We start from the raw sequence: 452,949 nt of genomic DNA on the forward strand, positions 1-452,949 counted from the left end.
GGTCGAGGCCGCGGTCAACTCCGCCTTCTTCTCYACCGGCCAGCGCTGCACCGCCTCCTCGCGCATCATCGTCACCGAGGGCATCCACGATCGCTTCGCGGCCGCCATGGGCGAACGGATGAAGGGGCTGACGATCGACGATGCCTTGAAATCCGGCACCCATATCGGCCCGGTGGTCGATGAGAGCCAGCTCAACCAGGACACCGACTACATCGCCATCGGCAAGCAGGAGGGCGCCAAGCTCGCCTTCGGCGGCGAGCTCCTGAAGCGCGACACGCCCGGCTTCTACCTGCAGCCAGCGCTGTTCACCGAGGCGACCAACCAGATGCGGATTTCGCGGGAAGAAATCTTCGGGCCGGTCGCGTCCGTCATCCGCGTCCGCGATTACGACGAGGCGCTCACTGTGGCCAACGACACCCCCTTCGGCCTGTCATCGGGCATCGCCACCACCAGCCTCAAGCATGCGACCCATTTCAAGCGCAATGCCGAGGCCGGCATGGTCATGGTCAACCTGCCGACGGCAGGCGTCGATTTCCACGTGCCGTTCGGCGGCCGCAAGGGCTCGTCCCACGGTTCGCGCGAGCAGGGCCGCTACGCCGCCGAATTCTACACAACCGTCAAGACGGCATACACGCTCGCCTAACGGGCGCCGTCACAGGCTCGCGTGGCTGCGCGGGCCGCCTAAGGAAGGATAAGATGAAGAAGAAAGCTGAATGGCCGCGCAAGCTGCGTTCGCAGGATTGGTTCGGCGGCACCGGCAAGAATGCCATCATGCATCGCTCCTGGATGAAGAACCAGGGCCTGCCGGCCGATACTTTCGACGGACGGCCGATCATCGGCATCTGTAACACCTGGTCGGAGCTGACGCCGTGCAACGCGCATCTGCGTGACCTCGCTGAGCGGGTGAAGCGCGGCGTCTATGAGGCCGGCGGTTTCCCGGTGGAGTTTCCGGTCTTCTCCGTCGGAGAGAGCACGCTACGTCCGACCGCGATGATGTTCCGCAACCTTGCTGCGATGGACGTCGAAGAGGCGATCCGCGGCAATCCGGTCGATGGCGTCGTTCTGCTCGGCGGCTGCGACAAGACCACGCCGAGCCTACTGATGGGTGCCGCCAGCGTCGATATCCCGGTTATTCTCGTCTCCGGCGGCCCGATGCTGAACGGCAAATGGCGCGGCAAGGATGTCGGCTCCGGTACGGCGATCTGGCAGTTCTCCGAGATGGTGAAGTCCGGCGAGATGTCGCTGGCAGAATTCATGGACGCCGAGCAGGGCATGGCCCGTTCGGCCGGAAGCTGCATGACCATGGGCACGGCTTCCACCATGGCCTCGATGGCCGAAGCGCTCGGCATGACGCTGCCCGGCAACGCGGCCATTCCTGCCGTCGACGCACGCCGTCGAGTGATCTCCCAGCTCTCCGGCCGCCGCATCGTCGACATGGTGAAGGAGGACCTGAAGCCGTCCGACATTCTGACGAAGGAAGCCTTTGAGAATGCCATCCGCGTCAACGGCGCCGTCGGCGGCTCGACCAACGCCGTGCTGCACCTCCTGGCGCTTGCCGGCCGCATCGGCGTCGATCTCAGCCTCGACGACTGGGATCGCCTCGGCCGCGACGTCCCGACGATCGTCAACCTCCAGCCGTCGGGCAAATACCTGATGGAGGAGTTCTACTACGCCGGCGGTCTCCCGGTCGTGATCAAGGCGGTCGGCGAAATGGGTCTCCTGCACAAGGATGCCTTGACCGTGACCGGCGACACGATCTGGAACGACGTCAAGGACGTCACCAACTACAATGACGACGTCATCGTGCCGCGCGAAAAGGCCTTGACGCAGTCGGGCGGCATCGCTGTTCTGCGTGGCAACCTGGCACCGAAGGGCTGCGTGTTGAAGCCATCGGCCGCTTCGCCGCATCTGATGCAGCACAAGGGCCGCGCGGTCGTCTTCGAGAGCATCGAGGACTATCACGCCCGCATCAACCGCGACGATCTCGACATCGACGAGACCTGCGTGATGGTGCTGAAATATTGTGGCCCGAAGGGTTATCCGGGCATGGCCGAGGTCGGCAATATGGGCCTGCCGCCGAAGGTGCTGAAGAAGGGCATCACCGACATGATCCGCATTTCGGACGCGCGTATGTCCGGCACGGCCTATGGCACGGTCATCCTGCACACGGCACCGGAAGCGGCCGATGGTGGCCCGCTGGCGCTGGTCGAGAACGGCGACATGATCGCCGTCGACGTGCCGGCCCGCACCATTCACCTCGACATTTCGGACGAGGAACTCGCCCGTCGTCGTGCGGCCTGGGTGTCGCCGGTCAAGCCGCTTGCCGGCGGCTATGGCGGTCTCTACGTCAAGACGGTCATGCAGGCCGATACGGGGGCGGATCTCGACTTCCTCGTCGGCCCGCGCGGCTCGGAAATCCCGATGAACCGCGACAGCCACTGACTTTTCTGTTTGCTGGCGTGCAATGCCGCACCGCTCGTCGGTGCGGCATTTCCATTCGCGCTCCGGCCAGTCGTTTCAAAAAGAAGCGCAATCTTTGCACGTCTTCGGTTTGTATTATCTACAACCTCCGAAACGTTTGGCTTCCGGTAGAGTCAGCGCAACCAGACTTGATCTTCCGACGTCTCCTCTAGCCTGGGTCATTCCGGCCCTACGCTTGAGAAGGAGGACGATCATGCGGAAGAATGTGCTTGCGTTGTCGCTGGGTCTTCTTGCGACGGTGGCGTTATCCGCGCCGGCATTTGGCCAAAGCGCGGAGCGCGATGGTCTCGGTGTCGGGCTGTCCGTCGGCGCAGCGAACGGGCTGAACACCAGTGTGGGGCTCGGAGGATCGGACGGCGTGAATGCCGACGTCGACGCGTCGCTGGGCGGTGCCAACGGCGTCAACGCCGCCGCCAATGCCACGGTCGGCGGTTCGCGCGGCGTCAACGCCGATGCGCAGGCGAGCGTCGGTGGCAGCAATGGCATCAACGCGGATGCCGATATCGGTCTCGGCGGTGACAACGGGCTCAACTCTTCCGTTGACGCCAGTGTTGGTGGCCGACGTGGCCTGACTGCCGGCCTCGACGTCAATACCGGCGGTGGCGGTGCAGGTGTTGGTTCCGGTGGCGCAGTTTCTCCAGGCGCCCCGCTCACAGCGTTCAACAAGCTGTCGAGCGCCGAACGGGTCAAGCTCATCAAGCGTTGCCGCGACGTGGTCAGTGGCGGCTATGACGGCGGACTGGTTTCGCTCTGCCGCATCCTGCAGGCGAGCGCCTCGCGCTAGAAATACAAACGACCGGGCGGGTGTCTGCGGCTTTCATGCCGGGAGATCCAGCTTTCGATAGGGCGTCGATGGCGCCCCATCGAAGAGGTTACTGGCGCAGAGGCTACTGGCTTTGTGACTGGCTCTGACTCTGGCTTTGCTGCTTTTGCTCGACGGTGACCGAAACTTTCAGCGTCTCCTTGGCCTCCCCATGGATCAGGCCGGAGATCGGCGCGGCGTCGCGGTAGCAGAGGCCGGAAGCAATGCGAACGTAGCGATCGTCGGGGCAGATCTTGTTGGCGGCGTCGAAGCCGACCCAGCCGAGCCCGTTCAGATGCACTTCGGCCCAAGCGTGGCTTGCCGTCTGATCCGGCTGGCCTTCCATCATCAGATAGCCCGAGATGTAGCGCGCCGGCAGGTCGAGCGAGCGCGCCGCTGCGATCAGGATGTGGGCGTGGTCCTGGCAGACGCCGCTGCCGCTTTCGAGCGCATCCTCGGCCGTCGTCTCCGCGTGGGTCTCGCCGGGCTTGTATTCCACCGCCTTGTAGATTGTCTCCATCAGCGCATGCATGCGGGCAAGGTCGGTGTCGCCTTCGGCGGATTTTGCGAGTTCGCGGATCAGCTTGCCGGCCTTGGTCAAAGGCGTTTCGCGGGCATAGAGCCAGAGCGGTACGTAGGACTGGTGCGGCCCGAAGACGCCGGCGCGGTCCTCCGTATGGACCTCGCCGGAGGCGGTGATGCGGATCGCGTCGCGGTCGCCGTCGACGCTGACGAGATGAACCCGGTTGCCGAAGTGGTCGTCGTAGCTCACTTCGATTGCCGCGCCATCGACAAGGGTATCCCAGCCGAGAACGGTCTGGCCGGCCTGGGTCAGTGGCGTCAACCGCAGGCGCTGCAGCGCGTATTGCACGGGTTCGTCATAGTGGTATTCGGTCGTGTGGCTGATCTTCAGGTGCATGCCATCCTCCCGAACTCAGTTGAACCGGTAACCGTCGGAGATTTCCTGTCCCAGACGGTTGTTGTGGCTGATGAAGTCTTCGAGATATTCGTGCAAGCCCACATCCATGATGTCCTTGATCGACTGGCTGCGCAGCGACGCGAGCGTGCGGTCGGCCGTGTCGTGGGCGGCGTGGCGCTCGCCATATTCTCGTTCGAGGTAACCGAGATTACTGGCGATCTTCTCGTAGCAATAGGCAAGTGAGCGCGGCATGCGGCCGTTGGAAATCAGGAAGTCGGCGATGTTGGCGGGGCGGAGCTCGGCATCATAGACCCAGCCATAGGCGCGGTGGGCCGAGACCGAGCGCAGGATCGATTCCCACTGAACATTGTCCATCGACGAGCCGACGGCGGCGACTGCCGGCAGGAGCACGTAGTATTTCACGTCGAGGATGCGGGCGGTGTTGTCGGCTCGCTCGATGAAAGTGCCGATGCGCGAGAAGTTGAAGATCTCGTTCCGGAGCATCGTGCCGTGGAAGGCACCACGGATGAGGCCGGCGCGGCGCTTGATCGTATCGATGATCTCGGGCATGTCGGTCGGACGGGCCTTCCTGGAGAGGATCGTCTTCATTTCGAGGTAGCATTCGTTCGTCGCTTCCCAAGTCTCGCGCGTCAGCGCCGTGCGGACCATGCGCGCATTGTGGCGTCCCGCCTCGATGCACGACATCACGCTCGACGGATTGGCGCGGTCGCGCAAAAGGAAATCGATCGCGTCGATGCTCGTCAGCGTCTCGTGCACTTCGTCGTAGAGTTCGCGCACGCCCGCACTTTGCAGCACGCCGTCCCAGTCGCCCTCCGTCGCTTCGCTGCGGGTCAGCGCCATGCGCAGACCGGCATCGATCAGTCGGGCGCTGTTTTCGGCGCGTTCGATGTAGCGGAACATCCAGTAGAGACCGTTTGCAGTTCTTCCCAACATGGTCTCAGTCCTCCAGTACCCAGGTGTCCTTGGTCCCGCCACCCTGGCTGGAGTTCACGACGAGCGAACCAGCCTTGAGTGCCACGCGCGTCAGGCCGCCGGGAATGATCTGCACCTTGTCGGAGACGAGGACATAGGGGCGAAGGTCGACGTGCCGGGGCGCGATACCCTTGTTGACGAGGATCGGCACGGTGGAAAGCGAAAGCGTCGGCTGGGCGATGTAGTTGGTCGGGCGGCTCTTCAGCTTTTCGGCAAAGAAGGCGCGCTCCTTCTTGCTGGCGGTCGGGCCGACCAGCATGCCGTAACCGCCGGATCCGTGCACCTCCTTGACCACCAGCTCTTCCAGATGTTCGAGCACGTATTTCAGGCTCTGTGGCTCGGAACAGCGCCAGGTCGGCACGTTTTCAAGCAGTGGCTTGCGGCCAGTATAGAACTCGACGATCTCGGGCATATAGGAATAGATCGCCTTGTCGTCGGAAATCCCGGTGCCGGGCGCATTGGCAATTGTGATGTTGCCGGCGCGGTAGACATCCATGATGCCGGGAATGCCAAGCGCCGAATCCGGACGGAAGGTGAGCGGATCGAGGAAGTCGTCGTCGACGCGGCGGTAAAGCACGTCGATCGCCTCGTAGCCGCGGGTGGTGCGCATCTTCACCTTGCCGTCGATGACGCGCAGATCCGAACCCTCGACCAGTTCGACGCCCATCATGTCGGCGAGGAAGGCATGTTCATAGTAGGCGGAGTTGTAGATACCGGGCGTGAGCACGGCGACGCGCGGCTTGCCGCTGCAGCCGGGGGGTGCCAGCGACGCCAGGCTCTGGCGCAAGAGATTCGGGTAGTTCTCCACCGGGCGCACGCGGTTCTGATGGAAGAGTTCGGGGAACATCTGCATCATCGTCTCCCGGTTTTCCAGCATGTAGCTGACACCGGATGGCGTGCGCGCATTGTCCTCGAGCACGTAGAACTGATCTTCACCTGTTCTCACGATGTCGGTGCCGACGATATGGGTGTAGACGCCGCCCGGCGGCCTGAAGCCGATCATCTGCGGCAGGAAGGCGACGTTCTTCTCGATCAGCTCTCGCGGCACGCGTCCGGCGCGGATGATTTCCTGCTTGTGGTAGATGTCGTCGAGAAAGGCGTTGAGCGCGATGACCCGCTGTTCGATGCCTTGGGCGAGCTTGCGCCATTCGCGGCCGGAAATGATGCGGGGGATGAGGTCGAAGGGGATGAGCTTTTCGGATGAGTCTGCGTGTCCGTAGACCGCGAAGGTGATGCCGGTTTTCCGGAATATGTTCTCGGCTTCCCTGGATTTGGCTATGAGCCGATTTTTGTCCTGGCTGGCATACCATTCATGATAGGTCGAATATGGCTGGCGCGGACTGCTGTCCGCATTCATCATTTCGTCAAATGCCAAAGGCGTGGTCCCCTTATTTTTGACCATTTGAGTACAACGCTGGTTGCAATGCAAGAAGCGTGCTCAGTCGCCGGAAAAGAAAATTGGCATCGATCCTCTCGCCCATTCACGGGGAAAACTGCCCAACAACCCGGCAGCGGGATCCGGCCGCCGAAAGGTGTGGCGGCCGAGCGGCTGCAAAATATGCATATGCTCTAAATTTGGGCGCCGGTTTTCGGTGCTAGCCGAGGCCAAGGCAAGCGATCGCGAGCGCTGACAGGATGCAGAGCACGAGAAGCGAGAGCAGGGCAGCGGCACTGGCGCGCGGGCCGGCATTGGCGAGCGTGCGGACGTCGACCTCGAGACCGAGAGCGGCCATGGCGATGACGGTCAGCCAGGTGGAGACCTTCACGGCGCCTGTCGCGACCGGGTCGGGGACTACGCCGCTATTGCGGGCAATGGCGACGACCAGGAAACCGAGGATGAACCAGGGGACGAAGTGCGCGACCGTGGCGAGACGCGATCCCACTGTGCGGCGTTCGCCCGGCGCGGCTTCAGGTTCAGTATCGCGGCCGCCGATCAGCGAGAAACAGAAGACGACGGGGCCGAGCATCAGCACGCGCACGAGCTTGACGAGCGTGCCGACCTGAACCGAGAGCGAACTGAAAGGGCTGGCAGCGGCGAGAACCTGCGGCACGGCATAGACGGTCATGCCGGCAAAGACACCGTAGCCCTGTGGCGTCATGCCGAGCCAGCCGCCGACGAAGGGCAGAGACAGGACGACGGCGATGCCGAGAATGGCGGTAAAGGAGATGGCGGCGGCAACCTCTTCGCCGCGGGCGCCGATTGCCGGAGCGACGGCGGCAATCGCCGAATTGCCGCAGATGGCGTTGCCGCAGGCGATCAAGGTCGCGAGCCGCTTCGGCAGGCCGAGTAGACGGGCGATCAGGTAACCGGTGGCGATCGACATGACAACCATGGCGACGACGGTGACAAGCAGGGTCGGCCCGCTTTCGGCGATCGCGTCGAAGCTCAGCATGGCGCCGATCAGGACGATTGCGGTCTCCAGTAGAACCTTGGCGGAGAAATGGATGCCGGAGAGGAAGCGGGCGCTGGGCGTCCAGATCGTGCGGACGGTGGCGCCAAGCAGAATGGCAAGAACGAGGGCCTCCAGCCATGCGCGACCTGTCCAGCGCCACTCGATCAATTCAAGGCCGATGGCCGCGAGCGCGACGAGGCAGCAGAGGAAAAGGCCCGGAAGAATGCAGGTCAGGCGGGAGGAGGCGGAGCAAAATGCGGAGCGAAATGTGGGATGCGATCTGGACATGGCGGGCAACCTACGCCGATCCATGAATCAGTCTAACGGATTATTCTTGTCATTCTGATCGATTTTTGCGATTGATTTGCCATGACACTCGATCAGCTTAGAATCTTCGTCGCGGTCGCCGAGCGGCTGCACATGACGAAAGCCGCCGAGGCGATGAACGTCACCCAGTCGGCCGCGAGTGCCGCGATCGCCGCGCTTGAAACCCAGCACGACGTGCGGTTGTTCGATCGTGTCGGCCGCGGTCTTACGCTGACCGATGCCGGCAAGGTCTTCCTGCCGGAGGCAAAAGCGGTTCTCGCCCGGGCGGCCGCGGCCACCGCCTGCCTCAACGATCTATCCCAGCTTCGCCGCGGCGAACTGTCGATCGCCGCCAGCCAGACGGTTGCGAGCTACTGGCTGCCGGCGCGTTTGGCGCGCTTCACCCACGAATATCCGCAGGTCGACGTGAAACTCACCGTGCGCAACACCGCCGTCGTTGCCGAGGCGGTAGAGGAGGGGACAGTGCAGCTCGGCTTCGTCGAAGGGCGGGTCGATGGTGCCAAGCTCGACCACCGCCGCGTCGCGGTCGATCGCATTGCGGTCTATGCTTCGCCCGCGCATCCGCTTGTTGGCGCCCCGGTCAATCTGGAGATGCTGCTTGCAGCGCGCTGGGTGCTGCGTGAAGAGGGCTCCGGCACGCGGGCAATGTTCCTGCAATCGATGGGGGATCATGGAGCGGAGCTTGACGGGTTGAAGATCGAGCTCGAGTTGCCCTCGAACGAAGCGGTGCTGACGGCGGTCGAAAGCGGTCCCTTCGTCACGGCCGTTTCCCGGCTTGCCGCCCAGCCCTTCGTTGATAGCGGCCGGCTGGTCGAGTTGCCGTTTGAACTGGCGGAGCGCAATTTCGAACTCTTGACCCATCGCGAGAGGCAGTTCAGCCACGCGGCCCGCGCCTTCGTGGAACTGCTTTGAGGCAAATTCCGTTCTACTCCTGCGATTGGCCTTCGTGTGACAGGCCAAAAATTGCAGGACCTTCGTTTGATGAGGTGGTCATGGCGTTCGAAATCGTTGAAAGACCGGCCCAGCGCATAGCCGGCTCGTTTTGGGAAGGTACCTTTGGCGAGGCGGCCGAAGGGGCCGTGCGCCGACTGATCGCCGAGATGCAGGGGCACCACCAACACCTTCATCCCGGGGACCATGCAGCTCTCGTCGGTATTTCCTGGAACGATCGCCCTGACGGCTTCCGCTATCTTGTCGGTTATGTCGCCGACAAGGCCGAGACCTCGGTTCACCCTGGACACGTCGACCTGCCGGCCATGCGTTTCGTCACCGCCTTGCATCATCCGGAAAGCGGCGACGCCTTTGCTCATTACCAGAAAATGTTCGATTGGATGGCGGCCGAAGGACATGCGGCCGATACCGCCTTGCTGCACTATCGCGAGGAGTACGAGCCCGGCTTCGTTTCGCTGTCGCTTTCCTCGCTCCGGCTGATGGTTCCGATTGGCTGATGCTTGCCATCAGAAAAATTGCTTTGACCATCAGTGTGGTCGCGTCTACTTGCCTCAATGCCTAAATCGCAATGATTAGGCTCGAAATCATCCGGTAGATCAGAGTATTCAGCGACTTGAGGCCGCCTTCCGTTGTGCGGGCTGTACGCCGCCGCTCTGCCGCCGTTATCCGATAGGCCCATCATGCTCGCCCGCCTGGCTCCCGCCATCTTCGTTCTGCTCTGGTCGACCGGCTGGGTCGTCGCGAAATATGCGGCTGCCTACGCGGATCCGCTGACCTTTCTGGTTTTGCGTTACACGCTGGCGATCGCGCTCTTCATCCTGTTTTGCATCGTCACCGGCGCCCGGTGGCCAAAGTCCTGGTCGGTGGCCGGCCATGCCGTGGTGTCAGGCATGTTTTTGCACGGGCTCTATCTCGGCGCCGTCTGGTGGGCGATCGGTGAGGGTGTTCCCGCCGGTATCTCCGGCATCATTGCCGGCCTGCAGCCGTTGATGACTGCCGTCGCGGCGGCCTTCGTGATCGACGAAAAGCTGACGACCCAACAGAAGCTCGGACTGGTGCTCGGTTTCTTCGGCATTGCGCTAGCCGTGCTGCCGAAGGTGCTGGCGATAGATGCCGGCGCGACGCCGATCCACCTCCTGCCTGTCATCGTCAACGTGCTCGGCATGGCCGCCGTCACCTATGGCACGCTCTATCAGAAGCGCCATCTCCAGAGCGGCGACATCCGCAGCATCGCAGCACTGCAATATCTCGGCGCGCTGATCGTGACGATCCCGCTGGCGCTGCTGCTGGAAGATCTGCACGTCACCTGGAACCTCCAGGTCGTGCTCGCACTCGCCTGGTCGGTCCTAGGGCTTTCGATGGGGGCGATTGCGCTGCTGCTCTATCTCATCCGCCGCGGCCAGGTGTCCCGCGCGGCGTCTCTGATCTATCTGGTTCCGCCGCTTGCCGCAGTGCAGGCGTGGCTCTTCTTCGGCGAAGCGCTGACGCTGCCGATGGTCATCGGAACGGTGATCGCCGTCGCGGGCGTTTATCTTACCAACCGCAAGCAGCGGGCATAAAAAACGGCGGGTCGCTTAGGCCCGCCGTTCATTTCAGCGATTTTTAGAAATCAGCCCTGGTGGCCGCGGTTGCCGCCGTTGCCACGACGCTGGCCCTGGCCGCCTTCGCGACGCTCGCCACCACCACGGTTTTCGTTGCGGCCGCCATGGTTGCGGTCGCGACGGTCGCCCTGCTTCTGGCCGGGACGTCCGTGGTGCTTCTTGCCTTCGTGATTGCGGTTGCCTTCGCCACGGCCGTCGTTTTGCGGATGGCCATGGTCGCGGCGCTCCTGACGCTGCGGGCGGCGATCGTCGCGCAACAGGTCGTCGCCGGTAAAGCCGCTGGTCGCTGCCACCGGCTCGCCGGCGGGGCGTTCGCGGCGCGCGGGACGGCCGCCGTTCTGGTGCTGGCCGCCGCCATTGCCCTTGCGGTGGCCGGCGCCGTTATTGCCTCGGCCGCTGCGGCTCTTGGAGGGGCGGGCCTGGTCGGCTGGCGCTTCGCCGCTGGCAACAGCAATGTTGATGCCCATCAGCTTCTCGATGTCGCGCAGCAGGCGGATTTCGTCCGGAGCGCAGAAGGCAATCGCGATGCCGTCGCGGCCGGCGCGCGCGGTGCGGCCGATGCGGTGAACATAGGCATCAGGCACTTCCGGCAGGTCATAGTTGTAGACGTGGGTGACGCCGGGGATGTCGATGCCGCGGGCGGCGACGTCGGTGGCGACAAGCACGCGGATCTCGCCATCACGGAAGGCCTTCAGTGCCCGCTCGCGCTGGCCCTGGCTCTTGTTGCCGTGGATCGAGGCGGCCTTGAAGCCCACGTGGTCGAGGTGCTTCATCAGCTTCTCGGCACCATGCTTGGTGCGGCTGAAGATCAGCGACAGGCCGTCCGGATTGTCGGTCAGCGTCTTCTTGAGGATGGTCGTCTTCAGGTCCTTGCCGGGAACGAAGTGAACATACTGTTCGACCTTGTCGGCGGCCTTGCCCGGAGGTGTGACTTCAACCTTGATCGGGTTGGTCAGGTACTCGCCGGCAAGCTCGGCAATCTGCTTCGGCATGGTGGCCGAGAACAGCAGCGTCTGGCGGTTCTTCGGCACGAGCTTGGAGATCTTGCGCAGGTCGTGGATGAAGCCGAGGTCGAGCATCTGGTCGGCTTCGTCAAGGACGAGGTAGCGCCCTTGCGTCAGCGTCACGGCCTTGCGGTTGACGAGATCGAGCAGGCGGCCCGGTGTTGCGACCAGGATGTCGACGCCGCGGGCGAGCTGCTCGGTCTGCTTGTTGATCGAGACACCGCCGACGACAACGCCGATTTTCAGCGGAGACTTCTTGACGAAGAGCTTGAGGTTGGCAGCGATCTGGTTGACCAGTTCGCGGGTCGGGGCAAGTACGAGGGCGCGGATGTTGCGCGGATCGGGGCGCTTGCCTTCGGCAACGAGCTTTTCGATCATCGGCAGGCCGAAGGCGGCCGTCTTGCCGGTGCCGGTCTGGGCGAGACCGATGAGATCGTTGCCCTTCAGCACCTGAGGAATGGCCTGCGCCTGGATCGGCGTCGGTTTTTCGAAGCCGTTGGCGGACAGGGTCTCCAGAATGTGCTCGGAGAGGCCGAGATCTTTAAAGGTGGACAAATGCATATACCTTTTGGGGGCGCCAAACGCATTCGCCGGAACCGCATCCTTGCTGTTCCGGTGTCGTTTGGCGTCAAGAACCCCGCGTGAATTGGGAACTTGTGGGTTAAGAAAAAAGTCGTCAAGCGCCTGTGCTGTCGCCGCTTACGGCGTATGGGTGCGCTTTTCCTTCTTCACGGCTTTCTGTGTTGCCGAGGGCGCGCTCACGCGGCGGCCTGAAGGTGACGCTGGGCACCATGTCGTCGTTTTGGGCGAAAAAGTCAAGGTGCATCTTTTCGCAGGTGCGAAATGAGATCTACTCCAGCGCGAGATCAAAGCCGGCTTCAGCCGCTTCCTGGCCGTTGACGAGGATGACGATGCGGTGCGCGCCCGGATAGTAACGCCGGGTGGTGATCGGTCGGATCGCATGGCGTTTTTCGATCTCGATCGAGCGGCCGGGCGCAAGCGTCGCCGAGGTCCATTTGAACACTTTCGGCGATGACGCGCCGTTCGCCTTGCGGTGATGCACGGCGTAATCGATCATCACCTTCTGGCTCGTCTCGGCGTCATGACTGACGGCCAGGCGCAGGCCGAGGCTTTCGCCGAGCACGATCTCGGAGCGGTCGAGCGAGAACCTGGCATTGATGCCGGCCGGGGGAGCGAAGCCGAAATTGCCAAGCGCGTCCGGGTGGCCCTGCTTCAGGAGCGTGCGCGAGGCATGGCGCAGCAACTGGCGGCGCTCCGGTGATGCGTCGACGATATGCCCCGCGACGAAAGCCACCACCAGATCCGGATGGTCCTTGGCGATGTCGTTGAGGCTGTTGGCGACCGATCGGCGCACATAGTCCTCGGGGTCGTCGAGAAGGGCCGTCAGGATCGGCAGGATTGGCTTCGGATCGCGGATGAGTTTCGGCAGCCGCATTGCCCAGGGCAGGCGCGGGCGCGTGCCTTCGCTCGCCAGCCGGCGGACGTGATGGTTGGTGTCTTGGGTCCAGGAGTGGATCGTGGCAAGAGCGCGGTCCTGATCGCGGTCGATGAAGACGCGAATGCCGAACTCGGCGGTGAAATGCGGCGTCAGTGCACGCAGCAGCGACAGCGACAGGTCGAACTCCCCAAGGCCGCGCAAGGCGACGTACTGGCTGAGGGGGAGCAATGCCCAGCCGCTGAGACCGGGCGCATCGTCTCGGGGCAGGCAGGCCGCAAGAATGGCGGCCGCTTCGGCGAACGGCTGCGGCAGTGTTTCGACCAGCGCATCACGGATCTTGAGCGAACGCTGCATCAGTTCCAGCGTTTCGAGGCCATCGCCCGCGAGCCGCAGGAATTTCTCCCGATCGAAGACGCTGGCGCCACGGGCGATCCGGTCGGCGATATCGGTGACGACGCCGGGGTGCAGCAGGTTCTTCAGTGGCTCGGCCATCGCTCGGCAGTCCTTCGCTCGTTTTTCTGGCCGCTCAGATCTTCTGGCCGTCGGTAAAATGCTGCACCAGCATTACCGCGCTGATCGTCGCCGCGTAAGGCGCAAACTCCGGATCGACCCGAACGCGCTCACCGGCCGATTGGGCGGCCTCCAGCGTCTCCCATTCGACCAGGTCCGCAAACATGCCCGAGGTCTCGCAGGAATCGACGGCGCGCCAGGAGACGAACCCGGGGTAGCGGGAAACGGCCTGCATCGCCCGGCGGCGCGTGGCTGTCGCCGCGGGTTTGTCGAGAACGATGCAAACGGCAAGCTCAAGGATGTGGTCGCTGGTCATGTTCATGCTCCATGTCTGTTGGAGCTTGATTTAGCATAGGGCAACTGACAGCCTTATGGCCATAGTCGACCGTCACATGCTTGTGCGTGCCGGACGGTCGCTATAGCCCTTTCAAACGTGGGGCAGCATGGCGAAGGGAGACCACGGATGAGACCCGCCGACCGGCTGTTTCGCATTATCCAGCTCCTGCGCGCGACCGGCCGGGCGATGACGGCGCGGGAGATCGCCGAGAAGATGGAGGTCGCGCAGCGGACGATCTATCGCGACATGGAGCATCTGATCGCTTCCGGTGCGCCGATCGATGGCGAGCGTGGCGTCGGCTATCTGTTGCGCGGGGCCTTCGACGCGCCGCCGCTCGCCTTCACCTTCGAGCAGCTCGAAGCGCTCGCCTTCGGAGCCCGAGCCGTGCAGATGCTGGGCGACGGGCGACTTGCTCGATCGGCGCGCGAGGCGATGGAGAAGATCGCTCACGGCTTGCCTCCCGAACACCGGCAGCGGCTGATGGCGGCACCACTTCGCGCCTTCCGCTCGGCGCTCCAGCCGGAACCGCCGGCACTGCTCGGCGATCTGCGCCAGGCGATCGCGGAGCGGCGCAAGCTTCGCCTCAGCTATGACAGCCTCAAGAACGAGCACTCAGAGCGGATCATCTGGCCGCTCGGTCTCAGCGTCTTCGGCCACTTCTGGCTGCTGACGGGCTGGTGCGAGCTGAGGTCGGATTTCCGCGATTTTCGCGTCGACAGGATCAGCTCCGTTCACGTCGAGCGCGAGCGTTACGAGGTGACACCGGAGCGCAGCTTCGAGGCCTATGTCGCGAGGATGTGACCGCCGTTACAGGCCGAAACAATTGCTGCTGAGCGGCGTTTTGATGGAACCGAACCGAGCCTCGCGCGTTTTCTTCCAGGGCCTCTTCGGCCCGCCACGATCAACACCTTTCACTGGGAGACAATCGTGCAGAACCGGACATGGATACTGGTCGCGGACGGCAACACCGCGCGCATCGTCAAGGGCGTGAACCTGTTGAAGGAGGAACGCCAGCGGCCGGACGAGGAAACCTTTCACACCGAACCGAAACGCGTTCAGGACATCATGGCGGATAAGCCGGGCAGAGCGCACTCGTCCGACGGGCACGGCCGCTCCGCCATGGAATACAAAAGCGATCCCGTTCGCGAGGAGCAGCAGCGCTTCGTCGCCGACGTTGCTGAAAGGCTGGAAAGTTACGCGGCCGACCACGCTTTCGACAGCCTGGTGATCTGCGCCGCCCCAAGGACGCTCGGCGATTTCAGAAAACAGCTCTCCGCGCATGTGAGGGAGCGGACGGTCGCTGAGATTGACCGCAATTGTGTCGCTGCAACGACGGAGCAATTGATCGCCACGGCGCGGGCTGCCGTCTTTCCCTGAGCCCGGCTTGTAGGGCTCGCCTCCATACTAGCGGCTGCTCGTGCAATCAGCCAACGCGGCGCTCCGTCAGAAGTCCGTCGGGACGCCGCCCTCTGCCTTACGTCTGGCGACAAAGGCATCAAGTTCCTCTTCGATCGCCGGATCGAGCGGCGGGCGCTCATATTCGTTGAGCTTCTGCTTGAAGATCCGGTTGGCATGATCGTAGGTGGTCGGCCGTCCGGCTTCTGTCCAGGTCTCGAAGTTGCGCCAGTCGGACAGGATAGGCGAATAGAAGGCGGTCTCGTAGCGCTGCAGCGTGTGCAGCGTGCCGAAGTAATGGCCGCCGGGGCCGACGTCGCGCACGGCGTCGAGGCCTAGCGCATCCTCGCTGACATCGAGCGGCGTCAAATATTCCGCCACCATCTGCAGCATGTCGACGTCGAGAATGAACTTCTCGAAGGAGGCCGTGAGCCCGCCCTCGGTCCAGCCGGCTGCATGCATGACGAAGTTGCCGCCGCCCTGGGTCAGCGCCCAGAGCGACATGGCGGACTCGTAGGCGGCTTGAGCGTCGAGCGTGTTGGCGGCATTGGTGTTCGAGGTGCGGTAGGGGATGTTGTAGCGGCGGGCGAGCTGGCCGCCGGCGACCACCGCCTTCATGTATTCCGGCGTGCCGAAGGCGGGTGCGCCGGTCTTCATGTCGACGTTCGAGGTGAAACCGCCATACATGACGGGTGCGCCGCGCCTGACCATCTGGGTGAAGGCGATGCCGCACAGTGCCTCGGCGTTCTGCTGAACCAGTGCGCCGGCGATCGTCACCGGTGCCATCGCGCCGGCCAATGTGAAGGGCGTGACCACCACCACCTGACTGCGCGAGGACATCTCGATGATGCCCTGCAGCATCGGTCCGTCGAGGCGGAGCGGAGAGGAGGTGTTAATGATGGTGAACAGCGAAGGCTCGCGCTCCATCTGCTCCATGGAGATGCCGCGGCCGATGCGGGCGATCTCGATGCCGTCGGTGTTGCGCTGCTTCCCAAGCGAATAGGCGTGGAAGACCTTGTCGGTAAGCTTCACCATGTCGGAGAGGCAGTCGAGGTGGCGGACTGAGGCATGCAGATCGACCGGCTCGACCGGATAGCCGCCGGTCGTGTGCACGATGTCGTAGGACTGGGCGAGCTTTACCAGCTTGCGGAAGTCTTCATGGTTGCCGGTGCGGCGGCCGCCATCACGATCGGCGACGAAGGGCGCGCTGGCGATCTGGGCGAAGACGAGATTGTTGCCGCCGATCGCGACGTTGCGCGCCGGGTTGCGGGCGTGCATCGTGAAGGCCGGAGGCACGGAGGCGATCATGTCCATGATCAGCCCGCGGTCGAAGCGCACCCGGTCGGTGCCGGGCGTCACATCGGCGCCTGCGGCCTTCATCCGGTCGCGTGCTTCCGGCAGGATGATGTCCATGCCGATCTCTTCGAGGATGGTCAGCGACGCGTCATGGATCGCTTCGAGCGCATCTTCCGAAAGCACCGTGGACTTCGCCAGCGTATTGACAAGATTGAGGTATTTTCCGCCCGCGGACTTGCGGGACCGCTCGGCGCCGCGGCCGCCTGGCCTGCGTCGCCGCTCCAGCGGGGTCGAGGCCGCATCACCGGTTGCTGCATCGGGAAACTGATCGTCGTTCATGAAGGACCCACCGTGTTGCCGATGGGGTTGTGTCGCAGATCCGCAGGCGCGATGGCCCGCCATTTGCGACAGTTCAGTTCTCTTGTGGAGTAAATCGTTCCCGCTGACGCATTTTCGCAGGGCGATGGCGCAACCGTTCAAGACACGTTGAAATCGGGGGGAGCGCCTACAGCGCCGCGCGTCTTATCAGACGCGCAAAGGCCGCTGTAGCACTTTGATTTTCTGCATGTCTTTGTCCTTAAATCGAGGTCGATTTAGGGAGACATGCAGTAGGGGCGGTCGCCCCGCAGCATCTCGCGCTTGCCGGCGAAACCCTTGCGTTTTTCGACGACGAAGCCGGCGGCCTGAAGATTGCGGCGGACGAAACCGGCGGCGGCATAGGTCGCGAAGCTACCGCTGGGCGCGGTTTTTTCGAAGACGTGCCGCATCAGCTCTTCCGACCACATGTCGGGATTGCGCGAGGGGGCGAAACCGTCGAGATACCAGGCGTCGAACGGATGTTCGGTGCGGGCGACACCTTCGAGCGCCGGACCGCAGACGACCGTGAGGGTGACGCCGTCGCCAAAGTCGATGCGGACGTCACCGTCGGGGTCTGCCGGCCAGCGGGAGACCAGGGCCAGCCGTTCCGCATCGATTTCCGGCCAGTGGCTGAGCGCACGGGAAATCTCGTCGGCGGCCATGGGAAATCGCTCGAATGAGACGAAATGCAGGCGGTCGCCGGCTCCAGCGGTTGCCTTCCACTGGCGCCATGTCTCGCAGAAATTGAGCCCGGTGCCGAAGCCCAGTTCGCCGATGCGGAAGGTGCCCGTACCGACCCAGCGCTCCGGCAGGCCGTTGCCCGAAAGGAAGACGTGACCGCATTCCAGCCGCCCATCGGTGCGGCAATAAAAGTGATCGCCAAACTCCCGGGAATAGGGCATATCGCCCTCGTGCCAATCAAGGTTTTGGTGCGCTGGCGGGTCGATCGGGTCTGCTGGTCCTGTCATGGCAAAGGCGATAATCCGCCGGCCGGAGAAGGTCAATCGATGAGCGAGCTTTTGGTCGTCGGCGGCGGTATCATGGGGCTGTGGGCCGCCCTTTCCGCCGCGCGCAAGGGCATGACGGTGCGGCTCGTCGAGCAACAGGCCATCGGTGCCGGCGCGAGCGGCGGCCTACTGGGCGCGCTCATGCCGCATATGCCCGACCGCTGGAATGCCAAGAAGCAATTCCAGTTCGAAGCGCTGGTGTCCCTCGAAGAGGAGATCGCGCAGCTCGAAGCCGAGGCGGGGGTGTCGACCGGCTATCGCCGCACCGGGCGGCTGATGCCGCTCGCCAAGCCGCACTTACGCGACATTGCGCTCCGGCATGAACAGGACGCACGACAGCAATGGCGCGCGGGCGACCGGCAATTCTTCTGGCATGTCCAGGAGGAAGGCCCGCAGGGTTGGCCAGGCACGGAGGCAACGGCGCATGGCGTCGTTTTCGATACGCTGGCCGCGCGGGTGTCGCCGCGCCGCACGCTGTCGGCCCTGCGTGCCGCCCTGTTGCAGTTGCAGAATGTTCAGATCGATGAAGGCTCGGGCGTGCGCGCCATCCTTCCGGCGCACGGCAGGGCCGAGCGTGACGATGGCAGCCGGCTCAGCTTCGACCATTGCATCATCGCTGCCGGCATCGGCAGTTTCCCGCTGATCGATGCTGTGTCGGGGCCGCTGAAAGCGACGAGCGGCACGGCGGTCAAGGGCCAGGCCGCGCTCTTGAGGGCGGATGTCGATCCAGGCCTGCCGGTTATTTTCACCGATGGCGTCTACATCATCGCTCATGACGATGGCCATGTGGCGATCGGCAGCACCAGCGAGAACAGCTTTGCCGATCCACTGTCCACGGACGAACAGCTCGACGATCTCCTTCGACGCGCCACGTTGCTGGCGCCGTGTCTGGCGGATGCGGAGGTGGTCGAGCGCTGGGCCGGGCTCAGGCCAAAGTCGGCGGGGCGCGAACCCATGGTCGGGCGGCACCCTGATCATTCGAACATTTCCGTGCTGACCGGCGGCTTCAAGGTGAGCTTCGGGATTGCGCATCGGTTGGCGCGCTTCGTTGTCGACGAGATCGCCGGTCTCCCGACGCTCGATCTGCCGGAATCCTTCCTGTGCCGAAATCAAATCGCGGCGCTTCGCGAGAAGCATCTCTAGGCTTGGGCATGGGAAGGGCCCCGCCGCAGGCGGAGCCTCACATATTCGGACATTCGAAAGTTCGACCTTACATCCAGTAGGGTGGCACGCCGTAGTAGTCGTAGACGCGACGGCCGTTTTCCTCGTTCCAGTCGTATTCCTCGTTGCCGCGATATTTCGGCGCGCGCTCGACCTGATCGCGCGTAACGTCGGTGCGATAGCCGCCGAGGTTTTCGTCATAGGTCAACTTCGCCCAGGGCAGCGGATAGTGGTCTTCGCCGAGGCCGAGGAAGCCGCCGAAACCGAGCACGGCGTAGGCAACGCGACCGCTGCGTTTTTCGATGATCACGCGCTCGATCGAGCCGATGTGCTTGTTGTCGGAGCCATAGACCTTCGTGCCTTCAACCTTGTCGCTCGCGGTCAGGTCATGGGTTTCCTTGATCCGGGCATCCTGCAGGTTTGCGTTGTGATAGCTCACGCTTCTTCTCCATCCTTGATTGTTACCTTGAGTGAACGGCCGTTGGGCCGGATGGTTCCGAAAATCTGGTGCGCAAACCGGTGGGATCGCGTGGTTTTGCACGATCCGCTTCGTCAATCTGTCACGCAAATCACCTAAGACGCGGCCAATAGATCACGAAGATCCCCGGGTCGGATCGATACTCATAAGCGTGATCGATCTCATTGGAGCGGGGCGGAAAACCGCAGGCACTTTTCCTCGTCCCGCTCGACACGGATAACCGGAGCCAGACATGCGCTACGCCATTTGTTTTACGCCGCCGATGGCCGACCCGCTTTCCGCGGTCGCCGCAAGCTGGCTTGGGCGCAACGTCTATTCCGGCGAACCGACGGAACTGCCTTCGGTTGCGGGCCTGAGCTCTGCCGACATCGCCTACCATACGGCCGTACCGCGCCGCTTCGGTTTCCATGCGGTGATGATGTCGCCGTTTCGTCTGCATCCGGATATGACGGAATCACAACTCCTGAAGGCGCTCATGCATTTTGCCGGCGCGCAGACACCGTTCGAAATCGATCGCCTGGAGGTCGCCCGCATCGGCCGGTGCTTCGGTCTGATGCCGCAGGTCCCGAGCACCGCGATGCATCTGCTGGCAGCCAATATCGTTCAGGAGTTCGATGCTTTTCGTGCGCCGCTCAGCGAAGACGAGATCGAGCGCTCCGATCCGGATCGGCTGACCGCACCGCAGTTTTCCAATTTGCACCGCTGGGGCGATCCTCATGTGATGGACGAGTACCGCTTCCACATGATGTTGACTGGCCCGCTCGCGTCGGACGCGATACGCCAGGTCGAGGCGCCGCTTCGCGAGCTGTTCGAGCCGTACCTGGCGACGCCGCTTGCCATCGCCAGTCTTGCCCTCTTCGTCGAGCAGGAGACCGGCGCGCCCCTGCGTGTGCATTCGCAGCACCCGCTCGGCAAGATCTCTACGAATGCGCGCGCCGAACGCGCCAAACGCGTTGCCGCCGATCCCTCTGTTGGTTCGGGATCGATCCGGCCCTTGTCGCTCATCGTCGCGGCATTGATGGCGCATCGCTAACGAGAGCGCAGAATTCAGCCTTCGTCTCATTCCGAGCTTGCCGCCCAGCGACCCTTCGCGGGCAGATTTCGGTATCGACAATCCGGTCGGCGGTGATACCGTTCTGGAAAAATCGAAGGGTGATTTGATGTCTGAGACTAAGTATCCGCGCGACCTCGTTGGCTACGGCCGCAATCCGCCGAAGGCAAACTGGCCGGGCGATGCGCGCATTGCCGTGCAGTTCGTGCTGAACTACGAGGAGGGCGGCGAGAGCTGCATTCTCGATGGCGACGCGGCGTCCGAATGTCTGCTGTCCGAGATCGTCGGCGCGCAGCCCTGGCAGGGACAGCGTAATCTCAACATGGAATCGATCTACGAATATGGCGCACGCTCCGGTTTCTGGCGGCTGTGGCGCATGTTCACGAGCCGTAACGTTCCGCTGACGGTCTACGGCGTGACGCTCGCCATGGCGCGCAATCCGGAAGCGGTTGCGGCCATGAAGGAAGCCGGCTGGGAAATCGCCAGCCACGGCCTGCGCTGGCTGGAATACAAGGATTTTCCGGAGGAGGTCGAGCGCGAGCATATCCGCGAAGTCGTCCGTCTGCATACGGAACTGACCGGCGAGCGCCCGCTCGGCATCTACCAGGGCAAGCCTTCGGCCAATACGCTGAAGCTGGTGCTGGAGGAGGGTGGCTTCCTCTATTCCTGCGACAGCTACGCCGACGAACTGCCCTATTGGGTGCCGGGGCTGCCGGCCGACAAGCCGCATCTGATCATCCCCTATACGCTCGATGCCAACGACATGCGTTTTGCCACCAACCAGGGCTTCAACTCCGGCGACCAGTTCTTCACCTATCTCAAGGACAGCTTCGACGTGCTCTATGAGGAAGGCCGTCAGGGCGATGCCAAGATGATGAACATCGGCCTGCACTGCCGGCTGGTCGGCCGCCCTGGCCGCGCCGCAGCCCTTGCCCGGTTCATCGATTACGTGATGTCGCACGATAAGGTCTGGGTGCCCAGGCGCATCGACATCGCCAACCACTGGTACCAGCACCACAAGCCGGAAGGGACGCTCTGATGTCCGACCGCGACGCCTTCGTCGCCCGTTTCGGCGGCGTGTTCGAGCATTCGCCCTGGGTGGCCGAACGCGCTTACGATCGCGCCGCGGCGGCGGGTTTGATGGCGGGCAACGTGCATTCGGCGCTCTGCCAGGCTTTTCGTGCGGCGTTGCCGCGCGAAAAGCTGCAAGTGCTGCGCGCCCACCCGGATCTCGCCGGAAAGCTGGCGATCGCGGGCAAGCTTACGGCAGACTCGACCGCCGAGCAGGCGTCTGCTGGCCTCGATCGGTTGACGCCCGAGGAACATCAGCGCTTCACGGCGCTGAACGATGCCTACACGAAGAAATTCGGCTTCCCCTTCATCATCGCCGTGAAGGGGCTCACCAAGGGCCAGATTCTCGCCTCCTTCGAAAGCCGCATTGACAATTCGCCCGAAGAGGAATTTGAAACCGCTTGCGCGCAGGTGGAGAAAATCGCCCGCCTGCGGCTGCAGTCGATGCTTCCTGGAGACGAAAATGCCTGACAAAACCGTTCGATACGCGTCCTCGCTCTTTCGGAGGACCGTCGAACTGGAGTTGACATTGTCGAATGCCGTGGAAACCTGCGAGGTCCACGCCTGATGTCGCGCCTGCTTACCATCGAACCGCTGACGCGCGACGCCTTTGCACCCTTCGGAACCATCATCGAAGCCGATCCGGCGACGATGCGCTACATCAACGGCGGCAACACGGAACGTTTCCACGGGCTGGCGCGCGCCGATGTGGTCGGCGACGGCGCCAATGTCATCATCAATATCTTCCGCGGTCAGCCGCGCGCTTTTCCCTATGCGGTGACGATGATGGAGCGCCACCCGCTCGGCAGCCAGAGCTTTTCACCGCTCGACGATCGCCCCTGGGTCGTCGTCGTCGCCGAAGACGAGGACGGGCGTCCGGGCACGCCGCGGGTATTCCAAGCGAGCGGCAAGCAAGGAGTCAATTACGGCCGCAACGTCTGGCATCACCCGCTGATGTCGATCGGCGCCGTCAGCGATTTCTTGATCGTCGACCGGGAAGGGCCGGGCAACAACCTCGAAGAGTATTTCTACGACGAGCCCTTCGTCATTTCGAGCCCAGTCTAGCGGGATGATGAGAAGTGCGTGCGGTTCGCCGCGCGCATGTCGCCCTACAGCGCCGCGCGTCTTATCAGACGCGCAAAGGTCGCTGTAGCACTTTGATTCACTGCATGTTTTTGTCCTTTAATCGGCTACGATTAAAGGAAACATGCAGTAGCAGAAAAGAGGATACCATGAGCAGCACCGGCCGCCTGACGACCCATGTACTCGACACCGCGCTCGGCAAGCCGGCCGAGGGCCTGCGCATCGATCTCTACTGGCTGGAGGGCGAAGAGCGACAGCTGATCCGCACCGTCCACACCAACAGCGACGGCCGTGTCGACGGGCCGATGGTCGAAGGCGTCGGCTTCATGGCCGGCAATTACGAGCTGGTCTTCCACGCCGGCGACTACCTGCGCCGGTCAGGCACGACGCTGCCGGAACCGGCCTTCCTCGACCGAATCCCCTTGCGCTTCGGCATTGCCGATCCGGCGAGCCACTATCACGTGCCGCTGCTGCTTTCGCCCTATGGGTATTCGACCTATCGGGGGAGCTGAGCGCGCAGGGGTCTTGCGCTCGCTTCGCGTTTTGCCGGAAGGGCCACTCCAAGCTCCCTCATCCTCGCCCTTGTGGCGGGGATCCAGCGACCCGAAGTCTGTCGGGTCAAAAGACCTTTCAGCCCAAGGACTTGGGCTGGCTAGATTCCTGTGACAAGCACAGGAATGAGGGCGGGAGTGGCTGATGCCGTGGCCTATTCCGCCAGGATGCTGCGGTCGACGTCGTTGATGTTGCGTTTGCCGCAGAGCGCCATGGTGATGTCCATCTCCTTGCGGATGATTTCCAACGCCTTGGTCACCCCGTCCTTGCCCATGGCGCCGAGGCCATAGAGGAAGGGGCGGCCGATATAGGTGCCCTTGGCGCCCATGGCGACGGCCTTCAGCACATCCTGGCCGGAGCGGATGCCGCCGTCGAGATGCACTTCGATCTGGTGGCCAACCGCATCGACGATGCGCGGCAGCATGCTGATGGAGGAGTGGGCGCCGTCGAGCTGGCGGCCGCCATGGTTGGAGACGATAATCGCATCGGCACCGGTCGCCGCCGCCATCTTGGCGTCTTCGGGATCGAGAATGCCCTTGAGGATCAGCGGTCCGCCCCAACGCTCCTTGATCCACTCGACGTCCTTCCACGAAAGCTGCGGGTCGAACTGTTCCGCCGTCCAGGCGCCGAGCGAAGAAAGATCGGTAACGCTCTTTGCGTGGCCGACGATGTTGCGGAAGGTGCGGCGCTTGGTGCCGAGCATCTTCATGCACCAGCCGGGGCGCGTCGCCATCTGCCAGAGATGCTTCGGCGTCATCTTCGGCGGCGCGGAGAGGCCGTTGCGCAGGTCCTTGTGACGCTGGCCGAGGATCTGCAGGTCGAGCGTCAGCACCAGCGCCGAGCACTTCGCCGCCTTGGCGCGGTCGATAAGGTTCAGCACGAATTCGCGCTCGCGCATGACGTAAAGCTGGAACCAGAAGGGCTTGGTGGTGACCGAGGCGACGTCCTCGATCGAGCAGATGCTCATGGTCGAGAGCGTGAAGGGGACACCAAAGGCTTCGGCGGCCTGGGCCGCCAGCATCTCGCCATCGGCGTGTTGCATGCCGGTGAGGCCGGTTGGGGCAAGCGCCACCGGCATCGAAACCTTTTGACCGATCATCGTCGTTTCGAGCGACCGGTCGGTCATGTCGACCAGCACCCGCTGGCGCAATTTGACCTTGGCGAAATCCTCCTCATTGGCGCGATAGGTGCCTTCGGTCCAGGCGCCGCTGTCGGCGTAGTCGAAGAAGAGCTTCGGCACGCGACGTTTGGCGAGCGCCTTGAGATCGCTAATTTCGAGGATTTGCGTCATGAAAACGGCCTTCGTCCAACGGAGATTGAACGAGCCATTACCATGTTTGCCGGAGGCTTGTTAATAGCCAGAACGCAGAGAGGTCAATTTTCTTGACCTCTCTGGATTTGCGCGGTCACGCGGCGGCGAGTGCCGATTTCGCCGGCTTGCCGGCGACATAGGTTTCGACGATCGCGCGGTCGTCGCCCATGGTCTGCAGCAGGAAGAGTTCGTCGGCGAGCGAATTGACCACTTCGGCCCGAAGCGCCATTGCCGGCGTCGCCGCCATGTCGAGCACGATGAAGTCGGCATCGGTTCCGGCTTCGAGCGTGCCGATCCTGTCGACGAGCGAGAGCGCCTCGGCATTGCCGCGCGTCATCATGAAGAAGCTGTCGAAGGGGTTCAGCCGCTCGCCCTGCAACTGCAGGATCTTGTAGGCCTCGTCGAGCGTCTTCAGCATGGAATAGCTGGTGCCGCCGCCGATGTCGGAGGCGACCGACGTGCGGACCGGCTTGTCCCTGCGGGTAAGCGCCCGCAGCGGAAAGAGGCCGGAGCCGAGGAAGAGGTTGGAGGTCGGGCAGAAGACGGCGACGGAGCCGGTCTCGCTCATCGCATCCGCCTCGCGCTCCGAAAGATGGATGCAGTGGCCGAACAGGCTTTTCGGCCCGAGCAGGCCGTAGCGGGCGTAGACGTCGGTATAGTCCTTGGCTTCCGGATAGAGCTCGCAGGTGAAGGCGATCTCGTCGCGGTTTTCCGAAAGATGCGTCTGTACGTGCAGATCGGGGAACTCGTGCACCAACGATTTGGCGACGTCCATCTGCTCGGGCGTCGAGGTGATGGCGAAGCGCGGGGTGATCGCCACGTGGTTGCGGCCCTTGCCGTGCCAGTCGCGGATCACCGCCCGAGTTTCGTTGTAGCCCACCTGCGGCGTGTCGAGCAGCCCTTGCGGTGCGTTGCGATCCATCATCACCTTGCCGGCGACCATGCGCATGTCACGGCGCAGCGCCTCGGCGAAGAAAGCGTCGGCGGACGCCTTGTGCACCGAGCAATAGGCCGTCGCGGTCGTCGTGCCATGGCGCACCATCTCGTCGAAGAAGAGCGTCGCAATGCGCTCGGCATGGGCGGTTTCGACGAAACGGCACTCCTCCGGGAAGGTGTAGGTGTTCAGCCATTCGAGCAGGTTGGCGGCATAGGAGGCCATCACCTGCATCTGCGGGAAATGCAGGTGCGTGTCGATGAAGCCGGGCACGATCAGGTGCGGGCGATGATCGACTTCTGCGACATCTTCAGGCGCGCTTGTCTTCACCACGGCGTAAGCGCCACTCGCAAGGATCTGGCCACCCTCGACCAGAAGTGCGCCGTCGCTCTCATAGCCATAGGCGGCGCTGTCGTCGATCGACGTTGGCGCGCGGTGGAAGCTCAGCAGTCGGCCGCGGATGAGGGTGGTGGTCATTGTGTCTTGCCTTCCTCGACGGCACTTTCGAACCAGGCTGTCAGCAGCTGGCGCTCGTCCGTCGTCATGTCCGTTACATTTCCGGGCGGCATCGCATGGCTGCGCCCGGCCTGGATATAGATTTCGCGGGCATGTGCGGCAATCTCCGCGTCGCTTTCCAGCACAACGCCCTTCGGCGCCTGGGTGATGCCCTCATAAACCGGCTCGGCCGCATGGCACATGGAACAACGGGTCGAGACCGTGTCCTTGACGGCGGGGAAGTGCGCGTTCGCGGCGAAGCGCGAAAAGACCGGTGCGACCTCGGCCTTCTCGCCGCCGGTCAGCACCTTCGGCACGGTCGAAAGCCACATGATCAGGATGAAGAGAAGCGCCGTGACGAGCCAGGTCCAGGTTGGCTTGCCCTTGCGGGCATGGGTGGTGTTGAACCAGTGGCGGATGGTGACGCCCATCAGGAAGACGAGTGCGGCGATGATCCAGTTGAAAGCCGTCGCGAAGGCCAGCGGATAGTGGTTCGACAGCATGAAGAAGATGACCGGCAGCGTCAGGTAGTTGTTGTGCAGCGAGCGCTGTTTCGCCTGGGCGCCGAGCTTCGGATCCGGCGTGCGCCCGGCGATGAGATCGGCGACGACGATCTTCTGGTTGGGGATGATGATAAAGAAGACGTTGGCCGACATGATCGTCGCGGTAAACGCGCCAAGATGCAGGAAGGCGGCGCGGCCGGTGAAGACCTGCGTGTAGCCCCAGGCCATGACGACGAGCGCCACATAGAGCAGCGCCATCAGCCCCCAGGTGTTGCCGCCGATCGGCGACTTGCAGAGCAGATCGTAGAAGATCCAGCCGATGCCGAGCGAGGCAAGCGAGATCAGGATCGCTGTGGTTGCGGAGATATCGAGCACATGGCGGTCGATCAGGAAAAGATCGGCGCCGCCGTAATAGACGAGACAGAGCATGGCGAAGCCCGAGAGCCACGTCATGTAGGATTCCCATTTGAACCAGGTGAGATGCTCAGGCATCGAGGCCGGCGCCACCAGGTATTTCTGGATGTGGTAGAAGCCGCCGCCATGCACCTGCCACTCCTCGCCATAGGCGCCGACCGGCAGGTGGTCGCGCTTCGTGAGGCCGAGGTCGAGCGCGATGAAATAGAAGGATGAGCCGATCCAGGCGATGGCCGTGATCACGTGCAGCCAGCGGACGGCAAAGGCCAGCCATTCCCAGGCAATGGCGAACTCGTACATTCAGATCCCCTTTTGTCTCTATCGCTGCACCTTGCGCAAAAACGACGGAGGGGAAAAGGGGGCAGGGCTCTCGTCAAGCGCTATTTGCGTGCAGGAAGCTCGGCGGACAAAGCTCGCCGAGGATCCAGTCGCGGAAAATCCGGATCTTGGGCGTGTTGCGGCGCGCGTGCGGATAGGCAAGCCAGTAGTCGCAGCCGTCGCTGCAGCGCAGATCAAAGGGCTGGTAGAGCCGGCCGAGCGCGACATCATCCGGATAGAATTCCGGCGTCAGGATGGCGACGCCCTGGCCGGCGACGGCTGCGCGTGCCTCGAAGGTCTGTGCGCCAAGCCGGCTGTGCGGCCGTCCCTCGAGATCGGGATCGTCGACCCCGGCGGCCTTGAACCACATCGGCCACCAGGGATCGCCGGCATCGATGATGCGAAGCTTCAAGAGGTCGCGTGGTTCGTGTACGCCGCCGATGGTCTCGGCGAGCGCCGGGCTCAGCATCGGGCTGAACTCGACGCGCATGAGCGGATGGGTGTCGAGGCCGGGCCAGACGCCCCCGCCGGAGCGGATCGCGAGGTCCGCGGGCTCGCGGCTAAAATCGGTGAGCGAGTCGCTCGTCGTCAGCCGCACGGCGATGTTGGGATGGGCAAGCTGGAAGCTGCCGATGTTGCGGGCAAGCCATTGCGAGGCGAAGGTCGGGGTCGAACTGATGAGGAGCGCGCTGTCGATATCGCCGCGGGCATTGGAGACGGCTTCCTGCAGCATCTCGAAGGCTTCGGTCACACGCGGTGCCAGCCGCTGGCCGACGTCGGTCAGCGAGATCTGACGCGGGCGCCGCAGGAAAAGCGGTTCGCCGACATTCTCCTCGATCAACTTGATCTGGTAGCTGACGGCGGTCTGGGTCATGCCCAGTTCTTCGCCGGCCTTGGTGAAACTGCCGAGCCTGGCGACCGCTTCGAAGACCCGCAGCGCATTCAGCGGAAACTGCTTCGACATCTTCATGGATAAGTTCTCTTGATGCATGCAGACGGATGTTCGATTGGATTTCGATCCTCCTCCACGGCATCCTCCAAGTCAACTTCCCAAGACGAACAGGTGCTGAAATGAGTTGCGACACATTCGAACGTACTGAAAGAAAACCATTTCTTTCAATCGAGCCGGTCATACGGCTCACGGCTGCCCTGTTCGGCGGCCTCGTTGCCCCCAAGCCGATGCTGGATGTCAACGCTCTCTCCGACCACATGAAGGGAGATATGGGTTTCATGGATGTCCATAGCCCGCATAGCGACGACGAGGAGGCGATGGCCAACGCCCGTCGCCTGCTCAGCATCAATGAGTTGCCGCGGATTTGAGGCAAATCTTGATGGCCGTCAGCGATCTCGCAGACGCTCGACGGCCATCAGCACACGCTCCGGTGTTGCCGGGGCATCGAGCCGCGGGCACTCGCGATAATCCGCGACACTGGCGACTGCCATGGAAAGCGCCTCCAGAACCGAGATCGGCAGCATGAAGGGCGGCTCTCCTACCGCCTTGGAGCGGCCGATGGTCTTCTCGGTATTGCTCGACCATTCGGCGAGCTTCACATTGAAGATCTTCGGCCGGTCGGAAGCGAGCGGGATCTTGTAGGTGGAGGGGGCGTGGGTGCGAAGCCGGCCCTTGTCGTCCCACCACAGTTCCTCCGTCGTTAGCCAGCCCATCCCTTGCACGAAGCCGCCCTCGATCTGGCCGATGTCGATCGCCGGGTTCAACGAACGGCCGACATCGTGCAGCACGTCGACACGGTCGACCATGTATTCGCCGGTCAGCGTATCGACAGACATTTCCGAAACCGAAGCGCCATAGGCGAAATAGTAGAAGGGTGTGCCGCGGCCGCTGGCACGGTCCCAGTGGATCTTCGGCGTCTTGTAATAGCCGGCCGCCGACAGCTGGATGCGGCCCATATAGGCCTGCTTGATGAATTCGGGGAAAGGCACCAGCTCTTCACCGATCTTCACATGGTTGGGCACGAAGCTGACATGATCAGGCGTCGTCTGCCAGCGCTCGCAGGCGAAGGCGACCAGCCGCTCCTTGATCTGGCGCGCGGCGTCATGAGCCGCCATGCCGTTCAAGTCCGAGCCCGAGGAGGCGGCGGTTGCAGAGGTGTTCGGCACCTTGCCGGTGGTTGTCGCGGTGATGCGCACCCGGTCGAGGTCGACCTGGAAACTGTCGGCAATCACCTGCGCAACCTTGATATAGAGGCCCTGGCCCATCTCGGTGCCGCCATGGTTCAGGTGGATCGAGCCGTCCTGATAGATGTGCACCAGAGCACCCGCCTGGTTGAAGGCGGTCATGGTGAAGGAGATGCCGAATTTCACCGGCGTCAGCGCGATGCCCTTGCGGATGATGCGGCTCGTCTTGTTGAAGTCGAGGATCGCCTGGCGACGCGCCTGATAGTCGGCGCTCTCCTCAAGCTCGGCGACGATGCGGGCAATGATGTTGTCTTCGACCCTCTGGTGGTAGGGCGTGAGGTCCCGGCCCGAGCCGTTCTCGCCATAGAAGTTCAGCTTGCGGATCTCCAGCGGATCCTTGCCGAGCTGGTAGGCGATTTCCTCGATGATGCGTTCGCCGCCGACCATCCCTTGAGGCCCGCCGAAGCCGCGATAGGCGGTGTTGGAGACCGTGTTGGTCTTCAGCGGCTGCGAGGTGAGCTTCACATGCGGGTAGAAATAGGAGCTGTCGGCATGGAAGAGTGCCCGGTCGGTGACGGGGCCGGAGAGGTCCGACGAAAAGCCACAGCGCGCCGCATAGTTGGCATGAACCGCATGGATGCGGCCGTCGTCGTCGTAGCCGACGTCGTAGTCGACGAGGAAGTCATGGCGCTTGCCGGTTGCCGTCATATCCTCGTCCCGGTCGGGGCGGAACTTGACGGCGCGATTGAGCTTCTTTGCCGCAACCGCGGCAAGGGCGGCGAACTGGTTGCCCTGCGTTTCCTTGCCGCCAAAGCCGCCGCCCATGCGGCGGACGTTCACCGTCACCGCATTTGAGGGCACGCCGAGCACATGCGAGACCATGTGCTGGATCTCGCTCGGATGCTGGGTCGAGGACCAGACGGTGACCTCGTCGTCCTCGCCGGGTATGGCGAGCGCGATATGGCCTTCGAGGTAGAAGTGCTCCTGGCCGCCGATGCGCATTTGCCCTTTGAGCCGGCGTGGGGCCTTTTCCAGCTCCGCCTCGGCGTCGCCGCGCTGCAGGGTCAGCGGCTGGGTCACCAGCTCGCCGCCATGGGCGACCGAGTCGAGAATGTCGGTGAAATGCGGCAGGTCGCGATAGGTGATATTCGCCAGCCGTGCGGCCCGGCGGGCGATGTCGCGGGTCTCGGCGATCACCGCAAAGGCGGGTTGCCCATGAAACTGCACGAGACCATCGGCAAGCACTGGCTCGTCATGCAGGTGGCTCGGGCTGATGTCGTTGGAATGCGGCATGTCCCTGGCGGTGAGCACACAGACGACCCCGGGTACGGCGGCGACGGCCGAGAGGTCCATCGCGGTGATCTCCGCATGCGCCCGGTCGGTCATGCCGAGTGCGCCATGCAACGTGCCCACGGGTTCCGGCATGTCGTCGATATAGTCGGCGGTGCCGGCGACATGTTTGTGGGCGCTGTCGTGGCGCTGCGCCGCGTGCATCTCGCCCCGGATTGCCTTGCGTTCCTCGAAGGTGGACTTGTCCATGATCATCTGTCTCCCGCGGCGTAGCGCACCAGTTGCGCGGGCTCGCCACCGCTTTCCAGGAAGAAACGCATCAAGAGGTTTTTCGCCGCCAGCATGCGGTAGTCGCTTGTCGCCCGCCAGTCGGTGAGCGGCTGGTAGTCGGTCTCGAAGGCGACTTGTGCTGCGCGAACCGTCTCCTCGGTCCAGGGCTTGCCGATCAGCGCCGTTTCCACATTCGTGGCGCGCTTCGGCGTGCCGGCCATGCCGCCGAAGGCGATGCGGGCGGAGCGGACCACTCCGCCGTCTACCGACAGGCGGAAGGCGCCGAGCAGGGCGGAAATGTCCTCGTCGCGGCGTTTTGAGATCTTGTAGGCGGCAAAGAGATCGCCGGCCGGAAGACTTGGCACGAAGATGCTTTCGACGAATTCGCCCGGCTTACGGTCCTGTTTGCCATAGGCGATGAAGAATTCTTCGAGCGGCAGCGTCCGGCGACCCTCCGTCGAGCGCAGCGTCACGGTGGCGTCGAGCACGATCAAGGGCGGCGGGCTGTCGCCGATCGGCGAGCCGTTGGCGATGTTGCCGCCGATCGTGCCCATGTTGCGCACCTGCTCGCCGCCGATCCGGTCGATCAGCGGGCCGAGGCCGGGAAAGGCTTTGCCAAGCGCGGCATAGGCCATCGTGTAGCTAACGCCGGCACCGATCGTCAGACCCGGCTCCGTCTCCTCGATGCGCTGCAACTCGGCAATGCCGTTGATGAAGATGGCCGGGTTGATCGGCCGCATCTGCTTGGTCACCCAGAGGCCGACATCGGTGGAACCGCCAACCACGGTCGCCCCCGGATTGTCGGCAAGCGCTGTCGCCAGGCCGTCGCCGTCCGCAGGCACGATCAGACAGGTGTCGCCCTGGCGAATGGTGATCGTCTCGGTCGGCGCCAGTGCCTTCAGCCGGGCGGTGATCGTTTCGCGTTCTCGCGTGATCGGGTCGAAGATTTCGGAGGGGCGCGCCTTTGCCGCCGCTTCCGCGGCGCGCACGATCGGCTCATAGCCGGTGCAACGACAGAGGTTGCCCTGCAGCGCCTTTTCGATATCAGCGCGGCTGGGATCGTCGTTTGCGAGCCACAGGCCATAGAGCGACATGACGAAGCCGGGCGTGCAGAAGCCGCATTGCGATCCGTGGAAATCGACCATCGCCTGCTGCACCGGATGCAGCGTCCCGTCCTGGCCGGCAAGATGCTCGACGGTGACGACATGGGTTGCCTGCAGCGAGCCGAGGAAACGGATGCACGCGTTGACGGCTTCATAGACGAGCCTGTCGCCGGCAAGCCTTCCGACGAGCACGGTGCAAGCGCCGCAGTCGCCCTCCGCACAACCTTCCTTGGTGCCGGTCAACCGACGCTCCAACCTCAGGTAATCGAGCAGGGTCGCGGCCGGTGCGATGTCGGAAAGCGCGACCTCGCGATCGTTGAGGATGAAGCTGATGCTTCCGTTTGGCTGGGGCATGCCACTCATTCCCTGCTGCTGCATATTGCCTGAAATCACTTTGATCTTAGGTGGTTATGCAGAAAAGCAAAGGGCCGTGGAAATTTTTGGCTGTGTCCGTGCGTGTGGCTACTGTGCCGTCCAGCCGCCGTCCATCGACACATGCGTGCCGGTGATCTGGGCGGCATCGTCGCCGGCGAGATAGACGGCAAGCGCTGCCACCTGTTCGACGGTGATGAACTTCTTGGTCGGCTGGCCCTTCAGCATCACGTCGTTGATGACCTGCTGTTCGGTGATGCCGCGGGTGCGTGCCTGATCGGGGATCTGCTTTTCGACGAGCGGCGTCAGCACGTAGCCCGGGCAGATCGAATTTGCGGTGATACCGTTTTCGGCGACTTCGAGAGCGACGGTCTTGGTCAGGCCGAGGACGCCGTGCTTGGCGGCGACATAGGCCGCCTTGAATGGCGAAGCGACGAGGCCATGGGCGGAAGCGATGTTGATGATGCGGCCCCAGCCTTTCGCCTTCATGCCGGGAATGGCGGCGCGGATCGTGTGGAAGGAGGAGGAAAGGTTGATCGCGATAATACGATCCCATTGCTCGATCGGGAAATCCTCGACCTTCTCGACATATTGGATGCCGGCATTGTTGACGAGGATATCGACGCTGCCGAAGTGCTCGGTTGCGGTCGCGATCAGATCAGCGATCTCGGCGGGTTTCGTCATGTCGGCGCCGTGATAAAGCACCGTTCCGCTCGTCAGCGCGCTGACGTCGTCCGTCGCTTGTCTGATCTCATCCGGGCTGCCGAAGCCGTTCAGCACGATGTTGGCGCCGCCCTTGGCGAAAGCCTTGGCGATCGCAAGCCCGATTCCGCTCGTCGAACCGGTGATGACCGCTGTTTTCGTCATTGTTGCTCTCTCCCTTCGTGGCGCTGCGGGCTGCTTTGTTGCGGCGCAACAGCGCCAGCCTACGCGTAAAACGGGCGCACTGACAATTGTGTTTTTGAGCTCCGGGCCGCAGAGTTGCCGCGGGGGCCAGCGAAGCCGATCGGTTGCGTTTTGTTTTCGTTTGACATTCGTTTTGCCATCGTATTGAAGTTTTCGAAATGAGATCCCGCCCTTGAGGACGGGTGAATAAACATGCGTGTGGCCGGGGAGGGGCATATGGGCGGATATATTCTCGCGATCGATCAGGGTACGACCTCAAGCCGGGCGATCGTCTTCGACGGTCAGCAGCAGATCGCTGGCGCCAGCCAGAAGGAATTCAAGCAGCACTTCCCCAAATCCGGCTGGGTCGAGCACGATCCCGAGGAAATCTGGCAGACGGTCCTTTCGACGGTCCAGGAAGCGATCGCCAAGGCGGGCATCACCGCCGGCGACCTTGACGGCATCGGCATCACCAATCAGCGCGAGACGGTCGTCGTATGGGATCGCGAAACCGGCAATCCGATCCACAATGCCATCGTCTGGCAGGACCGCCGCACTGCGTCCTATTGCGACAGGCTGAAGAAGCAGGGGCTGGAAAAGACCTTCACCAGGAAGACCGGCCTGCTGCTCGATCCCTATTTCTCCGGCACCAAGCTCAACTGGCTGCTCACCAACGTCGACAGGGCCCAGGCGCGCGCTTCCAAGGGTGAGCTCTGCTTCGGCACGATCGACACCTTTCTCATCTGGCGGCTGACCGGCGGCAAGTCCTTCGTGACCGATGCCACCAACGCCTCGCGCACGCTCCTCTACAACATCTCGGAGAATGCCTGGGACGACGAACTGCTGAAGATCCTGAAAGTGCCGCGCGCCATGCTGCCGGAGGTCAAGGACTGCGCCGCCGATTTCGGCGTCACTGACCCGGCAATCTTCGGCGCCGCCATCCCGATCCTTGGCGTTGCCGGCGACCAGCAGGCGGCGACGATCGGCCAGGCCTGCTTCAAGCCGGGCATGCTGAAATCCACCTATGGCACCGGCTGCTTCGCGCTGCTCAACACCGGCAAGGACATGGTGCGGTCGAAGAACCGGCTGCTCACCACCATTGCCTATAGGCTCGACGGCGAAACGACCTATGCGCTGGAAGGTTCGATCTTCGTTGCCGGTGCTGCCGTGCAATGGCTGCGCGACGGCCTGAAGGTGATCAAGGCGGCACCCGATACCGGGACGCTCGCCGAGAGCGCCGATCCGACGCAGGAAGTCTACCTGGTGCCGGCCTTCACAGGGCTTGGCGCGCCGCACTGGGATCCGGATGCGCGCGGCGCGATCTTCGGCATGACCCGCAACACCGGCCCCGCCGAGTTTGCCCGCGCCGCGCTCGAAGCCGTCTGCTACCAGACGCGCGACCTGCTCGAGGCGATGCACAAGGACTGGCGCAACAACGGCAAGGAAACGGTGCTGCGCGTCGATGGCGGCATGGTCGCCTCCGACTGGACGATGCAGCGGCTGTCCGATCTGCTCGACGCGCCGGTCGACCGGCCCGTCATTCTCGAGACCACCGCGCTCGGCGTCGCCTGGCTTGCCGGCAGCCGTGCTGGCGTCTGGCCGAAGCAGGAGGCGTTCGCCCAGTCCTGGGCGCGTGACCATCGCTTCGAGCCGGCCATGGACGAGAAGACGCGAAAGGCCAAGCTCAGGGGCTGGCGCAACGCCGTCAAGCGCACGCTGAGCTGAGAACCAGGACTGGGCGGTTTTCGCCCGCATCATCCGGTTCCTGCCAATCATCCGACACAGGCTCCATTCATGCTCATCCGGGAAACACAGCGTTTCCCGGATGAGCATTTGCTGCCCACGCGCGCGGCAACTATCTGTTGTCACAACAGAAATAGGACGGGCATCATGGAACTCGGGCTTTATACGTTTGCGGATGTCGATCCGAATGCGGCAGACAAGGGCAAAGAGGGGCAGCGGCGCCTCAAGAACCTTCTCGAAGAGATCGAGCTTGCCGATCAGGTCGGCCTCGACGTTTTCGGTCTTGGCGAGCATCACCGCCCTGACTATGCGGCCTCGGTACCCTCGGTCATTCTGGCCGCTGCCGCCGCAAAGACGAAAAACATCCGGCTGACCAGCGCCGTGACGGTGCTGAGCTCGGACGATCCGGTGCGCGTCTTCCAGCAGTTTTCGACGCTGGATCTGATCTCCAATGGCCGCGCCGAGATCATGGCCGGTCGCGGCTCCTTCATCGAATCCTTCCCGCTCTTCGGTCAGTCTCTCGACGATTACGACCAGCTCTTTGCCGAGAAGCTCGATCTGCTGATGGCGCTGCGCGACAGCGAGAAGGTCACCTGGTCGGGCGAGATGCGGCCGGCGATCCATGATCGCGGCGTCTATCCGCGGCCGCTGCAGGAGGTGCTGCCGCTCTGGATCGCCGTTGGCGGCACGCCGCAATCGGTGGCGCGGGCAGGAGCACTCGGCTTGCCGGTGGCGCTCGCCATCATCGGCGGCGAGCCGCGCCGTTTTGCGCCGCTCTTCGATCTCTACCGCGAGGCCGCGCGCCGGGCCGGCCAGGATGCGACCAAGCTGAAAACCAGCATCAACGTGCACGGCTTCATTGCCGACACGACGGACCTCGCCGCAGACCAGTTCTACGGACCGCAGGCAGAGGTGATGAACCGCATCGGCCGCGAGCGCGGCTGGGGGCCGACGAACCGGGCGCATTTCGACCAGGCACGCAGCCCGAACGGGAACCTCTTCCTTGGCGACCCGGAGACGGTGGCGGAAAAGATCGTCGAGAACTGGAAGCTGTTCCGCAACGATCGTTTCCTGCTGCAGATGGCGATCGGGCCGATGCCGCATGACCAGATCATGCGCGGCATCGAGCTCTACGGCACCAGGGTGGCGCCGCTGGTGCGCACGGCGCTGGCGGAAGAGAAGGCGGCGGCACGGGCCGCCGTCTGACCTCAAACGCCGGGTTCAGTGTTCGATTGCCGACCGTCCCGTTCGGCGCTGGCATAACGTATAGCGACACGCTACATGTGAGCGCGAAAGCGAGACACGGATGACCCTCAACAACGAAGAAGATCTGCTGCGGCTGAAGGAAATCGGCCGCATCTGCGCCAATGCCTTGCAGGCGATGGGCGAGGCGCTGGAGCCCGGCATCACCACGGCGGAACTGGACGCGATCGGCCGCAAGGTGCTGGAAGAGGCCGGCGCGCGCTCGGCGCCCGAGCTCTGCTACAAGTTTCCCGGCGCCACCTGCATCAGCGTCAACGAGGAAATCGCCCACGGCATTCCCGGCAGCCGGGTGATCCAGGCGGGCGACCTCGTCAACATCGACGTCTCGGCCGAGAAGGACGGCATCTTCGCCGATACCGGCGCCTCCTTCCCGGTGCCGCCGGTCACGGCCGCGATCGACCGGCTTTGCCGCGACGGCAAGCGGGCGATGTGGGTGGGCCTCAAGCAGGTGCGTCCCGACCAGCCACTGGCGGCCATCGGCAACGCGATCGGCGACTTCGCCCGCAAGAACCGCTATTCGCTCGTCACCAATCTCGCCAGCCACGGCATCGGCCGTTCGCTGCACGAGGAGCCGACCGAGATCGCCACCTGGCCTGATCCACGCGAACGGCGCCGGATGACGGACGGCATGGTCTTCACCGTCGAACCCTTCCTGTCGATGGGCGCGCAATGGGCCGAAGGCGGCAACGACGATTGGACGCTCTACAGCGATCCAAGGGCGCCAACGGTGCAATACGAGCACACCGTCGTCGTCACGCGCGGCGGGCCGTTGGTCGTGACGCTGCCCGGCTAGATCAGGGATGCGATTGCGGGCCGCGGCCGTCATCGCTCCTCTAACCCATTGAAATCGGCGATCGTTCGATTTCGTCAATAGGTCCTTCAATTATTGTCGTTTGTGGCGCGTCGTGTTGCGGTGCAATAAACTGACATGACCACGCTCGACAGACCGCTTCAGGCCAATATCTCCGCCACGGCAACCGCCGGCGCCATTGCCATGGCCGTCGCCATGGGGTTCGGCCGATTCTCGTACACGCCGATCCTGCCGGCGATGATGGCCGATCTGGGCTTGTCGCCCGGCGATGCCGGCCTCATCGCCTCGGCAAATTTCGTCGGATATCTCGCAGGCGCGATCCTTGCAGCCTATGGCTGGGCGCACGGACATGAACGGCGTATCGGCCTTATGGCGCTCGTCGCCACGACGGTGCTGCTTGCGGCCATGGGGCTCTCGTCCTCTGTCGCCGCGCTGGCGCTCATCCGGTTCCTGGCCGGCCTTGCCAGCGCCTTTGCGATGATCTTCATCTCCGGCATCGTGCTTGGCCATGGCCTGCTTGCACGATCGGAGCATGTGCCGGCCGTCCATTTCGGCGGCGTCGGCCTCGGCATCGCATTTTCGTCGCTCTGCGTCTGGGCAAACCCGCTTGCGGGCCATGCCGGCCTGACGACCTCCATGGGCGACTGGTTCACCGGGGCTCTGGTTGGATTGATCGGGACCATTGTCGTCGCCGCACTTCTGCCAGGCGTTCCGTCGACCGGTGCGGGCACGGTGCGCGAGAAGCCGCTTCGCTGGACGCGACCGCTGACGGTGGTGACGTTCACCTACGCACTCTTCGGTTTCGGTTACGTGATCACGGCCACCTTCCTCGTCGCCATGGCGCGTGACCCGACCGGCGGCCACGGCATCGAGTTTCTCGCCTGGTTGCTGACAGGTCTTGCCGCCGCCCTGTCCGTCTATCTCTGGCGCTTTGCCGCGCCGCGCTTCGGCCTTGCCGGCGTCTACGCAATCGGCCTTCTGGTCGAGGCGGTCGGCCTGGTTCTGACGGTCAGCCTGCCCTTGCCCTATGCGCCGCTTGCCGGCGGGCTGATGCTTGGGGCTACCTTCATGATGATCACGGCTTACGGCCTGCAGATCGGCCGGCAACTTGCGCCGGACAGTCCGCGCAAGGCGCTGGCGCTGATGACCGCCGCCTTCGGCATCGGTCAGATTATCGGTCCTCTGGTCGCCGGTTGGCTGGCGGACCGCACCGGCAGCTTCTCCGCGCCAACCTTGATTGCGGCAGCCGTGCTCTTCCTCTGCGGCGGCGTTATCCTCGTCGAGTTGAAGCGGATTTCGGCAGCGTTGAGGGCGTGACAGGCACCGGACGGGTTCCTTCGGTGCCGTCCTCCGCCCGGATGAAATAACAGTAACGTTTACATTACCCGATTGTTGATAGCGGCGCTTTGCCCTAGTTTCGGCGCTTCGGGGGGCGTATCTCGCGTCATCCAAAGAGAGTCGAACGTGACGGTCTTCAAGAAACGTCACGATCAATAAAACGAAAGCGCCGCACCTTGCTCGAATCGTTCTTTCCCAAGCCGAAGCTGTTTTTCCTTTCCGTCGCTCTCTGGTCGCTCGTCGTCGTCGCCTTTTGGTATGCTACCGGCGAACAGCTCGGTGCGGCCCTCGGCCTGCCGCCCGTGGGCGAAGCGCCCATCGGCCTCGGGCATTTTGCAACGACGGCGTCGATCTGGTTCTACATCTATTTCATCCTCAGCATGGTGCTGTTCTGCCTGTTCTGGCAGCTTTACGCGGTCGATTGCCCGTGGCGGAAATGGTCCGTCTGGGGGTCGGCGTTCATCGTATTCACCGTTTATTTTTCTGTCGACATCAGCGTTGCGCTTAACAATTGGCGCCGCCCTACGTTCGATAGGATCGTTGAGGCGCTGAAGGCACCGAACACCGTCCAGGCCTCGGAAATATACGGGTACGCCCTGATATTCTTCGAACTGGCGTCGGTTTACATCGTTTCGGCCGTTCTCATCAGCTTCTTCACCAGCCACTATCTGTTCCGCTGGCGAAACGCGATGAACGACTACTACTATGCGAAGTGGTCGAAGGTCCGTCACATCGAGGGTGCCTCCCAGCGTATCCAGGAAGACACCATGCGGTTTGCAACGACGGTGGAAGGATTGGGGGTCCGCCTAATCGATTCGCTGATGACGCTGATCGCCTTCCTGCCGGTGTTGCACGCACTTTCAGCCAACGTGAAAGAACTGCCGATCGTCGGATCGATACCCTATCCGTTGGTCCTGGCGGCGATTTTCTGGTCGCTTTTCGGTACGGTGCTACTTGCTGTCGTCGGCGTGAAGCTGCCGGGCCTCGAATTCCGTAACCAGCGCGTCGAGGCGGCATACCGCAAGGAACTCGTCTATGGCGAGGACCACGCCGACCGTGCTTTGCCCCCGACCGTTACGGAGCTGTTCAGCAATGTGCGCAAGAACTATTTCCGCCTGTACTTCCACTACATGTATTTCAATGTTGCCCGGTACTTTTACCTGCAAACGGATAACATCTTCGCCCTTTTCCTGATGGTTCCGTCGATCGTCGGGGCAACGATCACCTACGGGCTCTTCCAGCAGATCCAGGGCGCGTTCTCGCAGGTGACGAGTTCGTTCCAGTATCTGGTTAATTCCTGGCCGACGGTGATCGAGCTCATTTCCATCTACAAGCGCCTGCGTGCGTTCGAAGCGGCAATCGAAGAGCAACCATTGCCGAACATCGATCAGCAGTTCATCGAAGCGGGCGGAAGGGAAGAGTTGGCGCTATGATAGAGCTTGCCACGCGTCGCGCACATCTGCTGCGCGACGCGCCAGGAAATGATCTAACTCTCTGAAATGACGCAATTCCGCACGGAAGACCGTTTCACGCTTTTCTAGGAATGCGCTACCCGTCCTGGGCTGTGGACGGTTGAATTCAGAAGGCGGAGCGACCCGCCTTCTTTTTTGCCTGCTCGATGACAGGCAAGGCCTGGGCATAGCTGACACAGGCGACGTCGGGTTTTCCGCAGACTTCCGAGAGCAGTCGATCAAGGGCGCGCCAGTAGGCGCCGCCGTTCATTTCGACGAAGTGGAAGCCGAGCTGCAGGGGAATGCGGTCGCCGCCATATTCGCGGTCGAAGGCTTTCCGGTAGGCCTCGTAGGTGCGCTCCTCGAAGCGGGCGCTGTCCTTCTTGTTCTCGACACCCATCGAGTGGCGGACGAAGAGATTGTAGTCCATGCCGATGACAGGGCGCTGCGACGGTCCCTCGGGGATCAACGGCAAGCCGAAGCGCGGCAGACCGTCCTTCGTCGTCGGCCAGCCCGGTCCTTTGGTGACCAGGCTTGCGTCATAGGTGAAGTTGTCCGCCTTCAGCGCCGGCAGCAGGCCGTCGCTCAGCGATAGATAGGGGGCACGGAAGCCTTTGACGCCGGTCTTGGCGAACTCAGCCCAGCCCTGGGGCTCCGCTTCTGGCTTGCCCGCCTTCTTCCAGGCGTCGGCGAGCGCGGTATTGAAGGTCGAGAATTCGCTCTGCCAGTCGGCCTTGCTCCAGCCCTTGCCGTCGAAATGACCGCAGGCGTGGCTGGCGATGTCGTGACCATCAAGATGGGCCTGCCAGATATGGCCGGCACGTGCTGCAATCTCCTCGCGGCTCTGGGCGAAGCCGACATTGGAGCGGCCGGGCTTCTGGCCCGGCGGCCTGTAGATCTCCTTGCCGTCGGCCCGGGTCATCAGGAAGGTGCAGGACAGGAAATAGGTGAAATGCGCGCCGGTGCGCTTGGCCATCGCCAAGCTCTTTTCCCAAAGCGAGTTGTCATGGGCACCGTCGAAGGAGACGATGACCAGCTGCCGGTCAGCGGCGGGGACGGTGGCCGGCGTCGCCGGTTCGGCCCGCGCAAGCGCCGGAACCAGGACAAGGGAAAAGGCGAGAAATGTTCGGATCATGATCAACTGCAGCGATGAATTTTTGTCGCAGATGGTTCGAAATTGCGGCAATCCTTTGATCGGGCTGGAAAAAAGACGCCATCAAGGCTACTCCATAGCAACCTGGACTGGAATCAGTCCAAGGGCGAATGGCATAGAAAATCAAAGAGCTACAGCGACTCAAGCGCGCCAGATCCGGCACGCGACGCTATCTCCGATATATCTCGAACAAAGCGGTGGCCCCATGGCGATACTCGTTTTCGGCATCATCATCTTTCTCGGCGTGCATCTCATCCGCGTGGTTGCGCCCGGCTTTCGCGCCGGCATCATCGAGAGTCGCGGCAAGGGCACCTGGATGGGGATCTATGCGATCCTCAGCCTCATCGGCCTCTGTCTGATCATCTATGGTTTCGGCCAGGCGCGCGGCGAAACGGGCATGCTCTACAATCCGCCGGTGTTCCTGCGCCACATAGCGCTGCTCCTGATGCTCTTCGCCTTCGTCTTCCTTGCTGCAGGCTTCCTGCCGGCGGGCCGCATTGCGGTGGCGGTCAAGCATCCGCAGATCCTGTCGATCAAGACCTGGGCTTTGGCGCACCTGCTGGCGAATGGTGAGACGTCCTCGGTCCTGCTTTTCGGATCGTTTCTCGCCTGGGCGGTGATCCTGCGCATCTCGCTGAAGCGTCGCGAGCGGGCAGGGGAGCGCGTGCTGCCGGTGTTCAAGTCATCGACGAACGACGTGCTGGCCATCGTCATCGGTCTCGTCGCCTACGGGCTCTTCGTCTGGAAGCTTCACGAGTGGTTGATCGGGGTTGCCCCCGTGGTGATGGGCTAAGGCAATTCCAGCAAAAGTGCGCAGCGGTTTTGCGTCCCGACTTGCGTGTAACAAAAATTTTAGAGCGACGGAGGTGACCTCGTGTCGACCGTAGGCGCTCTAAATAACGTCGGCCCCCTTACAAGCGCCGCAAAATCGGGTAGAAGGCGCAAAATCCATGAGAGCGTGATGCGTGCGCTAGAACGCGTCGTGCATGCTCGAACAGTTTGAGATTGTGCGCTGTTCCCGTCGATGACGGTCGGAATGGCGTACCAGTGGGCAGGCAAGGCCGGGGCAGTAGATGGCGAACCAAGACGACAGCTTTATCCGCGAGGTCAATGAGGAACTGCGTTCCGACCAGATGAAGAGCATCTGGGCTCGTTTCGGCGGTCTCATCGCGGCGATCGCCGTGCTTATCGTTCTCGGCACTATCGGCAAGGTCGGGTTCGAGTACTGGCAGGAGGGAGCTTCCTCGAAGTCGGGCGACGCCTTCCTGCAGGCGCTCAATCTGGCGAAGGAAAACAAGACGGACGAGGCGCTCGCTGCCTTGAACGCGCTTGAGAAGGACGGCTACGGCGCCTATCCGGTGCTGGCTCGTCTGCGCGCTGCAACGCTTCAGGCCCAGAAGGGCGACACCGATGCGGCGGTGAAGGCATTCTCCGCCATCGGCAAGGACGGCAGCGTTCCGGCTGCCATTCAGGAAGCGGCGCGACTGCGTGCGGCCTATCTGCTCGTCGATACCGGCAGCTACGATCAGGTTTCGGCTGAAGTCGAGCAGCTTGCGACGCCGCAGAACAATATGCGCCACTCGGCGCGCGAAGCGCTTGGTCTCTCGGCCTACAAGGCCGGCGACTACGCCAAGGCGAAGACCTGGTTCCAGCAGATCGTCGACGACACGCAGAGCCCGCGCAACATCACCGGTCGCGCCCAGATGCTGCTCGACGTGATCACGGCCAGCGGCAAGGCCTAAGGTTTCCGCCCATTCCACGTGGATGGGCACAGGGTGCACGACCCTTTCGAATCAGCGCATGATCCCAAAATCGATCTCGATCTTGGGGTTGTGCGCTAAAGCATTTAAAGCAGTTCCAGCAAAAGTGCGTAGCGGTTTTGCGTCCGGAACTGCGGAAGGCAGACAAGCAGTTCCAGCAAAAGTGCGCAGCGGTTTTGCGTTGCGAATTGCAGGCAAACAATCAGATGGGGCAGTTCCTCTACGGAAACGCTCGCGAGCCGCCTGAATGCGGCACAGAACGAAATTACGAGCGCGGCCCGCCCATCGGCTGCGGCGCTCCAAGCGGAAACGGATAGATCCATGAGCTTCACCGTCGCCATCGTCGGGCGTCCCAATGTCGGCAAGTCCACCTTGTTCAATCGCCTGGTCGGCAAGAAGCTGGCGCTCGTCGACGATACGCCGGGCGTCACCCGCGACCGTCGTCCGGGCGAGGCAAAGCTGATCGACCTGCGCTTCCGCATCATCGACACGGCCGGTCTCGAGCAATCGGGGCCCGACACGCTGCAGGGTCGCATGTGGGCGCAGACGGAAGCCGCGATCGACGAGGCGGATCTTTCGCTGTTCCTGGTCGACGCCAAGGGCGGCCTGACGCCGGCCGACGAAACCTTGGCCGAAATGCTGCGCCGGCGCGGCAAGCCGGTGGTGCTGGTGGCCAATAAGTCCGAGGCGCGCGGCTCCGATGGCGGCTTCTACGATGCGTTTACGCTCGGCCTTGGCGAACCTTGCCCGATCTCGGCCGAACACGGCCAGGGCATGCTGGACCTGCGCGACGCGATCGTCGCTGCGATCGGCGAAGAGCGGGCCTATCCGCCGGAAGACGACGTGGCCGAGACCGATATCGATCTGCGCCCGACGTTCAAAGACGAAGAGGGCGAAGAGGAAGAGGCGGAGACAGCCTATGACGAGACCAAGCCATTGCGCGTGGCGATCGTCGGTCGTCCGAACGCCGGCAAGTCGACGCTGATCAACCGCTTCCTCGGCGAAGACCGACTTTTGACCGGGCCGGAAGCCGGCATCACCCGCGATTCCATCTCGGTCGAATGGGACTGGCGCGGCCGTACCATCAAGATGTTCGACACCGCCGGCATGCGCCGCAAGGCGAAGGTGCAGGAGAAGCTGGAGAAGCTCTCGGTCGCCGACGCGCTGCGCGCGATCCGTTTTGCCGAAACGGTCGTCATCGTCTTCGACGCGACCATTCCCTTCGAGAAGCAGGATCTGCAGATCGTCGATCTCGTCTTGCGTGAGGGCCGCGCGGCGGTGCTCGCCTTCAACAAGTGGGATCTGGTCGAGGACTGGCAGGCGGTGCTCGCCGACCTCCGCGAAAAGACCGAGCGGCTCCTGCCGCAGGCCCGCGGCATCCGTGCCGTGCCGATTTCCGGCCACACCGGTTACGGTCTCGACCGACTGATGCAGGCCATCATCGAAACGGACAAGACCTGGAACCGCCGCATCTCCACCGCGCGGCTCAACCGCTGGCTGGAATCGCAGACGGTTCAGCATCCGCCACCGGCCGTGTCCGGTCGCCGCCTGAAGCTCAAATACATGACCCAGGTGAAGGCCCGCCCGCCGGGCTTCATGATCTCCTGCACGCGTCCCGACGCGCTGCCGGAATCCTACGTGCGCTACCTGATCAACGGCCTGCGCAACGATTTCGACCTGCCGGGCGTGCCGATCCGCATGCATTTCCGCGCGGGCGACAACCCTTACGAATCCAAGGCGAAGAAGCGTCGATAGGCGCTTCCCAGACTGCTACAAACCTTGAAGATGGTTTTCTGGCGATAGCGCGACCCCAAGCTCCCCTCGCCCCCGTGGCGGGGATCCAGCGACCCGACGTCCGTCGGGTCAGAGACCCTTCAGCCCAAGGACTTGAGCGTAAGGACTTGGGCCGGCTAGATACCTGTGACAAGCACAGGAATGACGGAGATTTTGGCTGGCGCAAAGGTTTTTCCGGCAAGCTTACAACAATCAGAAATATCTTAATCAGCAGCCTGAGAAGCGCCGTTAGGCCCTTCCTTCTGCCACCTACGCCACGGGCAGCTTCTCCCGGGCGACGAGTGCCCCATGATGACCGATGACGCCGGCGGCGACGCTTGCCGCAAAGGCGGCGGCTTCAGCCGGCGTGTCGCCTGCAACAAGGCGGGCGACGAAGGCGCCATTGAAGCTGTCGCCGGCGCTGGTGGTGTCGACGACGCGTTCGACCGGTGTTGCCGGTACGTGCTCAATCGGCGCATCGCCGAAGGCGAGCGTCACGCCCTTCTCGCCATCTTTGACGACGACATTGGTGGCGCCAAGGCCCCTGTAACGCGCGATCGTCGCCTCGATGGAGGCGTCGCCGAAATGCGTGACCTCGTCGTCGAAGCTCGGCATGACGAGGGTTGCGGCGCGGGCGCCATCGGTCAGCGTCCGGCGCATGCGCTCGGCGTCGTCCCAGAGGCGCGGGCGGATGTTCGGGTCGAAGACCACTTGGCTGCCGGCCGCTTTCGCACGGCGCAGTTCCGACAGCAGCGTTTCGACCGCGTCGGGTGCAAGGATCGCCAGCGTGATGCCGGAATAGAGGATCAGGTCGGAGCCCTCGATCGCGCTTCTCAGATGATCGGCATCGTCGGCGAGCAGCTTGGCTGCCGAGTGCGAACGCCAGTAGGAGAAGCTGCGCTCGCCGTCCTTCAGATGGATCATGTAGAGCCCGGCCGAGCGGCTCTCGATCCGGCGCACGGCTGACGTGTCGATCGCCTTTTCCGCCATGAAGGCCAGCATCTCGTCGGAAACCGTGTCGGTGCCGACCGCGGAGCAATAGCCGACGGTCCAGTCATCAGGCATGAACAGCCGCGCATAATAGGCGGCGTTGAAGGTGTCGCCGGCATAACCTTTACGCAGCAGCCCGCCTTCCGCCTGCATGAGCTCGACCATGCACTCCCCGATCGCAAGCATCTTCCCGGCCAACGACTTTCCTCCTCACAAGATTTCGCCTGAGACGGGATAAGGGGCTCAGCCGATCTCGGCAAGAGATTGTTTCTGGTGAAGGGCTCGCGGCGGACCGAGAGGAAGGAACGGCGTTTACTCCCGCGCCGGGCGGCGATACACCTTGGTTCCTCATCATCCCGCTCTGGCGTGGAGCATCGGTCTTCAAGGGGCATTTCATGACGTCTCGGCAGGCATCGAATGACGATTGGTGGCGCGGCGCGGTGATCTACCAGGTCTATCCGCGCTCCTTTCAGGACACCGACGGCGACGGCATCGGTGATCTCAAGGGCGTTACCCGGCGGCTGCCGCATATCGCCTCGCTTGGCGTCGACGCGATCTGGCTGTCGCCGTTCTTCACTTCGCCACAGGCCGACATGGGCTATGACGTATCGGACTACTGCGACGTTGATCCGATGTTCGGCACGCTCTCGGATTTCGACGAGATGCTTGGTGAGGCCCACCGTCTCGGCCTCAAGGTGATCATCGACCAGGTGATTTCCCACACCTCCGATCGCCACCCCTGGTTCGCTGAGAGCCGCTCGAGCCGGACGAACGGGAAAGCCGACTGGTATGTCTGGGCCGATCCGAAGCCGGATGGCACTGCGCCCAACAACTGGCTGTCGATCTTCGGCGGCCCCGCCTGGGAGTGGGACGGGGTGCGCAAGCAGTACTACATGCACAATTTCCTCGGCTCGCAGCCGGACCTCAACTTCCACAATCCGGCGGTACAGGACGCGGTGCTCGATGCCGCCCGCTTCTGGCTCGATCGCGGCGTCGACGGGTTCCGCCTCGACACGGTGAACTTCTATTTTCACGACCGGTATCTGCGCGACAACCCGCCGCTCGTTCCCGATCCGGACGCCACCAGCAACGACGCTCCCGACGTCAACCCCTATGGCATGCAGGACCATCTCTACGACAAGAGCCAGCCGGAAAACATCGCTTTCCTGAGGCGGTTCCGGGCGCTGCTCGACCGCTACGAGGGCCGCATGACGGTCGGCGAGGTGGGCGACGGCGCCCGCTCGTTGAAGACCGTGGCTGCCTATACCGGCGGCGGCGACAAGCTCAACATGTGCTACACCTTCGACCTGCTCGGTCCGGACTTCACCGCGGCCCATATCCGCCGCTGCGTCGAGAATTTCCAGAAGGCCGTCACCGACGGCTGGGTCTGCTGGGCTTTCTCCAACCACGACGTGACGCGCCACGTCAGCCGCTTCGCTCGGAACGAAGCAGAGCGGGAGAGGGTGGCGCGGCTCGCCATCACGCTGCTTTCGAGCCTACGCGGGTCGATCTGTCTCTATCAGGGCGAGGAGCTGGGACTTCCGGAGGCGGAACTCGCTTTCGAGGACCTGCGCGACCCCTATGGCATCCGCTTCTGGCCCTCCTACAAGGGCCGCGATGGCTGCCGGACGCCGATGGTCTGGGAAGAGGCGGCGGCCAATGCCGGCTTTACCGGCGGCAAGCCCTGGCTGCCGGTTCCGGCTGAACACCGCCGCCTGGCCGTGGATGCCATGGCCGAAGGCGCGGATACGGTGCTTGGCCACTACCGCGCGACGCTCGCCTTCCGCAAATCGCGACCGGTTCTGCACGATGGCGCGATGCATTTCCTCGATAGCAACAGCGATCTCTTGGCCTTCGTTCGCGAAAAAGATGGCGAGCGCTTGCTCTTCGTCTTCAATCTCACCCGCGAACCGCAGGCGTTTCTGGTCCCCGCTGTCGTCGAGCCCCTGGATTTGCCCGGATATCCGGCGCGCCTCGGAGCGGGTAGCATCCAGATTGACGGATTATCGGCCTTCTGCGGGAAGCTCTGATGCGCGTATTGTTGATGGATGGCGAAACCATCGGCCGCTGGGTCGAGATGCGTCTGGCGCTCTGGCCGGATACGCCGGAAGCGGAGCACCGCGCGGAAGTCGAGTCCTCTCTTGCCGAGACCGATCGCTATGCGTCGTTCCTCTGCGAGGACGAGGCTGGTGTTGCCGCCGGTTTTGCCGAGGCGTCGATCCGCCGGGACTATGTCAACGGCTGCGAAACCTCGCCCGTGGCCTTTCTCGAAGGGATTTATGTGTTGCCCGGATATCGTCGTCGCGGCGTCGCGCGTGCGCTGATCACGGCGGTGGAACGCTGGGCAACATCGCAAGGATGCCAGGAACTCGCTTCCGACACGGCGACCGACAATCTCAGGAGCCAGAGCCTGCACATGGCGCTTGGCTTCGAGGAGACGGAGCGGGTCGTCTATTTCCGCAAGGAACTGTCGCCGGCCGTGGCAGACAATTGAGGATCCCGCGGGCAGGGATGGAACTCACCCGATCAGCATGAACTTGTCGACATCGACCAGTCCGCGGTCGGAGATTTTCAGGTGCGGGATGACCGGCAGCGGCAGGAAGGCGAGTTGCAGGAAGGGTTCCTCCAGCGTCGCGCCAAGGGCGAAAGCGGCGTGGCGCAGGTGATGCAGCGTATCGCGGACGGACTCGTAAGGTTCGAGGCTCATCAGACCCGCGACCGGAAGCGCGATCTCTCCGGTCACCTTGCCGTCCTCGACCACCACGAAGCCGCCCTTGATCTCGCCGAGCCGGTTGGCGGCGATCGCCATGTCCTCGTCATTGACGCCGACGACGCAGATGTTGTGGCTGTCATGACCGACGGTCGAGGCGATCGCGCCCTTCTTCAGCCCAAAACCCTGGACGAAACCGTTGGCGTGGTTGCCGTTGACGCCGTGGCGCTCGATCACCGCGACCTTGATGATATCGCGGCCGAGGTCGAGGCCGGTCTGGTTGCCGACGGCCGGCAGGCGGTAGCGGCGGTGTTCGGTGATGATCTTACCGGGGAGCACGCCGATGACCGACGTATCGCCATCCGAGACGGGGATGCCGAAGGCACTGGCATGGACATGGCCGGCTTTGACGCTGTCGAGGCCGACGGGCTCAACCGGGTTTCGGGTCGCAAACAGCGCATCGGTGACGCGGCGGCCGCCGGAAAACACCGTCTCGGCCTTGCAGTTTTCCAATGTGTCGATCACCACGAGATCGGCGCGCCAGCCGGGCGCGACGAGCCCGCGGTCGCGCAGCCCAAAAGCACGGGCGGCCGAGATCGAGGCGGTGCGGTAGATCGCCAATGGCTCGACGCCGGCGGCGATCGCGGTGCGGATCATGTGGTCGAGATGGCCCTGTTCGGCAATGTCGAGCGGATTGCGGTCATCGGTGCAGAGCGCCAGATGCGGCGACAGGCGCTCGGTGATGATGGGCATCAGCGCGTGCAGATCCTTGGAGACCGAGCCTTCGCGTACCAGGATGTGCATGCCCTTGCGGATCTTCTCCATCGCCTCCTCAGCCGAGGTGCATTCATGGTCGGTGCGGATGCCGGCGGCGAGGTAGCCGTTCAGGTCCTTGCCGGACAGCAGCGGCGCGTGGCCGTCGATATGCGCGCCCTGAAAGGCGTCGAGCTTGGCGAGGCAGACCGGGTCCTTGTGCACGACGCCGGGGAAATTCATGAACTCGGCGAGGCCGATGACTTTTGGATGGTGGCGGAAAGGCAGAAGCCTTTCGATTGGCAGATCGGCGCCCGACGTCTCCAGATGTGTCGCCGGCACGCAGGACGAGAGCTGGACGCGGATGTCCATGATCGTTTCGAGCGCCGAATCGAGGAAGAACTGGATGCCTTCGGTACCGAGCACGTTTGCGATCTCGTGCGGGTCGCAGACGACGGTCGTGATGCCGAGCGGCAGGACGCAGCGGTCGAATTCATGCGGTGTCACGAGCGAAGATTCGATGTGCAAATGCGTGTCGATGAAGCCGGGCACGACGATGCGGCCGGAAATGTCGATTTCCTCGCGTCCGTCGTAGTTGCCGAAGGTGCCGACGATGCGGTCACCTGATATCGCGATGTCGGAGGCGACGAGTTCGCCGGTCACGAGGTCGAAGAAGCGCCCACCCTTCAACACGATGTCTGCCGGTTCGCGCCCGACGCCCTGATCGATGTAACGTTCCAGCGCTTCGGACATGAGGCAACTCCAGTTTTCTTTGGCGCCCGGTGCGATCGGTGTGATCGCGCCCAGGTTCGATGTGGCAGATAAGAGTAACCCTTCCCCCGTCGCCGGGGAAAGGGTCAAGATCGTTGGCGGTCAGCCTGCTCAGATGTTGCTGTTGAGAACGGCGCGCAGCTTGCCGAAGAGTTCGTCGATCTGCGCCTTGGTGATGATCAGCGGCGGCGACAGGGCGATGATGTCGCCGGTGGTGCGGATCAAGAGGCCGCTCTCATAGGCCTTGAGGAAAGCCGAGAAGGCGCGCTTGGTTGGTTCGCCGGCGATCGGCTGCAGTTCGATCGCGCCGATCAGGCCGAGATTGCGGATGTCGATGACATTCGGGCAGTCCTTCAGCGAGTGCAGGCCCTCTTCCCAGTAAGGGGCGAGTTCGGCGGCGCGGGTGAGCAGGCCTTCTTCCTTGTAGGTGTCGAGCGTGCCAAGCGCGGCGGCGCAGGCGATCGGGTTGCCGGAATAGGTGTAGCCGTGGAAGAACTCGATCATGTGCTCCGGGCCATTCATGAAGGCATCATGGATCTCGGAGGTGACGAAGACGGCGCCCATCGGGATGACGCCGTTGGTGAGGCCCTTGGCCGTGGTGATGATGTCGGGCTTGACGTCGAAATACTGCGCGGCAAACGGCGTGCCGAGGCGGCCGAACCCGGTGATGACTTCATCGAAGATCAACAGGATGCCGTGTTTGGTGCAGATGTCGCGGAGTTTCTGCAGGTAGCCCTTCGGCGGGATCAGCACGCCGGTGGAGCCGGCCACCGGTTCGACGATGACGGCGGCGATGGTCGAGGCGTCGTGCAGCGTGACGATGCGTTCGAGCTCGGTCGCGAGATCGCCGCCATGTTCCGGTTCGCCGCGGGTAAAGGCGTTCTGCGCCGGCAGGTGCGTGTGCGGCATGTGGTCGACGCCGGTCAGAAGCGTGCCGAACATCTTGCGGTTGGAGACGATGCCGCCGACCGAGATGCCGCCGAAGTTGACGCCGTGATAGCCGCGCTCGCGGCCGATCAGGCGGAAGCGCGAGCCGTCGCCCTTGGCGCGGTGGTAGGCGAGCGCGACCTTCAGCGCCGTATCGACCGATTCCGAACCGGAGTTGGTATAGAGAACATGGTTCATGCCTTCGGGCGCGATATCCACCAGGCGATTTGCGAGCTCGAAGGCCTTGGGGTGGCCGAGCTGGAAGGCCGGCGCATAGTCGAGCTCGCCCGCCTGCTCGCGGATCGCCTCGGTGATCTTCGGGCGACAATGGCCCGCGTTGACGCACCACAGACCTGCCGTTCCGTCCAGAACCGTCCGACCGTCATGGGTCGTGTAGTGCATGTCCTTGGCGCCGACGAACAGGCGCGGTTCCTTCTTGAACTGCCGGTTCGCGGTGAACGGCATCCAGAAGGCGCGCAGATCGTTCGGGGTGTTGAGACGGTTCGACATTGCAGTTCTCCTCGGTCTGTTCTTCGTCAGGCGGCGTCCGCCGCCTGAATTTTTTACCCTTTGGTCAAACTATCAGCGCCCCGGGACGCGTCAAGCCTCGGAAGCCCCGCACAGAGAGCCTTTGGGGTGGCGAATTTTTGTCTTCTGACTGGAAATTTTCTCTAGCTTAACTTGTTTGCGGCAACGCTGCGTTGCCATGCCTTGCCGGGCCCATGGCCGCCCGTGAATGGGTATGCGCCCCCCGCGGCCCGGCCTGACCAATCGGGAGCTGGGACGTGTCGAGGTTCGGGATAGTACACGCGGCAATTGCGGCGCTCTTCCTGCCAGCTCCGGCAGTCGCTGCCGGACTGATCGCCGACGGTCGCTTTGAAAAGGGGCAGGACACGTTCTGGGCGAGCGACGGGTTGACCCTCCAGCGGGAGGGTGGGCTGCTCTGCGTGGAGGTCCAGGGCGGTGGAGAAGTCTGGAGCCAGATCGTCGGCGTCAATGGATTGACGCTGGTGCCCGGGCGCATCTATCGCCTGTCGCTGAGGATTGCCGCCAAGCCGGCGCGGGCGATCGCTGTCAGGGTGCAGCGGGCCGCAGATCCCTGGACCGCCGTTGCCGAGTTTACGACGGTGGGGTCGCCGGGCGGCAGTCCGTTCTCCGTGGAGTTTGAGGCAACCGAACCGGATGAGGCGCAACTGGTGCTGCCGCTCGGGGGTGCGGAGGCCGGTCGCATCTGTCTTGATGATGTATCGCTGGTCGCGACCGGCGCCGTGTCACAGGCGGCGAAGCGCGCGACCGAGGGGCCTGCCATTCGCGTCAACCAGCTCGGTTACTTCACCGGCGGTCCGAAGCGCGCGACCTTCATTGCCGATGTGAAGCGCCCCATCGATTTCCAGCTGCTCGACGCCAAGGACAAGGTCGTCGGCAAGGGCAAGACGCAACCAAGCGGTTTCGATCCGATGGCGGGCGTCGAAACGCAGGTCGCGGATTTCTCATCCTTCGCAACGGCTGGCGATGGCTATCGTCTCGTGTCCGGCGATTGGGCGAGTGACCGCTTCTCGATCGGCGACAATCTCTATAACCGTCTGCGCGTCGATGCGCTTTCCTGGTTCTATCCGCAGCGTAGCGGCATCGAGATCAAGGCAGCGATTGCCGGCAAGGCCTACGCCCGGTCCGCGGGCCATGTCGGCGTGGCGCCGAACCAGGGCGATACGGCAGTCTCATGCCTCGACAGCAAGCAGGCCGAGGTGCTTTACGGCGGCTGGTCCTGTTCCTATCGGCTGGACGTTTCCGGCGGCTGGTACGACGCAGGCGACCACGGCAAATACGCGGTGACCGGCGCCCTGTCCGCAGCGCAACTGCTTGCCGCCTACGAGCGCGGGCATGTCTATTTCGCGGCTTCGCCGGTGACGCGCGACGGTCTCTCTCGCATTCCCGAAAACGGCAACGGCATGCCCGACATTCTCGACGAGGCGCGGTGGGAGCTCGAGTTCCTGTTGCGCATGATGGTTCCGGATGGCGAGCCGCTCGCCGGCATGGTGCACCACAAGGTCCACGACACCACCTGGACCGCGCCGCCGATGCTGCCGAGCGACGATCCGCAGCCGCGGGCGCTTTACCGCCCGTCGACTGCCGCAACGCTCGATGTCGCAGCCGTCGCGGCTCAGGGCGCCCGGCTTTTCGCCGATCAGAATCCGACGTTCTCGGCACGGCTGCTCGCGGCTGCGCGCAAGGCGTGGGTGGCGGCCAACGCCAATCCCGCACTCCTTGCGCCAAAATCGGACGGACTTGCCGGTGGTGGCGACTACGACGATGACAGCATTTCGGACGAGCTCTTCTGGGCGGCGACCGAGCTCTATCTGACGACCGGTGACGAGCCCTATCTCGATGTGCTGCGGGCGTCGCCGCTTTGGGCGGCGGATACGCTGTCTCCCGCCGGCGCCTTCGATTGGCGCAACGTCGCAGGCTTCGCGCGACTGCAACTGGCCCTCTATGGTACGGGCTTGCCGGACGACGAGCGTGAACTGATCCGAAACGCGGTGCTTGCGGCAGCGCGGCATTTCCTGTCGGTGCAGCAAGCAGAGCCCTTCGGGCTCGTCTACCGACCCGAGGGCAGACGCTACGACTGGGGATCGAACCAGCTGATGCTGCAGAACATCATCGTGTTGTCGGCCGCTTTCGATCTCTCCGGCGAGAAGAGCTTTCTCGATGGTGCGCGCGAGGGCATGGATTACATTCTCGGCCGCAATGCCATGGCACTGTCCTACGTCACAGGCTATGGCACCCGCGCGCCCAGGAACCAGCACAGTCGCTGGTATGCGCACCAGCGGGACCCGCAACTGCCGAACCCGCCGGTTGGCTCTCTCGCCGGCGGTCCGAATTCCACCTTCGTCGATGACGTCGCACGGCAACACCTGAAGGGATGTGCGCCGCAGACGTGTTATGCCGACGACATCGAAGCCTATGGATCCAATGAAATCGCCATCAACTGGAATGCGCCGCTCGCCTATGTTGCCTCGTTCCTTGCCGATGCGCGCTAGAGTATTTCACTATTTCATTGAAACAGTGAAATACTCTAACTGTTTGAAATTACGCAATTCCGGACGGAAAACCGTTTCACACTTTTCCTGGAATTGCGCTAGGAGACTGAAAGCGTGACCGGAATAGCCTTTGTCGGAACCGGCTTCGTCGCCGACTATTACATGACGACGCTTGCCAATCATCCGCAACTCCGGCTTGTCGGCGTCTGGGATCGCGACGCGGTGCGTCTCGACGCCTTTGCGCGCTACTGGAAGGTTTCGCCCTATGCCTCGCTGGATGCGGTGCTCGCCGATCCTACCGTCTCGATCGTCGTCAATCTGACGACGCCGGAAAGCCATTACGCGGTCAACCGCGCCGCTCTCACCGCCGGCAAGCACGTCTATTGCGAGAAGCCGCTGGCGATGACCGTGGAGGAGGCGAGCGAACTGGTCGCGCTTGCCCGCGAGCGTGCTCTGGTGCTTGCCGGCGCGCCGGCCAATGGCCTTAGCGATGCGCAGGCGCTCTGTGCGAGCCTGCTTGCGGCTGGGACCATCGGCACGCCACGTCTGGTCTATGCCGAGATGGAGGATGGGCCGGTCTTCAAGGCGAACTGGCGCGCTTGGCGCAGCCGCTCGGGCGCCCGCTGGCCGGGCGTGCACGAGTTCGAGGTTGGCTGCACGCTCGAGCACGCGGGCTACGCCGCAAGCTGGCTCGTCTCGCTCTTCGGGCCGGTCGCCGAGGTCAGCGCCATTTCGGCCCTGACCTTTCCGGACAAAGGCCCGGGAACCGAGACGCTGACGCTCGGCCCTGATTTCTCGGTGGGTTGCCTGAAGTTCCGCTCGGGCGTGACGGCGCGCGTCACCTGCGGCCTGGCGGCACCGCGCGACCGGTCGCTGACTGTTATCGGCGACAAGGGCACGATCGTGGTGCGGGATCTCTGGGACAATCGCTCGCCCGTTCATGTCGAAGCGGTCGGCGCCAAGCGCTCGTTGATGCATCGCGGTCTCGACTGGCTGGAATGGAAGATGGGGCGCAAGCTGCCCATCCGGCTCTACCCCGGTATGAGGGTGCGCTACCCCAAGACATCGTCAGCGCCGGCGCTTCCGGCCTTTCCGTCGCAGATCGATTTCGTGCGGGGGATCGCAGTCCAGGCGGATGCGATTGCGCAGGGCGAAACGCCATTCTTCTCCGGTGCGACGGCGCGGCATCTGACCGAGGTCGTGCTCGCGCTCAACAGCGGCGCGCGGGACTATCGTCCGCTCGATCTCTAGGCGTTTTCCGAAGGCGCTGCCCGCGTAAGGGCAGGCGTTCAGGCCACGGGTGCCTTGGCGCGGATCGTCTCGATAATTTCCAGAGCTTCGATACTGCGTGAAAGCGGCATCAGCGCATGCTCGCGCCGGCCGTCCAGGATGGCCGCGCTGGCGGCCTCGATCTCGAATTGCAGGCCGTTGCCGGGAAACGCATGGTCGAAGCGTTTGAGACCGGGCAGGGGGATCCGCCGCGCAGCCCTGAAAAACGCTTCCCCCGTCGATGTCAGCAGGTTGCGTGCCGGGGCGCTGGTGGCGACGAACAGGCGGCTTGCCTTCAGGAACGGCGCGTCGATGACGAGCGTACCGCGATCGCCGTCGATGACGAAGCGATTGTGGCCGTTTCGATCGAAACCGCACCTCAGGTCAGCATCGAAGCCGTCATAGGCCAGCCTGGCGTCTGCCGAGACATCGACGCCGGTGGGCGCGCTTCTCCAAGTGCCGCCAATGGACTTCGGCTGGCCGAAGAGGTTCAGGCAAAGTGCGATCGGATAGATGCCGAGATCGAGCAGGGAACCGCCGCCCAGGGCCGGATCGAAGAAGCGGCTGTTCGCGTCGAACGGTTTCTCATAGGCAAGTTCCGCCCGGACATGGCGGATGGTTCCGAGCCTCTCTGCACGCAGGCGTGCGCGAACCTCGGCGATTGCCGGCAGGAAGCAGGTCCACAGCGCTTCCATCGCGAAGGTGCCGCTGATGGCGGCTGCGTCTTCAAGGGCGCGCGCGTCGGCGACCGATGTCGTCAGCGGCTTCTCGACCAGCACCGCCTTGCCGGCCGCGAGGAAGAGGGCGGCATGGTCGCGATGGAGCGCATTGGGCGAGGCGATGTAGACCGCGTCGATGTCGGGGGCGGCGGCGAGCGCGCCGATATCGTGAGAGCTGCGGATTCCGCCGAAGCGTGTGGCGAAAGCCGCGGCGTTCGAAGCGCTGCGGGATGAGACCGCGACAAGCGTCGCGTTACCCGCGAAGCGGAAATCCGATGCAAAACTGTTTGCGATTGTGCCGGTTCCGGCAATACCCCAACGGACCTTGTCACGCATTCCCTTGTGTCCGTTGCTCCGGCCGACCCTGCTGCGGCGCATGGTGCCGCCGAAGTCTCAAGGCTCGGTAAACGTCCGTGGAGAAGCCGGATGTGGTGGCGCCCTGCTGAAAAGAATAAGCCCCGCGCGATTTCTCGTGTGGGGCTGTTCGACGGGTTCGCAGAGCGAACCGAATATCAGGCCGACTTGCGGACCGGAGTTTTTTCTGCGGTGACGATCGGTTCGTCGCCGTAGATTTGGTTGAGCGTGCCTAGAATCCGCATCACTGCGTCGGATGAGCTCGAATAATAGATCGTCTGCGCATCGCGGCGGGTGCTGACGAGATTCTGGGCACGGAGCTTCGAAAGATGCTGGGAGAGAGCCGACTGGCTCAGCCCAACCTTGTTGGCCAATGCGCCGACTGCCATCTCTTCCTTGACGAGGGAATCGAGGATGAGAAGGCGCTTAGGGTTTGCCATGGCCGAGAGGAAACCGGCTGCTACCTCGGCTTCATCGTGTTTTTCAGGCGAAAGTGGCTGCATTGCGTGCTCCATGCGAAAAGTACATCACGCGTAATTATGGTTGACGAAGCATGATAATTAGTCGTGATGCATAAAAGGGCAACCACCCACTGCAAGAAATGGGGGTAGCTATCCCGCGATTAACCGTAAAGTTCACGCAAAATTGCCCGTAAATTGGAACTGTCTTCGATAGGTGCCGGGAATTCAAGGCGTTTCAGCCGATCGCCATCTGCAAGATCGAGGCCGGCGGCGTCGATCCCGACGATCTTCCAATTGCCTTCCGGCGCATTGCAGAGCTTGACCGCATAGTGCTGCACGGCGTCCGAATGATCCGTGTTCATGTGCTCGATTGCGCTCGCTTCCTTGGCGGCGAGCGAGGCGATGGCGGGTGTGTCGATCAGCAGATCTTCCGCGGTCAACACATAGGCGCGACCGAAACCGCCGTTGAGGCTGGCGCGCAAGGGCTTCAGCCGGAAGAAGCCGAAATCGGGGAAATCGACGTAGAGTTTCGACTTGGGGTGACGGCGAACGAATCGCTCGCGGATGCGCACATGGGTTTCACTGTCGCGAGCGACCTGTTCGGCCGTGCATTGCACCGTGAGGCGGGGATGGGCGAGCGGATCGCCCTTGCCGGGCTCGCCGGTCAGCAACGAGGCCCTGATATCGGCGAGCAGCGCCTGGGTGTGGGTGGACAGCTTCGAGATCAGGATGACGGGTACGCCGTCGACATCCATGCCGACAAGAACGCGGCTAACGAAGGGAAAGCCGCCGCTCTCGGGTTCGATCGCCGCGAGCGAAGCGCTGCGCGCGCCGCGCAGAAGCGTGCGGGCGAGGGTGCGGGCCTCGTCATCGGTGTCGCGCAATACGCTCGGCTTGTCGCTCATGTCTTTGAACCTTTCCTGCCATGCTATCATCGCCTACAGCGCCGCGCGTCTTATCAGACGCGCAAAGGTCGCTGTAGCACTTTGAATGACCGCATGTTTTTATCCTGAAATCGGCTAGGATTTAAGGAAACATGCAATGACGAAAAAGCCCGGAGCGGTGCTCCGGGCTTTTATTGGCTTGCTGAGCGGCTTCGTCAACTTTTGTTGCGGTGGCGCGTCAATCCTTGAACGATATCCTGGGCATCGATGGTGCCCACGACGGAGCCGTTGTCGACAACCCCGATGCTGCCCGGCTGGCGGGACATGGCGTCGAGAATATCGACGAGCGGTGTCGTCGGCTTGGCGGTGGCGGTCACGCCGGCAACGGTCGCGCCGCGCTGGACGCCGGTCTGCATCACGTCCTTCGCCATCAGCATGGTGATCGGGTTCATGTGCTGAACGAAATCCGCGACATACTGGTTGGCCGGATTCTTGACGATATCCTGCGGCGTGCCGCACTGGATGATGCGTCCGCCTTCCATGATGGCGATGCGGTTGCCGATGCGGAACGCCTCGTCGAGGTCGTGGCTGACGAAGATGATGGTCTTCTTCAGCCGCCGCTGGAACTCGAGCAGTTCGTCCTGCAGTCGGGTGCGGATCAGCGGGTCGAGGGCCGAGAACGGCTCGTCCATCAACAGGATCGGTGCGCCGGTGGCAAAGGCGCGGGCGAGGCCGACGCGCTGCTGCATGCCGCCCGAAAGCTCATTGACCTTGCGCCCCGCCCATTTCGTCAGGTTGACGAGGTCGAGCTGTTCGCCGACACGCGCCTTGCGCTCGGCGTCCGGCATGCCGGCAAGCTCGAGGCCGAAGCCGACATTGTCGGCAACTGTGCGCCAGGGTAGCAGAGCAAACTGCTGGAACACCATCGAGACCGTGTGCATGCGAAAGTCGCGCAGCGATTTCGCATTGGTCCGGTAGGGATTGAGCGGCCCGTTCGAGGTCTTCACCTCGACGTCGCCGCGCACCACCGGCGCAAGGCCGTTGACGGCGCGAAGCAGCGTCGACTTGCCGGAGCCCGAAAGCCCCATCAGCACCAGGATCTCGCCCTCGGTGATTTCGAGCGAGGCGCCTGCGACGCCGAGCACGAGGCCGGTTTCGGCACCGATCTCGTCGCGGGTCTTGCCCTGGTCGACCATCTGCAGCGCGATCTGCGGGTTGTTGCCGAAGATGATATCGACGTTCTTGAATACGACGGCGGTGGTCATGCGCCTTCTCCTTCGTCGGACGAGCGGAAAAGGCGGTCGAGGATGATCGCCAGGATGACGATGCAGAGGCCGGCTTCGAAGCCCTTGGCGACATTCACCGAGTTCAGGGCTCGCAAGACCGGAACGCCAAGGCCGTTGGCGCCGACGAGGGCGGCGATAACCACCATCGACAGCGACAGCATGATCGTCTGGGTGAGGCCGGCCATGATCTGAGGCATGGCGAAGGGCAGTTCCACCTTGCGCAGCACCTGGCCGGGCGTTGCGCCGAAGGCCTGGGCGGCCTCGACCAGCGACGGCGGCGTCGAGATGATGCCGAGGCGGGTCAGGCGGATCGGCGCAGGGATCGCGAAGATCACGGTGGCGATAAGGCCGGGAACCATGCCGAGACCGAAGAGGATCAGCGCAGGGATCAGGTAAACGAAGGTCGGGATCGTCTGCATCAGGTCGAGGATCGGCCGCATGATGGCATAGATCCAGGCGCGACGGGCAGCGGCAATGCCGAGCGGAACGCCGACGGCCATGCTGACGAAGCTGGCGGCGAGCACCAGAGCCAACGTTTCCGTCGTTTCCTTCCAGTAGCCCTGGTTGATGATCAGCAGCAGGCCAAGGCCGGTGAACAGCGTTACGCCGATCGAGCGACGGAACCACCAGGCAGCCGCCGTGATTACGGCAACGACGATCAGCGGGTGCGGGGTCTGGAGAATCCAGAGCAGCACGGCGACAACGCCGGAGAGGAAGCGAGCGAGCTGGTCGAAGAACAGCTCGAAATTCGTCGTCAGCCAGTCGACGAATGCCTTGGCCCAGCCGCCAATGGGGATGCGGTTATCGGTCAGATATTCCACGAAGGTAAATCCGTCTCGTCAGGTCAAAAGGAGCGCATGACGCGGTGAAAAAAGGCGGGGTTTTTCCCCGCCTCGATGCCGATCAGAGGCCAAGAGCGGCCTTGACCGCGGCCAGGCCATCGCCGCCGTCCTTGGCGGTCACACCGGCAAGCCACGGATCGACGACCGTCGGATTGGCCTTCAGCCATTCCTCGGCAGCCTTGTCCGGCTCCTGCCCGTCGTTCAGGATCTTGCCCATGATCTCGTTTTCCATCTGGAGCGAGAACTTGAGGTTGGTGAGCAGCTTGCCGACGTTCGGGCACTCGGTGGTGTAGCCGGCGCGCACGTTGGTGAAGACTTCCGCGCCGCCAAAGTTGGCGCCGAAGATGTCGTCGCCGCCCGAAAGATAGGTCAGCTTGAAGTTGGCGTTCATCGGATGCGGTTCCCATCCGAGGAAGACGATCGGCGAGCCATCCTTTTCGGCGCGGGACACCTGCGCCAGCATGCCCTGTTCGGAGGATTCGACCACCTCGAAGCCCTTGAGGCCGAAGGTGTCCTTGTCGACCATGTCGATGATCAGGCGGTTGCCGTCATTGCCGGGCTCGATGCCGTAGATCTTGCCTTCAAGCGCGTCCTTCTTGGTGGCGATATCCTTGAAATCCTTGATGCCGAGCTCAGCGCCCTTGGCGTTGGTCGCCAGCGTGTACTTGGCGCCGACCAGGTTCGGCCCGAAGGATTCGACCGACTTGTCGTCGAGATAGGGGCGAACGTCGTTTTCCTGGGTCGGCATCCAGTTGCCGAGGAAGACGTCGATGTCCTTGTTCTTGAGCGAGGTGTAGGTGACCGGAACCGAGAGAACCTTGATGTCGGTCTGGTAGCCGAGGCCCTTGAGGACGGTGGAAACGGTCGCGGTGGTTGCAGTGATGTCCGTCCAACCGACGTCGGAGAAACGGACGGTACCACAGCTTTCCGGCTCGGCAGCTGCAGCCTGTCCAGCGGCGAGGGCGACGACCGAAACGGCGCCCGCCAGCATCAGTTTGAGAGAGAGTCGTTTTTTCATCGTTGTCGTTCCCCTGCCTCTATTATTGTTTTAGCCAAACACCATTGGATAGCGAATTCAAGCGCTTTGATGTCGAAGGAAGTGTATTGCGTCAATATGCTGAGGGGGTGCACGATGCGACGCTGAATGTCGCATTGTCCACGAAATGGTCTAGTCCGGCGAAAAACTGTGGGTGCCGCAAACACGCTCTGGCCTTCCGGGACAAGGCTCGTCATTACCCGGGAGACGGAAACCGGACGCGGTGAAGATGGCCAAACTCTATTTCAGCTATGCGACGATGAACGCGGGCAAGAGCACGATGCTGTTGCAGGCCTCCTACAACTACCAGGAGCGCGGCATGCGTGTGGTGATGCTGATCGCTGCGCATGACGACCGGGCAGGGATAGGCCGCATCTCCTCGCGCATCGGTCTTGCCTCCGACGCCATTCCGTTCCATGGCGATGACGACATCTATACGCTGATCGAAACGCTTCATTCCGATGGTGCCGGCGAGATCGCCTGCGTCTTCGTCGACGAGGCGCAGTTCCTCAACGAGGCGCAGGTCTGGCAACTCGCGCGCGTCGCCGACCGGATCGGCATTCCGGTCATGGCCTATGGCCTACGTACGGATTTTCAGGGCAAGTTGTTTCCGGGCTCGATGGCGCTGCTGGCGCTCGCCGACGAGTTGCGCGAGGTGCGCACCATCTGCCATTGCGGCCGCAAGGCGACGATGGTCGTGCGTCTCGATGGTACGGGCAAGGTGGTGCGCGAGGGTGCCCAGGTCGATGTCGGCGGCAACGAGAAATACGTCTCCTATTGCCGGCGCCATTGGGACGACCTGATGCGTTGCGAGTGAGTGCGACCGACTGGCCGCTTGCGGCCGCCTTGCCATTCTCGTCGGGTCCTGTCAGCAAGAGGTTTTCGATGCGGCGCCTGCTTTCCAGTCTTTTCCTCTGTCTTGGTGTCGCAGCTCCGGCTGCCCACGCCGGCGGCGACGCGACGGCGGGTGCCGCGGTGTTCCGCAAGTGCGCGGCCTGTCACACCGCCAGCGAGCCGGTCAATCGCGTCGGCCCGAGCCTGATGGGCGTGGTCGGCCGGCCGGTGGCGTCGGTTGCCGACTACAACTATTCCGAGGCGATGAAGACCTTCGGCGCCGAGGGGCACGTTTGGGACGAGGCGACGCTGAGCGAATATCTCTTGAGCCCCAAGGCGATGGTCGGCGGCACCAAGATGACTTTTCCCGGTCTCAAGAAACCTCAGGACATTGCCGACGTGATCGCCTATCTCAAGGCGCCGCCGGCCGCCAAATAGGCAATGCCTTCGATATCTCAAGCACTTCGCTGCAACGCTTGATCGAAAAAAGCCGCTGCGGAAGGCTTGTTCTCTTTCCATAAACACCCTTTATATAACTGCAATCGAAGGCTGAATAATTCGGCTGGGCTGGCGGATCGCGCCACGATGGATCGAGGGGCAGGACATGGCGACTCTTCAGAATTTTGACGCGGAGATCGAGAAGACGAAAGGCGTCGTCGAACAGATGCGCGGCAAGCTCGAGCAATCCGGTGTCGTGCTGGAGCAATTCGCCAAGGCCGAGACCAAGCTCGGCGACGTCAACTTCGACATCGAGAACGCCCGCATCCAGGATGTGATCAACCAGCAGAAGGTGATGGAAGCCAACATTGCCGACCTGATCATCGGCCTTGAAGATGCGACCAATGTCTTCGGCTCCGAATTCGAGAGCATGAAGAACTATACCGGCTATGAGAAGTTCATCGGCATCTTCTCCAAGCAGAAGATGCAGCGCATGCGCACCGACCGCGTGCGTAACATGTCGCTTGCCGGCAACCTGCAGGAGCTGCTGTCGAAATCCGACATGATCGTCGGCATTCTCAAGGAGCAGAAGTCGATCCTCGACCAGCGCTACAAGACCTCGGAGCAGAGCTTGATCCAGGTGATCGAGCGCCGCAAGGGTACGATGGCGAACCTCGAAGAGGTGCAGAAGCGCATCGAGGAACTGAACCCCCTGCTGCTCGACATCGAAAACCGCATTGCCGCCTCCACGGAGCAGAAGGTCCGCACCGAGCTCGAAGGCGAACGCTCGGCGCTTGCCACCGAATACAACGAGAAGCAGGCCAAGGAACAGGAGCTGCTCGCCGAGAGCCAGACGCTCGAACGCTACACCGCGATGTTCCAGACCTTCGTCGATTCGCTCAACAACCAGATCGCCGCGCAGAACACGCTGATCAACAAGCTGACGATCGATACCGAACAGCGCATCGTGCTCTACAAGGCGCTGGAAGACTCCTTGAAGACGGCTGCCCAGCAGGATGTCGCCCACAAGATCAACACGCTCGGCAGCCAGGTCGACACCGCCGCCGAAGAGACGATGGCCGGCATCGGTGCCGCTGCGCAGCGCCATATCGGCGATCTCCTCGAAATGCATGAAAAGAACATGCTTTCGACGCAGGATATCCAGCGCCGCAAGAAGCTGGCGGACGACGCCTTTGCCCGTCGCTTCCAGGCTGTCATGGACAAGCACAACACTGCCAACTACGTGAAGCAGTGATCGGCAGGCGAATGATCGGAACCGAGTTTGCCGTCTGGCACGCGCCACGGGGATTTGCATGAAAGTCGCGGCTTCATCCGCTGTCGCACAATATTTCGCGTCGATCCACGCCGCACTCGCCGGGCTCGAGCTCTTTCTCGGCGACCGCAACTCGCCGCTCTATCGCAACACCGTCGTCGGCGAAGTGATCGTCCCCTATCTCGGCCGGTTGAAGGCGTCGATCGACTGCTGGGAGAACCGCATCGGCTTCGTCGATCAGTTCCGGATCTCGCGCGCCGAAAGCGGTTTTCCGGTGTTCCAGAACGTGCTGGAACTGGAGAACGATCGCCAGACGGCGGCAAAGCGCCTCGCCGACATTCCCACGGCCGATGCGCTGAGGGACGAGATGGTCGATTTCATCCTCCGTCAGAAGGCCTTTCCCGAGGCGTTGCAGACGCGCATCGCCGAGCGGCTCTATCTGGAGCAGATCGGCAAGGGTGAGATCTTCTCGCCCTTTATCTTGCCGGAGACCATCCGCGTCGCCGTCAATTCCAAGACGATGCGTCCCTATTACATCGTGAGCTGGGGCGCCTTCGACGGCGCCAATACCCTGCCGATGGTCTACATGGCGACGATCGAGGATTCCTCCGAGAAGATCGTCGAGATGCTGGTGACCGAGGACGGCAAGCTCAATCCGCAGGTCGAGATCCCGTTGCCGGTTGGTGGTTTGCTCAATCCAGATCTCGCCAGCCGCTTCGACGATTTCGCCTCCAAGAACAGCAGCTATTCGCTGACCCCGGTGACGATCGCGACCAATCTCGACAAGGATTTTGACGAGCTCCATCCGAAGCAGCTGCGCCGCATCGTGCTCGGCCCGTTCTATTCTGCCGGGATCACCGAGAACAATGCGCGCATCAACGACATCCTCTCCAAGGTGCGAAAGACCGAGAATGCCTGGCTTCTGACCTGGACCGTGCAGGAGGTCTTCTCCAAGGCCGAAAGGCCCGCCAAACGCGGCTTCTGGTCATCGACGCCGGCGCAGGAGGAGTTCCACATCGATACCGCCAATCTGGAAGCGGCGCGCATGGGTGTCTCCTCCTACGAGAAGCACGCGCTGGTGCCGCACGACGCCTATCAGGCGCTCTATGCCGCCGGCGAGGCCGAACAGGTGTTCGGCGACTACAAGGTCCACGTCATTTCCGGCAACCAGGTCGTAAGCGAGGTTTGACGATGACACTCAATACGGGGCTGACGACGCTGCACGAGGACGACATCGCCAAGCATCAGGCGGTGGCGCAGGGGCTGGTGACGAAGCTCATCATTCTGGAGCGCGAGGATGCATCCGCCGGGACGACGCTTGCCGGCACCGGCCGCCGCTTCGTCTCGACGGTTTCGACCGGTGGCCAGCGGCGCACACGCGAAGTCGAGCTGACCAAGACCATTCAGTCAGTGCGCCAAGGCGATCCGATGTTGTCGCCGGCCCAGCACGCCGTGCTTTATCGCACACGCCGCGGTATTCAGGTGGCGCTCGCCGTGGCCGACGTCTTTGCGCGGCAGACAAACCTCGAGCAACTGCAGGCGAAAAACGCCACATCGCCGCTCGGAGGAGATGAGGCCAACCAGTTCAAGGCGCTGCTTTCGGCGTCTGCCTATGTCGCCGCGTTTACGCTTGCCGCCTATCTCGGCTCGACGCTTTCAGGTGAGGGCGAGCCGGTGGACGATGCGGTCGAGCCCGACTTTCTGTTCGACACGCCGCAGGACGCATTGAAGAGCCTCATCTCGGCGCTCGACCACGGCATTGCCGGGGCGCCTGACGATCTGGCGCTGACCGCCCGGGCGCGCGCCTTTTCGCGCGTGGCAGTCGAGGGGTTGATCGCGCGCAAGGCGCGGTTCACTGGACTGCAGAGCTTCGAGACCGTGCATATCCGGCTCGACCAGGACGATTTCACGCTGAACGGCTTCGATGTCGCACCGGGCCAGAAGCGCAAGCCGCTGGTGATGACCTTCAAGAAGCCCGAGGAGATCATCGGCAACCACATTGCCAAGTACCAGGCGTTGAAGCTTGCCAAGATGCTGATGGCCTATGACTTCGACCGGCAGATGAACCCCTTCGTCGAGCTTGGCGGCTTCCTCTTCACCTTCATCGGCGACGGCATGCCGGGCACCGGCAAGACGATCCTGATCCAGATGCTCGCCGGCATGCTCAACGAATATTGCGAGATTGCCGGCTACGCCTTCCATTACGAGAATTTCGGCGTTGACCAGATCTCCTCCTATCAGGGCAAATCGGGCCAGAACTGCAAGGAGTTCGTCAACAACGTCATCAACCCGCGCGCGATCGGCTTCGGCACGATCGACGATGTCGACCAGGTGGCGGCGAAGCGCTCCGACGATCGCGCTTCCGCCGGCCAGCATGAGGTGACGGCGGTGCTGATGGAGAGCTTCGCCGGTGCTTCGACGGTGGTGCGCGGCAATTGCACCTTCGGCATGTTCTCCAACTACCCTGAGAATGTCGACGATGCGCTGCGCCAGCGCGCCGGCGCCCGCTGGCTGGTCGACGGGCCGCAGACGGAAGACGATTATATCGACATCTTCGCGCTGCTCGTCGGCAAGAACCACAAGATCCCGCTCGGCGAACACCAATTGTTCGAGGGGCAGGAGATCAAGCGGGCCGTGTCGCAATCCTATGCCGAGCACGCGCGGCCGAAGGAGGATGGCCTCATCGCCGTCTGGGAGCGTTACCAGAAGGAACGCGGCACGCTCGCCTCGCTCGCCGATGTCGGCGCCTATCTGCACATGATCAAGGAGGCCGAGCCGCGTTTTACCGGCCGCGCGATCAAGAACATCACCGATGCGATCAAGCTGCGCGCCATGGACGTCGAGCTGCCGGATGACTGGTTCAGGGATGCCGGCTCGTTCATGCACAAGGGCTATGACGAGAAGAAAACGATGATCGAGGCGCTACGCGGCCCGATCACCATCGAGATGGTGCTGCAGGAGATCAACCGCTACGCCGACAGCGAATTCCGCTACACCGACAAATCCGACGATGCTGCCGTCACCGACATCATCCGTCGCGAGCGTCAGCGCGAAAAGGCGATCCACGAGATCGAGGCGATGAAGCGCGACGGCCGGTGGCAGGGGTTATGATGGGAAGAGCTGACCGATGAAACGCTTGCTCGAAGCCGAGCTCATCTATGGACGGCTGCTCGATGTCTCCGAGCCGCACCTGATCGCGCGTTACAACAAGGCACTCGAAGGCTTCGGCCTGCGCCCGACGGCGTTGACGGCGTTCAGCATCGACATGACCGGGTTTTCGCCCGAAATCGCTGACGAACTGGGTGACCGTGATTATCTCGATCCGAACCGGGTCAACCGCCGGTTCATCATCATGACACCGGATCAGGCGGAGCTGCCGGTCGTGCATACGAGCTTCTCCAATACGGCGGCGCTGATGCACGAATTCTTCAACGCCAACGGCCGCGCGATCAATGCGATCACGATCAAGGACGCGCTCTACGGCGAGATCGAGGATTCGGTTTCGGTCGTCGACGACATCGACGACCTGCTGTCGATCAACGAGGTGCGTTTCCGGGTGCTGTCGGCCGAGGACATGCTCGGCAAGGCCGCCGAACTCAGGGGCCTCGTCGACCGGCTGAAGAAAGTGCCGACGGCCTGGGCCGACGACGAGATGCTGAACCGCATGGTCGAGCTTGCCAAGCTCACCGGCGATATCCGCCAGAATGCGCTGGTGCCGGACCAGCTCGTCTTCCGCCACGAAGCCTTCTGGGCCAATCATTTCGGGGGCGTCTATGTCTTTCTCGACGACAAGACGACGACCGTGATCTGCGACCCCTCGGTCCCCGGCTTCCGCCGCTCGCGGCCATGGCAGGTCAGCTATATCGCCATCAACGATCATGCCCGGATCTACGACTTCCTCGCCTCGACCAAGCGGCTGCAATTGCCACAGGCGTCCTGGGTGGAGGAGTCGGGGCTCTATCAGCACCGGGCCGACATGATCGTGCGCGGGCTGATCGACGAAATTGACCCGACGGCCGATCTCGCCAATGCCGACCGGATCTGGCTGCAGACCTGGATGCACCGCAATGCGGCTGTCGTCGCGAGGGACGGGGCCTATCCGTTCCTGCAGGAGATGATCCGCATGGTTGCCGCGACCGGCACGATCAAGATGCAGGACGTGGCGCCGGCGAACCGCTTCATGCTGGTGCGCGCAGCACCCACCCATCCCGACCAGTGGCTGGTCAACCGACTGATTTCCCAGCTCGTGCCCCGCGATTTCGTCTCGCGCTTCGTCTTCGACAAGCAGGGTTTCTACGACGCCTACGAGCGCTATGGCGAAAGCTTCAAGGCCTATGTTGTGGCGACGCTGACGGGTTCATATCTCAAGGACAAGGCGGCCTTCCGCCACAAGCTTTACGGCCTCAGAGAGGAATAGGACATGTTCGATCCGATCGTTGCGTTTTTCCAGCGGGTCTTTACCGCGATCGGCCGCGGCATAGGTCTCGCCGTTGCCTGGCTGCTCTGGCCGTTCGTCGCGGCCGGTAACTGGTATCGGCAGCGGAGCTGGATCATCAAAGGACCAATCGGCATCGTTCTGCTCGGCCTCATCTTCCTCTACGGCTATTTCATCTGGCAGACGCAGGCCTGGACGAACTTCGATCCTGACTATGTCGAGCGTTACAAGCTGGCCGAGCACAAGGTGCCGGCGGGCTCGCCGAAGAGCGGCCCGGGCGCGACGACCGGCCAATCGACGACCGGTGCGGCGGCAACCAACCTTGCGGCGGCGGCTGCACCGCAGACCGAATCGACACCGGAGGCGCTGGCGGTGGTGCAATTGCCTGCCGGTACCGTGTGCCAGACCTCGGCAATCGTCGATGTCGCCGCCGACCTTATCGATTACAATGTCAACGAGAATGCGTGGATATCGTCGATGCTGCTCTACAAGCTCGGTTTCTTCGGGCTTGACTGGGACGACACGCCCTGGCTCGACAACAAGGCGTCGTTCCAGCGCGGCATCAACCAGGCGGTGCGCCGCACCTCGGTCGAGCTGGTCGATTCGCTTGGTCGCGTGCGCGGCACGTCCGGCATCAACAGCGACCTGCAGAGTGCGCGCGGCAATATCCAGTTCGATGAGGAGACCTGGTATTTCGGCCTGAACCCCTTTGGCCCGAAGACGCCGACGCCGAGCTTCTACCGGGCGGCGATGAAGGACCTCAGGGCCTTCAACATCTCGCTCGGCAAATGCGAAGCGATCTTCGACGGCCGCTCCGACAACCTCGTCGAATTCCTCGACCGTGTTGCCAACGATCTCGGCAACACCTCGGCGATCATTCGCGAACGGTCGGAAAACCACAATGGCGGCTGGTTCGACACGCGCGCCGACGACCGCTTCTGGTTCGCCTATGGCCAGCTCTACGGTTATTACGGCATTCTGTCGGCCGCCGGCGCCGACTTCGACAACGTCGTTGCCCAGCGCGGCCTGACGCCGATCTGGACGGAGACGATCAAGCAACTGCGCGCCGCATTGCGCATCCAGCCGCTGATCATCTCCAACGGCGAGGAGGCCGGCTGGATCATGCCGACGCATCTGGCGACGATGGGCTTCTATACGCTGAGGGTACGCTCGAACATCGTCGAAATGCGCGATATCCTCGCCCGATAGGGCGGAACGGCAAGGTGGCGCCTGAACTTCCGGGCGCTGCCGCAAACCTTACTTGAGTTAAAGCGGGATGCGGGCCGAAAACCGCAGACACGTTTCCTCATCCCGCTCCGGCATCGCGAACTGCGCCTTGAAAGGCGTGGACGAAAAACGACCCTGGGGAGGGGACATGTCATGACCGAGGTTAAGTCCGATATCGAGATTGCGCGTGCGGCGAAGAAAAAGCCGATCCTGGAGATAGGGGCGGCACTCGGCATCCCAGCGGAAGATCTGCTACCCTACGGCCACGACAAGGCGAAGATCGGTGCCGATTTCATCGCCCGCCAGCGCGAAAAGAAGAACGGCCACCTGATCCTGGTGACGGCGATCAATCCGACGCCGGCCGGCGAAGGCAAGACGACGACGACAGTCGGCCTCGGCGACGGGCTCAACCGCATCGGCAAGAAGGCGATCGTCTGCATCCGCGAGGCGTCGCTCGGCCCCTGCTTTGGCATCAAGGGCGGAGCCGCCGGCGGCGGTTACGCACAGGTGGTGCCCATGGAGGACATGAACCTCCATTTCACCGGCGATTTCCACGCCATTACTTCAGCGCACAATCTGCTCGCGGCGCTGCTCGACAATCACATCTACTGGGGCAACGAGCAGAATGTCGACATCCGCCGCATCGCCTGGCGTCGCGTTATGGACATGAACGACCGGGCACTGCGCAGCATTGTCGGGCCGCTCGGTGGTGTCGCGAATGGTTATCCGCGCGAGACCGGTTTCGACATCACCGTTGCATCCGAGGTCATGGCCATCCTCTGCCTGGCAACCGATCTGAAGGATCTCGAGAAGCGCCTCGGCAATATCATCGTCGGCAACCGACGCGACAAGAGCCCGGTGTTTGCGCGTGACATCAAGGCCGATGGCGCGATGGCGGTGCTGCTCAAGGACGCGATGCAGCCGAACCTGGTGCAGACATTGGAAAACAATCCGGCCTTCGTGCATGGTGGTCCCTTCGCCAACATCGCCCATGGCTGCAATTCGGTGATCGCCACGACGACGGCGCTGAAGCTCGCCGACTATGTGGTCACCGAAGCCGGCTTCGGCGCCGATCTCGGTGCGGAAAAATTCTTCGACATCAAGTGCCGCAAGGCGGGGCTGAAGCCCGATGCCGCGGTGATCGTCGCCACCGTCAGGGCGATCAAGATGAATGGCGGCGTCAAGAAGGACGATCTCGGCAAGGAAAACCTGGAGGCCCTGCGCAAGGGCTGCGCCAACCTTGGCCGGCATGTGCAGAACGTCAAGAAGTTCGGCGTTCCCGCGATCGTCGCGATCAACCACTTCACCTCCGACACCGAGGCCGAGATTCAGGCGATCAAGGACTATGTGACGACACTCGGTGCCGACGCCGTGCTCTGCCGGCATTGGGCCGAGGGGTCGGCGGGAATCGAAGAACTGGCGCGCAAGGTGGCGGATCTGGCCGAGGGCGGCCATTCGCAGTTCTCGCCGCTCTATCCGGATGACATGCCGCTCTTCCACAAGATCGAAACTATCGCCAAGGACATCTATCATGCGAGCGAAGTGATCGCCGACAAGTCGGTGCGCGATCAACTGCACACCTGGGAGAACCAGGGCTATGGCCACCTGCCGATCTGCATGGCCAAGACGCAATATTCCTTCTCGACCGACCCGAACCTGCGCGGCGCGCCGAGTGGCCATGCGGTGCCGATCCGCGAGGTGCGGCTTGCGGCCGGCGCCGGTTTTATCGTGGTCATCACCGGCGAGATCATGACCATGCCCGGCCTTCCCAAAGTGCCGTCGTCGGAGAAGATCTTCCTGAACGAGCAGGGTTACATCGAGGGGCTGTTCTAGAGCGACCGACCGGCCTGATCGAAACAACGCCGCGCATCCGGCGGGATGCGCGGCGTTGTCGTGTTTTGCATTTGCCTTGTCTTGGCTTCCGGAACGGACGTTAGGCAGTGAGGCTGAGGAAGTCGGCCTTGCCGATCGAGGCGCCCTTGTGGCGCAGGATGTCGTAGGCCGTCGTCAGGTGGAAATAGAAGTTTGGCAGAACGAATCTCAACAGATACTCTTCGCCCGTGAGCGTCACTTTCAGGGTCGGGAAGTTGAGGACGACCTCACGGCTGCCGCTATCTTCCAGGTCGACGGGGCGCACAGTTTCAAGAAAAGCAACCGTATTGGCGATGCGCTGACGCAGTTCGTCCAGGGTCTTTTCCTCGTCCGGAAAACGGGGAACCTCGATCGAAGTCAGGCGGCCGACCAGACCCTTGCTCGTGTCGCTCACACGCTGCACCTGGCCGGCAAGCGTCAGCATGTCCGGCGCCAGCCGGGCATTGACGAGATCATCGGGGGAGATGCCGTTGTCGCGCGCATAAGCCTCGGCCTTGTCGAGCAGTTTGGTGAGCACACCAAGGCCGCGAATGAATGCGGGAATGGAGAGCTGGTAGATCGTCAATGCCATGACACATTTCCTTGAGACTGGGCGCAAAACGGGTGGATTTTCCTCATGCCTGTATTTGGGAGCCGGGGTGCCGTCCTGCAAGGCGCGCCGACCGGTATCTTTATGGTTACGAGGCTGGCGGGAGGCGACTGAACTTGGGCCTGCGGCTCTGGCCAGGACATGGGGTCTCGTGCATTGATCGGAGGCGACCTTTGCGCGACACGCAAGGCGTACGCCGCTGTAGCAGACACAATGGACACCGCCATGACGCCCCAGGATTTGCAGACCTATCTTCACGCCCATATCCCGCTTTCGGCGGCGATGCAGGTTCAGGTGGAGGACGTAGCGGAAGACCATATCCTGCTCTCGGCGCCCCTGGCACCCAACATCAATCACCGCGAGACGGTGTTCGGCGGCAGCGCCTCGGCGCTATCGATCCTGTCGGCTTGGTCGCTCCTGCATGTGCGGTTGCGCAAAAGCGGCGTGGCTGCGCGCCTGGTGATCCAGAGCAACCGCATGGACTATCTAAAGCCGGTGGCCGGTGCCTTTTCGGCTCGCTCGTCGCTAGCGAATGCCGGGCAATGGCCGAGCTTTCTGCGATTGCTCGAACGGCGGGGCAGGGCGCGGGCCGTGGTCGTTGCCGACCTGCTTGACGGTGGAGAGGTGGCCGGGCGTTTCGAGGGCGAGTTTGTCGCCCTCGGCTATGGCAATGACTGAGTTGCGGCGACCGGGCCAGGTGATCCCCGCCTAGCGGCAATAGCGATAGTCGTTGCGCCGATCGATCACGTCGAGATGCAGGTGGGTTTCGTGGGCGGCGTCGCTGCCGGGATCGAGCACAGTCTTGAAATACAGACAGGCCGAGGCGGTGACCGCGCGCTGGAAGGCGCCGTCCATCGTGCCATCCTCGTCGCGCGGTTGGATGGCGATCGTCGTTCCGTCGCTCAAGCGGAAGGACGCGATGTCGACGGCGTTGCCGTGGGCATGTTCGGAGATCTTGCCTGACGTTGCATTGTTGCGCAGGCGGCAGATATAGGTCGACGCCTGGTTCAGCGCCTTGATCTTGATGTTCTTGTCGAAGGCGACCTCGGCAGCCGGCTGGGCCGCTTCCTTTGTCCAGCGTGCCAGCGCCAGCGCCGTTTCGCACCGCATCACTCCCTTCGGCGCGAGCGTAACGTCGGGCAGAATGCTGGTGACCTCCAGTGGCTTGTCGATGCCGCAGCCCTTGCCGTCGTCGATGCGCTTGGCTTCGACAAACGTCGCGCCAACCGCTTTCAGGTCGGCGAGGCACTTGGCATATTCGGCAGCATTCTCCGTCTCGACCGGTGGATAGACGATTGGCGCCGGTGCGGGCTCGGCATCCTTCTTCTCGTCGGCGCGCTGGTCCTTTTCGTCCGCCGGCAGCTTCTTGTCCTTTGTCGATTGCTCGTCTCCATCCGCCTGCTTCGGCTGCGGAACGGGCTGTTCGCCGTTGGCTGCCGTCGGCCCTTTCTCCGTCGCGCCCTTGCCGTCGTCCGCCGGTGCCGCCGGCTTCTTGTCGGGTGTGGGAACAGCCTCTTCCGCTCCTGCATCCGTCGGCGGCTTTTCTATCGGGATGGGGCCGTGTTTCGGCAGGCTGGCGCCCGTCAGGATCAGGAGTGACAGCAGGATCAAGGGGAAAGAGCGACGCATCCAGTACCTTTCTCACTGCCCGCGCGGCGGGCTTTGAGCGGAGGGAACGCGCAGAACCGGATCTGGTTTCATGAGATCGCGATGTTTTGGTTGGAATCGACCAAATCATAAACGTGACCGATTCCAATAAATTAGAGCGGGATGCGGGCGGAAGGCCGCATGCACTTTTCCTCGTCCGCTCCAACTCTCCGGCAAAAGCGTTGCAGTTCGGCAACGCCTCGAATTGGCACGACCCCACAAATTGTGGGGAGTATCTTTGTATGTTGACAATTATACTCATGTTTTTTATGCGGCATAAATGAGGCGACGACATGTCGCAACGCCCAGAACGCGCCCAGCCAGCCCCTTGAGTTTGCCGCTCAACAGCAAGCCCGGCCTCGAACCTCAAAGGATTGGTCCATGCTCACCCGGCATCGTCGCCAGGCCCTGTTGGCTTGCACGACAACTCTTGCAATTTCAGTCGCTACCGTCGCATTCGCCCAGAGTTCGACAAACCAGGCAAAGCCGGAAGAGAAAAAGGCCGAGGAGACCAAGAAGGGCGAAACCTACCTGTCGCCGATCGTTGCCAAGGGCTCACGCACCGCTGACCCCTATGCGAAGGCCGGCCCGGTCAGTGTCGTCACGTCCGACCAGATCGACCTGCAATCCGGTCTCGAGACCGACGACCTGCTGCGCGGCGTTCCCGGCACGTCAACCGCCAACAACCCGCAGAACCCGGGCGTCGCCGTCAACATCCGTGGCTTCGAGGGTTCCGGCCGCGTCAACATGATGATCGACGGTGTGCGCCAGAACTTCCGCTTCACCGGCCATGAAGCCCAGGGCCTTGCCTATTTCGATCCGGCATTCCTTTCCGAGATCGACGTCACCCGCGGTGCCGTCACCGGTGTCGGCGGCGGTGCTTTGGCCGGTTCGGTCAACTTCAAGACCTACGACGTCGAAGACCTGATCCAGGACGGCAAGAACTACGGCGGCATCGCTTCTGCCACCTACGGCAGCAACGAGGCCGGCTGGTCGGAATCTTTGATCGGTGCCTATCGTTTCAACGACGTCTTCTCGGTGCTCGGCGGCATCAGCAAGGCTGATCCCGGCAACTACGACAACGGCAACGGCGTAACGGTGCCTTACACCGAGGAAGACCTGCTTTCCGGCCTGTTGAAGTTCGAGGTGACTCCGGATCAGGACCACACCTTCAAGCTCACCGGCATCACCTATGACAACGACTTCTTCGCGAACTCCTACTTCCAGAACGTGAAGAACCAGACCGTTTCGGCCAGCTATTCCTACACGCCGGACAACGAACTCATCGATTTCCGGGCCAATGCCTATTGGAACCGGCTGAAGATGAAGTACGACACCGATGTTCGCGGTGGCGGCACGGCGGCCGGTCGCCGCATCACCGACACGGGCAAGGGCTTCGATATCTCGAACACCTCGCTGTTCGATCTCGGTGAGGTTGCCGTCCGGGCGAACTACGGCGTCGAATATTTCCGCGACGACTATGACGTCATCAACAGCACGGCGCGCCCGTCTGGCGGCGTCAACGGCAGCGGCACCAATGCCACGACCGGCGTCTTCAGCAACACGACCTTCACCTATGGTATCGTCGATCTGACGGCCGGCCTGCGGTGGGATCACTTCAGCCTCGATGGTTCCGGCGCCGTGGTGCGAGGCAACCCGATCGGCCTGCCGGCGGGTCCCTACACGGTCGACAAGTCCGACGGCCGTCTCAATCCGAGCGTCACGGTCGCGCTCAACCCGACGGACTGGTTCCAGCCCTACGTGACCTACGCCGAGACCTCGCGTTCGCCGACCGTCAACGAGACCTTCGCCGGCGGCACGCACCCGGGTACGACCGGCCAGTCGTTCTTCCCCAATCCGTTCCTCGAGCCTGAAATCTCGAAGGGCTGGGAAATCGGCGCGAACTTCACCTTCGACGGGCTGCTCGATCCCAGCGACAGCCTGCGTGTGAAGGCGAACTACTTCCACAACCGCATCGACAACTACATCACCGCAGCGCTGCTGGGTGGTGGTCGCCAGATCTTCTTCGTCAACAATCCCGGCACCTCGACGGTGCAGGGCTTCGAACTCCAGGCGGCCTACGATGCCGGCTATGTCTTCGGTGATCTCGCCTACACCTACACCGACAGCAATTTGCCTTCCCAGGTGAACGGGTTCGGTGTCCAGAGCTACCTGCCTGATAACATCATCAGCGCAACGCTCGGTGCGCGCTTCCTCGAAGACCAGCGCCTGACGGTCGGCACGCGGCTCTATGCGGTGTCGAACGCATTCGTCGGCGAGATCAACCGCACGCCGCCGAACGTTCCGGGCTATGGCCTCGTCGACCTCTTCGCGAACTACAAGTTCGAGAACGGCTTCGAGGTGACGGCGACGGTGACGAACCTGTTCGACAAGACCTACACGCCGTCGTCGAGCACGATTGCAGGCAGCACGATCGATACGGGCCGCGGCCGCACCTTCCTGGTTACGGCGAAGGCGAAGTTCTGATAGGATCAGATCAACTCCAGTCGGGCGGCTCGCAAGAGCCGCCTCTTTTTTTGATCGATCCGTGATATCCGGCGCGGCTTTCCCGCTTGCGCAAGGCATCAACCCACGCTAACACTTTCGCCCATGGAAAATGCACGCAACATTTCGACCTGGTGGTGGGCTCGCTGAAGCGGCCTTGACCAGTCATGCGTGATTGAGAGATGAAGCCGCCCGGAGATTTCGAGGCGGCTTTTTTCATGTTTGGGCCGCTCAAGGACCGGGCTTTTACGGAGCGAGGCGAATGGCAACGGTAATTCTCGAGGGCGGAGCGGAGAGCTACACCGCCAAAGGCGGCATCGTGGTGACGCGCAGGCGACGCGAAGCCTCCTATACGCAGGCGATCGCGAGCTATGTGGACAAGCTCGATGAACGCCGCGGCGCGGTGTTTTCCTCCAACTATGAATATCCCGGCCGCTACACCCGTTGGGACACGGCCGTCGTCGATCCGCCGCTCGGCATTTCCTCGTTCGGCCGCGCGCTCTGGATCGAAGCCTATAACGACCGTGGCGAAGTGCTGCTGTCGATCATCGCCGAGCACCTGAAGACAGTCGCGGACATCACCCTCGGCGCCTCGACCAGCCGCCGCCTCGATCTGACGATCAATCAGCCTGACCGCGTCTTCACCGAGGAAGAGCGCTCGAAGATGCCGACGGTGTTCAGCGTGCTGCGCGCCGTCACCAATCTCTTCCATTCGGCCGAGGACGCGAGCCTCGGCCTTTATGGCGCCTTCGGCTACGATCTCGCCTTCCAGTTCGACGCGATCGACCTGAAGCTCAAGCGTCCCGACGACCAGCGCGACATGGTGCTGTTCCTGCCGGACGAGATCCTCGTCGTCGACCACTATGCCGCCAAGGCCTGGATCGACCGCTACGATTTCGCCAAGGATGGCAAGACGACCGAAGGCAAGGCGGACGAGATCGCGAGCGAACCATTCCAGACAGTCGACAGCATCCCGCCGCATGGCGACCATCGCCCCGGCGAATACGCCGAGCTCGTCGTCAAGGCGAAGGAGAGCTTCCGCCGTGGCGATCTGTTCGAAGTGGTGCCCGGCCAGAAGTTCTTCGAGCGCTGCGAGAGCAAGCCTTCGGAAATCTCCAATCGGCTGAAGGCGATCAATCCGTCGCCCTATTCCTTCTTCATCAATCTCGGAAACCAGGAATATCTGGTCGGCGCTTCGCCGGAAATGTTCGTTCGCGTTTCCGGCCGCCGCATCGAGACCTGCCCGATCTCGGGTACGATCAAGCGCGGCGACGACCCGATCGCCGACAGCGAGCAGATACTGAAGCTCTTGAATTCCAAGAAGGACGAATCCGAGCTCACCATGTGCTCGGACGTCGACCGCAACGACAAGAGCCGCGTCTGCGTGCCCGGCTCGGTCAAGGTCATCGGCCGCCGCCAGATCGAGATGTATTCGCGCCTGATCCACACGGTCGACCATATCGAAGGGCGGCTGCGCGACGATATGGATGCCTTCGACGGCTTCCTCAGTCACGCCTGGGCGGTGACGGTCACCGGTGCGCCGAAGCTTTGGGCCATGCGCTTTATCGAAAGCCATGAGAAGAGCCCGCGTGCATGGTATGGTGGCGCGATCGGCATGGTCGGCTTCAACGGCGACATGAACACGGGCCTGACGCTGCGCACGATCCGCATCAAGGACGGCATCGCCGAGGTCAGGGCAGGGGCGACGCTGCTCTACGATTCAAACCCGGAAGAAGAAGAAGCCGAAACCGAACTGAAGGCCTCCGCCATGATCGCTGCCATTCGCGATGCGAAATCCGCCAACGCCGGCAAGGCAAGCCGCGACGTTGCGGCGGTCGGCGCCGGCGTCAACATCCTGCTCGTCGACCACGAAGACAGCTTCGTTCATACGCTCGCGAACTATTTCCGCCAGACTGGGGCAACCGTCACGACGGTACGCACGCCGGTCGCGGAAGAGATCTTCGATCGCGTCAAGCCGGATCTCGTCGTGCTTTCGCCAGGACCCGGCAATCCGAAAGATTTCGACTGCAGGGCAACGATCAAGAAGGCGCGGGCCCGCGAACTGCCGATTTTCGGCGTCTGCCTCGGTCTGCAGGCGCTTGCCGAAGCCTATGGCGGGGACCTGCGCCAACTCGCGATCCCGATGCACGGCAAGCCGTCGCGCATCCGCGTGCTGGAACCGGGCATCGTCTTCTCCGGTCTCGGCAAGGAAGTGACCGTCGGGCGCTACCACTCGATCTTCGCCGATCCGTCGAGCTTGCCTAACGACTTCATGATTACAGCTGAAAGCGAAGACGGCACGATCATGGGTATCGAGCACACCAAGGAACCGGTGGCTGCAGTGCAGTTTCACCCGGAATCGATCATGACGCTTGGCGGCGACGCCGGCATGCGGATGATCGAGAACGTCGTGGCGCATCTTGCCAAGCGCGCCAAGATCAAGGCCGCCTGAGCATTCCCGCATTCGGGCGATGCTGACGTTGGGAAGATCTTGACGATATTGAAGAACCAAGGGGCCGCTTCCGTCATGGAGGTGGCCCTTTTTGTTCCTACCGTGTCGCCTGAATGGCTGGCGCGCGCTCGCAGCGATCGGCAAAAAGCCGCTCGCCCAGGAAATCGACGAACACGCGCACCTTTGGCGATAGATGGCGGTTTGACAGCCAGAGGAGGTGAAACTGTCCGGGAGCGTCGAGATAGGCGTCGAGCACCGTGCGGAGCCGGCCGTCACTGAGTGGCTGGCGCGCGAGGAAATCCGGCAGGCAGCCGATGCCGAGACCGCTGAGGACGGCGCCGCTGAGCGCCTCCATGTTGTTGCTGGTGAGCACGGTCTTGATCTGCGGTCCGGGTCCGTCTGAGGGCATGGCGATCGGCCATTCCTGCAGCTTCCGGCTGTTGGGAAAACGGAAGCGGATCGCATGGTGCCCGTCGAGGTCACGCGGGCATTCGGGTGTGCCGTGCCGATCGAGATAGGCGGGGGCGGCGCAGAGCAGAAGCTGGAACGGTCGCAGCGCCCGGGTCATCAGCCGGGAATCCGGCAGCACGCCGCTGCGGACGGCGACGCCGACTTCCTCGTCGATCAGATCGACGATGCGATCGTTGAAGTCGAGGTCGAGCTCGATTTCGGGGTGGCGCCGCACGAACTCCGGCAGCACCGGCAGCAGCAAATGGTAGCTGACGATCGGCACGCTGACGCGCAACCGACCGCGTGGAACGGCCACGGCCTCGGCCAATGAGGCTTCGGCATCGTCGAGGTCGTCGAGGATGCGGCGGCAGCGCTCGTGAAAGAGGCGTCCCTCCTCGGTCAGCCGGATACTACGGGTCGAGCGCTGCAGCAGGCGCACGCCGAGCTGCTTTTCGAGAGCAGTGACTGCCTTGCCGACCGCGGAGGCGGACAGGCCGAGCACGCGCCCAGCGGCGACGAAGCTGCCGAGATCGGCGGTGCGCACGAAGGCGGTCAATCCACTCAGGCGATCCATTGCTGACTTCCTATTCGAGCGTTCTGTTCCGGTATGCCTGTCCTCTTGGCACAATTCTCAGCCGATTATGGCGAAACTATCCTGCATTCGTCAATCGATGCCCAAGCGGCGGACGTCCAGCTGCAGGTTTCCAGGAAGTCTGTGTGGGTATCTCCTTTGCTCCAACGGATGGACGATATGAGAGAAAAGTTCAAAGACGGGCGCGGACGCCGGTTCGTGCTGCTCGCGGTTTGCTGCGCGGCGGCCGCGATGCCGCTCACCTTCACGGGACCAGCCGTGGCGTTGCCGGCGATCAGCCGCAGCCTCGGCGCCGATCCGATCGCGCTCAATTGGGTCACCAATGCCTTCATGCTGACCTTCGGCAGTTCGCTGATGGCGGCAGGCGCAGTTGCCGACAGTTTCGGTCGCAAGCGCGTCTTCCTCGGCGGTCTTGCCGCGTTCCTGCTGTTCTCTGCTGCTCTGGCATTCGCCGGCAATATCGTCTGGTTCGACGTGTTGCGAGCGCTTCAAGGGATAGGGGCAGCCGCCGCCTTCTCCGGCGGCATGGCCTCGCTCGCCCAGGAGTTCGAAGGAAACGAGCGGCTGAGAGCCTTCAGCCTCGTTGGCGCCAGCTTCGGCGTCGGCCTCGCCTTCGGGCCAATCGCCTCGGGCCTGATGGTCGAGGCCTTCGGGTGGCCCGCGATCTTCCTGCTCGTCGTTGCTCTTGCTGGCCTGGCGCTGGCACTCGGAGCGGTTTTCATGCGGGAGACGTGGGATCCGGATGCCACCGGCCTCGACTGGAAGGGAGCTGCGAGTTTCACCGCGGCGCTGACTGCGCTCACCTTCGGCATTTTGCAGGCACCGGAAAGCGGCTGGAGCCACCCGCTCGTGGTCGCCATGTTCGCGGCCTCCGTACTTTTCTTTCTGGCCTTCTGGCGGATCGAGCGGTCGGTCGCGCGGCCCATGCTCGATCTGACGCTTTTTCGCTATCCACGCTTCGTCGGCGTGCAATTGCTTGCGGCAGCTCCCGCCTATGGCTTCGTCGTCCTACTCATCCTGCTTCCCGTGCGTTTCATCGGTATCGAGGGCATGAGCGCGGTCTCAGGTGGCCAGATGATGATCGCGATGTCTGCGCCGCTTCTGATCCTGCCAATTGCCGCAGGCCTGTTGACGCGCTGGTTCACGCCGGCAGCGATCTGTGGAGCGGGCTTGCTGTTCTCGGCGGCAGGGCTCTTCTGGCTAAGCCGGTTTCCGGTGGGTTCCGAGCCGACCGTGCTGCTCGCACCTCTGCTGCTGATAGGACTTGGCATCAGCCTGCCTTGGGGGCTGATGGACGGGCTTGCCGTCAGCGTCGTGCCGAAGGAGCGCGCGGGCATGGCGACGGGGATCTTCAGCACCACGCGTGTCGCAGGCGAGGGGGTTGCGCTCGCGATCGTGAGCGCAGTTCTCTCCGCGCTCACCGCTTCGAACCTGGGGCCGGAGGCCGGCGCGAATGCCGCTGCAATGGCCCAGCGCGTCGTGACTGGCAACCTTACGGACGCAGCGCTGCTTGCACCGCAGACATCGCACGTCGTTCTCCTCCACGCCTATGGCGATGCGTTCAGTGCCTTGCTTTGGCTGCTGACTGGCATCACGGTTGCGACCGCAGCCGTCGTGTTCTTCTTCATTGGCCGGGGTAGCAAGGTTGCCGACGGCGACGAAATCGAAGCCAAGCTGTTGGCCCTCGAGGTCATTGCCTGCGGAGAAACCGGAGCCAGCCGAACCAAGCTTTGACAAGAGGGGCCCAATCGCTCATATGCTTAGCGATAGACCGCCTGCGCGAAATTCGCGCGGGCGGTTTTGCGTTTCAATGGGCTTGCGTTTGCAACTCGTTTGCATCTGCATAGGGAATGATAAAAATGTCTGCGTCCGACAACAGAACCGTCCTGCGGCTTGCCTTTTGGGGCATTCCGCTGTCTCTGGCCGTGCTGGGGCTGAAGCTTCTTGCCTGGTGGCTCACCGGCTCGGTGGCCCTTTTGTCCGATGGTCTCGAATCCACGGTCAACGTGATCGCTGCAGTGATCGCCTATCTGATGATCGGTTATGCTTCCAAGCCGGCGGATGCCGGCCATCCCTTTGGCCACCATAAGGCGGAGTATTTTTCAGCCGTCATCGAAGGCGTGCTGATCGTCGTTGCAGCTCTTTTGATCGTCTGGGAAGCGGTGCCGGCGATCATGGCGCCGGTGGTGATGGAAGCGCCGGCTCTGGGCCTGGCGATCAACTTCGCCGCGGGTGTCGTCAACGCCATCTGGGCCTATGTGCTGATCACAGCCGGCCGCAACCATCGCTCGCCGGCGCTGAGTGCCGATGGTCACCATATCCTGTCGGATGTCGTCACCTCGATCGGCGTTCTCGTCGGCCTCGTGCTTGCCATCGCGACCGGCTACGCGATCCTCGACCCCCTGCTCGCCGTCGTCGTCGCCTGCAACATCCTCTTCCAGGGCTGGATGGTGATCTCGCGTTCGATCGATGGATTGATGGACCGGGCGGTTTCGGTGGAAGAGGAAGAGGCGATCAAGCAGGCGATCGCCGCCAATGCCGCGGGGTCGCTCGGCGTGCACGATCTCAAGACCCGTCAGGCCGGTCCGGCCATCTTTGTGGACTTCCACATGGTCGTGCCGGAAGCGATGCCGGTCGGCGAGGCGCACGATATCTGCGACCGGATCGAGGATGCGATCCGTGTGGTGCATCCGGGCGCCAGGATAGCGATCCATGTGGAGCCGGAGGGCGAGAAGGCGCACGGCGTGCGCGTCAAGACGACGTCAGCGCGCCATTGAAAACACAAACGGCCGATATCGCTTGAACTGCGAGAAGATTTCCTTCTTAAGGCAGTTCTGATTTAAGGGCCGCAAACGGGGCGGGTCGGCGAGGGCGCAAGCCGGTATCGACCGAACCCACGCGCGGATGTTCTCACGGAGCAACAGGCAAATGAGCAAGACTGACGTATCTGGCCTCTCGCAATTGGGCGCGAAGGTCGACCTGCCGCAAAGCCCGGAAGAGGCGGTGCTGGAGCGGGTGCCGAGCGGCAACAAGGGCAAGGACTATCTGGTGCGCTTCACCGCGCCGGAGTTCACCTCGCTCTGCCCGATGACCGGGCAGCCGGATTTCGCCCATATCGTCATCGACTATGTGCCGGATGAGTGGCTGGTGGAATCGAAGTCGCTGAAACTGTTCCTGCACTCCTTCCGCAACCACGGCGCCTTTCACGAGGACTGCACCATCGAGATCGCCCAGCGGCTGGTCTCGCTGCTTTCGCCACGCTGGCTCCGCATCGGCGCCTATTGGTACCCGCGTGGCGGTATCCCGATCGACGTCTTCTGGCAGACCGGCAAGCCGCCGGAGGGCCTGTGGCTGCCCGATCAGGGCGTGCCGACCTATCGCGGTCGCGGGTAAGGGAAAAAGCGGGGTCTCCGCTACGGCTTGAAAGCCCGGCGTTGGCGCCAGGCATCAGCGATGCGCGCGGCAACCTGATCGGTTGGTTCGTGCGTATCCACTTCGAGGTCGTAGTTGCAGTGGGCATGCGTCTTGAGGTGAAACCGGGCTTCACCGATCGTGCGATCGCCGCGCTCGCGACGCTCAAGGTCTTCGATAGGCGCATGAACGCCGATCCAGAAGACGTCCAGATGTGCTGTCAGTTTTCTGATCTCGTCGGACCAGCTTTTCTCCTCGACGATATGCTCGACGATCAGATCGTTGCCGGCCCCGGCGAAAGCCGCAATCGAGCGGTGAAATCCGTCGAAGAACCTGTTGCGTTCGCCGCGCATCCCATGGTGCATGCCACGCTTGAGCACCCGAAAGCCGGCGTCGGCAAGCTGATCTGACGCATAGTAGCAGAAGGGCTCCGGGAGGATTTCCCGGAGCGCCTTTGCCAGCGTGGATTTTCCGGAACTGGACGTGCCGTTCAGAAAGATAATGCGTCCGTGCTGCACGTTTCCTGATCTCAGCCGAAGATCAGGGCTGCACCCGCAACTGCAGTCAGCCCGCCGAGGATGCGCGCCAGCACGTTGCCGCCGGAAAGGCGCTGAAGGGCGATGCCGAGACCGATGCCGGCTACATGAAGCGCTGCGGTCGCGCCAATGAAGCCGACCGAGAAGGCGAGTGCCCCGGCGCTGCCAAGCTCACCGCCATGGGCGTGGCCGTGGAAGAGGGCAAAGACGCCGACGATGGCCGCCGATGCAGCGGTGTCGAGGCGCACCGCCATGGCGACGAGCAGGCCGAGTGCGACCACAGAGGCCAAGATCGCCGGCTCGACGAAGGGCAGTCCGACGCCGGCCATGGCGAGCGCGAAGCCCGCCGCCATCATGGAGACGAAGGCCGTCGGCACGATCCACAGTGCCCGGCCGCCAATCTGGGCGGCCCAGAGGCCGACGGCGACCATGACGAGGATATGGTCGAGGCCGAAGAGCGGATGCGAGAAGCCGGCCGCAAACGAGCCGTTTTCTTCCGGGTTGAGGTGGGCGAAGGCCGGAGCGGCGGAAGCGATCAGCGCCGCGGCAGCAATCAGGATGCGTCTGTTCATGCGTGTCCCCATGGATCGGCGAGGCCTGGGAGGATGGCCCCGTTCTGAATGTTTGGCGCGGTTGATTTTATTGGCCTTTGTCCACCTGTCTATACGGCATTTGGCGGTAGGTGTTTTTACCATAAGCGAAGTGCGCCTTGCCGCTTTGTCGCCGCTTCGGTTTGTTGCATTGTCTTCGGCGTCGAGTCGCATTATCTGACTTTGACTGAAGACTTCATGAGACGCCGGAGAAACACGGATGTACGACAACGACGACGAGGACGACAAGAAGACCGAATTGCCGCTCGGCAAGGAAACGGAGGCGAACCTTTTCAAGTCGCGTTCGATTTTCATCTACGGCACGATCACCCAGGAACTGGCGCAGAAAGTGTGCTCGCAGCTCGTGGCGCTTGCGTCGGCCAGCGATGAGGACATCCGTCTCTTCGTCAGTTCGCCGGGCGGCCACGTTGAATCCGGCGACAGCATTCACGACATGATCAAGTTCGTGAAGCCGAAGGTCTGGACGATCGGCACCGGCTGGGTCGCATCCGCCGGCGCGCTGATTTATGTCGGCGTTCCCAAGGAGCGTCGCCTTTGCCTGCCGAACACCCGCTTCCTGCTTCACCAACCGTCGGGCGGCACCCGCGGCATGGCTTCGGACATCGAGATCCAGGCACGCGAAATCATCAAGATGAACGAGCGCCTCAACAAGATCTTCTCCGAAGCGACCGGCCAGACGGTCGAAAAGATCGCCAAGGACACCGAGCGCGATTACTGGCTGTCGGCTGAAGAGGCCAAGAGCTATGGTCTCGTGTCGCGCATCATCACCTCGGCTGCGGACATCTGAGTTCGCTTCAGCCGAACGGATATGAAGGGCACCGGCATCGCGGCGGTGCCCTTTTCTTTTGCAGCGACCTGCGCGCATTGTGCCGCTTGCTCCGGTTCGGCAAGCCGTGTATAGGCTTTGACCATGACCAAGGCTGACGCATATCGGATCGCCTCGATCCCCGCCGGACACGATGACAATCGTGCGCCGTCGCGCGCCTTCGCATCGCTTCTTCTTCTCGGCCTTACTCGCGGTTGCCGGGTTCGCTGAGGAGCGCCCGGCGGCCGAAAAGCCACGCCGGCGGATGCTCCTCGACCCCCATAGAGTTTTAGGACAAAGGCGCGCCCGCCGCGGCATTTGCCATCGCAATCCGGTCCCCGATCGGTTATGGCAATGCTGCCAGAGCGCTCAGTGATGAAGAGAAGCTGCAATGATCCAGAAGTCCCATTCCATCAAGAACGGCATGCCGGAAGCGTCGGTGAAGTATCAGCCTTACCCGCAGATCGCACTCACCGACCGCACCTGGCCGTCGAAGACGATCACCAAGGCGCCGATCTGGTGCTCGGTTGACCTGCGCGACGGTAACCAGTCGCTGATCGACCCGATGGGTCACGATCGCAAGGCCCGCATGTTCCAGCTGCTGCTCGACATGGGCTTCAAGGAAATCGAGATCGGCTTCCCCTCGGCCTCGCAGACCGACTTCGACTTTGCCCGCTGGTGCATCGAGGAGGGCAACGTCGCCAAGGACGTGTCGCTGCAGGTGCTGGTGCAGTGCCGGCCCGAGTTGATCACCCGCACCTTCGAAGCGCTCGAGGGCGCCCACCAGCCGATCGTGCATTTCTACAATTCCACCAGTGAATTGCAGCGCCGCGTGGTCTTCGCCAAGGACGTCGCCGGCATCAAGCAGATTGCCACCGACGCTGCCAAGATGATCACCGACATGGCAGCCAAGGCCGGTGGCGGCTACCGCTTCGAGTATTCGCCCGAGAGCTTTACCGGCACCGAACTCGAAGTGGCGCTGGAGATCTGCAATGCGGTCACCGAAATCGTCAAGCCGACTCCCGAAAACAAGCTGATCCTGAACCTGCCCTCGACCGTCGAGATGGCGACGCCGAACATCTATGCCGACCAGATCGAATGGATGTGCCGCAACCTCGACAACCGCGAAAACCTGATCATCTCGCTGCACCCGCACAACGACCGCGGCACCGGCATTGCCGCCACCGAGCTCGGCCTGATGGCTGGCGCCGACCGCGTCGAAGGCACGCTGTTCGGCAATGGCGAGCGCACCGGCAACGTCGACGTCGTCACCCTGGCGCTGAACATGTTCACGCAAGGCGTCGACCCGCAGCTCGACTGCTCGGACATCGAGCGGATCAAGGAAGTCTACGAATACTCCAACCAGATGGTCATTCCGGAGCGCCATCCATACGTCGGCGAGCTGGTCTATACGGCCTTCTCTGGTTCGCACCAGGACGCGATCAACAAAGGCATGAAGGCGATCAAGACGGCCAACAAGCCGCTCTGGGAAGTGCCGTATCTGCCAATTGATCCGCGCGACGTCGGCCGTTCCTACGAGGCGATCATCCGCATCAACTCGCAGTCGGGCAAGGGCGGCATCGCCTACATCCTGCAGGAGGATTACGGCATCAACCTGCCGCGCAACCTCCAGGTCGAGTTCCGCGAAGACATCCAGCGCATTACCGACGAGGAAGGCAAGGAGGTGCCCTCCAGGCGCATCCACGAGCGCTTCATCGAGCGCTATGTCGAGCAGCCGGGCGCGCGCATCAAGTTCGTCGATCACCACACCTATCCGGTCGGCGAGCACAAGGGCGTGCGCGTGGTGGCCGCCGAGATCACCGACAATGGCGAGGTGAAGCGCATCGAAGGCAAGGGCACCGGCCCGATCGACGGCTTCATCAACGCGCTGTCGATCTACCTCGGCATCGATCTTTCGGTCGCTGACTATTCCGAGCACTCACTGCAGCACGGCTCCAACGCGGCGGCCATCGCCTATGTCGAGATGGAGCATCCGGGCGGAAAACTGTTCGGTGCCGGTATCAATACCAACATCGTTGCCGCCTCGCTCGAAGCGATCGTGTCGGCGGCGAACCGCGTTCTGGAAATGAAGCGCGGCTGATCAACAAAAACGCCGCGTGCCCTCAATGGACGGGCGGCGTTTTCGATCAATCGTTGAGACAGGGCAGTCGCAGCTCGGCATGACGGCGTCATGCCGACGCGCCGGTCGCCTGTTATGCCTGCCGCGCCTTGCGGTTGGCGTAGCGCCGGTCGCGTTCGGCCTTGCGAGCGGCCTCGTCCTCGATCACGCGCGAAATGCGGCTCCGGTCAGCGGCCTCGCGTGCCTCGGTCTCGGCTCTAGCAGCGGCTGCGATGGCGGCCTCGCGCTCTGCCGCCTCGGCCTGCAAACGCTCGCGCTCCTCGGCCTTCGCCCGTTCGCGACCAGCGCGCCGTTCCTCGCGGGCCGCAGCGACTGCCTGACGCTCGGCCTGGCGGGCGAGCTGGGTCGGTTCTGCGGCTTCCTTTGCCGCGCGGTAGGCTTCAAGAAGCGCTTTCTTCGCATCGGCAGCGGCGCTGCGACGGTCGGTGAGTTCACTGTTTCTGATGTTTCTCAAGTCTCTCTTCCAGTTGAGGTGTCACCCTGACTGAAGGTCAGGTTTTTCTGACGCGTTTCGAAATGGGGGCGGCAGCACCCGCCAGACGATCTTGCAATTCCTTCGCCAGGCGTGCTTCGCGCAGGCGCGAGGTCTTCTCTTCGCGTGCCTGCACGATGGCGTCGAGTTCCTCGACTGCGCTGCCTCGGGCAAAAAATTGCGATTGCTCCTTGGCAAAGGCAATCTCGGCCCGCTGGCGCGATTTGGTGTGGGTCTCTGTCATGGGGGATCCCGATCTTACAGGCGCGTCGACGGCAGTCACGTCATTCCCGATGTGCAACGCAGTCGCGGGAACGTGCATTCGATGCGCGGAAATAAAAAAGGCCAGGCATATTGCCTGACCTTGATGGGTATCATGCTCTCGGCAGTGCCAGTACATCCGTGGTCAAGGGAGAGCCGATACCGATTCAGGCCGCCTGAAGGTTGCAGGCCGACATCTTGCCCGACTTGTTGTCGCGCTCCATGTCGTAGGAGACTTTCTGGCCTTCGACGATTTCGCGCATGCCAGCGCGTTCGACGGCGGAGATGTGGACGAAGGCGTCCGGGCCGCCGTTGTCAGGCTGAATGAAGCCGAAGCCCTTGGTGGAATTAAACCATTTAACTGTGCCGGTGGTCATGAAGAACCCTCTCATAGCATATTGAACGACCGCGACGCGGGAGCGCTGCGGATGGTGATAGCGATTTTTGAAAGGAAGGTTCGTTCAGGGCGCAGTTGCTAGATGCGCGGTAACCAAAGCTTAGCAAGCAAATATCGATTTGTCAGAGATAGAGGTAAAGTATTGCAATGTCAACCTTTGGTTTTTTCTTGCCGATTTTTGCCAATTTTGCGGGAGCTGTGACGCTCCAATTCGGACTCAATATTTGACCATGGCGATATGTGTATTTTGCGACGTGGGCGCAGGTGTAACCGTTTGGTTGCCTACACAAATTTCTGCTTGATCCAAATATGGGCGCAGGAATTATGCTCTCTGCCGAGCCGCGGCCGATGTCTGCTTTTCATGGCAGCGAAATCCGCCTTGGCAACTGGTGTTGCCAAGGGGGCGGCTCCAGAATTTTCGTGTTGGTTGCGGCAAAGCCAAGCTTTGAAGGCGTGAACTCAGATCGTCGCGGCGGCGGCCTCGGCGATATCCTGCATCCCGACATGGGCGGAAGGGCCGACGAGCACGAAGGAGGCGCCACCTCTCTGCCAGGAGACCATGCCGAGATCATCGCGGATGCTCTCGTCAAAATCGTTCGACTGCGGGCCGGTGGTATTCTTGAGGAAGCAGATCGCGAAGATCTCGCCCTCAGTGCTGCGGTAAACGAGCTGTGCCACGGGTTTGCCGTTCGCCACCAGCAGACGGGCGCCTTCGAAGGTCAGGCCCTTGCCGCCAAGCTGCGGAATCTTGAAGGGAACGCCGACGCTGGACGCAAGCCAGGTCTCGATCTTGGGGGCCTCGGAGGCGGGAACCTCGACGAGATGCTCTTTCTGGCGCGAATAGACGCGGTGGTAGTCGGCGATATCGTCCAGCCAACCGCGCGCCGCTGCCACTTCGGCCGGTTCGCCCACATTGTTTGCCGTGCCGATGACGAAGCCGGCCGAACCGCCGAGCAGCATCAGTGCAACCGATGCGGCAAGCACGCGCGGCCAGATGCGCACGTTTCTGACGTTGGCGGCTGTCGCCGTCACGCGTTCGGTTTTGGGGCTGACACCGGGACCCTGCTTGATCTGTCGCACCAGGGCCAGCGGCACGGGATCGTGCAGAAAATCCTCAAAAGCCGTATCGCCGAAGCTGCTGCCGGCTTTCAGCTTTTCGAACAAAGCCTTGGCGTCGTCGTCGCGGGCGAGAAGCGCGTCGAGTTCATTTCGTTCCGCTTCGCCGATCTCACCGTCGATATAGGCGGATAGGCGAACTTCGAGTGCGTGACCCTTTGTCTGTTGCAACGGTCAGGCCCTCCTTTCGGTATTCTCGGAGATCATGGCGGCAAGCCTGAGGCGCGCCGTCGACAGCCTGCTCATGACAGTGCCGATCGGAATGCCGAGGATGTCGGCCGTCTCGCGGTAGCTATGGCCTTCGACGTTGACCAGCAGGAACACGCTCGCCAGGCCCTCGGGCATCGAGAGGATCATCTTCTGCAACTGGTTGGCGTAGACGGCCTTTTCGGCCGAAGCCTCGATGCTGAGCTCGTCCTGGCCGAGCGCATCGACCGTGCCGCTGCCGGCGCGGACCTTGCGCTTGCGAATCTCGTCGACCCAGAGGTTGCGCGTCATCGCGTAGACCCAGCTTTCCAGCCGGCCCTCTCCGTTCCACAGGTGGCTGCGCGTGATCGCGCGCTCGCAGGCTTCCTGGACGAGGTCGTCGGCATCATTGGCGTTGCGCGTCAGCGTCATCGCGAACCGACGCAATTTGGGCAGGAGGCTGACCAAGTCGCGTCTGAAGTCCTTCGTTTCTGCCGCTGGACGCATTGCTCTTCCAAATGAAACGTGCCGGATCGTGCATTTATTCGCGGTGCGAGGCACGAGCCGGATGATATGAAACATTTGCCCCTTAGTCTGCAAGGGAAGTGCCGGAACGGAAAGCAAATTCTGCTGCTTCATAGCGTCTTTTCCCAAAAAGCTTTTGCTTGCCGGCCGCCGTTAACCAAGGGCTTCGTTACCGTAAACTGCACCCGCGCCCCGAGATCGCGTCAAAGTTCGGCCCGAATCTGGCCGGACCTCATCGCACAACTGCAAGTCGATGTCGGGGACACGCCAATGAACGCACAGCATCGTAGCAAGAGAATGAATGCCGCCCGGATCGGGGGCGGCCGATGGGGCCGAGCCCAGCTTCGACGAGGAGCCATGGCTATGCGCATTGGTGCGGTGGTTCCGCTGCTTGCGGGGCTTGCCGCATGCCAGAGCGCTCAGGTCATGGAAACCGGATCGCTATCGTCCTACAAGGATTTCGTCGCCAGCGACGGGATGGTGACCAAGACGAAGTATCGGGTGGATGCCGCCTCGACCAAGAACGTGAAGACGGTGCACGTGATCCCGACGACCTTCGCTTCCAATGCCGATCTCGACAAGCTTGGAGATCCGCAGAAGAAACTGGTGGCGACGGCGATCGACCGGTCGCTCTGCGAAGCACTGAGTGCGCAGTTCGATATCGTGCCGATATCGAAGCCGGCGGATATGGCCGTGCGCTCCGTGATCAGCAAGGTCAAATCGACAAATGCCGTTGTTGCGGGCGTGTCGACCGTCACCTCGGCGGTCGCTCCCGTTCCGGTTCCGCGCATTCCGATCGGTCTCGGAAGTCTCGCAGTCGAGGCGGAGGCTTTCGACGCGCGGGGCAAGCAGATCGCCGGGCTGACATGGGCGCGCGGTGCCAACATCCTCACCAATGGTTCCCGCGCATCGACGGCAGCCGACGCCTTTGAGCTTGCCGGAGATTTTTCGGGCGATTTCAGTGCGTTGCTGGAAAAATCGGGTGACCCGATGAAATCCGATTTCGAACTGCCTTCGATGAAGAACGTCAAGAACAGCGTCGCCTATGCGGTGACCGGCAAGCCCTCAGATCCCGATTGTGCTGTTTTCGGGAAAGGATCCGGTCTCGGCGGCATCGCCGGTGGTGCTCTCGGTCTGCCGCCGGAATGGTCGGAGAAGAAGAACGAGAGCGCGCCCATTGCAAGCGGCAGCAGCGGGGGCGCAAAGAAGGGATAGACAGCCAATGCCGGCGCGTCTCTTGCGCGCTCGGCGCTCTGTCGTTTGGCGCTGCGATCGAGGCGGCGCCGGGCGCCGCCCCGTGCTCCCGTCGGGTCAGTACTGGCGGACGCCGCCAAGCGATTGCAGCAACGCGCGGTAGGCCCAGGTGTTCTCTCCGCCACGATCGCGGATCTCGACGAGCTGTACGCGTGCTTCCTCGACGTGTCCCTGTTCGATCAGCGCCTGGCCCATGTAGGAGCGCGCGAGAATGTAGTTCTCGTCGGCCTGGAGCGCGCGCTTGTAGTACTGCATGCCGAGTTCCATGCGGCCGGCCTTGCGGTTGGAATAGCCGAGATAGTTGAGGACGCGGGCGCTCTTCTGGTCCTTGACCGCGCCGAGTACCTTGATGGAATTTTCATACTGGCCGGCATAGGCGAGCTCGCGGGCGGCCTGGAACAGGATATCGTCGCTGAGGTCGCTTTTCTTGGCGTTGACGCAGGCATTCTTCTTTGCGTCCCACACCTTGCCATCCGTGCATTCGCTGGTCGTCTTGGTCTTCTTGGGCGGTTCGCTGGTGTCTTCGCCGGCTGCCATCACGGCCTGCGCCATGAAGCTGGTTGCGCCGGCCACAATCAGGGCGCCAAGCAGGGCCTTTCGGTACATCATGCCATCTCCCGTTCTTCGCGCATGCCCTTGAAAGCCCGCGCGTCGTTTCAAAATGATCGCGTGTCCTTGACGCTCCGAAAGGAGGTGAGCCGCCGTCGGGCGGCTTCAGCCACGAAGCATGCCAGAAGACAATGCACACCACCAGCGGGCGGCGCACGACTGGGGTATGACGCATGAATGCGGGAAAATATTCGCCGGGCGATGAATATTCTGCGAAGTGGCCCGCCTGACGGCTTCAGAAACGCGTCGTTTCGGCGAGTGTCACCGTCGTTGCATCGCCGTTCAGCGCATAGCGTTCGCGCGTCAGCTGCCAATTGCCCGGCTCGCCGGTGATGGTGAAGAGGTTATAGGCTGCTGGCGGCTTGTGGCCGCCCGGGCCTTGCGAGGCCGAGGCGATGCCAACGACCGGGACCGGTGCATTCTGGCCCTTCAGCCAGTAGACGGTGTTGAGATGGGTGTGGCCATGGATCACGAGCTCCGCACCGCCCGAGGAAATCGTCGCGGCGAAACGGCGGATGCCGATCATGCGCTTGTGCATCGAGGCCGCGCCGCGGATCGGCGGGTGGTGGATCATGACGATGCGAAAGAGGCCCGCTTCGCCGGCGGCCCGCAGCATGTTGACGGTCGCGCGTGCCTGCCGCTGGCCGAAATAGCCGCTTGCGGCAAAGGGGGGCGTTGCGACAGCGGTCGAGCAGCCGATCAGCGCGACCGGTCCGCGCACCCGCATATAGGGAAAGCAACGGTGCCGGTCGTGCCAATGAGCCGGCGCATCGTCGCCCCGCATGTAGGGATACCAGGCACGGGTGGTCTTTTCGTAGGCGCCCGGCACATAGGCGTCATGGTTGCCCGGAACGATGGAAATGTTCTCCGGCTTGCCGGCATCCGTCAGCCATTCGGTCACTGCCTTGATCTCAAGCGAAGACGCGAGGTTCACGAGATCGCCTGTCATCGCCAGATGGTCAGGATCCTTCTTCTCGATATCCGCCAGCAGCGTGTCGAGCGTGCCGGTAAAGAGATGCCGGCTGCGGTTGCGGTGCCAGTTGACGAAACCGGTGATGCGCTTCGACGCGAGCTCCCTTAAGGACAATTCGGGCAGGGGCCCGAGATGGACATCGGAGATATGGGCAAGTTTGAACATCGCCCCCGTCTAGCGCATATTCCGGCCGAGGGGAATCAGGTCGCCCGATGAATCGCGTGCGGGCCGAAAACATGGGAAGGACGAGACGACTGAACGAGGAACGGCCACCGGAGATGCGGCGCTGGTATCTCCGGCTCCTGATGCGGCTCGCGCATGGCTATTACGCCCTTGCGCGCGGCATGACGATCGGCGTTCGCGCTGCCTGTTTCGATGACGAGGGCCGGGTTTTTCTCGTGCGCCATTCCTATCTGCCGGGCTGGCACCTGCCGGGTGGGGGGCTCGATCGCGACGAAGCCTCGATTAACGGGCTGCTGCGGGAGCTGCGCGAAGAGGGAAACCTGGAGGCAACGGCGCCGCCGGTGCTCATCCAGGTCTACTACAACAGGCGCACGAGCCGCCGCGACCATGTCGTCTTCTACCGCTGCGACGGCGTCAGGCAGACCACGCCGAAGACACCGGATCTGGAGATCGCCGCGAGCGGCTTCTTCACGCTCGATGCGCTGCCGGAGGATACCACGCCGGCGACGCGTCGCCGGCTTGCGGAACTCGCCGGCAGCGCTGCCTTCGACATTCACTGGTAGAGGCGGTCCAGCCGCTCGAACAATCGGTCTACAGCCTCTCGCGTCCGTGCGGGGAGGTGAGGTCGAGCACCGGACCCACTGGCACGACGCCGGTCGGGTTGATGGTCGTGTGGCTGCGGTAGTAGTGCTCCTTGATGTGGCGCATATCGACGGTCTCGGCCACGCCCGGGACCTGGTAAAGCTCCCGGAGGTAACCTTGCAGGTTCGGATAGTCGGCGATCCGGCGGATGTTGCACTTGAAGTGGCCGACATAGACCGGATCGAAACGCACCAGCGTGGTGAACAGGCGCCAGTCGGCCTCGGTGAGGCGGCTGCCGGTCAGATAGCGATGCGACGCGAGGCGTTCTTCCAGCTTGTCGAGCCGGGAAAAGAGCGCGGTGACGCTCTCCTCGTAGGCGGCCTGCGTGGTGGCAAAGCCCGCCTTGTAAACCCCGTTGTTGACGTCGTTGTAGACGTCGGCATTCAACGCATCGATTTCGGCGCGCAGTTCTTCCGGGTAGAAGTCGGTCGTCGAGCCGGTCAGCCCGTCGAAGGCGGAATTGAACATGCGGATGATCTCGGAGGATTCGTTCGAGACGATGGTGTTTTGCTGCTTGTCCCAGAGAATCGGTACGGTCACGCGGCCGGAATAGTGGGCATCGGCGCGGGTATAGATCTGCCACAGCGCCTTCGATCCGAAGAGATGGTCGCCAGTGCCGATGCCGCCGTCCTTGAACTCCCAGCCCTGGGCGAGCATGAGCGGATCGACGACCGAAACGGAAATGAGGTCCTCCAGCTTCTTCAGCTTGCGGAAGATCAGCGTGCGGTGCGCCCAGGGGCAGGCGAGCGAAACATAGAGATGATAGCGACCGGCCTCCGCCTTGAAACCGCCGTCGCCGCTAGGTCCCGCGGATCCGTCTGCCGTGACCCAGTTGCGAAACTGCGAAGCGCTGCGCTTGAAATGGCCGTTCGTTGCGACGGTATCGTACCAGACGTCCTGCCAGACGCCGTCCACTAATCTACCCATCTTGAAATCTCCTTCGTGATCCTTGCGCTCATAGATAGCGCTTCCAGCGGCGTCCGATAGATGGCGAAATCCGAACAGTGCGTTTTAGACTTTGACAGCGGGCATTTTTCTGATATCGGCGATCTCACAACTTTTTTCGTGTTGGAAGAAACCGCACTGATGATGTTCTCGGGAAACCTGCGACGACGCTGATGCTGCCAACGCCCGCTTCGGGCGAAGCCATCCCTATGTCTGTTCGCATGCCTGGTTTCTCGATCCCATGAAAAAGCACGATCTCGTCTACCTGACCGAAGACGCGTCCCATGACGCAGCCATCGAAATCATCAATGAAGAAGCCTTCGGCCCCGGCCGGTTTGCCCGGGCGGCCGCGCGCATCCGCGAGCAAGGGCCGCATGATCGGTCGCTGTCCTTCATCTGTGCCGACAACGGCGAGACCATCGCTTCGGTCAGGATGACGCCTGTGATGGCAGGATCGATCAAGGGCCATCTGCTTGGGCCGCTGGCCGTACGGCCGTCGCACAAGAACATGGGTATCGGCCGGGAGCTCGTGCGCATCGCCGTCGAAGCGGCGCGGCGGCAGGGTTCGGAGGCGGTGATCCTCGTTGGCGATCCGCCCTATTATCAGCCGCTCGGTTTCGAGAAGGTGCGCTACGGTGCGCTCGAATTTCCGGGACCGGTCGATCCCGCCCGCGTGCTCGTCGTGCCGATGGCCGAGGGCGTGCATGCTGGCCTTGCCGGCACCATCGGCTGGCGGGACGATGCGGTGGCATCCGCCGTGCCGCTCGAGCTGCAGCTCGCGGTCTGAGACCAGAGCATCCCGCTTTCAGGTGGAAGGATGCTCTAGATCCAAAGTGCTAGAGCGTCCTTTGTGCGTTCAATTGAACGCACCGCGTTCTAGCTGGCGGCGAGCGATTTCTTCAGGAAGACCCGGGTGCGGCCGATGGGGAAATCGGCCAGTTCACCGAAGGCCCGGTAACCCTGGCGTTCGTAGGCGCGCCGGGCCTGCGGGTTGAAGGTATCGATCCAGGCACTGTGGCAGCCGCGGCGTCGAGCTTCGTCTTCCGCCGCCTGAAGCAGCTTGCCGGCAAGGCCCTGGCCACGAAGATCCTCCGGCAGCCACAGCCACTGCACGAAGAGCCAGCCCCAGCCGGTGTAGCCGTTCAAGCCACCGCGTTGCCCCTTCGCCTGGGGACCGCCGACGAGAATGGCGAGCGGTCGCCGCTCCGACGGGCCGACATCGGCGGCATTGAAGGCCGTGAGGCCATTGCCGATCGCTTCCAGCGCCTCGGCCGGAGGCGCGTCCGTTACCTCGAACATCGAAAACCTTTCACGCACGGCGCATGCTGAAGACGTCGAGGCGATCCTCGCCCACGTCCTTTTCATCGAGCCGCCAGCCGAGGCGCTCGTAGAAGGCGCGCTTGCCGGGAAGGGCGCAGAGATGCACGGCCTCCGCGCCGGAATCGAGCGCCGCACGGGCGGCCTTCAGCACGATGTCGCCGCCGATGCCGGTGCCGCGGAACGGCGGGTCGACCCAGACGGCCGCCACCCAAGGGGTGAGATCCGGCCGCTCCTCGAGGTCCGAGGCGATCACCGAGGCGGTGCCGACGAAGCGATCTCCGGCGTGCGCCACCAGGCAAAGGGATTCTGCATCTTCGGTGAGGCTCTCCTGCAGCAGGCAGGTAATATGGCTCAGAGGAAAGCCCTGCGGTTCCCACCAGGCGCGCCAGATGCGGTCGGCCACGGCATCGAAGAAATGTGGTGTGTCGCGAAGGTCGCTGACGACGACGGTCCGTTCGGTCATCGTCCCTCGCGATACCAGGTGGCGGAGATCAGGAAGAGCAGTGCCGCAAGCCCGAGGAGGCCGGTAAACAGCGGCAGCGAGTTGATGCCCTTCAGCACGGTTTCGTCGGTCATGCGGATCGAGAGGCGCTGGTCGTCGGCCGAGCGTATCGAGCCCCTGACCGGCAGGACCGTGGGCAGATCGAGCGGCCCGTCGGCGCTTGCGAGACGCCGCACCAGTCCCTTGGTCTTCTCCGCCCACGGGCGCAACTTGTCCTCGGTCGAGATCGCCGCCTTGAACTCGGGCGCATTGGGATCGCCGACATGGGCAAGGGCCGTGAGTTCACCATTGGCCATCTCGAACAGACCGGTCTCGGTCGTGGCGAGTTCTGCCGAATAGAGACCCGGCTGGCGCTCCGTCAACTTCACGTCCTGCTTTTGACCCGAGGGTGAGACGAGCGAAACGGGACCCGGGTCGCCGTCGATCGTCTGACGGGTGATTTCCAGCGTGCGGCCCCGGGCGCGTGCCGTCAGCGCCTCTTCCTCGAGCGAGGGCTCCTGCATCAGCCAATGGGCGGTGCGGCGATAGAGCGAGACATGCGGACCGCCGCCTTCGAAGCCGCGAGCCCAAAGCCAGCCCTGGTCGGAGAGCAACATGGCAACGCGGCCCTTGCCCACACGGTTGAGCACGAGCAACGGCTTGCCATCGGCTGCTTCCATCACCGTATTGCCCTCAGGCCTGTCGACATCGACCGTGCGGAACCAGCGGCCCCAGTGCGGCGGCTCGCTATCGGAGCCTTCGAGGCCGCGGGTTACCGGATGTTTCTTCCCTTCCTCCGACAGGCGGGGGAAGAAGGCCTTCTCGTTCATCACACCCGTGGGCGCGGCCGGAAGCACGGCCGAGAGCGGCGTTGCGGCGATCGAATCGTCGCCGGCATGTTCCGGCCCGGCGGCAATCAGAAGCGCGCCGCCGTTCTCCACATATTGCGCGATGTTGTCGTAGTAGAGGATCGGCAGCAGGCCGCGATGCTGGTAGCGGTCGAGGATGATCAGGTCGAACTCGTTGATCTTGTCGACGAACAGCTCACGCGTCGGGAAGGCGATCAGCGACAGTTCGTTGATCGGCGTACCGTCCTGCTTTTCCTGCGGACGCAGAATGGTGAAGTGCACGAGATCGACCGCGGCGTCGGATTTCAGAAGGTTGCGCCAGGCACGCTCACCGGCGTGGGGTTCACCGGACACAAGCAGCACGCGCAGGTTCTCGCGAATGCCGTCGAGCACGTGGACCGCACGGTTGTTGGTCGTGGTCACTTCGCCCGGAACCGCATCCACCGCAAATTCGAGCACGTTGTTGCCGCCGCGCGTAACCTTGAAGCTGAAGGGAACGTCGGTGCCCGGCTCGGCCCGTTCCCGGGCGATTTCGTTGCCGTTGAGGCGGATGCTGACTTCCGCGGTCCCGCCGGGTGCGGCGCCGTCGTCGACAACCCGGAACGAGAGCTTCTGCTCTTCGCCGACGATGCCGAAGCGCGGGGGATTGATGAGCTCGACGCGCCGGTCGAACTCATCAGGCTTGCCGGTGATCAGGCCATGAACCGGGGCGTCGAAACCCAGTTTGCGGCTGACGTCGGGCACGTCGTGGATCTGGCCATCGGTCACGAAGATGGCGCCGCCGATGCGCGCTGGCGGAACATCGGAGAGCGCTGTCGCGAGTGTGGTGAAGAGGTTGGTCGCCGGCGAGACGCTCGCCGGATCGGACTTGGCCTCGACGATGCGCGGCTCGATGAGCGGTATCGCCGCCAGTCGCGCCTTCAGGCCCTCGATCGCACGATCGGTCTGCTCGGTGCGGTCGCCATTCTGCTGGCTCTGGCTGCGGTCAACGACGATCGCGACGATCGTCGAGAGCGGGTCACGCAGTTCGACGAAGATGGAAGGATTGGCGATCGCCAAGGCGAGTGCGGCCAAGGCGAGGGCGCGCAGCCAGGCGCCGCGTATCTTTCGCCATAGGCCGTAGCCGATGAACAGCGCCGCGACGACCAGAAGCGGCACGAAGAACATCAGTGGAAGCAGCGGAGCAAAACCATAAGTCATCGATCAGCCCTCACTGCCCAAGCCTCTGGAGGAGGTCCGGCACATGAACCTGATCGGACTTATAGTTGCCGGTCAGCATGTACATCATGATGTTGACGCCCGCCCGATAGGCGTATTCGCGCTGCATTTCGTCCGGCGGTACCGTCGGCAGAAGCGGCGCGCCGTTGGCGTCGACAGCCCAGGCGCCGGCAAAGTCGTTGCCGGTGATCATGATCGGCGTGACGCCATCGCCGCCGCGCACCGGTCGGTTGCTCTGCTCCTCGGCGTCATGGGGGGCGGCTTCCACCCACAACTGGCTCTCGGTGTAACGCCCGGGAAAATTCGAAAGTAGGTAGAAGGCCTTTGTCAGCACGTGGTCGGAGGGCACCGGTTCCAGCGGCGGAATGTCGAGGCCGTTCAGCATCTCCTGCAGCCGCTGCACATTGGGGCTGTCGCCCGCCGCCGAAGGCGTGAGCGAGGAGAACTGGTCGCGCGTGTCGAAGAGCACGGTCCCGCCATTGCGCATATAGGCGTCGATCCGGCTCATCACTCTGCTGCTCGGCATCGGCGCCGTGGCGGATACCGGCCAATAGATGATCGGGTAGAACGCCAGCTCGTCCTGTTCCAGATCGACGCCAACGGGGGCGCCCGGTTCCAGGGCTGTGCGATAGGTCAGGTAGTTGCTGAGGCCCAGGAGGCCCTGTTCCGACAATCGATCGACCTCGGCCTCGCCGGTGATGACATAGGCGAGGTGGGTCGTGTCGAGGCGTTGCAGTGTCTGCGCGTCGCTTGGCTGGCTATCCTGCGCGTGAACAATCGTGGGTGCCAGGGCAGCAAGGCCAAGGGTGGCAAGGCCAAGGGTTGCAAGCACGGCTGCCGTGGCGGCGCCGCCGGCAGCGCGGCGGCGCAATCCTGTGAGGCCGCCCGCCATGGAAAGCACGATCAACGTGTCGATCAGGAAAAGCATCAGCGCGAGCCCGAAGAGATAGGGCCGGATCGAGAACGGGCGCACGCCTTCCAGCCCTTCCGCGCGTTCGCTGACGAGACTGCCTCTGATCGGAGCGATGCTGCCGCCATCGGGGAGAAGATTGTTGGCAACGAAACCCTCTTCAGAGCCGTAGAGGCCGGGCGGTGTGTCTGCGGAAACAATCGGCGCAACTCCGGGGGCGATCTCAAGCGGCCGGGCGCTGCCCGTCTCGGTGGTCAGTTCGCCCCGGGCGTTTACCAGGCGATAGGGCGGCAGGGTCTGCGCCTTGCTTGTCTGGTCACCGGCAATGCCGCCGGCACGTGAAAGCTGGATGGACCGGCGCAGCATGTCGACGAAGGAGCCTGAAATCGGCAGGTTCGACCAGCCCGGGTCGGCGCTCACGTGGAAGAGCACGATGCGTCCACGTCCGCGTTCGGCTGTCGTGACCAGCGGCGTGCCATCGGCGAGGTTGGCCCAGGTCCGTTCGGCAAGGTCCGGTGTCGGCTGCGCCAGAACCTGGCGTTTGACAAGGACATCGCGCGGATGCTCGAGACCGGCAAAGGGGCTGGAAGATGGGTAGTCGGCAAGCGGCTGCGGCTCTGACCAGGAGAGCGCGCCGTCGAGGGACCGTTCGCCCTGCCTGAGCATGACGGGGACGAGCGGGTCGTCGGCAGGCGCGCCGGCCAGCCTCGGGCCGGCAAAGCGAACGAGCATGCCGCCATTCTCCAGCCAGCGCGTCACCAGCGGATAGCTTTCGTCCGGCAACCGGCCGACGTCGGCCATGACCAGGATCGACGGATTTTGAGCGAGAAGTTCGGCAATCGCCTTGCCGATCGCTTCCTCTCGCGGCTCGATCAGGTCGGCGTGAGGTTCGAGCGCCCGCTTGATGTAATAGAGCGGTGAAAGCAGCGGCTGCGACTGGTGAACCTCGCCGCTCAGCAGCGCCACGCGACGACGGCGATTGCCATCGTCGAGCAGGTGGATGCCGCCGGCTGTCGCCTGGCCCTCGATCGTCAGACGTGCGAAATCGTTGCGCAGCTCGAAGGGGGCCCTCAACAGGGCATTCGCTGCCGTGGCGCCTGAGGCGAAGCGGAGTTCGCCTTCGGCAATGGCGGTGCCGCGCGCGTCGCGGGCAAAGACGTAATAGGCGCGTGGCTCGCCAAGCGGCAGCCGCGATGCCGTGACCCGCATGCCTTCGTTTTCGTTGGTCGCGGATGTCAGCGCGATGGCGCTTTCCGCATTGCCTTCGATCCGGCGGACGTTGGCCGCGCCGATCTCCGCGACTTGGCGCATCGTCTGACCGTCCCCAGCCTCGATCCCGTCACTGAGGAACGCAAGCGTGCCAGGCGGCGAGTTCGCGAGGGCGGCTTTCATGGCGGCAAGCGCCCGATCGCGCGCGGCCGGCAGCGGTTGCGGCTGCGCCGCGGCCAGCCGGTCTCGCGCGGTGGTGGCGGAAGCCGGGGTCGCATCGTGCTGTCGATCGGTCGTGAAGACGATCGAAACCGGCAGATCCTTCGCCTCCGCATCGTCGATGAGCGCATTGGCGGCCTCGACCCGCCGATCCCAATCGGAGACCGTCGCCCAGCTGTTGTCGATGACGAGCGCCAGCGGGCCAGCGGAGGAAAGCGTGTTCTGCCGCGGGTTGAACACCGGATCGGCGATCGCCAGGATCACCGCCGCGGCCATCAGCATGCGCAGCAGCGTCAGCCACCAGGGGCTTTGCGCCGGGGTTTCCTCGCGCTTCATCACGGACGCCAGGATGCGCAGCGGCGGGAAGACTTCGGCCGCGGGCCTTGGCGGCGTCATGCGCAGCAGCCACCAGATGACGGGCAGGGCAACGAGGGCGGCGAGGATGGCGGGATTGGTGAACAGGAAGGGCAAGCTGCTCATAGCTGGCCCCCGTGCGTCGCGCGTCCCGGCATGCCGGAGAGATAGGTATGCACGGCGACGAGCGCCTCCGAGGCGGGCCGGTCGGTTCTGTGCGGGGTGAAGGTCCAGCCGAGGTGGCGGAGCGTCACGCCCAGGCTGTCGCGGCGGCCGACATAGGCGCGCTGATAGTCCTCGCGCAGCACTTCGGCGCTGCCGGCCGTCAACTTCTCGCCGGTCTCCGGGTCGGTGAATTCGGTGCGGCCGCTATAGGGAAACACCTCTTCCGCAGGGTCGGCGATCTCGACCACATGGCCGCGCAAACCCCGGCGTGCCAGCGGGCCGAGGCGGTCCATGATCTTTTCCGCCGGATCGAGAAAATCGCCGATCAGCACGAGATCGCTGGCGCTGCGGATCATCCCGGTATTGGGGAGGCCTTCCGCAAGCGGGCTCAGCATGATTGCGGTCGCCAGCCGTTCGGCGGCATTGCGGGCCGAGATCGGCTCCATGATGCCGGGGCAGCCGATGCGTTCGCCAGAGCGCGCGAGGATCTCGGCGAGCGCCAGCATCAGCACGAGCGCGCGGCTCTCCTTGGAGACGGCGCCGATCCTCGACTTGTACATCATCGACGGGGAAAGATCCGCCCACAGCCAGATGGTGTGCGCGGCCTCCCATTCGCGGTCGCGGACATAGGTGTGGTCGTCGCGCGCCGAGCGGCGCCAGTCGATGCGCGACAGGCTCTCGCCGTCGCTGTAGGGCCGGAACTGCCAGAAATTCTCGCCAATGCCGCGCTTGCGCCGGCCATGCCAGCCGGAAATCACGGTATTGGCGATCCGCCGTGCTTCGACCAGGCAATCGGGAACGAGCATGGCGCGCTGTTGCGCGCGGGAAAGTACTTCACCAGCAGGAGTACGCGAGACTATGTGCCCGACGGTGGCCATTCGTCAGCCTCTGGCCTGTTTCACCAGATCGGCGATGACGTCGCGCACGGTCATGCCTTCGGCGCGGGCAGCGAAAGTGAGCGCCATGCGGTGCTGAAGCACGGGCTCGGCAAGCGCCAGGATGTCGTCGATCGACGGCGCCAGGCGCCCGTCGTAAAGCGCGCGGGCGCGGGCGCAGAGCATCAGCGCCTGGCCGGCGCGTGGGCCGGGACCCCAGGCAACGTTCTTGTCGGTCGCGGCATTGCCGTTGCCCGGACGGGCGGAGCGCACGAGCGACAGGATCGCGTCGACCACCTTTTCCCCGATCGGCATCTGTCGGATGAGGGCCTGGATCTGCTGCAGCCGCGCTGCATCGATGACCGGGTGAGCGGTTGCTTCGCTGACACCTGTGGTCTCAAGCAGGATCTGCCGCTCGGCCGCAAGGTCGGGATAGCCGACATCGACCTGCATCAGAAAGCGGTCGAGCTGCGCCTCGGGCAGGGGATAGGTGCCCTCCTGCTCCAGCGGGTTCTGGGTGGCAAGCACGTGGAAGGGCGCCGGCAGGTCCTTGCGGGCGCCTGCCACGGTGATGTGATACTCCTGCATCGCCTGCAGCAGCGCCGATTGCGTGCGCGGCGAGGCGCGGTTGATTTCGTCGGCCATCAGCAATTGCGTGAATATCGGGCCGGGAATGAAGCGGAACGAGCGATGGCCGGCCGCATCCTGGTCCATGACTTCCGAGCCGAGGATGTCGGAGGGCATCAGGTCGGGCGTGAACTGCACGCGGCTGGAATCAAGGCCGAGGACCGTGCCGAGCGTGGCGACGAGCTTCGTCTTGGCAAGACCGGGAACGCCGACGAGCAGGGCATGGCCGCCGGAGAGAACGGCGAGCAGGGTCTGCTCGACAACACTTTCCTGGCCGAAAATAACCTTGCCGACTTCCGCACGCACCCGGGCGATTTCGCCGAGTGCGCTTTCGGCCGCGGCGACAATCGTCTTCTCGTCGATCGCGTCGGCCGCGCCCTTCATGACAGTCATGGTCGTACTCCCCGGTCGCCCGTTGTTAAACCGAATCGCCCTATACCGGGATTTCAGTTGCCAAATTCCAATTTAGACCCTACCGGACGGCTGACAAGTCGGCGCCGACGCACTATCTCGTGACATATCAAAGGTCTCGATCTGAAAATCGTGGTCAAACGGGACGGAACAATGGCAGAAGCCGAAATTCAGCAAACCGGCGATGCCGCCGGACTGGCGGCACTGATTGCGCGTGCTGCGGGGCAGACCGGCGAAAAGGCGCGCGGCCTGCCGCCGGTGGACCGCTGGAATCCGCCGTTCTGCGGCGACATCGACATGGAGATCCGCGCCGACGGCACCTGGTTCTATCTCGGCACACCGATCGGCCGGCAGCCCTTGGTCAGGCTGTTTTCCACCGTTTTGCGCAAGGACGAGGATGGGCGCACCTATCTCGTGACCCCTGTGGAAAAGGTCGGCATCCGCATCGTCGATGCGCCGTTCGTGGCCGTCGAAATGAGCATGACCGAGGGAGAACAGGGCCAGGGCCTGACCTTCCGCACCAATGTCGGCGATGTGGTCGAAGCCGGGCCGGAGCATCCGCTGCGCTTCGTCATCCACGGCGAGAACCGGGAGCTGAAACCATATCTGCATGTGCGCGGGCGCCTGGAGGCGCTGGTCTCCCGGCCCGTCATGTACGAAATCGTCGAACTCGGTGAGACGCAGCAAGTCGATGGCACCGAGATGTTCTGCGTGCGCTCGGGCGGCGCCGTCTTCCCGATCATGCCGGCGGCAGAGCTGGAAGCGCTGTCGCGATGAACCGGCATCTCTTCTCCGCTGACGAATTCCGTCGACGTGCGCTGACCCAGATGGGCGGACCGGTGGAAACCTCCTGGCGCGACCATGGCGATTTCCTGCTCAATCCGGGCATCGTGCCCTATCTGGAGACGCTGCATCTGAAGGATGCCGCAGTGCTCGTGCCCGTCGTCGACGATGGCGACGATGCCAGCGTCATCCTGACCCAGCGCACGGCGAGCCTGCGCAAGCATTCCGGCCAGGTTGCCTTTCCCGGCGGGGCCGTCGACCCCGAGGACCGTTCCGTCGAAGTGGCGGCGCTGCGCGAAGCGCAGGAGGAGATCGGCCTCGATCCGCGCTTCGTCGAAACCATCGGTCGGCTGCCGCACTACATGGCCATGTCCGGTTTCCGGATTACTCCGGTGCTGGCAGTGGTCAAGCCCGGCTTCGAACTGATCGCCAATCCGGACGAGGTCGAAAGCGTCTTCGAGGTGCCGCTGTCCTTCCTGATGAACCCGAGCAATCACGCCCGCGGTCGCGGGCATTGGCAGGGCGAGGAGCGGCATTTCTATCGAATGCCCTATGGTGATCGCAACATCTGGGGTATCACCGCCGGCATTCTCCGCATGCTCTATGAAAGGCTTTACGCATGACTTCCGTTGCCGGCGAAGGCTGGTTTTCATCGCCCTCTCTCCGCCGTGTTTTCGAGGTCCTGAACGTCGAGGGCGGCGAGGTCCGGGTCGTCGGCGGCGCGGTGCGCAACAGCCTGATGGGGCTGCCGGCCGGCGACATCGATATGGCGACCACCTGGCGGCCGGACGAAGTGTTCGAGCGGGCGAAGGCGGCAGGCATCAAGGTGGTGCCGACAGGCATCGATCATGGCACCGTTACGCTCGTCATCGACGGAACGCCCTATGAAGTCACGACGCTCCGGCGTGACGTTTCGACCGATGGCCGCCGCGCGGAAGTCGCTTTCGGCAGCGACTGGAAGGCGGATGCCGAACGGCGGGATTTCACCATCAATGCACTTTACGCCAACGACCACGGCGACGTGTTCGACGATGTCGGCGGGCTCTCGGACATCGAGACGCGCACGCTGCGTTTCATCGGCGATGCTTCAGAGCGGGTTGCCGAGGACTATCTGCGCATTCTGCGTTTCTTCCGCTTCTTCGCCCACTACGGCAGCGGCAGGCCGGATGCCGAGGGCCTGCGCGCCTGTGCCAGGGCGCGCTCGAAGCTTGCAACGCTTTCGGCCGAGCGGGTCTGGGCCGAAACAAAGAAGTTGCTTTCCGCCGCCGATCCCGGCCGCGCGCTGCTGTGGATGCGCCAAGCCGGTGTGCTCACCGAAATTCTGCCGGAAACGGAAAAATGGGGCATCGACGCGATCCCGGATATCGTTGCCGCCGAGCGCGCCTTTGGCTGGGCACCGGATCCGCTTCTGCGCCTGGCCGCGATCGTACCGCCGGACGAAGAGCGCCTGGAGGCAATGGCGGAGCGTCTGCGTCTGTCGAAAGCGGAAGCTGCCTATTTCAACCGCTGGGCCAAGGCGCCGGCGGTCCCCGCGACCACCGTCGATACGGCCTTCGATCGGTTGCTCTATCGTCATGGCGTGGAGGGGATTGTCATAGGGCTGCGGCTGGCGCTGGCGACGGCACGGCGCAAGTCGGAAGGCGACCCGGCGCTTTTGTCCGAGACCGCGTCACTGCGCCGGCTGCTGGCACGCGCCGAGGCCTGGAAGCGGCCGAGCTTCCCGCTGAATGGCGGCGACGTGCTGAAGGCCGGCGTTGCGGCCGGCCCGCGCGTGGGCGAAATCCTCGGGGAGCTCGAAAATCTCTGGATCGAGCGCAACTTCAGTCTCGACCGGGCAAACCTCATCGCCCGGCTCGAAGCCATGGTGCAGCCGGACTAATCGGACGGCTAGCGCCGCCTTGGCCGGACGGCTACGCCGCCTTGGATTCGTCGGTGATCCGGGCCTTGATGTTGTCGATCATGTTTTCGCGAATAACCGTCTCGCCGTGCGTTTCGCGCATGTGCTCGACGGCGCGGCGCACGATTTCGGCATCGTTGTCGGCGCGCGTGTGCCATTCGCAACCCGGGACGAGGGAACCGCATTCAAACAGGCGCATGGTGCTTCCTTCCCTGTCTAAAGTTTGATGCGAGAGCGCGGCGCGCCGGTCGGGCGACCGCACGATTAGAGTAGCATCAACCCCCAAGGGCGGCCAATTGTTCCCGCCGACGACGCGAGAAGAAACCGTTATAGACAAAGAGGCCGATGGTGTTATGGGTTTGCGGTAACAAGAGACGCAAAGGCCCTTTTGCCCATGACCACCGTTCAATCGGAACTGATCTCCGCCATCCGGAACATTCCTGATTATCCGAAGCCGGGCGTGATGTTTCGCGATATCACCACGCTGCTCGGCAATCCGCGCGCATTCCGCCGTGCGATCGATGAGCTGGTGCATCCCTACGCCGGTACCAAGATCGACAAGATCGCCGGCATCGAAGCGCGCGGTTTCATCCTCGGTGGCGCGATTGCACACCAGCTTTCTTCCGGCTTCGTTCCGATCCGCAAGAAGGGCAAGCTGCCGCACGACACCGTGCGCATCGCCTACAGCCTGGAATACGGCGTCGACGAAATGGAGATGCACAAGGACGCCATCAAGCCGGGCGAGAAGGTGATTCTCGTCGACGATCTGATTGCGACCGGCGGGACGGCGGAAGCGGCCACCAAGCTTCTGAAGCAGATGGGCGCCGATATCGTCGCCGCCTGCTTCGTCATCGATCTCCCCGATCTCGGTGGACGCAAGAAGCTCGAAGCGCTCGGCGTCAATGTCCGCACGCTGATCGAATTCGAAGGCCACTGATCCTGACGGGCGATAGCGGCATTGCGGATCGAAATCCGCGCGTTCCGCACCGGATCATTTTCGATCGCTTCAGAGGCGATTGATCGTCCGCAACATCAGCTGAACTTCACGCTGTGTGGCGGGTGGCAGTGTCTCTACTTCCTTTTGCCAAAACTGTTCGGCTTCCGGAGGCTCGTCTTCCCAACTTCTGACGGATGTCTCGTTATCGTCGATCACGACACGGCGATGGCCGCCAAGACGCAGATAGGCGTCCGCCAGTTCACAGACATGGGTTTTTTCCATGGCCAACACTCCCGTTTCCTTGATGCAAGGCGGGCATCCCGCACGGGGTAAGTGACAGTCGGCACCGCGCTTTGTCTGGTGCTGATTTTACGCGCAAACCGCGCTGGAATTAAGATGTCTCTGGAGGTGCGTCGCCCGAAGGCGGCGCTCGTTGCTACACGAACTCGATTACCTTGCTCTCAAAGCGGATCACCGCCTCGCCGTGCTGGTTGTCGCCTTCGCACAGGATCGTGTTGATCCGCCAGCCGGGTTTCGAGGTGAGCGAGCGGCTTTCGAGGAAGGTCACGAAATAGGTGACCGTGTCGCCGGCATAGACCGGCTTCAACCATTTGAGATCGCGAAAACCGGGCGAGGGGCCGAGGTTCGGCGCACGCAGACCCTCGGCGGCGAGCCGGCGCTGCTCGTTCCTCCAGAAGCGGACGAAGCATTGCATCCATCCGGCGCTGGTATGCCAGCCCGATGCGCAAAGCCCGCCGAACAGCGAATGCCGTGCCGCTTCCTCATCGAGATGAAAAGGCTGCGGGTCGAAGTCGCGGGCGAAGCGGATGATGTCTTCGGCCGTGAAGGTCAGGCTGCCGATGGCGGTCCTGGCCCTGGCGGCGTAAAATTCTTCCATCGTCATCATCAGGCTTGCCCCTTCTCGCGGCAGCGAAAGAGAACGGTGCATTCGGAGACCGCCACGGGCTCACCCGCCTGGTTGGTGATTTCGTTGCGGAATTTGACGATGCCGAGATCGGGCTTCGAATTCGACCGCCGCGCCTCGAGCACGAGGCTGAAGCCATTGAGGATATCGCCGGCGATGACCGGCTTCCTCCAGTCCATGAAGTCGATGCCGGGCGACCCTTGAGACGTCGAATTGCCCATGAAGGCGTCGAGCATCATGCGCATGCCGACGGCGCTGGTGTGCCAGCCGGACGCGGCAAGGCCGCCAAGAATGCTGCGTTTTCCCGCTTCCTCATCGAGATGCATCGGCTGCTGGTCGAACTCACTGGCGAAGGCGATCATCTCCGCCGGCTTCATCTCGACCGGCGTGTAGTCGAAACGGCGCCCTTCGGAAAAATCCTCGAAATACAGCATGCTTGAGTTGTCCCGTCTGATTTGCTGCCGTCTACCTACTGCATAATTTATCGAAGCGGAATCCATTTGAGCGGATCTGTTGCGAGGCAGCGCGGGCTGAATTTCCAGGTTGCGCATGCCGGACGTTCATGCAACCACCTGTCTAGCTGCCGCATCCGCCGGCGCTTGATCGAGGAGCATTCGTGACCGAACTGAACAGAGCGCTCGCAGGCGCTGCCGAAAAAGGGATCATCTCAGCGAACCAGGTGAGAGATCTGGAAGCCTATCTTGCGGACCGCGGCATGATCTTCGGGCCGACGGCGCCGGATGCCGCCGCGGAGCGACATGACGCTGCGCTTGATGCGCGTGCAGCCGAAGACAGCGAGCAGCCGCGGTTCGTGCGGGGATTTCACGATATCCTGATCACCATCGGCGTCATTGTCGTGCTGATCGGCCTTTGGGGTCTGGGTGGTCCGTTCGCAACGCTGCCGGTCATTCTCGTTCTTGCCGAAATCCTGGTGCGACGCCAGCGGCTGGCACTGCCGTCGGTGGCGCTGACGGTCGCGCTCGTGCATTGGGTCGGAACGACGTCGCTGATGTTCGTGAGCGAGCAGGAGGATGCCTGGAAACCGCTGATCTTTGCACTCGCCTACCTATCGGCGTTCCCGATCCCGCTGGGCCTGTTCTACTGGCGCTATCGTGTGCCACTGGCGCTGGCCGGATTGATGGTATCGATCGCACTCGTCTGCGTGGTCGCGATCCTTCTTGCCCTCGAGAAGATCTTGGGGATCGACCTTGCCAACGAAGACCATTTCATGCTTCTCGCGCTCACCGTTCTTGTTGGAGCCTTGGGCCTTTTTGCGGCCGCCATGCGCTACGACGTTTCCGATCCACAGCGTGAGACCGCGCGCTCCGATACGGCATTCTGGCTGCACCTGGCCGCAGCACCGGCATTGCTCTACGCACTGATGGGCCTGGTTTTCCTGTCGAACGGTGGCAGCACCTGGTGGGACGGTCAGGCCGGCTTCGGCCAAGCGGTTGCCGCGATCCTGATCGTTGCGGCCTTCATGCTGGTCGGGCTGGTCATCGACCGGCGTGCGTTCGTCACGTCGGGGCTGGTGTCGCTCGGGGGCGCGGTGTGGACGATGCTGAGCCAGACCGGCGCGTCGCTCGACAGCTACGTCTTCGTCGCCTTCGCGGTGGTCGGCGTGACCGTACTCTTCATCGGCATCTTCTGGCAGCGGTTGCGCCGCATGGTCATGGACCTGCTACCGCAAACGATAACGGCGCGGTTGCATGCCGCGCCGTGATACCGAGTTCTCTGCGTGCGCTGCACCGTTGCAGCGCACCTTGTCTCTTTGATCTTGCGCCTGCTACGCAAGATCGCCGCGCCACGTCTTACGTGTTGAAGCGGAAGTGGATGACGTCGCCGTCCTGGACGACGTATTCCTTGCCTTCGTCGCGCGCCTTGCCGGCTTCCTTGGCGCCCACTTCGCCGCCGAGCGTGATGTAATCCTCGTAGGCGATCGTGTTGGCACGGATGAATCCGCGCTCGAAGTCGGTGTGGATGACGCCGGCCGCCTGCGGTGCCTTGGTGCCGCGCTGGATCGTCCAGGCGCGGGTTTCCTTGGGGCCGACGGTGAAGTAGGTGATGAGGTCGAGCAGCTTGTAGCCGGCGCGGATCAGACGGTCGAGACCGGCTTCTTCTAGGCCGAGCGCGCTCAGGAACTCCTTGGATTCTTCTTCCGGCAGCTGTGCCACTTCGGATTCGATCGCCGCCGAGATCACGACGCTTTCGGCCCCCTGCGCCTTTGCCATTTCGGCAACCGCGCGGGTGTGTTCGTTGCCGTCGACCGCATCGCTTTCCGCGACGTTGCAGACGTAGAGCACCGGATGGGCGGTCAGGAGGTTGAGGCTCTGCAGAATGCGCAGTTCTTCGGCATCGAGCTTGGCAAGCAGCGTGCGTACCGGCTTGCCGTCCTGCAGCAGCTTCAGCGAGGCTTCCATGATCGGAAGCTGCGCCATGGAGTCCTTGTCCTTGCCGCCGGCGCGCTTGCGGGTCTGCTCGGTGCGGCGCTCAAGGCTGTCGAGGTCGGCGAGCATCAGCTCGGTCTCGATCGTCTCGGCATCTGCGACCGGGTGGATGCGGCCTTCGACGTGGGTGATGTCATCATCCTCGAAGCAGCGCAGCACATGCACGACAGCATCCACTTCGCGGATGTTGGCGAGGAACTGATTGCCGAGGCCTTCGCCCTTCGACGCGCCACGCACGAGGCCGGCGATGTCGACGAAGGAGATGCGCGTCGGGATGATTTCCTTCGACTTGGCAATGTCGGCAAGCTTGCGCATGCGCGGGTCCGGCACCGCCACTTCGCCGGTGTTCGGCTCGATGGTGCAGAAGGGATAGTTGGCCGCCTGAGCGGCCGCCGTCTTGGTGAGTGCGTTGAAGAGCGTGGACTTGCCGACGTTCGGCAGCCCGACAATACCGCATTTGAAGCCCATGGGGTCTCGTCCGTATCCTTAAATTCCGTTGGCGTGGCTATGCGGGAAGGGCGCTTCCTGGTCAAGGGTGGACACCCCGTTCACGGTAAATAAGGGGCTTGCGCCGTTGAACGCGCGGTATTTGGGCCCGCATATGCCCTCAGAAATCCGCCGGCCCGTCGCGGCGAAAAATCTGAGGAGCCCACATTGATCGATCAGAAATTCATGTTCCCGCGCGTGCCGGTGGCGGTCGTCGATATCGGCGACACGCTTGAAGCCCTGCTGATCCGTTCCATGCTGGAGAGCCTTGGCGCCGTCGTCACGCTGCATCTGCCGGGGACACCCGCGGACTTCCTGACCTTGATCGCCGGCGGCGAACTCGTGCATCAGCATGTGGTCATCTGCGGTCACGGCGACGAAAATGGTTTCGTCTTCGGAGAATACTGCGAAGGCATCGACACATCGATGCTGGTCGACGGTAGCCTGCCGCCTTCAGTCGTTGCCGAGCATGCCAGGCTCGGCGGCAAGATCGTTCTCAGCACCTGCTGCGAGACCGGCGGCACGGCGTACGGCGATGCCTTTGTCGGGGCGGGTGGCGCAGCCCTCTATGTCGCCCCCGATGGTTCGCCCGAAGGGGCCGATGCGCCGCTCTTCGTGCATTGCTTCTATCATGCGCTTCTTGCACGCAAGCAGACGCCCGAGGCGGCACTGGAGCACGCCCGCTCCTATGACGAGGCGGCGTCGATGTTCGTCGGGCACTGGCCGGCCAACTGACCGACGTGACTGCCGCCCCTGCTTTTGCTTGATCGGTGCGCCCGCCCGTAGGATAGTGCGTGCGCATACGGCGCCGCACGTCTCTTGAGACGCACTAAGGTCGCTGTAACATTTAGATCTGCTTCACGATTTTGTCCCTAAATCGGTTCTGGTTTAAGGAATTTCCGTTCTTTCTGTCATCAACGGGGTGGTTCCGATGAGTGACAACGAGGTTGCCAGAAAAGTCAAAGTGAAGGTCAAGCCGAAGCTCGAACGGCCGAAGCTTTACAAGGTTATGTTGCTCAATGACGATTATACGCCGCGCGAGTTCGTCGTCGGCGTGCTCAAGGCCGTGTTCCATATGAGCGAGGAGGCCGGCTACCGCGTGATGATGACGGCGCACAAGATGGGCACTTCGGTGGTCGTCGTCTGTGTGCGCGACATTGCGGAAACCAAGGCCAAGGCGGCGACCGATCTTGCCAAGGAAGCGGGTTTTCCGCTGCTCTTCACCACCGAACCCGAGGAATAGCGAGCGGTCGGCACGAAGGATGGCGGGGGTCGCCGGTTCGCTTTATGTTTTCTTATGTAGACGAAGCGGCTTGCTTGCTTCCCGCTTGATCGTGCCCTTGGCTTCGAGATCGAGCTGAACCGCCTTCAGCCACCAGCCGGCCTTTGCACCCTCGGGGAAAAGGTCCTGCGGCAACAACGGCAATAGCCGCTCCTTCGCTTCCGCGACGGTCAGCCCCGGTGTGACCGGCAGGACCGCGAGCAGGGCTTCGCGCATTGCCTCGTACTTTACCCGGTCGACACGGTATTTGTGGCCGGGCGAGACGATGTTTTCGATCTCGATCTTCTCAGCCTGAGATGCCATTGGCCTCACCTTTCACATAGTCGATCCTGGGCGCCTTGAATCCCATGGCCGCCCAGGCGGTCAAAAGCCGCCACATGAAGCGGCCCGAATGCGTCTTGTAACTCGGCAGTGTGTCGTTGAACTCGACGCCTGCCTTGCGATCTTTCGTCATGGTCCGCATTTCGAGCGGCGGCTGTTCGTCCGGGGCGAAACGCTGATTGTAGACGCTCAACCAGTGGCCGTCTTTGAATTCGAGGAACATGGCGGCGTTGCAGCAACTCGCGATCACCCTTCGCGTCGGCGCCTCGGGTGTCAACCGATGCTCGCGCAAAAGCTCGCTGCCCCTGATGCAGCGGATCCTGTCCTTCCGGTAGAGCGCGAAGCGCGTCGAACCGTCGGCTTCCAGCACAGGCGACGCTTCGGGCAGGGCCTCGAAGCGCTCGCCGGCGGTGCGGCAGCTGCTGCAATAGCAGGCGGCGCCGACAATCGGCTCGCCGACGGCTTCAAAGGCAACCTGACCGCAGCGACAGGCGGCAATCCGAATTCTTGCTTGTGGTTTCACCATGGCCCTCTCCCGATATCGTCTCACTAACTAGACTGTACCGTCCAGTTTGATTTGTCCATCCGACTGGCCTATTGTGTGGGGCAGATGATTTGTGACGTGCAGCAAGGCGGAGGGGCAGAATTGAGCAACGGCGCAAAGACGCGCATGGAGCGTACCCGCAAGGGGATCGTGGCGGCGGCAAGCGATCTCTTCCTGAAACACGGCTTTCTCGGCACGAACATGGATGAGATCGCGGCGACCGCGGAAGTGTCGAAGCAAACCGTCTATTCCCATTTCCAGAGCAAGGAGGCGTTGTTTCTGGAGGTCGTGCGCAGCATGACGGGCGGCGCCGGCGATGAGTTCCAGGAGCAGGTCGCCGACCCGGATGGCGATGAGCCGATCGAAGAATTTCTGCTCGACTATGCCACCCAGCTGCTGGCGATCGTGATGACGCCGCGGCTGATGCAGGTGCGGCGCCTGGTGATTGCCGAGGTCGAGCGCTTTCCGCAGCTTGGCGAAGCCCTGCACGAGCGCGGGCCGATGCGCTCGATCAGGCGGCTTGCCGTCGCCTTCAAGCGCTATAGCGAGAAGGGCGACATCCGGGTGAGGGATGTGCAGGTCGCTGGCGGCTTCTTCAACTGGCTCGTCATGGGTGGACCGGTAAATGATGCCATGCTGCTCGGCGACGGCGCCATTCCGGCGCCGGAGGTTCTGCAGGCCCATGCGGCCGAGGCGGTGCGGATTTTTCTGGCAGCGCATAGGGCCGCCTAGGCGTTCGGGTCTCTTTCTGGTTCGCGGCTATCCGTTTGATGCGGAAGACGTCAGGGCGCCTTGCTCACCGGTGAGGACGCATTCCACCATTTGAGCACGCGCATCGCCTTGAGTGTCACCCACCGCGACGGTACGTCGGCTCCGTCGTCGACATCGAACCACACCCGTCCGGCGGGGCTCCAGTCGAGCGGCCAGGTGCCGTTGTCCAGGCGTCGCGCAGAAAGGTGATCGATCGCTTCGCCGAGGCGCGGGTCGGGCGCGGCGGCGGTCCGGAGCACCGATTGCCGGAAATAGTCGAGTGCGCGCAGGATGTCGTAGTGCCAGCGGTTCGGGTGGCAGAGGCAAAGAAACCGATTGCTCGCCGGTTCGCCGGTGCTCAGGCGGCGGAAGAGGTGGCGCTTGAGGAGATAGTCCTCACCACCCTCCCGCGCCGCCTTGGACTGCGGTGTGCCGCCGGTCGCCCTTTCGAACTCCAGCAATCCTTCGAGCACATTGATGGTGCTTGCAAAGGACGAGCAAACTGAACCGTTCGCCCGCTCGCAGTTCCAGCCACCATCGGGCTGCCGTTCGCCAACGAGCCTTTCGACGATGGGTGCGATGTCGACGCCGAAATAGGCGCCGTCAGCCACGGTTCGCCCGTTGATGCACTCCTCGACCTCGCCTTGCCAATAGGGCTGGCCGCCTTCGTCCCAGCGGGCGTTGGCGCCGATCAGTTCAACGGTTTGCCTGGCCCGATCCGATGATGGGTCGAGGCCGAATTCCCGGAGCTGCGACAGCGAAAAGCACGTGGCCGTCCAGGGCTGACCGCGCTCGGACCACTCGCGCGCGTCAAAACCAGCCGGAATAAAGGCGCCGCCCGCCCATTGGCCGTCGTCGTCCTGATGCGAAAGCAGTCTGGCGCCCCAGCCTTCGGTCTCCACCTTGGCTCGCTCGGCCCTCCACACAGGTTCCGGGGCATCCAGCAGGTCACGCATCACTTGCCAGCGGATCGAAGGATCCGAAGCGAGAAGCCAGTCAATCACCGGGTGGCTCATAGGGCGTGCTCCAGGCCGGTCTTCAAAGCCGACCTGAGCGAAAACTAGCGCTCGCTCCGGAAACGGGAAGCTAGTCGCCCTTCGAACCGAACATCTTCTTCAGCATGTCGGCCATCGGGCCGGTTGCCGGCAGCTTCTTTGGCTGGGCGGAATTGCGCGCCTGGTGGATGTGCGATTGCGCGCCCTGCTTCTTCGGGGTTTCGGGCTTGTCCGCTTCCGGCTTGCCGCCGGTCGCGAGCGCGATCTTGTTCAGAAGCTGGGAATCCTCGCCGCGCACCAGCATGTCGGCATTGTCGGCGATGGCGTCGAGCAGCGGTATCAGCCAGGCTTGGTCGGCCTTGGCGAAATCGCCGAGAACGTGGGCGTGAACGAGGTCCTTGACGCCGGGATGGCCGATGCCCAGGCGCAGGCGGCGATACTCCTTGCCGCAATGGGCATCGATCGACTTGATGCCGTTGTGGCCGCCATGGCCGCCGCCGACCTTGAGCCGCGCCTTGGCGGCCGGCAGGTCGAGTTCGTCATAGATGACGGTGATGTCCTTTGGCTGCAGCTTGTAGAAGCGCATGGCCTCACCGACCGCTTCGCCGGAGAGGTTCATGAAGGTCTGCGGCTTCATCAGGAGCACGCGTTCGCCGCCGATCTCGCCTTCGGCGATCTCGGCCTTGAATTTCTTCGACCAGGAAGAAAAGCCGTGCCGGCGGTGAATGACGTCGACCGCCATGAAGCCGATATTGTGCCGGTTGGTGGCGTATTTCGAACCTGGATTGCCAAGCCCTACGATGATCAGCATGTCGTCACGCGTCGATGATTTCGGGGTGGGGCCATCCAAAATCATCGTGCCCGGGGGAAGTCAACGCTTATTTCTCGGCGCGCAGGCTGGCATTTGGCGTGAGGCCGTAGTGCTTGAAGATTTCGTCCTGGGTGCCGTTGCCGACCAACCGGTCCAGTTCGCGCTGCATCGCGGCGACGGTTGCCCGCGATACATCGCGGTGGCAGGCGATGCCGTAGAGCTTGCCTTCAAGCACCAGCGCCGCCTCGACCGGTTTGCCCTCGGCCCGCATGCTCTGGAAGGTTTTCTCTGACGTCATCAGCAGATCGACGCGTCCGGCGATCAGCTTCTTCACGCTCGAATCGAGGTTTGCGGCATAGTCGATCTTCGGAAAGTCGTGGTCCCTGAGATAGGTTGCGGAAAAATCCTCGCGCTGGGTGCCTACGGTGTACTGACGTGCTGCTTCCAGCGAAGCCGGTGCTATGTTTGAGCCGGCGTGGCGAACCATAACCATATGATCGACCAGCAGAGGTTCGACCCATAGAAACTTCTTGTCGCGTTCGGCGTCGTGGCCGGTGGTGAAAACGCAATAGGCAGGATCGGTTTCGGCCAGCATGAAGGCCCGCGCCCAGGGCAGAACCTCGATCGTGTAAGGCTGTTTCAGCCGCTCCATGATCCGCTTGACCTGGTCTACCGCAGCACCGCTCGGACCGTTCTCGGTCGAAAAATTGTAAGGGGGGTACTCCTCGGTGACGAACTTGATCGTCTGTGCCTCAGCGGTCGTGAAGAGACCGAGGAAAAATATTGGGACCAGCGCCTTCACGTGCTTTCCTCCTTTTGCTGCATGCCTTGCGGTATCCGTGCGGTGCTGCCGCGTCCCGAACCTCCATGGGAGAGCGCGACCGCTGGCAGCGAACATCATGCCCGCCTGTCTGCCACCGCCGCCGTCTTTGCCTCCGAGTCGCTTTCCAGCATCTTCAGCATGCTGTCGATCTGCATCGGCCGGCTGAAGAGATAGCCCTGGCCGCAATCGACACCCAGCTTGCGCAGCAGCTGCCACTGCTCCTTCGTCTCGATGCCTTCGGCAACGACGGTGCAGCCCATCTGGTGCGAGATCGTGCGGATGCCCTTGATCAGCATGCGGCTCTTGCGGCGGATGTCGGCGGTGCCGGAACTCAGCGAACGGGTGAAGGACTGGTCGACCTTGACGATATCGACCGGGAAACGGTTGAGGTAGCTCAGCGATGAATAGCCGGTGCCGAAATCGTCGAGCGCGATCCGGCAGCCGAATTCGTTCAGTTGCTTCAGCACCGCGTGCACTTCCGGATTGTCGAGCATGAGGACGGCTTCGGTGATCTCGACGACGATCCGGCTTGGCGAAATATGGTGCTTCAGGAGCAGTGCGGCGAGCTTGTGCGGCAGCGTCAGCTCGAATTGCAGCGGCGAGAAATTGACGGCTAGGTAGGTGTTCTGCGTGCCGTCCAGCTCGGAGATCGCAGCCAGATGGCGGATCGCCTTTTCGAGGATGTGGTCGCCTATGCGGGCGATCGTGCCGGTTTCCTCGGCAATGCCGATGATCTTGCCGGGCGGCATCAGGCCCTTTTCCGGGTGGTTGAGGCGCATCAGCGCCTCGAAGCCGGCGATCTGTCCGTCGGCAAGGCTGACGATCGGCTGCAGCCAGGCCTCGAAGTGGTCGTCCTTCAGCCCAGCCTCGATGCACTGTTCGATCTCATGGCGCTCGCGGGAAGCGTCGAGCATGCTGGCGTCAAACAGCTGCAGGCCGTTCTTGCCATCGTGCTTGCGCGCATACATGGCCATATCCGCCTTGAGCAGGAGGTCGGAGGCGTTTTCCGCATGGGCCGGGTAGACCGAGATGCCGACGCTGGCGCTGACGAGCAGTTCGTTGCCGGCAATCGGCATCGGCTCGCGCAGTGCCGAAACGATGCGTTCGCCGATCTCGCTTGCGAGCGCAGCCGCGTCCCGGTCGGAAATCAGGATGGCGAATTCGTCTCCGCCGAGGCGGGCCATGATGTCGCCGGGGCTCAGCGCGTCACGGATGAGCTCGACCGTGTGGCGCAACACTTCGTCGCCGGCCGCATGGCCGAAATTGTCGTTGATCCATTTGAAGCGGTCGAGATCGATGAACAGGCAGCCAAGCTGCATGCCGCATTCGTCGGCCTGCTGGATCGCGTCGTCGAGTGCCGCTTCGAACCCCTGGCGGTTGAGCAGGCCGGTGAGGTGGTCGGTGATCGCCTGGGTGTGGTTGCGGCTTTCCGCCTGCTTCAGCGCCGTGACATCGGTCATGACGGAGAGCGACAGGCTGCCTTCACCGGTCGCCTTCGTCTCCTGGATCAGCACCGTCATCAGCTGGCTATCCGTCTTGCGGAAAGGAACGGTGACCTCCCGGATCTCATGGTCGCCGACCGCGATCGTTTTGGCATGGCTGCGATAGGTTTCGTGCCAGTGCTGATCGATGAAATCGACGAAGTCGCGGCCGATGACGTCGTCCCGATCGTAACCGGTCGCCAGCAGCCAGTAGTCGCTGACGGCGAGCAGGCGTCCGTCGACGTCGAGCGAGAACAGCATCGCGGGCGTCAGGTTGTAGATATCGGTGACGCGTTCGTGCGCATTCTTCAGTTCGGTCTCTTCGCGCTCGAGCCGGTCCTGCATCTCGTTGAAATTGGCGGCAAGCGCGCCCATTTCGTCGTCGGAGGTCCAGTCGACCCGGTGGCGTGAGCCGAGCCGGCGCGTCGCCTCGATCGCCGCTGTCAGGCGCATCAGCGGGCGCATCACCGTGAAGCGATTGCCGACGAGGGCTGCGGCGAAGACGATTGCGACGGCGAAGAGCAGGATGGCGAGGATCGCCAGCTCGTCCTTGCTGAATTGCGACAGAAGGCCGGGCGTCGGCACTCTCACCTCGATGCGACCGATCTCCTTCATCCCATCCATGGACTGATAGGAAATGGGCAGGCTGAGGATCCGGTCCTTGGTGCCGGGCACAGCGCCGCCGAGCGGCATCTGGGCGAGGATCGAGCCGGTCTGGTCGCGGACGGTGACAGAGAGGATATCGGTGCCGTTTATCAGCGATCGGGCGATGTGCTTTATGCCGTCGCTGTCGAAGTCCCAGATGGGTTTGCCCAGCGCCTCGGCGCTTGCGGCCATCAGCAGTTCGATGTTGTGAATCCGCTCGCGTGCGATGCGGTCGCTGGATATACTCAGGAAGAGAACGAGCAGAGGGGCAATGAAAACGAGCATTGCGCCACAGACAATCGCAATAAATCGGTTCTCCACGGAATGCATCATCGGATGCACGCCTTGGAAGGTGCTGCCACGCATTTCATTTCGGATTCTCTTCAGTCTGAGCCCCAGTTTCCCCGACAGAAGAACATCATCAAAACCTTAAATGTTGCTGAAATCGCTTCGTGATAAATGATGAGACGCGATGCCGGCGCTGTGTGGCGAGAGGCCTGTGGACCAATGCAAAAAGCCCGCCCCAAACGAATGGGACGGGCTCTCGATGAAGTGCAGCGGGACTGGCTTTTCGCCAGTCACCCAAAAGCCAATCAGGCTTCTGCTTCGCCTTCGGCTTCTTCCTTCACGCCACCGGCCGGAGCAACGATCGTTGCAATGGTGAAGTCGCGGTCGGTGATAACCGGGGTCGCGCCCTTCGGCAGCTTGATGTTGGAAATGTGAACGGCATCGCCGACCTTGAGGCCGGAGAGATCGACGCTGAGGAATTCCGGAATGTCGTTGGCCGAAACGTTGAGTTCGACTTCGTGGCGAACGATGTTCAGAACGCCGCCAGCCTTCAGGCCCGGGGACTTCTCTTCGTTTTCGAAGTGAACCGGAACTTCAACGGTAACCTGGCTGTCCTTGGAGACGCGCAGGAAGTCGACATGCATGGTGAAGTCACGGACCGGATCCAGCTGGTAGTCCTTCGGCAGGACGCGGATCTTTTCGCCGTTGACGTCGATGACCGCGACGGTGGTCATGAAACCGCCGGCGTGGATCTTCATCGTCACTTCCTTGGTGGAGAGTGCGATGGAAAGGGGGGCCTGCTTGTCACCGTAGATGACAGCCGGGATAAGACCGTTGCGACGAAGTTCACGGGAGGACCCCTTACCAACCCGTTCGCGCGTCTCGGCCTTGAGCTCGTAAGTTGCGTGGCTCATGGGTAGACCTTTCTATGTCTAAATCTGGAGAGCTCATCCGACATGGCGGATGAACCGAAGCCACATGGGCTTCATCCGCGTTGCCTCCAAGGGTGTCTACGCGGACGGGGCGGTGCATAGACGAGATCGGCTTGAAATGCAAGCTTTGCCGCGGGTTCAGGCCTTTTTCTGGGTAAGACGCGCAAGCGCCAGCATCAGCCCACCGGCAATCAGACCCCAGAAGGCCCCGGAAACACCGGCGAAACTGACGCCCGATGCCGTCACCAGAAAGGTGATGGCGGCCGCCTCGCGTGTCTTTGCCTCGGTGAAGGCGGCCATGGCGGAACTGGCGAAGGCGCCGACGAGCGCGAGGCCGGCCACCGCCTCGATCAGGATGGAAGGCGCAAGGCTGACGAAGGTGGTGACGGCGCCGGCAAGCAGCCCGAAGAGAATGTAGAAGGCGCCGGCATTGATCGCCGACCAGTAGCGTCGGTTGCGATCGGGATGGGAATCGCTTCCGGCGCACATGGCGGCGGTGATCGCCGCCAGATTGACCGCGTGGCCGCCGAACGGCGCGCTCAGCATGGAAAAGAGGCCGGTGGTCGCAAACAGCGGCCCGGGGGCGGGGTGATAGTCGTTGACCTTCAACACCGCGATGCCGGGGATGTTCTGCGAGGCCATGGTGACGATGAAGAGCGGCAGCGCAATGCTGACCATGGCTGCGACATTGAACTGTGGGGTCACGAACTCGACGGTCGGCACCAGCGCCGAGGACAGGGTAGAGAAGGCGCCCGCCGGGACTTCGACGCCGAAGGCGATGACGAGTACGAAAGCGACGAGCGCGGCCGGCACCGCATAGAGCTTGTTGACGCTGCCGACGACCGCCCAGGCGATGAGGATCGGCAAGCCGAGAAGCGGATTGAAGGCGATCGCCTTGACCGGCGCGAAGCAGAGGCTGAGCAACACCCCCGCGAGCATGGCATTGGCGAGCGGGGCAGGAATGCCCGAAACCAGGCGGCCGAGCGGTTTCCAGAGGCCGGCGACGACGACGAGCAGCCCACAGACGAGGAAGGCGCCGACGGCAGCGTTGAAGCCGCCTTCGACGACGCCCGCGCTCGCGAGCAGTGCGGCACCCGGCGTCGACCAGGCGATGCTGACCGGCAGCCGCGTGATGGCGCTGATGACAATCGCGCAGACGCCCATGGAGATCGACAACGCCATCAGCCCGGAGGCAGCCTGTGCTTCGCTGGCGCCGACTCCGGTCAGGCCGTGCAACACGACGGCGAAGGAACTGGCGAAGCCGACGAAGGCGATCAGCAGGCCCATGAAGAGGCTCTGGGGCGAGAAGTCACGAAACATGGCGGCAACCGGCTGTTGTGGGGGTGAGTCGCGGCGATCTGATCCTTTCGCGTATCACATTCGGGCGCGCTGTCGATATCGGCCGCGTGATGCACCGATCAAACTCGCTGAGGGGGGCTGACCCTCGAACCTTCGTCTGGCTGGACCTTTGCGGAGATCGTTGGCTATAGTGCCGCCCAAGCAGGTGCGCCGTTTGGGAGATCGGTCGCATCCGCCTTCCGCCGGTCGACGCTTTCAGGGAGGAAGCCGATGCCTGCCGTCAGGGATCATTCGGAACTTGTCTATCGGGTCGCGCACCAGTCTTCGGCGGCGGCGAGCTCATCGGTGGCCGCGTCGTGGCGGCGCTGCATGACCCTGCATAAGCTTGCTCCGGAGGAAGCCCGTACGCCGCTTCGGCTGTCGGACAGCGAGTTTCGCTCCGTCCGCGAGCGCTCCGGTGAGCTGCTGGCGGAGGCCGGCATCGAACTCGACCGGTTGTTTGCGACCGTCGGCAGGGCTGGCTGCTGCCTGCTCCTCACCGACAATGACGGCGTGGCGCTCGAGCGGCGCGGAGCGGTCGGCGACGACGCTGAATTTCGCGGCGTCGGGCTCTGGTCGGGAACGGTCTGGAGCGAGGCGAATGTGGGCACCAACGGCATCGGCACGGCGATCGCCGATGAGCGCGCCGTCGTCATCCAGCGCGATCAGCATTTCCTGAGCAGCAATATCGGCTTGAGCTGCGCGACCGCGCCGATCCGCGATCATCGCGGGCGATTGGCGGCGGCCATCGACATTTCAACCTGCCGTGACGATGCCTCCGAGATCACCATGTCGATCCTGTCGCAGGCGGTTCGTGACGCGGCCGCGCGCATCGAGGCCGGCCTCTTCCGTCGTGCCTTCGCCGGTGCGCGCATCGTGCTGGTGCCAGTGGATCGAGCCGGGCCGGCGCTCCTTGCCGTCGACCGCGACGACCTCGTGCTCGGTGCAACGCGTGCCGCACGGCAATGGCTCGACCTCGACGACCGGCGCATCGCCGCCGGGGTTCCGGCCTCCGACCTTCTTCGAGAGGACACGTCAGGCGATGCCGCCGAGCTTCCCGATGCGGAGCGCGCGGCGCTCCGGCGTGTTCTTTCCCGTGCCAGCGGCAACGTCTCCATGGCGGCCGAGCTGCTCGGCATCAGCCGCGCCACCCTTTACCGCAAGATGAAGCGGCTCCAGGTCAACTGATCTTCCTACCCATCTGAAGGCTGCCCCTCACCCTAACCCTCTCCCCGCAGACGGGGAGAGGGGGCGTGGCCCCGAGCGGTCTTTGCGATTGTGGTGGCCCTGATCCTTGGGGGAATGGGGAGCATGCCGCTTGCCCCTTCTCCCCGTGACGACGGGGAGAAGGTCCCGGCAGGGGGATGAGGGGCAAACGTTGACTGAAGCAACCGCAGACTTGCCGCCCAGTTTGCTGCACTGCAGCACGGTATCCAAGCCCGCCTGTCTCAATTCTGAAACACATCGCGTCGCTGGTGCTTGCGCCTCACTATCGAAGACGCACGTTCAGTCGCACCTTCCTTCTCACAGCCCCGTTGCTGGTTCTCAGGGAGGAAAGACCATGTTGCATCAGAAGATCGTCGAAAGCCCATTCAGGCAGAAATACGGCAACTTCATCGGCGGCGAATGGCGCGAGCCGGTGGCCGGACGCTATTTCGACAACACGACGCCGGTGACCGGCGGCGTGCTTTGCCAGGTGGCGCGCTCGGACGTCGCCGATATCGAGCTGGCGCTCGACGCCGCCCACGCCGTCCGAGAGAAATGGGGCCGGACGTCTGCCGCCGAGCGCTCCAACATCCTGATGAAGATCGCGGGCCGCATGGAGGACAATCTCGAACTGCTGGCGCGGGCCGAAACCTTCGACAACGGCAAGCCGATCCGCGAGACCATGGCGGCCGACATTCCGCTTGCCATCGACCATTTCCGCTACTTCGCCGCCTGCATTCGTGCCCAGGAAGGCACGATCGGCGAGATCGACCACGACACGGTCGCCTATCACTTCCACGAACCGCTCGGCGTCGTCGGCCAGATCATCCCCTGGAATTTCCCGATCCTGATGGCCGCCTGGAAACTGGCTCCGGCGCTGGCCGCCGGCAATTGCGTCGTCCTGAAGCCGGCCGAACAGACGCCGGCCTCGATCCTCGTCTGGGCCGATCTCGTCGGTGATCTCTTGCCGGCGGGCGTGCTCAACATCGTCAACGGCTTCGGTCTTGAAGCCGGCAAGCCGCTCGCTACCAGCCCGCGCATCGCCAAGATCGCCTTTACCGGCGAAACGACCACCGGCCGGCTGATCATGCAATATGCCAGCCAGAACCTTATTCCGGTGACGCTGGAGCTCGGCGGCAAGTCGCCGAACATCTTCTTTGCCGACGTGCTCGCGGAGGATGACGATTACTTCGACAAGGCGCTCGAAGGCTTTGCCATGTTCGCGCTGAACCAGGGCGAGGTCTGCACCTGCCCGAGCCGCGCGCTGGTGCAGGAGAGCATCTATGACCGCTTCATGGAGCGGGCGGTGAAACGCGTCGAGGCGATCCGCCAGGGCAATCCGCTCGACAGCGCCACGATGATCGGCGCGCAGGCATCGAGCGAACAGCTCGAAAAGATCCTCTCCTACATCGACATCGGCCGCCAAGAAGGCGCCGAAGTGCTCACCGGCGGTGGCCGCAACGTGCTCGAAGGCGAACTGTCGGAAGGCTTCTACGTCAAGCCGACGGTTTTCCGCGGGCACAACAAAATGCGGGTCTTCCAGGAGGAGATCTTCGGGCCCGTGGTTTCGGTCACCACCTTCAAGACCGAGGCAGAAGCGCTGGAGATCGCCAACGACACGCTCTATGGCCTCGGTGCCGGTGTCTGGAGCCGTGATGCCAACCGTTGCTACCGCTTCGGCCGCGAAATCCAGGCCGGCCGCGTCTGGACCAATTGCTACCACGCCTATCCGGCGCATGCGGCCTTCGGCGGTTACAAGCAGTCCGGCATCGGCCGCGAGACCCATAAGATGATGCTCGATCACTACCAGCAGACGAAGAACATGCTGGTGAGCTACAGCCCGAAGGCGCTCGGCTTCTTCTGATCGGACCCTGCCTTCCCCGCCGTCGGGGAGGGCAACAGAAGCCAGAGGGAAGGTAATCTCCACCTTTCCTCTGGCTCGTGCGGCGGCTGAGGTGTGCTCTCCACCCGCGCCTCAGCCGACCAACATCAAACGATACGCAGTGGGAGCAGGGAGGCTTGCGATGTCCGCCGAGGTGACAGGAACCATCGGGATCAACGAACCGCGCGTGCTTGCGACGGACGCAGCGCTCGATTTCATTGCCGAAATCCGGCGCGACCATCCGGATATCCTGTTTCACCAGTCCGGCGGCTGCTGCGATGGCTCGTCGCCGATGTGCTACCCGGCGGATGATTACATCGTCGGCGACAACGACGTGAAGCTCGGCGAGATCGGCGGCGTGCCGGTCTATATCAGCGCCAGCCAGTTCGAGGTCTGGAAGCACACGCAACTGATCATCGACGTGGTGCCGGGGCGGGGGGGCATGTTCTCGCTCGACAACGGGCGGGAAAAGCGATTTCTCACGCGGTCACGGCTGTTCAGCGGCGGCGAGGCTTGCGTCGTGGTCTTTCGCGGGCGCTGACGCGACCTACTTCCGCTCCCGCGCGACCTTTGCCGTCAAATCGAGAAGGGCGCGCAGTTTGGGTTGGGTTTGGGCCTTGGCGGGGAAATAGATGAAGAGGCCTGGCGACCTCGGCAGGTAGGCTTCGAGCACCCGTTCAAGGCGCCCGCTTGCGACAGCGTCGCACACCGAAAGGTCCGGCAGGTAGGCAAGCCCGGTGCCGGCTTGCGCCATCTCCACGAGCATCTGGAAATCGTTGACCGTCAGCCCGCCGGGTACGTCGACGGAAAAGTCGCGTCCCTCCCGCTCGAACTCCCAGCGGTAGATCGTGCCGGATGCCGGGTAGCGATAGCGGATCGCCTCGTGGCGTGTCAGCTCTTCGGGCGTTTGCGGCCGACCTTGTTTCACGAAGTAGGACGGCGAGCCGACCACCGCCCAGGTGATGTCGGGCGTCAGCCGGACCGCGATCATATCCCGTTCGACCGCCTCGCCGATGCGGATGCCGGCATCGAAACCGCGCTCGGTGATATCGACAGCCGCATCGTCGATCGAGATTTCCACCGAAACGTCCGGATAGGCCTGGCGGAAGCGCGGCAAAAGCGGCGTCAGCACCAGCGGGATCGCCATGCGCGGCACGGTCAGCCTGAGATTGCCCATGGGCCGGTCGCGAAAATCGCCGAGCAACTCATAGGCATCGGCGATCTCGGAGGCAGCAGGGCGCACGCGCTTCAGGAAGGCGCTACCGGCTTCGGTGAGGGCGACGCGCCGCGTGGTGCGGACGAAGAGCTGGAGACCGAGGCGGGCTTCGAGCGCCCTGATCGTCTGGCTGACGGCATTGGGCGTAACGCCGAGCGTCGCTGCCGCGGCTGTGAAGCTGCTGCTCTCGGCAACTGCCAGAAATTCTCTCAGTCCGTTGAAGGGGTCGTTTGCCATCCTTCGATTATGAAGCATTTCTTCCAAACCTATCAAGGTGACGGTAGTTTTTTGCGGCAATCAACTTTGGCATGGTGTTCCCAATTCGAACCTGCCTCTCGCAAAGGATGGAGAACGACATGCAATACACGACGCTTGGAAACACCGGTCTGGTGGTCTCGCGCTTTGCCTTCGGCGCCATGACCTTCACCGCCGGCGATCGCAGCCTCGGCGCCGTCTACAAGACCGATGCCGAAGCGGCCGATGCCCTTGTGGGACAGGCGCTGGATGCCGGCATCAACTTCTTCGATACGGCCGACGCCTATGCCTCCGGGCAGTCGGAACGCATCCTCGGCGAGGCGCTCAAGTCCCGTCGCGACGAGGTGGTGATCGCCACCAAGGTCGGCTTCCGCACCGGAACGCCACTCAGCCAAGCCGGTCTTTCGCGCCGCCACATCCTCTGGTCGGTCGATCAGAGCCTGAAGCGTCTCGGCACCGACTGGATCGACGCCTACATCGTTCACAAGGAAGATCCCCGCACGCCGCTCGAGGAAACGCTTCTCGCGCTCGATGCGGTCGTTCGCTCCGGCAAGGTGCGCTACATTGGCTTTTCCAACTGGTCGGCCTGGAAGGTGGCGGCCGCGCTTGAGATCCAGAAGGCCAACGGCTTGGCTCCTTTCACCCATGGCCAGATGCATTATTCCTTGCTCGGCCGCGACGTGGAGCGTGACGTCATCCCGATGATGCAGCGCTACGGGTTGGGGCTGACTGTCTGGAGCCCGCTGGCATCGGGTTTTCTCTCGGGCAAATACACGCGCGAAAATCTCGGCGACCCCGACAACCGCTATTCCGGTTTCGACATCCTGCCCTTCGACAAGGAACAGGGCTTCAAGCTGGTCGAATGCATGCGCGGGATCGCCGATCAGCATGGGGCAAGCGTGGCGCAGGTGGCGATCGCCTGGCTGCTTTCGAAGAAAGCGGTGACGAGCGTGCTTCTCGGAGCCTCCAAGCCGCACCAGCTCAAGGACAATCTCGGCGCTGCGGATCTCGTTCTGACGGAAGCGGAGATCGCGACGCTCGACGCCGAGACGGTGCCGGTGCCTGTTTATCCGAACTGGTTCATCGACAACCTCGTCGACCAGCCGGTGGTGCAGGCGCTGGGCAGGTAATCGCATCCCACAAAGAAAAACGCCGGCGCGTTGGCGCCGGCGTTTATGAATTGCCGAGTTGGGAATGGCCTCAGTCGAAGAGGCTCGAAACCGACTCTTCCTGGCTGGTGCGGCTGATGGCTTCGCCAAGCAGGCCAGCGGTGGTGATCACGCGGATGTTGTGGGCGGACTGGACGGCCGTGGTCGGCTGGATCGAGTCGGTGATGACCAGTTCCTTCAGCATCGACGAAGTGACGCGGGCAACCGCACCGCCGGAGAGAACGCCGTGGGTGATGTAGGCCGTGACGCTGGTTGCGCCGTTCTTTAGGAGCGCTTCGGCCGCGTTGCAGAGTGTGCCACCCGAGTCGACGATGTCGTCGATCAGCAGGCAGTCCTTGCCCTTCACGTCGCCGATGACGTTCATGACTTCCGATTCACCGGGACGGTCGCGACGCTTGTCGACGATGGCCAGCAGACAGTCGAGGCGCTTGGCAAGCGCGCGGGCGCGCACCACGCCGCCGACGTCGGGCGAAACGACCATGACGTTCTTGAGGTCGTAGTTTTCCTTGACGTCGCGCGCCAGGATCGGGATCGCATAGAGATTGTCGGTCGGGATGTCGAAGAAGCCCTGGATCTGCCCGGCGTGAAGATCAAGGGTCAGAACGCGGTCGGCGCCGGCTTCGGTGATCAGGTTGGCGACGAGCTTGGCGGAGATCGGCGTGCGCGGACCGGCTTTGCGATCCTGGCGGGCATAGCCGAAATAGGGAAGCACTGCGGTGATGCGGCGAGCGGAAGAGCGGCGCACCGCGTCGATCATGATGAGCAGTTCCATCAGGTGATCGTTGGTGGGGAAAGAGGTCGACTGGATGATGAACACATCCTCGCCGCGCACGTTTTCGCCGATCTCGACGAAGATTTCCTGATCGGCGAACCGGCGTACCGCCGCTTTGCCGAGAGGCAGGTTGAGATAGTTGCAGATCGCTTCGGCCAGCAGCCGGTTCGAATTGCCTGCGAAAACCTTCATTGACGGACCGCCTTGAGCTGGCGCGGTCACCGTCCGGTACTTTTCCGGGAGCGGTGTGTTCCGCGCAGATTCCGAGAGCCATTCCAATCGCGGACATTCTTTGCGGATGGCCGCCGTTCAGAGCTGATCGGCCGCTTTTTAGCGAGACTGAACTTGAATGCAAGGGGAATGCTGCGCCGCGAAGGCCAATATCCTAAAAACTTTGCATCAACCGGCCTGAGATTGCCGCCATTCGAGGTAGGCGTTGATGGTTTTCGTCGCGATTCCCTGCATGGTTGCCGCCGGGACTCCGCTCCACAAGTCGGCGCCGCCGCCGGGAACCGAGTCCTGTCCCTGGATACGGTGCAGGCGGTTTCCGCTGCCGTCGAGCACATCCCAGACATAGACGACGGTGGTCTTGTCGCCGTCTTTGAGCGTCGAGAAGTAGCCCTTGAGGATATGTTCGCTGCTGGCATCGCCAGAGCCCTTGATCGTCAGGCCGTGTGCGCGCGCTTCGGCCCCAAGCTGCTTGGAGAGCGGCGTGACCGCCTGGACCGGTGCGCCGATGATCGGCAGGAACCGGATCGTGCCGCTGGCGGCGGCACTTGCCTTCGGCAGCGAAGCGACGCTCGGCTCGTTCTGGATCTCTTCGGCAGCGGCTGCGGTCTGTTGCACTGGCGTCTGTTGTACCGGGGGCGGTTGGTTCTGGATCGTGTTCTGGACGGGTGCTGAACCGGCGGCAAGCCGGCTTGCCTGGGCCTCGAACGTGCCGGCCGGATCGGTATAGGTCGCATCGCCGCTGGCATAGGCCGTCGGCGTGTTCGAAGGGGCCGGCTGAGGAGAGTAGGCGGTGGTCTGGCTGACGGGTTCGCGCTGCACTGGGGCGACGGCGGTCTCAGCCGACATGGCGTCGAGGTCGGATTGCGTCACCGGCGGCGAGCGAAAGGTTCCCGCGCCGACGTCGACCTGCGGCGTCAGCATGTCGGTGCTGTTGCAGCCAGCCAGGGCGACGAGGAGTCCGAGGCCAACGATAGGCGTGGTGAGCTTTCGCATGTTCAAACCGTCCGTTTTCTTCGCGGCAGTTTTTGAAACGTCTCCTGTCGTCTGCCAGTTCAAAGCAATTCTAGGCGGATTTCCCTAAGCAGAAATGAAGTCCAGGCCATAGCGCGACAGCGGGCGCGGAGTATCCGTGGTGGTGAGGTAGGTCTGGCCGAGGGTCATGGCGGTGCCGCTGTCGGAATCCATGATGATCATGTGCACGAACAGCGACATGTTCGGCTCGATCTCCTGCGGGTTGCCGAGATGGAACATCTGGTGCTCCATCCAGGAGGGCGAGAAGCGGGCGCCGAGCGAATAGCCGCAGGCGTTGAGGCGGTGACGGGCGAGGCCGCGCTCGTCCATGATCTTGGCATGCATGTCGAAGACGGTGCCGAAGGTGTTGCCGGGACGAAGCACCATCTCGATCGCCTGGATGGTTTCGCGGCAGGCGCTGTAGAGTTCGCGGTGACGGTTGGTCGGTTCGCCGATGACGACGGTGCGCATCATCGCCGCATGATAGTGGGCGCTGACGCCGGCCCATTCGAGGGTGAGCTGGTCCTGGCTGTCAAGCACGCGGCGCCCGGACTTGTAGCGGCAGAGCAGCGCGTCGGCGCCGGAGCCGATGATGAATTCGTTGGCCGGATAGTCGCCGCCGCCGGCCAGAATCTTGCCCTGCATCGCGGCGAGGATGTCGGCTTCGTTGCCGCCGGGACGGATCAGCGGCAGCGCGGCGTCGAGCGCATCGTCGGCCAGGCTTGCTGCCTTCTCGACATAGGCGATCTCGGCGTCGCTCTTGATGAGGCGCAGACGGCTGACGAGGTACGAGGCGTCGATTATCTCGCCGAAGGTCTGGATCTGGCGGTCGAGCAGGCGGGCGACGCGGCCGGTCATGCCGTGCGTATCGTATTCGACGCCGATGCGGCAGCCGAGCAGGTCGAGTTCGCTCAAGAGGTTCTTGAGATCCAGGGTCGGATCGGCATTGGCCCGGTCCACCCAGATCTCGATGCGTTCGATATTGGAGGTGTGGCGTGCCTGGCGCAGGTCGGCCGAGCGCGTCAGCAAGACCATCGAGCCGTCTTTCTTCACAACCAGCGTCTGGAAGAAGCAGTAGCCGAAGGTGTCGTAGCCCGTCAGCCAGTACATGCTCTCCTGGGCGAAGAGCAGCACGGCATCGAGCTTCTCCTCGCGCATCTTCTCCGTCAGCCGATCGAGGCGGCTTGCATATTCTTCCTGGGCAAATTGAAGCGCCATGTCAGGTCCCCCGTATGCAAATGGCGGAAATCTGCCGGCCGTAGTCCGGTTCCTGCCTGTGTGTCGTCCGACGGTAGGAGAAGAAGCGCTCCTCGTCGGCATAGGTGCAGATATCGAGATTTTCGGCTGCTACGCCTGCTTCGGTCAACCGCTTGATCGTGAGACCCGGCAGGTCGAACATTGCGTGGCCGTCGCGGTCTGACGGCCTGAAATAGGTTGCGTAGCTGTCGTTCGCCGAGACGAAGCGCTCGACGAATTCGGCACCGACTTCGTAGTTGCGATGGCTGATCGACGGGCCGAGGCAGGCGACGATGCGATCGCGCCGGGCGCCGAGCGAGACCATCGCGTCGATGGTGCTCTCGAGCACGCCGCCAAGCGCGCCCTTCCAGCCGGCATGGGCGGCGCCGATGATATTGGTTTCTGCGTCGGCAAAGAGGATCGGGCCGCAATCGGCCGATAGCACGCCGAGCACGATACCGGGCGTCGCCGTCACCAGCGCATCAGCCTCAGGGCGGCTACCGTCATAGCTTTCGTCGACCACGATGGCGTTGGGGGAATGGACCTGATGAACCGTCGCCAGCCGTTCCAGCGGCGCGCCGAACCAGCCCGCGACGCGGGTGCGGTTCTCGTTGACATGGGCTCTTTCGTCCTTCGAACCGAGGCCGACATTGAGGCCGCGATAGAGCCCTTCGGAAACGCCGCCCTGGCGGGTGAAATAGCCATGGGCGATTGCCGGCCCGACCTTCTCGCCGAAAAGCGAGCTCTGCACGGGAGAAAGCGCGGCGTCATGCTGCATCGGTATATTTGCCTTTGCTTTATGAATAAATTCAATGGGTTTGGGGGCGCGCTCCGGCCCGGCGACTGGCGGCTGATTTGCCGGCGCGATGTTGACCCGCGATGGCTGGGCTGTCAATTCCCGAACGATAGGGGGAGCCAGCGGCCTGTGATTTCGAGGGGCAGTCATCGCTCGGCCACCGCCGCTACGCGCTGACGAAAACGCCTTCCTTCGACGCCCGCATCTGCACGAGGCCCGCGGAAAAACAAGAGGTCGGGATGGCGCCTTACCTGCAGGCTTTTGAGCGACGCTGCGTGCAATCTTTGCGTGGGGCTCTGCATAAGAGTATTATCTAATATAGCAAGAAATGCTTGTGCCTTCGGGAGGAGCATATGAAGCGAAGAACCCATATCGAGGGACGGATTTCGCGTCGCAAATTCCTGGGCGGTGCGGCAATAGCGGGGGTCGCAACGGTCGCCGCGCCTAGCGTTGTCAAGGCGCAGGGGCCGATCAGCATGCGCTGGCAAAGCACCTGGCCATCCAAGGACATCTTTCACGAATTCGCGCTCGACTTCGCCAGGAAGGTCAATGATATGACCGGTGGCGATTTGAAGATAGAAGTGCTGCCCGCTGGTGCCGTGGTGCCGGCCTTCGGCCTGCTCGACGCCGTATCGCAAGGAACGTTGGACGGCGGTCACGGCGTCCTCGTCTACCATTACGGCAAGCAGGCGGCGCTCGCGCTATGGGGCTCTGGCCCGGGTTTCGCCATGGATGCCAACATGCTGCTCGCCTGGCACAAATACGGCGGCGGCAAGGAACTACTCGCAAAACTGTATGAATCCATTGGCGCCAACGTGGTCTCGTTCCCCTATGGGCCGATGCCGACCCAGCCGCTTGGCTGGTTCAAGAAGCCAGTCGCAAAGCCCGAGGATCTTCAGGGCCTGAAGTTCCGTACCGTGGGCATCTCGATCGATGTCTTCACCGGCCTCGGCGCGGCGGTCAACGCGCTGCCGGCCGGCGAAATCGTTGCGGCGCTCGATCGAGGCCTGATCGACGCGGCCGAGTTCAACAACGCCTCGTCCGACCGGGTGCTCGGTTTCCCGGATGTATCGAAGATTTGCATGCTGCAGAGCTACCACCAGAATGGCGAGCAGTTCGAAGTGATGTTCAACAAGCCGAAGTACGACGGTCTACCTGATCAGATGAAGGCGATCATCACCAACGCCGTCGAGGCGGCATCTCAGGATATGGCCTGGAAGGCGATCGATCGCTATTCCACGGACTACCGGGAGATGCAGACCGTCGACAAGGTCAAGTTCTACAAGACCCCGGAGGCAATTCTCAAGAAGCAACTGGAGGTCTACGACGAGGTGGTGAAGAAGAAGGCAGCGGAAAACCCGCTGTTCAAGGAAGTGCTCCAGTCCCAGCTCGTTTTTGCCGAGCGGGCCACGCGCTGGGAACAGGACACCGTCGTCAGTCGGCGGCTGGCATTCGACCACTACTTCGGACAGGACGGCGTGGCGAAGGATCTCTGAGGCACGGCCGCTTCGCGTCAATCAGACGGGATTCAGGCGGAAGACCGGCTCATCTCATTTCGCACATCGGAGACAGTCGAAGGATCACACTATTCGATAAATCAAAGCGTTACAGCGAACTCTGTGCGTTCTTGAAAGGCGCGCCGCTGTAGCGCCCCTCTTGCAGCGGGGGGCATGCGTGAACGTTCAGCATTTTCTGCTCAGGGTCGATGCGACCAGCGTGTGGATCGGTAAAGCCGCAGCCTGGCTGATTATCGGGCTGATGACGATGGTCTGCGTAGAGGTCGTCAAACGCTACATCCTGAACATGCCGACGGCCTGGATATTCGATGCCAGCAACATGTTCTATGGCTCGCTGTTCATGCTCGCGGGGGCATACGCCTTGGCGCAGAATGCTCATGTACGCGGCGACTTCCTCTACAGCTCCATGAGGCCGCGCACGCAAGCCGCCCTCGATCTGGTCCTCTACGTCCTCTTCTTCCTGCCCGGCGTCGCCGCGCTCGTTTACGCCGGCTACGATTATGCAGCACTTTCCTGGCGGATCGGCGAGCATTCGACCGTGACGGCGGAGGGGCCGCCTATCTACTATTTCAAAACCGTCATTCCGGTCGCTGGCGGTTTCGTCCTGCTTCAGGGGCTGGCCGAGATCACGCGCTGCATCGTTTGCCTGCGGACCGGCGAATGGCCAAGTCGGCTCAAGGATGTGGAGGAGCTCGACGTCGTCGCCGAGCAGCTTGAGCACAGCGAGCATGTCGACGCGGAAACGCGCGAGGCTGCGATCGAGCGTGCGCAGGCGATCGACAGGGCGGCGCGGCAACGGGGAATGGGGGGAGACGGCGAGACGTGAGCGATCCACTCCTCGGACTGACGATGCTGATGCTCATCGTGGTGGTCATCATGATGGGGTTTCCGACGGCGTTTACGCTGATGGGGCTTGGCATGCTCTTCGGCTTCTACGCCTTCTACAATCCGGCCGAGCACTGGATCGACAATCGCGTCTTCGACCTGATGGTGCAGCGTACCTATGGGGCGATGACCAATGACGTTCTGATCTCGATCCCGTTGTTCGTGCTCATGGGCTACGTGATGGAGCGGGGTGCGCTGGTCGACAAGATGTTCTACAGCATTCAGCTCGCATTCAAGCGGGTGCCTGCGTCGCTCGCCGTCGCTACCCTCATCGTCTGTACCTTCTGGGGCATCGCCAGCGGCCTCGTCGGTGCGGTGGTCGTGCTGATGGGCGTGATTGCGTTCAATCCGATGTTACGCGCCGGCTATGACGTGAAGCTTGCCTCCGGTGTGATCACGGCGGGCGGTACCCTCGGCATTCTGATCCCGCCCTCGGTGATGATCATCGTCTATGCCGCAGTCGCGGGACAATCCGTTGTCAAGCTCTACGCCGCTGCCATGTTCCCCGGGTTTTTCCTCGCGCTGCTCTACCTCGCCTATATTCTCGGCTGGGCGCTCATCAGCCCCAAGATCGCTCCGCCGCTGCCTGCGGAGCAGACCAAAGTGCCCGTCAGCGCGTGGATGCGGGGCCTGCAAGCGTCGTACTCGCACAACATGCTGGCCGGGCTCTCTCGCGCACTAGTCTCACCGGCAAGGGCGCTGGCTCTCGAAACCGAGGAGGGGTCTCTCACCTATTGGGCTCTCGTCAAGAATTTCTGCGCTGCCTTGGTCCCGCTAGCACTGACGGCTTTTACGATGGCGCTCGTATGGTGGTATGTCGTCATCCATCCGCAGGCATCGGCGGAGGCGGAGGCGCCGGAAGGGCTGGAACAGCTCGGGGCACCGGCGGCGGATGCCGCGCCGACCGCGATCAACGGGCCGGCGACAAGCTTCTACGTGTCCTTCTGGTTGATTGCCACGATCGCTGCGGTGGTGCTCGTCCGCTACTACCGCAATATGAGTGCGGAGCGGCTGCAGGTGGTGAAGCTTTTGATCTCCTCCGTCATGCCGCTCGCCATCCTCACCATAGTCGTGCTCGGCGTAATCCTCTTCGGGATCACCACGGCGACCGAGTCTGCGGCCGTCGGCGCGGCGGGGGCTTTCCTGCTCGCATTCCAGGCCCGGACGCTCAACTGGAAGCGCACAAAGGAAGCGGTGTTCCTGACGGCGAAGACAACGGCCATGGTGTGCTGGCTCTTCGTGGGCTCGGCCTTGTTTTCTGCCGTCTTCGCCATACTTGGCGGCCAGGCGCTGATCGAGCAATGGGTGCTATCGCTCGATCTGACGCCGGTACAATTCATGATTCTTTCGCAGGCGATCATCTTCCTGCTCGGCTGGCCGCTCGAGTGGACCGAGATCATCATCATCTTTGTGCCGATTTTTCTGCCGCTGCTAAAGCACTTCGACATCGATCCGGTGATTTGGGGCGTTCTCGTCTTCGTCAACCTGCAGGCGGCATTTCTGTCGCCCCCAGTCGCGATGTCAGCTTTTTATCTGAAGGGTGTCGCGCCGCCGCATGTGACGATCAACCAGATCTTCGCCGGCATGATGCCCTATATGCTGATCGTCGTGCTCTGCATGGTCATCATGTATCTCTGGCCCGGGATAACTCTCTGGCTCCCGAACTATCTTTACGGCTGAACCGTGCGCTACTGCATATTTCCTTAAATCCTAGCCGATTTAAGGATAAAAACATGCAACAACTCAAAGTGCCACAGCGACCTTTGCGCGTCCGATAAGACGCGCGGCGCTGTAGGCTGTGCGCTCAGGGCTTCGGCTTGCGGAAGGGCGACAGCGGCACCGGAGGGCTGCTCACGGCGAGAACCTTGAACAATTCCCCCATTTTTCCGACACCGGCGCCGGCGAGCCTTTCCACGTCCTGGCGAATGCCCTCTTGGGTGAGCGCATCCTTGTCGCGACCGAGTGCCGCGGCGCGGTCCAGCAGACCGAGACCGACCAGGAAATCGCCCTGGTGCGCAAGGCCGTTGATCTGCACGTCGTCGGTCTCGGCGCGGCGGGCGAGCTGCTCGAAATCGACATGGCTGGTGAGATCGGCCCGGCCCGGATTGGCGAGTGGCGGATCATATTCGTGATCGCGAACGGCCTGCAGCGTATCGCCATAGCCGGTGGCAAGATGGCCGTAATCGATGATCACGGCGGTGCCGCCGCTGATCTTCAGCCGCTCGCAAAGGGCGGACATGACAGCATCGCGGGCAGGGGCGATCTCGAAGATCGTGCCTTCGGCCAAACCCTGCGCCGGCGTCGGCAAGAGGCCCGGATCGATGCCGGCGACGCCGGCAGCAAAGGTCAGTTGGTCATCGGCATCAAGCCCGACCATGCGCTCGCGGAACCCTTGCGCGGTGCGCACGAATTGCCGGATCGGAATGGCATCGAACAGCTCGTTGGCGGCAAGCAGCAGGAAGCCATCGGGCAAAGTCTCGAAGCTTGCATGCCACTCGACCTTGTTGCCATGGGCGACCAGGGTTTCGGACTGAATCTTGCGCAGGCGCTCGCTGGTCTCGACGAGATGCATGCTGGCGGAGGCATAGAGCTCGGGTGCGAGGCGACGCACCACACGCAGCATGTCGGCCATCATCGTGCCGCGGCCGGGGCCGATCTCGGCGATCACCGCGCCTTCGGGCTTGCCGTGTTGCTGCCAGGCGTGGACGAGAAAGACGCCGATCATCTCTCCGAAGAGCTGGCTGATCTCCGGCGCCGTGGTGAAATCGCCCTCTTTGCCGAAGGGTTCATGAACCCGGTAGTAGCCGTGTTCAGGATCCGCGAGGCAAAGCGAGAAGTAATCGGTGACGCTGATCGGCCCGTGAGCCTTGATCAGCGCCTTGATCTTGTCCGCAAGTGGTGTCGTCATGCCTTCGTCCAGTTAGCGGGAGGCGGCCGGAAGCCGCACGCCCTTGCCTTATCCGCTCTCAGGCGGCTGCGCGCCGCGCCCGGGTTATCGCCCAGATGCCGGCGAGCGCCATCGGCAGCGAAAGCACCATGCCCATCGTCAGCCAGCCACCGACAAGATAGCCGATCTGCGCGTCCGGTTCGCGGAAGAATTCGACGAAAATGCGGCTCAAGGCATAGCCAAGCACGAAGATGCCGGTGACGAGGCCCGGGGATTTCAACGCCTGGCGACGGTAGATGAACCAGGAAAGCACGCCGAGCAGCACGAGGCCCTCGAGGGCTGCTTCATAAAGCTGGCTCGGGTGACGGGCAAAGGGCCCGCCGGTCGGGAAGACGATTGCCCAGGGCATCGAAGAGAGACGGCCCCAGAGTTCGCCATTGATGAAATTGGCAATGCGGCCGAAAAACAGGCCGATCGGGACGACGGCCGCGACGATGTCGAACAGGCTCCAGAGAACGATGCCATTGCGCCGCGCGAAGATGATCATGGCGAGCGTCGTGCCGAGAAAGCCGCCATGGAACGACATACCGCCGTTCCAGATCTCAATGGCGCGGATCGGATTGGCGAGAACGGAGCCGAGGTCGTAGAAGAGGATGTAGCCGATGCGGCCTCCGAGTACGATACCGCCGGCGGCCCAGAGCAGGAAATCGTCGAGTTGCTGCAGCGTGACCGCCGGGGTCTCGTTGCGCCAGAGCGCGTTGTTCATCGCCAGGCGGCGCGCATAGAACCAGCCGATCAGGATGCCTGCGACATAGGCGAGCCCGTACCAGTGGACGGCGAGAGGCCCGATCTGGAAGATGACGGGGTCGATTTCGGGGAAGGGAAGGATGGCGAGACGGGTCGCTAGAGTTTCCAAGATATGTTCTCGTGCCTATTTCTCGTGCAGGGGCCGGTCGTTTCGGCGGAACATGGCGAGCGATTTCCGCCGGGTCAAGGCGCCGATGGGGGCGCTTCGGACACAGCGGCGTGATTTGGCACGTGATTTTCCTTGCATCCGCTCGCCGCTGACCCTACCTGAAATTCATGACCGCATCGCAATGCGAGGCGATGGCTGAAATGGAGATCGCGACGATGAGCACAGGCGCTAACCGCATTCTGGATGACTTTGCCAAGATCATGACCGATGCCGCAGGTGCCGCCCAGGGCGTGCGCCGCGAGGTCGAGACCGCCTTCCGCGCACAGGCCGAACGCGCACTGAACTCGCTCGACGTGGTCAAGCGCGAGGAGTTCGAGATGGTCAAGGAAATGGCGATCAAGGCGCGCGAGGAAAACGATGCGCTGCTCGCCCGCATTGAGGCTTTGGAAGCGCGTCTCGCCGAGGCCGGCAAGTAACGCGATTCCGCCGAAATAACGGTATTTTGGCGTTTTTACTTCGCCCGCGAACTGGTTTCGCGGGCGTTTTGCTGTCGTTAATCCTGGATCGATTGAAACGGCGTTAAGGCTGGTTAATAAAACCTGAAAAGTTTTCCACCTGTGGACACTGCCAAAAAACCCTTATGGCAGAGTCAGTTAAGCTCTCGCGCTTCATCCAAATGACAACGTGGACGCGATTCATCCCGGCTATTTTTCGGCCCGGGGGCTGGCAGCCTGACTCCGCCATTATACACTGATTTTAAATGATGATTCGAAACGAACCACGCAAGCTCCGGGCAGGGTAAGTCAGCCAGGATGGATGTGAGTTCAGCAATCATAGTGTGTTTGTAATCGGTGTTGGGTTTGCAGCGTTGCGTCTTGTGAGCGTGATGATGCACGTCTGCGCCACACCTATACAGGGTGATGCATGAGCCTTTTGGAAATGGAAGTCGAGCGCCAATCCAACCCGGTCGATATGATCGAGTTCGTGGCCGCAAATAACGACTGGTCGTTCGAGCGATCCGGCGAAGACGAAATCGCCATGACGGTCGAAGGCAAGTGGGCAGACTACCACGTTTCCTTCTCCTGGATGGAGGAGTTCGAGGCTCTGCACCTTGCCTGCGCCTTCGACATCAAGGTGCCGGAAAGCCGGGTCAACGAAGTCATCCGCCTGCTCTCCCATATCAACGGGCAGGTGCTGATGGGCCACTTCGACCTGTGGCGCCAGGAGGAAGTGGTGATCTTCCGCCAGTCGCTGCTGCTTGCCGGCGGTGCCGAGCCGACCAATCAGCAGGTCGAAGTTCTGCTTTCGAGCGCACTCGACGCTTGCGAATCCTATTATCAGGCGTTTCAATTCGTCGTTTGGTCCGGCATGGACGCGCAGCGCGCCGTCGATGCGGTCCTGTTCGAAACGGTTGGAGAGGCTTGATCATGGCGAACGCCGCTTCCGGTCCCATCGTCCTCGTCGGCGCCGGCAACATGGGCGGCGCCATGCTTTCCGGCTGGCTGAAGAGCGGCGTTAGGGGTGCCGACGTGCTCGTCGTCGATCCCGGCCCGCCACCGGCCATGGCCAAACTCATTGCCGACAACGGCGTGACATATGCGGCCCAGGCGCCATCCGGTGTTCAGGCGGGCGTGATCTTCCTCGCGGTCAAGCCGCAGGTGATGGACGCCGTGCTGCCGCCGTTGAAGCCGCTCGTCGGTGCGGATACCGTCATTGTCTCGGTTGCCGCCGGCAAGACGCTCGCCTTCATCGAAACCCACCTTGCTGCTGCCGCCACGGTTCGCGCCATGCCGAACACGCCGGCGATGATCGGCCGCGGCGTTACCGGTGCCTTTGCCAATGCGCGCGTCAGCGAAGCGCAGCGCAGCCAGGTTCACGATCTGCTGAAGGTCAGCGGGCCCGTCGAATGGGTCCGGACCGAAGCCGAAATCGATGCGGTAACCGCGGTTTCGGGCAGCGGTCCGGCCTATGTCTTCTACCTCGTCGAGTGCATGGCGGAGGCGGGCCGCAAGGCCGGCCTCGAGGCGGACCTCGCCATGCGGCTCGCGCGGGAAACCGTTGCGGGCGCTGGCGAATTGTTGCATCAGTCCCCAGACGAGGCGGCGCGGCTGCGCCAGAACGTGACCTCGCCCGGTGGTACGACAGCGGCAGCACTCTCCGTGCTGATGGCCGACGACGGCATGCAGCCGCTTTTCGACAAGGCGATCGCCGCAGCACGCAAACGCGCGGAAGAGCTGGCGGGCTGATCTCACGAAACTCCGGTGCCGCAATGGCGCCGGCGTGAGGGTCGCTCTACGACGCGCCTGGGGGAGCGCCTGCGCCTTGTCCAGGGCCTGTATGCCGGTCGAACAGGCACCTCCAGATCGCGCCCATTGCCCGGCGACACATGTCGCGGATCGCGGCGTTGCGCTGACGTCGCGCCCAGGAATGTAGCTGGTAGCTCGCCGGCATATCCTTCCGCTGCGCATCCATTTCCGTCACCCCTCGGTCTCCGCTGTCTGAGTTCCAGGTCCAAGCTACAGCCTATCGTCGGCCGCGATAATCCATGTTAAGTTCCGTTCATCTGTGACGAAATGGAATAGATGCAATGGACCGGCAGGAAGCCATGGCGGTGTTTCTCGCCGTCGTCGAGGAGGGGGATTTCTCGGCGGCGGCGCGGCGGCTGCGCATGACACCATCGGCCGTCAGCAAGATCATCGGCCGACTGGAGGCGCGCCTCGGCGTGCGGCTGCTGCAGCGATCGACGCGCAGCATCAGCCTCACCAGCGAAGGCAGCGCCTATGCGGAGTCGGCCCGTCGCATCCTCGGCGATATCGAGGATGCTGAGTTTGCGATCCAGCCGGGCGCTGAGCCGCGCGGCCGCCTGCGGGTCAGCCTGCCGAGCGCCTTCGGTCATCGCCTGATCGTGCCCATGCTTCCGGCCTTCATCGAGCGGTTCCCGGCGATCGATCTGGAGCTCGATTTCAGCGACGCGATCGTCGATCTCATGAACGGTGACGCGGATGTCGCCATACGGGTTGCGGCGCAAAGCGACAGTACGCTGGTGACGCGGCGCCTGGCATCGAACCGTCGTGTCATCTGTGCGGCGCCGGGATACCTCGAAAGGCACGGTGTTCCCAAGACGCCTGATGACCTGCAACGGCACGTCTGCCTTGCCATTACCGCCCATGGCCGCCTCAACGTCTGGGAGTTCCAGGATGGCAACGGCCGGCATGCGATCCGTGTTCGTGGTTCCGTCGAAGCCAACAGCACGGAAGCGCTGAGGCACCTCGCGCTCGCCGGCATCGGGATCGTGCGGCTCTCCGAAATTCTTGTCGGTGGAGATATCCGGGCGGGCTTGCTGGTGCCGCTTCTGACCGATTGTAATTATGCCGAGGCGGAACCGATCACCGTGGTTTATCCGCACCGGCGTTTCCTGCCGCCGCGTGTGCGCGTCTTCGTCGATTTCCTTGCCGAGCAGTTCGCGCGCCGCCCCTGGGAAGAGGCAAGATTTCACGGGGAGCCTGCCGATACCGGTGCGCTTCCGGAATCTCGCCCGATGCTTTAAGCCCGGCGACTGAGTACTTTTCACAAAGGGAATTGCCGTGACTGAAACGATTGAATTTGCTGATTTCGAGCGTGTCGACATTCGCGTGGGCACGATCGTCGAAGCGGAACCCTTTCCGGAAGCGCGCAAGCCGGCCTTCAAGCTGAAAATCGATTTCGGGCCAGAGATCGGCATTAAAAAGTCATCGGCGCAAATCACGGTGCATTATCGTCCGGAAGATCTCGTCGGGCGGCAGGTGCTGGGCGTGATCAATTTTCCACCGCGCCAGATCGGGCCCGTTCGCTCCGAAGTGCTGACGCTGGGTTTTGCAGACGAGGCCGGCGCGATCGTGCTGGCTGCCACCGAGCGGCCAGTTCCCAACGGCAAAAAATTGATGTGATCCCAATGACCATCGCCTTCGAAGTGATCCCCGAACGCGTCAAGGTCTCCTGCCTGTGGCGCGCCGCCGATGCCGCGCGCGATTGGCGCGCAAGCCATGTGCTGTCTCTGCTCGATCCGGAACTGCCTGACGCCAACGTGCCCGTTATTGCCGATGCCAGCCACCGGGTGGTGCGCATGCGCGACCAGGAAAACCCGACCGCCACGCAGCATTTCCCGGATCTGGTCCTCGAGGTGTTCGAGGCGATGCGGCCGGCGGCGGAGGATGCTTCGAGCCGCATTCTCGTGCATTGCCACGCCGGCGTCAGCCGCTCCACGGCTTTTGCCTATGGGCTGATTGCCCATCAACTTGGCGCGGGCCGCGAGGATGAAGCCTTCCGGGCGCTACTGACGATCACGCGCAAGCCCTGGCCGAACCGGCGGATCATCGAGATCCTCGACAAAGCCCTCGGTCGTAAGGGCCGACTGCTCGCGCCGCTCGATGTCATGCGCGCCCGCCATCCGCGCCGCATCGACGCCTGGCATCGCTTCAACGAACGCCGTGGCCTGACGTCGATCTATCAGCGCTAGCGCTTACGCGTCTGCCAGCAACGCGTCAGCGTAGCGTTTGAGCGACCGGTTGTAGCGGGGGAGGTGGCGCGAGAGGCTGCCAAGCGCAAGCGCTGCTGCTTCTTTCGCATGCCCCGCGTCGACCAGACACAGGGCCAGGAATGCGGCGACCGCATCGTCGAGCTCGTCTGACGGCTTGGTCTGCTCCGCGGTGAGCAGGGCGACGCCTTCGCCAGCGCGGCCGAGATTGCGGAGCGTGCTGGCGAGCTGGATGGTGGCGCGCCGCCGGCGAATTCCCGTGAGACCGTTTTCCAATGCCTGCCGATAGAGAGGTTCGGCTTCCGTCTCGTGGCCGGTCGAATCCTGCGCGGAGGCCCGTTCGAACAGGCCTATGGCGTGTCCCGACGGCAATTCGGCCGCAAGCGCCTCGATACGCGCGATGAAGGTTTTGGCGTCGATGGTGTCGAAGGCAGCCCAGAGTTCAGCCAGCCGTCGTTCCCAGTCGTTCCAATCGACAACGTTCGACACAGCTCTCTCCCTCGGTCCCAATTCCCGGGCGAGCAGTGGCCCGTTAATACGTGAAGGTCAAGCCGGTACGCGCACCGTTGCCCTCAGGCCGCCGAGCGGGCTGTCGCCAAGGGTGACGTTGCCGCCGTGGCTGCGGGCGATGTCGCGGGCGATCGCAAGGCCAAGGCCGGTGCCGGAGCTGTCGAGATTGCGCGCCTCGTCGAGACGGAAGAACGGCTTGAACACGTCCTCGCGCGATCGCTCAGGGATGCCCGGACCGTCATCGTCGACGGTGATGGTGACCCATTTGGCGCTGTGGCGCGCGTCGATGTTGACGGTGTTGGCGTAGCGATAGGCGTTCGAAGCGAGATTGGCGACGAGGCGGGTGAAGGCGTTCGGCCTGACCCGAACCTCGTCCTCGCCCTCGACCGAGGTGGTCAGCGTCTTCCCGAGCAGTTCGGCCTCCGCCGCAAGCCGGGTCATCAGGTCGCTGAGTTTCAGTTGGCCGACATCTTCCTCCGCTTCGCTGCGGGCGAAGGCGAGGTAGCCCTCCAGCATGTTCTGCATGTCCTCGACATCCTGGTTCAGGCTTTCGAGATCCGGATTGTTGCCGGCGAGCGCCAGCTGCAGCTTGAAGCGGGTGAGGATGGTTCTGAGGTCGTGGCTGACACCGGTCAGCATCGCGGTGCGCTGTTCGATCTGGCGCTCGATGCGTTCGCGCATCAGGATGAAGGCAAGGCCGGCGCGGCGGATCTCGTCGGCCCCGCGCGGCGCGAAGTCGTCGATCTTCTGGCCCTTGCCGAAGCTTTCGGCCGCCTTGGTCAGCGCCAGGATCGGCCGGATCTGGCCGCGCAGGAACAGGATGGCGATCGCCAGCAGCACCAGCGATGCGGCCACCATCCAGACGAGGAAGATGTGGGTGTTGGAGGCATAGGCCTGGTTTCGCCGAGCATAGACCCGCAGGATGCGGCCGTCATCGAGCTTGATGCGGATCTCGACGAGCTTGGAGTTGCCGACCGTATCGATCCAGAAGGGGCGGCGGACCTGGTTGGAAATCTCCTCGCCGAGGATCTGGTCGAGGATTTCGAAGAAGGGACTAGGCCTGGGTGGTGGCAGCTCGCCGGGCGGGTCGACGGAGATGCTGAGATCAAGCTGATCCCGCGCGATGCGGATGATCTCGCTGATGTCGCGGTCAGCGGGGAAGGTGTCGATGAGGTCGACGATTGCGGCGATATCGCTGGTGACGGCGGCTGACAGGCGCTGCGTCACCAGCTGCCAGTGGCGCTCCATGAAGATGAAGGCGACGACCGACTGCAAGAGCACCATCGGAATGATGACGATCAGCAGCGAACGGGCGTATAGCCCCATCGGCAGGCGGCGGCGCAACCAACGGGTAAAGCGCCTCCAGGCGTTGTCGCTCGATCCGGTTGCCCCGTGCTCTATGCCGTCAAAGCTTGCCATGGTTTGCCGCGCTCATCGGAAGGCCCGCCATTTCAGTCCACGCTCAACCGGTAGCCGATGCCGCGCACCGTCTGCAGCCAGACCGGATTGGACGGATCATCCTCGATCTTGCGCCGGAGGCGATTGATCTGCACGTCGATCGTGCGCTCGCCGACCTCTGCATCGTCGCCGATCAGTTCGTGGCGCGGGATGGTCTCGCCGGCGCGCTGCGAAAACAGCGTCATGATCTCCTGCTCGCGATCGGTGAGCCGGATGTGATCGGCGCCGCGCCTCAGCTCCTTGCGCACCACCGAGAAGGTGTAGGGGCCGAAGATCACCTGGTCGACCTTGGGCGCTTGGGCCGGCTGGTTGCGGCGCAGGATATTGTTGATGCGCAGCACCAGTTCGCGCGGTTCGAAGGGCTTCGACAGATAGTCGTCGGCGCCGGCTTCCAGGCCCTCGATGCGGGAGTTCGATTCCGCCAGCGCCGTCAGCATCAGGATCGGCACGGTCTTGATCTGGCGCAGGCTGTTGGTCAGCGAGATGCCGCTTTCGCCCGGCATCATCACATCGACGATCAGAAGGTCGAAGTCGAGGCCGACCAGCTTGCGCCGTGCTTCGTCCGCGTCGGACGCGGTCGTCACGCGAAATCCCTGCTCGACCAGATAGCGGTTCAGGAGATCGCGGATGCGCCGGTCGTCGTCGACGACCAGAAGGTGAGCCGCATCGTCCGAGACAGTCGCTTTTGTCGTCATTCCACGCTTCCCTGGTTCCAGGCTCCCGAGCCGTCTGCCGGCGGCGAGCCTCGTGTCAGTCTGCGGCGTTCTTCATTCCGGCGAGAAAGCGTTTGACCGTCTCCCGCGCGCCCGGACCCGTTCTTGCCAATGCATCGGCTATGCGGCGGGACTGTGGCTCGGCCAGCGCACGCGCCAGCGCCTTGCCTTCCTCAGTCGTATAGAGCATGCGCTGGCGTCGGTCTTCAGGGCCGGTCTCCTGGCGGATGTAGCCGGAATCGATCAGTTGCTTGAGCACGCGGGCGAGGCTCTGCTTGGTGATCTTCAGCGTGTCCAAGAGGTCGGCGACGGTCATGCCGGGCTCGCGGTCGACGAAATGGACGACCCGGTGATGCGCCCGCCCAAAGCCGCTCTTTTCGAGGATCGCATCCGGGTCGGAGGTGAAGTCGCGATAGGCAAAGAAGAGCAACTCGATGATCTCGAAATCGATCGTGTCATCATCGGCGGCGGCATCGGTGAGATACCGGGTGTTCTCTTTGGATTGGCCGGCCACGCGGTCATTTCCTTTCAGCCAGATTGCAACTTGCGAAACATTCGGAAAAATACGTCAGCTTTATTGACATATTTTTACCGCATCGTTAGCGTCCTTGCTCGGTAAGCGAGACATTTGGCATTGGCAACACCTTGAAAGGATATGCCGCGCCGTTCCGATCGCAAATCCAAAATCACGAAATTGAATTTTCCCTCAATCAGTTTGCCGATAAACTGAAAGCAGGACGATAATCAACTAAGAATGGCGCATATGCGCCGGAGGATGACACCATGGCAGCGGTTCCTTTTGATCAGTTGGACGGAGAGATCTGGTTCAACGGCGAATTCGTCGCATGGAAGGACGCCAAGGTACATGTGCTGACCCACGGCCTGCACTATGCCAGCGCGGTCTTCGAGGGCGAGCGCGCCTATGGCGGACGTATCTTCAAGCTGAGCGAGCACAACCAGCGCCTTCATAACTCGGCTGACATTCTTGGCTTCAAGATTCCCTATTCGGTGGAAGAGCTGGACGCCGCAAGCGTGGAGCTTCTGAAGCGCCAAGGCTTCTCCGAGGCCTATGTGCGGCCGATCGCCTGGCGCGGCAGCGAAAGCATGGGCGTTTCGGCGCAGAACAACCGCATCAACGTCGCCATCGCCATCTGGCAGTGGGGCAGCTACTTCAACCCGGCGGAGAAACTGAAGGGCATTCGCCTCGACATCGCCGAGTATCGCCGCCCGGATCCGCAGACGGCACCTTCCAAGTCCAAGGCGGCCGGTCTCTATATGATCTGCACCATCTCCAAGCATGCGGCGGAAGCCAAGGGCTATGCGGATGCGATGATGCTCGACTATCGCGGCCGCGTGGCCGAAGCGACGGGCGCCAACATCTTCTTCGTCAAGGACGGTGTCATCCACACGCCGGTGCCGGATTGCTTCCTCGACGGCATCACCCGCCGCACGGTCATCGAGCTTGCCAAGCGCCGCGGCTACGAGGTCGTCGAGCGGGCGATCATGCCGGAGGAACTGTCCAGCTTCAGCGAGTGCTTCCTCACGGGGTCCGCTGCCGAAGTGACGCCGGTTTCCGAAATCGGTCCCCATCGCTTCACGCCGGCGACGATCTGCGAAACGCTGATGAACGACTACATGAAGGAAGTCTACCCGGTTGCCGCGGCCGCCGAGTAACGGCATCCGCAATTGTCTCGAATGCAGAAAAGGCGGCCAGGGGCCGCCTTTTGTCTTACTACGGATATGATCGTGGTAGGGGTCAGGCCGTCTTGCCGAGGAATTGCCCGACGATACCGCTCAGCACGCCGCCGCCGACGAGGCCGCCGATGGCCTGCATGGCAAGGCCTGTCGCGGCTGCTTCGCCGCCGAGCATCTGAATGAGGAAACCTCCGCCCAGGCCGCCGATCGCGCCGACGATGGTCCGTGCGACGACACCGAATGCCTGCTGCTTCAACACTGCGCTGGCCGCGTTGCCGCCGGCCGCCCCCGCGATCAATTGGGTAATGATAGGCATTAATGCTTCCATTGATCCCTCCGTGTCGTGGCTCGTCGTGGACGGGCCACTAAAGCCGATGATCCGGCACCGATAGGTTGAAGCCGAATCTGGATTATTGTCAATTTGAATGAAATGACCGCCCCGGTGCCCGGATCCTAGCCCATTGAAATGGTTTGATTTCAGCTGGAAGCGGCGTTTCGTGGCGTCAGACAGAGAAGCTTGCGCCGGCGTCGAGAAGGATCGGTTTCAGTCTTCGCACAATGAAGCGGATGATTCGTGCATGCGCCGTAGGCTCCGGCGACCGCTCGGTCGCCGGAGAAACAAATGCCTATCGATAGACGTAGACGATGCGTCGCGTCGCCGGCTCGACCAGCACGGGCTGGCCGTTGATGCTGACATAGTCGTAGTTATAGTCAGGCACGCGGCGGACCGCGACGGTCTGCGGCAGCGCGGCGCCGACCACGACTTCGCCGTCGAGATAGACGGTCTCGCCAGGGTTCGCCGTGACGTAGGTGCGCACGGTGTCCGGTGGCACGATCGGATCGATCTCTTCGACCGGGCCGATCAACTCATCGCCGCTGCTGACGATCACCGGATCGTTCGGCTGCGCCTCATAGGTGACGGCGGGAATAGCGAGGTCGGCGCGACGTTCCTGAACCACGACGGCCGAACCGCCGAAGTCCGTCGTCAGATATTGCGCATAGACCCAGCCGCGCACGCCATTGATGTCGATGCGGCACCATTTGCTGCCTTCGATGCAGCCGTCGATGACCGCGGTGCTACCGCGGGCCGCAAGCCCGACTGTCGGATACTGAGGGCCCGGACCCGTGCGGATGTTGAGGTCCGTGACTGTGGTCGCGGTCATGGCGGCAAAGGCGGCCGGCATGCCGAGCGTCAGCACAAAACCCGCGGCCGCAGTGGCTCGCAGCAGGGGGCGGGTAAGTTTCAACATTATCTTTCTCCTTTAGTGGTGAGGGCGAAACGCCTCCGCGCGCGCGGATGTTCCCCCGGGAACGTCACGAAATGTGACGCCGTGACATTCTTCCTCTGCTGCCGCGGCCCAAGGCCCGAAGAAACAAGCAGCGGGAGAGGCGACGAAGATGCAGGACATTCAGCTGGATCAGAGCAATTTCACCGCCCGCAGCCTCAAGCCGGTGGTCAGGATCGTCGTCGCCGCGGAACTGGCAATTTCGGCGCTGCTGATGACCACAGTGCAATGGCCCGCACCGCAACCGGCCACCAGCCAAGTCGCCGTTCTGCGCTGATTGGCGCTGTCACCGGCGCCAATTGCCGCTATAGGAGAGTTACAGCGTCGCGCGTCCCGCCGGGCGCGCTAAGATCGCTGTAGAACTTTGAAGTGCTGCATGGGTTGTCCCTCAATCGGCGACGATGCAAGGAAACATGCAGCAGATCCCATAGAGGCAGGCGCACATGTTACAGGCGGGCATCATTCCGGTTACCCATTTCGAGCAGAATTGTACGGTGCTGTTCGACAGCGAGACCAAGGAAGGCGTGATCGTCGATCCCGGTGGCGATGTCGACCTCATCCTGCAGACGGTCCGCGAGAACGGCATCACGCTGAAGGCGATCTGGATCACCCATGGCCATATCGACCACGCCGGCGGCGCCAAGGAATTGAAGGATGCGCTCGGGCTTGAAATCATCGGCCCGCACAAGGACGATCTGCCGCTGCTCGAAAGGCTCGAGAGCCAGGCCGAGCGTTTTGGGCTGGCGATGAAGGTCCAGAACGTCATTCCGGATCGTTGGCTCGAAGAGGGCGATACCGTTTCGTTCGGCGACCATGTCTTCGAGGTCCTGCATTGCCCCGGCCATGCGCCCGGCCATGTCGTCTATTTCAACCGGGCACAGAATTTCGCCCATGTCGGCGACGTCCTCTTCCACGGTTCGATCGGGCGCACCGACCTGCCGGGCGGCAATCACCAGCAATTGCTCGATTCCATCCGCGACAAGATCCTGCCGCTCGGTGACACTGTCGGCTTCATCTGCGGCCACGGTCCAGGCGGGCAGATCGGCGAGGAGCGCCGCACCAATCCCTATCTGCGCGGGCTCTGAAGAAGGACGGCTTGCCGTTGTAATCACGAAAAAAGCCCATGCCTTGATCGAGGCATGGGCTTTGTGATTCCGTATGCTCTGCGCCGATCAGCCGGCGGTGCAGAAGTAGCTGCGGCCGTCGTAACCGCGGAAGGTGCCGTTGTCCGGGTTGAACGAGCGGTAGCGCTGCGAGCAGTAACGGTACCAGGACGGCGTCCAGGGCTCGAGCGAGCGGTAACCGCCGCCATAGCTGCCGCCGCCGTAGTTATCGACGACAACCGGACGGGCCTGATAGACCGGGCGAGGGCGATAGACCGGGCGCGGCTCGTAATAATCGTATTCCGGTTCCGGATCGATATAGACGCGCTCGCCGTAGCCGCTGTTGTAACGCGGCTGCGAGGCGATCGCGCCGCCGATCAGCGCGCCAGCGGCGAGGCCCGCTGCGCCTGCCACCCATGCATCGTCATTGTTGTGGTGATGGCGATGGTCTGCCAGCGCGGCGCCGGAGGTCGGGACGATCATGGCGATTGCGGCGACCGAAAGAACGGCGGCTTTGATGAACGTGTTCATGGGCTTCAAATCCTATCGCATGGACCGGATCAATCCGGATTTCATGAGAGGACGTTAATGCCGCCACTGTGAACCGAGCCTGAACAAAAAAAACCCGGCAAGCCTGCCGGGCTTCAACTTTGAATCTGTCAGCGGATGTCGGCGTTAGCCGGCGATCTGCAGGTTGACCGCCTTCGGGCCTTTGCCGCGGCGATCCGGTTCGGTGTCGAAGCTCACCTTCTGGTTTTCCGTCAGACCGTTCAGGCCGGAGGCCTGGACTGCGGAAATGTGTACGAAGATATCTGCACCACCGTTGTCAGGCTTGATGAAACCAAAGCCCTTGTCGGTGTTGAAGAATTTTACAGTGCCAGTTTCGGCCATGCGTCAGGTCCTTTTCTCTCCACCCGTTTGACGGACGGGCAGCATTGCAGTTTTGCCCGAATGGGCGTTGGCAGGCAGTTCTCGACGTTTGAGGAAAGGGTCCTGTTACCGCAGCCAGCCATTGGAGAAGTTGCATTTTCATGCGTCTTCCCGGTCTGGCCGCCCGGAGTTTTGCGTCTCCGGCCCGCTTTTATTTCAAGATCTTCCCGTGTTCGCAGATTGCCCGAACAGAGTAAGATTGATGGGTTTATTTTGAATTGGCAAGCAAAACTTTTCGAGCGTGGTATTGCGTCTTGTCATTGCTCAAAAATCGGTCATTTCCGCAGCTGTTGCCCCTTCTTCAAGATATATCGCAAGCTGTTGAAATCACAGCTTTTTGAAAATGAACGCCGCAAAATTGAGTGGGTTTTTGCTGTTTTTCGATGCAGCCGCAAGGAGGTCAGTCGAATGCCGGCGCCGTCCGGTATTCGCAACTCTCTGATATGTTTGATGCTTCTCGCGTCGTACGTTTCTTACGTACGATTCTTGCAGAAAACCTACAGGTATTGAATTGGACCGGTCGATTGCGACCCGCTTCGCGTCTGGCGGCGAAGCAACGATTTGATGGCCTGGTACAATAGCAAGTAAAGCGCCAGTCCGGCGTTTGGACCGGTCGCTGATATAGTTCATGGCGCAGTGTCGGTTGCGCTCGCAGAGGCCAGTTCAGACTGCAGCTTCCGCGCGCCGATTTTTGGTCAGTTCGGGAATGATCTCGACGGCAAGCATTGCCGCGAAGATGATCGCGCAGCCGGCATAGCCGATCGGGGTGATGATCTCGCCGAGCAACAGGACACCGAAGAGGGCGGCAAAGAGCGCCTCGCTCGACAGGAAGATGGCGGCCTGCGGCGCCGTGGTATAGCGCTGGCCCACCACCTGCAGGATGAAGGCGAGGCCGCTCGAGAAGATGCCGGCATAGAGGATTTCGAAGAGAGCGCCTTCGACAGCCGCAAAGCTCAGCGGCTCCATCTTCACTGCGAAAAGCAAGCCGAGCACTGCGCAGACGGCGAACTGCGTCATCGACAGCAACATCGGCCGGCCGCTGCTGGGCGCGAAAAGGCCAACGAGCAGCATTTGCACCGCCCAGAACAGGGCGCACAGGATCGTCAGGTAGTCACCGCCGGTCAGCGCCGACAAGGTGCCGCCGCTCAAAAGGAAGATGCCGAAGAGAGCCATCAGCGCACCGGGCCAGATGACCCAATGCGGCTTGCGGCGCAGGAAGATGACCGTCAGCACGGGCACGAAGACGACATAGAGCCCGGTGAGGAAGCCGGAATTGGTGACGCTGGTGTCGAGCAGGCCGAACTGCTGGGTCGCTGCGCCGGCAAAGAGTGCCAGGCCGATGAAGATGAAATTGCGCACGGTCGTCAGCTTGAGCGGTTCGGCCGCCCGCTTCGTTTCCAAAATGGCCAAGGGCATGGCAACCAGCGTCGCGATCGCAAATCTGAGCGTGATGAACCACAGCGGGCTGATCGCATCCATGGCCGTCGACTGTGCAACGAAGCCGGCGCCCCAGATCGCGCCTGATATCAACAGCAGCAGATTGGCCTGAATGCGGGGCATGTCGGTTCTCCTCGGACAGGCGCCGTCTAGCAGTTGCGTTCTGGGCGGGCAAGGCTCATCGTCAGCGTCATGGGCGTCGGAGATGGCGATGAATGACAGCGGATATTCCGGCACGCCGCTTGCCCGCAAGCTGGGTTTGAAGGACGGGCAGGCGGCGCTGCTTCTCGGCGTTCCGCCCGGCCTCAGCGAAATCACGGACTTTTCCGGCTTCTCGAGTTGCGAAACCGTGCTCGGTCCGGCTGGCGGGCGCAACTACGACTATGTCCATATGTTCGAGACGCAGAGGTCCGAATTGGACGGGCTCGCGCCGGAGGTTGCGGCCCGGCTCAGGCCTGACGGCATGCTCTGGATTTCCTGGCCGAAGAAAGCGTCGAAGGTGGCGACGACGCTGAGCGAGGACGTGCTGCGCGATATCTTCCTGCCGCTTGGCCTCGTCGACGTGAAGGTTTGCGCCGTCGATGCCGTCTGGTCGGGACTGAAGTTCATGTTCCGCAAGGAGTTCCGCGGCCAGCTGTCGTGAGGCGGCAGCGACGGGCTCAATTGCTATTGCTTTGCGCCCTTGGAGACGCGGAGAACGGCGCCGTTTTCCTCGTCGGTCACCATCAGCAATGCGCCATCTGGCGCGACGACGACGTCGCGGATGCGGCCGAACTCGCCATCGAACAGCCGTTCTTCGGCGCCGATGGCACCGTTGTCGTCACGCTCCAACCGCGCGAGAAGCTGGTACTTCAGCGCGGCAACCAGCAGGTCGCCGTCCCACTCGGGAAACATCCTGCCGCGATAGATGGCGAGCGCGCCGGGGGCGATCGAGGGATCCCAATAGAAGAGGGGCTGATCGAGGCCGTCCTTCGCCGTGCCTTCGCCGATCTCGGCGCCGGAATAGTCCTTGCCGTAGGTGATGACCGGCCACCCGTAGTTGTGGCCGGCCTGCGGATTGTTGACCTCGTCGCCGCCGCGCGCGCCGTGCTCGACCGTCAAAAGCGTGCCGTCCTTCGGGTCGAAGGCGATCCCTTGCGGATTGCGGTGACCCTTCGACCAGATCTCCGCCAGGCCGCCGGTGCCGCCGCGATAGGGGTTCGATCCGGGAGCGCTGCCATCGGCGTTGATGTGCAGGATGGCGCCGGCATGATCGCGCGGGTCCTGCGCCCGATCGCGTTCACCGCGGTCGCCGATGCCGAAGAACAGGCTGCCGTCGGGCGCGATCGCAATGCGCGAACCGAAATGCTGTCCCTTACCGGTGAACTTGCTCATCCGGAAGAGTTCCTTGACCTCGGTGAGACCGCTCTCGTTTTCGGCAAGTTTCGCGCGCACGACGGCGGTGCCGTAGCCGCCTTTGCCATTGGCGGCCAATGTCAGATAGAGCGTCCTGTTCTTTGCGAAACCAGGGTCAAGTGCGATGTCGAGCAGGCCGCCCTGGCCACGTTCAGCGACCTTGGGCACCCCCTTCAGCGGCTTCGACACCTTGCCGTCGCGCACGATCCTCAGCCGGCCGGGACGTTCACTGACGATCAGCCCTCCATCGGGTAGCGCTTCGACGGACCAGGGGTGTTCGAGGCCGGCCGCCAGGGTCTCGACGCGCAGGGTGCCGTGCTGGCTCGGGAATTCGCGCGTCTCTTGGGCGTGAGCGCCCAAGGGGGCGGCGATCGCGGCCAAAGCGACGAGCACCGCGAGCGACCGGGTGTGCCGCCGCCTACCTAGCTGTTTCGACGCTGCTGCATCCGCTCGCCGCATTGCGCTTCTCCGGGCCGATTCGTTCAACTGGCACGCTGGAGCGGGAGACGGAGCGGTTCAAGTCACAACCGATCAAAAGCGGTTTATTTCGAGATCGAGCCTGTCGTCAGCGACACCGGCCGTTGTTCGCCGATGAGCTCGGCATTGACGATATAGCGCATCGGCCCCTGTTCGATCGCATCGAAGGGCCAGCAGGTGGCAAGCGCCAGATGGTGGCCGGTGGCCGATGCGTTGATGCCGCTTTCGTCCCAGCGGGCGACGCGGCTTTCGCCGGCCCGGAACAGGAAGCGGCGGCCGTCCTTGCGCGTCAGCACCAGGAGGTCGCCGGGATTGACGTCCTTCAGCCAACGGAAATGCGTGTCGCGGTGCGCGGCGATGACGGAGGTGCCTTCGTCGCCGGGCAAGGGCGTCGTCGTCAGCCAGGCGGGGCCGAAGGCGAGCGCTTCGCCGCTCGCGCCTTCGAGCACGACCGCAGAGCGGTTCAATCGCGGCGCGGTGATCTCGGCGGCGGTTTGAAAGTCGGCCCAGGGCCAGGGCTTGCCATCCGGGTTGCCGTGCAACTGCGCCTCGAAAGTGCGCTTGAGAAGCACCTGCGAGACCTCGGCCTTGGCCTTCATGTAGAAACCTTTGCCGATCAGCAGGAGACCGGCAAGGGCAATGAGCGCGATGATCGCGAGCACGATCGTCTCGACCGCCGAGAGGCGGGCGAGAAAGCCCGGGCCTGGCTCGGGCCTTTCGTTGTCAGCGGCCACGGCGGCGCACTCCCGCAAGCACGACGGCGGCGATCGGCACGCGCCAGAAGACAAAGGTCGTGCCGGCGAAGAGGGCAAAGGCCAACAGCATCAGGCCGATCAGGATCTGCTTGTCCGCTTCCGTTGCCGTCTGCGGCAGGGTGACCTGGTTGTTGGCCTCGGCGATCATGCCTGCCGCCCGTGCGGTTGGTGCCGCCAGCATGCGGTCCGCCGTCACCATGGCAAGCTTGGTCCGGCTCTCGACCGCAGCGTCGCGTTCGTAGACCTTTCCGGGGGCGCTCTCGACGGGCGCTTCACCAAAGACCTTGCCGAAGTCCCAGCCGGCCGGAAGGTTGAGCGGCAGCCTGGTTTCGGCCTGTGGCTCGCCGGCCGGACGCGAGGGCGTCGCATCGACCGCGACGAGGCTGGTGACGCGGGAGACGAGGTGATGGGCGAGCGCCACGGTCTCGATCCGCTTGTCGAGCGTGGCGGGATCGGCAATTGCAGCGGCACTTGCCTCGAGATCATCGATCTTGCGCCGCGCCCAGAGCTTGGCGATACCCTGGCCGGTGGAGGCCTTGGCGATGTCCATCTCGACCCGCCAGGGCTGGTCGCCGGCTTTGCCGAGGATCTGCAGCTTGCCTTTGGGTGCGGTGCCATCGAGTTCGGCGGTCAGCACCACCGGCTCGCCGCGATAGAGATCGGGCATGGGGTTTGGGGTGATGTCGCTTGCCGATGCGGCCTCGAAGCTCGCGGAGATATCGGTCATCGCGGGGCTTTCGAGCTTGGTGAAGAGCTCGCCCATGCGTGTCGCCACCTGGCTCTCCGAGCCGATCAGCGTGAAGGTGCCGCGGCCGTATTCGGCAGCCTTGGTCATGAAATGGCTGTTGGGGGCGGAGCCGATGCCGACGGTGAAGACGCGGGCGTCGCCGCGGTTTTTCTGGATCTCGTCGAAGAGCTGCGCCTCATTGCCGATCGCGCCATCGGTCAGGAAGACCACCTGGCGAAGCGCGCCGGCCTGAACTGGACCCTGCGTGCGCAATGCAGCTTCCAGCGCGGGCAGCATTTCCGTGCCGCCGTCGGCGGTGAGACCGCGGACATAGGCGATCGCATCCTCGCGCTTGTCCGGTGTCGCCTCGGTGAGCTCAGGAAAATGCACCGACATCGTGTCGTCGAAGCGGATGACGTTGAAGCGGTCTTCGGGCTTCAACCTGGAGATCGCCAGCGCCAGGCTCTCCTTCGCCTGTTCCATCGAGGGGCCGGCCATGGAACCGGAATTGTCGATGACAAAGACGATCTCGCGTTTGACCGGCTTGGCATCGGTCTCGCTTGCGGCAGCCGGTGGCGTGACGAAGGAGAGCAGGTAGGTCTTGTTCCCGACTGTCTCCCGGAAGAGGCCGGCATAGGGGCTCTTGCCCTCGATCGCGTTCCAGGTGAGCTCGAAGTCGCGGTCGGCCGGCACGCTGTCGCCCTTCAGCGTCACGCGGCGGCTGAGATCATCGAGGTTGGCGATATCGACGTCATGATAGCCGGATTTCACCTCGCCGAGGGGGAAGCCTGCCTTCAGGTTCACCGTCAGCGTGACGGGATTGACCTTAGCGTTTTCCTTGGGGTCGAGAACCGGCGCTTCGACCTTTTCACGGTCGGGAACCGGATCGTTGACGGCATAGCCGGTGCGGCTGTCGAGGTCGACGGTCTGAACGATCGGCTGCGGATTGTAGCGGGGCGCGACCACCATCGGGAAACGGAGAGAATAAAGGCCGTTCGATTGGCGGACCGCGCTCTGATACTCGATCTGTATGACGACCGTTTCGCCGGGGCCGATATTGGCGACCTGGTTGGTGAAGATGTTCGGGCGCTGTTGCTCGAGCAGTGCCGCCTTCTTGCCCTCGGCCTTCGCCTGCTCGTAGATCTCCTTGGCTTCCTGGCGCGGCTTTATCTGGCCCTCGATGAAGCGGTCGCCGATCTGCATCTTCAGCGTATCGACCGCCGAATCCTCGGGCAGCGGGAAGACATAGGTGCCTTCGACCCAGCCCTTGCTGGGGTTCTCGAAACGCTGGGTCACGCGGGTGCGCATGATCGGGCCGTTGACGTCGATCGTTACGTCCGTCGCCAGCCGCGGCGCCTCGACGAAATAGCCGGGTTCCTTCGACGGGAAGAGCAGGGCGCCCGCGCCGATATCGTTGGGGCGAACATAACCTGCCATCTGCTGAGGCTTGGCGTCGGCCGTTTCGGCCGCGGCCTGGGTCATCAGGCCGATGATCATCAGGATGCAGGCGGCGAGCGCTGCGATCGCCAGATACATGCCCCAGCGTGCTTCGTTCTGCCCGGTCTTCAATGAGGCGATTTCGTCGTCGAGAAACATTGCATAACCCCCGTAATGCGAATGTGTTCGGATGATCGAAGAAAAGGCCCGGAAACCGGCTGTTGCAGGACGGAATTGCGGCGGACCGCGACAGTTGTGATGGCCAAATTATGGCATTTCAAAAAATGCCGAACGCCGCTGATTTTTTTGAATAAATCGCGATCAAGAACCGTTTCCGACTGATACGTTTCGTGGCCGTTCAAACGACCGCCATAATTCCTTTTTTCGGCGCTGGACTTGTGGGCGAGGATCGCCTCGGGATCGCGACTGGCGATCGACAACGCTGATCGCACTCATGAAACTTTGTCATGGTGACGCTTTTTGCCCGCGTTTCCGGCGTTTTTGCCGTTCCGGCGCTTGCAAGACCGGGCGTCTTTCGACATAGACCTAACCGCTATGGAGCCTGGCTTTTTACGTTCCGTAGCGATCACCTCGTCTCGAAACGATCAGGACCTTCACCCATGGCCTTCCTTGCCGATGCCCTCTCCCGTGTAAAGCCTTCCGCCACTATCGCCGTTTCGCAGAAAGCCCGCGAGCTGAAAGCGAAAGGCCGCGATGTGATCGGCCTCGGCGCCGGGGAGCCGGACTTCGATACGCCCGACAATATCAAGAAGGCGGCGATCGACGCGATCAACCGCGGCGAGACGAAGTACACGCCGGTCTCCGGCATTCCGGAACTGCGCGAAGCGATCGCCAAGAAGTTCAAGCGCGAGAACAACCTTGATTACACCGCCGCCCAGACGATCGTCGGCACCGGCGGAAAGCAGATTCTTTTCAACGCGTTCATGGCGACCCTGAACGCGGGCGATGAAGTCGTCATCCCGGCGCCCTACTGGGTCTCCTATCCGGAAATGGTGGCGCTGTGCGGCGGCACGCCGGTGTTCGTCTCGGCCACCCAGGAAAACAACTTCAAACTCACGGCGGAGGACCTGGACAAGGCGATCACGCCGAAGACCAAGTGGTTCGTCTTCAACTCGCCGTCCAACCCGTCGGGCGCTGCCTACAGCCATGCCGAACTGAAGGCGCTGACGGACGTGCTGATGAAGCATCCGCATGTCTGGGTGCTGACCGACGACATGTACGAGCACCTGACCTATGGCGACTTCAAGTTCGCGACCCCGGTCGAAGTCGAGCCCGGCCTTTATGACCGCACGCTGACGATGAACGGCGTCTCCAAGGCCTATGCCATGACCGGCTGGCGCATCGGCTACGCTGCCGGTCCGCTTCAGCTCATCAAGGCCATGGACATGATCCAGGGTCAGCAGACCTCGGGCGCCACCTCGATCGCGCAGTGGGCGGCCGTCGAGGCGCTGAACGGCACGCAGGACTTCATCCCCGAGAACAAGAAGATCTTCGAAGGCCGCCGCGATCTGGTCGTCTCGATGCTGAACCAGGCCAAGGGCATTGCGTGCCCGACGCCGGAAGGCGCCTTCTACGTCTACCCGTCCTGCGCCGGCCTGATCGGCAAGACCGCGCCGTCGGGCAAGGTCATCGAGACGGACGAAGATTTCGTCTCCGAGCTGCTCGAATCCGAAGGCGTTGCCGTCGTGCATGGTTCGGCCTTCGGTCTCGGCCCGAACTTCCGCATTTCTTACGCAACCTCGGAAGCTCAGCTCGAAGAGGCTTGCCGCCGCATCCAGCGTTTCTGCGCCGCCTGCAAGTAAGCGCTGGCAATCGCATCACAAAAAGCCCGCCGGAAACGGCGGGCTTTTTTGTTCGCAGATCGATTCAAGCGGTGGCCAATCTTATTCAGGCGGATCGGCCAAGGCATTGAAATTTTGTCAGAAATTCACGCACCGGGAACCTCGTCGTCGCCGACGACGCCACCCTCGCTTTCCAGGATCGAGAGGCGGCGAGCCTCGGAGCGCGTGAACTTCAGCTGCACGCCGATGCCGCGTTCGCCTTCCGGCAGAAACACTGCGCCGGCATGTTCGAGTGCATGCCTCAGCGATAGGATTGTCTCGTCGCTGGGCGTCTCGAGCTTGCGTTCGAACCTGAGGATCGTGTCTTCGTCGACACCTGAAAAGCTTGCCAGCATCTCGCGCGAGATTTCGATCAGCGCCCGGGCGGCGCGGCACTGTGGACCTGTAATCATCGTCACCTCCAGTTGCACGGGAGGATGCGCGAAGCCCGGCGAAGGGTCAACCGCAAGTCACGTCCGTGACCTCATCCGTCAGCGGGTCAGCATTGCGAAGGGGCCCAGCCTCTCCCTGGATATTCGGTTTCAATGCGGGGCGATGAATTTGTGGACGGCCTTTTGAAAATTGGCCAAATACGGACATGTCATCCATAGGCGTGGACATCGGGAGCCGCGATGCGCAATCTCAACGACTTCATCATCTTCGCCCATGTGGTCGACCATAGGGGCTTCGCGCCGGCTGCGCGTGTGCTCAACGTGCCGAAATCGACGCTCAGCAAGCGCGTGGCGGAGCTTGAGAAGATGCTTGGCGTCCGGCTCATCAACCGCACGTCCCGCCGCTTCACGGTGACCGAGATCGGCGAGGACTTCTATCGCCATGCGGCCGCGATGCTGATCGAGGCGGAAGCGGCTGAAGCCGTGGTCAAGGGCAGGCTTGCAGAACCAAGCGGCACGGTGCGCATCACAGCTTCGGTGCCGACGGCGCAGATGACGCTTTCGGGGCTGCTGCCTCAGCTGGCTCTTGCCTATCCGAAGATGCGGGTGGTGCTGCATGCGACCGACCGCTTCGTCGATCTGATCCAGGAAGGCTTCGATATCGCCGTGCGCGATCATTTCGCGCCCTTGCCCGATTCCGGTCTCGTCCAGCGGCGGGTCGCCTCCGAAGTGATCTGGTTGGTGGCAGCACCCGGCTACCTCGCGCGGCGCGGCACGCCTGCCGAGCCGGATGAACTCAAGGACCACGATGGTCTGCTCACGTCGCTCGCAAGCGATGGCTGGACGCTTCGCCGGGAGGACGACGTTCCGGTCTCTGTGCGCCCCGAGCCGCGCTTTGTCGCGGACGAGTCCCGCGTTCTCCTCGAGGCGGCGCTTTCCGGGCTCGGCATCACCGCGCTGCCGCGCAAGCTCTGCCATGCCGAGATCGACAATGGCAGCCTCGTGCGGGTGCTGCCCGACTGGCAGGCGGGGTTGGTCACGACGACGCTTTTGATGCCGCATCGCCGCGGCCAGCTCCCGTCGGTCCGGGCGGTTGTCGACTTCATCGCCGAGCGTCTCGCCGACGGCTGACAGACAAAGACGACGAGCTGTCCTCCCGCCTTGGCGGACACGATTGGCGATATCGGCCGATGCCCTGTCGCCAAAGAAAAGGCCCGCGCGAGGCGGGCCTTTTGTCCGAATGTTTGTTGCGCTTAGCGCTCGGCCAATGCCGGCTCGCCCTTCTTCTCGCGCACGAGGTTCATGAAGCGGCGGAAGAGGTAGTGGCTGTCCTGCGGGCCGGGCGAGGCTTCCGGGTGGTGCTGGACCGAGAAGACCGGCTTGCCGGCGACGCGCAGGCCGCAGTTCGTGCCGTCGAAGAGCGAAATGTGAGTCTCTTCAACGCCTTCCGGCAGCGACTTCGAATCGACCGCGAAGCCGTGGTTCATCGAGACGATCTCGACCTTGCCTGTCGTGTGATCCTTGACCGGGTGGTTGGCGCCGTGGTGGCCCTGGTGCATCTTCTCGGTCTTGCCGCCGAGGGCCAGCGCCAGCATCTGGTGGCCGAGGCAGATGCCGAAGACCGGGATATCGCTCTTCAGCAGGTTCTGGATGACCGGCACGGCATATTCGCCGGTTGCCGCCGGGTCGCCCGGGCCGTTGGACAGGAAGATGCCATCCGGCTTCTGCGCCAGAACTTCGTCGGCGCTGGTCGAAGCCGGCATGATGGTGACGCGGGCGTTGAGGCCGGCGAAGAGGCGCAGAATGTTGCGCTTCACGCCATAGTCGAGCGCGACGATATGGTAGGCGGCATCGGTTTCGCCGAGCGTCGAATAGCCCTCGTCCCAGACCCAGGGCTTCTCGTCCCAGCGCGAGGACTGGCCCGAGGTCGCGACCTTGGCGAGGTCGAGGCCTTCAAGCCCGCTCCAGGCCTTGGCTTCGGCCTTCAGCGTGTCGATGTCGAAGACGCCCTGGGGGTCATGGGCGATGACGGCGTTCGGCATGCCGTTTTCGCGGATCCAGGCGGTGAGCGCGCGGGTGTCGATGCCGCAGAGGCCGATGATGCCGCGGGCCTTCAGCCAGGCGTCGAGGTGCTTGACGGCGCGGTAGTTCGACGGCTCGGTGATGTCGGCCTTGAAGATGACGCCGACCGCGCCGTGGCGTGCTGCCGGCGTCAGGTCTTCGATGTCTTCGTCATTGGCGCCGATATTGCCGATGTGCGGGAAGGTGAAGGTGACGATCTGGCCGAGATAGGAGGGGTCCGTCAGGATTTCCTGATAGCCCGTCAGCGCCGTGTTGAAGCAGACTTCCGCCTGCACCTTGCCGGTCGCGCCGATGCCCTTGCCTTCGATCACGGTGCCGTCGGCCAGAACGAGCAGTGCGGTTGGTTTTTCATTGGTCCATGCGGGTGTCGCGGTCATCGTTCCTATCCCGTTGCGGCGTGAAGCGGGGCTTGAAAGCCCGGCGGTCGATCGCCATTTCATGTGCTCAGGCATGGACGCGCGGAATCCCCGCGGAAAGTGCTCTCATGCCGATGTCGTGCAGGTGCGGGAAAATAGCCAAAGCGCTGATCCGGGTCAACCGGCCGCTGTGAATTGTCAGGAAATAAAATTCCTTTTAATTCAAGCGGTTGCGTATTCCGTTTGATTGCGCCTGTCACACTGGTTTAAGACGACGACAACAATGATGGTTTCGAGCCGGTTCCGGGCAGAGCACCGCGGGCCGGTTTCGACATGGAGTATGGACATGCGCGACCAGTTCGCTGACGCACTGAAGGAAGCCCTGAAAGCCAAGGACACACGGCGTACCTCGACCGTGCGGCTGATCCAGGCGGCGATCAAGGACCGGGACATCGCCAATCGTGGCCTGGGCAAGGACCCGGTCAGCGACGACGACATCCTGCAGATCCTCGCCAAGATGATCAAGCAGCGCGAAGAGTCGGCCCGCATCTATGACGAGGGCGGCCGGCCGGAGCTTGCCGAGCAGGAGCGCCAGGAAATCGTGATCATCAACCAGTTCCTTCCGGCCCAGCTTCCGGAAGAGACGGTGCGTGAACTCTGCGCCTCGGTGATCCAGGAAACCGGCGCGCAAGGCTTGCGCGACATGGGCAAGTGCATGAACGTGCTCAAGGAGCGCTATCCGGGCCAGATGGACTTCGCCAAGGCGTCCGGTCTCGTGAAGGAACTGCTCAAGTAAGAGCTCGTTCAAGTAACTGCGCACGCCCGGCCATAGGTGACGGGCGTCGCCTCCTCGGCGTTCGCAAGGATTTCGTTTTCGAACGCGCGATCGATCCGCGGTGTTGCGGCTGGCGATATCGTTGGCGACGACATAGTTGATGAAACGACCGCTATAGAGGCCGCTCGACAGATCTTGGGGATCGCGGTCGTGATGGAGGGCAGGGCCGGATTGGGGCCATCAGCCAGCGTTGCTGCGAGGCAAAGATCGAAGCGAGGCGCGGGTTATCCCCATACATGGAGACCATGCCGCGGGCGTAATCCAGCACGGTGCTGAAGAAGACGGGACTGGACGCGAGCGCTTCGACGGCGATGGCCATGATGGGTGTTCCAGTTCGGGACGCCGAATTGATGCCATTCACCTTCGGCGAGTCAAGCTCTACTTTTGGTCCTTGGAAGATCTCAATTGCGTCTTTTGGTTGTGGAAGCGGGCGTGAATCCCGTTTCCGTCCTGTGAATAGCGGGCAAGCCGGATCACTGTTGTGGCGTCCAGCGGCCTTGCCGCCTATATGGAAGATCGACCAGAGGTTTTCATGCGCTTTTCACCATCCTTTCTCGACGAGATACGCGATCGCGTGCCGATTTCGGACGTGATCGCCAAACGCGTCACCTGGGATCGGCGCAAGACCAATGTCTCGCGCGGCGACTATTGGGCCTGCTGCCCCTTCCATGGGGAGAAGTCGCCGAGCTTCCACTGCGAGGATCGCAAGGGCCGGTACCATTGTTTCGGCTGCGGCGTCTCCGGCGACCATTTTCGCTTCCTGACCGATCTCGAAGGCTTGAGCTTCCCGGAGGCCGTGCAGCAGATCGCCGACATGGCGGGCGTTGCCATGCCGCAGCCCGACCCGCAGGCCGAGCGGCGCGAGAAAGAGCGCACCAGCCTTCTCGACGTCATGGAGCTGGCGACCGCGTTTTTTGAGGATCAGCTCCAGACCGCGGGCGGCGCCAAGGCCCGCGCCTATCTGCGCGAACGCGGCCTGACAGGCCGCACGATCGAGACCTTCCGCCTAGGCTTTGCGCCCGACAGCCGCAACGCGCTCAAGGAATTTCTCGCTGGCAAGGGTATCGGCAAGGAGCAGATCGAAGCCTGCGGTCTCGTCGTGCACGGGCCCGATGTGCCGGTTTCCTACGACCGTTTCCGCGACCGCATCATGTTCCCGATCCTGTCGTCACGCGAAAAGGTCATCGCCTTCGGCGGTCGCGCGATGTCTCCGGATGCGCCGGCGAAATATCTGAACTCCAACGAGACCGAGCTCTTCCACAAGGGCAACGTGCTCTACAATTTCGCCCGCGCCCGCCGGGCCTCGCAAGGGGCCGCCCGCCTGGGTGACGCCGGGCCGGACGATGCCGCCGGAACGATCATCGCCGTCGAAGGCTACATGGACGTGATCGCGCTGCACCAGGCGGGCGTCGAGAACGCGGTTGCGCCGCTCGGCACGGCATTGACCGAAAACCAGCTCGACCTTCTCTGGAAGATGACGTCGCAGCCGGTGCTCTGCTTCGACGGCGATGGCGCCGGCATCCGTGCCGCCAATCGTGGCGTCGACCTGGCGTTGCCGCACCTGAAGCCTGGCCGCTCGGTGCGTTTCGCGATGCTGCCTGACGGCAAGGATCCGGACGATCTGGTGCGCCACGAGGGTCGCGCGCCCTTCGACAAGGTGCTCGCCAATGCGCGATCCCTTGCCGACATGGTCTGGCAGCGCGAGATCCAGGGTGGATCGTTCGACACGCCTGAGAAACGCGCCGAGCTCGAAGCGCGGCTGAAGCAGGTCACTTCCGTCATCGCCGACGAAAGCGTGCGCCGCCACTACGGCCAGGACATGCGCGACCGGCTGAACGCCTTCCTGCAATCGTCGGGATCGGGGCGGGGGGGCGAGCGTCGCCCATTCGAGCGTGGCGGCGGCCGCGTAGGGGGCAAACGGTCGATGCAGCCCGCGGACGCGTTGAAGGGCGCTATTGTCGAGGCGGGGACTGCTGCCAGTTCGAAGCTTAATCAGTTGTTGAAAGCTGACCGCTCAACGAGGCCGCCAGAGTTACGCGAAAGCGTGCTGGCGTTCACCATCGTCAACCACCCGCAGCTGCTGTTCGACGAGTATGACGAAATCTCGACGATCGAGTTCGACCATCGCGACCTGCAGCGCTGCTGGGCGGCGGTGCTCAATGCTGCTGCCGCGCAGGGGCCGCGCCTGACGCGCGAAGGCCTGATCGAGCAACTGGATGGGGAAGGCTTCGGCGCACTGCTCGCCGCGATCGACCAGCAGATCCGCTATGCGCGGCTCTGGACCGCGACGACGGCTGCAGCCCCCGAGGATGCGCGCGAAGGTTATCTGCAGGCTCTGGCTTTGCACCAGCGGTCCAAGGCGCTGCACTGGCAGCGGCGTGAACTCGAGCGTGAGCTTGCGCATGCGACGGAGGAAGGCGACCTCGAAGCGGTGCCGCAACTGCTGCGCACGCTTCAGGAAGTGCAGCTCGAAGTGACTCGTCTTGAGAACCAGGAGGCGATCATCGAGGGTTTCGGGGTGCTTTCCGGTCGCGTGAAGGGGCCGGCGGCGCGTTAATCTAAAAACTCACGCTGCCACGCTGAAATCCTGCCCGATCTTAACAGAACGCCGACTATTCGCGCCAATGTTCGGCCACCCATGGAGCAGGGCGGATATAGTGGCGCAGGTAGCGGAACGGGTTCTTCTCGCGGCGGTCGCCGTTGAACAGGCGGCGAATATGTCCAAGCGGCGTGTCGACGCGTCCGCGATAGCCATATTGTCCGTCGATCGCATGTTGCGGCAGCAGGCTGCGCGGGAAAAGCACCACACGCGCATCGGCCGGCAGGCGCGGTGTGAAGAAATAGTTGAGCGGGAAGGTCCAATGGCAGTCCTGCCGGTAATGCAGGACCCAGCGCCTTGGGAAGAGCTTCACGCCACCGGGCGCATTGCGCGTGACGAAACGCTGCTCGAAGCGATACTCGTCGGCAATCGCCTGAGGATTGGCGCCAAACTTCTGCTGCAGGGGCACGAGTTTGCCCACCGGGAAGCGGAACAGCGAGGTCTGGCCGAGGCGCTCGAAGGGCGTTGTCTGATTTCTGGCGAGGATCACGTCGTCGGGTTCGCCGACCTCGAAGAAGGAATCGAGCGATCCGACGATGACGATGTCGAGGTCGAGAAAGAGAACCGGGCCCTGGAGATTAGCGAGCTTCGGTCCCCAGAGCCGCGACTTCTGCCAGATGCCCGGCGTGTTCGTGGGCATGTCCGCGATGTTGAGCGGCGGCAGGTCCTCGCAGAGAATTTCCGGACGCAGTCCTTCGAAATTGTCGGTGAAGCAGGTGAAGGTGAAGGGCGGGGTGATGTTGCGCGCCACCATGGCATAAAGCCGGTTGATGAACGGAGCGCCGTACTTCGTACCCCAGTTGATGCAGATGATCTGCTTGACGCCGCCGCTCGCCGCTAAAATGTTCGCCATGATGACTTCCTGATTTTTGGGAGCCACTAAAGTACTGCTGCGTTGGCAAGGTCAAGCTGGCAAAAGCTCAATCCCCGACCTTGAAAAGCCTGCTGATCACGCGGGATTATCACGGCGTTCTCTTCATTTGCCCTGACGGCTATGGCATTGCGGTCGCATCTTGCGATGATTGCAGGCAGTGATTCCCGTGAAGGAGACGTGATGGAGTTTGTCGAAAGGGCGAAGCGCGCCGCAAGCGCTGCCAGCCATCTCTTCGACGACGCCGGCCCGGCGCCGCTCGATGTGCTGAAGCGCGTCTATGGTTATTCCGCCTTTCGCGGTAGACAACAGGAAGTGGTCGAGCACGTGACCGGCGGCGGCGACGCCGTCGTTCTCTTTCCGACCGGCGCCGGGAAATCGCTCTGCTTCCAGATCCCGGCGCTCTGCCGTCCCGGGCTCGGCGTGGTCGTCTCGCCTTTGATTGCGCTGATGCGCGATCAGGTGGAGGCGTTGAAGCAGCTCGGCGTCAATGCTGCGGCCCTCAACTCGTCGCTGACCCGCGAGGAAGCGATCGCCGTGCGGCGACAGATCTATGACGGCACGCTCGACCTTCTCTATGTGACGCCGGAGCGGATCGTCACGGATGGTTTCGCCGATCTCCTCGGCGATGCCCGCATCGCGCTCTTCGCCATCGACGAGGCGCATTGCGTATCGCAATGGGGCCATGATTTTCGCCCGGAGTACCGCGCGCTCGGGTTGCTGGCGGAGCGTTATCCAGGCGTGCCGCGCATCGCGCTGACGGCCACTGCCGATCCGCATACGCGCGACGACATCGTCGAACGGCTGGCGCTGACCAATGCCAAGGTCTTCACGACCAGCTTCGACCGGCCGAACATCGCCTATGAAATCGTCGAGCGCGACCAGCCGCGCCAGCAACTGCTACGCTTCCTTTCGCGCTTCAAGGGTTCGTCCGGTATCGTCTATTGCCTGTCGCGTGCCAAGGTCGAGGACACGGCCGAATGGCTGAATGCCCAGGGTATCCGGGCGCTGCCCTATCATGCGGGCATGGACCGGACGCTCAGAGACAAGCATCAGGACGCGTTTCTGAAAGAAGAGAGCCTCTGCCTTGTCGCGACCGTCGCCTTCGGCATGGGCATTGACAAGCCCGATGTGCGCTATGTCGCCCATCTCGATCTGCCGGGATCGGTGGAGGCCTACTACCAGGAGACCGGGCGTGCCGGCCGTGACGGCCAACCGTCGGAGGTCTGGATGGCCTATGGCATGGCCGACGTGCTGCAGCGCCGCCGGATGATCGACGAGGGCGGGGCGGCCGACGACATCAAGCGCATCGAGCGCGGCAAGCTCAACGCGCTCTTGGCGATCTGCGAGACCGCCGGCTGCCGCCGCCAGGCGATCCTCGCGCATTTCGGCGAAGCCCATCCCGGGCGCTGCGGCCATTGCGACACCTGCCTGAAACCGGTCGAAACCTGGGATGGCACGGAAGCGGCGATCAAGGCGCTTGCCGCCGTTTATCGCACCGGCGAGCGCTTCGGCACCGGTCATGTGGTCGATGTGCTGATGGGGACGGTCAACGAAAAGACCGAGCGTTTCGGCCATGTCGAGATGCCCGTCTTCGGCGCCGGCAAGGATCTTCCTGCCCGTACCTGGCAATCGGTGTTTCGGCAGTTGCTGGCGGCGGGGCTGATCAGCGTCGATCATGCTGCCTTCGGGGCGATGAAGCTGGAGCCGGATGCGCGCGCCGTCTTCAAGCGCGAACGCCAGGTGTTCTTCCGCAAGGACCGTCCGACCTCGGGCAAGGCCGCACGGGGGGCAAAATCGGGCTCGCAGCGCGAGCGCGCCGATCTCGCCGGTTCGGACCTCGAATTGTTCGAACTCCTTCGTGCCGAGCGCTTCTCGATCGCCAAGGAGCTGAACGTCCCGCCCTATGTCGTCTTCCCCGACGCGACCTTGATCGCGCTCGCCAAGGAGCGCCCGCGGGACTTCGACGAACTGCTCGACATCCCCGGCATCGGCGAAAGCAAACGCGAGCGCTACGGCGAAGCGTTCCTGGCGGTCATCGACGGGTATGTGGACGGGTGAGTTCGCGCACGGCGGGTGCTGACGCGGCGAAGGAATATGTCCGTGAGCGCGCCTGCGGCGACACAATATATCCCTCACGCCATCTCGCCGTGAAATGCCCTGTCGTTTTTGCGCCGGCCTCCTCGGCGCGCTGGAATTTGCTGCAAGTCGAAAGCCGTCATGATACTCGTCAGGAACGCGATGTTTTCTGTGAGCGAGAGCGCCATGACTTCAGCCTTTCTGTCCCATCTTCGTTCTGAACTCGAGGGCCTGAAGACGGCCGGGCTKTACAAGTCGGAGCGTGTCATCACCTCGAAGCAGGCGGGCGCGATCGAGGTCGCCTCGGGCGACCGCGTGCTCAACTTCTGCGCCAACAACTATCTCGGCCTTGCCGACAACGCGGAACTCGCCGAGGCCGGCAAACAGGCGCTCGACCGYTACGGCTACGGCATGGCCTCGGTGCGCTTCATCTGCGGCACGCAGGAGGAGCACAAGCAACTCGAGGCCCGCATCTCGTCGTTCCTCGGCCTGGAAGACACCATCCTCTATTCCTCCTGCTTCGATGCCAATGGCGGCCTGTTCGAAACGCTGCTTGGCGAAGAGGACCCTCTCCAAGGCCAAGCGCTTCCGCTACGCCAACAACGACATGGCAGCACTGGAGGAGGAGCTGAAGAAGGCGGAGGGCAGTCGCTTCAAGCTGATCGCCACCGACGGCGTGTTCTCGATGGACGGCATCATCGCCAAYCTSSRRGGCGTCTGCGACCTCGCCGACAAATACGGCGCCATGGTCATGGTCGACGACAGCCATGCGGTCGGCTTCGTCGGCAAGAAYGGCCGCGGCTCGGCCGAACATTGCGGCGTCGAGGGCCGCATCGACATCATCACCGGCACGCTCGGCAAGGCGCTCGGCGGCGCCTCCGGCGGTTACACCTCGGCCAAGGCCGAGGTCGTCGAGTGGCTGCGCCAGCGCTCGCGGCCCTATCTGTTTTCCAACACGCTGGCGCCGGTCATTGCCGCCGCCTCGCTCACGGTCTTCGACCTGATCGARAACGGCGATGCACTGCGTGAGCGGCTCTATGCCAATGCCACCCTGTTCCGCACCGAGATGTCGAAACTCGGCTTCACGCTCGCCGGCGAAGGGCACCCGATCATCCCGGTCATGCTCGGCGATGCGGCGCTCGCCCAGGAGATGGCGGCGCGCATGCTGCAGAAGGGCGTCTATGTCATCGGCTTYTCSTTCCCGGTGGTGCCGAAGGGSCAGGCGCGCATCCGCACGCAGATGTCGGCRGCCCACAGCGAGAACGACGTGCGCCGGGCGATCGCCGCCTTCGAAGCGGTTGGCCGCGAGCTTGGCGTGATCTGAGCGAACGGAACGGAGAGTTCGCCCGATCCGAGGGAAGGGCGAGTTTGCCCCTCACCCTAACCCTCTCCCCGCAGGCGGGGAGAGGGGACGTGCTTTACGGCTCGCAGGAGAGGGGATGGAAGGTTGCCACAGGTCCCTTCTCCCCGTGGTGACGGGGAGAAGGTGGCGGCAGCCGGATGAGGGGCAAGCCCCAGAGAAGGTTTGGTGGAGGCTATAATGACGAACATGATGAAGGCGCTGGTCAAATCGAAGCCGGAAGAAGGCCTCTGGATGGAGCGGGTGCCGGTGCCGGAGATCGGCCCGAACGACGTGCTGATCAAGGTGAAGAAATCGGCGATCTGCGGCACCGACGTGCACATCTGGAACTGGGACCAGTGGGCGCAGAAGACCATCCCGGTGCCGATGGTCGTCGGCCACGAGTTCATGGGCGAGATCGCCGAGGTCGGCTCGGCCGTCACCAAGTACCATGTCGGCGAGCGGGTGTCGGGCGAGGGCCATATCGTCTGCGGCAAATGCCGCAACTGCCGCGCCGGCCGTGGGCATCTGTGCCGCAACACGCTCGGCGTCGGCGTCAACCGGCCGGGCTCCTTCGGCGAGTTCGTCTGCCTGCCGGAATACAACGTCGTGCCGATCCCTGAGGACGTGCCGGACGAGATCGCGGCAATCTTCGATCCGTTCGGCAATGCCGTGCACACGGCCTTGTCCTTCGATCTCGTCGGCGAGGATGTGCTCGTCACCGGCGCCGGGCCGATCGGCATCATGGGGGCACTGGTTGCCAAGCGCTCGGGTGCGCGCAAGGTGGTGATCACCGACATCAACCCGACGCGSCTSGCGCTCGCCAAARGCGTCGGCATCGATTACGTCGTCGACGCCTCGAAGCAAAACCTCGCCGACGTGATGAAGGCGATCGGCATGACCGAGGGCTTTGATGTCGGGCTGGAGATGTCGGGAGCGGCACCGGCCTTCCGCGACATGATCGACAAGATGAACAATGGCGGCAAGATCGCCATCCTCGGCATNGGGCTTTGATGTCGGGCTGGAGATGTCGGGAGCGGCACCGGCCTTCCGCGACATGATCGACAAGATGAACAATGGCGGCAAGATCGCCATCCTCGGCATYGCGCCGGCCGGYTTCGAGATCGACTGGAACAAGGTGATCTTCAAGATGCTCAACCTCAAGGGCATCTACGGYCGCGAGATGTTCGAGACCTGGTACAAGATGATCGCCTTCGTCCAGGGCGGTCTCGATCTATCCCCGGTCATCACCCACCGCATCAGGATCGACGAATTCCGCGACGGCTTCGAGGCCATGCGCTCCGGCAACTCCGGCAAGGTGGTGATGGACTGGTAAGGCGCTGGGGCGGCTCAGTTGGCGAGGCCGAACTGGATCTCGATCTCGTGGTAGCGGGCGCCTTGGCCCGTCCAGCGATGATAGATCTCGCGGCTCTCGCCGGAGAAATTGTGCCTGCTCATCTCGATCTGCCCGACGAGCGGTGCGTAGCCCTGGGTAAAGAGGCTGCGCATCGGCCCCTGATGCCGGGCGGACGCCACCATGATCGGTTCCAGATCGATCAGGTCAAGGTCGCCGCCATAGTCGTCACCGCCGGTGACCGGGCGGCAGATGCGCCAGTCGAACAGGGTCTTGGCATTTTTCGGCAGGTTCTGCGCGATGAAAATCCAGGGCCCCGCGGGTGCCAGGCGAGAGCGTTCCATCTCCGCCTCGATGACAGGCGCCAGCGCGGCGCTTTCACTTTTGACGTCGGGAATGGTGAGGCGCCGCGCGATCGATAGCACGCGCATGGCGTCGGTTTCCTTGATGAGCATTTGAGCCTCCATGAGATCGGCGGCGAAGGTCGTCCGCGATCGGGTCGGGCGCAAGCGAGAAACCGGAATAATCTTGCGAATTTCCGTCTGAAATGGGCTTCTCGGGGAATGGATTTGCGCGGATATCACCGCTCGCAAACCCGCTTGCTTGGACGCTCTGTCGCTCTATCTTGGCCGGAGATCGAAAGGGTTGTTGGCGGAAAAGGGGAGATCGGTGCATGCGTTATGAGGGAAGCTGCCATTGCGGCAAGATCGCCTTCGAGGTGGAAGGGGACTTCGCCGAGGCGGTCGATTGCAATTGTACGCTATGCCGCCGCCGCGGCGGGCTGCTCGCTTTCGTGGCCCGAGACAGGCTGACGATGAAGACACCGGAAACGGACCTCTCGACCTATCTCTTCAACAAGCATGTCATCCAGCATCATTTTTGCGATACCTGCGGCATCGCCCCTTTCGGCGAAGGTGAGGGGCCGCATGGGAAGATGGCGGCGATCAACCTGCGCTGCCTGCCGGAGTTCGATCTGGAGGCGGTCAGGATCGTCAAATACGACGGTCGTTCGGTTTAGGAGCAGGGAAAAGATGAAGCCCTGGTTGCGATGCGGATATGGCACAACGGGACCTTGCCGATTAAATCGGGGGCACCCTTGTCTTTTGGCAGGCAGCGCCTACATCTTCAGCGGAAGCTGATAAACCCCAAAAAGCGATAGGAACGGTGATTTTTGCCGAATCAGCCGGTTTTTCAGCGGAAATGCTTGACGGGATCGAAAATTCTGGGAATCACCATTTCCGAATAAGAAATGGCGAAATGACACGGCGGTTAGGGAATCATGCCAGAGGCGTTTCAGTGGCAGGACTGTCGAAGCTTGCCCGCTTTGCCACGATCGCATTCGTGGTTAAACAGGAATTAAACATCATCCCGTTACGTCAGGGGAAATGATTCGGTGGCGGGTACGCGGCGTGCCCGAACCTTCGAGCGGCATTTGCACCGGGCTCACGCCGGTTGCGACAAGGAAAGCGACGAACTAAATGGCAACCAAAGTCAAAGAAAACGAAGAAGCTGACGTAGAACGCGAAGGTGCTCCGGACGGTCCGCTTCTCGATCTTTCCGACGACGCTGTCAAGAAGATGATCAAGGCCGCCAAGAAGCGCGGCTACGTGACGATGGACGAGCTCAACTCCGTCCTTCCGTCCGAGGAAGTCACCTCCGAACAGATCGAAGACACGATGGCGATGCTGTCCGACATGGGCATCAACGTGATCGAGGACGAGGAAGCCGAAGAGGCTGCCGGCGGCGGTGACGACGAGGCGAGCGACGACGACGGCGAGAGCGAAGGCGGCGAACTCGCCCCTTCCAGCGGCACGGCGCTTGCGACCAGCAAGAAGAAGGAACCGACCGATCGTACCGACGATCCGGTCCGCATGTATCTGCGCGAGATGGGCTCGGTCGAACTCCTGTCCCGCGAAGGCGAAATCGCGATTGCCAAGCGCATCGAGGCTGGCCGCGAGACGATGATCGCCGGTCTCTGTGAGAGCCCGCTGACGTTCCAGGCGCTGATCATCTGGCGCGACGAACTGAACGAAGGCCAGACGCTGCTGCGCGAGATCATCGATCTCGAAACCACCTATTCCGGTCCTGAGGCCAAGGCTGCTCCGCAGTTCCAGAGCCCGGAAAAGATCGAGGCTGACCGCAAGGCTGCCGAGGAGAAGGAAAAGACCCGCAAGGTGCGCACGGCCGCCAACGACGACGACATCACCAATGTCGGCGGCGATGTCATGCCGACCGAGGAGGAAGAGGAAGACGACGACGAGTCGAACCTCTCGCTCGCCGCCATGGAAGCGGAACTGCGCCCGCAGGTCATGGAAACCCTCGACATCATCGCCGAGACCTACAAGAAGCTGCGCAAGCTGCAGGACCAGCAGGTGGAAGCCCGCCTTGCTGCGACCGGCACGCTTTCGCCCGCTCAGGAGCGCCGCTACAAGGAGCTCAAGGACGAACTGATCAAGGCGGTCAAGTCGCTGTCGCTCAACCAGAACCGCGTCGACAGCCTGGTCGAGCAGCTCTACGACATTTCCAAGCGGCTGATGCAGAACGAAGGCCGCCTGCTGCGGCTTGCCGAATCCTACGGCGTCAAGCGCGACTCGTTCCTCGAACAGTATTCGGGCGCCGAACTCGACCCGAACTGGATGAAGTCGATCAGCAACCTGGCCGGCAAGGGCTGGAAGGAATTCGCCAAGAGCGAAAACCAGACGATCCGCGACATTCGCCAGGAGATCCAGAATCTCGCCACCGAAACCGGTATCTCGATCGCCGAGTTCCGCCGCATCGTCTCCATGGTGCAGAAGGGCGAGCGCGAAGCGCGCATCGCCAAGAAGGAGATGGTCGAAGCGAACCTGCGCCTCGTCATCTCCATCGCCAAGAAATACACCAACCGCGGCCTGCAGTTCCTCGATCTGATCCAGGAAGGCAATATCGGCCTGATGAAGGCGGTCGACAAGTTCGAGTACCGCCGCGGTTACAAGTTCTCGACCTACGCCACCTGGTGGATCCGTCAGGCGATCACCCGGTCGATCGCCGACCAGGCCCGCACGATCCGTATTCCGGTGCACATGATCGAGACGATCAACAAGATCGTCCGTACCTCGCGCCAGATGCTGCACGAGATCGGCCGCGAGCCGACGCCGGAAGAGCTGGCCGAAAAGCTCGCCATGCCGCTCGAAAAGGTGCGCAAGGTCCTGAAGATCGCCAAGGAGCCGATCTCGCTCGAAACGCCTGTCGGTGACGAAGAAGACTCGCACCTCGGCGACTTCATCGAAGACAAGAACGCGCTGCTGCCGATCGACGCCGCCATCCAGGCGAACCTGCGCGAGACGACCACCCGCGTTCTCGCCTCGCTGACGCCGCGCGAAGAGCGCGTATTGCGCATGCGCTTCGGCATCGGCATGAACACCGACCACACGCTCGAAGAAGTCGGCCAGCAGTTCTCGGTCACCCGCGAACGTATCCGCCAGATCGAAGCGAAGGCGCTCCGGAAGCTCAAGCATCCGAGCCGCTCCAGGAAGCTGAGAAGCTTCCTGGACAGCTAAGCAATCCGCAAGCTGCGCTCGTTCCTGGACAGCTAAGCCGCACGCCTCACAGAAAACCGAGAAAGCCGGGCCGATCGCCCGGCTTTTTCGTTTCGGCCTCACCCAAGCGATTTATTGTGAGGCTCTGCGCCCAGGAGTATAGTCGCGCTTTCGCAGCAATCTGGGGCACCCCGTCTAAGTCGCGGGAGCAATCGCACCGCGGGCGTGAAGCGTGCCCCCGTGGAGGTGTAGGATGACCACTTATGTCATGCTCCTCAACTGGACCGAGCAGGGCGTCAAGAATGTGCGCGAGTCTCCGAAACGGCTCGACGCGGCAAGGCAAGTGCTCGGCGAGATGGGCGGCTCCTTCAAGCACTTCTTTCTGACCATGGGCGACTACGACATGGTGGCCGTCGTCGAGGCACCCGATGACGCGATCGCCGCACGCTTCGCCCTCACGCTCGGCATGGCCGGCAATGTGCGCTCGACCACGCTCAAGGCATTTCCAGAGGCAGCCTATCGCGAACTGATTGCCTCGCTCGGATAGGCTGAACGGCCAGCGATACTGGATCTGCTCAGGGCGACCCGTTTCCGGAGAGGATGCGGGCCGCTCCGCGTAGCGCATTGCGGAAAGCGTCGTCGAAGCTGACGCCGCTGACCTGCCATTCATAGCTTTTACCGGCGGACAGCATCCGCCAATTGACGTTCCAGCCGCGCGCTTGATCGGACCAGACCAGTGTGCCCGCAAGCGTCACGTCCCCCTCGCTCGGCATTGCGAGCCTGGCGAAGCTCTCCAGGCTCGCTTGCGATATCGTGGCAAAGTCCAGCTTTCCACCGGCGACGGTCGCCCTGTCCGGCAGGGTGACCGAGAGCGCCAGCGGTGTCGCGGCCGCGCGGAGCGAGTCGGCCATATAGGGGCTTTCGTCGCCGTCGCGCGCCAGCACGAAACGGCGCCTCTGATCCTCGACCGCCAGCAGTACGGCGATCACCGGGCGGGGCGCAAGCCATGGCTTTCGACCGAGCTTTGCAAGAAGCGGGTCAATCGTCGCCGGCGCGTAGCGGCAGGTGAGATCGTGCGGCCGATCGTGAGTGCCCTGTTCGTCGTGGATCGGGATACCTTCGAGCCGGTCGCGGTAGGAAAACGACGAGGCGAAGCTGCCGGCCTCAGCCACCAGCGCTGCGAAGCCGGGCGCGTCGAGGATCGTCGGATCACCCGACAGTTTGACCAAAACTTCACTGAGGCATTCGCGAAAGCCGATCTGCCGGTTGATCTCGCCGGTGCCGGTGACGATCGCGTCGCTCTGATAAAGCCGGCCGATGTCGCCGGCGTTTGCGGGACCGCCAAGGCCCGCGGCGAAGAGAAGCGGCAGCAGCATTCGTGACATCGCCATGCCGTTCTCCCGATCGTTCGCCTTTGAATCAAAAGAGATCCTTAACGTTTACACTTTATCAATCTCTCGGAAACCCGAGGTTCTGCGATGCGTTGCGTATTTGTCGTCGTCCTCCTGTTGCTGGCCGGCTGCGGAACGGTGCCGAGAGACACCCGGAATGCCTGTGCGGTTTTCGAGCAGCGAGATGGCCTGTTCAACAATTGGCGCCGTGCCGCCTATGGCGCCGAGCGCGAATACGGCGTGCCCGTGCCGATCCTGATGGCGACGATCTATACCGAGTCCGGCTTCCGCCATAATGCGCGGCCGCCGCGCACCAAGCTCTTCGGCTTCATCCCCTGGACGCGCGTTTCGACGGCCTACGGCTATTCCCAGGCGCTCGACGGCACCTGGGCGCGCTACCAGAGCGAGACCGGCCGCTGGGCGGCGCGACGCTCGGACTTCGGCGACGCCATCCGCTTCATTGCCTGGTATCACCGCGAGAGCGCACAGCAGAACGGTATCGCGCTCAACGACGCCTACCGGCTCTACGTCGCCTATTACCACGGCCACGCGGGCTATGCGCGGGGCAACTGGAGCGATACGGCCAAGACCGGCGCCAAGCGGGCGGCCGGCATGGCTTCGATCTACAATCGGCAATTACGCGGCTGCGGCAGCTAGAGCGTTTCCGGTCAAAAACGGGCCCGCGGAAACTCTCCAGCTGTTTTTTACGCAATTCCGGACGCAAAACCGTTTCACACTTTAGCTGGAATTGCTTTAGCCGGCCGCGGCCCGCTCGAGTTCGGCGACCTCGATCTTGATCATGCCCATCATCGCCTGCTGGGCACGGGCGGCGCGTGCCGGATCGGGATCGCTGAGGTGTCGCATCAGCGCGTCGGGAATGATCTGCCAGGCAAGGCCGAACTTGTCCTTCAGCCAGCCGCAATGCTGCGGCGTGCCGCCTTCGAGCAACCGGCTCCAATAGTAGTCGACCTCCGTCTGGTCGGCGCAGCGCACGAAAAACGATACCGCCTCGTTGAACTTGAAATGCGGGCCGCCGTTCAGCCCCATGAAGTGCTGCCCCTCGAGTTCGAAGCTCGCGGTGAAGGCCCTGCCATCAGGTCCCTTATTGATGTCGGTAACGCGGGCGTTGCGGAAGATGGAGGTGTAGAAGCCGATGGCTTCCTCCAGTTGATCGTCGAACCAGAGAAAGGGCGTGATCTTCTGCATGGATATGTCTCCCGTGGTGATTGGTACCAACTAAGGACGAACGGGCGATGCCCGTTCCGACAGGCGCCGCTTAAAAAAAATTGGAACTGGTGTCGGAACCTTTATGCCCCGAGCGTCCTATGCTGGTCGAAAGAACCAAGGAGGATTTCTCAATGAACTATGTGGATGGTTTTGTCGTTGCCGTGCCGAAGGCGAATATCGAGGCGTACAAGGCGATGGCCAAGGCGGCCGGCGATGTCTGGATGGAGTATGGCGCGCTCTCCTACAACGAATGCCTGGCAGATGACGTGCCCTATGGCGAGGTGACGTCCTTCCCCCGCTCGGTGCAGGCCAAGGACGACGAGACCGTGGTCTTCTCGTGGATCGCCTATAAGTCCCGCGCCGACCGCGACACGATCGTCGCCAAGGTGATGGCCGATCCGCGGCTGCAGGGCGATGCCTGGAAGGAAGTCTTCGACGGCAAGCGCATGATCTATGGCGGCTTCCAGACGTTCCTCGAGATGTAGCGGCGCGTTGCCTTTTTCCTGCGGTCACTGCCTTGGACCGGGAACGGTCCAGGGGTAGAAGCGTTGGGCACATCAACGCGTTGCACCTGCCTTGCAGCCGGTGCAATTGCCGGCTGGAGATCGACATGCCGCAGACGAGCATCACCATTTCCACACGCGGCCAGGGGCTCTACGAGTTCACGGACGAGGCGGCCGCCTTCGTGCGGGCCAATACGGACGGCGAGGGGCTTTTGACCGTCTTCGTCCGGCACACGTCCTGTTCGCTTCTCATCCAGGAAAATGCCGACCCGGATGTGAGGCGCGACCTCGACGCCTTTTTCCGCCGTCTGGTGCCGCCATCCTCCGATCCCTCGATGAGCTGGGTCGTGCACACCCAGGAAGGACCGGATGACATGCCGGCGCATATCAAGGCGGCGCTGACGCCGGTTTCGCTCGGCATTCCCGTTGCCCGTGGTCGTATGCTGCTTGGCACCTGGCAGGGGATCTACCTCTTCGAACATCGCGACCGGCCGCACCGCCGCGAGATCGTGCTGCACCTTGGCGCTTGATGCCTGTCCGATCGATGCGACAGGGCGCAATTGACCGGAACGGGATCCGTTCTAGTTAGAGCATGGAGACCAAAGGGCGACAGCGCGGCGTCGGAGAGGAACAGGATGACGGATGCACAGACCATTGCCAATCGCTTCATCGAAGCGCTGAACCAACGTGATTTCGAGGCGCTGGCTCGGCTCGTCCATGAGGATGTCGAGCTCGATTCGCTGACCGGCCAGCGCACTGTCGGCGTTGGCCCCTTGCGCGCCTGGCTGATGAATTATCTGCGCCGTTTCGACGAACAGTTCGGCGATGTGGTGTTGATGCGCGATGCCTTCGGCCAGCGGGTGGCGGCGGACCTGACGGCGCGCGGAACCTATCGCGAAACGATGGAGGGCTTCCCCGCCGCGTCCGGCCAGAGCTATTCCATTCCAAGCGTGCTGATCTTCGAGATCGAAGACGGCGCCATCACCCGCCTCAGCCACTATCGCAACATCCGCGTTTTCGAACGGGCGCTTGCCGGCTGACGAGAGCTCGGATTGACAGAAACGCGCGATGGCGGAAATTTACGATGGCAGGCGCGCGCGAGCCGCCTATCCTAGGGCACCGGTTGCCGACCGGATTGTTGTTTTGCGTTGACCAGGAGAAGATCCATGAAAGCCATGTTTCGCAATTCGGTTCTGGCGGTTGCGCTCGCCGTGACGAGCTTCGCGAGCCTGCCGGCGGAGGCTGCGGCCCGGATGCCGCTGCCGACGATGGAGCGTGGCGACGTCGATCTCGTTCGCCATCGCGGCTACTGCTCGCCGCGCGAAGCACTGCGCAGGGCCTGGCGCCTGGGCTTCCAACGCGCCCGGGTCGAGCGGGTCACCCATTCCCGTGTCGTCGTGGTCGGTTGGCGCCGCGGGTATTTGAGCCGGGTCGTCTTCGCCAATGCCTATGGTTGCCCGCGAATCGGCTGACCACCACCTTCGACGCCAGAAGATACCTCGGCGTTGTTTGGGCGCGGCCATCCCGGCGGCGCCTGATTTGCCTTTGCCGCGATGATCGTGCGGGCGATTTGCTCCTTGCGTTCCGAGCCGCTTCGTTGCGCGTCTTGATCGCAAGAAGTCATTTTGGATCAGTAGCTTATCATTCACAAGCGCTCCGTGTGACCGCCTTCCTTGCAAGGCGAATCTCGCGCCAAGAGGGGCGGATCGCGCTCCGGCATTCTGAACCTCCCGTGAACACCAGGTTCCGCTGTCGTTCAGCTTGGGAAACCTATCCTTTGCTCAATCGCTTGGGACGGTGATTGCCCCATTGAACCCTTCAAGCCTGGAGAGATGTCATGAAGAACCGCTTTTTTAACGCCGCAGCCGCAGTCGTCATTGGATTGACTGGCCTGCTTGGTGCAGCCTCCACCGCTTCGGCGGACTCGATCGAGTTCGGCTTCGGCCCGGGCGTCGACGTGCAGTACCGCGACGACGTGCAGTACCGCGACTATAACGGCGGCTACGGTGACGAAGGCGACTGGGGTCGCGGCCGCGGCCGTGACCGCCACTGGGATCGTGATCGCCGCGGCCGCTGCGCACCGTGGATGGCCGTCGACAAGGCCCGCGATCGCGGCCTGCGCCGCGCCTATGTCGCCGACGTCACGCCGCGCCGCGTCGTCGTCGAAGGCCGCCGCCACGGCTACCGCCAGACGATCGTCTTCGCAAACGCCCGCGGCTGCCCGACGATCGGTCGCTGGTAACAAATCTTCCCGCCTTGTCTCCCCCGTCCGGCGGAAGAATGGCCCCTCATGCTTCGGCATGGGGGGCCTTTTTCGTTTTTGCCAACGGGTGGTCATGCCCAGGCACGCGCTCCGAGGCGGCCCCTCTGCCAGCTATTTTGGGAAAACGCCTCTCCTCGAGCACCATCCTCGAGCCTGACCCGCGCCGACGCGCACATCGATGACGGTCTTGATCCTCGCCTCAAGGGCGAGGATGACCGTGCGTGGGGCGAGCCGGTTTCGACCCAAAGGCTTCCTTTGGCGGTCGGACTGTCGGTAGCCGCAACCGCGGCAATACCTGCTTCGCACCTCCACACACATCCGCAGGCGCACACTCGGCGTGCCGCCCAAAAACACTTCGCCCCCGGCGCCGATCTCCGGCACCAGGGGCGAGGATTAGGTGAAAGCCCACGCGGTTGCGGCGGGCCTTGCAAGCTTACTGCTTGATTTCGAAGGTCACGTTGACCGTGACGTTGTAGCTGTTCTCGCCGGTTGCGACCGGCACGGCATCGGCGGCATATTCCTTGGCCATGCCGGCGCGCATCATCGGGACCGGCTCGGGACGGAAGCCCTGTTCTGAGATGTTGAGGATCTTGCCGATCGAGACGCCTGCAGCTTCGGCGAGAACCTTCGCCTTGACGATGGCGTCGGCGACCGCCGCCTTGCGCGCCTCGGTGATGACCCCTTCCGGCTTGTCGTTGGTGAATTGCACGCCGCCGCCCTGGTTCACGCCGAGCGTCACCGACTTGTCGACGATTTCGCCGAGCTTGGCGAGGTCACGCACGCGGACGCTGACGCCGTTTACCACCTGGTAGCCGATCAGCTCCGGCGGGCGATTGCCGCCGTCGGTATTGGTCGGATAGTTGTATTGCGGGTTCACCGAAAAGCCGCTCGTCTGCAGGTCGCGATCGGCAATGCCGTCGGCCCTCAACGCCTTTAGCACTTCGGCCATGGCCTTGTTGTTGGCGTCCAGCGCTTCGCGGGCGGTCTTGGCGTCCTTGACGACGCTGAGCTGCAGGACCGCCATGTCGGGCGCGACCGTCGCGCGGCCTTCGCCGGCAACGACGATGGTTGCCTTGTCCTTGTCGGTCTCCTGCGCCTGAGCGGCGGCTACACCGGCAAAAGCGGCGGCAAAAGCGGCGATCGAAAGCGTGCGGGCAGTGCGTGTGGAAATCATGGTCTATGTCTCTCCGGTTGTTCCGTCCCTGGCGTCTTCATGCTCGGCGATTGTGTGAGCATTGCGGCAATGGCTTGTCGGCAAAAAGGTTTTCGGCTAGAGCCATTGCCACCGCGAACTGCCATTGGTTCGCGCACCTGGATCACTACGGTGCCACGCGTTTTTATCAGAGGCGCAAAGGTTGCTGTAGTACTTAGAGTTGCTGCATGTCTTATCCTCGAATCGGTACGTTTTGAGGACGCCTGCAGATCCAGCGTGGGCCTGTAGCTCAATGGTTAGAGCCGGCGGCTCATAACCGCTTGGTTGGGGGTTCGAGTCCCTCCGGGCCCACCATTCATCTCTCTCCAAATCGGCTGCCTGAAATGTGGAGAACGAAACATGTTGGGGTTGTTGCGCCAGGTTATCGACAGCCAGTAATTGTGCCTGTTCCAGAAGCCACATTACGGTTGAAGGTTGAAGGCCGGATGGCGAGCATTCATCGCGCCGGCTCTCTTTGAGCCCTGACCGGTACAGCAAAAAAAATGCCCGCAGGACGCGGGCAGTTTTGGAGTGGGCGCATACGCTCAAACATGTTGCGCCTGGCACCAAAGTGGCTGCCAGAGGTCAACGAACTGTAAATGCGCGGTGGCTAAAAATGAGGAATGGGGCGCTGTTTTCGTTCCATGGCGTGCCACTTGACCGATAAGCGTGGCGTTTGCGGCGTCTTTGCCGCCAATTTTCCGCTGTCGTGCGAGATTTTTCCTTGCGAACCATCCGGCGTTACCGTTGCCGCATCTACCACCGGGCGTGGTGGCCAGTGGAGTGGGTAGGGTCGCCGGTGGTGGGCGCGTTCGCCTTCGCGTCTCCTGTCGGGCAAGCATCTGGTTTTCCTGCTTTGTCTTCCCGATCCTGATGTCGCCTTCCGAGCCCAGTGTGCGATCGATCTGCGGCCGCGTTGGCGCATGGGCCAGTGCCTTCAGCTGCAACCGCTGGAAGAAAAGCCTAAGAAAGAATTTGTTAATTTAAGCAATTTATAATGGAAAGGGGGTTGAACAATGCCGCCATATCCCCCAAAGGAGGCACCGGGCGGCCATAGCCGCCAATTCGAAAGGATGCTTATGCGAGATAAGACCGCATGTGCCGGCGAGAGCCGAACCACCATTTCGGGTTTCAAGTATCTCGTACCGACCGCTTCCATTCTTGGCCTTCTGCTCCTGTCCGCCGGCTGCTCGTCGACGGTCATCGGTGAAACGCCGCTGTTTTCGTCGAGCCATTCCAGCGCCTATGCAAGTCCTTCGGTCAAGATACGCAAGGAAGAGAAGCAGTTGCGGGTCGCCGAGGCTGATGAGGATGTGGTCGCGCCGCAGCCGGTGAAAAAGAGCGCAACCAGCTATCTGGGCCGCGCGCCCTATATCTGTTCGCCGAGCGGCTTCGGCCGCACGTCGCACTGCTTCCTGAGAGCTTCGCTCTAACGGGACTGTCTCTGTTCGAGTTTGCTCTGTTCGAGTTTGCGTAACTCCGGTGCGGTGAAGCCGCCTCGGATCGTTGGGGATCGGGGCGATCCCCTCTTTGGCGGTGACCTTCTGACCGCCGCACGCGTGATGTGTCCGGTTTCATTCGCGGCGTCGAGAGACGATCCGCCGGAGAATGTTCGTTGTCTGCCAGACTTTTGAGAGCAGCCCTTGCCGCGGGAACGCTGGCGCTTTTTGCCGTCACCGGAACACCGGCGGCGCGCGCGGATGACCCGGCCGATGGCATCGACCGGGCGCTGACGACTGCGGCGATCGCGCCGCAGGCAAAAGGCGCAACGGAGAGGGCGGTCGCCATCGGCGTCTACGATCCACATGACGTCGTTGCCGACAGCGATGCGCTCGAGCTCGAACATGTCTTCGTCTACTGGCAGAAGCCGGACCGGGCGCTGTTGAAGCGCAAGATCGCGACCGCGGCGCGGCAGGGGCGGGCGTTGATGCTCTCGGTCGAGCCCTATACCCATGCCACCGACTGGCGCGCCGGCGGCGAAAGGCTGTTTGCCGATATCGGCAAAGGCCGCTTCGATCGCGAGATCGGCGACGTTTGTGCCCGTGCGGCCGCTTTCGATGGCCCGGTCTATGTGCGCTGGGGCCACGAGATGGAGGACCCCGACGGTCGCTATCCCTGGGCGCGCCCAGACAAGGAAGGCTACAAGAAGGCGTTTCGTTATTTCGTCGGCAAATGCCGGGAGCTGGCGCCGGAAGCGCGGTTCGTCTGGTCGCCGAAGGGCCATCGCAATCTCGCCGGTTATTATCCGGGTGACGATGTCGTCGATGTCGTCGGGATCCCCGTCTGGGGCCTGCAGAAGATGGATGTCGACTATTGGGGGCGTGAGCGTCGCTTCGGCGAGGCGCTGAACGAAAAATACCAGCGCGTCGCGGGCTTCGGCAAACCGGTCATGATCGCCGAACTTGGCGTTTCGGGCTCGGCGGACTACAGGCGCGCCTGGTACAAGACGAAGGAAGCGGCCGAACTCGCCGACTGATCGTCTCTTTCGTCAAAGGTGAAGCCGCGCTTGTTCCGCGCGCCCTTGGGGGGGCGATGCGCCGATCGTCCTTCGGCGCATCGTGAGAGACCCGATCTACGGACCTTGGGGACTTCCACGTCAGGCCAGAAGCAGGCCCGATTCGCGGGCAGCGGCAGCAAAGCAGCGGCTGGCCCGGTCCGTACTCGTCAATCCATCCAGCGCGTCCAGGCAGCGCCTGAGAGCCGCGCGGTATTCCCGTCCGCGACGTCCCGGCCATTGCCGCAGCAACTCGACGGCTTCGAAGACCGTTCTGACGACGGTCTGCCGTTTTGCAGATAACCGGAGGGGGATGGGAGTGGCGAAGAACTTCTCGCTCATTTGCTTTCCTCGTTCTCAGTCTTTTTCGAGCGCGAGGCCAACGCTGTGGCGCGGGAATGGTTCCGCCGGATCAGCGACTTTTTTCGGCCCGTGAACTTTTCGTGATTCCTGAAGTCTGAGGGCGGGCCCTAAAGCTCGAGTGCTGCCTTGAGGTCGGTCGATTTGTGGACGCGCAGGTCGAGATCGGCTTCGATATGGTCGATATGGTGGACCATCAGTTTGGCTGCGGTATCGACGTCGCCGCGTTCCAGCGCGTTGACGATCTCGTCGTGTTCGTTGTGGCCGCAGCTCGAAACGGTCGACTGGCCGTAAAGCGCGATCACCAGCGAGGAGCGGGCAATGAGTTCGTCCATGAAGCGGCGAAGAATGGCGTTGCGGCTGAGATCGGCGAGCGCCAGGTGAAAATCGCCTGATGCCTTGATCTCGGCGCGGCGGGCCGAGTGGCCGCGCTGTTCGGTGAGCTGCCGTTCGGCCGCCAGCATGCGCCGGAGCTCGGCGAGCTCGGCCTTGCCGATATGGGGCGCCGCGGCACGAACGACGCCGGGTTCGATCAGCCGGCGGGTCGCGAAGATCTGGCGGGCTTCGTCGATCGAGGGATGGGCGACAAAGGCGCCGCGGTTCTTCTCGACGCTGACGAGCCCTTCATAGGAGAGCGCCTGCAGGGCGGCGCGCACCAGCGTGCGGCTGACATTGAAGAGTTCGCCGACATCGCTTTCGGAAAGCTTGGTGCCGGGGGCGAGCCGCCGCTCGACGATCGCATCGCGCAACGTGTCGCGGATATGCTGACTGCCAGTGTCGGCGGCGGTGTCTGTGGCCATGTCGGCCAGTGGAGGCGTGGTGGTCAAGGACATGAATCGATCCGCGAAATAACGGCTCATCTTATCGCCGGGCGAAGCGAAGGGAAACGACAATCTGACGCGCATGGGTTGCGCGCCGACAACTGCATGTTTCCTTAAATCGTACCCGATTTAAGGACGAAACATGCAGCGTTTCAAAGTGCTAGGGCGACCATTGCGCGTCTGATAAGACGCGCGGCGCTGTAGGGGCGGCGAGGGGCTATTTGTCGAGTTCGGGATAGACGCGGTCGAGGAAGCCGGGCCTGAGCTTCTCGCCGATCAGGCAGTCGGATGCCGGAAGGGCATCGGCCAGGCGGACGGTGGGCGGCGGCGGCAGGCCGCTGACCTCGAGCACCAGCTTCTGGCGAATTGCGATCGAAAAATCCTCCGGCTCGTGCACCGGCAGCACGAAGGACCCGGGACCGCCGATGACGCATTCGGCGTAATACTGGTCGAGCGGGCCGGTCGAGACCGAGGGGCGGATGAGGATCGCAAGCCCGTTGATGGTGATGCCGCGGGCGACTGCCGTCTCGCGGGCGGGAATGACCGGCGGGCCGATATTGTTCGGGCCGTCGCCGGAAACGTCGATGACCCGGCGTATGCCGTTGAAGGCGTTCGAATCGATCAGCACCGTACCGTAGGTGATCGCGTTCGAGATCGACGTGCCGCGCCGGGTGCCGACCGGTCGCGCCTCGATCAGCTTGGCAAAGGCATCGGCGTCGGCGGCGGTTGAGATCACTTGCCAGGCGACGACGGAGGATTCGTTAACCGTTCCGGCCCATTCGAAATAGCCGATGGCGATCTTGCCCAGTTGCCCGCTTGCGACCGCATCGAGGAAATCGCGGTGCCGGAGCGCCTCCACGTAACCGGCGCGCTGGATGCGCGCCTCGTCCAGATCCATCGAGCCGGACATGTCGACGGCCAGGATCAGTTCGACATCGACATCCGTCGACGCGGCGGTCGATGGGCTCGGGCCACCACTCAATGAGAGGATCAACGCCAACACGCTCAACATCGCTTCAACCAGTCATTGCGCGCGGTCAGATTAGAAGAATGTAACACAGGATTGGATTTCGGCGACTATTTGGGTGTAGCTGGCCTTCAACAAAGAGTGATTTGCCGGCGTTAGCCCAAAAGGACGTATGACGGGGGCCAGGGGCCGGAAGGGCGGAATGCTGAAACAGACGGAAAATGCCGAGCTATTTCAAACCGATGGCCTGCAGAAGGCGGCGTTCGGATACTTCCTCGATCACGCCGATCCGGCCACCGGATTGATCGCGGACACGTCGCTGCCGGGCGCGCCGTCGAGTATTGCGGCGACCGGTTTCGGCCTTTCCTGTTATCCCATCGGCGTCGAGCGCGGGTGGATTTCGCGCCGCGAGGCGATCGGGCGGGTGTTGACCACGCTGCGCTTCCTGGCCGAGAGCCCGCAGTCGCGCGACCAGCGGGCGAGCGGCTATCGCGGCTTCTACTATCACTTTCTCGATATGCGGACCGGCGAGCGCACCTGGAGCAGCGAGCTCTCGACCGTCGATACGGCGCTGCTGATCGCCGGATGCCTGACCACCTCCGCTTATTTCTCCGGCGAGGACACGGGGGAATGCGAGATCCGCACGCTCGCCGAAAGGCTCTATGCTCGCGTGGATTGGCGCTGGGCGTTGAACCGCAGTGACACACTGACGATGGGCTGGCGCCCGCCCGGCCGGTTCCTGAAGCATCGCTGGCGCGGGTACAGCGAGGCGCTGCTGCTCTATGTGCTGGCGCTCGGGGCGCCCGATCATGCGATCGAGCCGGAGCACTACGCCGCCTTTACGGAGGGTTACGACTGGATCGCGGCTGACGGCGGGCCCCATCTCCATGCGGCGCCGCTGTTCATCCACCTGTTCCCACAGGCCTGGCTTGACCTTCGCGGTCTCGGCGATCGGCCGATGCGCGAAAGGGGGACGGATTACTTCGAGAATACCCGGCGCGCCATCGCGCTGCAGCGCGACCATGCGTGGCGAAATCCCGGTGGCTTCGCCGGCTATGGCGAACGCCTCTGGGGGATCAGTGCCTGCCATGCGCCACGCGGCCGGCTGCGCCTCAAGGACGGACGCTGGCAGCGGCTTTTGGGCTACGTCAACCGCGGCGCACCCTTCGGTCCGGATGACGGCACGCTCGTGCCCTGGGCTGCAGCGGCCTGTCTGCCTTTCGATCCGGATGCGTCCCTATCGGCCCTCGGCCATGTCGCGGCCGGCTATCCCGGGCTTCTGAAGGAAGGGCGCTTTCCGGGCGGGTTCAATCCGAGCCTTGCAGGCGAGGGGCCTGCGGGTTGGATCGACGAGCGTGTCGTCGGCCTTGACCAGGGGCTCGTCGTGATGATGATCGAGAATTGGCGGAGCGGCTTCGTCTGGGAGCTGACACGCAGCCTGCCGGCGATCCGGCGCGGTCTTGAGCGCGCGGGATATGAGGGCGGCTGGCTGGCGACGGAGACGGCATGAATTCGAGAAATCACCAGCGGATGGCGCGGACGGTCGAGGGATATCCGCCGCAGGCGCTGGCAGTGGTCGAGCGGTTGCACGCGCAGTTCCCCGACGCCGGTGTCTCGCTCGGGCCGGCGGACAGTGCCTTCAGCGCACCGGCCGCCTTCTGGGCCGCTGGTGGGACCGGGATCGAGCAGAGCCTTGCCTATCAGGACTTTTTCGCAATCGGCATGACGGACCGGATTCGGGCGGCACATCTGATCGCCTTCTACAGCCGCCAGCTGAGTGTGGTTCTCGGCGCGCTCTATCTTGGCGCGGGTCTTCAGGCGCAGATCGCCGGGCTTCGCTTCGAAGAGTGGACCCGCCTTCACCATGATCGGGAAGTTGCCGGCAAGCGTTATCATTTCCGCCTCGGTGTGGCGGAAGGGCCGCAGCATGCCGAAGGCATCAGCGCTTTCGAGCGCGGCTTCACGGCCCATCTGGCGCCGGTCATCGCGGTCCTGAAAAAGCGCACCGGGCTTTCTTCCGGGGCGCAGTGGCGGCTGGCAGCGGATTCCCTTGCCGGAGCGTTCCTGGAGATCGGTCGCGCGATCGGTGACGAGGCGCGCGGCATGGCCGAGGCGCTTGCGATCGTCAAGCGGCGGGGCTCGCGGTTGTTCTCGGAAGAGCTCTGCTACGAGGAGATCTCCGCGGTCGATCCGGCAAGCGGCGCGCAACTGTCGCGCCAATATCGGATCCGTTGCGGCTGTTGCCTCTACTTCCAAACGGAGGGTGGCAGCTTCTGCGATACCTGCGTCCTGCTGGAGCCGGACGATCGCCGCGCGCGGCTGGCCGCGCATCTCATGCAAAACGGCGGGGCCTGAACCCCGCCGTCGTTTGTTCAGGTGCCCATGGGGGGGCGTGATCGGCCGGATCAGTTTGCTCTCGCGAAACGCTCGTTGATGAAGCCGGAGACGACGCCAAGCACGATCCAGAAGGCGAGCGTGGTGGCGAGTGCGGCAACCGCAAACTCGGCGCCGAGCACGGCCGGAACGTTGCTCGTAATATCGACCGGCTGCGGCGCGCCGTAGACGTGCGGCGCGGCGATCAACGCGAGGCCGACGACCTTGGACACGATTTCTTCGCGCAGGACGACGAGATAGAGACCGACTGCGGAGAGGGCGACGGTCGCCAGCCACCAGGTTTGGCGGTCGCCGAGTTCGGCGGCCGGGAAACCCGGCAGTTCCGGCGGCAGGCCGATTGCCGGCAGCATGTGCACGGCAAGCCAGCCGCAGGCGCCCCAGAGCGCGCCGTTCCTAAGCGTGATCGGGTAGCCGATCACCAGGCTGACGCCGGCCAGGAGCAGGCCGAAGCCGGAGCCGGTGACGAGGTTGGCAATGAGTGTGCCGGAGAACCGGCTCATACCGAACATGATGCCGCCTTCCTCGTGTTCGCCCTCATGCGCATAGGCTGGCGTGATCGGCGACAGGGCATCGAGCATGGCGGAAAGCGGTGAGACCGCCTTCAGCGACGAATGCTGGTCATGGCCCTCGGCGGCGGGTTGCGTCGTTCCAGGCTGTGCAGCGGGCTGTTCGGTTGCGGCCGGAGCCTCGCCTTCGAATTCCTCCGCATGCAGGATCAGCGGGGTTACCCGAAATTCCTGGGCGCCGGTCATGAAGACACCGGCAATCAGTCCAGCCACGATCGCGGCCAGAAGCGTTCTGACAATCATCTTGAAGTCCCTCGATAACGGCAAAAGCCACGCGCTGCGGCGTGGTTTGCAAGCCTTCCCGTTCTGCCATGCGGATGGCCGTTGCGCGCCGGACGAAACCGGCATGCACAAACACCGACATCCGGCACAGGCCGGATGCGTTCATGTCCGCAGACACTTCGATGCGGAACGTGAGTTACGTTCCGGAACATCGTCTTAGTGGCAGGGGAAGCCGTAGGAGTGGCGGGTGTCGTGCGCGGTGTCGTGCAGCACGGCCGAATTGGCAAGGCCGGCACCGAAGACGAGGAATGCGCCGATGAAAAGCGCGATGACGCCAGCGGTCAGACGATCGCTGAGGGAGAGCGGAATGCTCGAAACAGTAGACGTAGCCATGACAACCTCCGTGATGGCATCGGGAAATTCCCGGTGTGGGCCCTATGCCCGTATCGAGTGGCAGGTTTCCTGGCTCACGGCGCTGGGCGGGAAGCCCTGGATCAGCCTCGCCTTCCCAGATCGACCACCCTCTCGTGGTCTCTTCCAGTGGCTTCTTCCGGATCGCTCCGGAATGGCAGATCGACGTCGCTCTACAGTCGCGGGGTCGGCCGTGATGTGAATGCCCAGCATGGGTCCATCCGTCACGTTCCCGTTTACTCCCGAAACACGTTCGTGTCCCGGGAACCAATCGATCTCTGATGATTAGGATCGCACCCCTAATATGTCAATTGGACTTGCGCCGCCGCCCGGTCCATCCGCGACAAAATCGCGGATGATCATGCGTTTATAGGCCTCGACGATGCGGTCGCCCTCGGCGCGATCGACCGACACCGCAAGCCGCATGGTGCAATCGCCGAGATGCATGATCAGGAAAGCGGCACTGTCGATGGTTTCGCGCGGGGTTTCGGGCACAAGCCGGGCCCAGACATCGGCAAGCAGTTTTCCGCCGGCGCGGCTTTGCAGAAGATCGATCTCGCGCAGCGCCTTGTCGGCCTGCATTGCCGACCAGATGTCGCGCATGACGGGCTCGGCCAGAAACATGTCGTAGTAGATGTCGAACAGCACGCAGAAGGCGTCGCGCAGTTCTGCGAGCGATGTGACCTTGGCAAGCTCGGCCGCGATGCACTCGTTGCACATGGCATTGTAGCGCTCGGCCAGCGTGCGCACGATCGCCGCCTTGTCGGGGAAGTACTGGTAGAGCGATCCGATCGAAATTCCAGCCTTTTCAGCAACTTCGCTCATGCGCATGGCGTCGCTGCCCTTTTCCTGAATGAGCGCCGTCGCGCAGGCTAGGATCTGTTCGACGCGCTCGCGGCTGCGTTTCTGGCTGGGTGTCCGGCGCAGGGCGGTTTCGTCTTCGGCGGGAACCGCGGATGGGCTTGTTTCTGAAATCATGAGTGATGCTCACATTTTGGCTTGACTCTTAAAATACGAGGATTTATCACATTTGCAAATGTGAGAGATGCTCATGTTTGTTGATGAACCTTAGGAGGAAACGATGTCTCAGAAAGTCACACTGGTTTTGGGCGGTACCGGCAAGACGGGGCGGCGGGTGGCTGAGCGCCTTCAAGAGCGGGGTGTTGCGGTGCGCATCGGCGCCCGCTCGGCATCACCGTCCTTTGACTGGACGGACGAGGCGACCTGGGCGCCTGTGCTCGAAAATGTCGATCGCATCTATGTCTGCTACCAGCCCGATCTGGCGGTGCCCGGCTCTGTTGAGACCATCCGCAAGTTCGCAAGCCTTGCCGTGGGCGCCGGCATCAGGCGGCTGGTGCTCTTGTCGGGGCGCGGCGAGGACGAGGCGGAAGCGGCCGAGCGCGAATTGCAGGCCTCCGGCGCTGACTGGACGATCGTTCGGGGGAGCTGGTTCTTCGAAAACTTCAACGAAGGCTTCCTGGCCGAGGGGGTCTCAAGCGGTTCGGTCTTCCTGCCCGTGGATACAGTCACCGAGCCTTTCGTCAGCTGCGACGACATCGCTGACGTCGCGGTTGAAGCGCTTCTCGACGATGATCATGTCGGCAAGGTCTATTCTCTGACCGGCCCGCGGCTGATGACCTTTGCTGAAGCCGTGGCCGAGATCGCTGCCGCGGCCAAACGCCCGATCTCCTATCAGGCCGTGCCGGTTGGCGACTTCGCCGCGCAATTGCAGGCTGACGGTGTGCCTGATGACTATGTCGAACTCATCCGCTATCTCTTCACCTCGGTGCTCGACGGGCGCAATTCGAGTGTGACGTCTGACGTCGAGCGCGTGCTTGGGCGGCGGCCGCGCGACTTTGCAACCTACGCCCGCGAGACCGCAGCAACTGGTGTCTGGAGTATTGCCGCATGATCCCGCTGATCCCCGCTCTGGCGTTTGCCGCCGCGATCGGTTCCGGCCTGATGGCCGGGTTGTTCTTCATCTTTTCGGTCTGCATCATGCAAGCCTTGTCGCGGCTGCCGCCGGAGCAGGGGATCGCCGCGATGAACGCCATCAACGTCGTCATCCAGAACCCGATCTTCCTCAGCGCCTTCATGGGCACGGCGCTGCTTGGCCTGGCGCTGATTGTCGTCGCGTTCATTTCGGGCGGCGAGGGCCGATGGCTGCTGGCCGCGGGCGGCCTGGTCTATGTCGTCGGCGTGCTTCTGGTGACGATCGTCTTCAACGTGCCGATGAACGACGCGCTTGCGGCCGCTGCACCCGGGCAGGCCGCGACCGATCTGTGGCTTGGGCGCTATCTCACCGATTGGGTCTGGTGGAACCACGTGCGCACCTTCGCCTCGATCGGTTCGCTGGCGCTCTTCATCCTCGGTTTCGCCCGCACGTGACAAAAAGCACCGGCAAGGCGGTCAATCCTTGCCGGTGCACCCTTCTGAGGTCTCGTCACCTCGGGCGGTCAGCGCTTGGGGATGCGCGCGTCGTACTGCTGTTCAAGCTCAGCAAACTTGCTCCAGAAGGCTGCAGGCTGCTCTCCTTCCAAAAGGTCGCGCAACAGGTCGAGATGCACGTGCCAGCCGGCGGAGAAGCTCGTCATGATGCCGCGGTTGGCGATCCGGGTATGGGTGACGATCAGCAGCACCTTGTCGCCGCGCGGGCTGAGTTCGAAGCGGACCTCGGAGGGCGTATCCGTGCCTTCGTCCCAGCTCACATGAGGATTTTGACGTCAAGATCGATCATCAATACATAGCGTTCTTTCTCCCATTTCTTGCAAACCCGTGGTCTGAGCCAGCATGCATGAGCCGGCGCGCATCCGTCGCCGGATCCAACTCACATTCGGTCGCCGTTATGTTCGACAGCACCACTATCCCGCTTGCGTAGCGGCAAGGCTCAGGAGAACGGAACCATTCTATAGGGCGGCATTTTAAGCCAAACTGCGACGAGGTTCGTTCACCGGATCCACCAGGATTGATCAGCCCTGGTGGATTTCTGGATTCGCTAAGGGCCGCCGTTAGGCGGTCTTCATCACAACGCCTTCAATGGTGACGCCTGCGGTAACGTATCTCCAAAGTGCGATCAGCAGTTTGCGCGCTAGTGCGACGATCGCGGTTTTCTTCAAACGTCCACCATTTGACTGGACCCGATCCACAAACCAGCGGCTGAGCACCGATCCCGGCTGGTTGCGCAGCCATAACCAGGCCAGCTGAATCATTGTCGTGCGCAATCGGGGATTGCCTGTTTTGGAAATGCCTTGTTCCTGATCGATGGTTCCGCTCTGCCAAGGGGTGGGTGCTAAGCCTGCGTAGGCAGCCACCTGTCGCCGATTGTCGAAATGCCGGCATAGCCCCTCGCTCCAGAGAATGGTGGCAAACTCAGCTCCAACACCCCTGATGGCCAGCAGCATTGCCGCCGGTGTTCCATGCGCAGAGCCTTCATGTACAGATAGCAAGGAATTCCGCTCGCTCTCCACCGCAGCGATCTGTTCAAGCAACAACTCAAGCCGATCGAGTTCACGCATTATTTGTGACTTGATATGCACCGGCAACGCGCGTCCGTCTCCGGTCTGGAGATCTTCGAGCCGATTGCGCCGGTTCTTATGCAGAGGTTCGTACCCGCTGACACCCTGGGCGAAGAGCAACCCCTTGATGCGGTTGACATGCCTCACCCGTTCCGCAATGAGCACTTTGCGCTCCCGGCAGATGCGGCGCCGATCTTCATCCTCGTGACTCGGCGCCTTTACCATCGCGCATACCCGCGGCTCACCGCGCTTGAACGCGAGGAGTGCCCGGACCAGTGCTTGGCCATCAATCCTGTCGGTCTTTGCGCGCCGGCGCCGACGTGACGTCGCGATCGATGCCGCGTCGACAACGTAGCTCTCGATCCCGCTTGCTTCCAACACACGGTGTATCCAAAAACCGTCCAACCCCGCCTCCTGAATCGTGACGATCGGAAACGTTCTTCCCGTTCGCAGCCGCGCCTTTTCCTGTATCTGGGCAAACCGAAGCCGCAGCTCGGGAATGTCGCCACTGTCAATTGAGTGTTTTGACATTTTCTCACCGCTGCCTGGAGACAGCGAAGTGATGAGCCAGCTCGATCGGCTCAATTCCAAAGACACAAAAATTGCGCCAAGATCGGTGCGGATGGCGGTCGGCGTTTCTGAGTGAACGGACGTAGTTCTCATAACCTACTCCTCCTGAGCGAGCGCTTTGATGCAGCCTCACTCTGCCAGAGCGCCGGCCGCTGTTCACTCCTCATGGGATCTATAGGCGAGCAGGCGCGGTGGCTCCCAGGCGAGCACATGCCCGTGCTTGCGAACCTCGCCGGCGTGATCGGCGTATTTTTTCGGCGGTAGATCATCCTCTGTCGTCAGTTCCGAATGGCGGAAGACGTGTTCGACCGCTGCACCCTCGGAAGAGCCGATCGTTCCCGATGCCATCCAGAGCCGGCGCTTGTTTTCCTCTGTCAGATAGGACCAGACCCGCTCGATCGGGCCGGGAAGCAGGCGTTCGATGCGCACCGCATCGGGGGCGATGACGCGGCCGTAGTCGGCGCTGGCAAAGGCTGTGGCAGGCGATGTCATGGCTTTTCCTCCGTATCGTTTTGAACAGTTGCGTCGTCGGCGAGCAGCAGCGCCTCAAGTGCGTCAATGCGCGTTCGCCAGAAGGCTTCGTAGTGGCGCATCCACTCCATACCTGCATGCATCGGCGCTGCATCGAGGCGGCATACATGCGTGCGACCTTTCACTTCGCGGCGCACGAGACCTGCTCCTTCCAGCACCTTGATGTGCTTCGATGCCGCGGCCAGCGAGATCGAGAAGGGGGCCGCAAGCTCGCCGACCAGTCTCTCGCCTTGCGAAAGGTTCTGGAGCATGGCGCGGCGCGTCGGATCCGAAAGCGCGTGGAACACGGCATCGAGATGTTCGTTCTGATATTCAACCATGTTGTTGAATATCACTTCGATTGCGAAGATTGTCAACCGTTTGGTTGAATTTAGTAGTGGCGCGAGAAGGAACCGTCGCGCGGCGGGTCGTCGTGGACGTGCCGTCGCTTCCAGGCGGCGAGCGCATCGGAGAGATCGTCGGTCGGCACCATCTGGGCGAACTGTTCGCTTTCCACCAGCAGCCCCTCTGCGATCGACATGTTGAGGCCGCGGGTGACGGCGGTGATGATCGAGCGGACGGCAAGCGGGGAATAGCCCATGATGCGGCTGGCCAGGTCGCGGGCGGCGGGCATCAGCTCCTCATGGGCGACGACGTGATTGACGAGCCCGATATCCCTAGCGCGTTCCGGCGAAAAATCCTCACCCGTCAACAGCAATTCGAGTGCGCGCTTGCGGCCGGCAAGCCGCGGCAGGCGCTGGGTGCCGCCGAAGGTCGGCGGCATGCCGAGCTTGATCTCCGGCTTGGCGAAGCGCGCCCGGTCACTGGCGATCGCCAGATGCACAGCCTCGGTGATCTCGCAGCCGCCGCCCAAGGCGATGCCGTTGACCGCGGCGATGACCGGCTTCGGAAAGGCTTCGAGCCGCGCCGTCAGAAGCTGGCCGCGGCGGACGAAATCGCGCACAGCCGGGTTTACGCCCGCAGCCACGCTTTCGGAGAACTCGTTGATATCGCCGCCGGCGGAGAAGGCGCGGTCGCCGGCGCCGGTGATGATCACCGCGCCGACAGCGTCGTTCACTTCGATCGTGTCGAGAAGGACCATGAGCCAGTCGATCAGCTCATAGTTCAGCGCGTTGAGTTTCTCCGGGCGGTTGAGGGTGAAGAGGGCGATCCCCTCGGAAATCTGCATCAGTACGGTCTTGGACATGGTCGCTCTCCGGCTAGGGTTGACGGGGAGAGGCTAGGTGAGTGAAGATGCCATGTATATTCACTAGTCGGTATACTTGAGCGATGGCGAAGGCAGAGAAATCGACCCGGGATGTGATCGTCGAAGCGGCGGAAAAGCTCTTCTATGCGGAGGGTATCCGCGCCGTCAGCGTCGATGCCGTGGCGGAAGCGGCGGGGGTGACCAAACGCACGCTCTACTACCATTTCGAAAGCAAGGACGAACTGATCGCCGCCTATCTCGAAGGCCGCGACCAGCCCAATCTCAAGCTCTTCCGGAAGTGGTTCGACACGGCCGAAGGGGAACTGGCCGACAAGGTCGAGGCGATCTTCTTCAACCTGGCGCGGGCGGCACGTCACCCGAAGTGGAAGGGCTGCGGTTTCCTGCGCACTTCGGCGGAACTGGCCAACATGCCGGGCCATCCGGCAATCCGCATCGGTGCAGCCCACAAGAAGAAGTTTGAGGCGTGGATGGCCGAGACCTTTATCGAAGCCGGCATTGCCGAGCCGATCATGCTGGCGAAGCAGATCCTGCTTCTGCTCGACGGCAGCTTCGCCGTGGTGCTGCTGCACCGGGATGCCAGCTATATGGAAACGGCAGGCAAGGCGGCGGCGACACTGGTGCGCGTGGCGCTTGCCGGTGCGGGCCTGCGACCTCAGACGGCGGTTGCTACACCCTGAGGCTGTCCGACGATTCCCTCTTCAATCAGGCACGTTTGGAAGGCAGTATGGCCGCATCGCCGTGAAAACCGACACCTGTGAGCGCAGAGCGCGCTCCGTTGCTCGCCGGATAAGGAAGAACCAATGACTGTCTTGCGTATCGTCTCCAATCTCCACGCCCCGGACCCACAGATGGCACAAGCCTTTTACGGCGACTTGTTGGAGCTCGACGTGGTGATGGATCATGGATGGATCCGGACCTTTGCGGCCAAGGGTGCTGCGGCGATGCCGCAACTGAGCGTCGCCAGCGAAGGCGGCAACAATACACCCGTGCCGGTGCTTTCGATCGAAGTGGACGACGTCGATCGAATTTACGCGCGCGCCAAGGCGGCAGGCGTGGAGATTGTCTACGACATCACCAACGAGCCCTGGGGCGTGCGCCGTTTCTTCATGCGCGACCCCTTCGGCAACATCATCAACATTCTGTCGCACTAGAGCAATTCCAGGAAAAGTGTGAAACGGTTTTCCGTCCGGAATTGCGTTATTTCAAAGACTTAGATCTTTTCACTGTTTCGGCGAAACAATGAAATGATCTAGGAGGCCGCCGGCTCGACCGGCGGCCGCGATATCGTGTCAGGCGACCGACAGGGCGTTTGAAAGATCGGCGACGAGATCATCCGGATGCTCGATACCGATCGACAGGCGGATGGTCGATTCCAGCACGCCGATGCGGTGGCGCACCTCGATCGGCACGCCGGAATGGGTCATGGCCGCCGGGTGGCTGGCGAGCGATTCCGTGCCGCCGAGGCTGACGGCGAGCTTGAAGATCTGCAGCGCATTGAGGAAGCGGAATGCCGCGTCCTGGCCACCCGTGATGTCGAAGGAGAAGGTTGATCCGGCGCCGGTGCACTGCGCCCTGAAGGTGCGGCCAACCGGCGAATCCTCGTCATGGAAGGGCAGGTAGTGGATGCGCTCGACCTTCGGGTGCTCGCGCAGGAACTCGGCGACGACGCGGGCATTGTCGTCGGCCTTCTGCATGCGCACCGACAGCGTTTCCAGCGAACGGCCGAGCATCCAGCAGGAATGCGGATCGAGTTGGGTGCCGATCGCGCCGCGCAGCGCCTTTACCTGCTTCATGACAGCCTTCGAACCGAGAGCCGCACCGGCGATGAGGTCGGAATGGCCGCCGACATATTTGGTCAGTGAATAGAGCGAGATGTCGGCGCCGTGTTCGATCGGCCGCTGGAAGACCGGGCCGAGCAGCGTGTTGTCGCAGGCGACCACAGGGGTATGACCCTGCTTCTTGCCGATCTGATCGGCGACGCGGCGGATCATGGCAACATCGACGAGGCTGTTCGTCGGGTTTGCTGGTGTTTCTACGAGAATCACCGAGACGCGGCCCTTCGCCATCGCCTCTTCGGCGGCGGCGCTGACGGCTGCTTCATTGACTCCATCGGCAAAGCCGACGGCCGCAACACCAAGATTGAGGAAGGTTCTGGCAAGCAGCGTCTCGGTGCCGCCATAGAGCGGCTGGCTGTGCAGCACCGCGTCTCCGGGCTTGACGAAAGCGAGCAGGGTGGTGGCGATCGCCGACATGCCCGACGAGAACAGCGCGCAGCTCTCGGTGCGCTCGTAGACGGCGAGGCGGTCCTCGACGATCTCGCTGTTCGGATGGTTGAAGCGCGAATAGACGAGACCGGCGCCGACACCCGCTGGCGGTTCCTTCCGACCGGAAACGAAATCGAAGAAATCGCGGCCTTCTTCGGCTGAGCGGAAGACGAAGGTCGAGGTCAGGAACACCGGCGGCTTGACGGCGCCCTCGGACAGTTCCGGATCGTAGCCATAGTTCAGCATCTGCGTTTCGGGATGCAGCTTGTGGTTTCCGATGTGGGTCTTGGAGGGATGCGGTGCGGTCATGACTTGTCTCCTGAAGGGAAGCGGACTCGACTAACTGGCAAATTATATCAGATGCTTGGACCGATCCTTGCTATTTCCGGCCCGATGTCTTTGAGTTGCGCAAAGAATTGGCTGAGTTGGAAAGATATGGCGCAGAAAATTGCCGACGAGACGGATCGCAGGATTTTGAAGGAGCTGGTGGCGGACGCGCGCCTCACCAACAACGAACTTGCCGAGCGCGTGGGGCTCTCGGCTTCGCCCTGTCTCCGCCGCCTGCGGCGGCTGGAGGAGACCGGTGTGATCCGCGGCTATACGGCGCTGATCGATCCGTCGATCGACGGCTGGACGATGACCGCAATCGCCACCGTCAGGCTCAGCCGCCAGCACGAGGACGAGATCGTGATGTTCGAGGAGGCGGTGCGCGGCTGGGACGAGGTGCTCGAATGCCATCTGGTGACCGGCTCGCGCGACTATGTGCTGAAGGTGATGAGCGCCGGGCTCGAGCACTACGAGCGCTTCATCAAGGAAAAGATTGCGCGGCTAAAATGCGTCGCCTCGATCGAAACGAGCTTCGTCATGAACACGATCAAGGAGCGGCGGATCTAGCGTCCACCCGGCAATAATCCTTTGAAGACGCTCGATTTTCTCCGGTCCTGCCACGATTTTGTAGGTGCGGCGGATCTTGCGAGGCATCCGAATTCAAGGGGGATCGACGCACCGGCTTCGGGTGGCGGCATTGAAAGTGTCAAGGATGCCCTAGATTCAAAGGATTAGGGCGTCCCCCCCAAAAAAAAACGCTCGGTCGGACGCCTGGTTCTCTCGGAGAGAGACGATGGATTTCGCAGAAGCGTTCGACGCCGTCGCTTCCTCGTCGCGGACGGTCCTTTTGAACGAGTGGACGTATTATCAGATCGCCATCATCGTTGCCGGCTACCTGATCTGCGGCGCGCTGGCAAAGCGGATAGAGCCGCTGGTCGAAGCCCGCGCCCGCCTGATCAAGGGCAATCCGGACCTGCTGCGCGTCATCATCGCCTTCATGCGGCGGCTGCGCTGGCTTTTCCTGATCGTGTGGCTCTGGATCGCCGATGGGATGATATTGCGTTTCGGTTGGCCGTCGTATCGCTGGCTGGTGGCGACTGCGCTGACCCTGACGGCCGCCTGGTTCGTGATTTCCGTGCTCACCCGCATCATCCGCAACCAGACGCTGGCGCGCGTCACCGCCGTCGTGGGCTGGATCTATTTTGCGCTTTATGCGGTCGGGCTGGACCGGGTGATCCTGACGACCCTTGATGGCGTTGCCGTCAACCTCGGTGCCGTTCGTCTGTCGCTGCTGCTCGTCCTGAAGGCTGTCGTGCTTTCGTCCGCGCTGATCTGGCTTGCCGTGCTGTTGGGCAACGTCTCGGCGCACTGGATCCAGCGGTCGGCAGAACTCACGCCGTCCTTCAAGGTGCTGATAAGCAAATTGGTCAAGATCGTGCTGATCGGCTTTGCCGGTGCGATCGCGCTGTCCGCGACCGGTATCGACCTGACCGCGCTGACGGTCTTTTCCGGGGCGGTCGGCGTCGGCATCGGCTTTGGTTTGCAGAAGGTGGTCTCCAACTTCATTTCCGGCATCATCATCCTGCTCGACAAATCCATCAAACCGGGCGACACGATCACGCTTGGGGATACCTTCGGTTCCGTGCGCGACCTGCGTTCCCGCTTCGTCTCCGTCATCACCAGGGACGGCAAGGAATACCTCATTCCGAACGAGGACTTCATTTCGCAGCAGGTCGTGAACTGGTCGTTCTCCAGCGACTTCGTCCGCATCGAGGTCAGTTTCGGCACTTCCTATGACAGCGATCCGCACGAGGTGGCGCGCATTGCCATCGCGGCTGCCAAATCGATCCCACGGGTTGCGAGCGGCCACGCGGAGCCGGTCTGCTGGATGACCGGCTTCGGCGCATCGTCACTCGATTTCAAGCTCAGGTTCTGGATCTCCGATCCGAGCAACGGGCTGACCAACATTCGCGGCCAGGTGATGATGGCGCTGTGGGACGCCTTCAAGGTGGCCGGTATTTCGATCCCGTTCCCGCACCGCGAAATCATCATGAAGACACCGATCGAGGTGACCCGGGCGTGAGGGGTGCGACCGTCAGAGTCCAGCTTGCGTCCGTGCGTCTTCCGGTTGCGGCAATTGACTGGACACGTCGGGGAAGCGACATTGCCGGCGGCGGAACGGCCTATGGTCTTCCGGTGACAGTGTCAGCATGAGTGGGGCCCGACGCCATGGAACATCTTCAACAGACGCCGCTGTCGAGGTTGCCGGTGCCACGGTTTCTCTTGACGCTGCTCGCATCGTTTTCGACCACCGGGCTGATCGCCGGCGTCTTCTTCTTTGCCATGTCGCTGACGCCGAGCCTCATCCCGCGTCCCTATGTGGTGCAGGCGGTCATCTCCGGCCTGTCGCTTGGCGCCGGCTACGCGATCGGCGTGCTGCTGCGTTGGGTCTGGTCCTTGCTTGACCTGCCGGAGATACGCGGACGCACCGGCTTCATCGTGAAGATGGCCGCCGCCCTCGGCTGCATCGCCGTTGCGCTCACCTTCCTCTGGCGCACCGCCTACTGGCAGAACACGGTGCGTGAGATCATGGGGCTCGCTCCGGTCGAGAGCGCCGAACCCTTCAAGCTCGGGCTGATCGCGGCGCTTGTCTTCGTCGCCATCGTGCTTTTGGCGCGGCTGTTCCGGCTGACCTTCCGGTTTCTCACCCGTCGTTTCGAGCATGTGCTGACGCGGCCGCTGGCGAAGGTCGCCGGCGTGATTGCGGCGCTGGCCCTCTTTTGGTCGGCCGCCGATGGCGTCATCTTCCGCTTCGCGCTGCATGCGGCCGACAGCTCGTTCCAGCGGCTCGACGCGTTGATCGACCCCGACTTAGCCCCACCCACCGATCCCTTGAAGACGGGCAGCAGGGCGTCGCTGATGACCTGGGACGAGCTCGGCCGCCAGGGACGCCAGTTCATCGCCTCCGGACCGGCGGCAAAGGACATCGGCGCCTTCTTCGGCGGCGAGGCGAAGGAGCCCTTGCGCGTCTATGCCGGCCTCAATTCGGCTGAAACCGCCAAGGAACGTGCGAAGCTGGCGCTGGAGGAACTGAAACGCGTCGGCGGTTTCGAACGCGCCAATCTTCTGATCGTGGTGCCGACCGGCACCGGCTGGATCGACCCGCCCGGTCTCGATTCGCTCGAATATCTCCTGAAGGGCGATGTCGCCAGCGTCGCGGTGCAGTACTCCTACCTCACGAGCTGGCTGTCGCTGCTGGTCGAGCCGGAATACGGCGCCGAGACTGCGGATGCGCTGTTCGATGCGGTCTATGGCTACTGGACGACGCTGCCGAAGGACAAGCGGCCGAGGCTCTATCTCTATGGCCTAAGCCTCGGTTCGATGAACTCGCAAGGCTCGGTCGATCCCTTCGACATCATCAGCGATCCGTTCGAGGGCGCGCTCTGGGTCGGCTCGCCGTTCCCGACCAAGACCTGGCTGCAGATAACGAGAAATCGCAATCCCGGCTCACCCGAATGGCGGCCGCTCTATCGCGACGGTTCGGTGATCCGCTTCACCAACCAGGAAAACGCGCTTGAAATTCCGGGGGCTCGCTGGGGCAATGTCCGCATCGTCTACCTGCAATATGCTAGCGACCCGATCACCTTCTTCGATCCCCATTCCTTCTACCGCGAGCCGGACTGGATGAAGGCGCCGCGCGGTGCGGACGTCTCGCCGGCGCTCCGGTGGTTCCCGGTCGTCACCATGTTCCAGCTGCTCGCCGACATGGCGCTCGCGACGACTTCGCCGATCGGCTACGGCCATGTCTACGCACCCGAGCACTATATCGACGCCTGGATGCAGGTGGTGGCGCCGCCAGGCGTGACCGAGGCGGATGCCGAGCGGCTGAAGGGGCAACTCAAGGGCCGTTACTAGGTCTTTGAAACGACGCACCTCCGGCCGGAAAACCGCTTCACACTTTTCCTGGAATTGCTTTAAGGCCCGCTCGGAACAGGCAACGTCGAGAGCAGCGCGCCCATGGCGCCGATGATCTTGCGGTGCTGGTGCGCGTGGCGTGTTCGAAGGCTCGTTGCGGCATAGACGGTCTGGGCGATGGCCGGCGCATCCTGCACCCGATCGGCAAATCCGTCCGCGGCGAGCCGCTCCGCAGTTGCCGCCGTCACATAGGCCGCGCCGCCAAGGGCGGCGAGCAGCCGGGTGATCGCCATGTTCTGGCCGGCCGAAAGCAGGGCTGCGGAAAGGTGCGGCAGGGCCAGCCGGTGGGCACGGTCGAAGGTCGGCGAATAGCTTGCGCGGATATAGTTCTCGGAGCGGACCTCGGCCAGTTCGCGCGCCTCGGTGCTGACCAGCACGTAATGCAGATCGCCGATCCGTTCGTAATAGAGATCGGGCAGGTAGTGGGGCGTGTAGAGGATCGCAAGATCGAGGTCGCCGGCGCCGAGGTCTCGGTTCATCTGGTTGGAATAATCGGCCTCCATATAGACCTCGGTGGCGGGCAAGTCCTGCCGAATTGCCGCCATCCATTCGCCGGCGAAGGCCTCGGCCAGGTCGTGCTGGATACCGAGGCGCATGGAGCGCTCCAGCGCACCGGCGCTGGTGACCGCGCGTGTTGCCTCATGCCACTGGTTTTGCAGCGCTTTTGCATAGTCGAGGAAGCGCAGGCCGGCGGCGGTCGGCACCGTTCCGCCCTTGTTGCGGGTAAAGAGCTTGCGGTTGAACTGGGCTTCGAGCGCCTTGACCCTATGAGAGACGGTCGACTGGGTGATGTTCAGCCGCTCGGCGGTGCGGTTGAAGGAGCGGCTTTCCATCAGGTCGAGAAAGGTTTCGATCAGTTCCACCTGCATGCCATGCGCTCCCCTTTGCAATCGCTTCAATCTAATCGAATTTGTCGATCAATAAAGCCTGTTTCCGTCGCTTGATGGCGCACTGCTTCCCCGGCAAGAATTCCGCCAAAACGAGGGAACAGTTGATGTCGAATTTGCCGTCGCACGCACGGGTCGTGATCATCGGTGGGGGAGCGATCGGCGCTTCCTCGCTCTACCATCTTGCCAAGGCCGGCTGGACCGATTGCGTGCTTCTGGAAAAGAACGAGCTGACGGCGGGCTCGACCTGGCATGCGGCCGGCAACGTGCCGACGTTTTCGTCCTCCTGGTCGATCATGAACATGCAGCGCTACTCGGCATCGCTCTATCGCGACCTCGGCGCACTCGTCGATTATCCGATGAACTATCACGTCACTGGCTCAATCCGGCTCGGCCACTCCAAGGAGCGCCTCCAGGAGTTCAAGCGCGTCGTCGGCATGGGTCGCTACCAGGGCATGGATCTCGATATCCTGTCGCCCGACGAGATGCGCGCCCGCTACCCTTTCCTCGAAACGCACGAGCTGACCGGCGCGCTCTACGATCCCTATGACGGTGACATCGACCCGGCGCAGCTGACGCAGGCGCTCGCCAAGGGCGCGCGCGACATGGGCGCAAAAATCATCCGCTTCTGTCCCGTCACGGCGGCGCGCCGAGAGAACGACGAATGGGTGATCACCACACCGCAGGGCGAAATCCGCTGCGAATACGTCGTCAACGCCGCCGGCTACTATGCCCGCGAGGTCGGCAAGATGTTCGGCCGCGACGTGCCGATGATGGTGATGAGCCATCAGTATATCCTGTTCGACGAGATCCCGGAGCTTGCCGCCTGGTCGAAGGAGGCGGGCCACAAGCTGCCGCTTCTTCGCGACGTCGACAGCTCCTACTATCTCCGCCAGGAGAAGAACGGCATGAACCTCGGGCCCTATGAGCGCAACTGCCGCGCCCATTGGATAACGCCTGACGATCCGATGCCAGAGGATTTCTCCTTCCAGCTCTTCCCCGACGATCTCGATCGGCTGGAATGGTACCTGAACGACGCCGTCGAACGCGTACCGATCCTCGGCACGGCCGGGCTGTCGCGGATCATCAACGGCCCGATCCCCTATGCACCCGACGGCAACCCGCTGATCGGCCCAATGCCGGGCGTGCCCAATGCGTTTGAGGCTTGCGTCTTTACCTTCGGCATCTGTCAGGCCGGCGGCGCCGGCAAGGTACTGGCCGAATGGATCACCGAGGGCCAGACGGAGTGGGACATGTGGTCCTGCGACCCACGCCGTTGCACCGACTATACCGACCAGGACTATTGTATCGCCAAGGGCATGGAGATCTACGGCCACGAGTACGCGATGCATTTCCCGAAACACTATTGGGCGGCGGGCCGCGGCAAGAAGTTGTCACCGATCCACGACCGGATCCAGGCACTCGGTGCGCAGTTCAAGCCCTATAACGGCTGGGAGCGCGCCATGTGGTACGCCAAACCCGGCGACGACACCTCTGAAGGTGCGACGCAGACCTGGGGTCGCGCGGGGCCGTGGGCGAAGCGCATCGAGGAGGAGTGTCTGGCCGTGCGCGATGCCGCCGGCATTCTCGATTTGCCGGGCTTCTCGCGCTTCCGGGTGAAGGGCGAGGGGGCGACCGCGTGGCTTTCGGGCCTCATCACCGGGCGCGTGCCGAAGCCGGGTCGTATCGGCCTTGCCTATTTCGCGGACGACAAGGGCCGGATCGTCACCGAAATGTCGGTCATGATGATTGACGAGGACTTCTTCTTCCTGATCACCGCCGCAACGGCGCAGTGGCACGATTTCGAGTGGCTGACGAAGCACCGGCCGGCCAATGCCGCCTTCACCATCGACGATGTCACCAAGTCCTTCTCCTGCCAGATCCTGACCGGGCCGAAGTCGCGCGCGATCCTCGCCGAGGTCAGCGATGCTGATCTCGCCAAGGGCTGGCTGACGCACCAGACCGCTCAGATCGCCGGCCGCTATTGCCAGCTGGTGCGTGTCTCCTTCGCCGGCGAGCTCGGCTGGGAAATCCACACCAAGGTGGAGGATACGGCCGTCATCTTCGACGCCGTCTGGGCGGCCGGTCAGAAGCATGGCCTCAAACCCTTCGGCATGGAGGCGCTCGACAGCCTGCGCATCGAGAAGGGCTATCGCGCCTGGAAGGGCGATCTTTCGACCGACTACACCATCCTGCAGGGCGGGCTCGAGCGCTTCGTCGACTGGGGCAAGCCCGGCTTCAAGGGCAAGGCGGCGTTGGAGCGCGAAAAGCAGCAGGGCGTGAGCAAGCGCTTCGTCACCCTGACGGTCGCCGCCGACGGCTGCGACGCGCCTTACATGTCGACGCTCTGGTCCGATGGTCAGGTGGTCGGCGAGACGACCTCGGGCAATTGGGGCTACCGGGTCGGCAAGTCGATCGCGCTTGGCATGCTGCGCGCTGATCTTGCCGTGCCCGGCAAGGAAATCGAGGTCGAGATCTTCGGCGACCGCTTCAAGGCGACGGTCGAGGCGGACCAGCCGCTCTGGGATCCCTCCAATGAAAGACTGCGCGCATGACCAAGCCCATTCCCTCGAAAGCCCGTGCGGTCATCATCGGCGGCGGCGTTTCCGGCTGTTCCGTCGCCTATCATCTCGCCAAGCTCGGCTGGACCGACGTGGTGCTGCTCGAGCGCAAGCAGCTGACCTCGGGCACGACCTGGCATGCGGCCGGCCTTATCGGCCAGCTGCGCGCGTCGCAAAACATGACGCGGCTGGCGAAATATTCCGCCGATCTTTACGTCAAGCTCGAGGCCGAGACCGGCATTTCCACCGGCATGCGCCAGAACGGCTCGATCACGGTGGCGCTGACGGAGGAACGCAAGGAGGAAATCTATCGCCAGGCGTCATTGGCGCGCGCCTTCAATGTCGACGTGCGCGAGATCACGCCTGATGAAGTGAAGGCGATGTATCCGCACCTCAACACTTCGGACGTGAAGGCGGCGGTGCATCTGCCGCTCGATGGCCAATGCGATCCGGCCAACATCGCCATGGCGCTGGCCAAGGGGGCGCGGCAGAACGGCGCGACGATCATCGAGGGCGTCAAGGTGACGGCCGTGCTGAAGAAGGACGGCCGGGTCACCGGCGTCACTTGCGAGCAGAACGGCGAGACCTACACAATCGAGACGGATCATGTCGTCAACTGCGCCGGCATGTGGGGCCGGGAGTTCGCGCGGCAATCCGGCGTCACCGTGCCGCTGCACGCCTGCGAGCATTTCTACATCGTCACCGAGGCGATCCCGGAGCTCAAGCGCCTGCCAGTGCTGCGCGTGCCGGACGAGTGCACCTATTACAAGGAGGATGCCGGCAAGATGCTGATCGGCGCCTTCGAGCTCAAGGCCAAGCCCTGGGGCATGGACGGCATCCGCGAGGATTTCTGCTTCGACCAGCTGCCTGACGATTTCGACCACTTCGCGCCGATCCTGGAGATGGCGGTCAACCGCATGCCGATGCTGGAAACGGCGGGCATCCACACCTTCTTCAACGGCCCCGAAAGCTTCACGCCCGACGACCGCTACTATCTCGGCGAAGCGCCCGAAGTGAAGGGCTATTGGGTGGCAGCCGGCTACAATTCGATCGGCATCGTCTCCTCCGGCGGCGCCGGCATGGCGCTCGCCCAATGGATGAACGACGGCGAGCCGCCCTTCGATCTCTGGGAAGTGGATATCCGCCGGGCGCAGCCGTTCCAGAAGAACCGCGCCTATCTCAAGGATCGCGTCTCGGAGACGCTCGGCCTGCTCTATGCCGATCACTTCCCCTATCGCCAGATGGCGACGGCGCGCGGCGTGCGGCGTTCGCCGCTGCACGAACACCTGAAAGCGCGCGGCGCCGTGTTCGGCGAAGTCGCGGGATGGGAGCGCGCCAATTGGTTTGCAAATGACGGTCAGGAGCGCGAATACCGCTATTCCTGGAAGCGGCAGAATTGGTTCGAGAACCAGAAGGCCGAGCATCTCGCCGTGCGCAACGGCGTCGGCCTGTTCGACATGACCTCGTTCGGCAAGATCCGGGTGGAGGGGCGCGATGCGCTTTCCTTCCTGCAGCGGCTCTGCGCCAACGAGATGAACGTCGAGCCCGGCCGCATCGTTTACACCCAGATGCTGAACGCCCGCGGCGGCATCGAAAGCGATCTGACGGTGACGCGTCTTTCGGAAACCGCCTTCCTGCTGGTCGTGCCGGGCGCCACGCTGCAGCGCGACCTTGCCTGGCTGCGCAAACATCTCGCCGATGAATTTGTCGTCATCACCGATGTCGGCGCCGGCGAAAGCGTGCTCTGCGTCATGGGGCCGAAGGCGCGCGAGCTGATGCAGAGGGTGAGCCCCAACGATTTTTCGAATGCCGCCCATCCCTTCGGCACGGCACGCGAGATCGAGGTCGGCATGGGCCTCGCCCGTGCGCACCGCGTTACCTATGTCGGCGAGCTCGGCTGGGAGCTCTATGTCTCGACCGACCAGACGGCGCACGTGTTTGAGGCGCTGGAGGAGGCGGGGCAGGATCTGGGGCTCAAGCTCTGCGGCATCCATACGCTCGACAGCTGCCGGATTGAGAAGGCGTTCCGCCATTTCGGCCACGACATCACCGACGAGGACCATGTGCTCGAAGCCGGTCTCGGCTTTGCGGTCAAAGCCGACAAGGGCGAATTCATCGGTCGGGAAGCGGTGCTTGCCAAGCACAATCGCGGTCTTTCACGCCGACTGGTGCAGTTCCGTCTCGCCGATCCGGAGCCGCTGCTCTTCCACAACGAGGCGATCGTTCGCGATGGCAAGATCGTCGGAACGATCACATCAGGCAATTACGGCCACCACCTCGGCGGCGCCATCGGCCTCGGCTACGTGCCCTCGGAAGGCGAGAGCGCAGACGACGTGCTCGGCTCGCGCTTCGAGATCGAGATCGCCGGGACGCGGGTCGCGGCCGAGGCGTCGCTGAAGCCGATGTACGACCCGCGGGCGGAGCGGGTGCGGATGTAGGTGAGGCGTTTGGGCGTCGGGCATCGTGTTCGGTGCTTGAGGACTGCCCCTCATCCGCCTGCCGGCACCTTCTCCCGTTCTGACGGGGAGAAGGGACGCGTGGCGCCGGACTCGTTCCCTCTCTCCGCAGGCGGGGAAAGGGGCAGGGGACGGACGAGGCGGGCGCAGAAGACAGATAATCCTCTTCCTCATGAACGGTGAGGAGGGGAACGAGCGGGATCAGCATGTCCCTTCTCCCTGTCAAAACGGGGAGAAGGTGCCGGCAGGCGGATGAGGGGCTTTAATCTCACCGCGCGAATGAGGGGGCAAGCTGCCCCATTGGGAGATGATGATGGCTGACGATTGTGCAGTTGCGGCTTCGAGACGGTCCGGCGGGCGGGCGGCGCGGGTGGCGCTGCGTTCGGCGCCGCTGGCCGAAAACATCCGGCCGGTGCGGCCCGGCCTTTCCGGCGGGCAATACAAGCCGCTGACCGATGCCGGCGTGAAGCGCATCCATGAGGCGGCGCTCGATGCGCTCGAACAGATCGGGCTCGCCAACGCGCCGAAATCGGGCATCGAGATCATGACCGCCGCAGGCGCCATTCTCGGCGACGATGGGCGCATCCGCTTCCCGCGTGCCCTGGTCGAGGACATGCTGGCGATCGCCGCGCGCGACATCACGCTTCATGCCCGCGATCCGAAGCAGGATCTCGAACTCAGCGGCACCCGCGTCTATTACGGCACGGCCGGTGCTGCGGTGCATATCGTCGACGTCGAGAAACGCGAATATCGCGAGTCCACCGCCAAGGACCTATTGAACGCCGCACAGCTCGTCCATCACCTCGACAACGTGCACTTCTTCCAGCGCGCCATGGTCTGTCGCGATGTAGCCGACAACTTCCTGATGGACGTCAACACGCTCTATGCCTGCTGCGCCGGCACTACCAAGCACGTAGGCACCAGCTTTTCCGATCCTTCGCATGTCGATGGTTGCTTCGATCTCATCCACATGATCGCCGGCGGCGAGGACAAGTGGCGGGCGCGGCCCTTCGTTTCCAACTCGAACTGCTTCGTCGTGCCGCCGATGAAGTTTGCCGAGGAAAGCTGCATCACCATGGAAAAGTGCATCCGCGCCGGGATGCCGATCCTCTTACTTTCGGCCGGCCAGGCGGGTGCGACCGCACCGGCGCCGCTGGCAACCGCGATTGTCCAGGCGGTCGCCGAATGCCTGGCGGGCGTCGTCTATGTCAACGCCATGTCGCCCGGCCATCCCGCAGTCTTCGGCACCTGGCCGTTCGTCTCGGATCTACGCACCGGGGCGATGTCCGGCGGCTCCGGCGAGCAGGCGCTGCTGACGGCCGGCTGCGCGCAGATGCACCAGTTCTACCGCCTGCCCGGTGGGGCCGCTGCCGGCATTGCCGACGCCAAGCTACCGGATATGCAGGCCGGCTGGGAGCAGGCGATCTCCAATGTCATGGCCGGGCTTTCCGGCCTCAACATGGTCTATGAGGCCGTCGGCATGCATGCCTCGCTGCTCGGCTTCTGCCTGGAGTCGCTGGTGCTCGGCGACGATCTGCTCGGCCAGGTGCAGCGCTGCATCCGCGGCATCGACGTGACGGAGGATTCGGTCTCGCTCGAGACCATGCGCTCGGTCTGCCTCGATGGCCCCGGTCACTATCTCGGCCATCCGCAGACGCTTGGGCTGATGCAGACGGAATACATCTATCCGGCGGTCGCCGATCGCACGAGCCCGAAGGAATGGGTCGAGATCGGCCGCCCCGATCTGGTGGCGCGGGCGATCGAGAGGAAAAACCGCATTCTGGCCGAAGCAGCCCCTTCGGTGATCGCGCCGGATATCGATCGGGCGATCAGGGAGAGGTTCCAGATCTTCTGCTGAGTTTAGCTCTCCGCCCCGGTCGCGGGGCGGGGGCAGCGGGGGCCAGGTCTGGCCGATCCGTCATCTACAGATTGCAAGGACTACGTCGAGCTGAGGTGTCGCCGAAGTTCGCGAGCGATGGCGTTTGCATTGGGGACGGAGGCGTAGGTGCTTGAAGCTGCCCCTCGTTCGCGTGGTGGGGGAAGGCGCCCCTCATCCGGCCTGCCGGCCACCTTCTCCCCGTTCTGACGGGGAGAAGGAGACGCCTGGCCAGCCCCAAGCCTCAGGCGGCGAGGCGAGAGGAGGCGGCGCCTTTCGACGTCGCGCTCCAAGAGAGCAGACGAGGGAAGGGAAACGCGCCGCGATGCTGGCGCGGACCTGGGCGGGGCGGATGTCCTGGCGCAAACGGCTACTTTCCCCTCTCCCCGCGCGCGGGGAGAGGGTCAGGGTGAGGGGCGGATCTCGCACCAACGGCAGAGGGCGCGCCATCCGGTGCCCGATGAAATTTACACGCGCGCCGGAACGCGGTCCTTCCGGTCCAATTGTTGGAGTTCAACCCCATGCTCGTTTCGGAGCTCAAGACTACGACTGTCACCGGCGACCGCATCGACCAGTTGATTGCCGCCCATCGTCCCGGCCATGGGTTGGCGCGCGCCTTCTATCTCGACCCGGAGATTTATGAACGCGATCTTGAGCGCCTCTTCCGCCGCCATTGGCACTGCGTGGCGCACGAGAGCGCGATCCCGAACGTCAATGACTTCGAGGTGTTCCGCATGGCCTCCGAGCAGGTGATCGTCACCCGCACGGCCAGTGGCGAGATCCACGCGATGCTCAATGTCTGCCGCCATCGCGGCGCCGAGGTCTGCGCCAAGAAGAAGGGCAATGCCCGCGCCTTCGTCTGCCCTTACCATGCCTGGACCTATGGCAATGACGGCGCGCTGAAGGCGGCGCGGTTGATGCCGAAGGATTTCCGGCGCGAAGACCATGGGCTGAAGAAGCTCCATGTGCGTGTCATCGAAGGGCTGATCTTCATCTCATTCGCCGACCAGCCGCTCGATTTCAGCGATGTCGAGCATCTCCTGCACGCGACCTGCGGGCAATATGGCTGGGGGTCGGCCAAGATCGCCCATCGCCAGACCTATCCGGTCGATGCCAACTGGAAGCTCGCGGTCGAGAACTATGTCGAGTGCTATCACTGCGGTCCGGCGCATCCGGAATATTCCGAAACGCATGCGCTGGAACAGCCGCTGCACATGATCGAGGAACTGAACGCCCGGATGGAGGCGCGCACCTGCGAACTCGGCATCGAGGTCGGCTCCGGCAACCATTGGCAGACATCTGTCACGGGGAAGGAGGCGGTGCACGCCTTCCGCTATCCGCTCTATGACGGCGCCAAGACCGGCAGCAAGGACGGCCAGGCGCTGAGCCGGCTCATGGGGCGTTTCAGCGATTTCGACGGCGGCGTCACCTCGATCCACTTGGGCGGCACCACTTTCCTCGTCTGCTATCCCGATCATGGCATGATCTACCGTTTCATCCCGAAGACGGCGGAGACGTCGGAGATGGAGCTGATCTGGCTGGTCGACGGCAAGGCCGAGGAAGGGTGCGACTACGATCTCGACAGGTTGACCTGGCTGTGGAAGGTGACGACCGAGGAGGACAAGGCGATCATCGAGCACACGTCGCGCGGCGTGCGCTCGCACTATTTCGTGCCGGGTCCGATCGCGCCGATGGAGCATAACGAGCTTCGTTACATCAACTGGTATCTCGACGAGATCAGCCGACCGGTCTGATCCATCTCATCAACCGAGTGGGATCGGCCGAGGCCGTCCCACCTAATCTCTGCGATCGAAATGGGTCCGGAGCGCCACATGCGTCTGCACAGTGGCGATACCCGGGATCAGGGAAATCTGCCGGCGGATCGTGTCGAGGTCGCCGTTCGTAGCGCATTCGACGAGCACCATCAGATCGGTGGAGCCGGCGAGCGACCAGCATGTGACGACCGGCGACATGGCGGAAAGGTGCGGCACGATGTGGTCGCAATTCTTGCTGGACTGGAACGTGATGGCGACCAAGGCCCTGACCGTCGGGTTCTTGTCCTCGACGCCGAGACGGATGGTGTAGCCGGCGACGACGCCCTTGGCTTCGAGGCGCCGCAGACGCTCGTGCACGCCGCTGCGCGAGAGGCCGGCATGTCGGGCGAGCGCCACCAGGCTCTGGCGTGAATCCTGGCGAAGCGCTGCCAGCAGCAGCCGATCCTTGTCGTCGAGTTCCGTCAAATTGTATCTCCTTTTGCGCGAAGTCCGGACGTTTGTCCGGTTTGGCGCCATATTGTCCAGTGAAACCGGACGATAGGACAGATAGCTTCCTTCTCGCAACGAAGGAGCTTTGCCATGAAAATACCAGTCGTGCCCGACAACCGTGCTGCTGCCGATCGACATGCAGCAGGCTTTCGACAGCGCCCCCTGGCCGCGCCGATGGAATGCCGATATCGACCGGAACGGTCTCACTCTGCTTGCCGCCTGGCGCGCGGCCGGCCGGCCGGTGATCCATGTCCGCCATGACAGCGTCATGCCGGGCTCGACGCTTGGAGCCGGTGCACCCGGCAATGCCTTCCGGCCCGGCTTCGAGCCGCAGGCCGGCGAACCACTCGTCACCAAGAGCGTCAACGCGGCCTTCATCGGTACCGATCTCGACCTCAGGCTTCGGCGTCTCGGCGTCGATACAGTCGTTACCTTCGGCATCTCGACCGACATGTGTGTCTCCACCTCGGTGCGCGTTGGCGCCAATCTCGGCTACCGCATGATCCTCGTCGAGGATGCGTGCGATTGCTTCGACCAGCCGGATGGAGATGGAACGGTAATCGCGGCCCGGGATGTCCACCGGGCCCATGTCGCGACCTTGCGCGCCGAGTTCGCCGAGGTGACGACGACGGTTGCCTTCGTCGAAGCCCTACGCCGTCCGGACGCCGCCTAGAGTGTCCCACTCTCCTGTCGAATCGCTGAGCGCGCGCTGTTCACAAGCGATTCCTGATAAACTTTGAAGCGGGTTTCCGCCGGAATTGTGTCGCATTCCGGGCATTGCACCCGCTGTTCACCGGTTTGTGCCGCGGACCTCGACGATGTCGGCCGTCCATTTCGGCGCCGTCAGGCTCTGGCCTTCGCGGTTCGGAAAGGTGAGGAAAGTCTCGAACGGCCGGCTCTGGCCGGCCGGCACCCGGGCGAGAATGAGGGCCGCGTCGTCGCCGATCGTCTGGCAGACGTCGTCCGGGCAATCTTCCAGCGTGACGGAGAGGCGGAAATATTCGAGCAGCGTCTGGCCCTTGTTCGTCACCGTGCCACGCAGGCGGAAGCTTCGTCCCGGTTGGCTTTGCTCGAAGGTCAGGCCATCAAGCGCAATGTCGGCGGCGGTCAGGCCCGCGGGCTGCGTCGTCTGGACCGGTTCAGGTGCTGCGGGCTTGCGACCGTCGCGATCGCTGAACCAGATGATGAAGGCGACGAGCAGGCCGACCGCTACGGCAACTGAGAGGATCGGTTCCGCCCATTGGCGAAAACGGCTGAAGCGCGTTGCCAGATACACAACGACAAGACCCAGCGGTAACGCAATCAACCAAAGCATCCGGATCCTCCTCACCGCATCATTCCTTGAATCGGATTCGATGCAAGAGGGAAACCATGCAGCCGATCAAAGCTTTAGACGGTCCTTGCCCTCAAGAGGCAAGGCCGTGACCGCACTTATATAGGGTGCTCGGCGGCTGACAACACGCGACCATAAGCAGCAGCCGATGGTTCTCGGCCAAGGACGGACTCTATTGCTGGTGAGGACAAAGCGGATGCTAGTCCGCCGGTTTCAGGTCCACCCAGTAGGTGCCTTCGAACGGGACCGCGGCGAAGCGGGTGTTGATCTCGGCAAGGCTTTTCTTCGGGTCGAGATCGGAAAAGAGATCCGGCCGGATCCAGGCGGCGAAGGCCTCTGCCGCGACGATGTTGAGCGGGATGGCGTTGAAGAAGTTCCAAAGCCCATGGACGCGCTTTTCCTGTACGGCGCGGATGCTCGAAAGGGCGGGCGCCTCGATCGTGCGGGCGAGCGTCTGTTGCGCTTCGTCTTCGCTGATACCCGGGCCGATCGAGAGCGTGCCGTACTTGCCGCCGGGCGAGGAGGTAGCGATGTAGATGTCGGGATTGGCGGCCATGACCGCCTCGGCGTTGACCGTGCCGCCCGGCCGCGGCAGCGTGCCTTCGGCGATGTTGCGGCCGCCGGCAATCGTCAGGAACTCGCCGAGGCCGCCGGTGCCATAGGCCCAGCAGCAGCGGTCGGCCTGGGGGAAGGCGTCCATCAGCACCAGAGGGCGTGGCTCCGGCCTGGCGGCGAGGCGCGCCCGGATCAAGGCCAGCTTGTCCTCGTAGAACTGAGCGAAGGCGTCTGCCTGTTCGTCCCGTTCGAGGATCTTGCCGAGCAGGCGCATCATGCGCGGCGTGCTCGTCAGCGGATCATTGTTGAAGTCGACGACGATGACAGGAACACCGATGCCGGTCAGATAGTCGATGGCGCGCTTGCCGGGTTCGGTGTCGGCCTGCCAATTGGCGAGGATCGCAAGGTCGGCCTTCAGCGTCAGCAGCGTCTCGAAGGAAAGGCCCGGGCCGGTTCCGTCGTCGATCTGCGGGACGTCTGCGATCGCGGGAAACTTCCGCCGGAAGCTTTCGTAGATCTCGGGATTGTCGCCCTTCATGTCGCCGGACCAGCCGGCAAGCAGGCTGACGGGATCGGGATGGATCAGCGACAGCGCGACGAGATTGAAACCGCTGCCGAGCAGGATCGCCTTGGGCTTTGCCGGGAGCGTCACCTCGCGGCCGATCGCATCGGTGACGGTCATCGGCCATTGGCCTTCCGCATGGGCGGCGGTTGCGAGCGTCAGAGCAGCAAGGATGACGAGGAAGAACCGCCGGGCGGTCTGGAAAATGCAGCGATGAGGCAAGCCTATTGGTTCCTTTGGCTAGGAAGGGCGCAGAGGCTGCCGCAGCTCGGCACGCCGGGCAGCAGGTAGCGCAGGCAGCAGATCTTGCGGCGGCAGACGCGAGCGCCGTCTTCTTCCTCGTGGCGGAGGCAATCGAAGAAGGGATTGGGCGTGCCGTCCGGCAGGGACTTGCTGCCGATGAGGGCATCGGCCTGGGCGTTCAGCGGCTCGATGCCCGAGGCCCGCAGCGCATAGTCGATGTAGACGAGCGCATTGTTCCAGGCGAGTTTCGGGGCGATGCCGCCGACGGACTTGAGGTAACCGACGACCTCGCGCAGATGCCCTTGCATCAGCGGTGCGAGCGTCGCGAAGACGTCGGTGTCATCGCCCGCCTGCCAGTCGCCCGATGTGGCGACGCCGAAGGTTCGGGGCAGGCCGTCTTCGGCAAGCGCCACTTTCATCTGATCGAAGGTGACGGGGAGCACCTGATGGTCGAGCACGCGCGCCACCAGATAGGGGATGGTGAGGCTCGAGAAATAATAGAGCGACCACATGGAGGCGACGGCGCGCCGATCGCTGGCTCCGGATTTTTCCGTGTAGACGTCGAGCGCCCGGTCGAAGGCGCCAGAGGCGAAGAAGTCCGGCAGCGCAACGCCGTCGGAGAGTTCGTCCGAGAGCACCATCTTCTCGTTGCACCAGGCATGGGTGCCGGCAAAGGCGGCCGACAGCGCCTTGGGGCCGCCTGTCGCGACGACTGGTTCGGAAACGGCAACCGTCATGGCGTCACCCGCATCCGGGCAAGCCCGATCGGAAACTCAGCCGTGAAAGAACGCTGTCCTGCAAGCATGCAACACCTTCTGAGCGCGGTCAGAAACTCATAAGGTGATCGTGTTACTCAAGATTTCGTGCGGCGCAAGTCATTTATGAGTTTTACAATCATGATTTGCGGACAAAAGGAGAGCGCAGCCACAAGCCGGAGCTTGCGGCTGCCAATGCGCAAGGCTAAGCGCCGCCCGTTACATCAGACCGAGCTGCTTGTAGAAGCCGAGGGCGTCGTAATAGTCGTTCTGGGCGGCGATCTTGCCGTCCTTGATGGTGAAGACCGAAGCGCCGGTGAACTTGAAGCTCTTGTTGGTCGCGGCCGTGCCATCCGCCCAGGCGCCTGAGTTGGTGCCGGAGAACTCCCATTCGAAGGAGACCTTGTCGCCGGCTGCGATTGGGTCGCCCTTCATGGTCCAGACCGCATCGGGAACCGCGTTCAGGAAGTTGTCGATGACGCCGGTCTTGGCGGCATCTTTCCCGGTGACCGGCTTGCCGACGGACGCGTCGTAATAGGTCACGTCGTCGGCGAAGTAGGATGCGGCCTTGGCCGAGTCATGGGCGTTCCAGGCCGCGACATAGGCCGCGACCACATCCGGCGCGGCGTCGGCGGCGAAGGCCGCCGGCGAGAGCACCAGGGCGCTGAGGCTCAGAGCGCCTGCAGCAACAAGCAATTGACGACGGTACATGGCAAACTTCTCCCGTTTGTTTTCGTTTGCATGCGATATGCGAGCCGAGCTCAGGCGCGTGTGCGCCTCAGCCGTGGTTGATCATGATGTGGCGAACGGCGGTGTAGTCCTCGAGCGCATAGACCGACATGTCCTTGCCGTAGCCCGATTGCTTGACGCCGCCATGCGGCATCTCGTTGGTCAGCATGAAATGGGTGTTGATCCAGGTGCAGCCGTATTGCAGCCGCGAGGCTGCCTTCATCGCCCGGGAGATGTCCTTGGTCCAGACGGAGGAGGCGAGGCCGTAGTCGCTGTCATTGGCCCAGGCGATCGCATCGTCCTTGCCGGTGAAGCGGGTGACCGAGACAACCGGGCCGAAGACTTCGCGGCGGACGATCTCGTCCTCCTGGGTGGCACCGGCGACCACGGTCGGCTGGAAGAAGAAGCCATCGCTGCTGCCGGCGCTGCCGCCGGTGGTGATCTCGATGTGCTTCTGGTCGGCGGCACGCTCGACGAAGCTTGCAACGCGATCGCGCTGGCGGCGCGAAATCAGCGGGCCGATCTCGTTTTCGGTGTCGTCGGCAAGATTGTAGCGGATGGTCGAGACGGCGGAGGTAAGGTCGGCGACCAGCTTCTCGTAGATGCCGGCTTCGGCATAGATGCGGCAGGCGGCGGTGCAGTCCTGGCCGGCATTGTAGTAGCCGAAGGTGCGGATGCCATTGACCACCGCTTCGAGATCGGCGTCGTCATAGACGATAACAGGGGCCTTGCCGCCGAGCTCCAGATGCGTGCGCTTGACGGTCTTGGCGGCGGCCGCCAGCACCTTCTTGCCGGTGGCGATGTCGCCGGTGATCGAGACCATAGAGATCTTCGGATGGTTGATCAGCGCATTGCCGACGGTTTCGCCACGGCCGGAAATGACGTTGACGACGCCTTCCGGCAGGATGTCGGCGAGCACGCGGGCAAGCTTCAGCGCCGTTAGCGGCGTCTGCTCGGAGGGCTTGAAGACGACGGTATTGCCGCCGGCGATTGCCGGCGCCAGCTTCCAGGCCATCATCATCAGCGGATAGTTCCAGGGGGCGATCGAGCCGACGATGCCGATCGGGTCGCGGCGGATCATCGAGGTGTGGCCGGGCAGGTATTCGCCAGCTGTCGGCGCATGCAGGTTGCGCACGGCGCCGGCGAAGAAGCGCCAGCAGTCGACGATGGCCGGCAGTTCGTCGTTCTTCACCGCGTTGATCGGCTTGCCGCAGTTCAGCGCCTCAAGGGCTGCAAAGCCGTCCGCATCCTTCTCGATCGCATCGGCGATCTTGAGCAGATAGTTGGAGCGCTCGGCCGGCGTGGTCTGCGACCAGCTGGTGAAAGCCTGCTCGGCGGCGTCGACAGCCGCCTCGACCTGGGTATGCGAGGCTTCCGGCAGGTCGACGATCTTGCCGCCCGTCCGCGGGTTCAGGATGTGTTCGTCGGCCTCGGTGCCGGCTTCGAAGCGCGATCCGATCAGCAGTTGGGTGTCCATGTCTGTTCTCCCTTGATAGTCGAGTTATTTGCCGGCACCGGCGATCTGGTCGCCGTCGCGGGTGAGGTAGTAGGCGCCGAGGATCGGCAGGAAGGTGACGAGCACCACGACCATGGCGACGACATTGGTCACCGGGCGCTGGCGCGGGCGGATCAGCTCTTCGAGCATCCAGATCGGCAGGGTCGATTGCTGGCCGGCGGTAAAGGTGGTGACGATCACCTCGTCGAAGGACAGCGCGAAGGCGAGCATGCCGCCGGCGAGCAACGCCGTGCCGATGTTCGGCAGGATGATGTGGCGGAAGGTCTGGAAGCCGTCGGCGCCGAGATCCATCGAGGCTTCGATCAGCGAGCCTGATATCCGCCGGAAGCGGGCGACCGCATTGTTGTAGACGACGACGATGCAGAAGGTCGCGTGGCCGAGAACGATGGTCCAGAAGGAAAAGGGGATATCGGCCATCGAGAAGGCGGAGCGCAGCGCAATGCCGGTGATGATGCCGGGAAGCGCGATCGGCAGGATGACAAGCAGCGAGATCGTCTCGCGGCCGAAGAAGCGCGTCTGGCTGACGGCGGCCGCACAGAGCGTGCCGAGCACCAGCGCCACCGACGTGGCTATCGCGGCGACCTTGACCGAGAGCGTCAGCGCCGCCCAGACGTCGGGCCGGTTCCAGGCAACGGCGAACCATTGCGCGGTCAGCCCCGGCGGCGGGAACTGGTAGCTCTTTTCCTCCGTCGTAAAGGCGTAGAGGAAGATCAATAGGATCGGCAGGTGCAGGAAGGCAAGGCCGGCGGCGGCCGCGATCTTCAAGCCCATCGGCGAGCGGTTCAAGCGATCAGAGCGCATCGAAAGCCCCCATGCGTTTGGCCACAAACAGGTAGGCGCCCATGATGACGATCGGCACCACCGTGAAGGCGGCGGCGAGCGGGATGTTGCCGGCGGTGCCCTGCTGAGCATAGACCGCCTGGCCGATGAACAGCCGGGACGAGCCGACGATCTGCGGGATGATGTAGTCGCCGAGCGTCAGCGAGAAGGTGAAGATCGAGCCGGCGACGATGCCCGGCAGCGCTAAGGGAAAGAGCACGTGACGGAAGGTCTGCGCCGGCGTGCCGCCGAGATCCGAGGAAGCCTCAATCAGGTTGCCCGGTACGCGCTCGAGCGCTGCCTGGATCGGCAGGATCATGAAGGGCAGCCAGACATAGACGAAGACGATGAAGGTGCCGGTATAGCTGACCGAGAGCGAGTTGCCGCCGACGACGGGAAGCGACAGCCAACCGTCGAGCAGCCAGAGCAGGTGCAGCTTTTCGAAGATCCAGGTGAGGATGCCTTCCTTGGCGAGGATCAGCTTCCAGGCGTAGATCTTGACCAGATAGCTCGACCAGAGCGGCAGCATGACGCCGAGATAGAAGAGCACCTTCCATTTTCCCTGCGCGTAGCGCGCCGCGTAATAGGCGATCGGGAAGGCGATGACGGCGGAAGCGAGCGTGACGGTTGCCGCCATCGTCACCGTGCGCAGGATGATGTCGAGATTGGTTTCGCTCAAAAGCTGGCGATAGGTCGCCAGCGTGAACTCGTAATTGATCAGGCCGGAGAAATCGTCGATCGAGAAGAAGCTCTGCAGCAACAGCGCAAAGAGCGAGCCCAGATAGACGACGCCGAGCCAGAGCAGCGGCGGCGCAAGCATCACCGTCAGCAGCAGATGCGGGTGCTTCCAGAAAAAGTCCGACAGGCGGCCGGCGGGGCCGCGGCGCTCGGGCAGAACGAGGGGTTCGGCAAAGGCGGTCATGCGTCCTCCATCGGGTGCAGCTCGTCGGCGGCGAAGCTGATGGTGACGGGGCTGCCGACCGCAGGCACGGTGAGCGCTGCGGGGCTGGCGACGGCGACACGGGCCCCATCGACATCGACGACGACGCGGTTGACGGCGCCGAGGAAACTATGGGCCGAGACGGTGCCCGAAAGGCTGAGCGCGCCGGTCCACGGGGTGGAGATGGAGATCGCCTCCGGGCGCAGGCTGGCGGAGGGTGCCTTCAAACCGAGCCGCTGGCAGATTTTTTCCGGCAGCACGTTGGACGAACCGACGAAATCGGCAACGAACCGCGTCTTCGGCTGCTTGTAGACGTCTTCGGGGCTGCCGAGCTGCTGGATGCGGCCATCGTTGAAGACGGCGATGCGGTCGGCCATGGACAGCGCCTCGCCCTGGTCGTGGGTCACGAAGACGAAGGTGATGCCGAGCGATTTCTGCAGGCTCTTCAGCTCCTCCTGCATCTGCTCGCGCAGCTTCAGATCAAGCGCGCCGAGCGGTTCGTCGAGCAAAAGCACCTTGGGCTTGTTGACGAGCGCCCGGGCGAGCGCCACGCGCTGACGCTGGCCGCCGGAGAGTTGTCCGGGGCGGCGAGTGCCGTAGCCCGGCAACTTGACCATGGCGAGCGCGTCCTCGGCTGCCTTGCGGCGTTCCTCGCGGCCGACGCCCTTGACCATCAGCCCGTAGGCGACGTTGTCGAGGATCGAGAGATGCGGGAAGAGGGCGTAGTCCTGAAACACCGTGTTGACGCTACGCCGATAGGGCGGCACGCCCTCGGCCGTCTCGCCGAAGATCTCGATATGGCCGCCGGTCGGCTGCTCGAAGCCGGCCATCAGGCGGAGACACGTGGTCTTGCCCGAGCCGGAGGGACCGAGCATGGCGAAGAATTCGCCCTCGGCGATTTCGAGGTTCACGCCATCGACGGCGCGCACGGCGCCGAAGTGGCGGGAAACATTGTCGAAGAGAACGGCGGTGGTCATTGAAGTACTCCGGAAAGTGTGGCCCCTCATCCCCGCGGTGAGGGGAAGCGCCCCTCATCCGCCCTGCCGGGCACCTTCTCCCCGCAGGCGGGGCGAAGGGGACTCGTGGCGGGCGTCTTGCCTCAAAGGTCACGCCCGAGGCTTGGCCGGGGGCGTTCCCTCTCCCCGCGTGCGGGGAGAGGGCTAGGGTGAGGGGCGATGCTTGCGATGTGGTCGCGACGGCTCAGCGGCCGCCGATCACGCCGATGTAGTCGGAGACCCAGCGGTGATAGGGCACGCATTCGCCCTGGCTTTCGCACTTCGTAACCGGCGTCTTCCAGAACTTGACCTTGTCGAAGTCCTCATAGCCATTGGTCTTGCAGCCGGCGTCGGTCAAAAGGTCGTTGCCCTTGCAGGCGGCACCGACGGACGGGTTGGCGCCGAACCAGGCGGAGACGTCGCCCTGCACCTTCGGCGACAGCGAGTGCTCCATCCACATATAGGCGCAGTTCGGATGGGCGCTTTCGGCATGCAGCATGGTCGTATCCGCCCATCCGGTGACGCCTTCTTCCGGAATGGTCGAAGAGATCGGCAGCTTTTCGGCTTCCATCAGGTTGACCTGGAACGGCCAGGAGCCGGAGGCGACGACGCCTTCGTTCTTGAAGTCGTCGATCTGGATCATCGCGTCGTGCCAGTAGCGGCCGACCAGCTTGCGCTGGCCGCGAAGCAGATCGAGGGCCGCCTTGTACTGGTCTTCGTTGAGTTCGTAGGGATTCTTGATGCCGAGCTCGGGTTTGTGGGCCATCAGGTAGTTGGCGGCGTCGGCCACATGGATCGGACCGTCATAGGCTTGGACGCGGCCCTTGTTGGACTTGCCGTCGGGCAGGTTCATTTCCTCGAAGACGACATTCCAGCTCTTCGGCGTTTCGCCCTTGAAGGCGTCCTTGTTGTACATCAGCACGTTCGGGCCCCAGACATAGGGTACGCCGTAATGAACGCCGTTGACCGTGAACCACGGCGCGTTCTGCATGCGCTCGTCGATCGTCTTCCAGCTCGGGATCAGATCGGTGTTAACAGGCTGGACGCGCTTGCCGGCAACGAGGCGCAGTGAGGCGTCGCCGGAGGCGGTGACGAGGTCGAAGCCGCCTTCATTCATCAGCGCGACCATTTCGTCCGAGGTGGCGGCCGTCTTGACCGAGACCTTGCATCCGGTCTGCTTTTCGAAATCCGTGACCCAGTCGTAGTTCTTGTCGGTGTCGCCGCGCTCGATGTAGCCGGCCCAGGCGACGATGGAGAGTTCGCCTTCACCCTTGCCGAGTTCCTTCAGCGGCTCCTGCGCGAATGCCGGGGCAACAAGGCCAAGCGACAGGGTCAATGCCGTGCAGGATTTAAGCATCTGCTTCATCTGAATTCTCCCAGTTTTGAGCCGCATTTTACGGCTTCGTTCCCAGAATGAAGCGTGCCTTGATTTCTCCGCATTCGCAAATTCATTAAACAGAATGTCGCTTTCGGTTTTTCCGATATCAACGCTCAGAAGCGGCCTGAAAGCAAACAAATCCAGTGGGTTAACGCGGGCGGGCGCTTCGAAGCGCCTCGGCGATGCCGACGAAATCGCGCGCCGATTGCGGCAGGCCGGAGCCTTTGCGCCAGACCATGCCGACCTGCACGACGGGAAGCGCGCCGGAGACGTCGCGGCTTTCGATCCGGTCACCTTCAAGCGACCACGGGCGGTAGACGAGATCGGGCAGGAGCGCGATGCCGGCGCCGGTTGCGACCAGGCTGCGCACCGCTTCCACCGAGCGGGTGCGGAAGGCCACATGCGGGCGGGCGCCGAGTGCCGACAGCAATTTGCCGGTGTTCTCCTCGATTTCATCCACCGTCAGCATGATCAGCGGTTCCTTGGCGATATCGCTGACGGAGATGATGTCGGCGCTGACCAGAGGGTGGCCGATCGGCAGCCAGAGACGATAGGGCGATGTCTCGAGGATTTCGGCCTGCAGCGCCATGCGATCGCGCAGGTTGGAGATGACCATGACGGCGACGTCGAGCTCGCCGCCGATCAAGAGATGTTCGAGATAGGAGCCGTTGTCCTCGATGGCGCTGACCTCGACGCCGGGGCAGGCGCGGCGATAGCGGGCCAAGAGATCGGAGAGCACGTAGCCGGCAACAAGCGAGGTGACCCCAAGATTGAGCTTGCCGCCGGTTTCCTCGCGGCTGTCGGAAAAGCTGCGTCGGGCGTCGGAGACATTGGAGAGGATCTTGGTGGCGTGGCGCAGGAACTGGTGGCCGTTATGGGTGATCGACAGGCCGCGCGGATGGCGGTCGAAGAGCTCGACGCCGAGATCGCCTTCGAGCTCCTTGATCGCCTCGGTGATCGAGGATTGCGAGATCGAAAGGTTCTGCGCCGCACGGGTGATCGAACCCTGCTCGGCGACGGCGACGAAATACTGCAACTGTCGAAATGTGAAGGCCATGGCGCGAGTTAATAGGTGCGGGGCAGGGCTGGCAAGCGCCGAAACGCAAGCGGATCGGTCGGTGATTTTTTCCTGTCATGTCGGTTTTCGAACAGGGAGCGGGCGTGCCGATGCTAAGCTGGCGCGAAAGCGGGATGAGAGGAGGACGATGTGGACCAGATGACGAAGCGGCCGATGCCGACGGAGGAGGGGATCCTCGCCTTTCACCGCCGCTGCGAGGCGTTCTATCCGGCCGATGCGGTCGATGCCTCGATCGAGCAGCAGCGCCAATGGTACGACGCGCTTTGCGCCGAATTCGATGCGCCGAGCCCGGCCGGTCTCACCCGCGAGGATAGGCTCGTCGATGGCCGCATCCCGATCTGGCGCTATTGGCCGGCGACCGTTTCGACGAAGACCCGCATCTACTACATCCATGGCGGCGGCTTCGTCGTCGGTTCGCTTAACAGCCATGATGCGATCTGCGCCGAGCTGGCGGATTTTGCTGGGGCAGAGCTGGTATCGGTCGATTATCGCCTGGCGCCCGAGCATGTCTGGCCAGCGGCCTTCGAGGATTGTTATGCGGTGCTGCAGGAGTTGCTCGCCGATGGTCGCCCGGTCGTCGTTGCCGGCGACAGCGCCGGTGGCAATCTCACGGCCGGCATCGTGCTCAAGGCGCGAGCGGAGGCGCTCGCCGGCATCGTCGGCCAGGTGCTGATCTATCCGGGTCTCGGTGGCGACCTCGTGTCCGGCTCCTATGTGGAGATGGCCGAAGCACCGGGGCTGACGACCGCCGATACCAGCTATTATCGCAAGATCCTGCAGGCGCCTGCCGACAATCCCTTCGCAGCGCCCTTGGCGGAAAAGGATCTCTCGGGCTTGCCGCCGACCTATATCACCGGCGCCTTCTTCGATCCCTTGCGCGATGACGCCCGGATCTATGCCGCGCGCCTTGCTACGGCCGGCGTCAACGTCACCTTCCGCGAGGAGCCGCAGATGATCCACGCCTGGCTGCGGGCGCGGCACATGAGCGAGGGCGCGCGGGAAGGGTTTCGGCGGCTGGCCGAGGGCGTGGCGGTACTTGCAGGAACCCGCTGACAATTGGTGCGTTGCCGTTCCGGGCGGAAAGCTGCGTCACGCTATTTCTATCAGTGCTAGCTTTTCGCCTTGAACACCAGCACGGGGTTTGCCCGGAAGGCCTGCGGGAAGAGCGCCCGCAAGTTCTCGATCTTCGGCATGTCGTTGTAGACGATATAGGGGTGCGTCGGATTTCGCGTCAGGAAATCCTGATGATAGTCCTCGGCGGCGTAGAATCCCCTAAAGGGTGAGACTTCCGTAACGATCGCCGCGGGGAAGGCGCGTGACTTGCCGAGTTCGGCGATATAGGCGTCGGCGATGCGCTTCTGCTCATCCGTGACGGCAAAGAGCGCCGACCGGTATTGGGTGCCATGGTCAGGGCCCTGGTAATTGAGCTGTGTCGGGTTGTGGGCGACGGAGAAGAAGACCTGCAGCAGTCCTCCATAGGTCACCTCGCGCGGATCGTAGATGACCTCCACTGATTCCGCGTGGCCGGTCTTGCCGCCGCTGACCGTCTCGTAGTCGGCGGTCGCGGCGCTGCCGCCGGAGTAGCCCGAAACGGCTTTTTTCACGCCTTTGACATGCTGGAAAACGCCCTGAACGCCCCAGAAGCAGCCGCCGGCAAAGACGGCGATCTCCGTCGTGCCGGACACTTTCTCGTCGAGCGAGGGCGGTGGGATGACGACGGCCGGTTCCTGGGCGGCGGCGAGCGGTACCGCCGCCAGCAGCGCGGCGAAGGTAGCCGTCAGCATCCCGAGGGGTCTGTAAGAGGCATGTGCCGACTTGCTGCTCAACGCCATCATTTCCTCCACCACCCGGTTTCCACTCCGGGCGCTTGATGACTTCATGTTTTCACGGGAATGACAATGGTCAAATCGCGTTCGCGTGCTTCACGCCAACGTGACGATCCGCTACCACTTCAGCCGATCAGATGCGCAAACGGGGAAGATGTCATGGCTGGCGAAACGGACCTCGCAAAACTCCTGGCGACGATGAACCCGGTGCTGTTTCCGCAGACCTATGTCTACTGCACCGTCGCCTATCGGGATGCGGCGCGCTACGAAATGCTGGAGCCGCTTGCCACCTATCGCGAGGACGAGGGGCTGACGCTGGTCCTTGCCCGTAGTGCTGCGGACGAGGCGGGGCTCGATTACGGTCCGCTGCTTCGGCGCATCACGCTCAATGTGCATTCGGCGCTGGAAGCCATTGGTCTGACTGCGGCTGTCTCGGCGGCGCTGACGCGCGAGGGCATCAGCGCCAATGTGATCGCGGCCTATTATCACGACCACATCTTCGTGCCGGAAGCGGATGCCGAACGGGCGCTGGACGCGCTGCGGGCCTTGACCGTCGCCTGACGCGGTACAACTCCCGGCGGACCGCGCCTCACATGAAGCGCGTGTCTTCCGGTGGGTTGAAATGGTCGTCAGCGCGGCCGTTTTCGTAGATGATGGGCGCTTCGCCCAGTTCCGCGTCGCTGACGCCATCGAGGCAGGCGGCGTTGACTGCGTAGAAGTGGCCAAGAAAATCCTTGTGGTAGCCGCGCGAGAAGGGGCGGACGCCGCAGCGGCTGCAGAAATAGTGGTCGACGTCGCCCTCGATCCAGCCCGAGTTATCGGCCCGATAGCTCGTGAGCTTGTCTTTGCCGGTGGTGATCCCGAACTCCTCGCGAAGGGCAAAGGCCTTCTGCATCCGTGTCTTTGCGCAGAAGGAACAGTTGCAGCGGCGAACGCCCTGGGCGAGATCGAGCTGGCATTCGAAGGTGACGGCACGGCAGTGGCAGCTACCGCGATAGAGCTTTTTCATCGGTTTCCTCCCTTCGGGCGCATGTCACCGTTCGCCGGCCGATGGCCCACGTTGCTGGGTGCAGCGTTGATTGCGTTCTGATGCCGCGGCGACTTGCGCCGCGGGTGTTATCCGACGTTGCCCGAGGGCGCTGCCTCGTCGACCAGCGCCGTGGCCTTGCCGTCGCCGTCATCGCTCGCCTTGCGCAGGAGCAGGAAGGCCATGAGCGCGGTGGCGAGCGACAGGAATACGCAGATCGAGGCGGTGAAGGCGAAGGACTGGGTGAAGACGTCACGTGCCGCCGTCAATAGACGCTCGGCTTCAGCCGACGGTAGATCGGCGGCGACGGCCACCGCGCCGCCGAGCGTCTGCCGGGCCGCGGCGATCGTCTCTTCCGGCAGGCCGGTTACCACCAGCCCGTCCATGCGGCCGCGATAGGCCGAGGTCAGCAGGCTGCCGAGCACGGCAATGCCGAGCGCGCCGCCGAATTCGAAGCTGGTCTCGGAGATCGCCGAGGCTGCGCCGGCACGTTCCGGCGGCGCCGAGCCGACGATCATGTCCGTCGTCAGCGTCCCGACCGAGGCAAAGCCGAGGCAGAGCACGACGAGACCCGTCGTGACGAGCAGCGGGCTGCTCGACGTGCCCACCTGGGTGCAGATCGCAAAACCGATGGCCGCCAGCACGAAACCCGCGGCAATCAGGTTGGAGGCGGCGACGCGTGTGGCAAGCATCGGAACCCCCATCGAAGCGAGGATCATCGCGACGCCCGTTGGCATCGACCAGAGTCCGGCGACGAAAGGCGAAAGCCCGAGGACGAGCTGCAGATACTGCGCCACGAACAGGAACGCGCCGAAGCCTACGAACATGCCGAGGATGTTGACGCCGAGCGCCGCGCTGAAGGTCGGTGTCTTGAACAGCCTCAGATCGATCAAGGGATCGGCAAGCCGGAGCTGGCGCCGTGCAAACAGGATTGCGACGGCGATGCCGAGAAGGATGAAGAAGATCGCCGTCGTGTCGAGCCCGGCCTCGGCGATATGCTTCACGCCGTAGATTGCCGAAAGCACTGATATCAGCGACTGGGCAGCGCTGACCAGATCGATCCGACCGGCCTCGGGATCACGGAACTCCGGCAGCAGGATCGGTCCGAGAACCAGGATCAGCACCATGACGGGAACGGCGAGAAGGAAGACCGAGCCCCACCAGAATTGCGACAGCATGAGGCCGCCGACAACGGGCCCGATGGCACCGCCGGCGGAGAAGCTGGCAAGCCAGACGCCGATTGCGAAAGTGCGCTGCCTGTCGTCCAGGAACATGTTGCGGATCAAGGAGAGGGTGGAGGGTGCAAGCGTCGCCGCCGCGACGCCGAGCACGGCACGTGCGAGGATCAAGGTTTCGGCGTTCCAGGCAAATGCGGCGAAGATCGAGGCGAGGCCGAAGGCGATCGAACCGATCATCAGCAGCCGCCGGCGGCCGATGCGGTCGCCGAGCGTTCCCATTGTTATCAGTGAACCGGCGACCATGAAGCCGTAGATGTCGATGATCCAGAGAAGCTGGGCGGCGGAGGGCTTCAGCTCCTCGGTCAGCTGCGGGACCGCGAGGTTCAGCACGGTCAGGTCCATGGAATAGAGCATGCAGGGCAGGGCCAGCACGGCGAGCCCGATCCATTCGCGCCGGCTCGCCCTAGGGGGGGCGGGCGTAGCAGCGCTTTGCAGGTTTGCGATCTCAGACATGTTCGACGTAATCCTTGAGCCGCTCGAGGCACTCGCCCCAGCCTTCCTGGTGCGAGTCGCGCTCCTCGACGGTCTCGAATGGTGTTTGCTGGAAGGTCAGCCGTGTCCGGCCGCCGATATCGGCAAAGGAAACCGTGACCAGCGTGTCGGCGCCGGGCTCGCCGTCTTCATCCCAGGCGAAGGTGAAGACGAGCTTTTCGGGCTCGCGCACTTCGCGATAGACGCCGCTCATCCAGTAGTCCTGGCCTTCGGGCGAGCGGATGCAGGCGCGCCAAGCGCCGCCCGGACGGAAGTCCATGTTCACCGAATGCGGCGTGAAATCCCGCGGTCCCCACCAGCGCAGCATGTGCTCGGGCGTCGACCAGACCTTGAAGACGAGGCTCACCGGCGCTTCGAAGTCGCGCACGATTTCCAGTCCGATGTCCTTGCGCGTTGCGTTTGCGGTCGCCGGTGTCATGAAGCCTCCTCGCTTGGCGCCCCAATGCGCCCAGTCCTTAACCGTAGAGTTATTTAACTTATCGGTTAATATCTGCGCGCGAAGGCGCTTGTCAAGGTAGGCTCAAGCGGTGATCTGATTTTTGTCAATTTGGCGGGAAGGGCAGGCACCGCGTCTTCAGCCGGGCGAGCACCCGGCCGAAGGCGCCGGGATCGTCAAGGCTGCGGGCGAGGATCAACGCCCCCTGAATGCCGCCGACGATTTCCTCGGCGAGCGGGTTGCATTCCGCCTTTGGCGTGCCGGCGCGTTCAAGCGTCGCAGCGAGATCGGCGCGCCAGTCGGAGAAGTAACCGTTGAGTTCGCGAGCGAAACGGTCGTGCGCGCCGCTTGCGGCGATCACGCCCATCAGGCAGAGCCTGCGGCCCTGGCGGAAATAGTTGTCCACGCCCGCAAACATTGCCTCCAGCGCTTGCGCCGGATCTTCGGCGTGGCGCAGTGCTTCGAAGATGTGGGTGCGGAACCACGCGGCGATATCGCCGAGCACGGCCTCGGCCATCTCCTCCTTACCGCCGGGGAAAAAATGGTAGAGGCTGCCTTTGCCAAGGCCGGTCTTTTCGGTGATCAGGCTGAGGCTGGTGCCGTCATAGCCATGCTCGCGGAAGATTTCCGCCAGCGTGGCGATGACGTCCTGACGTTCGGCGACGATGCGGCTCATGCCGGTTTCCTCACAAGCGGATACTCGACCCGGGCGAAGCGGTGGAACAGCGCGCCGACCGCGACGAGGATCAGCGAGCCGGTGAGCACCGGGAAGAGCAGGAACTCGAAACCGGGATCGGCGGCGAAGACGACGAGCGGATTGGCGCCCGCCGGCGGATGGGTGATGCGCAGCGCCGCCATCAGCGCGATCGCCGCGCCGACAGCGATCGCCACCGCCCACCATTCGTTGGGGAAAAAGGCCCTCAAGACCAGGCCGACGAGGGTGGCGACGACATGGCCGCCGACGACATTGGCCGGCTGCGACAGAGGGCTTGATGCGACCGAGAAAATCAGCACGCAGCTGGCGCCGAAGGGCGCCATCAGCATGGGATGGCCGACAAGATTGGTGAGCGCGCCTACGGCAGCAATGGCGACAAGGCCGCCGATGCCGGCGATGAGGCCGCGGTTGATATGAACGGGAGGCTGGTGACGCGAGAAGAAGTGGCGCATTTGTGTACCAATCGGTCAAGTGTTTACCGATTGGTACAATGACTTGCCGATGAAGTCAAGAGAGTGCTGCCGGACCGGGCGTGGCGGCGGCCAACGGCCCGCCCGTTCCTGGCGCGCACCTCACATGAAATCGCGAGGGATGCGCTTCTTGAAGTGCTTCTCGAAGATCTGCCTGTCACCCTCATAGGCGACGACTTCAGCCTCGGTGATCCACTCGCTTTCGGTGCAGTGGAGCGTCGAGGTCGAGACCGTGCGCACCGACCAGCCGTCGCGCTTGGCGACACAGGTCCAGGTCGAGGTTCCGATCATCGAGAGCGGATCGTCGGGCGCGATCGACCAGGTTTCGTCGCGGATGTCCTGGGTGGCAAGGCCGGTCTCAGGATGTTCGGAGAGGCCGGTGTCCTCGTAGATCCGGTAGTGGGTCATGCCGTGGGTCATGTCGCGCTCGACGGTGCGGCTCGATGTACCGCGTGTCAGTTCGCGGTATTTCGGCAGCGGATCGGGGTTTTCCGGCTCGGGCACGGCGATTTCGCGGTGAGCGCCAAGCAGCGGAAGCGCCAGCGACAGGCTTGATGTATCGATCGTGAGGCCCGGCTCCGTCGGCGATGGCAGGATCAGCGGCCAGTAGGAGGTGGAGAGCGACACGCGAATGCGGTTGCCCGCGCGGAAGCGATAGCCGCAGGCGTCGAGCACGAGTGTCACCCGCGTCTTGCGACCCGGTTCCACTGGCCGCGGCTGGGCGTTGCCGTCGCGATGCGCAAGGTTCAGGACGCCGAAGGCGACGCGGGTCGCGGTGCCATCCGGATGCACGTCGACGAGGCGCACGGCGAGGTTGGCGGTTGCCGCCTGGCAGTTGACATCGACGGTCAGCGTCGGCTGGCCGAGATAGTCGGCGGCGGCAAGCAGCGGCGCCGTCTCGAATACAAGCGAGCCGGCGTCGTCGATGCGCTGGTCACCGGCCATTTCGGCGTCGGGCTTCAGGGTGAAATACTCGCCGGATGCCGTCCCGGTATCGAGCGGCGATTTCAGGTAGATCTCGCCGATGCCGGTGCCGCCGGCCGAAGGCGTCAGCCGCCCGTCATGGGAAACGCCGAAAAGCTGCATCTCCGGCGATGCCCAGGCGTCCTTCGCCACCCAGCGGCCGGGATCGCTGTCGCGCCGGAGCGACGGGCGCGGGCCATCGAGGATATAGGCGCGCACCTGCGGGCCGTCCTCGGCGCCGTTCTTCTCGTCGCGCAGCCAGCGGTTCCACCAGCGGATCGCCTCGCCGTGAAAATCGGCGCGCGGCTTCGGGAAGGCGAAATGCGGATACTTGTGCACCCAGGGCCCGATCAGGGCCTTCGCCTGGTCGCCGAGACCTTCGACTGCCTTCAAGGGCGTGTTGCGGTAACCGTCGGCCCAGCCGGCGATGACGAGTGCCGGCACCTCGACGCTTCCGAAATCCTCCGCGATCGAGCCGTGCTGCCAGAAGGCGTCGCGGCGCTGGTGCTTCAGCCATTCCTCCATGAAATAGGGCTCGTTCTCCAGCCGCTCCATCCACATTTCCTTCCAGCGGTCGCCGACGATTGCGGGGTCGGGCGAGCGCGACTGGTAGCCGAGCATGGTCGCCGCCCAGGAAAGCTGGGCGGATAGGTGGCAGCCGTTCTTGTAGTGGATGTCGTCGTTGTAGCGGTCGACCGTCGAGGCGATGGAGATGACGGCTTTCAGCGCCGGCGGCTTCAGGGCTGCGACCTGCAGGCAGTTGAAGCCGCCCCAGGAAATGCCCATCATGCCGACCTTGCCATTGGACCAGGGCTGCGCGGCGATCCATTCGACGATCTCGCAGCCGTCCGAAAGCTCGCGCGGCGTGTACTCGCCATCGATGACGCCATCGCTTTCGCCGGAGCCTCTGATGTCAACGCGCACGCCGGCAATGCCGGCGGCGGCAAAGACGGGATAGGTGGACTCGTCGCGGACACTCGTGCCGCCCTGCTTGCGGTAGGGCAGGTATTCGAGCACGGCCGGAACCGGCGCGGCTTCCGCGCCGGCGGGCATCCAGATGCGGGCGGCGAGCCGGGTGCCGTCTTTCAGCCGGATCCATTCGTTTTCGATCACAGTGAATTCACGTTCTGACATGTCGTTCTAGCACTCTATCTTTGTTCTTTCGGGCACTTCCGAACGTGGAATTGCTTAGCTGTCGAACCAGACGCGGCTTGCGACATAGCCGTTGGAAAGATCGTTGCCGATGTCGTCGACGAAGCCCTTGAGCGAAGCCGAGGCAGCGTTCACGTAATCGTTGAAAACGGGCAGGATCAAGCCGCCTTCGTCACGCACCGTCATCGCCATGCTGTGGTACATTTCCTTGCGCTTGGCATCGTCGAGCTCGGAGCGGGCCTGAAGCAGGAGCTTGTCGAAGTCCTCGCGCTTGAAGCGCGTGTCGTTCCATTCGGCGGTCGAGAGATAGGAGGTCGAGTAGCGCGAATCCTGCGTCGGACGGCCGCCCCAATAGGAAGCGCAGAAGGGTTGCACGTTCCAGACATTGGTCCAGTAGCCGTCCTCGGGCTCGCGCCGCACTTCGAGCTCGATGCCAGCCTTCTTGGCGCTTTCCTGGAAGAGCACGGCAGCGTCCGCCGCACCCGGGAAGGCGGCGTCGGAGGTGCGCAAGAGGATCGGCCGGTCGTGGCCGGACTTCTTGAAGTGGAAGGAGGCCTTGTCGGGGTCATAGGCCCGCTGCTCGATGCCCTCAGGCGCCAGTGCGTAGTTGCCGTTGACCGGATAGTCGTTGCCGAGCGTGCCGAAGCCGCCGAGCACCCGGTCGAGGATCGCCTGGCGGTCGACCGCATATTTCAGCGCCAGCCGGAGATCGTTGTTGTCGAAGGGCGCGGTGTCGCAATGCATCAGGAAACTATAGAAACCCTTGCCCGCGGTCCGGAGGATCTCGACGCGCGGCGCCCGCTTCAAGAGCGGCACGGTCTTCGGGTCGATGTTGTTGATGAAGTGAACCTGGCCGGAAGAAAGGGCGGCGATGCGCGCCGTCGTGTCGTTCATCACGATGATCTCGACCGAGTCGACGAAACCGCGGTCGGAGCGCCAGTCAGCGGCGTTCTTCTCGAAGGTGGCGCGCAGGCCTGCCTCGTAGCTTGCAAGCTTGTAGGGGCCGGTGCCGATGGGCGAGGCCGGGTTGTCGACGCCGCCCTTCGGCTGGATGATCAGGTGATAGTCGGTCAGAAGCAGCGGCAGGTCGGCATTGCCCTCGCTCAAGGACAGCACCAGCGCGCCGCCCTTTTCCTCGATGGTCTTGATGGAGCGCATCAGCCCGAGGGCGCCGGACTTGGAGCCTTCGTCGGCATGGCGCTTCAAGGTCGCAACGACATCGGCGACCGTCAGCTTGCTGCCGTCATGGAAACTAACGTCGCTGCGGATCTTGAAGGTCCACTGCGACGCATCCGCCGAAGGCTCCCAGGATTCGGCAAGGGCCGGCAGCGGCGCGCCGGTCTTCGGGTCGGATTCGACCAGCGTATCGCCCCAGAGGTGACCGATGACGAAGGAGACGGAACCGCTATAGGCGGCGGGGTCGAGCGAATCGGTGGTGGCGCCGCCCTTGAGGCCGAGCTTCAGATGGCCGCCGCGCTTTGGCTCCTGCGCGCGCGCGTCGCCTGCCGCCAGCGTTGCGCCGAGGCCGGCCGCAAGTCCGAGCGCTGCGGTACCCGCCAGGAAGCCGCGCCGGCTGATGCCGGTCGAAGCCATGCTCGCGGGGACGAGAAGGCCGTCGGGTCGCTTCGTGAATTCGGTCATTTCAAGGTTCCCTTTGGTATAATGTTTATCGAGGAAACCTAATGGCTGCAGGCGCGTGCACAATTTCGCGACTTGACGCTTTTTTACGCTCTTTTACGCTATCCCTTCGCCGCCGGCTTCTATCAAGGTGGTTGGCGCCAAGGTGAGGGCGGGTAGCGCAGTGCAGGACATCGACATCTTCTCGGCCAATCTTCGCTTTGCCTGTTCGACGCGGCGCTCGATCTCGCAGATCTGCCGTGAGATCGGCATCAACCGGCAGCAGTTCAATCGCTACATCGGTGGCGAAGCGCGGCCGTCACCGCACAATGTCACGCGCATCGCCCGCTTCTTCGGACTGGCGGCCGAGGACTTCGCGCTGCCGGCAAAACAGTTCGAGGCGCGCATGACGCGACCGGACCGCGATCGCTCGGACGCCGGTCTGCTGCTCGAAGGCTTTCCCGGCGACATCGCGGGCTTGAGGCGCCATATCGGCTACTATCAGACTTACCATGTTTCGCTCTCCTGGCCGGGGCTGGTTGTGTGCTCCTGCGCCCGGATCTACGAGGAGGCCGGCTCGATCCGGGTGAAATCGATCGAGCGCATCCGCGACCCGAAAAACGAGATCCAGCAGTTCTCGAAATATGTCGGTCTCGTCACCTTCTGGCGAAACCGCATCTTCGTCGCCGAGCGCAGCATCGGGCGCGAGCCGATGCTGGCGCAGACGATCCTTCTGCCTTTCGAAGTGCACCAGCGCGTCTATCTGCGTGGCACCACCATGGGGGTCTCCTGGCGCAAGGAGAACCTGCCCTATGCGTCTCGGATGATCTGGCGATCTCTTGGGGCTCAGCCGGATCTGCGCCAGATGCTCTCGCGCTGCGGCGTGCTTTCCTTCGGTTCGCGACACATGCCGCAGACGGTCCGCGCCTTCCTCGATACGCCCGATGCCGAGCCTTTGACCGTGCCGACCGAATATTGAGGCGGGGGCGCGGCCGTGTCATAGCTTGCACCGGCAAGGGGACAATTGGAGGAGAGATCATGAAAGCTGTAGCGGCCGTCACCGCCTGCCTTTGGTTCGCCGTGCCGGCTCCGTCTGCAATGGCCGAGGAGGCGCGGGCGCCGATCCCGTCCTGCGCGCTTTCGGGCGCCTCCAGCGTGATGATCGGCGGCCAGCCGGCGCTCAGGCTCTCCGACGTCGCCAATTGCCCGCCGGAACTCTACGAGGTGGTGCCGAGCATCATGATCGAGGGTCAGCCGGTCGTGCATTTCCGCGCGGGTGCTGGCGCCAAGGGCGATTGCGCCGCGAAGGCAGAACCGTCTGTGACGTTTGAAGGCGAAGCCGCCCAGCGCGTGGGCGACGTCGATTGCCGGCAGAAGTGAGATTGCGCCGTCAGTCGAGCATCGCCAGCCGGGCTCCTTCCTGAACGGCTTTGAGCGCCGGCGGGTTGGTGACCGGGTAACCGGCGATGAAGCGCTCGACGGAGAAGTCCGGGAACTCGGTGCGTAACCGTGATGCGGCGCTTGCCGCTTCTTCGGTCTCTCCGATACGGGCGTGTCCCATGGCCTGAAACATCAGCGTATTGGGCGATTCCTGTGAACTGCGTCCCAGCGCCGAAAGGCTCTCCGCATGACGGCCGATGACGAAGAGCACGCGACCGAGCATGCCGTAGTACCAGGGCGGTGCCAAGGGATTGAGGGACAACGCTTTCTCGATTAGCGGCATCGCTTCGGCCGGATTTCCGGCCACCAGAGCCTTGCTGCCGGCCAAGAGCGCCAGGGTATCGGCATTGTGCTTGCCGTGCTCGAACGCGTGCGCCTGGGCGTCGGCGGCACCTTTGAGGTCGCCGAGGCACGCCTTGAGATCGCCAAGGCAGGTATGGGCGAACGGGTTTGCCGGATCGAGGCGCAAGGCCTCCTCGATAGCCGATCGCCAGTTCCCGATGGTCGTATCAAAGTCGATGCCATAGCCGTTGCAGGCCTGGACGGAGTAGGCATAGGCCAGTTCGGTCCAGGCCCTTACCCGTGCGGGGTCCAATTCGAGCGACCGCGTGAGGAGGTGAATTGCCGCGGCGTTTCCTTCCGCGCTGAACCGGTTGAGCTCTTCGACGCCGAGAAGATAGTAATCGTAGGAATGCAGGTTCGAGGGGGCCTTCTTGCGGCTGGCATTGCGCCTGAGGGCGGCCAGCTTGCCGAAGCAGCCTGCCAGCGCGTTGACGACGCTCTCCGTCAAATCGTCCTGAAGCGCGAGTATGTCTCCGATCGGCCGGTCGTAGCGTTCGCTCCAGAGCGTCATACCGGAGCGCGTTTCCGAGAGCTGGATCGTCAGCCGCACCTGCCGGTCGTCGGCGCGCACTTGGCCGGTCACCGCATAGGTCGCGCCGATGGCCTGGACATGGTCGTCGTAGCTCTCCGCACGATTGCCGAGCAGCTTCATGGTGTGAAAGGCGACAACGGGCAGATCCGCGTAGCGCGCGAGATCGACGCAGATATCCGACGAAAGGCCGTCGGCAAACCGGCGCCAGCGCCGCTCTTCGTTCAGGCTTTCGATCGGGAACAGGGCGAGGACCGGTGGCCCTTGCTCTGCCGGTGCCGCGGTCGTTAACTCCCTTGGTCCGGCTATCTCTGACGCCAGCGCGATCTTGTTGCGAACGCCAAGCTTGCCATAGATCGTCGCGAGATGGCTGCGCACGGTCGATGGCGCGATGCAGAGCGCTTCGCCGATCTGGCGGTAGGTCAGGCCGGCAGCAAAGCGTTCGGCGACTGCACGCTCGCGATCCGACAGGATCGCAGGCACAAAGCGACGCCTCAGGATGCGGGTCATACCTGCCTCCTTGTCGTTTCACCGGTTCGGTTCTGCTGCGGCTCCAGCAAAATACTACAAATGCTGGAAGCAAAACACTGCACATGTGCGATTGCCGCATAGTCCTATGAGGCTAGAGTTTGCGCTGAACATCACGCGGGAGGACGACCATGAGCAAGCTTCTGTCAGGCATGTCCGACTTCTACCACTCCGTATCCGAGGACGTTGAGCAGACATCCGAGCCCGGCGATGGCCGCATCACCAAGTGGTTTCACCCGAAGCGTCTCTTTGCCATGTGGGACGATCGTCAGCACTACCGCGATCAGCTTGCCCATATGGCGGCCGACTCGCCGGAGTTGATCGATGATATCGGCCTGACCGAAAAGCAGGTCGATACCGAGGTCAAGAAGCATTTCTGGGAGCATTGACGCGAGCTCATGCGAAGCGTGACTGCGCCCGTCGGGTCGTGACACGGCGGATCCCGGAAACCGAGCATTGGGGGCAGGGAAGCCGATCGCCTCTGTGCAGCCGGCTTCCCTTCAGATTGCGTCCCACAACAGGCAACGCGCATTTTCCGCGATGGCCCTAGAGCAATTCACTGTTTCATTGAAACAGCGAATTGCTCCAACTGTTTGAAATTGCGCAATTCCGGACGGAAAACCGTTTCACACTTTTCCTGGAATTGCCTTAGTTTCCGGCGCTTTCCATCCTTCGCGTCTTCAGCACGCGCTCCAGCCAGCCGATCTCCATTTCCGGAACCGATTTCAAAAGCAGGTCGGTATAGTCGTCGAAGGGTGGCGACAGCACCTTCGATTTCGGCCCGAAGCGCACGAGGCGGCCGCGATGCATGACCGCGACGCTGTCGGCGATCGCCCGGACGATGGCGATGTCGTGGGTGATAAAGACATAGGAAACAGCGGTTTCCTCCTGAAGCTTCAAAAGCAGATTCAGGATGCCTTCGGCCACCAGCGGGTCGAGCGCCGAGGTCGGCTCGTCGCAGAGGATCAGCTCCGGCTTGGCGGCCAAGGCGCGTGCGATCGCCACGCGCTGTTTCTGCCCGCCGGACAGCTCGGCCGGATACCGATCGAGGAAGCGGCTGCCCATCTCGATCTGGTCCAAGAGTTCCTTGACCCGCTCCGACTTCTTCTGGCCGTGCATGCCGAAATAGAAGGAGAGCGGCCGGCCGACGATGTCGCGCACCGTCTGGCGCGGGTTCATCGCCGTGTCGGCCATCTGGTAGATCATCTGGATGCGGCGAAGCTCGTCATTGCTGCGGCCCTTCAAGGCCCGCGGCAGTTCCTTGCCCTCGAAGCTGATGCGGCCCTCGGTCGGCGGCAAGAGGCCGGTGATGACCCGGGCGAGCGTCGATTTGCCCGAGCCGCTTTCGCCGACGATCGCCAGCGTCTGGCCCTTGGGCAGATGCATCGAGACGTCGTGCAGCACCTTGAAGCCGTTGGCGTAGCCGGCGCTGACATGCTCGATCTTCAACTGCGCCCCGGTCTGGTCGGCCGCCTCGTCGCGCTTGGTCTGGCGGACGCTGACGAGCGCGCGGGTATAGTCCTCCCGCGGTGCCTCGATCACCTGCTTGGTAGTGCCGTATTCCACGGTCTTGCCGTGGCGCAGCACCATGATGTCGTCGGAGATCTGGGCGACCACCGCGAGATCATGGGTGATGTAGAGCGCTGCCGTATGCGTCTCCTCGATCGCGTGTTTGATCGCGGCGAGCACGTCGATCTGGGTTGTCACGTCGAGCGCCGTCGTCGGCTCGTCGAAGACGATCAGCTCCGGATTGGGGCAAAGCGCCATGGCGGTCATTGCGCGCTGGAGCTGGCCGCCGGAGACCTGGTGCGGATAGCGGTCGCCGAAGGTTTCCGGATTGGGGAGGCCCAGCACCCGGAACAGATAGAGCGCCCTTTTCTTCGCCTCCTCACGGCTCATGATGCCGTGGCGAACCGAAGCCTCGATCACCTGGTCACCAAGCCGGTGGGCCGGGTTGAAAGCCGCCGCCGCGGATTGCGCGACGTAGCAGACGCGGGCGCCGCGGATCGAGCGGATACCGTTCTTGTCGAGCGTCAGGATGTCCTTGCCGTCGAGCAGGACCTGGCCGCCGGTGATGCGCACGCCACCGCGACCATAGGCGAGCGCCGAAAGCCCGATGGTCGACTTGCCGGCGCCGGATTCGCCGATGAGGCCGAGCACCTTGCCCTTCTCAACGTCGAAGGAGACGCCCTCGACGAGGGTCACGACCTTGGGCGGTTCGCCCGGCGGATAGCTGGTCGCTTCGATCTTGAGGTTCTTGACGGAAAGCATCTCAGGCATCGCCGCGTCCTCCCTTGAGGCTCGAGGTTCTTTTCATCAGCCAGTCGACCACGAGGTTGACGCAGATCGCCAGCGTGGCGATTGCCGCGCCCGGGATCAGGGCCGCCGAAATGCCGAAGATGATGCCATCCTTGTTGTCCTTGACCATGCCGCCCCAGTCGGCGGACGGCGGCTGGATGCCGAGGCCGAGGAAGGAGAGGGTGGAGAGGAACAGGATCGAGAAGGCGAAGCGCAGGCCGAATTCGGCGAGCAGCGGCGACAGCGTGTTCGGCAGGATCTCGCGGAAGATGATCCAGAGCGAACCTTCGCCGCGCAGCCTCGCGGCTTCGACGAATTCCATGACCGCGACGTCGAGTGCCACGGCGCGGCCGATGCGGAAGACGCGGGTGCTGTCGAGCACTGCCATGACCAGGATCAGGATCCACAGATGTTGCGGCAGCACGGCGAGAACGACGAGGGCGAAGATCAGCGTCGGGATCGCCATCATCAGGTCGTTGAAGCGGGAGAAGAACTGGTCGGTGAAGCCGCCGACAACGGCCGCCGTGAAGCTCAGGAGCATGCCCAGCGAGAAGGAGAGCACGGTCGCCGCTAGCGCCACGAAGATCGTGGTGCGGGCGCCATAGACCAGACGCGACAGCAGATCGCGGCCGAGATTGTCGGTGCCGAGCAGGAAGTCGCCGCCGGCCGGAAGCCAGATGTCGCCGACGACGTCGCGTTCGCCGAAGGGGGCGATGACGGGCGCGAAGACGGCACAGAAGATCGCAAGGGCGATGCCGGCGATGCCGACCCAGGCGCTGAAGGGAATGGATCTCAGGTTCATCGCGGATGCCTCAGTCTCGGGTTGGCGATGATCGCGAGAATGTCGGCCGCCATGTTGAGGAAGATGTAGAAGGCGGCGAAGATCAGGCCGCAGGCCTGAACGACCGGCATGTCGCGCACGGTCACCGCATCCACCATGTATTGCCCCATGCCGGGATAGACGAAGACCACCTCGACCACCACGACGCCGACGACGAGATAGGCGAGGTTGAGGGCGATGACGTTGATGACAGGCGCAACGGCATTGGGAGCAGCGTGCTTGGCGATGATGCGAAAGGCACTGAGCCCCTTCAGTTCCGCCGTCTCGACATAGGCCGACGACATGACGTTCAAGATCGCGGCTCGGGTCATGCGCATCATGTGGGCGAGCACGACGAGAACCAGGGTCGCGACCGGAAGTGCTATCGCCGAGAGACGTTCGGTGAAGCTCATGCTGTCATAGACGGTCGCGGGGAAGGTCGCGATGCCGTATTTGACGGCGAAGAACATGATCAGGAGATAGCCGACGAAGAACTCGGGCAGCGAGATGGCCGCGAGCGACACGACGTTGATGATCTTGTCCGGCAGCCTGTTGCGGAACTGGACCGCCAGCATGCCGAGGCCGACGGCGAGCGGCACGGATATGAGCGCTGCGAAGAAGGCGAGGAACAGCGAATTGCCGAGGCGCTTGCCGATCTGCTCGCCGACCGAATTCTTGCTGGCCCAGGAAGTGCCGAAATCGCCTTGAACGGCGCCGCCGAGCCAGGACAGGTAGCGCTCGGTCCAGGGCTTGTCGAGGCCGAGATCCTTGCGGATGTTCTCGACCGCCTGCGGTGTTGCGGACTGGCCGAGATAGGTGGTGGCGAAGTCGCCGGGAAGCGCCTCGATGCCGCCTGATATCATCAGCGACACGGCGAAGAGCAGGCCGACGCTCAGGCCCAGGCGCTGCAGGATCAGCGCCGCGAGCGGGCGGCGGAAGGTGAAGCGGCGCCAGAAGGTGCCGCCGATTTCACCATCCGCAGGGTTGGGTTTTGCTGGTACTCCGGAAAGTTCGGCAGGGCGCGGATGGGTTCCATCCGCGCTCCCGTCCGTCGGAACCGGACCAGTGAGCGGTCCGCTTTCCATCATCATGCGTCCAGCCACACCCGGGTTGCGACATAGCCGTTCGACATGTCGTTGCCGATATCGTGCACGTAGCCCTTCACTTGCTTGGTGGAGGCGTTCACGAAGTCGTTGAACATCGGCAGGATCAGACCGCCTTCGTCACGCACCATCATCGCCATGGTCCGGTACATCTCCTTACGCTTCGCTTCGTCCAGCTCGGAGCGGGCCTCGAGCAGGATCTTGTCGAAATCGGCGCGCTGGAAGCGGGTATCGTTCCAGTCGGCGTTCGAGAGATAGGCGGTGGAATACATCTGGTCCTGGGTCGGGCGGCCGCCCCAGTAGGACGTCGAGAAGGGCTGGACGTTCCAGACGTTTGTCCAGTAGCCGTCGCCCGGTTCGCGCTTGACCTCGATTTCGATGCCGGCCTTCTTGGCGCTTTCCTGGTAGAGCACCGCCGCGTCGACCGCGCCTGGGAAGGCGACGTCGGAGGTGCGCAGCAGCACCGAGCCGCTATGGCCGGACTTCTTGTAGTGGAAGGCCGCCTTGTCCGGGTCATAGGCGCGCTGCTCGATGCCCTCAGGGAAGAGGGCATAGGTGTCGTTGATCGGGAAGTCGTTGCCGACCTTGCCATAGCCGCCGAGGATGCGCTCGACCATGGTTTCGCGATCCATCGCGTATTTCAGCGCCAGCCGCAGGTCGTTGTTGTCGAACGGCGCCGTGTTGCAATGCATGATGAACACGTAGTGGCCGCGGCCCGACGTGTTCAGGATCTCGACAGTGGGCGCCCTCTTCAACAGGTTGACCGTCTTCGGATCGACTCGGTTGATGAAGTGCACCTGGCCGGAGGAGAGGGCGGCGATGCGGGCCGTCGCATCGTTCATGGCGATCAGTTCGACGGAATCGACATAGCCACGATCCGTGCGCCAGTCGTCGGCATTCTTTTCGAAGGTGGCGCGAACGCCGGGTTCGAAGCTCGTCACCTTGTAGGGGCCGGTGCCGATCATCGCGTCGGGACTGTCGAGACCGCCGTTCGGCTGGATGATAAGGTGGTAGTCGGACAGCAGCAGCGGCAGGTCGGCATTGCCTTCCGTGAGTGTCAGCACGAGCTTGCCGCCGTCGGCCTTGATTTCCTTGATCGACTTCATCACGCCGAGTGCGCCCGATTCCGACTTGTCATCGGTGTGGCGCTGCAACGTCTTGATGACGTCGTCGAGCGTCAGCTCCTTGCCGTCGTGGAACTTCACGCCCTTGCGGATGGCGAAGGTCCAGGTCGAGGCGTCGGCCGAGGGCTCCCACGATTCGGCAAGTGCCGGCACCGGTGCGCCCGTCGTCGGATGGCTTTCGACCAGCATGTCGCCCCAGTTGCGTCCGACGACGAACATGAATTGCGAAAGCGCCTTGGCCGGGTCCTTCGAGTCGGTGGCGGCGGCACCTTCGAGGCCGAGCTTCAGATGGCCGCCGCGCTTCGGCTCCTGCGCCGCCGCGCTGGTGGCGAACAGCGTGCCTGCCGTCGAGGCGAGAATGCCGGCAGCGGCTGCGCGGCCGAGAAACTCGCGCCGGTTCATCTTGCCGAGCATGACCTGTTGTGTGAGGTAATCCTTGTAATCGCTCATTCCCCTGTTCCCTTCTTTGTCGGCATTCGCCGTTCGTTGTGGTTGTTAGAGATTGCTGCGTACAGCCATTGTATCGATGGCATTTCGGATCGGCCCGGGCGGCCGCTTCTTGTTTCGTCGGGTTTCGTTCTCCTTTCGTCGACCGGGCGCATTAGCTTCAGATCGATAAGCGTAGTCGCTGGAACCGATCTTGTAACGCCCTAAATTACAATTTATTTCCATAAGCTTGGCTTATGGACGCGTGGTTTATGGCGCGCGGCTTTGCCCGCGCGTCTCGTCACGTCTCAATGCCGGTCGCCCGGCTCGGTTCCCTGCGCCACCAAGGATGGCGGGGTCTGTCAGCGGCCCTTCCAGACGGGGTCGCGCTTCTCGGCGAAGGCGCGTGCGCCCTCCAGCTGGTCTTCGCTAGAATAGAGAATGTCGACCGTCTTGAACTGCCGTTGGGTGATCTTGTTCATGGTCGTCTGGAAGGCCTCGCCTTCGGCGGCGCGCACCACTTCCTTGATCGCGGCGTAGACCAGCGGCGGTCCGCTTTCGAGCAGGCGGGCGAGCTCCCAGGCGCGCTCCATCAGCCTGTTTGCCGGCAGGATCTCGTTGACGAAGCCCCAGCGGTGGGCTTCCGCCACGTCGAGCCAGCGACCGGTCAGGAGCATGTCCATGGCGATGTGATAGGGGATGCGCTTCGGCAGCTTGATTGAGGCGGCGTCCGCAACTGTGCCGGAGCGGATTTCAGGTAGCGCGAAGGTCGCGTGTTCGGCGGCAAGGATCAGATCGGTCGACAGCGCGATTTCGAGACCGCCACCGCAGCAGATGCCGTTGATCGCCGCAATGATCGGCTTGTTGAGGTCGCGCAGCTCCTGCATGCCGCCGAAACCGCCGACGCCATAGTCGCCGTCGACCGCGTCGCCATCGGCGGCCGCCTTCAGGTCCCATCCCGGACAGAAGAATTTTTCACCGGCGCCGGTGATGATCGCGACGCGTAAGCTGTCGTCGTCGCGGAAATCACGGAAGATCTCGCCCATCACCCGGCTGGTCTTCAGGTCGATGGCATTGGCCTTCGGCCGGTCGATCGTGACTTCGAGAATGCCGCCTTCGCGGCGCGTGAGGATCGGTCCGGTCATCAGGGTCAGTTCCTTCGGCGGATGAGGGCGTCGGCGGCAACGGCACCCTGGCCGTTCGGCAACACCATCAAAGGATTGATATCGAGTTCTTCGAGCTTCGAGGCGTTTGAAACGACATAGGATGCCGCTGCGGCGACAGCCTCGACCAATGCCGCGAAATCGCCTGCCGGGCCGCCGCGATAGCCATCGATGAGCTTACGGATCTTCAGGCCGGCGATTGCCTCGTTTATCGCTTCCGGTGTCGTCGGCAGCGTCAGGATGGCGGAATCGTCGAGCAGTTCCACCAGGATGCCGCCGGCGCCGATCGTCAGTACCGGACCTGCCACGGGGTCGCGCATGGCGCCGATGATCAGTTCGGCGACGGGTTTTGCCACCATCTTCTCGACCAGGTAACCCGAGGCGACGGCGGCCATTGCCTTTGCTGCCGCATAAACGTCATCGCGGTTTGCAAGGTTGAGCTTCACGGCGCCCGCTTCGGTCTTGTGGGCGACGCCCAGACCCTTGAGCACGACGGGGAAACCGAGGGCCTCGGCAGCGTTTGCGGCCTCTTCGGCGGTCGCCGCCGTTCTGCCTTCAGGCACCTTGAGGCCCGAAGCGGCAAGCTCCACCTTCGCCTCATGTTCGCTGAGCGTGATCGCCTCGCCAGCGGCGCTGCCGCTGCCGTCGAGCAGGCGGGGCGGGACCGGTTTCATCCAGGCGGCGCCGATGTCGGCGGCCGTCTCGATCGCGGCCAGCGCCTCCTCGATGCCGAAGAAGGGGACGACACCCGCCTTCATCAGGAAGAGCGCCGTAGCCTCCGGCATGTTCTCGCCAAGGCTCGCGACGATGCCGGCGCGGGCGCCGGTCGCCCGTGCCGCGTCGATCACCGCGTGGCAGGTCGTCTCCCAGTCGGTCGCGTCGCAGCGGTCAAGCCGCGGGAAATCGAGCACGAGGAGATTGATCGCATAGCCGCCCTTCATCATGGCGGTAAACGCGGTGGTCTGCTTCTCGCGGTTGCCCCAGACGAAGGTGTGGTAGTCGAGCGGGTTGGCGATCGTCACCATCTCGCCGAGCGCATCCTTGAGCGGCTTCTTCTGCTCTTCACGCAGTGCCCGGTAGTTCACCCGGTAGCGCTCGCCGGCGTCCGCCATCAGCGAGGCCTCGCCGCCGGAACAGCTCATCGAGGAGATGTCGTTGCTGTCGAGCGGGCCGGCCACATGCAGGAGCTTCAGCGTTTCGAGAAGCGCTGGCAGCGTATCGACGCGGCCGATGCCGAGGCGGGCAAGCAGAGCCGAGGAGACGCGGTCGTTGCCGGCAAGTGAAGCGGTGTGTGAGACGGTCGCAAGCTGCGCCGCCTCCGATTTGCCGACCTTCAGCGTCACGACCGGCTTGCCGAGTTCGCGCGCCCGCGTCGCCAGCCGTTCGAGGGCTGCCACGCTGTCGAAGCCTTCGATATGCAGGCCGACGGCGGTGACGCGCGGGTCTTCGAGCACGGCGCAGGCGATGTCGGACAAGCCCGTCTGCGCCTGGTTACCGGCGGTCATGACATAGGCGAGCGGCAGGCCGCGCGTCTGCATCGAGATGTTGCAGGTGATGTTGGAGGATTGCGTCAGGATGGCGACGCCCTTTTCGACGCGCTGCATTCCATGCTGGTCCGGCCAGAGCAGGGCGCCGTCGAGCATGTTGATGAAGCCGTAGCAATTCGGCCCGACGATCGGCATGTCGCCGGCAGCCGCCACCAGCGCCTCCTGCATGTCGTTGCCGTCGTCAAGCTCGCTTGCCGCCTCGCGAAAGCCCGAGGCGTAGCAGACGGCACCACCGGCGCCGCGGCGCGCGAGATCGCGGATGATATCGATCGTCAGCTGCCGGTTGACGCCGACGAAGGAGGCATCCGGTGCGCCTGGCAGTTCCGCCACCGAGCGGTAGCACTTGCGGCCGAGGATCTGGTCCTCGCGCGGATGCACCGGCCAGATCTCGCCGGAAAACCCCATCTTGTCGCATTGTTCGATGACACGCCGGGCTTCCTTGCCGCCGAAGACGGCGATGGTGCGCGGACGGATCAGGCGGTCGAGGGAGCGGGGGGCGTCGGTCATGCCGTCTTGCTCTCCCTCATTCCTGTGCTTATCACAGGAATCCAGCCGGCTTGCGTCGGCAAGCCGATAGGAACTCTTTCCATCTCGAAGCGCATGCGCTTGTTGCTTTGGTCATGGGCGGCACGGACGTGCCGCTGCTGGATTCCTGTGACAAGCACAGGGATGAGGGAGGGAGAGAGGGTGGCCGTCATCCCGTCACGCTCCCAGCGGCCGGAGCAGGTCGCGGCTGATGATGTGGCGCTGGATTTCGGACGTGCCGTCCCAGATGCGCTCGACGCGGGCGTCGCGCCAGAAGCGGGCGAGCGGCAGATCGTCCATCAGGCCCATGCCGCCGAAGATCTGGATCGCCTCATCGGTGACGCGGGCGAGCATCTCGGTGGCGAACACCTTGGCCGACGCGATCTCGCGGTTCGACGGCAGGCCATTATCGAGCCGCCAGGCGGCAGACAGCGTCAGGAGGTCGGCGGCGTCGATCTCGGTGATCATGTCGGCGAGCTTGAAGGAGACGCCCTGGTTGGCGCCGATCGGCTTGCCGAACTGCTTGCGTTCGGCGGCGTAATTCAGCGCATAGTCGAAGGCGCGGCGCGCTCGGCCGACCGAGGTCGCAGCCACCGTCAGCCGGGTGGCAAACAGCCAGTCGTTGGCGACGTCGAAGCCCTTGTGCACTTCGCCGAGGATCTGGGCGGAGGGCAGGCGGCAATCGTCGAAGGTCAGGATGCAGTTGTTGTAGCCGCGATGCGACACGGAATTGTAGCCCTTGCGGATCTCGAAGCCGGGCGTGCCGCGGTCGACGAGGAAACAGGTGATCTTCTTCTTCGGGCCGCGCGGCGTGTCCTCTTCGCCGGTGGCGATGAAGACGATGACGAAATCGGCGATGTCGGCATGGCTGATGAAGTGCTTGGTGCCATTGACGATCCAGTCGTCGCCATCCTTGCGGGCAAAACACTTCATGCCGCGCACGTCGGAGCCGGCGTCCGGCTCGGTCATGGCAAGCGCGTCGAACTTGTCGCCCTTGACCGCCGGCAGCAGGTATTTTTCGCGCTGCTCGGCATTGCAGGCCATCAAGATACCCGAGGGGCGGCCGAAGAAGACGGTGAGGCCCATGGAGCCGCGGCCAAGCTCGCGCTCGACCAGCGTGAAGGAGGTGTGGTCGAGGCCGGCGCCGCCGACTTCTTCAGGGAAATTGCAGCCGAAGAAACCGATTTCCTTGCACTTGCGGGCGATCTCCTGGCCAAGCTCGCGCGGCACCACGCCGGTGCGCTCGACCTCGTCCTCATGCGGATAGATTTCCGTTTCGACGAAGCTCCTGACCGTATCGACGATCATCTGCTGTTCTTCGGTCAGTGCGAAATTCATTGTGTTGTTCCCCTCGTTTTCGCGCCGCTGACGTCCGTCCCGGAGCCTCGGCCCACCTCCTCAAGCGAGCCTTGGCTGCGGTTTGCGGCTCCGCCTGAGGGCGAAGTCGCCTGTTGATGTCCTGCCGCTGTTGCGGTCAGGCGCGCTTCTGGCCGACGAAGCGGCCCACACCTTCCGGTGCCGGCAGCTGCGCATGTGCTTCGGAAATGGCGGCAAGCTTGCTCAATACGTGTTCCGGTGCCGGCACGGACTTACCGGCCTTGCTGTCGACATGGAGCGCCATCTGCTCGGCGGTCGCCACTGCTTCATTGGTCTCGGCGTTGTAGATCGTCGAGAAGATGTGCAGGCGCTTCTCGTCGGAGGACAGCACCTGGCAGGTCGAATAGAGCGCGTCGCCGAGCTTGGCCTCGCCGAGGTTCCGGATGTGGGTCTCGACCGTGTAGTAGCTGTGGCCGTCGCGCACATAGTCGAGATCGACGCCGATCAGGCGCAGCAGGCCGTCGGTGGTGTCGCCGAAGACCTGGAGATAGCGGTGCTCGGTCATGTGGCCGTTGTAGTCGACCCAGGCGGCGCTCACCTTGGTGTCGACGATGCGCAGCGGCTTGACGTCGCCGAGGTCGGCTTCCGGCTTCTTGGCATTGGCCCAGAGCTTGGCCTCGAAATCGGCAAGCAGCTTGCCCGCACCCCAGCCTTCGCCGCCGTTGCCGGATTTCAGCGCGTGCATGATGCCGACGAGGTTTTCGTCGCGGATGCGCTCCAGCTCGCGGATCGAGCGGCCGGCGGCCTGCGCGTCCGACTGGGCGCCGATCTTTTCGACGAGCGCATCGTCGAGATCGACGACGTCGGTGAACTTCGTCCAGGGCCATTTCAGGCAGGGACCGAACTGGGCGAGGAAGTGGCGCATGCCGGCTTCGCCGCCGGCGATGCGATAGGTCTCGAACAGGCCCATCTGCGCCCAGCGCATGCCGAAGGAATAGCGCATGACGTTGTCGAGCGTTTCGGTATCGCAGATGTCATCCTGGATCAGCCAGAGCGCCTCGCGCCAGAGCGCCTCGAGCAGGCGGTCGCCGACGAAAGCCTCGATCTCCTTGGCGATGACGACGCCCTTCATGCCGATCTGCTCGACGCCCAACATGGCGCGCTCGATCGTCGCCTTCGACGTCTTCTTGCCGCCGACCAGTTCGACGAGCGGCAGCAGGTAGACCGGGTTATAGGGGTGCGCCACGAACATGCGCTCGGGATGGTGCATCTCGGCTTGTAGATCGGAGGGCAAAAGACCCGAGGTGGACGAGCCGATCAGCGCATCGGCCTTTGCGGCCGCATCGATCTTGGTGATAACGCCGCGCTTCAGTTCCAGCCGTTCCGGCACACTTTCCTGAATCCAGTCAGCGCCTTCGACTGCTTCCTCGATGCTCTTGCAGAAGGTGAGTTTTCCCTTCGGCGGAAGCGGCGCCATGGTCAGCATGGCGTAGGCGCGCTCGGCATTAGCCATGACTTCGCCGATGATGCGCTCGGCTTCCGGATGCGGGTCGAAAATCTTCACGTCGATGCCGGCGAGCGCGAAGCGCGCCACCCAGGCGCCGCCGATGACGCCGCCGCCGACACAGGCTGCTTTGGTGATAAAGCTCATGGTGTTCTGCCCTTGCTCAGCGCTTCGTCAGCTTCAGTTTCTCGCGGACTTCCTTCGGCCCGATGATCTTGGCGCCCATGCCTTCGATGACGCCGACCGCCTTTTCGACGAGCTTGCCGTTGGTGGCGAGCTGGCCCTTGCCGATATAAAGGTTGTCTTCGAGGCCGACGCGGACGTTGCCGCCGGCAAGGACCGCCGCTGCCGGGTAGGCAAGCGCGTTGCGGCCGATGGAGAAAGCCGAGAAGGTCCAGTTATCAGGCACGTTGTTGACCATCGCCATGAAGGTGTTGAGGTCGTCAGGCGCACCCCACGGAATGCCCATGCAGAGCTGGATCAGCACCGGATCCTCGATCAGACCTTCCTCGGCGAGTTGCTTGGCGAACCAGAGATGGCCGGTGTCGAAGGCCTCGATCTCGGGGCGGACGCCAAGTGCCGTCATCTGCCGCGCCATTTCGCGCAGCATCGACGGCGTGTTGGTCATGACGTAGTCGCCGAGCGAGAAGTTCATGGTGCCACAGTCGAGCGTGCAGATTTCCGGCAGACATTCGGCCACGTGGGCGACGCGCTCGGTGGCGCCGGCCATGTCGGTGCCCTTCTCATTGACGGGCAAGGGGCTCTCGACATTGCCGAATACCAGGTCGCCGCCCATGCCGGCCGTCAGGTTCAACACGATATCGATATCGGCGGAGCGGATGCGGTCGGTCACTTCCCGGTAGAGATCGAGCCTGCGGGAGGGCGCGCCGGTTTCCGGATCGCGAACATGGCAGTGGATCACGGCGGCCCCGGCCTTTGCCGCCTCGACCGCCGCTTCGGCGATCTGTTTCGGCGTGATCGGAACATGGCTGGACTTCGAAACGGTGTCTCCCGAGCCGGTGACGGCACAGGTGATGAATACCTCGCGGTTCATGCTGAGCGGCATTGCTGTCTCCCTTTTATTGACCCCATTACGAGCCAAGAAAGGGCGCGCTGCTTTTCATAATCGGCTTCATCCTATACATTATCGGCGATGGCGCGGAGAAGTTTAGATATGGATCAGAACGTTTCGCAGGTGCAGCACGTCGATATCCTGGTGCTGCCGGAGACCAATCTGATCCTCGTTGCCTCGGTGATCGAGCCGATGCGTGCGGCCAACCGCATCGCCGGGCGGCCGCTCTACGACTGGACGATCTACAGCCCGGATGGAGAACCGATCGAGACGAAGAGCGGCATACCCATCCCCGTCTCGGGCATCTTCCGGCCGCAGCGTGAAACGTCGCCGCTCTTCATCCTGTCGAGCTACAACTGGCAGCGTAGCGCCACCTCGCAACTGAAGATGCTGCTTTCGCAGACCGCACGGCACCGCGAGATGATGGCGGGCATCGAATCCGGCTCATGGCTGCTTGCCGAAACCAGCCTGCTCGACAATTTCAAGGCGACCACCCACTGGGAGGATTTCGAGGATTTCACCACCACCTATCCGCAGGTGATCATGGTTCGCGAGCGCTTCGTCATCGACGGCAAGCGCATCACGACCGGCGGCTCGCTACCGACGCTCGATCTGATGCTGGAACTGATCCGCCGTGCGCACGGCTACTCGCTGGCGCTCGAAGTGTCGCGCCTCTTCATCTACGAGCAGGAGCGCACCCGCGGCGACCTCCTGCAGATGCCGGCGATCGGCAACATGCGCATCCTCGATCCGCGCGTCGGCGCCGCCGTCAAGCTGATGGAGGAAACCGTGGAAGCGCCGTTGACGCTGGCGCGGCTTGCCCGCCGCATCGGTGTCAGCACGCGCCACCTGCAGGATCTCTTTCGCGACACGATGGGCGTCGCGCCGCACGAGCATTACCTTGCGCTTCGCCTCAATGCGGCGCGGCGCAAGGTGATCGAGACACGTCTGGAATTTGCCGACATCGCGGCGATCTCCGGCTTCAACTCGTCGTCGTCCTTCTCGCGAAGCTACCGGGCGCATTATCGCGAGAGCCCGAGCGAGACCCGGCGACGACTGAAGCTCAAGACTTGAACACCCACTTCATGTGTTGATTCAGAAGGAAGTTTTCCGAGTCGTTTCAGGCGGTTGGCCGCAGGGGATCAAAGTTTGATTCCGCCGGCGGCACCGTTGCCATCAGGCCCGTGGGCTCGCCTTCATCATCGAAATCATCAGTTCGCCGATCTCGCCGGCGAAAGCGCCGCGCGGCCAGACAAGCGTTAGGGATTGCCGGTAAGCAGGGCCAAGCCGGATCATCGCCGGAGGCCGGTGCATCCTTGCGAGCGAGGATTCCGGCAGCACCGAGAGGTAGCCGTGCTGAGCGACGAGGTTGATGATAACAGGAATGGAATCGACTTCGACGAGGGCGATGCGGCGACGCTCGGTCTCATCAAGCGTGTCGTCGAGGAAGCGGGCGGTCTCGCGGCGCAATCCGCTCCTGACGCTTGGCACTGCGATCGGGCAGGCGGCGAGCAGCCTTGGCAGGTCGCCTGCGAACGCGGAAAGGACGGAGGCGGGGCCTGCCAGCGCCAGTGGCATCTGCGACACCAGCCTGCCGTCGCAATCCAAGGGGATCTCGGCGACATCGAGAAGGGCGGCGTCGAACCGCCTGCTTCTAAGGCCAGCCAAAAGTTCATCCGCCGTGGTGCTGGATATGTATAGCGGCTGGCGCGGGCGGGTACGTTGCCAGTTCGCCGTCAGCGCTGCCAGCATGCGGGCGATCTCGCTTTCAGGACCGAGTGGCATGACGGCGCCCAGGCGCCAGGTGGCGGCGTCGCGGCGGAAGCGATCGGCGGATGCGTGTGTCAGCCGCGCCCAGATGTCGAGCAGGGCGTCGACAAATGGAATGATCCGCTCTGCGGTTGCCGTGCCGAGGACACCGCCATGAGAGCGCTCGAACAGGCGGCTGCCGAGATGGCGTTCAAGGTCGGCCATCTGCCGTGTCAGCTGCGGCTGGCCGAGGCCGAGCGCCTTGGCGGTGGCGCGGATGCTGCCGGAGCGGGCGATCCGGACGAAGCGGTCGAGCGCGACGAGGCCGATCGGCGGCGTGGGATCGATCGCCTCCTTGCCTGCCGCCTCCATGATGGCAGCAATCTTGGTCGTTGCCTCCCTGATTTCAGTTGTGCGGGCGCGCGCTTCGAGCGTCAGGACGAGTGCGGTTTCTTCTCGCCGGAACAGCGACATGGAGATCGCCTGTTCAAAGCGCTTGATGGCGGCGCTGACACTTGAGGGGGCGCGTCCGCTGAGCGTGGCGGCGCGGCGGATGCCGCCTTCGCGGAGCACCGTATCGACGATCACGATCGTTGCTAAGTCCATTCGGCGATCCTTCTGCCAGACGAGCGGTACCATGCGCCGATGGCATGTCCATGATTACGCATTGCCCGTTCCAGATTTGGGATATAGCACGAGCGGGCGATAAGCGCATAGCATGCACAAAGCAACCAAGGCCTTGCGAGCGGCGGTTGCGAGACATCAGAGCATCCGCGCACCGTTTCGAAACCGAAGCGGCTCCTGCGCGGGAAGGTATCCATCGGCATGCTGCATCAGGTCAAATCCATCGTTCTCTGCGGGAAACCGCTGGACTTCGCGACGCTCGAGGACATCGGGGCGGGAAGGGTTCGGCCGGTGGCCGATGACGGCGGCATGGAGCGGGTGGCCGCGGCCCACAAGGTGGTTGCCGAGCGTGTCGCGATGGGGCTTCCCGTCTATGGTTCCAACACCGGCGTCGGCTCGATGAAGGACCGTCTCTGGACGGCCGACGATCTGGCTGAATTCAACAATTCGCTGGTCAGAGCCCACCATTTCGGCACCGGCGAGTTCTTCGCGCCGGCGATCGTGCGCATGGCGATCGCCATCCGCGTCAACACCGCCATGCGCGGCCACACCGGCTGCAGCCCGGATCTGATCCGGGCGTTTCTGTCCCTTCTTGCGTCCGACATCATTCCGGCCGTGCGCCGGCACGGCTCGATGGGCTGCGCCGATATCGGCCTGATGGGGCAGATCGCCTCGGTGCTGACAGGCGTCGGCGAGGCCTACTATCAAGGGCGCCTCGTTTCGGCCGAGACGGCGCTTGCCGAGGCGGGCCTGAAGCCATTCGTCATGCAGCCGCGCGACGCGCTGGCGGCGCTCAGCGTCAATGCCATTTCCTTCGCCGCGGCGGCCAACGTGCTGCGCGAGGCGGCGGCCGCGATCCGCGTGCTGCTCGTCACCGGCGTTATGTCATCCTTAGCGCTTGGCGCGTCGGCCGATCCGTGGCGGGTGGCGGCAACGCTCTCGACCCGCGGCGAGGCGCTGGTCGGCTCCTGGCTCTACGGTCAATCCGGTGTTGCAGACTGGCCGGTGCCGACGGCCATCCACGATCCGCTCAGCCTGCGCATGACCGCCCAGGTGTTCGGCGCCGTCGTCGATACACTGATGGTTGCCGCCGGGCGGCTGGTGGAGGCGACCTATCTCTCCGACGACAACCCGGTGGTGCTCGGCGGCCAGGTGCATTCCTCCGGTGCGTCGCTGCCGTTGACGACGACGCTTTATATCGAAGCGGCACAGATCGCCTTTTCGCATGCGGCACGCAACGTGTTGAACCGCTGCATCCTTCTGTCGAACGGCGGACGTCGCAATCTCTCGGTCAATCTTGTCGCGCCGGGAGAGGTGGCGACCGGGCTCGGCCCGCTGATGAAGCTCGCCGTCGAACTTTACATGCGGGTGCAGTCGCTGGCCGTGCCGCTCTCGGCGCAATCGATCGTCGTTGCCGGCGGTCTCGAAGAAGAAGCGACCTTCCTGCCGCTGATCGTCGAGCGCATGGAAACGCAGGTGCGGGACCTGCGCCAGCTTGCCGCCATCGAGGCGATGCTGTCGTCGCAGGCGATCGATCTCGTCGGTGACCAGCCGCAGGGCGTCGTCAAGCGCGCCTACGACCAGACCCGTTCCGTCAGCCCTATGTATCTCAAGGACCGGCCGCTCTCGAAGGAGATCGAGGCGCTGCAGGATGCCTTCACCTGCCACGATCTGCTGCGCTCCTTCGTCGCCACCGCACCGATGCCGGAGTTCGACGACTTCTTCGCGCTCGGCAAGTGACCCACACCTGACCCATCGGGAGTACAGCATGTCCGATTTCGATCTCGTTCTGAAAGGCACCGTTGTTCTCCCTCACCGGATCGTCGAGGGCGGGCACGTGGCGGTTCGCGACGGCAAGGTGGTGCATGTCGGCCAGGGAGCGGCACCGGCGGCACGCGAGCGGCATGATCTCGGGAATGCGCTGATCCTGCCCGGCGCCGTGGATGCGCAGGTGCATTCGCTGTCGCAGAAGAACCAGGAGGATTTCATCTGGTCGACGCGTTCGGCGGCTGCCGGCGGCGTCACCACCATCGTCGACATGCCCTATGACGAGGGCAATCTCGTCTGCTCGGCTGAAGCCCTTCGCCGCAAGATCGACCATGCCGGTCCGCAGGCGCGTGTCGACTTCGCGCTTTATGGCACCGTCGACCCAGAGGAGGGGCCGGCACGCATCGGCGAAATGGTGGAGGCGGGTGTCGCCGCCTTCAAGTTCTCGACCTTCGGCACCGATCCCAAGCGCTTTCCGCGCATTCCGGCGGCGCTCCTTGAAGATTGCTTCCGCGCGATCGCGCCAACCGGGCTTGCCGCCGGCGTCCACAACGAGGACGACGAGGCGGTGCGCGCCGCGATCGATAAGGTCAAGGCGGCGGGCATCACCGACTACCGCGCCCACGGGCTGTCGCGCCCGCCGCTGACGGAACTGCTTGCCACCAACCAGATTTATGAGACCGGCGCTGCCACGGGCTGCCCCGCGCATGTGGTGCACTGCTCGCTCGGCCGTGGCTACGAGATTGCCGCCGCCTACCGCGCGCAAGGACATGCGGCGACGATCGAGTGCTGCATCCACTATCTGACGCTCGACGAGGAAAACGACGTCCGGCGCCTCGGCGGCAAGGCGAAGATCAATCCGCCGATCCGCCCGCGCGCCGAGGTCGAGAAACTCTGGCGGCATGTGGCCGATGGTACGGTGACGATGGTCTCGACCGATCATGTGAGCTGGTCGGAGGACCGCAAGACCAATCCGGACATGCTGGCCAATGCCTCCGGCGTGCCGGGGCTGGAAGTCATGGTGCCGCTCTTCGTCAAAGGCGCGCTCGAACGGGGCATTCCGTTGACGCGAGCAGCCGAACTGATGACGCTGAACCCGGCGCGGCATTTTCGTCTGGACCACCAGAAGGGCGCGCTCGAATCCGGCAAGGACGCCGATATCATCGTCATGACGCCTGAGCCCTATGTCTATGACGCAGCGGCAAGCGGTCACAACGTTGTCGGCTGGTCGCCCTATAACGGTATCAGGCTACCCTGGCGGGTATCTGCCACGTATCTGCGCGGCAGGCTCGCCTTCGATGGTCGCGAGGTGCTGGCCGAGCCCGGTGTTGGGCAATTCGTCCGGCCGCTGGCCACGTTGGCGCTGCAGGAGGCGTGATGAGCAAGACCGCCCACAACAAGGTCCCGGCCAATCTGCCTGTCAATGCCGGCCGGATCGCCGGCATCGTGAACGGTTTGGCCGGCATCACCGAGCTCGACCGGCCCTACACACGCCGCGCTTTCACGCCGCTGTTTCTCGAGGGCCGCGCCTTCCTCGACCGGCGCTTCCGTGCCGCCGGGCTCGAAACCCGGATCGACGCCGCCGGAAATCTGATCGGCCGGCGCAAGGGGCGCAAGTCGGCGCTCGGCACCATCATGCTCGGCTCCCATTCCGACACGGTGCCGGACGGCGGCCGCTTCGACGGTATCGCCGGCGTTGCGGCCGCGCTCGAAGTGGCGCGGGCCCTGGCCGACAACGGCATCGAGCTCGACCATGATCTGGAGATCGTCGATTTTCTCGCGGAGGAAGTGTCGATCTTCGGCGTTTCCTGCGTCGGCAGCCGCGGCATGGCGGGCGTGCTGCCTGATGGCTGGCTGAGCCGTACCCAGGGCGAACTCAGTCTGCGGCAGGGTATCGTCGAGGTCGGCGGTGATCCGTCGCGGCTTTCGGGTTCCAAGCGCTCCGACATCAGGGCATTTCTGGAACTGCACATCGAGCAGGGGCCGGTGCTCGAAACCGGGCGGCTCGATGTCGGCGTCGTGACCGCCATTTCCGGCATCACTCGCATCGAGATCATCGTCGAGGGGCAGGCGGATCACGCCGGCACGACGCCGATGGGGCATCGGCGCGACGCGCTGGTCGCAGCCTCGCGGCTCGTGCTGGAGATCGAGCGGCTGGCGATGGAACTCTCGCAAGGCGAGGGGCATTTCACCGCAACGGTCGGCGAATTTGCGATCGAGCCGAATGCGGCGAATGTGGTGCCGTCGCGCGTGCGGTTGTTGATCGACGCGCGTGCCGAGCTCAGGCCGCAGATGGAGCGGTTTCTCGCGACGCTTGGGCCCCTTTGCAACGGCCTCGCCGAGGCATCGGGCGTGACGATCGCGCCTGCCAATGTGATTTCCGACAACCACCCGACGCCGGGCGATGCGCTGCTGCTCTCGACGCTGGAAGAAAGCTGCGACGCAATCGGCGCCAAGCACCGGCGCATGGCGTCCGGTGCCGGCCACGATACCGCCTGGATGGGGCGCATCACCCGCTCGGCGATGATCTTCATACCCTGCCTCGGCGGGCGCTCGCATGCGCCGGAGGAATGGGCCGAAAACGACGACATCGCGCTTGGCGCCGCCGTTCTTTTCGATGCGGTGAAGAGGCTCGACAGACGATTGCAGGAGAAGGTGTGAGATGGGCCGGATACTGAAGGAAAAGGACGTCGAGGCGGCGGTCAAGGGCGGCTCCGTCTATGCCGCCGGCGGTGGCGGCTGGGCCGACCATGGCCGCATGCTTGGCTACGCCGCGGTCTCGATCGGCAAGCCCGAGCTGGTGTCGATCGACGAGCTCGACGCCAACGATTGGGTGGCGACGGCAGCGGCCATCGGCGCCCCGGCCTCGACCACGCCCTGGGAAATGCGCGGCGTCGACTACGTCAAGGCGGTGCAACTGTTGCAGGAGGCGCTCGGCGAGAAGCTCTCGGGCCTGATCATCGGCCAGAACGGCAAGTCCTCGACGCTCAACGGTTGGCTGCCCTCGGCAATCCTCGGCACCAAGGTGGTTGACGCGGTCGGCGATATCCGCGCGCATCCGACCGGCGACATGGGCTCGATCGGCCTTGCTGGTTCACCCGAACCGATGATCCAGACGGCGGTCGGCGGAAATCGCGACGAGAACCGTTATATCGAGCTGGTGGTGCGCGGCGCCACCGCCAAGGTCTCGCCGGTCCTGCGCACCGCGTCGGACATGTCGGGCGGCTTCATCGCATCCTGCCGCAATCCGGTGAGGGCGTCCTACGTGAAAGCCAATGCGGCGCTCGGAGGTATCTCGCTGGCGCTGGCTCTGGGTGAGGCGATCATCGCGGCGGAAGCCAAGGGCGGCAGCGCTATCATCGACGCGATCGTCAAAGCGACCAATGGCGCGATCCTTGCCGAAGGCACGATCACCGACAAATCGGTCGTCTATACCAAGGAAGCCTTCGACATTGGCACGGTGACGCTGGGGAAGGGCGCTGACTCGACGGTACTGCACGTGATGAACGAATACATGGCGGTTGACTCTGCGGAAGGCCAAAGGCGCGCGACCTTCCCCGACGTCATCACCACGCTTTCGCCCGACGGCGAACCCTTGAGCGTCGGGCAATTGCAGGTGGGGATGAGGATCTTCGTGCTGCATGTGCCGAAGACGGTGATCCCGCTTTCTTCCAGCGTACTCGACCCGACGGTCTATCCATCCGTCGAAAAGGCGATGGGCATCGAGCTTGCCCGCTACGCGCTTTCCGAAAGCTGACGGGAGCGATGCCATGGCGCGTGATGCAGGGCTTGAGGAACTGATACGGGAGGAACTCGGCGAGCGAGCCGGCCTTTCGGAAAAGGCGATGTTCGGCGGCTGGGCCTATCTGCTGCATGGCAACCTGCTCCTTGGCGCACGCGAGGGCTCGCTGCTGGTGCGGCTCGGCAAGGGCAATGACGGCTGGGCGCTGGCACTACCCGATATCGAGCTGATGGTGATGAACGGGCGGGCGATGCACGGCTGGGTGCGCGCAGGCGCGGATGCCTACGGCGACGATGCCTTGCGCCGGCGGCTGCTCGATGGGGCGGTTGCGTTCGTGGAGACGCTGCCGCCGAAGTGATGTGATGACACGGAGAATGTAGTATCATCCAAGTTATATGTCTTGGCGAGGATTGCTTTATGTTTAGATCGCGATCAGCTAGCTTAGTTCATTTTTTTATCGGTGTTGGTTTGCCCTATTTTGCAATTTTATCAATGTATATAAATGCATGGATATTGTATTTAAATTATAGATTGTCTATCGGCAGTGTTAGTATTGATGTAATCAGAATCATGATAAAGTCATATAATTATAGTTTGTATTCAGTTCTTTTATATTTCGCTCCTGTTTGGCTTATTTACATGGCCGCGAACTGGCGGGCCTATCTGTCTATTTTAGCGGATGCGACAGATAGAGAGAGGTGGAAGAAGGATCCTGCTTTAAGAGAAACCATTCTAGGGATGAGCATTTTCTACTGGGACGAGTTGGTCAAAGAATGTGAATCGCTGCCTGCGAAATGAAACAGGCGTTCGTCGCCGGTCGGCGAGACAACAAAGAGGAACAAGACGATGCCCAAGGCCAATCCCCGGCACCCTAATTTTCCGATCCCCGGCGGGCCGGAGCTGCGCGCCAAGGGCTGGCGGCAGGAGGCGCTGTTGCGGCTCCTCGAAAACGTGCTTTCGGTCGGCGAGGATCCGGACAATCTGATCGTCTATGCCGCACTCGGCAAGGCGGCGCGCAACTGGCCGGCGCATCGCGCCATCGTCAAGACGCTCACCGAGATGGACGAGGACCAGACGCTGATCATCCAGTCGGGCAAACCCGTGGGTCTGCTCCAGACCCATGCCAAGGCGCCGCTGGTGATCATGGCCAATTGCAACATCGTCGGCCAATGGGCGAAGGCGGAGGTGTTCTATGAATTGCAGCGCAAGGGGCTGATCTGCTGGGGCGGGCTGACGGCCGGCGCCTGGCAATATATCGGCAGCCAGGGGGTGATCCAGGGCACCTACGAGATTTTCATGCGCATCGCCGAGCGCCGATTCGGCGGCGATCTCTTCGGTCGTTTCGTGCTGACGGCGGGTCTCGGCGGCATGGGCGGGGCGCAGCCGCTCGCCGGCCGCATGGCGGGGGCTGCGATCCTCTGCGTTGACATTGATGCGGAGCGGGCGAAGAAGCGCCGGGAGATCGGCTATCTCCAGGAGATCGCGCCGGATCTCGATGCGGCGCTGGCGATGATCGACGCGGCTGTGAAGGAGAAGCGCGCGCTTTCCGTCGGCCTCGTCGGCAATGCGGCGGAAATCTACCCGGAAATCGCACGGCGCGGCATCGTGCCCGACGTGGTGACCGACCAGACCTCGGCGCATGATCTCGTCTACGGCTACGTGCCGAAGGGCATGAGCCTCGACCAGGTGAAGTCGCTGCGCGATGACGGCCAGGGGCAATTGATGGCGGCAAGCCGTGCCTCGATCGTCGAACACGTCAAGGCGATGCTCGACTTGCAGAAAAAGGGCTCGGAAGTCTTCGACAACGGCAACCTGATCCGCACCCAGGCCCGCGAGGGCGGCGTTGCCAATGCCTTCGACATTCCGATCTTCACCGAAGCCTATCTCAGGCCGCTCTTTGCCCGCGCCATCGGGCCGTTCCGCTGGATGGCGCTGTCAGGCGAGGAGAGCGACATCGCCCGCATCGACGACCTTTTGCTGGAGATGTTCCCGGACAACAAGATCATCACCAACTGGATCAAGCTCGCACGTCAGCATATCCCGTTCGAGGGCCTGCCGGCCCGCATCGCCTGGCTCGGCCATGGCGAGCGCACGGCACTGGCGCGGCGCGTCAACGAACTGGTGGCGTCCGGCGAACTCAAGGGGCCGATCGCGTTCTCGCGCGACCATCTCGATGCTGGCGCCATGGCGCACCCGAACATCATGACCGAGCGGATGAAGGACGGATCGGACGCGATCGCCGATTGGCCCTTGCTCGACGCCATGCTGCTCTGCTCGTCGATGGCCGATCTCGTCGTCGTGCATTCCGGCGGCGGCGGCTATGCCGGCTATATGACCAGCTGCGGCGTGACCGTCGTTGCCGACGGCACGGCTGAGGCCGACGAGCGGCTCGACCATGCGCTCACCAACGATACCGCGCTCGGCGTCATCCGTTATGCCGATGCCGGCTACGACGAGAGCTTCGAGGAGATCGCCGCCAAGGGCATCGGGCATGTGAAGGTGTAGGCCTTGGCGCAAGGCCCGCGCAGGGCCGTCACATTCACCGACCTCATTCCTGTGCCTGTCACAGGAATCCAGCAGCGCCGCGTCGGCGGCGCTAGAGACGCTTTCATTTTCGCTGACTGCAGAGCGTCATTCACGGCGCGGACGCGCTGTGGCTGGATTTCTGTGACAAGCACAGAAATGAGGGAGAAGAGGAAACGCTCCAGGTCCTCAGGCAAGGGCGATGGTCGAGGCGGCGATGGCCGGCCTCAGACAGAGCGCAGAAAATGTGACGATCGTCGCTGGCTTTGCGGCCGATCAACAGCTGGCCTGCCTCGCTGACTTGCGGGATTCCACCTGTCCGGCTCTGAGGCTTGGGCTTGAGCAATGCAAGCGCTAATATGCCGCCTTTGCTGCCCGGAGGCGATCATGACGTCGAGCTTCAATGTGCAGAGTGCGGCCGGCTATGAACAACTGATGGGGCGGTGGAGCAGGCAGCTGGCGCCGTTGTTCATCGACTTTGCCGGCATTACCGACGGCGAACGGGTGCTGGACGTCGGCTGTGGCACCGGAAGCCTGACCTTCGCGCTGCCGCATGCCGCAAATCTCAGCGAGATTGTCGCGATCGATTTTTCACCCGTCTTCGTCGAGGCGGCGACCCGGGCGAACAGCGATCCACGGATCAGGATCCAGCAGGCCGATGCCTGCGCGCTTCCCTTTGCCGATGCTTCTTTCGACCGGGCGCTGGCGCTGCTGGTGCTGCATTTCGTTCCGGAGGCGGGAAAGGCGGTTGCCGAGATGCGCCGGGTCACGCGGCCGGGCGGCGTGGTCGCCGCTGTGGTCTGGGATCATCTTGGCGGCATGCCAGGCATGCGCATGGTGCTCGATACGGCGGCGATGCTCGATGAGAATGCGGAACAAATACGCAGCCGCTATTGCTTCCAGCCGATGATGCGGCCGGGCGAAATGATGCAGAGCTTTGCGGCGCATGGCCTTGAAAAGATCGAGCAGACCTCTCTCATGATCCGGATGGACTATCAGTCGTTCGAGGATTTCTGGCAGCCGATCGCGGCGGGCGAGGGACCCTTGGGCAAATATGTCGGCGGGCTGGATCAGGCGCTGCGGGCAAAGGTCGATGCGGCGGTCAAGGCCGCCTATGAGGCCGGCCAGCCCGACGGTCCCCGGTCCTTTGCGGCGGTGGCTTGGGCATGCCGGGGGACGGTTCCGGAGGCCTGATAAGGTCGCCAACCTCATCCCTGTGCTCGTCACAGGGATCCAGCAGCGGCGCGTCGGTGGTGCGAAAGGCACCTTCGATCCGGCGTTCTAAAGAGTCATTCACGGCGCGGACGCGCCATGGCTGGATTTCTGTGACAGGCACAGAAATGAGGGAGGGGAGGAGACGCTCCAAGCCCAACTGCATGAGGGGAACGCGCGATTGCCGCACCTCGCGACATCGGGAGGATGCTACGTCAGCATCTTCACACCACCGTCTCGCCACCGTCCACCACCAGGATCTGGCCGGTCATGTAGGAGGAGCGGTCGGAGACGAGGAAGAGGATCGACTCGGCGATCTCGTCGACACTTGCCCAGCGGCCGAGCGGCACCTTTTCGCGGATATAGGATTCGATCGCGCCGCGCCCGCCCATCTGGGCGATGAAGGGCTCGTTGAAGGGCGTGTCGACCCAGCCGGGGCAGAGCGCGTTGACCCGGATGCCGTGGCGTGCGTAGTCGCCGGCCATCTGCTTGGTCATGGCGATGACGGCGTGTTTGGTGGTGGTGTAGGCGATCATCTCGCGATCATAGAGCACGCCTGAGGAGGACGAGGTATTGACGATGACGCCGCGGCCGGCCGCCCTCATCGACGGCATGACGAGGCGTGCGGCCATGAAATGGGCGCGGACGTTGAGGTTCCAGGAACGGTCGAAGCCCGAAATCTCGACCTCTTCGAGATCGCCCGCCACTTGAGCGCCGGCATGGTTGTGCAGAATGTCGATGCTGCCGTGGCGATAGAGGATATCGGCGATACCATCGCTGAGCGCTGCGTCGTCGGTGACGTCGATCGCCAGCGCCTCGGCGCTGCCGCCCTTGGCGGCGATCGCCGCGACGGCGGTGCTGGCAGCCGCAAGGCTGCGGTCGACGACGACGACATGGGCGCCCTCGCGCGCCATGATGGCAGCACCCGCCTGACCGATCCCGGAGCCGGCTCCGGTCACGATCGCGACCCGGTCTTTCAGGATCATGGTTTCACTCCCCGGATTTTGTTTTCTTCTCTCGCATCAGGATGCGGGCGGTCAGGATCAGAAGCAGCGAGGCGACAAGCACCAGCGTCGCGATCGCGTTGATCTCGGGCGTCACGCCGCGGCGGATCGAGGCGAAGACGTAGATCGGTAGCGTGGTTTTCGAGCCCGCGACGAAGAAGGCGATGATGAAATCGTCGAAGGAGAAGGTGAAGGCCAGAAGAAAGCCGGCGAGGATCGACGGCAGGATCTGCGGCAGCACGATCAGCCGGAAGGTCGTGAGCGGTGTCGCGTAAAGGTCGCTCGAAGCCTCGACGATATCGCGGCCGAGGCTGGCGATGCGGGCCTTCACGATCATCGTCACCAGCGCCATCGAGAACAGGCCGTGGGCGGCGATGATCGAGCCGTAGCCGAGGCCGAGCTGCGGCGGCTGATCGCCCGGCCAGATGGTGGCGAGCGCCGGATTGATGAAGGAGAAGACGGCGACCAACGCCACCAGCGTCGCGATGCCGATGACGACGCCGGGCACGACGATTGCCGCTGCAAAGAGCGCATCGAAGATCGCCCGGTTGCGCGGCGCCAGCCGCTCCATGCCAAGGGCCGCCATGGTGCCGAAGATCGCCGCAAGCGTGGCGCTGGTGAAGGCGATCAGCAGGCTGTTCTGCAAGGCCGAGACCAGGAAGGTGTTGCCCAGCGCCTTGCCGTACCAGGCGGTCGAAAACCCGGTGAACTCGCTGGCGTTACGCCCGGCGTTGAAGGAGAACAAGACGACGAGCGCGATCGGCGCGTAGAGGAAGAGATAGACGGAAGAGATAAAGGCGCGCATCAGACGAGATCCACCTGTCTTGTGCCGGCAACGCGGAAGGCAATGCGCATCGCCACCATCAGGATCACCACGACAACGGCAACGAGGGTGACGGCGATCGCCGAGCCGAAGGGCCAGTTGCGCGATTGCAGGAAGAGATCGACCAGTGCATTGCCGATGAAGAACACTTTGCCGCCGCCCAAGAGCTGCGGGATCAGGTATTCGCCAAGAAGCAGGATGGTCACCAGCGCGACACCGGTCATCACCCCTGGTAGCGACAAAGGCAGGGTGACGCCGAAGAAGGTCGAGACCGGCTTGGCGCCGAGATCGGCGGAGGCTTCGAGCAGCCGGCGGTCGAGTTTTTCGAGGCTCACATAAATCGGCATAATCATTAGCGGCAGGTAGCCGTAGACGATGCCGAGCAGCACGGCCCCGGGCGTGTTGAGCATCCTCACGTCCTCGATGCCGATCACCGACAAAAGGTTCGGGATGCCGCGCGAGCCAAGGATGTACATCCAGGCATAGGTGCGCACGAGCAGGCTGGTCCAGAAGGGTACGACCACCAGCGATACGAGGATCAGCCGGTAGCGCGGGTTCGCCTTGACCGCGAGATAATAGGCGACCGGATAGGCGATCAGCAGGCAGGCGAGCGCGCCGATCGGCGCGAGAACGAGCGTGTTCCAGAAGGCCGCCGCACGTGTCGGCAGGTTGGCGAACTGGGCAAAGGTGAAGGCCGCCTGATAGCCGCCTTCCGGTGCGCGTTCGCCGAAAGCGAAGACCAGCATGGCGATGAATGGCAGCACGAGGAAGATCATCAGCCAGGCCGCCGCCGGCGCCACCAGCGCCGCCGTCACCAGGTTTCTCTTCGTGTTCGTTGCCGCGGGCATAAAGTTCATCCGTTCGAGTTTCAGTCGTGTTTCGGTCTGCTTGGCGCGGTGAGGGAAAATGCCCCTCTTCTGCACACAGTGGGTAAGCGCCCCTCATCCGGCCTGCCGGCCACCTTCTCCCCGCTTTCGGGGCGAAGGACACTCGTGGCCCTCGCTTGGTCCCTCTCTTCCGACAGAAGCAAGAGGGCAGGGAGCTCGCCGCTTGTTCCTTCTCCCCGCAAGCGGGGAGAAGGTGCCGGCAGGCGGATGAGGGGCAATTTCCAGGTTCAAGCCGACTTGAAGCGCGCCATCAGCTCTGCGCGGCCGGGGTCGGTCAGCGTCACGGCGGCGCCGAATTCGAGCGGGGTCAGCGAGGCCTCGTCCGGATAGACGATCTTGTTGCCGGTGACGTCGGCCGGAAGCAGCTTCAGCACGCGGCTGTCGGTGGTCGGGGCGCCGTTGGCGATGTGCTCCTTCATGGCGTTTTCCGGCGCCATCAGGTAGTTGAGTAGGGCGTAGCCGGCGGCCTTGTTGGCGGCGCTCTTCGGGATCGCGTAGAAATCCGACCAGATCTCGCCGCCGTCCTTGCCGAGCACGAACTGGATTTCCGGCATGTCGCGGTTGAGCTGGGCGCCGTCATTGGTCCAGCACATGGTCATCCAGGCATCGGTCGCGCGCATCGACGGCTGGTAGTCGCTGTTGATGGCGTAGAGATGCGGCTTGACCTTGATCAGCAGTTCCTCGGCCTTGGCGAGTTCGTCCGGCTTGATCGAGTTGAAGGAAAACCCAAGCGATACCAGCGCATTGCCGATGGTGGTGAGCTGGTAGTCGTGGACCATGGCGCGGCCGTCGGCCTCGGTCATGGCGATCTCGAAGAAGTCCTTCCAGCTCGTCACCGGCGTCTTGATCTTGTTCGAGTTGAGCGCGATGCCGGTGGTGCCCCAGTTCTTCGGCACCGCATAGGTCTTGCCGTCGACGACGCCTTCGTTGGTGAAGCGCGCCGTCTCGGTCGCAGCGTCGTAGTTCGGAAGTTTGGAAAGATCGAGTTCGTCGATGAGCCCGAGCTTCACATAGGTCGAGATCGTGTAGTTGGTGGGAACGAAGAGGTCCCAACCGGTGCCGCCGGCCTGGAGCTTGGCGAGCATTTCCTCGTTGGAGCCGAAGACGTTGACCTCGACGGCAACGCCGGTTGCGGCCTGGAAGGCCTCGAAGGTCGCGGGATCATGGTAGTTCGGCCAGGTGGCGATCGACATCTGCGTGCCGAGGTCGCCGGCAAAGGCAGTGGAGTTGAAGAGGCCCGGCTGGCGCGCGAGAACCGCTGTCGCAAGCCCGAGGCCGGTGACGCCGAGGAAATGACGGCGCGTAACCGAGCCGCGCTTCAGGCGCATCAGTTCGTCCGAGAGCTGATCGGCGGTGATAGGGGCATTTTCTCTGTACCATTTGCTCATGACGCTGTTCCCTTTATCGTTTGACGTTCATGCGTAGGCGGCAGAACCGGCTTGGTGAGGCCGGGAGAGTTCAGGCTGGAAAGACGTGCAGCGCGTTCGGATCGAAGGCGAGGCCGACCTTTTCGCCGGGCTCCACCAGTTCGCTGTCGCCGAGCGTCCGACGGTCGGCCGTCACCAGGAAATCGCCGAGCCCGTCGACCGCGACGGAGTATTCGACGGCTGAGCCCAAAAAGATCCGGTGAGTGACGGTGCCGGCAAGCGCGTCTGCGCTGGCGGCGCCGTTGCGCGTCAGGCGGATCGCTTCGGGCCTGAGCGCCACCGTTGCCGCACCCTTCGTTCCATTGACGGCAGGGGTGGCGAAGCGGGCGCCGTTGGCAAGGACAAGCGACGAGGCGCCGTCGACGGTCGCATCGATGCGGTTGGTCTTGCCGACGAAATCGGCGACGAAGAGGCTTGCGGGACGATCGTAGATCTCCTGCGGCGGGCCGACCTGGACGATGCGGCCGGCATTCATGACGCAGACAAAATCGCTCATCGACAGCGCTTCTTCCTGATCGTGGGTGACGAGCACGAAGGTGATGCCGAGCTCGCGCTGCAGCGTCTGCAGCTCGATCTGCATGGCGGTGCGCAACTTCTTGTCGAGGGCCGCCAGCGGCTCGTCGAGCAAAAGCACCTTCGGCTTGTTGACGATGGCGCGGGCAAGCGCCACGCGCTGCTGCTGGCCGCCGGACATTTCATGGATGCGGCGTTTGCCGAAGCCGCCGAGCCGCACCATTTCCAGCGCCTCCTGGGCGCGGCGGGAAATCTCGGCGCTGGCGATGCGCGGCCGCATCTGCCTCAAGCCGTAGGAGACGTTCTGCTCGACATCGAGATGGGGAAACAGCGCATAGTGCTGGAACACCATGTTGACCGGGCGGCGGTAGGCGGCAACACCGTTCATCGGCTCGCCGCTGATGAAGACCGTGCCCTCGCTCGGCTGCTCGAAGCCGCCGATCATGCGCAGGCAGGTGGTCTTGCCGCAGCCGGAAGGCCCGAGAAGCGCCATGAAGGCGCCACGCGGCACCTCGAGATTAATGTCCGATACGGCCGTCACGGCGCCATAACGTTTGGCGACCGAACGGAATTCGATGTCGTTCGTCGAAGCGGATGTCACGTCTGTTCCCTGCGGTTGTTTTCGGATGCAGCCAGGAATCTCCGTCCTGGCACTCCACCGTCATTGATACGCAGCCTAGTCAGCGCGCACCCTGCCGGTATATACCCCGAGAGAGGTATTTCAACGTGGAATGCTCTGTGTGAGGAGTATACCCCGGAGCAGGAAATATCGGCCGGGAGGGCGGTTTGAGCGTCGATCTCGAGGGGCTTTTTCAGGTCATGGCACCGTTGGTGGCAGGTCCTGCGCTAGACGACGAGGCGGTCGGCACCGCCTATCGGCGGCTGATGTCGACGCTGATGACCTTCGACTATGTGGTCGTCTTTGCCTATCGCGGCAAGGAACGGCCGATCGATCTCTTCAGCACCTTCAACGCCAAGGATCATGTGCTTTTCGTCAGCCTCTACCAGGCGGGGCCCTATCTGCTTGACCCGTTCTACCATGCGGCGTCACAGGGCAAGCCGGGCATCTGGCGGATGCGGGAGCTTGCGCCCGATCGGTTCTTCTCCTCGGAATACTACCGCACCTACTATGTGCAGACCGGGCTTGCGGAGGAAGTCGGCTTCTTCGTGCCGGTCGACGAGCAGATCACCGTCGTGCTGTCGCTGATGCGGCGCGAGGCGACGGGGCCGTTCAGCCCGGCGGAGTTTGCGCTGTTGAAGAAGGTCGAGCCGCTGGTCTCGGCACTGGTGCGCCATCATTGGGCGGGTCTCGGCCGACGGTTCGATGCGGCGCTGGCGAAAACCGGCCGCAGCCGCCGCAAGGCGACGCATCCACCGGCCGATGGCGTCTGGCAGCATCTCAATCTGACGGAGCGGGAATCCTCGATCATCGAACTGGTTCTGCAGGGCCATTCGTCGGAATCGATCGGCCTCAGGCTCGGTATCTCCACCGGTACGGTCAAGGTTCACCGCCGGAACGTCTACCGCAAGCTCGGCATTTCCTCGCAGACGCAATTGCTGTCGCTGTATCTGAGAAACCTCGGGCAGTAAGCCGTGTAGGCGCCGCCCATCACTGCATGCCCGCCCGTAGCGGCGCCCCGACGGCGCGCCGCGCCAGTCGATGCCGGCTCTCCCAATCCCATTCCTCCACAAACGTGATCGATCGCGCGGCTGATCGCTATTGACATTTTTTGCACGCCATGAAATTTCTTTCATTAACGGATAAAAATATCACGCGGTGCAAAAAATATCATGCAGCGCAACAAGGACCGGGTGGAGACAATGACGATTGGCGGGACAGGTATTCGTGACGACGAGACCAGCATGGCGACGCGGGCGGCCTGGCTGCACTATGCCGGCGGGCTGACCCAGGCCGAGGTCGCCAAGCGCCTGGGGCTTACCTCGCTCAAGGCCCATCGGCTGATCATGAAGGCCAACCAGGAAGGACTGGTGAAGGTCTATATCGACGGCGAAGTCTCGGAGTGTGTCGAGCTCGAGCAGGCGCTTTCGGCCCGCTTTGGCCTCGACTATTGCGAGGTGGTGCCGGACTTCGATTCCGACGATCTGCCCCTGAAGGCGCTCGGCATTTCCGGCGCGCAGTTCCTGAAGCGCGAGATCGAGCGCGGCGAGACGGCACTGGTCGGCGTCGGCCACGGCCGCACGCTTGCCGCGTGCGTCGAATATCTGCCGCGCATGGCAAGCGGCAACACCCGCTTCGTGTCGCTGCTCGGCGGGCTCACCCGCAAGTTCTCGGCCAACCCGCATGACGTGATCCACCGGCTCGCCGAGCGCACCGGTGCGGAGGCCTATGTCATGCCGGTGCCGTTCTTCGCCAACACGGTCGAGGATCGCGACGTGCTCTTCAGCCAGCGTGGCGTGCGCGAGGTCTTCGATCTCGCCAAGACCGCCGACCTGCTGATGGTCGGCATCGGCACCGTCGAGCGAGAGGCGTCGCTGGTCTCGACCGGCATGATCGAGACGAGCGAGATCGAGGAGATCCAGAAGGGCGGGGCGATGGGTGAGCTGCTCGGCCACTTCTTCGACAAGGACGGCGCACCAGTCGAAACAGCGTTGTCCGACCGGACCTTCACGCTCAGCCGCGACGACCTGAAGAACCGCCGCACGGTTGCCGTGGCCGGCGGCAAGATCAAGGTGCCGGCCATTCGCGCCGTGCTCGCAAGCGGGCACCTGAGCGGCCTCATCACCGACGAGCGGACTGCACGGGCGCTTGCCGCTGAGAGCGCATGAGGCGCTGAACATTCGGGGCCATTGCGGAGGGCAGGGAGGATCTGCCGTCCAGGCCTTAAAGGGAGGAATACCGGTGGGGTAGCCGGCAGTCGCAATCATACCCGCAACGGAGGAGAAGACGAATGTACGAGAAGGAGAAGGACCTCATCAGCGCATTCCTGCGTGGGGAGGTGGACCGCCGTGGCATGCTCAAGGGATTGGGTGCCGCAGGCCTGACCGCCGGCACGGCCGGCACGTTGTTCAACATGATGTCGACCCGGGCGCTTGCTGCCGATTTCGACTGGAAGGCGCATTCCGGCAAGAAGCTGAAGCTGCTTTTGAACAAGCACCCTTACGCCGACGCGATGATCGCCAACCTGCAGGCCTTCAAGGATCTGACGGGCATCGAGGTCACCTATGACGTGTTCCCGGAAGACGTCTATTTCGACAAGGTGACGGCGGCGCTGTCGTCGGGATCGGCAGAATACGACGCCTTCATGACCGGCGCCTACATGACCTGGACCTATGGTCCGGCCGGCTGGATCGCCGACCTCAACGAATGGATCAAGGATCCGACCAAGACCAACCCCAACTACAACTGGGACGATTTCCTTGCCGGCGTGAAGAACTCCTGCGCCTGGAACGGCCAGCCGGGCGGAGCGCTTGGGTCGGAAGACGCCAAGCAATGGTGCATTCCGTGGGCGTTCGAACAGAACAACATCACCTATAACCGCGAGATGTTCGACAAGGCCGGCGTCGAATTGCCGAAGAACCTCGACGACATGATCGCGGTTGCGGCCAAGCTGCAGAAGGACATCGGCGGCATTTACGGCATCGGCGTGCGTGGTTCGCGCTCCTGGGCAACGATCCATCCGGGCTTCCTGTCGGGTTATGCCAACTTCAACCAGAAGGACCTGAACGTCGGCGCGGACGGCAAGCTGTCGGCAGCGATGAACACCGACGGTTCGAAGGCCTATCACGCCAAGTTCGTGCAGATGATCCAGGAAAGCGGCCCGAAGGACTGGTCGACCTATACCTGGTACCAGGTCGGCACCGACCTCGGCGCCGGCGCATCGGCCATGATCTTTGACGCCGATTGCCTGGGTTACTTCATGAACGGCGGCGACAACAAGATGGCCGGCAAGCTCGGCTATGCCGCCTTTGCCGCAAACCCGGAGGCCACCGCCTCAACGCCGAACATCTGGATCTGGTCGCTTGCCATGTCCAACTTCTCCAAGGACAAGGACGCCACCTGGTACTTCCTGCAGTGGGCTTCCGGTCCCGAACATGCGCTGTTCGGCGCCACAAAGATGGACTTCGTCGATCCTGTTCGCCAGTCGATCTGGAAGGACGAGATCTTCCGCGAGAAGCTGAACGGCAAGTATCCGGGTTACGTCGAAATGTTCGACGCCTCGGCCGCCGGCGCCTCCATCAAGTTCACGCCGCAGCCGCTGTTCTTCGACGTCACCACCGAATGGGCGGCGACGCTGCAGAAGATGGTCGCCAAGCAGGTGCCTGTCGATGAAGGTCTCGACCAGCTTGCAGAAAGCATCAACCGCCAGCTCCAAGAGGCGGGTCTCGGCTGATAGGCCTCCCAAGCGATGCCCGGCGCTGACAAGCGCCGGGCATCCCGAGATGCCGGCTGAGCCGGCCTGTTGCGACCGGTTTGAGGTTGCACCGAAATCAACCCGAGATGCCGAGGGACTGGCGCGGCGCCTATAGGCTCCCGCGTGCCGCGTGCTCTTTAAAGACTTCAGGAACGGAGCTCAACATGGCTTCAACAGAAACCCTCCGCAGACCGGCCTCCGGTTTCAGGATCAGCAGGAAGATGCTTCCCTACGTGCTGAGCCTGCCGGCGTTGCTCGTCTGCATCGGCATCCTCATCCCGTTCTTCACGGCAGTGATCTATTCCTTCCAGCGCTACCGGCTGAGCCAGCCCTGGAGCCGCCAGTTCAACTGGGGCGAAAACTACCTCAACTTCTTCACCGACCCCGCCTTCTGGAACACGCTCAAGGTGTCGCTGCTTTATGCCGGCATCACCGTGACGCTGGAACTGCTGCTCGGCCTTGGCATCGCGCTGCTGCTGCAGCGGCGCTCGACCATCAACAACTTCATCTCGATCATGCTGCTTCTGCCGCTGATGATCGCGCCGGCGCTGGCCGCGCTGATGTGGAAGCTGATGACCAATCCGAGCTTCGGCATTCTCAGCTATCTCGCAAGCCTGATCGGCCTGCATGATTTCCGCTGGGCATCCTCGCCGGATACGGCGCTGCTGACCGTCGTGCTCGTCGACATCTGGGTCTATACGCCCTTCATCATGATCCTGCTTCTGGCGGGCCTGCGCTCGCTGCCGACGCAGCCCTTCGAGGCGGCGGCTCTCGATGGCGTGCCGCGCAGCTTCGTCTTCTTCCGCATCACGCTGCCGATGCTGACGCCCTATATCCTGACGGCGACGCTCTTCCGGCTGCTCGACAGTATCCAGCAGTTCGACATCATCTACGCGATGACGCAGGGCGGCCCCGGCAATACGCTCACCGTCTTCCAGGTCGAGGCCTATCTCAACTTCTTCCAGTCGACCAATGTCGGCCGTTCGGCGGCGCTGCTGATCATCCTGTGGGCGATCACCTACACGCTCTCCAACGTCTTCATCAAGAACTGGCTGCGGCTGCGCGAACGCGCTCGCGGCGAAGCTTAAGGGAGGGACCAATGGAAACCATGTCTCCGCTCGAACGGGTCTTGCGCGGTCTCGCCCTCACGCTCGTCGTCGTCTTCTTCATGTTCCCGATCTTCTGGATCTTCCTGATGTCGTTCCAGACGAACGAGACGATCCTCGCCATCCCACCGTCGATCGTGTTCTCGCCGACGCTCTCGAACTATGCGGCGCTGATCACCGGCAAGCTGCAGACGGCGGCCGGTACGCTCGACATCGCCTTCATGCGCAATCTCGGCAACTCGATCTTCCTGTCGGTCGCCTCCGTTGCCGTAGCGCTCGTGCTCGGCGTGCCCGCGGCCTATGCGTTTGCCCGCCACAAGTTCAAAGGTTCGGAGGACATCGCGTTTACGCTGCTGTCCTTCCGCTTCGCGCCGCCTCTCCTGGTGCTACTGCCGCTGACGCAGTATTTCCAGTGGCTCGGCCTCTCCAACACCTATTTCGGCCTGATCTGGGTCTACCAGCTCATCTGCCTGCCACTCATCCTCTGGATCGTGCGCGGCTACTTCGAGGATATCTCGGCCGACGTCGAATATGCCTATCGCATCGCCGGCCATTCTTGGTTTGCGACGTTCCGCAAGATTGCTCTGCCGCTTGCCGGACCGGGCATTGCCGCTGCCGGCCTGCTCGCCTTCATCTTCGCCTGGAACAATTTCGTCTTCGCGCTGGTGTTGGCATCTGCTGACAAGCAGCCGGTGACGGTCGGCGCGCTTGCCTTCGTCACCTCCTCGGGCATCCAGTACGGACAGATCGCCGCGGCCATCGTGCTTTCGGTCACGCCGACGCTCGCACTTGCACTCTACGCCCAGCGCTACCTCGTCGAAGGCCTGTCGCTCGGCGCGGTGAAAGGGTAACTCATGACCACGCTGCAACTGAAGAATATCGTCAAGCGCTACAAGAGCCAGACGGTTCTCGACGATCTCACGCTTGACGTCGCCGACGGTGAACGGCTGGTGCTCTTCGGCCCCTCCGGCGCCGGCAAGACCGTACTGCTTCGCCTGGTGGCCGGCGTCATCGAGCCGGATGAGGGCAGGGTGCTGATCGGCGGCGAGGACATGACCGATGTCGATGCCGAACATCGCGGCGTCGGCATGGCCTTCCAGAACTTCGCGCTCTTCCCGCACATGAGCGCCTTCGACAACATCGCAAGCCCGCTGACGGCGACGCGATCGTCGAAGGAGAAGATCGCCGCCGGCGTGCAGAAGGTCGCGAAACTGCTCAAGATCGACCATGTGCTGACGCATCATCCGAAGGCGCTTTCCAACGGCCAGAAGCAGAGAACGGCACTTGCCCGCGCGCTCGTCGGCTCGCCGCCGCTCTTGCTGCTGGACGATCCCTTGCGCAACGTCGACGCCAAGCTCCGCTTCGAGATGCGGCTGGAACTGCCGCGGCTGCTCGCGGCGCAAGGCGCCACCGTCGTCTACGTCACCCAGGACTACAAGGAGGCGATGGCGCTCGGTGACCGCATCGCCGTCATGGCTGCCGGCCGCATCCGCCAGGTCGGAACGCCGCAGGAAATCTACAATGCGCCGGCCGATATCGAGATCGCGCGGCTCTTCGGCGATCCCACCATCAACCTGCTCGACGTGGTGCCGCAGCGCAGCGGCGAGGGCGTGTTCGTCGAGCTCTCCAATGTCCGGGTACGCCTTGCCGATTATGATGCCGATGTCGCGGGTAAGGAATGCGTCCTCGGCCTGCGGCCGGAGGCGATCAGCTTTGCCGATGCCGTTGCACCCGGCGCGATCCCCGTGACGGTGGAGGCGGAAACGCCGCTCAACGAAAAGACCGTGACGCTGGCACTGACCGCCCGCGGCCGCGAAATCCTGGTGTCGCGTCCGGCCGGTACGCCTGGTCCGGTCGCCGGCCCGGCCCATATTGCCGTCAATGGCACCCAGGCCTTCCTCTTCGACAAGACGAGCGGCGCCCTGCTGCCGCGCGCCGACCTCGCAGCCAAGCGCAGTGGAGAAGCGGCATGACCGACACCGCTCTTTTGATCAAGGACGTCGACAAGTTCTACGGCCCTGTCGATTACGGCGTGCATGCCGTGAAGAAGCTGAACATGGATGTTCAGAAGGGCGAGATCATCGCGCTGCTCGGCTCGTCCGGCTGCGGCAAGACCTCGACATTGCGGATGATCGCCGGCTTCGAGGCGGTCTCGCGTGGCACGATCTCGCTTGCTGGCCGGCCGGTGCAGACCCTGCCGCCGGTGCGCCGCAACGTCGCCATGGCGTTTGAGGGCTATTCGCTCTACCCGCCGCTCACGGTGCGCGAGAACATCGCCTTCGCGCTCAAGGCTTCGAAGCTTTCGCAGGGTGTCGTCGACGAGAAGGTCGCTGGTATCGCCAAGCTTTTGGAGATCGAAGACATTCTCGGGCGCTATCCAAGCTCGATCTCCGGCGGCCAGCAGCAGCGCGCCTCGCTTGGGCGGGCTCTCATCCGCGATGCCAGCCTGCACCTGCTCGACGAGCCGATGGGACAACTGGAGCCGCAGCTTCGCGCGCTGCTTCGCGGCCGCATCAAGCACTACATCAAGGAGCGGGGGCTGACGGCGATCCTCGTCACCCACGACCAGACCGAGGCCAACGCGCTCGCCGACCGCATCGCCGTCATGGAAGGCGGCGTGCTGCAGCAGTTCGACACGCCGCAGAAGATCAAGGAGCGCCCGGCCAATCTCTTCACCGGCACCTTCGTCGGCGAGCCGCCGATGAACGTCTTCGAGGCCAGCGTTTCGGGATCGGAGAGCAAAGTTGCCTTCGGCCTCAAGGATGGCGTGCGGCTCGAATATCCAGCCTCGGACTTCTCGCATGCGGTGCGTGATGCGCTGGTTCAGCGGCAGAAGGTGGTGCTCGGCATAAGGCCCTATTCGGTGCGCCGCAGCGCCGACGGCGTCACCGGCCGCGTCGCCGTCAACCAATGGCTGGGTGACCAGACCCATATCGCCGCGGATTTTGCCGGCGGCACCATGGTGCTGGTCGAGCACGACCGGACGGAGCTTGATGTCGGCCAGCCGATCGGTATCCATCTCGACCCGTCGAGCCTGCATGTCTTCGACGGCGAAAGCGGCCGGGCGATCAGCCATGGACAGGAGCTCGCCTGATGCGGGATATCCTCATCGGCATAGATGCGGGTACGTCGGTCATCAAATCGGTGGCCTTCGACCTGCGCGGTCGGCAGATCGCCATGGCGGCCCTGCCGAACGCCTATGAGGCCGTGGGCCGCGCCGGCAGCGTGCAGGATCTCGACCGCACCTGGGCCGATGCGGCAGCGACGCTCAAGCAGCTCTCCGACAAGATCGAAAACCTCCCTGGCCGTGTTGCCGCGATCGCGGTGACCGGTCAGGGGGACGGCACCTGGATGATCGACAGGGACGGCGCGCCTGTCGGCAAGGGCTGGCTCTGGCTCGATGCGCGCGCCGGCGAGACGGTGGAGCGGCTGCGCGCCGACAGCGGCGATATCGACCGCTTTCAAAGCACGGGCGTGGGGCTCGCCGCCTGCCAGCAGGGCCCGCAGCTTCGCTGGATGCGCGACCATGCGCCCGAGATGCTCAACGGTGTCGCAACGACGTTCCATTGCAAGGACTGGCTCTATTTCAAGCTGACCGGCAAGCGGGCGACCGACCCATCCGAGGCCAATTTCAGCTTCGGCAATTTCCGCACCCGCAGCTACAACGACGACGTCATCGCCTTCCTCGGCCTCGAAAAGCTGAAGCATGTGCTGCCCGAGATCGTCGATGGTGCCTCGACCCATCACCTGCTTTCGGCCGAAGCCGCTCGCATCACGGGGCTCACCGAAGGCACGCCTGTTGTGCTCGGTTACGTCGATGTGGTCTGCACCGCGCTCGGTGCCGGCCTCTATGATCCCGGCACCGATACTGGCTGCTCGATCATCGGTTCGACCGGCATGCATATGCGACTGGCCAACGGTGCCGACGATGTGCGCCTCAACCGCGACTTGACCGGCTACACCATGTGCATGCCGATCCCGGGCACCTATGCGCAGATGCAGTCGAATATGGCAGCGACGCTCAACATCGACTGGATCCTGTCGGTGGCATCCGGGCTGCTCAAGGGCATGGGCGTCGAAAAATCGAAGGACGAACTGCTTTCCCATGTCGACGGCTGGCTTGCGGACGCCAAGGACACGCCGCTGATCTTCCAGCCCTATATCTCGGAGGCGGGCGAGCGCGGGCCTTTCGTCGACGCCTCGGCCCGCGCCTCCTTCGTCGGCCTCTCGATCACCCACGGCTTCGGCGACATGGTGAAGGCGGTCTTTGACGGGCTCGCCATGGCGGCGCGCGATTGCTACGCGGAAATGGGGCCGCTGCCGGCGCGCATCCAGCTGACGGGTGGTGCTGCCCGCAGCGCCTCGCTCCGCCGCATCCTCGGAGCGGCGCTCGGCGCCAGCGTCCAGACGAGCGAACGGGAAGAGGCGGGTGCTGCCGGTGCTGCCATGATCGCCGCCGTCTCGCTCGGCATCTATCCCTCGATGGCCGATTGCCTCGGCGATTGGGTCACCCCCTACCAACGACCGGCGGAAGCCGCCGATCCGGTGCTTAGCTGTCGCTTTGACGAACTCTTCCCCGCCTACCAGCAGTCGCGAACAGCGCTCAGACCCGTCTGGCACGCACTCTCCCAAGGTGTTGACGCCGGAAATCAACAGGAAAGACCGAAATGAAGAAGATAGCCATTATCGGCGACCGGTTCATGCTGCCGGACGTCTTCCGCGACAAGATCGTCGAGGCGACCGGCAACGGCCATGACATCCGCACGCTCGAACTGCCCTGGCCCGATGTGCCGATGGAGCACGGCTATGCCGTCGAAGGCATGGACGGGCTGAAGGAATACCTCGGCAAGCCCGAGGACATCGTCGAATTCATCGGTGACGCGGAAATCCTGGTGACGCAGCTGGCGCCGCTGTCGCGAGGGATGCTTGCGGCACTGCCCGGCCTCAAGCTCGTCGCGGTCTCGCGCGGCGGACCTGTGAATATCGACATGGGTGCGGCGCGCGACGCAGGTGTGCGCGTCGTCAACACGCCCGGCCGCAATGCGAGCGCCGTTGCCGAATTCACGCTCGGCGCGATCCTCGCCGAGACGCGGCTGATCCGCACCGGGCATGAGGCGCTGCGCAAGGGCGAATGGCGCGGCGATCTCTATCGCGCCGACCGCACCGGCCGCGAACTCTGCGAAATGACCGTTGGCGTCATCGGTTACGGCAATATCGGCACGAAGGTCGTGCGTCTGCTGCGCGCCTTCGGCACCAAGGTGCTGGTGCACGACCCCTATGTGCAGCTTTCGGCGGACGACCTCAATGCTGGCGTCGAGCAGGTCTCGCTCGACGATCTTCTGTCCCGCTCGGACCTCGTGACGCTGCATCCCCGCGTCACGGAGGAGACGCGCAATATGATGAACGCCGAGACCTTCGCCAAGATGAAGCCGGGCGCGATCTTCGTGAACACGGCGCGTGGCCCGCTCTGCGACTACGACGCGCTCTATGAAAACCTGCTGAGCGGCCATCTCTCGGCGGCGATGCTGGAGACCTTCGCCGTGGAGCCGGTACCGGAGGATTGGCCGCTGCTGCAACTCCCCAATGTGACGCTGACGCCGCATATCGCCGGCGCCTCGGTGCGCACCGTGACCTTTGCCGCCGAAATGGCGGCCGAGGAAGTCCGCCGCTACATCGCCGGCCTGCCGCCGGTTCATCCCTGCTGAGGTGACAGTTATGAGCGAACGCGAACTGCGCCAGTCGATCGTCGACCATTGCCGCCACATGAACGCCATCGGGCTCAACCAGGGCACGTCGGGCAATATCAGCCTGCGCCACGGCGAGACCATGCTGGTGACGCCCTCGGGCATTCCCTATGACGAGATGACGTCCGAGATGATCGTCGCCATGCAGATCGAGGGCGAATACGGAAGCTGGTCAGGGCCGAAGAAGCCGTCGGTCGAATGGCCGTTTCACCTGGATATCCTGCGCGCTCGGCCGGAGGTCTGTGCCGTCGTCCACACCCATGCGATGTATTCGACCATTCTGGCGATCGCCCGCAAGCCGATCCCGGCGTGCCACTACATGATCGCGGCCTTCGGCGGCAGTGATGTGCGCGTCGCGGACTACGAGCGCTATGGCACCAAGGCGCTCTCCGACAGCGTCTTGCGCGCCCTCGAAGGCCGCAGTGCCTGCCTGATGGCGAACCACGGCATGATCGCGACCGGCGCGAGCCTGGAGAAGGCGATGTGGGCGGCGGTCGAGCTCGAGACGATCGCCAAGCAGTACTACCACACGCTGCTGATCGGCGGCCCGGTGCTCCTGTCGGAGGCCGAGATATCAGGCGTGATCGAGGGCTTCTCCACCTATGGCCTGCAGGACAAGACGAAGGCGGCGTGAGGCATGGCGGCGATGGCGACAGGAGTAACGACGGTGGGTTCCGAGACCAGAGTGTATGATCTGTTTGTCATCGGCGGCGGCGTCAATGGCGCGGGCATTGCGCGCGACGCCGCCGGGCGAGGGCTTTCGGTTCTCTTGTGCGAGAAGGACGATCTGGCGCAGGGCACGAGCTCGCGTTCGGGCAAGCTGGTGCATGGCGGTCTGCGCTATCTCGAATATTACGAGTTTCGTCTGGTGCGCGAGGCGCTGATCGAACGCGAGGTGCTGCTTCAGTCCGCGCCGCACATCATCTGGCCGATGCGTTTCGTGCTGCCGCACAACCCGGAGGATCGGCCGGCCTGGCTCGTGCGGCTCGGGCTCTTCCTCTATGACCATCTCGGCGGACGCAAACGGCTGCCGGGGACGCGGAGCCTCAATCTTTCGACCGCGCCTGAGGGCGCGCCGATCAAGCGCGAGTATCGCAGGGCGTTCGAGTATTCCGACTGTTGGGTGGATGACGCCCGCCTCGTGGTTCTGAACGCGCTCGATGCACGCTCCCGTGGCGCCCGGGTCTTGACGCGCACCGCCTGCAGCGCGATCCGCCGGCGGGACGGGCTCTGGTTTATCGAGATGACCGATACGCGAACCGGGGCGAAGACCGAGGCGAGGGCGCGGTGTGTGGTCAACACGGCCGGCCCCTGGGTCAACGACGTCATCGGCCGGATCGGCGGGCTGAACTCCAGCCGCAGCGTGCGCCTGGTCAAGGGCAGCCACATCGTCGTGCCGAAGTTCTGGGAGGGACGGCAGGCCTACCTGGTGCAGAACCCGGACAAGCGGGTGATCTTCATCAACCCCTACCAGAATGACCTGGCGCTGATCGGGACGACGGATATCCCTTACGAAGGCCGGCCGGAGGACGTATCGGCCGACGGCAACGAGATCAGCTATCTGCTGAAGTCGGTAAACCGCTACTTCAAGCAACAACTGACCTCTGACGATATCGTCTACAGCTTCTCCGGCGTGCGCCCACTCTATGACGACAATGCCGAAAACCCCTCCGCCGTCACCCGCGACTACATCTTCGAGGTCGATGCGGCCGATGGCCAGGCGCCTCTGCTCTCGGTCTTCGGCGGCAAGATCACCACGTTCCGCAAGCTTTCCGAACATGCATTGGAACGGCTGAAGCCCTTCTTCCACAAGATGGGGCCAGCCTGGACGGCGAGCGCGCATCTGCCGGGCGGCGATATGGCGGATGCCGATTTCGAGCAGTTCCTGGGTGATCTCAAGGCGCGCTACCGCTGGCTGCCCGCCGATCTCGCCAAGCATTATGCGCGGCTCTACGGCACGCGGACGCATGCGCTGCTCGCCGGTGCCACCGCGGTCGAGGATCTCGGGCGGGCCTTCGGTTCGCTCCTTCGTGAGCGCGAGGCGCGCTTCCTCATCGAAAACGAATGGGCGCTGACGGCGGACGACATTCTCGACCGTCGGACAAAACACGGCCTGCACATGACACTGGCCGAGCGGCAGGCCTTCACCCATTGGCTGGAACGCCAGCAGGCGGCGGCCTGAAGGAGACTGAGATGCGAAGTCTGGAATTCGAAGCGCTTCTCGATCTTTCGGCCCGTATCGGGTCGGATCCGCTGCTGGTGCAGGGGGCGGGCGGCAATACCTCGATCAAGGAGGGTGGGGCGCTCTGGATCAAGGCCTCGGGCTTCTGGCTGGCCCATGCGCGCCAGCGCGATGTCATGGTGCCGGTGGCGCTCGATCCCTTGCTCGATGCGCTGGAGCGGAGCGATCCGGCGACGGAGAAGGCCCAGGACTTCGTGATTGCCGAGCGCAACCCCTCGGGCCTGCGCCCTTCGATCGAAACGACGGTGCATGCGCTGATGCCGCAAAGAGTGGTCGTGCATGTGCACTGCGTCGAGACGATCGCGACGGCCGTGCAGACCAACGGTGCTGCGATCGCCGCCGAGCGGCTTGCCGGCTTTCCGCATGTCTTTGTGCCCTATGCGCGGCCGGGCCTGCCGCTGGCCAGGGCGATCGCCGAACGGGTGCAGGACAACACATCGGTGCTGGTCCTCGGCAATCATGGCCTTGTCGTCGCTGCCGAGAGCGTGGTCGATGCGACCATCCTGCTGACCGACATCACGCGCTGCCTGACCGGGCAGAGGCGGGAGGCGCCGACGGCGGATGTGGCGGCCCTTTCGCGGCTTGCCGTCGACAGCGACTACCGGCTGCCGGAGGATCCGTACCTGCACGCGGTGGCGGCCGACCTCGACAGCTGCCGGCTTGCCGCCGGCGGCAGCCTCTATCCCGACCACGTGATTTTCCTCGGCAAGGGCGTCGTAGTAGCCGCTCCCGGCGAGACCGCGCTTGCGATCGAGGCGAAGCGGCGTGCTGCCGGCGAGAGCCTGCCGCCGTTGCTGCTTTTCCCCGGCAAGGGCGTGCTGGTGCAGAAGGAGATGTCCGCCGGCGCCTTCGCCATGGCGCGGTGCCTTGCCGACGTGACGGCACGCATTCCGGCGGATGCTCGCCTGCGCTACCTGACGGAAGCGGAAAACGCGGAACTTCTCGGATGGGATGCTGAGAAATACCGCCAGCAGCTCAACTGCGCCGGACAGGTGCTGCAATGAGCGGTGACAAGCTGGTCCTCGGCATCGATATTGGCACCTCGGGCGCGCGGGCAGTGGCCATGGCCGCGGATGGCGTCGTCGTCGCATCGGGTGCGGCGAGACTCGCGTCCTTCTCCGGGGATCATCGCGATCCCATCGGCTGGTGGAAGGCGGTGCAGGCGGCGCTCGGCGAAACGCTCGGAAGTATCGACAGGCGACAGGTTACAGCGCTCGCGATCGACGGCACGTCCGGAACGATGCTGCCGGTCGATCAAAGCGGTGCGCCGCTGGCGACGCCGATGATGTACAACGATCCGGTTGCCGACCGGGCTCTTCTCGATGCGGTTTCCGCCCATGCGCCGCGGGAGAGTGCTGCCCATGGCGCCACATCCGGCCTTGCCAAGCTTCTCGCCTTCCAGTCGGTGCCGGATGTTTTCCGGGTGATCCATCAAGCCGATTGGCTCGCCGGGCACTTCACCGGGCTCTATGATGTCTCCGACGAAAACAATGCCCTCAAGACTGGCTACGACCCGGTATCACGCTCGTGGCCGGAGTGGATCGGAAGGACGGGGGCGCGTGTCGAGCTTTTGCCAGACGTGCTGCCAGCCGGCGCGCCGATCGCGACCATCGCGCCGGCGGCGGCCGAAGCCTTTGATCTACCGGCCGGCGTGGTGATCGTTGCCGGCACCACGGACGGGTGCGCCTCGTTCCTGGCAACGGGCGCCGATCAGCCGGGGGACGGCGTCAGCGCGCTTGGCACGACTTTGACGGTGAAGATGCTCTCCGAACGGCCGCTGTTTGCGCCGGAATATGGGCTCTACAGCCACCGCATCGGCGAGATGTGGCTTGCGGGTGGGGCATCCAATACCGGCGGGGTGGTGCTCGCCGAGCATTTCTCGCCGGAAAGGATCGCCGTGCTTTCTGAGGAGATCAACCCGGTCGTCGATACCGGGCTCGACTACTATCCGCTCGTCAAACCCGGCGAGCGTTTTCCGGTCGCCGATTCGGATTTTCTGCCGCGGATGAGCCCACGGCCGGCCGACGATGCGACCTTTCTGAAGGCAATCTTCGAAGGCATCGCCGGGGTCGAGAGCCTTGCCTACCAGCGGCTGACCGAGCTCGGCGGACCGGCGCTCCGTTCGCTCCGCAGCGTCGGCGGCGGCGCGAAGAATGTGGCCTGGACCGCGATCCGCATGCGCAAGCTCGGCGTCCCATTCCTGCCGGTTCTGTCCGAAGAGGCAGCCGCCGGCACGGCGCGGCTTGCGCTTGCCGGCGCCAGAAAGGCGGGTGTGCTGTGACGGTTATCGAGACGATCGCCGGCCTCAGCGAGATTGCCGATCGCTACGACGCCTTCCTGATCGACCAGTTCGGCGTGCTGCGCGACGGGCGCGGTCCGTATCCGGTGGCGGCCGACACGCTGGTGCGGCTGAAGGATGCCGGAAAACGCATCATCATCCTCTCCAACTCGGGCAAACGTTCCGCGGAGAACGACCGTCGCCTTGTAGACATCGGCTTTGCCGCCGGCAGCTGGGACTGGTTCCTGACTTCGGGGGAGGTCGCCTGGCAGATCCTCAAGCGAGAAGGCGCAGGCAGCGCAGGCACGCCGCGCAAGTGCCTGCTGATCAGCCGTGACAACGATCTGTCGCCGATCAAAGGGCTCGACCTCGAGCGCACGACAAGCGGCGCTGATGCCGATATCGTGCTGCTTTCGGCGAGCGAAGGCGATCTCTATCCGCTCTCTCACTATGAGGCGCTGCTGGCACCGGCGGCCGCGCGTGGCGTTCCCTGCCTCTGTACCAATCCCGACAAGGTGATGCTGACGAAGACGGGTACCGCCTTTGGTGCCGGTCGCATCGCCGACCTCTACGAAGAACTTGGCGGCAAGGTGCGCTGGATCGGCAAGCCCTTCGCCGACATCTACGCGCTCGCGCTCGACTTCCTCGGTCATCCCGATCCGACGCGGGTCTGTGCCATCGGCGACAGCATAGAGCATGACATCGCCGGTGCGGCGAATGCGGGGCTGCATTCCGTGCTGGTGACGACCGGGATCCTGGAACACGCCGTGGACGAGGAACGTCGCCGGCTCTTTGCCGAGCACGGCGCGTCTCCCGATTTCATCCTTCCGAAATTTCACTGGTAGCCGGGAGTAAGGTCGTGGCCTTCACGCTGTCGCTCAACACCAATCCGCTGGTCAACCGCTTCGCCGAGGCCGACGACCTGATCGACACGATCGCCGAGAAGATCGGCATCGGCTACGTGCAGCTGACGCATGAATTCGTCAATCCGGGCTGGCCGGCGGCGACGATCGCCAAGACCGTCAGGCAGTTTCGCAAAGCGCTGGACCGCACCGGGGTGAAGATCACCTCGGGCATGACCGGCCCCTATGGCCGGCTCAACCATTTCGGCCATCCGGATCCGGATGTGAGGCGCTACTATGTCGACTGGTTCAAGACCTTTGCCGATATCTCCGCCGAGCTCGGCGCCTCCGGCATGGGCACGCAGTTCGCGATCTTCACGCTGAGGGATTACGACGATCCGGCGCGGCGCGAGGAGATGATGCGGATCGCCATCGAATGCTGGCGCGAAGTGGCAGAGCACGGCAAGGCGGCGGGGCTCTCCTACGTCTTCTGGGAGCCGATGTCGGTCGGCCGCGAATTCGGCCACACGATCGAGGAATGCCGATCGCTCGACCGGCGGCTGGCCGAGGCCGATCTGCCGATTCCAATGAAGATGATGGTCGACATCGACCATGGCGACGTCACCTCGGACAATCCCGATGATATCGATCCCTATGCCTGGGCCGGGGCGTTTCCCGAGCGTTCGCCGATCATCCACATCAAGCAGTCATCAATGAACAAGGGCGGCCATTGGCCGTTTACCGCTGCCTACAACCGGGACGGCCGCATCACGCCGGAGAAGCTGATCGGCGCGGTCAAGGCTGGCGGCGGCACCGACAACGAGATCTGCCTCGAGCTTTCCTTCCGCGAGCGCGAGCCGACCGACCACACCGTCGTGGAGATGATCCGGGAGTCGGTGGAGTTCTGGGAACCCCACATCGATACCGGTTTCAATCGCCCACAGAAATCACATTGAAAGATCACAAAATCACACCATAGAAATTGAAATATCACAAATAGGTGTTATCTTCTCACGGTGAGCGCGGCCATGGCTGCGCGTGATCGGGACCGAGATGATGAAGCCGGAAGACAGGCGACAGGCGATCATGGATGTGCTGATGGAGGCCGGAGCGGCGTCCGTCGAAGACCTGTCCTTGCGCTTCGGCGTCAGCAAGATGACGGTGCATCGCGACCTCGACGACCTCGAACAGGCGGGCCTGCTGCGCAAGGTGCATGGTGGCGCCTCGATCCAGTCGAGCCCACAATTCGAAAGCGACATCCGTTACCGTGAGAAGATCGCCACCGCCGAAAAGCGGCGGATCGCCGAATATGCGGCGGGGCTGATCGAGCCCGGGCAGAGCATCCTGATCGACGACAGCTCGACGACCGGCGCGATTGCCGAATGTATCCGCGACATTCGCCCGCTGACGGTCATCACCAACAATCTCGGCGTGATCACCAGCCTCTCGGGTGCGTCGGGCATCAATGTCATCGCGCTCGGTGGCCAGTACAGCAAGAAGTTCAATGGCTTCTTCGGCATCGTCACCGACGAGGCGCTGCGGTCGCTGCGCGTCGACATCGCCTTTCTCTCCAGCTCTGCGATCGAAGGGACGACGGCCTTCCACCAGGACCAGGAGGTGGTGCAGGCCAAGCGCCTGATGGTGAAGGCGGCCAAGCGCAAATACCTGCTGGTGGACCACGACAAATTCGGGCGCTCGGCGCTCCACTTCCTGACCGGGCTCGATGCCTTCGACGCGGTGCTGACCGGCGCCGAAGTGGCTGCCGAGCATGCAGCACCCCTCGAAGAGGCGGGCATCCGGCTGGTCAGGGTTGGCAATAGCAAGACATCGGAGAAAGCATGAACAAGTCCGGGCTCTGGGTCGGCACCAGCTGGAAGATGAACAAGACGCTCGCCGAGGCGATGGCCTTTGCCGAAGGCCTGGCTACGGCAGACGCAGCGCGCGACGAACGGATCCAGCGCTTCGTCATCCCGCCGTTCACGGCGGTGCGTGAGGTCAAGGCGCGGCTTGAAGGCGCCAGCGTCAAGGTCGGCGCGCAGAACATGCATTGGGACGATGCCGGCGCCTGGACCGGCGAGGTGTCGCCGCTGATGCTGAAGGATTGCAATCTCGACGTGGTCGAGTTGGGCCATAGCGAGCGGCGCGAACATTTCGGCGAGACGGATTGCACCGTCGGCCTGAAAACGGCGGCGGCCGTGCGCCATGGCCTGGTGCCGCTGATCTGCATCGGCGAGACGTTGGCCGAGCGTGAGGCGGGCGAAGCGGACGCGGTGCTGAAGCGTCAGGTCGAGGGCGCTCTGGCGCTGCTCGAAGGCGAGGCGAAGAACGCGACCATCCTGCTTGCCTACGAGCCGGTCTGGGCGATCGGCGTCAACGGCATTCCCGCGACATCAGACTATGCCAACGAGCGCCACAAGCGCATCGCTGACGTCGCCGAAGCGGCGCTCGGCCGGCGCGTGCCGGTGCTCTACGGCGGCAGCGTCAATCCCGGCAATTGCGAAGAACTGATCACTGAGCCGCATATCGACGGCCTCTTCATCGGCCGCTCCGCCTGGGACGTCGCCGGCTATCTTGACATTCTGCAGCGTGTCGCAAAGGCGATCTGAGCCTTCGGCCGCGGCAGTTCCTGAAGAATGGAAAGGAACAATCATGAAGATTGCAATCGGGGCAGACAGCGCCGGCAAGCCCCTGCTGGACGTCATTGCCGCCCATCTCGCGGGCCGGGCCGACGTCGAAGTCGTGGACCTCAGCCAGTCCGGCTTTTACGCGGATCTCGCGCAGAAGTTGGCGCAGCAGGTCGTCGAGGGCAAGCACGACCGCGGCATCCTCTTCTGCGGTACCGGCATCGGCGTCTGCATCTCGGCCAACAAGGTGCCGGGCATCCGTGCAGCACTGACGCACGACACCTATTCGGCCGAGCGTGCGGCGAAGTCGAACAACGCCCAGATCATCACCATGGGTGCGCGGGTCATCGGGCCGGAGCTGGCGAAATCGATCGTCGACACCTGGCTCGCGTCCGAATTCGATCCGCAGGGCGCTTCGGCCGGCAACGTGCAAGCGATCGACCGTCTCGATGCTGCCAAGGCATAAAGAACATCGCGACGCCCGTTGATCCTCCCTCAGGCATCGTGACGAGACGCCCGCCAGAGATGCCGGGCGTTTTCATTTCTGGCGCGCACCACGCCTTGACGACGCTTCCGCAAATATTTGAATGTGCTTGCAGATGTCAGCAGGGACCTTATCGCATGAGCGAACCAACCTCGATTGAACCGCATCCGAGCGCTCATCACCACGTGGCCCGCATGAGCGGTCGCGATACGCTTGAGCATCACAGGACCGCGACGACACTCGAGCTTCTGTTCGACCTCACCTTCGTCATCGCCTTCAGCCTGGCTGCGTCGCAGCTTGCGCATCTCTTTGCCGAGGGCCATTTCACGGCGGGGCTGATGGGCTTCGGCTTTGCCACCTTTGCCATCTGCTGGGCCTGGATCAATTTCAGCTGGTTCGCATCGGCCTACGACACCGACGACTGGATCTTTCGCAGCGTCACCATGGTGCAGATGGTCGGCGTGCTGATCCTGGCAATCGGACTGCCGCCGATGTTCGAATCGATCGACAAGGGCGAGCACCTCAACAACGGCGTCATGGTGCTCGGCTATGTCGTCATGCGCGTGGCCATGGTCTTCCAGTGGCTGCGCGCCAGCCGGCAGAATCCTGCGCGGCGGCAAGCCTGCATAGCCTATGTGAAGGCGATCAGCGCCGCCCAGCTTGGCTGGATCGTACTGATCTTCTTCGACTTCTCCCTCGTCGTGACTTTTGCCATGGTCGTCGCGCTGACCGCGGTCGAGATGGTCGGCCCCTGCATCGCCGAGATGCGCTACGGCGGAACGCCCTGGCACGCGCATCACATCGCCGAGCGTTACGGGCTGCTGGCGATCATCGCGCTCGGGGAGGGGGTGGTCGGCACGGTCGCCTCGATCTCCGCGGTCGTCGACGGCGATGGCTGGAACCTTGACGTTGCTCTTGTCTGCCTGGCGGGCACCGGGCTCACCTTCGGCATGTGGTGGATCTATTTTCTGCTGCCGAGCGCCGAGGTCCTGCACCATCACCGCCTCAAGCGGTCCTTCGTCTGGGCTATGGCCACATCCCGATCTTCGCCTCGATCGTGGCCACCGGCGCCGGGCTGCATGTGGCGGCCTATTATATCGAGCACAAGGCCCATATCAGTTCGGTGGCGACCGTGCTGACCGTTGCCGTCCCCGTCGCGCTCTATATCGGGCTGCTCTACGCAATGTACGCCTATCTGCTGCGACAGACGGACCGGCTGCATCTCTGGCTGCTCTTCGGCACGGCGCTGGTGCTGGCCGCGTCCGTCGTTGCGGCGATGGCCTGGCTCGATATGGCGATGTGCCTGATCATCCTGATGTTCGCGCCCGTCGTCACCATCGTCGGCTACGAGGCCGGTGGCCACCGTCACCGGATGGCGGCGCTGGAGCGCAGCCTGCATGAGGGCGAGGCAGCGCGGTAGGCGCGAATTTGAGAGTCGGAACAGGAGGTTATCGGCCGGGGCTGGCGGTTTGATTCAGGTGGTTCAGAGGTTGATTCAAAAGGCGCGCCGTCACCATGAGGGGCCGTGAGCTTGGAGCGCATGGAGCGCTTTGCCCCTCACCCTAGCCCTCTCCCCGCAGGCGGGGAGAGGGGACAGTCGAGCGTGCCGCGGGCTTCTCATTCCGTAGCGGATGTAGGAGCGGTGCTGCGGCGAAGCATCGTCAATCCTGCTTGTATCAAACGGCCGCGGTCGGGCACGGAGCGTGCCACGCGTGTCCTTCTCCCCGCGAGCGGGGAGAAGGTGGCGGCAGCCGGATGAGGGGCGCGCCCATCAGGCGGTGCGCTGGATCACGTGGGCGCGTCGCCGATCAGGCGTTGACAAGCGCCAGCTTGGCTCGGGCATCCAAAATCTGCGAGCAGGCGTTGGCCGCTTCCGTGCCCTTGGTGACGAAGTGCTCGCGGAAGAAGGCGATGAGCGGCTCGCTTTCCTGGAAATTGTGTGGCGTCAGCACGGCCGAAAGCACCGGCACGCCGGTGTCGAGCTGGACGCGCATCATGCCGTCGAGCACGGTGCCGGCGACGAAGTCGTGGCGGTAGATGCCGCCATCCACGACGAAGGCGGTGCCGAGGATCGCCGCATAGCGGCCGGTCTTGGCCAGCGTCTGCGCATGCAGCGGGATTTCGAGTGCGCCCGGCACGTCGAAGATCTCGACGTCGGCCGCCGAGCCGCCGAGCTTCGTCCACTGCGCGACGAAGGCGTCGACGCAGCGGTCGACGATGTCGGCGTGCCAGCGGGCACGAACGATCGCGATCTTGGCGGTGGGGTGGGAAAGAATAGTCATGGTCTCAAGCCTTCCAGGGTTTGGCGTTTCCAATGATCCCGTCGGGCGAACATGCATGCGCGTGAGGTCCCGTCGCGGGGCCCACGTTCCTGCTTGCTCTCTTCCATCCGGACTGTGACCGTCGGCTCCGGAATTCGACCGGATCTGCTGACCCCTGGAGCGTAAGCTCCAGAGCGCTCGCGGGCTTCGAGGTTTCTCTCGCTACCGCCGGTGGGGAATTTCGCCCCGCCCTGAGAACACCGCGACTATATAGGCCGGGATTGCCCGGTCAAACGCACGCCGCGACGAAAAGAGCGGAAATCACGACAGATTTTTGCTTGTGGGGTGCTGGTGAGGACAAATTCGTTCCCGCCAGGACATTAATCCGGATGGTCAGGTTGCCATGCAGTCATGGCGGCAACATTCCGACCGCGTGGCACTTATCCGCGCAGATCGTCGTCTTCCGCGGTAACCGCGCGTCCGGCCCAGTGGAGGAGGGCATCCCGGTCGTCGAGGCAGTCGACAGGCGCTTCGTAGAAGCGATGCACGACCACGGTCTTGCCGCCCTTCTCATAGGTGAACGGCTGGCAACCCTCTGATATCAGCGCGTCTTTCAGCGCCTGATCAACCCTGAAATAGAGGCGGTCCTTGATGCTGACGGCAAAGCGCTTGTCTGCGACGACGTAGGCCCAGCCGCCGAAGAAGCGGTCAATCTGAACAGGCCCGAGATCGGAGAGTTCATCCTGGATATGCCTGACGAAGGCACTTGGTTCAGCCTTGGCCATGATTGCAACCTCGCGGGTCTCCGGCAATGGTGCAACGAACCGCTGCATACTCGCTGGCGCCCTGCGCGCCAGCGTTCATCGGTCTTCTGCAAGGCCTACTCGCGAATAACGAGCAGGTCCTTGGCGGCGAAGCGCAGGGTGACGTTGTCGCCCGAGACCGGCGGGGTTACGCCCGGATTGTTGAACATGTCGAAGGAGATGACATCGCCGCCGACGCGAAGCCGCGTGCGGATGACCGAGCCGAGGAAGCTCGTCGAGACGACCTCGCCGGCAAGCGCCGTATCGCCTTGCGCCCCTTCGGCAATCGAGCCCGCTTCAGGGCGCAACGCCAGCGAGATGCTGTCGCCACCCTTCATGCCGGCAATCGGGTCTTTCAGAGCCACCTGCTGGTTGCCGATCGTTACGGCGCCCGAGGCCGGATCCGCGACCTTGCCCTCGATGATGTTCAGCGTGCCGACGAAGGAAGCGACGAAGCGCGTTGACGGCGTGTTGTAGATCTCGAAGGGGGTGCCGATCTGGTCGGCACGTCCGGCATTCATGACGACGATACGATCGGAGATCGACAGCGCCTCTTCCTGGTCGTGGGTGACGAAGACCGTGGTGATGCCGAGCTGCTGCTGGATCTGCCGGATTTCTTCGCGCAGCGACACGCGGATCTTGGCGTCGAGCGCCGAAAGCGGCTCGTCGAGCAGCAGCACCTGCGGCTTGACCGCAATGGCGCGGGCAAGCGCCACGCGCTGCTGCTGGCCGCCGGAGAGCTGGTAGGGGAAGCGGTCCGCCAGGTGCTCGAGCTTGATCAGCCCGAGCATCTGCTTCACCCGTGCGTCGATCTCCGACTTGTCAGTGCCTGCGACCTTGAGGCCGAAGGCAACGTTGTCATGCACGTTCATGTTCGGAAACAGCGCATAGGCCTGAAACACCATGCCGATGTTGCGCTGGTTGGGTTTCAACGACCCTTGGTCCTTGCCGTTGATCACGATAGAGCCGGCGGAGGGTGTCTCGAAGCCGGCGATCATGCGCAGGACGGTCGTCTTGCCGCAGCCGGACGGACCGAGGAACGAGACGAATTCGCCCTTCTCGATGTCCATGTCGAAATCGTGCACGACGTGAACAGGGCCGAAGGACTTCTTGATGCTGGTGAGTGACAGAAAACTCATGGGTGCGGTCCTCAGGCCTTGGGAGGCGCGCTTTTTTGGAAGCGCGAGACGAGCTGGATGAGGCCGAGGCAGCCCCAGGTGATGCCGAATGCGATAACGGCGAGTGCGGCAGGCTCATAGGCGCGGTTGGCGCCTAAGAGCTGCATGTACGGGCCGAAGGCCGGGCGGTTCAGAAGTGCCGCCATGGTGAACTCGCCGATGACGATGGCAAAGGTCAGGAAGGCGCCTGAAAGCACCGCGACGAGCACGTTCGGCAGAATGATCTTGGCGAGGATCGTGGCCCATCCGGCGCCGAGGCTCTGGGCGGCTTCGGTCAGGGTGGCGACGTCGATGGTGCGAAGGCCGGTGTCGACCGCGCGGTACATGTAGGGCAGAGCGAGCGTCGCGTAGCCGAACATCAGGAGGATGTTGGTCCCCGTCAGCGAGCCCGTCAGCGGCAGCCAGCTCGAGGTGTTGTAGAGCCGGATATAGCCGAAGACGATGACGATCGCCGGGATAACGAGCGGCAGAAGCGTGATGAACTCGATATAGGGGCGCAGCCGCGGCAGCTTCAGCCGGACCCAATAGGCGGTAGGTACGACGAGCAGCACGCCGAAGACGATGGTGAACAGCGCCTGCAGCACCGAATAGCTGAAGGTTTCCTGGAAGCGCGGATCGGCGAAAACCTTCTGATAGGCGTCGAAGGAATATTCGCCGCGGCGCATCTTCAAGGAGAAGTTGGTCATGCCGATGAGCGGCAGGGTGAAATAGAGGAGGCCGAAAACGAGGGCCCCCCAGGCCCAGATCTTCTTCATTTCAGCCACCTTTCGCTGCGGCCGCGCAGCCAGATGTAGATCGCGTTGGCAATGCCGGTGACGACGATCATGCCGAAGGCGAGCGCATAGCCGAGATGCGGATTGCCGAGCACGTCGCCGCGGATCTGGGCGAACAGCAGGATCGGCACGATCGACAGCGACGAGCCGGTGAGCGCGATCGCGGTCGCAACGGCGCCGAAGGCATTGGCGAAGAGCAGCGCCAGCGTGCCGAGCAGCGAGGGAAGCAGGATCGGGAAGGCGACCATGCGCCAGTACTGCAGGCCGGTGGCACCGAGGATTTCGGCGGCCTCGCGCCATTCGCGCTTCAGGCCGTCGAGCGCCGGCGTGATGATGAGGATCATCAGCGGGATCTGGAAAAAGAGGTAGGTGACTGTCAGCCCCCAGAAGGACAGGAGATTGAAGCCGAGCATTCTGAGGTCGAGACCGAAGTTCGAGCGCAGGAACACCGTAACGATGCCGACCGGGCCGAGGGTAGCGAGAAAGGCGAAGGCGAGCGGCACGCCGGCAAAGTTGGAGGCAACGCCGGAAAAGGTCAGAAGCGGCCCGCGGATGCCCTTCGGCAAGCCGCCGAAGACAATGGCCGAGGCCATGGCAAAGCCAATCAGGCAGCCGAGGAGCGCCGAGGCTATGCTGATCTTGATCGAGATCCAGTAGGCCGCAAGGATCGAGGGCGTGAACAGGCCACGGATGTTCTCGAACGTGAAGCTGCCATCCGGTGTCTGAAAGGCGCCGACCACGATCTTTGCCGTCGGCAATATCAGAAACAGCGTCACAAAGGCGGCAAAGGGCAGAATGCCCAGCCAGTGAAGCGGTAGGCGACGCGCCGGCGGGCTGGCGTCGGGTTTAGCAGATGACATTCCGTTCGCGCCCCTGAAACCGCGTTATCGACGCGGGCGTTATTGATACTTGCAAGTTAGAGCGGGTGCGGGCTGAAACCCGCGCACATTTTTCCTCATTCCGCTCCAAAGACTTGAATTCCTTACGAATAACTTATGTCGCCCCGGCCGGAAAACCGGCCGAGGCGACATGTCTGTGGAAAGACTTACTGAACGTTCGCGCCGACGACGGAATCCCAGCCGCCGGTGACGGCAGCCTTGTTGGCATCGACTTCTTCGAGCGTCGGGAAGTAGGCCTTTTCATAAGACGCTGCCGGCGGCAGGGCGTCGATCAGTGCCTGCGGAACCTTGCCGGCCTTGACCATCGCGTTGAAGCGGGTCGGGTGGCAGAAGCCCTTGAGCCAGCCGAGCTGACCTTCGTCGGAATAGAGGTGCTCCATCCACAGCTTCGCTGCGTTCGGGTGCGGCGCGTAGGCCGAGATGCCCTGAACGTAGACGCCGGCGAGAACTCCGCTGGCCGGAACGACGACTTCGGTCGGCGGGTTGCCGTTGAGGGTCTTGGCCCAGCCGAGCGCGTTGTAGTCCCAGGCAACGATGATCGGGGTCGAGCCCTGGGCGAGCGTACCGGACTTGCCGATGACCGGAACGAAGTTGCCGGCCTTGTTGAGTTCGGCGAAGTAGCCGAGGCCAGCTTCACCGGCTTCCTTGCCCGACTTCGCACCCTTGGCGAGACCGGCGGCGAGAACGCCGAGGATCGCCTGGTTCGACGCGCGCGGATCGCCGGCGAGAGCGACCTGACCGGCATATTCCGGCTTCAGGAGATCAGCCCAGTCCTTCGGAGCGGTCTGGACAAGGTCCTTGTTCACGAGGAACGACATCACGCCGTAATAGTCGCCGTACCAGTAGCCTTCGGCGTCCTTGACGCTGTCCGGGATCTCGTCCCAGGTGGAAACCTTGTAGGGCTGCAGCAGGCCTTCGGCCTTCATCTGCGGGCCGAAGGCGAGACCGACGTCGACGACGTCAGGGGCCTGCGGACCCTTGTTGTCCTTGTTGGCCTTGACGGCTTCGACTTCGTCAGCCGAGCCCGCGTCCGGGTTCAGTTCGTTGACCTGGATTTCCGGATACTTGGCCTTGAAGGAGGCGATGACGTCGCCATAGCCGCACCAGTCGTGGGGCAGGGCGACGGTGGTCAGCATGCCTTCCTTCTTGGCGGCTTCGATGAGTTCGGCGCTCGGCTCGGCGGCGGCGATTGCGGTCGTCGCCAGGAAAACGGCGGTGGAAAGCGAAAGCAGGCGATGGGTTCTTGAAATCACTGGTGTTCTCCTTATGGGTTTAGTCAAATTCGTGGGGTATTCAGTCGATTTCGGCTAGGCTGTTAAAGAGATGCCATGAAAGTAATGTGACAGCGGTTTATCCGTTCGCGCCGCCTATGTCGTTGGAAGAACATTTCTTTTTCTGGCGGGGTGGCTCACTGTCGCACAACTGTATGAAATTCCGTGAACGGGTCGGCGAGCACTCCTAGACGGGTTTGCGAAAGATGCGGGTGGAATCGAAAAGGCCTTCGAGCGTTTTCATTCGATCCCGGGTTTCCTCCCAGTTCGAACTTTGCACCGCCTCGATCAGAGCCTCGATCAAGAACAGGATCACCACCGAGCTGTCCCAGGCCGACGGTACTTCGATCTGCGAGCGGAACACGCGGGAGGCGGATTTGGCGACCGGCGAAGTCCAGCGATCGGTGAAGAGGATGATCTCGACGCCACGCTCGCGGGCGGATGTGGCGAGCGTCGCCATCTCCTGCTCGTAGCGGCGAATGTCGAACAGAATCAAGACGTCGCCCTGGCGCATATCGAGCACGTAGTGCGGCCAGGCGCTGGCGTTGGAGGCGATCTCGGTGACACCCGGACGAATGACCTGAAGATGGGTGAAGAGATAGTCGGCAAGCGCATGGGTGATGCGGCCTCCGAGCAGATAGATGCTGCGCTTGCGGTCGGCGATGAGGGCGGCGGCCTCGTCGAATTCCCGTGGATCGATCTGGGTCAGCGTCTCGCGCAGATTGCTGGTGATCGCGTCGGCGAAGCGGTTGAGCGTGTGGGTTCCCGGCGCATTGGCGGCCCAGCGGTCGTGCTTGGTGATCGGATTGGAGATCGTCGCTTCCAGTTCCTGGTGCAGCCGCGCCTGGAAATCCGGAAAGCCGCGGAAGCCGAGCTTCTGCACCATGCGCGCGACGGTCGGAGTCGATACGCCGGCGTTCTCGGCGACCGTGGTGATCGAGCCGAGTCCCGATACGGGATAATTGTCGAGAAGTGTCTCCGCCAGTTGCTTCTCCGCGCGGGTCAGCGCGGTGAAGTGGGCATTGATCACATCCGACACCGTCGTCGATGTCGCCTTGCTGCTCAAAATGTCTCCCCTGAACCGATCTAGAGCCGGTTTGTGACAGATTAAACATCGCTGTCACAATTGGAGTCAATCGCAATTTTGAAGAGATCGTTTCAGATTTTGATTGACACTCGCCAATCTCTGAAGAATTCTTTTCATTAACGAACGTCTAACGGGCAAAAGGGGATGCCGGTGTTGACGCGACTTTTGACCGAAGCAGATGGCGATCCGGTTGCGATCGAAAACGCCACAGGGAAGGGCGATATCGTGCTCGTCTGCGAGCACGCCTCGCGTCGGGTTCCGGAGCGCCTCGGTACGCTCGGCCTTACGGAGCAAGCGCTCGAAAGTCATATCGCCTGGGACCCGGGCGCGCTCGCCGTCGCCAAGCTTCTCGCCGCCAAGCTCGATGCGGCGTTGATCTACCAGCGCTTCTCGCGGCTTGCCTATGATTGCAACCGCCCGCCCGAGGCAGAGGCGGCGATGCCGGTTCTGAGCGAAGTTTACGAGATCCCGGGAAACCGGACGATGACCGACGACGAGCGGCAGGCGCGGGTCGAGGAGATCTATCGCCCGTTTCACGATTCGGTCGCGCGCTTCGTTTCCGCCCGCAAGGCCGCCGGCAGGCCGCCGATCCTGGTGACGATGCATAGCTTCACGCCCGTCTATTTCGGCAAGCCGCGGGCCGTCGAGGTCGGTATCCTGCACGATGCGGACAGCCGCCTTGCCGACCACATGCTGGCGGTCGCGACGAAGGGGCAGGTCGCCTACGACATCCGCCGCAACGAGCCCTATGGCCCGGCCGACGGCGTTACTCACAGTCTGATTGAATACGGCGTCCTCAACGGACTGCCGAATGTGATGATCGAGATCCGCAACGATCTCATTCGCAATGACATCGGCCAAAGGGTCATGGCCGACTATCTGGAAGGATTGCTCCGCAAAGGCGCAGTGGCACTTTCAGCACAATAAAAGACCCTGGGGAGCGGCTTGCCGCGGTCCTGTTCCGGCCAGCCGGGGCAGGTGGTTGATGGGACCCTGCCGCAATGGGGCGGTGTGGTCTGAATAAATCAGGGGAAGAAAAATGTCAGACTACAGCGATTTGGACAAAAAGCAGGACATGAGTGTCTTGCACTCGATGGGCTATGCCCAGGAGCTCGAGCGGCGCATGAGCCAGTTCTCGAACTTCGCGGTGTCGTTCTCGATCATCTGCATTCTCTCCGGCGGCATCAATTCGCTCGCCCAGGCGACAGCCGGCGCAGGGGGCGCCGCGATCGGCATCGGCTGGCCGCTTGGCTGCTTCATTTCCTTGGTCTTTGCGGTCGCCATGGCGCAGATCAGCTCGGCCTATCCGACGGCCGGCGGCCTCTACCACTGGGGTTCGATCCTTGGTAACCGCTTTACCGGCTGGGTGACCGCCTGGTTCAACCTGCTCGGTCTCGTCACCGTTCTCGGCGCGATCAACGTCGGCACCTATTACTTCTTCATGGGTTCCTTCGGCACGCCCTATTTCGCGCTGGAGGACACAACCACTACCCGCATCGTCTTCCTGGCGATCATCACCGGCGCACAGGCGCTCGTGAACCACATGGGCATCGGGCTCACCGCCAAGCTCACCGATTTCTCCGGCTACCTGATCTTCGCAACTGCGATCCTGCTTGCCGTCGTTTGCCTCGCGGCCGCCGACAGCTACGACATCGCAAGGCTCTTCACCTTCTCCAACTATTCCGGTGAAGCCGGCGGCAACGTCTGGCCGCAGACGTCGGGCACCTGGGTGTTCCTGCTCGGCCTTCTGCTGCCGATCTACACGATCACCGGCTACGACGCTTCTGCCCACACCTCGGAAGAAACCGTCAAGGCGGCGGAATCCGTGCCGCGCGGTATGGTTTCTTCCGTGCTCTGGTCGGCGCTCTTCGGCTACATCATGCTGTGCGCCTTCGTGCTGATGATCCCGAACATGGACGAAGCTGCCAAGCAGGGCTGGAACGTGTTCTTCTGGGCGATGGACGCCCAAGTCAACCCGGTCATAAAGGACATCCTCTATCTCGCCATCCTCGTCAGCCAGTGGCTGTGCGGCCTGGCGACGGTGACCTCGGTATCACGCATGATCTTCGCCTTCTCGCGTGACGGCGGTCTGCCGGCCTCCAGGGCGCTCGCCAAGGTCAGCCCGACCCACCGGTCGCCGGTTGCGGCGATCTGGACCGGCTCGATCCTCTCGGTCCTGTTCGTCTGGGGCTCGTCGCTCGTGTCGATCGGCGAAACGCCGGTTTATACGATCGTCGTCTCGTGCACGGTCATCTTCCTGTTCTTCTCCTTCGCGATCCCGATCACGCTCGGCCTTTTCGCCTGGGGAACCTCGAAGTGGGATAAAATGGGCCCGTGGAACCTGGGCGAGGCGATGTTCAAGCTCTTCGCGGTTCTGTCGATCATCGCCATGGTGCTGATCTTCGTTCTCGGTATCCAACCGCCGAACGACTGGGCGCTCTACATCACCGTGGGCTTCCTGGTGCTGACGGCTCTGATCTGGTTCGGCTTCGAAACCCGCCGCTTCCGCGGCCCGCCGATCGGCGACGAAGTGGCGCGCCGCCAGGCCGAGATTGCCGCTGCCGAAAAGGCCGTCGGCGAAGTCTGAACACCAACAAAATGGGCGGGAGCGCGACCGCGACTTCCGCCTTTTCTTTTCCGGAGCTTGTCCGGTTACTTGAACGGATCACGTCCACGCGGCCCAAAAATATCGTGACCCAAGGGAACGGCCGCGTGACCAAACATGGGATGGAAGTTGATGAGCTATACGTTTGATGAGTTGAAGGAAGACGTCGCCGCCGGGCGCATCGATACGGTTCTCGCCTGCCAGGTCGACATGCAGGGCCGGCTGATGGGCAAGCGCTTCCACGCGCAGTTCTTCGTCGACGGCGCCTGGAAGGAAACGCATAGCTGCAACTATCTGCTTGCGACCGACATGGAGATGGAGACCGTTCCCGGCTACAAGGCGACGAGCTGGGAGAAGGGCTACGGCGACTATACGATGAAGCCGGACCTTTCGACACTTCGCCGCATTCCCTGGCTCGAAGGCACGGCGCTCGTGCTTTGCGACATGCTCGACCATCACACCCACGAGGAAGTGCCGCACTCGCCGCGCGCGATCCTGAAGAAGCAGGTGGCGCGGCTCGAGAAGATGGGGCTCAAGGCCTACATGGCGAGCGAGCTCGAATTCTTCCTGTTCGACCAGTCCTACGACGATGCCCGCCAATCCGGCTATCGCGACCTGCAACTCGTCAGCGGCTACAACGAGGACTACCACATCTTCCAGACGACCAAGGAAGAGGATGTGATGCGGGCGATCCGCAACGGCCTGCAGGGCGCCGGCATCCCGGTCGAAAATTCCAAGGGCGAGGCGTCGGCCGGGCAGGAAGAGATCAACGTGCGTTATGCCGACGCGCTGACGATGGCCGATCGGCACGCGATCATCAAGAATGGCTGCAAGGAGATCGCCTGGTCGCGCGGCAAGGCCATCACCTTCCTCGCCAAGTGGAATTATTCGGCCGCCGGCTCCTCCTCGCATATCCACCAGTCGCTCTGGAGTGCCGACGGCAAGACCTCGAAATTCTTCGACGAGAGCGGCAAATACGGCATGTCGGAGATGATGCGCCACTATGTGGCGGGGCTGCTGACCCATGCGAGCGAGATCACCTATTTCCTTGCGCCCTACATCAACTCCTACAAGCGCTTCATGGCCGGCACCTTCGCGCCGACCAAGGCGGTCTGGAGCAAGGATAACCGCACCGCCGGCTATCGCCTTTGCGGCGAGGACACCAAGGCGATCCGCATCGAATGCCGCGTCGGCGGCTCCGATCTCAATCCCTATCTCGCCTTCGCGGCTTTGATCGCGGCCGGCATTTCCGGTATCGAGAACAAGATGGAACTGGAAGCGCCCTTCGTCGGCGACGCCTATGGCGGCAAGGACGTGCGCGAGATCCCGCGCACGCTGAGAGACGCGACCGCAGCGCTCAGCGAATCCAAGATGCTGCGCGCCGCCTTTGGTGACGAGGTCATCGAGCATTACGCGCGGGCCGGGCGCTGGGAGCAGGAAGAATACGACCGCCGCGTCACCGATTGGGAGGTCGCACGCGGTTTCGAACGGGCCTGATCCTGGTCCCTATCTCTCACACGGTGGCCGATCCTGGCAGGGTCGGCCACCGCATCATTCGCAATGAAAGCAGGAAAACGATCATGAGCATGATCAAGTGCATTTCGCCCGTGAACGGCGAAGTCTACGCGGAACGCCCGGCGATGCCGCTGGAGCTGGCAAAACAGGTGGTTTCCCGCGCCCGCCAGGCGCAGAAGGCCTGGGCGCGCCGTCCGCTCGACGAGCGCGTCAACCTGGTGCTATCAGGTGTCGCCCGCCTCAATGAAATGGTCGACGAGGTGGTGCCGGAGCTTGCCTGGCAGATGGGCCGGCCGGTGCGCTACGGCGGCGAGTTCAAAGGCTTCAACGAGCGCTCGAACTATGTCGCGACGATCGCCGCCGATGCGCTGAAGCCGCTGGTGATCGAGGAAAGCGACCGCTTCGAGCGCCGCATCGCCCGCGAGCCGCATGGCGTCGTCTTCGTCGTCGCGCCGTGGAACTATCCTTACATGACCGCGATCAACACGGTCGCCCCGGCGCTGATGGCCGGCAATACCGTCATCATCAAACATGCGAGCCAGACGATCCTCGTCGGCGAGCGCATGGTGCGCGCCTTCGTCGAGGCCGGCGTTCCCGCCGACGTCTTCCAGAACATCTTCCTCGACCATGAGACATCAGCGGCGCTGATTGCTGCCAAGAGCTTCGATTTCGTCAACTTCACCGGCTCGGTCGAGGGCGGACGGTCGATCGAGCGCGCGGCTGCCGGCACCTTCACCGGTCTCGGCCTCGAACTCGGCGGCAAGGATCCGGGCTACGTCATGGAAGACGCCGACCTCGATGCGGCCGTCGACACGCTGATGGATGGCGCCACTTACAATTCCGGCCAGTGCTGCTGCGGCATCGAGCGCATCTACGTGCATGAAAAGCTCTATGACACCTTCGTCGAGAAGTCGGTCGCCTGGGTTTCCAATTACAAGCTCGGCAATCCGCTCGATCCGGAAACGACGCTCGGGCCGATGGCAAACAAGCGCTTTGCCGCGACCGTGCGCGAGCAGATCGCCGATGCGGTTGCCAAGGGCGCCAAGGCGCTGATCGATCCGAAACTGTTCCCGCAGGACGATGGCGGCGCCTATCTCGCGCCGCAGATCCTTACCAATGTCGATCACTCCATGGCCTTCATGCGCGAAGAGACCTTTGGTCCGGCCGTCGGCATCATGAAGGTGAAGAGCGACAGCCAGGCGATCGAGCTGATGAACGACTCGCAATATGGCCTCACCGCATCGCTCTGGACCAAGGATGCCGAGCGCGCCGCGCGCATCGGCGCCGACATCGAGACCGGCACGGTGTTCATGAACCGCGCCGACTATCTCGACCCGGCGCTTTGCTGGACCGGCGTCAAGGAAACGGGCCGTGGCGGCTCGCTCTCGGTCATCGGCTTCCAGAACCTTACGCGTCCGAAATCCTACCATCTGAAGAAAGTCACCGCATGACCATCACCGCCAACTGGAGCTATCCGACCGCCATCAAGTTTGGTGCCGGCCGGATCAAGGAGCTTGCCGACCATTGCAAGGCGGCGGGCATGAAGAAACCGCTGCTGATCACCGACCGGGGCCTCGCGCCGATGGCGATCACCCAGAACGCGCTCGATATCCTGAGCGCCGCCGGTCTCGGCCGGGCGATCTTCGCCGATGTCGATCCGAACCCGAATGACGTCAACCTTGAAGCCGGCGTCAAGGCCTTCAAGGATGGCGGTCATGATGGCGTCGTCGCCTTCGGCGGCGGCTCGGGCCTCGATCTCGGCAAGTGCGTCGCCTTCATGGCCGGGCAGAGCCGCCCGGTCTGGGACTTTGAGGACATCGGCGACTGGTGGACACGCGCGAGCGTCGAAGGCATTGCGCCGATCGTCGCCGTGCCGACCACGGCCGGCACCGGGTCGGAAGTCGGCCGCGCCAGCGTCATCACCAATTCGGCAAGCCACGTAAAGAAGGTGATCTTCCACCCGAAGTTCCTGCCGGCAGTGACAATCTGCGACCCGGAACTGACGGTCGGCATGCCGAAGGTGATCACCGCCGGCACCGGCATGGACGCCTTCGCCCATTGCCTGGAAGCCTATTCCTCGCCCTTCTACCATCCGATGTCGGCCGGCATCGCGCTCGAAGGCATGCGGTTGGTGAAAGAGTATCTGCCGCGCGCCTACAAGGACGGCACGGACATTGAGGCCCGCGCCAACATGATGAGTGCGGCTGCCATGGGTGCCGTCGCCTTCCAGAAGGGCCTCGGCGCCATTCACTCGCTGTCGCATCCGGTCGGCGCGATCTACAACACCCACCACGGCATGACCAATGCGGTGGTGATGCCGCCGGTGCTGCGCTTCAACCGCCCGGCGATTGAGGACAAGATCGTGCGCGCCGCCGCCTATCTCGGCATTTCCGGCGGTTTCGACGGTTTCTACGACTACGTGCTGAAGCTGCGCGAGGAACTCGGCGTTCCGGATAAGCTGTCGGCACTCGGCGTCGGGACCGACCGCATCGACGAGATGTCGGAGATGGCGATCGTCGACCCGACGGCGGGCGGCAACCCGGTCGAACTGACGCTGGATGCCGCGAAGAAACTCTTCCGCGAGTGCATCTGACATAGTGTTGCTGGCGCCTCGCCCGGGTGAGGCGCCAGATCTCCCTTAGTTTAGAGGGGTCGAGAATACCACTTGCCATTGCAGCCGATTTGTCACCTAATTGTCACGGAACTGTCACGATTTGGTTCGCTGGAAGCGCGGCCTTCACAGTTCGTTTACCGCGATCTGAAACGCTTCCATTAGGGTGTGCGTATGTTTCGGCCCGGAACCAAGGGCCGCGGTGAGTTAGGGTCGAGCAATGGCGATTATGTCCCTCGCGAATGCGAAGGGGGGAGCTGGCAAGACGACGGCAGCGTTGTTGCTCGCCAGCGAGCTTGCCCGGCGCGGCGACCGGGTTGCGGTTCTCGATTGCGACCAACTCGCCTGCATGACCGACTGGTTTAGGCACGGTCGAAGCGACAGCAATCTCTCCGTCATCTCCGGTGTCACCACGACGACCCTTAGCGACCACCTCAGACGGCTGCGAGGTTGCGTCGAGCATGTGGTCATCGACCTCTCGGGAGCGGCCGACGTGCTGGTTGCGCTTGCGATCGGTCTTTCGGACCTGACGCTGATCCCGGTTCAGGGCTGCGTCATGGATGCGCGCGGCGCCACGCAGGTGCTCGAACTGATCCGCTATATCGAGAACAATGCGCACGCCAATATCAACCATGCGGTGCTGTTGACACGGGTCAACGCCATCGTGACGACGCGGGCGATGCGCAAGGTCAAGCTGATGCTGGCCGAATGCAAGATCCGCCTCGTCGATACGCCGCTGGTAGAACGCACGGCTTTTCGCGAACTGTTCGAGCAGGGCGATACGCTCTATTCGCTCGATGCTGCCAGGGTCAGTAATCTGGCAAAGGCCCAGGCCAATGCACGCGCCTTTGCCGATGACGTGCTGAGGCTGCTCAACCCGGCCGGAGAAACGATGCGGCACGGTCCGTTCTCATCGATGTGCTACCGCTCGGAGCGGGCGCCGGACCCGGTCGCACTGCCGGCCTGAGAGCCGGAACCTCTGCTCCTTTTCATCTTCATTGCGGCGTACCGCCGGTCTTCCGGCCGCGTGACTGTCAGGTTTCACGTAGCCGCGTTACCAATTCGTTAACCATGATCTGAAAGGTTTCGTTAAGAGGCGAACCACCGGCCATGGCCGGGTTCGGCGCGGAACACGCACAGAATGAGGAATATCATGGCGGTCATCACTTTCGCCAATGCAAAGGGCGGCGCGGGCAAGACGACGGCGGCGCTGATCCTGTCGACGGAGCTGGCAAGGCAAGGACATCGTGTCGTGGTTCTCGATGCCGATCCGCAGCGCTGGATCACGAGCTGGTCCGAAGCTTCCGGCCACATCGCCAACCTCACGGTGATCTCGCATATCACGCCCGGCTCGCTCGAATGTCATATTCGCGAGATGAAGGATGAGGCGGATTACATCGTCATCGATCTCGCGGGCGCGAAAGACCAGATTGTCGCACTGGCGCTGGCCATTTCCGATCAGGTGCTGATCCCGGTGCAGGGTTGCGCCATGGATGCGCGCGGCGCTGCGCAGATTCTCGAACTCATCCGCCAGATCGAGGATCGGTCCAAGCAACGCATCAACCATTCGGTCGTGCTCACCCGCGTCAATTCGCTCGTCACCACGCGCGCGCTGCAGACGATCAAAGCCATGCTCGCCGAGCGCGGCGTTTCGGTGCTCGACACGCCGATCGTCGAGCGTGCCGCCTATCGCGAGATTTTCGACTGCGGCGGCACGCTGCAGACGATGGATCCGGCCCGTGTCAGCAACCTCGACAAGGCGCGCGAAAACGCCTTCGCATTGGCAAAAGAAGTGCAGGCGCTGTTGCCGGTCAAGGCGCGCCGTTCCTGGGCCGCACGCATGCCGTCCTGGGCGTCGCGCAACGCCGCCTGATCTTTTCCTCGAATTGTTCCCTTTCAACCGGAATTGACGTTCGTCAGTTCCGGTTGAATCCTGTTTCAGCCTTCGCGAAATAGCTGTCGTCCGTAAGGCTTCTTTTACCCTGTGCTTCTAACAGTGGCCAAGGACACAGCTTGCCCCGCGATATCAGCAATCGGGCAATCGGCCGCCATGACTGCGGCCATGATCTCAGACGCCTACAGCGCCGCGCGTCTTATCAGACGCGCAAAGGTCGCTGTAGCACTTTGAAGTGCTGCATGTTTTTGTCCCTTAATCGAATACGATTAAAGGAAACATGCAGTGCGCCGTCGATCCTGTCTCCATGATCCACAACAGCGCCGCGCGTCTTATCGGGCGCGCCAAGGTCGTTGTATCACTTTGAACTGCTGCATGTTTTTGTCCTCAAATCGAATGCGATTTACGGGGACGTGCAGTAGAGCATGCAAGGAAGCTCGCGCATGAAAACGGAACACACCGCTGCCGGTACGCAGGATGTTGCCGGTCGTCTGAATTTCATGGCGCTCGACGATGCCGCCAGAACGAGCCTCAAGGCGCTGAAGCCGATCCTTGAAAAGGAGCTGAAGCCGGCGCTCGACAAGTTCTATGGCAAGGTGAAGGCGACGCCTGAGACGAAGCGCTTCTTTTCGTCCGACAGCCATATTGATCGTGCCAAGGGCGCGCAGGTCGGCCACTGGGCAAACATCGCCGACGCCAACTTCAATGAAGACTACAGCGCCAAGGTCCGCACCATCGGCCAGGTCCACGCGCGCATCGGCCTCGAGCCCCGTTGGTACATCGGCGGCTATGCGCTGATCGCCGAACATCTGATTACCGAAATCGTTAGGGCGTACTGGCCGAAGGCCGGTCTGTTTTCGCGCCAGACCACCTCGGCCGAAGACATGGGCGCGATGCTGTCGAGCCTCGTCAAGGGCGTCTTCCTCGATATGGATCTGTCGATCTCCGTCTACATGGATGCGTCCGATGTCACCAAGCAGCGCGCCGTCCAGGAAGAAGTGCTGGCGGCCGAGCGCGCGCTGATCAGCAAGACATTCGGCGCCGCCTTGAAGAAGATCGCCGACGGCGATCTGACAGCGCGCATCGGCGCCGATCTGCCGGTCGCCTATCAGGAGCTTGGCGAAAACTTCAACCACGCGATCGGCGAACTCTCTCGTGCCATCGGCGGCATCGAGGCCGGCGCCAGCCAGATCCATACGAGTGCCAAGGAAATCGCCGCGGCCGCCGACGATCTGGCCAAGCGCACGGAGCGGCAGGCCGCCAATCTCGAGGAGACGGCGGCAGCCGTCGAGCAGGTGACGCGCACGGTCAAGCAGACGGCCGAAGGCGCCAACCAGGCGAATTCGACGGTGATCGCGGCGCGCGCCAATGCCGAACAGAGCGGCGAGATCGTCAGCCACGCGATCGAGGTGATGCAGGAGATCCAGACGTCGTCTGCCAGCATCGCCCGGATCGTCGACGTGATCGACGAGATCGCCTTCCAGACCAACCTGCTGGCGCTGAACGCCGGTATCGAAGCGGCGCGGGCCGGCGAGGCGGGCAGGGGCTTTGCCGTTGTTGCGTCGGAAGTCCGCGCGCTCGCACAGCGCTGTGCCGACGCAGCGAAGGATATCCAGGGGCTGATCGCCAAGTCACGCGGCCAGGTGGACGATGGGGTGAACTCGGTCAACCAGGTGGCCCAGTCGCTGCAGCAGATCGTGGCGCAGGTGGTCGAAGTCAGCTCCGTCTTCGGCGCCATCCGCGCCAGCACCGCCGAACAGGCAACCGGCCTGCAGGAGGTCAACACCGCGATCACCCAGATGGACCAGATCACCCAGCAGAATGCCGCGATGGTCGAACAGGCCAACGCCGCAAGCCAGGCGCTGACGGGCGAGGCCGAGCACATCGCCATGCGCCTGCGCGCCTTCCGGACCTCTGCGCAGGTACAGGTCAGTGCTGGTTCGGGTTACCGCGCGGCGGCGTGATCGTGCATTCCGTCTTGAAAGACGACGCCTCGGGTCAGGCATGATCCGGGGCGTTTATTTGTAGGACTGGGCGGCCTGCGTTTTCGCCAGCGAGATCAAGCAGGAACGTAGGTCAACCTCACCACATCCTCGCCAATCGGATCGTGAGCTACGAGACGGAGCGGCGGTCGGGGGCCGGCGAAATAGGGATTGCCGCGACCGAGCACGACCGGGTGCAGGTAGATCCGGTACTCGTCGATCAGGCCAAGCTCGGTGAGGCTGTGCGCGAGGACCGGGCCAGCCACCTCGATCTCGCCGTCGTGCTCGGCCTTCAGCTTGCGCACCGCGGCCGCTAGATCACCGTCGACGAGCCGGGCATTGGGGCCCACAGAGGTCAGGGAGCGCGAAACGACCCATTTCGGCTGCTTCCGCCACGCCGTCGCGAAGGCCCGTTCGTCTTCATCCCATTCAGGATGCTCGTCGTCCCAGTAGCGCATGATCTCATAGATACGGCGACCGTATAGGCTGCCCGCCTGCCGCTCGGCCTCCTCGATGAAGTGGCGAAAGAGCGTCGGGCTTGGCGCAAACTCCATGTGATCGACGTAACCGTCCAGCGACTGGTTCATTCCGAACACGAGCTTTGCCATGGGCCAATTCCTTGTCTCGAATGGCACGTTCGCACCGATCTGATTGCGATGTGCAATCGGTGTAAGTTAGATCTACTGATGCTATTTTGCAATCGGTTTTGGGTTTCGCATGAGCCCGCGCGCTAGCGAACAGCCGCGAGAACTCCAGCCGACCGGCTGACGGCGCGGAGATGGCCGGTCTGCCGGGACCGTCCACTCAGGGGGCGCGGAGCTTCCAGGATGACGGAAAAGGAAGTGGAGGTGGCGGACCGGCATGACCGGTCAGCCTATCCGCCAAGCAGCGTTCAGAAGCGCCGGTCGATGAAGTGTTTGGCCTGGGCGCCGGCGTGGTAGAAGGCCGACTTCACGGTGCGCCAGGTGTCGGGCGTGACGGGCGTTTCCGCAAGTGGGATCGCCGAGGTCTCGCCGGTGACATGGTTGGCGAGTGCGCGGCCGAAGACGGTGCCCGGGGCGATGCCGCGGCCGTTGTAGCCGCTGACGGAGACGACGTTGGGCGCAAGTGTGTGCATGGCCGGCAGGTTGTTGGTGGTCATGCCGATGCGGCCGTCCCACCAGTATTCAAAGCGGAAGTCGCCGATATAGGGGAAGAGCTTGCGCAGCGAGCGGGCGGCAAAGGCGCGGTGCGTGCCTTCGGCGATCGCGTCGAGCCTGCCGATCGAGCCGAAGATCAGCCGGTCCTGCTGGTCCATGCGGAACGACGTCATGACGAGGCCGGTGTCCCAGGTGCCCTGGCGTTCCGGCAGGATACGGCCCGCGACCGCATCGGGCAGCGGATTGGTGGCGAACTGGAAATAGGGCAGGATCGTTAGTTCCTGCGTATGCGCCTGCCACGGGCTTTCGGCGAAGAGGCCGCCATAGGCGTTGGTGGCAAGGATCACCTGCTTGGCGCGGATGACGCTGTTGCCTGCCTTCAGCACCCAGGTCTCGCCCTGGCGTTCGGCGCCTGTCAGCGGCGTGTCGGTGTAGATCTCGGCACCGGCGGCAAGGGCTGCGCGTGCCAAGCCGCGGGCATAGGCGAGCGGCTGGATGGTGCCGGCGCGGCGATCGAGCAGGGCGCCGGAAAAGCCTTCGGCGCCGGTGAGCGCATGCGCCCGCTCGGCGGAGAGCGCCTCTACCGGGGCGCCGCGCTTCTGCCATTGCGCTTCGCGATCCCTGATTTCCGTGACACCTTCGCTACCGACGGCCATGTGCAGCGTGCCGTTGCGCACCGCCTCGCAGGCGATGCCGTGTTTTTTGACCAGGGCATAGACCATCGACGGGCCATCGCCGAGCTCGGTGAGCAGGCGGTTGCCGGCGGCCGGACCGAGGGTCGAGATGAGATCGTCGGGCTTCACCCACATGCCGGCATTGACGAGGCCGACATTGCGGCCGGAGCCGCCGAAGCCGATCATCTTCGCCTCGATCACCGTTGCCTTGATCCCTTTTTCGGCGAGGTGCAGGGCTGCCGATAGGCCGGTGAAGCCGCCGCCGACGATCGCGACATCGGTCGTCAGGTCGCGGCTGAGCGGCCTGGTTTCGGGCGCGGCCGGTGCCGTCGCATGCCAGAGGTTGGGCAGGGTGCGCTCCGTCGCCATCGCGGCAATCCTTCAAGTGCGGCCGGACGTCCGGCTATAGGTCAGGGTTCTCTCGGTGATAGCCGATTGCGGGGAAAATTCTCATGACAATGTTTCATGAAGTCATGATGCAAGGCCGGCGCGAGAGGCATCGGGGCGCTGTGCGATGGGGGGTGATGAGAAAAACCGCAGCTGGGTCGTCGGCAGCTGCGGTCTTGTAAATGTATACGTCTGAAAAATCTTTGCCGAAACGTCGTCTCGCTTCGGCGATACATCTTTAAAAACGTGCCTGTCGTGGATGGTCAATCAGGCAACGCCATCTTCTATGCCGTTTGGCGGAAGTCACTCACCCAATTGGGGGAAATGGTGCAAAAAAGCTTTCGGCAGCGGCGGTTGGCCTACAGCGCCGAGCGTCTTATCAAGACGCGCAAAGGTCGCTGTAGCGCTTTGAACTGCTGCATGTTTTTGTCCTTCAATCGGCTAAGATTAAAGGAAACATGCAGTAGCCGAACGCAATGGCGTCAATCGACGAATTCGACGGTCACGCCGGGGCTGACCATTTTGGCGAGCTCGGTCGCATCCCAGTTGGTGAGGCGCACGCAGCCGTGGCTCTGGGTCTTGCCGATCTTGGAGGGTTCCGGCGTGCCGTGAATGCCGTAGGTCGGCTTCGAGAGCGCGATCCAGACGGTGCCGACCGGGCCGTTCGGGCCGGGCTGCAACGTGAGGATCTTGTCGTTGTTGCCCTGCCTGAAGTTGATCTTCGGGTTGTAGGTGTAGCCGGGATTGAGCGCGATGCGCTCGACATTGACGGTGCCCGAAGGCGATGGCGTGTCGGACGAGCCGATCGTTGCCGGATAGGCGGCGATCAGCTTGCCGGTGTCGTCATAGGCGAGCACCTGCTTGCGCGCCTTGTCGGCGAGGATGCGGGCGACCTTGCCGGCCTTGTTCGCACCCGGATTGATCACCTTGATGATGGTGCCCGGGATGGTGAAGTCGACGCCCGGGTTCAGCTCGCGCAGATAGGCTTCGTCCATGTGGAACTTTTCGCCGAGCATTTCCGTCGTCGAGGTGAAGGACATATGCGGCAGCATCGCCTTGTGCGCGTAGTCCTCCGGGATCGACGCGACATAGGGGCCGGCAGCGTCGGCAGCCGTGATCGTATAGCTGGTGATCGGCATGCCGCCGCTCATGCGCAGCCGCTCGAGGATGTCCTCGGTGTTGTTGGGGTCGAGCGTCTCGCCGGTCGACTGCTGCCAGGCCTCGATCGCCTTGGTCACGTTCGAGCCCATCTTACCGTCGATCACGCCGGGCGAAAAACCTTCTCGGTCGAGGAAAACCTGCAGGGCGGTGATCTCGGCGCGCGACTTGCTCTTGACCGTCATTGCCGGCGGCATCGACTGGCGCATGGGCTGGGTGTCGTTCGGATCGATCGCGGCTTCTTCAGTGCCGTCGATCAGGCCCGGAAGGCTGTTCGGCAGCTCGTTGCCATCGGTGGATGGCGGCACCACGTCGCGGTAGTCGGGGATGGAACCGGTGACTTCGCCAGGCTCGGAATAGCCGTAGCCGCGCTCGGTGTCGCGATTGCGGCGGTTCGAATAGATGTCGACGTCGCCCTCGCGGCGATAGCCGCCATAGCCATCCTGGCGGCCGCGATTGGGCACGACGGTCGCCACCACATTGCCCCAGCTATCGATCAGCAGCGTGCGCCCGCGGCTGTCGCGCATGGTCTGCACCTCATCGGCGCGCGGCACGTAGTCGAGAATTTCGCCATCGGGCGTGACCAGCATGACGTCGTCGCCATAGCGATTTCTGCCGCGATAGTCCTGCGCGAAAGCGGCCGTCAAATCCACGGCGAGAAAGCCGGCTGCGGCGAGAAGCGAGAGGCCGATGCGGGTCGCTGACGTCACGTGAGAACCTGTCTTCATTGTAGCGAATGTGGCGCGGTACATTTGGATTTCGACGTTAATGTGAAAAAAATGAATTCATCATGAACAAGCGGTTAAATTCTATCTAGGCGGAGCAGACTTCGGCTTCAACCAATGAAATGTGGCTCTCCTCAGATATCATCGCTTTGTGATTGCAGTGATTCTACGGCCGATTTGAGGAAGAGGACATGCTGAGAACGCTCGAAGAACCTGCGGACGGCCAAGAGAATCATGTGCTGTTCGATCGTCTTTCCGCGCTCGACATCGCCGCCTTCGTCGTCGATGGCGTCGACCTGTCGCCGGGTGCCGCGATCCCCTCTGACGGCGATATCAGGATCGACCGGGCGCTTGCCGGATTTCTCTTCACCTGCGGCCCCGAGCATATCCGCCATCCTGAGCCGATCGAGGGCGGCGCGCGCTACCCGCTGCATGGGTCGCTTGCCGGGACTGCGGTCAGCCACACGCAGATGGCGAGCGATGGAGCCGAGTGCACGGCGACGATCGAGGTGGCGCTAGCCGATGGCGGGCAGGCGCGGATCGAGCGGCGGTGGCGGATCGATGCGGGGCGGCACGAAGTCGTGCTCGAGGATCGCGTCGTCAACGTGGGGACCTCGGCCTTTCCGCCGATGATGATGTATCACGTCAACATCGCCGGCAGGCTGCTCGGGCCGGTCACCCGTATCCTCAGCGCTTCGCTTGCAGACGGGGAGAGCATCTGGCGCTTCGGCAATGGCGAGAGTGCGCATTTTTGCCTGCCAGCGGCCATCGGTCTCGACGGCTGGTCGGATGTCACCCTCGCAGGCCTTGCCGGGCTCGGTGGGCGCAATCTCCAGGTGCGGTTCCGCATCGACACGCTGCCCTTCCTGCAGATGTGGCGCTGTCAGCGCGGCGAGGCGGATGTGATCAGCATCGAGCCGGTGTCGCACCGCATCGCCAAGCGTCCGGAGCTGGCGGCGGCCGGAGAGTTGATCCCGCTCCTGCCGGGTGAGGCACGGAGCTACGCGATCGCCTTCTCAGTTGCCTGATCTGGCATCTGGAACACGCGGCTTTTGAATTGACGCGGGGAAGGGCTGCGCCTACATCAGAGGCCACCACATTTCCTGAGGAAGACGACCATGGACATCCGCCAGATCAACGACGAATACTCGGTCTCCGGCCAGATCACCGTCGAGGATCTCGACCAGATCAAAGCGCTCGGCTTCAAGTCCATCGTCTGCCACCGCCCGGATTTCGAGGCGCCGGATCAGCCGACCTTCGATTCGATCGCTGCCCGCGCCGAAGAGCTCGGCATCGAAACCAAGCACATCCCCGTCGGCCCGATGGGCGTGACGGCAGACGCGGTAACGAGCATGGTCGATGCGCTCGACGAGTTCCAGCGCCCGATGCTCGGCTATTGCCGCTCCGGCGCGCGCTCGACGGCCGTCTACCAGCAGACCCAGCATATCCGCGGCTGAGCCAGGCTCCAGTTCTATAGATCGCGCTCGGCCGCGTTCGTGTGATCGAACGACGGAGGATCGGCATGGCCGAAGCGCATCTGATTTCGCGTGAGCAATGGGCGGATGAGCCCGAGGTCTGGAAGGGCGAATTCGAGGGCGGCGCCTTTGGCGCCGGACTCTCGGTGATCTTCGTTTCCACGGACGAGATCGGCTACGGGCCGAAGCTGCACCGCCATCCCTATCCCGAGACCTTCATCGTACGCGTCGGCCGGGCGCGCTTCACCGTCGGCGATCGCACGATCGACGCCGAAGCCGGCCAGATCGTCGTGGCGCCGGCCAACGTGCCGCACAAGTTCGAGAATCTCGGGCCGGGGCGCTTGGAGACGACCGACCTGCATGCGGCCGGTACGTTCTCGACGGAATGGCTGGAGTAGGCGGCTCGGGTCGCAGGATAGGGTCGGTTGCAGGCGTGGCTATTTCCCGCGCCGCCGACGCGGCGCTGCTGGATTCCTGTGACAAGCACAGGAATGAGGGAATGCCAGGAGATGCTGCCGCATAGTTATGCCTGGTTTCCACGGAGGCTGACTACGTCGGATGACCGGGGTGCTAGGTCCCAACGCCCTCATTCCTGTGCTTGTCACAGGAATCCAGCCACGGCGCGTCCGCGCCGTGATTGAACCTTCGCCAACAAGACCCGATCAGCCGTTCCTGATATCCGTCAACGTGCGCGTCGGCGTGATCGCTTCGGGATCGAGCTTGATCTCGATGATTGCCGGCTTGCCGCTGGCGCGCGCCCTGAGGAACGCGTCGGCGAACTCTTCCGTCTTCTCGACCGTTTCGCCGTGGCCGCCATAGGCGCGGGCGAGCGCCGCGAAATCCGGATTGGTGAGGTCGGTGGCGCTGACGCGGCCGGGATATTCACGCTCCTGGTGCATGCGGATCGTGCCGTAGATGCCGTTGTTGACGACAACGGTGATGATCGGCAGGCGGTAGCGCACGGCGGTCGCGAATTCCTGGCCGTGCATCAGGAAGCAGCCATCGCCGGCAAAGCAGATGACTTCGCGATCCGGATGCAACTGCTTGGCGGCAACGGCGGCCGGCAGGCCGTAACCCATGGAGCCGGAGGCGGGTGCGGCCTGCGTCGCAAAGCGACGGAAGCGGTGGAACCGATGCACCCAGGTGGCATAGTTGCCGGCGCCGTTGGTGAAGATGGTATCCTGAGGCGTGTTCGCCTCGATCCAGTTCATGATCGGGCCCATCTGCACCGCACCTGGACCGGTCTCCGGCGGCGTCGACCATTTGAGATAGGCCGCGTGCATGATTTCCGTGCGCTCGGACCAGACGGGTTCGCCTGCGGGCGCAAGGCCCTCGAGGGCGGCGACGAAGTCGTTCGGGCTTGCGGCGATCGCCAGCTCCGACCGGTAGACGCGGCCGAGCTCGGAACTATCGGGATACACATGCACCAGCGTCTGGCGCGGGTAGGGGCTATCCATGAGCGTGTAGCCGGAGGACGGCATTTCCGAGAAGCGGCCGCCGAGAAGCAGCACGAGATCGGCCTCCTTGATCTCCTTGGCGAGTGCCGGGTTGATGCCGATGCCGACATCGCCGGCATACATTGGATGCAGGTGATCGAAGAGCATCTGGCGGCGGAAGGAGCAACCGACGGGCAGCTTCCAGCGCTCGGCGAAGCGCTGGAAATCCGCGACGCTTTCCGCGGTCCAGCGGGTGCCGCCGATAATGGCGATCGGCCGCTTGGCGGCGGCAAGCATTTCGCCGAGCCGCTTTACCTGCGCCGGGCCCGGATGGCCTTCGACCGGCTGGTAGGCCTTGGCGGCCGGCGCCTCGGCGCTGCGGGTCAGCATGTCTTCGGGCAGCGTCAGCACGACCGGGCCGGGGCGGCCGGACGTGGCGACGGCGAAGGCGCGGGTGACGAATTCCGGAATGCGGGCAGGATCGTCGATCTCGCCGACCCACTTGGCCACTTCGGTGAAGGCGCGGCGGTATTCGATCTCCTGGAAGGCTTCGCGCTCGCGGGCCTCGCTCTGCACCTGGCCGATGAAGAGGATCATCGGGATCGAGTCCTGCCGTGCGACATGGAGACCCGCCGACGCGTTGGTCGCGCCGGGGCCGCGGGTCACCATGCAGATGCCGGGCTCACCCGTCAGCCGGCCCCAGGCATCCGCCATCATTGCGGCGCCGCCTTCCTGGCGGCAGACGAGCACGTCGATGTCGGTGTCGTAAAGCGCGTCCAGCACAGCCAGGTAGCTCTCCCCCGGCACGCAAGCGATGCGTTTCACGCCATTGGCGACGAGTGCGTCGACGACGAGCTGGCCTCCAGTTTTCATGATCTTCCTCCCGATGGTCTTTCTTTTGTAGTCTGATTGTTGTTGTCAGATGGCTGGCGACACCGGAGCGACGCTCGTGTCCTTGTGTATGCGGCGCTCGCGCCAGATGATGTAGAGGCCGGAGCCGATGATGATGGCGATGCCGAGCCACTTCAGTGCATCAGGCAGATCGCCGAAGACGAGCCAGCCGAAGATCGTCGCCGAGACGATTTCCAGATATTGCAGCGGTGCCAGCACCGACGCCGGGGCCGCACGATAGGCGTAGACGCCGAGCACGCCGGAGATGGTGGCGGTGACGCCGACGCCGAGCAGATAGTACCAGGTGTAGCCCTGCGGCCAGACCGGATCGAAGATGCCGGAACCGGTGCCTTCGCCGAAATAGAGAAGCACGAGGCAGAAGAGCCCGCCCCAGATGCCGGCATGAAATTGCATCGACCAGGGGTCCTCGTTCTGCGCGACCATGCGGGTGACGAGCAGGAACACGGCAAGGCCGAAGGCGGCGACAACAGGCAGAAGCGCGATCCAACCGACCTCCTGCATGCTCGGCTGGATGACGAGCAGCGCGCCGAAGAAGCCGACGCCGCAGGCGGTGTAACGCCGCCAGCCGATGGTCTCTTTCAGGAAGATGCTGCCGAGGATCGTCAGGATGATCGGCTCGACGAAGAAGATCGCAATTGCGTCGGCAACCTCCATCACCTTCAGCGTGGTGATGAAGGAGAGCATCGTCACGACCAGGAGGCCGCCGCGCAACGCATGCAGACCCGTCTTGCGCCAGGTGAGATCAAAGAGGCTGCCGCGGAAGAGCACGATCGGCAGGATGAAGACGACCTGAAGCAGGAAGCGGACGGCGGTGATTTCGGCCGAAGGGACGGTCGCAATCGCCAGCTTGGCGAAGATGTCGATCAGCGGCGACAGGAGCACCGAGATCACCATCAGCGTCAGCCCGAAGGAGATGCGGTTGTGGTCCGTGGCGATCTTTTGAAGGGACATGTCGGCCATGATATTTCCGGTCAGCGCCTGCCTGCGACGGCGCCCAAGCACCAGGCGGCAAAGTCCGCCGTCGCCTGTTCCCGGCCGAGTTCGTTGAGGGTCTCGTGGCGCATGCCGTCATAAACGGTGACGGTAACGTTGGTCAGACCGGCCGCTTTCATCTTGGCGCCGAGCCAGCGAATGGCATTGCCCATCTCGGTTGACGGGTCGGCGCTGCCGCCGACGAGATGAATGGGCAGGTCCTTGCGGAGCCGCGTCAGCCGGTCGGGCCGGGCGCCGCCGAAGGATAGCCGGAAAAGGTCGAGCCAGAGCGAGACGGTCGCATCGAAACCGCAGAGCGGGTCGGCCGCGTATTTCGCGACCTCGGCATCGTCGCGCGAGAGCCAGTCGAGATCGGTCTTGCGATCCTTGATCGCGCCGCCCCACATGCCGAAGGTAAGCTTGGTCAGGAGCGGGCTCGGCACATCCGAACCCTTCAGCGCCTTCTCGATTTTCAGGATCATCTGGCCGCCGCGGCCGGCGAGGCCGGGACGGAAATTGGAGTTCCAGACGGCGAGCGCATCATAGAGGCCGGGATCAGCCTCGGCTGCGTTCAGCGCAATCAGCCCGCCCATGGAATGGCCGAAGAGGATGACGGGAAGACCCGGATGGGCGGCGGTCGCGATTTCGCGCACAGCCCGGATATCGGCGAAGATCTTGTCGAGGCCGTCGCGGCTCGAAAACATGCCGAGCGGGGCGTCGGGCGCGCGCGTCTCGCCATGGCCGCGATGGTCGTGGGCATAGACCTGGAAGCCATGCGCGGCCATCGCTTCGGCAAAGCGGGCGTAGCGGCCGGAATGTTCGGCAAGGCCGTGGCTGATGAGGAGGATGCCGCGCGCATGAGCGGTCGCGGGGAAATGGCGCCAGCTCAAGGTGGCTCCGGTCGGGCTCTGATGTGTCTTCACCTGCCCGAACACGATTTCCCCCGGCAACAACGACAGACCAATTCGATATCAAATCGATTTGCAAGGCAAAGGCAATCGCCGCTTGTTGCTCGTTGCGCATGAGGTCACACGCGAATGTGCGCTCATCTTAATTAAGAGTTGCAATTTTCCCGTTTTGAGCGATATTCGTTCCTGTTTTGTTTCCGCAGGAGGATATCATGGTTAGTTTCTGTAAGGCGATATCGGGTCCGATGGCAGGACTGCTGGCGGCGTTGGCGCTGTTCCTTGCGCCGGCCGCCTTTGCTGCCGGCGAGGAAATGTCGGATCAAGGGGGTTCCGAAGGCGCGACCAGCCGCACGGAATATGTGCTGGCGGTGAGCTGGCAGCCGGGCTTCTGCGAAACGCGGCCGCAACGCAAGGAATGCGAAAGCCAGACCGCAGAGCGTTTCGACGCCACCAATCTCTCGCTGCATGGCCTCTGGCCCCTGCGCAAAAGCTATTGCGGGGTAACGGCCGAGGTGCGCGCGAAGGATCGCAAGGGCAGTTGGCTTGAACTGCCGAAACTCGCCATGGCAGACGACACGGCGGCGCGGCTGCTGATCGCCATGCCCGGCGTGCAATCCGGCCTCGACCGGCACCAGTGGCTGCGCAGCGGCACCTGCCAGAGCGACTCGGTCGACGACTATTTCTCGGCGCAGCTGCGCATGCTGGAGGAGCTCAACCGCTCGGCGGTCGGCGCGCTGTTCCGTCAGCGCATCGGCTCCGAACTCGACGAGGCGACGATCAAGCAAGCCTTCGACCAGAGTTTTGGCACTGGCGCCGGCGACCGGGTGCGCATGCGATGCCAGACGGTTCAGGGGCGCAGCATCATCACCGGGCTGACGATCGGGCTGACCGGCGACGTCATGAAGGCGTCCAGCCTCGCGCCGCTGATCCAGGCGGCCGGGCCGACCGAGTTCAAATGCGCCAAGGGTATTGCCGATACGGCCGGGCGAAGCTGAGCCGCTTCGCAGGCACTGTTCTTCGGCAGCGAATGTGCTGGAGGCGCAGGGTTGCCGCATGGGATAGGTGGGGGGACAAGCCGAGGCGAATGCCTTTGCTCATTGCCCCCTTCCTATAATTCGCCTACATAGCGGGCAAATTTCCTTTCCCTGCGGAGCATTCCCTTATGGCACGTCAGTTTATCTATCATATGGCCGGACTTAATAAGTCCTACGGCGCGAAGAAGGTTCTCGAGAACGTTCATCTGTCGTTCTACCCGGACGCCAAGATCGGTATCCTCGGCCCGAACGGCGCCGGTAAGTCGACGGTTCTGCGCATCATGGCCGGCCTCGACAAGGAATTCACCGGCGAAGCCTGGGTAGCCGAGGGTGCCACCGTCGGCTATCTGCCGCAGGAGCCGCAGCTTGATCCGACGAAGACGGTGCTTGAGAACGCAATGGAAGGCGTTGCCAAGAAGACCGCGATCGTCGAGCGCTACAACGAACTGATGATGAACTATTCCGACGAGACGGCGGAAGAGGGCGCCAAGCTCCAGGACATCATCGACAGCCAGAACCTCTGGGATCTCGAAAGCCAGGTCGAGATGGCCATGGAAGCGCTGCGCTGCCCGCCGGGTGATGCCGACGTCACCAGCCTTTCCGGCGGTGAAAAGCGCCGTGTGGCTCTCTGCAAGCTGCTGCTCTCGCAGCCGGACCTCTTGCTGCTCGACGAACCGACCAACCATCTCGACGCCGAGACCATCGCCTGGCTCGAAAAGCACCTGCGCGAATATCCCGGCGCCGTGCTGATGATCACCCACGACCGCTACTTCCTCGACAACGTCACCGGCTGGATCCTCGAGCTCGACCGTGGCCGCAGCATTCCCTACGAAGGCAACTACTCGGCCTACCTCGTCGCCAAGGCCAAGCGCATGCAGCAGGAAGGCCGTGAAGAGGCCTCCCGCCAGAAGGCGATCGCCCGCGAACAGGAGTGGATCGCATCGAGCCCCAAGGCCCGCCAGGCCAAGTCCAAGGCGCGTATCCGCTCCTATGACGAACTGGTCAACGCGGCGGAAAACCAGCGTCCGGGCGACGCGCAGATCATCATCCCGGTCGGCGAACGTCTCGGCCAGGTGGTCATCGAGATGGAGGGCGTCACCAAGGGCTACGGCGATCGCCTGCTGATCGACGGCCTGTCGCTCAAGCTGCCGCCGGGCGGCATCGTCGGCATCATCGGCGCGAACGGCGCCGGCAAGACGACGCTCTTCCGCATGATCACCGGCCAGGAGCAGGTCGACAGCGGCTCGATCCGCATCGGCGACACCGTGCATCTCGGTTATGTCGACCAGAGCCGCGATGCGCTCGACGGCAACAAGACCGTGTGGGAAGAAATCTCCGGCGGTGCCGAAGTCATCAAGCTCGGCAAGTACGAGATGAACTCGCGCGCCTATTGCTCGACCTTCAACTTCAAGGGCGGCGACCAGCAGCAGAAGGTCGGCAACCTCTCGGGTGGTCAGCGCAACCGCGTTCACCTCGCCAAGATGCTGAAGGCCGGCGGCAACGTGCTGCTGCTCGACGAACCGACCAACGACCTCGATACCGAGACGCTCGCAGCACTCGAAGTCGCGCTCGAAAACTTCGCCGGCTGCGCCGTTATCATCAGCCACGACCGCATGTTCCTCGACCGCCTGGCAACGCACATCCTCGCCTTTGAAGGCGACAGCCAGGTCGAATGGTTCGAAGGCAACTTCGAAGACTACGAGAAGGACAAGATCCGCCGCCTCGGCCCGGACTCGGTCAACCCGAAGCGCGTCACCTACAAGCGCCTGACGCGCTGATCAGAGCCAAGGCGCCGCATTTCCTTGCGGCGCCCAGTGCATCGCGGCAGCGCCGCGAACGCTGGAACTGAAAGTCTATTGTACGGGAACGGGCGAAGCGCAGGCTCCGCCCGTTTTCCTTTGCATGCCCTGTTCCGCAAGCGTCATTGTTTGGCCTCTCCGCGCAAATCCGCTTGCACCGACCTCGCAAATCACATAAACATATCTTTATGTGTTGATGGGGATCGCGATGGCTGTTCAGAAAGAACTGGGTCTGGATGCGCTGGTGGACGTGCTGAAGGCGGCAGGAGAGCCGACCCGCATGCGTCTCGTCGCCTTGCTTGCCGCCGGCGACCTCACCGTTACCGATCTTACCGAAATTCTCGGGCAATCGCAGCCGCGTATTTCGCGGCACCTGAAGCTGCTTGCCGAAGTCGAGCTCATCGACCGTTATCAGGAAGGCGCCTGGGCCTATTTCCGTCTCAGGCAGGAGGGTGCCCGTGTTGGGCTCGTGCGGGCCATGCTGGCGCCGGCGTCCGCTGACGACGCGGTGCTTTCGCGCGATGCGGCGCGGCTGACCACCCTGAAGAAGGCGAGGGCCGAGAAGGCGCAGGCCTATTTCAGCCGCAACGCCGCCGGCTGGGACGAGCTTCGCCGCCTGCATGTCAGCGAGCGCGATGTCGAGGCGAAGCTGCGCGAGATGGTCGGCGACGAACCGGTCGAGAGCCTGCTCGATCTCGGAACCGGCACCGGGCGCATCCTGCAGCTCTTCGAAGGGCTCTATCGTCGCGGCGTCGGCGTTGATGCCAGCCGCGACATGCTGGCCGTGGCGCGCTCCAATCTCGAACGCGCCGGCATTACCAAGGCGTCAATCCGCCACGGCGATATCTTCAACCTGCCGCTCGACGGGCACGCCTTCGATCTCGTCACCATTCACCAGGTGCTGCATTTCCTCGACGAGCCGGAGGCGGCGATTGCGGAAGCTGCACGCATGCTGATGCCGGGCGGTCGTCTTGTCATCATCGACTTTGCGCCGCACGGGCTCGAGCATCTGCGCGACGAACACGCCCATGCGCGCCTTGGCTTCTCGCATCAGGTAATCTCCGATTGGCTCGCCAAGGCCGGCCTGGTGCTCGAAAAGACCACGGACCTTTCGCCGGAAGGGGCCGAGGAAGAAAAGCTGACGGTGACGATCTGGCTGGCGCGCGACCGGCGCGCCGTGAATGAGAATGAAACGCCGCGGCCGCGCGTCCATGCAGGGGGAGTTTGAGAATGACGGCACAGACGCTTTATCCGGCCGAGCGTGGCAATCTGAGGCTCTCCTTCGAGTACTTCCCCCCCAAGACCGACGAAATGGAAGTGCAACTCTTCCAGACGGCGGGAGATCTTTCCATCTTCGGTCCTGCCTTCGTGACGGTTACCTACGGCGCAGGCGGCTCGACCAAGGCGCGCTCGCTGACGACCGTGCGGCGGATGGTCGAGGAGAAGGGCTTTGCCAATACGGCCGCGCACCTGACCTGCGTCGGCGCACCGAAGGCGGAAGTCGATGCGGTCATCGATGAGTACATCGATTATGGCGTCCGCCATTTCGTGGCGCTGCGCGGCGACCCGCAGGGCGGCATCGGCAGCGCCTATCAGCCGCATCCGGACGGCTATGCGAGCAGCACCGACCTGGTGCGGGCGATCCGCGCGCGGGGCGACGATATCGAGATTTCCGTCTCCTCCTATCCGGAGAAGCATCCGGAGAGCCCTGACGTGGCCGCCGATATCGACATGCTGAAGCGCAAGGTCGATGCCGGAGCCAACCGGGCACTGACCCAGTTCTTTTTCGACAACAACGATTTCGAGCGCTATCTCGAACGGGTGCGCCGCGCCGGTATCAACATTCCGATCGTGCCGGGCATCCTGCCGATCAACAATCTGGCGCAGGTGCAGAAGTTTGCCGGCCTCTGTGGCGCGAGCGTGCCGGAGGCGATCGTCACCCGGCTCGTGCATCTGGAAGACCAGCCGGTCGAGCGTTTCAAGGAGGCGACCCATATCGCTGCCGAGCAGATCGTCGATCTCGCCCGACGCGGTGTTCGCGACTTCCACCTCTACACAATGAACCGTTCGCCGCTGGTGACCGCGGTCCTGGATCTCGTCGGTTTCGAGCAGGTGGCGCTCGAGGCGAACAATGCTCTCGACGAAGCGCCACGGACGAGGGCGGCGGGCGCCGCCGCCTGAACCCAGGATCCGAACCCGATTTCCCGGGCGGAAATACCATCAAAAAGAAAGCGCCTGAAGATCGATCTTCAGGCGCTTTCTTGTTTGTCGCAGCGATTAGACCCTTTGCTCTCTTGGCGGTCTAGTTTGCTTGGTGCTGCAAAATGGATTTCCGGAAATTTAAGTCCCTATTCGGTTTGGACTCTCAGCAGCCGCTCATCAGATGAAGAGCATCGTGGCCACGAATACGAACGCTGCACTGATCATGAGGACATTCAGCGAATGTGTAAGGCCCATGGATGACCCTCCCTGCGTTAACGCGTTAAAACATAGGGCGAAATCACGATGTGTTAAAGCGAAACTTGTGCTGCAGTGCGAAATCCGTGAGGGGGAGCGGCCTTATTCACAGGGCTATAATATTGAGATATTTATCTTTTTCAGGCTGCCACATTTTTTTCACAATCGCTTCCGCAAGGTTAATATAAACGTTTGTAACCGTGCGTGAGCGTTTCAGAAGGGCACGAATTCGGCGGTTCGATTCCCCGTTCAGACGGCACGTTTGAGCCGCAGAATGCGGCCGTCGAGCACGGCGAGCCCAAGGGCGATCAGCGCCATTCCGCCGACATCGGCCGCCTGCAGGGTTTCGCCGAGGAAGAGATAGCCGAGCAGGATCGCGCTTGGCGGCACCAGCAGGGTGACGAGCGAAGCGTTGGTGGCGCCGGCCTCCGCCATGATCCGGAAAAAGAGAATGTATCCATAGGCGGTCGAGACGAACGCGAGGCCGAGGATGGCAAGCGTTGCTTCCATTGGCGGCATCGGCAAGGTCCAGGGCGCATCCGTGAAGGCCGCAACGGGCAGCATCATCAGCGTCGAAGCGGTGAGCTGGCCGGCGGCCGTCACCGGCGGTGCAAGATTTCGGAAGCGCTTGCCGTAGGTTGCCGCAAGGCCATAGCTGACGGCGGCCAGCACCGGAAGGACGAGCGCCCAGAGCGGAACGCCGCTCGTCGTACCGAACAGGCCGGCAACCGCACTCGGCCCGATCAGCACCACGGTACCGGCAAGGCCGAGCAGGCAGCCGGCGATCTTGGCAGAACTCAGCTTCTCGTCCTCGGTCGCCATGTTGGCGATAATGACGGTCCAGACCGGCGTCGTGGCGTTGAGGATCGCCGCCAGGCCGGCGCCGATCTGGGTCTGGCCGAGGAAAATGAAGGCGTGCGGAATGGCGTTGTTGATCAGTCCCATCAGCGCAAATTCACGCCAGCGTCCGGAAAGTGCCTGATACATGCCGAAGCGGCCGCGGATATAGAGATGCAGCGCAAGTGCCGCCAGGCCCAGACGCAGCACCACCAGCGTGAATGGCGGCACATGGGCAACGGCCACGCGGGCGAAGAAGAAGGACCCGCCCCAGATGAGACCGAGCAGGGCGAGCAGCGCCCAGGTTCTGACGCTCATCTGATGGCCGTCGACTGTGGCTCGCGCATTCATGGGTGTGCCTGTCCGTGCTGATTGCATCGTCCGTCAGCCTCGCCCAGGCGGAGAATCGTGATCGTGGCGCAAAAGCTGCGCCCGACATTCCCGGACCGGTTGCGATCTGACGATTATTTCATAGCCCGGCGCCTTCGCCGGGACCACCCGGTTCTTGTCGTATTCGTGAGCAAGGGGGCGTTCGGGCATGGGCGGTCCCATCTGCGGTCGTGGCGCCTGGACCGCAGATACAAGAAACCCCGGAGATCGGTTCCGATCCCCGGGGTGATGCATCCTGCGCACGAGCCACATCGGTGGCCCGAGGTTCACCTAAAGCGCGTCGCGATTTTTCAGATTTGCTCCGTGCGCTTTAAGTTCTTGATATTTCGCATGTCGTTGTCGCAAAACCGCTGCGCACTTTTGCGCGACAGGCTTTAGAGCATTTCACTGTTTCATTGAAACGGCGAATTGCTCCAACTGTTTGAAATTGCGCAATTCCGGACGGAAAACCGTTTCACACTTTTCCTGGAATTGCTCTAGAGCGCGTTCAAGAGTTCCAACGTGGCCCAGCCGTCGGCGGGACGTCCGAGGCGGAGCTGCTCCTTCTGGAGTGCGGCGCGGGTGCCGGAGCCGAGGATGCCGTCGACCTTGCCGACGTCGTGGCCGAGCGTCTGGAGCTTGGTTTGCAGCGCCTTCATGGCGACATCGTCGAGGCCCGGTTCCGGGTTGCCGCCTTCATAGGTCGGCGCGCCGGCGAGGCGGGTTGCGAAGTAGGCGGCCGAGGTCGTGTAGATGAACGACTGGTTCCACTCGAGATAGACGTTGAAGTTCGGGTAGGTCAGGAAGGCCACACCCTTGCGGCCCTGCGGCAGCACCAGCGAGGCTTCGAGATTGCCGTTGGCGGTGTTGCCGTCGCGTGGGCTGACGCCGAGCGCGAACCAGTCCGAAGCCTTCATGCCCGTCTGCAGGCCGGTCTTTTCCCAGGGGAGTTCTTCGGGAACGCTGACTTCCTGGATCCAGGGCTGGCCAGCCTTGAAGCCGAGGCTCTGGATGAACTTGGCCGCGGTCAGGATCGCGTCAGGCGAGCTCTTCTTCAGGTTGACGTGGCCATCGCCGTCGCCATCGACGCCATAGGCGATAATGTCTTCCGGCAGCATCTGCACCTGGCCGATCTCGCCGGCCCAGGCGCCGGTGGTCGTTGCCGGGTCAAGATCGCCGTGCTGGACCATCTCGATGGCCGCGATCAGCTGCGGTCGGAACATTTCCGGGCGGCGGCAGTCGTGCGAGAGCGTCACCAAAGCATTGCGGGTGTTGAAGTCGCCCTGCACGGCACCAAAGTCGGTTTCCATCGCCCAGAAGGCGGTGATGACGGGGGCCGGCACGCCGAATTCCTTCTCGGCGCGGGCGAAGACGTCGGCATATTCCTTCATCTTCTGCTGGCCGATATCGAGGCGCGACTTGCTGACCGTGCGCTTGGAGAACTCGGTGAAGGTCTGCTTGAAGACGCCCTGGGTGCGGTCGCGGCTCAGCACCTTCTGGTCGATCACGGCGCCTGCGAGCGCACGATCGGCGACATCGGCCGGAACACCCTTGGCGACAGCTTCGGCCTTCACGCCCTGAAGAAACGCGCCGAGGTCGCCGCCGCAGGCAGCAGCCGGAGCGGCGCTCTGCGTGCCCGTCTGGGGCGCGGTCTGGGCGAAGGCGGTGGAGGCGGTAAGCGCCAGGAGGGCGACGGAGGCCAGGGCGTGCCGGGTAGTCCGGATCATCATAATTCCTTTCTTTGGCCGCGGGGTGCGGGAGACACCACCACGGGCAGCCAAATTGCTGGATGACCTGCATAACGCCTTAAATCGTCACCGATTTAGGGACAAATCATGCAGCGGTTCAAAAATGTTACAGCGACCTTTGCGCGTCCTTGGAGATGTGCGGGCGCTGTAAATCTGCCTTTGCTCTTCCAGAGCATTATGACCGAAAGAAGAAAATGGGGTGCCTTGCCGCGGTTGCCGGCAAGAATGCCAGTCTTACTTCGGCTGTGAGACTGCTGCGACCCAGTTCTTCCAGTTTTTCGCCGAGCCGGCGAAGGCATTGATATCGGTACTGCCGTCGATGCCCGGGATAACGCCGGTGCTGGTGTACTGCCAGAAGGCCCAGCGGCGCTCGACATAGACGTCTTTCGGGTGCTTGGCGGTCGAGCGCACCCAGAAGTGATAGTCCTTGAACTGGTCGACGAGATTGTCCCGGTGGAAGTCGACCGAGGTGTAGATGATCGGGCGCTTGCCGTAATGGGCTTCGAGGCGATCCATGAAGTGCTTCATCTCGGCGCGGACCTCGCTTGGAGTCGGGCGGTGGCGGCAGGTCTTCGATTCGCCGTTCCATTCGACGTCGAGCACCGGAGGCAGATAGACCGCGCTTTTCGGCACATTGGCGATGAACCAGTCGGCCTGATCGTCGGCGGTCGAGCAGAAATAGTAGAAGTGATAGGGCGCGTAGGGGATGCCGGCGGCACGCGCCCGCTGCCAATATTCGTTGAAGCGCGTGTCGACCCTGTCCTTGCCTTCCGTCGCCTTGATGAAGGCGAAGGAGACGCCCGAATTCTTCACCTTCATCCAGTCGATATCACCATTCCATTTGGAGACGTCGATGCCGTGGATGTTGTGGTGCTGCGGGGTGCGGTCGCCGAAGTTCTGCGGGTCCGTATCCTGGAAGCGCGGCGGGATCGATGCCGTCTGCATCAGGTCGTAATCGGTCGACGAACAGGCGGAAAGGAGGGTGGCAATGGGCAGTAGAGCCAGAAGAAGCCGGCGCATGAGGTACCTGTCTAGAGACGAGCGACGATCCTGCCTCACACGATGGCTTTCATATCGGTGATTTCCCCCGCGAGGCGTGAACCTCATCTTCACCATATCATCGTAAAAATTGGGTTAGCTCAAGCGGGAATTGCAGGTGGGCGGGAGTTCGCCGATTTCTACTCCAACGCGAAATCCCTTTGGTGATTTCGGTGCTCTCTGGCGACGTGAGATAAGGGCGGTCGCCAGCCGACTGCGCGACCGGGTCCCGGTTCAGGCGGCGATTGCGACCGCCGGGCGGTGATAGACCGCAAGCCAGGCGTAGCCGCGACCGATCGCGCGGCGTTCGAGATCGGCGCCGTTTACTCTCGCCTTCTCGCGCAGAACCTCGAAGAGGTTTGCGCGTGGCGTGACATGGAAGCGATCGAGCCAGCCGTGCAGCGCGCGGCGGAAGCTCGCCGGCAGGCGCTCCTGCTGGCCGAAATCGGCGATGTGCAGCGAGCCGCCTGGATTGAGCGCGGCGATGGCCGCATCGATCGCCTTCTGCCAATCGGGGATCATCGACAGCGAATAGGAGATGACGATGCGATCGAAGCCGCGCTCGCCGAAGATGGCGGGGTCGAAATCCGTGGCGTCGGCGACCTGAAGTTCGGCACGGCGCTTGCCGCTACGGTTGAGCTTTGCATCGGCGGAGGTCAGCATTTCCGAGGAAATGTCCAGGCCGAAGAGACGGGCCGAAGGGAAGCAGCGGCCGATCAGCGCCAGATTGCGCCCGGTGCCGCAGCCGACTTCGAGCACAGAGGCACCGGGGGCCGGGTTCATCTCCCGGATCAGCGTGTCGCGGCCGAAGAGATAGTACTTCCGCGTCAGATCGTAGAAATGCCGCTGGTAGCGGTACATGTGGTCCATGCGCCGCGCGTGCGAAATCCCGGCCTCACGCATCGGCTCAAGCCTTCTTCCGATAGATGTGGAAACCACCATAGATGGCGGAGCGGTCTTCGGCGCCGAGCTTGACCGATGCTTCGGCATCGTAGTGCCACTGGTCGAGCAGGGCCGAGGAGACACGGCCGGGCAGGATGCTGTCTTCTGCCGCCGTGCGGAAGATGACGATCGCGCCGGTATCGGCCGTGCGGGTGATCTCGGTCCAGAGATCGTTGAGCTGCTGGTCGGTCATCCAGTCCTGGGCATCGAGCAGGATGTAGCGGTCGACGGAAGCCGCCGGCTTGCTCGCCAGGAGCTCGGTGTAGCTTGCGTGGTGGACCTCGACACGCTCGGCATTGTTGCGGATCGCCTCGTAGGCGCGGGCATTGAGGTAGGGCGGTAGCTCGCCTTCGTGCGGCAGCGGATAGCGGCGCCCAAAGGCCTGCCAGGCGAAGTAGTTTTCCCGCAGCGGAAAGTGACAGGTGAGCTTTTCAAGCCGATGGCGCAGCACGGCGGCGAGCGACTTCTCGCTGCTGAGGCTTGCCAGCTCGTCGAACTGCTGCGGCGGGATGCCAAGCCCGAATAGCGAGCTCTTGCGGCCGGTAATCCAGCGGATGACGGGGCGATCGAAAAGCGGTGCCAGGCGCTCGTCGAAGAATTGCCGCTGCTCGCGCATCGAGCCGGCCTGGACGAATTCTTCCGGGTTGACGCCGTGTAGACGGGCGAGCAGGTGGCTTGCGGCAATGAAGCGGCCGAGCAGGCCGGTGCGATAGATGTTGCGGCCGAAGACGCCGATGCGGCGGCGGCCGGTCAGGTCGCGGCCGTTCCAGTAGCTGCGCGTCGCGGTGTCGAGCTTCGGCGCAATGAAGAGGTCGAAGGCCTGGACGTTGGTGGCCGTGCCCTGGGTCGCCAGGAAACGCGTGACATCCTTGTGGCTCGGCAGATGGCGGAAGGCCGCGAGCTTGAGGCGGTTCAGCGCGATGTGGTGCGGGTTGAGGTCGACGACGTCGATCTTGCGCGGGCCGGCCGACAGATAGGTCAGCATATTGCAGCCGCCGGAGCCGATAGTGACGATCCGGTGCTCCGGGCCGAGCTGCATCGCTTCCATGTCGACGATCGGATCTTCCCAGATCTGCGGGTAGACAAGACCGGAAAAAAGCAGGCCGAAGAGACGCTCCGAGAGGCCGGCAAGGGAAAAGGTCTTGTGCTGGAGCAGGGCGTTTTTCAGCTTCGGATTTTTTCTGCCAAAGCCGACGTCGGGGGCTAGTTCGGTCATCTCTGCCGGTCATCCAGTTGAAACTTAGCCGCTTCTAAAGTGACTCCGCTACACTTTGATGACGAGGTTTCCACAGCCCCCAGAGCGCGCTCGAACGGCCGCCATACTATTTTTCACCCATAAGAAATCATTAAACCCTGGCGTGCTAGCACCGGCTTATATTCGGGGGCGTCGACATGATGTTAGGAACGTTTCTGCCGAAGCCCGAGCAGCGATTTGCGGCTGCCGGCGCGGCATTGGGGGCTCTGGTTTCCGCGGTGTGGCTGGCGACGGAAACCGTGCTCGCAAAACAATCGCATTGGGATGTTCCGGCAATGCTTGCGGCTGGCGCCATGCCGCTCCTCCTCGGCGGATCCTTCTATCGCTGGCGTTACTCGCGCCGCCTCGAACACGAGTTGCATGCAGCCCGCCGCGCCGAGCGGCGCTTGCGCCACGAAGTCCACCGCGACAAGCTCACAGGGCTCGCAAACCGCGCGGCGCTGGAAGCGGACATTCGTCAGGCGCTTTGTGCCGAAGGGCCGGCCTTCGAGCGCAATGCCCTGCTCCTACTTGATCTCGACCGGTTCAAGGCGATCAACGATACGATGGGTCACGATGCCGGCGACCGGCTGCTTGCACTCTTCGGCGCCCGGCTGAGGCGCGCCTTTTCCGGGGAGGCAACCGTCTACCGGCTCGGCGGAGATGAGTTCGTGCTTGCAGCGGCCGATGCCGCGTCACAGGTCGAAGCGGAAATACTCGCAATGCGGGTAAAGGCATTGTTCGAAGCGCCGTTCGATCTTGGCGATGCACGGGTCGCATCCGGCTGCAGCATCGGCATCGCCTTCGTCGAGCGAAGCGATACGGCGACGGGCGACGTGCTGAAGCGTGCGGACCTGGCGCTCTACGAGGCGAAGGCGATGAGCGGCAACAGCCACGCCTTCCACTCGGAAACGCTGACCCACGCCGCCCGGCAGCGGGCGGAGGCCGAGCGCGATGTGGCACGCGGGCTCGAGGACGACGAATTCTTCCTCGAATTCCTGCCGATTGCCGGGACGGCAAGCGGAGCCATCCGCGCTTTCGAGGCGCTGCTGCGCTGGCGGCACCCGCTTCGCGGCGTCATCGGCGCGGAAGCCTTCATAGAGCCGTCTGAGCAGAGCACGAGTGCGCTTTCGCTTGGCTATTGGACACTTCAGGCGGCCTGCACGGAGGCTGCCCGCTGGGCTTCGCCGACCGGACTGACGGTCGCCCCCTTCGCCCCGCAACTCAAGGATCGAGACTTTGTTGCGCAGGTCAGGCAATGCCTCGCCGAGGCGAGCTTGCCGCCGGGACGCCTGACGATCGAGATCACCGGGGACTTTTCGACCGAAGATCTCGCCCTGATTTCCGAAAATCTCCAGGGGTTGCGCGCGCTTGGTGTGCGGATTGTGCTTGGCGGCGGCGCCGGTTCATCCTTGCCCTTGAACCTGATTGCCGAACTGCAGCCCGACCAGGTGACCATCGATCTTACCGCCATCCGGGCGACCCACGGCAGCGAGCGCAGCGTTGCGCTGCTCGCCTGCCTCATCAAGACCGGCCAGGTACTGCGCCTGCCGATCGCCGTGCGCGGCATCGAAAAGCAAAGCGAGATGGATTGCGCGCAGGCAAGCGGCGCCGCGGAAGTCCGCGGTCCGTGGATATCGCCGGCGCTCACGGATGTGGCGGCATTGCCTGAGACAGGCGAAGCGGCGGATTTGCGACGCTCGGCCTAACGCCGCGGGACCAGCACTCCAGGGTCCCCATTCCCCAGAAATTGGAAACTTGCAGTCTGCGGGCTTTTCCTGTCGGCGAAATGCTGGTTCTCTCTGCAACTCGACAGCGACCGCGCGTCCCATCGGACCAGTACCACCGCTGTTTGAATTGCTGCATCTTTCTGTCCTTGGTCGGCAAGACTCCAAGGATATTTGAGACGGCCGGAGGGAACGCATGAGACGCATGTTGAGGATATCAGGTGCGGCGCTGGTGTTGGGTGTCGTCGCGCTGTTCGGTTGGCTCGCGCTCGCGCCGCCGGAATTGCTCAAGGTCGGCGATGGGTACGCCGCGAAGATCGTCTGCTCCAATGTCTTCATTGCGCGACGCGATGCCCAGTCGGTGCTGGCCGATGATGTCCAGGCGCCGGGACACCCCTTGCTGAAGCTGGTGAAGGTTGCCGTCGAACCGGAAAAACAGATGGTGACCGCACGGATCCTCGGCTTTGCAGCGGCGGGCTACGCCGCCTACCGGCCGGGCGCAGGATGCACGAGCCTGCCGGACGGCGGCGGCACGAGCCTGCCGCCGATCACGACCGCGGCGGCTGTGGCGGCGCCGGCTTCCGAAGCACCTTGGCCGGAAGGCGAGGGAGCCGCGATCGATCCCGCCCTGCAGAGACTTATCGAAGATGCCGATCTCGCCGGTCCGGGCGCGCGGGCGATTGCCGTCATTCGCGATGGCCGCCTGGTCGCCGAGAACTATGGTCGGGGCTTTGACCGCTCGACGCCGTTGCTCGGCTGGTCGATGACGAAATCGGTCACGGCGGCGCTGATCGGACTGCGTGTGGCCGAGGGCCGATTGGAAGTGGCGCGTGCCGGGCTCCTGCCGGAGTGGGCGAGCGACGAACGGGCCAGCATCACGCTTGCCGATCTGATGGGCATGCAGAGCGGTCTCGAATTCAACGAGAACTATGGCGACGTCACCGACGTGACGCGCATGCTCTATCTCGAGAAGGACATGGCGGGTTATGCGGCCACCAAACCGCTGACGTCCGATCCCGGCGCGACGTTCAGCTATTCCAGCGGCACGAGCACGTTGCTGTCGCGTATCTGGATGTGGACCTTCGATGATCCAGCGGCCGCACTTGCCTTCCCGCATGACGCGCTGTTTGCGCCCTTGGGCATGAGCAGCGCCGTGCTCGAAACCGATGCGAGCGGCACCTTCGTCGGCTCGTCCTATATGTATGCCACCGCGCAGGACTGGGCGCGCTTCGCGCAGTTCCTATTGCAGGATGGCGTCTGGAAGGGGAGGGCCATGCTGCCGAAGGACTACGTCGCCTTCATGCGCGCGCCGGCCAAGGCTTCAGGTGGCAAATACGGCCAGGGCCAGGTGTGGCTGGAGGAAAACGGCGTGCGCGCCGGTTCCGGCAGTTTCCCGGCGGACGCCTTCTGGATGCTCGGCCATGACGGCCAGGCGATCATGCTGGTGCCTTCGCTGAAGCTCGCGGTGGTCCGGCTGGGGCTCACGCCTTCGAGGCTCGGCTACGACGTACAGAAGCTCAACGCCAAAATAATAGAGGCGCTCGATTGAGCGCCTCATAAAACGGTTCGAATATCAGTAAGCGGGCTTCGCTTACTTCATGCCGAGTTCGTCGAGAAGTCCCTTGCGCTTGGCGTGGTAGTAGTAGCCGCTGGCATAGAGCTTGACCGCGCCGTCGTGCTGGTTGTCGGCCACCATCCAGGCGCCGTGCAGATACTTCGTCGCGTATTTGAGGTTGGTTTCGGCGTCGAACAGGCCCTCCGCCGGACCGTCATAGCCGAGGCCCTTGGCGGTATTGTAGCGGATCTGCATCAGGCCGTAATTGCCCTTGCTGTAGGCGCGCGGATTGTAGTTGCTCTCGCGCTTGACGACGCGGTGAACCAGCTCGACCGGAATATCGTTCAGATCGGCATAATACTTGATCAGCTTGTCGAGGTCGGGACGCGAGCTGGTCGGCGCCTTGGTGAGCTTCATCGAATCCGGAATGACGCTGGCAACGGCTGCGACCGTCGAGCCGATGACACCGGTCTTCGGACGCTCGGTCGGCACGATCATGCGGTTGGCGACCAGCGTTTCGAGACCGACGGGCTCGCCGGTGTCGAAGTCCGATTCCATCGCGGCGGCAACTGCGAGCGTCGAAACCGGAAGATCCTGGACGCGGGCCGTCTTGGTCGCGGCGGGCGAAGCGGCCGCTGCCGCCAGTTGCGTCGCGTCGCCCGACAGCGGGGTTTCGGCGGCGGCGATGGCAGCGGTCGCATTCGTTTGCGCTGTCGGAGCAACCATGGCAAGCGCCATGGAGTCGCCCGGCTTGGCAGCGGGGACCGCGACCATCGAGGGGGCGGCTTCGGCGCCTTGCGCCAGGTCAGCCGCGACCGGATAGGTGACCGCGATGCCCGATGCCTGGGCTGCCGTCTGTGCCATAAGCGCAGCGCTCGTTGCGGTGGCCACACCATCAGGCGTGGGCAGCGCGTAGGCCGTCATTTCAGTGCCGGGCTTTGCGAGCGGGGTGACCGTCTGCACGGCCGTCAGTTCTTCGAGCGACGTGTGCTCTACCGTTGAGCATCCCGAGACGATGGTCGCCGACAGTATAGCTGCCACGCCAAACGTCTGTTTGGTAAGGGAAATACGGTACTTCGCCATTCTGTCACTTTCGTGCTTCTGGGCCCCGTAGCCCCTGCAAATCAGCGGTTGCCAGCCGCCAAGAGTGAATCTCCATTAACCTATGAGGCTGGCGGCGGCAAGCGCGGGCGACATTTTCACGCCGAGGCGCGCTTCATCGTCGCCGTCAGAAGCCCTGCGCCGATGAGCATGGAGCCGCCGGCGCGGTTGACGATGCGGAGAATATTAGGCCGCGAGATCGTGCTGCGCGCCGCGGTCGCAAGGGCCGCGTAGAGGCTGGCATTGACGATCGCGAGCGTCAGGAAAGTGAGCTCGAAAATCGCCATCTGGGTAAAGAGCGGCTGACCAAGGTCGAGGAACTGCGGCAGGAAGGCGACGAAGAAGACGATGCTCTTCGGATTGAGCGCGGTGACCGCATAGGTGTGAAAGAAGATGCGCAGCGGGCGCTCGGTGGGGGTGGTTTCGACGTCGGCATCGCCGCCGGCTGCGACCGGCGCGCGCCAGAGTTTGATGCCGAGCCAGATGAGATAGGCCGCCCCTACCCATTTCAGCACGGTGAAGATCGCCGCTGAGGTCGCCAGCAGCGCACCGAGGCCGAGCATGGACGCGGTCATGGCGGTGAAATCGCCGAGCGCCACACCGGCGACGGTGGCACCTGCGGTCTTGCGGCCGTGGCCGAGCGCATAGGAGATCACGAGAAGAATGGTGGGGCCGGGGATGGCGAGCAGCACGGCAGAGGCTGCGGCAAAGGCAAACCAATGTTCAAAGGACATGAAAAAGCTCCGCGTTTAACTAAATCTCGGCAATGAATTGGCCGAGCCAGCCATGGAAACGCGGAGCCGTCAATCTTTTAAATCAGGCGTTGTCGGCGGGCGGCATACGCACCCGCCGGGGTTCGCATGGTCAGTGCTTCTGCGCCTGCCACTTCTGGCCGATGACGTCCATCACGTCGCCGAACCACTTGACCGAGGTGTCGAACTGCTTGCCGCCCTTGATGCGCGGGAACTCGATCGTGCGCAGCTTGCCGCCCTGGTCCTCGTCGTGACCGGTGACGCCGGAGACCTTGTTGAGCGCGCTTTCGACGGCGAGGTCGACCATGCTCTGGATCAGGCGCAGGTCGTCGCCGTTGGCAGGGGCCGAGCGGGCGTAGTAACCGGACTTCTGCACCATCGCGCGCTCGGCGCCGAGCAGTGCTGCAAACTGCTTCGAGAACCAGTTGCCGACATTGATCGTGTCGATCTTCACGTGGCCGAAGGCATCGCGCTTGATCGTTTCGCCGGCCGCTTCCCGCTCAGTGACGATCGCGTCGAGGCAGGCGCCTTCGCTGACGAACAGCGTCACGAAGCCCGTGCGGTCCATGATCTTACGCAGGCGATCGGCTTCGCCCTGCAGATCGAACTTCATCTCCGGCAGGTAGAGACCGTCGATGTTCTTCATCTGGCGGTTCATCATGAAGCCGTCGACGAACTCCTTGTCGTCGATCGTCTGGATATAGGAGCGGGCGGTGGCCGCGGTCAGCCAGCCGCAATGGCGGCCCATGACCTCATGGACGACCAGCGTGCGTGGTGCGGCGCTCTGCTCGTTGCTGACATTGTCAAAGAAGCGGGCACCGTATTCGGCGGCCGTCCAGGCGCCGAGCGTCTGGCGGATCGGCACGACGTCGTTGTCGACGGTCTTCGGCAGGCCAACCACGGTCAGGTTGTAGCCGTTGGCGCCGAGATAGGCGGCAAGGTCGGCCGCGGTCGTATTGGTGTCGTCGCCACCGATCGTGTGGAGGATCGAGATGCCGTCATTGGCAAGCCGCTCTGCGGCGATGCGCAGCGGGTTCTCGCCATCCTTGACGAGGCCGCGCTTGACGCAGTCGGCCGCGTTGGTGAGCTTGACGCGGCTGTTGCCGATCGGCGAGCCGCCATGGCGGTGCAGGAGATGCGCCTTCTCGCGCATGTCGCGGGTGATCTCGATGCGGTCGCCTAAGAGCACGCCCTGGTAGCCGGAGCGATAGGCGACCAGCTCATATTCGGGCGCGACGTCGGTGTAGCGCTCGATCAGCCCCCCAACGGCAGATGACAGACAGGGCGCGAGCCCGCCGGCCGTCAGCATTGCGACTTTTTTCTTGGCCATGTTTCCTCCTCGGGACTTTGGCATGCGATGGGTGGGGCCTCCATAACGCAAATCGGATGGAAATTAAATGACGGGTCTGTGGATGTTGTGTCGAGCTGCTGCCGCAAGGAGCCATTGAGCGCCGGAATTGCGGGCAGGGCAGGTGCGCGCGGATTGTCGCAGGGTGCGCTGCCCGCGGGCGCGCAGGCTGGCTGTTGCGAACGGTGGAATTGCTGCCTTTTCGGGCCGCGATGACATCTCTTTTTTATTTGATGGCTGTTCCCGCGGGAACAGCTTTCCATCGGCTGACTGTCGCAAGTTCCAATCGATGGATTGACAATAGTGAGGGGCCATCACAAATTCGTCATCCTCGTGGTCTGGGCCGTCCACCGCTTGCAATTTGCCACCACATCGGTCCATGCTATAGAGTGGAGAGACAGGGAACCTCGCATGTCATTTTGGGACAGCCTCCTCAAGATCGTTATCGCCACCGGCAATGCGCTTGCCGGCGTGGTCGAGGCCGTGCGCACCCTGTTCGAGGGCGATCCGGAAACACGGCGCAAGGTGGCCTTCTCCGTCGCCATGATCGCGCTTTCGGCCAAGATGGCCAAGGCCGACGGCATCGTGACCGAGGCCGAGGTCGACGCCTTCCGCGACATCTTCCAGTTTCCGCCGGATCAGGCGCAGAACGTCGCGCGTCTCTATAACCTGGCGCGCCAGGACGTCGCCGGTTACGAGGCCTATGCGGAGAAGATGGCGTCGCTGTGTTCGTCCTGCGAAAGGAATTGCCCGATCCTCGAGGATATCGTCGACGGCCTGTTCCACATCGCCAAGTCGGATGGCGCCGTGCATGAGCGCGAGCTCGCCTTCCTGTTGCGCGTGGCAGACATCTTCGGCATGGACGAGGGACATTTCGAGCGCATCATGGCCCGTCATGTCCATGGTGACGGCCGCGACCCCTATCAGGTGCTCGGTGTTTCGCGTAAGGATGACTTCGCCGATATCCGCAGGCGCTACCGGGTACTCGTTTCGGAGAACCATCCGGACATGCTGGTTGCGCGCGGCGTACCGCACGAATTCCACGCGATCGCCAATGATCGCATGGCGGCACTGAATGCCGCCTACGAGGCGATCGAGAAAGAACGCCGAGCCGCATGACCTCCAAATACTGCGACTATCCGGGTGCACGCTTCATGCCGTCGCCCAATTTCGGCGACCGCGTCGACCAGCGCGCCCCGGATATGATCGTTCTGCATTATACCGGCATGCCGACGGGCGCTTCGGCGCTCGAATGGCTTTGCCGCGAGGAAAGCCAGGTCTCCAGCCATTACTTCGTCCACGAGGATGGGCGCGTCGATCAACTCGTGCCGGAGGCGCGCCGCGCCTGGCATGCCGGCAAGAGCTATTGGAAGGGCGAGACCGATATCAATTCCTGTTCGATCGGAATAGAGATCGCCAACCCGGGTCACCCGGGCGGTCTGCCGGACTTTCCGGAAAAACAGATCGCGGCAGTTGTGGAATTGTGTCGGGACTGCGGCGACCGCTGGTCGATCGCGCCCGAGAGAGTGCTCGCACACAGCGATATCGCCCCCATTCGCAAGGTCGATCCGGGAGAAAAATTTCCCTGGCACATTCTTCATCGCGAAGGGGTCGGGCACTGGGTGGAACCGGCCCCGATCGGCGGCGGACGCTTTTTCCAGCGCGGTGACCAGGGCCAGCCGGTGGAGGCCATCCAGTCGATGCTGTCGCTCTACGGTTATGGCATTGATGTAACTGGCGAATTCTGTGAAAAGACCGAGGGCTCGGTCGCGGCGTTCCAGCGGCACTTCCGACAACAAAGGGTCGATGGCATCGCCGACATCTCAACCCTCGATACGCTCCACCGGCTGCTTTCCAGCCTGCCGCAATTCATCGCCTGACGCGGAAGATTTTTTCGTCAAAACGGCACTTCTGCAGATATTCTTGGCATGTTTTTTTAGCTTTGCCACATGTTTACCATGATGCGGCATTCATTTCCGGCCCCATTGGAACTGCAGGGGTATCAGGGCGCAACGCTCACTTCCTGTGAATGAAACGATCGGGAAGTGAGGTTCGAAGCGGGGTGCGCTTCGGTCCATTCCCCAGGCCGGAGAATTCAAACTAAATGAGAATATCGTCTGTTGCTGCGGTGGCGGCATGCCTTGGCATGTTCTTCGCCGGGATGGGTACGTCGTATGCGGGGAATGTCGATAAGACCATCAAGACCTCATCCATCCAGTCCGTCACCCGGACCACAGGCTATCCCAAGCCGGATCTCGTCTCGAACGTCCAGTACACGGGTCTGATCAAGTCCTACGCCAAGCAATACGGCGTTCCGGTCGATCTGGCGCATGCGATCGTCAAGGTCGAAAGCAATTTCAATCCCAAGGCACGCGGCAGCGCCGGCGAAATCGGCCTGATGCAGATCAAGCCTGCTACCGCTCGCATGATGGGCTATTCCGGTTCCTCCAAGGGTCTCTACGATCCGGAAACCAACATCAAGTTCGGCATGAAGTACCTCGCCATGGCGCATGAGCTGTCCGGCGGTACGACGTGCGGCACGGTTCTCAAGTACAATGCCGGCCACGGCGCCAAGCGCATGAACCCGGTTTCCAAGCGCTACTGCGGCAAGGTGCAGAACATCATCGACTGATCGATTGCATGACGAGCGCCGGCGCGTTCTTTCGCTTGGCGAAAGCGCCGCGCGTCTTATCAGACGCGCAAAGGTCGCTGTAGCACTTTGATTTTCTGCATGTTTTTGTCCGTTAACCGGCTACGATCAATGGAAACATGCAGTCAACGAAGAGCTTCATCCGCCAGCCATATCCGGCGATGGCGGATGCTCTAGCCGGACAGGTCTCGCGTTCCGGCGCACAGGGAAAAACCCTACAACCATCGTGTCATACAGGCGCCGGCATGCTATCTCCCTTGAGCAAAAGGGACGAGGACCGGCATGTCGGAAAGCTTTGATTTCATTGTCGTCGGCAAGGGCATGATGGGTGCTGCGGCCGCCCGCCACCTGGCGCTTTCGGGAGCCAAGGTCGCGCTGATCGGACCTGATGAGCCGACGGACTGGGCCAATCATACCGGCGTCTTTTCGAGCCACTACGACAATGCCCGCATCACCCGCACGATCGATGACGATCCAGTGTGGGCGCGGCTCGCCAGACGCTCGATCGAGCGTTACGGCGAAATCGAAGACGAAAGCGGCATCGGCTTCTACCACGAAGTCGGCTGCCTGATCGCCGGGCCGGCGCCCGGATCTTCCTACGACTATATCGAACAGGTCGAGAAGGCGCGCGACGCGCTTGGCGTCGAGGCGCCGCTCTACGATGGCGAGGCGCTGTCGCAGCGTTTTCCCTGGTTCCGTTTCCCCGATGGCACCGCTGGCGTTCACGAGAGGCGCGGGGCCGGCTACATCAACCCGCGGGCGCTGGTCGCGGCGCAGACGGTATGCGCCGAGAAGGCGGGAGCCCGGATCGTGCGCAGCGAGGTTGTGACCGTGGCGGAGGAGCGCGACCGTGTGGTTGTCGCGACCGTCGACGGAAAGCGTTTCGTGGCAGGCCGGGTGATCGTTGCCGCCGGCGGGTTCTCGATTTCCGCAGCACTCCTGTCGCGGCCGATCGATCTCACCGTTAAGGCGCGAACCGTATTCTTTGCCGAGGTGGCAAGCAGCGATCTGTCTGGTTTCGAGCGCATGCCGTCGCTGATCGGCGCGGCGCCGGAGCAGGAGAAAAGCTACTACCTGCTGCCACCGGTCGGCTATGCGGACGGCAAGCATCACATCAAGATCGGCGGCGATCCGACCGACAGGATCCTCGAGGGCGAAGCGGCGGTGCGGCAATGGTTCCGCGGGCCGGGCAGCGCGACAACGGCGGAGCATCTGCGCGGGCTGCTGGCCGAGGTGATGCCCGGCTTCCAGCCGGTCTCCACCCACTTTTCGCCCTGCGTCACCTCGTTCACCCGCCACGGGCTGCCCTATATCGGCTTTGCCGAGGGGAGCCGTATCGCCGTCGTCACCGGCGGCAACGGCCAGGCGGCGAAGAGCTCCGACGAGATCGGTCGGCTCGGCGCGGTCCTCGTGCTCAACGGCCGGATCGACGAGCCCGAATACGATGCGGATTTCTCCGTCGCGTTTCGCTAGATCGGGTGCGCCAGGACCGCCTTGCTCCGATCTGCCCTGTTGGCAGCTGAAAAACCCTGCCGTTTTTTCTGGCGCGCTGCGGCGGGCTGGTTTAAGGAGCGCGTGCCAGTTGGCCGGGCAGCCGCTCTCCGCAAGTGCCGAAAGGCCGCGGGGGGAGGAAAGTCCGGGCTCCACGGAAATACGGTGCCGGATAACGTCCGGCGAGGGCGACCTCAGGGAAAGTGCCACAGAAAGCAAACCGCTCCGCTTGGCGGAGTAAGGGTGAAAGGGTGGGGTAAGAGCCCACCGCGGACATGGCGACATGGACGGCACGGCAAACCCCACCGGGAGCAAGACCGAATAGGGATGACGCGGGCGCGCAAGCGTCCAGCCTGTTTCCGGGCCAGTCATCCGGGTGGGTTGCAAGAGGCTGCGTGCAAGCGCAGTCCCAGATGAATGGCTGCCACGCTCCGTTGCCTTCGGGCTGCGGGGCCATACAGAACCCGGCTTACAGGCCAACTGGCGATTTCTCCTTTGTTTTGTCCGGCACAGAGCCGTCTCGAATTCTCTTTCGAAGCGGACCCGAGGGTCGACGTCTGCCGGGGTAAGGCGTCGACGTTGCCGACGCCCGCAACATCAGGTCGGCCGACAGGCAAATCATGCGTTTCGGCTGCTTCGCGCCGGCTTGATCTGGCCCGCATTTTCCATGCGTGTCCGTTTGGAAATGAACCGGCCCGTCTCGGTGAGCTGTTTTTTCGCCCCGTGCCGGAGGCATAACTGCGCTCTTTCTCACATTCTGATTTTCCAACGATTTGAAGCCGTTCCGCTGTCGCATTCCCGGACGGTGGGGGTCTCTTCGTAACCCTTCGTTAAACTTAACAACCTATCAATATTTGATCAGCCCGACGGCTGTTTACGAGCTCATTCCCATTGACGCCCATATGGTCCCATGATATCCCATAATGGCACTGCGCAGGGGCTGCTTCGCGGCCCAACATCGCAAGAATCCAGTGCCTTCCGGCTTCGGAGGGTAGGCGGACATTCCGGTGTCCGGCAGGGGTGTCTTGTGTGTGCGGTTACGTGTTCTCGCGGGTCGATGATTGTGGCCCGTCAGTCTTGGGCGGCCGTTTCGCGTTATGAACCGCTTCTTGTCACATGCTGCCAATCGGATCGATGCGAAGGGACGGGTTTCCGTTCCCTCGGCGTTTCGTTCCGTGCTGTCGGATGGGGGCGTCCGGGAGCTATACTGTTTTCAGGATTTCGTCTTCCCGGCGATCAGCGTCGGCGGGCCGGAGCTCCTGGATCGGTTCGAGAAGCAGATGGCGGCCGAGGATCCGTTTTCCTCGGAGGCCAACGAGATGTCGCTGCTCGTTCATGGGGGTGGCGTCTTCGTGAAGCTCGATCCGGAAGGCCGGTTGATGGTGACGGATTTCATCCGCGACTTCACCGGAATCTCGACCGACGTGATGTTCGTCGGGCGGGGCGATTATTTTCAGCTCTGGGAGCCGCAGGCCTTTGTCAAGGCGCAGGCGGTGGCCCGGGAAGGGCGCAAATCACGGGGGTTGCGTCCAGACTAGAATGGAGAGGCGGAATGGTGACGGAACAAGGCGGAGGTATTCCTGAAGCCGAAGGCGGACCGGTTCGTCACATTCCCGTCCTCCTGTCGGAGGTTCTCGCGGCGCTCGAGCCTGCGCCCGGCAAGGTCATCCTCGATGGCACCTTCGGTGCGGGCGGCTACAGCTCCGCAATCCTCAAGGCCGGCGCCGACGTCATCGCGCTCGACCGCGACCCGACGGCGATTGCCGCCGGCGAGAAGCAGGTCGCCGAGTGGGGCGGACGGCTGAAGCTTATTCATTCGCAGTTCTCCGAACTTGCCGCCTATGCGCCGGCCGAGGGGCTGGACGGCGTCGTGCTCGATATCGGCGTTTCCTCGATGCAGATCGATGAGGCAGAGCGCGGCTTCTCCTTCCAGAAGAAGGGGCCGCTCGACATGCGCATGTCGGCCTCGGGCGTTTCGGCCGCCGATGTCGTCAACCGTGCCAAGGTCTCCGATCTCATCCGCATCTTCGGTTTTCTCGGCGAAGAGAAGCAGGCGGGCCGCATTGCCCGCGCAATCGAGAAGCGCCGGGCCGAGCAGCCCTTCGAGACGACCCGCGACCTTGCGGGCCTGATCGAGGTGGTGACGCCGCGCAAGGCAAAAGACAAGATCCATCCGGCGACCCGCGTCTTCCAGGCGCTGCGCGTTTTCGTCAACGACGAACTCGGCGAGCTCGCTCAAGCGCTGTTTGCCGCCGAAAAGGCGCTGAAGCCAGGCGGCCGTCTTGTCGTTGTCACCTTCCATTCGCTCGAAGACCGCATCGTCAAGGCCTTCTTCCAGGATCGCTCCGGCAAGGCGAGCGGTTCGCGCCATCTGCCGATGGTTTCGGCGCGCGCGGCAACCTTCACGCCGGTTGGCAAGCCCATGGTGGCAGCCAGCGAGGAAGAAGCGTCCCTCAATCCGCGTGCCCGCTCTGCGAAGCTGCGCGCCGGCATCCGCACGCAAGCCGCGTCGCCGGGAAACGATCTATCCATTTTCAATCTGCCGGAACTGGCAAGCCTTGCACGGTTGGGGGGCTGACAAGACATGCTTCGAACGCTCGATATCGTTCTGATCGTCGTCATGACGGCCGCCGCGACGGTGACCTATACGATCAAGCATCGCGCCGAAAACAAGCTTGAGGAAGTCCGCAAGCTCGACGTGGCGATCAAGCTTGAAGAGGACACGATCGATCTGCTTCGCGCCGACTGGGCGCTCTTGACGCAGCCGAACCGGCTGGAGCGTCTGGTCGGTACCTTCGGTGCCGACCTGCAGCTTGCGCCGACGCCTTCCACACAGCTCGCCCAGCCGCAGGAACTGCCGATGCTGAAGGCGGATCTGCCGGTGCCGGAAGACAAGTCGGCGAAGGACGGTATCGCCTCGATCATCAACAAGACCGATAACATGGCAACTGGCTCGGTGGCGCGCTGATGTCGTTTCTCTCCCGCATCATGGTATTGAAGAGCAAGGCGCATTTCTCGGCAGGCGGCAACAACCGGCCGGCCGAAAGCGGCCTCAACGTCACCTTTCAAGGGACGCGCAAGAAGACCACCAATCAGGCGAAGAACCGCGTCGCCATCGTGATCGCGAGCTTCGGCATCGTCTATGCCGTCATCGGCGGGCGCCTGGTGCAATACGGCATGGCGCAGCCGGAAACGGTTTCCAGCATCGGCCGGGCCGACAACCTGATGGCCTCGCGTCCAGACATTCTCGACCGCAACGGCGAGATCCTCGCGACCGACATCCGCACCGTTTCGCTCTATGCCGAGCCGCACAAGATCGTCGATGCCGACGAGGCAGTCGAGCGCCTGTCGACGGTTCTGCCTGATATCAATGCGCGCGAAATCTACAACAAGCTGAAGTCGAAATCGCGCTTCCAGTGGCTGCGCCGCCAGTTGACCCCGAAGCAGCAGAGCGAGATCCTGGCGCTCGGCATTCCCGGCGTCGGCTTCCGTCCGGAAAAGCGCCGCTTCTATCCCGGCGGCCACACCGCCGCGCATATTCTTGGCCACGTCAACATCGACAACCGCGGCGTTGCCGGCATGGAGCGCTACATCGACAGCCAGGGGCTCGCCGACCTTGCCGCGATCGGCATGACCAGCGACGCCAAGCTCGAGCCGGTGAAGCTCTCGATCGACGTGCGCGTGCAGAACATCGTGCGCGACGTCATCGACGCCGGCATGAAGAACTACCAGGCGCTGGCAGCCGGTGCCGTCGTGCTCGACGTCAACACCGGCGAAGTGCTGGCGATGGCGTCCGTTCCCGACTACGACCCCAACAAGCCGGCCGAAGGTGCGGAAGAAGGCTGGATGAACCGCATGTCGAACGGCACGTTCGAAATGGGCTCCACCTTCAAGACCTTCACCATCGCCATGGGGCTGGATTCGGGCAAGGTCACGCTCAACGACAGCTTCGACGCTTCGGCGCCGATCCGCATCGGCGGCTTCACCATCAAGGACTTCCACGGCAAGCGCCGCGTGCTGACCGTGCCTGAAATCTTCCAGTATTCGTCGAACATCGGCACGGCCAAGATCGCTGACCTCATCGGCATTCCCGGCCACAAGGAATTCCTGACGCGCATCGGTCTGCTTTCGAAGCTGCCGACCGAGCTGCCGGAGGTGAAAACCCCGACGCAGCCGCGCGAATGGAAGAAGATCAACTCGGTCACGATCTCCTTCGGCCACGGCGTCTCGACGACGCCGCTGCAGACGGCGGTTGCGGGTGCTGCACTCGTCAACGGCGGCAAGCTGATCGAGCCGACCTTCCTGCCGCGCACCGAGGAGCAGGCCAACGCAGTCGCCACGCCGGTGGTCAAGAAGAGCACTAGCGACGACATGCGCTTCCTCTTGCGCTGGAACGGCATTGCCGGCTCGGGCAAGCGTGCGCTGGTGCCGGGCTTCAACGTCGGTGGCAAGACCGGTACGGCCGACAAGGTGGTCAATGGCCGCTATGCCAGCGACCAGAACTTCAACGCCTTCCTCGCGGCCTTCCCGATCGACAACCCGAAATACATCGTGCTGACCTTCATCGACGCGCCGAAGACCGGCGAGGGTGGCGGGCGCACGGCAGGCTCGAACGCTGCTCCCATGGTTCGCGACATCATCAGCCGCTCCGCGCCGCTGCTCGGTGTCGAACCAAAGTTTGGAGAAGACGGTTCTGCCTTGCTTGTGTCTTATTAGACATGAAATGAGAAAGCGGACGATTCGCGATTCTTGCGGATCGAAATCGATGCGAGACGTGCGTTCATGAAGATCAAAGACCTGGCGGGATCGAACTTCCCGGAACTTTCGGCGCAACTGGGCGGCGCTGCCGCCGATATCGACGTTGCCGGACTGACGGCCGATAGTCGGCAGGTTCAGCCAGGGGATCTCTTCGTCGCAGTTACCGGCAGCAAGGCCAATGGCAGCACCTATATTGCCGACGCGCTGAAGCGCGGCGCGGTCGCCGTCGTCACCGAAGCGGGCTCGGACGCCGATGCCTCGTCGGCGCCGGTCCTGAAGCTCTCTGAGCCCCGCGCTTTCCTGGCGCGCGCCGCTGCCGCCTTCTATGGCCGCCAGCCGGAAACCATGGTCGCCGTGACCGGCACCGCCGGCAAGACCTCGGTCGCCTCCTTCACCCGCCAGATCTGGGCGCATTCGGGCTTCGCGGCCGCGATGATCGGCACGACCGGTGTCGTCGCTCCAGGCCGCAACGATTACGGCTCGCTGACGACGCCCGACCCGGTGTCGCTGCACAAGCTCTTGGCCGAGCTTGCCGATGCCGGCGTCACCCATGCGGCGATGGAAGCCTCCAGCCATGGCCTCGACCAGAGCCGTCTCGACGGCGTTCGCCTTTCGGCCGCCGCCTTCACCAATCTCGGTCGCGACCACATGGACTATCATCCGACGGTCGAGCACTACATGGCCTCCAAGATGCGGCTGTTCAATGCCCTGCTGCCGAAGGGTGCGCCGGCGGTGATCTTTGCCGACGACCAATGGTCGGACCAGGCGATCGCCGCTGCCCGCAAGGCGAAGCTCGATGTGCGCACCGTCGGCCGCAAGGGCGATTTCATCTCGCTGAAGCGCGTCGAGCACTTCCGCCACAAGCAATCGGCCGAAGTGCATGTCGGCGACGACATCTTCGAAGTCCACATTCCGCTCGCCGGCGATTTCCAGGTGGCCAACGCTTTGGTCGCGGCGGGTCTCGCCATGTCGACCGGCATCAGCGCCAAGGCGGCCTTCTCGGCGCTTGAAAAGCTGCAGGGCGCCTCCGGTCGCCTCGAGCTGGTCGGCCAGACCAAGGATGGCGCGCTCGCCTATGTCGACTACGCCCACAAGCCGGATGCGCTCGAAAACGTGCTGGCCTCGGTGCGTCCGTTCACCACCGGCCGCGTCGTCGTGGTCTTCGGCTGCGGCGGCGACCGCGACAAGGGCAAGCGCCCGATCATGGGCGAGATCGCGACAAGGCTTGCCGATGTGACGATCGTGACCGACGACAATCCGCGTTCGGAAGTTCCCGAGGGGATCCGCGCCGAAATCATGACTGCTGCCAAGGGCGCAATCGAGATCGGCGACCGCGCCCAGGCGATCCGCACGGCGGTCGGCATGCTGAAGACCGGCGACACGCTGATCGTTGCCGGGAAGGGACACGAGGAGGGCCAGACGGTCGGCTCCGTGACGCTGCCCTTCTCGGATCATGCGGAGGTCCGCAAGGCATTGGGAGGCTTGTGATTTGAACTGGCTCTGGACAAGCAGCGATCTCCTGGCCGCGATGAACGGCCGGCCGGTTGGCAACCTGCCCGAGGGCATCTCGGGTATTTCGATCGATAGCCGTTCGATCGGCAAGGGCGAAGCTTTCTTCGCGATCAAGGGCGATCGCGTCGATGGCCACGACTATGCCGGCATTGCGCTCGCCAATGGCGCGGCGGTGCTGGTCGTCAGCGAAGGCAAGTTGCCGGCGCTCGGACGCCTCAACGCGCCGATGATCGTCGTCGACGACGTGCTCGAAGCGATGATCCGGCTGGGTTGCGCGGCGCGCGACCGCAGCGCCGCCAAGATCATCGCCGTCACCGGTTCGGTGGGCAAGACGACGACCAAGGAGATGCTGCGCCATGTGCTCAAGCCCCAGGGCCGCGTGCATGCTTCGGTCGCATCCTTCAACAACCACTGGGGCGTGCCGCTGACGCTCGCGCGCATGCCCGAGGCAACCGACTTCGGCATCTTCGAGATCGGCATGAACCATCCGGGCGAGATCCGGCCGTTGACTGCCATGGTCCGTCCGCATGTGGCCATGGTGACGAGCATCGCCGCCGCCCACCTCGGCAACTTCAAGAGCCTCGATGAGATCGCCGAGGCCAAGGCCGAGATCTTCGAAGGTGTCGTCAATGGCGGCCATGCGCTGATCATTCACGACAGCCCTCAATACAAGCTTCTGGAAAATGCCGCGGCTACGGCCGGCGTCAGCCACATCCATTCCTTCGGCGCCAATCCCAAGGCCGAATTCCGCCTGGTCGAATTCAGTGGCGGTCCGGAAGGCTCCATTCTCTGGGCCGGCATCGGTGGTCGGACGCTGGAGGTGGCGATCGGCGCGCCCGGACGGCACATTGCCGAGAACGCGGTGGCCGTTCTGGCAGCGGTGAAGCTTGCCGGCGGCGATCTCGACTATGCGGCTTCGGCCCTTGCGACCATGCAGGCGGAAACGGGCAGGGGGCGACGCCATACGCTAGTGATCGGCACCGGCACGCTGAAGGTGATCGACGAGAGCTACAATGCCAATCCGAGCTCGATGCGGGCGGCGATCGCGCTCCTGCGCGACAGCGAACCGCCGGTCGGCGGCCGCCGCATCGCCGTGCTCGGCGACATGCTGGAAATGGGCGAACACGCCGTCGAGGTGCATGCCGCACTCGCCCGTCCGCTCGTCGAAGCCGGTATCACCGATGTCTGGCTTGCCGGACCTTTGATGGCGCATCTGCGTGATGCGCTGCCGCCCGAGGTCTCCGTGATCTATCGCGAGAGCGTCGAGGACCTGAAGACGTATGCGCTGGCCGCCGTCGCGCCCGGCGATGTCATCATGATCAAGTCGTCGAAGGGGACCGGCTGCGCCAAGATCGTGCAGGCGCTGATCGAGACCTATCCGGCAGCGGATACCGAGGGACCTGAAGCCGAGGAATAAGCCGGCGACACCACCCATGATGGGCGCGGTGGATACAGCCTGGGGTTAGGTGGGCGCGCCCGAACACTTCGCATGCTGCTGCATACCTCCTTAAATCGGAATCGATTTAGGGGAAAAATTATGCAGCGGATCAAATTGTTACAGCGACCTTTGCGCGTCTAGTTAGACGCGGGGCGCTGTAATGCGTATCGTTTTTCAGATGATTCTGTTGGACGACGTCTATTGCTAAACCTTTGGGGAAAGGTCCCTTATGCTCATTTGGCTCGTGGAACTGGCGGACCACTTTCAGTTTTTCAATCTTTTTCGCTACATCACCTTCCGCACCGGCGCGGCGCTCTTCACCTCGGCCATGATCGTCTTCCTGTTCGGCCCTGCGATGATCGCTTCGCTGCGCATCCGCCAGGGCAAGGGCCAGCCGATCCGTGCCGACGGGCCGCAGACGCATTTCAAGAAGGCCGGCACGCCGACCATGGGCGGCCTGATGATTCTGGCCGGCATCGTCGTCTCGTCGCTGCTCTGGGCCGATCTTTCCAGCGTCTATGTGGTCTCGACCCTGCTCGTCACCCTCGGTTTCGGCGCCATCGGCTTCTATGACGACTACCTCAAGGTCACCAAGCAGTCGGACAAGGGCTTTTCCGGCAAGGCGCGCCTCGGCTTCGAATTCATCATCGCAGCGATTGCGGTGTTCTTCATGATGCAGGCTTCGCTTTCGAGCGGTACCGCCGGCTCGACCTTCGGCTCCTCGGTCACGTTCCCCTTCTTCAAGGACCTGGTGATCAATCTCGGCTATTTCTTCGTGCTGTTCGGTGGCTTCGTTATCGTCGGCGCCGGCAATGCCGTGAACCTGACCGACGGTCTCGACGGCCTTGCGATCGTGCCGGTCATGATCGCCGCCGCTGCCTTTGGCCTGATCGCCTATCTCGCCGGCAACGCGGTCTTTGCCAACTACCTGCAGATCCATTTCGTGCCTGGCACCGGCGAGCTTGCCGTCATCCTCGGCGCCGTCATCGGCGCCGGCCTCGGCTTCCTCTGGTTCAACGCGCCGCCGGCGGCAATCTTCATGGGCGATACCGGGTCGCTCGCACTTGGCGGCCTGATTGGCACCGTTGCCGTTGCCGTTAAGCACGAGATCGTCATGGTCATCATCGGCGGCCTCTTCGTGATGGAAACCCTGTCGGTCATCATCCAGGTGTTCTGGTTCAAGCGCACCGGCCGTCGTGTCTTCCTGATGGCGCCGATCCACCACCACTTCGAAAAGAAGGGCTGGACCGAAAGCCAGGTTGTGATCCGTTTCTGGATCATCGCCGTCATCCTGGCGATGGTCGGCCTCTCCACCCTCAAGCTGCGGTGAGCGGACGATGATCCCGGTCTCCACATTCAGCGGCAGGAAGGTCGCTCTTTTCGGGCTCGGCGGCTCGGGGCTCGCAACGGCGCAGGCGCTGGTCGCGGGTGGCGCGGACGTCACCGCCTGGGACGATAACCCGGACAGCGTCGCCAAGGCTTCCGCCGCCGGCGTGCCGACGGCGGACCTGCGCACGGTCGAGTGGTCCGGCTTTGCCGCCTTCGTGCTTTCGCCGGGCGTGCCGCTCACCCATCCGAAGCCGCACTGGACGGTGGATCTCGCCCATGCTTCGGGCGTCGAGATCATCGGCGACGTCGAGCTCTTCGTGCGCGAACGCCGCGCGCATGCGCCCGATTGCCCGTTCATCGCGATTACCGGCACCAACGGCAAGTCGACGACAACGGCGCTGATCGCGCATATCCTGAAGGAAAGCGGTCGCGACACCCAGCTCGGCGGCAATATCGGCACGGCGGTTCTGACGCTCGATCCGCCCAAGGCCGGCCGCTTCTACGTGGTCGAGTGCTCGTCCTACCAGATCGATCTGGCGCCGACTCTCAACCCGAGCGCCGGCATTCTCCTGAACCTCACGCCCGACCACCTCGATCGCCACGGCACGATGCAGCACTACGCCGACATCAAGGAGCGGCTGGTCGCCGGCAGCGGCACGGCCATCGTCGGCGTCGACGACAGCTTCTCGGCCCTGATCGCCGACCGGGTGGAGCGCGCGGGCACGAAGACGGTCCGGATCTCGCGCCGCCATGTGCTTGCCAATGGTCTTTATGCCGAAGGCTCGCGCATCCTGAAGGCAGAAGGCGGCACGTCCAGCCTGTTCGTCGATCTCGACGGTATTCAGACTTTGCGCGGCGGCCACAACGCCCAGAACGCGGCGGCTGCCATTGCCGCCTGCCTCGCAGTTGGCGTCAGCGCGGTGGAGATCCGCGACGGGCTGAAGAGCTTCCCCGGTCTCAAGCACCGCATGCAGCCGGTCGGGCGTAAGGGCGCGGTCGTGTTCGTCAACGACAGCAAGGCGACCAATGCCGACGCGGCAGCGCCGGCGCTTTCGAGCTATGAGCGCATCTACTGGATTGCCGGCGGTCTACCGAAGGAAGGGGGCATCACGACGCTTGCGCCCTTCTTCCCGAAGATCGTCAAGGCCTATCTGATCGGCGAGGCGGCGCCTGCCTTTGCGGCGACGCTCGGCGAGGCGGTTCCTTACGAAATTTCGGGCACGCTGGAGCAGGCGGTGGCGCATGCGGCCGCAGAGGCAGGCAAGGACGAAGCCGGCCCTTCGGCGGTGATGTTATCCCCGGCTTGCGCAAGCTTCGACCAGTATAAGAACTTCGAGGTGCGCGGCGATGCGTTTGTCGGCCATGTGCGCGCGATCGATGGCGTGACGATGCTGATTTAGTCCGTCACCGTCAGGCTGGTGCTGAAGGCACCGGTCGAAACGGAAGCGGGTGCAGGTATTCGGACGTGGGGCGCAAGAGGCGCCGGAGAAGGGGACTGACAAGATGGTAAGCCGAGCCGAACGTGGCCCCGTGGCCGACTGGTTCTGGACGATCGACAGGTTCTTTCTGGCGACCTTCATCCTGTTGATGGGCGTCGGCTTCATGCTGTCCTTCGCCGCAAGCCCCGCCGTCGCCGAGCGCATCGGCCTCGACAGCTTCCACTTCGTCAAGCGTCACGCGCTCTTCCTCTTGCCGTCACTGGTGGTGATGGTCGGTATCTCCTTCCTCTCGCCGCGCCAGGTCAGGCGCGCTGCGATCCTGCTTCTCGGCGGCTCGCTCGCGATGATGGTGCTGGTGCTCTTCATCGGCGAGGAGGTGAAGGGCTCGATGCGCTGGCTTTCCATCGCCGGCATCTCGATCCAGCCCTCGGAATTCATGAAGCCGGCCTTTGTCGTCGTCTGCGCCTGGCTCTTCTCCGAACATGCGCGCCAACCGGAAATCCCCGGCAATCTCTTTGCCATCCTGCTCTTCGGCATCGTCGCAGCGCTTCTCGTCGCCCAGCCCGACCTTGGCCAGACGATCCTGACGACCGCGGTCTGGGGCGGCATGTTCTTCATGGCCGGCATGCCCTGGCTGTGGATCATCCTGCTCGGCGGTGCTGCGCTCGGCGGTTTCTTCGTCGCCTATACGATGCTGCCGCACGTGGCGGCCCGTATCGACAAGTTCCTGACCGGCGAGGGCGACACCTTCCAGATGGATACCGCACGCGAGGCGATCATTCGCGGCGACTGGTTCGGCCGGGGTCCTGGCGAAGGCATCGTCAAGCGCATCATCCCGGACAGCCATACCGACTTCGTCTTTTCCGTTGCGGCCGAGGAATTCGGCATCGTCTTTTGCATGGTCATCGTGCTGATCTTCGCCTTCCTGGTGATGCGCGGCCTCAACCATGCCTTCCGCGAACGCAACGACTTCAACCGGTTCGCCGTTGCCGGCCTGGTTCTCCAGATCGGCATCCAGTCGATGATCAACATCGGCGTGAACCTCGAACTGCTCCCGGCCAAGGGCATGACCCTGCCGCTGATCTCCTATGGTGGCTCGTCCATGGTGGCGATCTGCGTCACTGCCGGCTTCATCCTGGCTTTGACTCGTCACCGTCCGGAGAAGCGCGCCGTGGAGCGCAGCCTGTTTCGGTCCGGCATTGGTGTGCCGGCGGAGTAAAACATGACTAAAGGCATCATCCTGCTCGCCGCCGGCGGTACCGGCGGCCACCTGTTTCCGGCGGAGGCGCTGGCCCACGAACTGAAGGCCAATGGCTATTCGGTCCATCTCGTCACCGACAGCCGCGCAGAGCGTTATGCCGGCAAGTTCCCGGCCGACGAGGTGCATGTCGTGCCCTCGGCGACGATCGGCTCGAAGAACCCAATCAGTGTTGCGAAGTCGCTCTGGACGCTGTGGACCGGCATGCGCGCCGCGCGCAAGCTGATCGCGCGGCTTAAGCCCAAGGCCGTCGTCGGCTTCGGCGGCTATCCGACCGTTCCGCCGCTGCTTGCCGCAACCGGCATGGGCGTGCCGTCGATCATCCATGAGCAGAATGCCGTCATGGGCCGGGCCAACAAGGCGCTGGCTTCGCGCGTCAAGGCGATCGCCGGCGGCTTCCTGCCGGAAGGTACGGGCGCCTTTGCCGCGAAGACCGTGACAACCGGCAATCCGGTGCGCCCGGCCGTGCTGGCCGCCGCCAATTCGCCCTATGCCGCCGCCAGCGGCGACGCGCCGTTCCATCTTGTCGTCTTCGGCGGCAGCCAGGGCGCGCAATACTTCTCCAAGGCGGTCCCGCAGGCGATCTGCCGGCTCGAGGACGACGTTCGCCAGCGGTTCAAGGTCACCCAGCAGGCGCGCCCGGAAGACAGGGACGGCGTGATCGCCACTTACGAGAAGCTTGGCGTACCGGCCGAGGTCTCGCCGTTCTTCACGGACATGGCCGAGCGCATCGCCGGTGCCCAACTCGTCATCTGCCGCTCCGGCGCCTCGACGGTTTCCGAGCTTGCGGTCATCGGTCGCCCGGCGATCCTGGTGCCCTATCCCTATGCGCTCGACCACGATCAGGCGGCCAATGCCGCAGCACTCGCCGCCAAGGGTGGCGCGCGGGTGATCGCTCAAGGTGAACTCACGGCCGACCGCCTTGCAGGCATCCTCAAGGATGCGATCGGCAACCCGCAATCGCTCGCCCAGATGGCGGCAAACGCCCGGGAAACCGGCAAGCCGGACGCAGCAAGCTTGCTTGCATCCCTCGTAGAGGCTATTGCCAGCGGTTTGACAGTCGAGAAATTCAGGGAAACACGCTCATGAAAATGCCGAAAACCATCGGGCTGGTCCATTTCATCGGTATCGGCGGCATCGGCATGAGCGGCATCGCCGAGGTCCTTCACAATCTCGGCCACCGCGTGCAGGGTTCCGACCAGGCCGACAGCGCCAATGTGCAGCGCTTGCGCGCCAAGGGCATCGAGGTCTTCGTCGGCCACAAGGCCGAAAATCTCGGCGACGCCGAAGTGATCGTCGTTTCGACCGCAATCAAGAAGGACAATCCGGAACTGATCGTCGCCCGCGAGAAATTCCTTCCCGTCGTGCGTCGCGCCGAAATGCTCGCCGAGCTCATGCGCTTCCGCAACGCGATCGCGATCGGCGGTACGCATGGCAAGACGACGACGACTTCCATGGTTGCGGCGCTGCTCGAAGCCGGCAATCTCGACCCGACGGTCATCAACGGCGGCATCATCAATGCCTATGGCACCAATGCCCGCATGGGCGAGGGCGAGTGGATGGTGGTGGAGGCCGACGAATCCGATGGCACTTTCCTGAAGCTGCCGGCCGATGTGGCCGTCGTCACCAATATCGACCCCGAACATCTCGACCACTACGGCAATTTCGACGCGGTGCGCGCCGCCTTCCGACAGTTCGTCGAGAACGTGCCGTTCTACGGTTTCGGCGTGCTCTGCCTCGATCATCCGGAAGTGCAGACCATGGTCGGCAATATCGAGGACCGCAAGGTCGTGACCTACGGCGAGAACCCGCAGGCCGACGTGCGTTTCCACAACATCCGCATGGAGAACGGCACCTCGATCTTCGACATCGAGATCCGCCGTCGCCGCACCGGTCAGGTGATCCCGATGAAGGATCTGCGCCTGCCGATGCCCGGGCGCCACAACGTATCGAACGCGACTGCGGCGATTGCGGTTGCGCAGCGCCTCGGCATCAGCCCGGAAGCGATCGCCAGGGGGCTTGCCTCTTTCAGCGGCGTCAAGCGCCGCTTCACGCTGACCGGCGAATGGAACGGCGTGCGCGTCTATGACGACTACGGCCACCATCCGGTCGAGATCAAGGCGGTCTTAAGGGCCGCGCGCGAGGCCTGCCAGGGGCGAATCATCGCCGTGCACCAGCCGCATCGCTACTCGCGCCTTTCGAGCCTGTTCCAGGAATTCTCCGCCTGCTTCAACGATGCCGACACGATCCTGATCGCGCCGGTCTATGCGGCCGGCGAAGAAGCGATACCGGGCGCGACGGCCGAGGAGCTGGTGGATCGCATCAAGGCCGGCGGCCATCGCGACGCCCGTTACGTCTCCGGTCCGGAAGCGATTGCCCCGGTTGTCAGCAAGATTGCACAGCCCGGCGATTTTGTGGTTCTCTTGGGGGCTGGCAGCATCACCTACTGGGCGGCTGCCCTGCCTAAGGAACTCGCGGATATTTCAGGAATTTGAGCATGAAACAGGTCAACGGTCAGAAACTACTGGAATCGCTCGGAAGCGGTGTCAGCGCTGTGCGCGGCCGCATCACGCCCGACGCGCCGATGGATCGCGTCACCTGGTTCCGCGCCGGCGGCCTTGCCGAGCTGATGTTCCAGCCGCACGACACGGATGATCTCGTCACCTTCCTGAAGCTGGTTCCGGCCGAAGTGCCGGTCATGGTGGTCGGTGTCGGCTCGAACCTGCTCGTGCGCGACGGCGGCATTCCCGGCGTTGTCATCCGCCTCTCGGCCAAGGGCTTCGGCGATCTCGAGCTCGTCGGCGAAAATCGCATCAAGGCCGGCGCCATCTGCCCGGACAAGAACATCGCAGCCATGGCGCTCGATCACGGCATCGGGGGATTCTACTTCTTCTACGGCATCCCCGGCTCGCTCGGCGGCGCACTGCGCATGAACGCCGGCGCCAACGGCACGGAGACCCGTGAGCGTGTCGTCGAAGTCCATGCCGTCGACCGCCAGGGCAACCAGCATGTGCTGTCGAATGCCGATATGGGCTACGCCTATCGCCATTTGTCGGCACCAAAGGATCTGATCTTCACCCACGCGGTCTTCGAAGGTTACGCCGAGGACAAGAACAAGATCCGCACCGACATGGATGCGGTGCGTCAACATCGCGAAACGGTCCAACCGATCCGCGAAAAGACCGGCGGTTCGACCTTCAAGAACCCGGAGGGCCACTCGGCCTGGAAGTTGATCGACGAAGCCGGGTGCCGGGGGCTCATGGTCGGCAGCGCGCAGATGTCGCCGCTGCACTGCAATTTCATGATCAATACCGGCCAGGCGACCGGCTACGAGCTCGAATATCTCGGCGAAACCGTGCGCCAGCAGGTGCTCGAACATTCGGGTGTACGGCTCGAATGGGAAATCAAGCGCATCGGCACCTTCATGCCGGGCTACGAGATCAAGGAATTCCTCGGCCGCGGCATCGCCTGAACGGTTGGGTTGCGAGAGATGAATGGGAAGGGCCGCGGCGGAAGCGCTGCGGCCCTTTTGCTTTCAGGCGAATGCGCGTTCCTCACTCTCCGTCATGCTCGGGCTTGACCCGAGCATTCATGCTCCGCCCAACATACGGGTGGCCCGGGCGTGGATCCTCGGGTCAAGCCCGAGATGACGGCAGGTGGGTGGGGCAACGGGAGAGGACATTCCTCCTCGGCCCCATCCCCAATCACAAAGAGCCGCAGCGTTGCCGCTGCGGCTCTTCTTGTTTGTGGTCAGCCGCGCGCTGCGCAGCCAAACAGATCTCAGGCCGAAACCTCGTCTTCCGTCGACAGCACGAGGCAAAGCAGCGTGATGGCGGCGGCGGCCAGCAGGTAGTAGCCGACGTAATCCAGGCTGTAGTTGGTGGCGAGCCAGGTGGCGATGTAGGGCGCCAGAGACGCGCCGAAGATGCCGGCGAGATTAAAGGTCATGGACGCGCCGGTGTAGCGCACCGAGGTCGGGAAGGGGGCGGCAAGCGCTGCGCCGATCGGGCCGTAGGTGAGGCCCATGAGGCCGAGGCCGATGATCGAGAACAGGAAGGCGCCACCGATGCCGCCGGCCAGCAGCGGTGCCATGAAGAGGCCGAAGACGCCGATGCCGATGGTGGTGACGATCAGGATCAGGCGGCGGCCGAACCGGTCCGAAAGGATGCCGGCGACCGGGATCATCAGGCCGAAGAAGACGACGCCGGTCATCTGTACGACGAGGAACTGCTCGCGCGAGTAGCCGAGCTTTGCCGTGCCCCAGGAGAGCGAGAACACCGTCATCAGATAGAACAGCACGAAGGTCGCGAGCGCCACGAAGGTGCCGAGCACGAGGCTGCGCTTGTGGAAGCGGAAGATCTCGGCGATCGGAACCTGCACGCGCTCGTGCTTGTCTACCGCCTTCTGGAACTCCGGCGTCTCGGTGATCTTCAGCCGGACATAGAGGCCGACGGCGACCAGCAGGATGCTGGCGATGAAGGGCACGCGCCAGCCCCAGGCGAGGAAGGCTTCATTGCTCATGACTTCGCCGAGGATCAGGAAGGTGCCGGCCGACAGGATGAAACCGATCGGGGCGCCGAGCTGCGGGAACATGGCGTACCAGCTGCGCTTGCCCTCGGGCGCGTTTTCGGTGGCGAGCAGCACAGCGCCACCCCATTCGCCGCCGAGGCCGAGGCCCTGGCCGAAACGGCAAAGGGCCAAGAGCAGGGGCGCTGCGACGCCGATCGTCGCATAGGTCGGCAAAAGGCCGATCACGACGGTAGATATGCCCATGGTCATCAGTGCCGCCACGAGCGTCGCCTTGCGGCCGACCTTGTCGCCGAAATGGCCGAAGATGACGGCGCCGAAGGGGCGGGCGAAGAAGGCAATCGAGAAGGTCGCGAAGGACTGCAGCATTGCCGAGGTCGGGTCGGCGGTCGGGAAGAACAGGTGCGGAAAGACCAGCACTGCGGCGGTGGCGTAAACGTAGAAGTCGAAGAATTCGATGGTCGTGCCGACGAGGCTTGCGAACAGCACCCGGGCAGGGGAGTTCACTGCCGCGTGCTTCGACGCATTGTCCTTCGGCGACAGGGAGGTTGTCGCGTCTGTCATTATGATGGTTCCTGATATGGATTTCATACCGTCTTGGGAGGCGGTTGAGGGCTATTAACGCAAGTTTCGGCATGACGAAACCCTGAAACCGTAAGAAATGCGAACGATATCGGCGTCATGCGCAGCATTATTCCGCTGGTGCATGGCTCTCTGCGGCAGAGGTTGGGGCTGCCTGTTCCTTGGGCAATATATTGAGCTGCGCTTGGTCGATTTCACCTTTTGCGCGCGTTTGACATCGCCTCACAACCCATCTTGACCGGAATCAAATTGTGGCAAACTCTGGGCACTTGAAGCGATCGGCTTCGTTTTTCAGGAGCGAATGCATGTTCAAAAGGCTTTCTGCGGAATTTCTGGGTACATTCTGGCTCGTTTTCGGCGGTTGCGGCAGCGCGGTGCTGGCGGCTGCCTTTCCTGAGGTCGGCATCGGCCTGCTCGGCGTTTCTTTTGCTTTTGGTCTCACCGTACTCACCATGGCCTATGCGGTCGGCGGCATCTCCGGTGGACACTTCAATCCGGCCGTTTCGGTTGGGCTGATGGTCGCCGGCAAGTTTCCGTCCCACAAGCTCGTCGGCTACGTTGTCTCCCAGGTGCTGGGCGCGATCGCCGCTGCCGGCGTGCTCTATCTGATCGCCAGCGGCAAGGCCGGTTTCCAGCTCGGCGGTTTTGCCGCCAATGGCTATGGCGAACATTCGCCGGGCGGCTATTCGCTGACATCAGCGCTCGTCGCCGAGGTGATGCTGACCTTCTTCTTCCTGTTCATCATTCTCGGCTCCACCCATGGCCGCGTGCCGGCCGGCTTCGCGCCGATCGCCATCGGCCTGGCGCTCACCCTTATTCACCTGGTCTCGATCCCGGTGACGAACACTTCGGTCAACCCGGCCCGCTCGACGGGGCAGGCGCTCTTCGTCGGCGATTGGGCGCTGGCACAGCTATGGCTGTTCTGGGTGGCGCCGATCGTCGGCGCGGCAATCGCCGGCATCGTCTGGAAGATCGTCGGCGACGACGACTAATCCCTCATCGCATCGTCAGATTGGAGCCCGCCGCCTCGTTTGCGGCGGGTTTTTCATTTTTTTCGCTTGTTACGCATTCGATTCAGGATTGCTCCGCAACCCTTTGATCTCCCGCCAAAATGCCTTGTCGACTACGCGCGTGCACGCACGGCGCGTGTTTCGTTTCCCGACTAAGGTTAACGAAAGTAAACGGTTCGTTAACCATAATGCCGTTCTAGTGACCCAATGGCACCGGTGACTCGCGGGGACCGGAATCAGCCAGACGCAAGGAAACCTTGCGATAGTGGCGTATTGTTTGGGGGTTTGAATGAGCGGCAAGCATGTGGCTGTCCTGATGGGCGGATTTTCTTCGGAGCGACCGGTTAGCCTGTCGTCCGGGGCTGCCTGCGCGGATGCCCTTGAGGCTGCCGGCTACCGCGTCACCCGAATCGACGTCGATCGCAACGTTGCCGAGGTGCTCGCGGCACTCCGGCCGGACGTCGCCTTCAATGCTCTTCACGGTCCGTTCGGCGAGGACGGCACGATCCAGGGCATCCTCGAATATCTGGAAATTCCCTACACCCATTCCGGCGTACTCGCCTCGGCGCTCGCCATGGACAAGGCGCAGGCCAAGCACGTTGCGGCCGCCTCCGGCATTCCGGTTGCGGACGCGCAGGTGATGGATCGCCATGCCTTCGGTCCGAAGCACCCGATGAAGCCGCCCTATGTCGTCAAGCCGGTCCGCGAGGGCTCGAGCTTCGGCGTCGTCATCGTCAAGGAAGATCAGTCGCATCCGCCGCAGGTGGTGACCTCGAGCGAATGGCGCTACGGCGACCGAATCATGGTCGAGCGTTATGTCGCTGGCCGCGAATTGACCTGTGGCGTCATGGGCGACAAGGCCCTTGGCGTGACCGAAATCATCCCGCAGGGCCATGCCTTCTACGATTATGACTCCAAGTACGTAAAAGGTGGTTCTCGCCACGTCATTCCGGCACAGATTTCACCAAATATTTACCAAAAAATACAAACACTCGCTCTGAAGGCGCATCAGGCAATCGGTTGCCGGGGCGTCAGCCGATCCGACTTTCGTTTCGATGACAGTTCCTCCGGTGAGGGCGAGCTGATCTGGCTGGAAATCAACACCCAGCCCGGCATGACGCCAACCTCCCTGGTGCCCGAGATGGCCGCGCATGCCGGCTATAGTTTCGGTGAGTTTTTGAGTTGGATGGTGGAGGAAGCGTCGTGTTTGCGTTGAGGGGCAGAAGGGGCAAGAGGGTTCGTCACCTCGATGGCGCTGCAGCCGTCGATGTGGATGGCGGCCGTGTGCTGCCGCGTCCGCTCCGTCGTGTCGTGCGCTTCTTCGTCAGTCTTGGTGCCGGCCGCGTTCGCTTTCCGGCCCATACCGGCACGATCTCGGCGCTCGCCTTTTTTGCTGCGACGGGCTTCTACGGCATGTCGCTCGGCGGTCATACGCAGAACTTCGCGCAAGCTTCGACCACCGCCGCGGGATTTGCGATCGAAGACGTCAAGGTTTCCGGCAACGACCAGACCTCGGAGATCGATATCCTCCAGCAGCTCGGCCTGGACGGCACGACGTCGCTGGTGGCGCTCGATATCGCCGAGGCCCGCAAGCTGATCGCGGAAATGCCCTGGGTTCAGGGCGTGACGGTGCGCAAGGTCTATCCCGGCACGATCGAGGTCAACCTTACCGAGCGCAAGGCCTTTGGCATCTGGCAGCACGGCTCCGATCTTTCGCTGATCGAAAGAAGCGGCAGCGTGATTGCGCCGCTGCGCGACAACAAGTTTGCGGCGCTGCCGCTGTTCGTTGGCCGCGATGCCGAAACGGCGGCCGCCGATTTCTACGACGAGTTTTCCCGCTGGCCGGAGATCCGCTCGCGGGTGAGGGCCTTCGTTCGCGTCGCCGGTCGCCGTTGGGACCTGCGCCTCGATAACGGCATCATCGTCAAGTTGCCGGAGCACGACGTCGCCCAGGCGATGCAAGTGCTCTCCGACATGGAAAGCCAGCACCAGCTCCTGGAGCGCGACATCGCGGCCGTGGATCTGAGGCTGCAGGATCGAACCACAGTTCAGTTGACTCCGGGTGCAGTCACCCGGCGCGAAGTTGCCTTGAAGGCGAGGGACAAAATGCTGAAGGCGCAGGAGACCGAAAAGAAGAAAGAGGGGCGGATATGAGTTTGTTCGGTTCCTCCAGCTTTGGCTTGCCGCGCCTGAAGCCGCTTTCTTCGAAGCGGTCTCACGTTGTCTCGGTGCTGGATATCGGTTCGACCAAGGTGGTCTGCATGATCGGCCGGCTGACGCCGCGCGCCGAGAGCCAGATCCTGCCGAACCGCACCCACAACGTCGAAATCATCGGCATCGGCCATCAGAAGTCGCGGGGCGTCAAGAACGGCGTCGTCGCCGATCTCGATGCGGTCGAAAGCGTCGTGCGGCTCGCGGTCGACGCGGCCGAGCGTATGGCCGGGCTTACCATCGACAGCATGATCGTCAACGTTTCGGCCGGCCGGCTGCAGAGCGACGTCTACACCGCGACGATCGATCTCGGCGGCCAGGAAGTCGACGCCAACGATCTGCGCAAGGTTCTGTCGGCCGCCGGCCAGCAGTCGCTGCGCTCCGACCGCGCCATCCTACACTCGCTGCCCACGGGCTTCTCGCTCGATGGTGAGCGCGGCATCCGTGATCCGCTCGCCATGTTCGGCGACGTTCTCGGCGTCGACATGCATGTGCTGACGGCCGAGCGTGCAGCGCTCAAGAATCTGGAACTCTGCGTCAACCGCGCTCACCTCTCGGTCGAGGGCATGGTGGCGACCCCCTATGCTAGCGGTCTTGCAGCGCTCGTCGACGACGAAGTCGAGCTCGGCTGTGCCGCGATCGACATGGGCGGCGGCACGACGACGATCTCGGTCTTTGCCGAAGGCAAGCTCGTTCATGCGGACGCTGTCAGCCTCGGCGGCCACCACGTGACGACGGACCTGGCGCGCGGTCTTTCGACCCGCATCGAAGACGCCGAGCGGCTGAAGGTCGTGCACGGTTCGGCACTGCCCAACAGCGCCGACGAACGCGACATCGTCTCGGTTCCGCCGATCGGCGAGGACGACCGCGATCAGCCGACGCATGTGCCGCGCGCGCTCGTCTCGCGCATCGTGCGCGCCCGCATCGAAGAGACGCTCGAATTGATCCGCGACCGCATCCAGCGCTCGGGCTTCAGCCCGATCGTCGGCAAGCGCATCGTTCTGACGGGCGGCGCAAGCCAGCTCACAGGCCTGCCGGAAGCGGCGCGCCGCATCCTCGCCCGCAATGTTCGCATCGGCCGTCCGCTCGGAGTTTCCGGGCTGCCCGCGGCTGCCAAGGGGCCGGCCTTCTCCACGGCGGTCGGCCTGATGATCTATCCGCAGGTCGCCGACCTCGAGACCCATGCCGCCCACGGCGGCATGTTCTCGGCGCTCGGCGCCGGCAACGGTCGCATCGCCCGAATGGGGCAGTGGCTGAAAGAGAGCTTTTGAGTGACGTTCGGCGCCGACAGGGACGGCGTCGGATGTAGGAAATGTTGGACTTTGAGAGATTTGGCCGGCTCGGCAAGGCGGCCAGAAAACAGAAGGAACGGGTACAATGACTATCAACTTGCAGAAGCCGGATATCACGGAGCTGAAGCCGCGCATCACCGTCTTTGGCGTGGGTGGTGGCGGTGGCAACGCCGTCAACAACATGATCACTGCAGGCCTCCAGGGCGTCGATTTCGTCGTCGCCAACACCGATGCCCAGGCACTGACCATGACCAAGGCCGAGCGCATCATCCAGATGGGCGTCGCCGTCACCGAAGGTCTCGGCGCCGGTTCGCAGCCGGAAGTCGGCCGCGCGGCCGCCGAAGAGTGCATCGATGAGATCATCGACCACCTGAACGGCACCCACATGTGCTTCGTCACCGCCGGCATGGGCGGCGGCACCGGCACGGGTGCAGCCCCGATCGTTGCCCAGGCCGCCCGCAACAAGGGCATCCTGACGGTCGGCGTCGTCACCAAGCCGTTCCATTTCGAAGGCGCGCGCCGCATGCGCCTCGCTGACCAGGGCATTGCCGAACTGCAGAAGTCGGTCGACACCCTGATCGTCATCCCGAACCAGAACCTCTTCCGCATCGCCAACGACCGCACCACCTTTGCGGACGCCTTCGCGATGGCCGACCAGGTTCTCTATTCGGGCGTTGCCTGCATCACAGACCTCATGGTCAAGGAAGGCCTCATCAACCTCGACTTCGCCGACGTCCGCTCGGTGATGCGTGAAATGGGCCGCGCCATGATGGGTACCGGCGAAGCTTCGGGCGAAGGCCGCGCACTGGCCGCTGCCGAAGCCGCGATCGCCAACCCGCTGCTCGACGAGACCTCGATGAAGGGCGCCCAGGGCCTCCTGATCTCGATCACCGGTGGCCGCGACCTGACGCTGTTCGAACTCGACGAAGCTGCAACCCGTATTCGCGAAGAAGTCGACCCGGATGCCAACATCATCCTCGGCGCGACGTTCGACGAAGAACTCGAAGGCCTGATCCGCGTCTCGGTCGTCGCCACCGGCATCGACCGCACGGCCGCGGAGGTAGCGGGTCGTTCCGCTGACTTTCGTCCGGTAGCAGCCAAGCCGGTCGTCCGTCCCTCGGCCGCCATTCCTGCCCAGCAGTCGCAGCCGGTCGCCCAGCACCAGCCGGCCCCGGTTCACCAGCCGGTGATGCAGCAGCCGGTCGCCCAGCCGGTGCAGCAGCCGGTCCAGCAGCAGCCGTCTGTCGATCACATCGCGGCTGCGATCCGCGAAGCCGAAATGGAGCGCGAGCTCGATATCGCGACCCGCACCGCCCAGGCACAGGTCCAGGCTCCGGCTCAGCCGGCGCATGACGAGAACTTCCGTCCCCAGAGCAAGCTTTTCGCCGGTGCAGCACCGGTAGAGGCCGCTCCGGTGATGCGCCAGCCGCAGCCGCAGATGCAGCCGGTTCAGGCCCAGCCTCAGCCGCAGCCGGTCATGCGCCAGGAGCCCGTTGCTCCGGTCATGCGCCAGCAGCCGGAACAGGTTCGCATGCCGAAGGTCGAAGACTTTCCGCCAGTTGTGAAGGCCGAGATGGACCGCCGCGCCCAGCCGGCAGCCCCGATCGCGGAAGAGCGTGGCCCGATGGGTCTCCTCAACCGCATCACCAGCTCGCTTGGCCTGCGTGAGCGCGAACAGACCCCAGCGGCCGCCGACATGACGGCTTCCGCACCGACCGCTGCTTCCCAGCAGCGCCGGCCGCTCTCGCCGGAAGCGAGCCTCTATGCGCCGCGTCGCGGCCAGCTTGACGATCACGGTCGCGTTTCGCAGCAGACGCGCCCGCAAGAAGATGATCAGCTCGAAATCCCGGCGTTCCTGCGCCGTCAGTCGAACTGATTGGAAGGCCCGTTCCTTCACCTTGCCGAATGCCCGGGCAACTGCCCGGGCATTTTTGCATTTTCTTCATCATTTCAGATGTTTGATTCGATGTTGCGGACCGTCGCAAATACGTAACAAAGCGAAACGAACAGTGATTTGGAATGGTGCCTCCAAACTCCTATTTTCAGACTCGGAATTGGGGACGCATGCGATTCGATCAAGCGCTGTCTGTTCGAAACGCAGAGGATCGGATTTTGCTCCGAGACTCTCGGGCGCCTTGTTTGTGCCCTGAAGTTCGCTGCGTCCGCCAGCAGGTTTTGGCCATCGGCCACAGGTATTGAAAGTGACGAGAATGGGAATCGAATTGCTCGGGTTTCAGACGACGATTGCAAACCCGGTAACGCTGAAGGGAAATGGCGTTCACTCGGGTGCAGAAGTGTCGATCACCTTCCATCCGGCGGAAGCCGATGCGGGCATCGTTTTCCAGCGCGTTCTCGCCAATGGCCGGATCAGCGAATACAAGGCGGTTTCCTCGCAGGTCGGCAACACCGATCTCTGCACCGTTCTCGGCATGTCGCCGGCGACGTCGATTGCCACGATCGAACATGTGATGGCCGCGATCTATGCGCTCGGCCTCGACAACCTGACGGTCGAAGTTCACGGCGCCGAAATGCCGATCATGGACGGCAGCTCCGAACCCTTCATCGACGCGATCGAGCAGGTGGGCGTTCGCGCCCTTGCGGTCAAGCGTCGCTACATCCGCATCGTCAAGCCGGTGCGCATCGAATCGGGCGCGTCCTGGTCGGAGTTCACGCCCTATGACGGCATGCGCTTCGAGGTCGAGATCGACTTCGATTGCCCGCTGATCGGTCGCCAGTCCTGGAAGGGCGACATGACGCCGTCCGTCTTCAAGCGCGAACTGTCGCGCGCCCGCACCTTCGGCTTCATGCGTGATGTCGAGCGGCTCTGGGCTGCCGGCTTTGCGCTCGGCTCCTCGCTCGAAAACTCGGTCGTCATCTCCGACGACAACACCGTCATCAACGTCGAGGGCCTGCGCTACACGGACGAGTTCGTTCGTCACAAGACGCTCGATGCGGTCGGCGATCTCTCGCTCGCCGGCGCGCCGTTCATCGGCTGCTACCGTTCCTACCGCGGCGGTCACAAGATGAACGCCAACGCACTGAAGGCGCTTCTCAGCGATCCGACGGCCTACGAAGTCGTCGAAACGGCGACCCCGCGTCAGCGCACCCGCGCCCGCGACATGGTTGCAGTTGCAGTTCCGGGCTTTGCGCCCTGGTCCGCATAAACAAAAAAAGTCATCATCTCCTCCAGTCGCCGGCCGAAAGGCCGGCATTTTCATGATAGGGCCGCCACAAATTTGCATGAATCACCGATCATGACGTTGCGGTCTCAAGGTAACTTGCTCTAAAAGCGCATGTCTGGCGGGGTCCAAGCCCGCAGCGTGGAACGGGAATATCCGATGGTTCTTGCAGTTTCTGTTGATCTGAGAAAGTCAGCGCGCGTCGCCGCCGTGATCGTCGCGGCCATTGCCGGCAGCGCCCTGATTACCGCCTGCCAGAACGATCCCGATATCGACATCACCAAGTTGACGGCGGAGACGGATCCGCCGGAAGTGCTCTACAATCAGGGCCTTGCCAACCTCAACGCCGGCAAGACGACGGAAGCGTCGCGCAAGTTCGAAGCGCTCGACCGCCAGCATCCGTTCTCGGAATATGCCCGCAAGGCGCTGGTGATGAACGCCTTCGTTTCCTACCGAAACGGGCAGTACCAGGAGGCGATCAACGCCACCGGTCGTTACCTCAATCTCTATCCGCAGTCGGAAGACGCGGCCTATGCGCAGTACATCCAGGGGCTGGCCTATACCAAGCAGATCCCCGCGGTGACGCAGGACCAGAAGCCGGCGATGAGAGCGATCGAGGCCATGCAGGCCGTCGTCGATCGCTATCCGGACTCCGAATATGTCGACGACGCCAAGTCGAAGATCCGCTTTGCCCGCGACCAACTCGCCGGCAAGGAAATGCAGGTCGGTCGCTACTATCTCGAGCGCAAGGAATATCTCGCGGCCGTATCGCGCTTCCGCGTCGTCATCGAGCAGTATCCGAACACCAACCAGGTGGAGGAAGCGCTGGCGCGCCTCACCGAGGCCTATTACGCGATGGGCGTGACCCAGGAGGCGCAGACCGCTGCTGCCGTTCTCGGCCACAACTATCCGGACAGCCAGTGGTACTCCGATTCCTTCAAGCTGCTGCAGTCTGGCGGCCTGGAGCCGCGTGAAAGCGGCAACTCCTGGATATCGCGCGCTGCCAAGAACCTCATCGGCGCCTGATCCTTATCAGCGCCCGTCAAGGAAGATACGAACCCGGATGCTCGCCCAGCTTTCGATCCGCGATATCGTCCTGATTGAACGGCTTGATCTGGCTTTCGACGCCGGGCTCTCGGTGCTGACCGGTGAAACCGGCGCCGGTAAGTCCATCCTGCTCGACAGCCTGTCGCTGGCCCTTGGCGGCCGTGGCGACGGCTCGCTGGTGCGCCATGGCTCCGACAAGGGGCAGGTGACAGCGGTCTTCGACGTGCCCGTCGGTCATTCGGCGCGGCTGATGCTGCACGAAAACGGCATCGACGATGATGGCGACCTGATCTTCCGCCGCGTGCAATCCGCTGACGGCCGCACCAAGGCCTATGTCAACGACCAGCCGATCAGCGTCCAGCTGATGCGCCAGCTCGGACAGACGCTCGTCGAGATCCACGGACAGCACGACGATCGCGCGCTTGTCGACATCGACGCGCACCGCACCTTGCTCGATGCCTTCGGCGGCACCTCCGACGAGGCGCAACATGTCGGCAATCTCTATCGCGCCTGGAAGGACGCCGAGCGCGGTCTGAAGAAGCATCGCGAACGCGTCGAAGCTGCCGCGCGTGAGGCGGATTTCCTGCGTTCTTCGGTCGAGGAACTGGAAAAGCTCAGCCCGCGCGACGGCGAAGAGGACGAGCTAGCCGAGAAGCGGGCGCGAATGATGAAGTCCGAGCGCATCGCCGGCGACATCAACGAAGCCTCCGAATTCTTGAATGGCAATGGTTCGCCGGTTCCGCTGATCGCCTCGCTTGTGCGCCGGCTCGAGCGCAAGAGCCATGAGGCGCCGGGTCTGCTGGAGGAAACCGTCGAGCTTCTCGACGGGGCGCTGAACCAGCTCTCGGACGCGCAGATGGCGGTCGAGCGGGCGCTGCGCAACACCGAGTTCGACCCGAAGGAGCTGGAGCGGGTGGAAGAACGGCTGTTTGCGCTTCGTGGTGCCAGCCGCAAATATTCCGTCCCGGTCGCCGAGCTTCCGGCGCTCGCCGTGCGCATGATCTCCGATCTTGCCGATCTCGATGCCGGCGAGGAAAGACTGAAGCAGCTCGAAGGCCAGGTCGGTGTTGCCAAGGCAGCCTTCGACGCGTCGGCGCGCTCGCTCTCGGAAAAGCGGCAGCGCACGGCGTCGGCACTCTCCGCCGCCGTCATGGACGAATTGCCAGCGCTGAAGCTCGAACGTGCACGCTTCATGGTGGAAGTTCAAAGCGATGCGACGCAGGCGACGGCCGACGGCATCGATCTCGTCGAATTTCATGTCCAGACCAATCCCGGCACGCGGCCGGGGCCGATCATGAAGGTCGCCTCGGGCGGCGAGCTCTCGCGCTTTCTCTTGGCGCTGAAGGTGGCGCTTGCTGATCGCGGCTCGGCGCCGACGCTCGTCTTCGACGAAATCGACACCGGTGTCGGTGGTGCCGTGGCGGATGCCATCGGCCAGCGGCTGAAGCGGCTTTCCGGCACCGTCCAGGTGCTTTCCGTCACGCACGCGCCGCAGGTGGCGGCGCGGGCCGCAACGCATCTCCTGATCTCCAAGGGTCCCTCGGCCGAGAAGGCCGAGACGATCGCAACCCGCGTCGCCCGCATGGACGACAAGGCGCGCACCGAGGAAATCGCCCGCATGCTCGCCGGCGCCTCGATCACCGAAGAGGCGAGGGCGGCAGCGGCACGGTTGCTGGCGGGTAACGGCTAGCCACAGGCTCTTTTCTTTCGCGATGGTTGCTCTACAAAACGACTCCGAATCCGGAGTCGTCGCGCATGTCCAATGAATTGAAACCCGTCGAGAATCTCAACGAAACGGAAGCGGCCGCGGAGCTGGCCTTTCTCGCCGCCGAGCTTGCCCGTCACGATTCGCTCTATCACGGCCAGGACGCGCCGGAGATTTCGGATGCGGACTATGACGCGCTGAAACGGCGCAACGACGCGATCGAGGCGCAGTTTCCGGCGCTCATCCGCGAGGACAGCCCGTCGAGGAAGGTTGGGGCGGCACCCTCCGTCACCTTCCAGCCGGTCGTCCACGCCCGGCCGATGCTGTCGCTCGACAACACATTCTCAGACGAAGACGCCCGCGATTTCGTCGCATCGGTCTATCGCTTCCTCGGGCAGCTTCCGGACAATTCGATCGCGTTCACGGCGGAGCCGAAGATCGACGGTCTGTCGATGTCGCTGCGCTACGAGAACCGCCGTCTGGTGACGGCTGCCACGCGCGGCGACGGCACGACCGGCGAAAACGTCACTGCCAACATCCGCACTATCGGCATGATCCCGCAGACGCTGCCGGCGGGCGCGCCCGATGTGGTCGAGGTGCGCGGCGAAATCTACATGGCGAAATCGGACTTTACCGCGCTCAACGCCGAAATGGCGGCGCAGGGCAAGCCGCTCTACGTCAACCCGCGCAACACCGCTTCCGGCTCGCTGCGGCAGCTCGATGCCAAGGTGACGGCCAGCCGCAAGCTGCGCTTCTTCGCCTATGCCTGGGGCGAGATTTCGGAAATGCCGGCCGAGACGCAGATGGGCATGGTCGAGGTGTTCAAGTCCTGGGGCTTCCCGGTCAACCCGCTGATGCAGCGGCTGATCTCGGCCGACGCGCTGCTCGAACACTACCATCACATCGAGCGCGAGCGGCCGGATCTCGACTACGATATCGACGGCGTCGTCTACAAGGTTGACCGGCTCGACCTGCAGGCCCGCCTCGGCTTCCGCTCGCGTTCGCCGCGCTGGGCAACTGCGCACAAGTTCCCGGCCGAGCAGGCGTTTACGCGGCTGACGGCGATCGACATCCAGGTGGGCCGCACCGGTGCGCTGACGCCGGTGGCGCGGCTGGAGCCGATCACCGTCGGCGGCGTCGTCGTCACCAACGCGACGCTGCACAACGAGGACTACATCAAGGGGCTCGGCAATTCAGGCGAGCCGATCCGCGAGGGCCGCGATATCCGCATCGGCGACATGGTGATCGTGCAGCGCGCCGGCGACGTCATTCCGCAGATCGTCGACGTCGTCATGGACGAACGCAAGGAAGGCGCCGAGCCCTATCGCTTCCCGACCACATGCCCGGTCTGCGGCAGCCATGCGGTGCGTGACATCAACGAGAAGACCGGCAAGGTGGATGCGGTGCGCCGCTGCACCGGCGGTTTCGTCTGCCGCGCCCAGGCCGTCGAGCACTTGAAGCATTTCGTCTCGCGCAACGCCTACGACATCGAAGGCCTCGGCTCCAAGCAGATCGAGTTCTTCTTCGAAAGCGAAGACCCGACGCTCATGATCCGCACGGCGCCCGATATCTTCACGCTGGAAAAGCGCCAGGAGACGTCGCTGACCAAGCTCGAAAATATCGACGGCTTCGGCAAGGTCAGCGTGCGCAAGCTCTATGAGGCGATCAACACACGCCGCTCGATTGCACTTCATCGCTTCATCTATGCGCTCGGCATCCGCCATGTGGGCGAGACGACGGCGAAGCTGCTCGCGCGCTCCTATGGCAGCTACGAGCACTTTGGCACGGCGATGGGCGAAGCGTCGGCCTTCTCGGGCGACGCCTGGAACGAACTCAACAGCATCGACGGCATCGGCGAGGTCGTCGCCCGCGCCATCGTCGAGTTCTACAAGGAGCCGCGTAACCTCGAAGTGGTCACGCGTCTGCTGTCCGAGGTGACGCCGGAGGCGGCGGAAGCACCGGTTGCAAGCGACAGCCCGGTCGCCGGCAAGACGGTGGTCTTCACCGGTTCGCTCGAAAAGATGACGCGCGACGAGGCCAAGGCCAAGGCGGAAAGCCTCGGCGCCAAGGTGGCAGGCTCCGTGTCGAAGAAGACCGATATCGTCGTTGCGGGTCCGGGTGCCGGCTCCAAGCTCGACAAGGCCCGCGAACTCGGCGTCGAGACCATGGACGAGGACGAGTGGCTGGCGCTGATCGGCGGGTAGGGGCTTTCTTGGTGTTCGGGGGGAAAGCAGAGAGATGTCTGACTTCCTAGAGTTCGTTCTGGCCAAGGGGCCGGAAGGCCGCATCACACATGATGATGTGGTTCGGTGGGCAGGCGCTTTGGACAACTGGGAGTTCTACAACGCCGCTGCTGTCGAAATCGCAAGGAAATACCATCACGGCGCGCTGACCTATAGCTTCTGCGACGGCGTCATGAACGATCTCTGGCGCGCGGTGCAGGCGGGCTTCACAGCCGGCCGCAATGCGCTGCCTGAGCCTTTTTACGTCGTTTATGAAGCGTTCGATGCCGGGGAGTACCACCGGGCAGAAGACGGGAGCGATGACCCGATTGCCGACCTTACCGATCCGCTCATCGCGGAGTTGGTGGCGCGCCTCGGCCCCTAGCAGCAGGGTATGGTTGGCTATCGACACAAAGCAATCGGCCCGGGCTTGGGAAGGCTCGGGCCGATTGTCTTAACGTTCTCTTGAATTGGGCCATCAGCCCTGCTGCTGCGCCGCTTCCTGGTCCATCCACATGAACTCCCAGACGTGGCCGTCGAGGTCCTGGAAGGAGATGCCGTACATGAAGCCGTAGTCGATCGCCGGCTTCCAGGGCTTGGCGCCAGCGGCGAGCGCCTTGGCGAGCATGTCGTCGACTTCGGCGCGGCTCCCGGCCGAAAGGGCGGTGATGACTTCGGTTCCCTTCCGGGCGTCGCTGATCTCGCCGGTGATGAAGTCACGGAACTTCGGCTCGGTCAAAAGCATGACGAAGATATTGTCCGAGATCACCGTGCAGGCGGCGGTGTCATCGGAGAACTGCTCGTTGAAGGTGAAGCCGAGGGCAGCGAAGAACGCGCGCGAGGCCTTCAGATCCTTGACCGGCAGGTTTACGAAAATCATGCGCATGAAATGCTCCTTGGGAATGGATTTTGTGTCTACGGACTAAGGACGAATGCCGATCGACGATTCCGACACCGGCTCAAACATTTTTTTAGCTGGAGAGATGTGGGGCGCAACCCCGGGTTTTCAACAGCAATTGCGGGTCGTGCGGAGGAGCCGGTCTTGCCGCCATTACCCCCGATACCGCAGCGCCTCCACCAGCACAGCAAAGGCCGGTGAGGACTGGCGGCGGCTGGGGTAATAGAGGTGGTAGCCGGGGAACGGGTCGCACCAGTCTTCGAGCACGCGGATGAGGCGACCTTCGGCGATGTGGGTGAGGGCCGATTCCTCCGGAACGAAGGCAAGGCCGAAGCCGGCGAGGCAGGCGGTAAGCCGGTGCGCCAGCCGGCTGAAGACGAGCTGTCCGTCGACGCGGACTTTTAGCTCGCGGCCGTCCTTTTCGAACTCCCAGGCATAGATGCCGCCGTAGGTCGGAAGCCTCAGGTTGATGCAGCGGTGCTGGGTCAGGTCCTGAGGGACGACGGGCTTCGGATGCTTTTCGAAATAGCTGGGCGCGCCGACGACCGCCATGCGCATGTCCGGCCCGATGCGCACGGCGATCATGTCCTTGGCGACCTGCTCGCCAAGCCGGACACCGGCTTCGTAGCGTTCGGCGACGATATCGGTGAGGCCGTAGTCGATGACGATCTCGACCTTGATATCGGGATAATCGGGCAGAAGCTTTTCGAGCTTCGGCCAGAGCACGGTCTCTGCCGCGTGCTCGGCAGTGGTGATGCGCACCGTGCCTGCGGGTTTGTCCCTCACGTCGCTCAAGGCGGTGAGCTCGGTTTCCAACTGCTCGAAGTGCGGGACGAGGGTGGCAAGCAGCCGCTCGCCGGCCTCGGTCGGGGAGACGCTGCGCGTGGTGCGGGTGAGCAGGCGCACGCCAAGCCGTGCTTCGAGCGCCCGCATGGTGTGGCTGAGCGCCGATTGCGAAACGCCGAGCTGGGCGGCGGCCCTTGTGAAGCTGCGCTCGCGCGCCACCGCCGCGAAGGCGATCAGGTCATTGATGTTCTCGCGCAGCATTCATGAATCTCTCTCATAGGTCCATGCCGTTTATACCATCTAATTGTTGGCGGCGGCCATCGCTAGATTGTGCACAGCAACAGAACGGGCGGCGGGTCGTCCGGTTCGCCAAGGAGAAGACCTCATGGAGATCAAGAGAAGCGGTTCGCAGCCTTCGGCCCGGGGGACAGAGGACTGGTTCAGCGGCACCGTGCGCATCGACCCGTTGTTTGCCGTGCGCGAGCCGGCGCGCACTGCCGGCAATGCCGTCACCTTCGAGCCCGGCGCCCGCACGGCCTGGCATACGCATCCGCTCGGCCAGGTCCTGATCGTCGTTTCCGGCTGCGGCCGGGTGCAGCGGGAGGGCGGGCCAATCGAGGAGATCCGGCCGGGCGATGTCGTCTGGTTCGAGCCCGGCGAGAAGCACTGGCACGGGGCGGCACCGACGACCGCCCTGACCCATATCGCCATCCAGGAGACGCTCGACGGCAAGGCGGTCGACTGGATGGAAAAGGTGACGGACGCGCAATACGGCGCTGCGGGGGCGGAGTAGGCACGACGATGGACGTCACGTCGATGAAACACCTTTCAGCCCGCAAGACGGCGGTGCTGGCGATCGTCATCGTCAGCTACCTGATGATCGTGCTCGATATCTCGATCGTGATCACCGGCCTGCCGAAGATTCGCGACGAGCTGCAGTTCAGCGACGCCGGGCTTTCCTGGGTGCACAGCGCCTATACGCTCGCCTTTGGCGGCTTCCTGCTGCTGGGCGCGCGGGCGGGCGACATTCTCGGCCGGCGTCGGCTGTTCATTGCCGGGCTTGCCATCTTCACAGCGGCCTCCGTCGTGATCGGGCTGGCACCGTCGCCGGAATGGCTGCTTGGCGCGCGCGCCGTGCAAGGCTTCGGCTCGGCGATCCTGGCGCCGGCGACGTTGGCGCTGATCCAGACGCATTTTTCCGAGGGACCTGAACGCACGCGGGCGGTCGCCTATTACAGTTCGGTCGCCGGCATCGGCGCGAGCTTCGGCATGGTGCTCGGCGGTCTGCTTGCCGGTTGGCTCAGCTGGCGGGTCGGCTTCTTCATCAACCTGCCGATCGGCATCGCCCTGATGCTCGCGGCGCACAAGTACGTCGGCGAAACGGAACGGCGCACGGGTGAATTCGACCTTGCGGGCGCCGTAAGCTCGACGCTCGGCATGACGGCGCTGGTCTATGGCATCGTCCGTTCGGCGGAGGAGGGGGCGTACGATCCGCTGACGCTCGCAGCGCTTGCCATGGGTCTTCTGCTTCTTGCGCTCTTCGTGGTCAACGAGCATCGCGCCCGGCAGCCGATCATGCCGCTCCGGCTCTTTGCCAACCGCGAGAGGGTCGGCGCCTATCTGGCGCGTGTCCTGTTCCTCGCCGCGATGATCGGGTTCTTTTTCTTCTTCACCCAGTATCTGCAAGGTGTTCGGCACTTCGACCCGCTTGCCTCCGGCCTTGCCTTCATTCCGGCAACATCAGTCAATTTCGTTGCGGCGATCTTGGTTCCAAGGCTTAGCCCACGTTTCGGCAACCGCCGCCTGCTTGCCTTTGGCCTGATCTCCGCGCTGATCGGCATGGTCTCTATCAGCCAGATCTCGGCCGACACGTCCTTTCTCTTCGGCATGGCGCCGCCCTTGATGCTGATCGGGCTTGGCCAGGGCTTCACTCTGAGCCCGCTGACGGTCGCCGGCATTGCCGGTATCGCTCCCGGTGACGCGGGGGCGGCGGGCGGTGTGGTCAATGTCGCCCACCAGCTCGGCAACTCGCTCGGTCTCAGCGTGCTGGTCGCTGTCGCAGCACTCGGTGCCGATGGGCTTGATGGCAGCGCTCTGCTTGCCCATCGGGTCGATAATGTTCTCATCGGTTGCACGGTCCTGCTGGCGCTGGCGCTTGCCGTCGTCGCGCTGATCGTGCGGCCGCACAATGCAAAGCGGGTGGAGCGTCCGGCGATCGGACGGTCCGTTGCCTGCCAGAATTGCCGCTCGGTTTCCCCAGACCTCGCGGCCTGATCAAGGAGCAAGACAATGCAGAAACGTAGGCTAGGAAAAAGCGATCTCGAAGTCTCGGCCATCGGCTTTGGCTGCATGGGCCTCAGCTACGGTTATGGCCCGGCAACGGAGCGCAGTGAGGCGATCAGGCTGATCCGCGCGGCGCACGAACGCGGCGTGACCTTCTTCGACAGCGCCGAAGCCTATACCGGTAACGAGGATCTGGTCGGTGAGGCGCTGGCCCCGTTCCGCGGTGAGGTGGTGATCGCCACCAAGTTCGGCTTCGTCAACGGCGATGTCAGCCAGGGCATGGACAGCCGGCCGCAGCGCATCCGCGAGGTCGCCGAGACGGCATTGAAGCGTTTACGGACCGACCGCATCGACCTCTTCTACCAGCACCGCGTCGATCCCAATGTGCCGATTGAGGACGTCGCAGGCACGGTGAAAAAGCTGATCGCGGAAGGCAAGGTCGGCCATTTCGGCCTGTCGGAGGCGGGCGCCGATTCGGTCCGCCGGGCGCATGCGGTTCAGCCGGTGACGGCGCTGCAGAGCGAATATTCGCTCTGGTGGCGGGAGCCGGAAACCGAAATCCTGCCGCTCCTCGAAGAGCTCGGCATCGGCTTTGTGCCCTTCAGTCCGCTTGGCAAGGGATTTTTGACAGGCGCGATCAACCAGAACACGACCTTCGACCAAAGCGATTTTCGCACGATCGTGCCGCGATTTTCGCCGGAGGCGCGCAGAGCCAATCAGGCGCTGGTTGATCTCTTGGGCGTGATTGCCGAGGCCAAGGGTGTGACGAAAGCGCAGATCGCGCTTTCCTGGCTGCTAGCGCAAAAGCCATGGATCGCGCCCATTCCCGGCACGACAAAGCTGCATCGGCTCGAGGAAAACCTCGGCGCTGCCGATGTCATTCTGACGGCCGAAGAGCTTGGCGACATCCAGGCGGCGCTCTCCGCCGTCGAGGTGCAGGGCGCGCGCTATCCGCAGCATCTGCAGCAGCGCGTTGGGAAGTAGGCGAACTCGACAGATATCCTTCCATCAGGCGCGTACTCTAGAGCGCCGCGCGTCTTCTCAGACACGCAAAGGCCGCTGTAGCACTTTGATTTTCTGTATGTTTTTGTCCTTTCGTCGACCGCGGCTAAGGGAAACATGCAGTAGCCTGCGCGCCTGATAGGCTTTCCGTTGACTGCAGCTTCCGGCACGATCGGGGAATCGAATGGCGGGAGGAACGCATGCGCTTGAACCAGGTGACTGTCACCATGCCGGACCTCGATGCCGGCTGGGATTTCTATCGCCGCCTCGGGCTCACGCCTATCGTCGACGCCCGGCCGCATTATGTTCGGTTTCTCTGCCCGGTTGGGGAGGCAACCTTTTCCCTGCACGAGGGAAACGCGACCGGCGGTGGCACGACCGTCTATTTCGAATGCGACGATCTGGATGTGACCGTCAACCGGCTGACCGAGGCCGGCATCGTCTTTGCGCGTGCGCCTGAGGACAAGAGCTGGCGGTGGCGAGAAGCCGAGCTTTTCGATCCTGGTGGCAATCGCATCGTGCTCTATTTCGCAGGCACGAACCGGATCGATCCGCCCTGGCGATTGCCGTAAGACGCAGCGGTCAGATGACGGCGTCCTCAAAAAAGCGCTTCGCGCGTTGCCGGTTAGCTCAGCGTGCACACACCATTGGCGCCGCCCTTGCCGGTGTAGGAGACGCTGGGTGAGCCGTCGGGATTGATGCTGAGTGAGATGGTGACGCCGGCACCGTGCGCCTCGTAATAGTTCTCGTTGAACACCTTGAGCTTGGCTTCCTTGCCATTGATGTAGACCGGGCCGCCTTCATCGGCATGGACCTCGATCTTGTCGGGGCAGGTGGCGTTGACGAGCGGGATCTTCGCTTCCGCCGCACCGGCGAAGGCCAGCGTCGGGAGAGCAATACCAAGAATGCGCAAGCCGGCTTTCATGTCGCTCTCCAGCGTGGGTTGCAGTGGCGTCGATGGCCAACCGTGACGGGCTGCCGATGGAAGTCAAGCGCGGCCGAGCGTCATCAACCTGTCATCAATCCGATTGTTTTTTTGCGCTGCACAAGATAGAGGATTGCAGCCGAATTTTGTGCAAATGCCTTTTCGCGGAGCAGGGTCGTCGCCAGTCCCGAAGGCAGCGCGCCAGCACCCTTAAGGGCAGGGCGCCGGCGCGGATTGGAGGGTCCGGACATGAAGACTTTCACCACGATTGCCGAACTGCGTGCAGCAATTGCCGAACATCGCCGGGCAGGCAAATCGGTCGGTTTCGTGCCGACCATGGGCTACCTGCATGTCGGCCATATGGAGCTGATGCGCCGCGCGCGTGAGGAAAACGACATCGTCGTCGCCAGCATCTTCGTCAATCCGCTGCAGTTCGGTGCAAATGAGGACCTTTCCAAGTACCCGCGCGATCTCGCCCGCGATCAGGCGATGCTGGACGAAGGCAAGGTCGACTATCTCTTTGCGCCCGGTGTTGCCGACATGTATCCGCGGCCGATGGAAACCGTCGTCGATGTGCCGACGCTTGGCAGCGAGCTTGAGGGCTCGGTTCGTCCCGGCCATTTCGCCGGCGTTGCCACCGTCGTCACCAAGCTCTTCAACATCGTCCAGCCGGACCGCGCCTATTTCGGCGAGAAGGATTTCCAGCAGCTGCAGATCATCCGCCGCATGGTCGCTGATCTCGCCCAGCCGGTGACCGTCATCGGCGTGCCGACAGTGCGCGAGGCCGACGGGCTCGCCTGTTCGTCGCGCAATGTCTATCTGTCGGCCGAGGAGCGCCGCGCCGCGGCGATCGTGCCGAAGGCGCTGGACGAGGCGCAGCGCCTGGTGGCGTCGGGCGTCAGCGACGTGGCGGCGCTCGAAAATGCCGTCACCGAATTTCTGTCGAGCGAGCCGCTGGCCAGGCCAGAGGTCGTGGCGGTGCGGGATCCGGAGACGCTGGAGACGATCGAAACGATCGGCGACAAGCCGGTGCTGCTTTTGCTCTTCGTTCGCTTCGGCACGACGAAGCTGCTCGACAACCGCGTGATCGCCCTGAAATCCGCGTCATTTGCAAAGGTTGCCTGACATGAGCGTCCAGACCGCCAAGCGCCGGCTCAGCCCCGCCAACATCGAAGCGCTGAAAGGCGAGCGTCCGATCGTCAGCCTCACGGCCTATACGACGCCGATCGCAAGGCTGCTCGATCCGCATGTGGATTTCCTCCTGGTCGGCGATTCCGTCGGCATGGTGCTTTACGGCCTCGACACCACGGTTGGCGTAACGCTGGAGATGATGATCGCTCATGGCCAGGCGGTCATGCGTGGCTCGGAGCGCGCCTGCGTCGTTATCGACATGCCCTTCGGCTCCTATCAGGAATCGAAGGAGCAGGCGTTCCGCAGTGCGGCGCGCATCCTGAAGGAAACCGGCTGCAGCGCGGTGAAGCTCGAAGGCGGCGCCGAGATGGCCGAGACGGTCGAGTTCCTCGTCAGCCGCGGTATTCCGGTGCTCGGCCATGTCGGGTTGATGCCGCAGCTCGTCAACACGACGGGCGGCTATCGCTCGGTCGGCCGCAACGACAAGGAAGTGGCGAAGATCCGCCGCGACGCCAAGGCGATCGACGATGCCGGCGCCTTTGGCATCGTGATCGAGGGCACGGTCGAGCCGGTGGCGCGCGACATCACCGCGGAACTGCGCTCGCCGACGATCGGCATCGGCGCATCGCCCGCCTGCGACGGCCAGATCCTCGTCTCCGACGACATGCTCGGCCTTTTCAACGATTTCAAGCCGCGCTTCGTCAAACACTTCGCCGAGCTCGCGCCGGCGATCTCTAGGGCTGCCGAGGATTACGCGGCCGAGGTGAAGGCGCGCACCTTCCCGGGCATCGAGCACACGTTCCAGGTCAAGAAGTAGGACGCCCGTCCGGCACGGGCCCGTGAAACTGATAGACAAGATGCACCGGTTTTCCCGATCGGTGCGCCTTTTGTTCAAGCCTCGTTCGCCAAGGCATCATAAAATTCAATCAATGTATCAGCGCATTTGAATTGTTGCCGGGGGCGCAAGCGCCTATCAGTCCGGCACCGGCCGCATGGCGCTTTCATCGCCTTGGCCGGCGGAGGTTTCCATGACAAAAGACGAATTCTGGGAAGGCGTGCGTGGCGGCTTTCCCATCATGCTGGCGGCGTCGCCCTTCGGCGCACTGTTCGGGGCGCTTGCGGTCGACAACGGCTTTACCATTGCCGATGCGGTGTTCATGAGCGCGACCGTTTATGCCGGCGCCAGCCAGATGGTCGGCATCGAGCTTTTCGGCAATCACGTCCAGCCCTGGTTGGTCGTGCTCTCGGTCTTTGCGGTCAACTTCCGCCACGTGCTCTATTCGGCCTCGATCGCCAAATATGTCCGGCACTTCACCTTCGGGCAGAAATTCCTGGCCTTCTTCCTGCTGGTCGATCCGCAATATGCCGAGACGGAGAAGCGCGGCGAGCGCGGCCTGCCGATCAGCTTTTCCTGGTATCTCGGCTTCGGCCTGGTGATCTACATTCCCTGGATCATCAACACGCTGGTCGGGGCGATCTTCGGGCAGATGATCGGTGATCCCAAGGCGATCGGCCTCGATGTGCTGCTGCCGGTCTACTTCATGGGGCTGGTCATGGGCTTCCGTAAGCGCGACCGGTTCCTGCCGATCGTCACCGTCTCGGCGCTTGCCTCGGTTGCGGGCATGCATTTCGTCGGCTCGCCCTGGCATGTGAGCATCGGGGCGCTCGCCGGCATCGTGCTTGCCGCCTGCCTGCCGCCGAGCGGGACGGCTGCCGCACCGACCGGCGTCGAGAAGGAGGCCTGAGCATGGACCCGCAACACCTCAACCTCATCTACCTGATCATTGCGGCTGCGGTCGCGACCTTCCTGACACGTGTCGGCGGCTACATCCTCATCACCCAGATGAAGCAGATCCCGCCACGGCTGGAAGCGGCGCTCAACGCCGTCCCGGCGGCGGTCCTGACGACGCTGGTGGCGCCGGCCTTCGTCTATGGCGGGCTCGACGTGACGATCGCCATGTTCGTCGCCTTCGCCATCGCGCTCGGCCTCAACCTGTCGACCCTGCGCATGCTCGTCATCGGCTGGGTGGTGGTGATGCTGATCCGGCATGTGGTGATGTAGGTCAGCCGTCCGCGACACCCGTTTTAATTGGCGGCGAAGGGCAGCTGGATTATCATTCTTCGGTTGCCGGAGAGGCACGACAAAGCCGCACGCGCCATCTGCGCTGCCTCTGCAAGGCGCGGCCTCCCGGCGGTGGAGGAGCGACCATGTTAACCAGGATCTCGATTGCCCTTTTGCTGGCGCTCGCGCCGGCAACCGCCTTAGCCAATCAATGCCCGACCATGATGGCTGCGATCGATGCGGCGATGCCGACTGCGAACCTATCCGAGGCCGACATGGCCAAGGTCAAAGAGTTGCGTGCCAAGGGCGAGGAACAACACAAGGCCGGTGATCACCCTGCCTCGGAGGCGACGCTCGGCGAAGCGAAGAAGCTGTTGGGAATCTAAGTGCAGAGGCCGGGTTCTCCGGCCCATTGCCGCCCCTTGAGCCTCGTAGCAAACAAGCGGCTGCGGGCGCGCAATGCCTGTTGCCTGGGCTCCCATTCAGGAGCCCAGGCGGAACGCCTGACTCAGCGTGAAAGCGCTTCCGTTGCGGCCTTCAGCCAGTCGCGGGTCTCGTCGCTGGTCAGCAGCGGCATCAGCTTTTCCCGCGTCTCGGCGTGATAGGCGTTCAGCCAATCCAGCTCCTCGTCGGTGAGCAGCGCCGGCAGCACCAGGCGGCGGTCGATCGGGCAGTAGGTGATGGTGCCGAAGCCGAGCATCGGCAGGTCGCCGCCTTCCACCATGGTCGCCGGCTGCACCACAATCAGGTTTTCGATGCGGATGCCGAAGGCGCCGGGGCGGTAGTAACCGGGCTCGTTGGAAAGGATCATGCCGGGCAGCAGCTCCTGGGTGGAAAGCCGGGCGATGCGCTGCGGACCTTCATGCACCGAGAGATAGGAGCCGACGCCGTGGCCGGTGCCGTGGGCGTAATCGGCGCCCGCCTTCCAGAGCGCGATGCGGGCCAAGGGGTCGAGATCGACGCCGCGCGACCCCTTGGGGAAACGGGCTATGCTGATCGCGATCATGCCCTTCAGCACCAGGGTGAAGAAGCGCTTCTGCTCTTCGGGAACCGCACCGATCGCCACCGTGCGGGTGATGTCGGTGGTGCCGTTGATGTATTGCGCGCCGGAATCGATCAGGAACATGGTGCCCGCTTCGATCGGCTGGTCGGTGGCGGTGGTGACGCGGTAGTGCATGATCGCCGCATGCGCGCCGGCGCCGGAGATCGTGTCGAAGGAGATGTCCTTGAGCGGGTTCTGCATGCGCTCGCCGACGGTGGCGCGGGCCGCTTCCAGCTGGTTGGTGGCGGCGATCTCGGTGACGGTTCCCGGCTGCTGGCTGTCGAGCCATGCCAGGAACTCGACCATGGCGGCGCCGTCCTGCAGGTGGGCGCGGGTCGACCCGTCGATCTCGGCCTTGTTCTTCTGGGCACGTGGCAGGCGGGCGGGATCGACCGCTTCGACCACCTTGCCGCCCTTGGAGCGGATCAGCTCGGAAATGGCGAAGGAGGCGAGGTCCGGGTCGATCATGACAGCGGCGCCGGCAGCACCGAGCGCTGCCAGGCTATCGTCGAAAGTCGAGGGCGCGACAATGTCGGCGATCTGGGTGAGGTAGGCTTCCTGCTCGATGCCAGTCTTGCGCTTGTCGAGGAAGAGCTCGGCGCGGCCGTCGGCGTGGATGATGGCGCGGGCCAGCGGATGCGGCGTATGCGGCACGTCGCTGCCGCGGATGTTGAAGGTCCAGGCGACGGAGGAGGGGTCCGTCAAGACCACGGCGCTGGCATCGGCCTTGGAAAGGCCCGCCGCGATTCTTGCGATCTTGTCCTTGGCGAGTTCGCCGGCATGCTCGATCGGCTGGATGCTGACCTTGCCGAGCGGTGCCGCGGGGCGGTTCGTCCAGATCTTGTCGAGCGGGTTGTGATCGAGGAAAACGAGCGAGCCACTGATGACGGCGAGCGCCTTTTCCAGCCGGCGGACTTCCGCGCCGGTGTGCAGCCAGGGATCGATGCCAAGCTTGAAGCCCTTGGCTCCGTGGTTTTCCAGCCAGAGATGCGGCGGCTCGCCGATGAGGTCGCCGCCAGTGAAAACGCTGCCGTCGACCTGTTCTTTCAGCTGCGTGACGTAACGTCCGTCGACGAAGACAACCGCTTCACGCCGCGTGACGAGGGCAACGCCGGCGGAGCCGGTGAAGCCGGTCAGCCAGGACAGACGCTCCGACGAGGCGGGTACGTATTCGCCCTGGAACTCGTCGGCGCGGGGCACGAGAAAGCCGTCGATGCCGAGGGCCGCGAAGGACGCGCGCAGGGCTTCGGTGCGCTCCTTGCCGAATTGCGGCGTGGAGGTGACTTCAAAAGACTGAAACATGGGGGAATTCCGGTAGATTGAGCGGTAAACCGCGGGAAAGATGTGCAGCCATGTTAGCGGAAATCGCCCTTGCCGGGAAAGAGGCGATATCCTGCGATCCAGCACACAGCGACTCTTCTGGTTGCAGTTTGATGAGAGAGCAATTGCTCATTTATAATACATATGCGCTCAGTGCATGGCACCCATGCCAAGAAGCCTCTTTCTCTATCGGAATAATAGTTTATAAGCCGCCTCAACGAACACGGACGAACATCCGGTGGTTCAAAAGACTGCGGTTCCGAGAATAGTTGGTCATTCTGTTCTCCTCCTCCCTCAAGGGTGGCCAGCTTCGGAACGGTAGACGCCCGCTCGAGCACTCCTCCTCCTCAGGCTCGCGGGCATGGTTGGCCAAAAGCCAGCCAGCAGGCGATGCCCCTGGCATCGCCTTTGTTTCGAAAGGCCGCCCGTCATGATGGACGTGGCGGCCTTTTCGTTTTTTCCTGGCTTGCTTCTGTCGCCGTCACGCCGATGCTCGCGGCATTTCTCGTGAAGCTTCTTGCATAGGCGCTGCGGCCAACAGCCGGCGCGGCAATCCGCATTTGCCCCTCACCCTAACCCTCTCCCCGCAGGCGGGGCGAGGGGACGTGCCCGATAGCGGCCGTCATGCGCTGGGGCTTTCGCTGCCTGTCGGGGCGCGGCTGAAAGCAGCCGCAACGAGTCGGAAGTTAACCGGTGGATGAAGCGGTGCGGCAGGTCCCTTCGCCCCGCATGCGGGGAGAAGGTTCCGGCAGGCGGATGAGGGGCAGCTTCAAGCGTCCGCGCCTACGCCTCACTTCTCCAAATGAATCGTCACCCAGCCGTTCCGCCAGATGGTGCGCACGTGGCGCAGGTGCTGGCCGTTGTAATGGGCAAGCACCTTCCAGCGCTGTTCGGCGAGAATGCCGGACAGGATCACCGAGCCGCCGGGGGCGAGATTGGCGACGAGCTGCGGCGCCATCTTCATCAGCGGGCGCGCGAGGATGTTGGCGATGATCAGATCGAACGGGCCGTTGGTGCTGAAGGCGGTCGAGTGGAAGCCGGGGGCCGTGGCAAAGGTCATGCCGGTGACGACGCCGTTGACCCGGGCGTTTTCTTCCGCGACGCGGGTGGCGATCGGGTCGATGTCGGTGGCAAGCACCGGCACGTGCATGAGCTTCCAGGCGGCGATTGCGAGCACGCCGCTGCCGGTACCAAGGTCGAGCACGTTGCGCACGGTGCGGGTGCGGGCAACCGTGGCGATCACTTCGAGGCAGCCGGCGGTGGTGCCGTGATGGCCGGTGCCGAAGGCCTGGCCGGCATCGATCTCGATGGCGATCTCGCCGGTCTTCACCTTGTCGCGGTCATGCGAGCCGTGCACGACGAAGCGGCCGGCGCGCACGGGCGCCAGCCCCTCGAGCGACTTGGCGATCCAGTCGATATCCGGCAGCACTTCGCGCTCGATCGGGAGATGGGCGAAGTCTTCGGCCAGTGCGTCAGTGAGGCGTTCGTTCACGCTCTCCTCGTCGACTGCCATCATGTAGATCGAGGCTTCCCAGACGTCGCGCTTTTCATCGACCTCCGTCGTGCCGATGGCAAAGTCCTCTTCGCCGAAGACTTCGCTCAGGCGGTCGAGCACGGCTTCCGCCTGCTTCTCGGTGGTGGTGACGAAAAGTCTGATCTCGCTCAAGGCCCTGTCCTTCGGCTGGGAAATCCGCCGCCCGCATCAAACCGTTGAGGGGTGCGCTAAGCGTCGGCAATCGTGCGCTGTGCGCTATCACGATTGCCCCGCAAACGCAAAGCGCCGGGCAGGGCCGGCGCTTGCAATCGATCGGTCAAGGGCGCGTGTTAGCCCTTGGTCAGATTTTCCAGCTTCTTGACCGCTGTTTCCGGGTTTTCCTCATAAGCGATGGTGCCGGAGAAATGGCCGTTGGCGTCGAGCAGGAACACGGAGGCCGTGTGGTCCATCGTGTAGTCGCCGTTGGGCTGGGCAGCGTCGACCGGCACCTTCTTGGCGTAGACGCGGAAACCCTTGACCATCTCCATCACCTTGTCGGCCGGGCCGGAAATGCCGGTGATGCGCTTGGAAACGTTGGAGACGTACTGGCCGAGGATTTCGGGCGTGTCACGCTCGGGATCGACGGTGATGAAATAGGCCTGCAGCTTGTTGCCTTCCGGGTCGACCTTTTCCAGCCAGCCGTTCAGTTCGAACAGCGTCGTCGGGCAGACTTCCGGGCAATGGGTGAAGCCGAAGAAAAGCGCGGTCGGCTTGCCGGTAAACGCCTTCTCGGTAATCTCCTTGCCGTCCTGCGAGACCAGCGTGAAGGGAACGCCGAAGGGGCCGGTGGCGGCCTCCTGCTTCGACTGGGTCATTTCATAGGTCAGCCACCCCAAGATGCCCGCCATGACGACGACGGCGGCCCAGAGGACGATGCGGATGGTTTTCATGCGTGCTACCGATTTTGTTGGGGCCGAAGACGGCCATGTCCGGTTGATAGGCCCTTGATACCGCCTTCACCGGGGCCGCGCAAATGGGACAATTGCCGCAGGTTGTGGCCGCGGAGGTGCTCTCAGCCCCTCATCCGGCCTGCCGGCCACCTTCTCCCCGCAGGCGGGGCGAAGGAACCTCGCCGGACCGTCTCGTTCCAATCGCTGCACTAACATTCGAGGCGAAGAACCGTGCGGTTGCGCCGCTGATGCTCCCGTCCCCCTCTCCCCGCAAGCGGGGAGAGGGTTAGGGTGAGGGGCGGAGGCGGGCCTCGAAGCTGTCGGGCCGTCCTAGAAGCACCAGGAAAGGCCGGATTGGGCGAGCGCCAGGAAGATATCGGCGCCATTTTCGATCCAGCCGCGGAAGGCGAGCAGGAGCACAACCGCAATCGCAGCCGCAAGGCTTGCGGCAAGGGGAAGGCGGATCGAGCGCTGGGTCTTCGTGTTCATGGCGTCATCATAACAGCTCGCGCGGCAAGGGGAAGCCGGGCGATTTGCCGGGTGCGGCCGGAGGCGCGTTCCGGTCGGTGCAGGAAACGGTGGAAAACCGCGCCTGAGGTTCCATTCGATTGTGCCCGCAAATGCCGGGAAACCAGAGCTTGCAGCGCATATGCGCAAACATTGAAATAGCCGATTTCGCTGGGGATTGGGCGACCGCCTTAGCGAATGCTTAAGGTCTGTTTGACACTGTTTTTCCACGCGGTCGGAGTGTTCGTGCTCCGATATGACATGAGGTCAGCCAGCTTTATCGGCCCCGGTTTTCCGTATCGATCGTAGGAGGACTCCGCTTCACGCGGATCCGTGACCATGGACTCCCTATGACTGCCACATCTCCTTCCCTGAAACGCAATCTTTCCGTGAGCCAGCGGCTGGCGACGCTTGCCGGCGCCGCTTTTGTCGGCTTCGGCTCCGTGCTCGGGGTGGGCTGGTACCAGGGCGGCCAAGCCAATAACGCCTTGCAGGGCGCTGTCGCGGCGCAGAACGGGCTGACGACCGTCGATGAGGTCCATCTGGCGACGACCAATCTCGTGCTCAACGCGATGGATAGCATCATCGACAGAGAAGAGGGCGCGATCCAGCCGGCGCGCGCCGCCAGCATTGCCGAGATCCTGAAGCTGCTCGAAACGAAGTCCGTTGAGATCCAGGCGCTTGCCAAGCTCTTGGGCCGGAGCGAGGTGCTTTCGACCTTCGACGCCGATGTCGCGGAACTGCGCAAGGCGATCGGCACCGACCTGAAGACGCTGATCGAAGGCAAGGCTTCGGCCGACGACTTCGGCAAGATCGACGATGCGATCGACGGCGCCGGCGAACGGGTCGCCACGGCTTTGACCGGACTTTCCGAAGCGGCGACCGAGTTGGTGCAGACGCGCGTTGCCGAGGCGCGCACTGTGTCCGACCAGGCGTTCCAGCTTCAGGTGGCGGCTGGGCTGCTGGCGATGGCGACGCTGCTTTATCTGCTCTGGTTCCACGGCAGCACGCTCCGCGCCGGCATCCTCGGCCTGCGCAACGGCATGCAGCGGATCCAGAACGGCGATCTTTCAACCAAGGTCGAGGCGCTCGACCGCGGCGACGAAATCGGCGCGATGGCGCGCTCGGTCGATCTCTTCCGTCTTTCGGCCATCGAGAAGCAATCGCTCGAACAGAGCGCCGCACTCAGCCGGCGGGAAATCGAGAAGGAACGCGAAGATCAGCAGAGCGAGCGCGAGGAAGCGGTGCGCCGTATCCAGGCGGCGATCGACAATCTCGGCCGTGCCCTGACCCAGCTTGCCGATGGCGATCTTGCCGTGGCGATCGAGCGGCCCTTCGACGGCAATCTCGATCAGCTCCGCCAGAACTTCAACCAGACGGTCGAGCGGCTGCGCGTGGTGCTTTCGAGCGTCAAGGAGAATGCGCTCTCGATCGAATCGAACGGTCGCCAGATGCGCACGGCCGCCGACGATCTCGCGCGCCGCACCGAACGACAGGCGGCCTCGCTGGAACAGACGTCGGCTGCCCTCGACGAAATCACCGTCACGGTCCGCACCGCGACCCAGCGCGCCGAAGAGGCAAGCCGCATGGTCGGCGAGACGCGCACCAATGCGGAGGAATCCGGCCGCATCGTCGGTGAGGCGATCGCCGCCATGGCGCGGATCGAAAGCGCCTCGAACGAGATCGGCAAGATCATCAACGTCATCGACGAGATTGCCTTCCAGACCAACCTTCTGGCGCTGAATGCCGGCGTTGAGGCGGCCCGCGCCGGTGAGGCCGGCAAGGGCTTTGCGGTCGTGGCGCAGGAAGTGCGCGAACTGGCGCAGCGCGCCGCCGGTGCCGCCAAGGATATCAAGGCGCTGGTCAGCCGCTCCGGCAACGAGGTCGGCAGCGGCGTCAAGCTCGTCCAGGCGACGGGCGAAGCGCTCGGCCGGATCGGTGCCGATGTCGCACGCATCAACGAACACATGACCTCGATCGTCATGGCTGCGCGCGAACAGTCGACCGGCCTCAACGAGATCAGCACCGCCGTCGGCCAGCTCGACCAGATGACGCAGCAGAATGCCGCGATGGTCGAGCAGACCAACGCGTCGAGCCACACGCTGGCGCAGGACGCCGAGCGTCTGACCGGCCTCGTCGGCCAGTTCCGCGAAGGCCACACGATGCAGCGCGCCATGCCCACCTTGGCGCCGGCCCCGGTGGCGCCGCCGGCAAGGGCGGCAATTGCTTCGGTGCAGACGAAAGCCCCTTCGGCTTCTGCCGTTCAACGGCCGGCCGCCAAGGGCACCGGCGAACCGGTGCCGCTGCGCAAGATCGGCACCGCCAAAATGGCCTCGTTTCCAACTCCATCTCCCGCAAAGGCCCTGATGGGCAAGCTGGCGGGCGCATTCGGCAACAAACCGGGCTCTGTGCCGTCGACGACGGCTTCCGGTGAAAACTGGGAAGAATTCTGATCATGACCAACGCACTCAAGCAGTCCGGTGCCTATCTCGAAATCGTGTCGTTCCATCTCGGCGACCAGGAATTCTGCATCGATATCATGGCGATCCGCGAAATCCGCGGCTGGGCGCCGGTGACGCCGATGCCGCACACGCCGCCTTACGTGCTCGGCCTCATCAACCTGCGCGGCGCGGTGATCCCGGTGATCGACATGGCCGCCCGCCTCGGCATGAAAATGACGGAGCCGTCGGAACGCTCGGCGATCATCGTCACCGACATCGCCGGCAAGCTCGTCGGCCTGCTGGTCGAGCAGGTCTCCGACATGATGACGATCAAGAGCGAAGCCCTGCAGCCCGCGCCGGAGATCATTCCGGAAGCGCAGCGTGCCTTCTGCCGCGGCATCGTCGCTCTCGAAAAGACGATGGTCTGCTTCCTCAACCTCGACACGGTCATTGCCGACGAGCTGGCCCAGGCCGCCTGAGTTCGACACCTGGCAGAGTTGACGGGCACCCCGGCGGGATCTCCGCCGGGGTGTTTTTCGTTTCGGCAGGTAGTGGATCGCGCCGGTCAAATTAAACTTCGGCAATGATCTTCACGCTTGGGCGATACCATTGTGACAAATCGTCATGTGGCGAGCTGGAATACTTGTACTAACTTACCGTTGTTGCTGGGTGCCCGAACGGAGGCCGGGTGCTCGGTCCCGACAACAGGAGTTGGACTCATGACAATCTCTGTAAGGAAACTTGTAGCCGCGCTCTCCGTAACGATGTTGATGGCTGGCCCGGCTCTGGCTGATAGCTACTATCAGGGCATCGACGCCAACAATCCTCCCGGAACGCGGAACACGCAAAAGGCCATGCCGCTGATGAAGCGGCCCTCTGCCACGGTTGACACGATGTCGACGGGCAGCATCAACAGAACCTCCACACCGACCCCCGTCTATCGCGATCGTCAGCCTTTCGGCGGCTATCAGGGCGGTGACGGCGAATATTATCAGGGCATCGTCCCGCCGAACTCCTACTAGAGCAGCGGAAGTGGAATGGGGTGCTCCCAGACACTTCGCCCTGTTCCGCCCTGATGAGGTTTCGCGAGCGCCCGTGAAGGGGCGGGCGCTTCGCACCCTTTGAGACGGATATCCTTGCAGGCTGACGCAGGCGGCAGGGGAGCGCTTACTGCGGCTTTCCGTTCTGCCAGGTCACCGTCTGGCCGTAGAGCGGAATGGTGGAGATCGACATCTTGGCCGAGCCGTCGGTCAATTCACGCGAATGCGCGAGATAGATCAGCGTATCGTTCTTCCGGTCGTAAATCCTTGTGACCAGCAGGTTCTTCCAGACAAGCGAAAGCCCTGAGCGAAACACTTCCTCGCCTTCCTTCGATAGCTCGATGTCGCCGATTTCGATCGGGCCGGTCTGCCGGCAGGCGATCGAGTTGTTCGATGGGTCCTCGAACCAGTTGCCGTTCTTCAGCCTGTCGATGACGCTGCGGTCGAAATAGGTGACGTGGCAGGTGACGCCCTTGATCTTCGGGTCGGTGACGGCATCGATCATGATATCGTTTCCGAGCCAGTCGACGCCGACCTCGCCGACCGTTTCGGCGCGGGCGGGCAGGGCGGTTACCGTAAAGGCGGCGAGACCGGCAACGAAGAGAGCGCGAACAGCACGCAACATGGATGTCCTCCTGCAGCGACGCGCGTCACTGAGACGCGTGAGAGGTCGCCGTAGCGTTTCGATGGCTGCATGTTTCGTCCGCGAATCGGTTGCGGTCCAAGGAGACATGCATTGGCCAAGCTCACATAGGTTCGGGAAGCGGCATTACAAGCCGCGGGGGTCAGTCAGCCGGTATCGCGCAGCAGCCGCGGCTCGAAGCTTCGGCTATCGGCGGCACGCATCTGTGCGGCTGCGGCCGCCAGCGCCCGCGCGCTCGCGTCCGGCTGGAAGCGGCCGGCAATCGTGCAGCGGTCGCGCCCGTCGGCCTTGGCGTCATAGAGCGCCATGTCGGCGCGGATCATGATGTCACTGATCGTGTCGCCCGGCACAGCCTCGGCAAGACCGATGCTCACCGTCAGCCGGATCGGCCGATCGAAGCGGCCGATCGGCGTGTCGCGCACCACGCGGCCGATCTCCTCGGCAAGCGTAAAGGCGGCATCTTCCGTGCAATTGGGCAGGACGATGCCGAACTCTTCGCCGCCGATGCGCCCCAGCGTGCCGCGGCCGGTGAGACAGGTGGCGACGGTGCCGGCAAAATGGCCGAGGGCGGCATCGCCAACCGCATGGCCATAGCGATCGTTGATCTGCTTGAAATAATCGAGATCGAGCAGCAGGAAGGATACCGGCTGTTGCCGCGCGAGACTGGTGGTGAGGGCGCGCTGGCCGAGATCGAGCAGGGCACGCCGTGACAGAGCGCCCGTCAGCTCGTCGCGGGCGATCGTGGTCTTGAGCTCGGTGATTACCCGGTTCTGGATCATCAGGATCACGCCCAGGAACAGTGCAGGCAGGTAGAAGTAACGCATGACGGCGCAGGCGAAATCCCAGCTGACGGGTGCAGGCGAAACCGATGCGGTCGCGTGGGCGGCGGGCGAAAACACGGTGACCGCGAGCAGCGTCGAGCAGCCGGTTGCCACGCAGGCGATGACGCAGAGCCGCTCTATCGGCCCGGGCGCCTGGCGCCGGTGCTGCGAACAGACGGCGATGATCAGCACGAAGGCGGCGGCAATGCCGATGACGGAGAGCGCATGCAAGGTGGTGCTCATGGCACCGAATGCGGCGATCAACAGCGCGACGAACGCCATCGACGCGGCCGCGACGAGGGACGTCGAGGTGCGTCTCTGAACGCCGAGTGCGTGGTGAAAGCCGCAGAGCACGAGCAGGCAGGCGCCGGCCAGGAACACGAAGCCGATCAGGGACAGAGGCTGCAGCGTCGGAAACGCGGAGAGCATCATGAACAGGGTCGCGGCACTGGCCACCGCACAGGCCGCGGCGAAGTCCGTGCCGCCCTCGATCATCGAGGCCCGCAGCGAAATCAGGACCGGGAGCATCGCCAGGAGGGCAATGATCGATATGGCAGGGAGAAAGCTCATTTCGAAACGGCCTGTCGTGCTAAAGTCAACAAAGGCGGCTTGCGTCTCAGCCAGATATGCAAGGCCAATTGGTAGCGAGGGCGCCTTAACGAAACCCGGTGGAATCCGTTGCAATTTTACCGATTGGTCGGGATTGGCACGGTTGTTCACATGCGCACCCCGGCAACCGATAGATGGTGGATTGTCCCGGCCTTCAGGCGCGCCAGGATAAGAGACCCGTGGATGTCCTTTGGCCGATGCGAGGACCGCGCGAGACGACCTGGAAACCGGGCCTGACAGCAAACGCCGGACGCGGGGGAACCCGAGCGGGTTTTCCTCATTTCGCGTCTGCGGGCCAAGTTCCTCCTCGTCCACTGGACGGGGATCCGACCCGCGGCGGCGGTGGAAACCTGGGAGAGATGAGGTGTTTACGGGAACATGGCTCTTCGAAGACAGGGCGGATGCCGGACGGCAGCTCGCTGAGACGATCGCGGGCGAGACGCTGATCGATCCGCTGCTGGTGGCGCTGCCGCGCGGCGGCGTGCCGGTTGCCTATGAGATCGCGGTTCGCATCGGCGCGCCGCTCGACATCTTGATCGTCCGCAAGATCGGCGCGCCGGGGCACGCGGAATTCGGGCTCGGCGCGCTGGTCGACGGCGAGGAGCCTGAACTGGTTCTCAACCGCCAGGCGATCCGGCTAGTGCGTCCGGCAAAGGGCTATCTGGAGGCGGAAACCCAACGCCAGCATGCCGAAATCCTGCGGCGCCGTACCCTTTACTTCGGCGATCGCACGCCGGTCTCACCCAGGGATCGTGACGTGATCCTCGTCGACGACGGAATTGCCACCGGCGGGACCGTGCGCGCGGCGATCAGGGCGTTGCGGCGGGCAAGCCCACGCCGCCTGATCCTTGCGGTTCCGGTGGCGCCGAAAAGCGAAATCGCCGAGCTGCGCAGCTCCGTCGACCTCGTCATCTGCCTCGCCACCCCCTTTGCCTTCCGCGCCGTCGGCCTGCACTACCGCGACTTCGAGCAGACGAGCGATGAGGAAGTGATCGCGTTGATGAAGAAGGCACGGCGGGAAGACGAGAGTTGAATGCGTCGACGCTGGCGCCTCGGTTGCCGTGAACGCCGAAACCCGTCCGAATAGTTGCATGAAGCGCGCTCACCCGTATTGCAACGGCAGGCCTCACGCGCCACATTCCCGGCGCGTGATGTTGGCGGAGTGGGCGCCGGAGGAGGCGACCCCGAGGAGAGATTATGGCCGCGAAGCTGGAAATTGGAAAGACGCTCGAGGATTTCTGTCGTCCGGAGCGCATGGCGCTGGTCGTCTACGACATGCAGGTGGGTATCACCAGGCAGATGAAGAATGGCGCCGAGATTACCGGCCAGGTGCTGAAGGTGCTGGATGCAGCGCGGGCAGGCGGCTTTCCGGTGATCTTCCTTCGGCACCTCTCAATGCCGAAGCCGCTGATGGGCGCCTTCCAGATGCGCCAGGCGATGGCGTGGCAGCGGACGGACGATCCGGATGCGGTGCATCCCTGGTTCCTGCGCGGCACGCCGGGCTTCGAGCTCGTGCCGGAGCTTGCGCCCCGCGAGGACGAGGCGATCCTCGACAAGATCACGTTCTCCGCCTTCGAGGGCACGCCACTTGCCATGATCCTGCGTGATCTCGGGCTCACCTCCTTTGCGATTTGCGGCATCGCCACCGAAATCGGCATCGACCCGACCGTGCGCCACGCCACCGACCTTGGCCTGGTGCCGATCGTCGTGCGCGACGCCTGCGGGGCAGGGCATCACGAGGCGGGCGAGCGCTCGATGGAAAACATCGTCTTCATGGGCGATGCGATCATGACCGATGTGGCGGCGATCACTTCGGCGATGGCCAAAGGGCGATGACCAGAGGGTAGGGCGGCAGTGCCTCTCCATCCAATCGATCATGGGACCGACAATGACAGACAATCTCCGCATCCGCCCGCTCGCCAGGGCCGACTATGAGCAATGGCTGCCGCTCTGGGATGGCTACAACGCCTTTTACGGCCGATCCGGCGAAACGCGCTCGACCCCGCGATCACTGCCATGACCTGGTCGCGCTTCTTCGATGCCTATGAGCCTGTTCATGCGCTGGTGGCCGAGAGCGAGGGGCGGCTGATTGGGCTCACCCATTACCTCTTTCACCGCAGCACGACGGCGATCCAGCCGAATTGTTATCTGCAGGACCTCTTCACCAACACGCAGGCACGCGGAAAGGGCGTCGGGCGGGCACTGATCGAGGGCGTCTACGAGGCGGCGCGGGCGGCCGGCTCGCCACGGGTCTATTGGCAGACGCACGAGACCAACGAGACGGCGATGGCGCTCTACGACAAGGTGGCGGAGAAGTCGGGATTTATCGTCTATCGCAAGATGGTTTGAGGCGCTTACGGCGCGTCGCGATCTTTTCGCACGACGTTATCGCAAAACTGCTGCGCACGGCGCGGCAAAGCGGTGTGCGGCACCTCACATATCCGCCTTTGCGAGGTTGCCGACTTCGTTTGTACCGGCGCTCGGCAACTGCATGGTCCAGATTTCGGTCAAGCCGAAGCCCTTGATGTCTTCATGGCCCGAGCATTCGAATTGGAAGTGCTCGTTCAGGCGCCGCCTGATCTCCGCGGTCGTCGTGATGCAACCGGGCTTGCCGATCGCTTCCAGGCGCGCGGCAAGGTTCACCGGCGCCCCCCAGACGTCGTAGGCGTATTTCGTTCGCCCAAGCACGCCGGCCGTTACCGATCCCGACGCCATGCCGGCGCGAAGCCTCAGCACGACATCGTAGCGTTCGCCGATCTCGCGGGCAGCGGCGATGGCGCCGAAGCCGAACGCGGCGGCCGCCTTCTCGGGGGCAGGGTGTCGGGCGGGCACGCCGGCCACGGCAAGATAGGCATCGCCAATGGTCTTGATCTTCTCAACACCGACCGCCGCCGCCAGCCTATCGAATTCGCTGAAGAGTTCGTTGAGCAGGCTCACGGTCCTTTCCGGTCCCAGGCTGTTTGACAGGCTCACGAACTGGACGATGTCGGTCAGGACTACGGTCGCGTGCTCGAATTCATCGATGATCGTTTCCCGCTCATTCCTAAGCAGGCGCGCCACGATCTCGTCCGGCATGATCGACGCCATGAGGCGGGCCAGCCGCCCTTGTGCTTCTCTCGCCAGGTGGAAGGCATAGTAGATCGTGGCGAAGCACATGAGGGTGAGGGTGACGATCGACGAGGAATAGATGAGCTGCAGGAAGCCGCTGGCGTCATAGACGCCTGACCGCGCCTCCGGGAACGCGATGGATGCCGCGATGACCGTGATCGTGGCCGTGGCGCTCAAGACCGCCACCAGGGCGACGTTCTGGAACCCAAGGATCGCGAAGGCGACCGGCGTTGCGCCGAGCAGCGTCAAAAGCACGCCGGAGTCTCTGCCGACATAGGAGGCGATCCACACGAGGATCACGACGCAGATCCCGAATTCCCAAAGCCCTGATGCCACGCGCCCGAACCGATGAAAGAGGGGCGTCAGCGCGGCGGCCGCCGCCAGAGCGAGATTGGCATAGACGAGCGGGACCAGACTTGGTTCGCCGTGGAGTGCGTAGATGAGAGCAAAGCCCGTGGTGGTGACGACGATCACGCACGCCGCGACATTCGCAACGAGAATGCCTTCGCGGTCATCCTCGGCAGCATTTGAAGCGCCTACCTCCAGCAGGCCGCGAACAGCGCTCGTCCAGGACATGTCTCCATCCACTTCGCGTCGAGGGAGATCGGTACAAGGTTTCGTTCAAACGCGAGAATTGTGCCTGCAATTATTAGTGCACTTCGCCGGTCGACGCCATGAGATCGACGGTTGCGCGGTCACTGGGGAATGCACGCGAGGAGGGCTCTGACCTCCTCACACCTTCTCGACAAACCCATCCAGCACGCGCTTCTGGCCGGCGCGGTCGAAGTCGATGGTGAGCTTGTTGCCTTCGATCGCGGCGATGTTGCCGTTGCCGAACTTGATGTGGAAGACGCGGTCGCCGACCGAGAAGCGCGAGGGTTCCGTGGCTGTCGATTTTGCCACCAGCTCGCCGTCGATCGTGCGGCCGCGCGGGCCGCTTTCGCCGTAGCCGATGCGTTCGACCGCGTGGCCGGAGCGGGTGCCCCAGTTGTCGCGGGTGGCGTCGGAACGGTGCTGCTGGGCGCGCTTCCAGCCCGGTGTCGAATAGGTGTTCTGGAAGGGATCGGCCTTGTCGAAGCGTGACTGGCCGTAACCGCCGCGGCCATAGCCGCCATAGGATTGCTCGCTCTCGGCCACGTCGACATGGGCGAGCGGCAGCTCTTCGAGGAAGCGCGAGGGCAGCGTCGATTGCCAAAGGCCGTGGATGCGACGGTTGGAGACGAACCAGATGTGGCAGCGGTGCTTGGCGCGGGTGATGCCGACATAGGCAAGGCGCCGTTCTTCTTCCAGGCCGGAGCGGCCGCCTTCGTCGAGCGCGCGCTGGTGCGGGAAAAGGCCTTCCTCCCAGCCGGGCAGGAAAACGGTGTCGAACTCCAGCCCCTTGGCCGAGTGCAGCGTCATGATCGACACGGCGTCGAGGTTTTCGTTCTGCTCGGCATCCATGACGAGGGCGACGTGTTCGAGGAAGCCGCGCAGGCTCTCGAAGGCTTCCATCGAGCGGATGAGTTCCTTGAGGTTTTCCAGCCGTCCGGGGGCCTCGGCCGACTTGTCGTTCTGCCACATGGCGGTATAGCCGCTCTCGTCGAGGATCTGCTCGGCAAGCTCGGTGTGCACGGTGGTTTCCAGCAGGCTCTGCCAGCGGCGGAAATCGGTGACGACGTCGAAGAGGGCTTTCCGCGCCCTCGGCTTCAACTCGTCGGTCTCGATGATGTCACTGGCGGCAGCCAGCATCGGGATATCGCGAGCGCGGGCATAGTCGTGCAGGGTGCGCACGGTGGTGTCACCGAGGCCACGCTTCGGCGTGTTGACGATGCGCTCGAAGGCGAGGTCGTCGGCCGGCTGGCAGACGAGGCGGAAATAGGCCATCGCATCGCGGATTTCGAGGCGCTCGTAGAAGCGCGGGCCGCCGATGACGCGGTAGTTGAGGCCAAGCGTGACGAAGCGGTCTTCGAACTCGCGCATCTGGAACGATGCGCGCACCAGGATCGCCATGTCGTTGAGCTTGTGGCTCTTGCGCTGCAGCTGTTCGATTTCCTCGCCGACGGCGCGGGCCTCCTCTTCGGAATCCCAGGCGGCGTGCACCTGCACCTTCTCATCATCCGGATCGGTGCGGTCGGTAAAGAGCGTCTTGCCGAGACGGCCCTCATTGTGGGCGATCAGGTGGCCGGCGGCACCGAGGATGTGCTCGGTCGAGCGATAGTTGCGCTCGAGCTTGATGACCTTGGCGCCCGGGAAATCCTTCTCGAAGCGCAGGATGTTGTCCACTTCCGCGCCGCGCCAACCATAGATCGACTGGTCGTCGTCGCCGACGCAGCAGATGTTGATCTGCTGCTGTTTGTTCGCGCTCACGCTGTCGCCGCTGCGCGGCTCGCTCCGCGGGCGCGCGCCATCAGGCGCGGCGGCCGCTTGGCCTTGCCGGGCTGCACCCGGATTCGCGGTGTTTGATTGCCGGGGCCGCTGGGCCAAGAGCCGTAGCCACATGTACTGCGCCGTGTTGGTATCCTGGTACTCGTCTACGAGGATGTAGCGGAACTTGTCGTGATAATCCTTCAGCACGTCCGCATGGTTACGGAAGATGCGGATCGGGTGCAGGAGCAGGTCGCCGAAGTCGCAGGCGTTCAGCGTCAAGAGCCGGTTCTGATAGGCGGCGTAGAGTTCGCGGCCCTTGCCATTGGCAAAGGCGCGGGCGTCGCCCTCGGGGATCTGGGCGGGATCGAGGCCCTTGTTCTTCCAGCCGTCGATCATGCCGGCGAACTGCTTGGCCGGCCAGCGCTTGTCGTCGATGCCTTCGGCCTGGATGAGCTGCTTGATCAGCCGCACCACGTCATCGGTGTCGAGAATGGTGAAATCGGAGCGCAGGCCGACGAGCTCGGCATGGCGACGGAGCAGCTTGACGCCGATCGAGTGGAAGGTGCCGAGCCAGGGCATGCCTTCGACCGCATGGCCGACGAGCACGCCGATGCGCTCCTTCATCTCGCGCGCCGCCTTGTTGGTGAAGGTCACCGCAAGGATTTGCGAAGGGAAGGCGCGGTTGGTCGAAAGGATGTGGGCGATGCGGGTCGTCAGCACGCGGGTCTTGCCGGTGCCGGCGCCGGCAAGCACAAGCACGGGACCGTCAAGCGTTTCGACCGCCTCGGCCTGTTCCGGGTTGAGGCCGGAGAGATAATCCGGGCGCGGCTGGGCGCGATCGCGCGCCGCCATGGCGCGCGCGGCAATACCGCCGGCGGCGGGGATACCTCCGGGGGCTGGCGGCTGCTTGCGCGGCGCCGGCTCCTCGTCGAAGAAAGGAATGTCGTCGAAACCACTCATCATGCGGCTCAATGTAGTGATTCGGTGGGGAAAGGCCAGAAAGGATGTTCTTCTTTTATTCCGTTTTCTGCGCCAGCCGCACCAAGCCTGTGGAAAGACAGGCGATTTCGAGACCGCTTATTCTTGGTCGCACGTTTTGATTTGTCGCATGTCGTATCGCAAAACCGCTGCGCACTTTTGCGCGACATGCTTTATCCCGCCGTCTAAGACGGTATCGACCGGGACCTGCAGCGCTGTGGCAAGCTGGTTGGTGCGGGCGGCGAGCGAGATCACCCGCAAGAGGTCCGCGTGCTCGGCATCGCTCAGGCCCTTCGCCCTTGCCGCGGCCGTATGGGAATGGGCGCAGTAGCCGCAGCCATTGGTGACGGACACGGCGATATAGAGCATCTCTTTCACCAGCGGATCGAGCGCAGAAGGCGTTGCCATCACCGCCTTGACGTCGCCCCAGGTCTGCTCCAGCAGGCCCGGGTCGAAGGCGAGCCACAGCCACATATTGTTGATGAAATCGGATTTGCGCGTGGCGCGGATATCGTCGAACACGGCTTTGACGCGCGGGTCGGCTTCCGGGTTCTTCGGCGGCGTAACGGTGCTCATGGGCTCTCCTGCATGGTGCTGCCGGCGGCCCTGCGCCGCCGGATTTGAAGAGTATGGATCAAGCAAGGGCGAAGACGCGCGCCGGGCCGCCGGTGCCGCCGCGATGCTTCGGCGCGCCGAGAATGAGCGTCGCGCCCTTCACCGGCAGCTTGTCGAGGTTGGCGGCGGCCTCCAGCCCCCAGCGGCCCTCGGGCAGCCAGGCATAATGCGTGGCGAAATCCGGCGAGGGGCCATGGTCTAGCGAAAGCGTGTCGACGGCGATGCCGGCGGCCTTGCTCTCTTCGAGCAGGTATTTCGCCGCTTCGACATGGAAGCCGGGGAAGTGCAGTTTGCCGCCGCCATCGGCATTGCGGAACTTTTCCGTGCCCATATGCGCGGCCCAGCCCGAAAGCATGGCGACGCAGGCGTTTTCCGGGATCTCGCCATTGGCGGCGACCCAGGCCTTGAGGTCGTCGGGCGTCACCTGCGCATCGGCGTCGGCCGCGGCTTTTTCGCGTATGTCGACGATCACGAGCGGCACGACGAGTTTTTCCACCGGCAGCTCGGCGACCGACAGGCCATCGGCGGAGAAGTGCAGGGGCGCATCGACATGGGTGCCGGTGTGTTCGTTTATGCGCAGTTCGAACAGATTGAACTTTTCTTTGGCGTAGCTGAACTTTTGCTCGCGGAAGAACTGCTGCTGGCCGAAGAAGGTCGGGAAATCCTCGTGCAGCTCATGGGTCAAGTCCGTGACATTACTATGTCCCTGAGCCAATGCCGGGGGTGCCGCACCGGTGCTCGCCAAGGCAAGGCCGGCAGTTCCAACTGCTGCGGCCTTGAAGAAGCTGCGGCGAGACAGCATGCGCGCCTTCACTGTTTCCATCACACAGACATCGCACATCGTTCTTGCTCTCCTTCAAGAAACTTGAAAACCAGACGGCGAAACCGCTCGAAAAAGCGGCCGGCGGTTGCAGGATAGCGCGACCGAAGCCGCTGTAAATGCCGGCCTATGCAGCAAAGTGCGGTTCACGCTGAAAGCTGCGCTGGAATTGCTCTGCACGTCATCATGCCGCCACCAAAATCGCTTTTATTACAATTGCGTAATGATGGCATTCCGTCATTGCCCCGACACGCGCGAACGGGGATACTCCGCCCAATCGGAACGAACCGCCGGCCGCGCCGCGCTGGGGCGTGTTTTATGCTTAATCTGGAGACTTGAATGCGGGTTTGGAAACAGCTTGCGGTGAGCGCCGCTGTGCTTCTCGTGGGCGCAACCGTCTGGGTGCGGTTCGTGCCCGGCGCAGGCGAAACGCTTGCCGCCATCGGCGTTTCGCACCCGCTGATCGATGCCCTGTCCAAGCCCGGCGCCGGTGGCGGTGAGGGTGGCGAGCGCGGCAATGGCCGCGGCCAGGGTGGCAACAATGCCATCCTCGTCATGGTCCGGCCTTCGGCGACCGCTGTCGTCAACGACCGGCTGAACGCGATCGGCAACGGCGAAGCGATCCACTCGGTCACCGTGACGCCGACGGCAACCGGCAACCTCACCGAAATTCTCGTCCGCTCCGGCGAAAAGGTGGCCCAGGGCCAGGTGATCGCCAAGCTCGACAGCGACGACCAGAAGATCGCCGCCGACCAGGCGCGGCTGAACCGCGACAGCGCCCGCGAAAAGGTCGAGCGCTACCGCAATCTCAGCAACGCACGCGCTATGACCGCAGTCGAAGTGCGCGACGCCGAAATCGCCATGCAGACAGCGGAGCTGGCGCTGAAGACCGCCGAGCTCGATCTCAAGCGCCGCGATATCGTCGCACCGTCCAAGGGTGTCGTCGGCATCATCACCGTCAATGTCGGTGACTATGTCACGACGACGACGCCGATCGCCGTTGTCGACGACCGCTCGGAAATCCTCGTCGATTTCTGGGTACCGGAGCGCTTCGCCAACAAGATCACCGTCGGCCAGCCGGTCACCGCCTTTGCGATCGCCCAGCCGGGCAGCCAGCTCGATGGCGCAATCCACGCGATCGACAACCGCCTCGATCAGGCAAGCCGCACGCTGCGTGTGCGCGCACGGCTCGAAAACCCTGACGACATGCTGAGGGCGGGCATGTCCTTTTCCGTTACCGTCGCGTTTGACGGCGACACCTATCCGACGGTCGATCCGCTGGCGATCCAGTGGAGCTCGGAAGGCTCCTACATCTGGCGCGTTGCCGGCGATAAGAGCGAAAAGGTGCCGGTGAAGATCATCCAGCGCAATCCGGACAAGGTGCTCGTCGACGCGGCCCTTAACGAAGGCGACGAGATCGTGACCGAAGGCGTGCAGCGCCTGCGCGACGGCGGCGAAGTGCGCATCGCCGGTCGCGAGCGCAGCCGAGAGCCTGCGCAGAAGGTCGCGGAGGAAACCAAGTGAGCGGCGGCGAAGCGCACAGCAAAACGTCCGCCCGCGAGCGCGGCAAGACCGGCTTTACCGCACTCTTCATCCGCCGGCCGATTTTCGCGCTGGTGGTCAACACGCTGATCGTCGTTGCCGGCCTTGCCGCCTGGAACGGCATCGAGATCCGCGAACTGCCGCAGGTCGACCAGCCCGTCATCTCGGTGACCACCACGCTCGATGGCGCCGCCCCCGAGACGATGGACCGCGAGGTGACCTCGGTGGTTGAGGGCGCCGTTTCGCGCGTGCAGGGCATCCGCGACATCTCGTCGACCTCATCCTTCGGCCGCAGCCGCGTGACGCTGCAATTCTCCGACACCACCGATATCGGCCAGGCCTCCAACGACATCCGCGATGCGCTCGGCCGGGTGCGCAACCAGTTGCCCGACAATGTCGACGAGCCGAGCATCGTCAAAGCCGACGCCGACAGCCAGCCGATCATGCGGCTGGCGCTCACCTCCGACACGATGTCGATGGAAGACATGACGCTGCTCGTCGAAAACGAGATCAGCGACCGGCTGGCTGCCGTCGAAGGCGTCGCCGACGTTGCCGTCTATGGCGACCAGGAGAAGATCTTCCGCATCGACCTCGACCAGGCGAAGCTCGCCGGGCGCGGGGTGACGGTGGCCAACCTCCGCACCGCGCTCGCCAACGCCTCCTATGACGTGCCGGCCGGCAAGCTGACCAGCGCCAGCCAGGACATCTCGGTGCGCGCCACGGCCGACCTGCAGACGCCGGAGCAGTTTGAAAACCTGATCCTCGTCAACAATGTGCGCCTGCGTGACGTGGCCACCGTGACGCTCGGTCCCGATACCGGCACGACGGCGCTGCGCTCCAACGGCCGCCAGGGCATTGGCCTCGGGATCGTGCGCCAGGCGCAGTCCAACACCGTCGATATTTCCGAGGGCGTGCGCAAGGTCGTCGATACGATCCAGACGCAGATCCTGCCCGAGGGCACGCAGCTCAGGATCACCAGCGACGATGCCGTCTTCATCAACGGCGCCATCCATGAGGTCGAGATCGCGCTGATCGTCGCCGTCTTCATCGTAACGCTGGTCATCTACATGTTCCTGCTCGACTGGCGGGCGACGCTGATCCCGACGATCAGCATGCCGATCGCGCTGATCGGCACGGTGGCGGCGATCTATCTCGCCGGCTTTTCCATCAACATCCTGACGCTGCTGGCGATCGTGCTTGCGACCGGCCTCGTCGTCGACGATGCCATCGTGGTGCTCGAAAACATCGTGCGGCGGCGCGCCGAGGGGCTTGGGCCACGGGCGGCCGCCGTGCACGGCACGCTCGAAGTGTTCTTCGCGGTGCTGGCAACGACGGCGACACTTGCTGCCGTCTTCGTGCCGCTGTCGTTCCTGCCGGGGCAGACCGGCGGTCTGTTCCGCGAGTTCGGCTTCGTGCTCGCCTTCTCGATCCTGCTTTCCTCCTTCGTGTCGCTGACGCTCTGCCCGATGCTGGCCTCGCGCATGCTGACGAAGGAGCAGCATACGGTGCCGGGGCCGATGGCGCGGTTCGGCGCGCGGGCGGCCGGTTTTTATCGGGTGACACTTCGCGCCTGCCTCAACTCGCCGCTGATCGTCTTCGCCGTTGCCGCTTTCTTCACGGTGATGGGGGCCGCCGGCTTCCTGACGCTGAAATCGGAGCTGACACCGACAGAAGACCGCTCGCAGGTGATGATGCGCATCAACGCGCCGCAGGGTGTCTCGCTCGATTATGCCCAGGCGCAGATGCGCCGCATCGAGGACGGGCTGCAGCCGCTCGTCAAATCCGGCGAGATCGACAACATCTTCTCGATCTCGGGGCAGGGCGGCTCGGTCAACAGCGGCTTCATGGTGTTGACGCTCGCTTCCTGGGAGAAGCGCGACCGCAGCCAGCAGGAGATCGTCGCCGAGATCAACAGGGTGACGGCGCGCATTCCATCGGTCCGCGTCTTTGCGATGCAGCCCAACAGTCTCGGCATTCGCGGCGCCGGCAGCGGCCTGCAGGTGGCGCTTGTCGGCAACGACTACAACAAGCTCGGCGATGCGGCGGCGAAGCTGGTGCGCCAGATGGAAGACACCGGCCGCTTCGAGAACGTCCGGCTCAACTACGAGGCCAACCAGGCGCAGCTTTCGATCACCATCGACCGCGAGCGCGCCTCCGACATGGGTGTCGATATTGGCGGCCTTGCCTGGGCGCTGCAGGCGATGCTCGACGGCAACAGCGTCGTCGATGTCTATGTCGACGGCGAATCCTACCCGGTGAAGCTGCTCTCCTCCACCAATCCGGTCAACGACCCGACCGATCTGCAGAACATCTTCCTGAAGGCCGGCGACGGCAAGATCGTGCCGATGTCGACCATCGCCAGCGTCGAGGAGATGGCGGTGGCGCCGCAGCTCTCGCGGGAATCGCAGCTTCGCGCCGTCTCGCTCTCCGCGGGCCTCAAGTCGGACCTTGCGCTTGGCGAAGCGCTGACCATGGTCGAGCAGATGGCCGAGCCGCTGCTGCCGCCGGGTTCGCGCATCATGCCGCTCGCCGAAGCCGCGACGCTCAACGAAAACGCCAATGGCCTCTTCGTCACCTTCGGCTTTGCGCTCGTCATCATCTTCCTGGTGCTGGCCGCCCAGTTCGAAAGCTTCGTCAGCGGGCTCATCATCATGTCGACGGTGCCGCTCGGCCTTGCCTGCGCGGTCTTCGCGATGATCATGACCGGCAATACGCTCAACATCTACAGCCAGATCGGTCTGGTCATGCTCGTCGGCATCATGGCGAAGAACGGCATCCTGATCGTCGAATTCGCCAACCAGTTGCGCGATCGCGGCCAGGACGTGCGCTCGGCGATCGAGAACGCGGCCAATATCCGCCTGCGCCCTGTGATGATGACGATGATCGCCACCATCGTCGGCGCGGTGCCGCTGGTGCTGGCAAGCGGCGCGGGTGCGGAAGCACGCATCGCGCTCGGCTGGGTGCTGGTCGGCGGTCTCGGGCTGGCGGTGATCGTCACGCTCTACCTGACGCCGGTCGCCTACCTCGTCATTGCCCGCTTCACCAAGCCGCATGCGGACGAGGAGCGCAAGCTGCACGAAGAGATGGATGCAGCGGCGGCGCTGGAGGCGCATTGAGCCGGTAACTGGCGGACATTCCTACGCTACATTTCGAGCCAGGCGGCAATGAGAAAGATCGTTGCCGCCAGCCCGCCGAGTGCGGTTCGCCCGGCATGGAGCCTGCCCCAGCGCTTGAGCAGGCTGCGGCTTTCTTCGCCAGTTTCCTCCGGCCGCGTTGCCTCCAGCTTGCGATTGACCGGCATGACGAAGAGCAGCGTATAGGGCCAGTTCAGGATGATGATGGCGGCACCCATGCCCCAGAGCACATGGCCAGTCCTTCCCCAGGCGGCAGCGCCGAGCAGGCCCGAGATGAGGGCGAGCGTCGCCTGCATTTCGAAAGCGCGGCGGTAGGAAGGAACCCACTGCGCCAGTGCGGCGCGATCGTCGAGATGGAGCCTTGCCGGCTGTTCGGCCAGATTGATGTAGATGGCGGCGCCGAAAAAGATCGACGCGGTGAGCAAAGCGGTGAGACCCAGCATTGCCTCTCTCCCTTCACGCCAACATGATAATCCAATGCCCGCAATTGAGTAGGTGTTTTCTGCGGCTTTTGCCCTCATACGTGGCATTGCCGAAAGGATCTTCAGTGGTTCGCCCGCCGTCAGATGACGCATCGAGATGGCGCGACGCAGCCTCTTGTGACAGTCCGGTCTCACGTCAGGCGTTTTCCTGCGCTACGTTCCCCAAGAAGTGCGCGAGCGTCTGGACAAAGTGATTCCGATTTGCACAGTAGCGCCTTGAAATGACTGCGCTTCCCGGGCATCTGCAAAGGGGATGCCGCAGATGCAAGAGGAAGGACGTTTTCCGTGGCATTGAAGGCGATCAGAGCTGGCGTGAGAAACGAGGCCGGCATCACGGCGGCGAAGGAAGAACTGGGCATCCGCTTCGGCGACCGGTTCCAGACGGGCGAGGCGATCCGCGCCCAGCACGCCCACACCACCACCTACATTCCGGCGCAGCTTCCCGATGCGGTGGTGTTTGCCGAAAGCGCCGAAGACGTTCGTGAGATCGTTCAGATCGCGGCCCGGCACAAGGTGCCGCTGATCCCCTTCGGTACCGGCTCCTCGCTCGAAGGCCATGTCAATGCGCCGCACGGGGGCATCTCGGTCGATCTTCAGCGTATGAACCGGGTGCTGGAGGTCAATGCCGAGGATCTCGACTGCCGGGTGGAGCCGGGCATTACCCGCGAAGAGCTCAACACCTATCTGCGCGACACCGGTCTCTTCTTCCCGATCGATCCCGGTGCCAATGCCTCGATCGGCGGAATGGCCTCGACGCGGGCTTCGGGCACCAATGCGGTGCGCTACGGCACGATGAAGGACAATGTGCTGGCGCTGACGGTGGTGACGGCTGAGGGGCGCGAGATCCGCACCGCGCACCGGGCCCGCAAGTCTTCGGCCGGTTACGATCTGACGCGGCTTTTCGTCGGCGCGGAAGGCACGCTCGGCATCATCACCTCGATCACGCTGAGGCTGCAGGGCATCCCGGAGGTCATTTCCGGCGGCGTCTGCCCGTTCCCGACGATCGAAGACGCCTGCAACGCGGTGATCCTCACCATCCAGTCGGGCATTCCGGTGGCGCGCATCGAGCTTCTCGATGCGCTGCAGATGAAGGCCTGCAATGGCTATTCCGGCCTTTCCTATGCCGAAACGCCGACGCTCTTCGTCGAATTTCACGGCAGCGCCGAGAGTGTCGAGCTGCAATCGCGCCAGTTTGGCGAAATCGCTTCGGAGTTCGGTTCGTCAGGCTTCCAGTGGACGACCAATCCGGAAGAGCGAGCGCGGCTCTGGAAAGCGCGGCACAATGCCTATTGGGCGCAGAAAAGCCTGATCCCGGGTGCGGCAATCCTGTCGACAGACGTCTGCGTGCCGATCTCGCGGCTGGCCGATTGCGTCGTCGCTACCCAGGAGGACAGCGCCGCCCACGGGCTGACGGCGCCGATCGTCGGGCATGCAGGTGACGGGAACTTCCATGTCGGCCTGCTGTTCGACGACAAGGACGCAGCCGACGTGGCGCGGGCCGAGGCTTTTGTAGAGCGGCTGAACGCCCGGGCGCTTGCAATGGATGGAACCTGTACCGGCGAACACGGCATCGGCCAGGGAAAGATGCCGTTTCTCGAAGCCGAGCTTGGTGACGCGCTGGACCTGATGCGGCAGGTCAAGCGTTCGCTCGATCCGGACAATATCTTCAACCCAGGCAAGATCTTCGCCTGAGGCGGAACCCCGCGCGGGGGCGTCTGGTTTGGCCCAATTTTTCGGGCAATGCGCCGGCGCCAAAGTGTGGTACTGCATAGTTCCGAAGTCGGAATCGACCTTGACCGAATTATGCGGCAAATCAGAGCGTCAGGGCGCGAGCCTCTGGCGGTCAAGTGATGCGCGGCGCGCAACGCGCCGATGAATTGAATGGGAATGTAGGCACGGTGCTTTCGCGAATTCTGCTTGCCGTCGGTGGACTTGTGGTCGTTGCGCTCTTCGCGGCGCTGATCGCTCCGTGGTTCATTGACTGGACGGATTTTCGCAAGGAGTTCGAGCGCGAGGCGAGCCGCATCATGGGCAAGCCGGTCGTCGTACATGGCAGCGTCGATGCGCGGCTGATCCCGTTCCCGACCGTGACGCTGAACGACGTGCGCGTCGGCGCCAGCGAAGACGGTGAGCCACTGATCCGGGTGGCGCAGTTTTCCATGAGCGCGGAACTGGCGCCTTTCTTAAGCGGCGAGGCGCTGATCTTCGACATGCGGCTCGACCGGCCGAAGGCCAAGGTAAGGCTGTTGCCGGATGGTACGCTCGACTGGGCGCGCGGTCGCCGCACCTCGATCCCGGCTAAGACCGTCGTGCTCGAAAACGTCGAGATCACCAATGGCCAGATCGAATTTGTCGACGAGCAGACCGGCCGAACCCGTCGCGTGAGCGGGCTTGCTGCCGATGTTTCCGCCCGCTCGCTTACCGGTCCCTGGAAAGTGGAGGGGCGTGCGGCGCTCGACGGCGAAGTGGGCAGCTTCTCCTTTACCAGCAACGAGGTGGACGCAGCGGGGGCGCTCAGCCTCAAGGCAAGGGTGACGCCCGACAAGCGCCCCTTCGGCGTCGAGACCGATGGCGCGCTGAAGATCGTCGATTTCAAGCCCGTTTACAGCGGCCGCTTCACCCTGACGGAAAACCGGCAGGGCGAGGAGAAGGATGACGCGCGGGCGCCGTTGCGCATCAACGGTGATTTCCAGCTTACCAACGAGAGCATCCGCGTTCCGGATTATCGCTTCGAGGTCGGTTCGACGGATGATCCCTATGTGGTCACCGGCGAGGCGACGCTCGATACCGGCAAGGACCAAAAGTTCCTGCTGATCGCCGACGGCCAGCAGATCGACGTCAGCCGCATCGGTCCCAGCCGCAATGCCAAGACCGGCCGCGACCCGGCGATCTCCATGCGCCAGCGACTGGAGGCGATGCTCGCTATTGCTGCCGAGATTCCCATTCCGCAGGTGCCAGGCCGGGCCAGCCTGAAGCTGCCGGCGATCGTCGTCGGCGACACGACGGTGCGCGACGTGCGCATCGACGTCCAGCCCGATGGCGCCGGCTGGGTGATCGACAATGTCGTGGCCCTCTTGCCGGGGCGCACGCAACTCGAAGCGAAGGGGCGGCTGAACCTTAAGGGACAGCGCAGCTTCCGCGGCGACCTGCTGCTCGCCTCCAACCAGCCCTCTGGTCTTGCGAACTGGCTGGCGGGCTCGGTCGACCCGGCGATCCGCAAGCTGAAGACCGCCGGCTTTTCGGCCAAGGTGAACCTGACCGATACGCTGCAGCAGTTCGAAAACCTCGAATTGGCCGCAGGTGAGGCGAGCCTGAAGGGCCGGCTCGAACGGCAGTCCTTTGCCGAGCAGCAGCCGAACCTCTCGCTGCAGCTCAAGGGCAACCGCATCGATTTCGAGGCGCTTCAGGCGCTGACTGGACTGGTGGCGGGCGATGCCTCCACGCAGACGCTGCTTCAGCATGCGATCGCCGCCGACCTCTCGGCCGACGAGTTCTCCGCCTTCGGTGAAGAAGCCAAGGACGTGCAGGCGGTGTTGACGCTGAAGAACGGCCAGCTTCAGGCCGAACGCTTGGCGATCGGCGCGCTCGCCGGCGCTCAGCTGGCTTTCTCCGGTCGGGCTAGCGGCGATCTGGACAAGCCCGTCGTCTCGGCCAAGATGAAACTTGCCGCCAAGAACCTGACGCCATTCCTGGAAATGATCGGCCGGCACGCGGTCAACCATCCGGCGCTGCGGCAGCTGATCAAGGCCGGACCCTATTATAGCGACGCGGCTTTCGACGTGACGCTGACGGCCGGCAACAAGGAAGGCAATGCGCCGGCGACCTTCGGCATCTTCGGCACGGCGAACGGCACCAAGATTGCGGCCAGCTACCAGGCGCCGGATATGGTGCAGGCGCTGACCGGCAAGGCGATGCTGCTCGAAGCGACGCTTGAAAACCCTGAAACCCGCCTGCTTCTCGGGCAGACCGGTTTTGATCCCTTGCCCTTCGATGCGGACGCCAACGGCATCCTCTCGGTCAAGCTGCAAAGCACCGAAGGGTCGAAGGCCAACGGCACGGTGACCTTCACCACCGAGAAGTCGTCGCTGGCAGCCAAGGGCAATGTCGATCTTTCCCGCGACCACTTCCTCGAAGGCCAGGCAAAAGTCACGCTCCAGACCCGGGACGTCGAGCCCTATCTGCTGCTGCAGGGGGTCGCGCTGCCGCAGATGGGGAGCGGCCTGCCACTGACGATCTCGGCCGATGTCGCCGCAAGCCCGGAGGCGATCGCGCTGACGGCGGTCGAGGGCAAGGCAGACAACAACGCCTTTACCGGCACCTTGACCGTGGACCGCAAATCGCCGGGCGCCGCCACCGGCCAGCTCACCGTCGATACGCTCGATCTTGCCTGGCTGGGCGAGGGCATCCTGGGCGCGGTCGAGGATGCGAACGGCGCGTTCTCGAAGAGCGCCCTGGCGCAGCCGGCCTGGACCGGCCTCAACGTCGCGCTCGACGTGCAGGCAGGAAAATTCTGGCCGGGCGTCTATGGCGCGATCACGAGCTTTGCCGGCAAGATGGAGTGGAAGGGCGACGAGCTTTCCCTGACCGATGCCACCGGCGACTGGCTGGGTGGCAAGCTTGCCGGGCGGGTGCAGGTCGGGAACGCCAACGGCTCCGGGTTCCTGCGCTCGCGCCTGGACGTCAAGGGCGGTGACCTGACCCAGGCGGGCTGGACCCATGCCGGCGCACCGGTGGCGACCGGGACATTCGATCTTTCCGTCGCGCTGGAAGCATCCGGCGCAACACCGGAGGCGATGGCCCATGCGGCAAGCGGTTCCGGCACCGCGACCTTCAACGGCATGACGCTGAACGGCATCAACAGTGCGGCTTTGCCGCAGTTGATTGCTGCCGCGGATGGCCAAAAGAGGCAGATTTCGGCGGACAGCATCCGCAGCGCGGCGGAAGCGGCCGTGTTCTCCGGCCAATCGGTGGTCGGCGTCGTCAAGGCTCCCTTCAGCGTCGCCGGCGGCGTGCTGAGGGTGCAGAACGTTACGGCTGGCGATGGCAGTGCCGCCTTCATGGGCGCAGCGGCGCTTGACCTTGCGGCCGGCCGGATCGATGGCGGCATCGACCTGACCTTCCGGCCCGGCGAGGAAGCGCTTGCCGGTACCGAACCACGCGTGCGGATCGGCTATGCCGGCCTGCTGGAGGCGCCGGGCGTCAGCCTCGACGTGGCCGATCTGGCCAATTTCCTGTCGCTGCGCGCCTTCGAACGCGAGCGCCGCCGGGTCGAGATCCTGCAGGCGAACGTGCTGGAGAAGCAGCGGCTGCGCCGCGAAGTGGCGCTTTACAAGGCGAAGGTGGAAGGACGCGAACTCGAACGGCGACGTGCCATTGCCGACGAGCGCCGGCGTGCTGCCGGGGCTGCGGAAGCGGCCCGCGTCAAGGCTGAAGTGGAAGCGCGCGCCGAGGCCGAGCGCAAGGCCGAAGCGGAGCGCAGGGCCGAAGCCGAACGGCAGGCCGAAGCTGTGCGCCGGGCACAACAGGGGCCATCGCGCGTGCGCGGTGCCGGCCAGGAACAGCAGCCGATCCCGCCGCAGAGCGGCTCCGACGATGTCCAGGGCGGCAGTACCGGGCGGGCACCCGGCCAGAAGCTGGACTTCGACGTGCTGCCCGACGTCACGGTGCAATAACCAGCGCTCGAATCTGAAACGATAGGCCCGCCTCCTGAGGTGGTTTTCCGTGCGTTGCGCCCGTGCAGGTCCGGCGGGCCTTGCAGGCCTATCGAGAGCCACAAGAGGCTCCAGATGAACTAAAGCGCGTCGCGATCTTTCAAATTCGCTCCTTGCGCTTTAAGTTCTTGATATTTCGCATGTCGTTATCGCAAAACCGCTCCGCACTTTTGCGCGACAGGCTTTAGACCGCGACGTCGTGTTCCTCGCGCGCAGCTTCCCAGACTTCCCGCGCGGCATCCAGGTTCATCAGTGCAATCCCCAGGCCAACGATCAAATCCGGCCAAGCTGATTGCCACAGGTAAGCTGTCGCCAGACCCGCGCCGATGATCGCGACATTGGCGAAAGCATCGTTGCGGGCAGACAGGAACGCAGCCCGTGTGAGGCTGCCGCTCGTATGACGGTAAGCGACAAGAAGGTACGCGCAGAACAGGTTGGTCAGGAGAGCGCCAAAGCCAGCCAGGGACAGGGCAAAGGGCTCAGGCGGGATTGGATCCATGAACTTCGCCCACGCCGTCCATAAAAAAGCCAGCGCAGGGACAAGCAGAATGAATGCCATTGCCATGCCGACCCGAGCGCGGCTCCGCGCCGTCCATGCCAGCGCAAAGAAAATCAGAAGGCTCACGGACGCATCTTCGAGAAAGTCAACGCTGTCGGCCAGGAGGGACACCGAGCCGATGGCCAACGCAACGACGAATTCAACCGCAAAGTAGCCCAGGTTCAACAAGGCGACGAAGAACACGACGCGACGGAGATTGTTATCCACTGAAGGGTTCCTTCGCTGACGAGATAGACCATCGGCAATTTGACACACTTGCTGGCATCAGATTGCTATCCATAGCGTTGCGTTTCGACATATCTATCGTTCATGGAAAATTCTGCACATACGTCCCCGGCTGCCCGCAATACGCCGGCTGCATTTTTTGGAGGCGCAACTATCGGCGCACTCGGTGGCTTGATCGGCCTTGGGGGCGCCGAGTTCCGATTGCCGCTGCTCATTGGGATGTTCAACTTTGCCGCTCTGGAAGCCGTCATCCTCAACAAGGCGATGAGCCTGGTCGTCGTTGCGACGGCGCTTCCGTTTCGAACGGCAACTGTCCCGTTTGGCGCGATCACGGAAAATTGGGGCATTGTGGCCAACCTGCTCGCTGGCAGCCTAATGGGCGCATGGTACGGGGCGGGATGGGCCACACGTCTCAAATCCGAAACCCTCTACAAGGTCATCGCCGCTTTGCTCGTTGCGATCGCGGTCGTTCTGGTCATGGGGCATGACGCGACGACGACGGGGCAGCCAGCCTTGGCTGGATCCGCACAGCTCATCGCAGGTGTGGTGGCCGGCTTCGCCATTGGAATTGTCGCGTCGCTCCTTGGTGTGGCGGGTGGCGAGTTGCTTATTCCTACGCTGGTGCTCCTATTTGGTGCGGACATTAAACTTGCCGGTAGTCTCTCACTCGCCGTGAGCCTGCCGACGATGCTTGTCGGGTTTACCCGCTACAGTCGCGATCAAAGCTTCGCCGTTCTTGGAAAGAACAAGCGCTTTCTGCTGGTCATGGCGTCGGGCTCAGTTCTGGGTACATTCATTGGCGGATTGCTCTTAGGCGTCGTGCCCAATGCGGTCCTGCTGCCTGTGCTCGCCGTGATTATGGTGATCTCTGCCGTGAAGGTCTGGCGACATACCTAGGCAGACTTGCCACGTTTCTGCAGATGCGCTCGTCGCCGGATAGTGGCAATGCTCCATTTTCCGCTGGGGATTACCTCCGCGCAGTACCGATTTCGACAAAGTTTAACAATTTCTGAAGTCATTTCTCCACGATTGATAACTAAATTAGCAATCTGTTTTGGAGCGCAGGGAGGGGCGCGGCCAGCTGGCCGCATCTAGCTCCAACTCATTGGAATCGATGACGCCTTTTTGCTTTGGGGCCACCTGGCTCTGAAGTCGTCGTGATCTGCCGAGGGGGCAACAAACAGATGCCAAGCGATCTGAAGAACAAGCTCGTCCGCTTCCTTAAGGACGAAAACGGCAACTTTGCCGTCATGACTGCTCTGGTGATGCTACCGTTGTTCACGGGTGCTTCCATCGCCATCAATCTCGCCCGCATCAATCTCGAATCCGCCAAGATGCAGGCCGCGCTCGATGCGGCCGCCTTTTCCGCGGTCAAGTCCTATGGCGAAGGGGAGGATGAAGCCAAAGCGAAAGATCTGGCGAACACCACCTTCTTCGCCAATTTCGGTGTGCCGGAGATCGTCGACGAAATCGGATCGGGGAGTTCGACGCCGGTGGCGACCCAGGCGATCAAGGTTGTTTTCGGCGCTCTTGGCGTCGAAAGCACGGCGACGACCACCTATGCGCTCAAATACGCTCCGCTGTTCTGGGGCCTTCAACCCTATACGATCACTCGCGAAAGTGTCGCCGCGCGCATGCCGGGTAGGGAAGCGTGCATTCTGGCACTGCACCCGACCGCATCCCGGGCGTTCGAAGTGAGCGGCAGTGCCACTGTCGATACGTCGGGCTGTACAATCACGTCGGATTCGAGCGATGCGCAGTCGATCTATCTCAGCGGTTCGGCCACGCTGAAGGCCGAATGTCTTTATGCAACGGGCAAGGTCTCGGCGACGCTTGCCCATCTCGAACTCGCCTGCGGCAAGGCAGTGGAAGATGTTCCGCCAATCCCGGACCCCTTCTGGTCCAAGAAAATGCCGACGACGGGAAGCTGGGTGAACCTATCCGGATGTGGACAGAACTTCGTGGCCGGCGGTGGCGGCAATGGCGACTGCAACGGCACGAGCAAGACGCCGAACAACGCGCCTGCCGGCTATACCGTCGAACTGAAGCCCGGCACCTATGGCGGCTTGGAGATCAAGGGCAAGGTTCTTTTGCGGCCGGGCTCCTACATCATCGATGGAGGCACCTTGAAACTCGCCAGCCAGTCGGTGCTCACGGGTGAGGGCATCACCTTCTTCCTGCTGAACGGTGCCCAACTCGATATTCACGGCGGCGCGACCTTCAACGTCACGCCATTCCTGACGGGTGACTGGGCAGGCTTCTCGATCGTTGCCGCCAGGAACAATACGGCGACGGCGACGATCAACGGCAACAGCGCCTCGTCGCTTGCGGGCATCATCTACATGCCGGCCTCGCGTGAGATCCAGTATGCTGGCAATGGCTCCACTGGCGGCGAATGCGTGCGCATCGTCGCGCAGGAGATCACCATGATCGGCAACAGCAGCTTCAAGCTGGATTGCAAGGCGGCGCTTGCGAACAACACCATCAACAATCCGGGTGCAATTCGCCTGGTCAGATAGTCTGCGTGCGACGTCTGCTACGGCGGTCGGGAGACGCGCGGACAAACGTGACGGTTGGGTCACCACCTCTTAAACCCGGTTGCATGGCAACCGGGTTCTTTCCCATGCGAATGCTCAGAAGCGTATGGAAACGCCGAGGATCGGGCCCTGCTGCACCGTATCGAAGATGAAGCCGTCGTTGTCGTAATCGACGCCGACCGCACGATAGCCGGCGACAGCCGAGATGGTGTCGCTGAAGCGGTAGCCGAGGCCGAGCCCTACATCCCAATCGATATCGGCGCCGCCAGCACCGACGATCCCCCAGCCGGTCAGGTAGATTTCCGGCGTCATGTAGTAGGCTCCCCGCAAGCCCACCATGCCGTCGACCCAGGTTTCGCCGTCTTCACGGCTGACGCCGTCGAGCGGCCCGCCCTGGAAGGAGATGGTGGTATCGACCGACCAGACCTTGGCGCCGCCGACAACGTCAAGGTGCGATTGCTGATCCTCGAACACCGTATAGCCGACGGCGAAGAGGCCGGCGAAGGTTTCGGACTTCACGTCCACCGTGTCGGTGAAGATGCCACGCGCCTTACCGTCGCCGGAAAGCTTGGAATAGATCAAGTCGGAGAAGATGCTGAAGCGGTCCTTGCGGGCTTCAATTATGCCCATGGCCGCAAAATCCAGATTGTCCCAGATGTCGCCGAAGTCAGAGTCGATATGGACGGTGGGAAGACCGAATTGCGCCGTGTCGCCGGAAATGCCTGCGATCCAGAAATAGGGGGCGACGGTAAACTGCCAGCCGCTCTCGGTTTCTTCCACCGGCGCCGTCGGCGCCATCAGCGGCGTGATATCGGCCGCATTGGCCGAAAGGCAGGACACCAAGCTCAAGCAGGCCGTAAGGCCGATACGCGTAGAGATTCTCATGATACGCCTCCCGCAGTGGTGGCGACTCAGACTTGCCACCCTCGATACGCACATCTTTATATAAGTTGCTGCGAAAACAACCGAATTCGGCGGCGAACGGGAGCGGATGCGGGCAAAACCGGTGCTGCTGTTGCAAGCGCCACACAGTGGCGAACTGCATGTCTCCTTGAATCGACCTCGATTTAAGGACAAAGACATGCAGCAAATCAAAGTGCTACAGCGCCGCGCGTCTGATAAGACGCGCGGCGCTGTAGGTGATTTCTTGTTGTTGGCGCAATGGGTTGCGCGTCAGTTCGCGTCAGGCGACGGCAGCGCAAGTTTCGATTTCAGCCATTCCAGCACGTAGACCCGTAGCGCCGAGGAAAGGTTGCTATCGGGCGTGCGCTGGTCGTCGATTTCGGCGATGAGTTGCGCGAGCGGCATCGCCCTTGTCTCGGCGATCGCCTTCAGTTCCTGCCAGAACGCGTCTTCGAGCGAGAAGCTGGTGCGGTGGCCGTGCAGGGTCGCGGAGTGCTTACGGATCATTGTCCGGTCTCTGGATCAAAATGACTTTGGGGCGGATCGCCCCGTAAACGGGATCGATTGTAATAAGTTGGAGCGTGCTGCGGCGGAAAGTTGCCGCACGCGGGCTGCGGGATCGATTCAACTGCTTGGCAATTCGATTCGAAAAGCGGTCGCAAGTCCTTGCTCCGGAAGCCTTTTCTTCGGGAAGGGCGGCTCAGTCCTTGCTGTCGCCGCCTTCGTCCTTGGCCGGCCGCTCGATGCGGCCCTGGTCAAGGCGGGTCTCCGCCTTGTCGTTCAGCGCCTTTGTCAGGGATTTTTCAGCCTTGGTGCGGCCGAAGGAGATGCGGTTCTGTTCGGCCTGTTTTTCCTTTTCCGTGCGCTGCTGGCGCTTGCGGAACTGGCGCAGATTGACGACGTCGCCGGTCATGATCCGATGCTCCTTCAGCGCTGCGCGTCCTCAACGCGCAAAGGCCGCTGTAGCACTTCGCGTGGCTGCATGATCCTGGCCGCCCAATCGGCTGCGACTGGAGGCGGCTTGCAGCCGGTGGTGATCAGTTCTTCTTGCGGAAGGAATCGAGCGAAACGACGGAGCCGCCGCCGTTCTTCGGTTCGGTAGGCTTGTCTTCCTTGGCCGTGGCTTCGCCGTTTTCTTCCGGGACCGGATAGGCGGTGATTTCGGCCGATTCCACTTCCTCTTCCTCGCCGGCGGCGACATCGAACTCCAGCTCGAAATTGACCGAGGGGTCGTAGAAGCCGCGGATGGCGTTGAACGGGATCACCAGGCGTTCCGGCGTGTCGGAGAAGGAAAGCCCGATCTCGAAGCCGACGTCAGTGACCTTCAGTTCCCAGAACTGGTGCTGGACGACGATGGTCATCTGCTCGGGATACTTCGCCTTGAGGTGCTGCGAGATGCGCACGCCCGGCGCGCCGGTCAGGAAGGTGATGAAGAAGTGGTGTTCGCCGGGCAGATGGCCTGTCGTGGCGACTTCGGTCAGGACCTTGCGGATGACGCTGCGGAGCGCGTCCTGTGCCAGAATGTCGTAGCGGATGTGGTCCTGGCCCATGAGTGTCCCGTCTTTCCTCGAACTCAATCTTACTGCTTGCTGCCGGCTAGCCGCCGTCACGCTTCATTGCCCATCCACAAGGGACGAGTCAATTATTTGAGCATCTATAGACCATTTCGAGGCGGGGGAGAAGGTGAAGGCTTCTGTTGCCAGGTGCCTTCGGACCCCGCCTTACGGTGCTACCCGGAAGGACTTGATTTGAAGTGTCGCACCGCGATTAAGCAGCGAGACGTGCTTCAGCATAGTTGTCGTTTGCAACTATAAGTTTAGCCCGATAACGGTGGTACAATGCCGAGCAAAAAGTCGATCTTTACGCCCTTGTCGATCCTATTTCGCCCCCATCAAAAGCCGATCCTCAGGAGATCGGTTTTTGGTGGAGGCGCCGGGTACCGCCCCCGGGTCCAATGGGTTTATTTCATCGCCCGTTTATTGCCATAGCCGCCCGAAGACGGCACCGTTCATATAGGTCTTTCCTGTCTCCAAGAAAAGGGGGATGTGTCGGATATATGACTTTGTCCCGGACTGTGCCGGCCCCGAACCGCCTTGACTTGACCGGCATCCATGAAAAACTCCCGCTGCTGCATGCGGCAGGCATTGTCCGGCCGCAGTTTCGAGAAACAAAGCAACCTGGAGGCCTCATGACGGACTACCTCGCAGATGTGCAGAAATACGACAGCGGCGCCGACGAGGCGATCGTGAACAAGATCGTGCGTCACCTTGGGATTGCGCTTCGCAACAAGGATTCTTCGCTCGTGTCGGCGACCGATCCGAAGGAGCTCGAGCGGGTCAAGGAGAAATGGTGCGAGAAGAAGCTCGGCATCAGCGGCGGCGATGCGGATACGGCGATCGCCGCCACGGTCAAGGAGATGTCTGCCGATCGCTCCAAGTCGCGCGTTACCTTCTATTACCTGGTGGCGAAGAACCTCGGGAAGCTGCAAGCGCTGTAGATCACGATGGTTTTGGGTCGATTGACCCAAAACCATAAACGTGATCGCATAGTTAGAGCGGGATGAGGAAAAGCGCGTGCACTTTTCCTCATCCCGCTCTAAGGCAGCCGAATTATCCGGGATAATCGCCCGGAGGTCATTGGTTCGCCGCCGGCTTCGTCCTAAATTCAGGGCAATACGAATCGGCGGCGCCAGACCATGCAGCAATATCTCGACCTTCTCGACCATGTGATGACCAACGGAACCGACCGGGGCGACCGGACGGGTACGGGCACGCGCTCGGTCTTCGGCCACCAGATGCGCTTCGACCTCGCCGAAGGTTTCCCGGTGCTGACGACAAAGAAGCTGCATCTGCGCTCGATCATCCATGAACTGCTCTGGTTCCTGAAGGGCGATACCAACGTTCGCTACCTCAAGGAAAACGGCGTCACCATCTGGGACGAATGGGCCGACGAAAACGGCGATCTCGGCCCGGTCTACGGTTATCAGTGGCGCTCCTGGCCCGCGCCGGATGGGCGTCACATCGACCAGATCGAAGGCCTCGTCGAGAGCCTCAAGACCAACCCGAACTCGCGCCGCCACATCGTTTCGGCCTGGAACCCGGCACTGGTAGACGAGATGGCGCTGCCGCCATGCCACTGCCTGTTCCAGTTCTACGTGGCGGACGGCAAGCTCTCCTGCCAGCTCTATCAGCGCTCCGCCGACATCTTCCTCGGCGTGCCGTTCAACATCGCGTCCTACGCGCTTTTGACGATGATGGTGGCGCAGGTGACCGGCCTGAAGCTCGGCGATTTCGTGCACACGCTCGGCGATGCGCATATCTACCACAACCATTTCGAACAGGCCCGGCTGCAGCTGACCCGCACGCCGAAGGCGTTGCCGCGGATGGAAATCAATCCTGACGTGAAGGACCTGTTTTCTTTCTGCTTCGAAGACTTTACGCTCGTCGGCTACGAAGCTGATTCAACGATCAAGGCGCCGATCGCGGTCTAAGGCACCTGGGCGGGGCGGACCCGCCTGCGCGCCAGCGACGACCCGGCGTGTGCGGGTGGGCCTCGCTGCCATGCATGACAATACGGGCGTGGCCATGGAGCCGATTGGCGAGGGCTGCAGCGGAGAGTGGCCGGGGAGGGCTGGCCCTCAAGGGAGGTATGATGCTCACACTGATCCATGCGCCCCTGTCGCGGTCGTCGCGCATCGTCTGGCTGCTTGAGGAACTGGGTGCCGAATACGAGATCCGCTACGTCTCGATCCGCCGCTGGGATGGCTCCGGCGCGCCGGACGATAACAATCCGCATCCGCACAAGCAGGTGCCGGCGCTCATTCACAACGGCGCAGTGATCTGGGAATCGGCGGCGGTCGTGCAATATCTGACCGACCTCCATCCCGATTGCAGCCTCGGTCGGCCGCCCGGTCACAAGGAGCGCGGCGCCTATCTCTCCTGGCTCGCCTATTATGCCGGGGTGATCGAGCCGACGGCGCTCGCCCATATCTCCGGTGCGACCATCAACAATCCGGCGCAGGCGCGGCTCTACAACGAAATGTGCGCTCATGTGATCGACGTGCTCACCCGCCGGACCTATCTGCTCGGCGAAACGATGAGTGCGGCCGACCTGCTGCTCGCAAGCGCGCTGCAATGGATGCGCAAGATCCTGCCGGAAAGCACGGTGGTCGACCGCTACATCCGCGTGGTGACGGACCGGGCGGCCTACGACCGGGCAAGGGAAATCGACAGCAAACCGAACGGGTTCCATGACTGAAACGAAGAGCATCCATCCGAAGATATCGATCGTCGTCGCCGTTGCCGCCAACGGCGTCATCGGGCGAGACGGCGATCTGCCCTGGCGGCTTTCGACTGACCTCAAGCGCTTCAAGGCGCTGACGATCGGCAAGCCGGTGATCATGGGGCGCAAGACCTGGGCTTCGCTGAACCGTCCGCTACCTGGCCGAGCCAATATCGTCATCACCCGCAACACGGATTTTGTCGCCGAAGGCGCTGATGTCGTGCCATCGCTCGATGCCGCGATCGCGGTCGCGAACCGCGAGGCTCAGGCGGCGGGCGTCGATGAGATCTGCGTTATCGGCGGCGGCGAGATCTATCGCCAGTCGATCGGCATGGCGGATATCCTGCACGTGACCGAGGTCCAGGCCGAGGTCGATGGTGACACGCGCTTTCCTGATATCGACGCGCAAGTGTTCGAGAAGGTGTTCGAAGAAGACCTGCCGCAGGGCGAAAAGGACAGTCACGCCATGCATTTCGTTACCTGGAAGCGGCGTGCGACAGCCTGACGCGCCGGATCGTCAACTATTTTGAACCATTTACGGTGAACTCGGGCCTATCGCGTTGAAAGCGGTGCGGGTGATACCTATAACGGTTTCACATCGTAAACGACCGCGCGGTGGCGCGGCCGTTTGGCGTGGGAAGTGTCAATAGAGAGGTTTTGATGCCCTGGAGCAATCAGAATGGCGGCGGCGGCCCATGGGGCGGCGGCGGCGGCGGCAATCAGGGCCCATGGGGCCAGGGGCCCAATCGGCCGCGTGGCGGCAAGGGTGGCCCGCCGGATCTGGAAGAGATCATTCGCCGTGGTCAGGACCAGCTTAAGAATGTCGTTCCCGGCGGTTTCAACGGCGGTGTCTTCGCCATCGTCGGCCTGCTGATCGTCGGCTTCATCCTGATCAATTCGATCTACACGGTGCAGCCAGACGAGCGCGGCGTCGAAATGCGCTTCGGCAAGCCGAAGGAAGAAATTTCGATGCCGGGCCTGCACTATCACTTCTGGCCGCTCGAAACGGTCGAGATCGTCAAGGTGACGGAGCAGCAGCAAAACATTGGCGGGCGCACTGGTGGTCAGTCCAATTCGGGTCTGATGCTCTCCGGCGACCAGAACATCGTCAACGTGCAGTTCTCGGTGCTCTACTCGGTCACCGACCCGAAGGCCTATCTGTTCAACGTCGAGAACCCGTCCGACACGCTGCAGCGGGTCGCAGAAAGCGCCATGCGCGAAGTCGTCGGCCGCCGTCCGGCCCAGGACATCTTCCGCGACAACCGTCAGGCAATCGCCGCCGACGTGAAGAGCACGATCCAGGCGACGATGGACACCTATGGTGCCGGCGTCTCCGTCAACACCGTCGCGATCGAGGATGCGGCGCCGCCGCGCGAAGTGGCCGACGCCTTCGACGAAGTGCAGCGTGCCGAACAGGACGAAGACCGCTTCGTCGAAGAAGCCAACCAGTACGCCAACCAGGTGCTCGGCAAGGCCCGCGGTCAGGGCGCGCAGATCCGTGAAGAGGCGGCCGCCTACAAGGACCGCGTCGTCAAGGAATCACAGGGTGAGGCGCAACGCTTTATCTCGGTCTATGACGAATATTCCAAGGCGCCCGAAGTCACCCGCAAACGTCTCTATCTCGAAACGATGCAGGGCGTTCTCGGCAAGTCGAAGAAGGTCATCATCGACGAGAAGAACGGGCAGGGCGTTCTGCCCTATCTGCCGCTGAATGAAATTGGCCGGCCTGCCCAGTCGGGTGCAGCAGCAGCAGCAGCGGGAGCAGCACAGTGATCAACAATCGTACCTCAGTCATCCTGATCCTGCTCGCCGTCGTCTTCGTCGGTCTCTATTCGTCGATCTTCGTGGTCAACGAACGCCAGCAGGCGATCGTCGTGCGCTTCGGTCAGATCCAGGACGTCAAGGCCGAGCCGGGCCTCTACTTCAAGCTGCCCTTCGCCTTCATGGATGCCGACCGCGTGCAATATGTCGAAGACCAGGCGCTGCGCTTCGACCTCGACAACATCCGCGTCCAGGTCTCGGGCGGCAAGTTCTATGAAGTCGATGCCTTCGTCGTCTACAAGATCGCCGATCCCCGCCGCTTCCGCGAAACCGTTTCGGGCGACCGCGATTCGGCCGAGGCACGCCTGCGCACCCGTCTCGACGCATCGCTGCGCCGCGTCTACGGTCTGCGTGGCTTCGAAGCGGCACTGTCGGACGAGCGTGCATCGATGATGCGCGAAGTTCGCGCCGACCTCAAAACCGATGCCGAATCGCTCGGCCTCAACATCGAGGACGTTCGCATCCGTCGCACCGACCTGACGCAGGAAGTCTCGCAGCAGACCTTCGACCGCATGAAGGCCGAGCGCCTGGCCGAAGCCGAACTGATCCGCGCCCGCGGTAACGAAGCCGGCCAGCGTCGTCGCGCCATCGCCGACCGTCAGGTCGTCGAGATCGTCGCCGAGGCGCAGCGCGATTCGGAAATTCTGCGCGGTGAGGGCGAAGCCGAACGGACGAGGACCTTTGCCGACGCCTTTGCGCGCGATCCGAAGTTCTTCGAATTCTACCGCTCGATGGCGGCCTATACCCAGTCGATCGGTAGCCCGGACACGACGCTTGTGCTTTCGCCGCATTCGGAATTCTTCCGTTACTTCAACGACTCCGAAGGCACTGCACCGGCTGCCGCGGCGCCGCCAGCAACCACCGGGAACTAAGCGGACGATGTCAGATTTCCTGACGGGAATCGCTTTCTTCCTGATCATCGAGGGGCTGGTGTACGCACTGGCCCCTTTGGTTTTGGTGGAAATGGCGAAGCGTTTGCCGTATGTCCCCGAACATCAGCTTCGACTGGCGGGGCTCTTTTCCGTGGCTGCCGGGGTCGGACTTGTATGGTTGCTTCGAGGATAATGCGAAATGCCACATAAACTGCTGATCCGGCTGGTCGATGCCGAATACGCGATCACCCGCCTCACTATCGGCTCCAGCATACCGGAATGGTTGCCGGGGCCGGGCTTCTGGACGGTGTCGAGCTCCCGCGAGGAGATGACGCTGGTCTGCCGAGCCGCCCGCGTGCCTTCCAGCGTCCAGAGCTCGCTCGGCTGGCGCTGCTTCCGCGTCGAACAGCACTTTGCCTTTGACGTTCCCGGCGTGCTCTCGTCCGTGCTCAGGCCGCTTTCGGCCGCCGGCGTCGGCGTCTTCGCCAATTCGACCTTCAGCACCGACTATGTCTTCGTCGCCGGTTCCGATCTCGACAAGGCCGTGCAGGCCCTGAAAGACCACGGGCACGACCTGACGACCTGACACGTCGCGCCTCCTTCCAAGAAGACGCAGCCGGTACCCTCCAGCCTTTCGCAGTCCTCTGCGCGGGGATCAGGAAATCGTGTGTGGACGCTTCCGAATTCCGCCTTATCTTCAGGTGAAAATCGAAAGTCGCGCGGTTTGCGGATTGCGTCGACGGTTCCTACCGCATAGGCGCTCTTGCCGGTTCCGGTCGACGCAAAATTGTGCGAAGAATCAAAGTGCTATGGCGCTCGGCGCCGTAGGCAGGAGAGGTGGCGGCCAAGAGAAGCGGTCGACCATCGAACAGCCAGAGGAGCTTAAGCGACTTGTCCACGCGAACGAAATTCCGAGCTCACTCGCTTGGCGCCACCTTGGGCGTTCTGGCGCTGACAAGCGCGCTTGCCTTCAGCAGCACGGCGCTCGCCCAGAACACGGCCATTCGCCCGCCGACCAACGGTCCCGCTTCCGTTGCCGATCTCGCCGCCGGGCTGCTGGACGCGGTCGTCAACATCGCGACCTCGCAAAAGGTCAAGAACGATGACGATGCGCCGGCACCGCAGGTGCCGGAGGGCTCGCCCTACCAGCCCTATTTCGACGAGTTCTTCAAAGGGCAGGGTGGCCAGGGCGGCAACCGTCAGCGCACCGTTGATTCGCTCGGCTCCGGCTTCGTCATCGACCCCACCGGCTTCATCGTTACCAACAACCACGTGATCGAAGGCGCCGACGATATCGAGATCAACTTTGCCAATGGCAGCAAGCTCAAGGCCAAGCTCGTCGGCAAGGACACCAAGACCGATCTCGCGGTCTTGAAGGTGGAGCCGAAGACGCCGCTGAAGGCGGTGCCTTTCGGCGATTCCCGCAAGATGCGCATCGGTGACTGGGTGATGGCGATCGGCAATCCGTTCGGCCTCGGCGGCTCGGTTTCCGTCGGCATCATCTCGGCGCGCGGCCGCAACATCAATGCCGGTCCCTACGACAACTTCATCCAGACGGACGCGGCGATCAACCGCGGCAACTCCGGCGGGCCGCTCTTCAACATGGCCGGCGAAGTGATCGGCATCAACACCGCGATCATCTCGCCGTCGGGTGGCTCGATCGGCATCGGCTTCTCGGTACCGACGGAGCTTGCCGCCAACGTCGTGCTGCAGCTCAAGGATTTCGGTGAGACCCGGCGCGGCTGGCTCGGCGTCCGTATCCAGCCGGTGACCGACGATATCGCCGAGAGCCTGAAGATGGCGACGCCGCATGGCGCGCTCGTCTCCGGCATCATCGAGGGCGGGCCGATTGCCCATGGCGAGATCAAGGCCGGCGACGTCATCGTCAAGTTCGACGGCCGTGACGTCACGGAGATGCGCGATCTGCCGCGTGCCGTTGCCGAAAGCCCTGTCGGCAAGGCGGTCGACGTGGTGGTCGTCCGTGACGGCAAGGAGCAGACGGTCAAGGTGACGCTCGGTCGCCTCGAAGATGGCGATGAGGTCGCTGCCGCGCCGGCGGCGACAACCAACGACGAGACGCAAAAGCCGGACAAGCCCGAAGCAGCCCCGCTGCCCGCGACCGATGTCGTGCTCGGCATGAAGCTTGCGACGCTGAACGAGGAGACGCGGAAGAAATACGGCATTGCCGAAGACGTGGACGGCGTTGTCATCACCGAGGTCTCGCCGAATTCGGCGGCGGCGGAACGCCGTGTCGAGCCAGGCGACGTGATCGTCGAGGTCGGCCAGGAGGCGATGGATACGCCCGGCGACGTTGCCGATCGCGTCGAGGAGTTGAAGTCGAACGGCCGCCGCAACGCGCTCCTGATGCTCTCCAGCAAGACCGGCGAACTGCGCTTCGTCACGGTGCGGGTGGAGTAGGCGAGCCCGCCACGATGGCCAGCCGCCGCCGCGTGTTTTGCTGCGGTCATGCCGCCGATTGTCGAGTCTTTTCAGTGCGATCGGCGGACAGGCTTGAAGATAGAATCCACCTGTTCAGTTTTTGATTCAGATCTCTTCAGTGGTTTGCTGCCGCCCCTCATCCTGCGTCCGCGACCAGAAAAGGGCGTGCGGTTGTCCGCGTTTCTTTCGGAGTTGGATGCGATTGTGGCGACGAGCGGCTGGCGCGGGTAGGGCAGGTATTGATTTCCCCGCAAGGTTGTCTTTACACCTAGCGAACTGGGGTCGAACAGATCCCATTTCGCCGGGGGAATCTGATGACGTACAGCGTTGAGAATGTCGTATCGCGCGCAGGCTTCTGGCGACGAGCCATAGCATTCCTCATAGACTTTATGCTTGTCGCCCTGCCGATGCAGGCTGTGGTCGTCGTTCTGTTCATGCTAACCGGCGGAGCCGTGCAGGCCAGTTTTGGTTTCCATAGTACGGTTTGCGAAGATATCGGTGATCTTCCGATAGCGCCTACGCCACCGCCACCAGCCGATTACAATAGCGTCGTTGAATGCCGGGTTACGTTGGCTGGGTTCGACCTGAAAAGAACTTTGACGGTCAGCAAGATTACCGTTGAAGCTGGGACCACGACCCGGATTTCGCAAACCTATTATCTGGGAGCAGACGGGAAACAACGCGACGTCTGGCCCGTCGATTTCTTCGGCATTATCGTATTCCTGGCGTATCTCGTGGTGCTGGAAAGCCGCCGCGGCGCGACCCTCGGTAAGCAGTTGCTTTCTATCAGAACGGCGAGCCATCGGGATGCCTTCGCCGTTGGCGTACCTGTCCGTTCGGCTTTGCTGCGTTACGCCGTGATGTTTGCTGCGGTCGTTCCCGGCATGCTGGTGACGTTGGGATTTGAACTCGCTGTGGCACGTGGGGCCTGGGACCCGTTTGTTCTGCTCACCCACCCTTTCTTCGTCGGCGCCAACATTCTCGCAGGGCTCATATTCGTCGGATGGTTTGCTTGGATTACCGTGAGTGTCATCCGAAAGCGGGACCCCGTTTACGATCGTGCTGCCGGAACCTCGGTCTGGGTGCGGAGTTGAAGCGCCGCAGACTAACAGTCGCCACGCTCTGCCGCTCGAGGGTGCATGCAGGACTTCCTGCGGGCCGGCTGGAAGGTCATCCGCCGCAGGGCTTCGAACAGGATGTCGATGATCGCGAGCATGGCCGCACCTCCTTTCTGACCTTTATTTCACCGCACTTGCCCCTGTCCCTCAAACGAGTTTACTGTCGGCTTAGGATAACTTGAGGTTATGCATGAAGCGCGGACGATTGCCCCTGACGGCGCTGCGGAGTTTCGAGGCGGCGGGACGGCTGGAGAGCTTCACGCTGGCCGCCGCCGAGCTTTTCGTTTCGCAGGCGGCGATCAGCCGTCAGGTGCGCGAGCTCGAGGATCTGATCGGCCGACCGCTGTTTGAGCGTCATCATCGCAGCGTCCGGCTGACGGCCGATGGCCGCGTGCTGCTTGGCGTGCTGACGTCGGCATTCGACATGGTCGGAGAGAGCCTCGATATGCTTTCGGGGCGGCGGCTCTCGCACACGCTGAAGGTCAGCGCCGAGCCTTCCTTTGCCGGGTGCTGGCTGGTGCCGCATCTGCAGGAGTTTCAGGAGGCGCACCCGGAGATCGACCTGGTGATCGATGCGGAATCCCGGCTCGCCGAGTTTCGCAGTGGCGACGCCGACATCGCCATCCGCCACAGCTTGACCGCCGTTTCATGGCCGCGGGTGGAGGCGCGACCGCTCGCGAAAGTCGAGATGATCCCGGTGATCGCGCCGGCGCTCGCCGGCGCCGGGCAGCCGCTCGATCGCCCCGACGACCTGCTGCAGCACGCGCTTCTGCATGAGGACAACCGGCTTCTCTGGGAACAATGGTTCACGACCGCCGGTGCCGCGCCGGTGAAGCTCGAGCGCGGCGCCATCTTTGCCGATGGTTCGATGGTGCTGCAGGCGACGCTCCGTGGCAGCGGCGCAGGGCTGATCGACCGCGACCATGCGCGCGATGATGTGATCGCCGGGCGGTTGATCCAGCCTTTCGAGGTATCTGTGCCCTATGGCGCGTTCTTTCTCGTGGCGCGGCGCTTCGATGCACTGTCGGATGCGGCGAAGGCGTTTGTTGAATGGATCGAGCGGAGCTACCCGGGCGCCGGGCGGGAGAGGTGAGGCGCGCCAAGAGTCAAGAGTGTTGTGATCGGCCCCTCTCTGTCCGGCAGGATAGTGAGGGGCAATCCTGTCGAAAGAAGGCCTGGCTACTTCGCGTTCCGCTTCCGCCACTCGGCGGCGCTGATGGCGTAGAGCACGTGGCGCACGAGTGCCGGCTGGTCGGCGGGGACGCGGGGGTGGTCGAAGTCGCGGGAGGCGTCGCGGTGCATGCCGAGCCGTTGCATAACCGCCGTCGAGCGGCTGTTGGCGGCGATCGCGAAGGAGACGACCTCGTCGAGCCCCTTTTCCTCGAAGGCGTAGCGCAGGAGCTCGCAGGCGGCTTCCGTGACAAAGCCCTTGCCCCAATAGGACGGCGCCAGTCGCCAGCCGATCTCGACCGTTCCCTTGGGCAGGTGCGGCTCCAGGTCGGTCAAGGCGAGGCCGCAGAAGCCGAGCGGCCGGTCGTCGGCCTTCAGCGCTATCGCGAAGAAGCCCAGACCGGTCTCGGCGATGCCGCGACCGACACGATCGAAGAGCGCGTCGGCTTCCGCTCGGTTGCGGCGGAAGGGGAAGAATTCCATGACCTTGGGGTCGCTGTTGATGGCGAAGAAGAGATCGCGGTCGCTTTCCTTCCAGGCCCGAATGCGCAGCCGCTCGGTCTCGGTGATGATCATCCGACGAAATCCGTCTTGCGATAGCCCTGGAGATAGAGAAGGGCGGTCAGGTCGCCGTGGTCGATGCGCACCTTGGCCTGTTCGGCGACCACGGGCTTGGCATGCAGCGCCACGCCGGTGCCGGCAAGCTGGATCATGCCGAGATCGTTGGCACCATCGCCGACGGCAAGCGCTTCGTCCGTCGAGATGCCGAGGCGGCCGGCGATGTCGATGAGGGCATCGACCTTGGCCTGCTTGCCGAGGATGGGGGAGGCGACCTCGCCGGTCAGCACGCCATCTTCGGCGATCAGCGTGTTGGCGCGGTTCTCGTCGAAGCCGAGCATCTCGGCGATCGGTCCGGTGAAGACGGTGAAGCCGCCGGAGACGAGCGCGGTGTAATGCCCCTTGCTCTTCATCGTCGCGATCAGGGTGCGTCCACCCGGCGTCAGAGTGATGCGTTTGGCGATCACCTCGTCGACGACGCTGAGTGGCAGGCCCTTCAAAAGCGCGACGCGCTCGATCAGCGCCGGCTCGAAGGCGATCTCGCCGTTCATGGCGCGGGCGGTGATGGCCGCCACCTTGTCCTTGAGGCCGACTTCGGCGGCCAGTTCGTCGATACATTCCTGGCCGATCATTGTCGAATCCATGTCGGCGATCAAAAGCCGCTTGCGGCGGCTCTCGGCGTCCTGCACGGCGACATCGATCGGCGCGCCGCCGATTGCATCGCGCAGCAGGGTTTCGGCCGCATCCGGGTCGGTGCCGTCGGCGAGCGCGATATCGCAGGCGACGCCATCGGCCAGCCAATAGAGGCCGGACGCCTTGACGGCATCGGCGGCGGTTTCCGCGAGTGCTGGCGTCAGAACAGGATTTGACGGATTGGCGATAAGCGTGGCAACGAGAGCCATGGACAATAACCTTGAAACCGAGAGCGACGCGATCCTGATAACCGGGCCGACCGCCAGCGGCAAGTCTGCGCTTGCGGTCGAACTGGCGCGCCGGCACGGCGGCGTGGTCGTCAATGCCGACAGCATGCAGGTCTATGACACGCTGCGATTGCTGACGGCGCGGCCCGACGAAGCGGATATGGGCGGCGTGGAGCACTGTCTCTATGGCCATGTGCCGGCCGCCGCAGCCTATTCCACCGGCGCCTGGGTGCGTGAGGCGCAGGCGCTGGTCGCGCGGCTCAAGCAGGAGGTGCGGATGCCGGTCTTCGTCGGCGGCACCGGGCTCTATTTCAAGGCGCTGACCGGCGGTCTCTCAGACATGCCCGAAATCCCGGCCGCGATCCGCGAGCGGCTGCGCGAACGGCTGAAGGCGGAAGGGCCCGAAGCCCTGCATCGCGTGCTCGAGGCCAAGGACCCGGAGACGGCGGCGACCTTGAACGTCGGCGACGGCCAGCGGATCGTCCGGGCGCTCGAAGTGGTGGAGGCGACCGGCAAGCCGATCCGCTTCTTCCAAAAGCAGAACGGCCCCATGATCGTCGATCCGGACCGGGCGGAGAAATACGTGGTGCTGCCGGAGCGAAAGCTCCTGCACGACCGCATCAATCGCCGTTTCGAGTTGATGCTTTCGGGCGGCGCGATCGACGAAGTGCGGACGCTGCTTTCGCTCGACCTGCCGCCGGAAATGCCCCTCATGAAGGCGATCGGCGTCAGCCAGATTGCGGCACTCTTGAGGGGCGAACTCGACGAGGCCGAGGTGATCGAGATGGGTGCTGCGGCAACGCGGCAATATGCCAAGCGCCAGATGACCTGGTTCCGCAATCAGCTCGACGAGAGCTGGCGGCGGATCGAGCGCGCCGAGGCCGTGTTGTCGAGCGGAGGGGCCAACTCCCGACCATGAAAAACGAGCAGAAATCACTTCCCGACAGCGCGGAAATCCGCCTTTCTCCCGATGAAGCCCTCGTATTTTTCGACCTTCTTTCCCGTTGGTGCGAGGAGAATGATGCTCCCACGCCGGCCGCGGAGTGCTTCGAAAGCACCGCTGAATGCGCTGTGCTGCACGGGTTGCTTGCGGATCTGGAAAAGCAACTGGTCGCACCTTTTCGGGCAGACTACGCCGACGTCGTCAAAGAGGCCCGTCTCCGGCTTGAGGCATCGTGGGACTATGCCGATTTGAGGGGCTGACACGTCAGTCTCGCTCGGCAGAGTTGCGCTCAGGCCGCCAAATTCAGCTGCCAGGAAACGCCGAAGCGGTCGTTGACCCAACTGAAGCGCTGGCTGAAACCGTAGTTGTCGAGTGGCATCAGCACGGCACCGTCCTCGGCCAGCATGGTCGCGAGCGTGATGATCTCGTCCTCGCTCTGGCATTCGACGAAGAAGGAGAAGGAGGGGGTAAAATCGAAGGCGTGTTTGACCGGGCTGTCGATGCACTTGACCCTCTGTGCGCCGAGCCGGAACAGCGCGACCTTGATGCTGCCTTCAGGACCCTGCTCGCCCGGGCCATAGTGCTCGATCTCCAGCACCTCGGCATTCGGGAACAGCGAGATGTAGAAGGCCATGGCTGCCTCCGCGACGCCATCCTGGAACATCAAGAAAGGGGTTACGCTTGCGACCATGGCGGCCTCCTGACTTCGTTTTCGTTGAGTGCTTGAAGATCCGCTGTCTGTTCGCGCTACAGGATTGCGCAGACCAACGACGGGGCGCTGCAAAGGTTCCTTGGCATTCCAGAAGCCTTGCGACCGCACCTTTGGATGAGCGCCCGGATCACGAGACAATCATGATCCGTATTCTATCGGAGGCCCAATTTCCCTGGCAAGGCCAGGGGTCGCGCAAGGAGCGACGGGAATTTGCGCTAGGTCTTGCGGATGATGCTGCCGAGCGGCCGCTTTAGCAGGCTTTCCCGGAGCGACCCTTCGCGCGGTCGATCGCCCGCGGTCGGCGGCGAATCGTGTGCCGTCGGCGGCGGTGCCCCGAAGCGAGGCGCGGGCTGCTCGGCCGCGGGCTTTTCGTTCAGAAGCTGTTGGCGGATCTGGTTGAAACGCTCCAGCTCGGGATTGGGGGAAATGGTGCTGCGTGGAAGCATGTCCGGGCGGTAGGGCTCGGCAGAGAGGGCCTCGTCGGCGAAGCCATGCTCCGCCTCGCTTGCGGATGTGGCTCCGAGTTCGCTGTCCCAGCGCTGCTCTTCGCTGCCGGTCGTCGCCGCGATGTAGCTCTGCTGGAAGCCGGAAATATCCGGCCCGTTGATCGCCCGCATGCGGCTGACGATCGAGCGCAGGTCGACGGTTGGCGGTGCGTCTTCGTCGATCCGGTCGACGATGCCGTGGGCGCGCGGCAGGCGCTCTTCGGCTATCCGGTTGAAACGCATGCGCATCGGCACCGCGACGGCCTCGCCGAAGGCGATCGCTTCGCCGTTGCCGATCGAGGAGATGAAGCTGGTGGTCGAGGTCGAGGAGTTCGGGATGGCCGAACGGATGATCTCCTGGTCGCGGTCGTTGGCAAGCCGCATGGCAAAGACCGTCGAGCACTGGGAAAGGATCGTCGGGTCGAGCTCGCCGGGGCGCTGGGTGATGACGCCGAGCGAGACGCCGTATTTGCGGCCCTCCTTGGCGATGCGGGCAATCGCCTGGCGGGTCGGCAGGAACCCGAGCGAGGGATCGGCCGGCACGTAGCGGTGCGCCTCTTCGCAGACGACAAGCATGTGAATGCCGCCATTGCTCCACAGGCCGATTTCGAAAGCCATGCGGCAGAGCACCGAAGCGACGGAATTGACGACTTCCGAGGGAATGCCGGCAAGTTCGAAGGTGGCGATCGGCTTTCCATCGCCGGGAATGCGGAAGATCTTGGCGATCGTGTCCTGGATCGTGTCGGTGATGGTGTTCGAGGAGAACATGAAATGGTAGCGCGGATCGTTGATCGCCGAGACGATCTTGACCTTCAGCGAGCGCAGATGCGGCTTGTCGTTGCGCCCCTCAAGCCGGCCGATGCGTTCGTCGATCAGCGCCAAGAGGTCTGCGATACGGTAGGGCACCGGCGTATCCGCGGTGATCGAGCTTTTCTCCGTCTGGCGCCGCATGAGGCCGGATTCGCCACCCCGGAAAGCCTTCTTCGCTTCGGGAATGATGTCGCGCAGCATGTCGAGCTCGTCCGGCGGCGCCGGGCGGCCGCGGAAGATCACCTCGGCGAATTCCTCGAGGCGGAAGAACCAGAAGGGCAGGTCGAGCGTGTCGGTGTCGATGACGACCGCAAGCTCCGGGAAGGCGGCGGCGAACTCGTTGTGCGGGTCGAGGATCAGCACGCGCAGCTTCGGATCCGAGGCGATCGCCTTGTTGAGCAGCAGCGTGACTGCGGTCGATTTGCCGACACCGGTCGTGCCGACGATGGCGAAGTGCTTGGCGAGCATCGAGGGAACGTGGATCGTCGCGTCGAGGCTCTCATCCTGAGTGAGCTTGCCGATGATGCAGCTGTCGTTGCGGCCGGAATCGTAGATGCGGGCAAGGTCGGCCGCGCGAATGCGGTGCACGATGGCGCCGAGATAGGGATATTGGCTGATGCCGGCGGAAAACGCCTCGCGCCCATCGGCCCCCTTGTGGACCTCGCCCATCAGTTCGACTTCGATGCGGAAGGTGTTGTTGGCTTCCTCGCCCCATTCGGCCGAGGCGGTCTGCATGGAATAGACCAGCGCCACGACGCGGTTTCTGCCGACGGAGATCGAGATCAGTCGCCCGACCGACCAGAGTTCGGTCAGCGACGTTTCGCCGTTTTCGGCGACGGCAGCGATCGTGGCGCGCGCGCCGCTGCACGCGACGACACGCCCCAGGAACCGGTTGCCGGGCTTCAGGCCGTCACGGCGATCCTGCTCTCCCGCGCGGATTGAGGAATGAAGATCATTGTTCAGCAACGCAAAAACCCCGGCATCACGGTCGCTCATGTTAGCCGGGGGGATTTAACAAGTGGTTTCGCGGATTTGCCCGACGCTCAGCCCAGGAGGTGGCGCAGGATGCCGGCCGAGGCGGCGCCGATCAGCACGGTCGGCAGCGCCTGCTCGGCGATCTCGTGGCGCGGCGGGTCGACGGTAGGGCCGTGGCGCGTGCGACTTGATAAAAGTCAATGCGCCTTTGCCTGAAGCGGAATAATCCTATGCCCTGACCAACAGCATCCAGCCGGACATGGCATCCGGTTAGGCTTGCCGGTTGGCGTGGGGAGGCGGCCATGGGCAGTGCATTTGATTACGTGCGCCGGACACCCATTCTCTGGCTTCTCGTTTTCGTCCCCCTGGCGATCGCGGGCGAGCACATCTGGCCGGGGGCGCACACTTTGCTGTTCCTCCTTTCGGTGGCTGCCATCGTGCCGCTTGCGGCCCTGCTCAGCCAGGCGACGGAGTCCGTCGCGGCACGAACCGGCGATACGATCGGCGCGTTGCTCAACGCGACGCTCGGCAACCTGACGGAACTCGTCATCGCGCTGATGGCGCTCGCCGCCGGTCAATACCTGCTGGTCAAGGCCTCGATCGCCGGCGCCATCGTCACCAATACGCTCTTCATGCTCGGAGGCTCGTTCCTCTTCGGCGGACTGCGCTATCACCTGCAGGAGTTCAACCGGGTGAATGCGCGCTTCCTGGCGAGCCTTCTGTTCATGGCGACGGTCGCGGTTCTCGTGCCGTCGCTCATCGGCGCAGCCGACGGACAGCCGCAGACGCCCTTCACCCAGCAATTGAGCGCCGGCCTGTCTGTTGTCCTGATCGTCGTCTACGGGCTCTGGATGCTGTTTTCGCTCAGGACCCATCGCGAACTTTTCATCTCCGCCGGCTCCGGGCATGGCGGAGAGGAGGCGCATTGGCCGCTGGCGACCGGTATCGGCGTGCTTCTGGCGGTGACCGTGCTGGTGGCGCTCGTCAGCGAGGTTTTCGTCGGCTCGGTGCAGGTGGCGGCGGAAGAGCTTGGCATGACGCCGGCCTTCGTCGGCTTCGTCGTCGTGGCGCTGGTCGGGGCCGCCGCCGAGATGGCGACCGCCTTTTCCGCAGCGCGCAAGGACCGGCTCGACCTGAGCGTCGGCATCGCGCTCGGCAGCGCGGTGCAGATCGCTCTCTTTGTCGCGCCGCTGCTGGTGCTCTTGAGCTATGTGCTCGGGCCGCAGCCGATGGACCTGCAGTTCTGGCCGGGGGCCATCGTGATGATGCTGGTCGCGACGATGGCGGCGACGCTGCTGTCGAATGCCGGCCGTTCTGCCTGGTACATGGGCGTGCTGGCGCTGACGGTCTACGTGATCTTCGGCATGACCCTGTTCCTGCTGCCACCACAACAGCCGTGAGACGCGGCTTCCGTCTGGTCGACGATATCAAGGGATCTTCGGGCGGGATGGCGGGGATCGAGGTGGCGCGCGGCTGCCGGCTATTTGGGGGAGTTCATGTCGAATACGACCCAGCGGAAGAACAGGTAGATCGCAGCAAAGCTGATGACGAGCGGCATCAACACAGGGAGGTCAAGCATATCATTGCCCTTGGTTTGAAGCTGCATCATGCAGCAATGCGAATCTTCCACGGCAAGTGTTAATGCGGGGTGCACGAACAGCGTTCGCCCCTAAAACTTTGTCGTTTTATCAGGCTTGACCTCAACTATAGTTGAGCTTCTACAAACCCTTCCATGACAACGCGTCGGAGCGTCATTCCCGGTTCCAGCCCGGCCCGGGGAGCCAAACGACAAGCGACATGGAGGACGGGCATGACCGAGCAATTGCTTTTTCGAAACCTGATGAGGATCGCCCCCGGCCATCTCGATCCGTTCCGCGAGGCGGTGCTGGGCGCAATCGCATTCGTCGAAAGGCACGCGCCGCAGCTGATGGTGCAGACCTTCATCGACGAGAAGGCGATGCAGGCGGTGAGCATACAGCTCTATCGTAATTCGCAGGACGTGCTCCGGCACTGGCAGATGTCGGACGCGCATATCCAGGATGTGTCTGCCCATTGCACGGTGGAGCGGCTCGAAGTTTACGGCAATCCGAGCGAGGCGGTGGCCAAGGGGCTTGCGCCGTTCATCGGTGATGGGCGCGGTTTCATCATGCCGCCGCTCACGGGCTTTTCGCGGTTCTGAAACCAATTCCGGTGTGAAACGGATCCATGATCGGGCCAGCCGATTGCGTCACGCCGGCAGTCCTGCCTTCAGCAGGCCCTGGCGGAACAGGTCGCGGTGTTCGTCCAGCTCAAGCAGGAGGCCGCGCCGGATGAAGTCTTCCGTGGAGAAGTCCGGGCGCACCTGCAGAAGGCGGGCCTTCGTCTCCTCGGCGGCGGCGCTGCTGCCGGCCTGCGCATGGCAGGCGACAAGGCGCGCGAGCGTGAAGGGGCCGGGATTGGGCAACTCCTTGAGCGCCGCGGCCGCCTCTTCATAGCGGCCGAGGATATAAAGGGCGTTGCCGAGTGCAGCGCTATACCAGGGCGGCGGAAATGGGTTCAGCCGGAAGCCTTCGTTGATCCACTCCATTGCTTCATCAAGCTTGCCGCGTCGCGCAAAGAGGCCTCCCATCTGCACCAGCGTACTGGCATCATTGGGGTTCAGCAGATAGGCGCGCCGATAGTGCCGCTCGGCCAACTCGAATTCGCGGCGATTGACGTGAATGAGCGCCAGCAGCCGCTGGCAACCGCCTTCGGTCTCGTCGAGCGAGACCGCCTTGCGCGCCATGGCCAGGGCACAGTCGAGAACGTCCTGCGGGGCATTGGCGTAGCCTTGCGCGGCGGTGGTCGCGAGTGCCAGATGGGCGTAAGCCAAGGCAAAATGCGGGTCGCGGTCGACCGCCGCCTGGAACATGGCGCATGCCTGCCGGTTGTCTTCCGGCTCGTAGCCGCGAATATGCGCGAGCCCACGCAGGTAGAATTCATAGGCCGCAAGGCTCGTCGGCGGCTTGCGGAGCGCCTGCCGCATGCCGGCGCTCTCGATCTGCCCGACGAGGGTGGAGACGATCGTCCGGGTCACCTCATCCTGCACCGCGAAAATATCCGTCAGGCTTCGGTCGTAATGCTCCGACCAGAGGTGCGCGCCGCTCGCTGCCTCGACCAGCTGCGCGGTGACGCGGATCCGCTCGCCGGCGCGGCGGACGCTGCCCTCGACGAGGTAGGTGACGCCGAGCCGGCGGCCGATCTCCCTTCTATCGACACTTCGATCGCGGAAGCTGAAGGATGAACTGGCTGATGTGACGGAAAGCGAGCGGAACCGCGCGAGCCCGCCGATGACGTCCTCGCTGACGCCGTCGCTGAAGAAGGTCTGCTCCGTCGCGCCGCCGAGGTTCTCGAATGGCAGGACCGCGATCGACGTGTGCGCGCAGGCTTGCGAGGCCGCCGGTCCCATTGTCGGTGCGTCCGTCCAGTGCCAGACGCGGATGGGGCGCGTGATGTTCTTCAGCGCGATCTCGCCGCCGTCGAGGAAGGCCGATCGGTTCTTGGCGCTGAGTTGCCGATGGACGACATCGGCGATGCATATGCCACCGGGGGACGCCGAGGCCTGCAGGCGCGCGGCGACGTTGACGCCGTCGCCAAGGAGATCGTCTCCTTCAATGACGACGTCGGCGAGATTGATGCCGATCCTGACGAGGATGCGGTCGTCGGGAGGCTGCTCCAGCTGATCGGAAGCGAGCGCCTCCTGCAGCGATAGGGCGCAATCCACCGCGTTGACGGCGGAGTCGAAGACGACCAGCGTGCCGTCACCCATCAGCTTGACGATCCGCCCGCCGCAGGCGGCGATGCTGGGAGCAAGGATGGACGTCTGCAGCCGCTTCATAGTGCCGAGCGTGCGAATTTCGTCGGCCTCCGTTAGACGGGAGTAGCCGACAATGTCGGTGGCCATGATGACCGCAAGTCGCCGCTCGACGCGCCCGTTTGCCATCCTGCTCTCCGCATGCTGTCTATATTTTAGCGTGTTCTCACTAGGGCCGGAAGATGAAGGCGTTCGCGGTCAAAGCGCGTTGCGATCTTTCAGATTCGCTCCTTGCGTTTTTTCGATTTTTTTCGAATGTCGTTTCGCAAAACCGCTGCGTACTTCTGCGCGACTTACTCTACCTGCGTCCCATCTGTTCCTGCAGAAACTCGATGAAGCGTTGGGTCTTGGCCGGCAGCAGCCGTGTTTCGGTGATGGCGTGGATTGCGACGGAGGTGCCTTCCCAGGCGGGCAGCACACGCTTCAACCGGCCCTCGGCGAAATCGTCGCCGGCAATGCGCTCGGCCAGCAAGGCGATGCCCTGGCCGTTGACGGCAAGCGCGCTCATCATGCCGACATTGTTGACCGTGAAGCGGCCGCCGACCGATACCTCGATCTTGTTGTTGCGGCCATCATGCAGCGTCCAGTCCGTTGCCCTCGGCATAGAGATGCAGTCGTGACGGGCCAGATCCGCCGGATCCTGCGGCTCCCCAGACGCCGCCAGATAGGCAGGGGAAGCGTAGAGATAGCGTGCGTGGCGGCCGAGCAGCCGTGCAATCAGGCGCGAATCCTGCAGTTCGCCGGCACGGATCACCACGTCGAAGGGCTCCGCCACCAGATCGACGCGCCGTGGTGTCAGGTCGAAATCGAAGGTGATGCCGGGATAGCGCCGGGCGAATTCCGCGATCAGCGGCGTCATGTAGATGGTTGCGAAATCGACCGGCATCGACACGCGCAGGAGGCCGCTCGGCTGCTCCAGCATCGCGCCGAGCTGCTCGTGGGCGAGGCGCGCTTCGTCGACGATGCGTTTGCTGCGCTCGAAATAGAGCTGGCCCGCTTCGGTGAGTTCGATCTTTCGCGTCGTGCGGTGAAGCAGCCGCAGCCCGATCGCCTTCTCCAATTCGCTGATCCGCCGCGACAGGGTGGAGTTGGGCATGCCGACGATTTCGGCGGCTTTGCGAAAGCTTCTGGCTTTCGCGACTTCGACGAACAGTGCCATGTCGTTCAAATGGGTCATCTTTGCTCCATCAGTGGAATAGTAAATTCAGTATGGCTATATTTATCCCGGAAACGGAATAGTGGACAAGGACTCCAACTTAAGGACAAGCCTCGAAGGAGATCCTGATGAGCCTGCTATTCAACCGTGTCCGCATCGGTCGCTACACGCTTGCCAACCGGTTGGCCATGGCGCCGATGACCCGCAGCCGCGCCGAATATGACGGTACGCCCGGCGCACTCGCCGCGGAATATTACGCCCAGCGCGCCAGCGTCGGCCTGATCGTGACCGAAGGCACCCAGCCTTCTGACGACGGCCAGGGCTATCTCACGACACCCGGCATCTACACCGATGCGCATGTCGCCGGCTGGAAGAAGATCACTGCTGCCGTGCACGAGAGGGGCGGTCATATTTTCGTCCAGCTCATGCATGCCGGGCGCATGTCGCATCCGGACAACACGCCGCATCACCGCCAGGGCGTAGCGCCCTCGGCGATTGCGCCGGGGAGTGGCATGTTCACGGCAACGGGCATGCAGGACATCCCGACGCCGCGGGCGCTGACGTCAGAGGAAGTGCGCCGGACCGTCGCCGACTTCCGCCATGCGGCCCGTCGCGCGATCGAGGCCGGTGCCGATGGCGTCGAAATCCATGGCGCGAACGCCTATCTGGTCCATCAGTTCCTGGCGCCGAGCGCCAACATCCGCACCGACGAATATGGCGGATCAATCGAGAACCGGGCGCGGTTTGCGATCGAGGTAGCCGCGGCCATCGCCGAGGAGATCGGCGCGGACCGCACCGCCATCCGGCTTTCTCCCGGCCTTGCGATGTGGGGCATCGACGAGGGCGCCGAAGGGCCTGATCTTTATCGTTATCTGGTTGCCGAACTCGACAGGCTGGGCCTTGCCTATCTGCACATCATGCATGCGGGCGACGAGCCATTGCTCGCCTCGATCCGCAAGCTCTGGACGCAGCCCTTGATCCTGAACAGGCCCGGCCGCGGACGCGACGCGATCGGTTCCGATCTCGCATCCGGGCTCGCCGATCTGGAGGCTTATGGCCAGATGGTGCTGGCCAATCCGGATTTCGTTCACCGGCTGAAAGCCGAGGCGCCGATGAACGACGCCGACCGCATGACCTATTTCGGCGGCACCGGGAAGGGCTACGTCGACTACCCGGCGCTCGCCGCTACCGCCTGAAGTGGGAGCCTACTGCATGTTTTTGTCCTTTAACCGGCTACGATTAAAGGAAACATGCAGTAGCTGCACGTCTTGATCACCCGACCATAGGAGCGCATTGAGCTTCTCGGCTGCGATTTAGCAGTAGTAGACGCCAACTGCGCAGCGGCGCACGGTGCGCCGCGCCACTCCGGCCACGCTGACCGGCGTAAGCGGACGCCCGACCCTGGCCTCGGCTGTCGAGACGAAACTGTACGAACTCAATGCTGGAATGCGCTCTGCAGCTTGCAGTCCTGGAAAGCCGACGATGCCGGCGAGCAGCAAAATTCTCAATTTCTTTGACACGGTCATTGGCCGCCTCCTATGGCCAGATGGCCGGGCAGTTCATCAATATCGGTGAGTTCCTTCGGATCGACCTTCTTTGCGTTGGTCTCGTTCTTGAAGCCGAAATCGTCCGCAGCAACCTCACTGCCGGTCTTCCAGTCCCTGGTCTGGACGCTGTATTGCGGTGCCTGGTCAAGCTGATTGCTGGTGATGACATACCGGCAGGGATAGGGGCGCTCGCCCTGAGCGATCCAGATCTGCCAATCGATCTCCTTGGTGCGAAATGCCAGATGATCGCATTCGGTGCCGCCGATTACGCCGCTGCCGAGGTCCTTTACGTCAACAACGTCGGTCATCAGCACATCGTAGACATTCGACAGAAGCAAATCGGCGCCAGGCATGGGCTTCTGGAGCTTTTCCCGCAACTCGTCGACGAGCTGGTCCAGCGTGCCGGTCTTCTCGACCTCGGTATAGAGATTGGCGTCCTTGCCGACAACCGTGAGAGTCTTGCCGTCGAAGATCATCTCGACATTGGCGAAGCCGCCAGTGCGCGTCGCACGAATCTTGTCGGGCCGGGTGAGATCGATCGTTCCAGAACTCGCCAGTTGGAGCTTCTGGTGATCCTTGGTAACAACCTCGAGATTAGTATCATAACCAAAAGATATGGTCTTCTGCGCCGCCAAATAGTCGGACATGGCCTTGAGCAGGCTCTTGGCCTCAGCATCCCCGGCCTTCGCGCCTGAAGGTGTTCCCATGCCAACGATTAATGCCAATACCGCAGCCGACACCGTCGCGGTGGAACGCACCACCGCTTTCTGCACAAGCTTCACCATCTGATTGTTCTCCCTCTATGCCGCACTTGGCTTACATGAGGTCGCCTCCCGGCAGCGAGCGCTCCGAGGGTGGCGATCAATGGCAGACAAATGATCGCACGGAGATCCACCTCGCGCGCTTGAGATGGATACCTCGCGCCGAAACGTACGCTTGCAATCGGAAGTCACGGATACTAGCAGGTTAATCAAATAGTGTCGACGCGATTGCAGGGCCGCTGCGCCGGCGTTCTGATCGGCACGCGACAGGCTGACATGATCTGGTGCCGGAATGAGCCGCTTCGGCACCTTGCCGCCCGGTTTTCTCAACCGGCCACGGGTCGGGCGCCCCTGCTTGCGCAACAATGTTCCGCGCGGAAGCCCGATCGTGTAACTAAAAGCCGTTGACGCCTTGGGCTTTTGTGGTTATCAACTCGGCCCATGAAAAATTTCGCGGTTATTCTTGTGGTGGGACGGCGCATGGGCAGGATGGTGTAACCATCCGGCGGTAGCCACCCATGCGCTGAACGAGGCTCCTGACGGGGCCTTTTTTTATGCCTTCAAACAAGCTAAGCACCCAACTGGGAAAAGGGACGGAAGCAAGTCAATGAGCGGTACAGAAAACCAGATGACAGGCGCGGAGATCGTTCTCCAGGCACTGAGAGACAACGGCGTCGAGCATATCTTCGGCTATCCGGGCGGCGCCGTGCTTCCGATCTACGACGAGATCCACCAGCAGGACGATATCCAGCACATCCTCGTTCGCCACGAGCAGGGCGCCGGCCACATGGCCGAAGGCTATGCCCGCTCGACCGGCAAGGTCGGTGTCATGCTGGTCACCTCCGGTCCCGGCGCCACCAATGCGGTGACGCCGCTGCAGGACGCGCTGATGGATTCCATCCCGCTCGTCTGCATCTCCGGCCAGGTTCCGACCTCGCTGATCGGTTCCGACGCCTTTCAGGAATGCGACACCGTCGGCATCACCCGGCCGTGCACCAAGCACAACTGGCTGGTCAAGGACGTCAACGATCTCGCCCGCATCATCCATGAGGCTTTCCGCGTTGCCCAGTCCGGCCGCCCGGGTCCCGTCGTCGTCGATATCCCGAAGGACATCCAGTTTGCGACCGGCACCTACACGCCTCCATCAGCCGTTCCGACCCAGAAAAGCTACCAGCCGAAGAAGCAGGGCGATCTGAAGAAGATCGAGGAAGCGGTCGAACTGATGCGCAATGCGCGCCAGCCGATCATCTATTCCGGCGGCGGCGTCATCAATTCCGGTCCGGAAGCCTCGCATCTCCTGCGCGAGCTGGTCGAATTGACGGGCTTCCCGATCACCTCGACGCTGATGGGCCTCGGCGCCTATCCGGCCTCCGGCAAGGCCTGGCTCGGCATGCTCGGCATGCATGGCACCTACGAAGCCAACATGGCGATGCATGACTGCGACGTCATGATCTGCATCGGCGCCCGCTTCGACGACCGCATCACCGGCCGCCTCAACGCGTTCTCGCCGAACTCCAAGAAGATCCACATCGACATCGACCCGTCGTCGATCAACAAGAACGTGCGCGTCGACGTGCCGATCCTCGGCGATGTCGGCACGGTTCTGGAAGACATGGTTCGCCTGTGGCGCGCCGCGTCCAAGAGCGCCGACAAGGCGCGGCTTTCCGACTGGTGGGAGATGATCACCAAGTGGCGCGCCCGCAACTCGCTCGCCTATGCGCCGAACGACGACGTCATCATGCCGCAATATGCGATCCAGCGACTCTATGAGCTGAGCAAGGGCCGCGACACCTACATCACCACGGAAGTCGGCCAGCACCAGATGTGGGCAGCGCAGTTCTTCGGCTTCGAGCAGCCGAACCGCTGGATGACCTCGGGCGGTCTCGGCACCATGGGCTACGGCTTCCCGGCCGCCATCGGCGTCCAGGTCGCGCATCCGAACAGCCTCGTCGTCGATATCGCCGGCGACGCCTCGATCCAGATGTGCATCCAGGAAATGTCCTGCGCGGTCCAGTACGGCCTGCCGATCAAGATCTTCATCCTCAACAACCAGTACATGGGCATGGTTCGCCAGTGGCAGCAGCTCTTGCACGGCAACCGCCTGTCGCACTCCTACACCGAGGCGATGCCTGATTTCGTCAAGCTGGCGGAAGCCTATGGCGGCGTCGGCATCCGTTGCGACAAGCCCGGCGAACTCGACGATGCGATCCGCCGCATGATCGACACGCCGGCGCCCGTCATCTTCGATTGCCGCGTTGCCAATCTCGCCAACTGCTTCCCGATGATCCCCTCGGGTAAGGCTCATAACGAGATGCTGTTGCCCGACGAAGCCACGGACGAAGCGGTCGCCAACGCGATCGACGCCAAGGGCCGTCAGCTCGTCTGAGATAGGTAGAGGAACCAACTGACATGAACGCACACCTTCAACCGACCGGCTCCGCCTACTTCATCGCCAAGGAGACCGAGGTCGCCGAAACCCACACGCTTTCGGTTCTCGTCGACAACGAGCCGGGCGTCCTTGCCCGCGTCATCGGCCTGTTCTCCGGCCGCGGCTACAACATCGAAAGCCTCACGGTTTCGGAAACGGAACACGAGGCGCACCTGTCGCGCATCACCATCGTGACGCGCGGCACGCCGCATGTGCTCGACCAGATCAAGAACCAGCTCGAGCGGCTGGTGCCGGTCCACCGCGTCGTCGACCTGACGGTCCGCGCCGCAAGCCTCGGCCACGACCGGCCGATCGAGCGGGAACTGGCGCTCGTCAAGGTGCATGGCTCGGGCGACCACCGCGTCGAGGCGCTGCGGCTGGCCGACGCCTTCCGCGCCTCGGTCATCGACGCCAACATCGATCACTTCGTCTTCGAGATCACCGGCAAGCCGTCGAAGATCGAGCAATTCATCGCCATCATGAAGCCACTCGGCCTCATCGAAGTCTGCCGCACGGGTATTGCGGCGATGAACCGCGGCCCGCAGGGCATGTGATTTTTGCGCGGGCGAGGGGCCGCTCATGCGATCTTGGCGCCCGTCGCTGCCCTCAAGCTGGATTTGCGCTCACGCTCTTGGGCTGGGAATGCCCCTCACCCTAGCCCTCTCCCCGCAGGCGGGGAGAGGGGACTGGCGCCGTTCGTGCCTCTCCCTTCCAGACTTTCCAAAAAACCAGCGTCTCTACAATCGACGTGGTGCGCTTGTGCCCGACGGTCGCCACGCGTGTCCTTCTCCCCGCAGGCGGGGAGAAGGTGGCCGGCAGGCCGGATGAGGGGCAGGCTGAACCTCGATGGAACCTGCCGGACGCCACTCTGTTGACTTCGCCGGCATTTCTCGCCGACTAATCCCGGACAGGAAATCCGAAGATATCAGGTGCCGGATGAGCTCCACGATGCAGGCATTGGTACTCACACGATACGGCGGCCCTGATGCTGCCGAGCTGCGTGACGTGCCGCGTCCGCGAGCCGCGCGCGGCGAGGTGCTCGTGCGGGTGCACGCCGCAGGTCTCAATCCCGTCGACTACAAGACGCGGGAAGGCATGCTCAAGGTCGTCCAGCGCTACTCGCTGCCAACCGTCATGGGCAACGAACTTGCCGGCGTCGTCGAGGCGCTGGGAGAAGACGTCACGTCCTTCACGCCGGGAGATCGTGTCTTTGCGCGTATGCCCAAGGAGGCCATGGGCGGCTTGGCCGAGTATGCGGTCGTGCCTGAACAGTTTCTGGCAAAGATGCCCGCATCGATCGATTTCAACACGGCAGCCGGCGTGCCGCTTGCCGGCCTCACGGCCTTACAGGCGCTGCGCGACGAGCTTCATGTGAGCCAAGGCAGCCGGATCTTCATACCCGGCGGCGCCGGCGGCGTCGGCACCTTCGCGATCCAGCTGGCGAAATGGCTGGGGGCGGAGGTGACGACCACGGCGTCGACGCGTGGCCGTGCGCTTGTCGAAGAGCTCGGCGCGCACGTGGTGATCGACTACACGACAGAACGGTTCGAGGAGCAGTTGCGCGACATGGACGGCGCCTTCGATCTGGTTGGCGGCGAAACGCTCATGAAGTCGTTCGGCGTGGTCAAGCGCGGCGGCAAAGTGGTTTCCATCGCCGGCATGCCCGAGCCTGAAACCGCGCGAAAGGACCTCGGCCGTGGCCTGTTCCTGAGGGCGCTTTTCTGGCTTGCATCCTACCGGATCCGCGCCGTCGCCAGGAAACATGGCGTCGCCTACCGCTACCTTTTCATGCATCCTGATGGTGCCGAGCTTGCCGAACTTGCCGATCTCATCGAGACCAAGGCGATCAGGCCCGTCATCGACCGCGTGTTTCCGCTCAAGGATGTAGCGCAAGCCTTTGCCTATCTGGAATCCGGCCACGCCAAGGGCAAGGTGGTGGTGGAGATCGGGAGTCGCTCCGGCTGACCCAAGTCTGCCGCAACGGCATCGCCGCCATGAACCGCGGCCCGTAGGGACTATGATTTCCAGCGTGGGTTACGCGGGCTGCCGCCCCCTGACAGCCCCTCACCCTAGCCCTCTCCCCGCAGGCGGGGAGAGGGGACGCGGTTGTGCGCTGACCGCCCGGAGTTCTTTCAGGGACGAGCAGGACGCCAACGGTTTTGTTGGGGCGAGCGGGCGCGGCGATTTCCTTCTCCCCGCAGGCGGGGAGAAGGTGGCCGTCAGGCCGGATGAGGGCTGTCCTACTTTGACTTCGCCTTGGCTTCGCTCTCCCGCTTGAGAGGACGGCTGACCGGGCAGACCTCCTGGGCAAAGCCGTTCAGCGTGTTGATCAGATTGTTGGTCACAATGGTGTAGTGAACGAACTGGCCGCGCTTTTCCTTGGCAATCAAGCCGGCGTTCTCCAGCACGGTCAGATGTTGCGACACCGAGGGCTTGCTCATGTTGAAGCGCTCGGCGATCTCGCCCGCCGTCAGGCTGGAGGCTGAGAGATAGGCCAGAATCTTGCGCCGATGCAGCGACGATAGTGCGTTGAACACCCGTTGCGCCGATCCGCCTGCATCAGGGTTGAGCGTGTCGTCGTTCACAAAATCTCCTTTGTCGCCGGCAGGTCGATCAATAGGTAATTAGGATATTGCCTAAATACCTATTCGCGGGTAAATATGTAATTAGTTTATTTCCTAAATAACTTCTGCGCCGGTTGTTTTCAATCGGGTCCTTCAGTGTTGCCTGAAAAACTGGTCAGGGTTTTGTCGTGGAGGGTGCCATGGATGTCGTGTCGACTGGCAGAATGATAGCGCTGCGCGATAGCGAACCGGTGAACGGCCGGGTCGTCTGGGTTCCGGGCAAGTCGCTCTGGATCTCCGGAATGACGCTCGTGGCCGTTATCGGTGCGCCAATGACGTTTTCGGTGGACGCCCTTGTGATCTTCATCGTTCTGACGGCCCTTACGATCTGCCTCGGCCATTCGGTTGGCATGCACCGGCTACTGATCCATCGCTCTTTTGAGGCGCCGCTCTGGCTCGAGCGCATCCTCGTCACCTTCGGTGTGCTTGTCGGCATGGCCGGGCCGTTCGGCATGATCTACGCCCATGACATTCGCGATTGGGCGCAGCGCCAGCAGGCCTGCCACGATCTCTTCGCGCACCGCCGACCTTTCCTTCAGGACGCCTTCTGGCAGATGCATTGCGTGGTCGCGCTCGATCATCCGCCGCGATTTATCATTGAAGACCGTGTCGCGCAGGATCGGTTCTATCGCTTCCTTGAAGTGACATGGATGCTGCAGCAGGCGCCGCTGGCGCTGGTGCTTTTCGTCTTCGGTGGCATTTCCTGGGTGATCTGGGGCGTGGCGGTCCGTGTTTCCGTCTCGCTCACCGGTCATTGGCTGGTCGGTCACTTCGCCCATCGCGGCGGCGAGCAGGGGTGGCGCGTCGATGGCGTCGCGGTGCAGGGCTACAACCTGCCGCGTTTCGGTCTGGTGACCTTCGGTGAAGCCTATCACGGCAACCACCACGCCTTTCCGGAATCCGCCAGGCTCGGGATCGAGGACGGGCAGATCGATCTGGGCTGGTGGTTCATCCGCCTGCTTTCGCGCCTGGGGCTGGCTTCGGCGATCAAGCTGCCGTCCAATACGCGACGACGCGCCGGTCTCAGACGCATCGTTGCAAGTCCGGAAGGACTGACCGGCCAGAGAAAGGCCTGTCCGGTCCTGCGCGCGTTGCTGCGGTAATGCTTAAGCTGGCGGCTGGTTTAGATCATCTCCAATGATCGCTTGCGCTTCGGCGGCGGGAAGGCGCGGTCGAGGTCGCCGAGGTCTTCCGCCGTCAGGTGAATGTCCATCGCGTCGAGGTTTTCTCGGGCGCGGTCCGCCGAACCGGTCTTGGGGATCGAGATCACGCCGGGACGGGTTTTGAGGAAGGCAAGCGCGATCTGCGATGGCGTCGCCTGATGCGCCTTGGCGATGTGGATGAGATCCGGATGGCGGAGCAGCCGGCCTTCGTCGAGCGGCGAATAGGCCATGATCGCGATGCCACGCTTTTGACACCAGGGCAAAAGGTCGAATTCGATGCCGCGGCGTGAGAGGTTGTAGAGCACCTGGTTGACTGCGACGTTCTTTCCGTCCGGCACCGCAAGCAATTCCTCCATGTCGTCGACGTCGAAATTCGACACACCCCAGGCGCCGATCTTGCCGGCCTTTTTCAGCGCCTCGAAGGCGGCGACGGTTTCGGCGAGCGGATAGCCGCCGCGCCAGTGCAGGAGATAGAGGTCGATATGGTCGATACCGAGATGCTTCAGGCTGCGTTCGCATGCGGCTTCGGTGCCGATCCGACTGGCATTCGATGGCAGCACCTTACTGACGATGAAGGCTTCGTCGCGCCGGCCGCTGACCGCTTCGCCAACGACCCGCTCCGAGGCGCCATTGCCGTACATCTCCGCGGTGTCGATCAGCGTCATGCCGAGATCGAGGCCAAGCTGCAGGCTCTTCACTTCATCGTTCTTGCGCGACGGCGCGTCGCCCATGCGCCAGGTGCCTTGCCCGAGCACGGGCACGCGGCGGCCATCGGGTAGCGTGGTTGTCGGGATCGGATCATGCATCGGGCTCTCCTCGCAGGCGTATGTGTTGGACGGGCGGTTGTTCTGTCCGATCGGCAATCTAGCGCAAAGCATCGCGCTTTCGAGCCCACGCCGTCGGGCAAAGCAGTATCGCGCTGCGGCCGGCTAATTTCGCGTAAAGGTCGATGAGATGGCCGTCGTCAATTTGTCATGGTGACAAGTTCGCGACTGGTGCCGGTCAATAGGTCAATTATGTTGACCCAATTGAGCCGGAGGAAACCATGCAGGCCGATACGCTTCTGGCGTTGTTTTTGTTTGCGTTCACCACATCGATCACGCCGGGACCGAACAACATGATGCTGTTCGCATCGGGCGTGAACTTCGGCTTCGTGCGTACCGTTCCGCATATGCTGGGCATCGGTGCCGGCTTCTTCCTGCTCTTGATCGCCGTCGGCTTCGGTCTCGGCGCGCTGCTCCACTCCGTGCCGCTGCTCTACACGGCGTTGAAATTCGCAGGCGGCGCCTATCTCGTCTGGATCGCCTGGAAGATCGGCACCTCGCGTTCGCTCGGCGAAGGCAAGGCCGGCGCCAAGCCGATGACCTTCCTTTCTGCTGCCGCCTTCCAATGGGTCAACCCCAAGGCCTGGGTCATGGCGGTCTCGGCGATGGCGACCTATACCAGCAGCGACAGCTACCTCTTCAGCGTGCTGGTCGTCGGTCTGGTCTTCGCGCTGGTCAATGTGCCGAGCGTTTCCACCTGGGCAGGCTTCGGCTCGGCGCTCCGCCAATGGCTGTCGGAGCCGTCGCGGCTCAAGTGGTTCAACATCACCATGGCGGTACTGCTCGTCGTCAGCCTCTGGCCGATGCTAAAATAGTGCGAATTGCGGCTTGGTGAGCATCAGCCAGAAGATGCCGGTCACGGCCAGGAAGGCCGGGAAACCGCAGGCAAACCAGATGGCGTAGAGCCGGTCGAATTCCTGTGGCAGCGACGCACCGTTTGCCGTTGCAAGACGGGCAAGATCGCGCAGCCGCAACTGGATCCAGACGACCGGGAGCCAGAAGAGACCGGTGACCACATAGAGGATCAGCGACAACACGATCCAGCCTTCCGTCAGCGACCAGCCGATGCTCGTCGCCAGCAGATAGCCGGTGATTGGCTGTGTCAGCACGGCCGTGGCGGTGAAGACCGTATCGGCGATGACCACCGTTCCGGCGACATGGGCGATCAATCGTGCATCGCGGGTGCGCCGGGCCATCAGCATGAAGAAGGCGATGCCTGCGCCGGTGCCGAAGAGCACGGCGGCGCCGATCACATGGGCAAGGCGCAGTACATCTTCGAGCAGCATCAGCGTTCATCCAGAATGGCAAGCGTCGCAAGTGTGGCGAGGATCGAAGGCAGGACCTTGACGAGCGGTCCGAGCGGTTCGGCCCAGAGTGCGGGTTCGACGAGGCTTGCTGTGGCGAGATAACCGAAAGTCAGCGCGAGCATGCCCAGCAGCGCACGCTTCGCCAAGGGGCGGACGAGGACGGAAATGCCAAGGGCGATATCGGCAAGGCAGGTTGCAAGCGTCATCGCCGTGGCCGGGCCATCGGTGAGAAACCGCAGGAAATGCTGCCGAGCAGCGTCGAAGGCAAAAAGCGGTATCAGTCCGGACAGCAGCCAGAAGAGCGAAAGCCCGACGACCATCAGCGGCTTCAGCAGGTAGAGCCGGGCGAACCAGAGATCCTGAACGCCCGATGGATTGGCTGAAAGACTCTGGCGGGCGGACAGGAACGGGCCAGGGGCTCGGGGCCAACCCGCGGCAGAAACGCCGCCGGCCATCACCGAAAGCGCGGTCGAGCGCAGCGGCGAACGCCAGCCAAGCCTGCCGGCGATATCGGCAAGGAAACCGACGGGTGCTGCAAGTGCTGCGGGCAACGAGACGGTTCTGGCGGCGGGCAGGCCAAGCCACTCACGGTGCAGTGCCACGAGTTCGCCAAGCGTCGGCGGTGTCTCGTCGCCAAGCACGAGATCGCTTCCCTCGGGCATCAGCCCGGCAACAGCCGCGCTGACGGCCTCCGCAACATCGCTCATGGCGACCGTTTCGACGCGTGACCCCACATGCACGAGCGGGATGGCGAAGGGCAGGGCGGCAAGGGCACGCAGCAGGGCCGAACCGCCATGGGCGTTGCGGCCAAGCACCAGCGCCGGGCGAAGGATGACATGCGCGATGCCGCTTGCCGCGAGCGCCGTGTCGGCACGGAACTTGGTGGCGAGGAAGGCGCTGTCGCTGCCGGCGGCGCCCAATGACGCTGAGATCTGGGGTGCGGAGATCTGGACGATCCGCACCGGCGATGCCTTCGCAGCCGCATAAAGCGCCAGCATCGCCGTCTCCTGGGTCGCACCGACATCATCGGCCAAACCATCCTGCAACGCGCCGGCGCAGTTGACGATGACGTCATGGGCCTCGACCAACCCTCGCCAGTTGCTGGCAGCGCGCATGTCGGCGAGGTCGGCCGTGAACCATTGCGCCTGCGGCCGTTTCAGCCGCGCGCTCGCGACATGGCGGCCGAGGCCGGTTACCATGTGTCCGTCGCTGACAAGACGATCGAGTAGGGTCGAGCCGATGAAGCCGGTGGCGCCGAGAATCAGAACCTTCATGCGGCTAGAATAGCGGAGGCGGTTGCGCGCGAAAGCATCATGTATCGTCAAAGTTTAGTCGCGGCCGGACTTGTTACAGTGACAATTCTGGTTGCCGGTCGCTGATGAAATCGATTTCGAATGCGGATTTCATCAGCTACCACTATCGCCCGAGTGAGGAGGCAGCGCCGTCTGCGCCCGAGGGGTGCGCCGGTGCCGAAAAGCACGGCGGCGCCGATCACATGGGCAAGGCGCAGCGGTGGTGTGAATTCTCGCGATCACGTCGCACCTCGCGGGAGGCTACTTCCCCCGCGATTTGTCAGCATTGCTCCCACATTCCCACCATCAGGGCACGAGTTCGATCTCGCTCGGCCGCCATTCCTTCGTGAAGAACGATTCCAGCGGACTGTAGAGACGCAGGAGCGTAAACCAGCCTTTGCCGGGCATGGTCTGGATCCAGTTGCCGCGTTTCACCCCCTCGGGTTGGGTTGGGCCGAAATAGATCGTCGTCGAGCCATCCGGTTCCGCTTCCGCGGCAGGCGATGGATAGCTCTGGCTGCCGGCGCGCGGGTAGCCTTGCGGCGTCTGTAGCATCGAGCGCGACTGGTTGTCGTAGAGCGTGAAGGACCAGAACGCGGCCGCCGGAATGTCCTTCGGCAGCGTCACCTTGTAGGTCTTGCCGCCGTCGAGGTCGTTCTTGTTGGCGTCCAGGAAACCCATGAGATATTGCGACCCGACCTTGGGGAGCCGCATGATCATGCCGGGCGAGTCGAGCGTGTAGCCGAAGTAGAAGGCCGTCTTGGAATCGAGGGTACGCGCGCCAGTCGGCGGTAGCGGGTCGAACAGGCCATCCTTTGTGATCATCGGCGGCGGCGTTTCGAAATTTGCGCCACCCTGCCACAGCATGTTTCCCCACATTGAGTCTGGATAGTACGACCAATCAGGATGGGGCCCGCTGAAACGCCAGTTCAACACACGGCTGGCCGCGTTTCCCACCGCTGCTGCATCGGTCAGAATCTTCTTCATCCGGTCGTCCGGGTTGAATTCCTTGCCCTTGACGATACCGATGGCTGCCAACTGGCCTGCAAGTTCCGGATCGTAGGAATCGGCCGGCTCGGCCTGAACATTGGCGTTGATCATCTCGAAGAACGAATAGTCGCTTGGGGGGATCGTATTGAACGCCTTGCCGCTCGCCTCGAGGAACTTGGTTTCAGGAACCGGCGGATTCACTTCAAGCCTGACTTTGCCTTCGAGCGCCGTTGCGATGCTCGTGCCGACACCGCCCGGCGTGTAGGGATAGATCTTCATATTTTTCTTGATGTTCTCGACGGTCGGCTTCGGATCGTTGTCTACAAGGTAACCGCGAGATGCATAGATGACCCGGTTCGTCTTCGACCGCGCAACATAGAAACCACCTTCCGGAACCGGACCGTCATAACCTGGTGGCAGCAGCAGGTATCTTCCGCCTTCGCCGCGGTCGGGACCGGGGAACCCGACATCGATGATCCAGCCAAACCACATGTCGTTGATCGTGCCTACCCCCATAGGAGGCTGCTCGACCACGGTTGGCCCCTTCGTCAGATCCACGACGCTGAAATAGTAGACGGTATCGGCATTGGCCGTGAGGAACAGCGACTTCGAATCCATCAGTTCAGGGTAAAGGGTGACCGTGTTGTCCTCTGCGCCGATGCTGAGAAGACCCTTGCGGATCGCATAGGCCGATGCGCCGCCATAGCTGTTGAGGAACGCGTCAAGGGCGCGAGTGAAATCAAGCGTGTCATAAACCTTGTCGACGGTGTCTGCACTCGGCGCGCCATCCTTGAAATTGAGCGTACCGATGCGAGACTCTACTTTATCCGGGGTAACCAGAATCGGTGGGATTTCGGTCGCCGTCTGGCCAAAAGCTGGATTTCCGCCGTTGACGATGGTTGCGGCGACAAGAGCTGCAAATAGTGGAAGCTTGCTTCTAATAGGTTTCATGCTGCCCTCCATTTGTTGAGTAAGACTCTGGATTGGCGCGGACAACACCACGTTGCCGGATGTCTATGGCGCGATGCACGTTTCCCGACTCCCGAGCATGCTCCGCGAGTACCTTTTGGACAAGTTTGTCTTCATGAGAGTTTGAGTCAGCGGGTCTGCAAATCGGACAGCGTGAACCCTTTCACGAGGCCGTGAAATAGCAATTACGTTACTGCAACATACGTGGAAAACGGCGCTCTTGCTGGCTTTAGCCTCGCGCGTTGGTGGATCCTACATAATAGCGCATTTTTCAATGCTGCCGGTTCGCATGGAACCGGACTTGTTACGGTGACAATTCTGGTCGCCGGTCGCTGATGAATTCGATTTCGAATCCGGATCTCATCAGCTACCACTATCGCGCGAGTGAGGAGGCAGCGCCGTCTGCGCCCGAGGGGTGCGCCGTTGCGAGGAGCCAGGCAATGTCCGAACACCATCATGGTCACGATCACGACCATCATCACCATGACAACCATTTCACCGACATGGAAGCGCGGGTGAAGGCGCTGGAAACGGTGCTGACCGAGAAGGGGCTGATCGATCCGGCGGCGATCGACGCGATCGTCGAGACCTATGAGACGAAGATCGGCCCGCGCAACGGTGCCCGCGTGGTGGCCAAGGCCTGGGTCGATCCCGATTTTGCCGAGTGGCTGAAGCGCGATGCGACCGAAGCGATCGCCAGCCTCGGCTATACCGGCCGGCAGGGCGAGCATATGCGCGCCGTGTTCAATACGGCCGAGACCCATAACCTCGTCGTCTGCACGCTCTGCTCCTGTTATCCCTGGTCCGTGCTCGGCCTGCCGCCGGTCTGGTACAAGGCGCCGCCCTATCGCTCGCGCGCGGTCATCGATCCGCGCGGGGTGCTCCAGGAGTTCGGTCTGATCTTGCCGGAGACAACGCGCATCCGCGTCTGGGACTCGACGGCGGAGCTGCGCTATCTGGTGATCCCAGAGCGTCCGGCCGATACCGACGGTTTCAGCGAGGAGGAACTCGCGGGGCTGGTGACGCGCGATGCCATGATCGGCACGGGGCTCGCGCTTTCCGGGGAGACGCTTCGATGAACGGTCCGCACGATCTCGGCGGCGCGCACGGCCTCGGCCCCGTGGCGCCGGAAAAGGACGAGCCCTATTTCCACGGCGAATGGGAGAAGCGGGCGCTCGGCGTCACGCTCTCCTGCGGCGCCTTCGGCGCCTGGACGATCGACGAAAGCCGGCATGCGCGCGAAAGCCTGCCGCCGGCGACCTATCTTTCGGCGAGCTATTACGAGATCTGGACCCGCGCGCTGGAGACCCTGCTCAAACGCCATGGTTTTGTAAGTCAGGCCGAGCTCGATGGCGGCCACAGGCTGGAGCCGTGTGCGAGCCCGAAGCGGGTGCTGAAGGCCGACATGGTGGCCGGCGTGCTGGCGAAGGGCGCGCCTTGCGACCGCCCGGCGGAAGGATTGCCGCGCTTTGCTGCCGGCGACCCGGTGAAGACGAAGAATTTCAATCCGGAGACCCACACGCGGCTGCCGCGCTACGCTCGCGCCAAGCTCGGCCGGGTAGAGGCGGTGCAGGGCTTCTTCGTCTTTCCTGACGATAACGCCCATGGCCGCGGCGAAAATCCGCAATGGGTGTATACGGTCGTCTTCGATGGGCCCGAGATTTGGGGCGAGGGCGCCGATCCGACGCTGACGGTCTCGATCGATGCCTGGGAGAGCTACCTTGAACACGTGTAAGGTGACATCGCCGCTCATTGCCTCGGCCGAACTGCCGAAATCGCCGGAGGGCGATCCTGTCTTTGCCGAGCCCTGGCAGGCGAACGCCTTCGCCATGACCGTACGCCTGCATGAAAAGGGCGTGTTCTCCTGGCCGGAATGGGCCGAGGCGCTTTCGGCCGAGCTCTACAAGCCTGGTCGCAAGGCGGATGCCAGCGACTACTACGATTGCTGGGTAGCCGCGCTCTCGCGCCTCGTCACCGAGCTCTCGATCGCGTCTGGCCGTGAGTTGGAGCACCTGACGCAGAGCTGGCAGCGGGCGGCGGAAGCGACGCCGCACGGGCACCCGATCGTGCTCGCCAACGACCCTGAGCGGCCCTGATTTCGAAGGCTCCGATCGGCAGGATTTTCGCAAGTTGATCGCAGACGGTTTTTCACGTAGAGGCTGCTAATCTAAACGATCTGGAGCTTGCCGTGGGCGAAACGCGATATCCTTTTTCCTCCATGGAGGCGGCGGCGGAGATGTTCAAAAGAACGCCGCTCGAACGCCTCAGCACATGGTTGGAAACCAAAAGGATGGCCCGGCGGGAGAGAAAAAAGAGACGCCGGCACGCGTTGACGTGCCTGAACGCGCGCGGGCCGGCGACCTTGTCGCCCGACGATATCCCGTTGATGTTCATCACCCACAACGACCTCAAGCTGATGCCGTCGTTCCTGGCGCATTACCGCAAGCTCGGGGTGACACGCTTCATCTGCATCGACGACGTCTCATCCGACGGCACGCGCGAATATCTGGTGGCACAACCGGACGTCGACGTCTGGTCGTCCATCGTCCGCTTCAAGGAGGCGCGGCGCGGGCGCGAATGGCGAGAAACGCTGTTCGAGCGCTATGGCACCGGCCGATGGTACGTCAATGTCGATTCCGACGAGTATCTCGTCTACGATGGCTATGAGGAACGCGGACTGAAGTGGCTCATTCCGGCGCTGGAGCGCATGGGCGCCCGCCGCATGCTCGCCCCCATGCTCGACATGTATCCGGTCGATCTCGAGCGCGCCGACGTTGAAAAGCTGGAGCAACAGGCCCCCTGGGAGATTGCCGATCATTTCGATGCCACCGGCTACGCCATGCATGCGATGAAGCGGGCCTTCAGCGTCAAGGGCGGACCGCGCTATCGCAAGTTCGGAACCGACCTGGAGATGGTCAAGTATCCGGTGCTGTTCTGGGACGGCGAGTGCTGTTTCGGGCCCAGCATCCATCAGCCCTTGCCCTATGACCGGAATTTTCCGGCCGCCATGGGCGTGCTGCTGCATTTCAAGTTCTTTGCCGATTACGCCGAGGTCGTCGATGCGGCCGCGGCAGGCGGGCAGTATTTCGATGCCTCCGCCGTCTATGTGAAGATCAAGGAGAACATCGCAAACGCCGGCGGTCTGCAATTGACGTCGGATGTTTCGGTGCGCTTCACCGGATCGAGGCAATTACTGGATCTCGGATTTATAACGCGGCTTGAGCGCGCCTGAAGCGCGGCTCGGCGAATGTCTGGAGTGAGAATGGAGAAGGCGAAACTCGTCGTTCTGTTTCCGGTCTTCAATGGTGCGAAGACCCTGGAAAAGTGCCTGCAGTGCATCGCGGATCAGGGTTTCAGGGATTTTCGCGCCATCATCGTCGAGAACAGGTCGACCGATGGTTCGCTGGAGATCGCCAAAGCCTTCGCGGCGAAGGATCCTCGCTTCGAAGTACTCGAGAACGAAGTGCACCTCAAGGCTGACGAGAACTTCCTCAAGTGCTTCCACCTCGGCACCGAACTCGGCGAGTATTTCTGCCTCAGGGCCTGCGACGACTTTTCGACGCTCGACTACCTGTCGCGCCTCGTCGCCGCCCTGGACGCGGATAAGACCAAGCTGCTCGGGGTTTCGGACGTCAGGCGCATCAACAACGGCAAGGGACGCCTTGCCAGCCCCAACCGCGACGTCTTCAATTTTGCCCAGCGCGTGCGCGACGGTAACATCCCGCGCAATCTGAGCTATCCGTCCGAATGGGTCTACGGCATCTATCGGTCGCAAGGCAGCCTGGAGATCCTGCTCCGGCGCTATGCGGAGTTCAGCTATCCCTGGACCGGCGCCTCCTACATCGTCACGGAGTTCGTGGTGCGCGATCTCGTCGCCTATGTTGAGGGGCCCGAGTTCCATTTCATCGAGGGTTCGGGATCGGTTCAGCGCTATGGCGCAAAGACCTTCCGGGAAAAGTTCTCGCAGCGCTGGGACTATACGGTCGGCTGCTATCGGCTGAAGGACAAGCTGCCGCCGATGTCGCCGTGGACAAAGTTCCTGCTGTTCCGGATGTTCTGGAACGACGCGCGTCGCAAGACCCGCTACAAGCTCCTCGGCTTTTTCTGATTGGGCGGACACGCGCCGGAGAGGGCGCGCCGCGATCTCAACTTCCCTTCGCCTCGCTCTTGTCGAACTGGCGGTAGCACTCGTCGGCCACCTGCTGCAGCAGGCTGCGCGGCACCTCGCCGGTGACGGCGTAGCCGATCGGGCCGTCGATCCAGTAGAAGGTCTCGACGCCGTCGACGCTGTCGATACGGAAACTGGTCTCGCGGTTGTCGTCGTTCCGGCCGAGAAGCACGGTGAGCCTGCGTCCGGTGCCGTCCTCATACATGAACATCGCACCCGCCTTGCCATTGACCGGCAGCAACCGGCCGCCGACCAGCGAGAAGCCGAGCGAGGAGAGATCGGGGATCGACAGCGGATGTTCGAGGCGTTTTCCGAGCCAGGTGGCGAGATGGCTCTGCTCGTCGGCGCCCACTTCGACGGCGTGGCGCACTTCGCTGGCATAGACCAGGAAGGCTGATTGCGCCTGCCGCGGCAAGCTGTCGGCGGTCTCGATCGATTGGTTGCCGCCATCGGCAGAAATCAGAGATGGCGCGTAGAGGCCGGTCAGCGCGCCCGCGGCAAACAGGGCGAGACCGGCGGCGATGGCGCGCAGACGGCCGGTGGCGGATCGCTTGCCCTTGTCCGGGTCCGATTGCGGAAGATCGTTGCGGCTTTTCGATAGCAGGGCGCGGTCGTTTGTGTCGCTGTGGGCGTAGCCGGCGAAGAGCGCACGAAGGTCCACCGCCTGCGCCTGCCATTGCCGGACTTCTTCGGCGCGGGCGGGGTTGCTCTCCAGCCATTGCTCGATCCGTTCGCGTTCCCGTGGGGTCACGAAACCGTCGACATAGGCGTGCAGGTCGTCTTCGGAGACGGTGTTGAGATCTTCCGTCATTTCGGTCTCCGCATGCTGATCACATTGTCGTCCTTCATGGCTTCGGCAAGCTGGCGCCGGGCGCGTGAGAGCCGCGACATCACGGTGCCGATTGGAATGGCCATCATCTCGGCCACGTCCTGGTAGCGGTATCCCTCGATCACCACGAGCATCAGCACCGAGCGGTTTTCCGAGGAAAGGCCGTTCAGCGCCCGTTCGAGCTTGGAGCGTTCGAGCGGGTCGCTTTCGCGGTTCTCCGCCTCGAGCCCCAGATCCTCCTCCAGCGCCACCTGCGGGTGCATGGAGAGGTAGCGGTGCCGGTTGCGGCCGAGATTGGTCATGATGGTGAAGGCCCAGGCGCGCAGGTTGACGCCGCGCCATTGCGCGCGGCGCGAAAGCACCTTCTCCACGCAATCCTGCAACAGGTCCTCGCCATCCGGATCCGAGCGCACGAGGCTGCGGGCATAGCGCCTCAGCGCCGGCACCAGCGCCAGCACGTCCTCTTCGAACCGGTCGGATGCGGGGTTTTCGGCCCCCGCATCCGCATTGCCGCCATTACGGCTTTGCGACATCCCATTCGCCCTTCACGCCATCACCGGTAATGTCACCCATCTTCTTGTCCTTGACGAAGAAATAGAGCGGCATGCCGTCCTTGGCCCACTGTTTCTTGCCGTCCTTGCGCTCGACCAGCGTATAGGCGCCTTCGGCCTTGGCGCTGGCTTCCGCCAGGAAGGGCGGCCAGTTCTTGGCGCAATTGTCGTAGCAGCTGGACACGCCGCCATGGTCGTCCTTGTAGGTATAGAGCGTCATACCGTTTTCCCCGGCCAGTACCTTGCCTTTGGCCGATTCGACTTCCTTGACCGGCGGCGCGGCGAAGGCCGTGACGCTGGCGGCAAGGAGCATGGCGATCGTCAATGGAAACGTTCTCATGGCAATTGTCCTTCCTCAAGATGATTTTCCTATCCGGAAACGGGCGGATGCCTCCTCGTCCCGTTCCGCAAGAGCCGCATGCTTGCAGATCCAACCGTGAGACACGGTGCGCGGGGGATTTATTCCCGGAAAACTGGTGGCTGTTTCGGTTCCGCCATTTCGCTGCCGGAACCGAAGCAAACGGAGCGACCGGCCGCGCGATCGGCAATCGCGCGGCCGGCAAAAGGACGGTGATTTGCTGGAAGCAGCCCGCTGTTCAGGGCAGCAGAACCACGGACCCGGTCGTGCGACGGGCCTCCAGGTCCTCATGCGCCTTGCGCGCTTCAGACAGCGGATAGGTGGTGATGGCGGAGGCGCGAACGATCCCTGCCTCAATCGCGCCAAACAGGTCTCGCGCCGCCGTCTCGTATTCCCTTCGGTCCGCGGTGTAGTGCGCGATCGAGGGGCGGGTAACATGGAGCGAGCCCTTGGCCGCAAGTAAGGAGACGTCAAGCGGCGGCACCGGGCCGGAGGAGGCGCCGAACGAAACCAGCGTGCCGCGCGGGCGCAGGCAATCGAGCGATTTGGCGAAGGTTTCGGCGCCGACGGAATCATAGACGACATCGACGCCCATGCCGCCGGTGATCTCGGCGACACGCGCCTCAAAATCCTCCTCGGTATAGAGGATCACATGATCGCAGCCGTTGGCGCGGGCGATCTCGGCCTTTTCGGCGGAGCTGACCGTGCCGATGGTGGTCGCGCCCAGGTGCTTCAGCCATTGACAGGCGATCGAGCCGACGCCGCCAGCCGCCGCATGGAACAGCACCGTGTCGCCGCGTTTGACCGGAAAACAGCGGCGGATGAGATACTCGACGGTCAGCCCCTTGAAGACGAGTGCTGCGACCTCAAGGCTGTCGAACTCGTCGGGCAGCGCCAGCGCCCGTGCTGCGGGCAAGTCGCGGTGGGTAGCATAGGCACCGGGCGGGCCGCCGACATAGGCGATGCGTTGGCCGACAGCAAAGCCCGCCACCCCTTCGCCAAGTGCCGTGACGACGCCGACGCCTTCGACGCCGAGGCCGCTAGGCAGCGGGAGGGGGGCGGTGCCGCGGCGATGATAGATGTCGATGTAATTGACGCCGATCGCGAGGTGGCGAATCTGGATCTCGCCGGGCGCGGGGTCGGCCAGTGGCTCGGCTTTGAAAGCGAGCACCTCTGGCGCGCCAAATTCGGAAAATCGGAAGACTTCATTCTCGATCGCCATGCTGCTCTCTCCAAGGGATTTCGCGGAATCTGCTTGATTTTTCAGCGTCGGTCGAGAAACCTTTGTGCAATCCGATTTTCCAAAAATGGAAAGCAAATGGACTGGAATGATCTGAAGTTCTTTCTGGCCGTCGCCAATGCGCGGTCGTTGAGTGCCGCGTCGGCCAGGCTCGGTGTGAGCGCGTCGACCGTGTCGCGCCGGATCGAGGCACTGGAAGCGGCGTTGCAGGTCAAGCTTTTCCGGCCCCATCGCGACGGTTATGACCTGACGCCCGCCGGCGAAGACTTGGTGGCGCCGGCTGAGCGCGCCGAGGCGCAGATGCGCGTCTTCGAGCGCACGGCGCGCGAGAAGGACAGCGATCTCGCCGGGCCGGTCCGTATCGACGTGCCGGAACTGCTCGGGCAGGAGGTGCTGTTGCCCGGGCTGGCGGGGCTCCTGCAAAGCCATCCGGAGATCCGCCTTGAGATGCATTCGAGCGTCCGGCCGGTGCGGCTGATCGGTGAGGAGGCGGATATCGTGCTGCGCCTCGTCCGGCCGCAGCAGGGCAATTATCGTCAGCGCAAGATCGGCTCTCTCGCCTTCGGCCTCTATGCAGCACCCAGCTACCTTGAACGCCACGGTACGTACGCCGGCTGACCTCTACCGCCACCGGGTGATCGGCTGGAGCGAGGAGTTGAGTTACCTGATCATGGTGGCCTGGGTCGAAACGCTCTGCCCCGGTCTCCAGCCGTCGATGCGTCTCACCTCCCTCGGTGCGCAGATGGCGGCGGTGAAAAACGGGCTCGGGCTCGCCGTGTTGCCTGCCTTTGCGGTCCAGTCGGCAGGGTTCGTGCCTCTGCTGCCGGAGGTGCCGCCCTTGGCCCCGGATCTCTGGATGCTGGTCCATGAACAGGCGGCGGAACTGCCGCGGGTGCAACTGGTCAAGGAGGCGGTCATCACGGCGCTGGCGCGCTTCAAGGTGCGGTCGGGCGTGTAGATGCCAAGCGGCTCAAGCCCGGTCGGCGACGAAGCGGGCGAGGGCTGGACCGATCATGGTGATGATCAGAAGGCGGGCGGTCTGCAGCGCCATGACGAAGGAAAGATCGACATTGCTCGATGCGGCAATGACCGCGATCGAATCGAGCCCGCCGGGGCTGGTGGCGAGATAGGCGGTCAGCGGATCGATGCCGACGACCTTGATCAGGAGCACCGCGAGCAGACCCGAGAAGGAGATCAGCACGATAATCGAGATGACCGTCGGCACCAGCGCGCGGCGCGCGTGGATGAGGATCTGGCGGGTGAAGCCAAGGCCGATGTTCCAGCCGAGAGCCGCAAAACAGAGCGCCAGCAGCCATTGCGGCAGCACGGTGGTCATGACGCCGCTGACGTTGAGCACGGCGCCGACGAGGAAGGGCAGCAGGAAGGCGCCGGCCGGCACGCGCAGGAAGCGGCCGGCAAGGGCGGCGCCGAGCCCGACGGCCATGGTCTCGAGGAAGAGCAAGCCGTCGATCGGCGCGAACCAGTGCGTGGTCTGCTCGGCTTCAGCCCCGGTGACCCACATATGCGCCACGACCGTTGCGGTGCTGGCGACGAAGATCACGCGCAGATATTGCATGAAGGCGACGAGGCGGGCGTCGGCGCCGTAGGCATCGGCCATCAAGAGCATGGTCGAGGCGGCACCGGCCGACGAGCCCCAGATCGCCGTCGTGCCCGGCAGGATGCGCATGCGGGTGATCACCCAGCCGCAGAGCGTGCTGACGGCGATGACCGAGAGGATGACGGCGAGGAACAGCGGCCAGTTGCCGGAGAAGGTCACGAGCATGCCCGGCGTCATAGCGCCGGCGATCATCATCGCCAGGATGAACTGCACGCAGAAGAAGAGCTGCCGCGGCAGCCGGATCGTGCCGCCGTTCATGCCGACGAGAACGGCGCCGAGCATCGGGCCCATCAACAGCCCGGCCGGAAGGCCGATGAATTCGAAGAACGAGGCGAGCACAATGGAGATTGCCGAGAGCAGGCACCATTGCAGCCACGGGGCCAGCCGTCCGATGCCGACCTTTTCCGGAGAGGACGCGGCTTTGGGCTTGTCGGTCGTCACGGGCATTCTCCGGCATGACCCCGTAAAGGCGGAGCGGCCTTCGTGGCCGGCCTCGACGGGCTTCGAGCGATGGTCGTCACCAGCAGGATCGCGGCGCCATCAATGTCCCGCTCGTTAGCAACAATGCGGCGTTGCATTCAAGGGGCACGGCAAGAAAGTGCCACAGCTGCCGTCGGCCGGAAACAAGGGGAGCGGTGTCGCCACACTTGCCGGGAAGGCTCGCAGCTGTGTGACGAACGCGCGTTGTGAGAAAAAAACGTGAACAAAAGATCTCTGGCTCGGGTAGCGCGACAGATGCGGTCAGGCAAAAAGATATTGATTTTGCGTGGCAATTTCGTGAATTGCCGCGGAGTGCTCGCCAACCTGCCGTCACAGGGGCCGTGCAGCCCATAAATCCGGGCTTGCGTGTGCCGCCCGAATCCTGACACTCAAGCCCATGCAGTTCGCACCGCAACAGGACGAGGCCCTCAAGGCCGTTTCGCAGTGGCTGAAAGAGGGCCGCTCGCCGCTCTTCCGGCTGTTCGGCTATGCCGGCACCGGCAAGACGACGCTGGCCCGGCACTTTGCCGAACATGTCGATGGCGACGTGCTGTTTGCCGCCTTCACCGGCAAGGCCGCGCAGGTGCTGCGCTCCAAGGGTGCCAGCAACGCCAAGACCATCCACTCGCTGATCTATCGTCCGCGCGGCGAGGAGGAGGTTTCCGATGAGGAAACCGGCAAGACCTCGATCGCGCCGATGTTTGCGATCAACCGCCAGAGCCCGGTCGCCAAGGCCGCGCTGATCATCGTCGACGAATGCTCGATGGTGGACGAGGCGCTCGGCAAGGACCTGATGAGCTTCGGCACGCCGATCCTCGTGCTCGGCGATCCCGGGCAGCTGCCGCCGGTATCCGGCGGCGGCTACTTCACCAACCAGGAGCCGGACTATCTGCTGACGGACATCCATCGTCAGGCGCGCGACAATCCGATCATCCAACTCGCGATGCAGGTGCGCGAAGGCAACGAGATCATGCATGGCGACTACGGCACCACGCAGGTGATCGGTCGCGGGCAGGTGAACCAGGAGCTGGTGCTGGAAGCGGATCAGGTGCTTGTCGGCACCAACAAGACCCGCCGGCGCTACAATCAGCGCCTGCGCGAACTCAAGGGCTTCACCAGCGACTATCCGCAGTCCGGCGACAAGCTCGTCTGCCTCAGGAACGATCCGGCCAAAGGCCTGCTCAACGGTTCGCTGTGGCAGGTGATGAGCTCGTCGAAGGAAACGGTGAAGCCGGGCATCAACCTGATGATCCGGCCCGAAGACGACGACATGGATCGCGGTGCCGCCAAGATCAAGCTGTTGAAGGCGGCCTTCGAGGATGTCGAGGGCGAGATCCCCTGGACGACGCGCAAGCGCTACGACGAGTTCGACTACGGCTATGCGCTGACGGTGCATAAGGCGCAGGGCTCGCAGTGGAACAACGTCGTTTTGTTCGACGAGAGCTGGGCCTTCCGCGATACGCGGGAACGCTGGCTCTACACCGCGATTACCCGCGCGGCGGAGCGACTGACGATCGTTCGCTAAGGGCGGCTACGGAAGGGGTGCGACGTTGCCGATCAACAGGATCATCGCGTCGAGGCCTTTTGTCAGCATAGTGGACGCGATTTCGGCTGGCGGATACAACCCGTTTCTCTGCCAAGCGACACGTGGATTCCGCACCGCCCTGTTTGCTGCTAATATCATAGCTTCACCACCGGTTGTGGAGGGCAAAATGTCTCGGGCTCGCTTCCTTTCCGTCGCCGCATTCTCAATAGGCTTTGCAACGACGATCCACGCAGCGCCTATCAACATGACAAACAGTCCGTCCTGGACCAGCCCCACCGCTGCAAATCCATCGGACCTGGTTCTGGTGGCAGAGACCAAGAAGCCGCTGGTGAAATCGCCGTCGGTCAAGGCTGGAGCAACCGGCCCACAGACCACGGTCGGCTCTGCTGAACTGACTGCCCAGGAATGTGAGCGCGTTGGCGGTGTCGTGACGGGCAACGGTGACCCTAACTGCAAATCGAACCAGCGGTGCAAGACGACGCTGAGCAACGGCGACATCCGCTCGGTATGTATCGACGAAGCAAATTAGGCTCACCAGTCCGGGCTTTTGACCTACTGCATGTCTTTGTCCTTAAATCGAACTCGATTTAAGGACAAAGACATGCAGAAAATCAAAGTGCTACAGCGACCTTTGCGCGTCTGATAAGACGCGCGGCGCTGTAGGCGGCAAGCTGGATAAGGCCGGCCGCATAACGGACGATTATCGCTTGGTCGCCATCCACAGCACGTGGCGCGCACCGCCACGCTTGCCATTGGCGCGCACATTGACCTCGTCGGTGGCAAAGCCGACCTCACGCAATCGCCGCGTAAAAGCGCTGTCCGGCGCCGAGGACCAGACGGCAAGCACGCCGCTGGGCCGCAGCGCCGCCTGGGCGGCGCGAAGCCCGGTATGGCTGTAAAGGCTGTCGTTGGAGGGGCGCGTCAATCCGTCCGGGCCATTGTCGACATCGAGCAGGATGGCATCGTAAGCGGCCTTCTTCGAGCGGATCAGCGCGCCGACATCGCCGACATGGATATCGACGCGGGGATCGTCGAGCGTGCCCTTGTGGAGGTCCGCCATCGGCCCGCGCGCCCAGTCGACGACGGCCGGCACGAGCTCTGCGACGACGACGCTGGCATCGTCCGGCAGCACGGCGAGGGCCGCCCGCAATGTGAACCCCATGCCGAGACCGCCGATCAGCATGCTGATGTTCTTGCCGCCGGCGATGCGCTCGTAGGCGAGCGTCGCCAGCGCCTCTTCCGAGCCGCTCAG

At 63.2% G+C, this 452,949-nt stretch carries 420 protein-coding genes, 1 tRNA gene, 2 other RNA genes, 5 pseudogenes and 2 riboswitches (1 of these 430 only partly in view); of the genes and pseudogenes, 233 read left to right on the plus strand and 195 right to left on the minus strand.

The features are described 5' to 3' along the window. From ASE60_RS21835 to ASE60_RS21845, 3 genes are all read left to right on the plus strand, one after another. Positions 1–643, plus strand: a 643-nt coding sequence (locus ASE60_RS21835; protein ID WP_156414705.1) for an aldehyde dehydrogenase family protein, incomplete at its 5' end; no start/stop codon positions are given. Between the two features lie 53 nt (positions 644–696). Further along, positions 697–2,442, plus strand: a complete 1,746-nt coding sequence (gene araD, locus ASE60_RS21840; protein ID WP_057252945.1) for an L-arabinonate dehydratase — start codon at positions 697–699, stop codon at positions 2,440–2,442. 232 nt (positions 2,443–2,674) lie between these two features. Next, on the plus strand, positions 2,675–3,265 hold the full coding sequence (locus ASE60_RS21845; protein ID WP_057252947.1) for a hypothetical protein: 591 nt from the start codon (positions 2,675–2,677) through the stop codon (positions 3,263–3,265). 103 nt (positions 3,266–3,368) lie between these two features. Here ASE60_RS21845 and ASE60_RS21850 read toward each other — a convergent pair whose 3' ends face one another. The 4 genes from ASE60_RS21850 to ASE60_RS21865 form a co-directional block, all read right to left on the minus strand. Then, on the minus strand, positions 3,369–4,202 hold the full coding sequence (locus ASE60_RS21850) for a transglutaminase family protein (protein WP_057252949.1): 834 nt from the start codon (positions 4,200–4,202) through the stop codon (positions 3,369–3,371). 15 nt (positions 4,203–4,217) lie between these two features. Further along, positions 4,218–5,156 (minus strand): alpha-E domain-containing protein, encoded by a 939-nt coding sequence (locus tag ASE60_RS21855; protein ID WP_057252951.1) that lies wholly within the window; start codon positions 5,154–5,156, stop codon positions 4,218–4,220. 4 nt (positions 5,157–5,160) lie between these two features. Next, complete coding sequence (locus ASE60_RS21860) at positions 5,161–6,555, minus strand: circularly permuted type 2 ATP-grasp protein (protein ID WP_058326564.1); 1,395 nt, start codon at positions 6,553–6,555, stop codon at positions 5,161–5,163. Between the two features lie 235 nt (positions 6,556–6,790). Further along, positions 6,791–7,876 carry a YeiH family protein gene (locus ASE60_RS21865; RefSeq protein WP_192494802.1) on the minus strand — a complete coding sequence of 362 codons (1,086 nt, stop codon included), beginning with the start codon at positions 7,874–7,876 and terminating at the stop codon, positions 6,791–6,793. 81 nt (positions 7,877–7,957) lie between these two features. Between ASE60_RS21865 and ASE60_RS21870 the strand changes: the two genes are divergently transcribed. From ASE60_RS21870 to ASE60_RS21880, 3 genes are all read left to right on the plus strand, one after another. Continuing rightward, positions 7,958–8,827 carry a LysR family transcriptional regulator gene (locus ASE60_RS21870; protein ID WP_057252955.1) on the plus strand — a complete coding sequence of 290 codons (870 nt, stop codon included), beginning with the start codon at positions 7,958–7,960 and terminating at the stop codon, positions 8,825–8,827. 80 nt (positions 8,828–8,907) lie between these two features. After that, positions 8,908–9,363, plus strand: coding sequence for a GyrI-like domain-containing protein (locus ASE60_RS21875; RefSeq protein WP_057252957.1), 456 nt, complete (start codon positions 8,908–8,910; stop codon positions 9,361–9,363). Positions 9,364–9,546: 183 nt separating this feature from the next. Beyond that, a complete protein-coding gene (locus ASE60_RS21880; protein ID WP_057252959.1) occupies positions 9,547–10,425 on the plus strand; it encodes a DMT family transporter in 879 nt (292 codons plus the stop codon). A gap of 50 nt (positions 10,426–10,475) precedes the next feature. On the opposite strand, the gene ASE60_RS21885 is transcribed toward ASE60_RS21880, so the two are convergent. From ASE60_RS21885 to ASE60_RS21895, 3 genes are all read right to left on the minus strand, one after another. Continuing rightward, complete coding sequence (locus ASE60_RS21885; RefSeq protein ID WP_057254307.1) at positions 10,476–12,026, minus strand: DEAD/DEAH box helicase; 1,551 nt, start codon at positions 12,024–12,026, stop codon at positions 10,476–10,478. A 295-nt stretch (positions 12,027–12,321) separates the two neighbouring features. Then, on the minus strand, positions 12,322–13,422 hold the full coding sequence (locus tag ASE60_RS21890; protein WP_057252961.1) for a DNA alkylation repair protein: 1,101 nt from the start codon (positions 13,420–13,422) through the stop codon (positions 12,322–12,324). A gap of 34 nt (positions 13,423–13,456) precedes the next feature. Next, positions 13,457–13,756 (minus strand): hypothetical protein, encoded by a 300-nt coding sequence (locus ASE60_RS21895; RefSeq protein WP_057252963.1) that lies wholly within the window; start codon positions 13,754–13,756, stop codon positions 13,457–13,459. Positions 13,757–13,903: 147 nt separating this feature from the next. Here ASE60_RS21895 and ASE60_RS21900 point away from each other — a divergent pair, with 147 nt between their 5' ends. Both ASE60_RS21900 and ASE60_RS21905 read left to right on the plus strand, forming a co-directional pair. Then, positions 13,904–14,578, plus strand: a complete 675-nt coding sequence (locus ASE60_RS21900) for a YafY family protein (protein WP_057252964.1) — start codon at positions 13,904–13,906, stop codon at positions 14,576–14,578. A gap of 126 nt (positions 14,579–14,704) precedes the next feature. Then, positions 14,705–15,154 carry a host attachment protein gene (locus ASE60_RS21905; protein WP_057252966.1) on the plus strand — a complete coding sequence of 150 codons (450 nt, stop codon included), beginning with the start codon at positions 14,705–14,707 and terminating at the stop codon, positions 15,152–15,154. A 66-nt stretch (positions 15,155–15,220) separates the two neighbouring features. On the opposite strand, the gene ASE60_RS21910 is transcribed toward ASE60_RS21905, so the two are convergent. Both ASE60_RS21910 and mnmD read right to left on the minus strand, forming a co-directional pair. Beyond that, positions 15,221–16,807 carry a trimethylamine methyltransferase family protein gene (locus ASE60_RS21910; RefSeq protein ID WP_057252968.1) on the minus strand — a complete coding sequence of 529 codons (1,587 nt, stop codon included), beginning with the start codon at positions 16,805–16,807 and terminating at the stop codon, positions 15,221–15,223. A gap of 254 nt (positions 16,808–17,061) precedes the next feature. Next, positions 17,062–17,793: a tRNA (5-methylaminomethyl-2-thiouridine)(34)-methyltransferase MnmD gene (mnmD, locus tag ASE60_RS21915; RefSeq protein ID WP_057254308.1), complete on the minus strand. Its 732-nt coding sequence runs from the start codon at positions 17,791–17,793 to the stop codon at positions 17,062–17,064. A 39-nt stretch (positions 17,794–17,832) separates the two neighbouring features. On the opposite strand from mnmD, the gene ASE60_RS21920 reads away from it, so the two are divergent. Beyond that, positions 17,833–18,975 carry an FAD-binding oxidoreductase gene (locus ASE60_RS21920; protein ID WP_057252970.1) on the plus strand — a complete coding sequence of 381 codons (1,143 nt, stop codon included), beginning with the start codon at positions 17,833–17,835 and terminating at the stop codon, positions 18,973–18,975. A 67-nt stretch (positions 18,976–19,042) separates the two neighbouring features. Here the strand turns inward: ASE60_RS21920 and ASE60_RS21925 are convergent, their stop codons facing one another. Further along, the gene (locus ASE60_RS21925) at positions 19,043–19,432 is read right to left on the minus strand and encodes a PRC-barrel domain-containing protein (protein ID WP_057252973.1); all 390 of its coding nucleotides are present in this window, start codon (positions 19,430–19,432) and stop codon (positions 19,043–19,045) included. 271 nt (positions 19,433–19,703) lie between these two features. Here ASE60_RS21925 and ASE60_RS21930 point away from each other — a divergent pair, with 271 nt between their 5' ends. The 5 genes from ASE60_RS21930 (at position 19,704) to uraH (ending at position 23,188) form a co-directional block, all read left to right on the plus strand. Further along, positions 19,704–20,504 carry a DUF1045 domain-containing protein gene (locus tag ASE60_RS21930; protein ID WP_057252975.1) on the plus strand — a complete coding sequence of 267 codons (801 nt, stop codon included), beginning with the start codon at positions 19,704–19,706 and terminating at the stop codon, positions 20,502–20,504. A 127-nt stretch (positions 20,505–20,631) separates the two neighbouring features. Then, the gene (gene puuE, locus ASE60_RS21935; RefSeq protein ID WP_057254309.1) at positions 20,632–21,561 is read left to right on the plus strand and encodes an allantoinase PuuE; all 930 of its coding nucleotides are present in this window, start codon (positions 20,632–20,634) and stop codon (positions 21,559–21,561) included. Then, the gene (gene uraD, locus ASE60_RS21940; RefSeq protein ID WP_057252976.1) at positions 21,561–22,064 is read left to right on the plus strand and encodes a 2-oxo-4-hydroxy-4-carboxy-5-ureidoimidazoline decarboxylase; all 504 of its coding nucleotides are present in this window, start codon (positions 21,561–21,563) and stop codon (positions 22,062–22,064) included. Before puuE ends, uraD begins: the two co-directional genes overlap by 1 nt. Before the next feature lie 96 nt (positions 22,065–22,160). After that, a complete protein-coding gene (locus ASE60_RS21945; protein WP_057252978.1) occupies positions 22,161–22,658 on the plus strand; it encodes an ureidoglycolate lyase in 498 nt (165 codons plus the stop codon). A 167-nt stretch (positions 22,659–22,825) separates the two neighbouring features. Then, positions 22,826–23,188, plus strand: a complete 363-nt coding sequence (gene uraH, locus ASE60_RS21950) for a hydroxyisourate hydrolase (protein ID WP_057252980.1) — start codon at positions 22,826–22,828, stop codon at positions 23,186–23,188. Between the two features lie 194 nt (positions 23,189–23,382). Here uraH and ASE60_RS21955 read toward each other — a convergent pair whose 3' ends face one another. From ASE60_RS21955 to ASE60_RS21970, 4 genes are all read right to left on the minus strand, one after another. Further along, positions 23,383–24,519, minus strand: coding sequence for an alpha-hydroxy acid oxidase (locus ASE60_RS21955; protein ID WP_057252982.1), 1,137 nt, complete (start codon positions 24,517–24,519; stop codon positions 23,383–23,385). 115 nt (positions 24,520–24,634) lie between these two features. Next, positions 24,635–25,951, minus strand: coding sequence for a guanine deaminase (guaD, locus tag ASE60_RS21960; protein ID WP_057252984.1), 1,317 nt, complete (start codon positions 25,949–25,951; stop codon positions 24,635–24,637). Next, the gene (puuD, locus tag ASE60_RS21965) at positions 25,948–27,186 is read right to left on the minus strand and encodes a urate hydroxylase PuuD (RefSeq protein WP_057252985.1); all 1,239 of its coding nucleotides are present in this window, start codon (positions 27,184–27,186) and stop codon (positions 25,948–25,950) included. The genes guaD and puuD overlap by 4 nt, the downstream gene beginning before the upstream one ends. A gap of 73 nt (positions 27,187–27,259) precedes the next feature. Beyond that, positions 27,260–28,174 carry a LysR substrate-binding domain-containing protein gene (locus tag ASE60_RS21970; RefSeq protein WP_057252987.1) on the minus strand — a complete coding sequence of 305 codons (915 nt, stop codon included), beginning with the start codon at positions 28,172–28,174 and terminating at the stop codon, positions 27,260–27,262. 29 nt (positions 28,175–28,203) lie between these two features. Here ASE60_RS21970 and ASE60_RS21975 point away from each other — a divergent pair, with 29 nt between their 5' ends. After that, on the plus strand, positions 28,204–28,524 hold the full coding sequence (locus ASE60_RS21975) for a hypothetical protein (protein WP_057252989.1): 321 nt from the start codon (positions 28,204–28,206) through the stop codon (positions 28,522–28,524). Between the two features lie 18 nt (positions 28,525–28,542). Here the strand turns inward: ASE60_RS21975 and xdhB are convergent, their stop codons facing one another. From xdhB to ASE60_RS21990, 3 genes are all read right to left on the minus strand, one after another. Further along, positions 28,543–30,879 carry a xanthine dehydrogenase molybdopterin binding subunit gene (gene xdhB / locus ASE60_RS21980; protein WP_057254310.1) on the minus strand — a complete coding sequence of 779 codons (2,337 nt, stop codon included), beginning with the start codon at positions 30,877–30,879 and terminating at the stop codon, positions 28,543–28,545. A gap of 2 nt (positions 30,880–30,881) precedes the next feature. Then, on the minus strand, positions 30,882–32,357 hold the full coding sequence (gene xdhA / locus ASE60_RS21985) for a xanthine dehydrogenase small subunit (protein ID WP_057254312.1): 1,476 nt from the start codon (positions 32,355–32,357) through the stop codon (positions 30,882–30,884). A 108-nt stretch (positions 32,358–32,465) separates the two neighbouring features. Further along, complete coding sequence (locus ASE60_RS21990; protein WP_057252991.1) at positions 32,466–33,242, minus strand: 3-hydroxybutyrate dehydrogenase; 777 nt, start codon at positions 33,240–33,242, stop codon at positions 32,466–32,468. A gap of 255 nt (positions 33,243–33,497) precedes the next feature. Here ASE60_RS21990 and glpK point away from each other — a divergent pair, with 255 nt between their 5' ends. The 5 genes from glpK (at position 33,498) to sbmA (ending at position 39,848) form a co-directional block, all read left to right on the plus strand. Further along, entirely contained in the window at positions 33,498–34,985 is a 1,488-nt protein-coding gene (gene glpK / locus ASE60_RS21995) for a glycerol kinase GlpK (protein WP_057252993.1), read from the plus strand. 165 nt (positions 34,986–35,150) lie between these two features. Further along, positions 35,151–36,209 (plus strand): LLM class flavin-dependent oxidoreductase, encoded by a 1,059-nt coding sequence (locus ASE60_RS22000; RefSeq protein ID WP_057252995.1) that lies wholly within the window; start codon positions 35,151–35,153, stop codon positions 36,207–36,209. 100 nt (positions 36,210–36,309) lie between these two features. After that, on the plus strand, positions 36,310–37,059 hold the full coding sequence (gene map / locus ASE60_RS22005) for a type I methionyl aminopeptidase (protein WP_057252997.1): 750 nt from the start codon (positions 36,310–36,312) through the stop codon (positions 37,057–37,059). Positions 37,060–37,194: 135 nt separating this feature from the next. After that, positions 37,195–38,394, plus strand: a complete 1,200-nt coding sequence (locus tag ASE60_RS22010) for an MFS transporter (RefSeq protein WP_192494799.1) — start codon at positions 37,195–37,197, stop codon at positions 38,392–38,394. A 197-nt stretch (positions 38,395–38,591) separates the two neighbouring features. Further along, positions 38,592–39,848 carry a peptide antibiotic transporter SbmA gene (gene sbmA / locus ASE60_RS22015; RefSeq protein WP_057252998.1) on the plus strand — a complete coding sequence of 419 codons (1,257 nt, stop codon included), beginning with the start codon at positions 38,592–38,594 and terminating at the stop codon, positions 39,846–39,848. A gap of 145 nt (positions 39,849–39,993) precedes the next feature. Here sbmA and ASE60_RS22020 read toward each other — a convergent pair whose 3' ends face one another. Then, on the minus strand, positions 39,994–41,001 hold the full coding sequence (locus ASE60_RS22020) for a polysaccharide deacetylase (protein WP_082616096.1): 1,008 nt from the start codon (positions 40,999–41,001) through the stop codon (positions 39,994–39,996). A 223-nt stretch (positions 41,002–41,224) separates the two neighbouring features. On the opposite strand from ASE60_RS22020, the gene ASE60_RS22025 reads away from it, so the two are divergent. Both ASE60_RS22025 and ASE60_RS22030 read left to right on the plus strand, forming a co-directional pair. Continuing rightward, positions 41,225–41,812: an NnrU family protein gene (locus tag ASE60_RS22025; protein ID WP_057253001.1), complete on the plus strand. Its 588-nt coding sequence runs from the start codon at positions 41,225–41,227 to the stop codon at positions 41,810–41,812. A 280-nt stretch (positions 41,813–42,092) separates the two neighbouring features. After that, positions 42,093–42,761: a tetratricopeptide repeat protein gene (locus tag ASE60_RS22030; protein ID WP_057253003.1), complete on the plus strand. Its 669-nt coding sequence runs from the start codon at positions 42,093–42,095 to the stop codon at positions 42,759–42,761. 104 nt (positions 42,762–42,865) lie between these two features. On the opposite strand, the gene ASE60_RS22035 is transcribed toward ASE60_RS22030, so the two are convergent. Then, positions 42,866–43,120: a hypothetical protein gene (locus tag ASE60_RS22035; protein ID WP_143032950.1), complete on the minus strand. Its 255-nt coding sequence runs from the start codon at positions 43,118–43,120 to the stop codon at positions 42,866–42,868. On the opposite strand from ASE60_RS22035, the gene der reads away from it, so the two are divergent. Continuing rightward, on the plus strand, positions 43,101–44,534 hold the full coding sequence (gene der, locus ASE60_RS22040) for a ribosome biogenesis GTPase Der (protein WP_057253007.1): 1,434 nt from the start codon (positions 43,101–43,103) through the stop codon (positions 44,532–44,534). The two genes, ASE60_RS22035 and der, sit on opposite strands and share 20 nt — an antisense overlap. 288 nt (positions 44,535–44,822) lie before the next feature. Here the strand turns inward: der and ASE60_RS22045 are convergent, their stop codons facing one another. Continuing rightward, positions 44,823–45,740: a sugar kinase gene (locus ASE60_RS22045; protein ID WP_057253009.1), complete on the minus strand. Its 918-nt coding sequence runs from the start codon at positions 45,738–45,740 to the stop codon at positions 44,823–44,825. A 197-nt stretch (positions 45,741–45,937) separates the two neighbouring features. Between ASE60_RS22045 and ASE60_RS22050 the strand changes: the two genes are divergently transcribed. Both ASE60_RS22050 and aac(6') read left to right on the plus strand, forming a co-directional pair. Next, positions 45,938–47,572: an alpha-glucosidase gene (locus ASE60_RS22050; RefSeq protein WP_057253011.1), complete on the plus strand. Its 1,635-nt coding sequence runs from the start codon at positions 45,938–45,940 to the stop codon at positions 47,570–47,572. After that, positions 47,572–48,036 (plus strand): aminoglycoside 6'-N-acetyltransferase, encoded by a 465-nt coding sequence (gene aac(6'), locus ASE60_RS22055; RefSeq protein ID WP_057253013.1) that lies wholly within the window; start codon positions 47,572–47,574, stop codon positions 48,034–48,036. The genes ASE60_RS22050 and aac(6') overlap by 1 nt, the downstream gene beginning before the upstream one ends. A 24-nt stretch (positions 48,037–48,060) precedes the next feature. On the opposite strand, the gene ade is transcribed toward aac(6'), so the two are convergent. Then, positions 48,061–49,758, minus strand: a complete 1,698-nt coding sequence (gene ade, locus ASE60_RS22060; protein ID WP_057253014.1) for an adenine deaminase — start codon at positions 49,756–49,758, stop codon at positions 48,061–48,063. A gap of 129 nt (positions 49,759–49,887) precedes the next feature. Then, a complete protein-coding gene (locus tag ASE60_RS22065; RefSeq protein ID WP_057253017.1) occupies positions 49,888–51,213 on the minus strand; it encodes an aspartate aminotransferase family protein in 1,326 nt (441 codons plus the stop codon). A 275-nt stretch (positions 51,214–51,488) separates the two neighbouring features. Between ASE60_RS22065 and ASE60_RS22070 the strand changes: the two genes are divergently transcribed. Continuing rightward, positions 51,489–53,741, plus strand: coding sequence for a glycoside hydrolase family 9 protein (locus ASE60_RS22070; protein ID WP_156414706.1), 2,253 nt, complete (start codon positions 51,489–51,491; stop codon positions 53,739–53,741). A 162-nt stretch (positions 53,742–53,903) separates the two neighbouring features. Then, positions 53,904–54,992: a Gfo/Idh/MocA family oxidoreductase gene (locus tag ASE60_RS22075; RefSeq protein ID WP_057254317.1), complete on the plus strand. Its 1,089-nt coding sequence runs from the start codon at positions 53,904–53,906 to the stop codon at positions 54,990–54,992. A gap of 38 nt (positions 54,993–55,030) precedes the next feature. Here the strand turns inward: ASE60_RS22075 and ASE60_RS22080 are convergent, their stop codons facing one another. The 6 genes from ASE60_RS22080 to ASE60_RS22105 all read right to left on the minus strand — a co-directional run bounded on the left by ASE60_RS22080 (position 55,031) and on the right by ASE60_RS22105 (position 60,574). After that, complete coding sequence (locus tag ASE60_RS22080) at positions 55,031–56,065, minus strand: Gfo/Idh/MocA family oxidoreductase (protein WP_057253021.1); 1,035 nt, start codon at positions 56,063–56,065, stop codon at positions 55,031–55,033. A 176-nt stretch (positions 56,066–56,241) separates the two neighbouring features. Beyond that, a complete protein-coding gene (locus ASE60_RS22085) occupies positions 56,242–56,586 on the minus strand; it encodes a metalloregulator ArsR/SmtB family transcription factor (RefSeq protein ID WP_057253023.1) in 345 nt (114 codons plus the stop codon). Between the two features lie 119 nt (positions 56,587–56,705). Next, positions 56,706–57,449, minus strand: coding sequence for a HugZ family protein (locus ASE60_RS22090; protein ID WP_057253025.1), 744 nt, complete (start codon positions 57,447–57,449; stop codon positions 56,706–56,708). 194 nt (positions 57,450–57,643) lie between these two features. Continuing rightward, the gene (choV, locus tag ASE60_RS22095) at positions 57,644–58,693 is read right to left on the minus strand and encodes a choline ABC transporter ATP-binding protein (RefSeq protein WP_057253027.1); all 1,050 of its coding nucleotides are present in this window, start codon (positions 58,691–58,693) and stop codon (positions 57,644–57,646) included. Further along, complete coding sequence (choW, locus tag ASE60_RS22100) at positions 58,690–59,535, minus strand: choline ABC transporter permease subunit (protein WP_057253029.1); 846 nt, start codon at positions 59,533–59,535, stop codon at positions 58,690–58,692. The genes choV and choW overlap by 4 nt, the downstream gene beginning before the upstream one ends. A gap of 82 nt (positions 59,536–59,617) precedes the next feature. Then, the gene (locus tag ASE60_RS22105) at positions 59,618–60,574 is read right to left on the minus strand and encodes a choline ABC transporter substrate-binding protein (RefSeq protein WP_057253031.1); all 957 of its coding nucleotides are present in this window, start codon (positions 60,572–60,574) and stop codon (positions 59,618–59,620) included. A gap of 247 nt (positions 60,575–60,821) precedes the next feature. On the opposite strand from ASE60_RS22105, the gene ASE60_RS22110 reads away from it, so the two are divergent. The 8 genes from ASE60_RS22110 (at position 60,822) to ASE60_RS22145 (ending at position 70,632) form a co-directional block, all read left to right on the plus strand. Next, positions 60,822–61,409: a thymidine kinase gene (locus tag ASE60_RS22110; protein ID WP_057254319.1), complete on the plus strand. Its 588-nt coding sequence runs from the start codon at positions 60,822–60,824 to the stop codon at positions 61,407–61,409. Between the two features lie 68 nt (positions 61,410–61,477). Further along, positions 61,478–61,864, plus strand: a complete 387-nt coding sequence (locus ASE60_RS22115) for a cytochrome c family protein (RefSeq protein ID WP_057254321.1) — start codon at positions 61,478–61,480, stop codon at positions 61,862–61,864. Between the two features lie 166 nt (positions 61,865–62,030). After that, complete coding sequence (locus tag ASE60_RS22120) at positions 62,031–63,119, plus strand: hypothetical protein (protein WP_057253033.1); 1,089 nt, start codon at positions 62,031–62,033, stop codon at positions 63,117–63,119. Between the two features lie 58 nt (positions 63,120–63,177). Then, entirely contained in the window at positions 63,178–64,326 is a 1,149-nt protein-coding gene (locus ASE60_RS22125) for a hypothetical protein (protein ID WP_057253035.1), read from the plus strand. 2 nt (positions 64,327–64,328) lie between these two features. Further along, positions 64,329–66,248 (plus strand): AAA family ATPase, encoded by a 1,920-nt coding sequence (locus ASE60_RS22130; protein ID WP_057253037.1) that lies wholly within the window; start codon positions 64,329–64,331, stop codon positions 66,246–66,248. 16 nt (positions 66,249–66,264) lie between these two features. Continuing rightward, on the plus strand, positions 66,265–67,554 hold the full coding sequence (locus ASE60_RS22135; RefSeq protein WP_057253039.1) for a DUF6638 family protein: 1,290 nt from the start codon (positions 66,265–66,267) through the stop codon (positions 67,552–67,554). Positions 67,555–67,557: 3 nt separating this feature from the next. Next, positions 67,558–68,781, plus strand: a complete 1,224-nt coding sequence (locus ASE60_RS22140; RefSeq protein WP_057253042.1) for a DUF2333 family protein — start codon at positions 67,558–67,560, stop codon at positions 68,779–68,781. Between the two features lie 171 nt (positions 68,782–68,952). After that, a complete protein-coding gene (locus ASE60_RS22145) occupies positions 68,953–70,632 on the plus strand; it encodes a formate--tetrahydrofolate ligase (protein WP_057253044.1) in 1,680 nt (559 codons plus the stop codon). A gap of 100 nt (positions 70,633–70,732) precedes the next feature. Here ASE60_RS22145 and ASE60_RS22150 read toward each other — a convergent pair whose 3' ends face one another. Further along, entirely contained in the window at positions 70,733–71,242 is a 510-nt protein-coding gene (locus ASE60_RS22150; protein WP_057253046.1) for a DUF1993 domain-containing protein, read from the minus strand. Positions 71,243–71,485: 243 nt separating this feature from the next. Between ASE60_RS22150 and ASE60_RS22155 the strand changes: the two genes are divergently transcribed. Then, entirely contained in the window at positions 71,486–71,938 is a 453-nt protein-coding gene (locus tag ASE60_RS22155; protein WP_057254323.1) for a thioesterase domain-containing protein, read from the plus strand. A 30-nt stretch (positions 71,939–71,968) separates the two neighbouring features. On the opposite strand, the gene ASE60_RS22160 is transcribed toward ASE60_RS22155, so the two are convergent. After that, positions 71,969–72,889: an extensin family protein gene (locus tag ASE60_RS22160; protein WP_057253048.1), complete on the minus strand. Its 921-nt coding sequence runs from the start codon at positions 72,887–72,889 to the stop codon at positions 71,969–71,971. A 399-nt stretch (positions 72,890–73,288) separates the two neighbouring features. Here ASE60_RS22160 and ASE60_RS22165 point away from each other — a divergent pair, with 399 nt between their 5' ends. The 3 genes from ASE60_RS22165 to ASE60_RS22170 all read left to right on the plus strand — a co-directional run bounded on the left by ASE60_RS22165 (position 73,289) and on the right by ASE60_RS22170 (position 77,864). Continuing rightward, positions 73,289–75,394, plus strand: coding sequence for a TonB-dependent receptor (locus ASE60_RS22165; protein WP_057253050.1), 2,106 nt, complete (start codon positions 73,289–73,291; stop codon positions 75,392–75,394). Between the two features lie 123 nt (positions 75,395–75,517). Then, a complete protein-coding gene (gene trpLE, locus ASE60_RS35270) occupies positions 75,518–75,562 on the plus strand; it encodes a trpE operon leader peptide TrpLE (RefSeq protein WP_192494823.1) in 45 nt (14 codons plus the stop codon). A 112-nt stretch (positions 75,563–75,674) separates the two neighbouring features. Further along, on the plus strand, positions 75,675–77,864 hold the full coding sequence (locus ASE60_RS22170) for an anthranilate synthase (RefSeq protein ID WP_057253052.1): 2,190 nt from the start codon (positions 75,675–75,677) through the stop codon (positions 77,862–77,864). Positions 77,865–77,961: 97 nt separating this feature from the next. Here the strand turns inward: ASE60_RS22170 and ASE60_RS22175 are convergent, their stop codons facing one another. After that, a complete protein-coding gene (locus ASE60_RS22175) occupies positions 77,962–78,888 on the minus strand; it encodes a LysR substrate-binding domain-containing protein (RefSeq protein ID WP_057253054.1) in 927 nt (308 codons plus the stop codon). A gap of 177 nt (positions 78,889–79,065) precedes the next feature. Between ASE60_RS22175 and ASE60_RS22180 the strand changes: the two genes are divergently transcribed. The 4 genes from ASE60_RS22180 (at position 79,066) to ASE60_RS35825 (ending at position 82,727) form a co-directional block, all read left to right on the plus strand. Beyond that, positions 79,066–80,640, plus strand: a complete 1,575-nt coding sequence (locus ASE60_RS22180; RefSeq protein WP_192494798.1) for an MFS transporter — start codon at positions 79,066–79,068, stop codon at positions 80,638–80,640. Positions 80,641–80,765: 125 nt separating this feature from the next. Next, entirely contained in the window at positions 80,766–81,683 is a 918-nt protein-coding gene (locus ASE60_RS22185) for a cation diffusion facilitator family transporter (RefSeq protein ID WP_057253059.1), read from the plus strand. Positions 81,684–81,834: 151 nt separating this feature from the next. Continuing rightward, on the plus strand, positions 81,835–82,299 hold the full coding sequence (gene queF, locus ASE60_RS22190) for a preQ(1) synthase (RefSeq protein ID WP_057253061.1): 465 nt from the start codon (positions 81,835–81,837) through the stop codon (positions 82,297–82,299). 41 nt (positions 82,300–82,340) lie between these two features. Further along, positions 82,341–82,727 carry a hypothetical protein gene (locus tag ASE60_RS35825; protein WP_244495682.1) on the plus strand — a complete coding sequence of 129 codons (387 nt, stop codon included), beginning with the start codon at positions 82,341–82,343 and terminating at the stop codon, positions 82,725–82,727. A gap of 119 nt (positions 82,728–82,846) precedes the next feature. Here ASE60_RS35825 and ASE60_RS22200 read toward each other — a convergent pair whose 3' ends face one another. Beyond that, positions 82,847–83,425, minus strand: a complete 579-nt coding sequence (locus ASE60_RS22200; RefSeq protein ID WP_057254325.1) for a HupE/UreJ family protein — start codon at positions 83,423–83,425, stop codon at positions 82,847–82,849. Between the two features lie 238 nt (positions 83,426–83,663). Between ASE60_RS22200 and ASE60_RS22205 the strand changes: the two genes are divergently transcribed. Together ASE60_RS22205 and leuA are read left to right on the plus strand one after the other, a co-directional pair. Continuing rightward, positions 83,664–84,251: an ATP-dependent Clp protease proteolytic subunit gene (locus ASE60_RS22205; RefSeq protein ID WP_057253064.1), complete on the plus strand. Its 588-nt coding sequence runs from the start codon at positions 83,664–83,666 to the stop codon at positions 84,249–84,251. A 409-nt stretch (positions 84,252–84,660) separates the two neighbouring features. Further along, positions 84,661–86,370, plus strand: a complete 1,710-nt coding sequence (leuA, locus tag ASE60_RS22210; protein WP_057253066.1) for a 2-isopropylmalate synthase — start codon at positions 84,661–84,663, stop codon at positions 86,368–86,370. 112 nt (positions 86,371–86,482) lie between these two features. On the opposite strand, the gene ASE60_RS22215 is transcribed toward leuA, so the two are convergent. From ASE60_RS22215 to ASE60_RS22235, 5 genes are all read right to left on the minus strand, one after another. Beyond that, on the minus strand, positions 86,483–86,863 hold the full coding sequence (locus tag ASE60_RS22215) for a DUF6481 family protein (RefSeq protein WP_057253069.1): 381 nt from the start codon (positions 86,861–86,863) through the stop codon (positions 86,483–86,485). Positions 86,864–86,900: 37 nt separating this feature from the next. Then, complete coding sequence (locus ASE60_RS22220) at positions 86,901–87,125, minus strand: hypothetical protein (RefSeq protein ID WP_057253071.1); 225 nt, start codon at positions 87,123–87,125, stop codon at positions 86,901–86,903. A gap of 184 nt (positions 87,126–87,309) precedes the next feature. Continuing rightward, positions 87,310–87,519, minus strand: a complete 210-nt coding sequence (locus ASE60_RS22225) for a cold-shock protein (protein ID WP_053248201.1) — start codon at positions 87,517–87,519, stop codon at positions 87,310–87,312. A gap of 479 nt (positions 87,520–87,998) precedes the next feature. Continuing rightward, on the minus strand, positions 87,999–88,826 hold the full coding sequence (locus tag ASE60_RS22230; protein WP_057253074.1) for an anti-sigma factor: 828 nt from the start codon (positions 88,824–88,826) through the stop codon (positions 87,999–88,001). Between the two features lie 3 nt (positions 88,827–88,829). Continuing rightward, complete coding sequence (locus ASE60_RS22235) at positions 88,830–89,348, minus strand: RNA polymerase sigma factor (protein WP_057253076.1); 519 nt, start codon at positions 89,346–89,348, stop codon at positions 88,830–88,832. 375 nt (positions 89,349–89,723) lie between these two features. On the opposite strand from ASE60_RS22235, the gene ASE60_RS22240 reads away from it, so the two are divergent. After that, positions 89,724–90,581, plus strand: a complete 858-nt coding sequence (locus ASE60_RS22240; protein WP_162261317.1) for a DUF3313 domain-containing protein — start codon at positions 89,724–89,726, stop codon at positions 90,579–90,581. 96 nt (positions 90,582–90,677) lie between these two features. On the opposite strand, the gene ASE60_RS22245 is transcribed toward ASE60_RS22240, so the two are convergent. After that, the gene (locus tag ASE60_RS22245; protein ID WP_057253080.1) at positions 90,678–91,229 is read right to left on the minus strand and encodes a tetratricopeptide repeat protein; all 552 of its coding nucleotides are present in this window, start codon (positions 91,227–91,229) and stop codon (positions 90,678–90,680) included. Positions 91,230–91,464: 235 nt separating this feature from the next. Then, a complete protein-coding gene (locus ASE60_RS22250; RefSeq protein WP_057253082.1) occupies positions 91,465–92,367 on the minus strand; it encodes a metallophosphoesterase in 903 nt (300 codons plus the stop codon). A gap of 71 nt (positions 92,368–92,438) precedes the next feature. On the opposite strand from ASE60_RS22250, the gene ASE60_RS22255 reads away from it, so the two are divergent. Next, a complete protein-coding gene (locus tag ASE60_RS22255; protein ID WP_057254327.1) occupies positions 92,439–92,948 on the plus strand; it encodes an NUDIX domain-containing protein in 510 nt (169 codons plus the stop codon). 28 nt (positions 92,949–92,976) lie between these two features. Here ASE60_RS22255 and ASE60_RS22260 read toward each other — a convergent pair whose 3' ends face one another. Beyond that, positions 92,977–93,954, minus strand: coding sequence for a glutathione S-transferase family protein (locus ASE60_RS22260; protein ID WP_057253083.1), 978 nt, complete (start codon positions 93,952–93,954; stop codon positions 92,977–92,979). Positions 93,955–94,213: 259 nt separating this feature from the next. Here ASE60_RS22260 and ASE60_RS22265 point away from each other — a divergent pair, with 259 nt between their 5' ends. Next, complete coding sequence (locus ASE60_RS22265; RefSeq protein ID WP_057253085.1) at positions 94,214–94,759, plus strand: N-acetyltransferase; 546 nt, start codon at positions 94,214–94,216, stop codon at positions 94,757–94,759. 89 nt (positions 94,760–94,848) lie between these two features. Here ASE60_RS22265 and ASE60_RS22270 read toward each other — a convergent pair whose 3' ends face one another. The 6 genes from ASE60_RS22270 to ASE60_RS22295 are packed head-to-tail and all read right to left on the minus strand — an operon-like array spanning position 94,849 to position 102,591. Further along, entirely contained in the window at positions 94,849–95,271 is a 423-nt protein-coding gene (locus ASE60_RS22270; protein ID WP_057253087.1) for a GNAT family N-acetyltransferase, read from the minus strand. Between the two features lie 10 nt (positions 95,272–95,281). After that, positions 95,282–95,755 (minus strand): GNAT family N-acetyltransferase, encoded by a 474-nt coding sequence (locus ASE60_RS22275; RefSeq protein WP_057253089.1) that lies wholly within the window; start codon positions 95,753–95,755, stop codon positions 95,282–95,284. After that, positions 95,752–97,821, minus strand: a complete 2,070-nt coding sequence (locus ASE60_RS22280; RefSeq protein ID WP_057253090.1) for a hypothetical protein — start codon at positions 97,819–97,821, stop codon at positions 95,752–95,754. Before ASE60_RS22280 ends, ASE60_RS22275 begins: the two co-directional genes overlap by 4 nt. Positions 97,822–97,831: 10 nt before the next feature. Beyond that, the gene (locus ASE60_RS22285) at positions 97,832–100,657 is read right to left on the minus strand and encodes a DUF4159 domain-containing protein (RefSeq protein ID WP_057253092.1); all 2,826 of its coding nucleotides are present in this window, start codon (positions 100,655–100,657) and stop codon (positions 97,832–97,834) included. Further along, the gene (locus ASE60_RS22290; RefSeq protein ID WP_057253094.1) at positions 100,654–101,574 is read right to left on the minus strand and encodes a DUF58 domain-containing protein; all 921 of its coding nucleotides are present in this window, start codon (positions 101,572–101,574) and stop codon (positions 100,654–100,656) included. Before ASE60_RS22290 ends, ASE60_RS22285 begins: the two co-directional genes overlap by 4 nt. A gap of 3 nt (positions 101,575–101,577) precedes the next feature. Beyond that, positions 101,578–102,591 carry a MoxR family ATPase gene (locus ASE60_RS22295; RefSeq protein WP_057253096.1) on the minus strand — a complete coding sequence of 338 codons (1,014 nt, stop codon included), beginning with the start codon at positions 102,589–102,591 and terminating at the stop codon, positions 101,578–101,580. A 171-nt stretch (positions 102,592–102,762) separates the two neighbouring features. On the opposite strand from ASE60_RS22295, the gene ASE60_RS22300 reads away from it, so the two are divergent. From ASE60_RS22300 to ASE60_RS22310, 3 genes are read left to right on the plus strand one after another with little or no spacing between them, the layout of a single operon-like run. Further along, on the plus strand, positions 102,763–103,386 hold the full coding sequence (locus ASE60_RS22300; RefSeq protein ID WP_057253098.1) for a DUF1285 domain-containing protein: 624 nt from the start codon (positions 102,763–102,765) through the stop codon (positions 103,384–103,386). After that, positions 103,383–104,015, plus strand: a complete 633-nt coding sequence (locus tag ASE60_RS22305) for a CoA pyrophosphatase (protein ID WP_057253100.1) — start codon at positions 103,383–103,385, stop codon at positions 104,013–104,015. The genes ASE60_RS22300 and ASE60_RS22305 overlap by 4 nt, the downstream gene beginning before the upstream one ends. After that, positions 104,012–105,271, plus strand: coding sequence for a CCA tRNA nucleotidyltransferase (locus ASE60_RS22310; protein WP_057253102.1), 1,260 nt, complete (start codon positions 104,012–104,014; stop codon positions 105,269–105,271). The genes ASE60_RS22305 and ASE60_RS22310 overlap by 4 nt, the downstream gene beginning before the upstream one ends. A gap of 31 nt (positions 105,272–105,302) precedes the next feature. Here ASE60_RS22310 and ASE60_RS22315 read toward each other — a convergent pair whose 3' ends face one another. Continuing rightward, positions 105,303–105,488 carry a DUF1059 domain-containing protein gene (locus ASE60_RS22315; RefSeq protein ID WP_057253104.1) on the minus strand — a complete coding sequence of 62 codons (186 nt, stop codon included), beginning with the start codon at positions 105,486–105,488 and terminating at the stop codon, positions 105,303–105,305. 195 nt (positions 105,489–105,683) lie between these two features. Here ASE60_RS22315 and ASE60_RS22320 point away from each other — a divergent pair, with 195 nt between their 5' ends. Then, a complete protein-coding gene (locus ASE60_RS22320; RefSeq protein WP_057253106.1) occupies positions 105,684–106,226 on the plus strand; it encodes an adenine phosphoribosyltransferase in 543 nt (180 codons plus the stop codon). Positions 106,227–106,295: 69 nt separating this feature from the next. Here the strand turns inward: ASE60_RS22320 and ASE60_RS22325 are convergent, their stop codons facing one another. From ASE60_RS22325 to ASE60_RS22335, 3 genes are all read right to left on the minus strand, one after another. Further along, positions 106,296–106,508 (minus strand): hypothetical protein, encoded by a 213-nt coding sequence (locus ASE60_RS22325; RefSeq protein ID WP_057253108.1) that lies wholly within the window; start codon positions 106,506–106,508, stop codon positions 106,296–106,298. A gap of 154 nt (positions 106,509–106,662) precedes the next feature. Further along, positions 106,663–107,133: a MaoC family dehydratase gene (locus ASE60_RS22330; RefSeq protein WP_082616006.1), complete on the minus strand. Its 471-nt coding sequence runs from the start codon at positions 107,131–107,133 to the stop codon at positions 106,663–106,665. Then, the gene (locus tag ASE60_RS22335) at positions 107,133–107,585 is read right to left on the minus strand and encodes a MaoC family dehydratase (protein ID WP_057253110.1); all 453 of its coding nucleotides are present in this window, start codon (positions 107,583–107,585) and stop codon (positions 107,133–107,135) included. The genes ASE60_RS22330 and ASE60_RS22335 overlap by 1 nt, the downstream gene beginning before the upstream one ends. Positions 107,586–107,767: 182 nt before the next feature. On the opposite strand from ASE60_RS22335, the gene ASE60_RS22340 reads away from it, so the two are divergent. Then, complete coding sequence (locus ASE60_RS22340; protein WP_244495683.1) at positions 107,768–108,874, plus strand: hypothetical protein; 1,107 nt, start codon at positions 107,768–107,770, stop codon at positions 108,872–108,874. Between the two features lie 88 nt (positions 108,875–108,962). Here the strand turns inward: ASE60_RS22340 and ychF are convergent, their stop codons facing one another. Continuing rightward, on the minus strand, positions 108,963–110,066 hold the full coding sequence (ychF, locus tag ASE60_RS22345; protein WP_057253112.1) for a redox-regulated ATPase YchF: 1,104 nt from the start codon (positions 110,064–110,066) through the stop codon (positions 108,963–108,965). A gap of 186 nt (positions 110,067–110,252) precedes the next feature. Between ychF and ASE60_RS22350 the strand changes: the two genes are divergently transcribed. Both ASE60_RS22350 and clpS read left to right on the plus strand, forming a co-directional pair. After that, positions 110,253–110,819 (plus strand): hypothetical protein, encoded by a 567-nt coding sequence (locus ASE60_RS22350; RefSeq protein ID WP_057253113.1) that lies wholly within the window; start codon positions 110,253–110,255, stop codon positions 110,817–110,819. A 196-nt stretch (positions 110,820–111,015) separates the two neighbouring features. Then, complete coding sequence (gene clpS / locus ASE60_RS22355) at positions 111,016–111,327, plus strand: ATP-dependent Clp protease adapter ClpS (protein WP_057253114.1); 312 nt, start codon at positions 111,016–111,018, stop codon at positions 111,325–111,327. 42 nt (positions 111,328–111,369) lie between these two features. Here clpS and ASE60_RS22360 read toward each other — a convergent pair whose 3' ends face one another. Both ASE60_RS22360 and ASE60_RS22365 read right to left on the minus strand, forming a co-directional pair. Further along, positions 111,370–111,669 (minus strand): hypothetical protein, encoded by a 300-nt coding sequence (locus ASE60_RS22360; protein ID WP_057253116.1) that lies wholly within the window; start codon positions 111,667–111,669, stop codon positions 111,370–111,372. After that, entirely contained in the window at positions 111,653–112,213 is a 561-nt protein-coding gene (locus ASE60_RS22365; RefSeq protein ID WP_057253118.1) for a hypothetical protein, read from the minus strand. Before ASE60_RS22365 ends, ASE60_RS22360 begins: the two co-directional genes overlap by 17 nt. Before the next feature lie 120 nt (positions 112,214–112,333). On the opposite strand from ASE60_RS22365, the gene ASE60_RS22370 reads away from it, so the two are divergent. Further along, positions 112,334–112,963 carry a TetR/AcrR family transcriptional regulator gene (locus ASE60_RS22370; RefSeq protein WP_234793134.1) on the plus strand — a complete coding sequence of 210 codons (630 nt, stop codon included), beginning with the start codon at positions 112,334–112,336 and terminating at the stop codon, positions 112,961–112,963. 50 nt (positions 112,964–113,013) lie between these two features. Here the strand turns inward: ASE60_RS22370 and ASE60_RS22375 are convergent, their stop codons facing one another. The 6 genes from ASE60_RS22375 to ASE60_RS22400 form a co-directional block, all read right to left on the minus strand. After that, a complete protein-coding gene (locus ASE60_RS22375) occupies positions 113,014–113,997 on the minus strand; it encodes a hypothetical protein (RefSeq protein WP_057253120.1) in 984 nt (327 codons plus the stop codon). Positions 113,998–114,067: 70 nt separating this feature from the next. Further along, positions 114,068–114,787, minus strand: a complete 720-nt coding sequence (gene pth, locus ASE60_RS22380) for an aminoacyl-tRNA hydrolase (RefSeq protein WP_057254334.1) — start codon at positions 114,785–114,787, stop codon at positions 114,068–114,070. A gap of 67 nt (positions 114,788–114,854) precedes the next feature. Beyond that, positions 114,855–115,589, minus strand: a complete 735-nt coding sequence (locus ASE60_RS22385; protein WP_057253122.1) for a transporter substrate-binding domain-containing protein — start codon at positions 115,587–115,589, stop codon at positions 114,855–114,857. Positions 115,590–115,684: 95 nt separating this feature from the next. After that, a complete protein-coding gene (locus tag ASE60_RS22390) occupies positions 115,685–118,069 on the minus strand; it encodes a bifunctional diguanylate cyclase/phosphodiesterase (protein ID WP_057254337.1) in 2,385 nt (794 codons plus the stop codon). A gap of 260 nt (positions 118,070–118,329) precedes the next feature. Continuing rightward, on the minus strand, positions 118,330–118,938 hold the full coding sequence (locus ASE60_RS22395) for a 50S ribosomal protein L25/general stress protein Ctc (protein ID WP_057253124.1): 609 nt from the start codon (positions 118,936–118,938) through the stop codon (positions 118,330–118,332). Positions 118,939–119,094: 156 nt separating this feature from the next. Beyond that, entirely contained in the window at positions 119,095–120,276 is a 1,182-nt protein-coding gene (locus ASE60_RS22400; protein WP_057253126.1) for a benzoate/H(+) symporter BenE family transporter, read from the minus strand. Between the two features lie 249 nt (positions 120,277–120,525). Here ASE60_RS22400 and ASE60_RS22405 point away from each other — a divergent pair, with 249 nt between their 5' ends. The 3 genes from ASE60_RS22405 to ASE60_RS22415 all read left to right on the plus strand — a co-directional run bounded on the left by ASE60_RS22405 (position 120,526) and on the right by ASE60_RS22415 (position 123,923). Then, positions 120,526–121,482, plus strand: a complete 957-nt coding sequence (locus ASE60_RS22405) for a helix-turn-helix domain-containing protein (protein ID WP_057253128.1) — start codon at positions 120,526–120,528, stop codon at positions 121,480–121,482. A 373-nt stretch (positions 121,483–121,855) separates the two neighbouring features. Then, on the plus strand, positions 121,856–123,364 hold the full coding sequence (adh, locus tag ASE60_RS22410) for an aldehyde dehydrogenase (protein WP_057253130.1): 1,509 nt from the start codon (positions 121,856–121,858) through the stop codon (positions 123,362–123,364). A 160-nt stretch (positions 123,365–123,524) separates the two neighbouring features. Further along, on the plus strand, positions 123,525–123,923 hold the full coding sequence (locus ASE60_RS22415; RefSeq protein WP_057253133.1) for a DUF779 domain-containing protein: 399 nt from the start codon (positions 123,525–123,527) through the stop codon (positions 123,921–123,923). Positions 123,924–123,929: 6 nt separating this feature from the next. Here the strand turns inward: ASE60_RS22415 and ASE60_RS22420 are convergent, their stop codons facing one another. Beyond that, positions 123,930–124,835: a LysR family transcriptional regulator gene (locus ASE60_RS22420; protein WP_057253134.1), complete on the minus strand. Its 906-nt coding sequence runs from the start codon at positions 124,833–124,835 to the stop codon at positions 123,930–123,932. 119 nt (positions 124,836–124,954) lie between these two features. Between ASE60_RS22420 and ASE60_RS22425 the strand changes: the two genes are divergently transcribed. Further along, positions 124,955–125,983 (plus strand): aldo/keto reductase, encoded by a 1,029-nt coding sequence (locus ASE60_RS22425; protein WP_057253135.1) that lies wholly within the window; start codon positions 124,955–124,957, stop codon positions 125,981–125,983. 70 nt (positions 125,984–126,053) lie between these two features. On the opposite strand, the gene ASE60_RS22430 is transcribed toward ASE60_RS22425, so the two are convergent. The 4 genes from ASE60_RS22430 to pgeF all read right to left on the minus strand — a co-directional run bounded on the left by ASE60_RS22430 (position 126,054) and on the right by pgeF (position 130,050). After that, entirely contained in the window at positions 126,054–126,986 is a 933-nt protein-coding gene (locus tag ASE60_RS22430) for a ribose-phosphate pyrophosphokinase (protein ID WP_057253136.1), read from the minus strand. Between the two features lie 207 nt (positions 126,987–127,193). Continuing rightward, positions 127,194–128,018 (minus strand): hypothetical protein, encoded by an 825-nt coding sequence (locus ASE60_RS22435; RefSeq protein ID WP_057253137.1) that lies wholly within the window; start codon positions 128,016–128,018, stop codon positions 127,194–127,196. Positions 128,019–128,102: 84 nt separating this feature from the next. Then, the gene (locus ASE60_RS22440) at positions 128,103–129,254 is read right to left on the minus strand and encodes a Xaa-Pro peptidase family protein (protein ID WP_057253138.1); all 1,152 of its coding nucleotides are present in this window, start codon (positions 129,252–129,254) and stop codon (positions 128,103–128,105) included. A gap of 1 nt (position 129,255) precedes the next feature. Next, positions 129,256–130,050 (minus strand): peptidoglycan editing factor PgeF, encoded by a 795-nt coding sequence (pgeF, locus tag ASE60_RS22445; protein WP_057253139.1) that lies wholly within the window; start codon positions 130,048–130,050, stop codon positions 129,256–129,258. A gap of 371 nt (positions 130,051–130,421) precedes the next feature. On the opposite strand from pgeF, the gene ASE60_RS22450 reads away from it, so the two are divergent. The 3 genes from ASE60_RS22450 (at position 130,422) to ASE60_RS22460 (ending at position 134,150) form a co-directional block, all read left to right on the plus strand. Next, a complete protein-coding gene (locus tag ASE60_RS22450; protein WP_057253140.1) occupies positions 130,422–131,564 on the plus strand; it encodes a TRAP transporter substrate-binding protein in 1,143 nt (380 codons plus the stop codon). A gap of 178 nt (positions 131,565–131,742) precedes the next feature. Beyond that, complete coding sequence (locus tag ASE60_RS22455) at positions 131,743–132,411, plus strand: TRAP transporter small permease subunit (RefSeq protein WP_057253142.1); 669 nt, start codon at positions 131,743–131,745, stop codon at positions 132,409–132,411. After that, on the plus strand, positions 132,408–134,150 hold the full coding sequence (locus ASE60_RS22460) for a TRAP transporter large permease subunit (protein WP_057253144.1): 1,743 nt from the start codon (positions 132,408–132,410) through the stop codon (positions 134,148–134,150). The genes ASE60_RS22455 and ASE60_RS22460 overlap by 4 nt, the downstream gene beginning before the upstream one ends. A gap of 124 nt (positions 134,151–134,274) precedes the next feature. Here the strand turns inward: ASE60_RS22460 and ASE60_RS22465 are convergent, their stop codons facing one another. After that, positions 134,275–135,378: a class I SAM-dependent methyltransferase gene (locus ASE60_RS22465; protein ID WP_057253146.1), complete on the minus strand. Its 1,104-nt coding sequence runs from the start codon at positions 135,376–135,378 to the stop codon at positions 134,275–134,277. 58 nt (positions 135,379–135,436) lie between these two features. After that, a complete protein-coding gene (gene lgt / locus ASE60_RS22470) occupies positions 135,437–136,273 on the minus strand; it encodes a prolipoprotein diacylglyceryl transferase (RefSeq protein ID WP_057253148.1) in 837 nt (278 codons plus the stop codon). Positions 136,274–136,488: 215 nt separating this feature from the next. On the opposite strand from lgt, the gene ASE60_RS22475 reads away from it, so the two are divergent. The 6 genes from ASE60_RS22475 (at position 136,489) to ASE60_RS22500 (ending at position 140,768) form a co-directional block, all read left to right on the plus strand. Beyond that, positions 136,489–136,749, plus strand: coding sequence for an accessory factor UbiK family protein (locus ASE60_RS22475; RefSeq protein WP_057254338.1), 261 nt, complete (start codon positions 136,489–136,491; stop codon positions 136,747–136,749). Positions 136,750–137,197: 448 nt separating this feature from the next. Next, a complete protein-coding gene (locus ASE60_RS22480) occupies positions 137,198–137,698 on the plus strand; it encodes a YbjN domain-containing protein (RefSeq protein ID WP_043618087.1) in 501 nt (166 codons plus the stop codon). 2 nt (positions 137,699–137,700) lie between these two features. Then, the gene (proC, locus tag ASE60_RS22485) at positions 137,701–138,519 is read left to right on the plus strand and encodes a pyrroline-5-carboxylate reductase (protein ID WP_057253150.1); all 819 of its coding nucleotides are present in this window, start codon (positions 137,701–137,703) and stop codon (positions 138,517–138,519) included. A 341-nt stretch (positions 138,520–138,860) separates the two neighbouring features. Next, complete coding sequence (locus ASE60_RS22490) at positions 138,861–139,820, plus strand: LysR family transcriptional regulator (RefSeq protein WP_082616010.1); 960 nt, start codon at positions 138,861–138,863, stop codon at positions 139,818–139,820. A gap of 37 nt (positions 139,821–139,857) precedes the next feature. Further along, positions 139,858–140,199, plus strand: coding sequence for a tRNA-binding protein (locus ASE60_RS22495; RefSeq protein WP_057253151.1), 342 nt, complete (start codon positions 139,858–139,860; stop codon positions 140,197–140,199). Positions 140,200–140,204: 5 nt separating this feature from the next. Further along, positions 140,205–140,768 (plus strand): protein-tyrosine phosphatase family protein, encoded by a 564-nt coding sequence (locus ASE60_RS22500; protein WP_057253152.1) that lies wholly within the window; start codon positions 140,205–140,207, stop codon positions 140,766–140,768. Positions 140,769–140,771: 3 nt separating this feature from the next. On the opposite strand, the gene ASE60_RS22505 is transcribed toward ASE60_RS22500, so the two are convergent. Genes ASE60_RS22505 through ASE60_RS22520 form a run of 4 tightly spaced genes read right to left on the minus strand, consistent with a single transcriptional unit; the run spans position 140,772 to position 143,981 of the window. Beyond that, complete coding sequence (locus ASE60_RS22505) at positions 140,772–141,275, minus strand: tetratricopeptide repeat protein (protein WP_057253153.1); 504 nt, start codon at positions 141,273–141,275, stop codon at positions 140,772–140,774. A gap of 57 nt (positions 141,276–141,332) precedes the next feature. Continuing rightward, positions 141,333–142,715, minus strand: a complete 1,383-nt coding sequence (locus ASE60_RS22510) for an ATP-binding protein (protein ID WP_057253155.1) — start codon at positions 142,713–142,715, stop codon at positions 141,333–141,335. Between the two features lie 32 nt (positions 142,716–142,747). Continuing rightward, positions 142,748–143,449 carry a response regulator transcription factor gene (locus tag ASE60_RS22515; protein ID WP_057253157.1) on the minus strand — a complete coding sequence of 234 codons (702 nt, stop codon included), beginning with the start codon at positions 143,447–143,449 and terminating at the stop codon, positions 142,748–142,750. Positions 143,450–143,504: 55 nt separating this feature from the next. Then, positions 143,505–143,981, minus strand: coding sequence for a MarR family transcriptional regulator (locus ASE60_RS22520; protein ID WP_057253158.1), 477 nt, complete (start codon positions 143,979–143,981; stop codon positions 143,505–143,507). A gap of 269 nt (positions 143,982–144,250) precedes the next feature. Here ASE60_RS22520 and ASE60_RS22525 point away from each other — a divergent pair, with 269 nt between their 5' ends. Continuing rightward, positions 144,251–145,141, plus strand: coding sequence for a branched-chain amino acid aminotransferase (locus ASE60_RS22525; RefSeq protein ID WP_057253160.1), 891 nt, complete (start codon positions 144,251–144,253; stop codon positions 145,139–145,141). Between the two features lie 82 nt (positions 145,142–145,223). Here the strand turns inward: ASE60_RS22525 and ASE60_RS22530 are convergent, their stop codons facing one another. Together ASE60_RS22530 and ASE60_RS22535 are read right to left on the minus strand one after the other, a co-directional pair. Beyond that, positions 145,224–145,490, minus strand: a complete 267-nt coding sequence (locus ASE60_RS22530) for a hypothetical protein (RefSeq protein ID WP_034788698.1) — start codon at positions 145,488–145,490, stop codon at positions 145,224–145,226. Between the two features lie 298 nt (positions 145,491–145,788). Continuing rightward, positions 145,789–146,346 (minus strand): DUF1236 domain-containing protein, encoded by a 558-nt coding sequence (locus tag ASE60_RS22535; RefSeq protein ID WP_244495705.1) that lies wholly within the window; start codon positions 146,344–146,346, stop codon positions 145,789–145,791. Between the two features lie 214 nt (positions 146,347–146,560). Here ASE60_RS22535 and ASE60_RS35275 point away from each other — a divergent pair, with 214 nt between their 5' ends. Both ASE60_RS35275 and ASE60_RS22540 read left to right on the plus strand, forming a co-directional pair. Further along, complete coding sequence (locus tag ASE60_RS35275) at positions 146,561–146,725, plus strand: hypothetical protein (RefSeq protein ID WP_192494794.1); 165 nt, start codon at positions 146,561–146,563, stop codon at positions 146,723–146,725. 166 nt (positions 146,726–146,891) lie between these two features. Next, on the plus strand, positions 146,892–147,533 hold the full coding sequence (locus ASE60_RS22540; RefSeq protein WP_057253164.1) for an MBL fold metallo-hydrolase: 642 nt from the start codon (positions 146,892–146,894) through the stop codon (positions 147,531–147,533). An 87-nt stretch (positions 147,534–147,620) separates the two neighbouring features. On the opposite strand, the gene ASE60_RS22545 is transcribed toward ASE60_RS22540, so the two are convergent. The 3 genes from ASE60_RS22545 to ASE60_RS22555 form a co-directional block, all read right to left on the minus strand. Then, positions 147,621–148,082, minus strand: a complete 462-nt coding sequence (locus ASE60_RS22545; protein WP_057253166.1) for a BA14K family protein — start codon at positions 148,080–148,082, stop codon at positions 147,621–147,623. 144 nt (positions 148,083–148,226) lie between these two features. After that, positions 148,227–148,442, minus strand: coding sequence for a cold-shock protein (locus tag ASE60_RS22550; protein ID WP_057253168.1), 216 nt, complete (start codon positions 148,440–148,442; stop codon positions 148,227–148,229). Positions 148,443–149,144: 702 nt separating this feature from the next. After that, positions 149,145–150,041, minus strand: a complete 897-nt coding sequence (locus ASE60_RS22555; RefSeq protein WP_057253169.1) for a DMT family transporter — start codon at positions 150,039–150,041, stop codon at positions 149,145–149,147. Positions 150,042–150,129: 88 nt separating this feature from the next. Between ASE60_RS22555 and ASE60_RS22560 the strand changes: the two genes are divergently transcribed. After that, positions 150,130–150,561, plus strand: a complete 432-nt coding sequence (locus tag ASE60_RS22560; RefSeq protein ID WP_057253170.1) for a hypothetical protein — start codon at positions 150,130–150,132, stop codon at positions 150,559–150,561. Positions 150,562–150,584: 23 nt separating this feature from the next. On the opposite strand, the gene ASE60_RS22565 is transcribed toward ASE60_RS22560, so the two are convergent. The 4 genes from ASE60_RS22565 to ASE60_RS35065 all read right to left on the minus strand — a co-directional run bounded on the left by ASE60_RS22565 (position 150,585) and on the right by ASE60_RS35065 (position 155,149). Further along, on the minus strand, positions 150,585–151,772 hold the full coding sequence (locus ASE60_RS22565; RefSeq protein WP_057253171.1) for a PQQ-dependent sugar dehydrogenase: 1,188 nt from the start codon (positions 151,770–151,772) through the stop codon (positions 150,585–150,587). A gap of 83 nt (positions 151,773–151,855) precedes the next feature. Then, positions 151,856–152,524, minus strand: a complete 669-nt coding sequence (locus ASE60_RS22570; RefSeq protein WP_244495684.1) for a class GN sortase — start codon at positions 152,522–152,524, stop codon at positions 151,856–151,858. Next, the gene (locus ASE60_RS22575) at positions 152,514–154,808 is read right to left on the minus strand and encodes a marine proteobacterial sortase target protein (RefSeq protein WP_244495706.1); all 2,295 of its coding nucleotides are present in this window, start codon (positions 154,806–154,808) and stop codon (positions 152,514–152,516) included. Before ASE60_RS22575 ends, ASE60_RS22570 begins: the two co-directional genes overlap by 11 nt. Positions 154,809–154,837: 29 nt before the next feature. Further along, entirely contained in the window at positions 154,838–155,149 is a 312-nt protein-coding gene (locus ASE60_RS35065; protein WP_143032948.1) for a hypothetical protein, read from the minus strand. A gap of 180 nt (positions 155,150–155,329) precedes the next feature. Between ASE60_RS35065 and ASE60_RS22580 the strand changes: the two genes are divergently transcribed. Further along, complete coding sequence (locus ASE60_RS22580) at positions 155,330–156,532, plus strand: pyridoxal phosphate-dependent aminotransferase (RefSeq protein ID WP_057253175.1); 1,203 nt, start codon at positions 155,330–155,332, stop codon at positions 156,530–156,532. A 125-nt stretch (positions 156,533–156,657) separates the two neighbouring features. Here the strand turns inward: ASE60_RS22580 and ASE60_RS22585 are convergent, their stop codons facing one another. Beyond that, complete coding sequence (locus ASE60_RS22585) at positions 156,658–156,963, minus strand: helix-turn-helix transcriptional regulator (protein WP_057253179.1); 306 nt, start codon at positions 156,961–156,963, stop codon at positions 156,658–156,660. Between the two features lie 219 nt (positions 156,964–157,182). Here ASE60_RS22585 and ASE60_RS22590 point away from each other — a divergent pair, with 219 nt between their 5' ends. After that, entirely contained in the window at positions 157,183–158,073 is an 891-nt protein-coding gene (locus tag ASE60_RS22590) for a LysR substrate-binding domain-containing protein (protein ID WP_057253180.1), read from the plus strand. A gap of 122 nt (positions 158,074–158,195) precedes the next feature. On the opposite strand, the gene carA is transcribed toward ASE60_RS22590, so the two are convergent. Then, on the minus strand, positions 158,196–159,401 hold the full coding sequence (gene carA / locus ASE60_RS22595; protein WP_057253181.1) for a glutamine-hydrolyzing carbamoyl-phosphate synthase small subunit: 1,206 nt from the start codon (positions 159,399–159,401) through the stop codon (positions 158,196–158,198). A gap of 325 nt (positions 159,402–159,726) precedes the next feature. Here carA and ASE60_RS22600 point away from each other — a divergent pair, with 325 nt between their 5' ends. Both ASE60_RS22600 and dnaG read left to right on the plus strand, forming a co-directional pair. Further along, on the plus strand, positions 159,727–160,176 hold the full coding sequence (locus ASE60_RS22600; RefSeq protein WP_057254340.1) for a GatB/YqeY domain-containing protein: 450 nt from the start codon (positions 159,727–159,729) through the stop codon (positions 160,174–160,176). Between the two features lie 571 nt (positions 160,177–160,747). Then, complete coding sequence (gene dnaG / locus ASE60_RS22605) at positions 160,748–162,772, plus strand: DNA primase (protein WP_057253182.1); 2,025 nt, start codon at positions 160,748–160,750, stop codon at positions 162,770–162,772. A gap of 55 nt (positions 162,773–162,827) precedes the next feature. Here dnaG and ASE60_RS22610 read toward each other — a convergent pair whose 3' ends face one another. Further along, positions 162,828–163,670: a hypothetical protein gene (locus tag ASE60_RS22610; protein WP_057254342.1), complete on the minus strand. Its 843-nt coding sequence runs from the start codon at positions 163,668–163,670 to the stop codon at positions 162,828–162,830. 198 nt (positions 163,671–163,868) lie between these two features. On the opposite strand from ASE60_RS22610, the gene recQ reads away from it, so the two are divergent. The 4 genes and pseudogenes from recQ to ASE60_RS35830 form a co-directional block, all read left to right on the plus strand. Further along, complete coding sequence (gene recQ / locus ASE60_RS22615; protein ID WP_057253185.1) at positions 163,869–165,746, plus strand: DNA helicase RecQ; 1,878 nt, start codon at positions 163,869–163,871, stop codon at positions 165,744–165,746. Positions 165,747–165,950: 204 nt separating this feature from the next. Continuing rightward, positions 165,951–167,088 (plus strand): annotated as a pseudogene (locus ASE60_RS22620) (glycine C-acetyltransferase). A 216-nt stretch (positions 167,089–167,304) separates the two neighbouring features. After that, positions 167,305–168,107, plus strand: an 803-nt coding sequence (gene tdh, locus ASE60_RS22625) for an L-threonine 3-dehydrogenase (protein ID WP_244495685.1), incomplete at its 3' end; no start/stop codon positions are given. A gap of 1 nt (position 168,108) precedes the next feature. Next, positions 168,109–168,439: pseudogene (locus ASE60_RS35830) on the plus strand (zinc-binding dehydrogenase); the annotation flags it as partial. A 14-nt stretch (positions 168,440–168,453) separates the two neighbouring features. Here ASE60_RS35830 and ASE60_RS22630 read toward each other — a convergent pair. After that, entirely contained in the window at positions 168,454–168,912 is a 459-nt protein-coding gene (locus ASE60_RS22630) for a hypothetical protein (RefSeq protein ID WP_057254344.1), read from the minus strand. Positions 168,913–169,130: 218 nt separating this feature from the next. On the opposite strand from ASE60_RS22630, the gene ASE60_RS22635 reads away from it, so the two are divergent. The 3 genes from ASE60_RS22635 to ASE60_RS22645 all read left to right on the plus strand — a co-directional run bounded on the left by ASE60_RS22635 (position 169,131) and on the right by ASE60_RS22645 (position 172,519). Next, a complete protein-coding gene (locus tag ASE60_RS22635) occupies positions 169,131–169,475 on the plus strand; it encodes a GFA family protein (protein WP_057253186.1) in 345 nt (114 codons plus the stop codon). Between the two features lie 460 nt (positions 169,476–169,935). Next, a complete protein-coding gene (gene rpoD / locus ASE60_RS22640; protein ID WP_057253188.1) occupies positions 169,936–171,993 on the plus strand; it encodes an RNA polymerase sigma factor RpoD in 2,058 nt (685 codons plus the stop codon). Positions 171,994–172,225: 232 nt separating this feature from the next. Continuing rightward, positions 172,226–172,519, plus strand: coding sequence for a GYD domain-containing protein (locus ASE60_RS22645; protein WP_057253192.1), 294 nt, complete (start codon positions 172,226–172,228; stop codon positions 172,517–172,519). Between the two features lie 28 nt (positions 172,520–172,547). Here ASE60_RS22645 and ASE60_RS22650 read toward each other — a convergent pair whose 3' ends face one another. Next, entirely contained in the window at positions 172,548–173,363 is an 816-nt protein-coding gene (locus ASE60_RS22650; protein WP_112996858.1) for a DUF2066 domain-containing protein, read from the minus strand. Between the two features lie 87 nt (positions 173,364–173,450). Between ASE60_RS22650 and ASE60_RS22655 the strand changes: the two genes are divergently transcribed. Continuing rightward, entirely contained in the window at positions 173,451–174,020 is a 570-nt protein-coding gene (locus ASE60_RS22655) for a hypothetical protein (protein WP_057253193.1), read from the plus strand. Positions 174,021–174,116: 96 nt separating this feature from the next. Here the strand turns inward: ASE60_RS22655 and ASE60_RS22660 are convergent, their stop codons facing one another. Further along, positions 174,117–174,569 carry a VOC family protein gene (locus tag ASE60_RS22660; RefSeq protein WP_057253195.1) on the minus strand — a complete coding sequence of 151 codons (453 nt, stop codon included), beginning with the start codon at positions 174,567–174,569 and terminating at the stop codon, positions 174,117–174,119. 152 nt (positions 174,570–174,721) lie between these two features. Between ASE60_RS22660 and ASE60_RS22665 the strand changes: the two genes are divergently transcribed. The 5 genes from ASE60_RS22665 to ASE60_RS22685 all read left to right on the plus strand — a co-directional run bounded on the left by ASE60_RS22665 (position 174,722) and on the right by ASE60_RS22685 (position 177,335). Beyond that, on the plus strand, positions 174,722–175,075 hold the full coding sequence (locus ASE60_RS22665) for a DUF1428 family protein (protein ID WP_057254348.1): 354 nt from the start codon (positions 174,722–174,724) through the stop codon (positions 175,073–175,075). Between the two features lie 125 nt (positions 175,076–175,200). Next, positions 175,201–175,623: a secondary thiamine-phosphate synthase enzyme YjbQ gene (locus ASE60_RS22670; protein ID WP_057253197.1), complete on the plus strand. Its 423-nt coding sequence runs from the start codon at positions 175,201–175,203 to the stop codon at positions 175,621–175,623. A 105-nt stretch (positions 175,624–175,728) separates the two neighbouring features. Then, the gene (locus ASE60_RS22675; protein WP_057253198.1) at positions 175,729–176,133 is read left to right on the plus strand and encodes a ketosteroid isomerase-related protein; all 405 of its coding nucleotides are present in this window, start codon (positions 175,729–175,731) and stop codon (positions 176,131–176,133) included. A gap of 126 nt (positions 176,134–176,259) precedes the next feature. Then, positions 176,260–176,565, plus strand: a complete 306-nt coding sequence (locus tag ASE60_RS22680; RefSeq protein ID WP_057253200.1) for a hypothetical protein — start codon at positions 176,260–176,262, stop codon at positions 176,563–176,565. A 365-nt stretch (positions 176,566–176,930) separates the two neighbouring features. Beyond that, entirely contained in the window at positions 176,931–177,335 is a 405-nt protein-coding gene (locus ASE60_RS22685; protein ID WP_057253202.1) for a hypothetical protein, read from the plus strand. A 454-nt stretch (positions 177,336–177,789) separates the two neighbouring features. On the opposite strand, the gene ASE60_RS22690 is transcribed toward ASE60_RS22685, so the two are convergent. Beyond that, on the minus strand, positions 177,790–178,530 hold the full coding sequence (locus ASE60_RS22690; protein ID WP_057253203.1) for an SIMPL domain-containing protein: 741 nt from the start codon (positions 178,528–178,530) through the stop codon (positions 177,790–177,792). Positions 178,531–178,787: 257 nt separating this feature from the next. Between ASE60_RS22690 and ASE60_RS22695 the strand changes: the two genes are divergently transcribed. The 3 genes from ASE60_RS22695 (at position 178,788) to ASE60_RS22705 (ending at position 181,024) form a co-directional block, all read left to right on the plus strand. Continuing rightward, positions 178,788–178,863, plus strand: a tRNA-Ile gene (locus tag ASE60_RS22695). 764 nt (positions 178,864–179,627) lie between these two features. Continuing rightward, the gene (locus tag ASE60_RS22700; protein WP_058324750.1) at positions 179,628–179,981 is read left to right on the plus strand and encodes a hypothetical protein; all 354 of its coding nucleotides are present in this window, start codon (positions 179,628–179,630) and stop codon (positions 179,979–179,981) included. Between the two features lie 182 nt (positions 179,982–180,163). Then, entirely contained in the window at positions 180,164–181,024 is an 861-nt protein-coding gene (locus ASE60_RS22705) for a glycosyl hydrolase (RefSeq protein ID WP_156414707.1), read from the plus strand. Between the two features lie 120 nt (positions 181,025–181,144). On the opposite strand, the gene ASE60_RS22710 is transcribed toward ASE60_RS22705, so the two are convergent. The 3 genes from ASE60_RS22710 to ASE60_RS22720 all read right to left on the minus strand — a co-directional run bounded on the left by ASE60_RS22710 (position 181,145) and on the right by ASE60_RS22720 (position 183,235). Continuing rightward, positions 181,145–181,384 carry a DUF982 domain-containing protein gene (locus ASE60_RS22710; protein WP_057253209.1) on the minus strand — a complete coding sequence of 80 codons (240 nt, stop codon included), beginning with the start codon at positions 181,382–181,384 and terminating at the stop codon, positions 181,145–181,147. A gap of 128 nt (positions 181,385–181,512) precedes the next feature. Beyond that, entirely contained in the window at positions 181,513–182,235 is a 723-nt protein-coding gene (locus tag ASE60_RS22715; RefSeq protein WP_082616102.1) for a GntR family transcriptional regulator, read from the minus strand. 205 nt (positions 182,236–182,440) lie between these two features. Next, positions 182,441–183,235, minus strand: coding sequence for a DUF1194 domain-containing protein (locus tag ASE60_RS22720; RefSeq protein ID WP_057253211.1), 795 nt, complete (start codon positions 183,233–183,235; stop codon positions 182,441–182,443). Positions 183,236–183,392: 157 nt separating this feature from the next. Here ASE60_RS22720 and ASE60_RS22725 point away from each other — a divergent pair, with 157 nt between their 5' ends. Continuing rightward, positions 183,393–184,700, plus strand: a complete 1,308-nt coding sequence (locus ASE60_RS22725) for a glucoamylase family protein (protein WP_057253213.1) — start codon at positions 183,393–183,395, stop codon at positions 184,698–184,700. Beyond that, positions 184,697–185,545 (plus strand): (2Fe-2S)-binding protein, encoded by an 849-nt coding sequence (locus tag ASE60_RS22730; RefSeq protein WP_244495686.1) that lies wholly within the window; start codon positions 184,697–184,699, stop codon positions 185,543–185,545. The genes ASE60_RS22725 and ASE60_RS22730 overlap by 4 nt, the downstream gene beginning before the upstream one ends. 50 nt (positions 185,546–185,595) lie before the next feature. Here ASE60_RS22730 and ASE60_RS22735 read toward each other — a convergent pair whose 3' ends face one another. From ASE60_RS22735 to ASE60_RS22745, 3 genes are all read right to left on the minus strand, one after another. Next, on the minus strand, positions 185,596–186,393 hold the full coding sequence (locus tag ASE60_RS22735) for a CbtA family protein (RefSeq protein ID WP_057253217.1): 798 nt from the start codon (positions 186,391–186,393) through the stop codon (positions 185,596–185,598). Positions 186,394–186,588: 195 nt separating this feature from the next. Beyond that, positions 186,589–186,765: a CbtB-domain containing protein gene (locus ASE60_RS22740; protein WP_057253219.1), complete on the minus strand. Its 177-nt coding sequence runs from the start codon at positions 186,763–186,765 to the stop codon at positions 186,589–186,591. Between the two features lie 41 nt (positions 186,766–186,806). Then, a riboswitch (cobalamin riboswitch) is annotated at positions 186,807–187,070 on the minus strand. Further along, complete coding sequence (locus ASE60_RS22745; protein ID WP_057253221.1) at positions 187,069–187,761, minus strand: TetR/AcrR family transcriptional regulator; 693 nt, start codon at positions 187,759–187,761, stop codon at positions 187,069–187,071. Its footprint overlaps the riboswitch before it by 2 nt. 103 nt (positions 187,762–187,864) lie before the next feature. Between ASE60_RS22745 and ASE60_RS22750 the strand changes: the two genes are divergently transcribed. Both ASE60_RS22750 and ASE60_RS22755 read left to right on the plus strand, forming a co-directional pair. Further along, positions 187,865–188,695: an NAD(P)H-binding protein gene (locus ASE60_RS22750; protein ID WP_057253223.1), complete on the plus strand. Its 831-nt coding sequence runs from the start codon at positions 187,865–187,867 to the stop codon at positions 188,693–188,695. Further along, complete coding sequence (locus ASE60_RS22755) at positions 188,692–189,171, plus strand: anthrone oxygenase family protein (protein ID WP_057253225.1); 480 nt, start codon at positions 188,692–188,694, stop codon at positions 189,169–189,171. The genes ASE60_RS22750 and ASE60_RS22755 overlap by 4 nt, the downstream gene beginning before the upstream one ends. A gap of 68 nt (positions 189,172–189,239) precedes the next feature. On the opposite strand, the gene ASE60_RS22760 is transcribed toward ASE60_RS22755, so the two are convergent. From ASE60_RS22760 to ASE60_RS22780, 5 genes are all read right to left on the minus strand, one after another. After that, entirely contained in the window at positions 189,240–189,491 is a 252-nt protein-coding gene (locus ASE60_RS22760; RefSeq protein WP_057253227.1) for an SRPBCC domain-containing protein, read from the minus strand. A 300-nt stretch (positions 189,492–189,791) separates the two neighbouring features. Further along, positions 189,792–190,961: an IS110 family transposase gene (locus ASE60_RS22765; RefSeq protein WP_057253229.1), complete on the minus strand. Its 1,170-nt coding sequence runs from the start codon at positions 190,959–190,961 to the stop codon at positions 189,792–189,794. 63 nt (positions 190,962–191,024) lie between these two features. Further along, a complete protein-coding gene (locus ASE60_RS22770; RefSeq protein ID WP_057253231.1) occupies positions 191,025–191,360 on the minus strand; it encodes a hypothetical protein in 336 nt (111 codons plus the stop codon). Then, the gene (locus ASE60_RS22775; RefSeq protein WP_057254352.1) at positions 191,357–191,719 is read right to left on the minus strand and encodes a metalloregulator ArsR/SmtB family transcription factor; all 363 of its coding nucleotides are present in this window, start codon (positions 191,717–191,719) and stop codon (positions 191,357–191,359) included. Before ASE60_RS22775 ends, ASE60_RS22770 begins: the two co-directional genes overlap by 4 nt. A 50-nt stretch (positions 191,720–191,769) precedes the next feature. Continuing rightward, on the minus strand, positions 191,770–192,585 hold the full coding sequence (locus ASE60_RS22780) for a crotonase/enoyl-CoA hydratase family protein (protein WP_057253234.1): 816 nt from the start codon (positions 192,583–192,585) through the stop codon (positions 191,770–191,772). An 83-nt stretch (positions 192,586–192,668) separates the two neighbouring features. Here ASE60_RS22780 and ASE60_RS22785 point away from each other — a divergent pair, with 83 nt between their 5' ends. Together ASE60_RS22785 and ASE60_RS22790 are read left to right on the plus strand one after the other, a co-directional pair. After that, on the plus strand, positions 192,669–193,283 hold the full coding sequence (locus ASE60_RS22785) for a TetR/AcrR family transcriptional regulator (protein ID WP_057253236.1): 615 nt from the start codon (positions 192,669–192,671) through the stop codon (positions 193,281–193,283). 123 nt (positions 193,284–193,406) lie between these two features. Then, complete coding sequence (locus tag ASE60_RS22790; RefSeq protein ID WP_057253238.1) at positions 193,407–193,757, plus strand: VOC family protein; 351 nt, start codon at positions 193,407–193,409, stop codon at positions 193,755–193,757. A gap of 138 nt (positions 193,758–193,895) precedes the next feature. Here ASE60_RS22790 and ASE60_RS22795 read toward each other — a convergent pair whose 3' ends face one another. Further along, on the minus strand, positions 193,896–195,179 hold the full coding sequence (locus ASE60_RS22795) for a cystathionine gamma-synthase family protein (RefSeq protein ID WP_057253241.1): 1,284 nt from the start codon (positions 195,177–195,179) through the stop codon (positions 193,896–193,898). A 126-nt stretch (positions 195,180–195,305) separates the two neighbouring features. On the opposite strand from ASE60_RS22795, the gene ASE60_RS22800 reads away from it, so the two are divergent. From ASE60_RS22800 to ASE60_RS22810, 3 genes are all read left to right on the plus strand, one after another. After that, positions 195,306–195,764 (plus strand): Lrp/AsnC family transcriptional regulator, encoded by a 459-nt coding sequence (locus tag ASE60_RS22800; RefSeq protein WP_057253242.1) that lies wholly within the window; start codon positions 195,306–195,308, stop codon positions 195,762–195,764. A gap of 226 nt (positions 195,765–195,990) precedes the next feature. Next, positions 195,991–197,280 carry a mechanosensitive ion channel domain-containing protein gene (locus tag ASE60_RS22805; RefSeq protein ID WP_057253244.1) on the plus strand — a complete coding sequence of 430 codons (1,290 nt, stop codon included), beginning with the start codon at positions 195,991–195,993 and terminating at the stop codon, positions 197,278–197,280. 146 nt (positions 197,281–197,426) lie between these two features. Then, the gene (locus ASE60_RS22810; protein ID WP_057253246.1) at positions 197,427–199,112 is read left to right on the plus strand and encodes an alpha/beta-hydrolase family protein; all 1,686 of its coding nucleotides are present in this window, start codon (positions 197,427–197,429) and stop codon (positions 199,110–199,112) included. 59 nt (positions 199,113–199,171) lie between these two features. Here ASE60_RS22810 and ASE60_RS22815 read toward each other — a convergent pair whose 3' ends face one another. Beyond that, positions 199,172–200,041: a LysR family transcriptional regulator gene (locus ASE60_RS22815; protein ID WP_057253248.1), complete on the minus strand. Its 870-nt coding sequence runs from the start codon at positions 200,039–200,041 to the stop codon at positions 199,172–199,174. Between the two features lie 125 nt (positions 200,042–200,166). Here ASE60_RS22815 and ASE60_RS22820 point away from each other — a divergent pair, with 125 nt between their 5' ends. The 4 genes from ASE60_RS22820 (at position 200,167) to ASE60_RS22835 (ending at position 208,706) form a co-directional block, all read left to right on the plus strand. Continuing rightward, a complete protein-coding gene (locus ASE60_RS22820) occupies positions 200,167–202,614 on the plus strand; it encodes an FAD-dependent oxidoreductase (protein WP_057253250.1) in 2,448 nt (815 codons plus the stop codon). Beyond that, entirely contained in the window at positions 202,611–205,058 is a 2,448-nt protein-coding gene (locus tag ASE60_RS22825) for an FAD-dependent oxidoreductase (protein WP_057253253.1), read from the plus strand. The genes ASE60_RS22820 and ASE60_RS22825 overlap by 4 nt, the downstream gene beginning before the upstream one ends. Before the next feature lie 331 nt (positions 205,059–205,389). Then, positions 205,390–206,934 (plus strand): trimethylamine methyltransferase family protein, encoded by a 1,545-nt coding sequence (locus tag ASE60_RS22830; RefSeq protein WP_057253255.1) that lies wholly within the window; start codon positions 205,390–205,392, stop codon positions 206,932–206,934. 539 nt (positions 206,935–207,473) lie between these two features. After that, positions 207,474–208,706 carry an aromatic ring-hydroxylating dioxygenase subunit alpha gene (locus ASE60_RS22835; protein ID WP_057253257.1) on the plus strand — a complete coding sequence of 411 codons (1,233 nt, stop codon included), beginning with the start codon at positions 207,474–207,476 and terminating at the stop codon, positions 208,704–208,706. A 42-nt stretch (positions 208,707–208,748) separates the two neighbouring features. On the opposite strand, the gene ASE60_RS22840 is transcribed toward ASE60_RS22835, so the two are convergent. Next, complete coding sequence (locus ASE60_RS22840; protein ID WP_093234395.1) at positions 208,749–209,192, minus strand: Lrp/AsnC family transcriptional regulator; 444 nt, start codon at positions 209,190–209,192, stop codon at positions 208,749–208,751. Between the two features lie 142 nt (positions 209,193–209,334). On the opposite strand from ASE60_RS22840, the gene ASE60_RS22845 reads away from it, so the two are divergent. After that, entirely contained in the window at positions 209,335–209,889 is a 555-nt protein-coding gene (locus ASE60_RS22845; protein ID WP_280137722.1) for a cysteine hydrolase family protein, read from the plus strand. A 117-nt stretch (positions 209,890–210,006) separates the two neighbouring features. Here the strand turns inward: ASE60_RS22845 and ASE60_RS22850 are convergent, their stop codons facing one another. The 10 genes from ASE60_RS22850 to ASE60_RS22895 all read right to left on the minus strand — a co-directional run bounded on the left by ASE60_RS22850 (position 210,007) and on the right by ASE60_RS22895 (position 220,098). Beyond that, positions 210,007–210,531, minus strand: a complete 525-nt coding sequence (locus ASE60_RS22850) for a DUF3426 domain-containing protein (protein ID WP_057253261.1) — start codon at positions 210,529–210,531, stop codon at positions 210,007–210,009. Positions 210,532–210,748: 217 nt separating this feature from the next. Then, the gene (locus ASE60_RS22855; RefSeq protein WP_082616104.1) at positions 210,749–211,840 is read right to left on the minus strand and encodes an ABC transporter substrate-binding protein; all 1,092 of its coding nucleotides are present in this window, start codon (positions 211,838–211,840) and stop codon (positions 210,749–210,751) included. Between the two features lie 50 nt (positions 211,841–211,890). Beyond that, the gene (gene fhuF / locus ASE60_RS22860; protein WP_057253264.1) at positions 211,891–212,646 is read right to left on the minus strand and encodes a siderophore-iron reductase FhuF; all 756 of its coding nucleotides are present in this window, start codon (positions 212,644–212,646) and stop codon (positions 211,891–211,893) included. 237 nt (positions 212,647–212,883) lie between these two features. Continuing rightward, positions 212,884–213,375 (minus strand): ester cyclase, encoded by a 492-nt coding sequence (locus ASE60_RS22865; RefSeq protein ID WP_057253266.1) that lies wholly within the window; start codon positions 213,373–213,375, stop codon positions 212,884–212,886. 67 nt (positions 213,376–213,442) lie between these two features. Continuing rightward, positions 213,443–214,870, minus strand: coding sequence for a gamma-aminobutyraldehyde dehydrogenase (locus ASE60_RS22870; protein WP_057253268.1), 1,428 nt, complete (start codon positions 214,868–214,870; stop codon positions 213,443–213,445). A gap of 24 nt (positions 214,871–214,894) precedes the next feature. Beyond that, on the minus strand, positions 214,895–215,710 hold the full coding sequence (locus ASE60_RS22875; protein ID WP_057253270.1) for an ABC transporter permease: 816 nt from the start codon (positions 215,708–215,710) through the stop codon (positions 214,895–214,897). Continuing rightward, the gene (locus tag ASE60_RS22880; RefSeq protein ID WP_057253272.1) at positions 215,700–216,650 is read right to left on the minus strand and encodes an ABC transporter permease; all 951 of its coding nucleotides are present in this window, start codon (positions 216,648–216,650) and stop codon (positions 215,700–215,702) included. Before ASE60_RS22880 ends, ASE60_RS22875 begins: the two co-directional genes overlap by 11 nt. Beyond that, the gene (locus ASE60_RS22885) at positions 216,647–217,645 is read right to left on the minus strand and encodes an ABC transporter ATP-binding protein (RefSeq protein WP_057253275.1); all 999 of its coding nucleotides are present in this window, start codon (positions 217,643–217,645) and stop codon (positions 216,647–216,649) included. The genes ASE60_RS22880 and ASE60_RS22885 overlap by 4 nt, the downstream gene beginning before the upstream one ends. A 223-nt stretch (positions 217,646–217,868) precedes the next feature. Next, positions 217,869–219,029, minus strand: a complete 1,161-nt coding sequence (locus ASE60_RS22890; protein WP_057253277.1) for an ABC transporter substrate-binding protein — start codon at positions 219,027–219,029, stop codon at positions 217,869–217,871. Between the two features lie 160 nt (positions 219,030–219,189). Further along, positions 219,190–220,098 carry a LysR family transcriptional regulator gene (locus ASE60_RS22895; protein ID WP_029742595.1) on the minus strand — a complete coding sequence of 303 codons (909 nt, stop codon included), beginning with the start codon at positions 220,096–220,098 and terminating at the stop codon, positions 219,190–219,192. 150 nt (positions 220,099–220,248) lie between these two features. Between ASE60_RS22895 and ASE60_RS22900 the strand changes: the two genes are divergently transcribed. Further along, on the plus strand, positions 220,249–221,172 hold the full coding sequence (locus ASE60_RS22900) for an alpha/beta hydrolase (protein ID WP_192494786.1): 924 nt from the start codon (positions 220,249–220,251) through the stop codon (positions 221,170–221,172). Between the two features lie 56 nt (positions 221,173–221,228). Here ASE60_RS22900 and msrA read toward each other — a convergent pair whose 3' ends face one another. Further along, positions 221,229–221,903 (minus strand): peptide-methionine (S)-S-oxide reductase MsrA, encoded by a 675-nt coding sequence (msrA, locus tag ASE60_RS22905; protein ID WP_057254360.1) that lies wholly within the window; start codon positions 221,901–221,903, stop codon positions 221,229–221,231. A 201-nt stretch (positions 221,904–222,104) separates the two neighbouring features. Between msrA and ASE60_RS22910 the strand changes: the two genes are divergently transcribed. After that, the gene (locus ASE60_RS22910) at positions 222,105–222,506 is read left to right on the plus strand and encodes an ACT domain-containing protein (RefSeq protein ID WP_057253279.1); all 402 of its coding nucleotides are present in this window, start codon (positions 222,105–222,107) and stop codon (positions 222,504–222,506) included. Positions 222,507–222,534: 28 nt separating this feature from the next. On the opposite strand, the gene ASE60_RS22915 is transcribed toward ASE60_RS22910, so the two are convergent. The 7 genes from ASE60_RS22915 to ASE60_RS22945 form a co-directional block, all read right to left on the minus strand. Beyond that, entirely contained in the window at positions 222,535–222,954 is a 420-nt protein-coding gene (locus ASE60_RS22915; protein WP_057253281.1) for a GFA family protein, read from the minus strand. A 107-nt stretch (positions 222,955–223,061) separates the two neighbouring features. After that, positions 223,062–224,663: an MFS transporter gene (locus tag ASE60_RS22920; RefSeq protein WP_057253283.1), complete on the minus strand. Its 1,602-nt coding sequence runs from the start codon at positions 224,661–224,663 to the stop codon at positions 223,062–223,064. Further along, positions 224,656–225,120 carry an SRPBCC domain-containing protein gene (locus tag ASE60_RS22925; RefSeq protein WP_057253285.1) on the minus strand — a complete coding sequence of 155 codons (465 nt, stop codon included), beginning with the start codon at positions 225,118–225,120 and terminating at the stop codon, positions 224,656–224,658. The genes ASE60_RS22920 and ASE60_RS22925 overlap by 8 nt, the downstream gene beginning before the upstream one ends. A 124-nt stretch (positions 225,121–225,244) precedes the next feature. After that, a complete protein-coding gene (locus tag ASE60_RS22930; RefSeq protein ID WP_057253286.1) occupies positions 225,245–225,814 on the minus strand; it encodes a TetR/AcrR family transcriptional regulator in 570 nt (189 codons plus the stop codon). After that, a complete protein-coding gene (locus ASE60_RS22935) occupies positions 225,811–226,305 on the minus strand; it encodes an HPP family protein (protein ID WP_057253288.1) in 495 nt (164 codons plus the stop codon). The genes ASE60_RS22930 and ASE60_RS22935 overlap by 4 nt, the downstream gene beginning before the upstream one ends. Before the next feature lie 120 nt (positions 226,306–226,425). Further along, a complete protein-coding gene (locus tag ASE60_RS22940) occupies positions 226,426–228,420 on the minus strand; it encodes a CocE/NonD family hydrolase (protein ID WP_057253290.1) in 1,995 nt (664 codons plus the stop codon). Positions 228,421–228,474: 54 nt separating this feature from the next. Then, positions 228,475–230,031, minus strand: a complete 1,557-nt coding sequence (locus tag ASE60_RS22945; protein WP_057254362.1) for an ABC transporter substrate-binding protein — start codon at positions 230,029–230,031, stop codon at positions 228,475–228,477. 208 nt (positions 230,032–230,239) lie between these two features. Here ASE60_RS22945 and ASE60_RS22950 point away from each other — a divergent pair, with 208 nt between their 5' ends. Next, on the plus strand, positions 230,240–231,034 hold the full coding sequence (locus ASE60_RS22950; protein WP_057253291.1) for a helix-turn-helix transcriptional regulator: 795 nt from the start codon (positions 230,240–230,242) through the stop codon (positions 231,032–231,034). Positions 231,035–231,093: 59 nt separating this feature from the next. Next, positions 231,094–231,435, plus strand: a complete 342-nt coding sequence (locus ASE60_RS22955) for a PAAR domain-containing protein (protein ID WP_057253294.1) — start codon at positions 231,094–231,096, stop codon at positions 231,433–231,435. A 10-nt stretch (positions 231,436–231,445) separates the two neighbouring features. Here ASE60_RS22955 and ASE60_RS22960 read toward each other — a convergent pair whose 3' ends face one another. Further along, complete coding sequence (locus ASE60_RS22960) at positions 231,446–232,876, minus strand: LuxR C-terminal-related transcriptional regulator (protein WP_057253296.1); 1,431 nt, start codon at positions 232,874–232,876, stop codon at positions 231,446–231,448. 149 nt (positions 232,877–233,025) lie between these two features. On the opposite strand from ASE60_RS22960, the gene ASE60_RS22965 reads away from it, so the two are divergent. Continuing rightward, positions 233,026–233,283, plus strand: a complete 258-nt coding sequence (locus ASE60_RS22965; protein ID WP_057253298.1) for a hypothetical protein — start codon at positions 233,026–233,028, stop codon at positions 233,281–233,283. Positions 233,284–233,542: 259 nt separating this feature from the next. Here the strand turns inward: ASE60_RS22965 and ASE60_RS22970 are convergent, their stop codons facing one another. The 9 genes from ASE60_RS22970 to ASE60_RS23015 form a co-directional block, all read right to left on the minus strand. Next, positions 233,543–235,174, minus strand: a complete 1,632-nt coding sequence (locus ASE60_RS22970; RefSeq protein ID WP_057253301.1) for an ABC transporter ATP-binding protein — start codon at positions 235,172–235,174, stop codon at positions 233,543–233,545. Further along, complete coding sequence (locus tag ASE60_RS22975; RefSeq protein WP_057253303.1) at positions 235,167–235,994, minus strand: ABC transporter permease; 828 nt, start codon at positions 235,992–235,994, stop codon at positions 235,167–235,169. The genes ASE60_RS22970 and ASE60_RS22975 overlap by 8 nt, the downstream gene beginning before the upstream one ends. Further along, positions 235,991–237,100 (minus strand): ABC transporter permease, encoded by a 1,110-nt coding sequence (locus ASE60_RS22980; protein WP_057254364.1) that lies wholly within the window; start codon positions 237,098–237,100, stop codon positions 235,991–235,993. The genes ASE60_RS22975 and ASE60_RS22980 overlap by 4 nt, the downstream gene beginning before the upstream one ends. Continuing rightward, positions 237,100–238,689 (minus strand): ABC transporter substrate-binding protein, encoded by a 1,590-nt coding sequence (locus ASE60_RS22985; RefSeq protein ID WP_057253305.1) that lies wholly within the window; start codon positions 238,687–238,689, stop codon positions 237,100–237,102. The genes ASE60_RS22980 and ASE60_RS22985 overlap by 1 nt, the downstream gene beginning before the upstream one ends. A gap of 338 nt (positions 238,690–239,027) precedes the next feature. Then, positions 239,028–239,810 (minus strand): carnitinyl-CoA dehydratase, encoded by a 783-nt coding sequence (locus ASE60_RS22990; RefSeq protein ID WP_057253307.1) that lies wholly within the window; start codon positions 239,808–239,810, stop codon positions 239,028–239,030. 5 nt (positions 239,811–239,815) lie between these two features. Next, positions 239,816–241,882, minus strand: a complete 2,067-nt coding sequence (locus tag ASE60_RS22995) for an acetate--CoA ligase family protein (protein WP_057253309.1) — start codon at positions 241,880–241,882, stop codon at positions 239,816–239,818. Between the two features lie 195 nt (positions 241,883–242,077). Then, positions 242,078–243,238 (minus strand): acyl-CoA dehydrogenase family protein, encoded by a 1,161-nt coding sequence (locus tag ASE60_RS23005; protein ID WP_057253313.1) that lies wholly within the window; start codon positions 243,236–243,238, stop codon positions 242,078–242,080. 136 nt (positions 243,239–243,374) lie between these two features. Beyond that, complete coding sequence (locus ASE60_RS23010) at positions 243,375–244,868, minus strand: carnitine 3-dehydrogenase (protein WP_057253315.1); 1,494 nt, start codon at positions 244,866–244,868, stop codon at positions 243,375–243,377. A 16-nt stretch (positions 244,869–244,884) separates the two neighbouring features. Beyond that, on the minus strand, positions 244,885–245,787 hold the full coding sequence (locus ASE60_RS23015; protein ID WP_057253318.1) for a 3-keto-5-aminohexanoate cleavage protein: 903 nt from the start codon (positions 245,785–245,787) through the stop codon (positions 244,885–244,887). Positions 245,788–245,895: 108 nt separating this feature from the next. Between ASE60_RS23015 and ASE60_RS23020 the strand changes: the two genes are divergently transcribed. After that, on the plus strand, positions 245,896–246,867 hold the full coding sequence (locus ASE60_RS23020; RefSeq protein WP_057253319.1) for a GlxA family transcriptional regulator: 972 nt from the start codon (positions 245,896–245,898) through the stop codon (positions 246,865–246,867). Positions 246,868–246,969: 102 nt separating this feature from the next. Here the strand turns inward: ASE60_RS23020 and ASE60_RS23025 are convergent, their stop codons facing one another. Further along, on the minus strand, positions 246,970–248,148 hold the full coding sequence (locus tag ASE60_RS23025; RefSeq protein WP_162261319.1) for a LysR family transcriptional regulator: 1,179 nt from the start codon (positions 248,146–248,148) through the stop codon (positions 246,970–246,972). Positions 248,149–248,367: 219 nt separating this feature from the next. On the opposite strand from ASE60_RS23025, the gene ASE60_RS23030 reads away from it, so the two are divergent. The 7 genes from ASE60_RS23030 (at position 248,368) to ASE60_RS23060 (ending at position 257,392) form a co-directional block, all read left to right on the plus strand. Beyond that, positions 248,368–249,906, plus strand: a complete 1,539-nt coding sequence (locus ASE60_RS23030; protein WP_057253323.1) for an aromatic amino acid lyase — start codon at positions 248,368–248,370, stop codon at positions 249,904–249,906. Positions 249,907–249,934: 28 nt separating this feature from the next. Next, positions 249,935–251,311 (plus strand): amidohydrolase family protein, encoded by a 1,377-nt coding sequence (locus tag ASE60_RS23035; protein ID WP_057253324.1) that lies wholly within the window; start codon positions 249,935–249,937, stop codon positions 251,309–251,311. Beyond that, entirely contained in the window at positions 251,311–252,594 is a 1,284-nt protein-coding gene (locus tag ASE60_RS23040) for a Zn-dependent hydrolase (RefSeq protein ID WP_057253326.1), read from the plus strand. Before ASE60_RS23035 ends, ASE60_RS23040 begins: the two co-directional genes overlap by 1 nt. Position 252,595: 1 nt before the next feature. Then, the gene (locus ASE60_RS23045; protein ID WP_057253328.1) at positions 252,596–253,690 is read left to right on the plus strand and encodes a DUF917 domain-containing protein; all 1,095 of its coding nucleotides are present in this window, start codon (positions 252,596–252,598) and stop codon (positions 253,688–253,690) included. Between the two features lie 13 nt (positions 253,691–253,703). Next, positions 253,704–254,033 carry a TfoX/Sxy family protein gene (locus ASE60_RS23050; protein ID WP_057253330.1) on the plus strand — a complete coding sequence of 110 codons (330 nt, stop codon included), beginning with the start codon at positions 253,704–253,706 and terminating at the stop codon, positions 254,031–254,033. Between the two features lie 488 nt (positions 254,034–254,521). Next, positions 254,522–256,180 carry a urocanate hydratase gene (locus ASE60_RS23055; RefSeq protein ID WP_057253332.1) on the plus strand — a complete coding sequence of 553 codons (1,659 nt, stop codon included), beginning with the start codon at positions 254,522–254,524 and terminating at the stop codon, positions 256,178–256,180. Positions 256,181–256,585: 405 nt separating this feature from the next. After that, on the plus strand, positions 256,586–257,392 hold the full coding sequence (locus ASE60_RS23060; RefSeq protein ID WP_057253334.1) for a class I SAM-dependent methyltransferase: 807 nt from the start codon (positions 256,586–256,588) through the stop codon (positions 257,390–257,392). A 242-nt stretch (positions 257,393–257,634) separates the two neighbouring features. Here the strand turns inward: ASE60_RS23060 and ASE60_RS23065 are convergent, their stop codons facing one another. The 5 genes from ASE60_RS23065 to ASE60_RS23085 all read right to left on the minus strand — a co-directional run bounded on the left by ASE60_RS23065 (position 257,635) and on the right by ASE60_RS23085 (position 262,665). Then, positions 257,635–258,396, minus strand: a complete 762-nt coding sequence (locus tag ASE60_RS23065) for an SDR family oxidoreductase (protein WP_057253336.1) — start codon at positions 258,394–258,396, stop codon at positions 257,635–257,637. Positions 258,397–258,400: 4 nt separating this feature from the next. Then, positions 258,401–259,219 (minus strand): ABC transporter permease, encoded by an 819-nt coding sequence (locus ASE60_RS23070; RefSeq protein WP_057253338.1) that lies wholly within the window; start codon positions 259,217–259,219, stop codon positions 258,401–258,403. Beyond that, positions 259,219–260,085 carry an ABC transporter permease gene (locus tag ASE60_RS23075; protein WP_057254366.1) on the minus strand — a complete coding sequence of 289 codons (867 nt, stop codon included), beginning with the start codon at positions 260,083–260,085 and terminating at the stop codon, positions 259,219–259,221. The genes ASE60_RS23070 and ASE60_RS23075 overlap by 1 nt, the downstream gene beginning before the upstream one ends. 266 nt (positions 260,086–260,351) lie before the next feature. Further along, positions 260,352–261,512, minus strand: a complete 1,161-nt coding sequence (locus ASE60_RS23080; RefSeq protein WP_057253339.1) for a spermidine/putrescine ABC transporter substrate-binding protein — start codon at positions 261,510–261,512, stop codon at positions 260,352–260,354. A 70-nt stretch (positions 261,513–261,582) separates the two neighbouring features. Then, positions 261,583–262,665: an ABC transporter ATP-binding protein gene (locus ASE60_RS23085; RefSeq protein WP_057253341.1), complete on the minus strand. Its 1,083-nt coding sequence runs from the start codon at positions 262,663–262,665 to the stop codon at positions 261,583–261,585. A 185-nt stretch (positions 262,666–262,850) separates the two neighbouring features. On the opposite strand from ASE60_RS23085, the gene ASE60_RS23090 reads away from it, so the two are divergent. The 19 genes and pseudogenes from ASE60_RS23090 to ASE60_RS23180 all read left to right on the plus strand — a co-directional run bounded on the left by ASE60_RS23090 (position 262,851) and on the right by ASE60_RS23180 (position 283,177). Next, positions 262,851–263,654: a LuxR C-terminal-related transcriptional regulator gene (locus ASE60_RS23090; protein ID WP_057253344.1), complete on the plus strand. Its 804-nt coding sequence runs from the start codon at positions 262,851–262,853 to the stop codon at positions 263,652–263,654. A gap of 231 nt (positions 263,655–263,885) precedes the next feature. Continuing rightward, positions 263,886–264,851, plus strand: coding sequence for a sugar-binding transcriptional regulator (locus ASE60_RS23095; RefSeq protein ID WP_057254368.1), 966 nt, complete (start codon positions 263,886–263,888; stop codon positions 264,849–264,851). 122 nt (positions 264,852–264,973) lie between these two features. Next, complete coding sequence (locus tag ASE60_RS23100) at positions 264,974–266,416, plus strand: extracellular solute-binding protein (protein WP_057253346.1); 1,443 nt, start codon at positions 264,974–264,976, stop codon at positions 266,414–266,416. Positions 266,417–266,601: 185 nt separating this feature from the next. Further along, positions 266,602–267,525: a sugar ABC transporter permease gene (locus ASE60_RS23105; protein ID WP_057253347.1), complete on the plus strand. Its 924-nt coding sequence runs from the start codon at positions 266,602–266,604 to the stop codon at positions 267,523–267,525. 11 nt (positions 267,526–267,536) lie between these two features. Then, positions 267,537–268,394 (plus strand): carbohydrate ABC transporter permease, encoded by an 858-nt coding sequence (locus tag ASE60_RS23110; RefSeq protein ID WP_057253349.1) that lies wholly within the window; start codon positions 267,537–267,539, stop codon positions 268,392–268,394. 3 nt (positions 268,395–268,397) lie between these two features. After that, a complete protein-coding gene (locus ASE60_RS23115; protein WP_057253351.1) occupies positions 268,398–269,516 on the plus strand; it encodes an ABC transporter ATP-binding protein in 1,119 nt (372 codons plus the stop codon). Next, positions 269,513–270,637 (plus strand): ABC transporter ATP-binding protein, encoded by a 1,125-nt coding sequence (locus ASE60_RS23120; protein WP_057253353.1) that lies wholly within the window; start codon positions 269,513–269,515, stop codon positions 270,635–270,637. The genes ASE60_RS23115 and ASE60_RS23120 overlap by 4 nt, the downstream gene beginning before the upstream one ends. Continuing rightward, the gene (locus ASE60_RS23125; RefSeq protein ID WP_057253356.1) at positions 270,637–272,214 is read left to right on the plus strand and encodes an FGGY-family carbohydrate kinase; all 1,578 of its coding nucleotides are present in this window, start codon (positions 270,637–270,639) and stop codon (positions 272,212–272,214) included. The genes ASE60_RS23120 and ASE60_RS23125 overlap by 1 nt, the downstream gene beginning before the upstream one ends. Further along, positions 272,211–273,248 (plus strand): 2-hydroxyacid dehydrogenase, encoded by a 1,038-nt coding sequence (locus ASE60_RS23130; protein WP_057253358.1) that lies wholly within the window; start codon positions 272,211–272,213, stop codon positions 273,246–273,248. The genes ASE60_RS23125 and ASE60_RS23130 overlap by 4 nt, the downstream gene beginning before the upstream one ends. Before the next feature lie 10 nt (positions 273,249–273,258). Then, positions 273,259–273,921: a class II aldolase/adducin family protein gene (locus tag ASE60_RS23135; protein ID WP_057253360.1), complete on the plus strand. Its 663-nt coding sequence runs from the start codon at positions 273,259–273,261 to the stop codon at positions 273,919–273,921. A gap of 12 nt (positions 273,922–273,933) precedes the next feature. Continuing rightward, on the plus strand, positions 273,934–275,469 hold the full coding sequence (locus ASE60_RS23140) for a glycerol-3-phosphate dehydrogenase (RefSeq protein ID WP_057254370.1): 1,536 nt from the start codon (positions 273,934–273,936) through the stop codon (positions 275,467–275,469). Between the two features lie 11 nt (positions 275,470–275,480). Continuing rightward, positions 275,481–276,533 carry a class II aldolase/adducin family protein gene (locus ASE60_RS23145; RefSeq protein ID WP_057253363.1) on the plus strand — a complete coding sequence of 351 codons (1,053 nt, stop codon included), beginning with the start codon at positions 275,481–275,483 and terminating at the stop codon, positions 276,531–276,533. Continuing rightward, a complete protein-coding gene (locus ASE60_RS23150; protein WP_057253365.1) occupies positions 276,530–277,810 on the plus strand; it encodes an FGGY-family carbohydrate kinase in 1,281 nt (426 codons plus the stop codon). Before ASE60_RS23145 ends, ASE60_RS23150 begins: the two co-directional genes overlap by 4 nt. Continuing rightward, a complete protein-coding gene (locus ASE60_RS23155) occupies positions 277,807–278,652 on the plus strand; it encodes a TIGR01459 family HAD-type hydrolase (RefSeq protein ID WP_057253367.1) in 846 nt (281 codons plus the stop codon). The genes ASE60_RS23150 and ASE60_RS23155 overlap by 4 nt, the downstream gene beginning before the upstream one ends. A 14-nt stretch (positions 278,653–278,666) precedes the next feature. Continuing rightward, complete coding sequence (locus ASE60_RS23160; RefSeq protein ID WP_057253369.1) at positions 278,667–279,605, plus strand: TIM barrel protein; 939 nt, start codon at positions 278,667–278,669, stop codon at positions 279,603–279,605. Between the two features lie 100 nt (positions 279,606–279,705). After that, complete coding sequence (locus ASE60_RS23165; protein ID WP_057254371.1) at positions 279,706–280,491, plus strand: DeoR/GlpR family DNA-binding transcription regulator; 786 nt, start codon at positions 279,706–279,708, stop codon at positions 280,489–280,491. Further along, positions 280,488–281,255, plus strand: coding sequence for a triose-phosphate isomerase (locus tag ASE60_RS23170; RefSeq protein ID WP_057253370.1), 768 nt, complete (start codon positions 280,488–280,490; stop codon positions 281,253–281,255). The genes ASE60_RS23165 and ASE60_RS23170 overlap by 4 nt, the downstream gene beginning before the upstream one ends. A gap of 43 nt (positions 281,256–281,298) precedes the next feature. Beyond that, positions 281,299–281,739, plus strand: a complete 441-nt coding sequence (locus ASE60_RS23175; RefSeq protein ID WP_057253372.1) for an RpiB/LacA/LacB family sugar-phosphate isomerase — start codon at positions 281,299–281,301, stop codon at positions 281,737–281,739. A 212-nt stretch (positions 281,740–281,951) separates the two neighbouring features. After that, a pseudogene (locus tag ASE60_RS23180) lies at positions 281,952–283,177 on the plus strand (low temperature requirement protein A). Positions 283,178–283,565: 388 nt separating this feature from the next. On the opposite strand, the gene ASE60_RS23185 reads toward ASE60_RS23180, so the two are convergent. The 7 genes from ASE60_RS23185 to ASE60_RS23215 all read right to left on the minus strand — a co-directional run bounded on the left by ASE60_RS23185 (position 283,566) and on the right by ASE60_RS23215 (position 290,008). After that, positions 283,566–284,039: a 6,7-dimethyl-8-ribityllumazine synthase gene (locus tag ASE60_RS23185; RefSeq protein WP_057253375.1), complete on the minus strand. Its 474-nt coding sequence runs from the start codon at positions 284,037–284,039 to the stop codon at positions 283,566–283,568. 91 nt (positions 284,040–284,130) lie between these two features. After that, a riboswitch (FMN riboswitch) is annotated at positions 284,131–284,281 on the minus strand. A 177-nt stretch (positions 284,282–284,458) separates the two neighbouring features. Next, complete coding sequence (locus ASE60_RS23190) at positions 284,459–284,851, minus strand: TfoX/Sxy family protein (RefSeq protein WP_057253377.1); 393 nt, start codon at positions 284,849–284,851, stop codon at positions 284,459–284,461. A gap of 47 nt (positions 284,852–284,898) precedes the next feature. Then, positions 284,899–285,960, minus strand: coding sequence for an ABC transporter ATP-binding protein (locus ASE60_RS23195; protein WP_057253378.1), 1,062 nt, complete (start codon positions 285,958–285,960; stop codon positions 284,899–284,901). An 11-nt stretch (positions 285,961–285,971) separates the two neighbouring features. After that, positions 285,972–286,754, minus strand: coding sequence for an ABC transporter permease (locus ASE60_RS23200; protein ID WP_057253380.1), 783 nt, complete (start codon positions 286,752–286,754; stop codon positions 285,972–285,974). Next, positions 286,751–287,632, minus strand: coding sequence for an ABC transporter permease subunit (locus ASE60_RS23205; RefSeq protein WP_057253381.1), 882 nt, complete (start codon positions 287,630–287,632; stop codon positions 286,751–286,753). The genes ASE60_RS23200 and ASE60_RS23205 overlap by 4 nt, the downstream gene beginning before the upstream one ends. 185 nt (positions 287,633–287,817) lie before the next feature. Then, positions 287,818–288,924, minus strand: coding sequence for an ABC transporter substrate-binding protein (locus ASE60_RS23210; RefSeq protein ID WP_057253383.1), 1,107 nt, complete (start codon positions 288,922–288,924; stop codon positions 287,818–287,820). A 205-nt stretch (positions 288,925–289,129) separates the two neighbouring features. Continuing rightward, positions 289,130–290,008 (minus strand): MurR/RpiR family transcriptional regulator, encoded by an 879-nt coding sequence (locus ASE60_RS23215; protein ID WP_057253386.1) that lies wholly within the window; start codon positions 290,006–290,008, stop codon positions 289,130–289,132. A 174-nt stretch (positions 290,009–290,182) separates the two neighbouring features. On the opposite strand from ASE60_RS23215, the gene ASE60_RS23220 reads away from it, so the two are divergent. From ASE60_RS23220 to ASE60_RS23255, 8 genes are all read left to right on the plus strand, one after another. Further along, the gene (locus ASE60_RS23220) at positions 290,183–290,956 is read left to right on the plus strand and encodes an N-formylglutamate amidohydrolase (RefSeq protein ID WP_082616106.1); all 774 of its coding nucleotides are present in this window, start codon (positions 290,183–290,185) and stop codon (positions 290,954–290,956) included. 112 nt (positions 290,957–291,068) lie between these two features. Then, on the plus strand, positions 291,069–292,616 hold the full coding sequence (locus ASE60_RS23225) for an amino acid permease (RefSeq protein WP_057253390.1): 1,548 nt from the start codon (positions 291,069–291,071) through the stop codon (positions 292,614–292,616). Positions 292,617–292,766: 150 nt separating this feature from the next. After that, a complete protein-coding gene (locus ASE60_RS23230; protein ID WP_057253392.1) occupies positions 292,767–294,131 on the plus strand; it encodes a glutamine synthetase family protein in 1,365 nt (454 codons plus the stop codon). 83 nt (positions 294,132–294,214) lie between these two features. Continuing rightward, on the plus strand, positions 294,215–295,600 hold the full coding sequence (locus ASE60_RS23235; RefSeq protein ID WP_057253394.1) for an aldehyde dehydrogenase family protein: 1,386 nt from the start codon (positions 294,215–294,217) through the stop codon (positions 295,598–295,600). Then, positions 295,597–296,742 carry an iron-containing alcohol dehydrogenase gene (locus ASE60_RS23240; RefSeq protein ID WP_057253396.1) on the plus strand — a complete coding sequence of 382 codons (1,146 nt, stop codon included), beginning with the start codon at positions 295,597–295,599 and terminating at the stop codon, positions 296,740–296,742. The genes ASE60_RS23235 and ASE60_RS23240 overlap by 4 nt, the downstream gene beginning before the upstream one ends. 238 nt (positions 296,743–296,980) lie before the next feature. Beyond that, positions 296,981–297,727, plus strand: a complete 747-nt coding sequence (locus ASE60_RS23245) for a ParA family protein (RefSeq protein WP_082616016.1) — start codon at positions 296,981–296,983, stop codon at positions 297,725–297,727. A 186-nt stretch (positions 297,728–297,913) separates the two neighbouring features. Beyond that, on the plus strand, positions 297,914–298,633 hold the full coding sequence (locus ASE60_RS23250) for a ParA family protein (protein ID WP_057253398.1): 720 nt from the start codon (positions 297,914–297,916) through the stop codon (positions 298,631–298,633). A gap of 464 nt (positions 298,634–299,097) precedes the next feature. Continuing rightward, positions 299,098–300,618 (plus strand): globin-coupled sensor protein, encoded by a 1,521-nt coding sequence (locus ASE60_RS23255; protein ID WP_057253400.1) that lies wholly within the window; start codon positions 299,098–299,100, stop codon positions 300,616–300,618. A gap of 95 nt (positions 300,619–300,713) precedes the next feature. Here ASE60_RS23255 and ASE60_RS23260 read toward each other — a convergent pair whose 3' ends face one another. The 3 genes from ASE60_RS23260 to ASE60_RS23270 all read right to left on the minus strand — a co-directional run bounded on the left by ASE60_RS23260 (position 300,714) and on the right by ASE60_RS23270 (position 304,746). Beyond that, on the minus strand, positions 300,714–301,244 hold the full coding sequence (locus ASE60_RS23260) for a dihydrofolate reductase family protein (RefSeq protein WP_057253403.1): 531 nt from the start codon (positions 301,242–301,244) through the stop codon (positions 300,714–300,716). Positions 301,245–301,528: 284 nt separating this feature from the next. Beyond that, positions 301,529–302,818 carry an FAD-binding oxidoreductase gene (locus ASE60_RS23265; protein WP_057253405.1) on the minus strand — a complete coding sequence of 430 codons (1,290 nt, stop codon included), beginning with the start codon at positions 302,816–302,818 and terminating at the stop codon, positions 301,529–301,531. A gap of 500 nt (positions 302,819–303,318) precedes the next feature. Continuing rightward, the gene (locus tag ASE60_RS23270; RefSeq protein WP_057253407.1) at positions 303,319–304,746 is read right to left on the minus strand and encodes a L,D-transpeptidase; all 1,428 of its coding nucleotides are present in this window, start codon (positions 304,744–304,746) and stop codon (positions 303,319–303,321) included. 164 nt (positions 304,747–304,910) lie between these two features. Here ASE60_RS23270 and ASE60_RS23275 point away from each other — a divergent pair, with 164 nt between their 5' ends. The 3 genes from ASE60_RS23275 (at position 304,911) to ASE60_RS23285 (ending at position 306,592) form a co-directional block, all read left to right on the plus strand. Next, positions 304,911–305,747: a DUF4432 family protein gene (locus ASE60_RS23275; protein WP_156414708.1), complete on the plus strand. Its 837-nt coding sequence runs from the start codon at positions 304,911–304,913 to the stop codon at positions 305,745–305,747. Between the two features lie 90 nt (positions 305,748–305,837). Then, positions 305,838–306,176, plus strand: coding sequence for a TIGR01244 family sulfur transferase (locus ASE60_RS23280; RefSeq protein ID WP_057253408.1), 339 nt, complete (start codon positions 305,838–305,840; stop codon positions 306,174–306,176). Between the two features lie 65 nt (positions 306,177–306,241). Beyond that, entirely contained in the window at positions 306,242–306,592 is a 351-nt protein-coding gene (locus ASE60_RS23285) for a cupin domain-containing protein (RefSeq protein ID WP_057253410.1), read from the plus strand. Positions 306,593–306,856: 264 nt separating this feature from the next. On the opposite strand, the gene ASE60_RS23290 is transcribed toward ASE60_RS23285, so the two are convergent. Genes ASE60_RS23290 through ASE60_RS23300 form a run of 3 tightly spaced genes read right to left on the minus strand, consistent with a single transcriptional unit; the run spans position 306,857 to position 310,449 of the window. Further along, on the minus strand, positions 306,857–308,503 hold the full coding sequence (locus ASE60_RS23290) for a thiamine pyrophosphate-binding protein (protein ID WP_057253412.1): 1,647 nt from the start codon (positions 308,501–308,503) through the stop codon (positions 306,857–306,859). 45 nt (positions 308,504–308,548) lie between these two features. After that, the gene (locus tag ASE60_RS23295; protein WP_057253414.1) at positions 308,549–309,502 is read right to left on the minus strand and encodes a DMT family transporter; all 954 of its coding nucleotides are present in this window, start codon (positions 309,500–309,502) and stop codon (positions 308,549–308,551) included. Positions 309,503–309,513: 11 nt separating this feature from the next. Next, a complete protein-coding gene (locus ASE60_RS23300) occupies positions 309,514–310,449 on the minus strand; it encodes an alpha/beta hydrolase (RefSeq protein ID WP_057253416.1) in 936 nt (311 codons plus the stop codon). Positions 310,450–310,634: 185 nt separating this feature from the next. On the opposite strand from ASE60_RS23300, the gene ASE60_RS23305 reads away from it, so the two are divergent. From ASE60_RS23305 to metF, 4 genes are all read left to right on the plus strand, one after another. Then, positions 310,635–311,417 (plus strand): ribonuclease, encoded by a 783-nt coding sequence (locus ASE60_RS23305; RefSeq protein WP_244495687.1) that lies wholly within the window; start codon positions 310,635–310,637, stop codon positions 311,415–311,417. Positions 311,418–311,584: 167 nt separating this feature from the next. Continuing rightward, complete coding sequence (ettA, locus tag ASE60_RS23310) at positions 311,585–313,234, plus strand: energy-dependent translational throttle protein EttA (protein ID WP_057253423.1); 1,650 nt, start codon at positions 311,585–311,587, stop codon at positions 313,232–313,234. A gap of 229 nt (positions 313,235–313,463) precedes the next feature. After that, positions 313,464–314,483 (plus strand): metalloregulator ArsR/SmtB family transcription factor, encoded by a 1,020-nt coding sequence (locus ASE60_RS23315; protein WP_057254375.1) that lies wholly within the window; start codon positions 313,464–313,466, stop codon positions 314,481–314,483. Between the two features lie 2 nt (positions 314,484–314,485). After that, complete coding sequence (metF, locus tag ASE60_RS23320) at positions 314,486–315,436, plus strand: methylenetetrahydrofolate reductase [NAD(P)H] (RefSeq protein ID WP_057253425.1); 951 nt, start codon at positions 314,486–314,488, stop codon at positions 315,434–315,436. Between the two features lie 525 nt (positions 315,437–315,961). Here the strand turns inward: metF and ASE60_RS23325 are convergent. The 5 genes from ASE60_RS23325 to ASE60_RS23350 form a co-directional block, all read right to left on the minus strand. Beyond that, the gene (locus tag ASE60_RS23325; RefSeq protein WP_057253427.1) at positions 315,962–316,900 is read right to left on the minus strand and encodes a DMT family transporter; all 939 of its coding nucleotides are present in this window, start codon (positions 316,898–316,900) and stop codon (positions 315,962–315,964) included. Between the two features lie 515 nt (positions 316,901–317,415). Next, the gene (locus ASE60_RS23335; RefSeq protein WP_057254376.1) at positions 317,416–318,645 is read right to left on the minus strand and encodes a lytic murein transglycosylase; all 1,230 of its coding nucleotides are present in this window, start codon (positions 318,643–318,645) and stop codon (positions 317,416–317,418) included. Between the two features lie 255 nt (positions 318,646–318,900). Next, positions 318,901–319,686: a GH25 family lysozyme gene (locus ASE60_RS23340; protein WP_057253431.1), complete on the minus strand. Its 786-nt coding sequence runs from the start codon at positions 319,684–319,686 to the stop codon at positions 318,901–318,903. Between the two features lie 252 nt (positions 319,687–319,938). Then, complete coding sequence (locus ASE60_RS23345; RefSeq protein ID WP_057253433.1) at positions 319,939–320,607, minus strand: class I SAM-dependent methyltransferase; 669 nt, start codon at positions 320,605–320,607, stop codon at positions 319,939–319,941. Between the two features lie 4 nt (positions 320,608–320,611). After that, positions 320,612–321,862, minus strand: a complete 1,251-nt coding sequence (locus tag ASE60_RS23350) for a DUF3419 family protein (protein ID WP_057253435.1) — start codon at positions 321,860–321,862, stop codon at positions 320,612–320,614. A 176-nt stretch (positions 321,863–322,038) separates the two neighbouring features. Between ASE60_RS23350 and ASE60_RS23355 the strand changes: the two genes are divergently transcribed. Together ASE60_RS23355 and ASE60_RS23360 are read left to right on the plus strand one after the other, a co-directional pair. Continuing rightward, the gene (locus tag ASE60_RS23355; RefSeq protein WP_082616020.1) at positions 322,039–323,589 is read left to right on the plus strand and encodes an EAL domain-containing protein; all 1,551 of its coding nucleotides are present in this window, start codon (positions 322,039–322,041) and stop codon (positions 323,587–323,589) included. A 214-nt stretch (positions 323,590–323,803) separates the two neighbouring features. After that, complete coding sequence (locus tag ASE60_RS23360) at positions 323,804–325,156, plus strand: serine hydrolase (protein ID WP_057253440.1); 1,353 nt, start codon at positions 323,804–323,806, stop codon at positions 325,154–325,156. A 42-nt stretch (positions 325,157–325,198) separates the two neighbouring features. Here ASE60_RS23360 and ASE60_RS23365 read toward each other — a convergent pair whose 3' ends face one another. From ASE60_RS23365 to ASE60_RS23375, 3 genes are all read right to left on the minus strand, one after another. Then, positions 325,199–326,245: a lytic transglycosylase domain-containing protein gene (locus ASE60_RS23365; protein ID WP_057253442.1), complete on the minus strand. Its 1,047-nt coding sequence runs from the start codon at positions 326,243–326,245 to the stop codon at positions 325,199–325,201. A 116-nt stretch (positions 326,246–326,361) separates the two neighbouring features. Then, positions 326,362–326,997, minus strand: a complete 636-nt coding sequence (locus ASE60_RS23370) for a LysE family translocator (protein WP_057253444.1) — start codon at positions 326,995–326,997, stop codon at positions 326,362–326,364. A gap of 130 nt (positions 326,998–327,127) precedes the next feature. Continuing rightward, complete coding sequence (locus ASE60_RS23375) at positions 327,128–328,345, minus strand: pyrophosphate--fructose-6-phosphate 1-phosphotransferase (protein ID WP_057253446.1); 1,218 nt, start codon at positions 328,343–328,345, stop codon at positions 327,128–327,130. Between the two features lie 429 nt (positions 328,346–328,774). On the opposite strand from ASE60_RS23375, the gene ASE60_RS23380 reads away from it, so the two are divergent. From ASE60_RS23380 to murB, 17 genes are all read left to right on the plus strand, one after another. After that, on the plus strand, positions 328,775–329,482 hold the full coding sequence (locus ASE60_RS23380) for a DnaJ family molecular chaperone (RefSeq protein WP_057253448.1): 708 nt from the start codon (positions 328,775–328,777) through the stop codon (positions 329,480–329,482). Then, positions 329,479–330,243, plus strand: coding sequence for an N-acetylmuramoyl-L-alanine amidase (locus tag ASE60_RS23385; protein WP_057253450.1), 765 nt, complete (start codon positions 329,479–329,481; stop codon positions 330,241–330,243). The genes ASE60_RS23380 and ASE60_RS23385 overlap by 4 nt, the downstream gene beginning before the upstream one ends. Before the next feature lie 224 nt (positions 330,244–330,467). Further along, positions 330,468–330,995: a lytic transglycosylase domain-containing protein gene (locus ASE60_RS23390; protein WP_057253452.1), complete on the plus strand. Its 528-nt coding sequence runs from the start codon at positions 330,468–330,470 to the stop codon at positions 330,993–330,995. A gap of 300 nt (positions 330,996–331,295) precedes the next feature. Continuing rightward, entirely contained in the window at positions 331,296–332,486 is a 1,191-nt protein-coding gene (locus ASE60_RS23395) for an FAD-binding oxidoreductase (protein WP_057253454.1), read from the plus strand. A 105-nt stretch (positions 332,487–332,591) separates the two neighbouring features. After that, positions 332,592–332,992: RNase P RNA component class A (rnpB, locus tag ASE60_RS25940), an RNA gene on the plus strand. Positions 332,993–333,601: 609 nt separating this feature from the next. Continuing rightward, positions 333,602–334,042 (plus strand): division/cell wall cluster transcriptional repressor MraZ, encoded by a 441-nt coding sequence (gene mraZ / locus ASE60_RS23400; protein WP_057253455.1) that lies wholly within the window; start codon positions 333,602–333,604, stop codon positions 334,040–334,042. A gap of 14 nt (positions 334,043–334,056) precedes the next feature. After that, complete coding sequence (gene rsmH, locus ASE60_RS23405) at positions 334,057–335,082, plus strand: 16S rRNA (cytosine(1402)-N(4))-methyltransferase RsmH (protein ID WP_057253457.1); 1,026 nt, start codon at positions 334,057–334,059, stop codon at positions 335,080–335,082. Positions 335,083–335,088: 6 nt separating this feature from the next. Beyond that, positions 335,089–335,472, plus strand: a complete 384-nt coding sequence (locus ASE60_RS23410; RefSeq protein WP_057253459.1) for a hypothetical protein — start codon at positions 335,089–335,091, stop codon at positions 335,470–335,472. Beyond that, the gene (locus ASE60_RS23415) at positions 335,472–337,220 is read left to right on the plus strand and encodes a penicillin-binding protein 2 (protein ID WP_057253461.1); all 1,749 of its coding nucleotides are present in this window, start codon (positions 335,472–335,474) and stop codon (positions 337,218–337,220) included. Before ASE60_RS23410 ends, ASE60_RS23415 begins: the two co-directional genes overlap by 1 nt. A gap of 66 nt (positions 337,221–337,286) precedes the next feature. Then, a complete protein-coding gene (locus tag ASE60_RS23420) occupies positions 337,287–338,750 on the plus strand; it encodes a UDP-N-acetylmuramoyl-L-alanyl-D-glutamate--2,6-diaminopimelate ligase (RefSeq protein ID WP_057254378.1) in 1,464 nt (487 codons plus the stop codon). A 1-nt stretch (position 338,751) separates the two neighbouring features. Next, positions 338,752–340,191: a UDP-N-acetylmuramoylalanyl-D-glutamyl-2,6-diaminopimelate--D-alanyl-D-alanine ligase gene (locus ASE60_RS23425; RefSeq protein ID WP_057253464.1), complete on the plus strand. Its 1,440-nt coding sequence runs from the start codon at positions 338,752–338,754 to the stop codon at positions 340,189–340,191. A 250-nt stretch (positions 340,192–340,441) separates the two neighbouring features. After that, positions 340,442–341,542 carry a phospho-N-acetylmuramoyl-pentapeptide-transferase gene (mraY, locus tag ASE60_RS23430; protein ID WP_057253465.1) on the plus strand — a complete coding sequence of 367 codons (1,101 nt, stop codon included), beginning with the start codon at positions 340,442–340,444 and terminating at the stop codon, positions 341,540–341,542. A gap of 7 nt (positions 341,543–341,549) precedes the next feature. After that, a complete protein-coding gene (gene murD, locus ASE60_RS23435; RefSeq protein ID WP_057253467.1) occupies positions 341,550–342,941 on the plus strand; it encodes a UDP-N-acetylmuramoyl-L-alanine--D-glutamate ligase in 1,392 nt (463 codons plus the stop codon). 103 nt (positions 342,942–343,044) lie between these two features. Further along, positions 343,045–344,199, plus strand: coding sequence for a putative lipid II flippase FtsW (gene ftsW / locus ASE60_RS23440; RefSeq protein WP_057253468.1), 1,155 nt, complete (start codon positions 343,045–343,047; stop codon positions 344,197–344,199). Between the two features lie 3 nt (positions 344,200–344,202). Next, entirely contained in the window at positions 344,203–345,327 is a 1,125-nt protein-coding gene (gene murG, locus ASE60_RS23445) for an undecaprenyldiphospho-muramoylpentapeptide beta-N-acetylglucosaminyltransferase (protein WP_057253470.1), read from the plus strand. Continuing rightward, positions 345,324–346,733: a UDP-N-acetylmuramate--L-alanine ligase gene (gene murC / locus ASE60_RS23450; RefSeq protein ID WP_057253472.1), complete on the plus strand. Its 1,410-nt coding sequence runs from the start codon at positions 345,324–345,326 to the stop codon at positions 346,731–346,733. The genes murG and murC overlap by 4 nt, the downstream gene beginning before the upstream one ends. Before the next feature lie 2 nt (positions 346,734–346,735). Beyond that, complete coding sequence (gene murB, locus ASE60_RS23455; RefSeq protein WP_057253474.1) at positions 346,736–347,710, plus strand: UDP-N-acetylmuramate dehydrogenase; 975 nt, start codon at positions 346,736–346,738, stop codon at positions 347,708–347,710. A gap of 308 nt (positions 347,711–348,018) precedes the next feature. Here murB and ASE60_RS23460 read toward each other — a convergent pair whose 3' ends face one another. Beyond that, entirely contained in the window at positions 348,019–349,329 is a 1,311-nt protein-coding gene (locus ASE60_RS23460) for an MFS transporter (RefSeq protein ID WP_057253476.1), read from the minus strand. 323 nt (positions 349,330–349,652) lie between these two features. Between ASE60_RS23460 and aqpZ the strand changes: the two genes are divergently transcribed. The 10 genes from aqpZ (at position 349,653) to ASE60_RS23510 (ending at position 362,398) form a co-directional block, all read left to right on the plus strand. After that, the gene (gene aqpZ, locus ASE60_RS23465; protein WP_057253478.1) at positions 349,653–350,339 is read left to right on the plus strand and encodes an aquaporin Z; all 687 of its coding nucleotides are present in this window, start codon (positions 349,653–349,655) and stop codon (positions 350,337–350,339) included. A gap of 307 nt (positions 350,340–350,646) precedes the next feature. Then, on the plus strand, positions 350,647–351,573 hold the full coding sequence (locus ASE60_RS23470; protein ID WP_057253480.1) for a D-alanine--D-alanine ligase: 927 nt from the start codon (positions 350,647–350,649) through the stop codon (positions 351,571–351,573). Next, positions 351,561–352,511, plus strand: coding sequence for a cell division protein FtsQ (gene ftsQ / locus ASE60_RS23475; RefSeq protein WP_057253483.1), 951 nt, complete (start codon positions 351,561–351,563; stop codon positions 352,509–352,511). Before ASE60_RS23470 ends, ftsQ begins: the two co-directional genes overlap by 13 nt. Beyond that, positions 352,508–353,839, plus strand: coding sequence for a cell division protein FtsA (ftsA, locus tag ASE60_RS23480; RefSeq protein WP_057253485.1), 1,332 nt, complete (start codon positions 352,508–352,510; stop codon positions 353,837–353,839). Before ftsQ ends, ftsA begins: the two co-directional genes overlap by 4 nt. A 106-nt stretch (positions 353,840–353,945) precedes the next feature. Continuing rightward, a complete protein-coding gene (ftsZ, locus tag ASE60_RS23485; RefSeq protein WP_057253487.1) occupies positions 353,946–355,736 on the plus strand; it encodes a cell division protein FtsZ in 1,791 nt (596 codons plus the stop codon). A 334-nt stretch (positions 355,737–356,070) separates the two neighbouring features. Further along, the gene (gene lpxC / locus ASE60_RS23490; protein WP_057253488.1) at positions 356,071–357,024 is read left to right on the plus strand and encodes a UDP-3-O-acyl-N-acetylglucosamine deacetylase; all 954 of its coding nucleotides are present in this window, start codon (positions 356,071–356,073) and stop codon (positions 357,022–357,024) included. 174 nt (positions 357,025–357,198) lie between these two features. Then, positions 357,199–358,065 (plus strand): outer membrane protein assembly factor BamD, encoded by an 867-nt coding sequence (locus ASE60_RS23495; RefSeq protein ID WP_057253491.1) that lies wholly within the window; start codon positions 357,199–357,201, stop codon positions 358,063–358,065. Positions 358,066–358,102: 37 nt separating this feature from the next. Then, entirely contained in the window at positions 358,103–359,776 is a 1,674-nt protein-coding gene (recN, locus tag ASE60_RS23500; RefSeq protein WP_057253493.1) for a DNA repair protein RecN, read from the plus strand. A gap of 65 nt (positions 359,777–359,841) precedes the next feature. After that, entirely contained in the window at positions 359,842–361,995 is a 2,154-nt protein-coding gene (gene ligA, locus ASE60_RS23505; protein ID WP_057253495.1) for an NAD-dependent DNA ligase LigA, read from the plus strand. Between the two features lie 34 nt (positions 361,996–362,029). After that, complete coding sequence (locus tag ASE60_RS23510) at positions 362,030–362,398, plus strand: hypothetical protein (protein WP_057253497.1); 369 nt, start codon at positions 362,030–362,032, stop codon at positions 362,396–362,398. 93 nt (positions 362,399–362,491) lie between these two features. Here the strand turns inward: ASE60_RS23510 and ASE60_RS23515 are convergent, their stop codons facing one another. Next, on the minus strand, positions 362,492–362,899 hold the full coding sequence (locus ASE60_RS23515; protein WP_057253499.1) for a VOC family protein: 408 nt from the start codon (positions 362,897–362,899) through the stop codon (positions 362,492–362,494). 165 nt (positions 362,900–363,064) lie between these two features. Beyond that, positions 363,065–363,958 carry a LysR family transcriptional regulator gene (locus tag ASE60_RS23520; protein ID WP_057253500.1) on the minus strand — a complete coding sequence of 298 codons (894 nt, stop codon included), beginning with the start codon at positions 363,956–363,958 and terminating at the stop codon, positions 363,065–363,067. A gap of 124 nt (positions 363,959–364,082) precedes the next feature. Here ASE60_RS23520 and ASE60_RS23525 point away from each other — a divergent pair, with 124 nt between their 5' ends. From ASE60_RS23525 to ASE60_RS23540, 4 genes are all read left to right on the plus strand, one after another. Further along, entirely contained in the window at positions 364,083–364,490 is a 408-nt protein-coding gene (locus ASE60_RS23525) for a cupin domain-containing protein (RefSeq protein ID WP_057253502.1), read from the plus strand. 23 nt (positions 364,491–364,513) lie between these two features. Continuing rightward, positions 364,514–365,971 carry an MFS transporter gene (locus ASE60_RS23530; protein ID WP_200964197.1) on the plus strand — a complete coding sequence of 486 codons (1,458 nt, stop codon included), beginning with the start codon at positions 364,514–364,516 and terminating at the stop codon, positions 365,969–365,971. A gap of 15 nt (positions 365,972–365,986) precedes the next feature. Next, a complete protein-coding gene (locus ASE60_RS23535) occupies positions 365,987–366,964 on the plus strand; it encodes an aldo/keto reductase (protein ID WP_057253505.1) in 978 nt (325 codons plus the stop codon). Positions 366,965–367,182: 218 nt separating this feature from the next. After that, complete coding sequence (locus ASE60_RS23540) at positions 367,183–367,554, plus strand: glyoxalase/bleomycin resistance/extradiol dioxygenase family protein (protein ID WP_057253507.1); 372 nt, start codon at positions 367,183–367,185, stop codon at positions 367,552–367,554. Between the two features lie 53 nt (positions 367,555–367,607). On the opposite strand, the gene ASE60_RS23545 is transcribed toward ASE60_RS23540, so the two are convergent. Continuing rightward, positions 367,608–367,907 carry a hypothetical protein gene (locus ASE60_RS23545; protein WP_200964198.1) on the minus strand — a complete coding sequence of 100 codons (300 nt, stop codon included), beginning with the start codon at positions 367,905–367,907 and terminating at the stop codon, positions 367,608–367,610. A gap of 249 nt (positions 367,908–368,156) precedes the next feature. On the opposite strand from ASE60_RS23545, the gene panC reads away from it, so the two are divergent. The 5 genes from panC (at position 368,157) to ASE60_RS23570 (ending at position 371,486) form a co-directional block, all read left to right on the plus strand. Then, a complete protein-coding gene (panC, locus tag ASE60_RS23550) occupies positions 368,157–369,032 on the plus strand; it encodes a pantoate--beta-alanine ligase (RefSeq protein ID WP_057253509.1) in 876 nt (291 codons plus the stop codon). Position 369,033: 1 nt separating this feature from the next. Beyond that, positions 369,034–369,855 (plus strand): 3-methyl-2-oxobutanoate hydroxymethyltransferase, encoded by an 822-nt coding sequence (gene panB, locus ASE60_RS23555; protein WP_057253510.1) that lies wholly within the window; start codon positions 369,034–369,036, stop codon positions 369,853–369,855. A 211-nt stretch (positions 369,856–370,066) separates the two neighbouring features. Beyond that, on the plus strand, positions 370,067–370,783 hold the full coding sequence (locus ASE60_RS23560) for an AzlC family ABC transporter permease (protein ID WP_057253512.1): 717 nt from the start codon (positions 370,067–370,069) through the stop codon (positions 370,781–370,783). Between the two features lie 2 nt (positions 370,784–370,785). Further along, positions 370,786–371,100 (plus strand): AzlD family protein, encoded by a 315-nt coding sequence (locus ASE60_RS23565; protein ID WP_057253515.1) that lies wholly within the window; start codon positions 370,786–370,788, stop codon positions 371,098–371,100. Between the two features lie 146 nt (positions 371,101–371,246). Next, positions 371,247–371,486, plus strand: coding sequence for a hypothetical protein (locus tag ASE60_RS23570; protein ID WP_057253516.1), 240 nt, complete (start codon positions 371,247–371,249; stop codon positions 371,484–371,486). 122 nt (positions 371,487–371,608) lie between these two features. Here the strand turns inward: ASE60_RS23570 and ASE60_RS23575 are convergent, their stop codons facing one another. The 4 genes from ASE60_RS23575 to ASE60_RS35280 all read right to left on the minus strand — a co-directional run bounded on the left by ASE60_RS23575 (position 371,609) and on the right by ASE60_RS35280 (position 376,375). Further along, positions 371,609–373,444, minus strand: a complete 1,836-nt coding sequence (locus ASE60_RS23575) for an aminopeptidase P family protein (protein WP_057253519.1) — start codon at positions 373,442–373,444, stop codon at positions 371,609–371,611. A gap of 808 nt (positions 373,445–374,252) precedes the next feature. Continuing rightward, positions 374,253–375,128 (minus strand): 50S ribosomal protein L11 methyltransferase, encoded by an 876-nt coding sequence (locus ASE60_RS23580; protein WP_057253521.1) that lies wholly within the window; start codon positions 375,126–375,128, stop codon positions 374,253–374,255. Positions 375,129–375,286: 158 nt separating this feature from the next. Further along, positions 375,287–375,886: an SCO family protein gene (locus ASE60_RS23585; protein ID WP_057253523.1), complete on the minus strand. Its 600-nt coding sequence runs from the start codon at positions 375,884–375,886 to the stop codon at positions 375,287–375,289. Positions 375,887–376,216: 330 nt separating this feature from the next. Next, entirely contained in the window at positions 376,217–376,375 is a 159-nt protein-coding gene (locus ASE60_RS35280) for a hypothetical protein (RefSeq protein ID WP_197417268.1), read from the minus strand. A 368-nt stretch (positions 376,376–376,743) separates the two neighbouring features. Between ASE60_RS35280 and ASE60_RS23590 the strand changes: the two genes are divergently transcribed. The 3 genes from ASE60_RS23590 (at position 376,744) to ASE60_RS23600 (ending at position 379,856) form a co-directional block, all read left to right on the plus strand. After that, positions 376,744–378,846: a methyl-accepting chemotaxis protein gene (locus ASE60_RS23590; protein WP_057253525.1), complete on the plus strand. Its 2,103-nt coding sequence runs from the start codon at positions 376,744–376,746 to the stop codon at positions 378,844–378,846. 2 nt (positions 378,847–378,848) lie between these two features. After that, positions 378,849–379,313: a chemotaxis protein CheW gene (locus tag ASE60_RS23595; protein ID WP_057253527.1), complete on the plus strand. Its 465-nt coding sequence runs from the start codon at positions 378,849–378,851 to the stop codon at positions 379,311–379,313. A 240-nt stretch (positions 379,314–379,553) separates the two neighbouring features. Next, a complete protein-coding gene (locus tag ASE60_RS23600; protein WP_082616023.1) occupies positions 379,554–379,856 on the plus strand; it encodes a hypothetical protein in 303 nt (100 codons plus the stop codon). A gap of 145 nt (positions 379,857–380,001) precedes the next feature. Here ASE60_RS23600 and ASE60_RS23605 read toward each other — a convergent pair whose 3' ends face one another. After that, positions 380,002–380,499, minus strand: coding sequence for a CreA family protein (locus ASE60_RS23605; protein WP_057253531.1), 498 nt, complete (start codon positions 380,497–380,499; stop codon positions 380,002–380,004). A 164-nt stretch (positions 380,500–380,663) separates the two neighbouring features. Beyond that, a complete protein-coding gene (locus ASE60_RS23610; protein WP_244495688.1) occupies positions 380,664–381,908 on the minus strand; it encodes a GGDEF domain-containing protein in 1,245 nt (414 codons plus the stop codon). Positions 381,909–382,311: 403 nt separating this feature from the next. On the opposite strand from ASE60_RS23610, the gene ASE60_RS23615 reads away from it, so the two are divergent. The 3 genes and pseudogenes from ASE60_RS23615 (at position 382,312) to ASE60_RS23625 (ending at position 384,296) form a co-directional block, all read left to right on the plus strand. Next, positions 382,312–382,980: a phosphoribosyltransferase gene (locus ASE60_RS23615; RefSeq protein ID WP_057253533.1), complete on the plus strand. Its 669-nt coding sequence runs from the start codon at positions 382,312–382,314 to the stop codon at positions 382,978–382,980. A gap of 164 nt (positions 382,981–383,144) precedes the next feature. Then, the gene (locus tag ASE60_RS23620) at positions 383,145–383,783 is read left to right on the plus strand and encodes a cysteine hydrolase (protein WP_057253535.1); all 639 of its coding nucleotides are present in this window, start codon (positions 383,145–383,147) and stop codon (positions 383,781–383,783) included. A gap of 52 nt (positions 383,784–383,835) precedes the next feature. Beyond that, positions 383,836–384,296 (plus strand): annotated as a pseudogene (locus ASE60_RS23625) (GNAT family N-acetyltransferase). Positions 384,297–384,380: 84 nt separating this feature from the next. On the opposite strand, the gene ASE60_RS23630 reads toward ASE60_RS23625, so the two are convergent. The 4 genes from ASE60_RS23630 to ASE60_RS23645 form a co-directional block, all read right to left on the minus strand. Further along, positions 384,381–385,631: an adenylate/guanylate cyclase domain-containing protein gene (locus ASE60_RS23630; protein ID WP_057253537.1), complete on the minus strand. Its 1,251-nt coding sequence runs from the start codon at positions 385,629–385,631 to the stop codon at positions 384,381–384,383. 156 nt (positions 385,632–385,787) lie between these two features. Next, on the minus strand, positions 385,788–388,367 hold the full coding sequence (locus tag ASE60_RS23635) for a UvrD-helicase domain-containing protein (RefSeq protein ID WP_057253539.1): 2,580 nt from the start codon (positions 388,365–388,367) through the stop codon (positions 385,788–385,790). Positions 388,368–388,481: 114 nt separating this feature from the next. Next, positions 388,482–388,958: a carboxymuconolactone decarboxylase family protein gene (locus tag ASE60_RS23640; protein WP_082616025.1), complete on the minus strand. Its 477-nt coding sequence runs from the start codon at positions 388,956–388,958 to the stop codon at positions 388,482–388,484. Between the two features lie 58 nt (positions 388,959–389,016). Continuing rightward, positions 389,017–389,838, minus strand: coding sequence for a cyclase family protein (locus ASE60_RS23645; protein ID WP_057253541.1), 822 nt, complete (start codon positions 389,836–389,838; stop codon positions 389,017–389,019). Between the two features lie 318 nt (positions 389,839–390,156). Between ASE60_RS23645 and ASE60_RS23650 the strand changes: the two genes are divergently transcribed. Both ASE60_RS23650 and ASE60_RS23655 read left to right on the plus strand, forming a co-directional pair. Continuing rightward, on the plus strand, positions 390,157–391,341 hold the full coding sequence (locus ASE60_RS23650; RefSeq protein WP_057253543.1) for an efflux RND transporter periplasmic adaptor subunit: 1,185 nt from the start codon (positions 390,157–390,159) through the stop codon (positions 391,339–391,341). Then, positions 391,338–394,475, plus strand: coding sequence for an efflux RND transporter permease subunit (locus tag ASE60_RS23655; RefSeq protein WP_057253545.1), 3,138 nt, complete (start codon positions 391,338–391,340; stop codon positions 394,473–394,475). Before ASE60_RS23650 ends, ASE60_RS23655 begins: the two co-directional genes overlap by 4 nt. A 26-nt stretch (positions 394,476–394,501) precedes the next feature. On the opposite strand, the gene ASE60_RS23660 is transcribed toward ASE60_RS23655, so the two are convergent. Further along, complete coding sequence (locus ASE60_RS23660) at positions 394,502–394,936, minus strand: DUF1772 domain-containing protein (RefSeq protein ID WP_057253547.1); 435 nt, start codon at positions 394,934–394,936, stop codon at positions 394,502–394,504. A gap of 324 nt (positions 394,937–395,260) precedes the next feature. On the opposite strand from ASE60_RS23660, the gene ASE60_RS23665 reads away from it, so the two are divergent. Beyond that, positions 395,261–396,667 (plus strand): FAD-linked oxidase C-terminal domain-containing protein, encoded by a 1,407-nt coding sequence (locus ASE60_RS23665; protein ID WP_057253550.1) that lies wholly within the window; start codon positions 395,261–395,263, stop codon positions 396,665–396,667. Positions 396,668–396,873: 206 nt separating this feature from the next. Further along, positions 396,874–400,647 (plus strand): AsmA-like C-terminal region-containing protein, encoded by a 3,774-nt coding sequence (locus tag ASE60_RS23670; protein ID WP_057254384.1) that lies wholly within the window; start codon positions 396,874–396,876, stop codon positions 400,645–400,647. 223 nt (positions 400,648–400,870) lie between these two features. Here ASE60_RS23670 and ASE60_RS23675 read toward each other — a convergent pair whose 3' ends face one another. Further along, a complete protein-coding gene (locus ASE60_RS23675; RefSeq protein ID WP_057253552.1) occupies positions 400,871–401,452 on the minus strand; it encodes a cation diffusion facilitator family transporter in 582 nt (193 codons plus the stop codon). Positions 401,453–401,554: 102 nt separating this feature from the next. Between ASE60_RS23675 and ASE60_RS23680 the strand changes: the two genes are divergently transcribed. Together ASE60_RS23680 and ASE60_RS23685 are read left to right on the plus strand one after the other, a co-directional pair. Further along, positions 401,555–402,367: a sulfite exporter TauE/SafE family protein gene (locus ASE60_RS23680; protein ID WP_082616029.1), complete on the plus strand. Its 813-nt coding sequence runs from the start codon at positions 401,555–401,557 to the stop codon at positions 402,365–402,367. 287 nt (positions 402,368–402,654) lie between these two features. Then, positions 402,655–403,989: a pilus assembly protein TadG-related protein gene (locus ASE60_RS23685; protein ID WP_057253554.1), complete on the plus strand. Its 1,335-nt coding sequence runs from the start codon at positions 402,655–402,657 to the stop codon at positions 403,987–403,989. Positions 403,990–404,103: 114 nt separating this feature from the next. Here ASE60_RS23685 and ASE60_RS23690 read toward each other — a convergent pair whose 3' ends face one another. The 5 genes from ASE60_RS23690 to ssrA form a co-directional block, all read right to left on the minus strand. Beyond that, positions 404,104–404,805 carry a hypothetical protein gene (locus tag ASE60_RS23690; protein WP_244495710.1) on the minus strand — a complete coding sequence of 234 codons (702 nt, stop codon included), beginning with the start codon at positions 404,803–404,805 and terminating at the stop codon, positions 404,104–404,106. 375 nt (positions 404,806–405,180) lie between these two features. Beyond that, positions 405,181–405,417 (minus strand): ribbon-helix-helix domain-containing protein, encoded by a 237-nt coding sequence (locus tag ASE60_RS23695; protein WP_057253558.1) that lies wholly within the window; start codon positions 405,415–405,417, stop codon positions 405,181–405,183. A gap of 193 nt (positions 405,418–405,610) precedes the next feature. After that, positions 405,611–405,823, minus strand: a complete 213-nt coding sequence (locus ASE60_RS23700) for a DUF4169 family protein (RefSeq protein ID WP_057253560.1) — start codon at positions 405,821–405,823, stop codon at positions 405,611–405,613. 124 nt (positions 405,824–405,947) lie between these two features. Beyond that, positions 405,948–406,460 carry an SspB family protein gene (locus ASE60_RS23705; protein ID WP_057253562.1) on the minus strand — a complete coding sequence of 171 codons (513 nt, stop codon included), beginning with the start codon at positions 406,458–406,460 and terminating at the stop codon, positions 405,948–405,950. A 132-nt stretch (positions 406,461–406,592) separates the two neighbouring features. Then, positions 406,593–406,952, minus strand: a transfer-messenger RNA (tmRNA) gene (ssrA, locus tag ASE60_RS34080). 146 nt (positions 406,953–407,098) lie between these two features. Here ssrA and ASE60_RS23710 point away from each other — a divergent pair. The 11 genes from ASE60_RS23710 (at position 407,099) to ASE60_RS23760 (ending at position 416,534) form a co-directional block, all read left to right on the plus strand. After that, positions 407,099–407,407, plus strand: coding sequence for a DUF2853 family protein (locus tag ASE60_RS23710; protein WP_057253564.1), 309 nt, complete (start codon positions 407,099–407,101; stop codon positions 407,405–407,407). A 198-nt stretch (positions 407,408–407,605) separates the two neighbouring features. Further along, the gene (locus tag ASE60_RS23715) at positions 407,606–408,400 is read left to right on the plus strand and encodes a thymidylate synthase (RefSeq protein WP_057253566.1); all 795 of its coding nucleotides are present in this window, start codon (positions 407,606–407,608) and stop codon (positions 408,398–408,400) included. Between the two features lie 161 nt (positions 408,401–408,561). Further along, on the plus strand, positions 408,562–409,167 hold the full coding sequence (locus tag ASE60_RS23720) for a glutathione S-transferase (protein ID WP_057254388.1): 606 nt from the start codon (positions 408,562–408,564) through the stop codon (positions 409,165–409,167). After that, positions 409,160–409,696 (plus strand): dihydrofolate reductase, encoded by a 537-nt coding sequence (locus ASE60_RS23725; protein ID WP_057253568.1) that lies wholly within the window; start codon positions 409,160–409,162, stop codon positions 409,694–409,696. The genes ASE60_RS23720 and ASE60_RS23725 overlap by 8 nt, the downstream gene beginning before the upstream one ends. 155 nt (positions 409,697–409,851) lie before the next feature. Further along, positions 409,852–410,964, plus strand: a complete 1,113-nt coding sequence (gene hflK / locus ASE60_RS23730; protein ID WP_057253570.1) for an FtsH protease activity modulator HflK — start codon at positions 409,852–409,854, stop codon at positions 410,962–410,964. After that, positions 410,961–411,884 (plus strand): protease modulator HflC, encoded by a 924-nt coding sequence (locus ASE60_RS23735; RefSeq protein ID WP_057253572.1) that lies wholly within the window; start codon positions 410,961–410,963, stop codon positions 411,882–411,884. The genes hflK and ASE60_RS23735 overlap by 4 nt, the downstream gene beginning before the upstream one ends. Before the next feature lie 7 nt (positions 411,885–411,891). Continuing rightward, positions 411,892–412,077, plus strand: coding sequence for a DUF2065 domain-containing protein (locus tag ASE60_RS23740; protein WP_057253574.1), 186 nt, complete (start codon positions 411,892–411,894; stop codon positions 412,075–412,077). Positions 412,078–412,083: 6 nt separating this feature from the next. Beyond that, positions 412,084–412,470, plus strand: a complete 387-nt coding sequence (locus ASE60_RS23745; RefSeq protein WP_057253576.1) for an ACT domain-containing protein — start codon at positions 412,084–412,086, stop codon at positions 412,468–412,470. A gap of 350 nt (positions 412,471–412,820) precedes the next feature. Further along, on the plus strand, positions 412,821–414,302 hold the full coding sequence (locus tag ASE60_RS23750) for a DegQ family serine endoprotease (RefSeq protein WP_057253578.1): 1,482 nt from the start codon (positions 412,821–412,823) through the stop codon (positions 414,300–414,302). Between the two features lie 335 nt (positions 414,303–414,637). Further along, positions 414,638–415,417 carry an RDD family protein gene (locus ASE60_RS23755; RefSeq protein ID WP_057253580.1) on the plus strand — a complete coding sequence of 260 codons (780 nt, stop codon included), beginning with the start codon at positions 414,638–414,640 and terminating at the stop codon, positions 415,415–415,417. Between the two features lie 214 nt (positions 415,418–415,631). Beyond that, the gene (locus ASE60_RS23760; protein WP_057253582.1) at positions 415,632–416,534 is read left to right on the plus strand and encodes a LysR substrate-binding domain-containing protein; all 903 of its coding nucleotides are present in this window, start codon (positions 415,632–415,634) and stop codon (positions 416,532–416,534) included. 86 nt (positions 416,535–416,620) lie between these two features. Here ASE60_RS23760 and ASE60_RS23765 read toward each other — a convergent pair whose 3' ends face one another. Next, positions 416,621–417,187, minus strand: coding sequence for a GNAT family N-acetyltransferase (locus tag ASE60_RS23765; RefSeq protein WP_057253584.1), 567 nt, complete (start codon positions 417,185–417,187; stop codon positions 416,621–416,623). Then, positions 417,184–418,071, minus strand: coding sequence for a phosphoserine phosphatase SerB (serB, locus tag ASE60_RS23770; protein ID WP_057253586.1), 888 nt, complete (start codon positions 418,069–418,071; stop codon positions 417,184–417,186). The genes ASE60_RS23765 and serB overlap by 4 nt, the downstream gene beginning before the upstream one ends. Here serB and miaA point away from each other — a divergent pair. Further along, the gene (gene miaA / locus ASE60_RS23775) at positions 418,070–419,008 is read left to right on the plus strand and encodes a tRNA (adenosine(37)-N6)-dimethylallyltransferase MiaA (protein WP_057253588.1); all 939 of its coding nucleotides are present in this window, start codon (positions 418,070–418,072) and stop codon (positions 419,006–419,008) included. The genes serB and miaA overlap by 2 nt on opposite strands. Continuing rightward, positions 419,005–419,292 (plus strand): hypothetical protein, encoded by a 288-nt coding sequence (locus ASE60_RS23780; RefSeq protein ID WP_057253590.1) that lies wholly within the window; start codon positions 419,005–419,007, stop codon positions 419,290–419,292. The genes miaA and ASE60_RS23780 overlap by 4 nt, the downstream gene beginning before the upstream one ends. Positions 419,293–419,321: 29 nt before the next feature. Here the strand turns inward: ASE60_RS23780 and ASE60_RS23785 are convergent, their stop codons facing one another. Then, the gene (locus tag ASE60_RS23785; RefSeq protein ID WP_057253593.1) at positions 419,322–419,723 is read right to left on the minus strand and encodes a VOC family protein; all 402 of its coding nucleotides are present in this window, start codon (positions 419,721–419,723) and stop codon (positions 419,322–419,324) included. 236 nt (positions 419,724–419,959) lie between these two features. Next, positions 419,960–422,005: an ATP-binding protein gene (locus ASE60_RS23790; RefSeq protein ID WP_057254391.1), complete on the minus strand. Its 2,046-nt coding sequence runs from the start codon at positions 422,003–422,005 to the stop codon at positions 419,960–419,962. A 311-nt stretch (positions 422,006–422,316) separates the two neighbouring features. Here ASE60_RS23790 and cax point away from each other — a divergent pair, with 311 nt between their 5' ends. Continuing rightward, positions 422,317–423,414: a calcium/proton exchanger gene (gene cax / locus ASE60_RS23795; RefSeq protein ID WP_057253595.1), complete on the plus strand. Its 1,098-nt coding sequence runs from the start codon at positions 422,317–422,319 to the stop codon at positions 423,412–423,414. Between the two features lie 410 nt (positions 423,415–423,824). Beyond that, complete coding sequence (locus ASE60_RS23800; protein WP_057253597.1) at positions 423,825–424,193, plus strand: hypothetical protein; 369 nt, start codon at positions 423,825–423,827, stop codon at positions 424,191–424,193. A 48-nt stretch (positions 424,194–424,241) separates the two neighbouring features. Here ASE60_RS23800 and ASE60_RS23805 read toward each other — a convergent pair whose 3' ends face one another. Beyond that, positions 424,242–425,975: an adenylate/guanylate cyclase domain-containing protein gene (locus ASE60_RS23805; protein ID WP_057253599.1), complete on the minus strand. Its 1,734-nt coding sequence runs from the start codon at positions 425,973–425,975 to the stop codon at positions 424,242–424,244. Positions 425,976–426,144: 169 nt separating this feature from the next. Beyond that, a complete protein-coding gene (locus ASE60_RS23810; RefSeq protein ID WP_057253601.1) occupies positions 426,145–427,023 on the minus strand; it encodes a LysR family transcriptional regulator in 879 nt (292 codons plus the stop codon). 107 nt (positions 427,024–427,130) lie between these two features. Here ASE60_RS23810 and ASE60_RS23815 point away from each other — a divergent pair, with 107 nt between their 5' ends. Then, positions 427,131–428,198: an alkene reductase gene (locus ASE60_RS23815; RefSeq protein WP_057253603.1), complete on the plus strand. Its 1,068-nt coding sequence runs from the start codon at positions 427,131–427,133 to the stop codon at positions 428,196–428,198. Positions 428,199–428,315: 117 nt separating this feature from the next. Here the strand turns inward: ASE60_RS23815 and ASE60_RS34085 are convergent, their stop codons facing one another. Both ASE60_RS34085 and ASE60_RS23820 read right to left on the minus strand, forming a co-directional pair. Beyond that, positions 428,316–428,528: a hypothetical protein gene (locus ASE60_RS34085; RefSeq protein ID WP_082616034.1), complete on the minus strand. Its 213-nt coding sequence runs from the start codon at positions 428,526–428,528 to the stop codon at positions 428,316–428,318. Then, a complete protein-coding gene (locus ASE60_RS23820; protein WP_057253605.1) occupies positions 428,525–429,334 on the minus strand; it encodes a DUF2092 domain-containing protein in 810 nt (269 codons plus the stop codon). Before ASE60_RS23820 ends, ASE60_RS34085 begins: the two co-directional genes overlap by 4 nt. 583 nt (positions 429,335–429,917) lie before the next feature. On the opposite strand from ASE60_RS23820, the gene ASE60_RS23825 reads away from it, so the two are divergent. The 3 genes from ASE60_RS23825 to ASE60_RS23835 all read left to right on the plus strand — a co-directional run bounded on the left by ASE60_RS23825 (position 429,918) and on the right by ASE60_RS23835 (position 433,703). After that, positions 429,918–431,696: an acetolactate synthase 3 large subunit gene (locus ASE60_RS23825; RefSeq protein WP_057253607.1), complete on the plus strand. Its 1,779-nt coding sequence runs from the start codon at positions 429,918–429,920 to the stop codon at positions 431,694–431,696. A 23-nt stretch (positions 431,697–431,719) separates the two neighbouring features. After that, positions 431,720–432,292: an acetolactate synthase small subunit gene (ilvN, locus tag ASE60_RS23830; protein WP_034792687.1), complete on the plus strand. Its 573-nt coding sequence runs from the start codon at positions 431,720–431,722 to the stop codon at positions 432,290–432,292. A gap of 394 nt (positions 432,293–432,686) precedes the next feature. Continuing rightward, positions 432,687–433,703: an NADP-dependent oxidoreductase gene (locus ASE60_RS23835; RefSeq protein WP_057254393.1), complete on the plus strand. Its 1,017-nt coding sequence runs from the start codon at positions 432,687–432,689 to the stop codon at positions 433,701–433,703. A 275-nt stretch (positions 433,704–433,978) separates the two neighbouring features. Here the strand turns inward: ASE60_RS23835 and ASE60_RS23840 are convergent, their stop codons facing one another. After that, complete coding sequence (locus tag ASE60_RS23840; RefSeq protein WP_057253609.1) at positions 433,979–434,323, minus strand: metalloregulator ArsR/SmtB family transcription factor; 345 nt, start codon at positions 434,321–434,323, stop codon at positions 433,979–433,981. A 179-nt stretch (positions 434,324–434,502) separates the two neighbouring features. Between ASE60_RS23840 and ASE60_RS23845 the strand changes: the two genes are divergently transcribed. Beyond that, positions 434,503–435,465 carry an acyl-CoA desaturase gene (locus tag ASE60_RS23845; RefSeq protein WP_057253611.1) on the plus strand — a complete coding sequence of 321 codons (963 nt, stop codon included), beginning with the start codon at positions 434,503–434,505 and terminating at the stop codon, positions 435,463–435,465. A 20-nt stretch (positions 435,466–435,485) separates the two neighbouring features. On the opposite strand, the gene ASE60_RS23850 is transcribed toward ASE60_RS23845, so the two are convergent. Next, complete coding sequence (locus ASE60_RS23850) at positions 435,486–436,331, minus strand: aldo/keto reductase (protein ID WP_057253614.1); 846 nt, start codon at positions 436,329–436,331, stop codon at positions 435,486–435,488. A 239-nt stretch (positions 436,332–436,570) separates the two neighbouring features. Here ASE60_RS23850 and ASE60_RS23855 point away from each other — a divergent pair, with 239 nt between their 5' ends. Continuing rightward, positions 436,571–437,164: a LysE family translocator gene (locus tag ASE60_RS23855; protein WP_057253616.1), complete on the plus strand. Its 594-nt coding sequence runs from the start codon at positions 436,571–436,573 to the stop codon at positions 437,162–437,164. Here the strand turns inward: ASE60_RS23855 and ASE60_RS23860 are convergent. From ASE60_RS23860 to ASE60_RS23870, 3 genes are all read right to left on the minus strand, one after another. Further along, complete coding sequence (locus ASE60_RS23860) at positions 437,156–437,632, minus strand: DUF2269 domain-containing protein (protein WP_057254395.1); 477 nt, start codon at positions 437,630–437,632, stop codon at positions 437,156–437,158. The genes ASE60_RS23855 and ASE60_RS23860 overlap by 9 nt on opposite strands. A 2-nt stretch (positions 437,633–437,634) precedes the next feature. Next, positions 437,635–438,930, minus strand: coding sequence for an SDR family oxidoreductase (locus ASE60_RS23865; protein WP_057254397.1), 1,296 nt, complete (start codon positions 438,928–438,930; stop codon positions 437,635–437,637). Between the two features lie 324 nt (positions 438,931–439,254). Further along, on the minus strand, positions 439,255–440,889 hold the full coding sequence (locus ASE60_RS23870) for a DUF1254 domain-containing protein (RefSeq protein WP_200964209.1): 1,635 nt from the start codon (positions 440,887–440,889) through the stop codon (positions 439,255–439,257). Between the two features lie 458 nt (positions 440,890–441,347). Here ASE60_RS23870 and nthA point away from each other — a divergent pair, with 458 nt between their 5' ends. The 5 genes from nthA to ASE60_RS23895 all read left to right on the plus strand — a co-directional run bounded on the left by nthA (position 441,348) and on the right by ASE60_RS23895 (position 445,015). Then, a complete protein-coding gene (gene nthA, locus ASE60_RS23875; protein WP_057253620.1) occupies positions 441,348–441,986 on the plus strand; it encodes a nitrile hydratase subunit alpha in 639 nt (212 codons plus the stop codon). Next, positions 441,983–442,642 carry a nitrile hydratase subunit beta gene (gene nthB, locus ASE60_RS23880; RefSeq protein ID WP_057253623.1) on the plus strand — a complete coding sequence of 220 codons (660 nt, stop codon included), beginning with the start codon at positions 441,983–441,985 and terminating at the stop codon, positions 442,640–442,642. Before nthA ends, nthB begins: the two co-directional genes overlap by 4 nt. After that, complete coding sequence (locus ASE60_RS23885; RefSeq protein ID WP_057253624.1) at positions 442,629–443,003, plus strand: nitrile hydratase accessory protein; 375 nt, start codon at positions 442,629–442,631, stop codon at positions 443,001–443,003. The genes nthB and ASE60_RS23885 overlap by 14 nt, the downstream gene beginning before the upstream one ends. 140 nt (positions 443,004–443,143) lie before the next feature. Beyond that, complete coding sequence (locus ASE60_RS23890; RefSeq protein ID WP_082616110.1) at positions 443,144–444,139, plus strand: glycosyltransferase family 2 protein; 996 nt, start codon at positions 443,144–443,146, stop codon at positions 444,137–444,139. A 30-nt stretch (positions 444,140–444,169) separates the two neighbouring features. Beyond that, positions 444,170–445,015: a glycosyltransferase family 2 protein gene (locus ASE60_RS23895; protein WP_057253626.1), complete on the plus strand. Its 846-nt coding sequence runs from the start codon at positions 444,170–444,172 to the stop codon at positions 445,013–445,015. A 37-nt stretch (positions 445,016–445,052) separates the two neighbouring features. Here ASE60_RS23895 and ASE60_RS23900 read toward each other — a convergent pair whose 3' ends face one another. The 4 genes from ASE60_RS23900 to ASE60_RS23915 all read right to left on the minus strand — a co-directional run bounded on the left by ASE60_RS23900 (position 445,053) and on the right by ASE60_RS23915 (position 448,035). Next, positions 445,053–445,886, minus strand: coding sequence for an anti-sigma factor (locus tag ASE60_RS23900; protein WP_057253628.1), 834 nt, complete (start codon positions 445,884–445,886; stop codon positions 445,053–445,055). Continuing rightward, positions 445,883–446,437, minus strand: coding sequence for an RNA polymerase sigma factor (locus tag ASE60_RS23905; protein ID WP_057253630.1), 555 nt, complete (start codon positions 446,435–446,437; stop codon positions 445,883–445,885). The genes ASE60_RS23900 and ASE60_RS23905 overlap by 4 nt, the downstream gene beginning before the upstream one ends. After that, positions 446,421–446,795: a hypothetical protein gene (locus ASE60_RS23910; protein WP_057253632.1), complete on the minus strand. Its 375-nt coding sequence runs from the start codon at positions 446,793–446,795 to the stop codon at positions 446,421–446,423. Before ASE60_RS23910 ends, ASE60_RS23905 begins: the two co-directional genes overlap by 17 nt. Positions 446,796–447,051: 256 nt before the next feature. Further along, positions 447,052–448,035: a quinone oxidoreductase gene (locus ASE60_RS23915; RefSeq protein ID WP_057253634.1), complete on the minus strand. Its 984-nt coding sequence runs from the start codon at positions 448,033–448,035 to the stop codon at positions 447,052–447,054. A 96-nt stretch (positions 448,036–448,131) separates the two neighbouring features. Here ASE60_RS23915 and ASE60_RS23920 point away from each other — a divergent pair. Further along, positions 448,132–449,011: pseudogene (locus ASE60_RS23920) on the plus strand (LysR family transcriptional regulator). 12 nt (positions 449,012–449,023) lie between these two features. On the opposite strand, the gene ASE60_RS23925 reads toward ASE60_RS23920, so the two are convergent. Continuing rightward, the gene (locus ASE60_RS23925; RefSeq protein WP_244495689.1) at positions 449,024–450,112 is read right to left on the minus strand and encodes an AbrB family transcriptional regulator; all 1,089 of its coding nucleotides are present in this window, start codon (positions 450,110–450,112) and stop codon (positions 449,024–449,026) included. Between the two features lie 436 nt (positions 450,113–450,548). Here ASE60_RS23925 and ASE60_RS23930 point away from each other — a divergent pair, with 436 nt between their 5' ends. Both ASE60_RS23930 and ASE60_RS34805 read left to right on the plus strand, forming a co-directional pair. Then, positions 450,549–451,676 (plus strand): ATP-dependent RecD-like DNA helicase, encoded by a 1,128-nt coding sequence (locus ASE60_RS23930; protein WP_057253637.1) that lies wholly within the window; start codon positions 450,549–450,551, stop codon positions 451,674–451,676. Between the two features lie 25 nt (positions 451,677–451,701). Beyond that, positions 451,702–452,226, plus strand: coding sequence for a hypothetical protein (locus tag ASE60_RS34805; protein ID WP_156414709.1), 525 nt, complete (start codon positions 451,702–451,704; stop codon positions 452,224–452,226). 171 nt (positions 452,227–452,397) lie between these two features. On the opposite strand, the gene ASE60_RS23940 is transcribed toward ASE60_RS34805, so the two are convergent. Further along, positions 452,398–452,949, minus strand: the 3' portion of a protein-coding gene (locus ASE60_RS23940; protein WP_057253641.1) for an MnmC family methyltransferase. The gene runs 123 nt beyond the window's last position; only the last 552 of its 675 coding nucleotides appear in the window; the start codon falls outside the window, past its right edge; it ends in the stop codon at positions 452,398–452,400.

Origin of the sequence: Ensifer sp. Root278, assembly GCF_001429285.1 — a bacterium.
Lineage (GTDB): Bacteria > Pseudomonadota > Alphaproteobacteria > Rhizobiales > Rhizobiaceae > Ensifer.

Excerpts from the sequence above, each read along its gene's own strand:
- ASE60_RS22130 (WP_057253037.1), top strand. The coding sequence starts at position 64,329 with ATGACACTCAATACGGGGCTGACGACGCTGCACGAGGACGACATCGCC.
- ASE60_RS23185 (WP_057253375.1), bottom strand. The coding sequence starts at position 284,039 with ATGACTATTCTTTCCCACCCCACCGCCAAGATCGCGATCGTTCGTGCC.
- ASE60_RS23835 (WP_057254393.1), top strand. The coding sequence starts at position 432,687 with ATGCAGGCATTGGTACTCACACGATACGGCGGCCCTGATGCTGCCGAG.
- ASE60_RS22530 (WP_034788698.1), bottom strand. The coding sequence starts at position 145,490 with ATGGAAGCATTAATGCCTATCATTACCCAATTGATCGCGGGGGCGGCC.
- ASE60_RS23350 (WP_057253435.1), bottom strand. The coding sequence starts at position 321,862 with ATGACCGAACTAGCCCCCGACGTCGGCTTTGGCAGAAAAAATCCGAAG.
- ychF (WP_057253112.1), bottom strand. The coding sequence starts at position 110,066 with ATGGGCTTCAAATGCGGTATTGTCGGGCTGCCGAACGTCGGCAAGTCC.
- ASE60_RS22170 (WP_057253052.1), top strand. The coding sequence starts at position 75,675 with ATGGCAACGGTAATTCTCGAGGGCGGAGCGGAGAGCTACACCGCCAAA.
- nthB (WP_057253623.1), top strand. The coding sequence starts at position 441,983 with ATGAACGGTCCGCACGATCTCGGCGGCGCGCACGGCCTCGGCCCCGTG.
- queF (WP_057253061.1), top strand. The coding sequence starts at position 81,835 with ATGAGCAAGACTGACGTATCTGGCCTCTCGCAATTGGGCGCGAAGGTC.
- ASE60_RS22590 (WP_057253180.1), top strand. The coding sequence starts at position 157,183 with ATGCGCAATCTCAACGACTTCATCATCTTCGCCCATGTGGTCGACCAT.
- ASE60_RS22405 (WP_057253128.1), top strand. The coding sequence starts at position 120,526 with ATGCCTGCCGTCAGGGATCATTCGGAACTTGTCTATCGGGTCGCGCAC.
- ASE60_RS22475 (WP_057254338.1), top strand. The coding sequence starts at position 136,489 with ATGAGCACAGGCGCTAACCGCATTCTGGATGACTTTGCCAAGATCATG.
- ASE60_RS23295 (WP_057253414.1), bottom strand. The coding sequence starts at position 309,502 with ATGGCCGACATGTCCCTTCAAAAGATCGCCACGGACCACAACCGCATC.
- pth (WP_057254334.1), bottom strand. The coding sequence starts at position 114,787 with ATGCTGATCATCGTAGGGCTTGGCAATCCAGGTTCGAAATACGCCACC.
- ASE60_RS22025 (WP_057253001.1), top strand. The coding sequence starts at position 41,225 with ATGGCGATACTCGTTTTCGGCATCATCATCTTTCTCGGCGTGCATCTC.
- ASE60_RS23915 (WP_057253634.1), bottom strand. The coding sequence starts at position 448,035 with ATGGCGATCGAGAATGAAGTCTTCCGATTTTCCGAATTTGGCGCGCCA.
- ASE60_RS23110 (WP_057253349.1), top strand. The coding sequence starts at position 267,537 with ATGGAAACCATGTCTCCGCTCGAACGGGTCTTGCGCGGTCTCGCCCTC.
- ASE60_RS22110 (WP_057254319.1), top strand. The coding sequence starts at position 60,822 with ATGGCCAAACTCTATTTCAGCTATGCGACGATGAACGCGGGCAAGAGC.
- ASE60_RS22565 (WP_057253171.1), bottom strand. The coding sequence starts at position 151,772 with ATGCGGCGAGCGGATGCAGCAGCGTCGAAACAGCTAGGTAGGCGGCGG.
- ASE60_RS22815 (WP_057253248.1), bottom strand. The coding sequence starts at position 200,041 with ATGCAGGTGGAACTGATCGAAACCTTTCTCGACCTGATGGAAAGCCGC.
- clpS (WP_057253114.1), top strand. The coding sequence starts at position 111,016 with ATGAGTGACAACGAGGTTGCCAGAAAAGTCAAAGTGAAGGTCAAGCCG.
- ASE60_RS22805 (WP_057253244.1), top strand. The coding sequence starts at position 195,991 with ATGGATTTCGCAGAAGCGTTCGACGCCGTCGCTTCCTCGTCGCGGACG.
- murC (WP_057253472.1), top strand. The coding sequence starts at position 345,324 with ATGAAAATGCCGAAAACCATCGGGCTGGTCCATTTCATCGGTATCGGC.
- ASE60_RS22680 (WP_057253200.1), top strand. The coding sequence starts at position 176,260 with ATGAAAGCCATGTTTCGCAATTCGGTTCTGGCGGTTGCGCTCGCCGTG.
- ASE60_RS22665 (WP_057254348.1), top strand. The coding sequence starts at position 174,722 with ATGAACTATGTGGATGGTTTTGTCGTTGCCGTGCCGAAGGCGAATATC.
- ASE60_RS22135 (WP_057253039.1), top strand. The coding sequence starts at position 66,265 with ATGAAACGCTTGCTCGAAGCCGAGCTCATCTATGGACGGCTGCTCGAT.
- ASE60_RS22895 (WP_029742595.1), bottom strand. The coding sequence starts at position 220,098 with ATGGCCTTCACATTTCGACAGTTGCAGTATTTCGTCGCCGTCGCCGAG.
- ASE60_RS23290 (WP_057253412.1), bottom strand. The coding sequence starts at position 308,503 with ATGAAAACTGGAGGCCAGCTCGTCGTCGACGCACTCGTCGCCAATGGC.
- ASE60_RS22250 (WP_057253082.1), bottom strand. The coding sequence starts at position 92,367 with ATGTTCAAACTTGCCCATATCTCCGATGTCCATCTCGGGCCCCTGCCC.
- ASE60_RS21930 (WP_057252975.1), top strand. The coding sequence starts at position 19,704 with ATGCGCTACGCCATTTGTTTTACGCCGCCGATGGCCGACCCGCTTTCC.
- ASE60_RS23530 (WP_200964197.1), top strand. The coding sequence starts at position 364,514 with ATGAAACACCTTTCAGCCCGCAAGACGGCGGTGCTGGCGATCGTCATC.
- ASE60_RS23680 (WP_082616029.1), top strand. The coding sequence starts at position 401,555 with ATGGAAAATTCTGCACATACGTCCCCGGCTGCCCGCAATACGCCGGCT.
- ASE60_RS21900 (WP_057252964.1), top strand. The coding sequence starts at position 13,904 with ATGAGACCCGCCGACCGGCTGTTTCGCATTATCCAGCTCCTGCGCGCG.
- ASE60_RS23520 (WP_057253500.1), bottom strand. The coding sequence starts at position 363,958 with ATGCTGCGCGAGAACATCAATGACCTGATCGCCTTCGCGGCGGTGGCG.
- ASE60_RS23135 (WP_057253360.1), top strand. The coding sequence starts at position 273,259 with ATGAGCGAACGCGAACTGCGCCAGTCGATCGTCGACCATTGCCGCCAC.
- ASE60_RS22990 (WP_057253307.1), bottom strand. The coding sequence starts at position 239,810 with ATGACCGGACCGATCCTCACGCGCCGCGAAGGCGGCATTCTCGAAGTC.
- ASE60_RS23170 (WP_057253370.1), top strand. The coding sequence starts at position 280,488 with ATGAACAAGTCCGGGCTCTGGGTCGGCACCAGCTGGAAGATGAACAAG.
- ASE60_RS23120 (WP_057253353.1), top strand. The coding sequence starts at position 269,513 with ATGACCGACACCGCTCTTTTGATCAAGGACGTCGACAAGTTCTACGGC.
- ASE60_RS22540 (WP_057253164.1), top strand. The coding sequence starts at position 146,892 with ATGTTACAGGCGGGCATCATTCCGGTTACCCATTTCGAGCAGAATTGT.
- ASE60_RS22285 (WP_057253092.1), bottom strand. The coding sequence starts at position 100,657 with ATGAGCAGCTTGCCCTTCCTGTTCACCAATCCCGCCATCCTCGCCGCC.
- ASE60_RS23715 (WP_057253566.1), top strand. The coding sequence starts at position 407,606 with ATGCAGCAATATCTCGACCTTCTCGACCATGTGATGACCAACGGAACC.
- ASE60_RS23410 (WP_057253459.1), top strand. The coding sequence starts at position 335,089 with ATGCTTCGAACGCTCGATATCGTTCTGATCGTCGTCATGACGGCCGCC.
- ASE60_RS22660 (WP_057253195.1), bottom strand. The coding sequence starts at position 174,569 with ATGCAGAAGATCACGCCCTTTCTCTGGTTCGACGATCAACTGGAGGAA.
- ASE60_RS22820 (WP_057253250.1), top strand. The coding sequence starts at position 200,167 with ATGTCGAATTTGCCGTCGCACGCACGGGTCGTGATCATCGGTGGGGGA.
- ASE60_RS22740 (WP_057253219.1), bottom strand. The coding sequence starts at position 186,765 with ATGGCTACGTCTACTGTTTCGAGCATTCCGCTCTCCCTCAGCGATCGT.
- der (WP_057253007.1), top strand. The coding sequence starts at position 43,101 with ATGAGCTTCACCGTCGCCATCGTCGGGCGTCCCAATGTCGGCAAGTCC.
- ASE60_RS23235 (WP_057253394.1), top strand. The coding sequence starts at position 294,215 with ATGAGCATGATCAAGTGCATTTCGCCCGTGAACGGCGAAGTCTACGCG.
- ASE60_RS22085 (WP_057253023.1), bottom strand. The coding sequence starts at position 56,586 with ATGCAGCCACTTTCGCCTGAAAAACACGATGAAGCCGAGGTAGCAGCC.
- ASE60_RS23460 (WP_057253476.1), bottom strand. The coding sequence starts at position 349,329 with ATGACAGACGCGACAACCTCCCTGTCGCCGAAGGACAATGCGTCGAAG.
- ASE60_RS22935 (WP_057253288.1), bottom strand. The coding sequence starts at position 226,305 with ATGCGCCACTTCTTCTCGCGTCACCAGCCTCCCGTTCATATCAACCGC.
- ASE60_RS22165 (WP_057253050.1), top strand. The coding sequence starts at position 73,289 with ATGCTCACCCGGCATCGTCGCCAGGCCCTGTTGGCTTGCACGACAACT.
- ASE60_RS23365 (WP_057253442.1), bottom strand. The coding sequence starts at position 326,245 with ATGGCGAAGTACCGTATTTCCCTTACCAAACAGACGTTTGGCGTGGCA.
- ASE60_RS22915 (WP_057253281.1), bottom strand. The coding sequence starts at position 222,954 with ATGAAAAAGCTCTATCGCGGTAGCTGCCACTGCCGTGCCGTCACCTTC.
- ASE60_RS34085 (WP_082616034.1), bottom strand. The coding sequence starts at position 428,528 with ATGACCGTGTCAAAGAAATTGAGAATTTTGCTGCTCGCCGGCATCGTC.
- ASE60_RS22930 (WP_057253286.1), bottom strand. The coding sequence starts at position 225,814 with ATGAGCCGCATCGTCGCCGAACGTCAGGACGTCATCGCCACGCTGGCG.
- ASE60_RS22655 (WP_057253193.1), top strand. The coding sequence starts at position 173,451 with ATGCGTTGCGTATTTGTCGTCGTCCTCCTGTTGCTGGCCGGCTGCGGA.
- ASE60_RS23240 (WP_057253396.1), top strand. The coding sequence starts at position 295,597 with ATGACCATCACCGCCAACTGGAGCTATCCGACCGCCATCAAGTTTGGT.
- ASE60_RS23560 (WP_057253512.1), top strand. The coding sequence starts at position 370,067 with ATGACAAAAGACGAATTCTGGGAAGGCGTGCGTGGCGGCTTTCCCATC.
- ASE60_RS23035 (WP_057253324.1), top strand. The coding sequence starts at position 249,935 with ATGTCCGATTTCGATCTCGTTCTGAAAGGCACCGTTGTTCTCCCTCAC.
- ASE60_RS22310 (WP_057253102.1), top strand. The coding sequence starts at position 104,012 with ATGACTTCCGTTGCCGGCGAAGGCTGGTTTTCATCGCCCTCTCTCCGC.
- ASE60_RS22200 (WP_057254325.1), bottom strand. The coding sequence starts at position 83,425 with ATGAACAGACGCATCCTGATTGCTGCCGCGGCGCTGATCGCTTCCGCC.
- murG (WP_057253470.1), top strand. The coding sequence starts at position 344,203 with ATGACTAAAGGCATCATCCTGCTCGCCGCCGGCGGTACCGGCGGCCAC.
- ASE60_RS22510 (WP_057253155.1), bottom strand. The coding sequence starts at position 142,715 with ATGGCAAGCTTTGACGGCATAGAGCACGGGGCAACCGGATCGAGCGAC.
- ASE60_RS23100 (WP_057253346.1), top strand. The coding sequence starts at position 264,974 with ATGTACGAGAAGGAGAAGGACCTCATCAGCGCATTCCTGCGTGGGGAG.
- xdhB (WP_057254310.1), bottom strand. The coding sequence starts at position 30,879 with ATGGACAAGTCCACCTTCGAGGAACGCAAGGCAATCCGGGGCGAGATG.
- ASE60_RS23855 (WP_057253616.1), top strand. The coding sequence starts at position 436,571 with ATGCAGGCCGATACGCTTCTGGCGTTGTTTTTGTTTGCGTTCACCACA.
- ASE60_RS22430 (WP_057253136.1), bottom strand. The coding sequence starts at position 126,986 with ATGAAGGTTTTCGCAGGCAATTCGAACCGGCTGCTGGCCGAAGCGATC.
- ASE60_RS23870 (WP_200964209.1), bottom strand. The coding sequence starts at position 440,889 with ATGAAACCTATTAGAAGCAAGCTTCCACTATTTGCAGCTCTTGTCGCC.
- ASE60_RS22185 (WP_057253059.1), top strand. The coding sequence starts at position 80,766 with ATGTCTGCGTCCGACAACAGAACCGTCCTGCGGCTTGCCTTTTGGGGC.
- ASE60_RS22295 (WP_057253096.1), bottom strand. The coding sequence starts at position 102,591 with ATGACTGTCATGAAGGGCGCGGCCGACGCGATCGACGAGAAGACGATT.
- ASE60_RS23600 (WP_082616023.1), top strand. The coding sequence starts at position 379,554 with ATGACAATCTCTGTAAGGAAACTTGTAGCCGCGCTCTCCGTAACGATG.
- ASE60_RS22315 (WP_057253104.1), bottom strand. The coding sequence starts at position 105,488 with ATGCGCCTGTTTGAATGCGGTTCCCTCGTCCCGGGTTGCGAATGGCAC.
- ASE60_RS23065 (WP_057253336.1), bottom strand. The coding sequence starts at position 258,396 with ATGATCCTGAAAGACCGGGTCGCGATCGTGACCGGAGCCGGCTCCGGG.
- ASE60_RS23140 (WP_057254370.1), top strand. The coding sequence starts at position 273,934 with ATGGCGACAGGAGTAACGACGGTGGGTTCCGAGACCAGAGTGTATGAT.
- ASE60_RS22700 (WP_058324750.1), top strand. The coding sequence starts at position 179,628 with ATGCGAGATAAGACCGCATGTGCCGGCGAGAGCCGAACCACCATTTCG.
- ASE60_RS22970 (WP_057253301.1), bottom strand. The coding sequence starts at position 235,174 with ATGCCTGAGATGCTTTCCGTCAAGAACCTCAAGATCGAAGCGACCAGC.
- ASE60_RS22580 (WP_057253175.1), top strand. The coding sequence starts at position 155,330 with ATGGCCTTCCTTGCCGATGCCCTCTCCCGTGTAAAGCCTTCCGCCACT.
- ASE60_RS23115 (WP_057253351.1), top strand. The coding sequence starts at position 268,398 with ATGACCACGCTGCAACTGAAGAATATCGTCAAGCGCTACAAGAGCCAG.
- guaD (WP_057252984.1), bottom strand. The coding sequence starts at position 25,951 with ATGACCACCACCCTCATCCGCGGCCGACTGCTGAGCTTCCACCGCGCG.
- ASE60_RS22160 (WP_057253048.1), bottom strand. The coding sequence starts at position 72,889 with ATGCGTCGCTCTTTCCCCTTGATCCTGCTGTCACTCCTGATCCTGACG.
- ASE60_RS23205 (WP_057253381.1), bottom strand. The coding sequence starts at position 287,632 with ATGTCATCTGCTAAACCCGACGCCAGCCCGCCGGCGCGTCGCCTACCG.
- ASE60_RS22220 (WP_057253071.1), bottom strand. The coding sequence starts at position 87,125 with ATGACAGAGACCCACACCAAATCGCGCCAGCGGGCCGAGATTGCCTTT.
- metF (WP_057253425.1), top strand. The coding sequence starts at position 314,486 with ATGACGGCACAGACGCTTTATCCGGCCGAGCGTGGCAATCTGAGGCTC.
- ASE60_RS22420 (WP_057253134.1), bottom strand. The coding sequence starts at position 124,835 with ATGGCAAACGACCCCTTCAACGGACTGAGAGAATTTCTGGCAGTTGCC.
- ASE60_RS23250 (WP_057253398.1), top strand. The coding sequence starts at position 297,914 with ATGGCGGTCATCACTTTCGCCAATGCAAAGGGCGGCGCGGGCAAGACG.
- ASE60_RS22425 (WP_057253135.1), top strand. The coding sequence starts at position 124,955 with ATGCAATACACGACGCTTGGAAACACCGGTCTGGTGGTCTCGCGCTTT.
- ASE60_RS23765 (WP_057253584.1), bottom strand. The coding sequence starts at position 417,187 with ATGATCATCACCGAGACCGAGCGGCTGCGCATTCGGGCCTGGAAGGAA.
- ASE60_RS22155 (WP_057254323.1), top strand. The coding sequence starts at position 71,486 with ATGACGCCCCAGGATTTGCAGACCTATCTTCACGCCCATATCCCGCTT.
- ASE60_RS23710 (WP_057253564.1), top strand. The coding sequence starts at position 407,099 with ATGACGGACTACCTCGCAGATGTGCAGAAATACGACAGCGGCGCCGAC.
- ASE60_RS23275 (WP_156414708.1), top strand. The coding sequence starts at position 304,911 with ATGCTGAGAACGCTCGAAGAACCTGCGGACGGCCAAGAGAATCATGTG.
- ASE60_RS23510 (WP_057253497.1), top strand. The coding sequence starts at position 362,030 with ATGTCTGACTTCCTAGAGTTCGTTCTGGCCAAGGGGCCGGAAGGCCGC.
- ASE60_RS22960 (WP_057253296.1), bottom strand. The coding sequence starts at position 232,876 with ATGACCCGCATCCTGAGGCGTCGCTTTGTGCCTGCGATCCTGTCGGAT.
- ASE60_RS23640 (WP_082616025.1), bottom strand. The coding sequence starts at position 388,958 with ATGAGCACCGTTACGCCGCCGAAGAACCCGGAAGCCGACCCGCGCGTC.
- ASE60_RS22755 (WP_057253225.1), top strand. The coding sequence starts at position 188,692 with ATGATCCCGCTGATCCCCGCTCTGGCGTTTGCCGCCGCGATCGGTTCC.
- ASE60_RS22140 (WP_057253042.1), top strand. The coding sequence starts at position 67,558 with ATGTTCGATCCGATCGTTGCGTTTTTCCAGCGGGTCTTTACCGCGATC.
- ASE60_RS23700 (WP_057253560.1), bottom strand. The coding sequence starts at position 405,823 with ATGACCGGCGACGTCGTCAATCTGCGCCAGTTCCGCAAGCGCCAGCAG.
- ASE60_RS22835 (WP_057253257.1), top strand. The coding sequence starts at position 207,474 with ATGCTCGTTTCGGAGCTCAAGACTACGACTGTCACCGGCGACCGCATC.
- ASE60_RS23095 (WP_057254368.1), top strand. The coding sequence starts at position 263,886 with ATGACGATTGGCGGGACAGGTATTCGTGACGACGAGACCAGCATGGCG.
- ASE60_RS23195 (WP_057253378.1), bottom strand. The coding sequence starts at position 285,960 with ATGAGTTTTCTGTCACTCACCAGCATCAAGAAGTCCTTCGGCCCTGTT.
- ASE60_RS22105 (WP_057253031.1), bottom strand. The coding sequence starts at position 60,574 with ATGAAAAAACGACTCTCTCTCAAACTGATGCTGGCGGGCGCCGTTTCG.
- ftsW (WP_057253468.1), top strand. The coding sequence starts at position 343,045 with ATGGTAAGCCGAGCCGAACGTGGCCCCGTGGCCGACTGGTTCTGGACG.
- map (WP_057252997.1), top strand. The coding sequence starts at position 36,310 with ATGACCCTCAACAACGAAGAAGATCTGCTGCGGCTGAAGGAAATCGGC.
- ASE60_RS21945 (WP_057252978.1), top strand. The coding sequence starts at position 22,161 with ATGTCGCGCCTGCTTACCATCGAACCGCTGACGCGCGACGCCTTTGCA.
- ASE60_RS22360 (WP_057253116.1), bottom strand. The coding sequence starts at position 111,669 with ATGGCATCTCAGGCTGAGAAGATCGAGATCGAAAACATCGTCTCGCCC.
- ASE60_RS22075 (WP_057254317.1), top strand. The coding sequence starts at position 53,904 with ATGACGACGCTTGCCAATCATCCGCAACTCCGGCTTGTCGGCGTCTGG.
- ligA (WP_057253495.1), top strand. The coding sequence starts at position 359,842 with ATGTCCAATGAATTGAAACCCGTCGAGAATCTCAACGAAACGGAAGCG.
- ASE60_RS22985 (WP_057253305.1), bottom strand. The coding sequence starts at position 238,689 with ATGAGCGATTACAAGGATTACCTCACACAACAGGTCATGCTCGGCAAG.
- ASE60_RS22850 (WP_057253261.1), bottom strand. The coding sequence starts at position 210,531 with ATGCTTTGGTTGATTGCGTTACCGCTGGGTCTTGTCGTTGTGTATCTG.
- ASE60_RS22500 (WP_057253152.1), top strand. The coding sequence starts at position 140,205 with ATGACCATCGCCTTCGAAGTGATCCCCGAACGCGTCAAGGTCTCCTGC.
- ASE60_RS22080 (WP_057253021.1), bottom strand. The coding sequence starts at position 56,065 with ATGCGTGACAAGGTCCGTTGGGGTATTGCCGGAACCGGCACAATCGCA.
- ASE60_RS22685 (WP_057253202.1), top strand. The coding sequence starts at position 176,931 with ATGAAGAACCGCTTTTTTAACGCCGCAGCCGCAGTCGTCATTGGATTG.
- ASE60_RS23895 (WP_057253626.1), top strand. The coding sequence starts at position 444,170 with ATGGAGAAGGCGAAACTCGTCGTTCTGTTTCCGGTCTTCAATGGTGCG.
- ASE60_RS23515 (WP_057253499.1), bottom strand. The coding sequence starts at position 362,899 with ATGCGCATGATTTTCGTAAACCTGCCGGTCAAGGATCTGAAGGCCTCG.
- ASE60_RS23105 (WP_057253347.1), top strand. The coding sequence starts at position 266,602 with ATGGCTTCAACAGAAACCCTCCGCAGACCGGCCTCCGGTTTCAGGATC.
- ASE60_RS22980 (WP_057254364.1), bottom strand. The coding sequence starts at position 237,100 with ATGATGGAAAGCGGACCGCTCACTGGTCCGGTTCCGACGGACGGGAGC.
- glpK (WP_057252993.1), top strand. The coding sequence starts at position 33,498 with ATGGGCGGATATATTCTCGCGATCGATCAGGGTACGACCTCAAGCCGG.
- ASE60_RS23545 (WP_200964198.1), bottom strand. The coding sequence starts at position 367,907 with ATGAAAGCCGGCTTGCGCATTCTTGGTATTGCTCTCCCGACGCTGGCC.
- ASE60_RS23375 (WP_057253446.1), bottom strand. The coding sequence starts at position 328,345 with ATGGCCAAGAAAAAAGTCGCAATGCTGACGGCCGGCGGGCTCGCGCCC.
- ASE60_RS22585 (WP_057253179.1), bottom strand. The coding sequence starts at position 156,963 with ATGATTACAGGTCCACAGTGCCGCGCCGCCCGGGCGCTGATCGAAATC.
- ASE60_RS22300 (WP_057253098.1), top strand. The coding sequence starts at position 102,763 with ATGGCAGAAGCCGAAATTCAGCAAACCGGCGATGCCGCCGGACTGGCG.
- ASE60_RS23720 (WP_057254388.1), top strand. The coding sequence starts at position 408,562 with ATGCTCACACTGATCCATGCGCCCCTGTCGCGGTCGTCGCGCATCGTC.
- ASE60_RS22765 (WP_057253229.1), bottom strand. The coding sequence starts at position 190,961 with ATGAGAACTACGTCCGTTCACTCAGAAACGCCGACCGCCATCCGCACC.
- ASE60_RS22965 (WP_057253298.1), top strand. The coding sequence starts at position 233,026 with ATGAGCAAGCTTCTGTCAGGCATGTCCGACTTCTACCACTCCGTATCC.
- ASE60_RS23845 (WP_057253611.1), top strand. The coding sequence starts at position 434,503 with ATGGATGTCGTGTCGACTGGCAGAATGATAGCGCTGCGCGATAGCGAA.
- ASE60_RS22030 (WP_057253003.1), top strand. The coding sequence starts at position 42,093 with ATGGCGAACCAAGACGACAGCTTTATCCGCGAGGTCAATGAGGAACTG.
- ASE60_RS21880 (WP_057252959.1), top strand. The coding sequence starts at position 9,547 with ATGCTCGCCCGCCTGGCTCCCGCCATCTTCGTTCTGCTCTGGTCGACC.
- ASE60_RS22825 (WP_057253253.1), top strand. The coding sequence starts at position 202,611 with ATGACCAAGCCCATTCCCTCGAAAGCCCGTGCGGTCATCATCGGCGGC.
- ASE60_RS22270 (WP_057253087.1), bottom strand. The coding sequence starts at position 95,271 with ATGTTCGAGGTAACGGACGCGCCTCCGGCCGAGGCGCTGGAAGCGATC.
- ASE60_RS22415 (WP_057253133.1), top strand. The coding sequence starts at position 123,525 with ATGTCCGCCGAGGTGACAGGAACCATCGGGATCAACGAACCGCGCGTG.
- ASE60_RS21870 (WP_057252955.1), top strand. The coding sequence starts at position 7,958 with ATGACACTCGATCAGCTTAGAATCTTCGTCGCGGTCGCCGAGCGGCTG.
- ASE60_RS22050 (WP_057253011.1), top strand. The coding sequence starts at position 45,938 with ATGACGTCTCGGCAGGCATCGAATGACGATTGGTGGCGCGGCGCGGTG.
- ASE60_RS23190 (WP_057253377.1), bottom strand. The coding sequence starts at position 284,851 with ATGCAGCGGTTCGTTGCACCATTGCCGGAGACCCGCGAGGTTGCAATC.
- ASE60_RS23660 (WP_057253547.1), bottom strand. The coding sequence starts at position 394,936 with ATGCTGGGTCTCACCGCTTTGCTCACCGCGTCGATCTTTTTCGGCGCC.
- dnaG (WP_057253182.1), top strand. The coding sequence starts at position 160,748 with ATGCGCTTTTCACCATCCTTTCTCGACGAGATACGCGATCGCGTGCCG.
- ASE60_RS23270 (WP_057253407.1), bottom strand. The coding sequence starts at position 304,746 with ATGTACCGCGCCACATTCGCTACAATGAAGACAGGTTCTCACGTGACG.
- ASE60_RS23685 (WP_057253554.1), top strand. The coding sequence starts at position 402,655 with ATGCCAAGCGATCTGAAGAACAAGCTCGTCCGCTTCCTTAAGGACGAA.
- adh (WP_057253130.1), top strand. The coding sequence starts at position 121,856 with ATGTTGCATCAGAAGATCGTCGAAAGCCCATTCAGGCAGAAATACGGC.
- ASE60_RS22205 (WP_057253064.1), top strand. The coding sequence starts at position 83,664 with ATGTACGACAACGACGACGAGGACGACAAGAAGACCGAATTGCCGCTC.
- ASE60_RS22240 (WP_162261317.1), top strand. The coding sequence starts at position 89,724 with ATGGCTATGCGCATTGGTGCGGTGGTTCCGCTGCTTGCGGGGCTTGCC.
- choV (WP_057253027.1), bottom strand. The coding sequence starts at position 58,693 with ATGACCACCGCCGTCGTATTCAAGAACGTCGATATCATCTTCGGCAAC.
- ASE60_RS22490 (WP_082616010.1), top strand. The coding sequence starts at position 138,861 with ATGGACCGGCAGGAAGCCATGGCGGTGTTTCTCGCCGTCGTCGAGGAG.
- ASE60_RS23820 (WP_057253605.1), bottom strand. The coding sequence starts at position 429,334 with ATGGTGAAGCTTGTGCAGAAAGCGGTGGTGCGTTCCACCGCGACGGTG.
- ASE60_RS22630 (WP_057254344.1), bottom strand. The coding sequence starts at position 168,912 with ATGCTCATCAAGGAAACCGACGCCATGCGCGTGCTATCGATCGCGCGG.
- hflK (WP_057253570.1), top strand. The coding sequence starts at position 409,852 with ATGCCCTGGAGCAATCAGAATGGCGGCGGCGGCCCATGGGGCGGCGGC.
- ASE60_RS22575 (WP_244495706.1), bottom strand. The coding sequence starts at position 154,808 with ATGTATCTGGCGATCGCAGCGCTCGCCGCCTGCATCCTGATGATCATC.
- ASE60_RS23620 (WP_057253535.1), top strand. The coding sequence starts at position 383,145 with ATGGCCGCGAAGCTGGAAATTGGAAAGACGCTCGAGGATTTCTGTCGT.
- ASE60_RS22890 (WP_057253277.1), bottom strand. The coding sequence starts at position 219,029 with ATGAAGCAGATGCTTAAATCCTGCACGGCATTGACCCTGTCGCTTGGC.
- ASE60_RS23150 (WP_057253365.1), top strand. The coding sequence starts at position 276,530 with ATGAGCGGTGACAAGCTGGTCCTCGGCATCGATATTGGCACCTCGGGC.
- ASE60_RS22715 (WP_082616102.1), bottom strand. The coding sequence starts at position 182,235 with ATGTCCTTGACCACCACGCCTCCACTGGCCGACATGGCCACAGACACC.
- ASE60_RS22795 (WP_057253241.1), bottom strand. The coding sequence starts at position 195,179 with ATGACCGCACCGCATCCCTCCAAGACCCACATCGGAAACCACAAGCTG.
- ASE60_RS22745 (WP_057253221.1), bottom strand. The coding sequence starts at position 187,761 with ATGATTTCAGAAACAAGCCCATCCGCGGTTCCCGCCGAAGACGAAACC.
- ASE60_RS23815 (WP_057253603.1), top strand. The coding sequence starts at position 427,131 with ATGAGCCTGCTATTCAACCGTGTCCGCATCGGTCGCTACACGCTTGCC.
- ASE60_RS23910 (WP_057253632.1), bottom strand. The coding sequence starts at position 446,795 with ATGAGAACGTTTCCATTGACGATCGCCATGCTCCTTGCCGCCAGCGTC.
- ASE60_RS23900 (WP_057253628.1), bottom strand. The coding sequence starts at position 445,886 with ATGACGGAAGATCTCAACACCGTCTCCGAAGACGACCTGCACGCCTAT.
- ASE60_RS22560 (WP_057253170.1), top strand. The coding sequence starts at position 150,130 with ATGAATGACAGCGGATATTCCGGCACGCCGCTTGCCCGCAAGCTGGGT.
- ASE60_RS23305 (WP_244495687.1), top strand. The coding sequence starts at position 310,635 with ATGGTTAGTTTCTGTAAGGCGATATCGGGTCCGATGGCAGGACTGCTG.
- ASE60_RS23610 (WP_244495688.1), bottom strand. The coding sequence starts at position 381,908 with ATGAGCTTTCTCCCTGCCATATCGATCATTGCCCTCCTGGCGATGCTC.
- araD (WP_057252945.1), top strand. The coding sequence starts at position 697 with ATGAAGAAGAAAGCTGAATGGCCGCGCAAGCTGCGTTCGCAGGATTGG.
- ASE60_RS22975 (WP_057253303.1), bottom strand. The coding sequence starts at position 235,994 with ATGAACCTGAGATCCATTCCCTTCAGCGCCTGGGTCGGCATCGCCGGC.
- ASE60_RS23045 (WP_057253328.1), top strand. The coding sequence starts at position 252,596 with ATGGGCCGGATACTGAAGGAAAAGGACGTCGAGGCGGCGGTCAAGGGC.
- ASE60_RS23030 (WP_057253323.1), top strand. The coding sequence starts at position 248,368 with ATGCTGCATCAGGTCAAATCCATCGTTCTCTGCGGGAAACCGCTGGAC.
- ASE60_RS22810 (WP_057253246.1), top strand. The coding sequence starts at position 197,427 with ATGGAACATCTTCAACAGACGCCGCTGTCGAGGTTGCCGGTGCCACGG.
- ASE60_RS23015 (WP_057253318.1), bottom strand. The coding sequence starts at position 245,787 with ATGCCGCTCAGCATGAACCGCGAGGTATTCATCACCTGTGCCGTCACC.
- ASE60_RS22725 (WP_057253213.1), top strand. The coding sequence starts at position 183,393 with ATGCTGAAACAGACGGAAAATGCCGAGCTATTTCAAACCGATGGCCTG.
- ASE60_RS21875 (WP_057252957.1), top strand. The coding sequence starts at position 8,908 with ATGGCGTTCGAAATCGTTGAAAGACCGGCCCAGCGCATAGCCGGCTCG.
- ASE60_RS23525 (WP_057253502.1), top strand. The coding sequence starts at position 364,083 with ATGGAGATCAAGAGAAGCGGTTCGCAGCCTTCGGCCCGGGGGACAGAG.
- aqpZ (WP_057253478.1), top strand. The coding sequence starts at position 349,653 with ATGTTCAAAAGGCTTTCTGCGGAATTTCTGGGTACATTCTGGCTCGTT.
- ASE60_RS23740 (WP_057253574.1), top strand. The coding sequence starts at position 411,892 with ATGTCAGATTTCCTGACGGGAATCGCTTTCTTCCTGATCATCGAGGGG.
- recQ (WP_057253185.1), top strand. The coding sequence starts at position 163,869 with ATGGAGTTTGTCGAAAGGGCGAAGCGCGCCGCAAGCGCTGCCAGCCAT.
- ASE60_RS22675 (WP_057253198.1), top strand. The coding sequence starts at position 175,729 with ATGACGGATGCACAGACCATTGCCAATCGCTTCATCGAAGCGCTGAAC.
- ASE60_RS23725 (WP_057253568.1), top strand. The coding sequence starts at position 409,160 with ATGACTGAAACGAAGAGCATCCATCCGAAGATATCGATCGTCGTCGCC.
- ASE60_RS23760 (WP_057253582.1), top strand. The coding sequence starts at position 415,632 with ATGAAGCGCGGACGATTGCCCCTGACGGCGCTGCGGAGTTTCGAGGCG.
- ASE60_RS22600 (WP_057254340.1), top strand. The coding sequence starts at position 159,727 with ATGCGCGACCAGTTCGCTGACGCACTGAAGGAAGCCCTGAAAGCCAAG.
- ASE60_RS22785 (WP_057253236.1), top strand. The coding sequence starts at position 192,669 with ATGGCGAAGGCAGAGAAATCGACCCGGGATGTGATCGTCGAAGCGGCG.
- ASE60_RS22550 (WP_057253168.1), bottom strand. The coding sequence starts at position 148,442 with ATGGCCGAAACTGGCACTGTAAAATTCTTCAACACCGACAAGGGCTTT.
- ASE60_RS22480 (WP_043618087.1), top strand. The coding sequence starts at position 137,198 with ATGAGCCTTTTGGAAATGGAAGTCGAGCGCCAATCCAACCCGGTCGAT.
- ASE60_RS22000 (WP_057252995.1), top strand. The coding sequence starts at position 35,151 with ATGGAACTCGGGCTTTATACGTTTGCGGATGTCGATCCGAATGCGGCA.
- ASE60_RS22720 (WP_057253211.1), bottom strand. The coding sequence starts at position 183,235 with ATGTTGAGCGTGTTGGCGTTGATCCTCTCATTGAGTGGTGGCCCGAGC.
- ASE60_RS22320 (WP_057253106.1), top strand. The coding sequence starts at position 105,684 with ATGACCACCGTTCAATCGGAACTGATCTCCGCCATCCGGAACATTCCT.
- ASE60_RS22880 (WP_057253272.1), bottom strand. The coding sequence starts at position 216,650 with ATGACCGCCTTTGCCGAACCCCTCGTTCTGCCCGAGCGCCGCGGCCCC.
- ASE60_RS23265 (WP_057253405.1), bottom strand. The coding sequence starts at position 302,818 with ATGGCGACGGAGCGCACCCTGCCCAACCTCTGGCATGCGACGGCACCG.
- ASE60_RS23335 (WP_057254376.1), bottom strand. The coding sequence starts at position 318,645 with ATGATCCGGACTACCCGGCACGCCCTGGCCTCCGTCGCCCTCCTGGCG.
- ASE60_RS22395 (WP_057253124.1), bottom strand. The coding sequence starts at position 118,938 with ATGAGCCACGCAACTTACGAGCTCAAGGCCGAGACGCGCGAACGGGTT.
- ASE60_RS23285 (WP_057253410.1), top strand. The coding sequence starts at position 306,242 with ATGGCCGAAGCGCATCTGATTTCGCGTGAGCAATGGGCGGATGAGCCC.
- ASE60_RS22375 (WP_057253120.1), bottom strand. The coding sequence starts at position 113,997 with ATGAGCCACCCGGTGATTGACTGGCTTCTCGCTTCGGATCCTTCGATC.
- ASE60_RS22145 (WP_057253044.1), top strand. The coding sequence starts at position 68,953 with ATGACCGAGGTTAAGTCCGATATCGAGATTGCGCGTGCGGCGAAGAAA.
- ASE60_RS23370 (WP_057253444.1), bottom strand. The coding sequence starts at position 326,997 with ATGTCCTTTGAACATTGGTTTGCCTTTGCCGCAGCCTCTGCCGTGCTG.
- lpxC (WP_057253488.1), top strand. The coding sequence starts at position 356,071 with ATGGGAATCGAATTGCTCGGGTTTCAGACGACGATTGCAAACCCGGTA.
- ASE60_RS23245 (WP_082616016.1), top strand. The coding sequence starts at position 296,981 with ATGGCGATTATGTCCCTCGCGAATGCGAAGGGGGGAGCTGGCAAGACG.
- ASE60_RS22010 (WP_192494799.1), top strand. The coding sequence starts at position 37,195 with ATGACCACGCTCGACAGACCGCTTCAGGCCAATATCTCCGCCACGGCA.
- ASE60_RS22555 (WP_057253169.1), bottom strand. The coding sequence starts at position 150,041 with ATGCCCCGCATTCAGGCCAATCTGCTGCTGTTGATATCAGGCGCGATC.
- ASE60_RS23175 (WP_057253372.1), top strand. The coding sequence starts at position 281,299 with ATGAAGATTGCAATCGGGGCAGACAGCGCCGGCAAGCCCCTGCTGGAC.
- ASE60_RS22175 (WP_057253054.1), bottom strand. The coding sequence starts at position 78,888 with ATGGATCGCCTGAGTGGATTGACCGCCTTCGTGCGCACCGCCGATCTC.
- ASE60_RS22325 (WP_057253108.1), bottom strand. The coding sequence starts at position 106,508 with ATGGAAAAAACCCATGTCTGTGAACTGGCGGACGCCTATCTGCGTCTT.
- ASE60_RS22920 (WP_057253283.1), bottom strand. The coding sequence starts at position 224,663 with ATGTCTGAGATCGCAAACCTGCAAAGCGCTGCTACGCCCGCCCCCCCT.
- ASE60_RS23575 (WP_057253519.1), bottom strand. The coding sequence starts at position 373,444 with ATGTTTCAGTCTTTTGAAGTCACCTCCACGCCGCAATTCGGCAAGGAG.
- mraZ (WP_057253455.1), top strand. The coding sequence starts at position 333,602 with ATGAACCGCTTCTTGTCACATGCTGCCAATCGGATCGATGCGAAGGGA.
- ASE60_RS22265 (WP_057253085.1), top strand. The coding sequence starts at position 94,214 with ATGAAAAAGCACGATCTCGTCTACCTGACCGAAGACGCGTCCCATGAC.
- ASE60_RS23325 (WP_057253427.1), bottom strand. The coding sequence starts at position 316,900 with ATGAATGCGCGAGCCACAGTCGACGGCCATCAGATGAGCGTCAGAACC.
- ASE60_RS22465 (WP_057253146.1), bottom strand. The coding sequence starts at position 135,378 with ATGACGACACCACTTGCGGACAAGATCAAGGCGCTGATCAAGGCTCAC.
- ASE60_RS23705 (WP_057253562.1), bottom strand. The coding sequence starts at position 406,460 with ATGGGCCAGGACCACATCCGCTACGACATTCTGGCACAGGACGCGCTC.
- ASE60_RS23415 (WP_057253461.1), top strand. The coding sequence starts at position 335,472 with ATGTCGTTTCTCTCCCGCATCATGGTATTGAAGAGCAAGGCGCATTTC.
- ASE60_RS23420 (WP_057254378.1), top strand. The coding sequence starts at position 337,287 with ATGAAGATCAAAGACCTGGCGGGATCGAACTTCCCGGAACTTTCGGCG.
- ASE60_RS22090 (WP_057253025.1), bottom strand. The coding sequence starts at position 57,449 with ATGAGCGACAAGCCGAGCGTATTGCGCGACACCGATGACGAGGCCCGC.
- murD (WP_057253467.1), top strand. The coding sequence starts at position 341,550 with ATGATCCCGGTCTCCACATTCAGCGGCAGGAAGGTCGCTCTTTTCGGG.
- ASE60_RS23395 (WP_057253454.1), top strand. The coding sequence starts at position 331,296 with ATGTCGGAAAGCTTTGATTTCATTGTCGTCGGCAAGGGCATGATGGGT.
- ASE60_RS22365 (WP_057253118.1), bottom strand. The coding sequence starts at position 112,213 with ATGGTGAAACCACAAGCAAGAATTCGGATTGCCGCCTGTCGCTGCGGT.
- ASE60_RS22885 (WP_057253275.1), bottom strand. The coding sequence starts at position 217,645 with ATGACCACCGCCGTTCTCTTCGACAATGTTTCCCGCCACTTCGGCGCC.
- ASE60_RS21895 (WP_057252963.1), bottom strand. The coding sequence starts at position 13,756 with ATGACCAGCGACCACATCCTTGAGCTTGCCGTTTGCATCGTTCTCGAC.
- ASE60_RS23605 (WP_057253531.1), bottom strand. The coding sequence starts at position 380,499 with ATGTTGCGTGCTGTTCGCGCTCTCTTCGTTGCCGGTCTCGCCGCCTTT.
- ASE60_RS22065 (WP_057253017.1), bottom strand. The coding sequence starts at position 51,213 with ATGTCGAACCGTCTCAACACCCCGAACGATCTGCGCGCCTTCTGGATG.
- ASE60_RS22235 (WP_057253076.1), bottom strand. The coding sequence starts at position 89,348 with ATGCGTCCAGCGGCAGAAACGAAGGACTTCAGACGCGACTTGGTCAGC.
- ASE60_RS23345 (WP_057253433.1), bottom strand. The coding sequence starts at position 320,607 with ATGCGTGAGGCCGGGATTTCGCACGCGCGGCGCATGGACCACATGTAC.
- ASE60_RS23810 (WP_057253601.1), bottom strand. The coding sequence starts at position 427,023 with ATGACCCATTTGAACGACATGGCACTGTTCGTCGAAGTCGCGAAAGCC.
- recN (WP_057253493.1), top strand. The coding sequence starts at position 358,103 with ATGCTCGCCCAGCTTTCGATCCGCGATATCGTCCTGATTGAACGGCTT.
- ASE60_RS22525 (WP_057253160.1), top strand. The coding sequence starts at position 144,251 with ATGGCAGCGGTTCCTTTTGATCAGTTGGACGGAGAGATCTGGTTCAAC.
- ASE60_RS22180 (WP_192494798.1), top strand. The coding sequence starts at position 79,066 with ATGAGAGAAAAGTTCAAAGACGGGCGCGGACGCCGGTTCGTGCTGCTC.
- ASE60_RS23280 (WP_057253408.1), top strand. The coding sequence starts at position 305,838 with ATGGACATCCGCCAGATCAACGACGAATACTCGGTCTCCGGCCAGATC.
- ASE60_RS21920 (WP_057252970.1), top strand. The coding sequence starts at position 17,833 with ATGAGCGAGCTTTTGGTCGTCGGCGGCGGTATCATGGGGCTGTGGGCC.
- proC (WP_057253150.1), top strand. The coding sequence starts at position 137,701 with ATGGCGAACGCCGCTTCCGGTCCCATCGTCCTCGTCGGCGCCGGCAAC.
- ASE60_RS22645 (WP_057253192.1), top strand. The coding sequence starts at position 172,226 with ATGACCACTTATGTCATGCTCCTCAACTGGACCGAGCAGGGCGTCAAG.
- ASE60_RS23390 (WP_057253452.1), top strand. The coding sequence starts at position 330,468 with ATGAGAATATCGTCTGTTGCTGCGGTGGCGGCATGCCTTGGCATGTTC.
- ASE60_RS23695 (WP_057253558.1), bottom strand. The coding sequence starts at position 405,417 with ATGATCCGTAAGCACTCCGCGACCCTGCACGGCCACCGCACCAGCTTC.
- ASE60_RS23565 (WP_057253515.1), top strand. The coding sequence starts at position 370,786 with ATGGACCCGCAACACCTCAACCTCATCTACCTGATCATTGCGGCTGCG.
- ASE60_RS21850 (WP_057252949.1), bottom strand. The coding sequence starts at position 4,202 with ATGCACCTGAAGATCAGCCACACGACCGAATACCACTATGACGAACCC.
- ASE60_RS23010 (WP_057253315.1), bottom strand. The coding sequence starts at position 244,868 with ATGAGCTTTATCACCAAAGCAGCCTGTGTCGGCGGCGGCGTCATCGGC.
- ASE60_RS23755 (WP_057253580.1), top strand. The coding sequence starts at position 414,638 with ATGACGTACAGCGTTGAGAATGTCGTATCGCGCGCAGGCTTCTGGCGA.
- ASE60_RS23060 (WP_057253334.1), top strand. The coding sequence starts at position 256,586 with ATGACGTCGAGCTTCAATGTGCAGAGTGCGGCCGGCTATGAACAACTG.
- ASE60_RS22225 (WP_053248201.1), bottom strand. The coding sequence starts at position 87,519 with ATGACCACCGGCACAGTTAAATGGTTTAATTCCACCAAGGGCTTCGGC.
- rsmH (WP_057253457.1), top strand. The coding sequence starts at position 334,057 with ATGGTGACGGAACAAGGCGGAGGTATTCCTGAAGCCGAAGGCGGACCG.
- ASE60_RS23850 (WP_057253614.1), bottom strand. The coding sequence starts at position 436,331 with ATGCATGATCCGATCCCGACAACCACGCTACCCGATGGCCGCCGCGTG.
- ASE60_RS23070 (WP_057253338.1), bottom strand. The coding sequence starts at position 259,219 with ATGCGCGCCTTTATCTCTTCCGTCTATCTCTTCCTCTACGCGCCGATC.
- ASE60_RS22275 (WP_057253089.1), bottom strand. The coding sequence starts at position 95,755 with ATGACCGAACGGACCGTCGTCGTCAGCGACCTTCGCGACACACCACAT.
- ASE60_RS22335 (WP_057253110.1), bottom strand. The coding sequence starts at position 107,585 with ATGCTGTATTTCGAGGATTTTTCCGAAGGGCGCCGTTTCGACTACACG.
- ASE60_RS22870 (WP_057253268.1), bottom strand. The coding sequence starts at position 214,870 with ATGGACACCCAACTGCTGATCGGATCGCGCTTCGAAGCCGGCACCGAG.
- ASE60_RS22290 (WP_057253094.1), bottom strand. The coding sequence starts at position 101,574 with ATGGCCACCGTCGGGCACATAGTCTCGCGTACTCCTGCTGGTGAAGTA.
- ASE60_RS23825 (WP_057253607.1), top strand. The coding sequence starts at position 429,918 with ATGAGCGGTACAGAAAACCAGATGACAGGCGCGGAGATCGTTCTCCAG.
- ASE60_RS23745 (WP_057253576.1), top strand. The coding sequence starts at position 412,084 with ATGCCACATAAACTGCTGATCCGGCTGGTCGATGCCGAATACGCGATC.
- ASE60_RS22440 (WP_057253138.1), bottom strand. The coding sequence starts at position 129,254 with ATGGCGCTTCAATTTGCCCAGGAAGAATATGCAAGCCGCCTCGATCGG.
- ASE60_RS21865 (WP_192494802.1), bottom strand. The coding sequence starts at position 7,876 with ATGTCCAGATCGCATCCCACATTTCGCTCCGCATTTTGCTCCGCCTCC.
- ASE60_RS23200 (WP_057253380.1), bottom strand. The coding sequence starts at position 286,754 with ATGAAGAAGATCTGGGCCTGGGGGGCCCTCGTTTTCGGCCTCCTCTAT.
- ASE60_RS22115 (WP_057254321.1), top strand. The coding sequence starts at position 61,478 with ATGCGGCGCCTGCTTTCCAGTCTTTTCCTCTGTCTTGGTGTCGCAGCT.
- ASE60_RS21910 (WP_057252968.1), bottom strand. The coding sequence starts at position 16,807 with ATGAACGACGATCAGTTTCCCGATGCAGCAACCGGTGATGCGGCCTCG.
- ASE60_RS22750 (WP_057253223.1), top strand. The coding sequence starts at position 187,865 with ATGTCTCAGAAAGTCACACTGGTTTTGGGCGGTACCGGCAAGACGGGG.
- ASE60_RS23630 (WP_057253537.1), bottom strand. The coding sequence starts at position 385,631 with ATGTCCTGGACGAGCGCTGTTCGCGGCCTGCTGGAGGTAGGCGCTTCA.
- ASE60_RS21975 (WP_057252989.1), top strand. The coding sequence starts at position 28,204 with ATGTTCGATTGGATTTCGATCCTCCTCCACGGCATCCTCCAAGTCAAC.
- ASE60_RS22120 (WP_057253033.1), top strand. The coding sequence starts at position 62,031 with ATGGCGACTCTTCAGAATTTTGACGCGGAGATCGAGAAGACGAAAGGC.
- ASE60_RS22260 (WP_057253083.1), bottom strand. The coding sequence starts at position 93,954 with ATGGGTAGATTAGTGGACGGCGTCTGGCAGGACGTCTGGTACGATACC.
- ASE60_RS22535 (WP_244495705.1), bottom strand. The coding sequence starts at position 146,346 with ATGCCGGCCGCCTTTGCCGCCATGACCGCGACCACAGTCACGGACCTC.
- ASE60_RS23260 (WP_057253403.1), bottom strand. The coding sequence starts at position 301,244 with ATGGCAAAGCTCGTGTTCGGAATGAACCAGTCGCTGGACGGTTACGTC.
- ASE60_RS23470 (WP_057253480.1), top strand. The coding sequence starts at position 350,647 with ATGAGCGGCAAGCATGTGGCTGTCCTGATGGGCGGATTTTCTTCGGAG.
- ASE60_RS22035 (WP_143032950.1), bottom strand. The coding sequence starts at position 43,120 with ATGGCGACGGTGAAGCTCATGGATCTATCCGTTTCCGCTTGGAGCGCC.
- ASE60_RS23690 (WP_244495710.1), bottom strand. The coding sequence starts at position 404,805 with ATGGCGCCGACGGCGCCGGTGGAAGAAACCGAGAGCGGCTGGCAGTTT.
- ASE60_RS23315 (WP_057254375.1), top strand. The coding sequence starts at position 313,464 with ATGGCTGTTCAGAAAGAACTGGGTCTGGATGCGCTGGTGGACGTGCTG.
- ASE60_RS22875 (WP_057253270.1), bottom strand. The coding sequence starts at position 215,710 with ATGCGCTCTGATCGCTTGAACCGCTCGCCGATGGGCTTGAAGATCGCG.
- ASE60_RS35275 (WP_192494794.1), top strand. The coding sequence starts at position 146,561 with ATGCAGGACATTCAGCTGGATCAGAGCAATTTCACCGCCCGCAGCCTC.
- panB (WP_057253510.1), top strand. The coding sequence starts at position 369,034 with ATGAGCGTCCAGACCGCCAAGCGCCGGCTCAGCCCCGCCAACATCGAA.
- ASE60_RS23930 (WP_057253637.1), top strand. The coding sequence starts at position 450,549 with ATGCAGTTCGCACCGCAACAGGACGAGGCCCTCAAGGCCGTTTCGCAG.
- ASE60_RS22910 (WP_057253279.1), top strand. The coding sequence starts at position 222,105 with ATGGCTGGCGAAACGGACCTCGCAAAACTCCTGGCGACGATGAACCCG.
- ASE60_RS23225 (WP_057253390.1), top strand. The coding sequence starts at position 291,069 with ATGTCAGACTACAGCGATTTGGACAAAAAGCAGGACATGAGTGTCTTG.
- rpoD (WP_057253188.1), top strand. The coding sequence starts at position 169,936 with ATGGCAACCAAAGTCAAAGAAAACGAAGAAGCTGACGTAGAACGCGAA.
- pgeF (WP_057253139.1), bottom strand. The coding sequence starts at position 130,050 with ATGCAGCATGACGCCGCGCTTTCTCCCGTGCAGAGCTCGCTTTTCGGC.
- ASE60_RS23800 (WP_057253597.1), top strand. The coding sequence starts at position 423,825 with ATGACCGAGCAATTGCTTTTTCGAAACCTGATGAGGATCGCCCCCGGC.
- cax (WP_057253595.1), top strand. The coding sequence starts at position 422,317 with ATGGGCAGTGCATTTGATTACGTGCGCCGGACACCCATTCTCTGGCTT.
- carA (WP_057253181.1), bottom strand. The coding sequence starts at position 159,401 with ATGACCGCGACACCCGCATGGACCAATGAAAAACCAACCGCACTGCTC.
- ASE60_RS23055 (WP_057253332.1), top strand. The coding sequence starts at position 254,522 with ATGCCCAAGGCCAATCCCCGGCACCCTAATTTTCCGATCCCCGGCGGG.
- ettA (WP_057253423.1), top strand. The coding sequence starts at position 311,585 with ATGGCACGTCAGTTTATCTATCATATGGCCGGACTTAATAAGTCCTAC.
- ASE60_RS23360 (WP_057253440.1), top strand. The coding sequence starts at position 323,804 with ATGAGACGCATGTTGAGGATATCAGGTGCGGCGCTGGTGTTGGGTGTC.
- ASE60_RS22330 (WP_082616006.1), bottom strand. The coding sequence starts at position 107,133 with ATGATGACGATGGAAGAATTTTACGCCGCCAGGGCCAGGACCGCCATC.
- mnmD (WP_057254308.1), bottom strand. The coding sequence starts at position 17,793 with ATGACAGGACCAGCAGACCCGATCGACCCGCCAGCGCACCAAAACCTT.
- ASE60_RS23385 (WP_057253450.1), top strand. The coding sequence starts at position 329,479 with ATGACCTCCAAATACTGCGACTATCCGGGTGCACGCTTCATGCCGTCG.
- fhuF (WP_057253264.1), bottom strand. The coding sequence starts at position 212,646 with ATGACGGTTGCCGTTTCCGAACCAGTCGTCGCGACAGGCGGCCCCAAG.
- puuD (WP_057252985.1), bottom strand. The coding sequence starts at position 27,186 with ATGTACGAGTTCGCCATTGCCTGGGAATGGCTGGCCTTTGCCGTCCGC.
- ASE60_RS22790 (WP_057253238.1), top strand. The coding sequence starts at position 193,407 with ATGACTGTCTTGCGTATCGTCTCCAATCTCCACGCCCCGGACCCACAG.
- ASE60_RS22800 (WP_057253242.1), top strand. The coding sequence starts at position 195,306 with ATGGCGCAGAAAATTGCCGACGAGACGGATCGCAGGATTTTGAAGGAG.
- ASE60_RS22635 (WP_057253186.1), top strand. The coding sequence starts at position 169,131 with ATGCGTTATGAGGGAAGCTGCCATTGCGGCAAGATCGCCTTCGAGGTG.
- ASE60_RS22735 (WP_057253217.1), bottom strand. The coding sequence starts at position 186,393 with ATGATTGTCAGAACGCTTCTGGCCGCGATCGTGGCTGGACTGATTGCC.
- ASE60_RS22450 (WP_057253140.1), top strand. The coding sequence starts at position 130,422 with ATGAAGCGAAGAACCCATATCGAGGGACGGATTTCGCGTCGCAAATTC.
- ASE60_RS23025 (WP_162261319.1), bottom strand. The coding sequence starts at position 248,148 with ATGGACTTAGCAACGATCGTGATCGTCGATACGGTGCTCCGCGAAGGC.
- ASE60_RS22305 (WP_057253100.1), top strand. The coding sequence starts at position 103,383 with ATGAACCGGCATCTCTTCTCCGCTGACGAATTCCGTCGACGTGCGCTG.
- ASE60_RS22780 (WP_057253234.1), bottom strand. The coding sequence starts at position 192,585 with ATGTCCAAGACCGTACTGATGCAGATTTCCGAGGGGATCGCCCTCTTC.
- ASE60_RS22940 (WP_057253290.1), bottom strand. The coding sequence starts at position 228,420 with ATGTCAGAACGTGAATTCACTGTGATCGAAAACGAATGGATCCGGCTG.
- ASE60_RS22515 (WP_057253157.1), bottom strand. The coding sequence starts at position 143,449 with ATGACGACAAAAGCGACTGTCTCGGACGATGCGGCTCACCTTCTGGTC.
- ASE60_RS21990 (WP_057252991.1), bottom strand. The coding sequence starts at position 33,242 with ATGACGAAAACAGCGGTCATCACCGGTTCGACGAGCGGAATCGGGCTT.
- ASE60_RS23020 (WP_057253319.1), top strand. The coding sequence starts at position 245,896 with ATGGATCAGAACGTTTCGCAGGTGCAGCACGTCGATATCCTGGTGCTG.
- ASE60_RS23340 (WP_057253431.1), bottom strand. The coding sequence starts at position 319,686 with ATGCGCCGGCTTCTTCTGGCTCTACTGCCCATTGCCACCCTCCTTTCC.
- ASE60_RS23570 (WP_057253516.1), top strand. The coding sequence starts at position 371,247 with ATGTTAACCAGGATCTCGATTGCCCTTTTGCTGGCGCTCGCGCCGGCA.
- ASE60_RS23080 (WP_057253339.1), bottom strand. The coding sequence starts at position 261,512 with ATGAGCAAATGGTACAGAGAAAATGCCCCTATCACCGCCGATCAGCTC.
- ASE60_RS23050 (WP_057253330.1), top strand. The coding sequence starts at position 253,704 with ATGGCGCGTGATGCAGGGCTTGAGGAACTGATACGGGAGGAACTCGGC.
- uraD (WP_057252976.1), top strand. The coding sequence starts at position 21,561 with ATGTCCGACCGCGACGCCTTCGTCGCCCGTTTCGGCGGCGTGTTCGAG.
- ASE60_RS22280 (WP_057253090.1), bottom strand. The coding sequence starts at position 97,821 with ATGACTTATGGTTTTGCTCCGCTGCTTCCACTGATGTTCTTCGTGCCG.
- ASE60_RS21970 (WP_057252987.1), bottom strand. The coding sequence starts at position 28,174 with ATGAAGATGTCGAAGCAGTTTCCGCTGAATGCGCTGCGGGTCTTCGAA.
- ASE60_RS22690 (WP_057253203.1), bottom strand. The coding sequence starts at position 178,530 with ATGATTTCCACACGCACTGCCCGCACGCTTTCGATCGCCGCTTTTGCC.
- puuE (WP_057254309.1), top strand. The coding sequence starts at position 20,632 with ATGTCTGAGACTAAGTATCCGCGCGACCTCGTTGGCTACGGCCGCAAT.
- ASE60_RS23230 (WP_057253392.1), top strand. The coding sequence starts at position 292,767 with ATGAGCTATACGTTTGATGAGTTGAAGGAAGACGTCGCCGCCGGGCGC.
- ASE60_RS23495 (WP_057253491.1), top strand. The coding sequence starts at position 357,199 with ATGGTTCTTGCAGTTTCTGTTGATCTGAGAAAGTCAGCGCGCGTCGCC.
- ASE60_RS22545 (WP_057253166.1), bottom strand. The coding sequence starts at position 148,082 with ATGAACACGTTCATCAAAGCCGCCGTTCTTTCGGTCGCCGCAATCGCC.
- ASE60_RS22400 (WP_057253126.1), bottom strand. The coding sequence starts at position 120,276 with ATGTTTCGTGACTTCTCGCCCCAGAGCCTCTTCATGGGCCTGCTGATC.
- ASE60_RS22925 (WP_057253285.1), bottom strand. The coding sequence starts at position 225,120 with ATGACACCGGCGACCGCAAACGCAACGCGCAAGGACATCGGACTGGAA.
- ASE60_RS23040 (WP_057253326.1), top strand. The coding sequence starts at position 251,311 with ATGAGCAAGACCGCCCACAACAAGGTCCCGGCCAATCTGCCTGTCAAT.
- nthA (WP_057253620.1), top strand. The coding sequence starts at position 441,348 with ATGTCCGAACACCATCATGGTCACGATCACGACCATCATCACCATGAC.
- ASE60_RS23805 (WP_057253599.1), bottom strand. The coding sequence starts at position 425,975 with ATGGCAAACGGGCGCGTCGAGCGGCGACTTGCGGTCATCATGGCCACC.
- xdhA (WP_057254312.1), bottom strand. The coding sequence starts at position 32,357 with ATGCCCCAGCCAAACGGAAGCATCAGCTTCATCCTCAACGATCGCGAG.
- ade (WP_057253014.1), bottom strand. The coding sequence starts at position 49,758 with ATGTCCGAAGCGCTGGAACGTTACATCGATCAGGGCGTCGGGCGCGAA.
- ftsA (WP_057253485.1), top strand. The coding sequence starts at position 352,508 with ATGAGTTTGTTCGGTTCCTCCAGCTTTGGCTTGCCGCGCCTGAAGCCG.
- ASE60_RS22020 (WP_082616096.1), bottom strand. The coding sequence starts at position 41,001 with ATGATCCGAACATTTCTCGCCTTTTCCCTTGTCCTGGTTCCGGCGCTT.
- ASE60_RS21845 (WP_057252947.1), top strand. The coding sequence starts at position 2,675 with ATGCGGAAGAATGTGCTTGCGTTGTCGCTGGGTCTTCTTGCGACGGTG.
- ftsZ (WP_057253487.1), top strand. The coding sequence starts at position 353,946 with ATGACTATCAACTTGCAGAAGCCGGATATCACGGAGCTGAAGCCGCGC.
- ASE60_RS22670 (WP_057253197.1), top strand. The coding sequence starts at position 175,201 with ATGCCGCAGACGAGCATCACCATTTCCACACGCGGCCAGGGGCTCTAC.
- ASE60_RS23780 (WP_057253590.1), top strand. The coding sequence starts at position 419,005 with ATGAAAAACGAGCAGAAATCACTTCCCGACAGCGCGGAAATCCGCCTT.
- ASE60_RS22830 (WP_057253255.1), top strand. The coding sequence starts at position 205,390 with ATGGCTGACGATTGTGCAGTTGCGGCTTCGAGACGGTCCGGCGGGCGG.
- ASE60_RS22245 (WP_057253080.1), bottom strand. The coding sequence starts at position 91,229 with ATGATGTACCGAAAGGCCCTGCTTGGCGCCCTGATTGTGGCCGGCGCA.
- ASE60_RS23645 (WP_057253541.1), bottom strand. The coding sequence starts at position 389,838 with ATGTGCGATGTCTGTGTGATGGAAACAGTGAAGGCGCGCATGCTGTCT.
- ASE60_RS23540 (WP_057253507.1), top strand. The coding sequence starts at position 367,183 with ATGCGCTTGAACCAGGTGACTGTCACCATGCCGGACCTCGATGCCGGC.
- ASE60_RS23145 (WP_057253363.1), top strand. The coding sequence starts at position 275,481 with ATGCGAAGTCTGGAATTCGAAGCGCTTCTCGATCTTTCGGCCCGTATC.
- ASE60_RS23355 (WP_082616020.1), top strand. The coding sequence starts at position 322,039 with ATGATGTTAGGAACGTTTCTGCCGAAGCCCGAGCAGCGATTTGCGGCT.
- ASE60_RS23125 (WP_057253356.1), top strand. The coding sequence starts at position 270,637 with ATGCGGGATATCCTCATCGGCATAGATGCGGGTACGTCGGTCATCAAA.
- ASE60_RS21860 (WP_058326564.1), bottom strand. The coding sequence starts at position 6,555 with ATGATGAATGCGGACAGCAGTCCGCGCCAGCCATATTCGACCTATCAT.
- ASE60_RS23380 (WP_057253448.1), top strand. The coding sequence starts at position 328,775 with ATGTCATTTTGGGACAGCCTCCTCAAGATCGTTATCGCCACCGGCAAT.
- ASE60_RS22255 (WP_057254327.1), top strand. The coding sequence starts at position 92,439 with ATGGGAAGGACGAGACGACTGAACGAGGAACGGCCACCGGAGATGCGG.
- mraY (WP_057253465.1), top strand. The coding sequence starts at position 340,442 with ATGCTCATTTGGCTCGTGGAACTGGCGGACCACTTTCAGTTTTTCAAT.
- panC (WP_057253509.1), top strand. The coding sequence starts at position 368,157 with ATGAAGACTTTCACCACGATTGCCGAACTGCGTGCAGCAATTGCCGAA.
- ASE60_RS22955 (WP_057253294.1), top strand. The coding sequence starts at position 231,094 with ATGAAAGCTGTAGCGGCCGTCACCGCCTGCCTTTGGTTCGCCGTGCCG.
- ASE60_RS22390 (WP_057254337.1), bottom strand. The coding sequence starts at position 118,069 with ATGATGCATTCCGTGGAGAACCGATTTATTGCGATTGTCTGTGGCGCA.
- ASE60_RS22865 (WP_057253266.1), bottom strand. The coding sequence starts at position 213,375 with ATGTACCGTCGTCAATTGCTTGTTGCTGCAGGCGCTCTGAGCCTCAGC.
- ilvN (WP_034792687.1), top strand. The coding sequence starts at position 431,720 with ATGAACGCACACCTTCAACCGACCGGCTCCGCCTACTTCATCGCCAAG.
- murB (WP_057253474.1), top strand. The coding sequence starts at position 346,736 with ATGAAACAGGTCAACGGTCAGAAACTACTGGAATCGCTCGGAAGCGGT.
- uraH (WP_057252980.1), top strand. The coding sequence starts at position 22,826 with ATGAGCAGCACCGGCCGCCTGACGACCCATGTACTCGACACCGCGCTC.
- ASE60_RS23165 (WP_057254371.1), top strand. The coding sequence starts at position 279,706 with ATGAAGCCGGAAGACAGGCGACAGGCGATCATGGATGTGCTGATGGAG.
- ASE60_RS23005 (WP_057253313.1), bottom strand. The coding sequence starts at position 243,238 with ATGAATTTCGCACTGACCGAAGAACAGCAGATGATCGTCGATACGGTC.
- msrA (WP_057254360.1), bottom strand. The coding sequence starts at position 221,903 with ATGCTGACGGCTACCTTCGCCGCGCTGCTGGCGGCGGTACCGCTCGCC.
- leuA (WP_057253066.1), top strand. The coding sequence starts at position 84,661 with ATGATCCAGAAGTCCCATTCCATCAAGAACGGCATGCCGGAAGCGTCG.
- ASE60_RS22125 (WP_057253035.1), top strand. The coding sequence starts at position 63,178 with ATGAAAGTCGCGGCTTCATCCGCTGTCGCACAATATTTCGCGTCGATC.
- ASE60_RS22945 (WP_057254362.1), bottom strand. The coding sequence starts at position 230,031 with ATGGCTTCGACCGGCATCAGCCGGCGCGGCTTCCTGGCGGGTACCGCA.
- ASE60_RS23595 (WP_057253527.1), top strand. The coding sequence starts at position 378,849 with ATGACCAACGCACTCAAGCAGTCCGGTGCCTATCTCGAAATCGTGTCG.
- ASE60_RS22775 (WP_057254352.1), bottom strand. The coding sequence starts at position 191,719 with ATGGTTGAATATCAGAACGAACATCTCGATGCCGTGTTCCACGCGCTT.
- ASE60_RS21955 (WP_057252982.1), bottom strand. The coding sequence starts at position 24,519 with ATGACGCAAATCCTCGAAATTAGCGATCTCAAGGCGCTCGCCAAACGT.
- ASE60_RS22650 (WP_112996858.1), bottom strand. The coding sequence starts at position 173,363 with ATGGCGATGTCACGAATGCTGCTGCCGCTTCTCTTCGCCGCGGGCCTT.
- ASE60_RS23590 (WP_057253525.1), top strand. The coding sequence starts at position 376,744 with ATGACTGCCACATCTCCTTCCCTGAAACGCAATCTTTCCGTGAGCCAG.
- ASE60_RS23535 (WP_057253505.1), top strand. The coding sequence starts at position 365,987 with ATGCAGAAACGTAGGCTAGGAAAAAGCGATCTCGAAGTCTCGGCCATC.
- ASE60_RS23785 (WP_057253593.1), bottom strand. The coding sequence starts at position 419,723 with ATGGTCGCAAGCGTAACCCCTTTCTTGATGTTCCAGGATGGCGTCGCG.
- ASE60_RS22710 (WP_057253209.1), bottom strand. The coding sequence starts at position 181,384 with ATGAGCGAGAAGTTCTTCGCCACTCCCATCCCCCTCCGGTTATCTGCA.
- ASE60_RS35280 (WP_197417268.1), bottom strand. The coding sequence starts at position 376,375 with ATGAACACGAAGACCCAGCGCTCGATCCGCCTTCCCCTTGCCGCAAGC.
- ASE60_RS22150 (WP_057253046.1), bottom strand. The coding sequence starts at position 71,242 with ATGGCATTGACGATCTACCAGCTCTCCATTCCCGCATTCATTCGCGGC.
- ASE60_RS23905 (WP_057253630.1), bottom strand. The coding sequence starts at position 446,437 with ATGTCGCAAAGCCGTAATGGCGGCAATGCGGATGCGGGGGCCGAAAAC.
- ASE60_RS22435 (WP_057253137.1), bottom strand. The coding sequence starts at position 128,018 with ATGCGAAAGCTCACCACGCCTATCGTTGGCCTCGGACTCCTCGTCGCC.
- ASE60_RS23585 (WP_057253523.1), bottom strand. The coding sequence starts at position 375,886 with ATGAAAACCATCCGCATCGTCCTCTGGGCCGCCGTCGTCGTCATGGCG.
- ASE60_RS23130 (WP_057253358.1), top strand. The coding sequence starts at position 272,211 with ATGAAGAAGATAGCCATTATCGGCGACCGGTTCATGCTGCCGGACGTC.
- ASE60_RS23635 (WP_057253539.1), bottom strand. The coding sequence starts at position 388,367 with ATGATGAGTGGTTTCGACGACATTCCTTTCTTCGACGAGGAGCCGGCG.
- miaA (WP_057253588.1), top strand. The coding sequence starts at position 418,070 with ATGGACAATAACCTTGAAACCGAGAGCGACGCGATCCTGATAACCGGG.
- ASE60_RS23890 (WP_082616110.1), top strand. The coding sequence starts at position 443,144 with ATGTTCAAAAGAACGCCGCTCGAACGCCTCAGCACATGGTTGGAAACC.
- ASE60_RS23650 (WP_057253543.1), top strand. The coding sequence starts at position 390,157 with ATGCGGGTTTGGAAACAGCTTGCGGTGAGCGCCGCTGTGCTTCTCGTG.
- ASE60_RS22770 (WP_057253231.1), bottom strand. The coding sequence starts at position 191,360 with ATGACATCGCCTGCCACAGCCTTTGCCAGCGCCGACTACGGCCGCGTC.
- ASE60_RS23255 (WP_057253400.1), top strand. The coding sequence starts at position 299,098 with ATGAAAACGGAACACACCGCTGCCGGTACGCAGGATGTTGCCGGTCGT.
- serB (WP_057253586.1), bottom strand. The coding sequence starts at position 418,071 with ATGGCTCTCGTTGCCACGCTTATCGCCAATCCGTCAAATCCTGTTCTG.
- ASE60_RS22995 (WP_057253309.1), bottom strand. The coding sequence starts at position 241,882 with ATGACCGACGCCCCCCGCTCCCTCGACCGCCTGATCCGTCCGCGCACC.
- ASE60_RS22730 (WP_244495686.1), top strand. The coding sequence starts at position 184,697 with ATGAATTCGAGAAATCACCAGCGGATGGCGCGGACGGTCGAGGGATAT.
- ASE60_RS21890 (WP_057252961.1), bottom strand. The coding sequence starts at position 13,422 with ATGGCCGAGCCACTGAAGAACCTGCTGCACCCCGGCGTCGTCACCGAT.
- ASE60_RS23865 (WP_057254397.1), bottom strand. The coding sequence starts at position 438,930 with ATGAAGGTTCTGATTCTCGGCGCCACCGGCTTCATCGGCTCGACCCTA.
- ASE60_RS23075 (WP_057254366.1), bottom strand. The coding sequence starts at position 260,085 with ATGCCCGCGGCAACGAACACGAAGAGAAACCTGGTGACGGCGGCGCTG.
- ASE60_RS21855 (WP_057252951.1), bottom strand. The coding sequence starts at position 5,156 with ATGTTGGGAAGAACTGCAAACGGTCTCTACTGGATGTTCCGCTACATC.